Raw genomic sequence first — 337,423 nt, 5'->3', positions numbered from 1 at the left:
AATTTATTTACTTTCATTTTTAATTATTTTTAATATTAAGTTAATACACATGTTTTTATCAAAAAAAAAAATTATAGTTATTTTTGTTATTCTATTATTACTTTTTATTTTTTACTCATACAGAATAATTAGTGGCTTTGTAAAAGATGGATATGATAGACAAAGTAAAACTGTTGAAATTATAAAAACAATTATACCTCCCCATTATGTAAAAAAAATTAAAGATAATTTTTTTGTGGTATCAAAATTAAAATCAAGAAATGAGTTTTTGGAATTGCAAATTAAAAAATATGAGCAAGGTTTGGATGGGCAAATTTTCAAAAGTGAAAAAATTAAGATTAATAATGAAGAATACAAATTAGATTATTTTTTTACTCCATTCAAAAGATTAGATGTAAATTTAGGATGGAATGCGATGAAAAATTCTTTAAGAGCACATTATTTGGAAATTTACCATAATAAAGTTTTGTTAATCTCAGGTGAAGGACAAACAATCTATTTTGATAAAAAAAATTTTTTATCAAAAAAATTAAATTATACAAATTTAGAGAATAATATTAATGAAATTATAAAAGATAAAAATTCAGAATTAATTGGAATAAGAGATTTATACTTTCATAAAGATGAAGTTTTAATTTCAATGTTAGAAAAAAATGATAAAGGCGTTACAATTAATATCTATGCAGCTGATATGAATTTTAAAAAATTAAATTTTAAACTTTATTTTCAAACAAATGATTTTTGGGAATATTACAATGTTTTTTCAGGTGGAAGAATTGAAAAATTTTCAAATAGTGAAATTTTGTTTTCTGTTGGATATGCTGGTGTGAAAGGGGCAGCACAAAATTTGAATACAGCTTTGGGAAAAATTATTAAGATCAATACTATTAATAAGAGTTTTGAAATTGTCTCTATAGGTCACCGAAATCCCCAGGGTTTAAGATATATAAAAGATAAAAATATAGTTATTAATTCTGAACATGGACCTAAAGGTGGAGATGAGATTAATTTTAATTTATTAAATAAAAATAATGGTGAATTGATTAATTATGGTTGGGATATAGCTTCTTACGGAACAAAATATGATGGAACAGATCCATTTAAGAAATCTCATTCAAAATATGGTTTTAAAGAACCGGCTAAATTTTACACACCCTCGATTGGAATAAGTGAAATTTTATATTTTCAAGACAGCTCACATTGTCCCAAAAAAAATTGTATATGGGTATCTTCCTTAAGAGCTAATTCAGTTTATATTTTGAGTTTAGAAAATAATTTTGAAAATTTGAAATCCTCTGATCGATTACATTTAAAGAAGAATAGACTAAGAGATATAGATTACGATGATGAACTTGATTTGATATTGTTATTAAGTGAAAATATTCCAGCTATATTAGTTTTAACAAAAATTTAAAAATATTTTAATTTAAAAAAATTGTGAAATTTTTGAGAAGTTTTTAAATAATAATAATTTATATGGATTAAGTTTATTTTTCTTTAAAATTTGAAAATCTTCTTTCATCTTAATTATTAAGTTTTTAATGTTTTTATTACTCTCACCTCCAAATCTCATCTTAATTGTAAATTTATTTAAATAAAAAATTCTTGCATTAGCATTACTAAATAATCTGATTATAAAATCATAATCAGAAGAAATTTTAAAATTTTCATCATAGAAAAATTCATTTTTTTCTATGAAACTTTTTCTTATAAACAAAGTTGGATGAGGTGGCATCCAACCATTGTGTATTTTTTGTAAAATTAAATCATTAGACTGGTAACCTTCATTTAGTTTTGTGGTCCATTTTCTAATTATTTTATTAGTATCATGTTTACTTGTGTATAAAAGATTAGAAAAAAGAATATCAATTTTTTCTTTGACAAATATTTTCGAAATAGTTTTGATTATATCTTTATCTAACAGCTCATCATCAGAGTGCAAAATGCCAATAATGTCTCCTGTGGCAGCCCTCATCCCTTCATTTAGAGCACCATATAATCCAGAACTTTTTTGTTGGATAATTTTCTGATTCCCAAGTTTTGATTGATTTACAATATCTATAGTCCTATCTTGTGAATTTTTATCTAAGATTATATGTTCTACATTCTCATATGTTTGATTTAAAATTGATAAACAACAATCTTTTATTGTTTTTTCACTATTGTTTGTACACGTTATAAGACTTGCTTGCATTGTATGAATAAAATGAATACAGAATATATAATTTAAAAAAAAATCCAAATGAAAAAAAAAATAGCATTAATTTTTGGTGTAACTGGACAAGATGGAGCATACTTATCAAAATTTCTTTTAAAAAAAAAATACAAAGTTTATGGAGTTAAAAGAAGATCATCAATAATTAATACACAGAGAGTAGATGATATTTATAAAGATATTAATACTAAGTCAGATTTCGTTTTATGCTATGGAGATTTAACTGACTCATCTTCTATTTTACAATTAGTTAAAAAAACTAACCCTGATGAAATTTATAATCTTGCTGCCCAATCTCATGTTCAAGTATCATTTGAAGTACCTGAATACTCTGCTGATGTTAATGGTCTTGGTACTTTAAGAATATTAGAAGCAATCAAAAATCTTAATTTGAAAAAAAAAATAAAATTTTATCAAGCTGGAACTTCAGAGATGTTTGGTAGGACTAAAGAAAAGTTTCAAAATGAAAAAACATCTTTTTATCCTGCTAGCCCATATGGTGTTTCTAAAAATTTTGCTCATTGGATAACAGTTAATTATAGAGAGGCATATAATATTTATGCGTGTAATGGAATTTTGTTTAATCATGAGAGTCCAATTAGGGGAGAAACTTTTGTTACAAAAAAAATTATTCAAGGACTAATTAAAATTAAAAATGGCACTCAAAAAAAACTTTTTTTAGGAAATTTATATTCTAAAAGAGATTGGGGACATGCCAGGGATTATGTTGAGGCTATGTGGAAAATGTTGCAACAAAAAAAACCAGATGATTACGTTATTGCTACAGGAAAAAATATGACAATAAAAGAATTTGTTAATAAAGTTTTAAAAAAATTAAATTTAAAAATAAGATGGATTGGTAGAGGTATAAATGAAAAAGCAATTAATATAGAAAATAAAAATGTAATTATAGAATGTAAAAAAAGATATTTTAGACCAGTAGAGGTTGATTATTTGAGAGGAAATGCCAATAAAGCGAAAAGAAAACTAAAATGGTTTCCTAAAACTTCTATAGATAAGATGATAGAAGAAATGATTGATTATGAATTAGATAATTCATTATGATAAATCTCAATAGTAAAATATTTATTGCCGGACATAAGGGAATGTTAGGCTCTTCTATATTGAGAGTATTTAAAAAAAAGGGATATAAAAAAATCATTACTGTTGATAAGAAGTCTTTAGACTTAAGAAACCAGCTATCAGTTGAAAAATTTTTTAAAACTAAAAAACCCGATGCAGTTATTATTGCAGCTGCAAAAGTCGGTGGGATTAAAGCCAACATGGAGTCTCCAGCAAATTTTATAAAAGATAATCTTGAAATTCAAACTAACTTAATTTCTTCAAGTTATAATAATAAAGTTAAAAAATTAGTTATCTTTGGATCAAGTTGTATATATCCTGAAAATTTAAATAAACCTATTAAAGAAAATCAATTTATGACTGGTTCATTGGAAAAGACAAATGAAAGTTATTCAATTGCAAAAATAGCAGGTATTCAAATGATTAAATCATTCAATAAACAATATAAAACAAAATACATTTGTTTAATGCCCTGCAATTTATTTGGGCCAAATGATAATTACGATTTAAATAACTCTCATTTTTTACCAGCGTTAATTAGAAAAATTTATACTGCTAGTAAAAAAAAAAATAAAATTGTAAATTTATGGGGAACGGGCAAACCTTTAAGAGAAGTTTTGTATGTTGATGAAGTAGCTTATGCAAGTGAGTATTTTTTAAAAAAGAATACAAGTCATGAAGTTATTAATATTGGTTCATCTATAGAAATGTCCATAAAAGAATATGCAAAAAAAATTAAAAACTTAATAGACCCAAACGTTATTATAAAATTTAATAATAATAAAAATTTGGATGGAGTTAAAAGAAAAAAGTTAGATACCTTATTAGCTAGAAAGTATGGTTGGTCAGAAAAAATGAGTTTTTATACAGCTGTAAACCAAACTATTGACGATTTTAAAAAGAGATTTGAATTTTAAAAAATTTTGTGGAAAGGTTTATTTTATTCTAAAATTTAATAAATCTAATACAATTATAAAGAAAAAAAATGATCATAGTAAATTTTATATTTTTTTTAACTGCATTTTTTTTCATCTCAGCTTCAATTGCCGGTCAGGGTAAAATTATAGGTTTTAAGGAAAATTTTAATTTATTTGAAAATATTTTTTTAGGTTTCATTTTCTTAGCAATATTTAATACTTTTTTACATTTTTTTTCAAAAATTTCTATCTATTCAAGTTTGATCATTTTTTTATTTGGATTAATTTTTTTTTTTAAAAAGATATTTGTAAAAAAAAGTTTTTTTTCAAAAAGAAATATAATTTTTTTTCTTATTTTACTAGTCTTGGTTCCAATATTTATTTCACAAAAATATCATGAAGATTTTGGTTATTATCATTTGCCTTATGCTCTCTTATTAATAAAAGAAAAAATAATATTTGGAATTGCAAATACAAATGCAGCTTATGTTTATAATTCTTTATGGTTAAATATATATCCCTCATTTTTTTTGTGGGATAATAATTTTGATTATTTAACGTTACCATCTTTTATTCTTTATGTAATTTTTATATTTTTTTTAATTAATGAAATTTTAATTGAAAATGATTGGAAATTATCAAAATTGTTTGCAATCATTTCTGTTTTTTATTTTATTCTAAAATTTACAAGAATTTCAGAGTATGGTGTAGATATTCCATCTGCAATATATTCAAATATCGTAATTTTATATTTTATAAAATTTTTTGAGTCTCAAAATAAAAATGAAAAAGAAAAATTATTTTTCCTAATTTTAAATTTTTCAATTTTTTCTTTACTAATAAAGCTAAGCTCTATTCCAATCATAATTCTCTGTATAATTTTATACTTTAAAAATTTTAAATTTTTAAAAAGAAATGTTTTAGAAATTAAGTTTTTATGGATTTATCTCCTTGTAACGCTATTTTTAATACAACAATTTATATATACAGGGTGTATTGGATTCCCTAATAGTTTTTCATGTTTTAATGTGAGCTGGTTTAATGATTATTTTTTGACTTTAAAAAATATCTTAGAAACAATAAATAAAAGTTATTCTGAGGCTAAAGGTGTTATGTCAAGACAAGAATATTTACAAAATTTTAGATGGTTTCCATTTTGGCTAAATAGAAACTATTTTGAAATATTGAATCATATTTTAACCATGTCATCACCAATTGCTATTATTTTCTTTATATTAAAGAGTCAAAATAAAAATTATTATAGATCTTATAACTTAAGATTGTATTTAACAATTTTTTTTATCACTAGTCTAATTTTTTGGCTATCTTTTTCTCCAGTTTATCGTTTTGCGATACCTTATTTCATTACATTTGTTTTTTTAATTTTTTCATTTTTTTTTGTGAAAAAAAGGATTACTCATAAAACATTTATTTCAATTTTAATTATTTGTTTGCTATTTAATTTTTCAAAAAATATCAATAGAATTTCTAACAAAAATAAAATTTATTTTGGAATTGATAAAATAGATAATAAATATGTTAAGGATTTTGAAAATAGTAAACCTTATATGAGTATTTTTTTTGTTGATATAGAAAATAATAAAGCCAATGGTTGGCAGGGTAGACTTTGTTGGGATGTACCTATAATATGTACAAATTTAAAAGTTCAAATTAATAAAAATAGTAACTATTTATTTATAAGTAAATTTTAAAATAATAAATTTTTTAAGTTATGATGGATAGAAATTTATCAAAGTTATCAATTTTAATACCTTGTTTTAATGAAAAAAAAACAATAAATAAAATTTTTGAAGAAGTAGAAAAAAGTTTAATTAAAAATAAATTTTTGAATTATGAAATAATTATTATCGATGATTGTTCTACAGATGGAACAGTTGAGTTATTACAAAATATTGAAAAAAAGGTTAATGTAAGTGTTTTTTATCATAAGATAAATTTAGGCAAAGGTTCAGCAATTCAAACAGGGTTAAAAAATATCACTGGAGATATAGTTATTATACAAGATGCAGATCTAGAATATGATCCAAATGATTATCCAAATTTATTATTACCTTTTTTTGAAACAGATGCGGATGTTGTTTATGGTTCCAGATTTCTAGGAGGTGGAAAATACGTGCGTATCCATTTTTTTTGGCACTATTTAGCAAATAAAATTTTAACTTTTTTATGCAATCTAGTTACTAATTTAAATTTAACAGATATGGAGACTGGTTATAAATTATTCAAAAGTTCTATGATTAAAAATATCACTCTAGTTGAAAATTCTTTTTCTTTTGAGCCGGAGGTAACTATTAAGTTAGCAAAAAAAAAAAATAAATTTTACGAAGTTCCTATCACTTATAAGGGGAGATCTTATGAAGAAGGAAAAAAAATTGGATTAAAAGATGCATTTATTGCAGTAAAAACAATATTTTTATATTCATTTAAATCTTAATAAAATTTTAATTTCTCTTTGACTATAATTTTTCTTTAGGTATAAATACTCCGCCTGGTGATTATAGCGAAGAGGTAATACCCGATCCCATTCCGAACTCGGAAGTCAAGCTCTTCTGCGCCGATGGTACTTTGTCTTAAGACATGGAAGAGTAGGACTTTGCCAGGCTAAACTCAAATTTTATGAAAATAAAAAGCTCATTAAAATCAATTAAAAAAAGAGATTTGAACTCAAAACTTGTAAGAAGAAGAGGAAGAGTTTACATAATAAATAAAACTAACCCAAAATTTAAAGCAAGACAAAAGTAATTTTTATGGACAATGAAAACCATAAAAAAACTTGGGATAATTTCACAAAATTTGTGTTGTGGGGAACTGTCGCGGTAATATTAGTTTTAGTTTTAATGGCTATATTCTTACTGTAAAAATTTACAATGAAAATTGGATCAGTATCAGAGAACATAAAAATTGAAAAAAGGATTGCCATTACTCCTGAAATAGCAAAAAAATATAAAACAATTGGTTTTGAGGTTCTTTTACCTAAAAATTATGGAGCTCATTTAAACATCGCTGATGAAGAATATCAAAATATAGGTGTTAAAATTCTTGATGATGAAAAAGAAATTTTGAGCGATGTAAATGTTATTGTCCAGCTAGGGTTATTATCAGAAGAAAAAAATTCTATTTTAAAAGAAGATCAAACTTTAATTGGAGTTTTAAACCCTTATCAAAATAAAAATGAACTAGATAATTTAATTAAAAAGAAAATTAATATTTTTTCTTTAGAGTTACTTCCAAGAATAACCAGAGCTCAATCAATGGACATTCTGTCCTCCCAAGCAAACCTAGCAGGATATAAAGCTGTAATTGAGTCATTTGCAAATTTTGAAAAAGCAATTCCAATGATGATGACAGCAGCAGGCACGATTCCAGCCGCTAAGGTTTTAGTTGTTGGAGCAGGTGTTGCTGGACTTCAAGCAATAGCTACAGCTAAAAGAATGGGCGCTATTGTCTTCGCCACAGATGTAAGAATGGCATCTAAAGAGCAAGTAGAAAGTTTGGGTGGAAAATTTTTGAGTGTTGAGGGGACTGAGAATTTAGAAACTGAAGGAGGATATGCAAAAGAAGCTTCTGAAGATTTTAAAAAGAAACAAGAAGATTTGCTTTCGGAAACTTTAAAAAAAATTGATATAGTAATTTGCACAGCATTAATTCCTGGAAAGAAAGCACCATTAATAATAAAAGAAAATATGATCAATAATTTACAACCTGGTTCTGTAATATATGATCTGGCAGCAGTTCAAGGTGGTAATTCAGCATTTACCGAAGTAGATAAAATTATAGAAAAAAATGGAATAAAAATTATGGGTGAAAGTAATATTTTAAATAAATTACCAATATCTGCTTCAAATTTGTTTGCGAAAAATATGTTTAATTTTATTGAAAATTTATTCGATAAAGAGACTAAAAAAATTAACATTAACTTAGAGGATGAAATAATAAAAAAAACATTAATTAATTAAAATGGAAATAGACCCTTTAATATTTAGATTAAGTATATTTATTCTCTCAATTTTTGTTGGGTATTATGTCGTTTGGAGTGTTACACCTTCTTTACATACTCCACTAATGTCTGTTACAAATGCAATTTCATCTGTAATTATTGTTGGAGCAATAATTGCAGGATTATCTGGAAATTCAGATAATATTTTTAATTCATCAAGTGTTTTTGGTTTTTTAGCCATAGCATTAGCAGCAATCAATATTTTTGGAGGCTTTCTTGTGACGCAAAGAATGTTAGCAATGTATAAAAAAAAGAAAAAGGATAAGCGATGATATCTGCAAATTTATCAGCAACATTTTATTTAGTTTCTGGTGTATTATTTATTCTAGCTTTAAGAGGCTTGTCATCTCCAGAAACATCTAGACAAGGTAATTTGTTTGGAATTTTAGGAATGATTATTGCTGTAACAGTAACATTTTTATCTGTAGGTAATTTTTCGAGTGGATTTTTATATGTTTTAATATTTATTTTAGTAGGGGGGTCTGTAGGTGCTTTTATAGCTTATCGAATACCAATGACTGCTATGCCAGAGTTAGTAGCTGGCTTTCATAGTTTGGTAGGTCTTGCTGCAGTTTTTGTTGCTATTTCTGCTTTTTTAAATCCGGAGGCATTTAACTTAGGCACAAAAGGAAATATAAAACTTGGTAGTTTAATTGAGATGTCTATCGGGGCTGCAGTTGGAGCTATAACTTTTTCAGGTTCTATAATTGCTTTTTTAAAACTCCAGGGAATTATGTCTGGTTCACCAATCATTTTTAAAGGACAACATCCATTAAATGCGCTGATTTTATTTATGATAATCATTTTAATTTATTTATTATGCTCAACACAATCGTCGCATTTATTTTGGATATTACTTGCCATTTCATTTTTGATTGGTTTTCTTCTAATAATTCCTATCGGTGGGGCGGATATGCCAGTTGTAATTTCTATGCTTAACTCTTATTCGGGTTGGGCAGCAGCGGGTATAGGTTTTACTTTAGAAAATACAGCCTTAATAATTACAGGTGCCTTAGTTGGTTCTTCTGGTGCTATACTTTCATACATTATGTGCAAAGGTATGAATCGTTCTTTCTTTAATGTTATTTTAGGAGGATTTGGTGCAACAGATGAAACTTTACAAAATTCTTCTATAGAGCAAAGACCGGTCAAAAGTGGAAATGCTGATGACGCTGCTTTTTTAATGAAAAATGCTTCTTCGGTTATAATTGTTCCTGGATATGGAATGGCAGTAGCGCAAGCTCAACATGCTCTAAGAGAAATGGTTGATACTTTAAAGAAAAATGACATAAAAGTATCTTATGCTATTCACCCAGTAGCAGGTAGAATGCCAGGACATATGAACGTATTATTGGCAGAAGCTAATGTGCCCTATGATGAAGTGTTTGAATTAGAGGAAATCAATAATGATTTTGCTAATGCAGATGTAGCTTTTGTAATTGGCGCTAACGACGTAACCAATCCAGTGGCCAAAACTGATCCACAAAGTCCAATATATGGAATGCCAGTATTAGATGTAGAAAAATGTAAATCTGTGTTATTTGTAAAAAGAAGTCTTTCCCCAGGATATGCAGGTATAGATAACGATCTATTTTATAAAGAAAATACACTTATGTTATTTGCTGATGCAAAAAAAATGACAGAGGACATCACAAAAAATTTATAATATATGAGTATTAAAATTTTTTGTGATATTGCTGATCTTAATCTTATAAAAAAATTTAACAAAAAAAAAATAGTTAAAGGTTTTACTACAAACCCCAGTTTAATGAGAAAAGCAGGTGCAAAAGATTATAAATCTTACTCAAAAAAAATACTAAATGTATGTAAAAACAAACCTATTTCACTAGAGGTATTTGCAGACAACCATGCTTCTATGGTAGAGCAAGGAGTGAAAATAAATGATTGGGGAAAAAATATTTATGTAAAAGTACCAGTTGTTAATTCAAAGAATAAATTTACTGGTAAAGTCATAAGAGACTTAAACAATAGAAATATAAAATTAAATATCACAGCAGTTTATACTGCTAAACAAACAGCAAAAATCTTAAAAGTCATCAATAAAAAAACAAAAGTTATAATTTCTATTTTTGCAGGAAGAGCAGGCGATACTGGTAAAGATCCAATACCAGAAATTATGAAAAGTATCAGAATGGCTAAAAATTTTAAAAACGTTGAAATTTTATGGGCCAGTGTAAGAGAGCCGTATAATTATACTCAAGCAAAAAAATTGGGTTGTCATATAATTACTATACCTCCATCAATAATTGAAAAAATACAACAGTTCGGAAAATCTTTTGATCAATTGACAAAAGAAACTGTTAAAGCTTTTTTGGTCGATAGCAATAAATCGAAATTTAAAATATAGATAAGTTGGTTGCGGGGGACGGATTTGAACCGCCGACCTTCAGGTTATGAGCCTGACGAGCTACCAGACTGCTCCACCCCGCGGTATTTTTAAATTCTATTTTTTAGTTTATTTAGTTTTTTAACTCTTTTAATATTTTCTTGAAGAATTCTTTTTTTCTTTTCAGAAGGTTTTTCATAAGTATTTTTTAATTTTATAACCTTAAAAAAACCATCTCTTTGAAGTTTTCTCTTTAAAACTCTCAAAGCTTGTTCAACATTATTATCTTTTACTTCTATTTTAATAACTACCTCCAAAAAAATGAGTAGTTATCATCTTTATATTTTTATGTCTATTAATTTTATTCATTATTCCTAAATAATTATTGTGTTTGTTTATGTTTTTCTTTCTCTTTTTTTTCTCTTTTTATTCTTCTTTCTGCTTTTTCAGTAGCATTAATTAAATCTTTTTGAGTAATTAGATTTAAAGCTACAGGATCTTTTGGATTCAAATTATTGTAGTTCCAGTAACTTTTGTTTCTTATTGATGTGACCGAATTTTTTGTTATGCCAATAAGCTTGGCTATTTGAGAATCTTTTAAAATATTATGATGTTTAATAAGCCACAATGCAGAATCAGGCTTATCTTGTCTTTTTGATAATGGTACATATTTTTTAATTTTTTTTTCTGAATAAGATATTTCGATATCAGTATTATTGATCTCAAGAGGCCTTGTTTCGTCTTTTGAGGATAGTTCGATCTCCTCCCTAGAAAGTTGTCCAGCAATAATTGGGTTATATGCTTTTATACCCTTTGCAACTTCACCATCTGCAATTCCCTGTACTTCTACTTCATGAAGTTTGCAAAAATCTGCAATTTGCTTAAAAGTTAGTGTTGTATTTTCGACAAGCCATACAGCAGTTGCCATTGGCATTAAAGGAGCGTTTGACATTAATTTTTATTATCTGATCTGAAGTTTTTAAATTTTTTGTTGAATTTACTTATTCGACCTTTGTCCATTAATTTTTGTTTTCCACCTGTCCAAGCTGAGTGTGATTTTGGATCAATTTCTAATTTTAAAACGTCACCTTCTGCCCCCCATGTAGATTTTGTTTCAAACTGTGAACCATCTGTCATTTCAACTTTAATTGTGTGGTAATTAGGGTGTATTTTTTCTTTCATGACGAGACTTATAGCAAAAGAATTTTTTAAAACAATTAAAAGTTATCTATTTTTTCAATAAATTTTGCATTAATTTCAGCACTTGAGGCTAAAACTTTTATATTTTTAAAGGTAGATAGATCAATTTCATTAACTATTCCTCCTGCTTCTTTTATTAATATAATTCCAGCAGCTATATCCCATAAATTTAAATTTTTTTGATAATACCCATCATACCTCCCAGAAGCCACATACGCCATATCAAGCGCAGCACATCCAGATCTTCTACAAATTAAATCTAATTCATTTTTTATTTTTCCTACCGCAAATAAGCATTCTTGTATGTTATTTTTTTTAGAGACTCTAATTCTTTGATTGTTAAAGAAAGCACCATTATTTTTTTCTGCATAAAACATTTCATCTTTAATAGGATCAAAAATTAGTCCGCTAACTATTTCATTTTTTGTTTTAAGCGCAATAGAAATAGCAAAGTGTGGTACACCATGTAAAAAATTAATCGTTCCATCAATTGGATCAATGATCCAAAAATTGGTTTCATCTTTATTTTTTTCTATTCCACTTTCTTCACTTATTATTGAGTAGTTTGGTCTAGCTTTTTTAAGTTCTTCAATTAAGATTTTTTCTGCTTTTATATCTGAATTTGTCACAAAATCTTTTGGACCTTTTTTGGATACTTGTAGTTTTTCTAATTCACCAAAATCTCTTATTAAAATTTTGGAAGCTTTTTCACAAGCTTTTATCATAATATTAAGATTTGCGGATATAGAATTCATGATTTAAATTTTTTTAACGTATTCTAAATTTCTAGTATCTACGATAATGTTATCACCTGCTTCTATAAAAGGTGGTACTTGAACACTTAAACCATTTTCTAAAACAGCTGGTTTGTAAGAAGAAGAAACAGTTTGACCTTTTAATGCTGCATCAGTATTTTTAATTTTGCATGTAACTTGATTTGGCAACTCTACAGAAATAGGTTTTTCGTTATAAAAACTCACGGTTACTTCAAGATTTTCAGTTAGTAATTTACCTTTTTCACCTATAATTTCTTTTTTTATCTCAGTTTGTTCAAAAGTTTTAGGATCCATGAAAAAGTAATTTTGTTCATCATCGTATAAATAATTGAAATTAGTTTCATCTAGGGAAGCTTTTTCTACATTTTCACTAGATCTAAATCTCTCATTTAGTTTTGTATTCTTGTTAACACTTTTCATTTCAACTTGTGCGAATGCACCACCCTTACCAGGTTTTACATGTTGTGTTTTTAATACTTGCCATAAATCATTTTTATATTCTATCAGCATACCTACTCTGATTTCTCCTGCATTAATCTTCATATTAGTTTTTTTATAGCATCTTTAGGTTTTAGTTTTTTATTTTTCCAAATGTAGCTTGAGATAGCTAAAAAGTTTGCTTTATTCAACAAAAGATTTTTATAGTTATTTTCATTAATCCCACCAATAGCAACTATAGGAGCTTTTGTTATCTTTCTAGCTTTTTTAATTAAATTTAGTGATGCTCTATATTTAACTTTTTTAGTTTTTGAGTAATTGAAAGCTCCAAAAGCTAAGTAATTAGCTTTATTTTTATAAGCAACTTTTGCCAATTTTATAGAGTTATGACATGTAATTCCAATTATTTTATTTCCAATTATTTTTCTAGCCTCAGAGATATTCATATCTTTTTGACCCAAATGGCATCCATCTGCATTAAGTTTTTTTGCAAGATAAACATCATCGTTGATTAAAAATTTTACATTAAATTTTTTACAAATTTTTTTGATTTTTTTTCCAATAATTAACTTTTTTTTCAAATTTTCTTTTTTGAGTCTTAATTGAAAAAAACTAACTTTTTTTTGTTTTAGGATATCAATTAGATCAAAATAGAATGATTTGTAAATCTTTACAGGTGAAATTAAGTAGATAAATTTTTTTTTATTTATTCTCAAGCTCTTTTGACCATTTTCCTTGAGCAGCCAACGTATTCATTTTCGCTCGGTGGTTAAAAACTTTTTGGGTGCCTTCAATATTATTTATATCTTTTGACCAAAATTTTAAGGCGCTTTGTTGAAGAGCTCGACCATAAGAATAGCTCATTATAAAGCTTGTATCATTATATTTATTAATCAAGTTTAAATTTTCGGTTGCCTCTATTTCTGATTGTCCTCCAGATAAAAAAGCTATTCCAGGCACTTCTGATGGAACTGAATTCTTCAAACATTGTAAAGTTAATTTTGCAACTTCCTCGTTTGAAATTTTATCTTTAGATTTATTTCCAGCCAAGATCATATTAGGTTTTAATATAATTCCTCTTAAATCTACTTTATGTAAAATCAATTCTTCAAAGCATTTTTTAATTACTTCTGAAGTTTTTTCATAGCAATCTTTTGCCGAATGCTCTCCATCCATAAGGACTTCAGGTTCTACAATTGGAACCATATTACATTCTTGAACCAAAGCAGAATATCTAGCTAATGCATGAGCATTAGATTGTATTGAGAGTTTGCTTGGGAAATTTTTAGATATACTGTAGACGCCTCGCCATTTTGTAAATTTTGCACCAAGCTTATAATACTCTTTTAATCTTTCTCTTAAACCATCTAAACCCTCTGTGATTTTTTCGTTTGGTGAGCCAGCTAAAATTTTAGCACCAGTATCAACTTTTATACCTGGATTTGAACCAATTTTTGAAATTAATTCTGGGATTTTATTTTTTTTTGAGGATGTTTGTTTTATTGTTTCATCATATAAAATTACACCTCCAATACATTCTTTCATACTTGAGGCAGTAAAAAGTGTTTCTCTAAATAACAGTCTATTTTCTGGAGTTGATGGAATTTTTACACTTTCCAATCTTTTAGTCATTGTTGCAGTGCTTTCATCAGCTGCCAAAACTCCTTTTCCATTTTCAAGAATTTTAAGTGCTATGTTATTTAATTCTGACATGTCAATTTAGAGCTTTTATACCAGGAAGTTCTTTTCCTTCAAGGTATTCTAAGAATGCACCACCAGCAGTTGAAACAAAGTTAAAATCTCTTATTGCATTGATTTGGTTTATTACAGATATTGTATCTCCACCACCCACAACAGAGTAAATTGATTTATCTTTATTTTTTTTAATAATTGATTTTGCAATTTCATAACTACCTTTTGCAAAGTTTGAATTTTCAAAATAACCCGCAGGTCCATTCCACAGAACTGTTTTGCTTTTTTCAATGATATCTTTGATTTTATTAACAGTTTTCGGACCAATATCTAATATGAAATCATCATCTGTTATTTCATCAAGTTTTTTAATTCTTGATTTATCATTCATATTTTTTCCTACTAATACATCCTCTGGATAATAGATTTTACAGGAGTAATTATTTGAAGTTTCAAAAATTTCTTCAATTATTGTCTCACAATTATCTTCACTTATTGATTTACCTATTGGATTACCTTTGTATTTGATTATATTGTTTGCCATTCCACCTACGATTAAAATATTATCAAATTTAGGTATTAAGTTTTTTATTATTCCAATTTTAGTTGAAATTTTTGACCCTCCAATAATACAAGTCACAGGTCTTTTAATTTCTGTGGTAACTTTTTTTAAAGCATTTATTTCTGTTTCCAATTGCAATCCAGCAAAAGATGGCAAAAATTCTGTTATTTTACACACTGAAGCATGAGCTCTATGAGAACAAGAAAAAGCATCGTTTACGTACAAGTCTGCCAACTCGGCCAAATGTTTTGAAAAATTTTGGTCATTTTTTTCTTCTTCTTCATAAAATCTTATATTTTCTAAAAAAACAATTTGTTCTTTAGAATTTTTAAATAAATCATCTTTCTTTAATTCAAAAATATTTTCATTTAAAATTTTAATTTTTTTATTTATTTTTTTTTCTAAACTTTCACAAATTGGCTTTAATGAAAGTTCTTTATTTACTTTTCCTTTTGGTCGTCCAACATGAGAAATTATTATAATTTTTGAATTTTTGTTTAATAAAAATTCAATTATTGGAAGAATTTTATCTATTCTAGTGTGGTCTGTAATAATTCCATTTTTTAATGGAACATTTAAATCTAATCTTAATAAAACTTTTTTGTGATTAAGATTTTCATGATCTTTAATACGGTTCATTAAGAAATCTTATGAAGGTATTCAGCGATATCACACATTCTATTTGAAAAACCCCATTCATTATCATACCACGCTGAAATTTTACCCATATTTTTGCCTACTACATTTGTTAAACTAGAGTCTACAATTGAAGAAGAGGGATTGTGATTAAAGTCTATAGATACAAGTTTTTCTTTTGTGATTTCAAGAACTTTATTTTTTTTACTAAAATTTTGAAATGCTGAATTAATTTTTTCAATACTTAAATCTTTTTTTGTGCAAAATACCAGCTCAACTAATGAAACATTTGGTGTAGGCACTCTCATCGCAACTCCCTCTAATTTACCTTTAAGAGAGGGTATAATTTCACCAATAGCTTTAGAGGCACCAGTTGAGGTTGGCACAATAGATTGGCTTGCAGATCTAGCTCTTCTAGGATCTTTATGTGAGTTATCTAAAATTCTTTGATCACTTGTGAAAGCATGGATTGTTGTCATAAAACCTTTTTCAATTTCAAAGTTTTCATTAAGAACGTGAGCAACAGGCGCTAGGCAATTTGTTGTACAGGATGCAGCAGAAATAATCTTATCATCTTTTTTTAACTCTGTCTCATTTACTCCAAATACTATAGTTTTATCTGCATCTTTACATGGAGCTGATACTAAAACTTTTTTTGCTCCATTATTAAGATGTGGTAATAATTTATCCTTAGAATTAAATTTACCAGTGCACTCAAAAACATAATCGACGCCATACATACTCCAATTAATGTTTTCTAAATTTGTTTCTTGACTAAAAGTAATTTTTTTCTTGTTGATAATTAAGTGTCTTTCATCAAAATCAATTTCAGCATTAAATTTTCCATGAATTGAATCATATTTTAATAGAGATGCGCAAGCTTCAGAGCTGGTTCTGTTGTTAATATGCTTTATTTCAATATTCTTATTATCGTTTTCAATAATAGATCGGATGATCATTCTACCGATTCTACCCATCCCATTAATACCAACTTTTATACTCATAATTGCTGTTTGATTTTTTTTATAATACTCTCTGGATTTAATTCAAAGTGATCATAAATATCTTTATAAGGAGCACTTTTTCCAAAATCATTTATTCCGAAATTTAATCCACTTCTACCAGTATACTTTTTCCAATAACTTGTTTCAGAAGCTTCAATTGAAACAACAAGTTCAGTCTCATTTAAAATCTTATTTTTATAGCCTTCACTTTGTTGGTCAAATAATCTTTGGCAAGGCATTGATATAACTTTGGAATAAATACCTTCTGTGGCTAATTTATGACTAACTTCACTTGCCAAACTAGTTTCAGATCCAGTTCCTATAATTGTAACATTTATACTATCTCCAGTTCTTGAAATTTCGTATGCTCCGGCTGATGACTCATTTTTAGATGATCTATTTACTCTCACTGGTTTAATCCCTTGTCTGGTTAAAGCTATAACGCTTGGTGTGTTTTTACTTTCAATTGCTAATTGCCAACATTCAAAAGTTTCAATTAGGTCAGATGGTCTAAATACGTTTAAGTTTGGAATTGATCTAAGACTTGTTAATTGCTCTATTGGTTGATGAGTAGGACCATCTTCACCTAACCCGATAGAGTCATGTGTAAATATATAGATAACTCTTTGTTTCATCATTGCAGCTAATCTAATTGATGGCTTACAATAATCACTGAATATTAAAAAAGTTCCACCATAAGGAATTAGATCACTATGTAAGGCTATTCCATTCATTATCCCACACATGGCATGTTCTCTTACTCCAAAATGAATATAATTTCCTGAGAAATTACCTGGTTTAATTATTTTATGATTTTTTGTTTTGGTATTATTTGAACCAGCTAAGTCAGCTGAGCCACCAATTAAATTTGGCAATTTAGTTGCAATATCTAAAAACATCTCAGAAGTTTTTCTTGTAGCAATTGATTTTAAATTTTTTAAATATTCATTTTTTGAATTTTCAATTAAATTTTTTAATGAAGTTATTTTGTAACTATTTAAATTTTTTTTAAATTTTATATCTTGTTTTTTTGCTTTTTGTTCTGCTTTTTTTCCTATATTTCTCCATTCATCTAATAAATAATCTGGTATTATAAAAGGCTCATAATTCCACTTCAGTTTTTTTCTGACTAATTTAATTTCTTCCTCACCCAAAGGACTTCCATGAGAAGATGCTTTTCCACCTTTATTAGGTGATCCGTAACCAATTGTTGTTTTACAAGAAATTGCGATAGGTTTTTTAGATTTTTGAGCTTTATTTAGAGCTTTTGAAATCTCTTTATAGTTATGACCATTTATTTTTATATAGTTCCAGCCATAACTTTTAAATCTTTTTTCATGATCGTCTGAAACAGCTAGATTAGTTGGACCATCAATTGAAATAGAATTATTATCAAATAATAATATGAGATTTTTTAGTTTTAAATGTCCAGCGAGACTTAAAGCTTCGTGACTTATCCCCTCCATTAAACAACCATCACCTGCAAGCACATAGGTTTTGTGATTGATTTTCTTTTTACCAAATCTATTTTTTTGGATTTCTTCAGAAATTGCAAATCCAACAGCATTAGAAATTCCCTGTCCTAATGGTCCTGTTGTAGTTTCAATACCTGTATTAGGGTGATATTCAGGATGACCTGCACATATTGAGTCTAGTTGTCTAAATTTTTTTATATCTTGTAAAGAAATTCTTTTATAACCGGTTAGGTAAAGTAATGAGTAAAGTAGCATTGATCCATGACCTGCTGAAAGCACAAATCTATCTCTATTAATCCAACTTGGATTTTTAGGGTTAAAATTTAAAAAATCTCTAAAAAGAACTGTTGCTACATCCGCCATTCCCATTGGCATCCCAGGATGTCCAGAATTTGCTTTTTGAACAGCATCAATAGATAAAAATCTAATACAATTTGCTAATTCTTTATAAAGTTTGTTCAAGCAATTATCCTGTCTAGACTAAGAAGATTCTATTTAATAATATAATTATATATATATGAATTCTGTGATCGAAAAAGAAAAAAAACTTAATTTAGCGTTAACAAAATTAAAAAACTTAAATCTAAAAAATCGGGATATAAAAAAAGATATTACAGATTTAAGTACTCAAAAAAATCAATTAGAAATTGAAAAGCAAGAATTAGAGGAAAAATATAAAAGTTTGGTAACTGATTACAATGATTTAAGTAAAAAATTAGAGGAATTTCAAAATCAAGAAAAAGTAGAGCTAAAAAAACACATAGAGTTCTCAGAGAAAATTGATGAATTAAATCAAGAAACAGATACTTTAATAGATGAAATAGATAAATGGCAAACGTAAGTATTAAATTTAATGGTAAAGAATTTTTGCTATCCTGTGAAGATGGGCAAGAAGAACATTTAGAGGAACTATTAATTCAAATTAATCAAAAATTTAATAATCTTAAAAATGATTTAGGGAATCTTGGTGAAAATAAACTTTTACTTATTACTGCTGTAAAAGTGATGGATGAATATTATGAGACTAAAAAAAAAGTAGAACAAAAAAAAGATGAATTAAAAAACCTTTCCGACAAATTCAAAGAACTTAAATCTTTAATTTATGAATATAGAGATAGAAAAGAACAAGAAATAAAAGAATTAAATGAAAATCATATTAAATTAAAAAATGAAATTGAAATAAATCAAAAAAACTACGAAAAACTAATTGATGAAGCTGCTGATGAAATATCAAGCTTTGTTGAAAAAGCAAATTTAGAGAACTTATCTTAATTAATTTTTGTGAATAAATCTGAAATTAGAAAAAAAATACTTAAAACTAGAAAACAAAATATTTCTAATAACTTAGTTATTAATTTTAAAAATATAATAGAAATTTTGATAAAGAATAAGGGATACAAGAAAATTGTAGGTGGCTATTATCCCTATAATTATGAAGTTAATCCAATTGAAATTTTAAAGAAATTTGAAAAACAAAATTACCAAATTTCTTTACCAAAGATAAAAAAGAATTTTCAAATGGATTTTTTTCGTTGGTCAATTGACGACCCTCTTTCAATAAATAGATATGGAATACCAGAGCCTATTTCAAGTAAAATAGTTTTTCCAAATATTTTATTGGTACCATTAGTTGCTTTTGATAAGGACTTAAATAGGATTGGTTATGGTGGTGGATTTTATGATAGATACATTAATAAAATTAAAAAAAATAAAAAAGTTATAACAATTGGATTAGCTTACTCTTTTCAAGAATTAAAAAAAATTCCAACAAATAAATATGATTTTAAATTGGATCACATAGTAACAAATAAAGGAATTGTATGAGAATTTTATTTTTAGGAGATGTTATTGGAGTTTCAGGTTGTTCTAAAATTATGAACAATCTTCTTAACCAAATTAAAAAAAATAATATCGATTTCGTAATAGTAAATGGAGAAAATGCAGCTGAGGCAGGTGTGGGACTGACAAAAGAAATATGTCAAGATTTTTTTAATTGTGGAGTAAATGTAATTACAACTGGGAATCATGTATGGGATCAAAAAGATATAATGGATTTCATTGACAAAGAAAATCGATTACTTCGCCCAAAAAATTTATTTGAACCTTCTCCAGGAAAAGGATTTGAAATTTATACAACTGAACAAAATGTAAAAATTGGTGTTTTAAATTTAATGGGGAATGTTTTCATGAAAAAATGTGATGATGTTTTTGAAATTTCAGAAAAATTTTTAAAAAAATATAAATTGAAAGAAGATTATGACATTTTAATTGTAGATTTCCATGGAGAAATCACAAGTGAAAAAAATGCTATAGGACATTTTTTTGATGGAAAGGCAACTCTTGTAATTGGTACTCATACTCATATTCCAACTAATGATGCAAGAGTTTTAAAAAATGGAACAGCCTATCAAACGGATGCAGGAATGTGTGGAGATTATGATTCAGTTATAGGAATGAACAAAGATAATTCTTTAAATAGGTTTATGAAAAAAGATTCAGTTAAGCATTATCCTGCAAAAGGTGATGCCACTTTATGTGGTGTTATTGTAGATTGTAATATAGAAACTGGTTTAGCGAAAAAAATAGAAAGTTATATTTTTGGAGGTCAGCTTAATAGGAATTAAATAATTATGGCAGGGCATTCACATTGGGCGGGTATAAAGCATAAAAAAGGTAAGGCTGATAAACAGAGATCCAAAATTTTTTCTAAGTTATCTAAAGAGATTACTGTAGCAGCAAAACTTGGTGATAAAGACCCCACCATGAATCCAAGATTAAGATCTGCAATTCAAGCTGCGAGAACAGCAAATATGCCTAAAGATAATATTGAAAGAGCTATTGATAAATCATCTGTCAATACAGAGTTAAGCTTCGAGAATCTTAGGTATGAGGGATTTGGACCTGATAAAGTGGCTGTAATAGTAGAAACTTTAACAGAAAATAGAAATAGAACTGCATCAAATATAAGAACAATTTTTCAAAAAGCTGGGGGAAGTCTCGGAACTCAAGGTTCAGCATCACATAATTTTAATCAACTAGGAATAATCAAAATTGATAAAAATGAGATTTCTGATGAACGTATTTTTGAATTAGCTATCGAAGCAGGTGCAGATGAATGTAAAACTAATGATGATTTTCATGAAATTCAATGCTCTGTTAATGAAATTTATAATGTTAAAAAAGAATTAGAGAAAGAGATAACTAATTTTATATCAACAGAAATTGAGTGGGTTCCGCTCAATGGTGTTGAGATTTCAAAAGAAAAAAAAGAGAGTTTGATTAATTTTTTTAACTCACTAGAAGACGATGATGATGTACAAAATTTTTATTCAAATGCTAAATTTGTATAATAAATTATGTTAATAATTGGAATAGACCCTGGAATATCTGGATCAATTTGTTTTTTTGAGGATGGTAAAATCCTTGATGTAATTGAAATGCCAACAATGGCTGAGGGGAAAAAAAATAAGAGACAAGTAAATGGCTCTCAAATATTTAATGAAATTTCAAAAAGAGTCCATAAAAATTCAAATCAAGATATAAGGGTTGTAATTGAACAAGTATCAGCTATGCCAGGACAAGGAGTGACTAGTATGTTTAATTTTGGACAGTCGTTTGGTACTTTGAAAGGCATCTGTTCTGCAATGCAATTACCTATGTATTTTGTTAGACCAGCTAAATGGAAAAAATATTTTGGTCTAATTAACTCAGAAAAAGACGCTAGTAGGACAAAAGCCATAGAAACGTTTCCATATTTTTCATCTAAACTATCAAAAAAAAAAGATTCTAACAAAGCAGATGCAATATTAATTGCTAGTTTTTATCATGAAACGCATAAAATTGAGGAATAATATAATAATTTGAAGACAAATTCATGACACAATTAAGTGTGAGAAGGCATTATGGAAGCAGATATTTCATCTCAAGCTGTAGGATTAGCATCTAACACTGATTTTTCTCTATTAAGTTTATTTATACGTGCAGATATTATTGTTAAATCTGTAATTATAATATTGATAGTTTGTTCTATTTACTCATGGGCTGTTATTATAGAAAAAATCAGATTGTTTAAAAAGATAAATCAATCTACAGAAGAATTCGAGACAAAGTTTTGGAACTCTAAATCTGCGGAGTCATTTTACAATAATCTTCCCTCAAATATAGAAGATCCTATGGCATTAGTCTTTAAAGATGCAATGCAAAATTTGTTAAAAAGGAGATCGAAAACTGATTTACACGAAAGAATGACAACAATGTTAGAAACTGGCATTGAAAAACAAATGTCTAAAATAAGTAAAGGGTATACTTTTTTAGCTACCGTAGGTTCTACAGCGCCATTTATTGGTTTGTTTGGTACTGTTTGGGGAATTATGAATTCATTTCAATCTATTGCAATTTCACGAAACACAAGTTTAGCTATTGTTGCACCTGGTATTGCAGAAGCACTTTTTGCTACTGCATTAGGATTGTTAGCAGCTATACCAGCTGTAATCGCTTATAATAAATTCAACAACGATTCAGGTTTATACTCTAAAAGATTAGAAAATTTTTCAAAAAGATTTCTAACAATTATTTAAAATGGCATTTAAATTAAATCGTTCATCAAAAGAACCAATGAGCGAAATAAATGTTACACCATTTGTAGACGTCATGTTAGTGTTATTAATAATTTTTATGGTTACAGCACCATTATTAACAGTAGGAGTGCAAGTAGATTTACCAGAAAGCTCAGCAGACTCTCTACCTGAAGAGGCTGAACCTTTAACACTTTCTATAAATTCAAAAGGTGAAATTTTTATTCAGGAGTCAAAAGTAGAGTATGAAAAAATTATTGCAAAAGTACTTGCTGTTTCAAAAAACAGAACAGACACGAGAATTTACGTTAGAGGTGATAAAACAATAAATTATGGAAGGGTGCTTGAAATTATGGGTTTACTATCTGGCTCTGGTTTTACAAAAGTAGCACTTATATCTGAGCCTTACAAAGAGAGGTAACAAAAGTGAATAGAAGTATTGTAATTTCTTCTGTTTTGCATCTCATTATAATTATGATTACAGCATTTAGTTTGCCATTTTTAGCAAAAAAACCCATCGATCTCCCACCAATAGTTTCTGTGGAGCTAATTCAAATTACAGACAAAACAAATATTCCTTTTGCACCAAAAGCAAAAAAAACAATTGAAAAAATTAAAGAAAAGGAAAAAAAGTTGGTATCCGAGCAAGCACCACCAAAAAAAGTAAAAAAGATAAAACCTGATTCTGTACCAATGCCAGACGACAAAGTGGAAAAAATTGAAAAAATAAAAGAAGATAAGCAAAATCCTGAAAAAATTGACAATGAGGTGAAACAGGTATCTGAATTTGAAAAAAAGGAATTATTTGATCCTAATAATATAGCAGCATTAATTGATAAATCTAAAGTTGAAAGTGCTGATACAACAAAAAAAACAAACAAAGTGACTCAAGATCAACAGAAAAATGTAGATAACGTAGGATTATCTTTAAGTGAGGAGGATGCACTAAAGGCACAAATATTTGGATGTTGGAGTATTCCGTTAGGTTTACCTTACAATGAGAATTTATTAGTAAGAATAAAACTTTTATTGAATCCAGATGGAACAATTTTACAATCTGAAATTTTGGATCATGCGAGAATGAATAAGCCAGGACAGGGATTCTACAAAGTTTTAGCTGAAAGTGCTTTAAGGGCGATTAAATTGTGTCAACCACTGAGAGTTCCAACCACAGGATACGAAAGATGGAAAGAATTACAGTTAAATTTTGATGCAAGAGAGATGCTGGAGGGTTAATATACTACTATGAAAAAAATTTTTTTTATATTTTTTATCTTTATCTTTCATACAAATTCTTTAGCTCTGATTGAGGTTGATATTACAAGAGGAAACTTAAATCCACTACCTATTGCAGTTTCTCCTTTATCAATTGACGAAAACTCAAAGAAAAACTTCGAAAAAATTTTAAATAAAAAAGATATAGGTTCAGAAATTTCTAAAGTTATTGAAAATAATTTAAAAATTTCTGGATTGTTTAACCCTCTTAACAAAGATGCATTTCTTCAAGCGCCTGATATAGCAAATTTAAAACCAAGATTTGAAGATTGGAATTTAATTAAAGCACAAGCTTTAATAACTGGAAAAGTAAAAAATATTGATGATAAGTTGAGAGTTGAATTTAGATTATGGGATGTATTAGCGGGAAAAGAAATGATGGCTCTTGCTTTCACAACAGTCCCAAGTAATTGGAGACGAGTTGGACATATAATTACTGATAAAGTTTATGAAAGGTTAACTGGTGAAAAAGGATATTTTGACACAAGAATAATTTATGTAGCTGAGGAAGGACCAAAAACAAAAAGAATAAAAAAATTAGCTATAATGGATCAAGATGGTGCGAATAATAAATTTCTAACTTTAGGTAATGAACTTGTATTGACCCCTAGATTCAATCCAACAAATCAAATGGTAACTTACTTGTCCTATTTTAGAAATTTACCAAGAGTTTATCTCCTTGATATTGAAACAGGAATTCAAGAGGTTGTTGGTGACTTTCCAGGAATGACATTTGCTCCTAGATTTTCTCCAGATGGAAAAAAAATAATTATGAGCTTTGCAAAAGATGGTAATTCAGATATTTATACAATGGATTTAGAAAATAGAATTGTTGAAAAAATTACTAATCATCCTTCAATTGATACATCGCCTTCTTATTCACCAGATGGAAAATATATTTGTTTTAATTCTGACAGAAGTGGATACCAACAAATTTATGTAATGAAGAGTGACGGCAGCAATGTTAAAAGAATTTCATTTGGAAAAGGTTTATATGGAACTCCAGTTTGGTCCCCAAGAGGAGATCTAATTGCATTTACAAAATTACATAAAGGAAAATTTTACATAGGCGTGATGAGAACTGATGGTAGTGGTGAAAGATTACTTACTGAAAATTACTATCAAGAGGCTCCATCATGGTCACCTAATGGAAGAGTTTTAATTTTTTATAGAGAAACCAAAACAGACGACAAAGGAGAGGGTTTTTCTGCTAAATTATGGTCGATAGATTTGACAGGTTACAATGAGAGGCTTGTTGACACCCCGACAGATGCCTCAGACCCATCATGGTCATCTTTATTAAGCAATTAACCTAAAATATCTTGATTTTTTAACTTGAAACATCTAAGTAGTTGTGAAAAAGTTAAGAATAAGAAATATTGACCAAGGAGCAATAATGAAATTAAACAAAATTCTAAAAAACGCTTTTTTAATAACAGTTGCGTGTTTAGTGTTATCTGCATGTGCCACATCAAAGAAATCAACTGGCCAAATGCAAGGTGATGTTTACACTGGAACTGACACAGTTGAATATTTAGCATCAGGAGTTCCTGACAGAGTTTTCTTCGCAACAAATGAGTCAGTTTTAACAACTGCTTCAAGAGAAACTTTGAGAAAACAAGCAGCATGGTTAAGAAAAAATTCTGATGTTACCATTGTTCTTGAAGGACATGCAGATGAAAGAGGAACAAGAGAGTATAACTTAGCACTTGGAGAAAGAAGAGCTAATGCTGCAAAAGATTATCTTATGACTTACGGAATTTCTTCTGATAGAATTTCAGTTTTGAGTTATGGAAAAGAAAGACCAGTTGATTCAGGTTCTAATCCACTAGCTTGGTCAAAAAATAGAAGATCTGTAACAGTAAAAGCAAATTAATTTTTTAAATTTAAAGACCCTTAATCACAACTTTGATTAAGGGTCTTTTTTTTGCCATTATTTTAATCATAACCTTATAATGTATGAAATTCGTTTTAAAAGTATTCACAATAAATTTATTTTTTTTAATTTATTTTTCTCCATTTTCAAAATCATTAGCTGACAATCACAATATTTATGAAATAATTGATCAATTACAAAATGATATAAAAACTTTAGAAAAAGCAGTTTATTCAGGATCATTAGAGACAAACAACAACAGCAGTGAAATTAATTTAAATAATAACTTAGATGTTAATTCAGAGGACGTTTTAACAAGACATTTATTAAAGCTCTCAGAAATTGAAAATCAATTCCAACAACTTACAAATAAATTTGAAGAAATAAATTTTAAATTAGATAAATTATCAAACAGATTGTCTAAAGTTCAGGCTGACAATCAATTAAGATTTCAAGATTTAGAAAATGCCTTATCATCTGATGAAACAATAAAAAAAATAACAAAAAATACTAAAAAAAATCAAAACGAAGATTTACCTGGAAGCTCACAACCACAAGATTTAGGATCTATTTCCTATAAAGATACAAATACGAATGAAACCTCACAACAAACTCAATCAATTGATACAACAGCTTCAATAGTTACAGAAAGTTTTCAAGCTGAAGAAAAAATTCTTCCTAACGAGACTCCGGAAAAACAATATCAGTTTGCTACAAGTTTTTTAAAAGTTGGAGATTATTCAACTGCTGAAAGAGCTTTTAGAGAGTTTGTAAATACTAACCCAGAACATGATTTAGCTGGAAATGCTCAGTATTGGTATGCTGAAACTTTTAGAATAAGACAACTTTATACTGATGCTGCATCAGCATATTTAGAAGGATATCAAAAATATCCTAAAGGTGAAAAAGCTCCTATAAATTTATTAAAGCTTGGTGTATCCATGGTTCAGATTGGAGAAAAGGATCAAGGTTGTAAAATGATCAACGGTGTTGAAAAACAGTATCCAGATGCTAATCAATCAGTGATCCAAAAAGCTAAATATGAGTCGCAAAAATTTGAATGTAATAATCAAAATTCCTAAACTTTTAAAAGATAAGTTAAAAATTAAAAAAATAAATAACATTTATAAAAGATTTGAAAAATCATTAAATATTGAAGATAATTTTGCTGTTGCAGTTTCGGGAGGGCCTGACAGTTTAGCTTTGGCCTTTTTAGCTAAAATTTATTCAATAAAAAAAAGACTATCTGTTAAGTTTTTTATCGTAGATCATAAACTTAGACCCGAATCTACGAAAGAAGCTAAGTTTGTGCTAAACTTATTGAAGAAAAAATTTATAAAATCAGAAATTTTAACTTGGAAGGGAAAAAAACCTCTCAAAAATATTCAGTCTCAAGCAAGAATTAAAAGATATGAATTAATATTTAGAAGATGTGAAAAATTAGATATTAAAAATATTTTATTAGGACATCATAAAGACGATTTAATTGAAAATTTTTTTATAAGATTTTTAAGAGGAAGTGGATTAAAAGGCTTAGTTTCATTGGGTCCAAAAAGCACTATTGATAGTATGAATATATTTAGACCTTTAATATATGAAAAAAAAGAGGATTTAGTTTATTTGTCAAATAAAGTTTTTAATTTTTATGTCAAAGACCCAACAAATTCAGATGAAAAATTCCAAAGGATTAGAGTAAGAAAATTAATTTATGAACTTCAAAAAGATGGCTTGGATAAAAAAAAATTTTTAAAAACAATTCAAAATTTAAAATACTCAAATGATGTAGTTGATTTTTATGTTAGGGAAAATTTGAAAAAAAATAGTTTTTTTTCATATAAAAAAAATAATTTAATTATAAATTTAAATTTTTTTAAACAACCTTACGAGGTAGTTTTTAGAACTTTCTCAGAAGTTTTAAAATTAGTTGGAAAAAAATATTATTCAGTTAGAGGAAGTAAATTAGATAAAATCATCAAAGATGTTGAAAATAATCGACTTAAAAAGTCGACCTTAGGTGGATGTATAGTTGAAAAGGTGAATCAATCAATAATTGTGACAAAAGAACATTAAAATATTGATACTTTTTACAATTTGTCACTTGTTTAATTAGTAATAATTCTTATTTTATACTTTATGAATATAAAAAATATAGCAATGTGGGCAATTATAGTTTTTTTAACTATTGGCCTATATAATATGTTTAAAAATCCCCAATCAAATAATAGGGGAAGTGATCAAATTATTTTTTCAGAATTTTTGACTTCTGTGGATAACGGCGAAGTTTTAAAAGTAGAAATACAAGGTAATAACATTAAGGGCGTTTATTCTAATGGAAAAAGTTTTACAACATATTCTCCAAATGATCCAAATTTAATTGAAAAACTTTCAGAAAAAGGAGTAAGTATTTCTGCAGCTCCTATTGATGAAAAAATGCCATCATTATTTGGCGTATTGTTATCATGGTTCCCGATGTTGTTATTAATCGCAGTTTGGATTTTTTTTATGAGACAAATGCAAGGTGGAAAAGGTGGAGCAATGGGTTTTGGAAGATCCAAAGCAAAAATGATGAATGAACTTAAAGGCAAAATTACGTTTAATGATGTTGCTGGTGTTGAGGAAGCAAAAGAAGAAGTTGAAGAAATTGTAGAATTTTTAAAAGATCCAAAAAAATTTAGTCGACTTGGAGGTAAAATACCAAGAGGAGCTCTTTTAGTTGGACCTCCTGGCACAGGAAAAACTTTATTAGCGAGAGCAATTGCTGGTGAAGCAGGAGTACCTTTTTTTACAATTTCAGGATCAGATTTCGTTGAGATGTTTGTTGGTGTTGGAGCATCTAGAGTTAGAGACATGTTTGAACAAGGTAAAAAAAACTCTCCATGTATAATTTTTATAGATGAAATTGATGCTGTTGGTAGAAGCAGAGGTGCTGGGTTAGGTGGTGGAAATGATGAAAGAGAACAAACACTTAACCAACTTTTAGTTGAGATGGATGGTTTTGATACAAACGAAGGTGTAATAATAATTGCAGCAACTAATAGACCGGATGTTTTAGATCCTGCTTTATTAAGACCAGGAAGATTTGATAGACAGGTTGTAGTCTCAAATCCGGATATAATTGGTAGAGAAAAAATATTAAAAGTTCATGTAAAAAAAATTAAGATGGCTCCTGATGTAAACTTAAGAACTATCGCTAGAGGAACTCCAGGTTTTTCAGGTGCGGATTTAGCTAATCTAGTTAATGAGGCAGCTTTATTAGCAGCTAGAAAGAATAAAAGAATTGTAACCTTGACTGAGTTTGAGGAAGCTAAAGATAAAGTAATGATGGGTGCTGAAAGAAGATCAATGGTTATGACTGAAGATGAAAAAAAATTAACAGCCTATCACGAGGGTGGTCATGCACTAGTTTCTTTTAACATGCCCAGTTATGATCCAATCCATAAAGCAACAATTATTCCAAGAGGTAGAGCTTTAGGTATGGTTATGAATCTTCCAGAGAGAGACAAACACGGTTATTCAATTAAGTATCTTAAAGCAAGGTTAGCAGTATGTTTCGGAGGCAGAGTTGCAGAGGAACTAATATTTGGAAAAGATGACATCACTACTGGTGCAGGTGGGGGAACTGGATCAGACATTAATCAAGCAACACAACTTGCTAGAGCAATGGTAACAAAATATGGGATGAGTGAAGAAATGGGACCAGTAGAATATGGCGAAAATCAAGAGGAAGTTTTTTTAGGAAGATCAGTAACACAAACGCAATCTGTATCTGAAGCAGTTGCTCAAAAAATTGATAAAGAAATTAGAAAATTAGTTGATGAAGGCTACAATCAAGCAAAAAAAATATTAACTGAAAAAATAGACGATTTACACAAAATTGCGAAGGCTTTAATGACCTATGAGACTTTAACAGGAGAAGAAATTGAAAATATAATCAATAAAAACGTATATCCTAAAGATAAAGTTTTAGAGAAACCAGAGGATAAGGATGATCAAAGTTCTGCTTTGGGTGCAATGGGCTTAAAACCAAAAATAGTTCACTAAAATTCATGAACAGATATTACACTAGAGCGTGTAATTTCTATTATGGATCAAATTCAAAAACTTTAGTTAAGAAAAAAAAAGCTTTACCACTTAATGGTAACAGTGATATTTCATTTGATAAGCTTGAAATAATTTCAAGAAAATCAAAAAAGATAATAAATTTAAATGACATTTATAAATTATCAACTAATTTAAAAAAAAAAGTTAAAAAAGATATAAAACTAATTACCAATAGTAAAAAAAATATTAAAAATTTAAATTTCAAATCAATACCAAAAATCATGGGTGTTTTGAACATTACACCTGATAGTTTTTCTGATGGAGGAAAGTATATTAAAATTGATTATGCAAAAAAACATTTAGACTTCCTATTTAAATGTGGTGCAGATCTTGTTGATATTGGTGGTGAGTCTACAAGACCAGGCTCACAACCAGTAAGCCTTAAAGTTGAATGGGATAGAATTAAAGATATCTTAAAAAAAATTGATAAAAAAAAATTGATATCTCTCGATACAAGAAAGTCGGATATTATGGAGAAAGGAATAAAATTAGGAGTATATTTAATAAATGATATTTCTGGTCTTGAGTATGACAAAAAATCTGTAGATATTTTAAAAAAATATAAAATCCCTTTTGTGCTACAACATTCTCTTGGAAACCCTGACGTAATGCAAAAAAGCCCAAAATATCACAATGTATTATTGGACATTTATGATTTTTTTGAAAAAAAAATTAAATTTTTGAGAAAAATTGGAATTAAACATAATAATATTATTCTAGATCCTGGCATAGGTTTTGGAAAAAATTTGAAACATAATATGAAAATAATTAAGAATATTTCAATTTACCATTCTTTAGGATTACCTATATTGCTTGGGATTTCCAGAAAAAAATATATTAAAGAGTTGTCTGGAAAAAATGATAGTTTGTCAAGAATTGGAGGAACAGTTAGCACAAGTGTTTTTGCAATGATGCAGGGTGTACAAATGATTAGAGTACATGATGTCAATGAAATAAATCAAAGCATAAAAGTATTTAAAGAACTTATTAAGTAAATATGAAATATTTTGGTACAGATGGTATTAGAGGCCAGGTTAACAGTAAAAATATTAATGGAGACATGTTTTTTAAATTTGGATTAGCGACAGGGAAATATTTTACAAATTTAAAAAAAAAAAAACAAACAGCTATAATCGCAAAAGACACTAGACTTTCTGGTTATGCACTTGAACCAGCATTAGTGTCAGGTTTGGCCTCTGCTGGTATGCACGTTTATACTTTGGGCCCTTTACCAACAAATGGCTTGGCAATGCTAACTAAATCTATGAATGCAAATCTTGGTATAATGATAACAGCTTCCCATAATTTATTTTATGATAATGGTTTAAAATTATTTGGACCTGATGGATTAAAATTATCTGATAAAATACAAAAAAAAATTGAACATCTAATAGATAGCAATGTTCAACATCATTTATCAAAACCAAAACTTTTAGGAAGGGTAAAAAGGTTAGAAACAGGTACTGATGAGTATATTAAAATTTTGAAGAAAAAAATTCCTAAAAATTTAAGGTTAAAGAATATTAAGATAGTTTTAGATTGTGCAAATGGTGCTGGATATAAATCTGCACCCAATTTATTAAGACAATTAGGAGCAAAATTAACAATTATTGGAAATAAACCTAATGGGTTTAATATAAATAAAAATTGTGGCTCAACTTATCCAAATAAATTACAAAAATTTGTTAGGAAATATAAAGCCGATTTGGGTATTTCATTAGATGGAGATGCCGACAGAATTATAATGTGTGATGAGAATGGATCCATAATTGATGGAGATCAAATTATTGCAGCATTAGCTCTTCTTTGGAAAAAGAAAAGAATTCTTAAAGGGGGTGTTGTTGGAACATTAATGTCTAACTATGGATTAGAAAAATTTTTTAAATCAAAAAAAATAAAATTTATACGAGCAAATGTTGGTGATAGATATGTTAAAGAAATAATGCAAAAAAAAAAGTTTAATTTAGGTGGTGAGCAATCAGGACATATAATTCTTGGAAAATTTGCTACAACTGGTGATGGATTACTTGTAGCTTTAGAGGTTATTCAGGCTTTAAGTAAGAAATTAAAGGCCAGTAAATTTTTCAACGTATTTGAGAAAATTCCTCAAATTTTGGAAAATATTAGGATCAAAGATAATAGAATATTGATGAAATCGTCAGTAAAAAAATCTATTAAAATTGCCAATAGATTAATAAAAGGGGAAGGCCGTATTCTTGTGAGAAAATCTGGAACTGAACCAAAAATAAGAATAATGGGAGAAAGCAAAAATAAAGTTTTACTAAAAAAATGCATTAATATAATTTCAAAAACTATCAAATAAATTGAAACCAAAATCAAAAATTTTAATTATTGCAGGATCAGACTCATCAGGTGGTGCAGGCATTCAAGCTGATATTAAAACAGTAACTAGTCTTGGATCATATGCAATGACAGCAATCACAGCTGTGACTGTTCAAAATACAAAAGGGGTGAAGTCAGTTATACCCATTAATGCTGATGAGATAAAAAATCAAATAATCTTTACATCAAGTGATATAAAGCCTGATGCTATCAAAATTGGTATGCTTCATTCATCTGCTGTTATTGAAAGTGTTATTAAGTCTTTAAATAAGATTAAAGTAAAAAAAATTATTTTAGATCCTGTTATGGTTGCAAAAGGAGGGACTAAATTAATTGATAATAATGCAATACAGGTTTTAAAAAAAAAACTTATAAAAAAAGTTTATTTAATTACTCCTAATATTCCTGAGGCAGAAATTTTAACTGGAGTTAAAATAAGAAATAAAGAAGATATGATACTTGCAGCAAATAAGTTAATTAATTTAGGGGCTAAAAATGTATTAATTAAAGGTGGTCATCTAAAATCAACAAAAGTAGAGGATGTATTTTTTAACAAAAAAGATCTTAAAGTTTTTTATAGTTTAAGGCATAAAACAAAAAATACCCATGGAACAGGATGTACTTTATCAAGTGCAATTACAACTTTATTTTCATGTGGAAAAAGTCTTAAGAAAGCTTGTGAGCTTGGTATTAAATATGTAAATTCTGCAATATTAACTAATCCAAAATATGGAAAGGGTCATGGTCCAATAAATCATCTTAGTTCAATAAATTTAAAAAGAAAATTTAAATAATGAAAAATATAGTTGTTGTAGGTTCACAATGGGGGGATGAAGGAAAAGGCAAAATAGTAGATTGGCTTTCAGAACAAGCTGATGTAGTGGTTAGATTTCAGGGTGGTCATAATGCAGGACATACTTTAGTAATTGATGGTATTACTTATAAACTTAGATTGCTCCCATCTGGAATAGTAAGAAAAAATAAAATTTCTGTCATTGGAAATGGAGTTGTTGTTGATCCATGGGCTTTATTAGATGAAATAAAAGAGATCAGATCAAAAGGTGTAGAAGTTGATGTGGGAAACTTTATAATTTCAGAATCTGCAAATTTGATATTGCCATTTCATAAAGAAATGGATGAAATTAGAGAAGATACTGCTGGTAAAAAAAAAATTGGAACAACGAGAAGAGGGATTGGACCTGCTTACGAAGATAAAGTTGGCAGAAGATCAATTAGAGTTATGGACTTAAGATCTGAAATAAATTTGGATCAAAGATTAGACTCAGTTTTGCAACACCATAATGCAATTAGAAAAGGTTTGGGAAAAAAAATATTTGAAAAAAATCAATTGAAAAAAGATCTATTAAAAATTGCTCCTGAAATTTTAAAATTTTCTCAGCCAGTTTGGTTAAAAATTGATGAGTTTAAAAGACAAAAAAAAAAGATATTATTTGAAGGTGCACAAGGGATCCTTTTAGATGTTGATCATGGGACTTATCCATTTGTTACTTCTTCAAACACTGTTGCATCAACTGCAGCTACTGGTTCAGGGTGTGGACCTAATTCTATTAATTATGTTTTAGGTATAACCAAAGCATATACAACAAGAGTAGGTGAAGGACCATTTCCAACAGAATTAGATGATAATATTGGTGAACTATTGGGAACAAGAGGAAAAGAATTTGGAACAGTAACAAGCCGTAAAAGAAGATGTGGTTGGTTTGATGGAGTATTAGTAAGACAAACGATTAAAATTTCGGGTATTGATGGAATTGCTCTAACAAAATTAGATGTGTTAGATGAGCTAGATGAAATAAAAATGTGCATACAGTATGATTTGGATGGAGAAAAAATTGATTATTTACCAGCTGCCGTTGAAGATCAATTAAAAATTAAGCCAATTTACAAAACTTTTCCTGGCTGGAAAACTTCTACTAATGGAATTAAAAACATTGATGAACTTCCCGAAAATGCAAAAAATTATATCTATGCTGTAGAAGATTTTATTGGGACTAAAATCTCAAGTATATCTACAAGTCCAGAAAGGGATGATACTATTTTAATAGAAAACCCGTTCGAAATTTAATTTACAGGAAGAAGATTTTTAGATTTTGCCAGAAGTAACATATGTTTTTGTAATTTTTCAAAAGCTTTATTTTCAATTTGTCTAACTCGTTCTCTACTAATTTTATATTTTTTACTTAGATCTTCTAAAGTCATAGGATCATCATTTAATCTTCTTGAATACAAAATTTCTCTTTCTCTATCGTTTAAAACCTTAATTGAGTTTTTTAATAAGTCTTTTCTTTGTTCCATTTCCTCCTGATGAGCAAATTTTAGATCATGGTCTAATTCTTTATCAACCAACCAATCTTGCCATTCATCTCCATCTTCTCCAACTTGTGCATTAAGTGAAAATTCTTTTCCTGATAATCTTCGATTCATTGAAACAACTTCCTCTTTACTTACGTCAAGTTTATTTGCAATTTCATCAACATGTTCATTTCTCAAATCACCTTCCGTCTGAGGCGCTATCTGGTTTTTTAATTTTTTAAGATTAAAAAATAATTTTTTTTGAGCAGTAGTAGTGCCAATTTTTACTAAACTCCAAGATCTTAATATATATTCTTGAATTGAAGCTTTAATCCACCACATTGCATATGTTGCAAGTCTAAAACCTTTCTCAGGTTCAAATTTTTTTACAGCCTGCATTAAACCTATGTTACCTTCAGATATCATTTCATTAACCGGTAATCCGTAACCTTTATATCCCATAGCAATCTTAGCAACCAATCTTAAATGACTAGTTACTAATTTTTCTGCAGCTTTAATATTTCCAGTAGTTTTCCAATTTTTTGCAAGCATATATTCTTCCTCAGCATCCAACATTGGAAATTTTTTTATTTGCTCTAAGTAAGCAGATAAGCCACCCTCACTACTTAGGATAGGTAAGTTATTGTTTATAACATTATTCATAGGTATTTTATCTAATTAATAATTTTTTTTTTTCAATAATTTATTTATAAGTGTTTCTTAGCATTTTTAAAATTTTTGCAAGTTCTTGTGGCAAAATTGAGTTAAATGTCATTTCTTTATTATTTTTGGGATGAATAAATCCGATAGTTTTAGCATGGAGAAATTGTCTATTAAGATTGATAAGATTTTTTTCTAATAATGGATTAATATTTTTAATTTTTTTAAATTTCTTTTTATATTTATCGTCACCAACTATGCTATTACCTAAATAGTTCATATGAACTCTTATTTGATGTGTTCGTCCAGTCTCTAACTTACATTCTAACAAACTAAGAGTTGGAGTATTTTTGTTATCAAAAATTTCTATAGTTTCATAATTAGTGATAGCTTTTTTCCCTTTAGACCTACTTACTTCCATCATTTGTCTATTCTTAGAACTTCTAGTTATGAATGTTTCAATCCTTCCATTTGGAGGTCTAATTTTACCCCAAATTAATAATTGGTATACTCTTGTTATTGAATGATTATTAAATTGAATAGAAAGATTTTCATGGGTTTGATTATTTTTTGCAATCACAACTAAGCCTGATGTATTTTTATCAATTCTATGAACTATTCCTGGTCTGAGTTCATCACCAATATTTGATAAAGATTTTTTATCATAATTAATCAATGCATTTACAATTGTATTATCAAAATTTCCTGCCCCAGGGTGCATAACAATACCGGCAGGTTTATTTAAAACAATCAAATCATCATCTTCAAAAATAATATCCAATTTAAATTTGTAGGGTTTTAGAGAAGCTTTCTTTGGTTCAGGTATTGTTAAGACTATATGATCGCCCTCTGAAATTTTTTTAGCTGGATCAATGATAGTTTTATTATTTATTTTTAATTTTTTACTCAAAATTAAATTTTTAATCCTATTTCTGCTAATATCATTTTCAGTTTTACTAATAAAAATATCAACACGGACATTTTTAACACTATCTTTAACAATCAAATTTATTTTTTTTTCCATAAAATAATATATTAATATTATATGCGCTTGTAGCTCAACTGGATAGAGCGCCTGACTTCGGATCAGGAGGTTCTGGGTTCGACTCCTAGCAGGCGCACCATTATTCACCCATGTTAATTAATGTTCCTTTAACTCTTGCTCTTAAAAAAGAAAAATAAAATAGCGCTATTCCACTAAGAAGATAAATTAGATTTAATATATAAGCTTGTTTAATATTTTCATAATTTACAAAACCATTCAAAAGAATATTTCTTGTTTCATCAAAAATGTAAACTAATGGTAGACCTTTTGCAATAATTTGAAAAAAATTTGGAAGAATTTCTATTGGATAATATATGCATCCCAATGGAGCTAACAAAAATAAAGATGACCAAGCTATATTTTCAAAAGAAGGTCCAAATCTCATAAGTCCAGAGCTAACAAATAAACCTAACGTTATTCCAAATATATATAAGCTTAAAAACAATATAAGTAAGGGAAAACCTAATTTTAAAATTGAAACTCCAAATAAAGGAGAAGTTAAAATAATAGCAGGCACCAATCCAATTAAAGTTCTTATTAAAGCTGTAAAAATTAATGATACAATAATTTCTTTCAATTTTAGAGGAGCTATAAATAAGTTTGTAAAATTTCGACTCCAAATTTCTTCTAAAAAAAGCATATTAAAACTAATACTGGACCTAAAAAGAATATCATAAAGGATTGCACATGTAAGAATTATTCCCAGTGTATTGCTGTAGTAATTACTGTAAATTGAAAAAAATTTAGAAATAAATCCCCAAAGAATTATTTGTATTGTTGGCCAATAAATTAGATCTAAAATTCTGGGCAAAGAACTTTTGATAAGGTAAAAATGCCTGAGGAAAAGACCATACATTTTATTTAAATTCATATTTTTTCTCTTGTGAGTTTTAAAAAAACTTCCTCCATATTTTTTCTTCCATGTTTACTAATTAGATCATTAGGAGTTCCTTTATCAATAATAGACCCTTTATTCATCATAAGCACTGAAGAACACAATCTTTCAACTTCAGCCATATTATGTGAAGCTAATAAAATAGATGTTTCCTTTTCTCTCTGATACTCTTCTAAAAAACTTCTAACAAAATCTCCTGTCTCAGGATCAAGAGATGCAGTTGGCTCATCAAGAAGTAAAACTGTGGGATCATTAATTATTGATTTAGCAAGACTAACTCTATTTTTTTGACCAGAAGAAAGCTCTCCAGTTATTTTATTGATAAATTCATCAAGTCTTAATTTTTCACATAGATATTCAATTTTTGTTTTTAGTTTTTTAACATCATAAAGTCTCCCATAAACTTCCAAATTTTGTTTCACAGTTAATTTTTTTGGTAATTCTATATAGGGAGAAATAAAATTTAATTCATTTAATAAATTGACTCTATGATTTTCAATTTCTTTACCATTTATTAATACTTTACCTTTTGTAGGTTTAAGTAAACCTAAAACCATTCCTATAGTTGTGGTTTTGCCACATCCATTGGGGCCAAGAATTCCAACAATTTCATTTCGTTTTAGTTTAAAAGAAATATTCTTAACAGCTTCTTTTGTATTATAAGTTTTTGATAAATTAATTATTTCAAGAGGATTAGCCATTAAATTTTGATGCCCTTAACAACCTGTCATTAATAGTTTTACCCAGCCCTTCATTAGGAATTTTACTTACTGCTATAGACTTGTATTTGCTTTTTTTAATTTTTCTTAAAGTACTGTATAAATTTTTAGCAGCTTCAGTTAAATTACCTTTTTTAGATAAAAAATAATAGTTTGCTTTACTTATTTTTTTTTTTCTAATAAGCAAACAGGCCTCATCTTTTCTAAATTTCTTTACATTAAGTCTTATTGGAATCCCAGGTGAGTAATGAATTTTTAGTTGACCAGGTGAAGAAATTTTAGAGGGATTGATATTGAATGATATTTTTTTTCCCAATATTTTTTTAATTTTTTTTACATCCAAAGCTCCTAATCTTAAAATTTTTGGTTTTTTTCTCAAATCAATAATTGTGGACTCAACACCGATTGAAGATTTTCCTCCTTCAAGAATATATTTTATTTTTTTTCCAAAATCATCTTTAACATCATTAGAAGTTACAGCGCTTATTCTTGAGGAGATATTTGCACTTGGTGCTGCTATAGGAAATTTTAACTCTTTCAATAAATTTCTTGTAATCGGATGTTTTGGAAATCTTATAGCAAGTGAGTTTTTTTTATTAGTTGCAATTTTTGAAATTTTTGAATTTTTTTTCAAGTTGAGAATAAACGTTATAGGTCCAGGACAAAATTTTTTATATAATTTAAAAAAACTATGATTTAAATAACAATCCTCTTTGACTTTTTTAAAATCATGGTAATGGACTATTAGAGGATTATTTTTTGGTCTTTTTTTTAATTTAAATATGTTTCTACACGCGCGGTCTGAATAAGCATTTCCTGCTAATCCATAAACAGTTTCGGTAGGTATAGCCACACACTCACTTTTATTTAAGAGATTCTTTGCTTTTTTAATATTTGCAAGTTTAATTTTCATGTATTATTTGAGAGTATTATATGAAAGATAAAAATTTACCAAATAATTATAGCTTACTCTCTCTTGAAGAATTAACTTATGAAGCAAATAAAATGATTGAGGAGTTGGAAAATCAAAAGGATTTAGAAAACTCTTTAGAAAAATATCAAGATTTAGTCAAACTTAATAATATAATTGAAAAAAAATTTCAAAAAAATATTAAAAACATTAATGAAAAGACAAAAGAAAAAATATCCAAAATAACTTTAAAAAAAGATGCAGAAAAATCTTAACAAAATTGCTAAAGATACAAATTATTTTTTAAGGAGATTTATCTCTAAACAAAAAAAATCAGAATTAATTGTTGCCATGAAATACGGCTTATTTTCTGGTGGTAAAAAAATAAGATCAAAAATTTTATTAGATATTGGATCTCTTTTTAAATTAAATTACAAACAACTGATTATTATTGGTGCTGCAGTTGAGTGCATTCACGCATATTCTTTAATTCATGATGATTTACCTTGCATGGATGACGATTCTTTAAGAAGAGGCAAAGCATCAACTCATATAAAATTTGGAGAATCTACAGCTGTTTTAGCAGGTAATTCACTTTTAACTATGGCTTTTGAAATATTAAGTCATAAAGATTTAGATTTTAACGAAAAAATTAAAATTAATTTAATTAATAAGATTTCTGAGAGTTCGGGACATTTAGGGATCGCTGGTGGTCAATATTTAGATTTAAGTTATGAAAAAAAAAGAGTTTCAAAAAAAAAGATTATAGAAATGGAAATAAAAAAAACTGGAAGACTTTTTAGTTTTTGTTGTGTAGCACCTTTAATCATCAGAAAAAAAGATAATAAAGAAATTAAGAAATTTGAAAATATAGGTGCTGATATTGGATTATTATTTCAAGTTGCTGATGATTTAATTGATTATAAGGGAAATTCATTAGTTGCTGGAAAAAAAACAGGTAAAGATAAAAAAAAGGGAAAAGCAACTCTAATTAGTTTACTAGGATATAAAAATACTATTAAATATGCTAATGGTTTAATTTTAAAAATAAACAATAAATTAAAAAAATATGGCCCTAAAAGAAACAATCTATCAGAGACACTAAATTATATTTTAAATAGAAAAAAATGAAAAAAAAATTTGAATTTTTAAATAATATAAATTTTCCATCAGACTTAAAAAAAATACCTGAGTCTAAACTACAAAAAGTTGCAGATGAATTAAGAGAGGAATTGATAGATGCAGTATCTGTTACTGGTGGTCATTTAGGAGCAAGTCTAGGAGTTGTTGAGTTGAGTGTTGCTTTACATTATATATTTAATACACCTAATGATAAGTTAATATGGGATGTTGGTCATCAATGTTATCCACACAAAATTTTAACTGGCAGAAAGGATAAAATTAGAACATTAAGACAAGGTGGTGGTCTTTCCGGTTTTACAAAAAGATCAGAGAGCGAATATGATCCTTTTGGCGCTGCGCATAGCTCAACTTCAATTTCTTCAGCATTAGGGATTGCTGAAGCCAATAAACTTTCCAATAAATCAGATAACGTTGTTGCAGTCATAGGTGATGGAGCCATTAGCGCTGGTATGGCTTATGAAGCTATGAACAATGCTGGTGCCTCAAAAACTAAAATGATTGTTATTTTAAATGATAACGATATGTCAATTGCTCGACCCGTAGGAGCTATGAGCACTTATTTAGCAAAAATTTTTTCTGGTAAGATTTATTTTAGTTTAAGGGAGACTATTAAGTTAATTACTTCAGCTTTTTCAAAAAGATTTAGTGCTAAAGCTGGTAAAGCTGAGGATTTACTTAGATCTGCTGTAACTGGTGGAACTTTGTTTAGCTCACTTGGTTTTTATTATATTGGTCCTATAGATGGGCACGATTTAAGTTCTTTAATTCCTATTTTAAAGAATGCGAGAGACTCAAAACACGAAGGACCAATTTTGATTCATATCAAAACAAAAAAAGGTAAAGGCTATTCTTTCGCTGAGGAAGCGAAGGATAATTATCACGGAGTATCTAAGTTCAATATTAAGACTGGTGAGCAATTTAATAGTACTACTAAATTACCATCATATACTAAGGTTTTTGCAAGCACATTGGTTCAACATGCAAAAAAAGATAGCAAAATAGTTGCTATTACAGCTGCTATGCCCGATGGGACTGGCCTAGATATTTTTCGAAAAGAATTTCCCGATAGGACTTTTGATGTTGGAATCGCAGAACAACATGCAGTTACATTTGCAGCTGGATTAGCAACTGAAAATTTTAAACCATATGCAGCTATTTATTCTACATTTCTTCAAAGAGCTTATGATCAAGTAGTTCATGATGTGGCAATTCAAAGCTTGCCCGTTAGGTTTGCGATTGATAGAGCCGGATTAGTTGGTGCAGATGGGCCTACTCACGCTGGAAGCTTTGATACGACATATCTTTCTACTTTACCAAATTTTGTTGTAATGGCTGCGAGTGATGAAGCTGAACTTGTGAGAATGATAAATACTTCAACAGATATCAATGATAGACCTAGTGCGTTTAGATATCCAAGGGGCACAGGATTAGGTTCAATTTTGCCCTCTATAAGTGAAAAAATTGAGATAGGAAAATCTAAAATTATAAAAGAAGGAAAAAAGTTAGCTATTTTAAATTTTGGAGCACGATTAAACGAAACTTTAAAGGCTTCAGAAAATTTAGTTAAAAAAGGTGTTAACATTACTGTTGTAGATGCTAGATTCGCAAAACCTTTAGATGAAAATTTAATTTGGCAATTAGCTACAACTCATGAAGCAATCATGACGATTGAAGAGGGCTCTATTGGAGGCTTTGGTTCTCACGTAGTAGATTTCTTAACAAAAAAGGGTTTAATGGACTCTAATTTAAAGTTTAGATCTTTGACATTACCTGACTTATTCATTGATCAAGATACTCCTGACAACATGTATAAAGTTGCAAATCTAGATCATAGTTCAATTGAAGAAAAAATTTTAGATTTACTTAATTCAAATATAGTTTTACAAAAACAAAATTAATTAAGCTAACTACATTGAGCTTTATTCATAAGAAAATGATCTAATAAAACACATGAAAGCATTGCCTCTCCCACTGGTACAGCTCTGATACCTACACAAGGGTCATGTCTGCCTTTTACTGAAATACTTGTATTTTTTCCAAATTTATTAATTGTTTTTCTACTTTTTAAAATTGATGACGTAGGTTTTACAGCAAATGAAACAATTATTTCTTGACCTGAAGATATACCTCCAAGAATTCCACCTGCATTATTAGATCTAAATTTTGTAATTTTTTTATTTTGTAAAATTTCATCTGAATTTTCTTCTCCTGATAATTGTGCAGAATTCATACCTGATCCAATATTCACTCCTTTAACAGCGTTAATACTCATCATTGCAGAAGCGATGTCAGAATCTAATTTTGAGTATATGGGTGCACCTAAGCCTGCCGGAACACCATTTGCTCTTAATTCAATTATTGCCCCACATGATGAACCTGCTTTTCTTACACTTAATAAATATTTTTCCCAAATTTTTAACATTAATTTATCTGGACAAAAAAATGGATTTTTATTAATTATTTTTTCATCCCACTTAGTTGTGTCACATCCAAGTATACCTAGTTGAGTTACAGCTCCAGAGATTTTAAATTTTTTTCCTAATTTATTTTCTAAAACTTTTTTAGCTACAGCTCCTGCTGCAACCCTTGCAGCAGTTTCTCTTGCAGACGATCTGCCACCACCTCTATAATCTCTAATTCCATACTTTTTAAAATATGTGAAATCGGCATGACCTGGTCTAAATTTATTTTTAATATCATTGTAATCTTTTGAACGCATATCCTCGTTGTAAATAATTAGTGATATTGGGGTTCCAGTTGTCATACCTTCAAAAACACCTGAAAGAATTTGAACTTTATCACTTTCTTTTCTTTGAGTAGTGAATTTAGATTGCCCAGGTTTTCTTTTATTCAATTCTTTTTGAATATCTGCCTCTTTTAATTGAATTAAAGGAGGGCATCCATCAATTATACAACCAATAGCAGGACCATGGGACTCTCCCCAAGTTGTAAAGCGAAAAAACTTTCCAAAAGTATTAAATGACATTATTTTATATTGTATAGATTATTTTGTTTAAATTATGAATCAAAAAAACTCACTAGGGCTCAATAAATGCTTTTTGGAACTGGATAATCCTTTTCAATTATTTGAGAAATGGTTTGAAGAGGCTAAAAAGAATGAAATAAATGATCCAAATGCTTTAGCATTAGGCACAGTTAGCAAAGAAGGTATTCCTTCAGTAAGAATGGTGCTTCTAAAGGGTTACAATGAAAAGGGATTTATTTTTTATACAAATCTAAACAGTCAAAAAGGAAATGAAATTAAAGAAAATCCAAATGCTAGCATGTGTTTTCATTGGAAGAGTTTATTACGACAAATAAGAATAGTTGGAGTTTTAAAACAAGTAGATGATAAAACTGCAGATGAATATTATAAGTCGAGAGCTTATGAAAGTAGAATAGGTGCTTGGGCATCTAAACAAAGTAGTGTTTTAAATAATAGGGAAGAGCTTTTAAATGCTATCGAGAATTTTAAAAAAAAATATCAAGACAAAGATAATGTTCCTAGACCAAAAAATTGGTCTGGGTGGAATCTTAAACCTCAAAGTATTGAATTTTGGCTTGATGGAGATAATAGAATTCATGAAAGATTAAAATATACTTTGGATAAAAAAGGTAATTGGATCAAAAGTCTTTTAAGTCCTTAAAAATCTCTTGATAGGCTAAATGAAGTTAAATTTTCAAGAATATTTTTTTCTTTACTATCTTTAAAAACAGATAATGAGCTAGATGCTAAATTAATATAATGATGAGCTTTTTGATAACATCCCTTAATAATTTCATATTTTTTTATTAAAGAAATTATGTATTTAAATTCATTTTCATCTCTAATATTTTTTGAAAAAATTTTTTTGAGATTTTCTTTTTCCTCAGAGTTTCCTTTTTGAAATAATAGAATTATTGGGAGTGTAATTTTTCCTTCATAGAAATCTTTTCCAATTTTTTTTCCAAATAATTTTAATTCAGAATTGTAATCTAATGTGTCATCTGCTATTTGAAATGTTAATCCTAGATTTCTCCCATAAAACTCTAGAGCTTCTTTTTCTTTTGTTTTCATTTCAGACAAGATAGCTCCAACTTTAGTTGCCGCTGCAAATAATTCAGCTGTTTTTGCAGAAATTATCTTTAAATAAGTTTCCTCTAACATATCCACTTCACCTTTATGTTGAAGTTGTAGAACTTCACCTTGAGCAATTTTTGAAGAAGTTGAAGATAATAATTTTAGAACCTCAATATTTCCATCCTCTACCATCATTTCAAAACATCTGCTCAACAAGTAATCTCCAACTAAAACAGAAGAATGATTATCCCATATTTGGTTTAATGTTTCTTTACCTCTTCTTACAGATCCATTATCTATAACATCATCATGCATTAAAGTTGCTGAATGTATTAATTCTACGCATGCTGCCAAATTTATATCTCTAGTGCCTTTTGTATAGCCACATAATTTTGCTGAACCTAATGTAAGCAGAGCTCTTAATCTTTTGCCACCTGTTTCTAGGTGATAGTCAGTCATTTTTTTAACCAAATCAACATCACTCTCTAATTTTGATTTTATCTTTTCTTCAACTAACATTAATTTATCCTCAACAGAATTTTTTAGTTGGAAATAAGAATTATTAATCTGCTTTTTTAACTGTATTACACTTCCCATTTATTGAGCAAATTATTATAATAAGTGCCCATTGATACTTATCAATTGACGCACCTAAATCTTCAATTATAAGGTGTTTTTATTATCATAAAAAAATTCTATAAAGGTTAAAAATGCTCTCTTTTTTTAAAAAGAAAAAAATAATTCCACATATAAAATTAAGTGGTGTGATTGGTAATGTTGGTAAATTTAAACAAGGTATAGATTTTTCTGGTCAAGAGGACATTATTTTGAAAGCTTTTTCTGTTAAAAAAGCACCATGTGTAGCAATTACAATTAACTCTCCAGGAGGATCTCCGGTTCAGTCACATTTAATTTATAATTTTATAAGAGAGCAGGCTAAAAAAAATAAAAAAAAAGTAATAGTTTTTGCAGAGGATGTGGCTGCTTCAGGTGGATACTTGATTGCATGTGCAGGTGATGAAATTTATGCAAATTCAAGTTCGATAATAGGCTCTATAGGTGTGATTTACTCTTCTTTTGGATTTACAGAACTAATAAAAAAAATTGGTGTAGAAAGAAGAGTCCACACTGCTGGAAAAAATAAGAGTACCTTAGATCCATTTTTGGAGGAAAAAAAAGAAGACATTGAAAGATTAAAGAATATCCAATTAGATTTGCACAAAGATTTTATTAATGTAGTTGAAAAAAGTAGAGGGTTTAAATTAAAAAAATCAGAAGTAGAATTATTTTCTGGTGAATTTTGGTCTGGTAGCAAAGCTAAAGATCTTGGTTTGGTTGATGAAATTGGTGATGCAAATCAAATATTAAGAGAAAAGTTTGGTGAAGATGTGGTTATTAAGAAATTTGAAAAAACAAAAAGTTGGTTAAGTAAAAAGTTATCATCATCAAATGATCAACTAGAAAAGATGACAAATATATTAGAAGAAAAATCAGTTTGGCAAAAATATGGCCTCTAAAAAAATCAAAAAAAAAATAAAGTTTCAAACTTTTCAGGATACAATTTTAAATTTACAAAAGTTTTGGAGTAAACATGGTTGTGTTATTTTACAACCATATGACATGGAGGTTGGAGCAGGAACATTTCATCCAGCAACAACATTAAGATCATTAGGGCCTAAACCATGGAAAGCAGCATATGTTCAGCCCTCGAGAAGACCAACAGACGGCAGGTATGGAGAAAATCCAAATAGACTTCAGCATTATTATCAATTTCAAGTAATAATAAAACCTTCTCCATCTAATATAAAAAAACTTTATTTAAATAGTTTGTCAGTGATTGGTATTAATCATAAAGAACATGATATTAGATTTGTTGAAGATGACTGGGAGAGCCCAACGCTTGGTGCAGCAGGATTGGGATGGGAAGTTTGGTGTGATGGCATGGAGATTACCCAGTTTACTTACTTTCAACAAATGGCAGGGTTTGAATGTAAACCTGTATCAGTTGAGATAACGTACGGTCTAGAAAGAATTTGTATGTTCACACAACAACAAAAAAATGTGTATGATTTAATTTGGAATGATGATGGTGTTAAATATCGAGAAGTTTTTCACCAAGCTGAAAAAGAATTTTCATCTTACAATTTTGAACATGCAAATATTGAAAATCTTTTTAAAATTTTTGATATGTTTGAGAGTGAAGCAAAATTATTAGTTGAAAAAAAAATATCTTTACCAGCATATGATCAATGTTTAAAAGCAAGTCATATATTTAATATTCTAGATGCTCGAGGAGCAATTAGTGTTGCGCAAAGAGCTGAATATATAGGAAGAATAAGAGAAATTACAAAATCTGCAGCAGCGATTTGGGTTGAGACACAAATATAGAATGTCAGAATTTTTTTTAGAGCTTTTTAGTGAAGAAATTCCTGCTAGTCTTCAAAAGAATTTGAGAGAAAAAATCTTTGATGATTTTAATAATTTATTTGAAAGAAAATTTATTAAATCAAAAAAAAGTTTCTCAATATCTTCACCAAATAGATTAGTTATTGTATTTGAGGGTTTAGATAAAGAAATCAAAATTAAATCTGAAGAAATTAAAGGTCCTAAGATTAATGCACCAGATCAAGCATTAGAGGGCTTTTTAAGATCTAACAATGTAGAAAAAAAAGATTTATCTAAAAAAAAAACTGAAAAAGGCGAATTTTATTTTTATAAAACAAAAACAAAAACGATAAGGACTCATGATTTATTAGTTGAGTTTATTCCAAGAATCTTAGGAAATTACCAGTGGAAAAAATCAATGAAATGGGGAGAATTTGATTTAAATTGGGGAAGACCGTTAAAATCAATCTTGTCAGTCTTTGATAAAAAAATATTGAATTTTGAATTTCATCATCTTGTCTCATCGAATTCAACTTTTATAGATAAAGACCTTGAAGAAAAGAAAAAATCTTTTGAAAACTTTAAAAAATATGAGAAATTTTTTGAAAAACAAAAGATTTATATAAATCAGAATAAAAGACTAAAGATAATAGAACAATCTTTTTCAAAACTATTAAAAAAAAAGAAATTAAAAATTAATGAAAATCCCAAACTTATTGATGAAGTAGTAAATTTAGTTGATAACCCTAATATTTTATTATGCGAATTTGATAAGAAATTTCTATCAGTCCCCAAAGAGATTTTGATATTAACCATGGAGACTCATCAAAAATATTTTCCTACTTTTAATGATAAAAATGAAATTACAAATGAATTTTTGATTGTTACAAATAAAAAAGATCTTAATGGACTTATTAAAATTGGTAATGAAAGAGTAGTAGAGGCAAGACTCAGTGACGCGGAATTTTTTTGGAATAAAGATAAAACTCAAAATTTAGTTAAGAAAGTTTCAGAGTTAAAATCAATGAATTTTTTTAAAGGTCTTGGCACTTATTTTGATAAAGTCCAACGTATGAGAAAACTTGGTGGTATGATTTCTGACGAGTTAATGATTAGTAAAGAAAAAGTAGAATTATCAGCATCAATTTGTAAAACAGATTTAACCTCTGATCTAGTTAATGAATTCCCTGAACTCCAGGGTCTAATGGGTGGATATTTTTCTACATATCAAGGATTTGATAAAGATATCTCATTAGCGATAACTGAACAGTATCTTCCAATTGGACTTTATTCAAAGGTCCCAAAAAAAGCATTTAGTGTTGCATTATCTATTACAGATAAAATTGATACCATGGTTGGCTTTTTCGGTATTAATGAAAAACCTACAAGTTCAAAAGATCCATTCGCATTGAGAAGAACTGCACTTGGAGTAATTAGAACTGTGATCGAAAATAAGAAAGATTTAAAATTGAATGATATAATAAAATATTCATCTAGTTTATATAATGATCAAGGTAATAAACTTACTAATATAAATTTACAATTAGAATTACATAATTTTTTAAAAGATAGATTTAGATATTATTTGAAAGAAAAAGAAATACGTTATGATATTATAGAGGCCTCAATCTCATCATTATCATTGAACAAAATATTTTCATCTTATGAAAAAGCAAGACAACTTAATAAAATAATAAATAGTCAGCAAGGTGTGGATATAATCTCAAGTTATAAAAGAGCATCAAATATACTGGAAAGTGAGATGAGAAATAATGAAATTGAAATAAACAATACAACTGATCCTGGTATTTTTAAAAGTGATTTTGAGAAAAATTTATATAAAAAGATAAGAGATATAAAGAAGTACTATTCAACAATAAATAATGATGAAAATTTTGAAAAATCATTGTTAATTTTAGCTGATACCAGAAAAGTAGTTTTTGAATTTTTTGATAATGTAAAAGTGAATGAAGAAAATGAAACTTTAAGAAAAAACAGATTGGAACTTATCAATATGTTATGTAAAACATTTCAAAATTTTATTAATTTTCAATTATTAAAAGCAAGTAATGAATAAGCTGGTTTTAAATTTTAAGTCAAAAGAAAGTAAAAAAATAAAAAATTCCAAAAATTATTTAGGTGGAAAAGGTGCAAATTTGTCAGAGATGGGCAGAATGGGCTTACCAGTACCCCCTGGGTTTACTATTTCTACAAAGGTTTGTGAAATATTTTATCAAAATAAAAAAAAGTTAAATTCGAAATTATTAGGAGAGATTAAAAAAGAACTAAAAATAATTGAGAAAGATGTTTCTAAAAAATTTGGTGATTTAAAAAATCCGTTGTTATTATCTGTTAGATCTGGTGCTAGAGTTTCAATGCCAGGAATGATGGATACAATCTTAAATCTTGGACTTAATGATAAGACAGTAGTTTCTTTGGCAAAAAAAACTTCAAATGGAAGATTTGCTAAAGATAGTTATAGAAGATTTATTCAAATGTATGGGAATGTAGTTATGGGAGTTGAAAACTATCATTTTGAGGAATTAATTGAAAATTATAAATTAACAAAAGGAGTTTTGTTAGATACAGATCTAGATGAAGATGATTGGGATGGATTAATTAAAGACTTTAAAAAAGTTGTAAAAGAGAAAACAAAAAAAGATTTTCCACAAAATGTTTATCAACAATTATTTGGAGCAATCAATGCCGTATTTTTATCTTGGGAAAGTAACAGAGCAAAAGTTTACAGAAAGTTAAATCAAATTCCTTCAGAATGGGGAACAGCTGTAAACGTTCAATCTATGGTTTTTGGTAATATGGGAAGTGATTGTGCTACAGGTGTTGTTTTTACAAGAAACCCCTCAGATGGTTCCAATGATATTTATGGTGAATATTTGATTAATGCTCAGGGTGAAGATGTAGTGGCTGGCACGAGAACACCACAATATATTACAAAAAAAGCAAGACTAGATGCAAAAGTAAATGAATTATCAATGCAAGAGACTATGCCTGAGGTTTATAAGGAGTTGTTTAAAATTTTAAAAAAATTAGAAAAACATTACAAAGACATGCAAGATGTAGAATTCACAGTTGAAAATAATAAACTTTGGATTTTACAAACGCGATCAGGCAAACGAACTGCAAAATCAGCTGTGAAGATAGCAGTTGATATGGTTAAAGAAAAACTAATTTCAAAAAAAGAGGCTGTCCTTAGAATTGATCCAAATTCATTGGACACCTTATTACACCCAACTTTAGATGAAAAAAGTTCAATTGAAGTAATTGCTAATGGTTTGCCAGCCTCACCTGGTGCTGCAAGTGGCAAAGTAGTTTTCACTTCTGAGGAAGCAGAAAGATTAAATGATATGATGCAAGATGTTATATTGGTTAGATTAGAAACATCACCGGAGGATATTCAGGGTATGCATGCAGCTAAAGGAATATTGACTGCTAGAGGAGGAATGACAAGTCATGCTGCAGTAGTTGCTAGAGGTATGGGAAGGCCTTGTGTTTCCGGATCAAGTGAAATTGATATTAATTATGAGCAAAAAATTTTTAAAACTTCTTCTAAAGAAATAAAAGAAGGTGATATAATTACAATTGATGGTTCTACTGGAAGAATTATTTTAGGAAATGTACCAACAGTAAAACCTGAAATTTCTGGTGATTTTTCAAAATTAATGAGCTGGGCTGATAATATTCGCAAGTTAAAAGTAAGAACAAATTCAGAGACACCTTTAGACACAAAAACTGCAAGAGATTTTGGTGCTGAGGGAATAGGTCTTTGTAGAACAGAACATATGTTTTTTGATGAAGAAAGAATTTTATCTGTTCGAGAAATGATACTTTCAAAAACTCAAGAAGATAGAGAAAAAGCACTAAAAAAACTGTTACCTCATCAAAAAAAAGATTTTAAGGAAATTTTTAAAATTATGCATGGCTTACCAGTAACTGTTCGTTTGCTTGATCCACCTTTGCACGAGTTCCTTCCAAAATCTCAAAAAGAAATTTCTGAGGTCGCAAGCGTTGTAGGGGCAAATATTAAAGAGGTAGAGTCAAGAATTGAAGAATTGCATGAACAGAACCCAATGTTAGGGCACAGAGGATGTAGACTAGGTATTTCTTTTCCTGAAATTTACGAGATGCAATGTAGAGCAATTTTTGAAGCTCTATGTGATTTGAAAAATGATAAACAAAAGTTTGCATATCCTGAGATCATGATACCACTTGTCTCTACAGAGGCTGAAATAAAAATAATGAAAAATCTTGTCATAAATACAGCAAGAAAAGTTCAGGATGAAAATAAAATTAAGATTGAGTTTTTAGTCGGAACAATGATTGAATTACCAAGAGCTGCAATTAAAGCAAAAGATATAGCAAAACACGCTGAATTTTTTAGTTTTGGAACTAACGATCTTACACAAACTACTTTTGGAATTAGTAGAGATGATAGTGGAAAATTTTTAAATGATTATATTGAAAATAAAATTTTTAAAGTGGATCCTTTTGTTTCCATTGATGAGGGTGTTAAAGATTTAGTCAAAATTGCAGTAGAAAAAGGGAAAAAACAAAATAAAAATATTAAGCTAGGGATATGTGGAGAACATGGTGGTGATCCAAAAAGTATTAATTTCTGTTCAAAAGTAGGTTTAAACTATGTTTCTTGTTCACCTTATAGAGTACCTATAGCAAGATTAGCAGCAGCTCAAGCTGAGATAAAAAAATAAATTTTAGAGCAATTAATATGATACCAAGTTATTTAAAACCATATCATACAGATCTATCAAATTTAGTTCGACTTGGAAGAAAATATGATGGTGGTTATGTTATTGATAAGCGTGTAATTGCTAAAACCAAAGTAATAATTTCTTGTGGTCTTGAAGCTGAATGGAGTTTCGAAAGAGAATTTCAAAAATATAACAGAAATTGTAAAATAATAGCTTTTGATCATACTGTAGATAAAAATTTTTGGATTAATAGATTTGTAAAAGATTTTATATCTCTATTATTATTAAAAAAAATTAAATTTTATCAAATTTTTGATGTTTTTAAATATTTAGAATACTCAAGTTTTTTTGGTGGAAAAAATAAACATTATCTTAAAAAAATTGTTTCAAAAAAAAAAGATAAAAATAAACAAATCACCATTACTGAAGCCATAGGAGAGAATAAAGATATAGTTTTAAAAATTGATATAGAAGGTGATGAATACAAAGTTTTAAAAGAAGTTAATAGAAATTTTGATAAATTAAATTTAGTAATTATAGAATTTCATGATCTTCAAAAAAATTTAAAAAAGATAAAAAGCTTTATTAAGAAAACAAAATTAAAGAATATCCATATTAATGTAAATAATTATGGAATGTTTAAAATGAATGATGCTCCCCAAACAATTGAAATGACTTTAATAAATCCAAATAAATTTAAAATAAAAAATACTAAAACAAAGAGGAGTTATCCTATTAATGGTCTAGATTTTAAAAATTGGAAAAGAGGACCAAAAATTCAGGTCGTTTTCAATAAATAAAATACTATTTATTAGTAATTATTTTAAAATTTAATTTTATTAATAATTGCTATTGAACTTGTAGTTTCTAAAAATAAAATAATTACGTCTTTATTTTTTGATATAACAATATCTCTTACTCTCTCATTTAATGGAATATATTTATGTTTAATGACTTTTTTTCTTTGATCATCAAGTTTTATAAAATGTAATCCTAAATCTTGCTCTACAATTTCATTTCCCATAGCGCCAAACAAGAATTCATTATCATCATTATTTAAAGCTATAATTTCACTAATTCCTATTGAGGGAACAAAATATTTTAATGGTTCTTCAAATTTATATTTTTTGTGAGATTTATTTAAAGGAGCTTTATTTAAAATTTCTGTTGAATAATTTTTATAATAATGCTCTCCGTAGGATGAAATGGGCCATCCAAAATTTTTTACTTTTACACTGGGTTCATGATTTATATTTACTTCATCCCCACCTTTTGGTCCGTGCTCTGTAGAAATTATAAAGTTATTTTTTTTACTATAATATAAACCTTGAGGGTTTCTATGGCCTATAGAAATAATCTTGGACTCTTTTGATTTTAAATTTATATTTAAAATTTTTCCGTAATCATTGTCTTTTTTTTGAGCCAAAGGTCTGTTTCTAAATTCACCAGTTGTAAAATAGATTGAGTCATCACCAACAAACATTCTTCCACCACCCCCCTGATGAGCTAGATAACCATGTTTATTTTTTTTATCTACACATTCTGAAGTTTCAAAAAATTCTTTAAAATTCAATTTTTCTTTATTAATTTTTGAAACTAATATTTTTAAGTTATAACAATCTTTCCTCTTTTCATTTATGTATGATACATAAAGTTTTTCTTCATTTACCAAAATATCCTTAATACCATATTGTGTGTTTACATAAAAATCCTCATATGTAATTAAATCAAAAATGTTGGATTTAATTTTTTTAAAATTTTGAATGTTATCTAAATCTGATATAGCAAATATACCATCTACAGTTGCTAATATTAGTTCTTTATCGTCATTATAAAAATCAATATATGCAGATGCTAATGCTCTATAGTTGCCACTAGATAGAATTTCATTTGTTTTATATTTACTAATTTTAAAGTCCTCAAAATTTTCAATTTCTTTGTTTGAAATAATCTTTTTAAAATTTATTGTGTTAGGATTTATTAAATCATTAATATTTTCTTTATTTTTAAGAAAATGTTTTTGAATGTTAAATAGCTGCTGATTTTTTGTTAAAATTTGTTGATTAAGATTTTTGATTTCATTTTTTTTTGAGGATGAATTTTTTTTGTTTATAAGATAACCAGTTATCAAAAGAATAGTTAACATAACAATTACTATGTAATAAAAAAAATTTCTTTTTGTCATAAAGCAAATAAATAACTTATTTTTTATGATAATTAATTAAATTATTAATTATAAGGGGCGTTCTGTTGCCAGGTGCCCCAAAACCCCGTTTACTTAATTAATAAAATTAATTAAGCAGCAATTGCGTAACTTTCGTTAGCATTTATAAATTAGCCCTTTACGGAGGAACAATTCCGAACGAAAGAATAGCTTTTAGTCACTCGTCGAATCTAGTTCACCCCCATAAGTTGTAAATGGTGGAGGTGGTGGGTACTGCCCCCACGTCCGCAATGGTTATTACGAAATTCGTTTATCGTCATAGTTGGAAAACCAACTTTATTAATATAAAAGGAATTACAAGAGATTCAATAACAATCATGAAATTAACTAAAGAACAATCACAAGAGATTAAGAGTCAACAATCACAAAATAACTCAACTAAAAGAGTTGTATCACCTGAATTGGAAAAAATTCTCTATGAAGCTATGCCCGCTTTAGATCATGGTTTTGTAAGAGTTGTAGATTATATGGGTGATGATACCTCAATAGTTCAATCTGCCAGAGTTTCTTATGGAAAAGGCACAAAACAAGTCTCTACAGATTCAGGATTAATAAAATATTTAATGCGTCACTGGCACAGTACACCATTTGAAATGTGTGAAATTAAATATCATATAAAATTACCAATATTTATTGCTCGACAATGGATTAGACATAGAACAGCAAACGTAAATGAATATTCTGCAAGATATTCAATTTTGGATAAAGAGTTTTATTTACCAACTAAAGAAAACTTAGCAGCACAATCAAAGAGTAATCGACAAGGTAGAGGAGATGTATTGGAGGGTGATCAAGCCGAAGAAGTTTTGAATCTTTTAAAGAATGATGCAGAAAGAACTTACTCAAATTATGAGACCATGTTAAATGAAAGATATGATGGTTCAACAATCGATGAAAATAAAAAAGGTTTAGCTAGAGAACTAGCAAGAATGAATTTGACCTTAAATACTTATACCCAGTGGTATTGGAAAACTGATTTATTGAACCTTATGAATTTTTTAAGATTAAGAGCAGATCATCATGCACAATATGAAATAAGAGTTTATGCAGATATTATGCTAGATACTTTAAAAAAATGGGTGCCTATAACCTATGAAGCATTTATGGATTATAGAGTAGGAGGAACGGAAGTTTCTGCTAAGGGTAAGGTGGTTATTCAAAAATTAATTAAAGGAGAAGAAGTTTCTATGGAAAGTTCAGGTCTGTCGAAAAGAGAGTGGAATGAATTAATGGAAGCTTTTAATTTGAAAGATAAGTTGATTTAATTTTAGTAGCTAATTTTAAATATATTTTTGAAATCTCATTTTCTGGATTAGACTCTACTATAGGTTTTCCTTCATCACCACATTTTCCAATTTCAGGATTAATTGGAATTTCTCCCAAAAATTCTTTTTGAAATTCTTCTGCAGTTTTTTTTACTCCTCCTTCACCAAAAATTTTATACTTTTTACCATCATCTCCAGTAAAAAAACTCATATTATCAATTAAACCCAAAATCTTTACACCTAATTTATCAAACATTTTAATTCCTCTTTTTACATCAAGCAAAGCTACCTCTTGTGGTGTTGAAACAATTATTGCACCATCCATCTTTATTTCTTGTGAGAAAGTTAATTGTGTATCTCCAGTTCCTGGAGGCATATCAACTATTATAAAATCTAAATCTTTCCAATTAACTTTTTGAGTAAAAGTTTTAATAGCACTTGTAACCATTGGTCCACGCCAAATCATGGGTGTTTGTTGATCAGTTAAGAAACCAATGGACATGCATTGAATATCATATTTAATAATTGGTTCTAATTTTTGACCATCACTTTTTGGCTTTTCATTTATATCAAACATTTTTGGGATTGATGGACCATAAATGTCTGCATCTAATAAACCCACTTTACATCCTATTTGCTTTAATGCTAAAGCAAGGTTGGTAGCAAATGTTGATTTTCCAACTCCACCCTTAGCACTTGAAATTGCTATTGTGAATTTAGTGCCAATAATTGGATTTTTTTTAAAAACCTTTGGTTCTACCTTGCTTTTTATTGCGGCACTTAGTTCAGGCTTTTTATCTGACATAACTTGATCTTAACTTGTTTTTGTTAAATTAAACACTATATAGATAGTGTATGTCTGATGATTTTCAACAAAGAGGTGGTAGCCCATGGGGATCTCCCCCAGGAGGTGGTGGAAACGATAATGGATCAGGAAGAGGTCCAACTCCACCTGATGTTGATAAAATTATAAGAGAATTTCAAGAGAAGATTAAAAAATTTTTACCAGGTGGAGGTTCATCTGGAGGCAAACAAGCAATATTAGTTTTAATTATTTTAGGTTTTGTATGGTTGGCAAGTGGTCTCTACCGGGTATTACCTGACGAACAAGGTGTCGTACTACGGTTTGGAAAATTTGTAAAAACAACTCAACCAGGTTTAAATTATCATATTCCGTTTCCAGTGGAGTCTGTTTTAACTCCAAAAGTAACAAAAGTTAATCGAATTGATATCGGTTTTAGATCTGAAAGAGATAGCGGTTTCTCATCTTCAGGTGGTGTTGCTGATGTACCTCAAGAAAGTTTGATGTTAACTGGTGATGAAAATATTGTGAATATAGATTTTTCTGTATTCTGGGTCATAAAAGATGCAGGAAATTTTTTATTCAAAATTCAAGATCCTGAGGGAACTGTAAAAGCTGCAGCGGAAACTGCAATGAGAGAAGTAATAGCAAGATCTGATATTCAACCTATATTGACTGAAGGAAGATCGGTTATTGAAACTGATACACAAACGATTATTCAAAAAATTTTAGATGAGTACACTAGCGGTATTCAAATTACTCAAGTTCAAACTCAAAAAGCAGATCCACCGGATCAAGTAATTGATGCATTCAGAGATGTACAAGCAGCAAGAGCAGATATGGAAAGATCTAAAAATGAAGCAGAAGCTTATGCTAACGATGTAATTCCAAGAGCTCGTGGGGAAGCTGCAAAAATACTACAAGCTGCAGAAGCTTACAAAAAAGAAGTAGTTGCTAAAGCAGAAGGTGAAGCTAGTAGATTTTTAGCAATCTATAATGAGTACAAAAAAGCTAAATCTGTTACTCAAGAAAGAATGTATTTAGAAACAATGGAAAAAGTTTTAGCTGATATTGATAAAGTGATTATTGAAAAAAATGCAGGTTCAGGTGTAGTTCCATATTTACCACTACCTGAATTGCAAAAAAAGAAAGCAACAAATTAATATGAATTTAGGAAAAATTATAGCTGGTATAATAATTGCATTAGCTGCGACAGCTTTCTTTTCAATATTTATTGTAAAAGAAGTTAATCAAGCGATCGTGTTACAATTTGGTGACCCAAAAAGAATAATTTTAAAACCAGGATTAAACTTTAAAATTCCATTTATTCAAAACGTTGTTTATTTAGATAAAAGAATTTTAAATCTTGATACTCCACCAGAAGAAGTAATCGCCTCAGATCAAAAAAGATTAATTGTTGATGCGTTTGCAAGATTTCAAATTATTGATCCACTTAAATTTTATATTTCTGTTGGTAACGAGAGAGTTGCAAGGTCAAGATTGGCAACAATTATAAATTCAAGAATTAGAAATGTATTAGGTCAACAAGAACTACAAACTCTTTTATCAGAAGATAGAACCAAACAAATGGCTCTGATACAAGAAGGTGTAAATAATGAAGCTGAAAATTTTGGTATTAAAATAGTAGATGTTAGAATTAAAAGAGCTGATCTACCCCAAGCAAACAGTGATGCAATTTTCAGAAGAATGCAGACTGAGAGGGAAAGAGAAGCAAAAGAATTTAGAGCTAAAGGTGCTGAAATGGCTGTGACGATTACTTCAACTGCAGATAAAGAAGTTACAGTAATATTGGCTGATGCTCAGAAAAAATCTGAAATCATGAAAGGTGAGGGCGATGGTGAAAGAAACAAAATTTTTGCTAATGCCTTTGGACAAGACCCAGAGTTTTTTGCCTTTTACAGAGCTATGCAAGCTTATGAAAAAGCTTTAATTGGTGGAGAAACATCTTTAATTTTATCTCCTGATAGTGAGTTCTTTAAATTTTTTGGAAATATAAAACCCAAATCAGAGTAAACATTTTATGAAAGAATTGATCATAGCATTTGGTCTGTTCATGTTCATCGAGGGTATTTTGTATGCCATATTTCCATCAAAAATGAAAAGTATGCTTAAAAAGTTAGAGTTAATTAAAGATAACCAGTTAAGAACAGGTGGATTAATGTTCGCTGTTATTGGTTTTATACTTGTTTATTATATGAAGAGTTAAAATGAATAAAATTAAAACAATTTTTTTAATACTAGTATTTGCTTTAAGTTTTCAATCAAAATCATTATCACAGAATATTCCGAATTCTTTTGCTGACTTGGCAGAAAAACTAATGCCATCAGTAGTTAATATTTCAACTACAACAGTTGTTACAACTCAATCAAACCCTTTTCCTTTTCAATTCCCACCAGGTTCTCCATTTGAAGATATGTTTAAAGAATTTGGAACACCTCAAGAAAGACAATCATCTGCATTAGGATCTGGGTTTATTATAGATGAAAAAGGTATTGTAGTAACAAATAATCATGTAATCCAAGATGCTAAAGATATTGTTGTTCAAGTTAATGGAGAAAAAAAATTTGAAGCAAAAGTTATTGGTGCTGACCCCTTGTCAGATATTGCGGTTTTACAAATTGAAACAAAAGAAAAGTTTATTCCTGTAAAATTTGGAGATTCAGACAAAGCAAGAATTGGTGATTGGGTAATTGCTATTGGAAATCCATTTGGTTTGGGAGGAACTGTTACTTCTGGAATAATTTCAGCTAGAAATCGATCAATTGGATTGTCAAGATATGAAGATTATATTCAAACTGATGCGTCTATAAACCAAGGTAATTCAGGCGGACCATTGTTTGATATGAATGGAGACGTTATTGGAATTAATACTGCTATTCTTGGAAGAAGTGGAAATGTAGGAATAGGTTTTTCGATACCATCTAATAGTGCAAAAATAGTTATTAATCAATTAATTGAATTTGGAGAAACCAAACGAGGATGGTTAGGAGTTAGAATTCAAGATGTAACAAAAGAAATTGCTGAAGTAGAAAAACTAGACGAACCTAGGGGAGCATTAGTTGCTAGTGTTGCGGAAAACAGCCCATCAGAAAAAGCAGGGGTAAAAGCAGGAGACATTATTCTAGAATTTGATGGAGAAAAAATTAATGAAATGAAAGAACTTCCAATGATTGTTGCAAGAACAGAAGTTGGAAAAAAAGTAAAAGTAAAAATTTGGAGAGATAAAAAAGAAATTATTAAAACAGTTACTCTTGGAAGACTTGAAACCTCAGAAGATTTTAAAGTTTCTGAAAAAAAAGAAGATCCAAAAGAATTAGAAATTAAAGATTTAAAAATAACAGTAAGAGAGATTTCAAAAGAAGATATCAAGCAAAGAAACTTACCAAACCAAACTTCTGGTTTAGTTGTAACAAAAATTGAAACCAATAGTCCACTAGCAGGTTCTGTTGAAGTAAATAGTATAATTTTAGAAGCTCAGAAGAAAAAAATAAAAAATGCTAATGATTTAAACCAAATTGTAAATCAAGTTTTAAGAAGTAATCAAAAAACTATTTTATTAGTAATTTATAATAGTCAAAATCAAAGAAGATATATTGGCATTAAATTAGATTAATCCATGGATTTAAGATCCAAAATTGTTCTTATATATGGACCGACTGCATCTGGAAAATCTAATTTTGCAATCAAACTTGCAAAAAAAATTAATGGTGAAATCGTAAATGCTGACAGCATGCAGGTATATAAAGAATTAAAAATCTTATCAGCTAGACCTTTAAAAAAAGAATATAGTAACATTAAACATCATTTATATGGATTTCAAAGTGTAAAAAAAAATTTTTCTACAGGAGATTGGTTAAAATTAGTTAATGAAAAAATTTTAGATATAAAAAAAAGAAAAAAAACACCAATTTTAGTTGGAGGAACTGGATTATATTTTAAAGCATTGACAGAAGGTCTGGTAAATATTCCAAATATTCCAATTAAATTTAGAACTTCAGTAAGATCATTGCACAAAAAACTTGGATCAAAAAAGTTTTTTTTAAAGTTAATAAAATTAGATCCATTATCAAAAAAATATTTGAATTTTACAGATACACAAAGAGTTATTCGTTCTTATGAGGTTAAATCATTTACAAAAAAATCTATCTTTGATTGGTTTAAAAGTACAAAATCAGAATATGAAAATAATGACTTTTATAAAATTTATATAGATTACCCAAGAGCTGATCTGATAAAGCAAATAAATTATCGAACTCAAAATATGATTAAAAATGGTGCCATTTTAGAAGTTAAAAAATTTATTAAATTGAAAGTTCCAAAGCTTAGAACACCCTCGAAGGCTATAGGGATCAAAGAAATTCGAGAGTATCTTGATAAAAAGTCTGAGATGTTGGAGCTTATTGAAAAAATATCAATAAAGACAAGGCAATACGCTAAAAGACAATCTACATGGGGTAGAGGCAATATGCTGGATTGGAAGAAAATAAAGTCAGACAGTCTAAATAAATTTTTAAAAAAAATTTAGATATCTTGTAGTAATTCTTGACCAATAAGCACAACTTCAGCTAGATTGCATGAATGTCAAAATTATTAACAGGTGCTGAAATAGTATTCAAATGTCTTGAGGATCAGGATGTTGAGTTTATTTTTGGATATCCTGGCGGAGCAGTTTTACCAATTTATGATGAATTAAAAAATCATAATTCAATTAAACATATTTTAGTAAGACATGAACAAGGTGCGGGACATGCAGCCGAAGGTTATGCTCGTTCATCTGGTAAACCAGGTGTAGTTTTAGTAACATCAGGACCTGGTGCTACTAATGTAGTAACAGCATTAACAGATGCTTACATGGATTCCGTTCCATTAGTTTGTATTTCAGGTCAGGTGCCAACACATTTAATTGGTACGGACGCTTTTCAGGAATGTGATACGACAGGTATTACAAGACCATGTACAAAACATAATTGGCTTGTAAAAGATATTAAAGATTTGTCAAAAACCATTCATGAAGCTTTTAGAGTTGCAACTACAGGAAGACCTGGACCTGTTTTAGTTGATATACCTAAAGATATTCAATTTGCAAAAATAAGTTATTCAAAACCTAAAGCAGAAAAAAAATTAAACGGAAAGTCATTAAATCATTTTTCACAAAAAGATATTGATGAGTTAATTAATTTGATGAATAAATCTAAAAAACCAATAATTTATTCTGGCGGTGGAGTGATTAATTCAGGCCCAGAGGCAAGTGAGGTCTTAAGAGAGTTGGTTGAGATGACTGGTTTTCCAATAACTTCAACTTTACAAGGACTTGGAGCTTACCCAGGTGATGATAGTCAATTTTTAGGAATGCTAGGTATGCACGGAACTTATGAAGCAAATAATGCGATGCATGATTGTGATTTATTAATAAATATTGGTGCTAGATTTGATGATAGAATAACAGGAAAAATTGATGAGTTTTCTCCAAACTCAAAAAAAATTCATATTGATATTGACCCTTCATCTATAAACAAAATTATTAAAGTAGATTTAGCATTAGTTGGAGATGTTAAGGAAGTACTTAAGGTGATAAATAAAACTTTGAAAAAGAAAAATATTGATTTGAAAAGATCAAACAAACAAAAAATTTCTAAGTGGTGGGAACAAATCCAAAAATGGAGAACAAAAAATTCATTACACTTTAAAAACAGTGATGAAACGATAAAACCACAACATGCAGTTCAAAGACTTTACGAAATTACAAAAGATAAAGACACATTTATTACGACAGAAGTAGGTCAGCATCAAATGTGGGCGGCGCAACACTATAAATTTAATAAACCCAATCGATGGATGACTTCAGGAGGATTGGGAACAATGGGTTATGGTTTGCCAGCAGCAGTGGGAGTACAAATAGCTCATCCAAAAAAATTAGTTATAGATATTGCTGGAGAAGCTTCAGTTTTGATGACTATGCAAGAGATGTCAACTGCAGTTCAATATAACTTACCAATTAAAATTTTTATTTTGAACAATCAATACATGGGAATGGTTAGACAATGGCAAGAATTATTACATGAAAAGAACTACTCAGAAAGTTATTCAGAAGCCTTACCTGATTTTATTAAAATGGCTGAGGCCTATGGATGTAAAGGAATTAAAGCTGATAAACCAAATGAATTAGATGCAAAAATAAAAGAAATGATTGATTTTGATGGACCAGTAATTTTTGATTGTAGAGTGGATCCAAATGAGAATTGTTTTCCAATGATTCCATCAGGCAAACCTCATAACCAAATGATACTTGGACCCAATGAAAAAGAAGAAAATAAAATTACGGGCAAAGGTAAAGCGCTAGTTTAGTTATGGCAAATCCGAAATCAGCATACAGTGTTTCGTCAAAAAAAGAAAAATCAGATACACATATAATTGTTGTTTGGGTAGATAACGAAGCTGGTGTTTTAGCAAGAGTTGTGGGGTTATTTTCAGGAAGAGGTTATAATATCGAGTCTTTAGCAGTTGCTGAAGTTGATGCAAAAAGAAATATATCAAGGATAACAATTGTTACTACTGGAACACCTCAGGTAATAGATCAGATAAAGTTACAATTAAAGAAACTTGTTCCTGTACATAAAGTAGCTGATTTTAAAAGAAATGATAAAAGTGTAATTTTTAAAGAAATGGCTTTATTTAAAGTTGTAGGAAACTCAAGTAAAATTAAAAAAGCTATTAATGCTTGTAAAAAGTACAATGCTGTAATATTGGATAAAACAAAAAAATCAAATGTTATTCAAATTACTGCATTAAGAAGAGAAATAGATAAAATGGCAAAAAATTTAAAAAAATTTGGTTTAGTAAGCATATCTAGGACTGGAGCAGTCGCAATGACGAGGGGAGATAAAATTTTTAATTAATAGTAAGGAGAAAATTATGAAAATGTTTTACGAAAAAGATACAGATGTTAATCTTATTAAAGATAAAAAAATCGCTATTTTTGGTTATGGAAGTCAAGGACATGCTCACGCATTAAATCTAAGGGATAGCGGTGTAAAAGAAGTTGTAGTTGCATTAAGAGAAGGATCCTCAAGTATACCAAAAGCAGAGTCTAAAGGTTTAAAAGTTATGAATTTATCTGATGCAGCTGAATGGGCAGATGTTGTTATGATTCTAACACCTGATGAACTACAGGCATCTATTTATAAGAATCATATTGAACAAAGAGTAAGAGAAGGTACATCGATTGCTTTTGCTCATGGGTTAAATGTTCATTATGATTTAATCAAAGCTAGAAAAGATCTTGACGTTTTTATGGTCGCTCCGAAAGGACCAGGACATTTAGTAAGAAGTGAGTATGAAAAAGGTGGTGGAGTACCATGTTTATTTGCAGTTCATCAAAATGGTTCTGGTAAAGCAAGAGATCTTGCAATGTCTTATGCTTCTGCAGTCGGAGGTGGAAGATCTGGAATTATAGAAACTACTTTTAAAGATGAGGTTGAAACAGATTTATTTGGCGAACAAACTGTTCTTTGTGGTGGGCTTGTTGAACTAATTAAAAATGGTTATGAAACTTTAGTAGAAGCAGGATATGAGCCGGAGATGGCTTACTTTGAAACTGTCCACGAAGTTAAATTGATTGTTGATCTAATATATGAAGGTGGAATAGCAAATATGAATTATTCTATTTCAAACACAGCTGAATATGGAGAATACGAGTCTGGACCAAGGGTAGTAAATAAAGAGGAAACTAAGAAAAGGATGAAAGAAGTTTTAGAAGATATTCAATCAGGAAAATTCACAAAGCAATGGATGGAAGAATGTAAAAATGGACAAAAAAACTTTCTTGCAACTCGAGCAAAATTAGCTGAGCATCCAGTTGAAAAAGTTGGTGCAAATTTGAGAGCTATGATGCCTTGGATTGGTAAAAAAAAGTTAGTTGATAGTGATAAGGGCTAATTTAATCTATAAATTCTCACAAACATTTTGCAATTTCTAATAGAGATTGTAATATAGATTTTCCAAAAATTTATAATTATGGCAAAAAAAGATAAGGTTTTTATATTTGATACAACAATGCGTGATGGTGAGCAATCTCCAGGTGCATCGATGAGTCTTGAAGAAAAAATTCAAATTTCAAGAGTATTTGATGAATTGGGTATTGATATCATCGAAGCAGGTTTTCCAATTGCATCCCCAGGAGATTTTGAAGCGGTATCAGCAATTAGTAAAGTTTTAAAAAAATCGATTCCATGTGGATTAGCTAGACACTCAAAAAAAGATATAGACAGATGTTATGAAGCATTAAAACATGCTCCAAGATTTAGAATACATACATTTATATCTACCAGCCCACTTCATATGAAGCACAAGCTAAATAAAACTCCAGAACAAGTTTATGATTCCATTAAAGAACATGTGACATACGCTAGAAATTTAACTGATGATGTTGAATGGTCATGTGAAGATGGAACAAGAACTGATATGGATTATATGTGTAAAACTGTTGAACTTGCCATTAAATCTGGAGCTAAAACAATTAATATACCAGACACAGTTGGATACACAGTTCCATCTGAATTTACAAAAATTATTGAAACATTATTAAACAAAGTCCCTAATATAGATAAAGCTATTTTATCTACACATTGTCATAATGATTTAGGTTTAGCTGTAGCAAATTCATTAGCAGGAGTACAAGCAGGAGCTAGACAAATTGAGTGTACAATAAACGGTATTGGTGAAAGAGCTGGTAATGCAGCTTTAGAGGAAGTTGTAATGGCAATTAGAACAAGAAATGATTTAATGCCTTATGAAACAGGAATTAATACAACATTATTAAGTAAAGCTTCTAAACTGGTATCCAATGTAACAGGGTTCCCAGTGCAATATAATAAAGCAATTGTTGGTAAAAATGCTTTTGCTCATGAGTCAGGAATTCATCAAGATGGAATGCTTAAAAATAGAAATACATACGAGATTATGACACCTGAAAGTGTTGGAGTAAAACAAACATCTTTAGTAATGGGAAAACATTCTGGCAGACATGCTTTTAAAGATAAATTAGTTAGTCTAGGTTATGCTGACTTGACAGATGATGTAATAGAAAATGCATTTGGAAAATTTAAAATTTTGGCAGATAAAAAAAAACATATATATGATGAAGATATTATTGCATTAGTTGATGATAGTTTAGTAATTGATAATAAAGCTAATAAAATTGTACTAAAATCTTTAAAAGTCTTTGCTGGAACTGGAGAGCCTCAAAAAGCTGAGATGAAATTAGATATAGATGGTCAAATTAAATCAGCATCTGAAACAGGAGATGGACCTGTTGATGCTATTTTCAAATGTATTAAAAATTTATATCCGCACGATGTTAACTTGCAGCTATACCAAGTGCATGCAGTAACGGAAGGAACCGACGCCCAAGCGACAGTAAGTGTTCGTATTGAGGAAAATGGCAAAACAACAGTTGGCCAAGCAGCAGATACGGATACATTAGTCGCCTCAGCAAATGCATACATTGCTGCTTTGAATAAGATGATTATTAAAAGAGACAAAACAGCTCCAATGATGGAGCAAGAAAAAGAGAGAGTTAGAGGAATTTAAATGGGATTATTTGATAAAATTAAAAAAGTTTGGAGCCAAGACATGGCTATTGATTTGGGAACTGCTAACACATTAGTTGTTGTAAAAGGACAAGGGGTAGTTTTAAATGAACCGTCTGTTGTTGCAATTGTAGATCAAGGTGGAAAAAAACAAGTATTAGCAGTAGGTGATGAAGCAAAAACGATGTTAGGAAGAACTCCCGGTAATATTCAAGCTATAAGACCCTTAAGAGATGGTGTGATTGCTGACTTTATTGTTACTGAAGAAATGATTAAACATTTTATTAAAAAAGTTCATAAAGGAAGCACTTTTGCAAATCCTAGAATTTTAATTTGTGTTCCAACTGGCTCAACACCAGTTGAAAGAAAAGCTATTCAAGATAGTGCTTTAGCTGCGGGAGCAAGAAGAGTTCAATTGATTGAAGAACCGATTGCGGCTGCTATTGGTGCTAATCTTCCAATCTCTGAAGCAACTGGTTCAATGGTAGTTGATATTGGTGGTGGTACAAGTGAGATTGCAGTAATGTCTTTAGGAGGCTTAGTTTATTCAAAATCATTAAGAGTAGCAGGCGATGCTATGGACGCTGCAATGGTAAATTATATGAGGAAAGAATATAATTTAATGATAGGTGATAGTACTGCTGAAAAGATTAAAAAAGAAATTGGAACAGCAATTCCAACTAACAATAATACTTATGCAGTAAAAGGAAGAGATTTAAGATCAGGAACTCCTAAGGAAGTTAACATTACAGAGGAAGATACAGCAGAAGCTTTAAATGATATTTTAAAAGAAATGGTAAATGGAATTAAAGATGCATTAGAAAGCACACCTCCAGAGTTATCAGCAGATTTAGTTGATATGGGTTTAACATTAACTGGTGGTGGAGCATTATTGAAAAATATAGACAGAAGGTTTTCTAAAGAAACAGGTTTACCAGTTCATATAGCAGATGATCCTTTATCTTGTGTTGCTGTTGGAACAGGAAAAGCTTTAGATCAAGAACAAACATTCTCGACTATGTTGACTGAATATTAAGAGTAATGGCCTCAAGCAGAGATGACTTTATAATAGCTATTCGATCTGCTTTTTTAAAAAAAAGTACTCAACAAAAGTTTTCATTACTAACTTTAGTTTTTATATCAATATTTATTATTTTATTATCTAGTTTAGATTTCAGGATAGTAAGATATTTAAAAATTGCAATTAGTGAAGTTGTTTATAGATCTTCCTTTGTTGTATCCATCCCTGAAAATTTAATCAAAAACACTTTTTTAGATGTAACAGAATATACAACTTTTTATAACAAATATAAAAAAATTGAAGATGAATTTGAAAATCTTAAATCAAATTATGTATCTAGTGAAATAACACAATACGAAAATAAAGAATTAAAAGAACTAATAAATGATTATGTGTCAAGTTCAGACAAGGTGCTGGCAAAAATTATTGTTGATCACAATAGTCCCTTTTTAAAAAGTATAATAATTAACAAAGGGAGCAAAGATAATATTAAAATAGGAACAAATATATATGATCAAGCTTATTTGGTAGGAAGAGTAATTGAAGTTAATTTTAAAACTTCAAGAGTTCTTTTGTTATCTGATTTAAATTCAAATGTTCCAGTAACCATAGCACCACAAAATATTCAGGCAATTGTTACAGGTGCAGGGGATGATTATGGACAAATTCAATACATTAAGGCAGGTCTCAAAGAAGAATTAATTGGAGATAGTATAGTTTATACATCTGGCACTGGTGCAATATTTAAGAGTGGCATTCCAATTGGTAAATTAAGATCTTTAGAAGACGGTTCGTCCACTAAATACACTGTAGAGTTTTACAGTGATTTTTCCCAACTTAAATATGTCTTTGCTGAAGTCGTCACCAAAACAGATATAATTCAAAATGGGAATAATGTAGATGAAAATGATAATAACACTAACAATACATTAGAAGCTAAATTAAAGATTTTAGAAGATGAATTAAAAATTATTGAGGAATCTAATCTTAAATTTAAAGAAGAAAACGAAGGTCTAAGAAATGAAATTAATAACCTTAGTAATAGGATTTTGAATTTAAATGATGAGATTTCCACTCAAGAAAAAACTATAAGCCAATTTGATATAGATAAAAATGAATTGGAATTTTTAAGATTGAATTTAGACTACGGACACAAATGTAGAAAATCATTTTTTAATAACAAAGGTTATATTGTTGGAAGTGAAGAATACAAAAGTTGTGTTTTAAATAAAGGGAGATTAAATTGATGGCTAGTTTAACTTCTAAAGGAACATTTTCAAAAATTTACTCTTGGCTTCCTATATTAATTTTATTTGTATCTGTACTTAACGAATTTGATTTTAATTATCTAAATCTTGAATATTTTTCTTTTAATTTTCCTTTCATTTTGATTTTTTTCTTTAGCTTAAAAGATTTTAAACATTTTGATTATTTCTTAGTATTTATGGCTGGATTAATAAATGACACAGTGGTTGGTTTACCGTTAGGAATTAGTAGTTTGTCTTATATGATTATTTGTATTTCAACATCTTATTTAAGGAATATAACAATTAGACCACATCCAATTAAAGATTGGTTTTTTTTCTTATTTATAATTAGTCTTATAAACTCAATTAATTATTCAATATTAACTTTATTTTTTTCTTACACTTTAATTTTAGAAAATTACTTAATTAATAATTTTTTTACTTTTTTATTTTATATAGTTTTTTTCAATATCTTTAAATATTACTTAAAAGGTGTAAATGATTAATTCTTCGAGTGATAATGTAAAAAAAATTGGCTCAATCAATAGAAGAATGTTTATTACTGGTTCTTTAAAATTTTTGATAATGATTGGTCTAGTCAGTAGATTATTTTTTCTACAAGTTAAAGAAAATAAAAAATATTTAACTCTTTCAGACAAAAACAGAATTAGGGAGTGGAAGTTAGCACCTGTAAGAGGAGAGTTTCATGATTATTTTGGAAATGTAATTGCAGGTAATTTTGAGGCTTATCAGCTTCATGTCATTCCTGAACAGGTAGAGGATTTTAGGTATGTAATTTATAGGTTGAAAGATTTGTTAGAATTATCAGAAAAAGAATTTCAGAAAGTATTAAAGAAGAAAAATGAAATAAAACCATGGGAAACATTAATTGTTGCAGACAACTTAAGTTGGAATAAGTTTTCAAAAATTAACAATCATCTTTATGATTTAAATGGTGTTAAGCCAGTTATATCTATTTCTCGAAATTATCCTTATGGAGATAATTTTACTCATGTACTTGGATATGTAAGTCAGGCAAATGAAAAAGATATTGAAACTAATGAATCAATAAAGAAAAATTTTGTTCCAGGATTAAAAATTGGAAAAGTAGGATTAGAAAAATCTTATGAAAAAGACTTAATAGGAACAAATGATATTGAGAGATACGAAGTAAACGCTTATGGAAGAAGGATTAGTCAACTAGAGTTTCAAAAGGGTGAAAAAGGAAAAACGCTTAAATTAACTTTAGATGTAGAGGTTCAAAAATTAGCAAATGAATTACTTAAAGATCAAGCTGGCTCAATTTGTGTAATGGATATTTTTACTGGAGAAGTAATTGCTATGCATTCCTCACCTTCTTTTGATCCAAATTTATTTGTTTTTGGAATTAGTAAAGATGATTGGCAGATTATACGAAATGATTCAATGAAACCTTTAGTAAACAAAACTTTGCAAGGAAATTATTCTCCAGGCTCAACAATCAAACCAATTGTAGCTTTATCAGCATTAGAAAATGGAATTATAAATACAAATTTTACCGTCAAGTGCACTGGTAAGACTGAGATGTACGGACAAACTTATCATTGTTGGAAAAAAGAGGGACATGGATTCGTAAGTCTTAGAAACGCAATGAAACAATCTTGTGATACTTATTTTTATGAAATAGCAAGAAAACTTGGTGTAGACAAACTAAGTCAAACAGCAAAAAAATTTGGTTTAGGAGAGAAGGTATTTGGGGATTTATTTGACATTGAAAAAAAAGGTTTAATTCCAAACACAGAATGGAAAAAAAATGCTTTAGGAAAAGGCTGGTTGTTAGGAGAAACAATGATTACAGGTATAGGTCAAGGTTACATCCAAACTACTCCAATACAATTATGTTTAATGACCGCACAAATTGCTAATGGAGGATATAAGATTTATCCAAAAATAATTGCTAATGAAGAAAATAAAAATCAACCAGATGATAAATTCACTCCCTTGTATGAAAATTCTAAAAACATAAAGATTGTTCAGGATGCAATGTTTGGATCCACAAATGAAGTGATGGGAACGTCATACAGATCAAGAATTGATGATTTGAAATATCAATTTGCAGGCAAAACTGGAACAGCGCAGGTAAAAAAAATTACAGAAAGAGATAGGGAACTTGATTTAAAAACTTTTGAAATACCATATGAGGAAAGGGATCATGCGCTTTATATAGCATATGGTCCATATATTAATCCAAGATACGCACTAAGCGTTTTGGTTGAGCATGGAGGAAATGGAAGTACGACAGCTGCTCCGATGGCAAAGAAATTATTCAAATTAATAATCGATCGACATACATTAAGACAAACGATTAATAAAAAGAAATATTTGGAGATTTAAATGTATCAACACACAAGATTAAGTAATAATAATTTTGGTTTTTTTCAAAAATTCAAAAATTTTGATTACATATTGTTATCTTGTATTTTGTTATTAGGTTTTATTAGTTTAGCAACGATGTATTCTACAGACGGTGGAAAAATACTTTTTCATACCAAAAGTCATTTTACTAAATTAATTACATTTACCATTATGATGATAATAATTTCATTTATTAATATTAAGTTTTGGTTTTCGATTGGTTATCTTTCTTATCTTGCAGTTGTGGGTTTATTGATTTGGACATTTTTATTTGGGATTACATCATCTGGCTCTCAAAGATGGATTGATTTATATTTTATTAATTTACAACCTTCTGAGTTGATGAAGATTTTTATAATTTTGTGTCTTGCTAAATATTTTCATCGAATGAAATTAGAAAATGTAAATTCAATTTATACAATTTTAACATCGTTGATAATTATCTTATTGCCAATGGGTTTAGTAATTGTTCAACCTGACTTAGGAACTTCATTACTTATTGCTATCAGTGGTATTGCAGTATTATGGTTTGCTGGAATAAACAATAGATATTTTATTTACACAATGTTGGGATTTGTTATTTCTCTTCCTTTTATAATTGCTTTTTTAAAACCATATCAAAAATTAAGAGTCCTAACTTTTTTAAATCCAGACCGCGATCCATTGGGTGCGGGTTATCAAATTATTCAGTCTAAAATAGCTGTAGGTTCGGGAGGAATTTTTGGCAAAGGTTTTTTAAAAGGAACACAAAGTTATTTAGAATTTTTACCAGAAAAACACACAGATTTTATTTTCACCCTTTTTTCTGAAGAGTTTGGTTTTGTCGGTTCAGTAATACTTCTATTGATTTATGCAATCATTATTTATCGAATTATTGCAATAGGAGCATCGTCAAGAAGTTTTTTTGGAAAAATTTTCTGCTACAGTTTCGGAGCTGCAATTTTTGTCTATATAACAATTAATATGAGTATGGTTCTCGGTTTGCTGCCTATAGTTGGCTCACCATTACCAATTATGTCTTATGGCGGTTCTTCCATGTTAGCAACAATGATCGGATTTGGTATAGTAATGAGTGCAAGAGTTCACAATCAACAAGCAATTGCTTAAGTATAATTTGTCACCTAAATTATTTTAAAAAAAAATTATATACAAAGTTATGAAGAATAATTTAAAAATAGGTATAGTTGGGGCTGGTATTCAAGGAATTTCAAATGCTTTGTTTCTTCAAAAAAAAGGTTTTGATGTAACAGTTTTTGATAGGGAAGAGCCAGGAAGTCCAGCGGCATCCTATGGAAATGCTGGTCATTTTTCTCCTTATGCATCTTTATCATTAAATAGAACTGATGTGCTTGCAGATGTTCCTGCAATGTTAATGAGTTCAACAGGTCCTCTGGCTCTCAAGTGGAACTATGTGCCAAAAATGATACCTTGGTTTATTAAGTTTATTTTGAATACTTCAAAAAATAAAATGATGCATACCGCTAAAAATATGCATCAAATTTTAGATTTAGCATTACCAGCATACGATGAGTTATTTGATGAAATTAATCTTGATGGACTAGTTGAAAATAAAGGCATACTTTATATTTGGAATGATAAAGATTTAAAAAGTCGTGAATTAGAAATTAGAGTACGTGATGAACTGGGTGTTAAACAACAATTAGTAAATAAAGATGAAATTCATGATTTAGAACCACACATAAAACAATTTTACCATGGTGGTGTTTATTATCCATATGCAAGACATGCACGAAATCCAAGAAAGATTCTTTTAAAGTTTTTCGAATTATTTTTAAAAAAAGGCGGAACATTCTATAAATTAGATATTCAAAATATAAAATTTGATGGAGATAAGCCTATTTTGATCTCTGAAAATGAAAGTTATAATTTTGATAAAATTGTAATTGCATGTGGTGCTTTTTCAAAAAAACTTACCGATAAACTAGATGAAAAGATACCTCTTGATACTGAGAGAGGATATCATGTGCACTTCAAAAATTGTGATCACCTATTAAGTAGGCCAGTAATATTTTCCAACAGAGGTTTTGGGATTACTCCAATGGAGCAAGGTTTAAGAGTCGTTGGCACTGTTGAATTTGGAGGTTTAAAAAATCCTTTATCAAAATCGAGAATAAATAATTTAATTAATAATGCAAAATATATGTTGGGAGATTTACCAGATCACGAAGATGAATGGTTAGGTTTTAGACCAACACTCCCAGACTTTTTGCCAGTCATGGGACCATCAAAAAATCATAAAAATGTATTTTATTGCTTTGGTCATCATCATTTAGGATGGACTTTGGGACCAATATCTGGAAAGATTGTTTCTGGAATGATAGCTAAAGAAAACACTAATTTAAATTTAGATCCTTATAGCTCAATAAGATTTAATTAATTCATGCAAAATATCAAAGCATATGTGATGCTGGTATGTGCATCCTTATTTTGGGCTGGTAATTTTATGGTAGGTAAGTACGCATTTCTTACAGAAATTCCTCCTTTATCTTTAGTATTTTATCGTTGGTCACTTGTTTGGATTATATTGTTACCTTTTACTATTAAGGAAATCATTAAATACAAAGACACGATATTAAAAAATTTACCTTTATTATTTTTTTTGGGATTAACAAGTGTTGGTTTATTTAATTCTTTTACATATCTATCTTTAATCCATACTCAGGTCATTAATGCTTCTCTTTTTAATGCAGCTATCCCAGCTATAATAATTTTACTTTGTTTTTTATTTAAAATTGAAAAAACAAACAAATTTCAGATTTTAGGTCTTATTATTTCAGTAGGTGGTATTCTTGCAATAGTCACTAAACTCAAACTAGACATTTTACTCTCACTAAGTTTTAACAAAGGGGATTTAATAATGATAGGAGGTGTCATAACTTGGGGTGTCTATTCAACTCTTTTAAAGAAAAAGAAATTTACTTTACCGCTATTAACTTTAGTCCATATTATTTGTACTTTTGGTTTAATTAGTGTTTTTCCACAATATTTGTATGAGCTATCAAATGGACAAGTGATAAGGTTTGATACTAATTTAGTTTATACTTTATTTTTTTTAGCTCTTTTTCCAAGTATAGGGTCATATTATTGTTGGGCAGGAGCAGTTTCTGTTATTGGTGCTAATAGGGCTGGAATTTCATTATCTTTAATACCTTTGTTTAGCTCTATTATGGCTATATTAATTTATAATGAAACATTTCAATTTTTTCATTTGATTGGAGCGATTTTAATTATATTAGGTTTATTTTTATCAAATAAAGAAATTAAAAATGCTTAAAGTTGCAATTTTAGACGATTATCAAAATGTTTCTCAGCAGTTTGTTGATTTAGAAAAATTATCTGGAAAGTATGAATTTAAAATTTTTAGTGAACCATTTATTGATGAAGCAGACGCAATTGAACAACTGTCAGATTTTGAAGCTTTATTGATAATGAGAGAAAGAACAGCAATGACCGAAAATTTAATTAATAATTTGAATAAATTAAAATTTATAATTACTAGTGGTTCAAGAAATAAAGCAATTAATTTAGAAGCTGCAAAAAAAAGAAAAATTATTGTATGTGGTACTGAAATTAATATTCATCCTACACCAGAATTGACCTGGGCTTTAATCTTAGGTTTAGCAAGAAATTTAAAAGAAGAGATTGATAACATGTATCAAGGATACTGGCAAACAACCGTTGGTGTTGAACTTAAAGGAAAAATTTTAGGATTAATTGGTCTTGGTCGGGTGGGTTCACAAGTGGCTAAAATTGGAAAAGCATTTGGCATGCAGGTAATGGCTTGGAGTGAAAATCTAGATTTAAATAAATGTAAAGAATTAGATGTCTTGCCTTGCAGTAAAGATGATCTTTTAACAAATTCAGATTTTTTATCTATTCATGTTCAAGGAGGAGAAAGATACAAAGATTGTATTACATTAAAAGAATTGGATAAAATGAAAAAGTCAGCTTTTTTAATAAATACTTCCAGAGGTCCAATTGTAAATGAGGATGACTTGATCATAGCTTTATCCACAAATGAAATAGCAGGGGCAGGATTAGATGTTTTTGAAAAAGAGCCTTTACCAGAAAATAATAAATTAAGATTTTTACCTAATGCTCTTCTTACTCCTCATATTGGTTATGTGACGACAGAAAATTATAGTATTTTTTATAATCAGATGGTTGAAGCTTTAGAGGCTTGTGTAAAAGGTAAACCTATTCGTGTTATTGAATAAAAATGGATCTACCTGTAGTAAACCATAAAGATTATTTTGCAAAAATAGGTGATGATCATAAATTTCCAATTAATAAATTTGGAGAACTTGCAAATTATTTAATAGAAAAAAAGATAGTTAAAAAGTTTCACAATCCATATCCCTGTTCTGATGAGACGTTAAAAAGAGCTCATTCTGAAAAGTATATAAAAAATATTAAAGATAAAACTTTAGATCAAAATACTATTAAAAAAATTGGTTTTCCTTTAGTTGATAGTGTTGTTCAAAGATCTTTAGTGGCAACAGGTGGAACAGTTTTAGCATCTAAACTTGCAATAAAATATGGAGTTGCATGTAATACAGCAGGAGGAAGCCATCATGCAAATTTTGATGGAGGAGCAGGATATTGTGTTTTCAACGATGTAGCAGTCGCAGCTCAATATTTACTTGATAGAGGTTTGGCAGGAAGAATTTTAATTGTCGATCTTGATGTTCATCAGGGAAATGGTAATGCGGATATATTCAAAGATAATAGAAATGTTTTTACTTTTAGTATGCATTCAAAATCGAATTATCCGGCAAAAAAATCTATAAGCGATCTTGATGTTGAACTAGAGGATAATTTGGAAGACGTACAATATATAAAGATACTAAAGTTTTATTTAAATCAATTAAATCAAGAAAACTTTGATTATGTTTTTTATATTGCTGGTGTTGATATTCATTTTAATGATCGTTTAGGTAAATTAAAAATTTCTGATGAAGGAATTAGAAAAAGAGATGAAATTGTTACAGAAAATTTTTTTTCTAAAGGTATTCCTATTTGTGGTGTTTTAGGTGGTGGTTACAATAAAGATTTTGAAAAACTTGTCGAATTACACTCTTTTTTGCATCAATCATGTGCTAAATTACTTTAATTAATGAGTAAAAAAAATCCAAACCTTTCAGCTGAACAAAAGTTAGTAATGTTTGAAGATGGAACTGAGCCACCAGGAACAAGTGAACTTAATAATGAAAAACGTGAGGGAAGTTATCACTGTGCTAACTGTGGAACAAAATTATTTGATTCTAAAACAAAATATGAAAGTGGATCAGGTTGGCCATCTTTTTTTCAATCATTACCAGATGTTTTTGAAACTAAAACTGATCATTTATTAGGTTATGCACGAACAGAATATCATTGTAAGAATTGTGATGCACATCATGGTCATATTTTTGATGATGGACCACAACCAACAGGCAAAAGATATTGTAATAATGGTGTTTGTTTAGTTTTTAAACCAAAAAACTAATGTTAATTAAGTTTATAAGTTTTTTAATTGGAGTTATATGGTCATATTCAATTATAAAAACACAATCAGTTTTTAGTAAAAAAGCTGGCATTATTTTTAAAATTTTTATTACAAAAGTTTCTTGGCTAACTTTAATTGCGGCTTGTTACTTTGGTTACAAAAATTTTTCTATTAAACTTACTGTAATTAGTATTATTATAGCTATTCTAATAGTAAATATTGGATTTTATTTTTTAAAAAAATTTATTAATCAAAAATTTAATGAAAAACAAATCTTAATATTTAAAAAATTTTTTGAATATACTTTAATTTTTTGGGTTATTTATTACGTTCTATTTTAAAAGGTCTTGTAATTTATTTTCTTTTTCTAAAGCTCTAACTTCATCGTAACCACCAATATGTTGATCATCAAAAAATATTTGTGGAATTGTTCTTTTTCCGTTGGCTTTCTTAATCATTTCATCCATTGCACCATCAACAGTTGCAATATTAATTTCATTATAAGGAGCATTGTTTCTAGCTAATAATCTTTTAGCTGCATCACAATAATTACAAAGTGGACCAGTATAAATTGTAATTTTTTTCATAAATTATAGATAATCACTTTTTTTAATTTTACTAGACATTTGTTTTCTAGAGTATTCAAATTTTTTCCTATGTTTAATACTTTTTTCATGAACTCTTTTTCTCCATAATCTAAATGAGGATGGTTTAAGATTTTTTCTCATAATTTTGATGACGTCAGTTTCTGACTTGCCAGTTCTTTTTTTGATTTCTTCAAAAGTGATCCTATCAGCCCAGGCTGCCCAGATGACCCAATCTGGATCTTCAATTTTTGGCTCAGGATTTTTGACCCGGGTGACTGGTCTGTGACCTTTTTTTTTCATAAATCCTTTATATTTGAAAAAAATCTATAATGCATTTTTTTTTAGAAGTGCTATATTGTATTGGATAGTCCTTCTTAGCCATCTTTAGCTCCCGGTTTTTAAGGACTATCTTTTTTTTTATGCTCCCATTAGATTTTATACTTTATTTACAGATCATAATTTTTCTATTTATCACACCTGGAACTCCTAGAGTTGTAATTATTTCATATTCAATGAATTATGGAGTGGGAAAATGTGTTTGGTCAGCTCTTGGCGATATAACTGCAAATTTTATTCAAGCAACCTTAGTTATTTTTGTAATCGGATCTTTTTTTGCTGAGAACTCAACGATATTAAATATATTTAAATGGATAGGAGTAGTTTATATTTTATATCTTGCCTACGATATTTATAAATCGCGTCCAAAAACTATTTTAAATGAAGGAGAAATTAAAAAAAGTAATTTATCTTTTTTTAGAGATGGTTTCTTAGTTGCTGGAACAAGTCCTAAAGCTTGGATGTTTTTTCCTTTTATTTTTCCACAATTTATAGATTTTAATTCAAATTTAGTGTTTCAATTTGCAATTTTAATTTCAACCTACATTGTTTTAGATTTTTTATCTTTGATAGGTTATGCAATGCTTGCACAGAAATTAATAAAATGGATTACAGCAAATCCAAAAACGATTAATACAATCTCAGCGAGTGTTTTAGTTTTTATTGCTCTTATAATTACTGTTTCGCAACAATATTAATTATAGTTTATTTTATTTTAATTAAGCTTGTGTGTATTATTTGTCACTTGAAAAGTGTTGAATTTCTTTATTTAATGTCTTCATTAATTAATTAATTAACCAAAGGAATAAAATGAAAATAAATAGAATAATTTTAAGTTTTATTTCTGCAGTAGCAATTTTACTTTCAACTTCTGTTGTTTCTTTTGCAAAAGTAGTTGGTGATAAAATTGTTCTTGGTGCTGCAATTTCATTAACTGGAAAATATTCATCTAACGGTGTTCATACTCAAAACGGTTACAATATGGCCGTTGATAGAATTAACAGCATGGGTGGAATAAAAGTTGGTGGAAAAACTTATAAGTTTGAAATCATTTATTATGATGATGAATCAAACCCAAAAAGAGCAGCTCAACTAGCAGAAAGATTAATATCTCAAGATGGTGTTGAGTTTATGCTTGGACCATACAGTTCAGGTTTAACAAAAGCAATTGCACCTGTAACTGAAAAATATGGTGTACCAATGGTTGAGGCTAATGGTGCTTCTAGATCTTTGTTTACTAAAGGTTACAAATATCTATTTGCAGTTCTAGCTCCAGCAAACTTATATCTTGATGTAGCTATTGAAACAGCTGTGGAATTGAATGGTGGAAAGCCAGTAAAAATCGCACAAGCATTTGAACAAGATGCATTTTCACAAGATGTTAGATTGGGCATTCTAGATGCAGCAGAGAGAACTGGATCTAAAATTATAATCGACGATAAGCTTCCAAAAGAGCTTAATGATATGGCTGCTACATTAGTTAAAGTAAAACAAATGAAGCCAGATGTTCTTGTTGTATCAGGTCATACAAAAGGTGCATTAACAGCAATCAGACAAATAGCTGAAATGAAAGTAGATGTTCCTATGCTAGCAATGACACACTGTGATGCTGCGAAATTATCAAAACAACATGGTAAAAATTCTCAGTATGCTTTATGTGCTTCTCAATGGCATAAAACACTAACTTATAAAGATAACTTCTTTAAAGATGGTATGACATATGCAGCAGACTTTGAAAAGGAGTTCGGATATGATCCGCCTTATCAATCAGCAGAGTCTTCAGCAGCATTATTAGTTTTCAAAGATGCTTTTGAAAGAGCAAATTCTTTCGATAAAAAGAAAGTAAGAGATGCTCTTGCAGCAACTAATATGCAAACATTCTATGGAAATATTAAGTTCGCAGAAGGTGGTCAAAATGTTGACAAGCCTATGGTTCTTTTCCAAGTAATGTGTGATGACGCTGGGAAATGTGAAAACAAAGTTGTAGCTCCACTTAAATGGGCTTCGGCTAAGTTAATTCACCCAATTCCTAAGTGGTCTGAAAGATAATAACTAATCTACAAATACCCCCTAGACTCTAGGGGGTATTTTTTTTAAAAGGCAAATTATGGATTTCATGGTTTTTCAATATCCAATGATAACAGTTCAAGCTTGTTTGGACGGAATACTACTTGGTATTTTGTTTGCATTGATTGCCTACGGTATGGCTCTTCAATGGGGAGTAATGAATATCATAAATATTGCTCAAGGTGATTTAGTTATACTTGGTGGATACATTGCTTACTTTATGTATCTATACGGAATTCATCCTGCCTGGGGTGTGATCGTATCACCTATCATAATGTATTTTGTAGGGGTTGGAATTTATAAACTAGTCATTAACAAAGTTGTTGATAGAGATTTATTTATCTCAATTCTTGCTACTTTTGGAATAAGTATTTTATTTATGCAGCTAATGAATTTTGCATTTGGTGCAGATGTTGTCTTAGCTAACTCAGGTTATGGAACCACTTTTTTATTTGATAGTGCAGTAGTTTTACCTAATTCGAAAATATTTTCTGCATTCATAAGTATTATATTTGCTATTTGTTTAGTGATTTATATGAAAAAATCTAAACTTGGTCGTGCGATTAGAGCAACTGCACAAAACGCAAGAGCTGCAAAGATTTTGGGCGTAGATACAGAAAAAGTTTACGCAGCGACGTTTGGAATAAATGCTGCTTTATGTGGTGTAGCTGGAGCATTAATTTCAATAACTTTTACAATTCATCCATATATGGGATTACCTTATACAATTAGATCTTTTATGATTGTAATTGTTGCAGGTTTAGGAAATTTACCTGGTGTTGCAATGTCAGGAATGGGTCTTGGTGTATTTGAGGAGTTTGCTGATTATTTATTAGGAACTGAATTTAGAATTGGTTCAGTATTCTTATTATTAGTTTTAATTCTTGTATATAGAAGATTTAAACTTTCTAGGAAAAGAGAGTATTTAAAATAATGAATAAAAATATAGCATTATACGCGGCAATTTTAATTTTTGGATTGGCTGCTCCTTTTGTTTTTCCAGCATTTAAAGTTCAACTATCAATTCTTTGTATATTAATAGTTTTAGCAACTACTTGGAATATCCAAGGTGGAGAGATGGGATACAATACATTTGGAAACATTCTTTTTTATGGTTTAGGAATGTATTTATGTGCATCTGTTCAAGTCGGAATGTTTTTTCCATTAGCAGAGTGGACAGAAAGTGGTGGAGAAAAAACTTTTGTACATACACCTGCACAATTTTTTCAAGGAATGGCAGTAGGATTAGTTGTTGCTGCAGTAGTTCCTACTATTGTTGCTGGATTAATTGGTTACGCAATTTTAGGATTAAGAGGACATTATTTTGCAATTTGCACTTTGGGATTAGGAGTTGCTGCAGGTGAAATTTCTGGAGGTATAGAAATTATTGGAGCAGGTCAAGGTTTTACAACACCACCTTTTCCAAATATAGGTAGTTTGGAAGCTAGAGGTGAATTCTTTTACTTTTTAAGTTTTGGTGTACTTATATTAACTTTCTTAGCTGTTAGAGCAATTTATTCAACTCGATTTAAATTAATTCTTAATGCGATTAGAGATAATGAGGACAAAGCTGAAGCCATGGGAATTGAGACAATGAAATATAAAATTATTGGTTGGATGGTATCAGCTTTCTTTTGTGGTTTAGCTGGAGGAATAATGGGTGGACTTGTTGGATATATTGACTCCACTGATGTTGCATTTGATGGAAGAGAGATGGGAGTATTTATGGTTCTAATGGCAATCTTAGGAGGTAAAGGAACTTTATGGGGCCCAGTTATCGGAGCAACTCTATTTCATATTTTTAAAGAAGGATTTTGGACATTCTTTTTAGGATGGCAATATGTTGCTTTAGGAGTTTTAATTGTTGTTATCGTAATTTATTTCCCTGAAGGATTAATGGGATGGTTAAGAGAAAAATATCCAGAAAGATTTGGTGAAGTAGTTGATGAAGCCGATCGAAAAGCACAGGTAGAATTAAAATGAGTATTTTAGAAGTCAATAATGTAAGTAAATCTTTTGGCGGGGTTAAAGCCAATGTAGATATTTCAATGACTGTAGAAAAAGGTAAAATTTTTGGATTAATTGGTCCAAATGGATCTGGCAAAACAACATTATTTAATTCTATAGTGGGTACTTATCCGATAGATAGTGGTTCAATTAAATTTAATGATAAAGAAGTATCTGAACTACCTGTTCCAGTTATTGCAAAACTTGGTTTACTAAGAACATTTCAGCAAACAAGAATTTATGGGAAATTAAATTGTGTAGATAATATGCTTATTAGCCACAAAGGAAGTGATGAAAGTATATTAAAAATATTTTCAAAGATACCAAAAGATTTAACTGAAAAAGCAGAGAACTTATTAAACTTTGTAGGGCTTTACCAAAAAAGAAAATTGAGAGCTGGCGATCTATCATTTGGCCAACAAAAACTGTTAGAACTAGCAATGGCTTTAATGAACGAGCCTGAAATGCTTTTATTGGATGAGCCAACAGCTGGGATCAACCCAACATTAATTAATGGGATTATTGATAGATTGATTAAAGTTAATCAAGATTTTGGAATAACTCTTTTAGTAATTGAACATAACATGAGAGTAATTATGCAATTAGCAGAAAATATTTATTGTTTAGCACATGGTAAGATGCTTGCAAATGGAACACCAGATGAAATTAAAAATGATAAACGTGTTATCGATGCATACTTGGGGGCACAATAATGTCTAATCAATATGAAGTTTTAGGTAAAGCGCCACAAGCAGATGACTTAAAAAAACTATCACCTAACAATGTTCATCTTACAATTAAGAATATGAATGCTGGTTATGGAAAAATGGAAATTCTTCATAACTTTGATCTTTTTGTCAGCAAGGCACAATCACTTTGTCTAATTGGTCCTAATGGTGCTGGTAAATCTACGATACTTCATTCAATTTATGGTTTTACAAATATATTTTCTGGTCAAATAGAAATTGAAGGAAAAGAAATTACAAATTTAACACCAGCAGAAAAGTTAAAGTCAGTTGGGATAGCATATATTCTTCAAGATAATTCTGTTTTTCCGGATATGACAGTAGAAGAAAATCTATTAATGGGTGGTTTTATCAAAGAAAAAACAGAAGAGTCTTACCAGGAAGCTGAAAGAATTTTTGAAAAATATGAAAGGTTAAGAAATAGAAGAAATCAACCTGCAAAAGTATTATCAGGTGGTGAAAGAAGATTATTAGAAATTTCTAGAGCATTAGTTATGAAACCTTCAGTCTTATTAGTAGATGAGCCATCAATTGGATTGGAACCAAGATATATTGATATGGTATTTGAAATTTTAAGAGATCTTCAACAAAATGAAAAAAAAACAATCATCTTAGTTGAACAAAATGCAAAAAAAGGTTTAGAGTTTGCAGACATAGGTTACGTTCTTGTTTCAGGTCAAACAGCTATTGCTGGCAAAGGAGATGAGTTGTTAAATAATCCAGATGTTGGTCGCCTATTCTTAGGTGGTTAATGATAAATTCAAAATATTTTCTTAAAGGCTTTAAATCTATAAAAGGGGTTGGAAGCCCCGCGATTGCATTAGGTGCAAGCTTTGTTGCAATTGGTGCATTGCTTAAAAATTTAGGTTTTTCAATTCAAGAAAGTATGTTTTCGACTTTTTTAACTTATGCACTACCAGGTTCTTTAGTGATGGCAGAGTCGATGTTAATTGGAGCATCTCTAATTAATATTTTTATCGCTGTATGGTTAGTTAATGCAAGATTGTATCCAATGACTGTAGCATTGATGCCGTTATTGATGCATGAAAATCAACCAAGATGGAAATATTATTTATCCTGTCATTTTATAGCAGTCTCATCTTGGCTAATAATGAAAGATAATTACGAGAATATAGAAAAAGAAAACAGGATAGATTTTTGGATAGGAATAGGTACAGCCACTTGGTCTGTTGCAATTTTAGCAACAGTCATAGGTTTCGTAGCTTCTGATTTTCTAAATAAAGATATGCTCATTGGATTAGCAATAGTTAATCCAATTTATTTTATATGCATGATGATAAGTGCAATGAAAACAATTCAAATAAGTGTTTCTGTTATTTTAGGGGCAATTCTTGGACCAGCTTTTTATTTTGTTTCTCCTGAATGGTGCATTTTATTTGGTGGATTTACTGCAGGGACCATCGCTTATTTAGTGGGAGAAAAAAATGGCAGCTAATATAATTATTGTAATCATTGTTACTTCTCTTGCCACATACCTGTCTAGATTTTTAGGTGTTGTAAGTGCTGAGAAGATTAAAGAAACTTCAAAAATGTTTAGATGGTTTAATTGTCTAGCTTATTCCACTCTTGCAGCGCTAATTGCAAGAATAGTTATTTTTCCTTCAGGAAGTTTGTCCGAAGTAGATTATTTAATTAGATTTATTGTAGTTATTTTATCTATTGCTATTTTTTATTTAACTAAAAAAAATTTAGTTTACCCAACACTTTTCTCTGCTATCATACTATCGCTTCTTAGTAGTTATTTATGATTGAAAAAATTGATGGATTTGAAATTTACTCAAATGAAAAATCTAAAAGAATTATTAATATCGATATTAACGATGAAGTACTGAATAAACTTATTTTTCCATTTAATAAATTTGATATTACTGCACTTGAATATAAACCATTTACAAGATTTACTATTGCTAAAAGTTTAGATGATCTAAGTGATAATAATTTGTCAAAATTTCTTAATAAAATAATTAGAGATAGAAATACTGGCTGCTTCATAATAAAACCAAAAAGATTAACTCCTAAAATTGATGAAATTTTTTTAGTAAAATTATCAACTGCAATTGCACATTTACTAGGTATCCCAAATCATGATGCTATGGCAGGAAAATATTATGCAAGATTTCATGTTAAGCATGAAGATAAAAGTGACTCTTATTTAAGAAAAGCTTACACAAATATGGATCTTCATACAGATGGAACATACGTTAAAGAAAAAACAGATTGGTTGTTGATGTCAAAGTTAGAAGAAAAAAATGTTGAGGGTGGTGAAACAGCAATGCTTCATTTAGATGATTGGGAACATTGTGATGAATTATATAACGATCCTGTTGCCAAAGAAGATTTTGTTTGGGGTTCACCAAAAAGCAAAAATATTGATTATAAAGTTGAGCATCCAGTTTTTTCTTCTGATAAAAATGGTAAAGTACAGATCTCATATATAGATCAATTCCCTGAACCAAAAAATATGAAGCAGGGTGTATTTTTACAAAAATTATCTGATAGTTTAGAAGAAAGTCAGAATAAAGTTATCACCAAACTTCCAGTTGGATCATCAGTCGTTGCTAATAATTATTTTTGGCTCCATGGAAGAAAACCATTTAAGGAAAATAAAGATTTAAGTAGAGAGTTATTAAGAATTAGAGGTTCTTTTTTTATTAATTAATATAAATTATCCTTTATAAAGTATTAGTTATGAAATTAGGTTTTATAGGAACAGGAAAAATATCATCTTCAGTTATAACTGGAATATGTGGCTCATCTATTAAGTATAGCAAAATATATATTTCCTCTCGAAATAGTAAAATAGCAAAAGGTTTAAAAAAAAAATTTAAAAGAATTTTAATTGAAAAAGATAATCAAAAAATAGTCGATAATTGTAATTGGGTCTTTCTTGCAGTGACACCAACAGTAGGTGAAAGAATAATTAAAAATTTAAAATTTAGATCAAGTCAAATAATAGTGAGTTTTATTTCAACAATTACAATTCCTGAATTAAAAAAGATGATTAAAGTAAAAGCTAATATTGTAAGAGCAATACCATTGCCACCAATATCTTTAAAAAAAGGACCAGTTCCAATTTGTCCTCCAAACAAAAAAGTAAAAAATTTTTTTAATAAAATTGGCTCAACTGTAGAGATCAAAAACGAAAAACTATCAATTAATTTTTGGTCAACATCAGGAATGATGGCTTCCTATTATGAAATATTAAAAATTATGAGTGATTGGTTAGTTAACAAAGGCATCAAAAGAATAGATGCTCAAAAATATATCACCAATTTATTTTTGGCTTTGTCTGAAGATGCAGTTGTAAATTCAAAAAAAGAATTAAAATATTTAGTAAAAGAATCTCAAACACCTAAAGGATTGAATGAACAAGGTTTAAAAGAAATGAATAAAAGAGGAGTTTATAAATCTGTTATTAATACTTTAAATATTATCCACAAAAGATTAAACAAGTAATTAATGTCTGAACATATTCTAGAAATTAATAATCTTTCAAAATATTTTGGTGGACTTGCAGCAGTTTCTGATTGTTCTTTAAAAGTAAAAAAGGGAACAATCACAGGCATCATAGGTCCTAATGGATCAGGAAAGACAACTTTATTTAATTTAATTGCTGGAAATTTAAAATCATCAGCTGGAAGTGTTATGTTTAATAACGAAAATATTACTGATGTGCCATCCTATGAATTATTTTCAAAAGGATTGCTTAGAACTTTTCAAATAGCACATGAGTTTACAAATTTATCCGTTTTAGAGAATTTAATGATGGTTCCAGGCAACCAGTCTGGAGAAAAATTAATGAATGCTTTATTAAAGCCCTCACTAGTTGCAAAAGAAGAAAGTCAAATTAAAGAAAAGGCTATGGGAGTAGTAGATTTTCTTAATTTAAGTCATTTAAAAAATGAACTTGCAGGAAATTTATCTGGAGGCCAAAAAAAATTATTGGAATTAGGTAGAACAATGATGGTTGATGCAAAGTTAGTTTTATTAGATGAGGTAGGTGCAGGTGTTAATAGAACTTTATTAAAAGATCTTGGAACTGCTATTGAAAAACTTAATAAAGAAAAAGGATATACTTTTTGTATGATTGAACACGATATGGATTTTATAGGAAGATTATGTGATCCAGTAATCGTAATGGCTGAGGGATCAGTTCTTTTTGAAGGATCAGTTGAGGATGCAAAGAAAGATGAAAAAGTAATTGAAAGTTATTTAGGCAGAGGTTCAAAACTAAAGGATAATTAACAATGGCATTTTTCGAAGGAAACAACATGACAGGCGGATATGGAAGTGGCCCAGATATTATCAATTCATGCTCTGTTAATGTTGAAAAAGGAGAAATAGTTTCAATTCTTGGACCTAACGGTGCTGGGAAATCTACAGCAATGAAAGCAATGTTAGGTTTATTAAATTTAAAATCAGGATCTGTAATTATCAATGGAAAAGATATTTCAAATCTTTCCCCACAAGATCGAGTAAAAGAAGGAATTTCTTTTGTACCTCAAACAAAAAATGTTTTTGCAGGCATGACTGTTGAAGAAAATTTAGAAATGGGAGCTTTTTTAATAAACAGTGATTATAAATTAGTTATTAATGAAATTTATGATTTATTTCCAATCCTTAAAGAAAAAAGAAATCAATTAGTTGGAGAATTATCTGGAGGACAAAGACAGCAAGTTGCACTTGGTAGAGCTTTAATGATTAAACCTTCAGTTTTAATGCTGGATGAACCAACAGCAGGTGTTTCTCCAATAGTAATGGATGAATTATTTGACCATATAGTTAAAGTTAAAAGAACTAATGTTGCAATCTTGATGGTTGAACAAAATGCAAAACAGGCATTGAATATTTCTGACAGGGGTTACGTTTTAGTTACAGGTGAAAATCGTTACTCTGGAACTGGACAAGAATTATTAAATGATCCAAGAGTAAGAAGCTCTTTTTTAGGTGGTTAATATGGATTTCTTAAATGCAATTATTTTATTATTAAATTATATCTTTGTACCAGCTCTTACTTATGGATCTCAATTAGCTCTAGGTGCTATTTTTGTAACTTTGATTTATGGAATTCTAAGATTTGCAAACTTTGCTACTGGAGACATGATGTCTTTTGGTACAATGTTTACAATTTTATTCACTTGGTATTTTCAATCAGTTGGTATTAGCCTTGGAGTATTACCTACTGCACTGTTGGCAATTCCGTTTGCAATAATTTTTATGATTGGATATATGCTTCTAATAGATAAATTTGTATTTCAATATTATAGAATAAAAAAAAGTCCCCCAGTCCAATTAGCTATGGTTAGCATTGGTGTGATGTTTGTAACTCAAGCAGTAGTAAGAATAATAATAGGTCCGTCTGATAGAAGATTTTTTGATGGTGAAAAGTTCTTGATTAGAGCAGGTGAGTTTAAAGATATGACTGGCTTAAATGAAGGGTTAGCTATCAAATCTACTCAAGTTATCACAATTTTGGTTACTGTTATTCTTGTTTCAACTCTTTTTTGGTTTTTAAATAAAACTAAAACCGGGAAAAGTATGAGAGCTTATTCTGACAATGAGGATTTAGCATTACTCTCAGGTATTGATCCAAAAAAAATAGTAATGATAACTTGGATCATAGCTGGAATTTTAGCAACAATTGGAGGAGCACTTTATGGTTTAGATAAGAGTTTTAAGCCTTTTACCTATTTTAATAATATGCTTCCAATATTTGCTGCTGCAATCGTTGGAGGAATAGGAAATCCTTTTGGAGCTTTTTTGGGAGGCTATGTAATTGCTTTTTCAGAAATTCTTTTGACATATGCCTATAAGAAATTTTTTATGTATGTTTTACCAGAGAGTATGGAACCAGACGGTTTAGTTCAATTACTCTCAACTGATTACAAATTTGCAGTATCGTTCTCTATATTAGTAATTGTATTATTATATCGACCATCTGGAATATTTAAAGGGAAGGTGCTGTGAGAAAAAATTTAAACGTAATCGCTGCATATAGTATTATGATGGGATTAATTATACTTGTAGGAATATTTCAATCTTGGAATATTGCTCTATCAATATTTAATCTTTGTTTAATTTCAGCAGTAATGACAATGGGTGCCAATATTCAATGGGGTTACGCAGGTCTTATTAACTTTGGAATAATGGGTTTTACCGCTTTAGGGGGTTTAGCAGCAGTTTTAATTTCAGTAGATCCGGTTCAAGAAGCTTGGAGGGCAGGTGGTTTTGATATTCTAATGTGTTTATGGCTAATTATTGTAATGGTATTAGTTATAAGATTTATACTTAAGAATTTTGAGAAATCTAAAATAAGAACTTATTCAATAGCAGCAATAATCATAGCTGGAATTATTATTATTAGAGTAACATCTGAGCCAGGTATTGAAGCTATTGAAGCTGTTGATCCTGCTAAAACTGGTTTCTTGGGAGGTTTTGGTTTACCAATTATTTTTTCTTGGATAGTAGGAGCTTTTTTTGCAGGCGGATTAGCATTTGTAATTGGAAAAGTTGCTCTAGGTTTAAGAGCTGACTATTTGGCGATAGCTACACTGCTTATTTCAGAAATTGTCATTGCAATTATTAAACATGAAGATTGGTTAACTAGAGGTGTTAAAAATGTGATTGGGTTGAAGCGTCCTGCACCATATGAAGTAAATTTACAACAAACAGATTGGTTTATAAATTTAGTTGAGAAATTTAATTCAAGTAAACTAAATTTAATTTCTGATTTAGCTGAAAGACAAGCTGCTCTAAACCAATTTGTAATTGAAGGATCATCAATTTTTGTAAAACTTTGTTATTCAGGATTATTTTTGGTTGTTGTAATCATTCTTTTAATTTTGACTCAAAAAGCTTTGTACTCACCTTGGGGAAGAATGATGAGAGCTATAAGAGATAATGAAGAAGCAGCAAATGCTATGGGTAAAAATGTAGTTAAACAACATTTATTAATCTTTGTTTTAGGTTCAGCAATCGTTGGAATTGCTGGTGCAATGTTAGTTACACAAGATGGATTATTTACACCAGGGAGTTATAGACCTTTAAGATATACTTTTTTGATTTGGGTGATGGTTATTATAGGTGGAAGTGGAAATAATTTTGGAGCGATCCTTGGTGGTTTTGTAGTTTGGTTTTTATGGATTGAGGCAGCTCCAATTGGATTATATTTAGTTAATTTAACAACAGCAGGATTAGATGACACACATTTCTTAAAGGTTCATTTGATTGAAAGTGTTCCATATTTTAGATTTTTAATGATGGGAATAGGCTTGTTACTCATTATGAGATACAGACCAAAAGGTATACTTCCTGAAAAAATAGAAATAAAATAAAATTATGAAATATATTATTACAGGTGCTGCAATAGCTTGGGCACTATATATGGCTGATAAATATTTATTTTTTTAAAAAAAAACCCCCAACATAAAATGCTGGGGGTTTAAATTTTAAGCTAAAAAATTATCTTTGTTTTTTAGTTTTGAATTTTCCGCCTTTAACTTCTTGTTCTAAGAAAGAACCTTCAGCTTCGCCGACACTAGTAAAAGTAACTCCAGTTGCACCTTCATAGTCAACTTTCTTACCTTTAGCTAATAAATCTAAACCTTTTTTAAGCTCACCTGGATAAATTTTTGTTCCAGGACCGTTAGCAACATCCATTACATTTTTTGCAATTGATGCTCTATCAGCAGAGTTACCTGCTTGCATTGCTAAAACAATTAAAGCAGCCGCATCATAAGACTCACCTGTGTAAGGACCAGAACTATCAATACCAGCAGCTTTTGCTACATCAGCAAATACACCAGCACCTTTTCCAGTTGAACCAGGCATAGAACCAAAAGATTTTCTTAAATCTTTTCCAAATGCATCAACTAATGATTGACCTATCATACCATCAGATAGAATAAATCTATCAAATGCACCAGAGTCTAAAGAAGCTTGGATAATTCCTTTACCACCTTGGTCTAGGTAACCGATAACAGCTACAGCGTCACCACCTGCAGAAGCTAAAGTAGCAACTTCAGATGAATAGTCTGCCTTACCATCTTCGTGAGCATTTACAGTAGTTACTTTAATACCATGAGCTTCAACTGCTGCTTTGTAAACATCAGCTAAACCTTTACCATAGTCATTATTTGTATATGTAATTGCTACACTTTTAACTTTTCTATCTTTTGTAATATCTGCAAGAATTTGTCCTCCTCTAGCATCTGATGGAGCAGTTCTAAAGAAATATCCATTATCGTCTAGAGTTGTTAATCCTGGAGATGTTGCAGAAGGTGAGATCATTACCACACCATTTGGCACAGCAACGTTTGATGCAATTGCACCCGTTACACCCGAACAATCAGCTCCCATGATTGCAGCTACACCTTGTGCAATAACACCTTCAGCTGCTGCTGTTGCTGCTGCTGAGTCAACACAAGTTGAGTCTGCTCTAATTACAGAAATAGTTTCTCCACCTAGTAGTGAACCTGAGTCTGAAGCTTCTTTAAATGCAAGCTCAGCTGAGGCTGCCATAGCAGGAGTAAGAGATTCAATAGGACCTGTAAATCCTAAGATAATTCCCATTTTAACTTCTGCAAAAACATTTGTTGTAAAAGTCGAAACAAATATAAATGCAGCAATAATTAATCTTTTCATTATTTTCCTCTATTTGTTAACAATTTATAAAGTCCAAATTTAATCGAATTTTACAAAATTTTTCAACAAGCAAATTATATTATTTTACAATGTCTTTATTTAATCTAGAGTTAATAAATGAAGATATTTGAGGTTTTTACTAATGAAGTCCAATAAAATTCAGCCAAAATTTAATAACCAATATAATCCACGTATAGGATTGATTGCTTTGGCAACTGATTTTATGATCGAAAAAGATTTTATAGAGATAATAAAAGATAAAGACATAGATTTTTTTGTAAACAGAATTGAATGTTATAATCCTTTAACTAAAGAAAATTTAATTAAAATGTCAGATAATGTTACAGAGGTAACGAAAAACATTCTACCAGACGAGAGCATTGATTGCGTTGTTTATGGTTGCACATCGGGCACAATCGCAGCTGGATATGAAACAATAGAAAAAAAAGTTAAAGCCGCAAAACCAGACGCGAAATTAACAACACCAAGCTCTGCAGCTATAAAAGCTTTAAATAAGTTGAATGTTAAAAATTTAGCAATTTTTACTCCCTACAGCAAAAAATTGAATGATGAAGTAATTGATTATTTTTCTAAGGAAGGTTTTAATATTACTTCTAATGCCTATTTTGATATTGCAGCAGATTATGATATTGGCAAGGTTGATAAAGATTTTTTATATGAAACTTTATCAAACATGAAAGTTGACAATGCTGATGCTTTATTTGTTTCTTGCACAGCGCTTCCAGTTTTAAATATTATCGATAAATTAGAAAAAAAATTAAACATACCTGTTCTCTCTAGTAACCAAGCATTAATTTGGGACTCTTTAGAGACTATAGGTAAAAATAATGATGTATTGGGATTTGGAAAATTATTTAACGTTAACTAGATATGCTTTTTTCTAAAGAGGAATATAAACAAAGACTAAACAAAGTTCAAAAAATGATGCAGGAAAAGGGCATCGAACTTCTAATTTCACACGATACAAATAATATGAATTATCTAACAGGATATGATGCGTGGTCTTTCTATTATGCTCAGTGTGTAATAGTTCATGTAAATGCAGATGAGCCAATATGTTTTGTTAGAGATCAAGATGCAGGTGGAGCCTTTATTAAAACATACCTTAAAAAAGAAAATATAATTGTTTATGATGAGCATTATATCCATACATGGCCCAAGCATCCTTACGATTATCTAGTAAAAATAATTAAAGATAAAAAGTGGGATAAACTTTCAGTAGGATTAGAGATGGATGCCCACTATTTCACAGCTTTTTGTTATGAAAAAATTAAACAAGGTTTGCCAAATGCAAAAATTAAAGACTCCGAAAGATTGGTAAATTGGGCAAGATTAGTAAAGTCAAATACAGAAATTGGTTATATGAAGTCTGCTGCAAAAATTTCAGAAATAGGAATGAAAACAGCTTTCGATGTAATTAAACCAGGGGTTAGACAATGTGATGCTGTTGGAGAAATACAAAAAGCACTATTTTATGGAACACCTGAGTTTGGTGGAGAGTATTCAAGTATTGCTACTTTATTACCAACTGGAAAAGGAACTTCAGCCTCACATTTAACCGCAACTCAAGATAAATTTATTGAAGGTGAGGCTACAATTATAGAACTTTCAGGAGTTTATAAAAGATATCATGCTCCAATGGCTCGAACAGTTTTGTTAGGAAAACCTGATCAATTAAAAATTGATACGATGAAAAAAACCATCGAGGCACTTCAAGCAGGAATTGATGCTACAAAACCTGGTAATAAAGTTGACGATGTTGCCCAAGCTTTCTGGAAAGTATTAGATAAATATGGGATAGAAAAAAAATCTAGAACTGGCTATTCGATTGGTATTGGTTATCCACCAGATTGGGGAGAACATACACTTAATATTTATAAAGGAGACATGACACCCTTGGAACCTAATGTTTGTTTTCATATGATCGCTGTAATGCAGTTTGGAGATTGGGGTGTAGAAGCTTCTGAGGCAATAAGAGTAACAGAAAATGGAGCCGAATTATTCTGCAATATGTCTAAAGAACTTCACGTTAAAAGCTAATTATTAAAGGTTGAAATTTATACTCACAAATGTTTTAAAGTTATTTATTTTATGTCAAAACAAAAAGATTTCGTAAAGTTTGAAAATGTAGACAAAAGCTACGATGGTAAAGTCTTAGTTGTAAAAAATCTACAATTAGATATTGCAGAAGGTGAATTCATTACAATGCTAGGACCCTCTGGCTCTGGTAAGACAACTTGTTTAATGATGCTAGCAGGATTTGAAACTCCAACTAATGGAGAAATTTATTTAGGTGGAAAAGCTATTTCAAGTATACCACCACACAAACGAGGAATTGGAATGGTATTCCAAAACTATGCACTGTTTCCACATATGACAGTTTATGAAAATTTAGCATTCCCATTAAGAGTAAGAAAAATTCCAAAAGATGAAGCAGATAAAAAAATAGATAAAGCTTTATCAATGGTATCACTTCAAGGCTTTGCCTCAAGGATGCCAGGTCAACTGTCAGGTGGACAACAACAAAGGGTAGCGGTTGCAAGATCACTTGTGTTCGATCCTCAATTGGTTTTAATGGATGAACCTTTAGGAGCTTTAGATAAAAATTTAAGAGAAAGTATGCAATATGAGATCAAACATATTCATGAAAGTATTGGAGTAACTGTTGTTTATGTTACTCACGATCAAAGTGAGGCTTTAACAATGTCAAATCGAATTGCAGTATTTAATGATGGTAAAGTTCAACAGCTTTCAAGTCCTGATGAACTATATGAAAAGCCAGTTAATTCTTTTGTTGCAGAGTTTATTGGAGAGAACAACACATTTACAGGTGAAGTTTCAGACATATCAAGTGGAAAATGTAAAGTTAAACTTGCAAATGCAGAAATAATGGCCAACCCAATCTCTGTAAAATCTAAAGGTGAGAGAACTAAAGTTTCATTAAGACCCGAGAGAGCTTTGATTAATCCAAAAGACAAGATGGATAACATTCATAATGGAAAAATTGAAGAAGTCATCTACCATGGAGATCATACTAGAGTAAGGATAAATCTTTTAGGTAATCCAGAATTCATACTTAAAGTGCCAAATAGTTCTGCAAATCTTGATATCAAATTAGGAAATGAAATTAAGATTGGTTGGAATAGTGAAGATGCTCGTGCACTTGACCCAAAATAAACATCATAGAATTATTATATAATAAGTGAAAAAGGGCTGTTGACTCTCTTCTCTGAAGTTGTTTTAATTAGTTTTTTAAACGTTTAAACGGAGGAAAAATGAAAAAACTAAGTAAAATATTACTAGCTATTTCTTTTGTACTTTCACTAACTACTTCAGCATTTGCTAACACAGTAACAGCAGTGTCATGGGGTGGGGCTTATACTGAGTCTCAAAAGTTAGGTTATGGTGATCCGACTGCTAAGGCACTAGGCATTAATATTGCTTGGGTTGACTATTCAGGCGGTTTATCAGAAATCAAAGCACAAAAAGAGGCTGGAAAGATCACGTGGGATATAATCGACGTGTTTGCAATGGATACTATCACTGGATGTGATGAAGGATTATTTGTTGAATTTGATTTTGACAAAGACTTCCCACCAGCTCCAGATGGAACTCCAGCTAGTGAAGATTTCTTTACTGCAATGCCAAGTAAATGTGCTGTAGGAAATATTTTATATTCTTGGAACTACGCTTATAACAAAAACAATGTTAAAGGTACTCCAAAGACTATCAAAGATTTCTTTAACACAAAGAAATTCCCTGGAAAAAGAGCTATCTACAAAAGCGCTTTAACTAATTTAGAGATCGCTTTAGCTGCAGATGGTATCAAGCCAGGAAAAGGTGGAGCAAAAATCTATGAAGCTTTAAACACAGAAAAAGGTGTTGAAAGAGCAATGAACAAGATCAAAGAACTTTGCACAGATCCAAAAGGTGGATGTGTATTTTGGTCTGCAGGTGCTCAACCACCAGAATTGTTAGTATCAGGTGAAGTAGTAATGGCTACTGGTTGGAATGGTAGATTCTTCAATGCTGAAATTGGAGAAGGTGCACCAATCGTACAAGTTTGGGATGGCCAAGGTCTTGACTACGAATATTTCGTACAAGTTAAAGGTGGACCAAACGATGCTAATGGTTTAGCTAAAAAAGCTTTAGCTATGATGACTAGCTCAGAGATGTTAGCAGGAAGTGCGAAATATATCGCATATGCTCCTTGGAGAAAATCTTCAATTGGCATCATGGAAAAAGGTGAGCCATGGTACAAAGATGGTAAAACTAACATGGTACCACAAATGCCAACTGCACCACAAAACACTAAAAACTATTTCTTAGTTGACCCAATTTTCTGGGCTGACAACGGAACAGAGCTTGGTGAAAAGTGGGAAGCTATGAAAGCTGGTCTATAATTTAAGTTTTATTAAACTTAATTATATATTATAATTTAAGGGCGGTTATTTATAACCGCCCTTTTTATTTATGAGCTCAGAAACGAAACAAATTTTAACAACAGACGGTATACCTTTAGAGGTAAGTCTTAAGAAAGCTGAGAAAAAAAATAAAATCAAAGCCTTCTTACTTGTTGCTCCTTTATTATTCTTCTTAATAATTACTTACGTTTTTCCAATTGGAGACATGCTGTTCAGAAGTATAGATGACAAAATGGTTACACAAATGCTTCCAAAAACTTTTAAAGCAATGGAAAGTTGGGATGGTCAAGAATTACCTGGGGAAGAAGTATTCGCAGCTTTTCATGAAGACTTTATAAAATTAGTAGAGGAAAAACGTGAGGGTAAGCTATCTACTCAACTTAACTATACCAAAAATGGATTTAAAAGTATTATTAAAAAATTAAGAAGAGCATCAAAAAAATTTGAAGAGGGAAATTATAAAGAACAAATAATGTCAGTTCACAAAAGATGGGCTGATGTAGAATATTGGAGAGCAATTAAAAGAAGAGCCCCTGAGTTTACAGCTCAAAAATATCTAAAAGGAATGGATATGTATGTAAATGAAGAGGGAAAAATAGCAAGCGTTGAAGAAGATAGAAGAATTCATAGAGTGTTATGGTTGAGAACTCTTGAGATTGCATTCTTTGTAACAGTTTTTTGTTTTTTAATGGCTTATCCAATAGCTCATTTGTTGGCTACTTTACCTATGAAGTATAGTAACTTACTAATGATCTGCGTACTACTTCCATTTTGGACTTCATTACTTGTAAGAACTGCTAGCTGGATGATCTTGTTACAGCAACAAGGGATTGTGAATGATTTTTTTGTTGGAATAGGATTGGTAGCCGATGATAATAGACCTGAAATGATGTACAATAAAACCGGAAGTTATGTGGCAATGACACAAATCTTGCTGCCATTTATGGTTTTACCACTTTATAGTGTCATGAAAACTATCTCACCAAGTCTAATGAGAGCAGGAAAATCACTGGGTGGAACGCCATTTATAGCATTTTGGAAAGTTTATTTTCCTTTAACAATACCCGGAATAGGTGCAGGCTGCTTGTTAGTGTTTATCTTAGCGATTGGCTATTATATAACTCCGGCATTGGTTGGTGGAGCGTCTGGAACTTTAATAAGTAATCAAATTGCCTTTCATATGAAGAGTACTCTCGACTGGAGTTTTGCATCAGCAATGGGATTAATGTTATTGAGTGGAGTACTGGTGATTTATTGGCTTTATAACAAAATAGTAGGAATTGATAATATTAAATTAGGATAATTAAAATGGCTTTACCAAAATATACCGAACCACATTATAGAATTTGGCATTATGTATATTTAACAATTTGTGGTGCTGTTTTCTTTTTTCTAATTGCACCTTTATTTGTAATCTTTCCATTATCATTTAACGCTGAAGAATTTTTAAGCTTCTCTGAGGGTATGAAGCGTTTAGATCCAGATGCCTTTTCATTAAGATGGTATAAAGATATGATTTATGGAACAAAAAATCCTTGGGGATTAGCAGCAAAAAATAGTTTTATCATTGCAATTTTTGCAACAATAGGTTCAGTGATACTTGGAACTGTTGCAGCTTTAGGATTAAGCAGCAGACATATGCCTTATAAGGGGTTGATCATGGCTGTATTAATTTCTCCGATGATTGTTCCTTTAATTATTTCTGGTGTTGCAATATTTTTCTTTATGGCAAAAGCTGGTTTGGCAGCAACACATACAGGAATTGTTCTAGCTCATATTATCTTAGGAACACCATTTGTTGTGATTACAGTAACAGCAACACTCTCAGGTTTTGATCACAGCGTTACTAGAGCAGCTGCAAGCTTAGGAAGTGATCCGGTGAATACATTTATGAAAATAACATTACCTTTAATTCTTCCTGGAGTTATATCAGGAGGATTATTTGCATTTGTTACATCTTTTGATGAAGTAGTTGTTGTTTTATTTTTAGCAGGACTAGAAAATACAACTATACCAATTCAAATGTGGACGGGTTTAAGAGAACAATTAAGTCCAACTATTTTAGCTGTTGCAACTTGTTTGATTATATTATCAACATTGATATTAGTTACTGCTGAGCTTTTAAGAAGAAGATCTGAAAGACTCAGAGGTATAAATCGATAGTAAAATTATTTCATGAAGATTAAGAATGTAGTTGTGATCGGCTCAGGAACAATGGGCAGTGGAATAGCTGCACACCTTTGTAATGCAAATGTTCCTGTTACTTTATTGGATTTAAAAACTGAAATAAGCGAAAATGCAAGAGAACGAATTCATAAATCAAGACCACCATTATTAATTGATAAATCTAAGATAAATAATATTAAAGTTGGAAATATTTCAGATGATTTTTCTGTAGTAGAGAAAGCTGATTGGATTGTTGAAGCAGTAGTAGAAAGAATAGATATAAAACATCAAATTTATGAAAAGATTTTTAAAAGCAGGAAAGAAGGTGCAATAGTTTCATCAAACACTTCTTCAATACCAATTAAAGTTTTGTCACAAAATTTAAATAAAGATCAAAAAAAAGATTTTTGTATTACACATTTTTTTAATCCCGTCAGATATATGGGACTTCTAGAAATTGTTAAGAATGAAGACAATGATCTAAATAAAATTAATCAATTAAAAGAATTTTGTGAAGTTGAATTAGGAAAAGGAGCTATCGTTTGCAATGATACACCTGGTTTTTTAGGAAACAGAGTAGGTGTTTATGCTATGCAAATTGCAATGACTGAGGCTTTTAAGATGAAACTTTCTGTTGAAGAGGCGGATGCAATATTTGGAAGACCAATGGGTATTCCAAAAACAGGAGTTTTTGGTTTGTATGATTTAATCGGAATTGATTTAATGGCTGACGTTTTAAAAAGTTTTATCAAAGAACTTCCAAAGTCTGATGAATTCCATGAAGTTGCAAAAGAAATACCTTTAGTAAAAAAATTAATTGAAACTGGATATACAGGAAGAAAAGGCAAAGGTGGCTTTTATAGAATGAAAAAGACTGAGAGTGGAAAAGTCATGGAAGCTATAAATCTTCAAACAGGAGATTATTCTCCGAGTAAAAAAATTGATATTAAATCAGATAAGGTTGATCTAAAAAATCTTATTAATAGAAATGATAAATATGGTGAGTATGCGTGGTCTGTTTTAGAAAAAATTATTAAGTATGCTTCATCATTAGTTCCATCAATTACAAAAGAATTTAATGATATAGATGAAGCTATGAGGCTTGGTTTCAACTGGGCTAAGGGACCTTTTGAAATGCTTGAGGAAATTGGAGTAAAAAACTTTTTTGAAAAAGTTGATAATTTTGAGGGAAATAAATTTTTAGAAAATTTGTCTAAAACAAAAAATGAAAATTTTTATGGTGAAAGACAAAAATACACATCAATAGAAACTTTAGGTAAAGCTAAAAAAACTGCCTTAACTGTTGACGGTAACAGTTCAGCAACAATTTATAGATTTAATGATTACAATATAGTTGAGTTTACAACTAAAGCTAATGCACTGGATTATGACTCCATGGATGCCCTTAAGAAAGCAACTGATAAGCCTTTAATTATTATTAATGAGAGTATGCAATTCTCAGCTGGTGTAAATTTAACCTATACAATGGAATTTGCTGATAAGAATGATTTTAAATCAATTGAAAAATTCATCAGGTACTTTCAAGAAACTTGTAAACATTTAAAGTATTCTAAATATCCAGTTATATCTGCACCCTCTGGACTTACTTTGGGAGGTGGATTTGAAGTTTTAGTTCAAAGTAATTTTGTAGCTTCTCACACAAATATTGTGATTGGGTTAGTAGAAACTATTGTTGGTTTAATCCCTGCAGGTGGAGGATGCAAAGAAATGTTAGGCAGGTGGTTAAATACAGATGAAGCAAAAAAAGATCCTAATTTTGCGCCATTAAAAGTCTTTGATATTATTGGTTATGGCAGAACAGCTACTTCTCCAATTGAAGCAGAACCATTAAAATATCTGTTACCTGAAAATGAAAAGATAATGAATAGAAATAGTTTATTAGAAGTTTCAAAGAAAATTTTAAATGAAAACAAAAATTTTAAAACTCCAAATGAGCTTAAGTTTAATTTACCTGGAAAAGCAGTTATAGGAGAAATGAATAAGATTTTAGAAAAACTTTATAACGATAAAGTTATTTTAGATCATGGCTTAACTGTTGCGAATGAATTAGCTCACGTATTAAGTGGTGGAGATACAACAATGGATAAAACTTTATCAGAGGATGATTTATTTAAATTAGAGCTAGATGCTTTTATGAAACTAATTGAAATGAAACAAACACAAGATAGAATTAAACATACTCTTGCAACAGGTAAACCATTAGTTAATTAAATAATCTTAAAGAATTAATGAAGTCAGGTCTTAAAACATATTCAGACTTATCTAAATATTTAATTTTTTTTAAAACTTCTATTCCATAAATTACTTTACCAATAGGAGTATATTCTCCTTCATATAATGGTTCATCCTGTAGAATTATAAAAAATTGACTATCTTCAGTATCAAATTTTAAAGATCTAGCTAATCCAACACTTCCTTTGGTGTAATCAAATTCATTATCTACTTCAGATTTAATTGTTCCTAAACCAGATTTACCAGTACCAATTTTTCCATAATCAATGTTTCCTTTTTTTCCAAATTCTAAATCGCCAGCCTGAACTAGTTTATCTTTTATTACTCTATGAAAAGCAACATCATCATATGATTTTGATTTTATTAGAGTCTTAAATCTTTCAACTCCATTTGGAGAAACATCAGGATATAATTCTATAATTACATTACCACAACCAACATTTAGAATTGCAATATTAGTTGGATCTTTAAAATTAATTTTTTCAGGGTCATAATTTTTAACAAATAGACATTTGTCTTTTAGTAAAAGAAAAGAACCAAGTGAAAATAAACCCAAAATTAAAATAAAAATGAATATTATTTTTTCAGACGTTGAGGCCTTTATTTTTTCAATCATAGAATAAAATTTTTATCAATTTTTGAAATTCCTTTTTTGATAAATTCTATCTTATTTTCAAGAATAGGATCGATCTTATCTGGTAAAATTCCATACATTATATGAGAGAATACTTCAGCCATGTCTTCAGACGCTGTCGCCTGAGAATATTCTGTAATAAAACCATTAGGATTTGGGTTAGTGTCTAAACCTACTTTTTTTGTACATGTTGAACATTCTGCATAATTAAATTCTTTGGGATTGAGACTTGACCAAATTTTTTCATCAAAAATATCTTTATAACTATCATTAATTATATGAAAGACCTCATGATGTAATACCCTTTCAAAATATTTTTCATTGAATTTAATGTCTACAATTAAAGTTTTCATAATATTATCTGGTATGCCTGCAGTTTTGATGCCTGAGATAGATAAATCTTCGCAAAGAACTATATATTTTAAATTTATTTTTTTTAAGAAATCCTTTGTGTATCTATTTAAATTTTTTTCAATTAGTTTAAATTTTTGATCTAAATCTTCTTTTGATGATTCATAACAATTTATGTTGTTATCAATTCCAATTGTAAAAGGTTGTTTAGCATAAAGATATCTTAATTTATTTTTAGTTTCGATATTATAAATTTCAAGGTTTGGTATTTTTATTAGCTGGTAAATCGTATCCGCTTGTGCAGGAGAAATTAAAAATAAATACAATAAAATGAACTTAAATAATTTCATAATTACTATTATTGAAGATATTCCAAATTGTAAGAATGTGATAGAGTTTTTATAATGAAAAAAAAAACTAGCAAGGAACCAATCCAGCCAGTAAGTGGGACTAAAGTACCTAGGTTTGCTGGCCCTTCTACTTTTGCAAGATTGCCTGAATTGAGAGATGTTGAATATTGTGATGTTGCAATTGTCGGTATTCCATTTGATGCAGGTACGAGTTATAGACCAGGTGCTAGATTTGGACCTCAAAGTATTAGGCAAGCATCAAGACATTTAAGAACAAACTATCATCCAAGTTATGATGTTGAGCCATTTAAAGTACAACAAGTTGCTGATGCTGGAGACATTACTTGTAATCCTTTCAATATTGATGAGGCAATCAAACAGATAGAAGAGGGTGCAACTGACTTATTAAATAAGACAGGAGGCATAATAAGTTTAGGTGGTGATCATACAATTGCATTTCCGTTATTAAAAGCTGTAAACAAAATTAACAATGGTCCAGTTGCTCTAGTTCATTTTGATGCACATTTAGATACTTGGGATACTTATTTTGGTGCACCTTATACACATGGGACTCCATTTAGAAGAGCAAGAGAAGAAAATTTATTTTTAGACGATGCTTCGATGCATGTTGGAATTAGGGGGCCTTTGTATAGTAGAAATGATATTAAAAATGATGAAAGTTTTGGTTTTAAAATAATTCATTGTGATGAATTTCAAACAGAAGGTACTGATAAAATTGCTGAAAGAATAAGAAAAAGAGTTGGAGATAATCCATTGTATCTTTCTATTGATATAGATGTTTTAGATCCAGCTTTTGCACCAGGTACAGGTACCCCAGAAATTGCTGGGATGACAACTAGAGAAATGGTTAATGTTATAAGAGGTTTATCTGGAATGAATTTAATTTCAGCAGATGTTGTGGAAGTTTCACCAGCATATGATCATGCAGAGGTAACATCTTTGGCTGCAGCAACGATTGTTTATGAATTAACTAATTTGTTTGCAAAAAAATAAGGAAAGGTTAGGAGTCTCTTATGGAAAACAAAAAAAATTTTTATATAGATGGAAAATGGGTAACACCAAAAAGTAAAGAAGAGATTAAAGTAATTGATCCTGCAACCGAGGAAAACTGTGCGGTAATATCTTTAGGAAACAAAGATGATGTTAATGATGCAGTGAGTGCTGCCAAAAAAGCATATAGCTCATGGGCATTTTCTAGTAAAGAAGAAAGAATTAATTTATTAGAAAAACTTTACGAAAATTATAAAAAAAGATGGGCTGACATTGCTGAAGCAATTACTTTGGAAATGGGTGCCCCAAAAGATTTTGCTACAAAACTTCAGGCTGGTACGGGTGCTGCTCATTTAAAGTCATTTATAAGATATTTAAAAAACTTTGAATTTGAAAAACCTTTGGGTGATCATGCGCCAAATCAAAGACTTATTTATGAACCAAAGGGAGTTTGTGCATTAATAACACCTTGGAACTGGCCCATGAACCAGGTTTGCTTAAAAGTAATGCCAGCTATTGCGTCTGGATGTACAATGGTTTTAAAACCATCAGAACTTGCCCCATTATCATCGGTGATACTTGCCGAATTAATTGATGAAACAAAATTTCCTCCAGGGGTATTCAATTTAGTAAATGGAGATGGTGCTACTACTGGTGATGCATTAACTAGTCATCCTGATATAAATATGATTTCGTTTACAGGATCAACAAGAGCAGGTGCTCTGATTTCCCAAAATGCTGCGAAAGATTTTAAAAGAGTAAGTCTTGAATTGGGTGGAAAAGGTGCAAATATTATTTTTAAAGATGCAGATCCTGAAGCTATAGAAAGAGGTGCTTTAAGATGTTTTCGAAACTCTGGTCAATCATGCAATGCTCCAACTAGAATGCTTGTTGAAAAATCAATGTATAAAGAAGCTGTAGAAAGGTTGAAGAAATATACAGAAAGTTTTGAGGTTGGTGATCCTAAGAAAGAAGGTGAGCATATAGGCCCTGTAATTTCTGAGACACAGTACAATAAGATTCAAACATTGATCAAAAAAGGTATAGATGAAGGTGCTAAATTAATTGCAGGAGGTCCTGGTAAACCTGAGGGTTTAGAAAAAGGATATTTTGTTAAACCTACTGTATTTGCTGACGTAAACAACAATATGGAAATAGCTAGAACTGAAATTTTTGGCCCAGTTTTGTCAGTAATGCCTTTTGAAACTGAAGAAGAGGCAATTCAAATTGCAAATGATACTCCTTATGGTTTAACAAATTACATTCAAACCCAAGATAAAGAAAAGGTTAAAAGGGTTGCAAGAAAACTTAGATCTGGAATGGTAGACGTTAATGGAGCTGGAATAGCAGTGGATGCACCATTTGGAGGATTCAAACACTCTGGTATAGGTAGAGAAGCTGGAGAACATGGCCTTGAAGAGTTTTTAGAGGTCAAAGCAGTTGGTGGCTGGAACAATTAAATTAATTTCGAAAGATATGTTCATTTTAGGTCAATGTTAAATTGATATTGTTAATCTTTACTTTTAGATCAGTGTAAAAAAAACATTTGTTTGTAATTTTCCTTTAAAAAGATACGGTTTGATTGGAGATACACAGTTGCGAATTTTTTTAGTTATAACTCGCAACAATTAAAGGAGGAAAAATGAGTAGATCAAAATCGCTCTACAATTCAGATTTAGCACCAACTCCATCAAATAAGAAAAATTGGGGATGGTTTGAAATCTTTAACGTATGGGCAAATGATGTTCAAAGTTTATTTGGATATACTTTGGCAGCATCACTATTTCTAGCCTCAGGATTAAATGGTTGGGCAGTATTTTTAGCATTAATACTCGCTGGCTTTTTTATTATGTGGTTAGTTAACTTATCAGGAAAACCTAGTGTTAAACATGGAATTCCTTATCCAGTATTCGCTCGAGTAAGTATGGGTGTTTTTGGTGCAAACTTTCCAGCAATGGCAAGAGGGCTTGTTGCTATGTTCTGGTATGGAGCGCAAACTTACGCTGCATCTACTGCAGTAGCACTTTTAATTACAGGTATTACTGGCAATCCAGGAACTGAAATGTTCTTAGGAATGACTGGAGTAATGTGGGTGTCATTTATATTTGTATCAGCTTTCCAAGTTTATTTATTCTGGCAAGGTGTTGATCTTGTTAAAAGATTCTTAAACTTTGCAGGACCAGCAGTTTATGTTGTTATGGTTCTATTGATGATAGTAATTTGGTTTAAAGCTGGTGGAAGTCTTTTATCGGAAGTTGGAGAAATCTTTTCTGGTGGAGCACGTTCTGGTGGATTTGAAGGCTTAGGTTCTTTTGGAGCTTTCTTGGCCGTGTTTTCAATAATGGTAGGATATTTTGCTGCTGTTGTTATTAACTTTGGTGATTTCGCTAGATTTGTAAAAAATGAAGATGAAATGAAAAAAGGTAACCTATGGGGACTAGTAGGAAATGTTGTTTTCTTCTCATTTATTACATTGATGATCACTGGTGGAACAATTGCAATTTTTGGAGAATATGTAGCAAATCCAACTGACATGGTAGCAAAAGTGGATAATATTGTATTAACAATTGTTGCAGCATTTGCATTCTTTGCAGCAACAGTTGGTATCAATATGGTTGCTAACTTTATACCTCCTGCATATGACCTGGCAAACTTAATGCCTAGCAAAATTAATTTCAGAATTGGTGGTTTAATAACTGCTGCTTTTGGTTTTGTTATTGGTGGTATGTGGGTTGCAGTAATTACTCAAATGGGTCTATTTCCATTTGTAAACACTTTGGGTGCAATTTTAGCTCCAGTGTTTGGTATAATGATTGTTGACTATTATGTTATCAAGAAACAAAGATTAGATGTTGATGATTTGTTTACAGACTCACCAAGTGGTAAATATCATTACAATGGTGGTTTCAATGGCAAGGGAATGTTAGCATGGGTGCTATCAGGTTATATTGCCGTTGGTACTGTATGGCCAAACATCTTATTTTTAGGATTAGATGATTTCTTCGCTAATCTTGGCGGCGGCGGCGGATATGCTTGGATAATTGGGGCATCTTTAGGTGCTGTAATTCACTTAGCAATATCTTCTAAAAGATAATTAAAAAATTAAATTAAAGCCCATCAATTTATTGGTGGGCTTTTTTTTATACCTAAAATTCTAGTGTTATATTTTCTTTATTTAAATCGTGTATTACTAAATTATCTCCTTCACCCATTCTATCAACTACTAAAAAATTCATATCCTCTGTTGAAATTAAAGGGAAGTGCCAAATTCCAGGATTGTAGTTAATTCCAATTCCTTTTGGAATAATGAAAGATTCTATTTTATTCAGATCAGGTTTTTCACCTTCAGGTGCAACAAAAGCTAAAAAAGTTGTTTCTTTCATTGGTATAAATGCTTGACTTCCTAATGGATGTTTTTCCATCATATCAACTTTCATGGGGAAAGTTCTTTTTAATGCTGAAAATATACTTATTGTCGACTCACCGTTATCTTTTTTAGTATTTAAATTTGCAATTCCATCATATCTTTTTGCATAACCATTATTTATTTCTAAAGGTTTAATATTTTCGGTTGTAATTACATCTCCAAATTTTTTAAAATTTTCTTTTGAAATTGGTTTTGGTTTGATAGTTAAATTTGTCATATCTTTTTTCCAAAAATTCTAAATCTAGATATTCCTCCATCAGGGAATATATTAATCTTAATGTAATTGATTTTTTCTTTTTTCATTAAGGAATTTTTAAATATATGTGTTTTATTTGCTGATAGTTTTGAATTTTGCAATAAAGTTTTCCATTTTTTTGATGAACTAACAATTTTTTTTGAATTTTTTGAAGAGGATAAATAGGCAGCTTGCAAAGAGCAATGACTTGGAAAATTTCCTTTAAAATGGTGTGTAGATATTTCAATTTTATTAATTTCTTTTCCAGATAAAGAATTTAAAATTAACCAGTCATTTCCTTTGTCTCTTCGTCTACGAGTTTCCCAACCATCACCCATATTTTTTGCCTTACCTGGTGCTAATATGTTTTCTGCTTTCCCAAAGTGTTGATTGTTACATGCAATAATTGAAGCTCCATCCAATAGAGATGCTAAATTAATAATTTTATTTTTATTCTTGTTAGACTTTGCAATTGTTCCATATAACCTCAATCTAGCAACACCCCCATCAGGAAATATATTTAGCTTAATATGAGTAAAGACTCTTTTATTCTTTATTGAAAAATAATGATGACTATCTGCTTTAGTTCTTTTTTTTGATAGTAGTGTTTGCCATTTAAAATTACTGATTTTGTTAAAATTTGAGTAGGTTCCTTCAATTGAAATTGCAGCTGGCTGGTTTCCATTAAAGTGAGAGGTATCAACATCAACTTTTGAAATGCTTCCAGGTTTTCCAAGTTTTAAAATTATAAAATCATGACCCGAGCTTCTTTTTCTTCTAGACTCCCATCCATCCATCCATTTACCATGTTTATCAAAAACTCCTTCTTTAAAGACAGGATTAGTAGGGCTAATGATTCTATTTGCAGATGCAAAAAAATCATCTGTTTTAAAAATTATTTTAGATCCTAATCTTGGCTGTGCCAAATCAATCAATCCATTAGTGAATATAATTTTTTCTTTCATTTTATGAGTAATTTTTAATCCAATGTTTAGCTATATCAATTCTTTTGCAAATCCAAACATCTTCAAATTTTAAAACATAGTCTAAAAATTTTTTTAGTGATTGAATTCTTCCAGGTCTTCCAATTAATCTGCAATGTAATCCCACAGACATCATTTTTGGATTGGTTTTTCCTTCCTCATACAAAGCATCAAAACTATCTTTAAGATATGTATAAAAATGATCTCCAGTATTAAACCCTTGATTGGTAGCAAATCTCATATCATTGTTGTCTAAAGTGTATGGAATAATAAGTTGTTTTTTTTTTCCTTTACGCTCCCAGTAAGGAAGGTCATCACTATAACTATCACTATCATACAAAAAACCCCCATCCTCAAAGACTAAATCCCTGGTGTTTGGACTGCATCTTCCAGTATACCAACCTAAAGGTCTTGAACCAAAGATTTTCTCGATTGTTTTAATTGCTTTTTGCATATGTTTTTTTTCTAAAGGTTTTTTTATATCTTGATAATCAATCCATCTATAACCATGTGCAGCGACTTCATAATTTCCTTCTTTGATAGCCTTACAAACCTCAGGGTTTTGCTCTAATGCTAATCCAACACCAAATATTGTTACAGGAATTTTTTTTTCATTAAATAATTTATGTAAACGCCAAAATCCTGATCTTGAACCATATTCATAAATACTTTCCATACTTATATGCCTTCCTTTGATAGCTTTAGCACCAATAATTTCTGACAAAAAAGTTTCAGAGTATTTATCACCATTTAAAACACAATTCTCACCACCTTCTTCATAATTAAGAACTATTTGAAGAGCCAGTTTTGCATTATTTGGCCAAGAAATTTTTTTTCCTTTATTACCGTAACCTATAAAATCTCTAGAATTTTTTTTTACCATAAATAATTATAAATTAATTTAGATTTCTTAACAATTTATTAATTTGAAAGAGACTTAGACTTTATACCATTTAAAAAATTAATACATTTTTTTAATTCATTAAGTTCTATAAATTCATCCACTTTATGTGCTTGTTCAATAGATCCAGGACCACAAACAACTGTGCTAATCCCAATTTCTTGAAATAATCCTGCTTCTGTTCCAAAAGAAACAACTTCTCTTGTATTATCACCAGTTAAACTTGAAACCAATTCACATGCCTCAGAGTCTTTTACACGATCAAAACCCACAACTTCACCAATAATTTTTTTTGTTATTTTAGAATTTGGAAACACTTTTTTCATTTCAGGTAAAAGAATTTCGTTAGCATATTTATCTATTTCTTGATTTAAAAATATACCATCCTCTTTAATTACTGGTCTTGTCTCCCACTCAATATAACATTTATCTGCAATAACATTATGAGCAATACCTCCAAATATTCCACCAACCTGTAACGTGGAAAAAGGAGGATCGAATATAGAGTCTTTCGGAGATCTTTTTTTCAACTCTTCTCGCAACTCAATTAATCTATTTGCATATCTTGTTGCAAATTCGACTGCACTAACACCTTTATGTGGCATTGAACTATGACCAGCTAATCCTTCAAAATAAGTTGTATATTCATAACAACCTTTATGTGCATCTATTATTTTCATCTTAGTTGGTTCACCAATAATACAAATACCATCTTGAATTTTTCTTTTTTTTAATTCTTCAATCAATATGGGTGCACCTAAACAAGCGGTTTCCTCATCGAAAGTGAATGAAAAGTGGATGTCTCTATTTAATTCTAATTTAGAATAAATTGGAGCAAAGGCCAAAGTGCAAGCGATGAAACCTTTCATATCACAAGCTCCTCGTCCATAAAGTTTATCTCCTTTAATTGTTGCCTTAAATGGATCTGTACTCCAACTTTTTGAAACTGGAACAGTATCGGTATGCCCTGATAAAATTATAGGTTTAATACCATTGGATTTTTTTGCTTTAAATGTAGCAAAAAGATTTACTCTTTTTTTTTCATCATCGTAAGTTTTAAAAGAAGTTGCACCTAATTTATGAAGGTAATCCTCACAATAATTAATTAAATTGCTATTATCTTCCCCTGAAATTGTTTTGAAACCTATTAAATCAGAAAGAATTTTAATCGAATTTTCGTACAATTTTTCTAGATTAATTTCTGTACTCATGACTAATAACTAATATAAATACTGGTTTTATGAAAGAACAAATAACATACGATATATTTAATAAAGTTGATATTAGAGTAGGAACTGTAATTTCTGTGAAAAAAAATGAAAAGGCTAGAAAACCATCATTAGTTGTGGAAGTTGATTTTGGAAGTGAGATTGGTATCAAACAATCATCAGCTCAAATCACTCATTATTACAATGAAGAAAATTTAAAAGGAAAACAAGTTATTGGTGTTTGTAATTTTCCTGAAAAAAATATTGCAGGGGTGGTTTCACAAGTTTTAATTTTAGGATCAATTGACAAAGAAGGTAAGGTAATTTTAGTTCACCCTTCTCAAAAATCGGAAAACGGACTTCCAATAGCCTAAATATGCATCCTGAAATATTATCAATTTCATTATTTTGGTTTGTAACGGCATATACACCTGGTCCAAATAATGTTGTTGCATCATACTCTGGTTTTAATTTTGGAATAAAAAAAACAATTCCTCATATCCTTGGTGTCACATTAGGTTTTACTTCATTAGTTATATTTCTATCTATTGGTTTAATTAATGTATTTAAGTTGTTTCCAATTATTCAAACGGTGATTAGATATTTGGGAACTTTATTCTTAATTTATTTAGCTTATAAAATTGCCTTCTCCACAATATCTAATGAAACACAAAAAGAAAATCCTGTGAAGTTTATTGAAACTTTTTTATTTCAATATTTAAACCCCAAAGGTGTAACAGTTGCAATAATTGTTGTATCTACATATGTCGAATTGGGAGTGAATTATTTTAGTTATGCGACTCAAATAGTTGTTCTCGCTTTTCTATTTTCTATAACAAGTATCACTTTGTGGACATTTGTTGGTAAATTTTTGAGGAAATTTGCGACAAATGATAAATTTATAAAATTCTTTAATTATGTTATGTCAGTGCTTCTTTTGTTAAGCATTATTACTTTTTATATTTAATTATGAAACCAGGATTAAAAAACTCATACAAATCTTTATCTGAAATAGAAATTAAGAATAATAAATTTAAATATTATTCATTAAAAAAAGCAGAAGAAAATGGATTAGAGGGTATTTCAAAATTACCAAAATCTCTTAAAGTGCTATTGGAAAATTTACTTAGATATGAAGATGAGTTATCGGTCACAAAAAATCAAATTGAAGCAATAAAAAATTGGCTTAAAAATAAAAAATCGAAAACAGAAATTGCTTATAGGCCAGCTAGAGTACTATTGCAAGATTACACTGGAATTCCTGCTGTTGCTGATTTAGCAGCAATGCGTGAGGCTGTAAAAGAAAAAAACAAAGACCCCAAAACAATCAACCCATTATCTGCGGTAGATCTTGTGATTGATCACTCAGTTCAAGTAGATCAATCAGCCAAAAAAGATTCATTCGAAAAAAATGTTGAAATTGAATTTAATAGAAATGGCGAAAGATATTCTTTTTTAAAGTGGGGTCAGCAAGCATTTAATAATTTCAGAATTGTTCCTCCTGGAACTGGGATTTGTCATCAAGTAAATTTAGAATATTTATCTAAAGTGGTTTGGCGTGAAAAATTTCAAGGAGATGATTATCTTTTTCCTGATACATTAGTTGGAACTGATAGTCACACAACAATGGTAAATGGACTTTCTGTTTTGGGATGGGGTGTTGGAGGAATAGAGGCTGAAGCAGGAATGTTAGGTCAGCCAATTTCAATGTTGATACCAGAAGTAATTGGCTTCGAGGTAAAAAATAAAATGCCTGAGGGTACTACCGCAACTGATTTAGTTTTAACTGTAGTTAAAATGTTAAGAGACAAAGGTGTTGTTGGTAAATTTGTAGAATTTTATGGAGATGGTCTTAAAAATTTAACTTTGGCTGATCGTGCAACAATAGCAAATATGGCACCTGAGTATGGAGCAACTTGTGGATTTTTTCCCATAGACGAAGAAACTTTAAAGTATTTAAAATTTTCAGGAAGAGATGAACTTACAGTTAAAATAGTTGAAGAATATGCAAAGAAACAAGGTTTGTGGGCAAGTAAAGATATTGAATTCACCGATACTTTATCTTTAGATATGTCAACAATTGTTCCAACAATATCTGGTCCTAAAAGACCACAAGATAAAGTTTTGTTAACTGATGCTTCTAATAACTTTAAAAAGAGCTTTACTGAAATAACAAATAAAAAAGATTTTTCAGCATCTAAAGTTAAGAGCACTGACTATGAAATTCAAGATGGTTCAATTTTAATTGCTGCAATCACATCATGTACAAATACCTCTAATCCTAATGTTTTGATTGGTGCAGGTCTATTGGCGAAAAAAGCTGTAGAATTGGGACTTGAAGTAAAACCATGGGTCAAAACTTCATTGGCACCTGGCTCTCAGGTTGTTACAGATTATTTAGAAAAAGCAGGCTTAGATGTTTATCTTGATAAGCTTGGATTTAATCTTGTTGGTTATGGTTGTACTACATGTATTGGAAATTCTGGTCCTTTAGCAGACAATATTGTTGAGGCTATCCAAAATGAAAATATTTATGCAGTTTCAGTGTTATCAGGAAACAGAAATTTTGAGGGAAGAATATCACCACATATTAAAGCTAATTACTTAGCATCACCACCTTTGGTAGTTGCGTATGCTCTAGCTGGTCATATGGGTTTTGACTTATATAAAGATAGTTTTGGTAAAGATAAAAATGGACAAGATATTTTTATGAAAGATATTTGGCCATCTAATAAAGAAATTGAGGAAACATTAAAGTCTTCTCTTAATCCTGAGATGTTTATTAAAAGATACTCAAATGTTTCAGAAGGTCCAAAACAATGGCAAAAAATTAAAACAGAAAATAGCAGCATTTATAATTGGGAAGAAAACTCTACGTATGTAAAAAAACCACCTTTTTTTGAAAACTTATCTGATACACCTGAGGGCTTTAAAAAAATTCAAGATGCTCGTCCACTTTTAATTTTAGGCGATATGGTGACTACAGACCATATATCCCCTGCAGGCAATATTCAAAAAGAAAGTCCAACAGGTGAATACTTTATGAAACATCAAATTTTACCAAAAGATTACAATTCTTATGGAGCTAGAAGAGGAAATCATGAAGTTATGATGAGAGGAACCTTTGCTAACATTAGAATTAGAAATGAGATGGCACCTGGTACAGAAGGCGGTTTCACGACATTACATCCTGAGAAAAAAGTAATGCCAATTTATGACGCGGTTGTTGAATATAAAAAAAGAGGCACAGACTTAGTGGTTATTGGAGGCAAGGAATATGGAACAGGTTCATCTAGAGATTGGGCAGCAAAAGGTACTAAATTATTAGGCATTAAAACTGTTATAGCTGAAAGTTTTGAGAGAATTCATAGATCAAATTTAATCGGAATGGGAATTTTACCTCTACAATTTATTGATAATGTTAATAGAAAAAATTTAAACTTGATTGGTTCTGAATTAATTAGCGTGATTGATATTGAAAAGGGTATTAATCCATCTGAAAAAGTAAAAGTAGAAATTAAATATTCTTCTGGTGAAATTAAAAAGATTGAAACATTATGTAGGATAGATACTAAAAATGAATTAGAGTACTATAAAAATGGTGGAATATTGCAGTATGTTCTTAGAAACATGATTTAATTATGGATGAAGATATAACAATAATTAACAACAGTACTAGAAATCAAAAAATAAAAGATTTTTTAAATAAAAATAAAAGATTATTAATTTTTATTTTTAGTGGCTTGTTATTGATAGTAATAAGTTTTTATTCTTACCAAATTTATAAAGATGGGCATAGAGAATGGCTTTCAGAAAAATATAATGATGCAATTATTAAACATAAAAATGGAGAAAACGATAATATCATTTTAGAAATGACAGAAGTAGTTGAGGATAAGGATAGCACCTATTCACCCTTAGCACTATATTATCTAATTGATAATAATTTGATTGAAAATAGGGAAAAAGTTAATGATTTGTTTGATATTTTAATTGAGAAAACATCTTTAGAAACTGAGATAAAAAATTTGATTATTTATAAAAAAGGTCTCTTTAATGCTGATACTATCAACGAAAATGAATTATTGGAAATTTTGAACCCTTTAATTAATTCTAAAAGTGTTTGGAAGTCTCATGCATTATATTTATTAGCAGAATATTTTTACTCTAAAAATGAAAAACAAAAATCAAAAGAATTTTTTGATCAAATTTTAAATGTAGAGAATGCTAATTCTGATATTGTAAAAGAAGCACAAAAAAGACTTAATAGAGATCTTAGTGAATAAAATTATATTAACTTTTATTTTTATTTTTCTGGCCAGCTGTTCTTTAAATAAGAATTCAAAATTATGGAATGAAAAAGATAAAGAAGTTATAAAAGAAAAAAAACAAACAAAAATTTTAGTTGAAGAAAAAAAAGAATTAAATGAATTAAATGCTTTTATTTCATTAAATTTATCTGTCATTAACTATAATAATAAGATTACTGATAATCTAAATAATTTTGGATCATTGAAGTATAATGGGTCGCTAAACAAAATTGGTAAATACAATTTTTCCAAACTAGTTAATTTTAATCAGTTTAATTCAGAGCCATTAATATTAAATGATGGCCTGATAATCTTTGATAAAAAAGGAACTATTTTAAGATATAATGATAATCAAAAAATTACTTGGAAAAATAATTTTTATTCAAAGTCTGAAAAAAAATTGAACCCATTACTTACATTTGCAACTAATGGAAATAATTTATTAGTTGCTGATAATATTTCAAATATTTTTTCCATTGATATTTTTACTGGAAGTTTAATTTGGTCTCAAAAGAGCAATTATCCATTTAATTCACAAATTAAAATTTATAAAGATAAATTTTTTCTTATAGATTATAAAAATACATTAAAATGTTTTTATCTTAAAGATGGCAAAGATTGTTGGGAAGTTCAAACAGATGAGTCTTTTACTGTCTCAAGTTCGAAATATTCTCTAATCATAAAAGATAATATGCTAGTTTTTAATAATTCAATAGGTGATATAACTGCTGTAGACATACTTACGGGTTTAATTGAATGGCAGCTTCCAACTCAAAAAAGTAGTATTATAAATGATGCTTATAATTTTAATTTTTCAAAATTAGTAAGTGATGGTGAATCAATCTATTTTTCAAATAATAAAAATGAATTCTATTCTATTGATATAAAATCAGGAGCAATTAATTGGATTAATCAAGTTAGTTCAAATTTAACGCCTATAATTATAAAAGATTATATCTTTACAATTTCGGATACTGGATATTTAGTTAATATTCAAAAAAAAGAAGGTAATATTATTAGGATAAAAGATATCTATAAAAATTATGATATTAAAAAAAGAAAAAAAATAAAACCATCAGGTTTTTCTATAGGACAAAATAAACTTTATTTAAGTAACTCTGATGGAAATTTAATGGTAATAGATTTAAATTCTGGAAATTTATTAAAAGTGGAAAAAGTTTCTCGAAATTTGATTTCCAAGCCTTATATTTACAATGGGAATTTATTTATTGTTAAAAATGGATCTGTAATCCAGTATGATTAATAATGATTTTAAGATTTCTAGAAAAAATTGGAAGAAAGAAAATAGTTTTAGATAGAGGACCCTCGCACCCTAAATATAGTGAGGCAAAACCTTGGATGAACAGATATTATGTGCTTTTTAGACATCGTCCCAAATGGTTTCCATTCAACATATTAATTCATGAAATGTTAGCAGACGATCATGGTGAAGGAGTTCATAACCATTTATGTCCCTATATAACTATCATTGTAAGAGGAGGATATTGGGAAACTACAGTTAAGGGAAAGTTTTGGAGAAAGCCAGGATATATTGGTTTTAGATCAGCAAATTCATATCACAGAGTTGATTTAAAAGAGGGAACAAAACCAATGACTATTTTTATACCAGGACCTTTTGGATTAAGAAAAGGACCAAGATCAGAATATGGTGTTGATTTTAAAACTAAAAAAAATTGATGCTTAAAAATTTTCAAGAGAACTTTATTAAATATTGCAACTCTGAAAATTTTGAAATTAATCAAAGTCAAATTGCAGTAATAAAAAAACTTGAGAACTTTTATAAAAATAATTTTAAATCAATCATTTCTAATTTTTTTTCAAAAGAATATACCCAAAAAAGTTTTTATTTATATGGAGATGTTGGTGTTGGAAAAACTATGATTTTGAATTTTTTTTATAATCAAATTAAAGAAAAAAAGTTAAGACTTCACTTTAATGAATTTATGTTAAATTTTCATGATTTTGTTCATGAACAAAAAAGTAAACAAGAAGAAAATATAATTAATTTATTTGTAAAAAATTTAAAATCAAAAGCTTCTTTAATATATTTTGATGAATTTCAAGTAACAAATATTGTTGATGCAATGATATTAGGAAGGTTATTTGAAAATATTTTTAAAGAAAATATTAAATTAGTTCTGACTTCAAATATCAAAATATCAGATTTATACAAAGATGGTCTTCAAAGAGACCAGTTTAAACCGTTCATTAAAATTATGGAAAATAGATCTATTGAACATAAATTAATGATTGATGATGATTATAGAAAAGCACAAGAAAGTGACAAACAAAGATATTTCTTTCCATTAAATCAGGAGAGCAATTTTAAGATAAATAAATTTTTTAGAACAATTACGAAAAACAAAAAAGGGGATTCAAAGATCTTGAATATTAAAGGTAGAGTTTTAGAAATAAAAGATTTTTATGAAGGTATTTCTAGATTTGATTTTCAAGAATTATGTGATCAAAATTTAGGATCTGAGGATTATTTAGAAATTGCCAAAAATTCTAACTTTATTGTAATTGAGAATATACCTATATTTAATGATATAAATTCAAACCAACAATCAAGGTTTATCACTTTACTCGATGTTATATATGATAAAGATATTCCGATAGCAGTAACTGCTAATCAAAGTTTGAAACAACTTTCTTCTTCGAGATCTTTGGAAAGTCAATTTAAACGAACTATTAGTAGACTACATGAATTAACTTCAAAGGATTACCAGTAATGAAACAAGAATTTTACAATCTTCAAATTAATACAGATGGTCAAAAATTATATGAATTTACAAATCAAACAATTGAATGGATACAAAAAAATAGATTTAAAAATGGTATGGTTAATTTGAGTATTCAACATACAAGTGCATCTTTAATCATCCAAGAAAATGCCGATCCAGATGTTCAAACTGATTTATTAAAGTATTTCGATAATTTAGCTCCAATGAATAATAAATTGTATACTCATACTACAGAAGGAAAAGATGATATGCCTGCTCATATAAAATCAGCATTAACAAACAATCAAATTTCTTTAAGTATTAAGAGTGGTAAATTATTACTAGGAACATGGCAGGGGATATATTTGTTTGAACATAGATTAAATCCACAATCGAGAACTATTATTCATCATTTTATGGGAGAGGTTTAATTTTTTTTCAAACTTTGAAAAGCACTTAATGCTGAGGCTCTTGCCTCTTCATGTATTACAATTGGTTTTGGATAATCTTTTCCAATAAAAGTATTAATTGCTTGTTGGTATTTTAATTCCATTTCCCAAGGTTTGTGAATAAATTTTGAAGGTACTTTATTTAATTCTGGCACCCACTTTTTAACATACAAACCTTCCTTATCAAATTTTTCACCCTGAAGAATTGGATTGAATATTCTAAAATAAGGAGCAGCATCTGCACCACAACCAGCGACCCATTGCCATTGAGCTATATTATTTGCTTTGTTAAAATCTAATAAACAATTTCTGAAGTGTTTTTCACCTTCAGTCCAATTAATTCTTAAATGTTTGACCAAAAATGACCCTACAACCATTCTTATTCTGTTGTGCATCCAACCAGTTTCATAAAGTTCTCTCATACCAGCATCAACAATTGGATATCCAGTCATTCCATTTTTCCAAGCCTTGAGAAATTTTTCATTTTTAACCCATGGGAATTTATTAAATTCTTTTCGAAAATTACCTTTTAAAAATTCTGGGAAATAGTTAATTAAACTATGAGAAAATTCTCTCCATCCTAATTCATTAATATATTTTCTGTAGCCAATACCTTTTGATTTAACTTCATTACATTTTTTCCATATAGTTCCAACATGTATTTGACCAAATTTTATATAAGGAGACAATTTTGAAGTACCTTCTATAGATGGTATATCTCTAGCAGTACCATAATCCTTAATTTTATTTTCTATCAGTTCTTTTAATATTTTTTTTGAATTATTTTCTGAAACATTCCAATATTTTTCAAATTTTTTATGCCAATTTTTTTTTGGCAATATTTCATTTGAGGTAATTGAATTTTTGAAAAATGATTTTATTTTAGATTTTTTCTTAATCATATAATTTTTACTAGGGGGTAGACTTAAATAAATTTTTTCAGCAGTTCTCCAAAAAGGTGTAAATACTTTAAATGGAGTTTTGTCATTCTTAGTTACTTCTTGAAATTCATTTAAAATATTACCTTTAAAATATTTAAAATTGATGTCATTTTTAATCAAAATATCTCTTATCTTTTTACCTTTTGCAATAACATCAGGTTCATAAATCTTATTCCAATAAATTGAAACATTGTCTTTTTTTTTTATTTTTGAAAAAATATCTAATTCATCCCCTTTTATAATTTGAAGATTGATTTGATAATTTAATAAGTCTTCTTTAAAACTTTTAAGAGATTTTGATAACCACCATTTTTGAGCTTCTCTTTGATTGTCATAATCGTTGTTATTATAAATAAAAAAAGCTATTACATTTTGATGATTTTGTGTTGCGTATGAGAGGGCAGCGTTGTTCTCTAATCTAAAATCCTCTCTTATCCAAACTAAACCAGTGTCTGACATAATCTAATTTTCATTAACTAATTTTTTATACATTTCTTGATCAGTGTCTCCCTCACATCCAATAATCAAAACATTTGAATTTGAGTTAAGATCAAGATCTTTTTTGATTTTTTGATCTTCACAACTAGCAATTAAACTAATTACTCCAGGAGCTGAGTTTTCTCCTGCAATAATTTTTTCCTCACTAAAGCTTGCGTTTCCTAGTAGTTTCATAGTTTTTGCAATATCATCATCAGGCAAAGAAATACAATACCTAACTGAGTTTTTGAGAATTTCCCATGGGACTAATGATACTTCTCCACAAGACATACCACCCATCAAACTTTCCCTTTTTATGTCTATTTTTTCAATCTTTTCTGATTTGATACTTTCTAAAACACAAGCAGCACTATCTGGTTCCACAATAATGGTTATTGGTATATTTGTTAAGTATCTTGCAATACCTGCAATCATTGCTCCAGCCATTCCTCCAACTCCTGCTTGTAAAATTATATGAGTGATTTCATTATTATCTAGCTGATCAACTATTTCTTTCATCATTACCGAATATCCAGCCATAGTATATTTTGGTACTAATAAATAATTATCCCAAGCAACATCTTGAACTATTTGCCAGCCATTTTCTGTTGATTGTTTGATACATTCAATCAATGAGTTTTCATAATTTCCTTTGACTTTAATTACCTCAGCACCTAGGTTTGCCATTGCTTGTCCTCTAGCATCACTTACAAATTCACTAATAAAAATTTTACATTTAAGACCAAGTCTCTTTGCACCCCAAGCAACTGATCTTCCATGATTACCAGCTGTTGCTGTTGAAACAACTATATTCTTATTGCCTTTTGAGATCTTTTCTACAGCATATGCACCACCTAGAGCTTTAAAAGATTTTAAATCAAATCTTTTACTCTCATCTTTGTAAAAAATTTTGTTAAGATTTAATTCTTGAGATAATTTGTTCAAATTAATTAATGGAGTAGGTGAGTAATCATCCCATTCTTTTATACTTAAATATGCATCATCAATTTCTTTTTTTGAGAGTGATTTAAAAATTTGATCTTTTTCAAATGAATAGTTTTTATTAGCAATAAATTCAGAATATTTCCAAAGATGACCATTAGATAGAATTGTCATATTCTAACAGTCTAAAGTATTATCTCTTTCCCACTTAGTAATAGCTTTTGTTTTATCGAAGTTTTCTTTTTGATTAAATTCTTTTATTTCAGAATTTCTTAATTTTAAATAGCTATTAACAACATTTTGTCCAAAAGCTTCATTCATATCATTATTATTTTTTAATTTTTCAAGAGATTGTGAAAGTTCATCAGGTAATTTTGGAAGATCAGGATATTTTTCATAATCTTCATACATATTACAATTTAATGGTTTTCCAGGATTAATTTTATTATTTAAACCGTCTAAGCCCGCAGCCAAAACACTTGCTTGTAATAAATATGGATTTGCAGATCCATCCATTAATCTTAACTCAAATCTTCCTGGATCAGGAATTCTAATCATATGAGTTCTATTATTACCAGTGTATGAAATACTACTTGGTGACCAAGAAGCCCCAGATTTAGTTGGAGGTGCATTAATTCTTCTATAACTATTTATTGTTGGATTAAAAAAAGCTGATAGTGAAGATGCGTTTTTAATTACACCTCCTAAAAAATTATATGCCATTTTACTTAAACCTAAATTATCAGATTTATCTAAAAATTTATTTTTTTTTCCATCCCACACAGAGATGTGTGCATGACATCCATTTCCTGTTAAATTCTCAAAAGGCTTTGGCATAAATGTAGCCCTTAATCCATGCTTCTCTGCAATAGTCTTAACCATAAATTTAAAAAAAGCATGTCTATCTGCAGTCACTAAACAGTCTGCGTAATCCCAATTCATTTCAAATTGACCATTTGCATCTTCATGATCATTTTGATAGGGACCCCATCCCATTTCAATCATACAATCACAAATTTCTTTTATTAAGTCATATCTTCTCATTAAAGCTGATTGATCATAACAAGGTTTTGATTGAGTATCTCTAGGGTCAGCTATTGAATTTCCATCTGGTGAAATTAGAAAATACTCACACTCAACACCTGATTTCATCGTTAAACCTTTTTTTCCTAATTTTTTAATTTGTTTTTTAAGCATAATTCTTGGCGAAGCTTCGACTGGTTTTCCATTCATCCAAAGATCAGAGGCTAACCAACCAACCTCTTTATTCCACGGCAATTGAATTAAACTATCTGGATCTGGAACTCCAAACATATCTGCATCTGCAGGTGTCATATCTAACCATGCTGCAAATCCAGCAAATCCTGCTCCTGTTTCTTGCATTTCTTTAATTGCATGAGCTGGAACTAATTTTGATCTAAGCACTCCAAATAAATCAACAAAACTTATTAAAAAGTATTTTATTTTTTTTTCTTTAGCAATTTTGAATAAATTTTTAGGCATAAATTAAATTAACATAGTTATTTAAAAAAAGAAAAAATTGTTTCTTTATAATAAATTAAGTTAACCACTATAATTACTATTATAGCAAGTATTACTCCGTATTTTGCTTTTGGAAAAGCTACACCTCGCATTTTGCTTGGTCTTAATTCTTCATTATTATTTTCTTCAGACATTTTATGATCTAATTAAAAAAGGGCACCACAATTAAGTGGCGCCCAAATTTTTATTTTTTAATTACCACTCAGCAATATTGCTTCTATGGTCATTAGCTCCATGTCTCTTTCTCGATAATCTTTCAAGCTCTTCACTTTCAGATCTCGCAGTTAAAACATGCCAGCCTATCCATAAAACAAAACCAAGGATAACTAGTAGTGTTTCACTTGAACCAGCACCAGGATAAATAGCACCTGCAACTTCTTCTGCAGGTTTATTTAGGTGATCGATCCAGTTTGTAACTGTAGCCATATTTTATCTCCTTTACCTGGTTGCGGATGAAACTGCTCTTTCATCTTTTTTAGCAGATTCCATCATTTCATAGTCAAGTCCAGCTATCTCAACTTCACGTGGGATTCTTAGTTTACCCATTCCATGAAGTATTTTAGCTATGACATAACCTGGTATTAGTCCAAGAACTACGAACATTATTAATGCTCCTAAGAACTGTCCTAATGGGTTAATTGTAGCATAAGTTGTTCCGTCCCACATAGCGCCAACACTGTAACCAGATGATGGATAGCCATTTAGAACAAAACCACAAATTACTAGACCAATAAATCCAGCATAACCATGTACTGCAACTGCACCAACTGCATCATCAATTTTGAACTTACGCTCAACCCAGTAATGTAGTTTGTATGAAATCACAACACCGATCATACCTATGATCATTGCTTGAATTGGATGATATAAATCATTTCCAGCTGAAGCACATATGATACCTGCTAGTCCACTAGAGTATGTCCAGAAAGGATCACCTTTAGCAATCCAATATCCAGCTAATAATCCTCCTGATAATGACATCAAGAAGTTAAAAGTAATACCACTAAGCGTAGTAGGGGTTACGTATATGTTCGTAGCTGTCCAATAACTTATGCCTTCCATACCGTATTCGGGTCCAAGATCAAAGATTGGTATATTACACGCTGCGTAGAAGCCCCAGAAACCAGTATAAATTAAAAATAATCCAACTGTAACTAACCAAGGATTTCTTGGTCCAATGTTTCTTGGTTCACCGCTAGATGAAAATTTTCCAATTCTTGGTCCTAAAACCATAAGAACACCTAAAGCAAATCCACCCGCAATCGCGTGAATTACTCCTGATGCATAAGCATCATGATATCCTAATAGTTTAAGCATCCAGCCGTCAAAGTGCCATCCCCAAGCAGCATCGATTGTCCAGAACACTGAACCGATTGCAATTGCTAAAATTCCAAATGCAAAAGTTGTAATTCTTTCAATGATTGCTCCTGAAACGATGGAAGCAGCTGTCCAAGAGAATAAAAGGAATGCAGCCCAGAAAACCCCTGAAATGTGGTCTCCTAAGTTTACAGCCATTAAATCACTTGTTGCTTTATACCAAGTAGCACTAAATGCAGAATCATCTGTAATTAGAGCCGTACTTTCATTCATTATTGATGGTGCTAATCCCGGTCCTGTTGGGAAAGCCCAATAAATCCACCAACCAAATAAAAACCACGTTACTGTTACCAATGGTATCAACATTGTATTTTTCATAAGAGTATGTTGGTGATGTTTGTATCGAGAAGCTCCAACTTCATACATACAGAAACCGACGTGAATTAAAAACATCAATACTACCGTTACCCAGTAGTAAAATTCTGTAAATATGGTTGTAAGAGCACCTAACTGATCAGTCATATTCTCTCTCCATATTAGTTTAAGAAACCCTATAAAATTTCAGAGGGTGTGACAAATGAAACAATCTAATAAAACCTAGTAACTACAATATTTTTGAAAAAAAAATCAACTTTTGATTGAGTAATTAAAATTTTAGGTATGCTTTTTTTAAATCAACAAGAGGATGCTTTGGAGACATCTGAAATTTTACCAGAAGTTCTCTTGCTATCATGTCTCTATCTTGTTGGTTATTTGGTAGCTTAATTGATTTAGGAATTGTAACCCAGCCATTTGCATTTCTACAAAATACAGCTGGTCTACCTTCTTCATATCCCATATGAACATCTTCTAACCAATTTAAATCATCCCATCCCATTGCTTCAATATATTTTTTTAGAAAAGGAGTTAACTTACTGTAGTCTGGAAGAAGATTAACATCATATCTATAACCAATAGACTGACCAATCATTTTTTCTCTAGCTGTTTCTTTTTTCTTTCCTAGCTGCTGGTCTTTTACAACAACTGATTTTGAAATTTTCTTTTTATTTTTTTTCTTAGCCATATTTACCTCTAAATTTTATGAAAGTTGTCTACTCCCACGGTATAATTAGTTCCCGCTAAAGGCACTTTAGCCAATGCTGAAGCTTCAGAAGTTAATGCTGCTAAATCTTCAGGCTCTAGAGAATGAATATTTGTTTTACCACATGCTCTAGCTAATAATTGAGCTTCAAGCGTCATTGAATGAAGATAGTTATAAACTCTTAAGGCAGCATCATCAGGATTTAATCTAGCTCTTAGTTTAGGATCTTGTGTTGCAACACCAACTGGACATCTACCAGTATGACAATGGTAACATTCACCTGCTTTTACACCCATTTCTTTTTCAAAATTTGCTTCTGGAATGTCTTTATTACAGTTAAGTGCAATCATAGAACCTGTTCCGATTGCAATCGCATCAGCACCTAAAGCTAAAGCTTTTGCCATATCAGCACCATCTCTAACACCACCAGCATAAATTAAAGTAACTTTTCCAGTTTTACCTACATCATCTAAAGCTCTTCGAGCTTCTCTAATTGCTGCTATTCCAGGAATACCTGTGTTTGCAGCAGCTATGTGTGGGCCAGCTCCTGTTGATCCTTCCATACCATCAAGGTAAATTGAATCTGGATCACATTTTGCAGCCATACGAACATCATCATAAACTTTTGATGCACCTAATTTTAATTGAATTGGAACTTTATTTTTTGTTAATTGTCTTAGCTCTTCAACTTTTAAAGCTAAATCATCAGGACCTAGCCAGTCAGGATGTCGAGCTGGAGATCTTTGGTCAATTCCAGAAGGTAACGATCTCATTTCAGCAACTTGGTCAGTAACTTTCTGACCCATTAAGTGACCACCCATTCCTACTTTTTGCCCTTGTCCAATAAAAACTTCTATTCCATCAGCAAGTTGTGCATGATGTGGGTTAAAACCATATCTTGATTGAATACATTGATAGAACCATTTTTCTGAATATCTTCTTTCATCAGGTATCATTCCACCTTCACCTGAGCATGTTGCACTTCCTGCCATTGTTGCACCTCTTGCAAGAGCAGTTTTAGCTTCATATGATAAAGCTCCAAAACTCATACCGGTAATATAAACAGGAATATCTAATTCAATTGGATTTTCACATCTCGGACCGATTACAGTTTTAGTTTCACATTTTTCTCTGTAACCTTCAATTACAAATCTAGTAAGTGTTCCAGGTAAGAAAACTAAATCATCAAATGTTGGAATTTTTTTCATTAATGCCATTCCACGCATTCTGTATCTGCCTAATTGAGATTTTATGTGAATGTCATCAATTACTTCTGGTGTAAAAATTGCATTATACCCTAAAAGACTCTTATTTCTTCCACCCTTATTACTTAAGTGGACATCAGCTTTACCACCAACATTACCGTTGCTTTTTAGTTTACCATTTTTTTTATTTTTTTTCTTTGGCATTAAATTGCTCCTTTTTTCTCAGTAGGTTCTAAGTTATCGTAGTTCCATAATTTTTTACCAGCTACAATTTTTTTCATTTTACTGACGTCAAAATTTTCACCAATTTCAGCAACTTTTAATTTTCTTTTTAACCAATCTTGGTCACTTTTTGTTAATTCAGCGTCTACAGCATCACTACCATAAGAGCCAATTTCTCCACCTACGAAAATTGTCCCATCATACATTGAGTCACCTAGGTTTATTCCAACATCACCTAAAATAATTATTCTTCCTCTTTGCATCATAAAACCAGTAAATGCTCCAGCGTCCCCACCAATAATAATGGTTCCACCTTTCATATCAATCCCAGTTCTAGCACCGACACTTCCTTTACAAATTAAATCTCCACCTCTAATGGCCGCTCCAAAACATGATCCTGCATTTTTTTCAATAACTACTTTACCAGCCATTAAATTTTCAGCACAAGACCAGCCAACTCGACCATTTATTCTTACTATCGGTCCATCACATGATCCCATTCCAAAGTATCCTAAACTTCCCTCAAAAATTAAATTTAGTTTATTTAAAATACCAACTCCCAAACTATGTTTACCTTGAGGATTTTTGATTACTATAGTCCCAAAACCTTGACTCATTAAATTGTCTATTTCTTTATTTGCTTCCGCTGCAGTCATATCTTTAACATCAAGATCAGTTCTCTTATTAAAGTCTACATCATAAGTTCCAAAGTAATAAAAATTTTCAGCTTCATCAGGGTTAAAAAACTTTTGTTGAGTTCTTCCTGTTAAAACCTCTGTATGCATACCCATCGCTTGGGCTTTAGTTTTTTTTGTAACGTTTTTTATATTTGCCATACTTTTACCTCTCCATCGAATGGATCATAAGTATCAATTTCTTGTGGTAAAATTGATCTTATAGCTATTTCTTCTGAGCCCATTGCAACTAAATCATCTGACTCATAAAGAACTAAAGGCTTTGCAGCCATTGTATCTTTTGCCATACCTAATGAGTCTTTAGTAGCAACAAAATAAGTAAAAACACCATCTAAACCTGTAAGAGACTCTTTCATACCTTCTTCTAAAGAAGCTCCATCTCTCATTTTTTCAGCTAAATAAACTGCAATTAGCTCTGAATCGCATTCAGACATAAAACGCATTCCTTTATTTTCTAATGCCCTTCTATTATTCCAATAATTTGTTAACTGACCATTGTGAACAACTGAAACATCGCTAAAAGGGTAACCCCAAAAAGGGTGAGCTGATTTAATATCTACACCAGATTCTGTCGCCATTCTAGCATGACCAATTGCATGTGTGCCAACAACTTTATCTAAATTGTATCTATCACAAACCATCTTAGCATTTCCAAGATCTTTTATTACCTCTAATGATTTACCCATAGAAAGAATTTCAACGCCAGGAATACTTTCAATTTTTTGTGAAAATTCCAATAAATCTTTTTTATTGTATTCAATTTCATATCTTAGAGAATATGGAAGAATTCTCTCTTCTTTGATAATTTTTGCTCCCATTTCACTAAGGTAACTATCTACTGTTTTTTTTCTTTCATCATAAACAGAAATATCCTCAGCAACCGAAGTGCTTCCCTCACCAACGTTTTCACCAACTTTGAATCTCATAATGAAATTTTTTCCATCGGTATCTCCATATAAAGCGTAACCTGTAGAATCCTCACCTCTATGCTTTAAAGCTTGTAACATTCCTTGAAGCTCATGACCAACTTTTGAAGATTTTCCTCTATGAATTAATCCTGCTATTCCGCACATATACTTTCCTCTCTATGTAATTATTATGGTAAGCAATCTAAATATGTATCTAGATCCCATTGAGTTGTTGCTCCTAAAAATCTTTCCCACTCATCATTTTTATACCAGTGAAAAACTTTATACATCTCGTCAGGCATTGCAGATTTGATCACTTCATCCTCTGATAGTCTTTCTAAAGCTTCACCTAAACTTAAAGGAAGTTTTTTAACATCTTTACCTGCTTTTTGAGCTTCATAAATATTTCTAGATTCTGGATCTGCTGGTTTCATTTTATTACTTATTCCATGGTCACAAGCTTTTAATAAAGCTGCACCTAATAAATAAGGATTATGCATAGAGTCTACTGATCTGTATTCAAATCTTCCTGGAGCGGAAACCCTTAATCCACAAGTTCTATTTTGATAACCCCAGTCAGCGTAAACAGGCGCCCAAAACCCTTGATCCCATAATCTTCTATAAGAGTTAACAGTCGAAGAACCTAAAGCTGTAAGTGCTGGTAAGTGTTCCATTATACCAGCAATTGATTGTAATCCTATTTTACCTGGTAATTGCATATCTTTTGTGTCAGGCATAAAAGTATTTGTTCCACCTTCAACATAACCAAATACCTCTTCAACAGCAGGTAATGTTTTATGTCCAAGTTTGTTAGTTTTGACTTTTCCACCTTTCCATAAAGACATATTAGTATGACAGCCACTCGCTGACACACCCATAAAAGGTTTAGTCATAAAACATGCAATTAAGTTATGTTCTCTTGCAACTTGTGCACAAATTTGTCTATAAGTTGATAATCTATCAGCGTTTCTTAAAACATTATCGTAAGTCCAGTTTAACTCTAATTGACCTGGAGCATCTTCATGGTCACCTTGAATCATATCTAAACCCATAGCTTTTGAATACTCAATAACTTTCATAAAAACGGGTCTTAAAGATTCAAATTGATCAATGTGATAACAGAAAGGTTTAGAAAAACCTTTTCCAGTAGGAGTTCCATCTTCATTTTTTGTAAGCCACATCATTTCAGGCTCTGTTCCAACTCTTAATTCAAGTCCATGTTTTTTTTCAAATTCTTCCATGAAAATTCTTAAATTACCTCTACAGTCAGAAGTTAAATGTCCACCTGGATTTTGTCTTTCTTCTCTATTTCTAAAACATGTTACAAATACTCTTCCAACTCTTTTATCCCAAGGTAATTGGCAAAAAGTTTCTGGATCAGGGATACCAACTAGTTCCATGGCTTCTGGCCCGTATCCAATGTAATTATTATGACGATCTAAAAATAAGTTTGCTGTTGCTCCATAAACTAATTGAAAACCCTTTTCTGCAGTTCTTTCCCAGTGATCTGCTGGAATTCCTTTTCCAACAACTCTACCTGTTACAGAAATAAATTGGTAATAAATATAAGTTATTCCTAACTCATTAATTTTTTCTCTAACTTTTTTTACTAATTTGTCTCTTCCCGGACGGTTAACGTGTTTTTCTAGATCAGTCATTTTCCCCTCAATGAATTATATTTATTCAAACGTAGCTGAAAATTTTATTTGTGTCTAGGCTTGAAGTTTAACTCCAAGGGAACGGACTGTTCGAAGTAGGGTGAAGTTCTCCCTTCTCGTAACGGTTGAATCTAAACGGTTTCAATAAATCACTTTCAGTACCAAGAATTTCTTTTGCCACAAGTTCTCCAACTCCAATCATTTTATATCCGTGATTTGCATCTGCAATCATATAAACGTTTTCAAAAAATCTATCGAAAATTGGAAATGAGTCTGGAGTCATACATCCAAGACCACCTGAAGGACCTTTTCTATATAAATCTGATTTTCCCTCAAATCTTTTTTGGCAGTGTGCTAAAGCTGAACACCACATTTCGCTAAAAGCATCTGTTGTTTGATACTCAGGTGACTCAATTCCATAAGGGTCAACATTTACTTCATCAAAATGTTTTTTAACAATGTAAGGAGATGTTCCACCCTGAACACCTAAACCTTCAATATCTGGCTTGTAATAAATTCCCCAAATTTTATCTGTAATTAATTTTTTTGTTTTATCTGAATATAATGGAGCTGTAGAGTCAACGTGAACTACAGGTGGTTGTTTACCATCATTTGTTTTTAAAAAATCTGGCTCTACTCCTATAACTCCTTCTTGTAACATCCAGTAAGTCCACATATCAGTAACATGCATCTTCCCATCTTTACCTTTAATGTTTGCAGTTTTAGGTAATTCCAACATGTTCCAGAAATCTCTTGCCCATGGTCCTGCTCCAATAACTACTTGTTCGCAGTCAATTGTACCTTTATCAGTTTCTACACCTGTTACTGCTTTACTATTACTTCCTCTTTTAAAACCTGTAACTTTTACGCCCTTCATAACCTGAACACCATTCGAAGTAGATTTATTTTCAAGAGCTTTTATTGAGTCTTTGTTAAATGCATATCCACCTTTTTTCTCGTGAAGAATAGATGTAATACCCTGTGCTTGCCAATCATCGAAAATACCTTTCATATAATTAGCACAATCTTTTTCACCTTCTATAAATGTAGACTCGTATCCAATTGCTTTTTGTTGTTTATAAATGCTAGCAACATCTTCATGCATTACTTCAGGTGAAATTTGTAAATAACCAACTGGGTTGTATTTAAATGCTTTTGGATCACTTTCCCAAACAGAAACTGAATGAGCCATTAATTCTCTCATTGCTGGTTGGAAGTAATTATTTCTAACTACACCACAAGCTATTCCGCTTGCTCCAGCAGCAGTGTCTTTTTTTTCTAAAACTACTATGTCACCAGGATTTTTATAAGTTTCTGATAATTTCCAAGCAGTGCTTAATCCGTGGATCCCTCCACCAATTATAACTACTTTTGCTTTTGTCGGTAATGACATATTTACATCTTTATTTTTCGTGCGACGTAAATATATAATTTTTTATATATATAAAATTTATAAGTAATTAATTGCTTTTTCTTTAGAAGCTAAGATTTTTTAATGTTTCTAGATATCTATTAAACTCTTCAATAAAAGACTCACTTGGTTTGATATGTTTTTTTCTTTGATCACCTGAAGTTTTTTCTAAGAAAAAAAAACCCTTTTCACAGGCCTCATTAATCATCAAAGCAGACTTCGGTCGAGATGTTTTAAACAATTTTGTCTTTAGTTCCTCAACTGTTAAATTCTCTTTATATTTATATGCATGCATAACTAGAAGCATCATGTGATAATGTGAAGGAGACTTTCTAAAAAAATAATTTGAAGATGTATGAGAAAGTTTCATTTGATCTTCCCAGAATTCTAATAAATCTTTAGCTGTTTTAGTCATTACGATCTAACTCTTGTCTTCTTCGGATCAAAATGTGGAAATGGCACGACTTTAGCGGTAATTCTTTTTTGATGACCATCAATTTTTCCAACTTCAACTTCTGTTCCAGGTTCAGAATATTGAGTATCTATTCTGCACAGAGCTATATTTTTATTAAGAGTTGTTGATAAACAACCACTAGTCACTATTCCAACTTGTGATCTTCCAACATGCACACAATCACCATGACCAGCATGTTCTTTTCCAATAAGCTCTAAACCAACAAGTTTTTTTTGTGGATTTGCTTTTCTTTCTTTAAGAATTTCTTTTCCTATAAAATCTTCCTCCTTAGTTTTAAGTGGAACTGCAAAACCAATCCCCGCTTCAAATGGATCTTGTTGACCATCAAATTCATTACCAAATAAAATTAAACCTGCCTCGATCCTTAATTTATCTAAAGCGGCAAATCCTGCAGGAATTAAACCGTGATCTTTTCCAGCTTCCATAAGTTTATCCCATACCTCGGGGGCATGTTTAGGATGACACCAGACTTCGTAACCAAGTTCACCAGTATAACCTGTTCTTGAAACAATTAGTGGAATACCTTGAAGTTCCTCAACTCTGCAAATTGTAAACCTAAACCATTCTAATTCATCTATCGATGGTTGAGTGGGAGGAGTAAAAATTAATTTTTTTAAAATTTCTCTACTTTTGGGTCCTTGAATAGAAACGTTACTAATTTGATCTGTTGAGTTTTTTACATTTACCTTAAAGTTTTTTTTCTTAGCTACTTCTTTTAACCATTCTCCAGCATATTCGTCTCCACAAATCCATCTAAAACCAGTTTCACTTAATCTTAATAATGTACCATCATCAAACATCATTCCATTTTCATAACACATTGCAGAATATACAACTTGACCAACAGAAAGTTTTTTAATGTTTCTTGTTAATGTATAATTCATTAACTCTTCAGCATCTGGTCCAATAATTTCAAATTTTCTTAAAGAAGATAAATCAATTAAGACAGCATTTTCTCTACACGCATTATATTCTTCAACTACACCATGTTTAGTGTAATCATTTGGTAACCAAAAACCTCGAGCGTCAATAAAATTTCTAGTTAATTTTGAGGTTCTTTCATAAAAACCAGAATTTCTAGTAAGTTTTTTTTCTGAGTCTGTTTTCATTCTAAAAGCAAATGATTTTGAAAATTCTTTTTTTTTGTCATAAGTTCTAACAAAAATATCAGTTGGATTCCATGAATTACATGCATCAATATCACTTGGACATGCGGTAGTCCCAATGGTTAAATCTTTTAAAGCTCTAAACATTACATAATCTCCAGGTCTTGCAAATGATTCATCTGAGATAACAGAGTTTAAGCCTGTAGACGAAGTATTAAAAAATAAGTTAATTGCTTGCCATCCTTTTTGTTTTTGGACGCCATATTTTTCCATTGAGTTGTTAAGATTGTCAGAACAATTTGGATGACCAAAATAACCTGCATCTTCGTAATATTTTGAAGTACAAGCTAAGTTAAAAGTATCATGTTTGCCAACTGTATCTCTAATAACTTCTACTAATGGCTCATGATCAGTGTCATAAAATTTTGAAAACAATCCTGGTCCTGGGAATGTATTACCCATGAAAGTTCTTGTTGTTTGCCAATCAAGACCTTTTTCAATTTTTTTATCGAGCTTTTTTGTGTCAAATGCCACAAAATCCGAACATTGTCTTCCTGCTGGACTTATAACTTGAATATAATCACCTTCTTTTACTTGAAAAGAGATTGCAGTTTCTCTGTCAATATTCTTTTCGTAATTGGGTTCATAAACAGGATCAGGTATAATCGATAACTCTTTATCATTAACAATTTTTGCTCTTTTTATAAATATTGTTAAATCGCTTGAAGGATTTTGTTCACTCACTAACATATCATTTTGTGGAGCTGAAAAAATTACGTAGCATTTATCTTTTGATTTAATTTTTATTTTTTCTCCACTTGGCGTTTTGTCATCAAAAAGAATAGATGATTTAGATTTATCTATATCCAAATTTCTTTTTTTTAATTGAAGATTTGTGACTAAAGAACTTTCGTCTTTTCTATTAAGTATTTCCTTTATAAAACTTTTTTTACTATTTTCTTTTTGATTTAAAATTCCAAGTTCAGATTTTCCATCTTTATCAAAACAAACTATCTCACAAATTTGATTTCCTTCATCATTAATAATTTCTATTTCATCATCTGGAAAAATTTGCAAACCAGTTAGTCCACCCGCATTTACAACGTGTCTTTCAACTCCAGGTGGTAGCGCATTTAATCCTGGCTCTTTAATATCTAATGTAGTTTGCGACATTTTTTATAATCTATTGTTATATTATATAAATATCTAGTAGTTGACTATCATTTTACTTAAGCACATACTATTCACACTTAATATTAAGAAAGGGGAATAAATGCGAAAAATAATATCATTAGTATCTGCAATGATAATTTCAGTAGTAAGTTTTGCTGGAATATCAAACGCAGCAGATAGTAAAAAGCCCATCGTTATCCCAACTCATAACTGGTCAAGCCAAATTGTGATGGCTTACGTTATTGGTGGAATAATGGAAGATATGGGAAATAATGTTAAATATGTTAACGCTGACTCTCAAGCAGTTTACGAGTCAATTAGAATTGGTGACGTAACTATATCTCATGAAGTGTGGGAATCTGCTTTTGGTAAATCATTCACAACTGCTTTGGATAAAGGTGGATTGTTAGACTGGGGTGACCATGAAGCAAGAACACTTGAAGATATGGGATATCCAAACTGGGTTGCTGAAAAAGGATTATGCCCAGGACTACCAGACTGGACTGCTTTAAAAAATCCTGACTGTGCTAAAAACTTTACAACACCAGACTCTCCAGATGGAAAAGGAAGAATGTTGGAAGGTCCACAAACTTGGCACGGTGACTTAATTCCACAAAGGGTTGACGCTTTAGGTTTAGGAGATCTTTGGTGGGTTAAATTTGCTGGAAGTGCTGATGCACTTTGGGCAGAGTTAGCGGCAGCTGAAAAAGAAGGAAGAGGAACAATCATCTTTAACTGGACACCTAACTTTACTGATGGTGCTGGTTTTACATTTATAGACTTTCCTCCATACACTGCAGGTTGCAGACCGGAAGATGGTGGAGATGGAAAATGTGGTTCGCCAGATGGTTATTTGAAAAAAGCAGTTAATGCTGATTTTCCAAAAACTCATCCAAAAGCAGCGGCAATGTTCAAAAAACTTTCTTTCACAACAAGTCAAATTGGTGCAATGGCAGCTTTAGTTGACGTTGACAAAATGACTCATGAAGATGCAGCTAAAAAATGGCTGAAAGATAATAAGAAAGTTTGGAAAGCTTTTACTAAATAAGGTTAAGAGCTATTAAATCTTTAAATCTCTCCCAACAATGTTGGGGGAGATTTTTTTTTAAAAAAATATGAGCAAATACTTTTTAAGCATATTCATTAGTTTATTTTTTTTTGGTCAAACTTTTGCAAAAGATGTAAACATTAGTCAGAATATTGATCTTAAATTTGTTTGTGATTTAGATAAGAAAATAATTAAAAATTCAGAATATAATTATCAAACTTTTTTAGCTAAAGATTTGAATGAAAAAGGTTTAGATAAATTTGAAATTCAATCAAAACAACCAGAGACACTTCTAATTAAAGGATTATCACCGTTTCTTTCAGAGTCAGCAAAACTAAATGTAAAAGTTGTGAATAAAGATGTAGTTTTATTTAAATCAATTGATAAAGAAAACAATTATTCAGAGTCAGGTATCATCACTAGAAAAACAGGAGAATTAATTCATGAAATTACAAGAAATATTAAAAGTGAAAACGCAGAAAAATATATCTTTATATATTCATGCATCAAACATGATCAAAAAGTCTGATTTTTTTTTGTTAAATTTTGTGTAAAGTGTTGTTATGAAAAAATATCTCCTCAGCATAATTTTAAGTTTATTAATTACTTCAGTTGCATTAGCACGAAGTACTGGCTGTAAAGAAGGAAATTGTGAAAATGGTTTCGGTAAATGGGTTTATACAGATAAAACTACATACGAAGGAGAGTGGGTAGGAACAAAAAAAAATGGTCAAGGAGTAGAAACTTGGCCTAACGGATACATTTATAAAGGTGAATTTAAAAATAGTGAATGGAGTGGAGTAGGTGTTTTAACTTTTCCTGATGGATCAACTTATGAAGGTGAGTGGGCCAAGGGCTTTATGAATGGAAAAGGAACTTTCACTTCTTCGGATGGAACACAAAAATCAGGTACATGGAAAAATGGAAAGTTGCAGGATTAGATGTCAAAAGAAGATTATTTAAATAGAATTAAAGATTTACCTGAAGCTATAAAACAATTTGGAGGTTTAGTACTTATAGTTATTATTATTTTCTTTTCATTTTCAGTTCTAAATATCATGTTCGGTGGGGGTGATGAACTGGTGAGAAAAATGAAATTAGAGGAGGAAAGAATTGCACAAGAAAAAAAATTAAGTGAATTAATTTCTAAGCTACCATCAGGAATTTTAGTTACTTTTGATGGCACTGAACACTTTAAATTAACAGATGAAGTATATAAACAGGTTTGTAAAGCAACGAAATTAATACCTCAAAGAGCAATTATGGGTGCAAATTTTTTAAATTTTAGAGCACATGAAATTTACACAATTAACGGAAACAAAATTGATGAAACATTTGTTAAGTGGGATGATGAAAAAAACAAATGCTACGCTGGTTTTACAGTAAGTGGAGATAATGTTGGAGTTAATGAGTCAATAACTGTTAGTGGTGAAGCATTAAGTTTTTTAAGCACAGGAATTGATACTAGGGTTTATTATATCAAAAATTTTTAAGGAGGAAAAACATTAATATTATGGATTTAATTTTACCTTAATTTCATATAACTTAAATAAATATTTATGTCTGAACCAGTTATCAAGTGTGAAAATGTTTATAAAATTTTTGGAGCTAACGCTCAAAAAATGCTTCAAGAATCTAATGGCAATGTTGATGCTAAAACTTTTCAAGATAATGGATGTATAGTTGGTGTAAATAATGCATCATTTGAAGTTTCAAAAGGAGAAATGTTGGTTGTTATGGGTTTATCTGGTTCAGGTAAATCAACATTATTAAGATGTATTTCTCGATTAACTGATGCAACTGGTGGAAAAATTTTTATAGAAGGCCAAGATTTATTACAACTTAATAATAAAGAACTCATTGAACTTAGAAGAAATAAAATGGGAATGGTTTTTCAAAGTTTTGCTTTGCTTCCACATAAAACTGTTGTTGAAAATATAGCTTTTCCACTTCAAATTAAAGGTGTCAAAACTGAAGATAGTATTAGTAAAGCAATGGACATGGTTAAGTTGGTTGGACTTGATGGGAGAGAAAATTATTTTCCAAGAGAATTATCAGGAGGACAACAGCAAAGAGTAGGTATCGCAAGATCTCTAGCGGTAGAGCCTGATATATGGTTTTTAGATGAACCCTTTTCTGCCTTAGATCCATTAATTAGAAAAGAAATGCAAGATGAGTTTTTGAGGCTTCAGGAAAAATTACAAAAAACAATCATGTTTATTACTCATGATTTTGATGAGGCGTTAAAACTTGCTGACCGTATCGCAATTATGAAAGATGGTATTATTGAGCAGTTAGATACACCAGCCAATATTGTTTTAAATCCAGCTACCGAATACGTAAGAAAGTTTACAGAAGAAGTGCCAAGAGAAAAAGTTTTATTAATAGAAGATGTAATGGAAGCATCTAAGGATAATCTTGGAGATTTAAAGGTTATGAATGATGAGATTATTGAAAATGTTGCTGAAAAAATTCTTACACAAGAAAAAGCAGTAGCAGTGGTAGATAAAAATAATAAGATTATTGGTTCTATTAATCCTGCTAAAATAATCAATACAGTTTTTGGGGGAAGAAAAAAAAATAATTAAATAATGGAACTTTTAAAAAAATATCCTAAGACATTTCAATGGTTATTTCTGTTAATTGTTTTTTTTGCTTTATGTTTTGCAATAGAAGTTCCAGAAACATATAAATTTATCCGGGGTCAAGCAGAATTCGTTAAGGATCCAAATCAAAGTAGTTATGTATTTTTAGGCAAAGAAGTAAGATACTATGCTTTTGATGTTTTCTGGAGATTGCCTCCGCTTCTTGGATGGTTACCTATTTGGATAAATGACTCATTATTTTTCTTAATGAACGAATGGATGCCAATTGAAATTTGGAATGAAGATACTCAAGAATTTAAAAGTAGACCGATAGTTTTAGAAATAAGTAGAAATTTAACAGCATTCATGACTTTTTTAATAAATTTAATTAGAGAGATTTTATTAGGAGGCCTTGAAACTATAGTAGCATTTACTAGTTGGGACTGGATAGATAAAAATCCTTGGGCTGAAATACCTGGATTGCCATGGACTATTGTTGCAGTAGGCGCAGCATTACTTTCATACAAACTTAGTGGAAAAGGTTTAGCTTTGTTTGCAGGTTTAACTATGGTTTATATTTCTATATTTGGTCAATGGAAACCATCCATGCAAACTCTTTCATTTATATTAGTTGCAGCTCCATTATCATTTGTTTTTGGTTTGGGTTTAGGAATAGCAGCATTTAAAAGTAAACGAGTTGAGAAAGCTTTATATCCAATATTATTAGTGATGCAGACGATGCCACAATACGCTGTATTAGTGCCAGCGCTTGTGCTTTTTGGAGTAGGCGATCATGCTGCAGTTATTATAACTATGGTTGTGGCTGTACCACCAATGATATTATTAACTATATTAGGATTAAGAGCTGTACCCCCAGAAGTAATTGAAGCTGGTAGAATGAGTGGATGTAATAATTGGCAATTAATGTTTAAGGTATTAATTCCAACTGCAAGGAGAGATATTCTAATTGGAGTGAACCAAGTTATCATGGTTTGTTTTTCAATGGCAGTTATTTCAGCTTTTATTGGTGCCAAAGGTTTGGGATTTAATTTATTACTAGCATTAAACCAATTGAATATTGGATTAGCACTAGAGGCAGGTTTATGTATTAGTTTGATTGCAATTTTATTAGATAAGATGTCATTAGCATGGGCAAATAAACAAGAAGATTATTTTGGCAATCTTACATTTTATCAGAGAAATAAAAATTTGATATTTTTTGCAGGGACAGTAGTGATTGGAATAATTCTTGCTTATGTTGGTACCTTTTTATTCAAAGGTACATTTAATTACTTATTTGAAATTCCGCACAATAAAGGAATATCAACCGCTGATTTTTGGAATAGAGGTGTTGACTGGATTTTTGAAACCTTTTTTGTATATATCAAAGCATTTAACACGTGGTTGATTCAAGAAGTGCTTCAACCAATGAGAGCGCTATATTTAAGAATGCCTGTAATTGCTACAATAGTTTTAGTGGTTGGTGCAGGGTACTTGATTGGTGGAATTCGTTCAGCTTTAGTAGTTTGTGCTTTAACTCTATTCATTGCATTTAGCCCATGGTGGGATAGAGCGCTAGTCACGGCTTATATGGCAACTTTTGGAGTAATAGTATCTTGTATTATTGGATTTACTGTTGGAACTTTATGCTTTCAAAATAAACATTCGGCAAATTTTATGTTGGGCGTATGTGATATTTTTCAAACATTTCCGTCTTTTGTATATTTAATACCTGTAATGATGTTATTTGGTATCACTGATACATCAGTATTAATTGCAGTTATAGTTTACGCAACGATACCAGCGACTAGATATACAATCGAAGGACTTAGAAGTGTTCCAGCTGGTTTACACGATGCAGCAACCATGTCTGGCGTGAATAAATTTCAGAGATTAACAAAAATAGAGTTTCCTTTAGCATTCCCTCATATGATGCTTGGTATAAATCAAACAATTGTGTTTGCTTTATTTATGGTAATTATCGGAGCATTCATTGGTACAGAAGATTTGGGCCAATATATTCTCAAAGCGCTATCTGATAAAAATGGTGCAGGCATAGGATTAACACTTGGTATTTGTGTGGCCTTTATAGCTTTGATATTTGATAACCTAATTAGATCTTGGGTTGAGAAAAGAAAAAAACACCTAGGTATTGATTAATATAAAATTATTTATTCAAAAAAGTTTTTAATGAATCATCCATTGCTTCTGCCCATGGTGTGTGATGAATCGGAGCAACAGATCCTGTTACAGGAGAAGAAAAAGATTTGTTTCTATAAGTTAATATGTCCTCAACTTTATGATGTTCCCATTCCTTAAAGTGCTTTCTAATTAATTCAAAATCAATTTTAGGATAATCTGACATCTCATGAAGTTCTTTTGTGTACTCTGTTTGAAAATCTATCATTTGATCTGGGTTTTCTAATTTTTCCTCAAGTGCAACCCATTTGTTAATATCACTTTCAATTTCCTTATCATTTGGGATTTTAATTTTATTCATTATCACGTCTCTTGCATACCAAGCCTGACAGTCAAACATATTAAATGTATGAAACTGATCTTGCATACCAAGATATAAAAGTTTGTGATTGTTTTGCCAAACCACACCCTTATATAACTTTGGTGGATAAAGTCTGTTTTTAGTTTTTAACTGTAAATTTTCCTCTAAAAAAGGAAAATGATGAAGATACCCAGTACATAAAATTACCACATCAGCTTCTTGCTCAGTGCCATCTTTAAAAATCGCTTTTTTCCCTTCTAGTCTATCTAAGTAATGAACTTCTTTCATTCCTTTCGGCCACTTAAATCCCATAGGATTATGTCTGTATCCAATGGTTACGCTTTTAGCACCGTACTTGTTGCATTGAAGCGCCACATCTTCAGCAGAATAACTACTGCCTAGAACAATTACATTCTTATTTCTAAATTCCTCTGCATCTCTAAAATCATGGGAATGCATAATTCTTCCAGGAAAAGAATTCATTCCTTCATATTCTGGAATGTAAGGAACAGAAAAATGTCCAGTGGAAACTACTACAAAATCGAAATTATCTTTTAATACTTTATCGTTAACTTTATCTTGATAACTAACTTCAAATTTATCATTTTTATAAATTGTATTTACTACTCTAGTGTTGAATTTGATTTTACTTTTTAATTTTCCTTTGCTTACTCTTCCAATAATGTAGTCATACAAAACTGCTCTAGGAGGAAAAGAAGGAATAGCTTTTCCAAAATGTTCATCAAATGAATAATCTGCAAATTCTAAACACTCTTTTGGTCCATTTGACCATAAATATCTGTACATGCTGTTATGCACAGGATCTCCATACTGATCAGAACCAGTTCTCCAATTATAGTTCCACAATCCTCCCCAGTCCTCTTGTTTTTCAAAACAAACTATTTCAGGGATTTTTTCACCATTTTTTTCTGCTAATTCAAATGCTCTGAGCATAGACAATCCACATGGTCCAGCTCCTATTATTGCTACTTTTGTCATTAAGTTACCAAATTTTAATTTGTAAAATTATTTTACTAACAAAATTGGGAATTTAAAATAAAATATTACAATAAAACTAGGATTATTTGAGATTACTTTCTCTCGTATGTGTTGTATTAAACACATAATTTTTGAGCTAATAACATATGAAAAAAATTTTGGTAATTGGTGGTGGTGCAATGGGTTCTGCTTTTACGATCCCATGTCTTGAAAATAAAAATGTTGTCACAATTACCGAACCTTACTCAAAAAGATTTATAAAAGATTTATCCTCAAAAAAAAAGTTTCATTCTGCATTAAAAATTAAACTTCCAAGTAAGTTAAAATTTAGGAAATTTTCAAGTGATCTTTTAGAGGAAAAATTTGATCTTTTAGTAATTGCTTTAAGTTTACCTGGAATTGATTTTATTGCTAAAAAATTAAGACATAAAAAGATAAAAACTCCAGTTTTAGTGCTTACTAAAGGATTAAAATATATATCTAAAGATAAGAAAATTTTAACAATTTCAGAAAATTTAATAAGAAACTCTGGAATAAAAAATGTGTCAGTTTTAAAGGGTCCTTGTCTAGCAAAAGAATTAGCTAGAAAAAATCAAACAAGTGTTGTCATAGCAAATAAAAGTATCAATTTTGCGAAAAAAATTGGAAAAAGAATTTCAACAAAATATTATCTTGCTGAATTTTCTAAAGATGTCATTGGGGTTGAGGTATGTTCTGCAATTAAAAACATATATTCAATGATAATTGGAGCCGGTCAAAGCTTAAATGCTTCATCTAATTTATTTCAGAAATCAATTTTAGAAATGATTTTTTTAACTAAATTTTTTAAAGGCAAAGAAGAAACTACCCTAGGACTTGCTGGAGCTGGAGACTTATATGTTAGTGCAGCGGGTGGTCGAAATAGTAAAATGGGAAGTTACTTAGGTAAAGGTTATACATTTAAAATTGCAAAGAAAAAATTTATGCCAAATGATACTGTCGAGGGAGAGCAACTTGTCAGAGAAATTGCACCATTTATATTAAAAAAAATTGACAAAAAGAAAATTCCTTTAATGGTCAATTTGTTTAGAGCAATATTGAATAATAAAAAACTCAAATTCAGTTAAGATTATATATGAAATTTAATTGGAATTATCCGACAACAGTTTGGGTTGGTGAAGATAGAGTAAATGATTTGGGGGAAGCATGTATAAATTTAAAAATTACCAAACCTTTATTTGTTACTGATAAAGATTTAATTAATTTACCTTTCATACAAAAAATTATAAATGAAATTAAAAGTAAATTTCAAGAATTAAAAATTTTTTCAAATTTTTCTGGAAATCCAATTGGAGAAAATGTTGATGAGGGTGTAAATGAATTTAAAAAAAATAATTGTGATGGAGTTATTGCGATTGGAGGGGGAAGTGCAATTGATGTTGGAAAAGCTATTGCGTTTATGTCGGGGCAAAATAGGCCTATTTGGGATTTTGAAGATATAGGAGATTATTGGAAAAGAGCTGATGAAAAAAATATCTCACCAATAATTGCAATTCCAACAACAGCTGGAACAGGATCTGAGACAGGTCGAGCATCAGCTATCATAAATAAAAAAACAGGTATTAAAAAAATTATTTTTCATCCAAAAATATTACCTTCAATTGTTATTTTAGATCCAAAATTAACCTTAGAACTTTCTCCAAGATTAACAGCAGCTACAGGTATGGATGCATTAGCTCATAACCTTGAGGCTTTTTGTGCACCAAACTATCATCCAATGGCAGAAGGTATTGCATTAGAAGGAATGAAGTTGATTAAGAAATCACTGGTAGTTGCATTCAAAGATGGAGGAAATGTTGAGGCAAGACAAAATTTATTAACAGCTTCATCAATGGGTTCAACAGCTTTTCAAAAAGGATTAGGTGCTATTCATTCATTGAGCCATCCTGTAAATGCCCAATATAATATTCATCACGGATTATCAAATGCAATTTTTATGCCGTATGTTTTAACATTTAACAAAAATTCTATAGAAAAAAAAATAATTTCAATATGTGATTACTTAGGTTTAGATAAAAAATTTGATAGCTTTTTAGAATGGATATTAGATTTAAGAAAAGAACTGTTAATTCCTCATAAGCTCTCTGATGTTATGGATTGTTCAAAAATCAATTTAGATGAATTATCTTTAATGGCATACGAAGATCCATCAACAACTGGAAATCCAAGAGAAATTGATAAAGATGATCTGAAGATGATGTATGAGTACAGTATTACAGGAAATTTATTCAAATGAAGAATATCTTAATTGTTGAAGGAAATTTAAGAGAGGAAAATCAAAGTTTTTCAAAAGTTGGGATACAAACTCATACAGAAAGTTTAAAAGATAGTCTTGCTTATTTCACTAATGAATTAAAATTTGATGTTGTTAATCCATCATCAGATCAAAATATTCAATTAATATCTGACAAACTTGAAAATTATGATGGGCTAATATGGGGAGGTAGTAGCTTAAATATTTATGATGATACCCCAGAAATCAAAAAGCAAATTGAATTTATGAAAGATTGTCAAAAAAAAGTAAAAAAAATTTTAGCTATTTGCTGGGGTATGCAAGTAGCAGTTACTGCTGCTGGAGGTCAGGTTAAAAAAGCAAATAACTCGCATATTGGAATAGCAAATGAAATTGAAGTAAATGAAAATGGAATAAACCATCCTCTTTATGTTAATAAAGATATAAAATTTAATTCCCCTGCTTTTAATTTTGATGAAGTTGTAAAATTGCCAAGAAATGGGATTTGTCTAGCTTCTAATAAGATAAACAAAATACAAAGTTTATATTTTGAAATAAATGATACTAAAGTTTGGGGTTTGCAATATCACCCAGAAATAACATATGAAAAAATGATAAGCTTAATTGAATTTAGAAAAGATAAATTAATTGAAAATAGAAAAGTTTTTAAAGACACTGGGGAAGTTGAAAAACATATTTCATTTATAAAAAAAGAAATTTTAGTAACTAACAAAGAAAAAAGAATGTTAGAATTAAAAAATTGGCTTAATCAATTAAGTTAAAATAAACCTTCTATCTCACCTTTATCATTTAATTTGATTGAGTCTGCTGCCGGTACTCTTGGCAGACCTGGCATTGTCATTATTTCTCCACAAACAACAACAATAAACTCTGCACCTGATGATAATCTTACTTCTCTAACTGGTAATACATGTCCAGTAGGAGCTCCTTTAAGATTAGGATCTGTTGAAAAACTGTACTGAGTTTTAGCAATACATACTGGAAGATTTCCATAACCTTTTTCTTCAAAATCTTTTAATTGTTGTCTCGTTTTTGTATCTGCAACAACCTCACTAGCATGATAAATTTCTTGTGCAATTTTTTCAATTTTTTTAAATAATGGCAATCTATCTTCGTATAAGTATTTGAAAGTATTTTTATTTTCCTCACAAATTTCAACTACATTTTTTGCTAATTCTTTGGTGCCTTCTCCGCCGTTTGACCAATGTGTACATTTAGAGGCTTTTACACCTTGAGTTTTGCAAAAATCAAGTAAGGCATTCATTTCTTTATCGGAGTCGGTTATAAAATGATTTACAGCAATTGTGACTGGTAAACCAAATTTTCTTGTATTATTTATGTGCCTTTCTAAGTTGATTAAACCTTTCTTTAATGCATCAACATTTTCTTTTTTTAAATCATCTTTTGCTACTCCCCCATGCATCTTAAGAGCTCTTATCGTTGCAACAATTACAACACAATCTGGTTTAATTCCTGATTTTCTACATTTGATATCTAAAAATTTTTCAGCTCCAAGATCAGCACCAAATCCTGCTTCGGTAACGACATACTCTGATAGTTTAAGACCTGCTTTAGTTGCTATAACAGAATTACATCCGTGAGCTATATTTGCAAATGGCCCACCATGAATTATTGCTGGATTATTCTCTAAAGTTTGAGTGACGTTTGGTCTTATAGCTTCTTTTAAAAGAACAGTCATTGGTCCTTGTGCATTTAAGTCTTTTGCATAAATTGCTTTTTTATTCCTTGTGTATGCGATTGTAATATTTCCAATTCTTTTTTCTAAATCATTTAAATCTGTAGCAAGACAAAATATAGCCATGATTTCTGAAGCTACAGTGATATCAAAGCCATCTTGTCTAGGATAACCGTTAGCAACACCTCCTAAGTCAACTACAATAGATCTTAATGATCTATCATTCATATCCATTACTCTTTTCCAAACTACTCTTCTAACATCTATGTTTAGTTTGTTTCCCCAATAAATATGATTATCAATTAGTGCTGAAAGTAAATTATGTGCAGATGTAATAGCGTGAAAGTCACCAGTGAAATGTAAATTAATTTGTTCCATAGGAACAACTTGAGCATATCCTCCACCTGCAGCACCACCTTTCATTCCAAAAGAAGGGCCTAAGCTTGGTTCTCTCAAACACACTATAGATTTTTTTCCAATTTTGTTTAGCCCATCATTTAATCCAACTGAGGTAGTTGTTTTTCCTTCCCCTGCTGGAGTTGGTGTTATTGCCGTAACCAAAATTAATTTTCCATTTTTTTTACTTTTCAAACTATCTAAATATTCTAAATTTATTTTTGCTATGTGACGTCCCATTGGACTGAATGCTGAACTTTCATCGGGAACATTGATTTTAGCTAAAATCTCTTTGATAGGTTGCATTTTAGCTTCTCTTGCTATTTGTATGTCTGATTTTACTTCACTCATTAAAGTCCTCTAAATTATTTAAAAAGATGATTGATTAGTATCTCTTTTTAGCACCTTTGGAAATATCTAAAAATTATATATAAAAAAAATATGAACTATTTATATTCATTATTATAAAATTTAAACATGCAAAAATATTCAATATTTAATCTAGTTAAAAACGCTTTTTCTAATCATGATAATTGGGATTTAGCCTGGAAAGATCCTACTCCAAAGGAAGAATATGATGTAGTAATAATAGGAGGTGGAGGCCATGGTCTAGCAACCGCTTATTACTTGGCAAAAGAGCATCAAATTACAAATGTTGCAATAATAGAAAAAGGTTGGATTGGCGGAGGAAATGTCGGGCGTAATACAACTATAATAAGATCAAATTATATGCATGACGACAATGCTTTGTTTAGTGAATTTGGAATGAATTTATGGAGAAAGATGAGTCAGGATTTAAATTACAATGTAATGTTTTCTCCAAGGGGAATTATAAATCTTGCACACTCTGATGCACAAATGAATGTTTATGCAAGAAGAGGAAACTCAATGAGGTTAAATGGTATTGATGCAGTTCTTTTAAATAGAGAAGAAGTAAGAGAAATTATTCCAATGGCAGACTTTTCAGATAATGTAAGATTTCCAATTTTTGGTGGACTTATGCAGCCTAGTGCAGGTACCGCAAGACATGATGCAGTAGCTTGGGGTTATGCTCGTCAAGCAGACTCAATGGGTGTTGATATAATTCAAAATTGTGAAGTGACTGGATTTGATGTTTCAGCAGGAAAAATTAATGGAGTAAGAACATCTCGTGGAAATATTAAAGCAAAAAAAATTGGATTATGTGTTGCGGGTAGTACTAATATTTTAGCTGAAAAATTAAACATGACCTTACCAATTGAAACACACTTGTTACAGGCTTGCGTTTCTGAACCAGTTAAACCAGTTTTGGATAAAGTAGTCACTTTTGGTGCGGGACATTTTTATATAAGTCAATCAGATAAAGGTGAGATGGTAATGGGTGGTGATTTAGATGGCTATAATAGTTATGCTCAAAGAGGAAACTTACCAACTCTTCAACATGTATTAACTGAGGGAATAGCGATGATGCCATTTTTAAGCAAATTAAAAATGCTAAGAACATGGGGAGGAATAATGGATATGTCGATGGATGGTTCACCTATTATAGATAAAACTCACATTGAAGGTTTATATTTAAATTGTGGTTGGTGTTATGGTGGTTTTAAAGCAACCCCAGCATCTGGTTGGACATTCGCACACACAATTGCACAAGATAGGGTTCACGAACTAAATTCTGGATACAGTTTAAATAGATTTAGCACTGGTCACTTGCTTGATGAAAAGGGACTTGGTACAAAAACTTGGATTTCATAAATGCTTCATATTAAATGTCCACATTGTGGTATGAGATCACAAAATGAATTTTCTTATGGAGGAGATGCTAGCGTTAAAAGACCAGAGCTTAATAAGGAAGTTTCAGATCAAGATTGGGATAATTTTGTTTATAATAGAAAAAGTTTAAGAGGAAAACACTGGGAATTGTGGCAACATATATCAGGTTGCAGACAATGGATAAAAGTTGAGAGAGATACAGCAACTCATGAGATTTTTAATACCCTCAAAGCTAACGAGGAAATTTCTTAATGACTCAAAGCTTTAGATTGGAAAATATTGGATTAATAAATAGAAATAAAAAAATTTCATTTAAATTTAATGGAAAAAGTTATTATGGTTATGAAGGAGATACTTTAGCATCTGCATTAATAGCTAATGGAGTTCATTTAGTAGGAAGAAGTTTTAAATATCATAGACCAAGAGGATTTTTTGGAGCGGGAGTGGATGAGCCCTACGCAATAGTTCAACTTTACAGAAATGGAGAAACTGAACCAAATATTAAAGCCACAGAACAAGAACTTTTTGAAGGTCTAGAGGCAAAAAGTGTAAATTGTTGGCCAAGTGTTAACTTTGATATAGGAGCAATAAATAATTTTTTAAAGATTTTTCTACCAGCTGGATTTTATTACAAAACTTTTATGTGGCCGAAAAGTTTTTGGTACAAAGTTTATGAACCATTCATTAGAAAAGCAGCTGGACTCGGTGTTGCTTCTATTAAACACGATAAAGAGAGATATGAGCATAAATATGAATATTGCGATTTATTAATTGCTGGCTCAGGTCCATCTGGTTTAGCAAGCGCATATGCTGCAGCAAAAAATGGAGCAAAAGTTATATTAGCAGAAGATAAAGCAAGATTTGGTGGAACTTTACTTACAAACGAAGTTAATATTGGAAACAAAACAGGCAAAGAGTGGGCTGACGGAATTATTGCTGAACTTAAAGAAATGCCTAATGTAACTATTAAAAATAGATCTCAAGTTTTTGGTTATTATGATCACAATATGTTAGTGATGTCTGAAAGAATTAGTGATCATTTACCAGAGACAAAAAAATTTCATCCTAAACAAAGACTATGGTACATAAGAGCTAAAGAAGTTTTAATTTCATCTGGATCTATTGAGAGGCCAATTGTTTTTGGAAATAATGATACTCCTGGAGTAATGTTGTCATCAGCAGCAAAAGAATATTTAAAAGTGTATGGTGTATTAGTTGGTAAAAATCCTCTAATATTTACTAACAATGATAGTGGTTATGAAACAGGAATTGAATTTAAAAAGAATGGCATTGATCCTGTAATTTTAGATACAAGAAAAGATCCTCAGTCAGAAATAGTTGATGAAGCAAAAAATTTAGGAATAGATATTAAATTTTCTTATGTAGTAGTGGCTGCACAAGGTTACAAAAAAGTAAAATCAGCTGATATTGCAAAAATCTCAGATAATAAAGAAGAACTTGGTGTAATTGAAAACATCAAGTGCGATTGTATATGTGTTTCTGGTTTCTGGACACCAACTATTCATTTGGCTTCGCAGTCTGGAAATAAAACAAAGTTTAATGAAGAAATTGATGCATTTGTTCCAGGCAAATCAAAACAAAACGAGAGAACATTAGGTGCTGCAAATGGAATTTATACTTTAGAAGAAACTTTAAAAAGTTCATTCGAAACTGGTTATGAATTATCAAAAAAAATTACTAATACTGATAATAAGATTTCTTTCCCAAACGTTGTTGAAAAAAAATCAACTGTTCATGATAAATTTTGGTGTGTACCACTTCCTAAAGGTAAAAATTATAAAAGGTTTTTAGATTTTCAAAATGATGTAGCAGTTTCAGATGTAGAAATAGCTTTAAAAGAGGGCTATCGATCAATAGAACATGTCAAAAGATATACCACATTAGGAATGGCAACTGACCAAGGGAAGACCAGTAATCTAAACGGCTTACAATTAGTATCTAAAATAGAAAATAAAGTTGTGCCAGCAGTTGGACATACTACTTTTAGACCACCTTACACACCAGTTTCAATTGGAGCCATTGTGGGTAGAGAAGTAGGCAAACATTCTAAACCAACTAGAAAATCTCCAATGCATTATTGGCATGAAAAAAACAACGCAGTTTTTGTGGATGCTGGAGTATGGTTAAGACCAAGATATTATAAACAAGGAAATGAAAACTTATTCGAAGCATCGAAAAGAGAAGCCAAGAATGTAAGAACAAATGTTGGAGTTTGTGATGTAACTACATTAGGAAAAATAGATATTAAAGGTCCAGATGCCGCAGAACTATTAAATAGAGTTTATACCAATGCTTGGCTAAAGTTACCAGTTGGTAAAGCTAGGTATGGTGTGATGTTGAGAGAAGATGGAATAGTAATGGACGATGGAACAACCACAAGAATTTCAGAAAATCATTATCATATGACAACAACGACAGCTCAAGCTGCTAATGTTCTCTCACATTTAGAGTATTATTTACAATTAGTTTGGCCAGAATTAAATGTTAATGTAGTTTCAACCACAGAACAATGGGCAGGAGCAGCAATTGCGGGACCTAAGTCTAGAGATTTATTAAAAAAGTTATTTCCTAATTCTGATGTTTCAAATGAAGGACTGCCTTTCATGGGCTATATGGAGGCAGAATTGTTTGGTGTAAAAGCTAGAATTTTTAGAATTTCATTTTCAGGCGAGCTTGCCTATGAGTTAAATGTTGAGTCTGACAATGGAAACTTTATGTGGGAAAAAATTATTGAAATTGGAAAAGAATTTAACATCCAGCCCTATGGCACAGAAGCATTGTCAACTCTAAGAATAGAGATGGGTCACGTTGCAGGATCAGAGCTTGATGGAAGAACTATACCATATGATAATTCATTGGAAGGACTGCTAAGTAAGAAAAAAGATTTTATAGGAAAAAGATCTTTAACAAGAGAAGCATTTACAGCAGCAGATAGACAAAAAGTTGTTGGAGTAGTTCCATTAGATAAAAAGACAAGTATTCCAGAAGGATCTCACTTGGTTAAAGATGCAAAAGCACCTTTGCCAAATCCTAAATTGGGTTACATTTCAGCTTCATGTTGGAGTGTTGAATATGACAATCCATTTTCTTTAGCAATCCTTAAAGATGGAAAAAATATGATTGGTGAAAAATTATTTGTAATGTCTCCACTTAAAAACAAAGTTATACCAGTTGAAATAGTTTCATCACATTATGTTGATCCAAAAGGTGAAAGGGTAAGATCATGAGTTCAATTTCAGCTTTAGCAAATGTACATTCAAAAGGCCAGTTTGGGGATTATGAAAATAAAAAAGAAAATAATCTTTTAAAGATCACTGAAAACAAGAATCTATTGATAGCTCAAATAGTTCAGTATAAAAATTCTTCTATTTCAATTGAAAATATTGATTTAGACGGTCTTAAATTGAATGAAAAGCCATTAAGCGTAACAAATAACAAAGATACAAGAATTTTATGGAATGGTCCAAAAAATTGGATTTTAGTTTCAACAAAGAAAGATTTACTTAAAGATATTTTGCAAAATTTAAAAGAAACAGACTTTGCAGTTACTGACTTATCTCATTCAAGAGCTATAATTGAAATAGAGGGACAAAATGTAAAAGAAGTTTTGAAAAAAGGATGTCCCTTTAATTTTAATATATTAGAAAAAAACAATTCTGTAAATTCTACATACAATGGAATCACATTCACCGTTGATATGTTAGATAATAATCCTGACAAAATAAGAATCTTAGCTCTTCGAAGTTTTGGAGAGTCTTTATATCATTCTATTACTGATGCATCATTAGAATTTGGCTATATATCAATTTAAAAAGTATTTTTAATCACGTGTAGCAATATAAACACCAATTGTGGTTAGTAAGAAACCAATAATATCTAATGTAGTTAATTTTTCATTTAGAAAAAGCCAAGCCATAAAAGCAGAAGTAGTTGGTATTAAAAAAAAAATCGATACAGTTTTACTTGCTGAATTATTCTTAATAAGAAACATCAATATTGTAAAAGCACCAAATGAGACTAAGAATATTTGATGACTCATGGCTATTAAAAATGTATCTGTAAAATTAATGTAAGGTTTGCTTATTAATATTATTGCAAAAATATGAAACAAGCACCCTCCAATAGCCTGATAGAAATTGCTTACTGATAAAGGTAGGTTATTACTTAATTTTTTTTGCCAAATTGTAGAGGCAGTTATTGAAATAAGTGCTACTATTGTTGCTAGTAGTCCTAGAATTGGAATGTTTGAACCGATATCTAAACCTAAAACTAATACTGCACCTGTAAATCCCAGCAAAACTCCAGTCCATTGTTTGTTTGTAACTTTTTCTCCCAATATAGGTCCACTTAGTGCATTGGTTAAAATTGGTTGCAGAGTTACTATCAATGCGGCTATACCTGTCGGCATACCAATCGAAATAGAATAAAAAACTCCACCTAAATAAAATCCATGAAAAAGAACTCCACTTAGAACAGATTCAATCAAATTTTTTTGATTAACAATTATTGTTTGTTTAGAGTAAAAAGAAAATGCATAAAAACCTAATGCTACAAAGAAAAATCTAAAAGCTAGTGCTGAAAAAGGATCACTATTATCAACAATAGGCTTGGTGGTTATAAATGCTGACGACCATAACAAAATAAAAATGAATGGATATATTCTGATCATTTTAGGTTTTATAAAAAAAAATTACTTACAATTGATTCTCAAATTTAGTTAAATTTGTCTATGAAAAATGAGCTTTTAGGCCAAAAGTACAGTTCTACCTTGAGTTGTATTCAAAAATGTATAAGATTCTTCTCAATTGTGATTAACAAAAAAATGATTTCGAAATGAAATTTAGATTTATTAAAATATTAATGATTATAGTTTCGTTTTTCTTTTTGACTGGTTTTTTTCCTGTTTTTTCTATACTTGGCCCTGGTTTAACAGCTTTTACATCTGGCAATATTTACAAAGCTGGAGCTCAATATATGATTAATAAAACTATTGAAGATGCAACTGGAAAAGATTCTCTAACTTTTGTCAAAGATAAAATTGAAGAAAACAATGATAATAAAGATTTAAATAAACAACTTATGCTACTAGTTGAAAAAAGAATAAAACTCACAAGACAAAAACTAAACCTTAAAAATATCAATCAGTAATTTTTAAATAAATTAAATGTTTTTGTTTGGTTTCTTTACACCATAATTCATAACTTTCACACATTCTCCATAAATGATCAAAGGCTCTTTGAGAAATTTCTAGTGGATAGTGACTTTTGGCATAATATAAATTTGGAAATTGAATTAATTGTTTGGTTGTCAAATCTTTTTGGATTTGAAGTAATCTTATAGTCTCTTCAGGTATCTTTTTTTTTGTTTTATTTTCTACAAAATTATTTTTTTCTAATTTCTTAATTAAGTTATCATGAAATACACCGCTACTAATTTCTTTATAAACATCAGAACCAATAAAGGCTTCAATAGCATTAACATTAGAAAAATCTGGATTTAAATTTTTAATTTTGCATATCTCTAAATAGATTAATTCTGCAACTAATAATACATAAGGTTTTTCCTTAGATACCATTATTTACTTTTATATTTTTTCATTGCTGCATTTGCCAAAATCAAATTTGGGTCTAAGAAAACTTTTGATGATTTAATTGTTTTAAATGATTTAAAAGCAAAAATAGCTATTGGAAGTTCAGTGCATCCAAGAATTATCTTTTTACACTTTTTTTTAATTAAATAATTTATTGCAGGTTGTATAGATTTATTAGCTAATTTTACTTTTCCCATTTTTACAAATTTAATTGCTTTATTTACGGAACTTTTTTGAATATTATTACTTGGAAAAATTAAATTATAATCTTTATCAAAAAATTTATTGTAAACACCAGTCATTAAAGTTCCTTCAGTCGCAAGCAAACCTACGGATGAGTTTTTTTTACATTTTTTTTTGGTTTCTTTAAAAACTTCTTTAGGCATATTTATAATTGGCAATTTAGTTTTACTTTGTAAATCATCAAACCAGTAATGAGCTGTATTACAGGGAATAACTATAAATTTACAATTACTTTTTTTTAGAAGTTGACAACCTTTAACAAGACTTTTTAAAACTAATAAATATTTCTTCTTACTTTTTTTATTATTTGCTTTATTAGAAAGTTTGCCAGTATGAATTCCTATTGACTCTGGTCTGCCTGGGATATTTGATTTATTGTATAATAAAAACAAAGGATAATCTTGGTCAATCTTACCTCTATTAAGAATTGCAAGTTTGTTGCAGAAATCAAGACCAGCTTGAGTACCCATTCCACCTAAAATACCAATCATAATTTAAATATTATGTTTTATTTGTAGAATAATGTATTGGCTATAAAAATAAATTAATTTTTTTTATCTAAATTAAAATTGATTATAGCCAATAAGTGATTGTGAAAATTATGCAGTTTTTAAGTTAACTGCTGAAGGACCTTTAGGACCATCTTCAACATCGAAAGTCAAAGCTTGACCCTCATCTAAACCGTTCATACCAGCATCTCTTACAGCTGAAACATGTACAAACACATCTTTTTCTTTATCGTCACGTTCAATAAAACCAAAACCTTTAGTTGGATTGAACCATTTTACTTTACCTTGTAGACTCATATTTTTTTCTTACTTTAGTTATGTTAATTTATTACTTATAATTAAGTAATTTAGGCTTTCTTTAGAATTAAATGGGTTTTGTCAACAAAATTGATACTTTATAGTTCTTTTTAAATTAATTGTTGTTAATAATCTTGGTTAAATATAAAGAGTTTATATCCTCTTTATAATGAGCAAATGGTTCACAAGGCTTAAAATCACATTTTTTGAACAACTTTCTAGCAGGATCAAAAAATTTACCAGCACCTGTCTCTAAGCTTATTCTTTTTATATTTAATTTCATTGCCTCATTAATTAAGTACTCAATAACTTTTATACCATAACCTTTGTTTCTAAAATCATCATGTATTCTAATTGATTTAAATTCACCATGATTTTCATCTAGAAACTTTAAAGCTCCACAACCAAATAAATTCTCATTTTCCCAAAGACTCCAAAACTTGATTGATGAAACTTTTAATCCTGGTATATCTAAAACATGAGCACTTCCTTCTGGTGAAGCAGCTCTTAATTCAATAAAATGTTTTGTAAGAAGTTTATTAACTTCTGGGTGATCAAAATTTCCCTCAATTGATTTTAGCATTTATATTAAAGTTGTTATATGACCCATTTTTCTTTTGTCTTTTATCTCTTTTTTTAAATAATCATAGAAAAATTCGTTATCATTTAATTTGAGATTTTGTCTGTAAGGCTCTATTTGTTTTCCTATTAAATTTATCATCTTTGCATTAGATATTTTTTTTAATGGAATTTTTTCCATAGAACACACAGCTCTAACATGGTTTTCAAATTGACTAACGTTGTATGCATTTATAGTTAAATGACCAGAGTTATGAACTCTAGGAGCTATTTCATTGACATACAGGTTTTCATTTCTATCAATAAAAAATTCAACACAAAGTGTTCCTATATACTTTAGTTCTTCAGCTATTCTAGTTGCCCAGTCTTTTGATTGATCCAATATTTTTTTACTTATTAATGCAGGTATTACCGAGTGTTTAAGTATTTGATCTTGATGCATATTTTCTATTGGTTCATATATAGAATAATTATTATTAGAAAATCTAGTAACAATTACTGAAATTTCTTTTTTAAGTTTTACCATTTTCTCTAATATATAACCTTTAGAAAAATCAATATTTAGAGTTTCAATATCTTCAATTTTATTAATTGGATATTGTCCTTTACCATCATAACCCATGGTTGTTGTTTTTAAAATTCCAGGGAGTAAATCTTGTAATGTCTCTATATCGGATTTTTTCTCGACCGATATATATCTTGTAGTTCGTATGTTAAGTTTATTTACAAAATCTTTTTCTGCTAGTCTATGTTGAATTAATCTATTGACAGAAGGTTTTGGTAGAACAGGTTTTAACTTATTCATTTCGTTAAGGGTATCGTAAGGAATATTTTCAAACTCATAACTTATTATGTCAACTTTTTTTATAAATTCTAAAATTTTTTGTTTGTCATCGTATTTTCCAAAAATAAAATCATCGCAAAAGTGTTGTGCTGGTCCATCAATATCATCACAATAGACAGTAGTTTTGATATTTAATTTTTTGGCAGCAGCAGACAGTAAACTTCCCAACTGACCACCACCAATTATACCCAGTTTTTTTTCTGACATTTTATTTAGGTTTTTTTCTGACAGATTTTGTTTGAGATAGTCGCCAAGAATCTAGTTTTTTTTTAACCAAAGAATTGTTATTTGCAATGATGGATGCTGCGAGTAGGGCAGCATTAATTGCGCCATCTTCACCTATAGCTAAAGTTCCGACTGGAATACCTTTGGGCATTTGAACTATAGATAGCAAGCTGTCTAATCCTTTAAGCTTTTTACTTTCTATTGGAACCCCTAAAACTGGAATTGAAGTTATAGCTGAAATCATTCCAGGTAGATGAGCGGAACCTCCTGCACCTGCAATAATTACTCCAATATTATTTTTTTTAGCCGTAATAGCAAATTCATACATTCTTTTTGGAGTTCGATGAGCTGATATTATTTTAGTTTCATACTTTATTTTCAGTTTTTTAAGTATATTTACAGCTAATTTCATAGTTTTGTAGTCAGATTGACTACCCATAACAATTGCCACTTTAAGAAATTTATTCTTTTTCATGATTTTTGTAAGCACAGTTCTTATTTCAAAATTAAATTAAAATTTCAATAAAATAAATAGTAATTAAGAACCATCTTGGTATGATTTAGAATTATTTACCAAAATGAAATTTAAAATTGACAACCTACAGTATTGCAATTGGTCTAGGAAAGTTTTTGAAATTAATAGAGAAGCTGGTTTAGACGCAGTTCATGTAACAATTGTATATCACGAAGATTTTGATGAATTACTAGGTCAAATTCAAAGATGGGAAAAATTATTTAAAGAAAATTCAGATTTAATTTTTCTTGGCAAAAATTTTAAAGACATTGAAAAAGCCAACAAAGAAAAGAAGACAGCAATTTTTTTTGGATTTCAAAATTGCTCACCAATAGAAGATGATATCAATCTAGTTGAAAAAATTCATGAGCTTGGCTGTAGATTTATGCAACTGACATACAACAATCAATCTTTATTAGCTACAGGTTGTTATGAAAAAATTGATAGTGGAGTAACCAATTTTGGTCGTGAGGTTATAAAAGAAATGAATAGAGTTGGAGTGGTAGTTGACATGTCTCATTCTGCAGAAAAAAGCACCTTTGATGCGATAGAAATAAGTGAAAAGCCTATTGCAATAACTCATGCAAACCCATCATTTTGGCATGCAGCAAAAAGAAACAAATCATCTGAATTACTTAAAACTTTAGGTGACAGTGGAGGTATTTTGGGGTTATCACTTTATCCACATCATCTTAAGGACAATACAAATTGCACAATTGATAGTTTTTGTGAAATGGTAGCTAGAACAGCAGAAATAATGAACGTTAATAACATAGGCATAGGTTCTGATTTATGTTTGAATCAACCGGATGAAGTAGTTGAATGGATGAGAAACGGCACCTGGTCAAAAAGTAAAAATTATGGAGAAGGTTCTAAAAATAAACCTGGTTTTCCCAAACAACCAATTTGGTTTGAGGATGCTAGAGGTTTTAAAAACTTGGAAGTAGGTTTAAAAAAAATTGGTTTTACCGAAACAGAAACTAATGGGATACTCGGTAATAATTGGTATAATTTCTATAAAACAATTTAGATATGAAAGTAGAATTGAGAGATCCAAATACCATAATGACACTTTCAAGGCTAGGTTCATTTCACCAATCTAGATTATCTTTTTTAAGAAGTTTTCTATTTGAATTTAAAAATTGGGAGTACAAAAGAGACTTATTTGATTTAGATGAATATGGATTTGGTACTGCAGTGTATTCATTTAAAAAAAAAGATAGAGTTTATTCTTTAGTATGTTTTGCAAACAAAATTAATGATGATGAGAGATCAGATAGAGTAATAGCAACAAAATGGGATGCTGCATTTACTTTACATGATGGAGTGCCTTTGAAAAAAGATATTGAAAGATTGAGAAATGAAGTTCCAAAACAAGAGGTTGGAAGACTTTCTTATAAGGAGCTAACTTTGTCGAGAGCAAATAAGTCGGTAAGAATATTTGATCATGTTGTTGAAAGTTTGAGTAATGGTGTTCAGCCAAATATAGATTTATTAGAGAAAGTGGGTTACCTATATAGAACAACAGCAGTTTATGGATCAGGTAAATTTGGTTTAGCTGATCGTTTTAGAATCAAAAATAGAGAGGAAATTAATGGACCATTTAGATTAGAGATGATGCTGGTCTATCTGGTGAGACAATTTACTTTTGATCAAGTTAATCATGTTGCAAAAAATAAAAATCCAAAGTCTGCAGTTAAGTTAGATCCAAAAATTTGTAAAAAACTTGGAATAGGAAATTCAACAGGATTAGGTATGGCACCATTTATTGTTAACCATCCCACACTATTAAATAATTGGATATTATGTAGAGAGATAGCATTAAAGAAAATTAGAGAAATAAAAAAAGTTGAGACTAAAGATAGCAATCTATTTAAAGATTGCGTCAGAAAATCAATTAAGAATATTACTAGCTGGAATACTGAAAGCGAATATCAATTAAAAAAGATAAAAGATTTATTAAAAGACGTAAAAAGGTTTTTAAATTTTGTTGAAAATGAATTTGATTTTGAAAAAGACTATCCATTTAATCAAATTTATTTTTGGCTAGAAAAGGAAACTTGTGAGGAATGTATTGAATACATTGTATCAATCATGATGGAACCTTATGGTGAAATTGTTAGTCCACTTGTAAAAGAAATGAGTTCGGATGAGGAAAAATATTTTAACATTCCAACTGAGCGAACAGTAGAGGAGTTAAGATTAATTTTAGAGAAAAAATATTCTAATATTTTATCTATTAATTTTGAAAAGATAGAAAACCGTAGAAAATTTTGGTTTATTTCAAAGAATAAAGAAGAACCTAGACTAGCTGATAGATTTGAGGAAGAAGGATCTGACTTAGAACAGCCTCTTGCGATCGCAAGAGATATTAAAGAATTGTACAAAAAATTACTTGTATCAAAAAATAGTTTAAAAATGGACAGGTTTTTAGTTGAAAATTCTCATCTAAGACATGTTGTGAGAAGAGCATTTATTATAGAAAAATTTCCATACTCAGAAATACAAGATAATACTATTGGTGAAAAAATTGTTCCAATAGATATGTTGAGATTGAAATTATCTTTTTTTGGTGCTTTAAAATTTGATCCAAGATCTGATAAATGGCTTCGAATATGTATGTTTCAAGGAGCTCCATTGCCAAATGAATTAAAAAATTTTGATGAACAGTGGGTTTACAATAATAACTAGTAAACTATGAAATCTTTAAGTGAAATTGAAACAACATCTAAAAGAGCAAGTCGTGCTATAGGTTTTTCATGGGGAATATCAGAAGAAGTTGGAAAGTCAGTAAGATTATTGGAGTTATTTGGTTATCCAGGAATTAAAAACTTAAATCATTATTTTCAAAGCAAAAAAAAAGAAAGTTATCAAAATATCAAATTGATTAATCAAATAAATAAATCAGACCAAAAATTATATTGCCCTATTACGCTTGGAGTAAGTTTTCTTGATCAAATTAAAAAAATTGAAAGTTTCGAAAAATGTTCATTTGAAGGAATAGCTTATCCAATATTATTTTTACCTTTTCTTAGTAGATGTTCAGAAATAATTGGAAAAAAAATACTTTTTGAGTTTGAGGAAAATAAATTTTTATTAAATTTCAATATAAGCATTTCCTCTAATAACTTTCAAAAAGAATTTCCAGTTAAAGCAAATAATACTGAAATCAGATTTTTAGAAAATAAAGATAATTTTTCCGAAATAGATTGGAAAAATCTTTATAAACTTTCAGAGGAGACATTTGTAGAGGAAACAGATAGTTTAAAACAAGGTGCCGCTGGTGCAGGTTTAACAGATAATGATTGAAGATAAAGATATAACAAAAAAGGAAGATCAAGATTTAGATGATATCTGTGACGAGTGTAAGAATAAAGATGAAAGTGTATCTCAAAATTTAATCTTAACTGGTTTTAAAATTTGTAAATCCTGTAGAGTTTCTAAAACTATTTTTCCAATTTAACTGATAAAACCACTACTACTCTGAAATAGTGAAAGAATATATATGAAGAATATAATCTGGGGCGCTAAAGATATTAGAGTAGTTTTTATATAATTATTATAACTTAAAATAATATTCAAACCTATTATTAACGAAACGTTATACCAGATATAACTTATTATTATGAAAAATAAAAATGATTGATTAAAAACTAAAAAGTTTAGAAGAAGAGGTGATTGAGCAAAAGCTACTAAGATGATTATTTTTCTAAAATTACAGTTTGTATTTTTATTTCTAAACAAAACCACTCCAATAAAATACAGGTAAGTGGCTTTTATTACCCACATAATGAACGAAGAAAAAATAACAGCTTTAAGTGAAGGTCCTTTTATTGAACCTAAATTAAAGTTTAAATTCATATAGTTTAAGAAAGAACTATTAGGAATTATACTTATTATAGAGCCAAGTAAAATAATCAAGACGGCATAATAAATAGAAGCCTCACCAAAGTTTTTGTTATTACCATAAAGTGTTCTGTCTAGTCTAATGGATCTAATTATTATACTTAAAAATTCGTTAAACATTATTTTTTATTTTTTTTTTCCTCTTTGTAGGAAATGATTAATGGAAATATTATTAAAGCAATAGTAATTATAATGCAAATTGCGATTAAAAAACCTTTTGTCATCTTGGATTTTAAAAAGGGGGAGGATTAAAAACTCCCCCTTTGTAAATTATTTTAACCTTTTACAACTTCTCTCGTATTTGCGTTGAAAGATTCTTTGAATGGAATATCCACAACTACAGCATCTACAGGTGTTCCTGGTTTGTCCGAGTATTTTTCTGGAAGATGAACTTTAAATTTAGTTCCCACCTTTCCTTTTGGAAATCCATTTTGGTTTAATGTTCCATCATATGGCACATATCCCATAGCAATATTAGTTTTCTTTTCAGGATGCCACCATGGTGAGGTTACAAATCCAACAGGATCCCCGCCACCTTCATTTGATATTAACCAAAAATCTGGTGCATAATCATCAATAGGTTTTCCACCTAACTCCAATCCAACTAATTGAAGCTTGTAAGGTTTCTTGCCATCCTTAATTTCTTTGCCCATTTTTTCCAATGCAGCTTTACCCACATAGTCAGCTTTTTTATTCCATTCACCTTTACCAGATAATGAAACCTGATAACCCAAGTTACATTGATAAGGATTATGTTGCATATCCATGTCTTGTCCCCATGAAAGAATACCAGCTTGAATTCTTCTATGGTGTGCAGGAGCAATAACCATTAAATTATGTTTTTTACCTGCTTCAAGGACAGCATTCCACATGTCATCGGCATACAAAGTTGCATTTCTTAAATATATTTCATAACCAGCTTCACCTGAGAAACCAGATTGAGAAATTACACAACTTCTTCCACCAACTTTAACTTCAGCTAAACCATAGAAAGGCATGTTATCCAAATCGACTTGATCTCCAAGTAAATCTTTCATTAATGCTTTAGATTTAGGTCCTTGAATTTGAACTGGACAAGCATCGATTTCTTCAATTGTACAATTGAATCTTCCATCAGCGTTAACACCTTGAAGATACATACCTATATCAGAGTCTGATAAAGAGAACCAAAATTCATCTTTTGAAATTCTTAAAAGAATTGGATCATTTAATACTCCACCATACGCATTACATAAAATTACATATCTTGCTCTCATTGGAGAAATTTTAGTTGCATCTCTAGTGATTACATAATCTGTAAATTTTTCTGCATCTGGACCTTTAACTCTTATTTGTCTTTCAACAGCAACATTCCACATTGTAACATGATTTACAATTGCATCGTATTCAACCATTGCTCCACCATCCTCTGGCTTTACATATCCTCTTGGATGATAAATACGGTTATAAACAGTTGCTCTCCAACAACCTGCCTGCATTGATAAATGCCAATAAGGTGATTTTCTTACCCTTGTTGAAATTAACATTTCAACTTTTGTTGGCCCACTTTGTCTTAAATTGTATGGTACTTCTCTGTCTGATTGATCAACAGAAGTAACATGTTTTAGTTTAGTATAGTCAAATTCTTTAGACATAACCATTCTCCTTCAACCACTTGTTAGTTTCCTTCAAGCCGCCGAATGTATAAATGTGGAAGAAATCTGTATGCGATTTAACTTTCCCAATTAGATCATTAGGGTCTTTAGGTTTTAATAAATCTAACGCCTTACTAAAATTAGATTTAAGAAAATTTAAGGAATTTTTTGCACCCACAATATTTGCAAACTTAATCAAGCTTGATATTTTTAGAGGCCCAGTAATTCCCACATGCACTGGTACGCTTTGTTTAGAAATAAAATCTATTATAGGCTGAGGATCTAATAACCATTGGGTTACGATGTAATCAGCATAAGGCTTTTTGTCTATCATAGCTTTTTCTAAATCTGAATCGGATATATCAGGACTCCCCTCGGGGTGTCCAGCAATTCCTATTGTCATCTTCTCAAAATAGCCAGTCTCTAAAAGTTGGTAAGAGCTATCAAATTTTCCCATTGGTTCTCTTCCTCCACCAATCACTAAAACTTGTTTTACTCCTCCATCTTTACATCTTGAAACATAGTCTTTTAGCTGTTTCTCATCTTGCATTGATCTTGCTGGAAAATGGGGCACTGGATTAAAACCTTTTTTGACTAACTCAACTGCCTGTTGAGCTGTCTCTTTGTAGTCTCCTCCTGGAAGCATGGTAATGTAAATATCACTAACTTGAGGTATTGTATCAAGATCTGTTTGTGGACCTATTTCCAAAGAAAATTTCATTCTCTGATCATTATCTTTTTTGAAAAAGCTGTCAAAGAAATTCACCTAAGGGTGTGGCGAAATATGTTGCCAAAAACTATACCCATGATAATTTTTTTTGTGGACCAAAATCAAAAAAATTTAGCTCTTTCACAAATTCTGGATATAGAAAAACTAAAAAATGTAGAGAAGCCAATAGATAAAGCAAATGGCTTACCAAATGAGTGTTATACAAATAGAGATTATTTAGCCTTCGAGAGAGAAAGAGTATTTTGCAGTAAATGGACAGTAATTGGTGTTGGCAGTTCAATTCCAAATGTTGGTGATGCTAAACCATACAATTTACTTGGAATCCCTTTAATAATCATAAGAGATAAGGATATGAAGGTTAGAGTTTTTCACAATGTCTGCAGTCATAGAGGTTTCAAGCTTTTGGAAAAACCTTGTAAACTTAAAAATGTTATTACATGTCCATATCATTCTTGGTCTTACAATTTTAATGGTAAACTTATAGCCACACCTCATATTGGAGGTTTAAATAAACACCAATCAACAAAATTTGACAAAAATAAAAGCAACCTTAAAGAAGTTAGAACAAAAATATGGATGGATATTATTTTTGTTAATATCAATTCAAATGAAATTGATTTTGACCAATATATAAAGCCACTTGAAGATAGATGGTCTAAATTTATCAATAAAAATGATCAAAAATCAATTGTATATTCCAATGATTACGGACACTTTAGTTTAGAAGTAAAGTCTAATTGGAAGTTTGCAATAGAGAATTATTGTGAAAGCTATCATTTACCCACAATTCATCCTGAATTAAATAAAGTATCAAACATAAACGATCATTATCACATTCAAGGTTTACCTAATAGGTTTGCAGGACAGGGAAGTAAAAAATACGAACAACCAATGAAAGGAAATATGAAATTTAATAATTTTCCAAATTGGGAAAAAAATATTTCAAAAAATTCTGAATATGTAGCTTTATTTCCCAATGTAATGATTGGTCTTCACATAGATCATTTTTATGTCTTTTGGCTAGAGCCAATTTCAATGAATAAAACTAAAGAACATATGGAAATGTATTATGTTGGAAACGACAGTGCTAATGGAGAACAGCTAAAAGAATTAAGAAAAGAAAATTCAAGATTTTGGAATGATGTAATGTTGGAAGATGTAAAAGCAATCGAAGGAATGCAAGAAGGTAGACAATCTCCAGTTTACAATGGTGGAAATTTTTCTCCAGTTATGGATCAACCAACTCATCAATTTCATAAATGGATAGCTAACTGTTTAATTTAACTTTCATGTCACTAAACAAGGTGTTAAAACAAAATAATATTAATACAAAAGGAGAAAAATAATGGCTTACGAATGGGATAACAAGAAACCAACAGCACAAATGTTAGGAAGATGGCAACCGTTTCATGATGGTCATTATACTTTGTTTAAAGAAATAATTAAAAAGACAGGTCAAGTTTGTATACAAATTAGAGATGTTCAAGGAGTAGATGATAATCCTTTTGATTTTGAAACTGTAAAAAAAAATATTGAGGAACGATTAAATCCTGAATTTGAGGGACGATTTAAAATCATGTTAGTTCCTAATATTACTAATATTTGTTATGGCAGAGGTGTTGGATATAAAATTGAAGAAATTGTGCTACCTGAGGAAATACAAAAAATTTCTGCAACTAAAATACGAGCTAAGATGCGTGAAGAGGGTAAATTAAAATAGATTATTAAATGGCAATTTATCAACTTTCTTGTCATTGTAATTCTGTAGAGATTGAGCTTAATTTAAAAAAAGATCTAGAAGAGCTAACAAGATGTAATTGCTCTTTATGCAAAAGACGAGGTTCAATTATGGCTGCTGTAAAACTAAAAGATCTAAAAATTATAAAAGGTAAGGAAAAGTTAAGCTTGTATAAATTTGGAAGAAAACAACATGCAGAACATTTTTTTTGTTCTATTTGTGGAATTTATACCCATCACCAATCTTATACAAAGCCAGAAAATTATGAGTTTAATGTAGCTTGCATTGACTCTATAGACTCATTCAAATTGAAAGACATTCCTATTTATGATGGAATAAAACTATAAATGAATATTAAAATTAAAAAATTATCAGGTGGGATATCAACTGTTATAATAAACGAACCTAAAACATATAATGCTTTATCTTTTAAAAATTTGACTGATTTAATTCAAGTTTTTAAAAAACTTGATAAAGATAAAAATACAAAAGTAATTATTTTAGAGGGATCAGGCAAAGGTTTTAGCGCTGGTCATAATCTTAAAGAAGTAAAAAATCTTAAAGTTAGAAATAAATATCAAAAATTATTTAATCTATGCTCAAAATTAATGATCCAAATAGTTGAAGGAAAAAAACCTGTTATAGCAAAAGTTCATGGTGCTGCATATGCTGCTGGATGTCAATTAGTTGCAAGTTGCGATTTAGCCTACAGTACAAAAGAAGCTTTGTTTGCCACTCCAGGTGTAAATATTGGATTATTTTGCAGTACACCAATGGTAGCAGTTAGTCGTAAAGTGAATAGAAAACCTATGATGAAAATGTTGTTAACAGGTGAACCAATTAAAGCAAATTATGCAAAAGAAATTGGTTTGATAAATGATTATTACTCTAAATCAAAATTAAATAGTGAAGTTTTAAAAATTGCTAAAAAGATTTCATCAAAATCTAATCTTACAATAAAAATTGGTAAACAAGCTTTTTACAAGCAGTTAGAAATGCCATTAAAAAAAGCTTATGCTTATACAAGTAAAATGATGACAATTAATATGATGGCTATGGATGCTAAAGAAGGAATTTCAGCTTTCTTGGAAAAAAGAAAACCAAAATGGAAAAATAAATAATGATTAAAAACATTATAATTATAGTTTTTATAATTATTGGTTTATTTGTAATTTATAATTTTAGAGATCATAATCAAAAAAGAGCTATCGATGCATGTATTGCAGGTAGCCAAAAGCTAGATCAACCTATGACAATAGAAGAAGCAAAAAAGTTTTGTGAAGATCAAATTAAAAATAAATAATGAATGATATTAAAGAAATTCTTTCTAAATATAAAAAAATTGCAATGGTTGGTGTAAGTAATGATCCTAAAAAAGCATCAACTATCGTAATGAAATATATGCAGAAATATGGATTTAAGGTTTATCCTGTAAACCCAAAAGCCAAAGGAAAAAAAATTTTGGGTGAGGAAGTTTTTGAAAAAATTACTGATATCAAAGATCAAGTTGATATTGTTGATGTGTTTAGACCATCAAAAGAGGTACCCTCGATAGCTGAAGATGCTGTTAAAATTGGTGCTAAAGTTTTATGGCTACAATTAGGTATTAGAAATGAAGAAGCAAGAAAGTTGGTAGAGTTAAACAAAATAGAATATATTGAAAATAAATGTACTAAAATGGAATATCAAACTCACTTTTTAAAGATGAGACAAGCTTTTCCAGTTTTGAGTGATTAAATGAATATTGTTAATTTTACTCCAATCTCAGCATTAACAGGTGGATTAATTATTGGTTTTGCTGTTCTGATATTTTTTTTGTTTAATGGAAGATTGATAGGAATAAGTGGTATAGCTAGTAATTTCATTAATAGAGAGGAAAAAAAATTAGATAATTTTTTATTTTTAGTTGGACTAATAATTGGACCTATTTTTTACAAATTTTTTTTCAATAAAGAAATTGATATAAACATTTCTAACTCATTTATTTTATTGATAGTTGCAGGTTTGTTGGTTGGATTTGGTACACGAATTAGCGGCGGATGCACTAGTGGCCATGGCATAAGTGGTATTAGTAGATTTTCTTTGAGATCAATAATAGCAACAATAACATTTATGATTGTTGGAGTTATAACAGTTTTAATCAAAAATTATTTATGAATAAATTGATATCATTACTATCAGGTATAATTTTTGGAATTGGATTAGTTATTTCAGAAATGATCAATCCTCAAAAAGTTTTAGGTTTTTTAGATATATTTGGAAATTGGGATCCATCTTTGGCCTTTGTAATGGCAGGAGCTTTAATAGTTTCTTTACCTACGTTTCATATTATAAAAAAAAAAGAAAAACCATTGTTAGAAGAAAAATTTGATTATTCTTATAATAAAAATATTGATCAAAGATTAATTTTAGGATCAATTTTGTTTGGTGCAGGTTGGGGGCTTGCTGGATTGTGTCCAGGGCCAGCTATTTCGTCATTAGCTTTATTGAACTTTTACTCAATGTCTTTTGTAATTTCAATGTTTATTGGTTTTTATTTAGTAAAACTATTTGACTCTATTACCCAAGCTCGATGATAAAAATCATCAATATTTTTTTGTATAAGAGATTTAGCTAAAGACTCCGCTTCTTTTTTGTCTGCAAAAGGTCCGTATTCTTTTTTTGTTTTTTCATCAAGGGTATTTATTTCATTTGGATTTTTGTGAGTACCTTCAATGACAGAGTAATTAATCATATTGGGTATTTATAAATAATTTTAATGTTTTAAATGTGACATTTTAGTATTATTCAATTTTAATGAAAAAAATATTTCTCATATATGGTCACTATGATGATAAATCTTTTAATGCAGCAATAAAGGAAACTTTCATTAAATCAGCTAAAGAAAAAGGACATTCAGTAGATGCTGTTGATTTATATAAAGAAAAATTTAATCCAGTTTTTGCAGGTGAAGAACCAGATAATATTGTTTTAGATCATAGAAAAAGAATAGATGCTTGTGATACTATTGTTTTAATCGCACCAATTTGGAATTTTAGAATGCCAGCAATTGTTGAAGGTTGGATAGACAAAGTCCTAGCGCCACCTTGGGCATTTAGATTTAAACAGTTGTGGGGCAATTATGGATATCCAATTGGAAACCTTAGAGACAAAAAAGCAATTATTTTTTGCACTTATGGTTCTCCAAGATTAGCCATTACAACTTTTTTTTTAAATTTACCGATAAGACGATTAAAAAGAGGTGTTTTTCATATGTGCGGCATTTATAATATTAATTACAGAAGATATTTTGCTGTACCATTTGTAAGTGAGGAAAAGAGAAAACAATTTCTTGATGACGTTAAAAAAACTGCTCTTAACGTTTAATATTATTTTATTTTATTTCCTAAGCACTGTTGTTTTAAAAGCTGATTTAATAACTCCAAAGAGTTCAATAAAACCTAAGGAAGTAATTGAGATACAACTTACAGGATTGATGAAAAATGATAACTTTTTTAAAGATAGTGGTATCGAACAAACTTGGAATTTTGCACACCCTGAGAATAAAAAAAACACAGGTCCTCTCCCTAACTTTAAACAAATGATAAAAGGTAGGTCTTACCAAATGTTAATCAATCATGTTAGTCATACAATTACTGAGGTTGGAAGTAGTGACAAATGGGCTCAATTTGAGGTAATAATTTTAGATCAAAATAAAATTTATCATAAGTTCAATTGGCAAGTTGAAAAATATACTATGGACGGGCCTTTAAAGGACTGTTGGTTAACTACAATGGTCTCTAGTCCGATACCTTTAGGTAGTTCAATTTGATTATCCACATGACAATTTTGTTTCGTTATGAATAAAAATTTAGTAGGAATCTGCTAATGAAATCTAAAGCAAAAGTAGTAGTTGTTGGTGGTGGGGTAGTAGGTGTAAGCGCACTTTATCATTTAGCAAAAAAAGGCTGGTCAGAAGTTGTTTTAGTTGAGAGAAAAGAATTAACCTCAGGTTCTACTTGGCATGCTGCGGGATTGTTACCACTTTTTAATATGAGTTATTCTGTTGGACAACTTCATAAATATGCAGTCAACCTATATAAAAAATTAGAGGAAGAAACTGGAAAAAATGTTGGCTTCAGTGTTGTATCAAATATTCGTTTAGCCAGTACAAAAGATAGAATGGATGAGTATCATCAATATGCAGGTGTGGCTAAAACTATTGGGGTTGATGTAAAATTTTTAACTCCACAACAAGTGAAAGAAATTTGGCCGCTATGTCATACAGATGATTTAGTTGGAGCAATTCAACATCCTGAAGATGGATATATTCAGCCAGCTGATTTAACTCAAGCACTTGCAACAGGTGCAAGAAATATGGGAGCTGAGATTTACAGAAATACAACTGTGCTTGCAATGAAACAAACAAAAGATGGATGGATTGTTGAAACCGATAAAGGCTCTATAGAATGTGAACATGTAATTTCTTGTTCAGGTAACTTTGCAAGACAAACTGGAGAAATGGTTGGCTTAGATATTCCAGTTATACCTGTTGAACATCAATATATTGTGACAGAACCACATCCTGAAATTCAAAAAAGAAAAAAAGAAGGTCTTCCTGAGATGGGAGTGTTGAGAGATAGTGATAGCAGATGGTACATGAGAGAAGAAGCTGGTGGATTGATTTTAGGTCCTTATGAAGATGGAGCTCCAGCTTGTTATGTTGAGGGTCCATCAAAAGACTCCGAGTATGAATTATTTCAAGAAGATTTAGATAGACTCGCTCCACACATTGAAGGCGCAATACATCGAGTTCCTGCTTTTGGTGAAGTAGGTGTTAAGAAAGTTTATAATGGAGCAATTTGTTACACACCAGATGGGAATCCAATCGTTGGTCCTGCTTGGGGATTAAAAAATTTTTGGATTAATGAAGGTCATAGCTTTGGGATTACTGCTGCAGGTGGAGCAGGTTGGCAATTAGCAGAATGGATTGTAGATGGAGAACCAACAATAGATATGTTAGGTGTTGAACCTAGACGTTATGGAAATTATGCAACTAAATCATATTTGAAAGCAAAAAATGAAGAAGCTTATAGTCATGTTTTTATAGTTCATTATCCCGATGAAGAAAGACCAGCAGCTAGACCTCTTAGAACTGCACCTTGTTATGAAAGAATGAAAGCACTTGGTGCTGTATTTGGTCAGAAATTTGGATGGGAAAGACCGAACTTTTTTGCAACTGATGGCATGGAGCAAAAGGATGATTGGTCATTTAGAAGGTCAAAGTGGTTTGATGCAATTAAAAAAGAATGTGAAAATGTTAAAAAAAATGTTGGCCTTTTAGATATGACAGCATTTGCAAAATGTAGAATTAAAGGACCAAAAGCCGAGGAATTTTTAGATTATTTAGTTGCAAACAAGCTTCCTAAAAAAATTGGTAGAATTAATTTATGTCATGCTCTTAATACAAAAGGTGGAGTTCATTCTGAATTTACCATCATGAAAGAAGCAGAAAATAGCTATTATCTTGTATCTGCTGGAGCCAACTTAAGATTAGACCATGATTGGATACAAAAATGGATGCCAACAGATGGATCAGTTATATTTGAAGATCTTACAAATAGTACTGGGGTACTTGTTGTTGCAGGACCAAAAGCAAGAGAATTGATGCAAAAAGTATCAACAGATGATTTTTCAAATGAAAATTTTAAATGGTTAACTGCTAAAAATGTTAATGTTGGATATGCACCAGTAAATGCAATGAGAGTAAATTTCGTTGGTGAACTTGGGTGGGAATTACATCATCCAATTGAATATCAAAATCATATTTTTGATAAATTAATGGAAGCTGGAAAAGATTTAGGCCTAAAGCCGTTTGGAATTAGAGCTATGAATAGTTTAAGAGTTGAAAAATCTTACAAACTTGTTGGAACAGAATTATCTATTGAGTATTCTCCTTACGAGTCTGGTCTTGATAGGTTTATTCATCCGAATAAGGGTAACTTTATAGGATTAGAAGCTTTAAACAAATGGAGAGAAAAAGGTTTTGATAATAAGTTAGTTACATTAGAAGTTCATAATACAACTGATGCTGACGTTTTAGGCAATAATCCAATTTATAAAGATAATAAAGTAGTGGGAAGGGCAACTGGAGGCGAATATGGTTTTAGATTGGATAAATCAATTGCACTTGCCATGGTAAAACCTGATTTAGCAAATGTTGGAGAAAAACTTCAGGTTGATATTTTAGGTAAAATACATGATGCAACTATTTTGGATGAAAGTCCTTATGATGCAGAAAATAAATTATTGAGAGCTTAATGAAGATTTTAGTCGCTGTAAAAAGAGTAATTGATTATAACGTGCAAGTTAGAGTTAAAGAGGATAACACAGGTGTGGTCACGGATAATGTTAAAATGTCAACCAATCCACCAGATGATAATGCAATTGAGGAAGCAGTTAAGATTAAAGAGGCAGGTAAAGCCACAGAGGTAGTTGCTGTAAGTGTTGGTGAAGAAAAAGCTCAGGAAACAGTTCGTAAAGCTCTAGCCGTTGGAGCTGACAGAGGAATTCTTGTTAAAGCTGATGGTATATTAGAACCTTTAGCTGTTTCAAAACTTTTACAAAAAATTGTAGAAAAAGAAAAACCAGATTTAGTTTTTATGGGCAAACAAGCAATCGATGATGACTGCAATCAAACGGGTCAAATGTTAAGTGCTTTACTTAATTGGCCTCAAGCAACTTTTGCATCAAAGATTGAAGTTAAAGATAAGAAATTAGAAGTCACTAGAGAAATAGATGAAGGTTTAGAGACAATTGAGATAAATGTTCCAGCAATTGTTACTTGTGATTTAAGATTGAATGAACCAAGATATGCTTCATTACCAAATATTATGAAAGCCAAAAAGAAACCTATTGAACAAATAAATGCGTCAGATTTAGGAGTAGATACATCTCCAAGAATAGAACAAATTAAAGTTGAGGAACCACCAAAAAGAAAAGCAGGAATAAAGGTTTCTAGTGTAGCTGAATTAGTTCAAAAATTAAAAAATGAAGCAAAGGTAATATAAAAAATGTCGGTATTATTAATAGCAGAGCATAATAATAAAGAACTACGACCTTTTACACTTAATGCTGTAACGGCAGCTTCACTAATTGATGCGGACGTTCATGCTCTTATTATTGGCCAAAGTTGTGGAGATGCAGCAAAAGCCTTGTCAGAACTACCATTAGTTAAAAAAGTTATTCAAGTTGAGGCTGCTCATTATGAAAACTTTATTGCTGAAAATTTTGCTCCAGTTGTAGTTAAATTAGCTAATGATTATTCACATATTATTTGTTCAGCAAATACATTTGGAAAAAACTTAATGCCAAGAATTGCAGCAGCTTTGGATACTTCACAAATAAGTGACATTACAAAAGTCGTTTCTCCTGACACTTTTTTAAGACCAATTTATGCGGGTAATGCTTTTGCAACAGTTAAAAGTAAGGATCCGAAAAAATGCGTAACTATTAGACCTACTTCTTTTGACCCATGTGAAAGTTCTGGTGGTTCTGCACCAATTGAAAAAGCAGATGCAGGAGAAGAGTTTAATCAAACAAAATTTATTAAAAGAGAGGAAATTAAATCAGATAGACCTGAACTGGGTACCGCAAGAGTTGTAATTTCTGGAGGTAGAGGAATGCAAAGTGGAGATAATTTTAAATTGATTACTTCGATTGCTGATAAATTAAATGCTGCAATAGGCGCATCTAGAGCTGCAGTTGACGCAGGATACATAAGTAACGATCATCAGGTTGGTCAAACAGGTAAGGTCGTGGTTCCCGATTTATATATTGCAGTTGGAATATCTGGAGCCATTCAACATCTTGCTGGAATGAAAGAAAGTAAAATAATTGTTGCAATTAACAAAGATGGAGAGGCCCCTATATTTAGTGTTGCAGATTATGGTCTTGAAGCTGATCTTTTTGAGGCTCTTCCACAATTCTTAGAAGAATTGAACAAATTAAACACTATACAAAAATAACAGAATCTGTAAAAAATTAGAATATGTCTAGAGAGACAATGGAATATGATGTTGTAATTGTTGGTGGAGGTCCATCAGGTTTATCTACGGCAATAAAATTGAAGCAACTAGACTCTAATTTAAATGTTTGCTTGTTAGAAAAAGCTTCTGAGATAGGTGCACATATCTTAAGTGGTAACGTTTTTGAAACAAGAGCTTTAGATGAACTTATACCTAATTGGAAAGAATTAAACTCACCAATTAAAACAAAAGTAACGAAAGAAAAATTTTTATTCTTAGGAAAAAACAAATCTATAAGTTGGCCAACTTGGTTGCTTCCATCTGTACAACAAAATCATAAAAATTATATTATTAGCTTAGCTAACTTGTGTAGGTGGCTTGCTGAACAAGCTGAATCTTTAGGTGTGGAAATATTCCCAGGATTTCCCGCAAGTGAAATTTTATATAATGAAGATGGATCCGTTAAAGGTGTTGCTACGCAAGATATGGGAATTGATAAAGATGGAAACAAAAAAGATAGTTTTGAACCTGGAATGGAACTTTTAGGAAAAGTTACAGTTTTTGCAGAAGGATGCAGAGGCCATTTAGGAAAACAACTAATTAAGAAATTTGAATTAGACAAAGATAAAGATCCTCAACAATATGGAATAGGTTTTAAAGAAATTTGGGAGGTCGATGAAAAAAATCATGAGAAAGGTTTGGTAATGCATACAGCTGGTTGGCCATTAGATAAAAATACTTATGGTGGTAGTTTTATGTATCATGCTGAAAACAAACAAGTCTTTCTAGGATATGTTATAGGTTTGGATTATAAGAATCCTCATCTGTCACCGTTTGATGAATTTCAAAGATTTAAAACCCATCCATCAATTAAAAAAATAATCGAAGGTGGAAAAAGAATATCCTACGGTGCTAGAGCTTTAATAGAAGGTGGTTTTCAAAGTTTACCCAAGATGTATATGCCTGGTGCTTTATTAATTGGTTGTGATGCAGGAACTTTAAATATGCCAAAGATTAAAGGATCACATACGGCTATGAAGAGTGGAATTTTAGCTGCTGAGACAATTGTCGAGAATATAAATAATGAAAAGAACTTATCTATATATGAGGAAAAATTTAAAAAAAGCTGGCTTTATGAGGAATTATTCAAAGCAAGAAATGTAAAACCTAGCTTTAGTTGGGGCTTAATTTTAGGGATAATATTTACTGGAATTGATCAAATATTATTTAGAGGCAAACTGCCATTTACTTTAAAGCACAAACATGCGGATCATGAAACGTTAAAATTAGCTAGTGAAATGCCTAAAATAGAATATCCAAAACCTGATAACGTAATTACTTTTGACAAAACAAGCTCTGTTTATTTAACAGGTACTAATCATGCAGATAATCAACCTGTTCATTTAAAATTAAAAGATCCATCTTTACCAATCAATTATACTTTAGAAAAATTTGATGAACCTGCCCAAAGATATTGTCCAGCTGGTGTTTATGAAGTTCAACAAGAAAATGGTTTGAATAAGTTTGTCATTAATTCTCAAAATTGTATCCATTGTAAAACTTGTGATATTAAAGAACCTTCTCAAAATATTACTTGGGTTACACCAGAAGGTGGTGGCGGTCCAAAATATGGAAATATGTAATTAAGATAAATCTATTGCAAATTTCTTAAGTGTTTCTATTGGTAATATCTTAAGTGTATTTTCGTGAGTACTTTTTAAATATATGGGGCAGCCTTTACCTGCCTCGACTGCTCTAGCATACCAACTTGCACAAACACACCAACCATCACCATCTTTTAACCCTGGAAAACCATATTCTGGGTGAGGTGTGATTAAATCATTTCCTGCTTCTTTGCACCATTCTAAAAATTCTGTAGTCACTTTTGCACAAACTGTATGTACACCATGATCATTTTCATCAGTGTTACAACAACCATCTCTATACCACCCAGTAAGTGGATCATTAGAACAATTTTCTAGGTTTTCTCCTAAAACGTTTTTTTGAATTTTATCCATTTATTTTTTCTAATGTTTTTTTATCTATGTCTATGTTAAATGAAAAAGACCTTCTTTCACCGTCTACATTAAATGGATAAGCAGTATGCATTAAATAATTTGGAAAAATTATCATGTCACCTACTTTTGGTTTATGATTAAAGATACTTTTATTTAAAAATGATCTAGAACCGTGAATAAAATCTATTGTTCCATTAGTTTTTGATTTTTTTTTACTTTTTATAAAATTTTTTGGCATCTTTAAATAACCTACACCAGATATACTTCCAGAATGATAATGAATTGGGTTATATTCATTTTTAAATTGTCTAACTACCCAAAAATTTTTTAGTTTAATGTCATTAATATTTTTTTGTGAAGTTTTCTTAATAAAACTTTTTACATTTTTTTTTAAAAATTTTATTAGATGTTTGTTTATAAAATTTTTTGATAATTGTAATTCTTGTTTTACTTCACCCACTAATTTTTTTGAATAGTCACTTTTTTTTGTTTTAAATTTGTCTTTTAAAATATTATCTACTTCATTATTTATTTCAGATATTATTTTTTTTGGTATCTTAATAACTGCTAACTTTGGACCGAAAGGACTTTGGATTTTCATAAAAATCTAAATTTTTGTAGGATTTGGTTGTCCTTTATAAACTTCTTCTGGATCAAATTTTTTTTCTTTTTCTAAGAATTTCATCTCAATTTTTCTCCCATCATCAATTGGACCTAATGGCACTGATCTATAAAAACAAGATCTATAGCCCACATGACAACTCGCACCATCGCCTATATCTACGGTTAACCAAATAGAATCTTGATCATCATCAATTCTAACTTCAGTTACTTTTTGTACAAAACCACTTGTTTTACCTTTGTGCCAAATAGCATTTCTTGATCTGCTAAAATAATGAGCTTCTTTCGTTTCAATGGTTTTTTTCAATGCTTCAACATTCATATATCCATGCATTAAAATGTCTTTTGTTTTAGAACACATTGTAACAACAGGTATCAACCCATCATTATCAAATTTTGGTGAAAGAAGATTTCCCTCTTCAATTTCGACTACATTTTCTCTTTTTTTGAACATATACGGTGATTATGTAGCACATATCTGGATATATTAAATATTTTAAAATTGCGCAATTATATGTATAAAACCCACAATGAAATTAGTTAAAGATACAGACAATAATCAAGATTTAAAAAAAGTTTCTGATAAAGAAGCTGAAGAGGCTTTCAAGACAATTTTAACTTGGATGGGTGAGGATCCAAATAGAGAAGGGTTGTTGGAAACTCCAAAAAGAGTAGTCAAAGCATTTAAGGAATATTTTAAAGGATATAAAGAAGATCCAACACAAGTTTTAGATAAAACTTTTGGTGATGTTGAAGGTTACGATGATATGGTTGTTCAAAAAAATATATCTATCCATAGTCACTGCGAACACCATATGGCTCCAATTATTGGTAAAGCTCATGTGGCTTATATACCTAAAGAAAGAGTTGTCGGATTAAGTAAATTGGCAAGAGTTGTTGAAGTTTTTTCAAAAAGACTACAAACACAGGAAAGATTAACTATGCAAATTGCGAATACACTAATGGAGTCTTTAGATGCAAAAGGTGTTGCGGTCACAATAGACTCTACCCATCAGTGTATGACTATGAGAGGAATTAAAAAAGAACAAGCTACAACAGTCACAAATTATTATTTAGGTCAATTTAAAGAGGATCTTTCATATCAAAATAGATATTTAAGATTTATCAGCATAGCAAAAGAATAAAAAGTGTCTGATCAATTTAAAGCATTAGTTTTAAATCAACAAGGTGAAGATTTTACAAGAGAAGTTAAATCAATAGATAAAAGTTTTTTAAAGCACGGTGATGTAACCGTTAAAGTTGATTATTCTGATTTAAATTTTAAAGATGGAATGATTTTAAAAAATGGTGGAAGGTTAGTAAAAGAATTTCCACATATACCAGGAATAGATTTTTCAGGGACTGTAATAGAAAGTGAAAATTCAAAATTTAAAGAAGGTGACAATGTCATTCTAACTGGTTTTAGAGTAGGTGAAATTTTTTATGGAGGATATTCACAAATTGCAAAAGTAAATGGAGATTTTTTAGTAAAGAGACCAAAAAACTTAACAAGTAAGCAAGCTATGATTTTAGGAACAGCTGGCTTCACTTCTTTGATGAGTGCATTTGCAATTAAAGCTAGAGAAGAAATATTATTAGGTGAAAAAGTAAAAGATGTTTTGGTAACTGGTGCAACAGGAGGTGTTGGAAGTGTTGCTGTGATTATATTGAATAAAATGGGTTATAATGTGACAGCAGTTACTGGAAAAGATTCTAAAGCTGATTATTTAAAATCATTAGGTGCAAAAAATGTTATCAATCGTAGTGAATTTGACAAAGATCCAAGATTGATTGATAAAGGTTTGTGGGATGGAGTTGTAGATACTGTTGGTGGAAAAATATTAGCTAATGCAATTGTACAAACAAATCCTAATGGAATTATTGCGGTATGTGGAAATGCAAATACCAATGAATTAAATACAAACGTAATACCTTTTATGCTTAGAGGGATTAAACTTTGGGGAATGGACTCTGCTAATTGTAGCATTAAAAGAAGAGAATTTATTTGGGGTGAAGCAGCAAATTTAGTTGATTTTAGTTTATTAGAAAAATCAATACAAACAGTAAGTTTAGAGGAGTTAGTTGAAACTTATCCTAAAATATTAAAAGGAGAAATTGCAGGAAGAGTTTTAGTTGATTTAAATAAATAATGGATTGGGATAAATTAAAGATATTTCATGCAGTTGCTGAAGCAGGAAGTTTTACCAATGCAACGGTTAATTTAAATCTTAGTCAATCTGCAATTAGTAGGCAAATACAGTCCCTTGAACAAGATTTAAAAGTTCAATTATTTGAAAGACATGCAAGAGGATTAACTCTTACTGAAAATGGAGAGTATGTATTTAAAACTGCTCATGAAGTAATTAGTAAATTAAAAGAAGTTGAAACGTCTTTAGGTGATCAAAAAAATAAACCAACTGGAAAACTAACGATTACAACAGTTAGAAGCTTCGGAACACACTGGCTGACACCAAGAATTGAAGAATTTATGCGGCTAAATCCTGAGGTAGAAATTGAGCTAATTTTTGAGGATAAAGAGTTGGATTTAAGTACAAGGCAAGCTGATATCGGCATTTTTATGAGAAGGCCAAAACAACTTAATTATATTCAAAAAAAACTTATAGATTTGAAATATTATATATATGGATCAAATAAATACTTAGAAAAATTTGGTATGCCTAAAACTATAGGTGATTTAAATAAGCATAGATTTATTTCTTTTGGAAAAGGTGCTCCCTCACCAGTTTACAATCCAGATTGGGCATTAAAATTAGGAATGCACGATGGTAAAAAGCGAAAGCCAATAATGAAAGTAAATAGTGTTATGGGCCTATTGTTAGCTGTAGAATCTGGAGTAGGCTTAGCAGCATTACCTGAGTATTTAGTGAGCAATTCTTCAAATGTAATAAAAGTTTTACCAAAATCTGAAGGACCTATTACAGAAGCTCACTTTGTTTATCCTCAATCACTTAAAAATACAGCTAGAGTTCAAGCTTTTAGAAATTTCCTATTCAGCAAAATAGGCGACTGGAAGTCTTAAAATGCGTCAAAATTAACGTTTTTTTTTTGATATTGATAATCATTCTCATTGACAATGTATATTAAAATCATTATAAGCTCCGCATGGAAACAACTCTAACACCATTTTTAAGCTCACTATTTATCCTTTTAAGAGAAGGATTTGAGGCAATGCTAATAGCAATATTAGTATTTATGTACTTAGATAAAGTTCAAGCAAGAGACAAAAGACCAGCAGTAGTTTGGGGAATAATCGCTGGAATAGTTGCGTCATTGTTTATTGCACTAGGTTTCAAAAAAATAGTTGGATTAACTTCAGCTCATGAAGAGTTATTCGAAGGTGGGGTTATGATAATTGCATCAGGTATGTTAGCTTATGTTGCATTCTTTTGTCATAATGCAAAACAACATGTTGAAGGAAAAGTCGACAAAGCTATTGCAACAGGTAATTCATTTGTTTTAGGTTTTACAGTATTTTTAGCAATTTTAAGAGAAGGTTTCGAAGTAGTTTTATTCTATGGTGCATTAATCGGTTCTGGAATTTACAATACTGTTCCAGTTTTTACAGGAGCTTTTGTAGGTGCAATAGCATTAGTTGCTGTTTATTTTGGATTAAATAAAATTACAAAAGTTATTCCGATTGGTATATTCTTTAGAGCATCAAGTGTTCTTTTAGCATTACTTGCAGTCTACTTTGCTTATGAAGGTGTTCATGAGTTTAGTGAAGGTATTGAAGCCTTAAAAGTCTAAATTTTTCTATCTCGAAATATTAAATAAGTATATACATCTTTTGATGTCAAAATTTAAAATTTTCTCTCAAGGCATAATTGATGTAAGTCCTTTAATGATTCCAGTGGTGCCATTTGGTCTAATCTTTGGTGTTTTGGCGATTGATATTGGCTTCACTCCATTAGAAACAATGGGCATGTCTTTAATAGTTTTTGGAGGAGCCTCTCAAATTGTTCTTTTACAATTATTTTCTGGTGGTGCTTCATCCTTAGTCATTATAAGTTCAGTTGGGGCAGTTAACTCAAGACATCTTCTTTATGGAGCTGTTGTCTCTGAACATTTATCAGATTTAAAATTAATTTGGAAAATCATAATTTCTTATTTCTTAATTGATCAAGCATTTGCAATATCAAATGAATATTTGAAGAGAAATGAAAATAAAAATAGATATTTTCATTTATTTGGTGCTGGTGCAACTTGTTGGATAATTTGGCAATCAACTACATTTTTAGGAATTGTATTGGGTGCAGCAATACCAGAAAAATTAGGTCTGAGTTTTGCAGTTCCATTAACTTTTTTAGCATTATTAGTTAATGATTTTAGAAAGTTTATTAATGTAATTGTAATAATTATTTCAGGTTTTGTATCCACGTTAGGATATAATTATATACCATTCAAAGCTTATATAATAATTGCAGCTCTAACAGGTTTAATTTCAGCGATAATATTAACAAAGATTATAAAAAAATAATGAGTAATTGGGCATTAATAATTTATTGTGGATTGATTACTTATCTTACAAGATTTTCAATGATAGCATTAATTAAAAAAGAAATGTTCAATGATAGAATTAGAGAAGTTTTATCTTATGTTCCTTCAGCTATATTTCCAGCAATAATATTTCCAGCTATTTTTTTTGATAACTCTGGTTCATTCATATTAGAGGATAATCCAAAGATTATTGCAGCAATAATTGCAACAATAATTGGAATTTTTTCAAGAAGTATAATTGCGACAATATTTTCTGGATTAGCTTCTTATTGGTTTATAATATTTGTTATATAAGAGTTATATGAAAAAAATTTTTATATTTATTTTTTGTTTATTTGTTTTCAATAGTGGTGCAATAGCAAAAGAAACAACTTTCAAAAAAGAATTATTTGATAAAGCGCAAGCAGAGGGTAAAGTTGTAATAGTTAGTTCTTGGATTAAGTATTGTACATCTTGTGCTAGTCAAATGAAAGTTTTAGATAAAGCTAAAAATGATTTTGATAATATAGAATATTTTGCCTTCGATGTTACAAATAAAGAAATAGCAGAATTATTTGATGTGCAGTATCAAACCACACTTTTAATTTTTAAGGACAAAAAGTTAGTTTATAGAAGTATTGGTGAGACAACTAAAGATCTGATTTATAAAGCTATTCAGTCTTCAATTTAAAATTAAGCTCCCAAATTAATATTTCTTGAAACATTAAAATCAAGTTCAGCAGGTTTTTTTATATCTAAATTATTCATTATATCGATATACTCATCGACACTACTTATTTGTAATCGTGGATTTTGTTTTTTCTCTTTTCCAATAGTACTTACTTTTTCACCTTTGTAATCATGAGCGGGATATAAAAGTGTTTCATCGGGTAATTTCAAAAGTTTATTAAATATTGAATTATAAGCATCTTTAGCATTACCATTTTGAAAATCTGTTCTACCAGTCCCATTAATTAACAATGTATCACCAGAAAAAAGATAATTATCCATTAGAAAACTATAGCTATCAGAAGTATGTCCTGGCGTGTACATTGCTCTAATCTTAATATTATCTAAATTAATATATTCGTCATCTTTAACTTTAATTTCCACTGACTCTGCTGGAGTATGATCACCCATTATTGTTGAGCATTTTGTAATATCTTTAAGTTTAGAGGCTCCAGTTACATGGTCGGCATGAATGTGGGTATCAATTACTTTTACTAATTTTAAATTTAATTCTTTAAGAATGTTTATGTATTCGTTAACATTTTCCAGAACTGGATCAATAATTAAGGCCTCTCTTCCATTGCCAGATGAGATCAAATAAGTGTATGTAGAGGACTTTGTATCGAATAATTGTTTAAAAATCATATTTTTATATTAACACATAAGTACAATTTGACCCATTTATAAAATTTAAATAAATATTAATTATTTTTCCAATATGAAATTCATTAAAATTGTATTTTTTCTACTAATTCTAAATTCATTTGCTTTTGCAGATAAGAACATGAAAATTGGTTCTAAAGGAAATGCCAATGACGTATCTCGTGTAATAAAAGTTGTCATGTATGATAATTATTATGAACCTAGCTCATTTCAAATAAATGCGGGTGAGACTATAAAATTTGAAGTTGAAAATGCAGGTGAGCTTGTTCATGAGTTTAATATAGCGAACAAAATGATGCATATGAAACATCAGCCTGAAATGGAAAAAATGGTTGAAAATGAAATTCTTTTTGCTGACTCAATTGATAAAGATAAAATGAAGAAAATGGCAAAGATGGATAAGTCTATGGGTCATTCACACAGCAATAGTGTTTTGTTAGAACCAAAACAAAAAGGAGATATCATTTGGAAATTTGATAATGCAGTTAACATAGAAGTTGCTTGCAATGTTCCTGGTCATTATCAAGCTGGAATGATAGCCAAAGTTAATATAAAATAATCAAATGGAAAATACCGCTGCTACCAATTTTAATTGGTCGTGCAAACATACTTGGAAAAGAAGTGCTAAAAATACTGCCTGGTGTTTACTTGGCTGTGCTATCGGTGATTTTGGAACAATTTTATTTTTTCAATTAACTAAAGTTCCATTCCCAGTTTTAGGAATTATGACACTAGCTATTATTAATGGTTTAATTACTAGTATTATTTTAGAAACAGTTATTTTGATGAGGCAAGATTTAGATTTCTTAAAAGCTTTTAAAACAGCCATGGGTATGAGTTTTATCTCTATGATAAGTATGGAAGTTACAATGAATTTGACAGATTATCTTTTAACTGGTGGTGCTATATTAACCTGGTGGGTAATTCCAATCATGCTTTTAGTTGGTTTTTTAACTCCTTGGCCTTACAATTATTGGAGACTTAAAAAATTTGGCGTTACGTGCCATTAGTCAAAAAAAATTTTCATTAAATTGATTACATGCAACAATCTTCAATATCTTATATCCTAAAACTATCTATTCCTATTTTCTTTGCAAATTTAGCAATTCCATTAGTTGGTATTATTGATACAGCTCTAATGGGAAATCTTGGAAATCTTTCTTATTTAACAGCAACATCAATTGCGGCAAATTTATTCTCTATGCTATTTTGGAGTTTTGGTTTTTTAAGAATGGGAACTGTGGGTATGGTTTCTCAAGCTTTGGGGCGGAATAGTTATCCAGAAATTTTGAATATAGTTTTAAGAAATTTATTGTTTGTACTGATAGTTTCAATCCTAATTTTTATATCTCAAATATTTATTCTTAATTTAAGCTTAAAAATTTTTAATTTATCCGAGTTAACTAAAGAATTTTATATTCAGTATTTTAAAATAAGAATTTACTCAGCACCTGGTGAGTTAACTTTGTATATTATCACAGGTTTATTTGTTGGTTTACAAAAAACTAAAATTTCTAGCTTAGTAGTGGGTTGTTTTTCTATTTTAAATATATTTTTAAGTATTCTTTTAGTTACAAAATTTGATTTAAATATTAAAGGAGTTGCATATGGCACTTTGTTTTCTGCATTAATTACATCTCTAATATTTTTGATTTATACTTTTAATTATCTAAACAAATTTACTGCTATTAAGATCAATTTAATAAACCTTTTTAATTTAAAAAAAATGAAAGATATTTTTAATATAAATTTTGATATCTTTATTAGAACCATTTTATTAACATTTTCTTTTTTATGGTTTACTTATTTAGGAACTCAAATAGGAGAAGATTATGTTGCAGCTAATGCTATTTTAATAAATTTAGTTTTCTTATCAGCATTTATATTAGATGCTTATGCATTTTCCACTGAAGGAATGGTTGGGTATTCCCTTGGAAAAAAAGATTTAAAGCTTTTTAAAACAATTATTAAAAATTCTTTTTTGTTAAGTTCGTTAACAGGTCTTTTAATTTCAATTATCTATTTTTTTATTAATGAAAATGTAATTAATCTTATGTCAGATATTGAAAATATCAGAAAGTTAAGTTCATCTTATGTAATTTGGTTAATCTTATTGCCCTTTATTGCATCTTTCTGTTATCAATTTGATGGTATTTTTATTGGATGTTCTCAAACAAAAGAGTTGAGAAATGCTATGATTTTTTCAGTATTTTGTTATTTATTAATTTCAATAACTTTAACAAAATATTTATTTAATACAGGCGTTTGGATTTCACTTTGTTTGTTTATGATATTAAGAGGATTATCATTATTCTACTATTTAGATAAAATTTATCAAAGATTTGACTCTAAAATTAACACTTAAATAATTGTGGTAAAAAAAAATATTAAAAATTGGGATAATAAAACTTGGCTTTCTTCAAAAAGATATATTCAATCTTTTAACAGATTTTTATTAAGACAAATCAAGTTAAATAGAAATTCTCAAATTTTAGATATTGGTTGTGGAAGAGGTAAAATATTAGGTTCTTTATCCACAAGATTAAAATTAAAAGATAGACCAACTGGAATTGATATAGAAAAACACATCGATAGAGATAAAAGAATTAAATTTAAAAAAACTGACGCTATTAATCATTTAAAACAAAGTAAAAAAAAGTTTGATCTAATATTAATTAAACAGACCATTCATTTTTTAAATTTTAAAGAAATTAAAAGACTAATTTCTCTTTGTTATTCCAAATTAAATCATGATGGAAAAATATTAATATTAACTTTAGAAACTTCAAGAAATGAAATACCAACTTTTTCGTTAATGAAAAAAAAACTAAGAGAATCAATCAAAAGAGATAAAAAAATAATTAGATTTATACGTCAGCAATATCCTCAAATTAAAAAAAGAGGTTTTTCATTTAGGGTAAAGATATTAAAAAATAAGTATAAAGAGATGATAAAAAATAGATATATATCAACGTTATTAAATTTTAGTGATAAAGAAATTTTAAATGGTATTGATGAAATTCACTCTAATTTTAAGAAAATGATAAGTTTTAATGACAAACTGATTTGTCTAATTCTAGAAAAGTAATTCTTTTAATTAAGGGGTCGCTCTTTTGTTCTCCATCCAAAAGAGCTCCCTTAATGTAGCCTTTTTGGCATTAAGTCCAATTGGACTTTAAGTTTTTTGTTTTTGTCTTTATGAAATTTTAAATTTGCCAGCTAAGTATCAGGTGGCGTTTTGTTCATTTAAAATACCTCCTTAATTACAAAGTTAATTATTTATAAAGTTGTATTCAATATGTTTATTTTATTTTATGTAAAATATATTTCTTGAATACAACTTAGTAGAGTTGTAGTATCTCGAAATCAAAAATAAACTTCACCAAACAATAAAAATTAATAATTTACATTAAGATTTAATATCTATATTGTTTAATTATGAAATACATAACTGGACTAATAAATTTAATTATAAGTTTAGTAGTATCCACAATAATTATTTATGGAATTAATATTATAGCTGGATTTGCTGGTGCTGATTATTCTTTTACACATGGAGAAACTTTTGTAATTTGGATATTAATGGCGATATTAGTCAATAATTGTTTTAATAAATAATTTTAAATATTAAATTTTCTTTTAAGGTGTTTAAGTTTTCCCTCAGTACTATCATAATCTATGTAACAACCCTGTAAAAAACGATTTCCTTCGTTAGCATTATATTCAGTTCTACCATGTAATAATCTATGATTATCCATCATTAATAAATCTCCAGGTTTTAACTTAAATTCAATTCTAAAATCATCAGAATTGTACATTTCAGATATTTTATTTCTTGCAGCATAATATAGTTCTAATTTTTCTTTTTCCATTAGTGGAACAAAATCTAATCTTGGACTAAATCTTACTTGTTTAAATCTATTATTTTCATCTAGTTGGATCATTTCTGCCCAATCTTCTAGAACAATGTTTTGATCAATGAATTGAAATCTAACTTTAATTTCAGTTAGAATTTTATAAAAATCAGGATGTTTCTTTTTTAATTCTTCAGTTACCTTTAAACCATCAACTAAAGTTGATAAGCCACCATTAACTTCATTTTCAATACAATGTAATATTTGAATACATGGAACTGGTTTTCTATATGGATTATCGGTATGTGGAGCTAGAGGCAATGATGTATAAGCAAGATCATTTGGATTAGGTATCGATTTTACATTAAAAAATTCTCCAAAATTTGTAGGTCTAATACTTCCGATTGAATTTGCAAAGTTAACTATAAAATTATCTTGAGTTGGAACACCTTCAAAAATTACAAATCCATATTTATAAAAATCTAATAAAGATTCATACATTTGCTTTTCTTCAAAAAAATTAGGAGAAAATTTAAATTTATTATTTATTTTAAAATTTGAGTCCCAGCTACTCTTGTTAATAAAATATAATTCGTTATCTTTTTCGAATTCTTTAAGAATATTTTCTATGATTAATTTGGCATGAGCACCATCTTTAAAAGTTACTTCAAGAAATTTTTCTGACATGTTTACCTTCGTGATTTCAGAATTACTTGAAAGCATTGTGGGATCAAATAATCTTTGTTGTGTTTTTTGATCTAAAAATTCTTCACTATTAACTCTTTCTCTTAGCCAGAAAGGGTGTATTTCTTTTCTTGAACCTTGTTTTTCAAAAAATACCTTATTTTCTGTTAGTTCAATTTTCATACAATACTGAGAGGATTATTCAAAATTTTACTTTAATCAATAGAAATTAAATAGTATTAGTCCCATGTGTCAAAATTAAATTCATCAGATTTTAAAAGATATTCTAGCTTTGTCGATAGCTTGGCTAAAAAACTCACTAGTTTTTATTACTCTAAATTGAATGGCACTTTTAAAATTTCGAATAAATTAAAAGGTAGGGGATATGATCCAGTTACCACCTCTGATAAAGCTTTTGAAAAGTTTATAAGAAAAGAAATCAAAAAAAAATTTCCTAATCATCAAGTAATAGGAGAAGAGTTTGGTCATAAAAAAACAAAAAGTGAATTTACTTGGGTAATTGATCCGATAGATGGAACAAGGTCTTATGTTATCGGAAATCCAACTTGGAGTAATTTAATATCATTAAATTATAAAGGTGTTCCAGTTGTTGGACTTGCAAATTACCCAGTTCTTAAAAAATATTATTATAATGCTTCAGATAAAATTGCTTATGCTGTAGATCAAGGAAAAAAAAGAAAAATAAAAGTTAATAAAAAAGTTACATTTAAAGATATCAAAATGTCAGCTGCCTTTCACGGAATGCTGTCTCTAAATAAGCAAAAGAAGATACCTAAAATTTTAAAATTGATGCAATTTCCTTGTGCTGATGCTTTAAGCTATTCTCACCTTGCAGAAGGTAAAGTTGATGTTGTTTTACAATGTGGGAACAAGATTTGGGATATTCATCCGTTAATACCAATTATTAAGGCAGCTGGAGGAATAGTTAGTACATGGAAAAATGTTGATGCTGTAAAAGCAGGAAATATTATTGCTTCTGCAAACAAAGGTATTCATAATAAAATCTTAAAAATTTTAAAACCAGCTAGTAAGTAGTCTTACCTAAAGTATTTAAAAGAATTACACCAATAATAATTAAAGCTATACCAATTATGCCATAAATATTTGGGATTTGATTGTATTTAAAAACTCCAAATAATGTTACAGCAGTTATTGTAAGCCCACCGTATGTTGCGTAAGTAAAACCAACAGGAATAATGTTCATTGCTTTGGATAAACAAAAAATACAAGCGACTATTGAAATTGCACAAAAAATAGTTGGCCCAAGGTTTGTAAATCCATTTGTTGATTTTAAAAAACCATTTGAAGTTATTCCAAGAATAATTGCTAAAAAAAGAAAAATATATCCTGATAGATTTGTCATATCTTAATTTGTTTTGCCTAGTAGATTGACTATTAATACTCCTGAAATAATCAGAGTTAACCCAATTATAGTATAAAGATCTGGCATTTGGTTAAATTTATATACACCTACAATTGTAGTAGCAATTATACAAAGACCTGCAAATGATGCGTAGGTAATACCAACAGGAATAGTTTTCATAACTATTGATAATGTAAACATACATCCAACTATTGTTATTGCTGTTAATAAGCTTGGCATTAATAAAGTAAAACCATTTGCACCTTTAGCAAAGCCATTTGCAGCAGTACCTAAAATAACCGCAAGTATAAGAACTATGTATGCAATTATATTACTCACGATTTAAAGATTATTCTTATTTAGTAATTTTATCTACAAATTTTTGCACTATTGGAGCTACAATTGTTGTTGCAACCATTGCAACTGGTAAGCTTACTGACCAAGCTTTAAGAAATCTTTTGTAATAAAGTTCATCATAACCCGTATTTATGTAAGTAATTATAAGTGTCATCAGCAAGCTCATGCCAAGACCCATAAAAAATATAAATAATAAGTTTGAATATTTTTTAGGAAACATTTATAGCCAGCTTGGTATTGGTAGACCTTTTTCTTGCAAAAAGGGTTTATTAAACATCTTTGAATTATATTTATCTGATTTATCACAAAGAATTGTAACGATCGTTTTACCTGGGCCAAGTTCTTTTCCAAGTCTAATTGCTCCTGCAATATTTACTCCACAACTAGTTCCTAGACTTAAACCTTCATTTTGAATTAAATCATAAAGTACTGGTAAAGACTCTTGATCGCTTATTGAAAAAGCTCCATCGATTTTAGCCTCTGCAAAATTTTTAGTAATTCTACTTGATCCAATACCTTCTGTGATTGATCCACCTTCAGCTTTTAGTTCTCCATTCACAATATGACTATATAAAGCTGATCCAGTTGGATCGGATAGATAAATCTTAATATCTTTATTTTTTTCTTTTAAGAATTTACTAACACCACCTATAGTTCCGCCTGTTCCAGATGCACAAACAAACCCATCAATTTTACCATCTGTTTGTTCCCAAATCTCAGGACCAGTAGTTTCGTAATGTCCTTTAGCGTTAGCTGTATTGTCAAATTGATTAGCCCAAACTACACCATTGTTGTTTGTATTTTTTAATTCTTCAGCAAGCCTTCCAGCAACTTTTACGTAGTTTCCATCATCTTTATATGGCTTTGGTGGAACTAATCTAAGATCTGCTCCAATATTTCTCAAAGTATCTTTCTTTTCTTGTGTTTGATTATCATTCATCACGATAATTGTTTTGTAACCAAGAGAATTTCCTAAAAGACATAATCCAATGCCAGTATTTCCTGCAGTGCCCTCAACAACAATACCACCTTCAGATATTAGTTTCTTTTCCTGTGCGTCTTTAATTAAAGCAAGTGCTGCTCTATCTTTTACTGATCCACCAGGGTTCAAATATTCAGCCTTACCATAAATGTTACATCCAGTAATTTCTGATGCTGCTTTTAATTTTATTAAGGGAGTGTTTCCAATTGAATCTATAAAATTATTTTTAATATTTTTCATTATTCTTTATCTTCATCTGTAACAGCATAAGGTTTAAATCCTTTAGTAGCATCTCCAACTCGTCTTGCGGGGATACCTGCCATAACAGATTTTTCAGGCACATCTTTTGTAACTACTGAGTTAGAGCCAATTAAAGAGTTTTTACCAATTGTGATTGGACCTAGTATTTGGGCACCTGATCCAACAACAACGTTATCTTCTAAAGTGGGATGCCTTTTCATATCTCTTTGATCGTTTGAATTTATACTAGGAGCAATTCCACCTAACGTAACATTATGATAAATTGTAACATTATTGCCTATTTCAGAAGTTTCACCAATGACAACACCCATACCATGGTCAATAAATAAATTTTTTCCAATCTTTGCTTTGGGATGGATTTCAATACCCGTTAAGAATCTAGAAGTTTGAGAAATAATTCTTGCAACTAGATCAAATTTTGCAATAGCAAAAAAATTTGCTATCTTATAAAAAAAAATAGCCTTCACACCTGGATAAGTTAAGATTAAACTTAATTTAGATTTTGCCGCAGGGTCTCGATCTATTATAGATTGTAAAAAATCATTCATATTATTAATTAACGTCTTTCTCGTGGTTGAAAAAAAAAGCTATATCTATTATATAATTACTAAATACGCAATTTAAAGAGGGTTGAAATGTACAAGAATACGAATTGTTTTCACTTGGCTATTCCTTGTGGAGATTTAGAAACTGCGAAAAAGTTTTATAGTGAGACTTTGGGTTGTAGACTGGATAACTCTGCTCAAGAATGGGCTGACGTTGATTTTTGGGGTAATGAATTAACTCTTCATGCAAGTGAGCATAAATTAGACAATGAAAGACACGATGTTGACATGGGTAACGTTTCTGTTCCTCATTTTGGAGTTCATCTTTCTAGAAAAGATTTTGATGCTCTTAAACAAAGATTAAAAGATAATGGAACAAAATATTACGATGAGCCTTATCTAAGATTTAAAGGCACAAAATATGAGCAGGAAACTTTCTTTGTTAAAGATCCTAACGAAAATATTTTAGAGATTAAGACATTAACAGCTAACCCAGAGTAATCTAAACCCAGAGTAATCTAAGTATAGGATGGAATACCTATTAATAGGATTTTTAACTAGTCTTAGCTTAATATTAGCCATAGGTGCACAAAATATCTTTGTAATAGAGCAGGGCTTAAAAAAACAACATATTTTTCTAGTTTGTTTTGTTTGTTCAATATCAGATTTAATCTTAATATTTTTAGGCATATTTCTTTTTCACTATTTCATTCAATACTTTAATCCAACTATAGAACTAATATTTAATATTCTTTTATTAATTTTCTTACTTCACTTTATTTATTCAAAAATTAAATCTTTTAATCTTAAAGTTAATTTCAATAATGAAATTCCAGATATTTCAAAATTTAATATCTTTATTAAAACTCTTGGTTTTACATATTTAAACCCACATGTTTATTCAGACACAGTATTTTTCTTAGGCAATTTTTCAAAAAATTTAATTTTTAATCAAAAGATATTATTTGGAGTAGGGGCTTCAATTGCATCTTTTGTTTTCTTTTTTTTAATAGGATATTTGTCCTCTTATTTTTCTAAATATGCTCAAAGTGACAAAGTATGGAAAGTAATAAATATATTTATTATCAGTTTTATGAGCTTAATAACAATTTATGTGCTAATGGATATTATTAATTAGAATATCCGTATTTTTTTAACCTTACATCACCAGTTCTTGCATGAGCTTCCATACCCTCGTATCTAGATATTCTAGCTGCCGCAGCTCCAACAAGCTCTGTAGACTCTTTAGTCATTCTTTGGAAACTTAAGGTTTTGATAAATTTTCCAACAAATAAACCACCTGTATATCTTCCTGCACCTTTAGTTGGTAAAATATGATTTGTTCCTGAACATTTATCTCCATATGCTACTGTTGTTTCTTCCCCTACAAACAAAGATCCATAATTAGTTAGTCTTTCATGGAACCATTTTAAATTTTCTGTTTGAACCTCTAAGTGTTCAGGAGCATATTCATCACTGATTTTAACCATCTCTTCATCAGTATCACAAAGAATTACTTCTCCATAATCTCTCCACGCAGCATCAGCATTTGTTCTTGGAACCTCAGGAAGTTCTGCAATTAACTCTGGAACTCTTTTCATTACTTTTTCAGCAAGTTCCTTGCTTGTTGTGTATAACCAGCAAGGAGAGTTATAACCATGTTCAGCTTGACCAACTAAATCAACAGCTACTATCTCAGGATCTGCTTTTGCATCAGCAATAATTCCAATTTCAGTTGGACCCGCAAATAAATCGATACCAACTTTTCCAAATAAAATTCTTTTTGCTTCAGCTACAAATTGATTTCCTGGACCAACAATAATGTCTGCTGGTGGATTTTTAAATAATCCATTAGTCATTGCAGCAATAGCAGGAACTCCACCTAAATTTAATATCACATCTGCACCACATAGATCAGCCGTATAAACAATTGTAGGATGAGCACCTACACCCTCTTTTGGAGGGCTGCATGCAATTATATTTTTTACACCTGCAACTTTTGCCGTTGTTACACTCATTACTGCAGAAGCTATGTGAGCATATCTTCCACCGGGGATATAACAACCAGCAGTGTTTACCGGTACTAATTTTTGACCAGCATATAAACCATCCGATAATTCTACTTCAAAATTTTGACCATAGTTTTTTAATTGTGCTTCAGCAAATTTTCTTACTCGATCATAAGAAAATTGAATATCATCTTTAGTTTTTTGATCTAAATTTTTTTTAATTTCATCAATTCTTTCTTTTGATACAACAATCTCACCATCATATTTATCAAATTTCTTTGTAAGCTCTATGCATCCTTGCTCTTTAGTTTTTTCTATGTCTTTTAATAAATCTTGAACAATACCAGTTGTTTTTGTGTCATCTGTTGATGATGTTTTAGGTGATTTCTTTAGGTATGTGATTGCCATTATATTTTATTTAAATTGTTGTGTTATTTAAGACAATTTTAATTTTATTTCAATCAAACAATTAATCTAATGCAACAACTGCAGCAGCAATTGAAGCTAATCTTGCTTGAGCTTCATCAGAACGACTTGTAATTACAACTGGTACTTTTCCTCCAACAACAACACCAGCGGCACAAGCACCACAAAAATAAATCAACATTTTTACTAATCCATTCCCTGTTTCTACACTTGGGACCAATAAAACATCAGCCATTCCAGCAACTTCATTTTTTATTCCTTTTATAGCTGCAGACTTTTTAGAAATACTATTATCAAATGCTAAAGGGCCAAAAACATCTGCATTTAAATTTTCTTGTTTTGCTAATTTTGTAATTTCCTCAGCTTCTTTAGAACTTGGCACACTATCTAAAACTTCTTCGGTGGCTGAGAGTACTGCTATTTTTGGTCTTTCTATTCCAATTCTATTAGAAAAGTTAATTACATTTTTTAAAATATGCATTTTTGTTTTCACATTTGGTAAAACATTTAATGCTCCATCAGTAATGATAAGAGGTTTATCTTCTTTATCTAAAGTCATATGCCAAATATGACTTAATCTAGTTTTTCCAAGTAAGTTATATTCTCTTTTTAAAACTTCTTTCATTAGAACATCTGTATGAATATGTCCTTTAACAATAATTCTAATTTTTTCTTCACTAGCAAGTTTAGCAGCAATTGCTGCAGTATTATTTTCTACAGGCTCATGAATAATTTCATATTTTGAAATATCCCATTTTAAATCATCAGCACATTTTAAAATCTCTTTTTCATCACCAATAAAAATTGGCTCTATCAAGCTTTCATTTACTGCATCTTGAACTGATAACATCGGTAGAGGTTTCCCAGCATTGACAATACCTGCTTTAACACCTTTTTTCTTATGAGCTACATTAAGTAAATTATTAGGAACAACAATTTCTTTATTTGAAAGCATATTTAACTTTTAAGTATCTCCAAATCTTTTTTAATTATATCTGATATTTTAATCTCTTTTTTTAAATTAACTTTAAATCTTTTATATTTATTTTGGCCAGGATACATTATTTCTTTTATTCCTTTAATTTTTGGTAATCTTTTAATTCTACTAATATTATCTTTAATTCGTTTGCCATAATCATTTACAAATAAATTTGTTTTAAATGTGATAAATAAATGTCCAATATTTTGTGGACCTGAGAAATCATCAAAAGGATCTTTTACTCTTCCAGCGTGATTTCCACCAGTCAATACTCCACTTAAAATATCAACCATCCACGCTAGACCTGATCCTCTAAAACCTGCTATAGGTAATTGGACACCTTGAAGTGCTTTTTTTGCATCTGTAGTAGGTTTGCCAAATTTATCTAGGGCAACTCCAAGAGGTATTTTTTGATTATTTCTAGCCGCAACTCTAATCTTTCCTCTATTGATCATTGAAATAGATGTATCTAAAATAAAAGGTATTTTTGATCCAGTTGGTGTTCCAAAACAAATTGGATTTGTTCCAAACAAGCTTTTTAAAGCTCCATGAGGAGCAACTGCAGGAGGGGCATTAGTGTAAATCATAGTTACTAAATTTTTTTTTACGGCTTGCTCTGCGTAATATCCTGACAGACCATAATGACCACTATTTTTAACAGCTACTAATCCAATACCAGTTTTTTTTGCATTCAAAATTGCTTTTTTAATAGCAATATCTGCAGCTACAAATCCAATGCTATCATCAGCATCAATGTGTGAAATTGATTGAGATATTCTTTTTATTTTTATTTTAGGTTTTGGATTAATTACTTTTTTTGAAATTCGATCACAATACATTTTTAGACGTGATAAACCATGCCCGTATGCGCCCACTAATTCAGCATTAATTAGAGCATTAGCTGAGATTGTAGCATGGTCGTTATTTAGACCATATTTTTTAAAAATTTTAATAACTTCTTTTTTAAGATTTTGAGTTTCCAAATTATCCTTTTCCACGCCAAGGAATTGTCTTATCAATTATTTTTCTTAAAGTTACATCAAACAATAGACCAAGCATTCCCATTATAAATATTGTTATCCAGATAACTTCATATTGGAAATATTTTTTAGCAACATTTTCAACAAAGCCTATACCAGTTGTTCCTGCTAAAAATTCAGCTGCAACTAGTGTTCCCCAACACATACCTACAGCGACTCTAATTCCTGTTAAAATTTCAGGAAGGGAGTTGGGAAAAATTACATATCTTAATATTTGTTTTTTCGATGCTCCCAAAGAGTGAGCTGCATGAATTTTAGATAATTGAGTTCCTGAAGCGCCAGCTCTGGCTGAAATAATCATAATAGATAAAGAGACCATAAATAATAAGAAAACTTTTCCTGTATTATCAATTCCAAGAACAGAAATAATAAGTGGTGCCCAAGCTAAAGGAGGAACTGGTCTATATAGTTCTATTAAAGGATCAAAAAAGCCTTTGGCAAATCTATTTAAACCCATGAATAAACCTAAAGGCACACCTATAAGTATTCCAAAAACTAATCCTAAAAATACTCTCATGAAAGAATCCCAAATATGACCATATGGAACTGGGACTTTAAATAAATCGAAGTCACCAGTGACAACTTTTAAAACATAACCTTTAAAGTTTTGTTTCACTATTCCATCTTTAGTATGAACAGGATATTCACCTGGAAGAATATCTGCTATCCAATCAGGTAAAATAAAACCAATCATTTTACTGACATCAACCATGTCTATCCATAAAAGAGGGATATCTTTATAACCAACACTTGGCTTTAACATTAGAGCAAATTTATTAAAAGTATCAGATGGTTTTGGAAGCCATCTACCTGAACCTTGTTCAGAACAACTTGGGCCACTTGCAACAATTGTACCTGCTGGAAATAAAAATATATCAATAAACCTTAATCCACCTTGAGCTTCATTTTGTGCAACATCAAATTTAATTATTGCATTTTGCATTTTATCCAATGCATTAGGAGGATAGATGCTTGCAAATTCAATTCTTCTTGCAATTTTTACAATATTTTTTGCATAGTTTGATGACAAGTCTTCGCTATCTAAATCTTTTCTGTAAGCTTTAATTTCTTCTTTTAGTGATTTGATTTGATCTTTAAATTCAGGATTATGATTTCTTAATTTGAAAAATTCATCACTTATTAAATTCAATTCTTGTGCAGCAGCATGAAATTTTAAACCTCTGTCTGTTGCAGGGATTAGTGGTACTTCTATTGTATTTTCTATAGATCCAGTTCCTGCACTTACTTTAACTATACCCCAACCACCTTCTTCACTAACAGCTTTTTGTCTTTCGTTGTACTCTTGCTCTGTTTCAAATGGATAGTCAGGTTTTTGGAAATTTTCAGTTAAGAGATTTATCTTACCAGTAATTTCATCTATCTTTTGTTTAGTTTCTATTTCAAGTAAATCTTCATTAGTTAGCAATGGTATTAATTGATTAGTTTTATTTATAAAACTGGCAAGAATTGTTTTTTGTTGATCATTTAATTCATTAGAACTTTGGATTTCTTCTAAAATGAGTTGAAGGTTTTTATTCTCCTTTTTTATTTGAGCAGTACTTTTAAATTCTCTTTCTTCAATAGGAAATTGGTATTTTAATCCTAATAAAGAGTCGTTTACTTTTCCTACTTGGCAAAGCTCATTAGCAGATTTTGGATAAAAGCTTTTTGCAATATCCCATGAATAATAAAGCCATACTAAAAGAAGAAAGCTACTTCCAACTATAACCCAATGTGTGCCACCTCTTGCTCTTTCAGGGTTTCCAAATACTGCATCAACCTTTTCAGTTCTTATTAATCTTCTCCCATAAAGGATACATCCAATGACAGCAAAAAAAATTAGAAAAGTTACTATTTGAGTTAACATTAATTTTCTTTCCCCATAATTTCCTCTTCCATATTCCAAATCATCTCAAGGATTTCCTCTCGTTTTGCAGAAAATTCTTTATTCTTTTTTATTTCTCTTAAATCTTCCTTAAGTCCCATTGAAGCAAATGGTAGATTGTATTCTTTATGTATTCTTCCAGGTCTTGGTGCCATTACGTATAATCTTTCACCAAGTAATAAAGCTTCTTCAACTGAGTGAGTAATCAAAATTATTGTTTTACCAGTTTCTTTCCAAATTTTTAAAACTAGAGACTGCATTTTTTCTCTTGTTAAAGCATCAAGTGCTCCTAATGGTTCATCCATTAAAATTAAATCTGGATCATTAATCAAACATCTTGCAAGAGCTACCCTTTGCTGCATCCCGCCAGATAATTGATAAGTTGGTGTATTACCAAATCCTTTTAGACCAACAATCTCTAACCATTCATCAACTTTTTTTTGTGTTTCAATTGGATCCTCTTTTTTCATTCTTAATCCAAAATTGACATTTTCAGCAACTGTTAACCATTCAAACAAAGCTCCTTGTTGAAAAACCATTCCTCTTTCAACACCAGGTCCATCTATTTCTTTATCATTTAAAGTTATAGTTCCAGATGTTGGTCTGATAAAACCTGCAGTAATATTTAGTAGAGTAGTTTTTCCACAACCTGAAGGACCAAGAACGGTTAGAAGTTCACCTTTTTTAAGTGTAAAATTTAAATCTTTTAAAGCATGAACAGTTTCTCCTTTTGGAGTTTTAAAAACCATATTTAGATTTTGAGAAACTAAATCGCTCATAAAAAAACTTTATATTAGAATTTTTAATAAAAAAATAGGCACCAATTTAATTAAAATTGGCGCCTACTTAAATTTTTATCTACCTTTAGATTACAAAGGTAAGAAACTAGTGTCTACGTTTCCTCTTGGTGTTCCCATTCCTTTTAAGAATGCATCAAGATTTCCACTCTCCATAGATTGTTTTGTTTCTTCTGGAGTTAGGAATTTAAATCCACCTAAAGTTTCTTTCATGTCTCCAACTTTCATTTCAGAAGCTTTTGCCATTACATTCATATCGCTTTTTCCAGCTCTATATCTTGCATTAGCTTCATGAGTTACTTCAATAAAAGTTCTTAACATGCCAGGATTTTCCTTCATGAACTTAGTAGTCACTGAAGTGATATCTATTCCTAAGATACCAGCATCTCTAGCTTCTTGAACTGTAAGTAATCTAGATCCAACTGCAGTTGCAGCTTTAATAGAGTTACCACCAAATAAACATGCCATTACAACATCACCACTTACTAAAGCAGCAGCTCCTTCTTCAGGATCCATTTGAATGATGTCCATTTTTTTTCTATCAGCTCCAACAACTTTCATACTTTCGTCGAAAACATACTCAGCCATTGTTCCTAGTGGAACAGCAACTTTTTTACCTTCTAATTCAGTTGCGTTTGCTTTTGTAATACCAGAAGCGTTAGATGTTACACAAGTTGTACCACCCATTCCATATTCCATTGCAATATCAACAAGTTTGATAGGTGCTTTAGATTTTACAGCGTTAATAAAAGGAACTAAACCTTGAGAGTAAGATATATCAATATCTCCTGCTAACATAGCATCAGTCATTGCTCCACCGTTAGTGAAGTTTGTCCATTTAACTGGAACTCCTAATGCTTTAGCGAAGTTTTTTTTCATCATGTCTTCAAGATTTGGACTTGGCCATTCTAAAAAGTAAGCAACTCTAACTTCATTAGCAGCTGAATTAGCAACTGAAACTGAAAGATTAAGAGCTACAAAACATCCAAGAATAAAACTAATTATTTTTTTCATTTATTCCTCTTCGTTGATTATTTATATGTTCTAAGTTTAAGATTAATTTGGTGTAGTTGTAAAACAAAAAAATGTTCAATTTAGATACAACTACTAGTTGTGATATTATTTTGGTGGTTTAATGGTCTTAATTAGTCTAAAGATTCTTAAATCTTAAATTATTTAAAAATTAAAAAACATGAGCTCAGAAAAAAGAACTTCAGTACCAAATTCATTAAATGAACATTGGATGCCATTTACATCCAATAAAGACTTTAAAGAAAATCCAAGATTAATAGTAGAGGCAAAAGGCGTCTATTTAAAAAATCACCAAGGTCAAACACAAATTGATGCAAGCTCAGGATTATTCTGTAATCCGTTAGGACATGGTCGACAGGAAATAATAGAAGCTATTAGTAATCAATTGAAAACTTTAGATTATTGTCAACCTTTCCAACAAGGATATGGTGGGTCGTTCGAATTAGCTACAAGAATATCAAAACATACACCGGGAAACTTAAATAGAATTTTTTATACTATTTGTGGGTCAACTGCTGTTGAAACAGCAATTAAAATTTCGATTGCATATCATAGAGCAAGAGGAGACAGCCAAAGATTTAGATTTGTAGGAAGAGAACGTGGTTATCATGGAATGAATATTGGAGCTACTTCAGTAGGCGGTATGGTTAATAATGTTAAAACGTTTGCAAGTGTTTTAATGCCGGGTGTAGTTCACATGAGACATACTCATTTACCTGAGCATAAGTTTGTTAGTGGTCAACCTGAAACAGGTGTGGAACTTGCAGATGATTTAGAGAGAATTTGTACAAATTTTGGTGCAGAAAATATTGCTGCATGTATTGTTGAGCCTATAGCTGGATCAACTGGAACTTTAGTTCCACCAAAAGGATATTTACAAAAATTAAGAGAAATTTGTGACAAACATGGAATACTTTTAATCTTTGATGAAGTTATTACTGGATGGGGAAGAACAGGTTCACCTTTTGCTTCACAAGAATATGGAGTAACTCCAGATTTAATGACGATGGCAAAAGCTACAACAAATGGAATTAGTCCTTTAGGTGTTGTTGCGTGTAAGGAAGAAATTTATGATGCTGTAATGGATGGAGCACCAAAAGGAACAATAGAACTATTCCATGGTTACACTTATTCAGGAATTCCTATTTCAGTTGCTGCAGGTTTAGCTGTTCAAGATATTTTCGAAAAAGATGATATTTTCAACAGAGCAAAAGATTTAGCGCCATATTTCCAAAAGGGATTGATGTCTTTAAAAGATATTGATGTGGTTGATAATATCCGAGGTTATGGAATGATGGGTGGAATTGATATTAAGATGGATAAAAAACCAGGTGTGGCTGGATTTACTTGTTTTAAACATTGCTATGAAGCTGGCGTTAATTTTAAAGCTACAGGTGATTGTTTAATAATTGCACCAATGTTTATTTGTGAGAAAAAACATATAGATGAAATTATTGAAAAACTTCGAACAGGAATAACTAACTACGCAAAAAGTAAAAAGAACTAAGTTTCAATAATGATTATTGGCGTACCAAAGGAAATAAAACCTCAAGAGAATCGAATTGGTTTAACACCAGAAAGTGTAAAGACACTTATTTCTGAAGGTCATGAAGTTTTAGTTGAAAACAACGGTGGTTTTGAAGCTGGTTTTGAAAATGATCAATATACAAATGCTGGAGCAAAAATTGTCAATAAAGCTTCTGACATTTTCAATGATGCGGAAATAATTGTTAAAGTTAAAGAGCCTCAAAAAGTTGAAGTAGACATGATTAGAGAAAATCAAATTGTTTATACTTATCTTCATTTAGCTGCTGCAAAAGAACTTACAGAGGGATTAATCAAATCAAAAAGTATTAACATTGCCTATGAAACAGTCACCGATGATAATGGTAGACTTCCTTTGCTTGCACCAATGAGTGCTGTTGCAGGCCGTATGTCTGTTCAAGCAGGAGCACACTGTTTAGAAAAAAATCAAAAGGGCAGAGGTCTTTTATTAGGTGGTGCACCAGGTGTTACTGGTGGAACAGTGGTAATTTTAGGTGGTGGAGTTGTAGGAGAAAATGCTGCAGTTATTGCAACGGGAATGCAAGCTAAAGTTCATATTGTAGATAAATCTGAAGCAAGATTAAAACAATTAGTTGAGATGTTTGGTGATAAAATTATCCCAGAACAGAGTGATAAAATAGATTTAAATAAATTAGCTGCTGAGGCAGATTTATTAGTTGGTGGAGTTTTAATACCGGGTGCAGAAGCGCCAAAACTAATAACTAAAGATATGTTAAAATTAATGAAAAGAGGATCGGTAATTGTTGATGTTGCAATTGATCAAGGAGGATGCGTTGAAACAAGCAAACCAACTACTCATGGTGATCCAACATATATAGTAGATGACGTTGTACATTACTGTGTAGCAAATATGCCTGGTGGAGTTCCAAGAACTTCTACATTAGCTTTAAATAAAGCGACGTTGCCTTTTTTAGTAAAACTTGCAAATAAAGGTTATCAAAAAGCTTTAGGGGAAGATAAAAACTTTTTAGCAGGACTCAATGTTCATAAAGGCCATGTGACTTATAAAGCTGTTGCAGATGTTTTTGGACATGAATATGTTAACCCAGGAGATGCAATCAAAAATTAATTAAATGGAAAAGAAACTTCCAAATAGCACAAAAGTTGTTGTTATAGGAGGTGGGGTAGTAGGTTGTTCTGTTGCTTATCATTTAGCAAAATTTGGTTGGAAAGATACAATTCTTTTAGAAAGAGATCAGTTAACTTCAGGAACAACGTGGCATGCAGCAGGACTTGTGAGTCAATTAGGTCCAACAGCAGCAATAACAAAAATTAGAAAATATACTTTAGATTTATATAAAAAACTTGAAAAGGAAGTTGATCACTCTGCAGGTTTAAGATTAAACGGTGCTCTTTCAATCGCACAAAATAAAGGAAGATGGCAAGAACTTCAAAGACAAGCAACCACTGCACAACTTTATGATGTTGATGTAAGAATTTTAGATAAAAATCAAATCAAAAAAGATTATCCAATAATTAATACAGATGAAGTCATTGGTGGAATTTTAATGCCAGGCGATGGAGCAGCTGATCCTTCAGGTGTTACTCATATGCTTGCTAAAGGTGCAAGAATGGAAGGTGCACAAATTTTTGAAAAATCACCAGTAGAAGAAATTTTAACTAAAGACGGAAAAATTTCAGGAGTAAAAGTTAATGGGCAAAAAATTGATTGTGAATATATTGTTTTAGCTTCAGGAATGTGGTCTAGACAAATTGGAGATAAAGTTGGCGTAAGTATTCCACTTTATCCAGCAGAACATTTTTATATTATTACTGAGCCTATAGAAAATTTATCTAAAACATTACCGGTTATAAGAGATTTTGATAACAGCACTTATATTAAAGAAGATGCTGGTAAAATTTTAGTAGGTATTTTTGAGGGAAAATCTATTCCAGCATTTGATAAAACAAGTTTAGTACCAGAAGATTTTTCTTTTGGAGAATTTCCTGAAAATTTTGAACATTTTGAACCTTATCTTGCATCTGCAATTAAAAGGTTTCCAGTCTTAGAAAAAGCAGGAATAAGAAAATTTTTTGCAGGACCAGAATCTTTTACACCTGACACTAATACTTTATTAGGTGAGGTGCCAGAGATTAAAAATTTCTTTGTATGCTGTGGTTTAAACAGTATTGGAATTGGAAGTGGAGGAGGTGTTGGAAAAGTTACAGCTGAATGGTTAATGACAGGTCATATTAATCAAGACATATTCAGTTATGATATTAAAAGATTTCAAAAATTTCATTCAGATTTAGGCTTTATTAAAAAAAGAATTACAGAAACCCTAGGAGATTTGTATGGAATGCATTGGCCGTTTAAACAACACAAAACTTCAAGAAATATAAAGACACTTCCTTATCATGATAATTTAAAAAGCTTTGGCGCATGTTTTGGTGTTTCAGCTGGTTATGAAAGACCCATGTGGTTTGCACTAGATGGTGAAAAATCTGAATATGAATACAGTTATAATTATCAAAACTGGTATCCATCAGCTGAATATGAGACTAATAATACCATTAAAAATGTTGGTTTATTTGACTTAACGCCATTTTCAAAGTTTGAGATTAAATCTGAAAAAGCCCATCAAGAATTACAAAGAATTTGTACTGCTAATATCAAAAATGAGATTGGCAAATGTACATATACTCATATGTTAAATAGCGATGGTGGGATAGAGACTGATTTAACAGTTGTTTGCATTGATAAAGATCACTTTAGAATAATTAGTTCTGCAGCAACAAGAGAAAGGGATAAATTTCATATAAATAAACACCTTTCAAAAGGCATAGAATTAAATGATGTAACAGATGATTATTGTGTATTTGGGTTATTTGGTCCAAAAAGTAGAGATCTAATCAAATCTATTTCTAGAGATAATTTTGACAATGATAATTTTAAGTTTGGCACAGCAAAAAATATAACTATTGAAGGAATTAAAATATGGGCTCAGAGATTGTCATATGTGGGTGAATTAGGTTTTGAATTATATGTAAAATTTGATGATGCTAAAAAAATATATGAATTACTGATTGAAAAAGGCAAAGATTTTAATCTTTCAAATTGTGGTATGCATGCGATGGATATTATGCGTATGGAAAGTGGTTTTTTACATTGGGGACATGATATTTCACCTGAAGAAAACCAATATCAAGCAGGTTTATCATTTACAATTAGCAATAAGAAAGAGGTAGATTTCATTGGCAAACAAGCATTAGAGAAGATTAAAAAAGAGAAAATTAAAAGTAGATTTGCCATGTTTATTTTAAAAGATAGTAAGCCAGGCGAACCTTTATTGCTTCATGATGAGCCAATTTATTTAGATGATAAAATTATAGGAAGATCTACCTCTGGAAATTATTCGTTTAATTTTAAGAAAAACTTAACTTTTGGATACATCAATAATGATTTTTCTAATGAAGAACTTCAAAATAAAGATCTATTTATTGAGGTAGAAAAAAAGAAGTATAAAATTCAGATAATCAACAAACCTTTAAAACAAACAAATTTTAAAAATAATTAAGTTCTTTTTCTTAAGAAAATTACAAAAAGAACTGATGTTGTCATCATGATTAAAGCATATGCTGCAGTAGGCACCATATAAGTCATATCTTGACCAAATAATTGAATTCCCACAAAAACAGCTAAAGTTCCGTTTTGCAAACCACACTCAAGAGATATGCATCTTTGTTGCGCAACACCTGTTGCAAAAATTTTAGCAACATAAAAACCTATAATCATCATTACTACATTTAATGTTAGTGCAATAGTACCAGCAGTTTTTAGGAACATGATAATGCTATCCCACTCTTCAATATAGATAGCTACAAAAACAATTATAAATAATACAATAGATGATTTTTCAATTATATTCATATTTCTCATTATAAAATCATCAGCAAATCTTCTTATTAACATTCCAATTATTACAGGAACAGTTACTACACCAAACATTTTTAGTGAAATCCCAATCATTGAAATTTCTTTTCTCACGTAATCAATATCAAATAAATCAATTGATAAAAAAACTACAAAGGGAACAGAAATAATACTTATCAAACTTGTAACAGCAGTTAGTGATATTGAAAGTGCAACATCACCATCAGCAAACTTAGTTAAAACATTTGAGGTTACTCCGCCAGGAGCTGCAGCAATTAACATAACTCCCAAAGCAAGTTCAATGGGTGTTTTTAAAATTATAATTAGTAAGTATCCAACAATTGGAAGAACAATTAATTGACAAACTAATCCAACTAAAAATTCTTTTGGTTTTTTTACAACTCTTGCAAAGTCATTAACTGTTAAAGATGCACCCAAACCCAACATTATTAATGCTAGTGCAAATGGTGCAATTGTTGTCACTATTCCCATAGACCTCTCTCTGAAAATATTATTTGAAACTTAATTTAATATAGATTTATGAAAATACAAGGAGATTCAAAACTTTACGAATAAACTTGGCTTTTTGTTTAAATGATTCTTTCTGGTATGGAACAATTTTTTCATGATTTAATTTTGTTAAAACATATTGTTTTTTTTCATTTGTCTTAATTAGATCATGTTTAATTAAATATTTACATTTTCTAATTACCGTTGCTCTTGGAATATTAGTCATATCTGAAATTGACATTGCACTGATACCTGTAGATGAACCAATTTTACCTAAAGTAATTTCATTAAAAGTCATATAACTTGGTTGAAGAGTATGAATATTTTCACTATCAAAATTTTTTTTAAAATTGAAAGCTTGGTTCATAGTAAGTGTTCCCCAAATATGGAATGTAGTTAAATCATCAAAAATATAATTATAACCAATAATTAATGGAATTTGCATTCGGTAAAACCAATCCCAACATAATGTAAAATTTTTTTTAATTACATTTTCAATTTGTTTTGGATCAAGTTTTTTTGAATAAATCTTATTTTTATTCAACTCTTGTGAAACTAAATGAATATATTTTGAGGTAAACTTAATTTGATTTTGAGGTTTTATAAAACCAAAAGCTTTTCTATCTATAATAATTTTTTTTTTACTTCGACTAATAACTCCATCTTTCTCAAGTTCTAAAACTTTTCTTCTTACCGTTTCTTTTGGTAATTTTAATTTTTCACAAAGTTCAGTAATGCTAAATTTTTCAATTTGAAGATATGATTTTGAATAATATTCATCATAAGAATATTGAATATTCATTTGATTGTAAAATTGCATAGTTTTTTCAACTAAAGATATAACGATCATATATTTGTAATGATCATTGAAAGCCCAATAAACACTATTGATCCAATTCCATTGATGAGAAATCCAATCTTTTCCTAATCCAGCGTAATTTTCCATTAAACAATTATAGACTTGTTCGTCCGAAAGGGTTTTTGATAAGTCTATTTGTTGTAAGCTCATAATTTAAAAAAGGGTAGTAAAAACCCAATCTGGACAGTTGTCAATTTAATACTGACCCACTTTGAACTGGTCTTAAATTGAGCCAACTGGTTAATCATGGTTAACTTTTGATATGAATAATAAGGGCTTTACAGATACTGATGCTATCATCGAGACCCCAAATGATGAAAGCAACACTGAAAAGCCTTTAAAATCTAAAAAAATTACATCAGGTAGAGTGGACATTAACGTTTTAAAATCCAAACTTCAGGAGTCCGAAAGTAAAGAATTCAAAAAAAATGTTTTCATACTCTCATCTCTGATTTTGGGTTTGGGTGTTCTTGGAGTTTACCTATCTCTGTAAGAAATTTGCAAAAGATATAAATTCGTGCTTTAATTGAATTATGAGAAATGCGGAAACTAACATCAAAAACAAAATAATTTCCAGATACTTAGAAAAAGATCAAGTAAAGACTCAAACTAAAAGCAGTGATATTAACGTTTTACTAAATAGAATTGAACTAAATAAAAAAAGTGAAAGCAGAAAAAAATTATATTTTTCAGCAGCAGCATCTACAGGTTTAATTTTATTTGGATTGATGATCTTTTAAGAAAATTTACAAAATTTACCTAAAATTAACACTTATTGCTTAATTAATAAATATTGAATCAAAATATTAAACTATTATAAATCTTCTCAAATAAGGCGGGGTAGCTCAGTTGGTTAGAGCGCGGGACTCATAAGCCCGAGGTCAGTGGTTCGATCCCACTTCCCGCTACCACATATTCTTATTTGATATGAAAAGTCAAGATATTACAGCAATAATAACATCCTTTCATAGTAAAGAAAAAATATTTAATTGTTTAAACTCCATAGGTGAAAGTATTAAAGTTGTCGTTATTGAAAATTCAAACGATCAATTGTTAAAAAAAGAAATTTCATCAAAATATAACAATGTTGATTGTATTTTATCTAAAGAAAACTTGGGTTATGGAGCGGGAAATAATTTGGGTTTATCTAAAGTAGATACAAATTATGCTTTGATAATTAACCCTGATGTAATCTTGAAAAAAGATACTTTAGATAAATTTTTTTTAGCAATAAAAAAGGTAGAAAATTTTGGAATAATTGCTCCTTTATCTAAAAGTGAAAAATATAAAAATTTTAATATAGACAACGACAGCAGTATTAAAGAAGTTGAAAATGTAAAAGGTTTTGCAATGTTTTTAAATATGAAAAATTTGAAAAAAGTAAATTTTTTTGATGAGAATTTTTTTCTCTATTTTGAAGAAATTGATCTATGTAAAAGATTGAGAAATCAAAATATTAAAATATATATCGATCCATCAATAGAAGTAAGTCATTTAGGAGGTGCCTCACATGATATCCAAATCAATAAACCGATGGAACTTTCTAGAAATTGGCATTGGATGTGGTCAACATTTTATTATCATAAGAAACATTTTGGGTACATTCAAGCTTTTATTAGAATTTTACCAAAGTTAATTTCATCAACTCTAAAATTTGTTATTTATATGGTGATTTTTAATAAGTTTAAAAGTGATATTTATAAACACAGAATTTTAGGAATTATTAACTCTGTTTTATTAAAAAAATCATGGTATAGACCTAAAGTTTAAATTGATAATATTGAATTTATAATGTCAAAAAAATATCGAATTTTAATAACAGGTGTTGCAGGTTTTTTAGGCTCACATTTATCAGAAAAATTAATTGAACAAGGACATTCTATTGTTGGAATAGATAATATGATTGGTGGATATAAGGACAATGTACTAGATAAAGTAGAATTTTATAATGTTGATTGTTGTGATTTCGCCAAAATAAAAAAGATTATGAAAAATATTGATGTAGTTTATCATTGTGCAGCAACTGCTCATGAAGGATTATCAGTTTTTTCTCCTTACGAAATTACAAGAAATAATTATTTAGCTTCAGTATCAATTTTTTCTGCTGCAATTAACGAAAAAGTAAAAAGAATAATATTTTGTTCTTCAATGGCACGATATGGTGATCAGCAAACTCCCTTCACTGAAGAAATGAAACCTAAACCTGTTGATCCATATGGTATTTCAAAAGTTGCGGCTGAAGATGTTTTAATTAATCTCTGCGAACTAAATAATGTAGAATGGGTAATAGCTGTCCCACATAACATTATAGGTCCTAGGCAAATTTATAGTGACCCATATAGAAATGTAGTTTCAATTTTTATTAATAGAATGATGCAAGGAAAAGCACCAATTGTTTATGGAGATGGGGAACAAAAAAGATGTTTTTCTTATATAGATGACTGTTTGTCATGCATGATACCAATGCTAGATCAAAAAAATCTTAATAAACAAATTATAAACATTGGGCCTGATGAAGAGTTTGTTACCGTTAATAAAGTTGTCGAAATTTGTTCAAATATTACTGGCTCAAATCTTGAGGCTATTCACAAAGAAGATAGACCAAGAGAGGTAAAACATGCAACTTGTTCAGCAGATAAAGCCAGAAAATTGCTAAATTATAAGACAAAAATTAGCTTAGAAGAGGGGATAAAGAAAACTTATGATTATATTAAAAAAAGGGGAACACAAGATTTTAATTATAGATTATCTATCGAGATAGATAACGAATTAACACCAACAACATGGAAAAACAAAGAAATCTAAATTTTTTTTTTTAGATTATCTACAGATATTACTCTTAAATATTCCTTGTAATTATTAAAATAATCTTCGAACTTTAATTGATTGATAGGTTTATCAATTTCTAAAACTGATGAGTTTTTTTTCTTTTGAATAACACCGATACCTTGATCCATTTCACAAGTAAAAATTTCTAAATTTTCATCTTGTCTTAAATCTACAATTGCTTTCCAAACATCTCCATTCCAAAGCATTCTATATCTTGGAACAGCTTGTTTACTTAAGTTATCTGGCATACAGTCGTGCACCAAGATAATTCCATTATTATTTAAACAGTTAACTGAATTTAATATATCTTTTTTAACCTGTTCATAAGTATGTAAGCCATCAATAAAAACAATGTCAAATTTTCTATTATTATCCTTAAAAAAATCATCGCTAGTTTTTCTAACATTGCCTCCACTTACAGGATCAACACCTGTCTTATTCTGAATTTGAACTTTTGAAAATAATTGATCTTGGTCACATCCTATTTCTAAGTAGTCAGAATACTTATACTTATCAATCAAATATTTGACCAAATCCCATCGATAATAGTTGGAAGGAAAATTTAATTGCAATTTACCTTTAAAATTTTCAATAAAAGTTTCATAATAAATTTTTTTAAATATTTTGGTAAATTTATTTAATTTTTCCATTTTAAAATTTAATGTCCAGGAAAATCAATTAAGTTTTCAACTTTATAGCCTTTTTTAATTAAATTTTCTGTACCATTTAAATCAAATAAATTAATAACAAAAATGAAAGCAGCAACTTTACCATTTGAAATTTCAACAAGTTTTGCAGCTGCTTCAGCTGTACCTCCAGTTGCGATTAAATCATCAATAATCAGTACCGAGTCATTTTCATTTATCGAGTCTTTATGAACCTCAATTGTTGCAGTTCCATACTCCAATTCAAAATCAACTGAATGAACTTCAGCTGGTAATTTGTTTTTCTTTCTAAGCATAACAAAAGGTTTTTTTAGTATATAGGAAACTGCCGCAGCAAATACAAAACCTCTAGATTCAACTGCTGCAATTTTATTAAATTCTATTTTTTTTGATCTCTCTACTATTTGATCAATAGTTTCATTAAATGCGCTTGAGTCTTTAATTAGAGTTGTAATATCTCTAAACAAAATCCCCTTTTTTGGATAATCAGGTATTGATCTAATAAATTCTTTAAGATTCATTATTGTTGAGTTATATAATAAATTTTTAAATACTTATATATGTCAAAAAATAAATTAGCAATCATAGGTGGAAGTGGTTTATATGATGTTGAAGAACTTAAAGAGAGAGAACTATTAGAAATTACTACTCCTTGGGGAAAACCATCAGATCATATTTTAAAGACTAATTACAAAAATAAAGAAGTTTATTTTTTACCAAGACATGGAAGGGGTCACTTTATTTCTCCAACGAATATAAATTTTAGAGCAAATATAGATGCACTAAAACAATTAGGCGTTACAGATATTGTATCTGTTTCTGCCGTAGGATCTTTGAAGGAAAATTTACCACCAGGTAAATTTGTTATTGTTGATCAATTTATAGACAGAACTTTTGCAAGAAATAAAACGTTTTTTGATGATGAAATAGTTGCCCATGTTTCAATGGCACATCCTACTTCAACTGGACTTATGAATGCATGTGAGGAGGCAATTAAAAAGGAAAAGATAGATTATCAAAAAGGTGGAACCTATGTAGTTATGGAAGGACCACAATTTTCAACTTTAGCAGAGTCAAATTTATATAGATCTTGGAAAGCTGATGTCATCGGAATGACAAATATGCCTGAAGCAAAATTAGCAAGAGAAGCAGAAATTAGATACGCATCGGTTTCTATGGTAACAGATTATGATTGTTGGCATCCAGATCATGAAAATGTTGATGTGCAACAAGTAATAAGAGTTCTTTTAGGAAATGCAGCCAAAGCAAAAAATATGATTAAAAATTTAATAGAAAACTTTGAAAACTACATTGATCCTGACGATCCAACAAATAATTGTTTAGATGTTGCAATAATTACTGCTCCAGAAAAAAGAACACAAAAAACTATAGATAAACTCAAAACAATTGCTGGCAGAGTTTTAAATAAATGAGAATTGAAGGTAAAGAATACCGTACTATATGGTTTGAAAATAATGTTGTTAAAATTATTGATCAAACAAAACTTCCACATAAATTTATTATTAAAGATCTAAAAACGGTTAAAGATGCAATAAATGCAATAAAAGTTATGGAAGTAAGAGGCGCACCTTTAATTGGAGCTACGGCAGCTTATGGATTAGTTTTAGCAATTATTGAAAAAAATGATCAGTCATTTTTAAAAAAGTGTGCAGATGAATTAATTAGTTCAAGACCAACAGCTATAAATCTTAAGTGGGCTGTTGAGAGAATGATGAGTAAACTTTCAGGCGTTAATAGTGATAAAATTTTTAATATAGCTTTGATCGAAGCAAAAGAAATTTGTGAAGAGGATATTAAATTTTGTGAAAATATTGGCTTAAATGGTCTTAAAATTATTGAAGAAATATATAATAAAAAAAAAGATACAGTAAATATTTTAACTCATTGTAATGCTGGTTGGCTCGCAACAATAAATTGGGGCACTGCAACATCACCAATTTATCACGCACATAAAAAAGGAATTCCAGTTCATGTCTGGGCCGATGAAACAAGACCAAGAAATCAAGGAGCAAACTTAACTTCATATGAGTTAAATGAGGAAGGAATTAAGAACACAATCATCGCTGATAACACTGGTGGAATTTTAATGCAAAGAGGTGAGGTTGATATGTGTATTGTTGGAACAGACAGAACTTTAGCAAATGGAGATGTGTGTAATAAAGTCGGAACTTATTTAAAAGCATTGGCTGCTTTCGACAACAATGTTCCTTTTTACGTAGCATTACCTAGTTCTACAATTGATTGGAATATAAAAGATCAAAAAGATATTCCAATTGAAGAGAGAAATTCAGAAGAATTATCACATATTGAAGGTTTGGATGAAAAAGGTGAGATAAAAAAAATACAAATATATCCAAGAAAAAGTAAAGCTATGAATTTAGCATTTGATGTAACACCTGCAAAATATGTTACAGCTTTAATTACAGAAAAAGGTATTTGTGAGGCATCAACAGAAGGATTAAAAAAATTATTCAAATGAAAAATTTAAAAGAAAGAGAAGATGTAATCGAGTATTCGATTAAACTTAATACAACAAATTTATCTCCTTTAAGATCTGGAAATATTTCAGTAAGAGGAACGGAGGACGGTATTGAAGGTTTTTTTATCACTCCATCAGGAAAAAAATACGAATCATTAAAACCAGAAGATATAGTTTTTTTATCTCTAACTGAGGAAAAAGACTTTTTATCATGGTTTAATTCTGGAAAAAATCCTTCATCAGAGTGGAGATTTCATCAAGATATTTACAAAAATAAATGGGAAGCGAAAGCTATAGTTCACGCCCATTCTCCGCACGCTTCTGCAGTTTCAACTCATGGTAAATCAATTCCACCATTTCATTACATGATAGCCCTAGCAGGTGGTGAAGATATTAGATGTTCTGAATATGCAACCTTTGGTACGCACGAACTTTCAATGAATATAATCAAAGCTCTTAAAGATAGAAAAGCATGTTTGATGTCAAACCACGGTCAGGTTGCATTTGGAGAAAATTTATCTAAAGCTTTTGAACTTGCACAAGAGGTAGAAAATATTTGCCAACAATATATTATTGCTTTAAAGATGGGAGAGCCCAAGATTCTTTCTCATGCAGAAATGAAAAAAATCTTGGAAAAAGTTAAAAATTATAAAAGTGGATAATTTTTATGATAAAAGTTGGGGAGCACATCACTTTAGATATTATCGGTACAGATAAAGAGTACGATTCCTCTGTTTATGAAAGAGTCATAAATGAAATTGCAAAAGCTGCAAAAGTAACAATACTTAATATATCCAAATATAAATTTGAACCACAAGGCTTTACGATATTGGCTTTGTTAGCAGAAAGTCATATTAGCTTTCATACATTTCCTGAAAAAGAAATTATTAGTTTTGATTTTTTCACGTGTGGAAAAATAAGTCCATCAATCGCGATAGATATAATTAAAAAAGAATTTAAACATAAGAGAATAGTAAAAAAAGAATTTAATAGAGACACTAGATCGCTTTATCATGATATTTACAGCTCACCAGGCTTACAAAAATCATATGTTGTAAATGATGTTTTGGAAGATTTTAAATCTAAAGTAGGTCAACATATTGAAATATTGGAACTGGAACAATTTGGAAAATCGTTATTTATTGATGGTGAAATTCAAGTTGCTGCATCTGACGAGCATTTATATAGCTCAACTTTTGTTGGGGCAGGTTTAAAATTAAACCAAAATAATGAAAGAGCTGCAATCATTGGAGGTGGGGATGGTGGTGTAGCTAGAGAATGTATTTCTAAAAAATTTAATTTTATTGATTGGTATGAACTTGATCCTGAGGTAGTTGAAGTTTGCAATAAACATTTAGGAGATATAGGAAAAAAAGCTACAGAAAAAAACTCGGTGAAATGTGTATGGGGAGATGCTTTTGAAAGTATTAAATCAGTTAATGATGATACTTATGACCATATATTTGTTGATTTAAATGACGATCAATTTTGCATAGATCTTGCCGCTAAAAATATGGATTCACTTGTAAGAATTTTAAAACCTAAAGGGGTGATTACAGCTCAAGTCGGAAGTCAAGACAAAAAACCTCTTCAAGTTGAAAATTGGATGAATGTTTTTCATCATCACTTTGGAAATACCAATTTATCTAGAGTTTATATACCTAGTTTTGATTGTTCTTGGAATTTTTCTTCTTCAATTAATCACTAATTTTTTCTTTTTAAATTCTTTAATTTGTGAAATACTTGTTCATAAAATTAAAGGAGAGAATAATGAATATATTTAAAAAAACTATTTTTTCAGTTTTGCTTTCTTTATTAATTATAGGAAATGTTAATGCTGATAAAATAAGAATCGGAACAGAAGGCGCTTATCCTCCATGGAACTCAAAAGATGAGTCTGGTAAGTTAATTGGATTTGAAGTTGAATTAGCTTATACGCTTTGCAGATACATTGGACAACAGTGTGTAATAGTTGAGCAAGATTGGGATGGAATGATTCCCGCGTTAATTATGAGAAAATTCGATGCAATAATGGCAGGAATGTCGATTACTGCTGAAAGACAAAAAGCAATTAGCTTTTCTCAGGGTTATGCAGATGAAGTTGCTTCATTAGCTGTTATGAAAGGTTCAAGTCTAGAGGGTCTAGATACTCCGGCTGGAATTAATCTTACAAAACCTAATGCTGATGCAAAAAAAGCTCTTAAAACACTTACTGCAGCATTAGCTGGTAAAACTGTTTGTGTTCAAACTGCAACTATTCACCAAAACTTTTTAGATTCTGGTGATGTAGGGAAAGTAAATGTAAGAACTTATAAAACACAAGACGAAGTAAACTTAGATTTGGCATCTGGAAGATGTGATGCTGCATTAGCAGCTGCGGTAGCTTTTAGTGACTACGCAGAAAAATCTGGTAAGCCAGTTGTTTTAACTGGACCAACTTTTTCAGGTGGTGCATTTGGAAATGGTGTAGGAGTTGGTATTAGAAAAGACGACACTGAACTTTTAAAAGCATTTAACAAAGCAATTGATAAAGCGAGAAAGAACGGAGACATTAGTAGAATTGCTACTAAATGGTTCGGTTTCGACGCTTCTATGTAATTCAATTTTAGATTTGGCGACTATCATGTATAGTCGCCAGTCTGTATGGAACTTCTAACATTTGGAGATACTGGTTGGGGTGATGAGTTATTTCGTGCAACCCTAATGACAATAGCTGTATCAATTACAGCAATGATAATTGGTTTTAGTTTTGCTGCAATTTTTACTCCATTAAAATTATCTAAATATAAATCTTTAAACTTAGTCGCTAATATTTACACAACTGTTATAAGAGGTGTGCCAGAACTTTTAGTAATTTACCTTTTCTTTTTTGGAGGAAGTGGAGCGATTATGTTTGTTGCTTCAATGTTTGGTTATAATGAATATATAGAGATTAATGCATTTCTTACTGGTTCATTTGCAATTGGTATTATTTCTGGGGCTTATTCTACAGAAGTTTTTAGAGGAGCAATTCAGTCAATTGATAAGGGACAATTTGAGGCTGCAAAAGTTTTAGGTTTTAGTAAATTTAAACAATTTTACAAAATTATTCTTCCCCAAATGTTGAGACTTGCAATTCCTAATTTGAGCAATGTTTGGCAAATTACACTTAAAGATACATCTCTAATTTCAGTTACAGGTTTAGTTGAGATAATGAGACAATCTTATATCGCAGCTGGCTCTACGAGAGATCCATTATTCTTTTATTCTTTTGCAGCAGTTTTATATCTGTTGCTGACTTTCTTAAGTATGAAATTAATAAACAAATTAGAAGTTAAGTATAGCAGGGGGTATTAATGGATTTTGAATTGATGATGAATAGTTTTCCAAAGTTATTAAATGCTGCTCTTATAACTTTAAAACTTTTATCTATGTCTTTAATTGTAGGATTATTCATTGGTCTTTTATTTGCAATTTTAAGATTAAATAAAAATGTTTTTATTAATAAATTTGCTTATGGATATTCATATGTGTTTAGAGGCACTCCACTTCTAGTACAGATATTCATTATCTATTTTGGTCTAGGTCAAATTGAATATTTAAGATCAACGTTTCTTTGGGTGATTTTAAAAGAACCTTACTGGTGTGCAATTATTGCTTTTGCTTTAAATACTGGTGCCTATACTTCGGAAATATTAAGATCAGCTTTTCAGACAATCAAACCTGGAATAATTGAAGCTGGGCAAAGCTTAGGTATATCAAGCAAAATTATTTTTTATAAAATTCAAATTCCAATTGCTATCAGACAATCACTTCCAGCTTACGGTAATGAAATTATTTTAATGATGAAAGGCACTTCTCTCGCAAGTACGGTCACTATTATGGACTTAACTGGTGTTGCAAAATATATAATTTCTACAACTTTCAAACCAATCGAGGTATTTATTGTTGCAGGTGGAATATATTTATTTATGACTTTTATTATTCATAATGTGATTAAGTTTTTAGAAAAAAAATACAGTTTCAACTAATTAAGCCTTAATGAAAAAATTCATTTTATTTGTACTGTTTTTGTTTCCTAATATTAGTCTCTCATTTGAAAATACAAAAATTCAAATAGATAATTTTTCAATAAACAAATATGAAATTACAATCAAAGAATTTGAGGAATTTGCTAACAATATTAATCTTATAACTGAAGCTGAAAGGACCGGAGGAGGTTATGAATGGGGAGCAGGATGGGAGAAAAGAAAAAATTGGAACTACAAAACTCCTTATGGTAAAAAACCAAAAAGTATATTTGAACCTGCTACACATGTAAGTTTTTTTGAAGCTGAAAAATTCTGTAAATACCATAATGGAAGATTACCAATATTTGAAGAATGGAAAAAAGCAGCCTATTTTGTAAATGGTAAAAAATATGAATATCCAAGTGGTGATAATCCAAAAGATATGAACACTCAAGATTTGCTTGCTATAAACAAACATGAAGATGTTACAAAATTAAAACCCGGTATTAATGGTTTAGTTGCGATGGGTGGCAATGTTTGGGAATGGATAGATGATATTAAGGGTGACAATTCATTAACTGCAGGAGGATCATGGTGGTATGGATCTTCTAAGACAAAAGTTTCAGGAGCACAATACAAACCCTCAAATTTTTATGCTATCTATGTAGGCTTTAGGTGCGTGTACGATAATTAAAGTACAACTAAATCTAACTTTTTTTTACCAAGTCTTTCGTTGCTATTATCAGTCACTAAATAAGTTTCACCTAAATTCATTGCTAAACCATTATCAGAGTCCATTAATATCATGTGCATAAAGAATACATTACCAGGTTCTATAATGTATGGATTTCCTGTATATAACATTGGCCAATCCATCCAATTTGGAGAAAAGGTAGTTCCTAAAGAATAACCACACGCATTCATTCTTGCTTTATTAAAACCAAGATCATCAAAAGTTTTTGCATGAGTATCAAAAACTTCTCCAATTTTATTTCCTGGTATTAATTTTTTTTCACAATTCTTTAATGCTTCAACGCAAGCCTCATGCATTTTATGATGTTTAGAATCTGCTTTACCAATAGGAATAGTTCTAAACATTGCCGAATGATAATGTCTGTAAGTTCCAGCCCATTCTACAGTTAATTGATCTTGCTTGTTCAAAATCTGTTTTTCTGCTTGATAACGGCAAAGAAGAGCATTTTTTCCTGAACCAATAATAAATTCATTCGCAGGATAATCACCGCCACCTTCAAATATAACTCTATTCATTTCTGCTAATATTTTAGATTCACTTACACCAGCTTTCGCATGTTTCCACACTTCATCTAAAGCTTTATCAGCAAGCTCAGCAGCTTTTTTTACATAAACAATTTCTTCTTTGGATTTAACTACTCTTAATTTTGTTATTAAGTCTGATTTATCTTCTACACTAGAATAATTTTCTAAAGATTTGTTAAGTCTTAAAGCATTACGTCCAGTTAAACCGTAAGCTTCATATTCAACACCTAATTTTTTTCCTTTTAGATCAAGCTCATCCAAAATAATTTTAAGATCATCAGTTGGGTTTGAACCATCTTTATCAACCCAAATTCTAATATCTCCTATATTAGATGTATTTTGAGCCTGCCTTAGATCAGGAGCTCTAGTAAGGAGTATTATGTTTCCATTTTTATCTAAGATTAATGTTTGGAAAAAAACATATCCAAAGGTGTCATATCCTGTTAGCCAATACATAGATTCTTGCCTAAACATTAAAAGAGCATCTATATTTTGTTCTTTCATTGAACTCAAAACTTTAGATTTTCTTGATTTAAATTCTTCCTCTGAAAAATGAAGTCCCATTTAATAATTAGTATACTCTTTTATTTCTTTGATTGCTGATCCAGTATGGTTATTTATATCTAATTTAATTTTTGCACGATCATCATTCAAAAAATGGACATCTCTTGAAAGTTTAATAAATTTTTCCCCAAAATCTTTATCTTTCTCACATTGTCTTTTGTCATCTTCAATAACCCAAAGTTTAGCATTTATTTCTTTTAGAGATTGATAAAGATTATTCAGTTTGTCATCAGACTTAACATTCTTTTCTAACTGATCTTTTAAAATAGAGTGTTCATTGTTGATAAACTTTAACTTTTCAGAATCTTTTATTTTTTCTTGTTTAATCTCTAAAATTGAAATTTTGTCTAAAAGTTCTCCAATTGAAACTTCTACTATAATTTTATTCATAAAATTTAATACTGTGCTATCTTGTTATAAATATGTCTAATATTTTAATTATTAAACACGGATCATTAGGAGATATAGCGCAAGCAAGTGGTGCAATTCAAGATATATCTGAAAACCATAAAAATGATCAAATATTTCTACTTACAACTAAACCTTACTTTGATTTATTTAAGAAAAACCCTTTTATTCATGAGGTGATTTTAGATAAGAGATTACCTCGATATAATTTAATTTATTTATATTTATTAATGCGAAAGTTGAAGAAGTACAAATTCTCAAAAGTTTTTGATCTTCAAAATTCTTCAAGAACTACTTTTTATAAAAATATTCTTTTTCCAAAGGCTGATAAAATAGTTTGGTCGAGTTCAATCACAACCTTACCATCAGATAAAAATAAAGAAGAATTTGATAAAATTTCTGTGCTAGAAAGATTTGATCATCAATTAAAAGAATCTGGTTTAAATACTTCAAACACTTTAAAGCCAGATTTTGGCTGGGCTTCTACAGACATAAGTGAAATTAAAAATTTCTATAAATTTGATAAATATATTTTATTATTTCCTTTTTGTTCACCACATTTGGCAATAAAAAAATGGCCTCATTACAATAAACTTATTGAATTAATTTCAAATAGATTTGGTGATGAGTATAAAATTTTAACTGTACCAGGCCCTTCCGAAATTAATGATGCAAAAGATATAAATGCATTAGCTTTATTAGATAATGGTAGAGCGCTAGATATATCTCAGTTAACATCTTTAATTAAAGATAGTTCATTTGTTGTAGCTAACGACACTGGTCCAGCACATATCGCAGCTCATGTAGGATCTAAAGGTCTTACATTATTTGGCAAACATACAACGGCTTACAAGGTAAGTATTGAAAGAGAAAACTTTAAAGCTATTGAAGTAAGTGATCTTAATAATTTAAGTGCTGAAAAAGTTTTTGAAAGATTATCTAACTCTTTATCTTAGTTTTTTTTACTAATCTTAAAATTACTGGCACAATGAATAATATGAATAATAATCTTATAATATGATGAAAAGCTACAAAGTCGGGTTCTAAGTCAAAAGCAATAGCAATAACAGCTACTTCATAAATTCCACCAGGACAGAAAGATAAAATCAAACTTAAAAAATTATTATCAACAAAAAAAGTTGCAATGTAAGCTGCTATCAAACCTAGTAAAACTAAAAGTATAGTTGCAACTAATCCATGAAAAGAATTACTTGCAACTTCTTTAAATGTTTTGTTAGCAAATCTACACCCAACTGATGCTCCTAAAATTAATAAACAAAAATTGATAGAAGCATCTGGCAGTTTATAAGAGGCAATATCAAATATTTGTAAAGCACCACTCGCAACTAATGTTCCAGAAAGAAGTGCTGCTGGAACTTTAAATTTATCAAAAAAGAATATGAATATTAATGAAACAATTATTAATAAAACTAAATTCCAATGGTTTTGAGACATATAATCAAATTTTTCTAATTCCAAAGCTTCAGACGGATAAAGACTAACAATTATAAAAGGGAATAGAGTTATTATAATAATTAATCTTATTAAGTGAGCAGTTGCAACTTGAGATAAATCAGATTTTTCATATTCAGCTAAAATCATTAGAGGGCCCAAGGCACCTGGAGCAGCAGAAAATATAGATGTTTTTTCTTTATACCCTGAAAATTTTTGCAAATATTTTGAAACAATCAAGATACTTACAACAATATAAAAAAACATGATAACGGTTGTCCAAATCCAATTAACCATTTGGCTGAAAAGATTTTGGTCAATGTAATTTCCTATATGAAGTCCTAAGATAATTAATATTGAGCTTAATGCTATTTTGGGCATTAGAACTTGAAAACCCTTTAAAGCAACCAAAGATGTTGCAATCATTGGACCAATCATCCAAGCAAGAGGAATATTAAAAAAATCTGCAACAATTGCACTTGGAATAGAAATTAGAATTACAATTAAGAAATTTTTTGAAAATAAATTTTTTATATTTTCTTTATCTAAATTTATAAAATTTGACATTATCGAATTTTAATTAAATTTTTTTCAATTTTAATTTTTGATGATCTAAGGGTATTTAAAAAGAAAATACAGTTTTTCCTATTAAAATTTGAGATATGACCAGTAATTGTTAAAGCACCTAAAAATTGTTTTTTTGACCTAAATATAGGTACTGATACTGATGCAATTTCCCTATCTCTTTCTCCAAAAGACATTGAGTATCCTTGTTTCAAAATTTTTTCTTTATTTTCTATTGGCAAATTATGATAAGCAGATAAAATATGGCCACTTGAACCTTTATTAAGTGGTTTTTTTATTCCAATTTCTATTGAATGTTTAATTATTTTTTTTGGTTCACTAGTCTGAATACATATTCTCTCTTCTTTCTGTTTAACAAAAAAGCTAGCTGTTTCATTTGTTTTAAAAGAAATAAAATCTAGTTCTTTTTTAATTGAATTTTTCAAATTAAAGCTATTTTCATAAATTTCATACAGTCTTGAAATTGAATGACCTATTTTAAATTCTCCACTTTTTATTTTTCTAATATATCCGTAATTTTCTAGTGATTTAGATATTCTTGAAATTCTACTTTTATGATCACCAGTAATATTTGCTATTTTGGTAACTGTAAGAGTTTCATTATTATCAGTGAAACAGTTTAATATTTCTAAAGCTTTATTAACCGATTCAACTCCTTGTATATTTTTTTTCATATATCCTACTCTATAGAACAATATGTTCTATTCTATAGAACATCAAGGTATTAATTGGTGGCCAATAACAAAAGAAATAAATTAAATTTACATAACTAACAAATAGAGGAATAAATAATGAAAAACTTAAAAAAAATACTTTCAGTATTTTTCTCAGCTATCCTTCTATTTTCAGCTACAACAGTAAACTCAATTGCAATTGAAAAATTACACTTTGTAATTGGTGGTGGTGCTGGTGGTGGTTGGGATGGAACTGCTAGAGGTACTGGAGAAGCTTTAACAAAAGCTGGCTTTTTAAAAAGCGCATCATTTGAAAATATGTCAGGTGGTGGTGGTGGTAAAGCACTTGCTTATATGATTAACAATAAGCCTGCTAACACTGTTTTAGTTCAATCAACACCGTTGGTTTTAAGATCTATTACTAGACACGAAGGTTATGTAACTGGTGGTGGAAGCGGAGTACTATCTTATAAAGATGTAGTGCCGATTGCCGGTGTGATTGGAGACTATGGTGCAATAGCAGTTGCTAAAGATTCACCATTTAAAAACTTTAAAGATGTTGTTGATGCATACAAAAAGGATCCTAAGTCTGTAAAAATGGCTGGTGGATCTGTAAGAGGAAGTATGGACCATTTAATTGGAGCTTTAGCATTCCAAGAAGCTGGAGCAAATCCAAACGATGTTATTTACGTTCCTTATGATGCAGGTGGAAAAGCATTAGCTGGACTTTTATCTGGAGAAACACAAATTATTTCTACAGGTTTAGGTGAACTTATGGGAGCAAGAGACCAAGTAAGAATTATTGGTATAACTGCACCTGATAGAGTTTCTGATGCACCTGATGCACCAACACTTAAAGAACAAGGATATGACGTACAATTCGTTAACTGGAGAGGATTTTTTGGCCCTCCAGGCATGAGCAATAAAGATAAAAAAGCTATTGCTAAAATGTTAGGCGATGTACAAAAAACTTCTGAGTGGGAAACTGTCAGAGCAAGAAATGCTTGGGTTAATATTTATAACCCTGACAAAAAGTTTGTTAAGTTTTTAGAAAAACAAACTAAAGAGATGACAGACCTAATGAAGAAATTAGGGGTTATTTAATCCTTGCGGGTTAATTAATTAGGAAGAGCAGTGAGAATTAGTGCAACTAAATTTATCTCACTGCTCTTTTTTATTTTTTCAGCATTTTATTTATACACTGCCCATCAAATAGTTGTTTTTACGTTTGATGAAAATGCTCCCTTTAATGCGAGAACTTTTCCAATTTATTTGGGTTGGGCTGGAATTTTTCTTTCTGGTTTAAAAATAATTTTACCAGAAAAATTAAAATCAGATGTTAATCATAAACATTTAGATTATAAAAGTATTAGTTACTTAATCTTAATATCAATTATCTATGGAGCAGTAATTTTGAAGATTGGATATTTTGTATCTACTTCATTATTTTTAATTGCTTCTTATTATTTTTTAGGTGAAAGAAGATGGATTTGGATGTTTTTACTTTCATTTCCTTTTGTAGCTATTTTTATGTTTTTGCTTCATGGGGTTCTTAATATTTACTTAAGAGATCCACTTTTAAAATATTTAGGAATTATTGGATGATAGATGGAATTTTAATTGGTTTAAATACCGCTTTGTCATTACAAAATATAATAATTGTAATGATAGGTTGTTTTGCAGGAACAATTATTGGAATGCTTCCCGGTTTAGGCCCAATGACGGCAATTGCTTTAATGATTCCAATTACATATGGTTTTGATCCTGCATCAGGTTTAATTTTAATGGCTGGTGTTTATTATGGAGCAGTTTTTGGTGGTTCAACTTCATCAATATTATTAAATGCACCTGGAGTTCCTGGAACGGTAGCAACTTCTTTTGATGGTTATCCCATGGCTCAACAGGGTAAAGCAGGTAAAGCTTTAGCTATAGCAGCTTACAGTTCATTTGCTGGAGGAACAATATCAGCAATATTTTTATTAATTGCTGCACCTAGCTTATCAAAAATAAGCTTATCTTTTAGATCACCTGATTATTTTGCATTAATGATATTGGGTTTAACTGCTGTTTCAGCTTTTTCTTCCAAAGGACAGTTTTTAAAAGCAATGATGATGGTAGTTTTGGGTTTAATGTTAGCATCGATTGGCCAAGATTCCTTATCAGATATTTCTAGATTTACATTTGGAAACATGAATCTTTCAGATGGTATTAGTTTTGTACTAATCGTAATGGCAACTTTTGCAATGAGCGAAGCGTTAACAATTATATTTAGAGGCAAGGATCCAAATCGTGCTGCAAAACAAATTTCTTTAACTGAGCTTGGATCAATAAAAGTGAATAAAGAAGAAACTATTAAAATGGCTAAAACAATACCAAGGTCATCAATCTTAGGCTTTTTAATAGGAGTATTACCAGGAGCAGGTGCAACAATTGCTTCTTTCTTAGCTTATGGAATGGAGAGAAATTATGTTAGTGATGAAGAGAAAGAAAAATTTGGTAAAGGAAGTGTTCATGGTTTATCAGCCCCAGAGACGGCTAATAACGCTGCATGCTCAGGTTCATTTGTACCATTATTAACTTTAGGAATTCCAGGAAGTGGTACCACAGCTGTAATGTTAGGAGCTTTATTAGGTTTTGGTATTCAACCAGGACCAAGATTGTATCAAACTAATCCTGAAATTTTTTGGTCAGTAATTATGTCAATGTATATTGGGATGGTAGTTTTATTGATTTTAAATTTACCATTAATACCTTACATTGCTCGAATACTTGCTGTACCTAGAAATTTTTTAATCCCCTTAATTCTTTTTTTTTCAATTACAGGAATTTATTTAATTTCATTTAATAATTTTGATATTTATTTAATGATTGGTATTGCTGTTGCTGCAACATTTTTGCGCTTGTATGATTTTCCAATGCCACCTTTAATTCTTGCCTTTGTACTAGGAAAATTGATGGAAGAAAATTTAAGAAGATCTTTACTAATAAGTGATGGTTCTTTTAGTTTTTTATGGGACAGACCTTTAACTTTAATAATTTTATTGATTACAATTAGTATTGTGAGTTGGCAGATTTTTAAATCTTTTAAAAGAAATACTTAAATAATTTTTTTATATTGATCTAATATTTTTTCCCATTGAAATTTAGAAACATATTCTTTGGCATTTTTTCCAAGTTCTATATATCTTTTATTTTCAATCATAGTGTCTAATGATGAATAAATATCATCTAAGTTATTTCCATCACAAATAAAACCAGTTTTATCTTGTTGTATTGCATCTGCAGCGCCACCATCTTTTCCACCAAGAGAAGGAATCCCATATTGTGCTGCCTCAACATAAGCTATTCCAAATCCTTCGACAGAAGTTTTGTGTATAATTGATGGCATGACAAAAATATCTGATTTAGCCACTAAAGAGTTTTTTAATTCATCACTAATATCATTAAAAAACATAACTTGTGTACTTAGATCGAGTTCTTTAACTAGTTCTTTGATATTTTCTAACTCATCACCATCTCCAATGCACATATAAACAATATCCGGGTATTTTTGTTTTAAATTTCGTAAAGCCATTATAACCTTTTCGTGATTTTTTCTTTTATCAAATCTCGATACCGTGATTAAACGAGGAGTTTTAACTTTTAATAAGCTTTCAACTTTTTCAAGTGATTTTTTATTTAACTCTTTTGCAGGATCTACACCAGGATTAATCACAACTACTTTATTTGCTTCAACTCCATTATTGATTGCTAAATTTTTTGTATATTCTGAATTAGCAATTACTTTTTCAACATTATTTAAAACTTTATTAGCTCTTTTATTTAGTGAACTTCCTTTGGGATGATTAATTTCTTTACCATGTATTAGGCAATATTTCTTTTTATCAGTATTTATTAATTCTAAACTTTTCCAGTGATCAGCTATAACACCTTGAACTTTATTTTCTTTCAAATATTCATTGATTAATTGTGCTTTTCGGATTTTTCTTAAGAATTTAATTCCGCCAACTCTTTCAATTGAAAAGTTTTCTTTATTATCAAATTCTTTATGATTTTCTTGATAATCTGCAAAAACCTTTATCATAAAGTTCTTAGACATTTCTTTACTAAGCCCCCACATCAAACTTTGCATACCACCTAATTCAGGTGGGTAGGCTCTAGTAACAATCAAATACATTAATTATTTTTCCACTTTATACTGCAGCCAGCACTTGGAGTTTGATTTTCAGGTCCTTTTCCAGTCTGTGCAATTTGCTTCATTGCATTAAATAAATCGCTTTCACCTTCTCTTACTGGAATTAAATTTTTAAGTTCTCTTAATCTACCTCTATATTGAAGCTCTAAATTTTTGTTATATCCAAAGAAATCTGGTGTGCATACTGCATCATAAGTTCTAGCTACTTCTTGTGTTTCATCTACTAAGTAAGGAAAATTAAATTGATTTTTGTTTGCAAATTCAATCATATTCTCAAATGAGTCTTCTGGATAGTTTTCCGCATCATTTGCACAGATTGCCACTGAATTTACTCCTAAGTCTTTTAATTTTTTACAGTCCTCTACAATATCTTTCGTAACTGCTTTTACATAAGGACAATGGTTACAAATAAACATTATCAAAGTCCCATTTTCACCTTTAACATCATCTAAAGAAATTATTTTATTGTCAGTTGATTTAAGCTTAAAGTCATGTGCCTTTTGGCCGAAATCACATATTGGAGTTTGTATTGGCATAATGTAATAATATATAAATTATGTTTTACGATTTAAAAGATAAAAAACCAAAAAACTCTGGCGAAAATTGGGTAGCACCAAATGCAACTATAATTGGTGATGTTACTTTAGAAAAAAATTCTAGTATTTGGTTTAATGCAACCCTAAGAGGAGATATTGAAAATATCCACGTAGGTGAGGGATCAAATGTTCAAGATGGAAGTGTTTTGCACACCGATCCAGGCTATCCATTAAAAATTGGAAAGAATGTAACTGTTGGACATATGGTAATGCTTCATGGATGTACGATAGGTGACAATAGTTTAATTGGAATCGGTGCAGTCATTCTTAATAATGCTAAAATTGGAAAGAATTGTATCATTGGAGCTAAAGCTTTAATCACCGAAAATAAAGAAATACCAGATAACTCACTGGTGATTGGTTCTCCAGGAAAAGTTGTAAGAGAAGTTACAGAAGAGGAAAAAAAAGCTGTAGCAGAAAATACTAAACATTATCAAGATAATTGGAAAAAGTATTCTAAGTCAATTTTTTAAATAATATTTATTAATTTAAAACATCAATAATTTTTTTTTTGATTGTTTCACTTACTTTAATAGTTCCTAGCTTATTAGGGTGAATACCATCTTGTTGATTTAAACTTGGATCAAGTGCTACACCATCAAGAAGAAATGGTATTAAAGGTAAACTATATTTATTAGATAAGTTTGGATAAATTGCATCAAACCTTTTTTTATATTCAGCACCATGAGTAGTTGGAGCAACCATTCCAGCAATTATGATTTTAATATTTTTGTTGTTTGCTATCTTTATTATTTGTTCTAAATTTTTCTCAGTTTCTTCAGGCTTAATTCCTCTGAGCATATCATTAGCACCCAGACCAATAATAATTAAATCAATTCCTGGTTCAGATAAACTCCATTCAGCTCTATTTAGTCCCCCTGAGGAAGTACTTCCCGAAACACTTCCATTAATCACAACAATATTAAACCCATCATTTTTAAGACTATTTTCTAAAACCTTAGATAAATGATGTTCTTTCGATAATCCATATCCAGCCATTAAACTGTCACCAAATAAGACAACCTTTTCTATTGCATTTGTTTTTAAGTGTACTAGAAAAATTATCAAAATTTTTATAAATAAACTTTTATTCATGAGCACTCTTCTTAAATTAAAAAAAATAAATCTCCAATACAAAACTGGTAAAGATAATATAAGTGTTTTAAAGAATATAGATTTAAATATACAAAAAAAAGAAACAGTTTCTGTAGTTGGAGAAAGTGGCTCAGGAAAAACAAGTTTAATCATGCTAATTGGTGGATTAGAAAGACCTAGCTCAGGAAAAATATTTTTTCAGGATCAAGAAATTACAAGTCTTAAAGAGGATGAAATATCAGAGGTAAGAAAAAAAAATATTGGAATTATATTCCAATCATTTTATTTAATTCCTAATTATACAGCAGTTGAAAATGTTGCTTTAACCCTTGAGCTTAATAATTTTAAAAATCCAGATAAGGAAGCAAAACATTTGTTAGATCGTTTTGGTTTAAAACATCGTTTTAATAACTTACCAAGTCAATTATCAGGTGGAGAGCAGCAGCGTGTAGCAATTGCTAGAGCTATAGCAATGAAACCTGAACTAATTTTAGCTGATGAACCAACAGGCAATTTGGATACCGAAAATTCTATAATGATTGCGAATATATTATTTAAGTATGTAAAAGAAGAAGGTTCCTCTTTAATAATGGTGACACACGATCCAAAACTTGCGGACAAAGCAAGAAGAAAAATAAAAATTAAAGATGGAAAAATTAAATAATCCCTCAGAATTTAGTTTAATCTTTAAATATGCTTTTAAAGACTTGAGCAGGAATTATCATAAAATTTCGAGTATTATCGTTACATTATTTATCAGTCTTTTTATTTTGAGTGCTATTTTTACAATTGAAGATAGCCTTAAAAAAGAACTTAATGATAATGCTAAAGCTCTCTTAGGTGGAGATTTAGAAATTGATTATAATCGCAATCAGGGAAATTTAGATCTAGTTAATAAAGTTAAAGAATTTGCAACAGTTTCTCAAATGATTGAGTTTAGCACTATGCTTTCAACAACTGGTAGAGAGAAAAATAAATCTTTGTTTACAAGAATAAAGACTGTTGATGAAAAATACCCTCTATATGGAAATGTTGTTTATGAGCCAATTGGTGCTTATGAAAGAATGCAAAAAGAAGCTAACACTATCTTGATCAATGAAAGTTTATCAAAAACCCTAAATATTAAAATTAATGAAACAGTAAAAGTTCAGGACCAAAATTTTACAGTAATTGGAATTATTAAATCAGTACCAGATGTAAGTGGATTTGTTGCATTTGGCGATTGGGCTTTAGCAGGAAAACAAACTTTGGAAATTTTAAAGCTAAATGGAATTGGAAGCTTTTTAAACTATGAATACAAAGTAAAGTTTAATGAAAATGATAAGCCAGAAGAAATTGAAAATCGAATTGAGGAAATTTTTAAAGATGATCAGAAGGTAAAACTTAGATACCCAGAAAATTCTGCAAGTGGAATAAAGAGAATTATTAATAACTTTTCTCAATTTTTATCTCTTGTTTCGATCAGCGCAATGCTAATTGCGGGGATTGGAATTGCAAATACTTTACTTTCTTTTATCAATCAAAATAATATGTCAATTGCTGTGAGAAAAGCAGTTGGTTTTTATTCAGGTAACATCAAAATATTATATTATCTTCAGTTATTTATACTTTTATTTGTCATTTCAGTTGTTGCTTATGGATCAAGCTTTCTAATGGTTCCAATAGCAGATAAATATCTATCTGATGGATTGGGATTGAATGTTTATCCAGTATTTTCACTTTTTAATTTTTTTAAGATATTTTTAGTTGGGTTATTGGTGCTTGTAATTTTTTCTATTCCAACAATAAGCTCTATAGATCAGGTAAAAGCCTCCAATTTATTCAGAAATGTATTTCAAAATCTTCAATTTTATTATTCCAAAAGATCAGTTGTTATAAGCTTTGTTTTGTTATCTATTTTGATATCATTATTCACGATTGGATCAGAACAACCTTCTTATAGCTTGGGTTACTTTGCTGCTTTTTTTGTTTGTTTAATTATATTTTTTTCATTGTCGAAATTGATCATTTTTTTTCTTAAAAAATTTAAATCAAGTTCAATAATTTCTCTAAAAGTTTCAATTAAAAATATTACACAAACAAAAAGTATAACTCCTATTACAGTTATGTCTCTTGGCTTAGGGGTTACATTATTATTGACACTAGCTTTAGTTGGTACAAATTTTCAAAGAGAAATTGCTAAATCAATTCCAGATATTGCTCCTGATTATTTCTTTGTCGGTATTCAAAATGGAGAAAGAGAAAAATTTGAACAAGGTATTTTAAACATATATCCAAAAGCAAATATTGAAATTGTTCCTATGGTTTCATCTGGAATTGTAAAAATTAATGGAATTGATCCTAATACTTATATTAAACCAGATAATGATAGTTATTGGGTTATTGGGAGTGAACGAAGATCATCATGGACAGAAAATCCACCTGAGGATAATCTAATTTTAGAAGGAGAATGGTGGGATTTATCAAAACCAGATCAACTTCAAATATCTTTAGATGCAAAAGTTGCTAAAGATTTTAACATTCAGCTAGGTGATATCTTTACTTTGAATATCTATGGTCGTGAAATCGAAGGGAAAGTAATAAATTTTAGAGAAGTTGATTATCGAGATTTGAGTATAAATTTTGCAATGTTATTTAACCCTCAATTTGCAAAAAAAATTCCTCATGAATACTTGGCTACTGCAAAATTTAATTCAAACAAATTTAATGAAACTGAAATGCTCGAAATTATGCCAAGTTTATCAATTATAAAAATTGCTGACTATCTCTCAAAAGTTACAGCTGTTTTAAATAAAGTATTCATTGCTGTTACTTTAATTTCAGCTGTTACAATAGTTATAGGTTTAATTGTAATCTCAAGTGCAATTATGGTTCAGGGAAAAGTAAAAGAATACCAAAATTTAGTTTTTAAAATTTTAGGTTTTTCAAAAAAGCAAATTGTTTACTCTTCAATGATTGAGTTTATCATTATTTTTAAATCTGTAATTTTAATTGCAATATTTTTTGCAATAATTGGCTCAAAATTTATTATGGAAAATATTTTTGAATTAGTATGGATGTTTGATTTAAAGGTTTTAATTTATTTAGGATTTTCAATAGGTTTAGTCACTTTATGTCTAATAATGCTAACAAACTTAAAATATTTAAATCCTAAAGTATATCCTCTTATTAGAAATCAATAATCAGAATTTATTAATTTTTCCATTTAAAGAAATAAAATTAAATTCAGTTTTTAATTTTGGAAATTTTCTTTTTATATTTTTTTTAAGATTAGAAAATGAGTTTTGGTGTATTTTCTTTTCATTACTTAAAGTAAATTCTTTCTTGCCATTAGCAATTTTAGCAGCACCACAGTCTTCATGATTCATAACAATCAATTTTTGTATTCCATGTAATTTAATTGATGTTGATAAATTGTCATAAAAAGTTTTATGCCATTTTTTGAATTTTACGTGTGTAACTCCAACTGCAGCACCTGCAATTGTAAACGCACTATACTTCTTAGCTAATTTCTTTTTTTTTAATTTTTCGTATACTAAGTGTTGAAATCTTGGATCCATACAAGATAAAACCAAAGCCTTATATTTCTTCATTAGGGCACCAGCCAACTTTCTTTTTTATTTTCCAAATCAAACTTCGCTCTACGATGTCCTTTTGCAGCAAGATAAAGCCATTCAATAGATTTAATTTTACATTTGATAACAGTAAAATTTTTGTAACCATTTTCACTTTGCTCCATGGTATAATCAAAATCTTCTAGTTTGGATATCATCCCAGATGTTGGATTTTCTGATGTGGTCCCAGGAGGACTATCAGTTAAATAACATCTTCTACTTATATGTTGAGTTTTTTTCCAAGACTCTTCAGTTGTGGAGTTTTGATTATTTATTTCACATTCAACTTTAACTCTGAGTTGGATTTTTTCTTCTTTATCATAAAAAAGTAATGATGCTTTGTTGTTTTTTTTAAGAATATCTACCTTTGGAGATCTTAGATCAGTATGAAATTGTAATAGATTATTTTCTCTGTCTGATTTACGTAAAACAACTATTCTTCCATCAATTTCATCTTGGTTTGCACACATAAAAACTGGAATTCTAAATTGTGAAGCCCTGTTGGTTACAGCATCATTTAACATGGACCAGTACTTCTTTTGAATTTCTTCTAGATTTTCATAGTATGCTGGTTGCATACATTACTTTCTAAATCTTTTAATAAGACTTGAGGTATCCCAACGATTACCACCCATTCCTTGAACTTCTCCATAAAATTTATCTACAAGTTCAGTTACAGGTAACAATGAACCATTATTTTTTGCTTCATCCATTGCAATTTTTAAATCTTTTCTCATCCAGTCAACAGCAAAACCAAAATCAAATTTATCATCAATCATTGTTTTATATCTGTTCTCCATTTGCCAAGATTGTGCAGCACCTTTTGAAATAACTTCAATAACATCCTCCATATTTAATCCAGCTTTCATACCAAAGTTAATTCCTTCAGATAATCCTTGAACTAATCCTGCAATACAAATTTGATTTACCATCTTTGCAAGTTGTCCACTTCCTGCATTGCCAAGCAATTTCATTTTTTTACTGTAACAATCAATTTTATCTTTTGCTTTATCAAAGTCAGCTTGATCACCACCAATCATTACTGTTAATGCACCATTCTCTGCACCCGCTTGTCCACCTGACACAGGAGCATCTAATGCACCAAATCCATTTTTTTTTGCATACTCATAAATTTCTCTTGCAATTGTTGCTGAGGCAGTGGTGTTATCAATATAAATTGCACCTTTTTTAATAGTTTTAAAAGCACCATTGTCACCAAAGGTTACTTCTCTTAAGTCATTATCATTTCCAACACAGGTAAAAATATATTCAGCATCTTTTGCAGCTTCAGCAGGAGTTTCTGCCATTTTACCTTTGTATTCTTTGATCCATTTTTCTGCTTTTGATTTTGTTCTGTTAAAAACAGTTACATTATGACCACCTTTTGATATATAACCAGCCATTGGATAACCCATGACACCAAGACCTATGAAAGCAACATTACAACTCATAATTTTTTATGTTTAATAGTTTAAGTTTAAAAGTAATTATATTTGGATTTATTTTTACATTTTTTTCCAGTTTTGGACAGAGTTTTTTTTTAGGTTTATTTAATTCAAGCATAAGAGAAACACTTTCTATTACTCATGGACAATTTGGCTCAATTTATGCTTCAGCCACATTATTAAGTAGTTTTCTTTTAATTTGGGTTGGAAAAAAGATTGATGATATCAATATTTTTAAATTTGCTTTTTATGTTACCTTACTTTTATCATTTTCTTGTTTTTTCTTTTCAAAAATATCATCTATAGCTTTTTTATTTATTGCAGTTTTTCTAATGAGGTTTTCTGGACAAGGATTAATGTCTCATACTGCAACAACAACTATTGCAAGATATTTTACTAAATCTAGAGGAAAAGCTCTTAGCGCTGGATGGTTTGGTCTTTCTTCAGCAGAATTTATTTTACCTGTATTAACTGTTTATTTATTAACAATCACCGCTTGGCAAAATATTTGGATATCAATATCTATTCTAACTTTAATCTTTTTACCATTAGCTTCATTTTTCTTAATAAAAAAACTAGATTTTGATACTAGAGAAGAAACAAACATTAATGATTTTGAAAAAAGAGAGATTAAACAATGGAAAAGAATTGAAGTTATAAAAGATTACAGGTTTTATATAGTTTGCTTAAATATGCTTGCAATGCCATGGATAGCTACTGGTGTTTTTGTTTATCAATCTTTTATTACTGAAGCTAAAGATTGGGGTTCTTTTGTTATTGCTCAATCATTTATGGTTTATTCAATATTGTCAGTTGTTACTTTGCTAGGATCTGGATTTCTAATAGATAAATTTACTAGTAGAAAACTTTTAATCTTTATGAATATTCCCTTATTGTTTTCTACATTAGTTTTATTTTACTTTGATAATCCTATTACATCTTTTATTTTTCTTGGTTTAATAGGAATTTCCAATGGCCTAGCCAATGTTTTGGGATCATCAACTTGGGCTGAAATTTATGGTGTAAAATATATTGGATCTATTAAAGCATTAACCACAGCCCTCATGGTCTTTTCGACAGCTTTTGGTACAGCTTTATTTGGGATATTGATTGATAATGGGTTTTCAATTGAGCAAATAGCTTTGATTTCTTTGATTTATATTTTAGGGTCATTAATTGCTCTTTTTTTAGTAAGAAATAGACTAAATCCAGAATTTATTTAAATAATTCTTGATTTTTTTTACCTCTGCTTATAGATAGCTCGCATGGCAAGAGTTACAGTAGAAGATTGTATAGATAAAGTAGATAGCCCATACGAATTAGTTCTTGTTGCTAAAGAGAGAGCAACTCAATTAAACACAGGTATTGAACCAACTCTAGACAGAGATAATGACAAAAATACTGTCATTGCATTAAGAGAAATTGCAGAGGAAAACATTAAAGTTCAAGATTTAACTGAAAGCGCAGTTTACAAATTAAGAAAACACGTTGAACAAGTTGATGATGGAGCTGAAGCTGACGAAGAAGTTGGGGATGATTTTGAGAGTTTATATAAAGGTGAAATTTCAAAAAGTGGTACACCAATTTTACCATCTAAAAGAGCCAGAAAAGCTCCTGAGAAAATTCAAGTTTCAAAAGAAGATTTAGCAGAATTATCTGAAACTGCTCAACCAGAAGTAACAGAAACTCCTGTATCTGAAGAAACAGACGTTGATCAAGGAGATGTATCTCTAGAAGAAGTTTCTGAGAGCGAAAACCAAGAATCAGAAGATTCTGAGACTTCAAACTCTTAATAAAATAATATAAAGTTATTCAATGAATAGGTTAGTGTCAGTTGCTCCTATGATGGATTGCACAGATCGTCATGAGAGATATTTTTTAAGGTTAATTTCAAAAAATACACTTTTATATACCGAAATGATTGTTGATGAAGCAATCAATAGAGGTGATAAAAAAAAATTACTTGAATTTAATATTAACGAAAAACCTGTAGCACTTCAATTAGGTGGCTCTTCGCCAAAACTTTTAGCTGAAGCAGCAAAAGTAGGAGAAGACTTTGGTTATGATGAAATTAACTTAAATTTAGGTTGTCCTAGTAAAAAAGTTGAGAAAAATAAATTTGGTGCTTGCTTAATGAAAGAACCAAATCTAGTTGCAGACTGTTTAAGTAAAATGCAATCAGTCACAAAACTTCCGGTTACAATAAAGACACGTATTGGGTATGATAATGTGGAAGACTATGAAAATTTTTACAAATTTATAGAAACTTTAAAATCAACTGGAGTTAAGACTTTTATAATACATGCAAGGAAAGCTATGCTTGGTAAATTTACACCTAAACAAAATTTGAATATCCCACCTCTAAAGTATGACTATGTTTATAAGTTAAAAAAAGATTTTCCAAATGATGAAATTATTATTAATGGAGGCATAACTAATGTTGAGGAAGTTAAAGATCAGTTGAAAAAAACTGATGGAGTTATGATCGGAAGAGCTGCATACCACACTCCTTATTTATTAGCTGAAATTGAAAAAGAGATATTTAAGAATGAAAATATTCCAAGTAGACAAGATGTAATTGAAAATTTAATTCCATATATAAAAGATGAATTAAAAAAAGGTACTAGACTTAATCAAATCATGAGACATACTCTTGGTTTGTTTCATGGACAATCAGGAGCTAGCTATTGGAAAAGATACTTAAGCAAAAACATGTGTGTTCGTGATGCTGATGTTCAAAAAATTGATCATATTATGGATAAGATAAAATATAACAATGTTGAAAGAAGAGTAGGCTAGTCTGTTAAATTCAATCTTATCTAATCAATATTCGCTTTATATACTATTAATGATTGCTACGGCTTTTCCTGTAGGTTTTTTTGCTGGTTTATTTGGTATAGGTGGTGGATTGATAACAGTGCCGTTTCTTTTTTTTATTTTTGAGACCCTAGGCATTGATCAGAATTATTTGATGCATTTGGCTGTTGGAACTTCTTTTTCTATTATTATTCCTACATCAATGGTTTCTGTATATACACATAATAAACATAAATCAGTAGATCCAAATATAGTAAAAACATATGGTTTATTTGTTATAATTGGTGTTTTGTTAGGTACAACATTTGCAGCAGTGATGAAAACAAAAGCACTTGTTATTTTCTTTACCATAGTTGTGTTTTTTTTAGGAACTTATTTATTGATAAACTCTAATCAACAAAAAATTAGTAAGAAAAAATTTAAGGTTCATTTTAGGATAATATTTGGATTAATTTCAGGTTTTATTTCAGCTCCAATGGGCATTGGAGGTGCTGTAATGAATGTGCCAATATTAAAATATTTTGGTTATCCTATTAAAAAAGCTATAGGGAGCGCAGCCACAATCGGTTTTATTATAGCATTGTGTGGCGCAGTAGGTTTTTGGTACTCAGGTTTTATTTTAAAAGTTAATCTGCCTCTAAGTGTTGGATTTATAAATATACCAGCTTTTTTAATCTTTATTCCAATTACTATGTTCATGGCTAGAGTTGGAGCAAATTCAGCACACAAAATTGAAAAATCAAAATTACAAATGTTTTTTGGGATTTTTTTATATGTAGTTGGGACAATTTTTGTATTTAGATATTCCAGTTTATAATTATCTTATTAAAAAATCTTTAACTAGATTATGATTAAGATATTAAAAAAAAAATATAAACCTCGTATAAGAGCACGCTTAAGAAAAATGGGTTTAAAAAAAAAGCTTAACCCCAGACTTAAAGCACGAATTAGAAAAAACAAACAAATAATCAACAAGAAAGTTGATAATTTTTTTGACTGGATAAAAGGTGCTGAATTAGTTGAGCTTAAAGAATGTAATACAGCAGAAGATCCTGTGAGACCAGAACTAGATAATGTTTTTAGAAGAAGTTATGGGAGAAAAATTTATGGTGTCAAATACATGGGAGAAATTCATGCCGTTATGTGTTTTGCTTATACAAATAAAATTCCTAAAAATGTTGAGGAATTAGATAAATTTAGTCATGATGCTTTTTTACAAAGTGCTCAGAGAGATCAAAACGTGGGTCAAATAGCTATAGCTTATACTGTTTGGTCAAAAAAAAAAGGAGGAGGTAAATTGATTGTTAAAGAAGTATTTAAAAAAATTAAAAAATCAAATCATCTTAATAGACTAGTTACTTTATCACCCTTAACAGAGATGGCATATAAATTTCATATAAGAAATAAAGCAAAATTAATTAGTGTGAATGAAAACACACAAAATTTTGAGTATCAAGTAATAAAATAATTAACAGAAAAAAAAAGAGGTGGTTTCAGTCTCCCTCTACCACCCCTTGCATAAATCATACATGATTCTTAAAAAATTAAAAAACTCGTAATGATTGAAATAATAAATTATTGATTTTAAGTATTATGGCAAAGGCTCTTCATCAAATATTTCTGAAAACTCTACATCATTAACTTGATAAGAGGCTATAACAAGTGGTGTTCTAGCAAAAGTTGATATATCAGAATTGTCTATAATTTTTTTATTTGTAGATTTTTTTTTTTCAAATTCTCTTATTTCACTAATTAATATATTACCGCTATAAGAGATAGATGCTTGATATACACTACCAGTTTTTGCACCCGTAAAAATAGGACCCAATAGTGCTGTAGATGGTGTCGAGCAGTTAGATAGTAAAATTAAGATAAGAAATAAAAAACTTTTTTTAAACATAATTATTAATTGCTATTACACGATTCTTAAAAAAAAAAATTGATTATTAAATTATTTAATTACACGTTTAAATTGAATTTTGGGTTTATTTTCAATTATTTTTGATTTTTTCTAAAATTCAGAAAAAATTAAACTCAATTTAAACACATCATTTATATTTAATTAAGACATAAATTGTTAATTTTTTTTATGATTTTCAAAAAAGGATTTAAAAAATTTAAAAGTATTGAGTCTTCTATATCCAAAAAACTGACAATAAAAAAAAACCCATTAAATTTTATTGATGAGACAAAAGATAAATTAAAGAAATATTATTCAAATTTAGAAAAACAGAGAGAGAAAGATAAAAAAAAGGCTGAAAAGAAAAAAATTTTAGAAGAAAAAAAAGAAACACAAAGGCAAAAAAGGGAAGAGCAAAAAGCAAAATTAGATCAAATACGAGAAGAAAAGAAACAAATCCTCATTCAAAAAAAATTAATCATTGATAATGAAAAACAAGTTAGAAAAAATGAGGAAAAAAGAAGAAAAATTGAGGCAAAAAGATTAAAAATAGAACAACAAAAAATAAAAGATGAAGAATCCAGAAAGATACGTGAAGATTCAAGAAGAATAAAAGAAGAAGAACTTAGATTAAAAATACTCGAAAGACAAAGACTGCGAGAAGAAAAAATCAAAGCAAAAGAAGAAACTATTAAAGCTAAAGAATTAAAAAAAGAACAACTTCGAGAAGAAAAAGAAAAACAAAGACAAGAACAAATTAAATTAAAAGAGTTAGAAAGACAAAAAAGATTAGATGAAGAACAACGAATAAGAGAAGCAGCTAGAAAATTAAAATACGAAGAAGAAAAATTGAGAGAAACCGAAGAAAGAGTAAGGCAGTTAGAAATTGAGAGAAAACAAGATATTGAACGACAACTTTTAAAAGAACAAGCAGAACAAAGGGCTAAAGAAGAAGAACTAAGATTAAAAGAGGAGAAAATAAAAGCCGCAGAACAAGAGAGGATTTTAAGAGAAAAAGAACAACGTGAGAAAGCCGAAGAGTTAAGAAGAGAAGAAGAAAAACAAAAAAGAATTGAGGAAGAAAAACAGTTGGCATTAAAACAAAAAGCTGAAGAAGAGGAAAGAATTAGACAGGAAAATCAAAGAATTAAAGAATGGGAAGAAAAATTTGATTTAGAACAAAAAAAGAAAGAAGAAGAATTAATCAAAAAATTTTATAGTGATGAATATAGTAACCAAATTAAAGATGAACAAAACTTAGAAAAATCTGAAAAAATAAAAAATGATAATGATGATAAAAATATTTAATTATATTTTTTGATCATACTCACCGATTTTTCCAGTTTTTTGCAACAGTTCATCTATAAATTTAAAAATCTTAATTTTTCTTTCATTCGAAGTAGGACTCTCAGTTACAACTACTAGTGATGGTTTATTCGAGGAAGCTCTTATCAATCCCCAAGAACCATCATTGAATGTAAATCTTATACCGTTAACAGTCAAAATTTCATTGATCTCTTGATCATCAATCTTAATTTTTTTATTTTTAATTTGTTCTATTTCATTAATTAAATTTTGAACAACTAAATATTTTTCCTCATCTTTACAATAAGGTGACATAGTAGGAGATTGATAAGTTTTTGGTATCTCTTCAATTATTTCACTTATTTTTTTGTTTTGATTATCTAATAAATGACAAACTTGGATAGCAGAATTTATACCATCATCATATCCATACCCAAGTGGTTGATTGAAAAAAAAATGTCCACTTTTTTCAAATCCAGCTAAAGCTTTTTCATTATTAACTTTCCTTTTAATATGTGAATGTCCAGTTTTCCAATAAATTGTTTTACATTTATTCTTATTTAAAATTTTGTCATTTGAATATAATCCAGTTGATTTTACATCAACGATAAATTTAGAATTTTCGTGTTTTTCTGATAAACTTCTAGCAATTAATAATCCAATTTTATCAGAGAAAATTTCATTTCCTTTGTCATCTATAACTCCAACTCTGTCCCCATCACCATCAAATCCAAAACCAATATCTGCTTTATTTTCTTCTACAGCTTTAGCTATTGCATGTAACATTTTCAAATCCTCTGGATTAGGATTGTATTTTGGAAAAGTCCAATCTAGATTACAATCTAATTCTATAACATCACAACCAATTCCACGTAAAATATCAGGTGCAAAAATTCCTGCAGTTCCATTACCACAAGCAACTACAGCTTTTATCTTTTTTTTGATTTTATTTTTTTTAATTAAATCATTTTTATAGATTTCTTGAAAATTTTTAATTTCTTTTTCACTTCCATTACCAGTTACAAAATTTTGATCTAAAGTTATTTTTTTTAACTCTGCCATTTCTTCTGGAGCGTGAGTTAAGCCTTTTTTAATACCCATTTTTACACCCGTCCATCCATTTTCATTGTGACTAGCCGTAACCATTGCTACTGCATCCGAATTTAAATTAAATTGTGCAAAATAAACCATTGGAGATAATGACAAGCCTATATCCTCAACAAAACACCCTGTTGAAATTAATCCTCTTTTAAGTGCTATCTTTATTTCTTCACTATACGATCTGTAATCATGTCCTACTATCACTCTGGGATTTTTTATTTTAGTATGTTTAACAATTTGTGTGCCCAAACCTTTCCCTAAATTTATGATTCCCTCTGCGTTAATATCTTTTTCATAAACCCATCGTGCGTCATATTCTCTAAAGCCGTAGGGATCTATTTTTAATGATTGATTCATGCTGTTAATTACTTACCTTTTTTTTAATTTTATAGTTGAATTATTTTAATAGTGTTCTATAAATGTTCTGTTGATTTACTGTTTATATAGTATATTAATACCAAGCGCATACAACATATAGTTGTTTTCGCAAAAATAACAAAATATAATACATAAAATATGAATAAGATTCTATCGCAGGCCCTAAAGAAAGCTGTCTCCGAATATAGCCCAGAAGTTAAAGAAGTTCCAAAAGGAAATAGACCAGACCTATTTTCGTTAAATAATGAAACTGAACTTTTTCAGAATGACAAAGGGATTATAATTAAAATTGATAGATCTCGAGATGCAAAATTAACAGACTTTGGTAAAGCAACTTTAAAAGATAGATACTTAGGTCACAATGAATCTTTTCAAGATTTATTTGCAAGAGTTGCGAGCTCATATGCAGATGATAATTTGCATGGTCAAAGAATTTATAATTACATAAGCAACCTTTGGTTTATGCCAGCTACACCAGTTTTATCAAATGGTGGAACTAAAAGAGGATTGCCAATTTCGTGTTTTTTAAATGAAGCATCAGATAGCTTGGGTGGCATTTTAGATCTTTGGAGTGAAAATGTTTGGTTAGCAGCAAAAGGTGGTGGTATAGGAAGTTATTGGGGCAATCTTAGATCTATTGGTGAAAAAATTGGTAAAGTTGGAAAAACATCAGGAATAATTCCATTCATAAAAGTTATGGACTCTTTAACTATGGCAATTAGTCAAGGATCTTTAAGAAGAGGATCTGCTGCCTGCTATCTTCCAATCGATCATCCCGAGATTGAAGAGTTTATTGAAATGAGAAGACCTACAGGTGGTGATCCTAATAGAAAAGCACTGAACCTACATCATGGTGTTTTAGTTTCAGATGCTTTTATGCGTGCTGTTGAAAATGATGAACAATGGGCATTAAAAAGTCCTGCAGACGGCACTGTTCAACAAACGATCTCAGCAAGAAATTTATGGATAAGGTTATTGACTGCTAGAATTGAAACAGGTGAACCGTATATAATCTACATTGATACAGTTAACAGATTAATTCCACAACATCATAAACTTGCTAATTTAACTGTTAAAACATCAAATTTGTGTAGTGAAATTACACTACCAACAGGAATCGATAAAGATGGAAAAGACAGAACAGCTGTTTGTTGTTTATCATCTCTTAATTTAGAAAAGTATGATGAATGGAAAGATGATCCAGACATGATTGGTGATGTTATGAGATTTTTGGATAATGTTTTGTCAGATTTTATAGATAAAGCTCCAGATCAATTTAAAGATGCAAAATATTCTGCTGAAAGAGAAAGAAGTGTTGGACTGGGAGTAATGGGTTTTCATTCTTTCCTACAAAAGAATAGAATTCCACTTGAGTCTGTAATGGCTAAATCTTGGAACAAAAAAATATTTAAACAAATTAATGAAAAAGTTAATCAAGCATCAAAAGATTTAGCAGAAGAAAGAGGAGCATGTCCAGATGCTGCTGAATATGGATATAAAGAAAGATTTTCAAACAAAACTGCAATTGCTCCAACAGCATCAATTTCAATTATATGTGGAGGTGCTTCTCCTGGTGTAGAGCCAATAGCTGCAAATAGTTATACTCATAAAACTTTGTCAGGTTCTTTCAATGTAAGAAATAGATATTTAGAAGAAATTTTAGAAGGTCACGGTAAAAATGATGATGAAACATGGTCTACTATAACTACTAACCAGGGCTCTGTTTCACACTTAAATTTCTTAACAGATTTAGAAAAAGATGTTTTTAAAACTGCTTTTGAATTAAATCAGAAATGGATTATTGAACTAAGTGGAGATAGAACGCCATTTATTTCGCAAGCTCAGTCAGTTAATCTATTTTTACCAGCAGATGTTCATAAAAAAGAATTACATAGAATTCATTTTGATGCATGGAAAAAAGGTTTAAAAAGTCTTTATTACTGCAGATCAAAATCAATCCAAAGAGCTGAAAATATTAATGACGCGAAATCAACAGATATTACAGCCAATGTATATAAATCTAAAAATCAACAAACAAACGAAGAACCAGAATACGAGGAGTGTTTATCATGTCAGTAGCAGAGAAAATTAAAGTAGAAAAAAAAGAAATAATTCAACCAAAAAAAATGGGATTGTTAGTTGAAAATCCTGTTTACAAACCTTTTAGATATCCATGGTGTTATGATGCGTGGTTAACTCAACAAAGAATTCATTGGTTACCAGAAGAAGTGCCATTAGGTGATGATGTTAGAGATTGGCAAAAAAATTTATCACAATCAGAAAAAAATTTATTAACACAAATATTTAGATTTTTTACACAAGCAGATGTTGAAGTTAGTAACTGCTATTTAAGACATTACACAACTGTATTTAAACCTACAGAAGTACTTATGATGATGACTGCATTTGCATCAATGGAAACTGTTCATATAGCAGCTTACTCTCACTTACTTGATACAATAGGAATGCCAGAGTCAGAGTATTCTGCTTTCATGAAATATAAAGAAATGAAAGATAAATATGATTATATGCAAGACTTTAATGTGAATTCAAAAGAAGATATTGCAAAAACAGTTGCTGTATTTAGTGCTTTTACTGAAGGCCTACAGTTATTTGCTAGTTTTGCAATTCTTTTAAATTTTCCAAGACACAATAAAATGAAAGGAATGGGCCAAATTGTTACTTGGTCAGTTAGAGATGAAACTCTTCACTGCAATTCAATGATAAGAGTTTTTAAAGAATTTATTAAAGAAAATCCTGAAATATGGACACCAAAATTAAAAAAAGAACTTTATGAGGCTTGCAGAACTATCATTGAACATGAAGATGCTTTTATTGATCTTGCCTTTGAAATGGGTCCAATGGAAGGCTTAACAGCTAAAGATGTTAAAAACTATATCAGATTTATTGCAAACAGAAGATTAGACCAACTTGGTTTAGAAGCAATTTATGATGTAAAAAAAAATCCTTTAGGATGGCTTGATACAATGTTGAATGCAGTTGAGCATATGAACTTTTTTGAAGGTCGTGCAACAGAATATTCTAAAGCATCAACTCAAGGTACTTGGGTAGAAGCGTTTAGTTAAATCTTTTGAAATATAAAAAATATTTTAGAAAAACTAGCCTAAAACAAAGAGGTGTAGGCAACTTTTTTCTTGAGGAAGTCAAAAAAAAAAATCCAAAAACATTCCTAGAGATTGGTGTTTTTCACGGTGTAACTGCGAGAAATGTTTGTGAATTATTATATCAAATTCACAAAGATGATTTTAAATATATAGGCCTAGATTTGTTTGAAGAAAATGATGAAAATAAATCTGAAGTAATACCTAGTACAATTTTTTCTAATCCTTTTAAAAAAATTTATTTTAAGTATATAAAAAAACAAAATCCATATAGCCAAGAGGCAGTCGCAGAACTATTAAGAAAATTTAAAGATAATGTCAGTTTAATTAAGGGAAATTCAAATATAATTTTAAAAAAAATTGATATGTCTAAAATAGACTATGTATTTTTAGATGGAGGTCATACCTATGAGACGGTTAAAAATGATCTTAATTGTTGTTTGGAAGTTATTAATTCGAATGGTACAGTATTATGTGATGATTATAACTTTGGTCATTTACCAGATGTTAAAAATGCAATTGATGAATTTGTAAAAAAAAATAATTTTAATTGCCAGATAATATGTAATGGCCGATTTGCAAAAATTGAGAAATAATTATCTTTGGTTAAGTTGTAAAACTTTTCTATGCTTGTTGCCTTTATAGCTTGCTAAAGGCCTAATTAATTTGTTCGCAGCATGTTGTTCCATTATATGAGCGGACCATCCAGTAATTCTCGAAATAACAAAAATAGGAGTAAAAAAATCAGTATCAAATCCCATTAAATGGTAAGTTGGTCCAGTTGGATAATCAACGTTTGGATGAATATTTTTTCTTTCAATCATTACTTTTTCAACAATGTTATAAATTTTTTCAAATTTTTTATCCTTTTTAATTTTTGCAACCTTTCCAAAGTATTCTCTCATTGTTGGCACTCTTGAATCACCAGATTTATAAACCCTGTGTCCAAAACCCATTACAACTTCTTTTTTATTTAATGCATTATTGATCCATTTAAGAGCATTTTCTGGTTTTTTAATTTTATTCATCATATGCATTACTTCTTCATTAGCTCCACCATGTAACGGGCCTTTTAAACTAGCTATAGCTCCAGTAATTGCACCGTGTATATCTGAAAGACTGCTTGTTATTGTTCTTGCTGTGAATGTTGAAACATTAAAACTGTGCTCTGCGTACAAAATTAGTGATACGTCAAAGGCTTTTACAATTTCTTTTTGTGGCACTTTACCAAAACACATGTAAAAAAAGTTTTCTGCAAAAGTTAAGTCTTTTTTGGGTTTAATTAATTTTTTCCCTTTTCTTATTCTGTAAAAAGCAGCTAAAGCTGTTGGTGTTTTTGCAAAAATTCTTAAAGCTTTTCTCATATTAGCTTCTGGAGATGAGTCTTGGGTTTCTTTGTCTTCTAATCCCATCACACTCACGGCGGTTCTTGCAACATCCATAGGGTGTGATTTTTTTGGCATATGTTTAATAATTTCGTACAAATTTTTTGATAATTCTCTATTGTTTCTTTCTTCTTTTTCAAATTTTTTTAATTCTATTGAGTTAGGTAAATCTTTATTTAAAATTAAATAAGCTACTTCTTCAAATCTACAGTATTCACATAAATCTTGTGCTGCATAACCTCTATAAGTCAGAGAATTTATTTCTGGCATTACTTTTGAAACCTCTGTTTCATCAACCACTATGCCAAGTAAACCTTTTTTTATTTCGTCACTCATTATTCGTGTCCATCTGTACTAAAATTATAAATTTTTTCATCTAAACTGTTATATTTTTCGTAATCAACTAATTCATACAATCTTTTTCTAGTCTGCATTTTATCAATAATATTATTTTGATGTCCATTTGCATAAATGTCTCTCAATCCATCTTCTACATTTTTCATTGCTAATCTTTGAGTTGTAACGGGATAAATAACAATATTGTAACCAAATTGTTCTAATTCTTTATAATTGAATAACTTTGTTTTTCCAAATTCTGTCATGTTGGCAAGTAAATAGCATGAAAGTTCTTTTCTTACTTTTTCAAAATCTTTTTCATCATGTAATGCTTCCGGAAAAATAATTTCAGCACCTGCATCGATATATGCTTTGCATCTTTCTATCATCTTGTCTATTCCTTCTACACTTTTTGCGTCAGATCTTGCGATAATTTTAAAATTTTCATCTTTCTTTGCTGAAACGCATTCTTTTATTTTTTTTACCATTGTGTCTGTAGAAATTAGTTCTTTATTATCTAGGTGACCACATCGTTTTCTTTCAATTTGATCTTCTAAATGAACTGCAGAAATTCCAAACTCTTCAAAAGTTTCAATTGTTTCTTTACAAGATTTAAATCCTGTATCAATATCAACAATAGTTGGAAGATTAGTTACTCTTGAAATTAAATATGATCGAGTGCTTACATCTTGTAATGTTGTTAAACCAATATCAGGAAATCCAAGATCATTCGCCATTACTCCACCTGAAACATAAACAGCATCGTAGCCAATTTCTTCAATTAATTTTGCAGTGAGAGGGTTATAAGCACCAGGAACTCTTAAAATTTTGTTTGATTTTAATTTTTTTACAAAATCTTCTCTTTTTTGACTTGGTTCTTTTTCAATAAAGTGCATTAAAAAATTCCTTTTTTTAAATTTCTTTTAAGTTTATTTCTTTTAACTTCTATATTTAATTTATCTAATTGACCCGACTTTAATTTTTTTAAATTTTGTACAGTTTTTAAAAACCTATCACTTTCCTTTTTACTTAATATGTTTTCAGTTAAAGTTAAAAATTTATTAATATAATTTTTTCTTTTAAAAGGACGTGTTCCATAAGGATGAGCATCAGCTACTCCTTGTTCTTCACTTATTTTTTCGCCATTTTTCAGAGTTATTATTACTTTTGCTCCAAATGCTTTTTTTCTAGGGTTTGGATCGTGATATCTTTTTGTCCACTTTTTATCTTCATGAGTTTTAATTGATTTCCAGATTTTAATTGTACTTTTTCTTTTAGCTCTAGCTTTTGTATAAGATTTTATATGATGCCAAGTACCATCTTCTAAAGCAACTGCAAATATATACATTATTGAGTGATCTAAAGTCTCTCTACTTGCATTAGGATCCATTTTTTGAGGATCATTTGCACCTGTACCTATTACATAATGAGTATGATGACTGGTATAAATATCTATTTTTTTTATTTGATTTAAATTTTGAACTTTCTTTTTTAGTTTTTTTGCTAGATCAATTAAAGCCTGTGACTGATATTCAGCTGAATATTCTTTAGTATAAGTTTCTAGTATTGCTTTTTTAGACTCATTTTTTTTTGGTAAAGGAACTTTGTATGATGCATTTTTGCCATCAAGAATTCTTGCTATAACACTATCTTCACCTTCATAAATTGGACTTGGGGCGCCTTCACCACGCATAACTCTATCAACTGCTTCTATTGCGAGCTTACCAGCATGTGCAGGTGCATAAGCTTTCCAACTTGATATTTCACCTTTTCTAGATTGTCTTGTTGAAATTGTTGTATGTAGTGCTTGTTGTACAGCTTGATAAATTGTTTCAGTATTTAATCTTAACATTGATCCTATTCCTGCAGCAACACTTGGACCCAAGTGAGCTATATGATCAACTTTATGTTTGTGTAAACAAATTCCTTTAACTAAATTTACCTGAACTTCATAGGCAGTTATGATTCCTCTTAATAGATCTAGACCACTTTTTTTATTTTGTTGAGCTACACTAATTAAAGGAGGTATGTTATCCCCTGGATGACTATAATCCTCAGCTAAAAAAGTATCATGGAAATCTAGCTCTCTAACAGCAGTACCATTAGACCAAGCTGCCCATTCACAATCAAATTTTAACTTACTATTTACCCCAAATAATGTAGCGCCATTTTTTCTTGAATGCTTTAATGCCATTTCTCTTGATGAGATAACTGGTCTTCTATTAAGAGATGCAATCGCAACAGAAGCATTGTCAATAATTCTATTAATAACCATTTCAACAGCATCTTTATTTAGTTTTGCATTGTCACTTGCAATCTCAGCAATTTTCCATGCAAGTTGATTCTTTTTTGGTAAATGTTTTTTAGATGGATAAACTTTTATATTATGAAATATCAAAATAACTCCTAATTAACGAAATTGTTTTTAATAGTTAAAAAAAAATAATCAATATTAAAGATATTTTGATACTATTTTTTCAATACCTATGAAGTCTTTTATTAAGTGATTATGATAAATTTCGGTTGTATTTTTTTCAGTATATCCATCTTCAAGCAAAATAACTGGTATCCCAGCATCTTTAGCTGCATTAGCGTCAGTTTCACTATCACCAATCATTAGTGTTTTTTTTAAATCCCCATCTAATATTTCGACAACAGATGTTAGGTGTCTTGGATCAGGTTTACAATAATCAAAGGTATTGTGACCAGCTACATATTCAAAAAATTGATATATACCAATTTTTTTTAAAAGATCGATTGCCAAATGTTCTTGTTTATTTGTACAAACTGCCATCGAAATATTATTTTTTTTTGACCAAATTAAAAAATCTTTCACTCCTTTAATAAGTGTACTTTCATTAACAATATTTTTTCCATAGAAATCTACAAAATCTTTTACCATCTCTTTTTTAATCTTATCATCTTGGATTTTTCCAAATTCTTTTTTAGCCTGACCCCATATCGAACGTCCAAGCATAGCCCCTGCACCTTGACCAACTAGATTTCTAATTTCATCAGTAGATTTAGTTGGGTAACCATATTTTTTCATTACATGATTATGAGCGTGCATCAAATCTGGTGCTGTATCTACTAAAGTTCCATCTAAATCAAAAAGAATTGTAAATTTTTGTTTCATAATCAAAAGTATTTTTAAGAAATATTTTGTGAATTAAGAATTATATATACTTAATATAAAGAATTTCATAGATGAAAGAGTTAAAATTACAAAAGCTTCAAAACGATCTTAGAAATAAATTTTCTAAACTAGGTGTGAAAATGTTGGGACCTGAGACGATTTATTTTTCAAAAGATACCAAGATTGGAAAAAATGTTACAATAGAACCATATGTAGTTTTTGGAGCAAAAGTCAAAATAGGCAATAATGTTCGTATAAAATCTTTTTCTCATTTAGAAAATTGTAAAGTTGAGAATAAAGTTGATATTGGTCCTTATGCCCGAATTAGACCTGGTGCAGTTTTAAAAGAAGGATCTAAAGTTGGCAACTTTGTTGAAATAAAAAAAAGTATTTTAGGTAAAAAATCAAAAGTAAATCACCTGACATACATAGGAGATACTTTGATTGGAAAATCTGTTAATGTTGGAGCAGGTACTATTACTTGTAATTATGATGGACTTAAAAAGAGTAAAACTAAAATAAAAGACAATGTTTTCATAGGTTCAAACTCATCTTTAGTTGCTCCTCTGACTATTCAACAAGATAGCGTAATTGGTGCTGGTTCTGTTATTACAAAAAATGTAAGTAAAAAATCTTTAGCACTTACAAGAAGTTTACAAACTGAAATAAAAAATTATAAAAGAAAATCAAAATAATTATGTGTGGAATAATTGGAATAAATAGTAACAAACCTGTATCAGGTACAATAATTAATTCTTTAAAAAAATTAGAGTACAGAGGATATGACTCTGCAGGTATAGCAACTCTTTCAAGTGGATTGATTAATGAAGTAAAATCTGAGGGGAGAGTAGACAATCTTGAGAAAAATTCTTTAGTTCAAAATATGGAAGGTACTATTGGAATTGGTCATGTAAGATGGGCAACTCATGGTTTGCCAAATAGCATAAACGCTCATCCTCATTCATCTCAAAATGTTTCTGTAGTTCATAATGGAATAATTGAAAATTCAACTTTATTAAAAAAATTTTTAGTTGGCAAAGGCCATAAATTTAAATCACAAACTGACACTGAAGTAATAGTTCATTTGATTACAGAAAATTTAAAAACTGAAAATATTGTTAATTCAATTAAAAAAACTTTAAAATCTTTACATGGAAGTTTTGCGCTTGGAATTATATTCAAAGATCAACCAGATTTGATTATTGGAGCTAGAAGAGGCTCTCCTCTTGCAGTTGGTTATGGTCCAAATGAAAATTATTTGGGATCAGACTCATATGCTCTTAAATCAATGACTAATAAAATTACTTACTTAAATGATGGTGAATTCTGTGTAATTAAAAAAGATCATGTAGAGTTTTTTAATGAAGATGGAGTTAAGATAAATAAAAAAGTCTTAGAATTATCTACTTCAGAAGAAAAGTATGACAAAGGTGATTACAAACATTTCATGGCAAAAGAAATAGAAGAACAACCAGATACTCTTAAAAATGGAATTAATGAATATTTAGATACAGCTAATAACGATATAAATATTTATAATTTCCCATGGAAGAGTGAAGAAATTTCATCTGTAACTTTAATTGGTTGTGGAACAGCTTACCACTCATGCTTGATGGCTAAATATTGGTTTGAAGAATTAACATCTTTAGATGTAAATATAGATATAGCATCTGAATTTAGATACAGAAAAAATAGATTTAAAAAAGATACTTTATATGTGTTTGTATCCCAATCTGGAGAAACTGCGGATACTTACGCAGCTTTGGATTTGTGCAAGAAAAATAATATGAAAACTTGTGCTGTTGTTAATGTAATTGAAAGCTCAATAGCAAGAGACTCTGAGTTTGTATTACCAATTCACTGTGGCGCTGAAATTGGTGTAGCTTCAACAAAAGCTTTTCTGGGTCAAATCTTAATTTTATATATTTTATCTTTAAAGATTGGATTATGGAGAAAAGACATAAATAAAGATACTTTTGGTAAGAAACTTAAAGATTTAAAAGAATTACCAAAGTTAGTTGAGAAAACTTTACTAACTGACAACAAAATACAAACAATATCTGCTACCTTTAATGAAGCTAAAGGATCTATGTTTTTAGGAAGAGGTTTTTCTTATCCAATTGCACTTGAGGGTGCATTAAAATTAAAAGAATTGTCATATGTTCATGCCGAAGGTTATCCTGCTGGTGAAATGAAACATGGACCATTAGCATTAATAGAAGAGGGAATGCCTGTAGTAGTTCTTGCTCCAAGAGATGATTATTATAAAAAAACTATTTCTAATATGCAGGAAGTAATTGCAAGAGGAGCAAAAGTTTTACTAATTACAAACAAAAGTAAAGATGAAGTTGTTTCAGAGAATATTTGGGAAAAAATAGAAGTTGAATCTACCAATGAAGATCTTCTGCCATTTCTTTTAACTATTCCTTTGCAAAAATTAGCATATTATTCCGCACTAAAAAAAGGCTATGATATAGATAAACCAAGAAATTTAGCTAAATCTGTGACTGTAGAATAACATTGACTACTGTAGATTTTAAAAAACTTAGTAAAAATAAACCAGTAAATTTTTATAGAATAGCTTCATTTGCTAAAAACACTAAACTAGATAATAAAGAATTATTACAACAAGCTTTAAATCAAAATGTTTTTATTGAAGAAAATAAAGAATTACTATCAGGATTTATAAAAAGTTTTGATGGAAAAGAAAATATTCAATCTCAACTTTTTCAAGACGTTTGTGCTTCATTCATTGTAGGTGATAAATTTGAAAAAACATTTCTAGAATTTGGAGCAACAGATGGTTTTGAATTATCTAATACTTACATGCTTGAAAATAAACTTTATTGGAAAGGTGTTTTATCTGAACCAAGTCCTCAATGGCACCAATCTTTAAAAGAAAATAGGAAAAATTCTGAATTAATAAAAAAGTGTATTTGGAAAAAATCTGGAGAAAAATTAAATTTTTTTATGTCGGATAATGGTACTTACTCTACTTTAAATGATTTCATAGATAATGATAAAAAATCAATGCCAATTAATAATGAATTAAGAAAAAAAGGTGGTAAATTTATTACTGTTGAAACAATTTCTTTAAATGATGTGATGAAAAAATATTTTAATAATGTCTGTCCCTCTTATATTTCCATAGATACAGAGGGCTCAGAGTATGAAATTCTAAAATCATTTAATATAGAGGTCTATAGGCCTAAATTATTTACTATTGAGCACAACTATACAGAAAATGAGTCAAAAATTGATGATTTTTTAATTTCAAACAATTACGTTAGAATATTTAGAAAATTAACAGCTTTTGATGCATGGTATATTCCATCTGAAATTCTTTAGTTCATTAAGTTGAATAATAATAAAACTCTGATACAACAATCTTAAGTTGAATATGAAAAATTGGAAAGTAAATAGCTGGAGAAAATACCCAGTAAAACATATTCCGGAATACCCGGATAAAAAGGAATTGGATCAAGTTTTGGGTAAGATAAAAACTTTTCCTCCTTTAGTTTTTGCTGGTGAAACAAGACACTTAAAACAACAACTTGCTGATGTTGTTGATGGTAAAGCATTTTTATTACAAGGAGGAGATTGTGCAGAAAGTTTTGCAGAATTTCATCCTGATAATATTAGAGATACATTTAAAGTTATTCTTCAGATGTCATTGGTTTTGACTTACTCGGCATCACTACCTGTCGTAAAACTTGGTAGAATAGCTGGACAATTTTCAAAACCAAGAAGTGCTCCAACTGAAATACAAGGTGACACGGAATTACCAAGTTATTTAGGTGATAACATTAATGCAATTGATTTTACTGAAAAAGCAAGAAAGCCAGACCCTAAAAGATTATTTAAAGCTTATTCACAGTCAGCTTCAACTTTAAATATCTTGCGAGCTTTCTCTAAAGGTGGTTTTGCAGATTTAAATAAAGTTCATTTATGGAATTTAGATTATATTAAGAAAAGTCCTCAAGCCAAAAAGTTTAAGGAGTTAGAGGATAAAATAGCAGACGCTTTAGCATTCATGGAAGCTTGTGGAATAACTTCAGATTTTAATAATAGATTATACACAGTAAATTTCTGGACATCACACGAAGCATTACTGTTACCTTTTGAAGAAGCAATGACTAGAACAGATTCTACTACTGGTGAAAATCATGATACTTCTGCGCATTTTGTTTGGATTGGAGATAGAACAAGACAATTAGATGGTGGACATGTTGAGTTTTGCAGAGGAATTGAAAATCCAATAGGAATTAAATGTGGACCAACATCAAAGCCTGATGAAATTGCAAAAATTTGTGAGGTAATAAATCCTAAAAATGAAAAAGGTAAAATAACTTTAATTTCTAGATTTGGTCATAAGAATGTAGAAAAATTTTTACCTAAACTAATTAGAGGAATTAAAAAGGAAGGTTTAAATGTAGTTTGGTCATGTGATCCAATGCATGGTAATACAATTAAATCGACAACTGGTTTTAAAACACGACCTTTTAATGATGTTGTGAATGAAGTTAAAAATGTTTTTGCCGTTCATCAAGCTGAAGGCTCATATGCTGGAGGGTTGCACGTTGAGATGACTGGACAAGATGTAACTGAATGTACAGGAGGAGCTAGAAAAATATCTGATGCAGACTTATCAAGTAGATATCACACACATTGTGATCCTCGATTAAATTCAGATCAAGCTCTTGAGTTAGCGTTTTTAATTTCAGATGAGATAAAAAAGAATAGCAGCTATTCTAAAAATGCTATTCAAGCGGCATCTTAAGCCATTGCGTTCTAGTATTAGGTGATTAAATATAAAGTATGAATCCTTCAGAAAAAGTAAAATATATATCAAACTGGATTAAATCTTATGTTGATCAAATGCCCACTAAGGCAGAGTCTTTGGTTATTGGCATATCTGGAGGAATTGATTCCTCAGTGTCGAGTACATTGAGTGCTATGACAGGTATAAAAACAATTGTTTTATCTATGCCAATTAAACAAAAAGAAAATCAGCATGATTTAAGTTTAAAACATCAAAAATGGTTAGTTGAAAAATTTAGAAATGTAGAAGCTCATACAATAAGCTTAGATAAATTGTTTGAATCTTTTTCTTCTACATTAAATAAATTTGATGATGAACATGGATTTGCAAATTCTAGAGCAAGGCTAAGAATGGCCACTTTGTATCAAGTTGCTGCAGCAAACAAAGGAATAGTAGTTGGAACAGGTAATAAAGTTGAAGATTTCGGAGTTGGTTTTTACACAAAATATGGTGATGGTGGAGTAGATATTTCACCAATAGCAGATTGTAATAAAACCCAAGTTTGGGAGCTTGGAAAAGAATTAGGTATATTAAAAGAAATAATTGATGCTCCTCCAACAGATGGTCTTTGGGATGATGGTAGAACCGATGAGGGACAATTAGGTTTTAAATATGAAGATTTAGAAGATGCAATGACTAATCCAAACTCACCTCATAAAGCGGAGTACGAAAAAATTAGAAAACAAAATTTGCATAAAATGGAGCCAATTCCAGTATGCAAAATTCCTAGTTAATCAATTAGATTAACAAATCACCAAATAAGGTATATTTCTTAATCAATTTATATGGATATTTTTTTAACAAATAATTTAACTAATAAAAAAGAACAGTTTGTTCCAAATGATAAAAAAAATATTGGAATGTATGTTTGTGGACCTACTGTTTATGATGACCCACATATAGGAAATGCTAGACCATTAGTTATTTTTGATGTTCTTTTTAAATTACTTAAGAATAATTTTTCAAAAGTTACTTATGTAAGAAATATTACTGATATTGATGATAAAATTATTAAGTCTTCTCAAGATCAAAATATATCTACAAAAGAATTAACTGAAAAAGTTACCTCAAGTTTTTTTGAAGATTGTAATTTTTTGAATTGTGAAAGCCCAACTCATCAACCCAAAGCCACAGAACATATTGACTTAATGATTGAAATGATAAGCCAATTAATTAAAAAAGGTTTCGCTTATGAAAATCATAAGCATGTTTACTTTGAAGTAAAAAAATTTTCTGAATATGGGAAATTATCAAATAAAAAGTTAGAGGATTTAATAGCTGGATCAAGAGTAGAAGTTAGTGAAAATAAAAAAAATTCTGAGGATTTTGTATTGTGGAAACCATCTAATAAAAATGAACCCTCATGGGACTCTCCTTGGGGAAAAGGAAGACCTGGGTGGCATTTAGAGTGTTCCGCCATGTCAAAAAAATTTTTAGGAAATGAATTTGATATTCATGGTGGAGGAATAGATTTAATATTCCCTCATCATGAAAATGAAATAGCCCAATCCAGATGTGCAAATGACACAAAAATTTTTGCAAAGTACTGGGTTCATAATGCTTTTATTACAATGTCCAATGAAAAAATGGCTAAGTCTCAAGGAAATATTTTAAAGATTAAAGATTTTAGAAATAAAATAAGTGGGCAAGTAATTAGATTAGCACTAATGAGTGCACATTATAGACAACCTTTAGACTGGAATGATAAATTATTAAATGATTGTCAGAGTACATTGGACAAATGGTATCGTATTTATTCAACAGATATTAAACCTGTTCAAGTTACTGAAGAAGTTTTAAAACCCTTATATGAAGATTTAAATACTCCTGGATATATAGCAAACTTACATAAACTTTATGAAAAAGCTTCAAAAGGTGAAAATAAAGAATTATTTGTATCAGCTTGTAAGTTTATAGGTCTTTTTAATGAAGATAAAAGACAATGGGAAAAATATAAAAAGGAGAATGCTTCGTTAAGTGAAACAGAGATAAAAAATAAAATTGATTTAAGAAATAAAGCAAGAGCAAATAAAAATTATAAGGAAGCGGATAAAATTAGAGATGAACTTTTAGACAAAGGTGTTTTAATAGAAGATAAAGATGGTAAAACACTTTGGAAATTTAAATGAGTAAAGAACGATTATATATTTTTGATACTACGCTAAGAGATGGCGCTCAAACTCAAGGAGTAGATTTCTCTATTGAGGATAAGGAAAAAATTGCATCGGCCTTGGACAATCTTGGTGTTGATTACATAGAAGGTGGTTGGCCTGGAGCCAATCCTACTGATACAGAGTTTTTTCAAAAAAAACATAATTTTAAAAACTCTAAACTTACCTGCTTTGGGATGACAAAAAGATCAGGTCGAAGTGCAGAAAATGATACCGGATTATCAGCATTGATAAACTCAAATACACCAGCAGTTTGTTTGGTTGGTAAGTCATGGGATTTTCATGTTGATATTGCTTTAGGAATTACCAACGAAGAAAATTTAGAAAATATTAGTGAAAGTGCAAAACATTTTGTTAAAGCTAAAAAAGAATTTATGTTTGATGCTGAACATTTTTTTGATGGTTATAAAGCAAATCCAAAATATGCACTTTCATGTATTAAAGCTGCTTACGATGAAGGAGCAAGATGGATTGTTTTGTGTGATACAAATGGAGGAACTCTCCCACACGAAGTATCAAAAATAGTTGCTGAGGTATCTAAGGTTGTTCCAGGAGAAAATTTAGGTATTCATGCACATAATGATACTGGTAACGCAGTTGCTAATTCTTTAGCTGCAGTATTATCAGGTGTTCGTCAAATTCAGGGTACTATTAATGGTTTAGGTGAAAGATGTGGCAATGCAAATTTAATGTCACTGATACCAACTTTTTTTTTAAAAAAAGATTTTTCTTCAAAATTTGAAATTGGCATAAAATCTAAAAATATAAAAAATTTAACTGATTGTTCAAGATTATTAGATGAAATTCTAAACAGAAAACCTAATCAACATTTACCTTATGTTGGTGCTGCTGCTTTTTCTCATAAAGGAGGATTGCATGTGTCAGCTGTGCAAAAAGATCCAAAAACATATGAACATATAAATCCAGAAGATGTTGGTAATACAAGAAATATTGTTGTTTCTGATCAGTCAGGTAAATCGAATATTATTTCAAGGTTAAAAAGCATTAAGATTGATATAGAAGAAAATGATCCTAAGATTAAAAAATTGTTAGATGAAGTTAAAGATAGAGAATTTATTGGTTATAGTTATGATGGAGCTGATGCATCGTTTGAATTATTAGCTAGAAGAATTATTGGAGAAATTCCAAGATATATATCGATCAACGAATATGATGTTTCAGTAAAAAAAAATAAATCTGGAGAAATAGTTTCTTCTGCTAAAGCCCAATTAGAAGTAGATGGAGAAAAAATTATTTGTGAAGGAGAGGGGAATGGACCTGTAAATGCATTAGATAATGCTATTAGACAAAACGTAGATAGACTAGCAAAATATTCAAAATATCTGAAAGATTTAAAACTTGTTGATTATAAAGTAAGAATTTTAAATACAGGAACAGAGGCGGTTACTAGAGTGTCTATTGAAAGCACAGACTCTAAAGGAAAGAATTGGTTTACTATTGGTGTGTCCACAAACATAATAGATGCCTCATTTAAAGCATTAATTGATAGTTTAGATTATAAATTATTTAAAGATAATGCCCCTGCAAGCAAGTAGATGAGTAAAAATAATATCTCATTTATTTTAAATAAACCTCAATTATCAGAAAATATTGGTGCATGCGCTAGAGCAATCAAGAATTTTAATTTTAAAAAATTGGTTGTAATTAATCCAAAACCTATTTTTCCTAATGATAAAATTTTAGCCACATCAGTTGGAGCTAAAGATATCATTCAACAAAGTAAAAAATATGAAAATTTAGATAAGGCCATTAGCAAAATTGATATTGTTATTGCAACTTCAGCAAGATTTAGAAATAAAAATATAAAACATATTAATTTAGAAGATTTAAAAAAGATAAATTTTAAAAAAAAAATAGGCTTTTTATTTGGCTCAGAAGCTTCAGGTTTATCTAATGATGAGATCAGTTACGCTAATTATACTTTACAGATACCAACTAACCCTAATTTTAAATCTTTAAATTTATCTCATAGTCTAATAATTATTGCTCAATATGTTGCTAGTATAATAAAATTAAAGAGCACCCCATTTAAAAAATCAAAAAAAGTTAAATCAGCAAGTAAAAAAGAGATTCAATCAATGCTAGGTGTTTGTATTAAAAATCTAGATGAAATAAATTTTTTTAGACCTAAAGAAAAGAGAGCAAAAATGCTTGAGAACCTGAGAAATATTTTTTATAAAATGGAGTTATCTGACAAAGAAACACGTATATTATCTGGAGTATTTGGCAGTTTAGGTAAAAAACGTTGATTGACAAAATAAGGAGTAAGTTTATAAAGCCCTCTATCAAATGACAAAAAGATTAAACTCTAAACATAAAGTAGACAGAAGATTAAAAGTAAACCTTTGGGGTAGACCAAAAAGTCCATTCAATACTAGAGCTTATGGACCAGGTCAACATGGACAAACCAAAACTTCAAAACCATCAGATTATGGAATTCAATTACAAGCTAAACAAAAATTAAAAGCTTATTATGGTAATATTAATGAGAGGCAATTCAGAAATATTTATAAAAAAGCAAGCATGCTAAAAGGTGATACAAGTGAAAATTTGATAGGTTTACTTGAGAGAAGACTTGATGCAGTGATTTATAGAGCAAAATTTGCAACAACAATTTTTTCAGCAAGACAATTAATAAATCATGGTCATGTAAAAGTTAACGGAAAAAAAGTCAACATAGCTAGTTATTCTGTAAGAGAAGAGGATACTATTGAAATCAGAGATAAATCAAAACAGTTAGCAATTATTGATATAGCTTTAGCTAGTAAAGAAAGAGAAGCACCAGAATATATTCAAATGGATGAAAAAAATAAAAAATTCAAGTTCGTAAGAACTCCAAAATTTGAAGAAGTTCCATACCCAGTAGTAATGGAACCAAATTTAGTAATTGAATATTATTCTAGATAATATTTATTTTTTATAGTTAATTCCTTTATCGTCAAAAACTTTTTTAAGTTCTCCACTTTCATACATTTCTTTAACGATATCACAGCCCCCAATAAATTCATTTTTGACATATAGCTGCGGAATTGTGGGCCAGTCACTATAAACTTTTATACCTTCTCTTAATGATTGGTCCTCTAGAACATTTACACCTTTGAAGTTTACTTCTAAAATTTTGAGCATATTAGAAACAGCCATTGAAAATCCACATTGTGGCGCATCTGGTGTTCCTTTCATAAATAAACATACTTCATTATTATCAATATGATTTTGAATTAAATTTTTTGTTTGATCATCCATTATTGTTCCTTTGTTTTAATTGCTAGAGCATGCAGTTCATTTCCCATTTTTCCTTTCAAAGAATTATAAACCATTTTGTGTTGTTCAATTTTGCTTTTGCCAACAAATTGAGAAGATGTAACAGTTGCAGAATAATGATTTCCGTCTCCAGCTAAATCTTGAATATCAATAGTGGCATCAGGCATTGCCTCCTTGATGTATTTTTCAATTTCTTTTAAATCCATTGCCATTATGAACTCATATAATTAGTTAACCAACTTGTATTATAAGATTTTAATTCGTCAATTGTAACTTTTGTCTTTTCATTGATAATCATATCTTTTTCTACAATAACACCTAATTCTTCATGATGAACTGAATTTTTATCTAAAATTTTATTAACTTCTTGTAAATCTTTTGGATTAATTTCAATAATATATCTTCCTTGATCTTCTGCAAAAAAATATTCTATCTCGTTAATTAAACTTTTATATTTATTTATCTTAATTCCTTTATTTCCTTTTATGCACATTTTGCTTATAGCCGTCAGTAACCCTCCTAAAGAAACATCATGTGCGCTTTTAATATAATTCTTATCAATTAGTTGAAGCAATGACTCTCCGTTATTTTTTTCATTAAAAAGATTTACCTCAGGTGGAGGACCATTTTTCTCATCTAAAATTGTACGAGCAAATAAACTTTGTGCTAAGTGTCCTTCAGTTTTTCCAATTATCATTACTAGATTATTTATATTTTTAAAATCCATTGTGATCATTTTTTTATAATTTTTGATTAAACCAACGCCACCAATAGATGGAGTTGGTTTAATACCAATTTCTTTTGTTTGATTATAAAAAGATACATTTCCAGAGACTACAGGAAAATTTAGATATTTACTTGCTTCTCCAATTCCTTGAACACATTCTACAAACTCTCCCATATTTTCTTCTTTCTCTGGGCTTCCAAAATTTAAACAATTTGTAATTGCGATCGGAGTAGCACCAACAGAAATTAAATTTCTCCAACTTTCTGCAACTACTTGTTTTCCTCCAGTAAGTGGATGCGCCCAACAATATACAGCTGAAGAATCAACTGTAGCCGCTACCGCCTTATCTGTACCATGTACTCTAACTACGCCAGAATCCCCACCTGGTTTTTGAATAGTGTCACCCATAACAGTATGGTCATACTGTTGCCAAATCCATTCTTTGCTGCAAATATTTTGGTTAGATAAAATCTTTTTTAAAACATCTTTAATCTTTAATTTTTTTAAATTTTCTTTCTTAATTTTGATCTTTTTAGGCAGTTTAGATTTTTTCCATTTTCGATCATACATGGGAGAATTTTCGACTAGAGTATTAACAGGTATTTTTGCTACTTGTTCATTATCAAAAAATAGTTCTATATTTTTTGAGTTAGTTGTTTTTCCGATTACAGCAAAGTCTAAATTCCATTTATCAAAAATTTTTTTTGCTAAGTTTTCTTTTCCATTTTCTAAAACAATTAACATTCTCTCTTGGCTTTCTGAAAGCATAATTTCATAGGGAGTCATTTTTGCTTCTCTACAAGGAACTTTGTTTAAGTTTATTTCAATTCCTAAATTTCCTTTTGAAGCCATCTCTATACTAGAGGATGTAAGTCCAGCAGCACCCATATCTTGAATGGCTATAATTGAGTCACCAGCCATTAATTCTAAACAAGCTTCAAGGAGAAGTTTTTCTGTAAAGGGATCACCTACTTGAACTGTAGGTTTTTTCTCCTCAATTTTTTCATCAAAGCTAGCTGAAGCCATGCTTGCTCCATGAATACCATCTCTTCCTGTTTTTGAACCAACATAAATCACAGGCTTATTTAAACCAGCGGCTTTAGAGTAAAATATTTTATTTTTTTTTACTAAACCTAAAGTCATAGCATTGACCAAAATATTTCCATTGTAAGAACTATCAAATGATGTTTGTCCTGCAATTGTTGGAACACCCATACAATTTCCGTATCCCCCGATGCCATGCACAACTCCTCTTAATAAATTTTTTGTTTTTTTATGTTGTGGTGATCCAAAATGTATTGAATTCAAATTAGCGATTGGTCTTGCCCCCATCGTGAAAACATCACGCATAATTCCTCCAACGCCAGTTGCTGCTCCTTGATAAGGTTCAATAAACGATGGATGATTATGACTTTCGATTTTAAAAACTATTGCATCACCATCTTCAATGTCGATTACACCAGCATTTTCACCAGGTCCTTGAATTACCTTTTTTCCTTTAGTGGGTAATTTTTTTAAATGTAATCTAGAGGATTTATAAGAACAATGTTCATTCCACATCGCAGAAAAAATTCCAAGTTCGGTAATATTTGGAGTTCTATCTAGTAATTCACAGATTTTTTTGTATTCATCTGACTTAAGGCCATGTTCTATTGCTACTTTTTCGTTAACTAACATTATTTAATATTATTAATTAAATTTTTAAAAAATAATGATCCATCTTCTCCAGATAAACTTTCGTCTATCATTCTCTCTGGATGAGGCATCATCCCTAGAACATTTTTGTTTTTATTAAAAATACCAGCGATATTTTTAATTGAACCATTTGGATTAAATTGATCTTCCACTTGTCCCTCTTTATTGCAATAATAAATAGCTATTTGATTATTATCTTCAATTTCTTTTAACTGGTCTTTAGTGCAAAAATAATTTCCTTCATTGTGAGCTATGTGAAGCTCTAAAACATCTTTTTCAAGGTTTTGAAAGTATGAATTTTTTTTATTATCTAATTTTACAAAAACATTTTTACAAATAAATTCTAGGTATTTGTTTCTCAGCAAAACCCCAGGAACTAGTCCTGTTTCAACAAGAATTTGAAAACCATTACAAATTCCCATAACAAGACCACCAGATTTTGCAAAATTAATAACAGATTGCATAATTTTAGATTTAGAAGCCATACTTCCACAACGAAGATAATCTCCATAAGAAAAACCACCCGGCAAAACAACTAAGTCACTTTTTGGAAGCTCATTATCATTATGCCAAACCATTTTATTATTGAATCCAAATTTTTTAAGAGCAACATCCATATCTCTATCACAATTTGAACCAGGAAAGGTTATAACAGATGATTTCATTAATTATTGTGTCTTAATAATTTTATAATTTTCTATAACAAGATTAGCTAAAAGTTTTGAACACATATTTTCAACAATTTCCTTTGCTTTTTTTGGATCATTTTCTTTCACATCTATTTCAAAATATTTGCCTTGTCTTACTTCGTTTATACTATCAAAACCCATCCCATCTAAAGTTTGGTGAATTACTTTGCCTTGAGGATCTAATACATCTTTTTTTAATGTTATAATTGCAGAAATTTTCATTTATTTTTTTTTTTAATTGAAGATAATTTTGTTACGTTTACTGCCGAAACATTTGATTGCTCATGAAGAATACCTAATCTTTTTGCTACTTCAGTGTAAGCTGGTATTAAATCTCCAAGATCTTTTCTAAATCTATCTTTATCCAGTTTTTTATCTGTAATGGAGTCCCACAGTCTGCAAGTATCAGGACTTATCTCATCAGCAAGAATAATTTCATTTATACCGTTAATTTTTAATCTCCCAAATTCTAATTTAAAATCTATTAACTTAATACCAATACCTCTAAACATACCAATCATAAAGTCGTTAATTCTTAAGATCATTTTTTTTACTTTTTCTATTTCTTTTTTTGTTGCCCATTCAAATGCATAGATGTGATCTTCTGCAATTAATGGGTCACCAAGAGCATCATCTTTCAAGCAATATTCAATTAAAGGTTCTTTTAAGACTGTACCATCCTCTATACCAAGTCTTTTAGTAATTGATCCTGTGGCTACATTTCGAACAATAAATTCAATTGGAATAATTTCAACTAACTTTATGACTTGTTCTCTCATATTAAGTCGTTTGACCAAATGATTTTGAATCCCAATTTGGGATAAGTTTGAAAGTATATGTTCGGAAATACGATTGTTTAAAACACCTTTTCCCTCAATAACACTTTTCTTTTGATTGTTAAAAGCTGTAGCATCATCTTTAAAATACTGAATTACTAAACCTTTTTCAGATGTAGCATAAATAATCTTAGCTTTTCCTTCGTAAAGTTTTTTCCCTTTTTTCATTATTTGAACACTCTTTTAAATATTAAATTTATATTTTTGAAATGTTTTGAATAACTAAAAATATTTTTTAATTTTTTTGGTGGAATGTTAGTAGCAATATATCTATCAGTTTGGATAATATCAAATAAATCTAAGTTTTCAGAAAAACATCTTTTTGCATAATTTTGTACCATCTTGTAAGATTTTTCTCTACTAAGACCAGTTTTTGTCAGTTCTAGCATAAGTTCTTGTGAGAAAATTAGTCCTTTAGTTAAGTTTAAATTTTGTAACATTCTTTTAGGATAAACAATCATATTATCTAAAATATTTGTTAATCTAACTAATGCAAAATCAAGTGTAATATTAGCATCAGGACCTATATTTCTCTCTACACTTGAATGTGATATATCTCGTTCATGCCATAACGCAATATTTTCTAGAGCAGGGGCCACGGTACTTCTAACCATTCTTGCAAGACCCGTGAGGTTTTCACTTAGTATTGGATTTTTTTTGTGAGGCATTGCCGAGGAACCTTTTTGATTTTTTGAAAAATATTCTTGTAATTCATAAACCTCTGTTCTTTGTAAATGCCTGATTTCTGTAGCAACTCTTTCAATAGATCCTGCAATAATTCCCAAAACGGAGAAATAAAAAGCATGTCGGTCTCTTGGTATTACTTGCGTCGAAATTGGTTCGATTTTTAAACCTAGTTTTTTTGCAACATGTTTTTCAACATTTGGATTTATATTTGCAAATGTTCCTACTGCTCCAGAAATAGCGCAAGTAGATACTTCATTTATTGCATCCTCTAATCTTTTTTTATTTCTTTTAAATTCTTCATAGAAAGATGCTAATTTTAACCCAAAAGTTATTGGTTCAGCGTGTATCCCATGACTTCTTCCCATACACGGGGTAAATTTATATCTCATTGCTTGTTTTTTTAAAACTTTCAGTATCTGGTCTAAATCTTTAAGAATTATTTTTCCAGATTGAACTAATTGAATATTGAAACTTGTATCTAATACATCAGAAGAAGTCATTCCTTGATGAAGATATCTTGCTTTAATTCCTGCTCTTTCAGTAACAGAAGTTAAAAAAGCAATTACATCATGTTTCACTTGACTTTCGATTTGATGAATTCTCTTTACATTAATCTTAGCTTTTTTTCTTACTACAGACGAAACACCTTTAGGAATTTGACCTAATTTTTCCATTGCTTGTGCCGCAGCTATTTCCACTTCTAGCCAAATTTTGTATTTATTTTCTTCTGACCAAATATCAGTAAGTTCTTTTCGCGAATATCTTTTAATCATTAATTATAAATATGGAGGCTTTGAATAACCTTTAGCAGATTCTGTAAAGATTTCATAACCATTTTCTGTAATTCCTAATGTATGTTCAAATTGTGCTGATAAAGATTTATCTTTTGTAACTGCAGTCCATCCATCACTAAGCATTTTTACGTTAAACTCTCCTGCATTGATCATTGGCTCTATTGTAAAAGTCATCCCAGGTTTTAATTCCATTCCAGTATTTTTAGTTCCATAGTGTAAAATATTTGGAGGCTCATGAAAAGTTGTACTAATCCCATGACCACAAAAATCTCTAACTACTGAAAAACCTTTTTCTTCAATAAAAGATTGAATTTCATTACCTATATCTCCAAGTTTAATTCCTGGTTTTAAAATTCTAATTGCTCTCATCATAGACTCGTGAGTAGCATTTATAAGATTATTTAGTTTTACAGAAGGTTTTCCAATACAAAACATTCTACTTGTATCACCATAATGATCATTAACGATTGCAGTAACATCCACATTTACAGCATCTCCATCTTCAAGAATTCTTTCTTCAGATGGTATTCCATGACAAATAACATGGTTGAGAGAAGTACATAAAGATTTTTTAAAACCTCTATAAAATAGTGGAGCTGAATATCCACCGTTATCTCTAATAAATTCATAACCCAGCTTATCTATGTAAGCAGTTGAAACACCTTCTTTAATATTTTCTGTGAGCATATCTAATGTTTGAGCGGCAAGTTTTCCTGCAATTCTCATTTTTTCGAATTTTTCTTTATAATTATTCATTTATAATTTTGAGTTTTTTATCAATATAAATTTCTTCCGGAGTTATTTTACATCTATAAGCCAAAAAATTAACCCCAGCTTTTTTTGCTTTTGTATAATTTCTATAATACTCATTATCAATATCACTGGCTATTTTAAAATTTTCCATATTTTGGACTTGAACTAGATAGATTAAATAAGATTTATATCCTTTTTTTATGGCATCAATAAGTGTAAGCAAATGTTTGGATCCTCTAGAAGTGACAGCATCAGGAAATTCTGCAGTTGATTTATCTCTAAAAAGTGTAACATTTTTTACTTCAATAAAGATTTTTTGTTTATTCTTTTCAACTAAAAAATCAAATCTAGTTTCTTTATTAAAAAAAACTTCTGATTTAATATTTTTGAGGTTTTTTAATTCTTTTATTAGATTATTACATAATCCATGATTTACTATTTTGTTAGCCATATGTGTATTGATACCAACAAAATTATTTTGAGCTTTTATAATTTCCAATCCATATTTTAATTTTCTTTTTGGATCATCATTTTTTAAAAGGTAAACTTGGTTACCTTCCTTAAGAAGACCCTTCATTGATCCAGTATTTGGACAATGAGCTGTGACAATTTCTTTGTTAATCTTAACATCCACAAAAAAACGCTTATATCTTTTGATTAGTTTGCCTTTTATTAAAGACTTGGTAAATTGCATATTTAAATTATACATTTAAATAATGAAAAAAGACACAAAAGTAAATGCAGGTATATTAATAATTGGTAATGAAATTTTATCAGGTAGAACTCAAGATACAAATACCAGCACATTAGCTAAATGGTTAAACTCTATTGGAGTTAAAATTACCGAAGTAAGAATAATTCCTGACGTAGAAAAAGATATTATCAACACTTTAAACTTTTTAAGAAAAAATAACGATTATGTGTTTACAACTGGTGGTATTGGACCAACTCATGATGATATTACCGCTCAGTCTGTTGCAAAAGCTTTTGATGTTGATTATGAGATACACAAAGAAGCATTTAAAATTTTAGAGTCATATTATAAACCAGGTGAATTTAATAAAGGAAGACAAAAGATGACATGGATGCCAAAGAATGCAGAATTAATATTAAATCCTACAAGTGGAGCTCCAGGATTTAATATAGACAATGTTTTTTGTTTACCGGGTGTACCATCAATTTTAAAATCAATGTTAGGTGGATTAAAAAATAAGATAGTAGGAGGAGAACCAATATTAAGTCATACAATTAGTTTACGAACTGTTGAGAGCGAAATTGCAAACTCTTTAACAAAAGTTCAAAATCAAAATAAAGATGTGGAAATAGGAAGTTATCCTTTTTTTCATTCTGGAAAATTAGGTGTCTCAATTGTAATTCGATCAGAAAATCAATCTAAAATTGATATTTGTAAATCTCAAATCTTAGAATTTGTAAAAGAAAAAAAAATTGAGATAGTGGAAAGATAGATGCTATATTTTGCTTATGGAAGTAATCTTAACCATTTTCAAATGAAACGAAGATGTAAGGATAGTATTTTCATTAAAAAAATAAATTTAAGAGATTTTAGATTAACATTTCGTAGCAAATATCGAGCTGCAGATATTGAACCAAAAAAAAATTCTTTTGTTCCAGGCGGCTTGTTTGAAATTTCAAAAAGTGATGAAAAAAAATTAGATGTATATGAAGATTATCCAACCTTATATAAAAAATATTATTTTTATTATTATGGTAAAAAGGTAATGACTTACACTATGACTAAAAAATCTCCATTTGCTTATCCAACAGACAGATATTTAAATATTGTTAAAAAGGGCTACAGAGATTGTAAGCTTGATAAAAGAACACTCTTAAAAGCTTTAAAAAATTAATATCGATTATTTATAAAGAAAAAAACAAGCAAAATAGGGTTTTTTTTGTTGTAATAATGCAACACTAAAAAATTATTTAAAAAAATTATCATAATTAACCATTTTTTCATTTGTAGAATCAGCTGATATGAATATGGTGCCATTAATACGTAAATAATTAATTATTTAATACAGGGTAAAATATGAAGAAAATAATAACATTAATAAGTGCTTCATTTCTTATTGCTTCATCTGCTTTAGCTGGTGGAATGATAGGAGTTAAGTACGGTGTTGGTGAATTAGAAGGTACTCAGAATGCTTATACAGCTGGTAGTACAACTTATGCAGCACAAACTAAATCTGAGGATAGTGAGTATGGTGCAATTTTTGCAGAAGTAGAATTGCCACAAGTTGATGGTCTTTCTCTTGGAATTGAATACGTACCTTACACAGCAACTATAACAGTTGATGGTAATTCATCTGACTCGCATTTAGAGTTAAGTGACTACACGACTATATATGGTTTGTATTCTCAAGATGTAGGTGGAGTAAATGCATACTTTAAAGGTGGCTACTCAATTGCTGATATAGGAAACGTAAAAGCTAACTATACTTCAACAACAGTTAACTCACATGATGACAATCTAGAGGGTATTATGTTGGGAGTTGGGGTTCAAGCAGATATTGCTGCTTTAATCGGAAGAGCAGAAGTTACTTATACTGATTTCGATACAGTGAAAGTAAACACGACTTCAAATGGTAGTGCAGCTGTAGATAAAACAGGGGATGCAGAGTTATTGACATTTTCTGTATCAATAGCGAAATCATTCTAATTTACACTTAATTTAAAAAAAAGGGCCTCTGGGCCCTTTTTTTTTGTTTAATTAAATTTTTTAATTTTACTATCTAAATTTAAATAAATTTCATCTAATACAGAGTCCCATTCATTGAACTGTCTTTGTTTATATATCTTCAAGGACTCATATGGGTTTATATTATTAAATTCTCCCCATCGCCAATCAGGATATAAACTTAAAATTCCCCAAGTTTCTTTATTTAAACTAGCTGACAAGTGTAACAACGATGTATCAATAGTAATTACTAAATCTAAATTTCTAATTATTGAGGCAATTTCATTTAAGTCATATTTACTAAAATCATTAATTTGAAATGATCTAAAATACTCTAAATCTCTTTCCCAAATTTCATTTTGTAAACAATAAAAATTTGCATTTAATGAAAAGAATTTTTCAAATTTTCTTATTTCAATCGATCTAAAAGGTTCATTTGGTCCATTAAACGAACCGGACCAAGTCAAACCAACATTCAATTTTGAATTTGAAATTTGATTTTTCCATTTTAGATCTAATTCTTTATCTGATTGTATTAATTGGTTACCATATCTTATTTTATCTTTATAAAAAAACTTAATTAATGATCCTAAGGCGATTTTAAAATCGTATTTTTTATCTTTACTAGTTTCAATAGTTTCAACAAATAAATTTCTGATATCTTCTTTGAATAAATTTTTTATATTTTTTTGAACAACAAATGTAACTTTATTTGCAATTTTAGTTAAAGGTACTAAATATTTTGAAAATTGTATTGCGTCTCCTAAACCTTGTTCATTAAAAACAACAATATTCTTTTTATCAATTTTTTCTCCTGTCCATTCTTTTATTTCTGGAAAAAAATCTATTTTTTTAGAATATCTATATTCATAATATTTCCATCCATCATCAAAATTACCCTCATATAATGATCTTAGTCCTAAATAATTATATAATTCTGGGTTATCTTTAAATTGATTTTTTGAATTGTTTAAAAGCTCAATTCCTTTGTCATTTTGAGCTGTGTTAAAATACAATCTTAGAAGTGATACTAAAAATTTTGATTTATTGGTATTTTCTTTAAGAATTTTTATTGCCTCATTGATTTTATTTTTTAAGATTAAATATTCAGCATTGTTAAAAATAAATTCGATATAATTTTGATCTATTTTCTTAGCTTTCTCAAAAAAGATTTCTATATTAGTTATATCTCTTAATTTTATATAAGAATTTAATATATTGTTTAATATTATCTTATCCTCGCCAAATTTAATTGCCTCTAAAAAATAATCTAAAGCAATTTTTGGTTTATTTTTCCTCAAATATATACTTCCAATATTATTAAGTGCTTTTTTTCTATCTTTGACATCATAATCTAAATAAATTTTGTAAAATTTAATAGCTGAGTCAAAATCATCATTGAGCTCAAAAGCATATGCTAATTGATAATAATATTGGTGATTTAATTTATCAATTTCAATTAATTTTTTTGCGTAAATTAGAAGTTCTTTATACTTTTTCTTTTTTAAATATAATATGTATAAATTTTTAACAGGATCTTCAAATTTGTTATTTTCATTAATTGAATTTAAAAAATTAGTTTCAGCAAGATCATGGTTATTTTTTAATAAATAAATAACACCTTTAAAATTTAAAATTATATGTTTATTATTATTATTTTCAGTTAATTCACAAATTTCAAGAGCTTTATCTAAATCTCTTTTTTGAATTTGATCAACTATATCTTTTAATTCAGCCATAATTTAATTCTTAATTATAATTATAGAGACAAAATAAAAAAATTTTACTTATTCCTCTTGTTCAATTATAAATATTAGCATAAATACTCATGGAATTCATTAATGCCCTCGTGGTGAAATTGGTAGACACAAAGGACTTAAAATCCTTGCCGCTTGCGGAGTGCCAGTTCGAGTCTGGCCGAGGGCACCATTGATGAATAAAGTTCAAATTATTTCAGATAAAAACCCTAAATCTTTAAGAATTAAAACTTTAATACAAAGAATAATTAAAAAAAATGGAGTAAAGAAATTTAATTTCAATATTGTAATCGGTGGTGATGGCTTTATGCTTCAGACACTAAAAAAGAATAAAGACTCAAAGAAATCCTTCTATGGAGTAAATTCTGGCAATTATGGTTTCTTGATGAATAAATTTTCATCAAAAAATATTATTAAGAATTTAGATAAAGCTAAAATGACAAGTATATCTCCATTAGAAATGGTAGTAAGAAATAATAAAAATCAAATTAAAAGACATATTGCAATTAACGAAGTTTCGATTTTAAGACAAAGTAGACAAGCAGCATCTTTATCTATAAGCCATGGCTCAAAGCCAGTTATTAAAAAACTGGTTTCTGATGGAGTGCTTGTGTCAACACCTGCAGGGAGTACAGCTTACAATTTATCTGTTCATGGACCTATTCTAAGTTTAAATTCTAGAAAATTATCCATATCACCAATTAGCCCATTTAGACCAAGAAGATGGAAAGGAAAGATTGTAAGCGATAAATCAAAAATAGTTATCAGAAATTTAAATCCAAAAAAAAGACCAATAAGTGCAGTGGCTGACAATATTGAGGTTAGAAATGCTAAGAATATAATTATTGCAACTAATCAAAGAATAAAATTTAATCTTTTATATGATCAAAATAAAAGCTTACAAAAAAAGATTAAGATAGAACAATTAAGAAGAGAAACTTCATAATGGTGCCCCCGCACGGATTCGAACCGCGGACCTATTGATTACAAATCAATTGCTAAAGTCTAAATAAACATTCGTTATCAACAATAATCTTTAAATATTTTTAGTATGGTCACAATCTGGGTACAGTGGTAAAATTTTTTATGAAAGATTTTAAAATACCTATAGCAATAATAATTGCAGCAATAATCATATCTTACACATTGTATTATAATTCTAAAAACGACCCGTTAACAAAATGCATAGATAGATTAATCAAAGAAAATCCAGGTATATACAACAGTGCAGCAGCAGCACTGATATGTACAGGAACAAAATGAAAAAACTTTTAGGGATCGTGGTTCTGGGTTTGTTGTTAAGCAGCAATGCTAATGCAGCTAGTGATGAAAAATGTTCAAAGAGATCATCAATAGCCTCAACTGAATTTAGTGCTAAACAAATTTATTGGGGATGTAAGCAGATGAATAAACAAAGAGTAAAATGTGGAATAAGGTCCGCAAATGCTCAAACAGAATTTAGTGCTAAACAAATTTATTGGGGTTGTAAGCAGATGGATAAACTTAGAGTAAAATGTGGAATTAAATCTCAAAGAGCAAAAAGTGATTTTAGTGCCAAAAAAACTTACTGGTCCTGTAGACGTAGTTAAAAACATATAGTTAAAATCTGTCCACACTCTGACCACACTTATTATCGTAAGAATTGATTTTGCAAAAATTATTTGGATAAAAAAGTAAGTGAAGTGGTGCCCCCGCACGGATTCGAACCGCGGACCTATTGATTACAAATCAATTGCTCTACCAGCTGAGCTACAAGGGCATGCGCAATAATTATTAAGTATTTATCAATTAATCAACTCTTTTTTTTATATAACTTAAGTGATGAAACACAATTGCTGCACTATTAGATATATTTAAACTTTCAATTTTTTCATTAATTTCTATTTTAACTAAAAAATCAGCATATTTAGAAGTGTGTTGATGCATACCAAAACCTTCCGATCCAAATAAAAGAATATTATTACCTTTCCATTCTATATCGGTAAAATCTTTTTTTCCATTACCATCAAAGCCATATACCCAAAAATTTTTATCCTTTAGATTTTTTAAAGTAGAGTTGATATTTGATACTTCAAATATATTTATATACTCAATTGCTCCACTAGCAGCTTTGTACATAAGTTTACTTTCACTTGGAAAATTTCTTTCTTTAATTATAATTCCATCAATTTTAAAAGATGCAGCACTTCTTATTAAAGATCCTATATTTCTAGGATCTGTCACGCCATCTAAACAAACTAGAGTTAAATTATCTTTTTCTTTAATAAATTCTTTTAATATAGGTTTATCAATATGTTCAATTTCAGCAACATAACCTTGGTGCAATAAATTTTCCTTAGTGCTATATTTGTCTAATTCTTTTTTTGTTTTAAAATAAACTTTAACATCTTCTAGTAAATTTTTATTAGGGTTTTTTCTGTGAATATTTTTCTTACTTTCTTCAGTAAGAAATAGCCTTAAAACTTTTCTTTTAGGGTTTCTTAGTGCCTCAATAACTGCATGCTGCCCAATAATAAAAAAAGATGATTTATTCATAAAAATACCCTCTATTTTACACGTTTTTTTTGATATTTTCCCATTAAATCACGTGTTGCATTTGGACAAATAAAATATATAAAACGCATGTTGTTTGAAGCTTTATTGAACAAGGGGACACTTCCCCTAAGGGAGGGGTTCCAGAGCGGTCAAATGGGGCGGGCTGTAAACCCGTTGACTTCGGTCTTCGAAAGTTCGAATCTTTCCCCCTCCACCATTCAATAAACTTAAATAATACTGGAGTGTTACTCTTGGGGTTGTGCGGGTGTAGTTCAATGGTAGAACGCTAGCCTTCCAAGCTGGATGTAAGGGTTCGATTCCCTTTACCCGCTCCAAGAAAGTAAAATTATAAAAAAAAGAAATGTGAGGATTATAAGTAATGTCAAAAGAAAAATTTGTTAGAAATAAACCGCATTGTAACATTGGTACAATCGGTCATGTCGACCACGGTAAAACAACTTTAACTGCAGCTATCACTAAAGTTTTATCTGAGACTGGTGGTGCTCAAGCAGTTGCGTATGATCAAATTGATAAAGCTCCAGAAGAAAAAGAAAGAGGAATTACAATTTCAACTGCGCACGTTGAATATGAAACAGAAAAAAGACACTACGCACACGTAGATTGTCCTGGTCACGCTGACTATGTAAAAAATATGATTACAGGTGCAGCGCAAATGGATGGAGCTATCTTAGTAGTAAATGCTGCAGATGGTCCAATGCCTCAAACAAGAGAACATATTCTTTTAGCAAGACAAGTTGGTGTTCCAGCGATTTGTGTTTACTTAAATAAAGTAGATCAAGTAGATGATAAAGAAATGATTGATCTAGTTGAAGAAGAAATTAAAGAACTATTAACTTCTTATAAATTTCCGGGGGACAAAACTCCAATTGCAAAAGGTTCAGCACTAGCAGCTGTTGAGGGTAGAGATGATGAAATTGGAAAAAATTCAATTTTAGAACTAATGAAGAATGTTGATGAGTTTATTCCACAACCAGACAGACCAAAAGATAAAGATTTTTTGATGCCTGTTGAGGATGTTTTTTCAATTTCTGGAAGAGGTACAGTAGCAACAGGTAGAGTAGAGTCTGGTGTACTAAAAACTGGAGATGAACTTGAGATAGTTGGAATTAGAGAAACTAAAAAATCAGTTTGTACTGGTGTAGAAATGTTTAGAAAACTTTTAGATTCAGGTGAAGCTGGTGATAACGTAGGAGTTCTTTTAAGAGGTGTTGAAAGAACTGATATTGAAAGAGGACAAGTTCTTTGTAAACCAGGATCTGTTACACCACATACTAAATTTGAAGCTCAAGCTTATGTGCTTAAAAAAGAAGAGGGTGGAAGACATACACCATTTTTTACTAAGTATAGACCACAGTTTTATTTTAGAACAACAGACGTAACTGGAGAAGTTGAATTGCCTGCAGGAACAGAAATGGTTATGCCAGGTGATGATGCTAAATTTACAGTTAAATTAATCACACCAATTGCAATGTCAGAGAAATTAAACTTTGCTATTCGTGAAGGTGGAAGAACTGTTGGAGCTGGAGTAGTAACTAAAATTATAGAGTAAGCTCTATATAGGAGTGTAGCTCAATTGGTAGAGCGCCGGTCTCCAAAACCGGAGGCTGAGGGTTCGAGTCCCTCCGCTCCTGCCAATTAAAAGTTGTAACAAGATTATGAAAAACCCGATTAAATTTATACAAGAAGTAAAACAAGAAGCTTTTAAAGTCTCGTGGCCAACTAGTAAAGAGACCCTTCAAGGTGCTTTGATGGTTTTTGCTATGGCAGTAATAATGTCTTTATTTTTTCTTTTACTAGATCAGGTTTTAAAATTTTTATTAGAGGTTTTACTTAAGGTGAGTATTTAATGAAAAATTGGTACATAGTTCAGTCTCATTCAAGCTTTGAAAATAAAGTTGCTGGTCTTATAAAAGAGGAGGCTGATAAAGCTAAGATTTCTGATAAAATTGAGGAAATCATTGTTCCAACGCATGATGTTACAGAGGTTAAAAGAGGTAAAAGAATACAGAGAAAAAAAAAATATTTTCCTGGATATGTGTTAATTAAAAGTGAGATGGATAATAGCATTTATCATATGATTAAAAATATAAAACGTGTTAGTGGGTTTTTAGGAACGAAAGGCATGCCAGTTCCAGTATCGGATAAAGAAATAGATAAAATTTTAGGTCAAATAAAAGATGGTGTAGCTCAGCCAAAATCTGCTATAGAGTATTCTGTTGGTGAAAAAGTTCAAGTTATAGACGGACCCTTTGCTTCTTTTAGTGGAATGGTTGAAGAAATAGACGAAGAAAAGTCTAGACTAAAGGTTTCAGTTTCTATATTTGGAAGACCAACACCAGTTGATTTAGAATATAATCAAGTGGAGAAAGTAAGTTAAAAAATGGCTGCAAAAAAAGAAATAAGTGGATTTATAAAATTGCAAATCAAAGGTGGTCAAGCTAATCCAGCTCCTCCTGTTGGGCCTGCTCTTGGACAAAGAGGAGTTAATATTATGGAATTTTGTAAAGCTTTTAACGATAAAACAAAATCTTTAGCTGGAAAACCTGTTCCAGTAGAAATTACAGTTTACAAAGATAAAAAATTTGATTTTAAAATAAAATCACCACCGGCTTCTTTTTTTATTAGAGAAGCAGCTAAACTTAAAAGTGGTTCTCAAGAACCAGGTAGAAACATAGTTGCATCAATTACAAAAAAACAAGCTGAGGAAATTGCAAAACAAAAAATGAATGATTTAAATGCTTTAGATCTAGAACAAGCTGTGAAGATTATTGCTGGTTCCGCAAGATCAATGGGAATTGAGGTGAAAGAGTAGTCATGACTTCAAAAAGATATAAAAAACTTCCAGAAAAAACTAAAGATTTAACTCCGGAAGTTATAGAAAAAATTTTACCTGTCATAAAGAAAAATTGTACAACAAAATTTGATGAGTCTGTGGATTTAAGTTTTCAAATTAACAATAAACAAAAAAAAAATGAAATTAATATTAGAACAGTTGTAAATCTTCCAGGTGGTTCAGGAAAAAAAGTTAAAGTGGCTGTAGTTTGTGAAGATGCAAAATCAAACGAAGCTAAGTCAGCTGGTGCAGATATAGTGGGTGGAGATGACTTCATAGAAAAAATTAAAGCAGGTGAACTAAATTTTGAGAAATTAATTTGTACTCCGGCAATGATGATTAAATTGTCAAAACTTGGAAAAGTATTAGGTCCAAAAGGTTTAATGCCTAATCCAAAGCTAGGTTCTGTTACTGAAAATTTAAAAATTGCTATCACAGACGCTAAATCTGGCCAGGTAGAAATAAGAAATGATAAGGATGGAAATATTGGTTTAAGTATAGGAAAAAAATCTTTTAGTGATGATAAGTTAATTAAAAATTTTAGTGCTATTTTAGAAACACTAGAGAAAGAAAAATCTAATAATACAGTAAAAGGTGATCTTATTAAATCTGCTTTTATCACATCATCAATGGGTGTTTCATATAAACTTAAATTAGGAAAGAGTATCTAAATTTATGATGAATAAAGAACAAAAGAAAAATTATATTTCTGAAATGACTACTCAGTTTGAAAATAGTAAAGCTATTATGGTAACTCATTATCAAGGATTAACCATGACACAACTAGATGATTTAAGATCTAAAATGAGAGAACATGGAATAATTTTTAAGATAACAAAAAACAGAATAACCAAACTAGCACTAGAAAAAACTAAGTGTAAAGATTTAACAAATTTATTTACTGGACCTACTGCTGTGGCTTTTGGAGAGGACGCAATTATGTCAGCTAGAATATTATCAAAATTCGCCAAAGATAACGAAAATCTTAAATTGATTGGCGGAATGATGGAAAATGAGATTTTAGATCAAGCTGGAGTAATGAATGTAGCGAATTTGCCTACTTTAGATGAGGCAAGAGCAAATATTGTGGGTATTTTGAATGCTTCTGCATCAAAATTAGTAAGTATTTTGCTTGCACGATCGGAAAAAATGAGTAGTTTACCCCCAGAAAATTCTGAAACACAACCTAAAGAGTAAATTATGCCAGACCTAAATAAAATTATTGAAGACCTATCTAGTTTGACTGTTGCAGAGGCAGCAGATCTTTCTAAACAATTAGAAGAAAAATGGGGAGTAACTCCAATGGCAGCAGCAGCTCCAGCAGCAGCAGGTGCAGCAGCAGCAGCAGAAGATAAGGATGATTTCACAATCATGTTAGTTTCTGCAGGTGATAAAAAAATTAACGTTATTAAAGAAGTAAGAGCAGCCACTTCACTTGGTTTAAAAGAAGCAAAAGATTTAGTTGAAGGTGCACCAAAAGAAGTCAAAGCAGGTGTACCAAAAAAAGAAGCTGAAGAAATTAAAGCTAAGTTAGAAGCTGCAGGCGCAAAAGTAGAACTTAAATAAATTAATAGGAAATTTTTAAGTACTGATTAATTTAATTTTTAATCAGTATTAAGACATAGATGCAAATATCTTTTACTGAAAAAAAGAATATTAGAAAAAGTTTTGGTAAACTTAAAGAAAGTTTATCAATCCCAAATTTAATTGAAGTTCAAAAAAATTCATATGATGAATTAACTTCATTTAATCCAATTGCAGGCGACTTAGTAAAAGGTTTTGATAGAGTTTTTAAAAGCATTTTTCCAATAGAAGATTTAAATGATAAAGCTACCTTAGAATATGTTTCTTATAGATTAGAAAAACCAAAATTTGATGTCGAAGAATGTATAGCGAGAGGTTTAACATACTCTTCTGCTTTGAAGTGCACTTTAAGATTAGTTGTTTATGAAATAGACCAAGAGAATAATACAAAAGATATTTTATCTGCTAAAGAGCAAGAAGTTTACATGGGAGAGGTTCCAATGATGACTAATAGTGGAACTTTCATAACTAATGGTGTTCAAAGAGTTGTTGTTAATCAAATGCATAGAAGTCCAGGTGTTTTCTTCGATCATGATAAAGGAAAAACACATGCAAGTGGAAAACTTTTGTTTAATTGTAGAGTAATTCCAAATAGAGGATCATGGCTAGATTTTGAATATGATGTGAAAGATTTTTTATATTTTAAAATTGACCGAAAGAAAAAAATTTTTGCCTCTACTTTATTATTAGCTTTAGGTTTCTCAAAATCTGAAATTGCTAATGAATTTTATGAGAGTGAAAAATATATATTTGATAAAACAACAGGAAAATGGAAAACAAAATTCAATCCTGAGAATTATAAAGCTAAAAATTTTTCAGAGGAAGTTATTGATGCAAAATCTGGAAAGGTTGTAATTAAACTAGGTGATAAGATAAATTATTTAAATGCAAAAAAATTATCTAACGATGGTTTAAAAGACATATTTGTCTCAAAAGAGTCTCTAATTGGTAAATTTCTACATGAGGATGTAAAAATAAGTGATGAAGAAAATGGTGTATTTAAAATTGGTACTGAATTAAATGATACTATAATTCAACAAATATTAGATGCTAATATAAATACACTCAATATATCAGTTACCAATTCAATAAATAAAGGACCTTACCTACTTACAACAATTCTTAATGATAAAAATAATAATAAAGATGAAGCTATTACTGAGATTTATAAAATGTTAAGACCTGGAGAGCCACCAACTATTGAAATTGCAACACAAATTTTCAATAATTTATTTTTTAGCTCAGACAGATATGATTTATCAGATGTAGGAAGAGTTAAGATGAACTCAAGATTGAATCTTGAATGTTCTGATAAAGTTACCATTCTAAGAAATGACGATATTATCGCAATAATTCATAAGATGTTAGATTTGAGAGATGGAAAAGATGATGTTGATGACATTGATCATCTTGGAAACAGAAGGGTTAGATCTGTTGGTGAATTAGTTGAAAATCAAGCACGTATTGGTGTTTATAGAATGGAAAGAGCTATTAAAGAAAAAATGACTACTTTAGATATAGAGTCTGCAATGCCCCAGGATTTGATAAATGCAAAACCACTTACAGTTTCCTTAAAAGATTTTTTTGCAAGTTCTCAACTTTCTCAGTTTATGGATCAAACAAATCCTCTTTCTGAGATTACTCACAAGAGAAGGGTTTCAGCTCTTGGTCCGGGCGGCTTAACGAGAGAGAGAGCAGGTTTTGAAGTTAGAGACGTACACCCAACTCATTATGGTAGAATCTGTCCAATCGAAACTCCTGAGGGTCCAAATATTGGATTAATAAACAGTCTTTCAACTTACGCAAAAATTAACAAATATGGTTTTATAGAGAGTCCTTATAAGAGAGTAAAAGACGGAGTTGTGCAAGACAAAGTTGAATATTTGTCTGCTATGGAAGAAACAAAATTTACCATAGCACAAGCTAATACCAAAGTAGATAAAAACAACAAAATTATAGAAGAACTAGTTTCTTGCAGGCAAAATTTAAATTTCCTTTTGGCTAAACCTGAGACAATAGATTATATCGATGTTTCACCAAAACAATTAGTTTCTGTAGCAGCATCTCTAATCCCTTTTTTAGAAAACGATGATGCAAACAGAGCTTTGATGGGTTCTAATATGATGAGGCAAGCAGTTCCATTATTAAAACCAGAAGCACCATTAGTTGGTACAGGTATAGAAAGTGATGTAGCTTTAGACTCAGGTGTTACTATAGTTGCTAAAAGGGATGGTGTGGTTGATAAAATTGATGGAAAAAGAATAGTAATTAAAGTAACCGAAGAAACTGATTTTTCAAAATCAGGTGTTGATATTTATAATCTACAAAAATTTAAAAGATCTAACCAAAATACTTGTATCAATCAAAGACCTTTAGTTAGAGTTGGAGACAAGGTTAAAAGTGGGGATATAATTGCAGACGGACCTTCAACAAAGCTTGGTGAGTTAGCTCTAGGCAAAAATGTTACTGTAGCGTTTATGCCTTGGCAGGGATATAATTTTGAGGACTCAATATTAATCTCAGAAAGATGTGTTACAGATGATGTGTTTACTTCAGTACATATTGTCGAATATGAGATTATGGCTAGAGATACAAAACTGGGCGAAGAAGAAATAACTAGAGATATTCCAAATGTTAATGAGGAAGCTTTAAAAAATTTAGATGAGTCTGGAATTGTATATATCGGCGCTGAAGTTAATGCTGGTGACATTTTAGTAGGAAAAGTTACACCCAAAGGTGATTCTGCGTCGGGTCCAGAGGAAAAATTATTAAGATCTATTTTTGGTGAAAAAGCGATTGATGTAACAGATACCTCATTGAGGATGTCAAGAGGTAGTAGCGGTACGGTTGTTGATGTAAGAGTTTTTAATAGACATGGAATAGAAAAAGATGAGAGATCAATTACAATAGAAAGAGCAGAAATTGAACAAGTTCAACAAGACAAAATAGTTGAAGAAGAAATTTTGGAGAGAAGTATTAAACAAAGAGCTGCACAAATTTTATCAGGAGAGTCTTTAACTAAGAAAATTAAAGAAGTAGAAGTCGGATCAAAATTGGATTTTGAAACAATTAGTAAGATATCAATAAATGATTTATTTAAAATCACTGTATCCAATTCTAAAAATGAAAATGCGTTATTACAGCTTAAAGATCAATATAATAAAGCTAAACAAGATATTACTGAAAGATTTGAAGATAAAGTTTTAAAGATACGAAGTGGTGATGATTTATTACCAAGTGTCATGAAAATGGTCAAAGTTTTTGTTGCTATTAAAAGAAGATTACGACCTGGAGATAAAATGTCAGGAAGACACGGAAATAAAGGTGTGGTAAGTAAAATTGTTCCTGTTGAAGATATGCCTTATAGAGAAGATGGTAGACCTGTTGATATTGTTTTAAATCCATTAGGTGTACCAAGTCGTATGAATGTAGGACAGATATTAGAAACTCATCTAGGCTGGGCTTGCAAAGAATTTGGAGAACAAATTAAAAATTTAGTTAATGAAAATAACAAAAAAATTGAAAGAAATGAAAAAATAGAAAAATTTTTGAAATCTGTTTATGGAGAGGAAATATTTAGTCAAAAAGTAGATAAGTTAAGCAAAACAGAATTCATAGATTTATGTGAAAACCTTCAAAATGGTATTGCTATTTCAACTCCTGTTTTTGATGGTGCTAAAGAGGCAAACGTAACTGAAATGCTTGAGCTTGCAAATTTACCTAAGTCAGGTCAAACTTATTTGTGGGATGGAAGAACTGGTGAAAAATTTGATAGACCAGTAACAGTAGGGATTATTTATATGTTAAAACTTCATCATTTGGTTGAAGATAAAATTCATGCAAGATCGACAGGTCCATATAGTTTGGTTACTCAACAACCACTAGGTGGAAAAGCACAATTGGGTGGTCAAAGATTTGGTGAAATGGAGGTTTGGGCATTAGAAGCTTATGGAGCATCATACACGCTTCAAGAAATATTAACCGTTAAATCAGACGATGTAGCTGGAAGAGTCAAAGTTTATGAAACTATTGTAAAAGGAGAAGAAAACTTTGAATCAGGAATTCCTGAATCATTTAACGTATTAGTAAAAGAAATAAAATCACTAGCATTAAATGTGGAGCTAAATTAATTATGAAAAAAGAATTAACAGACTTATTTAAAAATTCTGAGATTTCAGAAGCTCAAAACTTTAATAGTATTAAAATATCTTTAGCAAGTCCTGAAAAAATAAAATCATGGACTTATGGTGAAATTAAAAAACCAGAAACAATTAATTATAGAACCTTTAGACCAGAAAAAGATGGTTTATTTTGTGCAAGAATTTTTGGACCAATTAAAGATTACGAATGTCTCTGTGGAAAATACAAAAGAATGAAATTTAGAGGGATTATTTGTGAAAAATGTGGTGTTGAAGTAACAAAATCTAATGTTCGAAGAGAAAGAATGGGTCATATTAATCTTGCAACACCAGTAGCGCATATTTGGTTTTTAAAATCACTACCAAGTAGAATTGCATTAGCTGTAGATATGAAACTTAAAGAAGTAGAGAGAGTTTTATATTTTGAAAATTTTATAGTTATTGAACCTGGCTTAACTGGTTTACAAAAAAATCAGCTTTTGAATGAAGAGGAATTGACAAAATATCAAGATGAGTATGGTGAGGAAGCATTTACGGCTGGTATCGGAGCAGAAGCTGTTCTCGAAATGCTCAAGAATCTTGATCTAGAATCTGAGAGAAAAAATTTAGTTGATTACATAAAGGAAACTAAATCAAAAGTTAATGAGGAAAGAGCAATAAAAAGATTAAAACTGATCGAGTCATTTATTGAAACTGGTCAAAAGCCAGAGTGGATGATTATGACAGTAGTACCTGTTATACCCCCTGAATTGAGACCTTTAGTTCCTTTAGATGGTGGTAGGTTTGCAACTTCTGATCTTAACGATCTTTATAGAAGGGTGATAAACAGAAACAACCGTCTAAAAAGATTAATGGATCTTAAAGCACCAGATATCATTGTCAGGAATGAAAAGCGTATGCTTCAAGAGTCAGTTGATGCACTTTTTGATAATGGAAGAAGAGGAAGAGTAATTACCGGAACAGGAAAAAGACCATTAAAATCTTTAGCTGAAATGTTAAAGGGAAAACAAGGAAGATTTAGACAAAATTTACTGGGTAAAAGAGTAGATTATTCTGGTCGTTCAGTGATTGTAGTTGGACCAGATTTAAAATTACATGAATGTGGTTTGCCAAAAAAAATGGCATTAGAATTATTTAAACCATTTTTATATGCAAGATTAAATAAATTGGGATTAGCATCAACAATCAAGCAAGCAAAAAAACTAGTTGAGAAAGAGACGAATGCTGTTTGGGATGCCCTAGAACTTATTGTTAGAGAACATCCGGTTTTGCTGAATAGAGCTCCAACTTTACATAGACTTGGTGTTCAAGCTTTTGAACCAAAATTGATTGAAGGTGACGCTATTGAGCTACATCCGCTTACTTGTGCAGCTTTCAATGCTGATTTTGATGGAGATCAAATGGCTGTTCATGTTCCTTTAAGTTTAGAAGCACAATTAGAAGCAAGAATTTTGATGTTGTCAACGAACAACATTTTATCACCTTCAAATGGAAAACCTATAATAGTTCCAAGTCAAGATATGATTTTGGGTATTTATTATTTATCACAAGAACCTGTTACTGATAAACCAGTTGGTTATTTTTTAAATGCTGATCAAATAGAATTTGCACTATCTTCAGGTCAAATAAAAGTCCATAGCACAATTATTTCAAGATTTGAAACAATCGACGAACATGGCAATAAAAAATTTGAAAAATATACTTCAACTGCTGGAAGATTTCTTTTAGCAAATTTACTCCCAAAAAATTATAATATTAAATTTTCTTTAATTGACAGAATTTTACCAAAAAAAGTTGTTTCTGAAATAATAGATATTGTTTTTAGATTTTGTGGTCAAAAAACAACAGTTATATTCTGTGATAAATTAAAAGATTTAGGTTTTAAACATGCTTTTAAAGCAGGAATTTCTTTTGGTAAAGATGATTTGGTTATTCCTGAAAATAAAACACAATTAATAAACGACACCAAAAAATTAATTGCTGATTATGAGACACAATATGCAGAAGGTTTAATAACAAGAGGAGAAAAATATAACAAAGTTGTTGATGCATGGTCAAAATGTACAGATAAAGTTGCAGGTGAAATGATGAAAGGTATATCTGCAACAGAAAAAACCTCCGAAGGATTGAAGATTAATTCAGTATTTATGATGGCAGATAGTGGAGCAAGAGGGTCTGCAGCTCAGATGAAACAATTAGCAGGTATGAGAGGATTGATAGCCAAACCCTCTGGTGAAATTATTGAAAGTCCTATAACATCTAATTTTAAAGAAGGTTTAACTGCACTAGAATATTTTAATTCTACTCACGGTGCTCGAAAAGGACTAGCAGACACCGCTTTAAAAACTGCTAGCTCTGGTTATTTAACAAGAAGATTATGTGATGTTGCTCAAGATTTAACTATAACTAAAAAAAATTGTGATAATCCTGGTTTTATTGAACTTTCTGAAATTTTAGAAGGTGGAAATGTTGTTGTAAGTTTATCTGAAAGAGCTTTAGGAAGAGTTGTTGCTGTTGATGTAAAACACCCTATTACAGGAGAGGTAATAATTGATAAATTATCTATGATCGACGAAGCTGGATGTGATAAAATTGATTCAGCTGGAATTAAATCACTTAAAGTATTTTCTGTGATGACTTGTAGTTCAAAAGAAGGTGTTTGTGCTACTTGTTATGGAAGAGATTTATCTAGAGGTAAAATGGTTCATGTAGGTGAGGCAATTGGAATGATTTCAGCTCAATCAATTGGTGAACCAGGAACTCAATTAACAATGAGAACCTTCCATGTTGGTGGTACCGCTTCAGTTAAGCAGGATTCTCAAATTATAACTAAAAATGATGGAAATCTTAAAATAATAAATTCAAATATACTTGAAGACTCAAAAAAGAATTTAATTGTAATGGGAAGAAATACCCAACTATCTATTGAAGATGATAATGGAGTTCAAGTTGCAATTTATAAAGTTGCATATGGATCGAAATTATTTTTTAAAAATGGTGACAAAATAAAAGCTAACACAAAAATTTGTGAGTGGGACCCATACACAACTCCAGTTATAGCAGAGAAGAGTGGTATAGCTAGTTATGTTGATTTAATTGATGGAGTTTCCATTCAAGAGACAACGGACGATGCTACAGGAATATCTTCAAAATCAGTAGTTGATTGGAGATCTCAATCAAAAAGTTCAGATCTAAAACCAAGAATAACTTTACGTGATGAAAAAGGTAATGTTATTAAAAAAGCTGATGATAATGAAGCTCGATATTATTTAGTTCCAGACTCTATTTTATCAGTTAAAGATGGACAAAAAGTTTCTGCAGGAGATGTTATAGCTAGGTTGCCTAAAGAAACCACAAAAACAAAAGATATTACAGGAGGTTTACCAAGAGTTGCTGAGTTATTTGAAGCAAGAAAAGCCAAAGATAGTGCTATAATTGCAGAAAATGACGGTCAAGTCATTTTTGGAAAAGAAGTTCGAGGAAAACAAAGAATATCCATTGTTCCGGATGATGGCTCTGAACCATCTAACTACTTAATTCCTAAAGGTAAGCATATTAATTTTAATCAGGGAGAAAAAATTCAAAAAGGGGAGCATCTTCTAGACGGGGTGCCACTACCACATGACATATTAAGAATAAAAGGAATTAAAGATTTAACAGAATATTTTGTTAATCAAGTACAAGAAGTTTATAGGCTTCAAGGTGTTGTGATCAATGATAAACATATTGAAACTATTTTGAGACAAATGTTGAAAAAAGTAGAAGTGAAAGCCTCTGGAGACTCCACCTATCTTCCTGGAGAGATTATAGATAGAATAAAATTTGATGACGTAAATGAAAAATTAAAATCAGAGGGCAAAATACCTGCAACTGGAGAAAGGGTTTTAATGGGTATAACTAAAGCCTCACTTCAGACTGAGTCATTTATATCTGCTGCTTCTTTCCAAGAAACAACTAGAGTTTTAACAGATGCAGCAATAAAGGGTAAAGTTGATCCATTAAATGGCCTAAAGGAAAATGTGATAGTTGGTAGATTAGTACCAGCTGGAACAGGCAATATTAAGAATAAATGGAATAAAAAAGCTCTTGAAGATGATAATAAATTTTTGTCTGAACAAGAGAAAATAGAGCAGTCAGAAACTCAAGTAAATCAATAAAAAAAACTCAATTGTTTTCTAGTTTTAGTTTGACAAAGTCAAATTAATAAGTAATTTGGCGATGTTTTTGGTTGGAATGTAGTGTTTGTTAATGACACTAAACGCTGCCATGAATAACCTGTCAGTTATTTCATTCAAAAATATATAATTATTAAAACTAAAAATTATGCCAACTATTAATCAGTTGTTAAGAAAAAAAAGATCTAAACCTCTTGCGCGGAACAAAGTTCCAGCATTACAAAAACAACCTTTAAAAAGAGGGGTCTGTGTAAAAGTTTATACAACAACGCCAAAAAAACCAAACTCTGCGCTTAGAAAAGTTGCTAGAGTAAGATTGTCAAATGGTTTTGAAGTTACAGCATATATACCGGGTGAAGGACACAATCTTCAAGAGCACTCTGTAGTTTTAATTAGAGGTGGCAGAGTAAAAGATTTGCCCGGTGTTCGTTATCACATTTTAAGAGGAAATTTGGATACTCAAGGTGTTGCTAATAGAAAAAAAAGAAGATCTTTGTATGGAACAAAAAAAGGTAAATAAAAATGTCTAGAAAAAAAACTCAACCAAAGAAAAAAGTTGTTCCTGATCCTAAGTTTAACTCAACTATAATTCCAAAATTAATTAACAACATCATGTATGACGGTAAAAGAGGAGTAGCCTCAAAAATAGTTTATGATGCAATTGAAAAGATTAAAACAAAAACTAAAGAAGAGCCGATTAATATTTTTAATGAGGCTATCAACAATATAAAACCAACAGTTGAAGTAAGATCAAGAAGAGTTGGTGGAGCTACTTACCAAGTTCCTGTTGAAGTAAAAAGCAAAAGAGCTCAAGCTTTAGCAATAAGATGGTTGATAGACTCAGCTAGAAAAAGAAAAGATAAACATATGTCTGATAAAATTTTTAATGAACTTTATGATGCATATGAAAAAAAAGGTGCTGCAGTTAAAAAAAGAGAGGATGTACATAAAATGGCAGAGTCAAATAAAGCTTTTGCCCATTTTAGATGGTAAAAAATTATGGCTAGAACTCATACGTTAGACAAATATAGAAACATTGGGATTATGGCTCACATAGATGCTGGCAAAACAACTACCACAGAAAGAATTTTATACTACACAGGTAAAAGTCATAAAATTGGTGAAGTTCATGACGGTGCTGCAACAATGGACTGGATGGAACAAGAACAAGAGAGAGGAATTACAATCACTTCAGCAGCAACTACTTGTTTTTGGCAAGATCATAGAATTAATATAATAGACACTCCTGGACACGTAGATTTTACAATAGAAGTTGAAAGATCATTAAAAGTTTTAGATGGAGCAGTTGCTGTATTTGATGGAGTTGCAGGTGTAGAACCTCAATCAGAAACTGTTTGGAGACAAGCAGACAAATATAAAGTTCCAAGAATTTGCTTTGTTAATAAACTTGATAGAACAGGTGCTGATTTTTTTAGATGTGTAGATATGATCAAAGATAGGTTAGGAGCTAAGCCTTTAGTCATACAGGTGCCAATTGGAATTGAGGCTTCTTTAAGTGGAGTTGTTGATCTAGTTAAAATGAAAGCCCAAGTTTGGAAAAATGAAGCACTTGGTGCTGAATGGGAATATAAAGATATTCCAGAAGATTTAAAAGAAATTTCTCAAAAATATCGAACAGAATTAGTTGAAATGGCTGTTGAGCAAGATGAAAAACTGATGGAGTCATATCTTAATGGTGATGAAATTAAAGAAGAGGATTTAATTAAATGCATAAGAAAAGGAACTTTAAACTTTAGTTTTGTTCCCGTTCTTACCGGATCAGCTTTTAAAAATAAAGGTGTTCAACCTTTATTGGACGCTGTTGTAAACTATCTTCCAAGTCCTGTAGATATTGGTTCAATAAAAGGAACTAAATTAGGCTCTGAGGATGAAATAGAAATGAAGTTTGAGGATAGTGCTCCCTTTTCAGCTTTAGCTTTTAAGGTAGCAAATGACCCGTTTGTTGGTTCTCTCACGTTTATAAGAATATATTCTGGAACAATAAAAACAGGAACTGCAGTTTATAATTCATCAAAAGAAAAGGAAGAAAGAGTCGGTAGGATGTTGTTAATGCATGCAAATTCAAGAGAAGATATTAAAGAAGCTAATGCGGGAGATATAGTTTCCTTAGCTGGCTTGAAAAATACTATTACCGGACATACACTTTGCAATAAAGACAACTCAGTATTATTAGAACCTATGGAATTTCCTGATCCAGTAATTGAGATTGCAGTAGAACCTAAAACAAAAGCGGACCAAGAAAAAATGGGCGAAGCTTTAGGTAGATTGGCTAAAGAAGATCCTTCATTTAGGGTATCTTCAGATGAGGAGTCTGGACAGACAATAATTAAAGGTATGGGTGAACTACATTTAGATATTATTGTAGATAGAATGAAAAGAGAATTTAAAGTAGAGGCAAATGTTGGTGCACCTCAGGTTGCTTATAGAGAAACAATCGAAAAATCATCAGAAGTTGAATATACACATAAAAAACAAAGTGGTGGTGCAGGACAATTTGCAAAAGTTAAATTACTAGTAGAACCACAAGAACCAGGAAAAGGAAGAGCTGTAGAAAGTAAAATTAAAGGTGGAGCTATACCTAAAGAATTTATTCCTGGAGTTGAAAAAGGTATCGAAACAGTTTCTGATGGAGGAATATTAGCTGGTTTCCCAATGATTGATTACAAAGTTACAATTTTGGATGGTTTACACCATGATGTTGACTCAAGTGTTTTAGCATTTGAGCTTGCTAGTAGAGCTTGTTTTAAAGATGCATGTACTAAAGGTGGGTTAAAATTATTAGAGCCAGTGATGAGAGTCGAGGTTGTAACACCAGAAGACTATATGGGTGATGTTATTGGAGATTTAAATAGTAGAAGAGGTCAAATCAGCACTCAAGAACAGAGAGGTAATGCTACAGTTATAACTGCTATGGTTCCATTAGCGAACATGTTTGGTTATATTAATAGTTTGAGATCAATGTCTCAAGGTAGAGCGCAATATTCAATGTTCTTTGACCACTATGCAAAAGTGCCTCAAAATGTTCAAGATGAAGTAACAAAAAAGATTGCAGGCTAAAATGGAAAAACAAAATATTAGAATAAAACTTAGAGCTTACGACAATAAAATCTTAGATGCCTCAACTGAGGAAATAGTAAATACGGTAAAAAGAACTGGTGCTACAATTAAAGGTCCAATTCCTCTTCCAACAAGAATAGAAAGATATACAGTTTTAAGATCACCACATATTGATAAAAAAAGTAGAGAACAGTTTGAGTCAAGAACTCATAAAAGATTAATTGACATTATTGAACCAACTCCACAAACTGTTGAAGCTTTAATGAAGCTAGACTTAGCTTCAGGAGTTGACGTGGAGATTAAAATATAATCATGAGCGAAATAGCTTTACTAGGAAAAAAAATTGGGATGACCAGAGAATTTTATAAGTCTGGTCAGCTAGTTCCTGTAACTGTATTAAAAATGGAAAAGGCAAGAGTCATTCATGTTATTGACGAAGAAAAAAGAGGTTATAAAGCTGTGCAACTTGGATACGGTAAAATTAAGAATTCGAAGCTGACAAAAGCAATGAAAGGTTATTTTGCGAAAAAAAACACTGAAGCTAAGAAAAAACTCAAGGAATATAGAGTTGAAAATATTGAAGATTACAAAGAAGGAAATGAGTTTGGTCTAGAAATTTTTAAAGATATTAAATTTGTAGATACAAGATCAAAAACTATTGGAAAAGGTTTTGCCGGAGCAATGAAAAGGCATAATTTTGGTGGCTTAAGAGCAACACATGGTGTTTCAATTTCTCACAGATCTCATGGTTCAACTGGTCAAAGACAAGATCCTGGAAAGGTATTTAAAGGAAAAAAAATGGCTGGTCATATGGGTGATAAATTAAGAACAATGCAGAATATAGAAATAATTAAAACTGATCTTGAAAATGAATTGCTTTATTTAAAAGGTTCAATACCAGGCGCAAAAAATTCTGAGGTCCTTGTAAAAGGTTCAGTAAAAAATATAAAAAAGATGACAATTAGTGAAAAACATAAAGCTGCTGAAATAGCTAAAAAAACACCGGATAAAAAGAAGAAATAATGAAGATAGATAAATTGAATTTAGATGGAAAAAAAAGCTCTATAGAAGTTTTAGATAAGATTTTTTCGGCTAAAATTAATAAAAAATTAGTAAACACTGTACTGTATAAAACAAATGCAAACTACAAGGGAAGACATGCAAAAACAAAACAACAAAATGAAGTTTCAGGTCCTACATCTAAAATTTATGCACAAAAAGGTACAGGTAATGCTAGACATGCAAGTAGAAAAGCTCCTATTTTTGTAGGCGGTGGTGTAGCTCATGGTCCTAAAGGGGAATTATCTTATAAAAAAAGAAAACTAAACAAGAGTGAGAAAAAACAAAGTATTGCTTCTTTAATAAGTGATAAAGCTAAAAATAAAAATTTAATTATTTTCAATGATTTTACTTCTGAAATAAAAAAAACAAAAGAAATGAATTTAATTTTAAAAAAGTTTGAAATATTAAACTCAATAATCATTTTAGATAAAACTTCTAAAGTTAATGTAGAAAAATCAATAAGAAATATTCCTAATATTAAAGTTACAGATATTAATCATTTTAGTGCTTTTGATATTGTAAAATTTAAAAAAGTTGTATTTACTGAAACTTCAGTCAAAGAATTAGAAAAGAGGTATGCTTAAATGGAAAAGATACATTTATATGATAAGATTTTATCACCTTTAGTAACCGAAAAATCTACAAATTTATCTGAACAAAATAAAATTGTTTTTAAAGTACCTACTAATGCAAATAAAAAAAGTCTTAAAAGCAATATTGAAAAAATTTTTAAAGTTAATGTTACAAAGATTAATATAATTAACAAACAGAACAGAACTAAGTTTACTAGAGGAAGAAAAGTAAAAGTTTCTGGTTTTAAAAAAGCAATTATAACACTTAAAAAAGGTCAAAGTATTGATCTAACAACTGGAATATAAAATGGCATTAAAAACTTTTAAACCATATACAAAATCTACTCGAGGCACAATTCTCATTGATAGAACTGGATTATGGAAAGGGAAGCCTTTTAAATCATTAGTTTCACCGAAAAATGCAATGAAAGGCAGAAACAATAATGGTCATATCACTTCTATAAATAGAGCTGGCGGACATAAAAAAATGTACAGACATGTTGATTTTTATAGAAAAAAATTTGATATGCCGGCAACAGTTGAAAGAATTGAATATGATCCAAATAGATCTTGTTACATAATGTTAGTAAAATTTGATGATGGTTCTTATGCTTATTACCTTGCACCACAAAAAATAAAAGTTGGAGATAAAGTTGAAAATGGATCAAAAAAAGAAATAAAAATTGGTAATTGTATGCCGTTACAAGATATTCCAGTAGGTATTAATATTCATAATGTTGAAATTCAACCTGGTGGTGGTGGAAAAATTGCAAGATCTGCTGGTACTTCTGTTACCATAAGTGGTTTAGATGGAAATTATAGTTTAATCAAATTAGCTTCAGGTGAAGTAAGAAAAATTGATTCAAGATCTTTGGCTACAATTGGTGTTTTAAGCAATCCTGATCAAAAAAATATTAAAATTGGAAAAGCAGGAAGATCAAGATGGTTAGGAAGAAGACCTCATACACGTGGTGTTGTTAAAAATCCTGTTGATCACCCACATGGAGGTGGTGAAGGTAAATCAGCAGGTGGAAGACACCCAGTTTCACCTAAAGGCCAATCAGCAAAAGGATTAAAAACAAGAGATAATAAAAGAACAGATAAATATATAGTTAAAAGAAGAAACAAAAGGAAGGATACAAAATAATGGCTAGAGCAGTTTGGAAAGGACCTTTTGTAGAACAAAGTTTAATCAAAAAAGTTGATAAATATAAAACAGATCCAAAAAAAATACCTATTAAAACTTGGTCTAGAAAATCAACTATAATCCCAGATTTTGTTGGAGTTAGTTTTTTAATTTATAATGGAAAAAAATTTATACCAATAACAATTTCAGAAGATATGGTGGGTCATAAATTAGGAGAATTTGCACCAACAAGAACATTTTTTGGTCATACACCTGCAGATAAAAAAGCAAAGCCAGCTGAAGCAGAGGTTAAAAAATAATTATGAGTAAAAAAAAGAAATTAGAAAAAAATAAGGAAAAAGTGGTTAGATCAATTAATAATAATATTAGATCAAGTGTAAGAAAACTTAATCCTATTTTAAAAGGTATAGTTGGCAAAAAGGTTGATATAGCGATTAGAGATCTTCAATTTTCAGAAAAAAGAATTACTCGAGACATAAGAAAAACTATCAGTTCAGCAGTTGCAAATGCAGAAAATAATTTTCAGTATGATATTGATAAGTTGATCGTAAAAGAAGCTTATTGTGGAAAAAAAATAACAATGAAAAGGTTTAGACCTAGAGCAAAAGGGAGAGCTGCGCCTATTTTGAAACCTTATTCAAGTGTTACAATAATTTTATCAGAAGCAAAGAAAATGGAGAGTCATGGGTCAAAAAGTTAATCCTGTAGGTTTTAGATTAGGAGTCAATAGAGGCTGGGACTCTGTTTGGTATGCTAAAAAGAAAGATTTTGGAAATTTCTTAATAGAAGATTTTAAAATTAGAGAATATATAAAAAAAAATGTTATTAACTCTGGTGTATCAAAGGTAATGATAGAAAGAACATCTAATAAATGTTATGTGACTATTTATACTTCTAGACCAGGTTTTGTTATAGGAAAAAAAGGAAGTGATATTGATAAAATTAAAAATAACTTGTCAAGATTTACTACTAACGAAGTAAATTTAAATATTAAAGAAGTTAAGAAACCTGAAACAAATGCATATTTAGTTGCTGAAAATATTGCGCAACAATTAGTAAAAAGAATTTCATATAGAAGAGCAATGAAGAGAGCGATGCAATCATGTTTAAGATTAGGTGCAAAAGGTATTAAAGTTTCAATAAGTGGTAGATTGGGTGGAAATGAAATTGCAAGAACTGAATGGCTAAGAGATGGAAGTATACCTTCACACACTTTAAGAGCAGATATAGATTATGCTGAAGCAGAGGCATTAACAACTTACGGAATAATAGGAATTAAAGTTTGGATATATAAAGGTGAGGTTTTTGCAAAAGAATTTAGTCAAGAAACAAATAAAGTTAAATTAAAAGAGGGTAAATAATAGATGTTACAACCAGTTCGTACTAAATGGAGAAAAGCGCATAAAGGCAGAATTCATGGAACTGCCTCAAGAGCAAATTTAATTAATTATGGGGCTTATGCATTAAAAGCTTTGTCTCCAGACAGAGTTACTGGTAAGCAAATAGAAGCTGCTAGAGTAGCACTTACTAGACATATGAAAAGACAAGGTAGAGTTTGGACAAGAGTTTTTCCAAATATTCCTGTATCAAAAAAACCTATAGAAGTTCGGATGGGGAAAGGTAAAGGTTCTCCAGAATTTTATGCTTGTAGAGTAAAACCTGGTAGGATTTTATTTGAAGTTGATGGTGTCTCTGAACAAATAGCAAAAGAAGCTCTATATAAAGCTTCAGCAAAATTACCAATAAAAACAAAAACTATTAAGAGATTTGCTTAAAATGAAAAAACAAGAAATTAAAAAACTATCTAAAGATGAAATTTTGAAAAATATTGATAAATTTAAAAAAGACTTATTTAATTTTAGATTTCAAAAAATTAATTCACAAATAACTAATCCTGCTAAAATAACCGAGACTAAAAAAACAATAGCAAGATTAAAAACAATTTTAAAAGGAAAATTAAATGCCTAAGAAAATATTAACAGGTGTGGTTGTGAGTGACAAACCTAACAAAACTGTAACTGTATTAGTTGAAAGAAAATACTCTCATCCACTTTTAAAAAAAGTGATTAAAGTAAGAAAAAAATATAATGCTCATGATGAAAATAACAAATTTAAGACAGGTGACAAAGTATCTATTATTGAAAGTAAGCCTTATTCAAAGAATAAAAAATTTCAAGTTATGGAGAGTACGAAATAATGATTCAAGTTCAAACAGAATTAAATGTTGCTGATAATACTGGTGCAAAAAAAATAGAGTGCATTAAAGTTTTAGGTGGTTCCAAGAGACGATATGCTAGCATTGGTGATACTATCGTCATAGCTGTTAAAGAAGCAATTCCTAAGGGAAAAGTAAAAAAAGGATCAGTTCATAAAGCTGTAGTAGTTAGAGTAAAAAAAGGAATTCATAGAGATGATGGATCCAAGGTAAAATTTGATAATAATGCAGCTGTTTTAGTTGATGATAAAGGCGAACCAGTTGGAACAAGGATCTTTGGTCCAGTAACGAGAGAATTAAGAAATAAAGGGCAAATGAAAATTATTTCATTGGCACCGGAGGTTTTATAATGATTAAAAAAGGATTAAAGGTAAAAGTTTTATCAGGTAGAGATAAAAAAAAAGAAGGTGAAGTAATTGAGATTGATAGATTAAATAATAGAGCGAAAGTCAAAGAAATTAATATGGTTAAAAAACATGTAAAAACAACAAAAGAGAAAAAAGGTGGCATTTTTTCTAAAGAGAGTTTTATTCATTTATCTAATCTAAAATTAGTTGATGAAAAAGTTAAAAATAAAAAATCTGAGGCTAAAAAATAATGACACCAAGACTAAAAGAACTTTATTACAAAGAAATTCAACCTGCTTTAAAATCTCAGTTTGGATTTAAAAATTTATACATGGGTCCAAAAATTGAAAAGATTATTTTAAATATGGGTCTTGGTTTAGACGGCAACGACTCAAAAATTTTGAAATCATGTGAAGAAGATTTAGCAAAAATAACTGGTCAAAAACCAGTAACTACCAAATTTAAAAAATCAGTTGCAAATTTTAAAACTAGAAAAGGTTCAAATGCAGGTTTGAAAGTCACACTTAGAAAAGATAAGATGTATGAATTCCTCGATAGATTAGTCAATATTGCTTTACCAAGAATTAAAGATTTTAGAGGATTATCAGCGAATGGATTTGATAAATTTGGTAATTATAGCTTTGGTGTTAAAGAGCATATTATCTTTCCAGAAGTTAGCTTTGATAGAGCAGATAAAGTCAGAGGTTTAGATATTATAATTGTGATTTCAGCAAAAAATAAAGAACATAGTTTTGCTTTATTAGAAAAATTAAATTTTCCATTTATTAAAAAAGGAGACAATTAATATGGCTAAGTTAAGTTCAATAAATAAAAACAACAAACGAATAAATCTATCGAATAAGCTTTATAAAAAAAGAGCGAAGTTAAAAAAAATTATTATGAACAAAAAACTCCCTTTAGAGGAAAGATTTAATGCACAGCAAAAATTGTCAAAACTACCTAGGAATTCTGCAAAAATAAGAGTGATGAATAGATGTCAAATTACAGGAAGACCTCATGGAGTTTACAGAAAATTAAAAATATCTAGAATTGCATTGAGACAATTAGGATTGCAAGGAAAGATACCAGGTTTAGTTAAATCAAGTTGGTAGAAAGGAATATATGAGTTTAAGTGACCCAATTGGAGATATGATAGCAAGAATTAAAAATGCTCAAGAGAGAAGCCATAAAAAGGTAGAGTTACCCTCATCAAACTTTAAAACAAAAATTGCTGATATCTTAAAAAATGAAGGTTTTATAAAAGATTTTAAAGTAAATAAAGAAAACAATAAATCATTATTGTCTTTAGAACTTAAGTACCACTCAGGCAACCCAGTAATTAGTACATTTGAAAGAGTTTCTAAACCAGGGAGAAGAATATTTTCAAGTGCAGATGGTTTGCCAAAAATCAACAATGGTTTAGGTATTGCAATAGTTTCAACACCTAAAGGTGTCATGACAGATATTGATGCTAGAAAACAAAGAGTGGGTGGAGAAATAATTTGTAAGGTATTTTAATGTCAAAAATAGGTAAAATAAATATTTCGATTCCTGAAAAAGTTAAAGTAGCTTTAGCTGGTAGTATCCTAAATATTGAAGGACCATTAGGTAAAAAAAAAATTAATATTGATTTAGATATCTTTAATCTTGATATAAAAGATGGAAAAGAAATTTCAATTAAACCAAAAAAGATAGATCAAGAAACAAAAAGATTATGGGGAATGAATCGAAGTTTAATTAATAATGCTGTTATTGGATCGAGTGCAGGATACGAAAAAACTCTAGAATTAGTTGGAGTAGGCTATAGAGCGGCTTTGAAAGGAAATCAATTAAATTTACAACTCGGTTACAGCCATGATATTAATTTTGATATTCCAGAAGGTATTAAAATTACTGTAGAAAAACAAACTACTTTAAAGATTAGCGGTTCTGACAAACAACAAGTTGGAGCAGTAGCTTCAAAATTAAAAACTTTAAGAAAAATTGAACCATATAAAGGTAAGGGAGTGCGAGAAAAAGGTCAATATGTTCTCAAAAAAGAAGGAAAGAAAAAATAATGAAATTAAACACAAGCAAAAGAAAAAGATTTAGAGTAAGCAATAAAGTAAAAAAAGTTGCTAGTAATGATAGATACAGATTAAGTATTTCTAGATCTTCAAAAAATATTTCTGCTCAAATAATTGATGATATGAAAAATATAACTCTTCTTGCAGCATCATCTGTAGAAAAAGATATTAGAACTGGTGAAAAAATAAATAAAACAGAGCTATCAAAAATTGTTGCAGAAAAATTGGCAAAAAAGGCACAAGAAAAAAAAATAACTAAAATTTACTTTGATAGAGGAATTTATAAATATCATGGTAGAATTAAAGTTTTTGCTGAAACTCTTCGTAAAAATGGAATGGAATTTTAAATATGGAAATAAATAAAGATAAAAAAACTGACGATATATTAGAAAAATTAGTTCATATAAATCGTATAACAAAAGTTGTTAAAGGTGGTAGAAGATTTGGTTTTTCAGCTTTAGTTGTTGTTGGTAATCAATCAGGTAAAATTGGTATAGCTCATGCCAAGGCTAAACAAGTTCCAGATGCCATAAAAAAAGCAAATGAAATGGCAAGAAGAAAGTTAATTCATATTCCTTTAAGAGAAGGAAGAACTATACATCATGATGTAAAAGCTAAAGATGGATCTGGAAGAATAGTATTGAGAGCGGCATCAAAAGGAACAGGAATTATTGCAGGTGGTCCTGTAAGGGCTGTTTGTGAAGTTTTAGGTGTGAAAGATATTGTTGCAAAATCAATGGGTACATCAAATGCACATAATGTAATTAGAGCTACAATGAAAGCATTATTAAAACAAAATTCACCAAAGCAAATATCAACAATTAGAAACAAGAAAATTTCTGAAATAATAGAAAAAAGAGGTTAATGATTAAATTAAATAACAGGAATAAATTAAATAAAACCAAAATTAGAGTTGGAAGAGGGATTGGCTCTGGCAAAGGTAAAACATCTGGAAGAGGTGTTAAAGGGCAAAAATCTCGATCAGGTGTTGCCATAAAAAGTTTTGAAGGGGGACAAATGCCTCTATACAGAAGATTGCCAAAAAGAGGCTTCAATCCATTAAATAAAAAAAATATTGCAATTATAAATTTAGATAAAATACAGTCATATATAGATAAAAAAAATATTAAAACTTCTGATGTTATTAATTCTGATTTGTTAAAAAAAAATAATCTTATAGATAAAAATTCTATAAAATTAAAGATTTTGGGCTCAGGTGTTATTAAAGACAAAATTAATATTGAGGCAGATCTGGCCTCTAAATCTGCTTTAGAAAAACTTGAAAAAATTGGTGGATCTATACAATTAAAAAAATAATTTTTATTAAATGAGCGCTTCTTCATCAAGTAATGATTTAAGAAATAGGATAATCTTTACACTTGCTATTTTAACAGTTTATAGATTTGGAACTTTTGTACCATTACCAGGAATAGATCCTGAACAATTAAAGATAATGATGGAAGGTAATCAAAAAGGATTACTTGGCATGTTCAATGTTTTCGCTGGTGGAGCTGTTAGCAGAATGGCTATTTTTGCGTTAGGTATAATGCCTTATATTTCATCTTCGATTATTGTTCAGCTTTTAACAGGTGTTTCAGATTATTTTAAAAATTTAAAATCTCAAGGTGAAATTGGGAGAGCGAAAATTACACAGATTACTCGATATGGAACTGTTTTACTTGCTACTGTACAAGGTTATGGTCTTGCAGTAGGTTTGGAGTCATCTGCTGGACTAGTAATAAATCCTGGATTGTTTTTCAAAATTTCTACTGTAACAACTATTGTTTCTGGAACTATTTTTTTGATGTGGCTTGGAGAACAAATTACTCAAAGAGGGATAGGTAATGGAATATCACTAATAATTTTTGCAGGAATTGTTGCAGAAATACCTCGAGCTTTAGTAACTACTTTTGAGCTTGGTAGAACTGGTGCTGTTTCAACTTTTTTAATCATTGGACTTTTTATTTTGTTAATATTAACAATTTTATTTATTGTTTTTATGGAAAGAGCATTAAGAAAAATATTGATAAATTATCCTAAAAGACAAATGGGAAATAAAATGTATGGTGGCGAGTCTTCACATTTACCTCTAAAAATAAATCAAGCTGGTGTAATCCCAGCTATTTTTGCGTCAGCGTTACTTTTATTACCAGTTACTTTTTCAAATTTTAATTTTTCTGATAATGAAACTTTTTTGAACATAAGTTCTTTTTTTACTCAGGGCCAACCATTATATATGTTGCTATATGCATCAGGGATAATATTTTTTACCTTTTTTTATACATCAATAACTTTCAATCCAACTGAAACAGCAGATAATCTTAGAAAATATGGAGGTTTTGTTCCTGGGATAAGACCAGGAGAAAGTACTGCTCTATACATTGAAAATATTTTAACAAAATTAACTACTATCGGAGCTTTATATTTGACTTTAGTCTGTTTAATGCCAGAATTTTTAATTGCAAACTACCCAATACCTTTTTATCTTGGAGGAACTTCAATTTTAATTGTTGTTGTTGTTGCAATTGATACAGTTACTCAAATACAAACTCGACTTATGAGTTCTCAATATGAGCAACTAATTAAAAAAACAAAATTTGGTAGATAGTTTTTGTGAATATTATTCTATTTGGTCCCCCAGGTGCTGGCAAAGGAACTCAGGCTAAATATTTAGTTAATAAACTTAACGGTTTTCAAATATCAACTGGAGATTTATTAAGACAAGAAGTTCAAAAAAATTCTGAAATTGGTAAAGTAATAGCTAGTGATATGGAAAATGGAAAATTCGTTAGTGATGAAATAGTTAACAAAATTATTAAAGATGTTATTTTTGATCCTTCTTTAAAAGGGAGATTAATTTTTGATGGGTACCCTAGATCAATAAGCCAAGCAAAAAATTTAGATTTATTGTTAGATAATTCCAATCAACAAATAGATTTAATTTTTTTTCTAAATGTAGACAAAGAAACAATAATAAAAAGAATAGAAAAAAGAAAAATTATCGAAAAAAGATCAGATGATGAATTGAATACTATACTTAAGAGATATGACACTTATATGGAAACAACTAAACCTGTATTAAATTTTTATTCTAAAAATCCCAAGTTTAATGAAATTGACGGAACACTTAAAATTGATGAAATAACCGCTAAAATAGAAGATTTTCTTAATGTTTAAGACATTGACTTTAAAAGATCTTCTTATATAAAAGGCTAAATTTATCACAAAATTTATGGCTCGTATTGCAGGAATAAACATCCCACAAAATAAGTTAGTTCATATTGGTTTAACTTATATTTATGGAATTGGTGATAAATTTTCAAAACAAATTTGTTCTTCATTAGCTATACCGAAAGAAAAAAGAGTAAATCAACTTACAGATGATGAAATTTTAAAAATTAGAGAGTATATCGATCAAAATTTTAAAGTAGAGGGTGATTTAAGAAGAGACTACTCATTGAGTATTAAAAGATTAATTGATTTAGCTTGTTACAGAGGCTCAAGACATAGAAAAAAATTACCTGTGAGAGGACAAAGAACAAGATGTAATGCTAGAACAAGAAAAGGCAAGGCAATAGCGATTGCTGGTAAAAAACTAACACCTCTTAAGAAATAATTATGGCAAAAAAAGAAAAAACAGAAAACAAAGAACAAAGTTTAGAAAAATCATCAAAAAAATCTGTTAAAAGCAGTTATTCAAAAAAAAAGAAAGTTAAAAAAAATATTCTCAACGGAATAGCCTACGTTCAATCAACATTTAATAACACAATTATATCTATTGCAGACACTAATGGAAATGTAATTTCATGGGCATCAGCAGGACAAAAAGGTTTTAAGGGTTCACGTAAATCAACACCTTATGCTGCTCAAATAGCAGCTGACGCAGCAGCTTCAAAAGCTTTAGAGTTTGGAATGAAAACTCTTTCTGTAGAAGTTAAAGGACCAGGATCTGGAAGAGAAACTGCATTAAGAGCTCTTCAAGCAAGAGGTTTTAGAATTTTATCAATTAAAGACACAACACCAATGCCACATAATGGTACTAGACCACCAAAAAAAAGGAGAGTTTAATGGAATTAGAAAATGTAAATGTAAAAAATTGGAAATCATTAATTAAACCAACAAAGCTTGACGTCAAAATTAGTGATGATTTAACTCACGCAACTATAGTGGCTGAACCTCTTGAAAAAGGTTACGGGTTAACATTAGGAAATTCATTAAGAAGAATATTGTTATCATCTATTAGAGGTGCTGCAGTAACTTCAATTCAAATTGATGGTGTTTTACATGAATTTACATCTATCAAAGGTGTAAGAGAGGATGTTACTGACATAGTTTTAAATGTTAAATCTTTAGCTTTAAAATGTGCTTCAGAAGGAACAAAAAAATTAGTTCTTGATGCAAAAGGTCCAGGTGAAATTAAAGCTTCAGACATAACATCAGTGCCTGATGTTGAAATTTTAAATCCAGATTTAGTTATATGTAATTTAGATGAAAATACTAATTTTCATATGGAAATGAATGTAAATACTGGCAAAGGATATGTTCCTGCTGAACTTAATAAACCAGAGGAACCGCCGCTAGGCTTAATTGCAATAGACTCTCTTTACAGTCCTGTAAAAAAAGTTTCATACTCAGTAAGTACTGCAAGAGAAGGTAAAGCATTAGACTATGATAAATTAACAATGGAAGTTGAAACAAATGGATCTATTTCTGCAGAAGATGCAGTGGCTTATTCAGCTAGAATTTTCCAAGACCAACTCAAAATGTTTATTAATTTTGATGAACCTGTAGAAGCTCCTGTAAAAGAAGTTTCGACTGAACCTGAATTTAATAAAAATTTATTGAGAAAAGTTGATGAGCTTGAATTGTCAGTGAGATCTATGAATTGTTTAAAAAATGATAACATTATTTATATTGGTGATCTTGTACAAAAATCTGAAGGGGAAATGCTGAGAACACCTAATTTTGGAAGAAAATCATTAAATGAAATAAAAGAAGTTTTGACTGGAATGTCATTGTATTTAGGTATGGAAATACCAAATTGGCCACCAGACAATATAGCAGAAATGTCTAAAAAATTAGAGGAAAGTATCTAATGAGACATGGAATGGCTAACAAGAAGTTAAATAGAACTTCTGAACATCGAAAAGCTCTATTAAAAAATATGCTTAATTCATTGATTAAGTATGAACAAATAAAGACAACTTTACCAAAAGCAAAATTCTTAAAACCTCAAGCAGATAAAATAATTACATTAGGAAAAAAAAACACTTTACATAACACCAAAATGTTAATTTCACAATTACAGGATACAGAGTCTGCAAATAAAGTTAGAAAAACTTTGTCTAAAAGATATGAAAAAAGAATTGGTGGATATACTAGAATAATCAAAGCAGGTTTTAGATATGGTGATAATGCACCTATGGCTATAATTGAATTTGTTGATAGGGATATACAAGCAAAAAAAGTAGATAAAAAGAAAAAAGATCCAGTTAAAGAAGCTGATAAAAAAGAAGATAAAAAAGTAGCTTCAGCTTAAAATAAATTCTAAAAATAGAAACATGATTAAGAGTTTTATCGTTGATTCAACGTGTAATAATATGCGTCTTGATAGATGGTTGAGAAATAAAATAGGAAAAATTCCTCAGGGATTAATAGAAAAAAATTTACGATTAGGCAAAATCAAAATTAATAAAAAAAAAACTAAAAGTTCTTTTAAAGTTCAAACAAATGACAAAATAGATCTATATAATTTTGATTTTAAAGAAGATATATATCAAAAAAAAAAACCATTTACGCCATCTAATGAAATAATTAAATCTAATGAAAATTTAATTATTGATAATAATGAAGACTTTATCGTTTTAAATAAAAGTGCGGGTATTTCAGTTCAAGGAGGTACAAAATCCAAAAAAAATTTAGTTGACATATTTGCTAAAAGTAAAATTTTTGAAGGATCAAAACCATACTCTGTTCATAGATTAGACAAAGATACTTCTGGTGTTTTTATAATGGCAAAAAATAGAAAATCTGCTCAATTATTAACATCATTATTCAGATTAAGAAAAGTTCATAAAACATATTTGGCTATATGTAATGGGGAAATTGAAAAAAATTCTGGGGAATGGAATGATGATTTAATCCGCTACGATAATGGGAAAAAGATTGTAGAAAAAGCAAAAACGATTTTTAAAGTAATTGATAAAAATTCAAATTCGAGTTTAGTAGAAATGAAGCCAATAACTGGAAGAAAACATCAATTAAGAAAACAATTATTTAATATTGGACATTCAATTTATGGTGATAAAAAATATAACTCATCATTATCAACTAAACGTATAAATAAAGACTTAATGCTTCACTCATATCAAATAAAATTTATGATAAATAATAAAAAATTTACTTATAAAGCTTTATTACCTGATTATTTCAAAAAATTATTAAAAACTAAAAGACTCAACTTATCAAATTAGAAATAAAGTTTTTAATTAATTTATCATCTATTCCTTTATAATCTTGATTTTTAATTTTTTTAAGGTTTGTTACACCTTTATCTTTTATACCACAGGGTATTATAGCATTATACTTTTCTAAATCATTGTTAATATTTATTGAGAAACCATGATATGCAATCCACTTACTTACTCTTACACCTATAGCAGCAACTTTTTCTATATTATTATTGTTCTCATACCAGATGCCTATATTTTCCTTGTCAGCAAAAGTTTCAATATTATAGAATTTGAGTGTATCAATTATTGTTTTTTCAAGAATAGAAATAAATTTCCTGATATCTTTTTTATCTTTTTTTAAATCAATTACAAAATAACAAATTAATTGACCTGGACCATGATAAGTAATTTTTCCACCTCTATTAGTTTTGATAACATTGATAGATTTATCTAAAATTTCTTTTTCATTATAGCTAGTGCCTGCAGTATAAAGTTCCTCATGTTCTAAAATCCATATCAAATCATTAGAATTTTTTTGGCTTATTTCATGAAGGCGTTTCTCCATAAATGCTATCGCATGTTCATATTTTACTGGTTTTTGTGATTTTTTAATTTCTATACTCATTTATAAATTGTATTCTTTTTATTATGTATTAAAAGATCCGTCAGAATAATATGTAATTTTATGACTTTAATAAAAAAAATAAAAGATAAAAAAGTCAATTTTGAATTCAATAAAGAATATATAAAAGTTGTTACTGACAAAATATCTAACAATGATGCTTTATTTATAACAAATTCTTTCAAAGAAATGCATCCTGCTGATGCTGCTGATATAATTGAACATTTAAGTCAAAATGATAGAGAAAATCTTATTAAACTTAATAATTTTAAGATTAATCCTGAGGTATTCATTGAACTTAATGAATCTGTACAAACTGAAATTATTAAATATTTGTCTTCTGACGCAATTGTAAGAATATTAAAAAATCTTGAATCTGATGATGCAATAGCAATTTTAGAAAATGTTGAAGAAAAAGATAAAAATTCAATTTTAAGTTTATTACCACCAAAAGATCGTTTCGCTCTTTTAGAAGGTCTTAGTTATCCTGAGGAAAGTGCAGCTAGGATTATGCAGAGAGAATTTACTGCTATACCAAGTAATTGGTCCGTGGGGCAAACAATTGATTATCTGAGAGAAAATAAAGATTTGCCAGAACAATTTTTAGAAATTTATATAGTAGATGAAAATTTTAAACCAATTGGAGCTGTACCTTCCTCTAAAGTTCTCAGAACATCCAGAGAGACTAAAATGTCTTCTATAATGGACGATTCAATTTTTTTAATTCCTGTAGATATGGACAGAGAAGAAGTTGGACATTCATTTGAAAACTATAACTTAAATTCAGCTTGTGTTGTTGATAAAAATAATAAATTAGTAGGTATGATTACATCAGATGATGTTCTTACAGTTTTAAAAGAAGAAGCTGAGGAAGATGCTTTAAGATTAGCAGGTGTGGGTGATGAAGAAATTACAGATGGTGTAATTACAAAAACAAAAAGAAGATTTAATTGGTTATTATTAAATTTATTTACAGCTTTTTTAGCTACTTATTGCATAAGTTTATTTGGTGCAACAATCGAACAAATGGTTGTGTTAGCTTTTTTAATGCCAATTGTTGCCTCAATGGGTGGGAATGCTGGAATGCAAACTTTAGCCGTCACTGTTAGAACACTTGCAACAAATGATCTTACTAAAAATAATTTTAATCAAAATATTTTAAAAGAATTCAATATAGGTATTTTAAATGGGATTATTTTTGCAATAATAAGTTCTTTTATTGTTCAAATTTGGTTTCAAGATTATCAACTTTCTTTAATAATATCCATTTCAATGATCTTAACCATGGTTGTAGCTGGTTTGTTTGGTATCTTAGTTCCTGTTACACTTAAAAAGATGAACATCGATCCTGCTATTGCTTCTAGTGTTTTCGTTACAACCATAACTGATGTAATTGGATTTGTATCATTTTTAGGAGTTGGAGCTTACTTTCTATAAATCTTAGAAGTTATCAATAAGTCTAATTTTTCTTATATAGTAAGCAATAAATATTCTAGAATTAGTTATGTTTGTATCTTTTTTAAGATTAAATTTATTTCTCATTTCTAGATATTCGACTTTAACATTTTTTAAATTATTGATTTCTTTTTTTTTAAGATTAATAAGTTTTTCTATATTTTTTTTCTTATTCAATATTCTTTTAAAATTGTTTAATTTTTTTGAGATACTTCTAGCAGTTTTTAATTCATTATCTTTAAGATGTAAGTTTCTTGAAGAAAGAGCTAAACCATGATTGTCTCTAATAGTTTTACAAGAAATTATTTTACTTGTACTTTTTTTTTTTAAATAATTTCTAACTAAATACAATTGTTGAAAGTCTTTTTCTCCCATAAAAATTTTTTTTGGTTGAATCATTTTTGTAAAACGATCCATAACATCTATTACACCTTCAAAATGACCTTTTCTATATTTAGCACATAAAATCTTATCTTTTTTAGGAATTTTGATTTTTCGTTTGAAATTATAAATATCATTTATATTTGGAAGAAAAACAAAATCTACCTTTAACTTTTTTAGAATTGATAGATCTTTTTTTCTATTTTTAGGGTATTTCGTATAGTCTTTTTTGTTATTAAATTGAGTAGGATTTACAAAAATACTTACAATTGTTTTTTTACATTGTTTTTTTGAATTTTTGATTAAAGAAATGTGACCTTGGTGAAGACTTCCCATTGTTGGCACAAAACCTAAGTTTGACATACCAAATAATGCCTCATTTAAATCAATTTTATTTAATAAAATTTTCATTTGTATAAAACAATTTAATAAGTAAAACATTTAAATGATTAAACAAGCAATTATTCCATTAGCTGGTTTAGGTACAAGATTATTACCTTTAACCAGTGTTTTTGCTAAAGAACTTTTGCCTATAAATGGTAAGCCGGGCATTGAATATATTTTAGATGAATGTATTGAAGCAGGGATTAAAGAAGTAATATTTATAATTTCAAAAAAAAAGAAAATGATTAAAGATTATTTCCATAATGATAAATTTTATAAAAAGATAATTGCAAAAAAAAAAGATACTAGAATTATCAATGAATATAAAAAAATTTTGAAGTATAAAAAAATGATAAAATTTGTTTATCAGAACAAACCATTAGGAACAGGTGATGCTGTATTAAAAACCAAAAAGTACATTAAAGATAGATTTTTTTTAATGTTATTGCCAGATGACCTAATAGTTAAAAATAATTGTTCAAAATCAATGATTAAAATTCACAATCAATATAAATCATCAGTAATGGCTAGCATGAATGTTGATAGAAAAACAGTTTCTAGATGGGGAATTTATAAACTTAATAAAAAAATAAATAAAAATAATTATTCAATAAAAGATGTTATTGAAAAACCTTCAATAAAAAAAGCACCATCTAACAAAGCTGTAATTGGAAGATATATTCTACCAAAAAATATTTTTTCTAAACTAATGAAACAAAAACCTGGAAACAATGGGGAAATACATATAACAGATGCTATACAATCTTTAATTAATGAAAATTACAAATTCATAGCACACAATTTTTCTGGAAAATACTTAGATTGCGGAACTATGAAAGGTTATATTAAATCATCTTTGGAGATTTCAAAATTATGAAATTATGTATGATAGGAACTGGTTATGTAGGTTTAGTAAGTGGTGTATGTTTTTCTGATCTAGGTAATGATGTAATTTGTGTGGACAAAGATAAAAATAAAATTGATTTACTTCAAAAAGGGAAAATTCCTATTTATGAACCTGGCCTATCTGAATTGGTAATCAAAAATTTTAGAAATAAAAAATTATCATTTTCAACAAATTTACAAAAATCAGTAAAAGAGTCTGATATAATTTTTATTTGTGTTGGTACTCCAACTAAAAAAGGTGGGAGTTCTGCTGATTTAAGTCAAATCTACAATGTCGCTAAAGAAATAAGTTCTTCAATAAATAAATTTAAGATAATTATTACCAAATCAACAGTTCCAGTAACTACTGGCGATGAAATAGAAAAAATTATAGCAAAAAAAAATAGCAAAAAAAAGTTTTCAGTAGTCTCAAATCCAGAATTTTTACGAGAGGGTGAAGCAATAAGAGATTTTTCATATCCTGATAGAATAGTAATTGGATCAAATGATAAAAAATCAAATCGTATTTTGAAAAATTTGTATAATCCCTTAATTTCCAAAGGAGCTAAATATCTAAACACATCAAGAAGATCTGCAGAATTAATAAAATATGCTTCTAATGCTTTTTTAGCTACAAAGATTACTTTCATAAACGAAATTGCTAATTTATGTGAAAAAACGGGAGTAAATGTAGAGGATATATCAATAGGTATGGGTTTAGATAAGAGGATTGGTGGTCGTTTTTTAAGAGCTGGGCCTGCATACGGTGGATCTTGCTTTCCAAAAGACACCAAAGCAATTATTACGACAGCCGACAGGTTTAAATCAAACCTTTCAGTAATTAAATCGGTTATTAAGTCAAATGAGAATAGGTCAAATATTTTATTAAAACGAGTACATCAAATATTAAATAATAAAATAAAAAATAAAAAAATATCTTTTTTAGGTGTAACCTTTAAAGCTAATACAGATGATATGAGAGATTCTTCGAGTTTAATTATGATACCTTCTTTATCTAAAAAAGGTGCAATTATAAGATATTATGATCCAACTGGATTTAAAAAAGAATTTGCAAAAAATGAAAATGTTACTTTTGAAAATTCAATTAAAAAAGCAATAGAGGGTTCAGATCTTGTCATAATTCACACTGAATGGAATGACTTTAAATCAATAAATTTTAAAAATTTAGTGAAGAAAAAAAAGTTTATTATATATGATATGAGAAATATATATTCACCTGAAAAAATAAAAGAACAAGGTTTAAAATATTTTAGTATTGGAAGATAAAATATTAATTTAACTCAAATATTGCATCGACTTCTACAGAAACTCCCAAAGGTAAGCTGTTTGTACTCACTGCTGCTCTTGCATGCATGCCAGCATCTCCAAATATTGAGGCTATTAGATCTGAAGCACCATTAATTACTTTAGGTTGATCTGTAAAGTCATCAGTTGAGTTAACAAATCCTGTTAATTTAATACATGATTTAATTTTTGATAAATCATTATCACAAGCTTTTTTAACTTGCGAGATAATGCTTAATGCACATCTTTTAGCTGCATTATAACCAGCTTCAGCATCTAAATCTTTTCCAATTTTTCCTTTGATTAGTTGACCATTTTCGTCAATAGAAATTTGTCCTGATACAAATAACATTTTACCTGAAATTTTTGTAGCAACATAGTTTCCAACTGGTGGTTTTGCCTCTGGAAGTACTATCTTAAGTTCTTTAATCTTATTATCGTAACTCATTTTGCTTTCCTTTTTTTTGATTTCTTAGTTTTATCGTATTCTTTTCTTTTCTCAATCAATATTAAAGCTTCTTCCATTGTCAATTCTGTGGGGTCTTTTTCCTCTGGTATCGTTGCATTAAGTGATTTGTATTTAATATAAGGCCCATATTGTCCTTTCATAACTTTTACAGGTTTTTTATCTTCAGGATGTTCTCCTAAGTCTTTTATTATTGATGAAGACATTCGGCCAGGTTTAGCTTCAGCTATTAATGTAATAGCTCTATTTAAACCTATCGAAAATATCTCTTCAATGTTTTCTATTCTTGCAGATTTATTCTCACATTTTAAATATGGACCGAATCTTCCTGTATTTAATGTAATTTCTTTTTGATTATCAGGATTTATTCCTAAAGATTTAGGTAAAGAACATAAAAATTTAGCTTTTTCTAAATCAATACTTTCTAGATCTAAACCTTTAGGAATTGAAACATTCTTTAAAAGTTCATTAACATTTGATTTAGATTTTTTAGTCTTTTTCTTTTTTTTTGTATTTTTTTCAATTTCTTCTGCTGTTTGAATTTTTTCGTACTGAAGATATGGTCCGAATCTTCCATTTTTTAAAAATATATCATTACCATTTTCATGTTTTCCAATAAATTTTGGCTCGGCTAATTGTGCTTGTGCCGCAGCTTTTGCCTTAGATAATGGTCTTGTAAATTTACATTCAGGATAATTTGAACATCCTATAAAAGCACCACCTCTAAAGCTATTTTTTAAACTAAGTGTTCCTGAATTACATAATTGGCACTTTCTAACTATATTTCCTTCCTTATCTTTATCAAAAATTAATTCACCTAAGCTATCATTGAGTAGATCTAAAACCTCTCTAGTTCTTTTTTCTTTTACCTCTGAAACATTATTATTAAAGTCTTTCCAAAAAAGCTCTAGAACTTTAATCCAACTTTCCTTTCCAGTGGTTATTTCGTCAAGTTGGTCTTCTAATCCTGCTGTAAAATTATAATCTACATATTTTGAAAATAATTTTTCTAAAAAGGCAGAAATTAATTTTCCTCTGTCAGTGGGAAAAAACCTTTTATTTAATATCTCTGCATAACCTCTATTAGCAATAGTAGAAATGATACTTGCATAAGTAGATGGTCTTCCAATACCCAGTTCCTCGAGTTTTTTTACTAAACTAGCCTCAGAATATCTAGGTGGTGGCTGAGTATAGTGTTGTTCGTCTAATAAGGCTTCAATATTAATTGGTCCTTTGGAAACATCTGGTAAAACATTTTCATTTTCATCTTTATTTTGATTATTATAAATTTTCAAAAATCCATCAAATTTGAGAACTGATCCGCTAGCTTTACAAATAGTATCATTATTGTCTGAAGTTATTGTAATGGTGTTTCTATCAAACTTAGCAGACTCCATTTGAGAAGATAAAGCTCTACTCCAAATAAGATCATATAGTTTATTTTGATCAGTACTTAAATATTTCTTAACACTTTGGGGAGTTCTGATTATATCTGTGGGTCTAATTGCTTCATGAGCTTCCTGAGCATTCTTAGCTTTTTTACCAGAATAATTCAAAGCATCTTTAGGCAAGTATTCGTTACCAATTTCTTTTTGGATATAATCTCTAAAAGCTGACACTGCATCTTTGGATAAATTAGTTCCATCTGTTCTCATATAAGTAATCAAGCCAATTGTTTCACCTTCTATCTCAATACCTTGATAAAGCTTTTGTGCTATTTGCATTGTTCTAGATGCACCAAAACCCAATCTACTTGATGCCGTTTGCTGAAGAGTAGATGTAGTAAACGGTCCAGATGGATTTCGATTAACAACTTTGCTTGAAATATCTGTAATACTAAATTTTTTTTTGTTTACACTTGCTATAGCTTTAATTATTTCTTCTTTATTTTTGAATGAAAATTTTTCAATTTTATTATTATCTAATTGACTAATACTTGCGGTAATTTTTTGATTATTTTGATCTATAAAGTTTATACTTAAAGTCCAAAACTCCTCTGGCTTAAAAGACTCAATTTCATGTTCTCGTTCAGTAATTAATTTTAAAGCAACAGACTGAACTCTTCCTGCAGATTTTGAGCCGGGTAGTTTTGTCCAAAGTATTGGTGAAATATTAAAACCAACTAAATAATCTAAAGCTCTTCTAGCCATATAAGCATCAACTAGATGAGGTTCAATTTGTCTTGGATTTTCAATTCCTTGTATGACAGCTTTTTTAGTTATCTCATTAAATACAACTCTTTCAATTTCTTTATCTTTTAAAAGTTTTTTTTCATTTAAATATTCTTTTACATGCCAGGCAATAGCTTCACCTTCACGGTCAGGGTCAGTAGCTAATATAATTTTAGATGAATCTTTTGCTGCATCAGTAATTTCTTTAAGATATTTTTTTGAAAAACTGTCAACTTCCCATTCCATTTTAAAATCTTGGTCTGGATCAACTGAACCATTTTTAGAAGGTAAGTCTCTTATATGTCCATAACTTGCTAGAACTTTGTAATCATCACCCAAATACTTATTTATCGTTTTAGCTTTAGCAGGACTTTCTACAATGACCAAATTCATAGACTACAAACTACTCAAATCACTTAGATAGTCAATTTAATAAATTTTTGTCTTTGTTTCTTCTTTATTTTTCAATCTTTTAATATTTTCTCTATGAGTAAAAAATATCAAGACAAACATAATCGTAAAAAAAATTCCTTGATCAAATTGAGTTAAAAGCAATAAATATATTGGTATAGACGCTGCACCTACTAAAGATGATAACGAGGAATATTTAGAAATGAAAAAAGTTATAAACCAAGAAATAGTAAAGATAATTCCAAAATAGATATTTATGGCAAATAAAATTCCAACATAAGTTGCAACACCTTTTCCACCTTTAAACTTTAACCAAATCGGAAAAACATGACCTAAAAAAGCACACAGAGAAGCAATATATAAAAAATCTTGATAAAAAACTTTTACATAAATAACAGGAGCTACAGCTTTAAAAATATCAAGCACCAATGTTGAGTAACCTATTGCTTTATTCCCAGTTCTGAGAGCATTAGTGGCTCCAATATTACCTGAACCAATTTCTCTAATATCTTTTTTTAAAAAAATTTTTGTAAGTATAAAACCGAATGGTACAGAACCCATAAGGTAAGAAATTATACCTATTAAAAAAATATCCATCCTATAGCTTAAATAATTCTTTTCCTTTTACAAAGGTATTTGTGACTTTACCTTGAAGTTTTTTATCTTCTATTGACGTATTTTTTGATTTTGAGATTAATTTATCTTTTTTTACAATCCATGGTTTGTCAATATCTACTATACATAGGTCTGCGTCATTTCCTATAGAAAGATTACCTTTGTTTATTTTGAGTATTTTTGCTGGATTAGATGTTAGAGCTTTGATTATTGTTTCAAGTTTGAGAGATCCGTTATGATATAACTCTAAACTTAGAGATAAAAGTGTTTCAATACCAGAAGCACCAGTAGCAGCTTGAGCAAAAGTTAATCTTTTTGATTCTTCATCTTCAGGTTTATGATCTGAAACAATTACATCAATCAAGCCATCTTTTAATCCTTGCACTAGAGCCAATCTATCTTCCTCTCTTCTTAATGGTGGAGATAACTTTAAAAAAGTTTTAAAATCTCCAATGTCATTTTCATTTAAGGATAAGTTATTAATCGAAACCCCTGAGGTAAATTTAACAATTTCCTTTCTATATTTGATAACTTCAACTGATTTTTGTGATGATAATTGAGATATGTGATATCTACATTTGACTTTCTCTAGCAATGTTAAATCTCTCTCAATTAAAATTCTTTCTGCGATTTCTGGTATACCTGATAATCCCAATTTAGACGCAATTATTCCAGAATTTATCATACCATTTTTTGCAAGTTCGTAGTCCTCAGCGTGTTGTATTATCAGACAACCTAAATCTTTAGCTGAGTTCATTATTCTTGACATTAATCTAGGATTTTGAATTGTTTTTATTCCATCAGTGAAAGCAATTATTCCTTTGGCTTGTAAAAGACCAAACTCTGTCATGTTGGTACCTTCAATATTTTTTGTAAGAGAGGCAGATGGAAAAATATTTATTTTTGACTTATCTCTTCCTCTTCTTTTTAAAAAGTCGACTATAGATACATTATCTATAACTGGATCAGTATTTGGCATTGTAACTACCGATGTAACTCCACCAGATAATGCCGCATTACTTAAGGTTCTAAAGTTTTCTTTATATTCATATCCAGGTTCACCAACAAAAACTCTCATGTCTACCAAGCCTGGAAAAATATATTTTCCTTTTAAATCAATTGGCTTTTCTCTGGCAGGTAGATTATTAGTATTTACTTTTTTTCCTATGGCTTCGATTTTACCTTCTTCACTTATAATCAAACCCCCAACTTCATTGATTGAATTATGAGGATCAATTATGTTAGCGTTTATGAAATATTGCTTTTTCATCATGTACAAAATATCTTTAAACAAGCCATTCTTACAGCAACACCTAGTTCAACTTGTTCTTTAATTACGCTTTTATTTATGTCATCTGCTAATATTGTATCTATTTCTATACCTCTATTCATTGGTCCAGGGTGCATAATTAATGCATCAGATTTAGCATGCTCAAGTTTATCGGGAGTTAAACCGTAATATTCATAATACTCTCTATTTGATGAAAGATATGAACTTGTCATTCTTTCATTTTGTAATCTTAGCATCATGACGATATCACAATCTTTCAATCCTTTTTTCATATCAGTAAAAGTATTAACACCAAATTTTTCGATTTCTTTCGGCATAAGATTTGTTGGAGCAATTATATTTACTTCAGCTCCAAGCATATTGAGAAGATAAATATTTGATCTTGCTACTCTTGAATGTAGAATGTCACCACATATTGCAATTTTCAATCCTTCAATTTTATTCTTTCGAGTTATAATTGTTAAAGCATCTAAAAGAGCTTGAGTAGGGTGTTCTCTTCTTCCATCACCAGCATTTAGCACTGCACAATTAACTTTTTGTGAAAGTAAGTTACAGGCTCCAGAGTCTTGATGTCTTATTACAATAATATCTGGATGCATCGCATTTAAAGTCATGGCTGTATCGATTAATGTTTCACCTTTTTTAATCGCAGAGTTACTTATATTCATAGACATAACGTCTGCTCCAAGTCTTTTACCAGCCAACTCAAATGAACTCTGAGTTCTAGTAGAGGGTTCAAAGAATAAATTGATTTGAGTCTTTCCTCTCAACACATCTATCTTTTTATTTTTGCTTTGATTAACTTTTATAAATGTGTGTGCTTCATCAAGTATCAAATTAACATCATTGATTGATAAATCTTGAATACCTAACAAATGTTTTTGGGAAATTTTAATAGCTTTATCTGTTTTAATTGCCATTAAAACCAACTCTATAGCTATAATTGTCTATAATAGCAAGTATTAATTATTTAAAAAATCTATTGCTCCTTGTAATATAAAAGCAGCAGCATTTTCATCGATTTTCTTTTCTCTTTTACTCACATTGATGTCTAATTGACTAGATAGATTAAAAGCACCAACTGTTGATAATCTTTCATCCCATAGACAAATAGGAATATTAATATTTTCTTCAATTTTTTGAGAAGTGTCCTTTACAGATTGAGCTGATCTTCCTGATGAACCATCCATATTTAAAGGATTTCCAATTATTATTCCTTTAATATTATTTTCATCAATAATTGCTTTAAGCTCAGAAATTAATTCATTAAGAGTATTCCTATTTATTGTTTTGAGAGGAGTGGCAATTAATTGTTTTTCATCGCAAATAGATACACCGATTCTTTTAGAACCAAGGTCTAAACCTATCAATCTACACTTATCTGAGTGTTTTTTTTTAAATTCCTCTAAAGTGATCATATTGTATATTTTAAACTTAAGTGATAGTTTGCGTCATATTAAATAGCATATGAGTATAGATCTTAAAACAATAAAGCATATCTCTAAATTATCAAGAATTTCAGTCGATGAAAAAAGAGCTGAAAAATTAGCTGGTGATTTAAATTCAATTTTTGACTTTATTGAAAAACTAAATGAATTAAAAACAGACAATGTAGAGCCATTAACCTCAGTTGCTGAAACAACATTAAAACTAAGACCTGACGAGGTTAAAAGTAAGAATATCAGAGAACAAATTGTAAAAAATTCTCCTCAAGATAATGAAGATTATTTTGTTGTACCAAAGGTAATTGAGTAATGTCAGATATAACAAAACAATCTTTAACAGAATTAGTTGAAAATATTAAAAATAAAAAGCTATCTTCAACTGATGTAACCAAAGCATTTATTGAAAGATCTGAAAAGTCCAAAGAATTGAATGCATATATTACTGAGGATTTCACTTCAGCTTTAGACAAAGCAAAAAAATTTGATCAAAAACCAAATTTAGATCTAAAATTACCAGGTATCCCAATGGCAGTAAAAGATTTATTTTGTACAAAAGATGTTAAAACAACTGCTGGTAGTAAAATTTTAAATAATTTTGTACCAACATATGAATCAACAGTAACTGACAATATTTGGAATGAAGGTGCAATACTTTTAGGTAAATTAAATTGTGATGAATTTGCAATGGGCTCATCAAATGAAACTAGTTTTTTTGGTAACGTGCAAAATCCAATTGATAAAGACTTAGTTCCAGGTGGTTCATCAGGTGGTTCTGCTTCAGCAGTGGCTGGACAATTAACACCGATTACAATTGGAACAGATACTGGTGGATCAATAAGACAACCTGCTTCTTTTACAGGAACAGTAGGATTAAAACCTACATATGGAAGTTGCTCACGTTATGGAATTGTTGCTTTTGCATCATCATTAGATCAAGCAGGACCAATGGCTCAGAATGTTAAAGATTGCGCTTTATTACAAGAGGTAATTAGCACTTACGATCCAAAAGATTCCACTTCAATAGATTTTAAAAGAAATCAATACAGTAAAGAACTTACTAATAATATTAAAGGAAAAAAAATTGGGATACCAAAAGAATATAGAGTTGATGGAATGCCAAAAGAAATTGAAGATCTTTGGCAAAAAGGAATTCAGTATGTCAAAGATTGTGGAGCTGAAACAATTGATATTTCTTTACCTCATACTAGTTATGCTTTACCAACTTATTATATCGTTGCTCCTGCAGAAGCATCTTCAAACCTAGCAAGATATGATGGTGTTAAGTATGGATTTAGAGCTAAAGGTGAAAATCTAATTGATATGTATGAAAAGACAAGATCAGAGGGTTTTGGTGCTGAAGTACAAAGAAGAATTATGATAGGAACTTATGTTTTATCGTCTGGTTATTACGATGCTTACTATCTAAAAGCTCAAAAAGTAAGAAAGTTAATAAAAAATGATTTCGATGAAGCATATAAAAAGATTGATGCAATATTAACTCCGTCAACACCAAGTTCAGCATTTAAAATAGGTGAAAAAACAAATGATCCAGTTTCGATGTATCTCAATGATATATTCACAGTCCCAGTTAATCTTGCAGGATTACCAGGAATTTCAATTCCAGCAGGACATGACTCAAAAGGATACCCATTAGGCTTACAAATAATTGGTAAAGCTTTTGATGAACAAAATATATTAAATATTGCCTTTGCAATGGAAGAAAAGATTAATTTTAAAAATAAAATTACCGATTGGTGGATCAAGTGAATAAAAAAAATTCAGAATATCTAATCAATCGAAAAGATAATCAATACGAGGTTGTTATTGGTTTAGAGGTTCATGCTCAAGTATTATCAGAGTCAAAATTATTTTCTACCTCTGCTACTAAATTTGGAGCTGAACCAAATACCCAGGTAAGTTTAGTTGATGCAGCGTTCCCAGGAATGCTACCTGTAATAAATGAATTTTGTGTAAAACAAGCTATTAAAACCGGTATTGGCCTTAATGCAAAAATTAATAAACGTTCTGTATTTGATAGAAAAAATTATTTTTATGCAGATTTACCTCAAGGATATCAGATTTCTCAATTTAAAGATCCTATAGTAGGTGAGGGTAAAGTCATTTTAGATATGCCTGATGGTCAAAAAGAAGTTGGTATTGAAAGATTACATTTAGAACAAGATGCAGGAAAAAGTATTCACGATCTTGATCCTCAAAATACCTTTGTAGATCTTAACAGATCAGGTGTGGCTTTAATGGAAATTGTAAGCAAACCAGATCTTAGATCTCCTGATGAAGTAAGTGCATATATTAAAAAATTAAGATCAATAATGAGATATTTAGGTACATGTGATGGCAATATGCAAGAAGGATCACTTAGAGCTGATGTTAATGTTTCTGTAAGAACAAAAGGCTCAAAAGAATTTGGAACAAGATGCGAAATCAAAAATGTAAATTCAATCAAATTTATGCAAATGGCTATCGAATATGAGGCAAATAGGCAGGTAGATTTAATTGAAGAAGGCAAATCAATTGATCAAGAGACAAGATTATTTGATACAAAAAAAAATGAAACAAGATCAATGAGATCTAAAGAGGATGCACACGACTATAGATATTTTCCAGATCCTGATCTATTGCCTTTAGAAGTTTCTGATGAATTTATTAATGACCTTAAGACTAACATCCCAGAATTACCGGACGATAAAAAGAAAAGATTTATAGATCAATTTAAGCTTTCACCATATGAGGCAACAATCTTAGTCTCAGATATTGATACAGCAAAATATTTTGAAGAAGTTGTAGCTAAGATGGGTAAGAATAAAGATATAAAATTAGCAGTTAACTGGATTACAGGTGAATTATTTGCAGTTTTAAATAATAAAAATTTAGAAATCTCTCAAAGCCCAGTAAGTGCAAAGAATTTAGCCATACTAGTTAACTTAATAAAGAATGGAACAATTTCAGGAAAAATAGCAAAGACTGTATTTGAACTAATGTTGGACGGGGATAAAGATCCTCAAAAAATAGTTGAAGAAAAGGGACTCAAACAACAAAGTGATCCTAAAGCAATAGAGGCTTTAATTGATAAAATAATTAATGATAATAGAGAAAAAGCAATTGAATATAAACAAGGTAAGGAAAAATTATTTGGTTTTTTTGTTGGTCAAGCAATGAAAGCTTCTGGTGGTAAAGCTAATCCTCAACTTATAAATGAGATTTTAAAGAAAAAACTTCAGTAGAATGGGTGCAAACCTTGATATTACAGAAAAGTTACAAAATTATATAAATGATTTTGGATTAAGTTTACATCCAGTCCAACAAGAGATAATTGATTATAATAAAACTTTAGGTGACATCAAAAGAATGCAGATTGATCCCACACAATGTCATTTTCTTCATCTAATTATAAAAGTTTCAAATATTAAAAATGTTCTTGAAATCGGAACTTTTACTGGTCTGAGTGCGCTCACAATTTCACTCGCTTTACCTGATGACGGAAAGTTAATTGCTCTTGATAAAGATGAAGAGACAAACAAAATATCATTAAATTTTTTTAAAAAAGCTAATCAAGATCATAAAATTCAAACAATAATTAAACCGGCTCTTGAAAGCTTGAAAGAATTAGAAAATAATAAATTTGATATGATTTTTATTGATGCTGATAAAATGAATTATAAGGAATATTATGAAAAATCCCTAAAATTATTAAATAAAGGTGGGTTGATCATTATTGATAACGTTTTATGGCACGGTGAAGTAGCTGATGAAAAAAATAATGATAAATTTACTATAAATATTAGAGAATTTAATAAATTTGTATCTGAAGATAAAAGAGTAGAGCAAATAATTATTCCATTAGGTGATGGAATGACTGTTTGTAGGGTTTTATAATGTTTAAAGTTTTTGGTTTTTATAAATTCATAAAGGTTAAATCTTTAAAAAAAAACAAAGTTTTTTTACAGAAGTTTCTTATTTCAAACCATATTAGAGGAACGATAATCATTGCTAAAGAAGGATTAAATGGCACTATTTCTGGTAGCGTCAAAGATATTGATAAAACTACTAAAAAACTAAAATCTTTATTCTTATTTAAACTATTTGATAGTAGCAATGAGTCTAAATCTAAATTTCAACCGTTTCATAAGCCTAAAGTTAAGATTAAAAAAGAAATTGTACCTATGAATTTAATCATTAATCCTAAAGAGAGAAATATAAAATCTCATTTAGACCCAAAAGATTGGAATGAACTAATTAAGAATAAAGAAACTTACATAATTGATACTAGAAAACCTTTTGAATATAAGGTTGGAACTTTTAAAAGATCAGTAAATCCAAATATAACTAATTTTAGAGATTTTCCTAAGTATTTGAATAAATTGAAGAAAAATAAACCAGTAGCAATGTTTTGTACTGGTGGAATACGTTGTGAAAAAACTTCTGTTTATTTAAAGAAGAAAGGATTTAAAAATATCTATCAACTAAATGGTGGAATTTTAAATTATCTAAATAAGATAAAGAAAAATGAAAGTTTGTGGAAAGGTGAGTGTTTTGTATTTGATAATAGAATTAGTCTAAAACATGGATTAAAGTTAGGCTCTTATTCTATGTGTAGTGGATGTAGAATGCCTATTTCTTCAAAAGACAAAAGATCAAATAAGTATGAAGAGGGAGTTTCTTGTCCAAATTGTTATGATAAATTAACAGAAACTCAAAAATCACGTTTTAGAATGAGACAAAGTCAGATATACAAAGCAAAACAATCTGGAAAAAAACATATTTTTCAAAAAGAATTTAAATAAGGATAACTTTGTCTAAATCAATAAAATTAACTAAAGATCCAATTTGGTCTCTTTTAAGAAAAGTTACTATACCTGCAAGTGTAGGTTCTTTATTTCAAACTTTTTATAATTTAGTTGATACTTGGTTTGCTGGTAGAATTTCAGCAGAAGCGATAGGTGCTATTGCTAAATCTTTTCCAATTTATTTTACAATAATAGCTGTTGGTGTTGGATTGGGAGCAGCTACCAATGCTTTAATTGGTAATTCAATAGGTGAAAAAAAAGTAAGAGTTGCTTCCATGTATATTGCTCAATCTCTGATTTTTGCTTTAACAGTATCAATATTTGTAACTTTATTTGGATTAAATGCTTCAAATTATCTGCTTGGTGTAATGGGATCTGATGCAGCAGGTATTGCTTTAACAAGAGAATATCTAGATATAATTTTTTATGGAACTTTTATTGTATTGATACAAATTTCATTAAACGGAACTTTAAATGCACAAGGTGACACAAGAAGTTATAGAAATGTTTTAATATTTAGTTTTTTCCTAAATATTTTTTTAAATCCTCTTTTTATATGGGGATATGGTTTTATACCTGGATTTGGTATTGCTGGACTAGCAATAGCTACAGTGATTTCACAGTTAATTGGAACAATCTATCTAGCTTATAAAGTCAATAATTGTAAGATAAAAGAATATCTAAAATTGCAATGCTTCATTCCTAAGTTTGAGTATTTAAAACCATTAACAACACAAGCTGTCCCCGTTATGTTCAGTATGTTATTTATTGGGGTAGGTATATTTAATATATTATATTTTATTGGACAGTTTGGTGATCTAGCTACTGCTGGTTATGGAGCTGCTTTAAGGGTTGAACAAGTATTTTTATTACCGGTTATTGGATTAAATACAGCAGTTCTTTCTATTGGAGGCCAAAATTTTGGAGCTAAAGCTTATGATAGAATTAGAGAACTCTACACTAAAGCTTTATTATTTGGTTCTTCATTCATGGCAATTGCCGGAATAATAATATTTTTCGGGGCAGAATTTTTTGTCTCTTTATTTACTGACAACCAAGAAGCAGTCATGAGTGGAGCTATTTACTTAAAAGTTGCAGCTTTGATTGGACCAATTTATCCAGTGTTCTTTATTACTACAGCGGTATTTCAAGCTGTCAAAAAACCTCTTTATAGTCTTTATTTAAGTATTTTAAGATTAACTGCGTTTCCTTTTTTAAGCTTATGGTACGTAATTAATATTAGAGGAGGAGACTATGAAGATATTTTTTACACAATCATGGCTACAAATTGGGCTATGGGGATTGTCGTTTTAATATTTATTGGTTATTTTCTAAATAATGTATTTAAACAAAAAAAACCTCTTTTTAGTTATTAGTATTTTACTAATATTTTTTTTCTTAACCTATAACGATGTTAAATCGAGTGAATTAAAAATTATTGATGGTGATACCATACATTTAAATGGTGAAAAAATTCGTTTCAGCGGTATCGATACTCCAGAAATACAACAAACGTGCATTAAGAATAACGAAGTAATTAAATGTGGCATTAGAGCTAAAGAGTTATTGATTAAGGCGATTGGAAATAAAAAAATTAATTGTGTCAGAGAGGGAAAAGATCAATACAAAAGAACATTAGCTGAATGCTTTATAAATGATTTAAGTTTATCAAGTTATTTGGTTAAAAGTGGATATGCATTTGCATATAGAAAATATTCTAAGAAATTCATTACAGATGAAGATTTTGCAAGATCAAATAATTTGGGTATGTGGTCTATGAAATTTGAATATCCTTGGGATTGGAGAAAAAAAAATTAATCTTTTTGTAATTTTTTTTCCAATTTTCTCACCAAATAGGAAACAATTAATATTAAAACTAAATATTCTAAAATTAAAAATGTATAAATTTCTAATGGTCGATAGGTTGTAACAACAAGTTCATTAGCTTTTCTAGTCAAATCACCGATACCAATAATTGAAACCAATGAAGACATCTTTAAAACATAAACAAATTGGTTTCCTATAGCTGGTAAAATATTTTTAATTGCCTGAGGAAGAATGACTAATTTTAATTTTCGAAAAAAATTAAGCCCTAAAGAGCTACCGGCTTCCCATTGTGATTTTTTTATTGAATTAATTCCTGCTCTAAAAATTTCAGCTTGAAAAGCACTTTCACTTATAGATAGAGCAATGATACCAGATACAAATGGACTGAAACTAATACCTGTCATTATTGGTAAACCATAATAGATCCACAAAATAAGAACTAACAACGGTATTGCTCTTACTATTTCCACATAACCTATGTTTAGATAAGTTAATAATTTATTCTTTGCTAAAGATGGTATAGCAACAACTAGTCCTAAAAATATAGAAATAATTATTGAAACCACAGAAATGAAAATAGTTGTAGTTAAACCACTTAACAAAAATTTTAGATTAGTTAATCCCTCTATATTGTTAGGGGACAAAATTAACCAATTAAGCTCGCTCTTAACGCACGAAGTTAAAGGTAAAATTAAAAGTAAAAAAAATAAATTTCTCACTCTTAAAGTTATAAAGAATTAAAAATTAATTACTAATTGATTATAAACTTTTTAGATTATATTTAGCCAGTAACTTTGTAAAAAACCCTGATGATTTTTTCTTTTTTATCCAGTCATTAACGTAACTGTTCCATTTATCGTCACCTTTTGGAACCATCATAGCTAAGAATGCTGGATTTTTTTCTCCATCAGGAACAATTGCTAATTGCGGGTATTTGATTACTAATTTATTGGCTTCTGTTGAACTAGTTATATTTCCATCAGCTCTCCCAGCTAAAACTTCCTGAAAATCTCTAGCGGGAGCTTCAACAGAATTTAATTTTGATTTTGGAAAAAATTCTTTTGCTTTTTCTTCTTGTGATGTACCAAGAGTTGTAGCAATAGTTACATTTGAATTATTTAATGAGTCCCATGTCGGGAATTTTTTTAAATTTTTCTTAAGTACTAGTGGAACAGTTCCATATTTGTAATAAGTATCTGTAAAACCTGCTACTTCAGCTCTTTTAGGAGTTTTTGTTACACTTGTTGAAATATCATATCTTTCTGACGTAATTCCTGAAACTATTGTCTTCCACTCAGCCGGAACAAATTCAACTTTTACACCCATGTCTTTAGCTAATTCATTCATTACATCAATATCAAATCCTTTATATTTATTTGTTGCTGGATCTTTCATTGTCATAGGATCCCAATCACCAGTTGTTCCAACTTTTAAAACTCCTGATGAAAGAATTTTGTCTAAATTAGACTCTGCGTTTAAAGAAAAGGGTAAAAAAGCAAATACTGCTATTAAAAATAATTTTTTCATTCCTTTTAATAACTTATTTAAAATCTAAATGAGACTATAATCTTGACGCACTGTCATTCATCCATGAGAATAAATGTTGTGAAAATGAACGTCTTACAAAAAGATTAACTTCATTTTGGTTTTGATTATGAATAATTACATCAACTTTAGCGAGAATCGTTTGAGCGACTGAACCTATTTTATTTTTAAAATCATTGAAATTAAAAGGGGATCCGGTCTCAAATAAGTCAAAAATTTTGTCACCTTTAATATTTATTAAAACAAATTGATCAGTAACATTTGTCACAGCGCCTAGATTGATTTTAGAAATATTCTTATTTAATAAATTCTCTGTTTCATAATCATTAGTATTTGGATCAGAAACTTCATTCGAATAAATCATCCATTCATCTGGGCTTAACCAAAGAGCTGACAACCTTTCACTTCTAGAGGACGTATTAGGTTCAGTAGGCAGCAATAGATTTAATGATTTACCAATAGCAGATAAAAATTCTCTTTTTTTACCTCTAATAACTAATTTCATAACAGGTTTTATTTCTTTCATTTGCAAACCTGAGTAAGATTTTTCTTCGGTTATTACATTAGTGTAATTAAGCATTTAATCTTTTGTTCTCCTTATCTAAAAAAACTGGGTCTGCAACAGTTACATTAATTTGTTTATTTTCCATTGGTATAATTAATTTTTGACCCATCATGTTTTTTCCACCTCTAACAACTCCAAGAGCAATAGATTTTTTTAAGTTTGGGCTATAATAACTTGATGTTACATGGCCCAACATTTCAATAGGTGACTTATTAATATCAGCAACAATTTGTGCACCTTCTTCTAGAACTTCATCAGGATTTTCTGTGAGTAGACCAACTAACTGTTTTCTATCTTCCCTTATGGTGTCAGATCTATACAAAGATCTTTTTCCTATAAAATCATATTTCTTTTTGCTAACTATCCAATTCATTTGTAAATCGATAGGAGTCATAGTTGCATCAGTATCTTGACCTACAATGATAAATCCTTTTTCAGCTCTTAATAAATGCATAGTTTCAGTTCCGTAAGGAGTGATATTGAATTCCTTTCCAGCTTCCATACACTTTTCCCATACTGACTTACCATAATTAGCTTGAACATTTATTTCGTAACTATGTTCACCTGTAAAACTTATCCTCATTACTCTGCATTTAATCTTACCAATTTTTGCATTCTTAAAAGACATATGTGGAAAATTTTCATCTGAAAAATCAAGATCAGGAATTACTTGAGATATAATTTTCTTACTATTGGGTCCACAAACACTTACTGTTGCATAATGATCAGTTACAGACGTTAAATAAACATCTAATTCAGGCCATTCAGTTTGTAAATAATCTTCAAGTTTTCCTAAAACTGTTGCAGCTCCACCGGTAGTAGTGGTCATAATATAATGGTTTTCATCTAATCTTGTTGTAACTCCATCATCATAAACCATTCCATCTTCGTTTAACATTAAACCATATCGACATTTTCCAATAGCTAGCTTAGACCAAGCATTTGTATAAATTCTGTTTAAAAATTCAGACGCATCAGTACCTTGAATATCAATTTTACCTAATGTAGATGCATCTAATATACCGGCGCTATCTCTTGCTGCTTTACTCTCTCTTTGAACTGCATCATGCATATTTTCACCGTTTTTTGGATAGTACCAAGCCCTCTTCCATTGACCTACATTCTCAAATTCAGCTTTATTTTGCACATGCCACTCATGTATTGGGGTCTTTCTAAATATATCAAAATATTCACCAACATTTCTTCCAACTATAGTTCCAAATGTAAGAGGAGTGTAGGGTGGCCTAAAAGTTGTAGTGCCAAGTTCTCCCATTTTAGAGCCTGCTGTTTCAGAAATAATTCCTAACGCATGCATATTACCAAGTTTTCCTTGATCAGTTCCCATTCCAGTTGTTGTGTATCTTTTTACGTGTTCAATCGATCTAAAACCTTCTCTTAATGCTAACTTAATATCTTTTGCTGTAGCATCGTTTTGATAATCAACAAAAGGTTTTGTTCTTCCAATGACTTTATCAGAGGGAAGCAACCATATATTTCTTTTTGATTTATTAAATGAAGATTGAACTTCTAAATTTTCATAATCAGTTTTTTTTATATCTAAAAACTCTTTTAAGGTTTTAGGTATATTTGTTAATATTTCATCTAAAGTAAAATCACCATTACAAGAACCTAGACTAATTTGGTCTGACGGATATATATTTGGAATAAAAACTTGATCTTCATCTCTAAATTTTAATTTGCCACCAGATTGTGTAAAGAGGTGCACAGCTGGTGTCCATCCACCTGAAATTCCAAGACAGTCACATTCAATACCTGTTTTGGAACCCACGACTTTTTGACCATCTTTTGAAAGTTGCATTATTGAAATTTTATTAATTCTTTTGTAGCCAGATGTATTAACAACTGTATATCCTTTGTAGACTTTAATGTTATTTTTTTCAGTTTCTTTGATTAGTTTAGAATCAACATCTTCTCTATTATCTATGATTGCTTCTATGTTTATCCCTTTTTGGTACAAACTAATCGCTGTTTCGTAAACACTATCATTATTTGTAAATAGAACATTTTTTTCACCACATGCTACACCAAAAAGATTTGCATATTTCTCAATAGCTGAAGATAACAAAATACCTGGACGATCATTATTATCAAAAATTAATGGTCTTTCTAAAGATCCAGTAGCATTTATAACCTTTTTGGCTCTAATCTTTAGAAGTCTATGACGTGTTTTGTTATTTCTATTTTCTAAAGGTAAGTGATCAGTCAAGTTTTCTCGAGCTAATAAAAAATTATAACCATGAAAAGCAGCAACACTGGTTCTAGTTTTTATTTCTAAATTATTAATCTTTTTGATTTCATTAATTTCTTTTTCTAACCATGAACTTGAAATTTGATTGTTAATTTTAAAATGTTCAGAATTTTGATAAATTGTTGAACCACCAAGATAGGGCTTTTCATCAACTAAAAGTGTTTTTAAATCATTTTTTGCAGCAGTCTTTGCCGCCATAATGCCTGAAATTCCTGCCCCAATAACTAAAACATCACAATGTATGTATTTATGTTCATAAATATCAGGATCTGGTTCAGTTGGTGACTTTCCTAAACCTGCAGACTTTCTAATAAAATATTCGTATTTCTCCCAAAAATTTGCAGGCCACATAAATGTTTTGTAATAAAAACCAGCTGGCAAAATTGGACTTAGAAAGTTATTTATTCCACCTATATCAAATTTTACACTGGGCCAACAATTTTGACTTGATGCCTCAAGTCCTTCATATATTTCGATCTCAGTAGCTCTTACATTGGGTTCTGTCCTTGCGGTATTATTATGTAGTTGAACTATTGCATTAGGCTCCTCTGAGCCTGCTGTCATGATCCCACGAGGTCTATGATATTTAAAACTTCTTCCAACTAAATGAATATCATTAGCTAAAAGAGCAGATGCTAGAGTATCTCCTTTATATCCATAATAAGTTGTCCCATTGAATTTAAATGAAATTTTATATGTTTCATCAATAAACTTACTTGTTTTGACTCTTAAATTTTTTATCATGATCTATTTAGCTGGAGGTTTTTCACCCATTTTATAAACTGCTTTTATTTCATCGTTTGATGTATCTCTAACCATATTAAACCATTTTCTACATCCGTGAGCATGAACCCATCTTTCAAATTGGATACCTTTAATATTTTTTCTCATAAACAGATATTCAGCCCATTCATCATCGCTTAATTCAGTTGGTTGTTTTGGTCTAACTATATGAGCTTCCCCACCAGCTTTAAATTCGCTTTGTTCTCTTTCACCACAGTATGGACAATTAATTATAAACATTAATGTGCTACAGCAGCTGCACCGTGTTCATCAACAAGATCACCACTAACAAATCTATTTATGTTAAAAGCAGCATTTAATTTATGCGGTTCATCATTTGCTATTGTGTGTGCAAATAAATCACCTGATCCAGGAGTTGCTTTAAATCCACCAGTTCCCCAACCACAATTAAAATATAATCCTTTTACAGATGTTTTACTTATTATTGGACTAGCGTCTGGACAAATATCAACAATACCTCCCCATTGTCTAAGCATTCTCATTCTACTAAATATTGGATATAATTCTAAGATAGCATTTAAAGTTCCCTCAACGATATCATGACTTCCTTTTTGCGAATAAGAGACATAGTCATCTGTACCTGCGCCAATAACTAATTCACCTTTATCAGATTGACTTACATAAGCATGAACAGCATTTGACATTACAACAGTGTCAATAATAGGTTTTACTGGTTCTGAAACTAGTGCTTGAAGCGGTTTGCTTTCTAAGGGTAATTTTAGTCCAGCCATATTTGCAATAACACTAGAGTGTCCAGCTGCAACTACGCCAATTTTTTTTGTTCTAATAAAACCTTTTGTTGTTTCAATACCATCAACAATATCACCATTTCTTTTTATACCTTTAACTTCACAATTTTGAATAATATCAACTCCCATTTCATCAGCACCTCTTGCATAACCCCATGCAACAGCATCGTGTCTAGCTGTACCAGCTCTTTTCTGTAAAGTTCCACCTAAAACAGGATAACGAATATCTGGAGAAGTATTAATAATAGGACAAAATTTTTTAACTTCTTCAGTATTTAAATAAACAGCATCTATCCCATTTAACCTATTTGCATGAGTTCTTCTTTTTAAATCTCTTACATCTTGCAAATTATGTGCTAGGTTCATTACTCCTCTTTGACTAAACATTACATTATAATTAAGTTCTTGTGATAAACCCTCCCAAATTTTTAATGCGTGATCATAAAGTCCGGCACTTGCATCCCATAAGTAGTTTGATCTTATTATAGTGGTATTTCTTCCTGTATTTCCCCCGCCAATCCAACCTTTTTCTACAACAGCAATATTTTTCATGTCATGCTTTTTTGCCAGATAATAAGCAGTTGCAAGTCCATGACCACCACCACCTATAATTACTGCATCATATTCTTTTTTAGGCTCAGGATCTTTCCATGCTTTTTCCCAATTTTCATGATATGAAAAAGCGTTTTTAACCAGTGAAAATAAAGAGTACTTATTTTTCATTATAAGTGAATAATTACTTTATAAATATTGATTATTCAATACAATCAGAAGTGACAAATTTCCTGGAAGAGTGGGTGAGAGGCTTAAACCAGTCGTTTGCTAAATGACCGTGCGAGGAAACTTGTACCGAGGGTTCGAATCCCTCCTCTTCCGCCATATCTTAATACAAAGGCTCATCTTTGAAAAAGTTTTTCATAGAAATTGGTTTTTGAGCTAAAATATAACGATAGACATTATAATTCTCCAGTACTCTTTGAACATAATTTCTTGTTTCTTTGAATTTAATTAATTCAATCCAATTAACATAATCAATTTGATTTTTTTGAGGATTCTTATTTATTTTTTTCCAATATCTAACTCTCTTTGGTCCAGCGTTATAAGCGGCTATAGCAAATGGATAAGCACCATCATATTCAAGAATAAGACCAGCTATATAGTGAGAACCTAAATTAATATTATATTCAGCATCTCGTGTTAATCTGGATTTTGAATAAGGAAGATTTGCTTGTTTAGCAACTAATTTAGCAGTGTAGGGCATAAGTTGCATTAAGCCTTTTGCGCCTGCATGACTGTTGGCACTTAAATCAAACTCACTTTCTTGTCGTATAATTGATAGTATGAATGCAGTGTCAGGAATTTTTCTTCCATTAATATAATTAGGAGTACTTATAATTGGATAATTATACTTATTATGAAATCTTTTTTCATAAGAAGCAATTTTTGCAATCTGGATAGCAAAATCAAATCTATCAATATTTGTTGCTAGTTCAGCAGCTAAAACTTCACTACCACTATCAATGTTGTCATTTGCTAAATGTCTTAAAATATGTTTTGCATATTTATCTTCATTTAGTTCATCAAGAAGGTAAGTTGTTTTTACTAACTCTTTTTTAAAAAAATAATCTCTATATTCTTTTGATACTTCAATATCTTTAGAAAGTTCAAAAGGTTTATTAGGATTTAATTCCATAAAAGCTAATTGTCCATAATATGTGGTAAGAAAATCGGAAGCTTTACCAAACCATTCTTCAGCTAATTCTTTTTTCCCAAGTTTTTGATAAGTTTTACCTAACCAATAAGCTCCTCTAGATGTACTAATTGGATAACCAACATTATTGTAAAAATTTTCAAAATGATCCTTTGCTAATAATGGGTCGTTCAAAAAGCTCAATGCTATCCACCCACTCATCCATTCTGCACCTGCGTATTCAGGTCCATCTGTTAAAGCATGGTTACTGGCAATTTTATATGCCAACTCATATTTCTTTTTATAAATTAGAGATCTTGAAATAATTTCTCTTTCAATCCACCATTTATCTGGTCTAACTAAATAATCTTTAGTGTTCTTTATTTTTGTTAAAATTTCTACTGAACTCTCAACTCTACCTCTTTTTCTTCTCCATTTAAGTCTATCATAATTTAAACCAGCATCATTTTTAAATTTTGATGGAACTTTTGAGATTGCAGTGTCAACGCCATAGGATTTACTCATTAATAATTGTCTTGCGTTATAAAGTAATTCATAGTCTTTTGGTAAATATCTAAGTAATCTTTTTAAATCCCAGTATTTATTGTTCCATGCTAAATAATCTGCTCTTTTAATATAGTCATCTGCGTTAAGATATTTCTTAAATTTTTTTCTATAAAATTTTAATTCTGACTTACTTAATTCTGCTGTAATCCAACCGCCTTTAATAAGAGAGGTTCCTTTTTGAGTATTACCATTTAGAATTAAACTTTCTCCTAAAATCATCTTTCCAAACCCACTTAATGGTTCGTTTGTACCAAACCAATCAATGATTTTTTTTGGTGCAATAGAGTCTGTTGAAAGCTTATGTTCAGCTAAATATTTTATTCGTCCTATTCTAGGATAATCTTCATTAGCATCAATAAAAGTTTTATATTCATAATACGAAGCCTTATTACCTTTAGTTAACAAATGTCTCCATTGAATGAAATTATATATAGATTTATCCTTTGCTTTTTTTGCAGTTTTAAGTGCAGTTGACCATTTAGCTTGTTTCATTTCTGAAATTGCTTTTTTGGCTATTTCAAAATCTTTCTTGTTATAATATTTTGATTTTTTTATAGTATCTGTTGTTTTAGATCCTGCAATTAAAGGTTTTTTTTTGGGTAAAATAAGACCTTGTTTGCTCTCCTTCTTTGTGACTATTTTTTTTTCAACTTTATCTTCTTTTATTTTTATTTCTTTTTTTTCAATAGGTTTTGGGAGTGGTTTTAAGATATCAGCTAATAACTTTTTTTCCTCTTGCTTTTGAGTTTGACTAGGTTTTTTTAAAGGTATTATCTCTGCATATGATAAATAAGTTAAATTTAATAAGACAGTCAAAATTATAAAATATATTAATTTTTTAAGCATAATCTTTTAGTACATGAATCTATAAACTATGTTATAAGTATTTATGTTTAAAGGTTCAAATGTTGCTTTGGTTACCCCATTTAAAAATAATAAACTAGATGAGGAAACTTATATCAAGTTAATCCATTTTCATATCGAAAATGGCACTAATGGCTTAGTTCCTGCGGGTACAACAGGAGAATCTCCAACATTGAACCATCAAGAACATGAAAAAGTAATAGAACTATGTGTGAAGGAAAGCAAAGGTAAGCTGCCTGTATTTGCTGGGACAGGATCGAATTCAACAGAAGAGGCTATTTCTTTAACTAAACATGCTGAAAAAATAGGTGCTAATGGAGCACTTATAGTAACACCATATTATAACAAACCGACACAAGAGGGTTTATATCAACATTATAAAGCTATTAATGACAGCTGTGGAATTCCAATAATAATTTATAACATCCCAGGACGATCGGTAATAGATATGTCAGTAGAAACAATGTCAAGACTTTATGAACTAGAAAATATAGTTGGGGTTAAAGATGCTACTGGAGATTTAAATAGGGTAGATCAAACTTTAAAAAAACTTGGAAAAGATTTTCTTCAGTTAACCGGTAATGATGATAATGCTCTTGAATTTAATAAAAGGGGTGGCACAGGAGCAATAAGTGTTACTGCAAATATTGCTCCCAAACTTTGTTCAGATTTTCAAAGAATGTCAATATCTAAAACAGATAAAGATATTAAAGAAGCTGAAATGCTTGATAAAATTTTACAACCTGTTCATCATGCAATGTTTGTCGAAAGTAATCCAAGCCCAGTAAAATACGCGGCGAAATTATTAAACTTATGTGATGATAATGTCAGATTACCTTTAGTTAAAGTTACAGATTCTACTAAGGAAATTGTAAAAAAAGCTCTGAAGTCCGCAAGATTAATTTAATGAATAAAAAAACCAATCCTGGTTTAAAGATAATTTGTTTTAATAGAAAAGCTAGTTTTAATTATTTTTTTGAGGATTTTTTAGAGGCAGGTATTGTTCTTAAAGGTTCTGAAATTAAATCTATTAGAGATGGAAAAGTGAATATTGCAGATTCTTATGCTATTGAAAAGAATGGTGAAATTGTTTTGATTAATTCTCATATTGCTTCATATAAACAGGCAAGTTACTCAAATCATAATCCTATAGATGAGAGAAAATTGTTATTAAAAAAAAGAGAAATAAATAAATTAATAGGAAAAATGCAAAGAGATGGCTTTACTATAGTGCCTACCAAAATGTATTTTAAAAAGGGAAAAGCAAAAATTGAACTAGCCGTTGCAAAAGGAAAAAAACAATTTGACAAAAGAGCAGTAAAAAAAAATAGAGATTGGAATCGTGATAAAGCAAGATATGTCAGAAAATCTAGTTAAAACAATTTATCTTGGAATAGGTTCAAATTTAGGAAATAGAAGAAAAAATATTGAACTTGCAAAATTTAAATTAATTCAAAATGATATTATAATACGAAAATCATCCAACATATACGAAAGTTTATCTTGGCCAAATCCAAATAAACCAAAATTTTTGAATATAATTTTAGAAATTTCATCAAATTTATCACCTTCAAAATTAATTGATATTTGTAAAAAAATTGAAATTAATCTAGGAAGGCAAAAAAGACCAAAAAATGCACCTCGGGAATGTGATATTGATATAATTGATTATTATAATCAAAAAATGAAAGACAAGATTATTTTGCCACACCCGAAAATGCATCAAAGAAACTTTGTTCTTTTACCTTTGTATGAGCTTAATAAAGCCTGGAGACACCCAATTTTAAAACAACCTATTACAAAACTTATATTATCATTATCAAATAAAGATATTAGATCTATTAAACAAATTTAAATAAGTGATATAATAAAATCATGTTAAACTCTGAAGATTTAATAAATAAAGTAAAAGTATATAATAAGTTTTTAAATCCTGAAAAGTTGAATAAAGCTTATAATTTTGCTGTCAAAGCTCACAGTAATCAAAAAAGAGCTTCAGGAGACCCTTATTCTGTTCATCCTATCGAAGTAGCAAATATTCTCACAGATTTAAAATTAGACAGTGCAACAATAACAACTGGGTTACTACATGACACTATAGAAGATACTTTTGCTACCTACGAGACTATCAAAGGTGAGTTTGGTGATGAAGTTGCAGATTTAGTTGATGGTGTAACGAAAATATCTGTTTTAGAAAATACTGCGTCTTCTAATTCTAAGGCCGAAAATTTTAGAAAATTGATCTTAGCTACTTCAAAAGATATAAGAGTTTTATTAGTAAAAATTGCTGATCGTTTGCACAATATGAGAACAATTAAAGCGATTACAAAAGATGAGAAAAAAAAAAGAATAGCCCAAGAAACAATGGAAATCTATGCACCACTTGCTGACAGAATGGGAATGCACAGAATTAGAGATGAGTTAGAAGATTTATCATTTGAAGTTTTGAATAATGATGCACGATCTTTAATTCAAAATAGACTTGATGAAATAAAATTAGATAAAAAAGATATTTTTGAAACACTTTCTTATGAAATAAAAAATATGTTAAATAAAAATAATATTAAATCAGAAATTTATGGACGAGAAAAAACTCCTTTTTCAATCTGGAGAAAATTACAAAAAAAACGTGTTTCATTAGAACAAATAACAGATATTATTGGCTTTAGAATAATTTTAGATGATATTGACAATTGCTACAAAACTTTAGGTGTTCTTCATAAGGAATATAATTGTATACCAGGTAAATTTAAAGATTATATATCCTCACCCAAAATCAATGGCTATAAATCAATCCATACAGCAGTAATTGGTTCATACAAGAAACCGATTGAAATTCAAATAAGAACCAAAACTATGCATGACTTTGCAGAAAGAGGTATAGCATCTCATTGGCAATATAAATCATCAGAAAAATTTAGTTCTTTGACCTGGAAAGAATATGACTGGTTAAAAGATTTAGTGGAAATCATTGAAAAAAATGAAAATCCTGAACATTCATATGAGTATACAAAATTACAAATGTTTCAAGAAAATGTATTTTGTTTCACACCAAAAGGCTCGGTAATTAAATTACCCAAAGATGCAACCCCAATAGATTTTGCTTATGCGGTCCATACAAAGATAGGTGACACTGCTATTGGGTGTGAAATAAATGGAAATAAAAGTGAACTTCAAGCAATTTTAAGAAATGGAGATAGAGTAAATATTATTACTTCAAAAAAACAATCTCCTTCTTTGCACTGGATACCAACAACTAAAACTGGTAAAGCAAGAGCTGCAATAAGAAGATATTGGCACGATAGAGGAGAAAAAAAAGAAGAAAAAGTTAGGAAATATAATACTACTTTATGGATTTCTTTACCTGACAAACCAGGACAATTAGGAAACGTAAGCTCATTAATTGGGGACCATAAACTAAATATTTCTAATCTTGTTATGGCAGGAAAAAACCCTGATTATATTAATTTTAAGTTTCAATTGATAATAACCGATCTTAAAAATTTTACTAATTTTATTGCAGAGCTTAAACAAAAAGGTATAAAATTTAAGATAATCAGACACGAAGATAAAAGAAATGCTTTCACACAAAAAATCCTTAGATATTTTAAGAAAGACTAATGCGTTACTAGAAGGACATTTCGTTTTATCCTCAGGTTTACATTCATCAAAATATATTCAATGTGCTAAACTTTTAAGTTTTCCAACTGAAGCTGAAAAAATATGTAAATCATTTGCTCAAAAGATAAAAAAAAGTTTTAAAAAAATTGATTTAATTTTAGCACCTGCTATGGGAGGTGTTATTATTGGATATGAAATAGGTAAAATTTTAAAAAAAGAAACAATATTTTGTGAAAGAGTCAAAGGAAAATTTACTTTAAGACGAGGTTTTAATATAAAAAAAGGATCAAAAGTTTTGATAATTGAAGATGTGATAACAACAGGTAAATCAAGTTTAGAATGTGTTAAATTGATAAAAAGATCAAAGGCGACATTAGTTGGTTTTGCATCAATAATAGACAGATCATCAAAAAAATCATTAAAAATTGATAAAAAGATAATTTCACACTTAAAGATAAATGTTCCAACTTATAAAAAAAATAAGCTACCAAAAGAATTAAAATTAATTCCGATAACAACGCCTGGAAGTAGATTTATTAAGTGAAAAGGCTAGGTGTAAATATAGATCATATTGCAACATTACGTAATGCACGTGGTGAATTTCATCCTGATCCTATTTTTGCTGCGAAATTTGCAAAAAATTCTGGAGCAAATTCTATTACAATCCATTTAAGAGAAGACAGAAGACATATAAAAGATATTGATGCAAAAAAAATATGTTCAATAAAAAATTTATTAGTAAATTTAGAAATTTCTTTAAGTTCAGAAATCGTTAAAAAAGCTATTAAATTTAAACCTAATTTTATTTGTATTGTACCTGAAAACAGAAAGGAAATAACTACAGAAGGTGGATTGAATCTTAAAAAAAATGAAATTAAATTAAAAAAAATAATTAAGCAATTTAAGAAAAAAAAAATTAGAACAAGTTTATTCATTAACCCATCTCTTGCTGATATAAAGAAATCAATAGAGTTAAAAACGGATTGTATCGAAATCCATACAGGAAAATTAGCCAATTTAGTTAAATCAAAAAAAGATTATTCAAATGAATATGAAAGAATTAAAAGATGCTCTTTATTAGCAAAAAAAAATGATTTAGAAGTTCATGCAGGTCATGGACTTGATTATAATACAACTAAACTACTATCTAAGATTGATGAAATTACAGAATTCAATATTGGTCATTTTATAATAGGTGAATCTATATTTTATAGTTTGCCAAAAGTTATAAGAAAATTTAAAGATATTTTAAAAAAAAAATAAGATGAAAATTCTAGGTATCGGCACAGATATTATCCACAACAAAAGAATAAATGATTTGATCAAAAAAAAAACTTTTTTAACAAGAACTTTTGGTAAAAATGAGATTAAACATTCATTAAATACATCAAATAAAACAAACTTTTTTGCAAAAAGATTTGCTGCTAAAGAAGCTTTTGCTAAATCTCTTGGAACAGGTTTTAGAAATAATCTTAATTTTAAAGATATTGAGATTTTAAATGATAATAAAGGTAAACCTTTTTACATAAAATCAAAAAAAATAGATCTAATTATCAAAAAGATTTTTAAAATAAATAATTATAATTTGCTTCTTTCAATTTCAGATGAAAAGGATTACTCAATAGCATTTACAATATTACAAAAGAAATAATGTTTAATAAAAATTTTATTATAGATAATGTAAAAACTTTATTTTATGCTTTAATAATTGCAATCATCATTAGATCCTTATTATTACAGCCGTTTTATATACCCTCATCATCAATGGAACCAAATTTGTTAGTCGGTGATAGAATTTTTGTTACAAAATATTCATATGGTTATAGCAAACATTCATTCCCATTTAGTCCTCCACTATTTAAAGGTAGATTAATGTTTAATGAACCAAAAAGAGGGGATGTAATTGTTTTTAAAACACCTGCAGACAATAGAACAGATTATATTAAAAGATTAATAGGTCTTCCAGGTGACACAATCAGATTTATAGACTCAAACCTATACCTAAATAATAATGAAATAATTAAATCAAAAAAATCTAGTAAAGATATAATATTTTGTGGAGGAAGAAAAATTGATGTATTTACTTTTGAAGAAAAATTACCTAATGATGAAAACTACATATCAGTTTATTTAAAAAATTTTCCTTTTCAAAATTCTGATACTTTTAAAGTGCCTGAAAATAATTATTTTTTTCTTGGTGATAACAGAGACTGTTCTAAAGATAGCAGATTTCTATCAAGTGTAGGATATGTTCACAAAGATAATCTTGTCGGAAAAGCTCAATTTATTTTTTTTTCATCAGACAGAACAAAAGGAAGTATTTTTTCATTTTGGAATTGGAATAAATCTCTAAGATTTAATAGATTTTTTAAAAGAATTAATTGATGAATATAAATTTAACCGACTTGGAAAAAAAAATTAAGATTAATTTTAAAGATAAGAATTTATTATTAAGATCATTGACTCATAAAAGTTTTGATAGAGTAAATAATTATGAGAAGTTAGAATTTTTAGGAGATAGGGTATTAGGTTTGATAATTTCTAAAAAGCTAATAGAGACTTATCCAGATGAAAAAGAAGGTATTTTAGATAAAAAATTTGCATCATTAGTAAATAAAAAAACATGTTTAGAAATTGCAAAAAAGTTAGAACTTCATAAATATATTTTTACATTCAATATGAATGATAAAAAAAAGATAATTGAAGATAAAGTTTTAGCAGATAGTCTAGAGGCATTGATAGGATCAATATTTTTGGAAAAAGGATTAAATACTTCAGAAAAGATTATTTTGAATTTATGGTCAAATCATATTAAGAATAGTATTATTACACCGATTGATGCTAAAACTAAATTACAAGAATATTCATTAAAAAAATTTAAAAAATTACCATTATATAAATTAATCTCCAATACTGGACCTAGACACAAACCACTTTTTAAAGTTGGAGTAAAGTTAATTGATACCAAATTATATATTGCAGAGGGCAAATCTAAAAAGGATGCTGAACAAAATGCTGCTATATCATGTTTAAAAAATATTAAAAATATATGATTTGGGACGACACTGGTTTTTTACTTTCAAAAAATAAATATAATGAAAATTCAATCATTTCAGAGATTTATACAAAAAACCATGGTAAAGTTTCAGGAATAATATTTGGTGGAACTTCAAAAAAAATAAAAAATTATCTTCAAATTGGCAATGAAATTCATGTGAATTTTAATTCAAAATCAGATAATAAAATTGGATATTTTAAGGTTGAGATTTTAAAAGCTTTATCACCAATATATTTCGAAAATCCACAAAAATTATTATCTATTCTTTCTGCAATGCAGCTAGTTAAGTTATTAACTGCAGATTATCAAACTAATAAAGATATTTATATTTTGATCAATAAATTTTATTTATTACTCAACAATAAAGATTGGATCAAAGAGTATATTTTTTGGGAATTAGAATTATTTAAATTACTTGGATATGACTTAGATTTAAAAGATTTAGTTGATAAAAAATTGATTGGAAATGAGTTTAAGTATGTTTCTAAATCTTCAATAGAAAAAAAAATAATACCAAATTTTTTAGTAGATCAAAATGTAACAAGTGTTGATATAATAAATTTACAAAAAGGATTAAAATTTGTTGGAGATTATTTAGAAAAAACTATTTTAAAACCTAATAATCTAAACCAACCCTCGAGTAGATTAGAATTTATAAGTACTGTTAAGTGATTATTTTAAAATTTTATCTAATCTGTCAGCATAATAACTGACAATTGCATTTGCTCCAGCTCTCTTAAATGCAATAAGACTCTCTAAAATTACATTTTGGTCAATAAGATTTTTATTAACACCGTTAGTTAATAAACTATATTCTCCAGAAACTTGATATGCCATAACAGGAATTTTAAAATTTTCTTTAACAGAACTAATTATATCAAGATATGGAAGTCCTGGCTTAACCATTACCATATCTGCACCTTCTTTAATATCTAGCGCAACTTCTCTTAATGCCTCATTACTATTCCTAAAATCCATTTGATAATTTTTTTTGTCTCCTTTAAGAAAACCCTTAGAACCTACCGCATCACGAAAGGGTCCATAAAAACTCGAGGCATATTTAACAGCGTACGATAAAATTTGTGTCATTTTATAACCATTTTTATCCAAATATTTTCTGATTTTTCCAATTCTTCCATCCATCATATCTGATGGTGCAAGGACATCACAACCCATCTGAGCTTGTAACAAAGATTGTTTTACCAAAATGTTTACTGTTTCATCATTCAAAACATAATTATTTGTAAAAAGGCCGTCATGACCATGAGAAGTATATGGATCTAAAGCTACATCGCACATAATTCCAATTTCATTTTTATATTTTCTTTTAATTGATTGAAGAGCTTTACAAACTAAATTATCTTCATTAAGTGCTTCAGTACCAAATTTATTTTTCTTTTTCTTATTAGTATACGGAAATAAAGCGATCATAGGTATGCCATTCTTTATAGCCCTATCAACAACAAAATTAATTTTATCTAGTGTATAACGATAAACTCCGGGCATAGAATTTACTTCTTGTTTTTTATTTTTGCCCTCAATTATGAATATTGGTAATATAAAATCACTGGCTGACAGACTGTTTTCTTCAATCAACCTTCTAGACCAATCATTTTTTCGACTGCGTCTAAGTCTCAAATTTGGAAATTTTCCTGTTATCATTTCAAAATTTATTTATAATATGCGACAAATGTTATATACAAATATAACTTAAAAAAGATATTAAACAATCATATGAATTTAAATTTTAATGATTTTCAAAAACAAGATGTCAAATTTGACATTACTGAACTTCAAAAAGCTTATAAAGAGATACTAAAAATTAAAAATTTTAGTGGGCCAGAGGGAGTAACAAATTTTGGTGCTATTTCTTTAACCCAGATACCTGGAGATCCAGATTCAATCAAAGGTCACAAAGCTAGAGGTGTTTTTTGGACAATGCCAGATTCATCTGGGAAAGAAGCTATTAGAGATGAAAAAATTGATGAGGCTGCATACTCAGAGTTCATTGATGATTTTAAAAACACATATTTTAAAGAGGTGTTTGATGTTCTTTCATCAAAATATAAATTAGGAAGAGTAAGAATATTATTAAAACAACCAAGATCAACTTTAAGTTGGCATAGAGATCCTGAGCCAAGATTACATATACCAATAATAACGAACCCTGGTTGTCATATGGTTATCGACAATGTTTGTAAACATTTACCAGCTGATGGATCAGTTTGGATTACTAATAATACTAAATATCATAATGCATTCAATGGTGGAGAAGAGAACAGAATTCACTTAGTGGCTTGTGTATTAGATTATAAATTTAATTAATTTGAAAAAAATATTTATATCTTCAGATCACGCAGGGTATAAACTTAAAGAAGATATCAAAGTTTATCTAAAAAAAAGAAATTACAATTTTACTGATTTAGGTCCCATTAATGATAATCGAGTAGATTATCCAGACTTTGCTCATAAAGTAGCAAAAAAAGTAAAAATCAACAGAAATCATCTAGGCATACTTGTTTGTGGTTCAGGAATGGGTATGAATATTGCTGCAAATAGACACAAAAATATACGTGCAGCACAATGTTTTAATTTAAAATCAACAAAATTATCAAGATTGCATAACGATGCAAATATCATTACATTAGGCTCAAGACTACTTAAGAAAAAAAATGTAATGAATATGATAAATATTTTTTTAAAAACAAAGTTTGAAGGTGGAAGACACTTAAAAAGAATTAAGAAAATTTAATTATGTCAAGCGAAGCTAAATATATCAATTCTGATTATAAAGACTTTTTTGAAAAGAGTCTCTCAAAGTCTGATCCAGACTTATTTAAAGCTATAAATGACGAATTGATAAGACAACAAAATCATATAGAGCTTATTGCATCAGAAAATATTGTTTCTCAAGCTGTACTAGAAGCTCAGGGATCAGTTTTAACTAATAAATATGCAGAGGGTTATCCTGGTAAAAGATATTATAATGGTTGTGAACATGTTGATGTAGCTGAAGAATTGGCGTTAGAAAGAATCAAAAAACTTTTTAACTGCAAATATGCAAATGTACAACCTCATTCAGGAGCGCAAGCGAATGGTGCTGTCTTTCTAGCTCTATTAAAACCTAATGATACTTTTATGGGTATGAGTTTAAATTCAGGAGGACACATTACTCATGGCTTAAAAATATCAATGTCAGGTAAATGGTTTAATGCAATTAGTTACGATGTTGATAAAAAATCTGAGCTTATTGATTATGATAATGTTGAAAAACTTGCTTTAGAACATAAACCAAAACTTATTATTGCTGGTGGAAGTGCATACTCTAGAGTAATTGATTTTAAAAGATTTAGAGAAATAGCTGACAAAGTTGGAGCTTATCTTATGGTTGATATGGCTCATTTCTCAGGATTGGTTGCTGGTAAAGGTTATCCAAATCCATGTGATTATGCACACGTAGTAACATCGACAACACATAAAGTTTTTAGAAGTGCAAGAGGTGGTATAATTTTATCTAATGACATTGATCTTGGTAAAAAATTTGATACTGCAGTTTTTCCTGGCTATCAAGGTGGACCTTTAATGCATATCATTGCAGCAAAAGCTGCAGGGTTTTTTGAAGCTTTAAAACCTGAATTTCAAACTTATATAAAAAATGTTTTAGCTAATGCAAAAATACTAGCTGAGACTTTAAAAAATAATGGTTTTAAAATTTATTCAGGGGGAACTGATACTCATTTAATGCTAGTAGATTTAAGACCTTTTGGTGTAAAAGGAAATATAGCGGCTGAAAGTTTATGCAGAGCTAATATTACATGTAATAAAAATGGAATACCATTTGATACAGAAAAACCTATGATCACATCAGGAATTAGATTAGGTTCACAAGCCGCAACAACAAGAGGTTTTGGTTTAAAAGAATTTGAAAAAGTTGGAGAATTAATTACTAAAGTTATTGAAGGTTTGTCAGAAAATCCTAACGACAATAGTAAGGTTGAAAATGAAGTAAGACAAGAAGTTATTAATTTGTGCTCCAATTTTCCGATTTATAAAAATTTAAATAAATGATCTGTCCTTGTGAGAAAAAAGGTGAAACATCTGTAGTAGATTCACGTCCTACAGAAGATGGTACAGCAATAAGAAGAAGAAGACTTTGTAGTTGTGGTGCAAGATTTACTACTTTTGAAAGAATACAACATCGAGAAGTAATGGTTGTGAAAAAAAATGGAAGAAAATCTTCTTTTGATCGAGATAAATTAGCTAAATCAATTTATATTGCCCTTAAAAAAAGACCACTAGACACAGAGACTGTAGAAAAATTTATCAGTCGTATTACAAGATCTTTAGAAGAACTTGGACAGAATGAGATTTCAAGCAATACAATTGGAACAATGGTAATGGAAGGTTTAAAAGAACTTGATCCAGTAGCGTATGTGAGATTTGCTTCTGTTTACAGAAATTTCAGAGAAGAAAAAGATTTTGTACAATTTGTGGACAAACTAGATGTCTACAAAAAAAGATAAATTTTCAATAGAAGATAAGAATTATATGAAACTTGCTATTAATTTAGCAAGAGCCAGGAAAGGATTAACTGGTGAAAATCCTTCAGTAGGGTGTGTGATAACTAAAGGTAACAAAATTATTTCTATAGGTCAAACAGGCTTTAATGGACGACCACATGCCGAGTCTAACGCTATTAATAATTCATTCCAGAATTTATCAGGTGCTAAAATGTATGTAACTCTTGAACCATGTAATCATTATGGAAAAACACCTCCTTGTACAAATAAGATAATTAGTAGTGGTATTGGTGAAGTTTACTATTCTATTGATGATATTGACAATAAAGTTAAAAAAAAGAGCTTTAAAATTTTAAGCAATAATAAGATTAAAGTTAAAAAAGGACTTTTAAAAAAACAGGCAACAGATCTTTATGACTCATACATAATAAATAGAAAATACGAACTACCTTATGTTACAGCAAAAATTGCTATATCCAAAAATAATCTTATTTATAGTAAAAACGTTAAAAGAATAACAAGTCATACTTCTGATAAATTATCTCATTATTTAAGATTTAAAAATGATGGCTTAATGATTTCTAGTAATACTCTTAACATTGATAACCCAAAATTAAATTGTCGTTTGAATGGATATGAAAAATATTCTCCTAAAAGAATTATTTTAGATAAAAATTTGAATATAGGTATGAATACTTATATTATAAAATCTGTAAAAAATAATAATACTATAATTTTTCATCACTCGTCAAATCACTCAAAAATTCAAAATTTAAAAAAAAGAGGAATAACTTTGATTAAATCAAAATTAAATACTGAAAAAAAATTTGATATAAAGATTATTCTTAGAAAATTATTTTCTCAAGGTATTAGAAATTTATTAGTTGAAGGAGGAGATAAAATTACGAAAAATATGCTTAAAAACAGATTAATAGATCAATTTTATATGTTTAGGAGCTCAAAAAATTTATCAAAAACTAAAAAACATGTAATTTTTACATCAAACAATATCTTAAATAAAAAATATAAAGTTAAATTAACAATAAGTTCAAAACTAGCCAAAGACAAAATTACCATCTATAAAAGATAATATGTTTAATGGAATTATTTTTAACAAAGGTATTGTAAAAAAAATTTTAAAAAGACCAAAAGGTATCAATATTTTTATTCAATCAAATATAAGATTGTCTAAAAAAGATATTGGTGTATCAATAGCCTGTGATGGTGTCTGTTTAACTCTTATTACAATAAATAATAAGATAATGGAATTTTATTTATCAAACGAAACAATTGATAGATCAAAATTTAGATTTCTTAAAATTAATGAGCAAATAAATTTAGAAATGCCACTTAAATATGGTCAAAAAATATCTGGTCATATTTGTCAAGGACATGTAGATACAGTTGGAAAAATAAAGAATATAAAAAAAATTGATAAATCCTATCTTTTTGATTTTGAAATCCCTTTAAAAGAGAGGAAAAATATAATTGAAAAAGCCTCAATATGTATAAATGGTATTTCATTAACTATATCTAAAGTTACTAAAAAAGGTTTTCAAATTTGGGTTATTCCACATACATTTAAATTAACAAATTTATCTAAAATTAAACAAGGAAGTTTAGTTAATGTTGAAATTGACATACTTTCTAAATATGTAAAAAATTTTTTTAATGAAAAAAAGTAATTATTCATCAATTGAGTCAATAATTAATACTGCCAAAAAAGGTGGAATGTTTATTTTAGTTGATGACGAAAAAAGAGAAAATGAGGGTGATTTAGTAATATCCACATCTGACTCTAATGCCAAAAATATTAATTTTATGGCAAAGTATGGAAGAGGTTTAATTTGTTTAGCTTTAGATGCTTTACAGGCCAAAAGATTAAACTTATCTCTAATGTCTCCTGTGAATCAATCAAGAAATAAAACAGCATTTACCGTTTCAATCGAAGCAAAAAAAGGAATAACAACCGGAATATCCGCAAAAGATAGAGCTAGGACTATAAAGGTTGCTTCAAGGAAAAATGTAAATAAAAAAGATATTGTTTCTCCAGGTCATGTATTTCCTATTATTGCAAAAGATGGGGGCGTGCTTGTTAGAGCAGGTCATACAGAAGCTTCAGTTGATATTTCAAAACTTGCCAGAAAAAATAACTCAGCTGTTATTTGTGAAATAATGAATGAAGATGGTACTATGGCGAAAGGTCAAGATCTTTTTAATTTTGCTAATAAACATAAACTTAAAATAGGAAAAATTGAAGATCTCATTGCATACAGATTGAAAAAAGAAAAACTGATAAGATTAAAGAAACAAAGTGTGATTGAGGTAAAAAATCAAAAGTATAAAATCAGAATTTATGAAAACCTTTTAGATGGATCTGAACATTTTGCGCTTATTAAAGGGACAATAAAAAAAAGTATTACTCCAAGAGTAAGAGTAATTTCGTCTAATGTAGTTAAAAATTATCTAATAAATCAACAATTGCCTAATTCATTCAACAAAACAATTAATCATTTTAAAAAGTTTAATAATTGTGTTTTAGTTTTTATCAAGGATAGTAATCTTAAATCTGTTTCACAAACTTTAAAAGATTTTAAAGACAAAAATTCTTATAAAAAGGTAAAAGACAAATCAATTAAAAATTACGGTATAGGCGCTCAAATAATTAAAGATTTAAAGATTAAAAACATGATTTTAATTACAAAATCACCTAAAAAGGTTATTGGTTTAGATGGTTTTGGTATAAAAATCACAAAACAGGAAATTATTTAATGAAAAAAAAAATTCTAATTGTTATAGCTGATTACTATAAAGATATCTCTTATGGTTTATTAAAGAGTGCTCAAGATTATTTACCAAAAAACTTTATTGTTAAAATAATTAAAGTTCCAGGAGTTTTTGAAATACCAGTTTCAATATCTAAAAATTTAAAAAAATATCATGCCTTTATAGCACTTGGGTGTGTTATAAAAGGACAAACTCCTCATTTTGATTTTATTTCTCATTCTTCAACAGAAGCTATAATGAATTTGTCAATAAATTCTAAAAAACCTATAGGTAATGGAATTTTAACATGCTTAAATATGAGACAAGCAAAAGCACGAAAAAAAAAAGGTGCTGAAGCTGCGAAAGCTATTGTTTCAGTTTTATTACAAAAATGAAAGTTTCTTTTAGCGCAAAGAATAATCCTAGAGTTATAATCATTCAAAAATTATATGGAAAATTTTTCAATGATGACGAAAAAATAGATTTTCCAAAACATAGATTTAAGAAGTTTATTAAAGATGTTGTTTTTGGAACAATCGAGAGGAATGAAATTTTGATTGATGAATTAGATAAAAATTTAGGTAATGAATTTAGATTTAATAATTTAGATAAATTATTTCAAGTCATATTGAAATCTGCAACATATGAGCTCTTATATAAGCCAAATGTCTCAATAAAGATTATAATTAAAGAGTATCTAGATGCTTCAAATTTTTTTTTAGACAACTCTCAAACAAAATATCTAAATGCTTTATTGGATAATATAGCTAAAAAGATAAGAATAAAAAATGCATGAGTTTGAACTTATAAATAAATATTTTTCAAAATTATCATCTAATAATAAAGGTTCTTTAAAATTAAATGACGATGTTTTTTTTGATAAATCAAAAAAATTAGTAATTTCTGTTGATACATATGTTGAAGGTGTTCATTTTATAAACTTTCAAAATCCTGACCTTGTTATTAAAAAAATCATTAGATCATCTATATCAGATTTGATCTGTAAAGGTGTGAGTCCTAAATATTATTTTATTTCAGGTTCTGGTAATAAAAACACTTTTTCTAAAAAAAAACTTGAAAAAATATCAAAATCTTTACATCAAGAACAAAAAAAATTTACAATTAATTTATGTGGTGGAGACACTACTTTTTCAAAAAAATTAAGTTTCACAATAATTTCTGTAGGTTTTTCAGATAAAATAATCTTTAGAAATAAAGCAAAACTAAATGATGATATATATGTTACAGGTAATTTAGGAGATAGTTTTGTTGGCTTAAAAGTCTTACAAAAAAAAATTCATTTAAATCGAAATTTAACAAGATATTTTAAAAATAAATATTTTCATCCCAATTTGCATATAGATATAACAAAAAAATTATTATCAATTGCAAATACTTCTATTGATATATCAGATGGTTTAGTAGCTGATTTAGAAAAATTAATTAATCATCAAAAACTTTCTTATGTGTTATATTTGAACAATATACCAACTTCTAAAAATCTTAATAAATTAATTAAATCAAAGATTGTAAAAAAGATTACTTCAGTAACTTTTGGAGATGATTATCAAATATTATTTACTGCTTCACCTTCAAAATCTAGAATCATCTCTAAAACTAGTAAAACTTTAGGTATAAAGATTTCAAAAATAGGAAAAATTTGTAGCCCTAA

The 337,423-nt window shown here is 29.6% G+C and carries 371 protein-coding genes, 9 tRNA genes, 1 rRNA gene and 1 other RNA gene (1 of these 382 only partly in view); 261 read left to right on the top strand and 121 right to left on the bottom strand.

The annotated features are described in order from the left end of the window. The coding region (locus ACTTAV_RS06540; protein ID WP_440671014.1) for a PQQ-dependent sugar dehydrogenase at positions 1–1,414 on the top strand (1,414 nt) is incomplete at its 5' end. A 12-nt stretch (positions 1,415–1,426) separates the two neighbouring features. On the opposite strand, the gene ACTTAV_RS06535 is transcribed toward ACTTAV_RS06540, so the two are convergent. Then, a complete protein-coding gene (locus tag ACTTAV_RS06535) occupies positions 1,427–2,194 on the bottom strand; it encodes a glycosyltransferase family 2 protein (protein ID WP_440671013.1) in 768 nt (255 codons plus the stop codon). Positions 2,195–2,242: 48 nt separating this feature from the next. On the opposite strand from ACTTAV_RS06535, the gene gmd reads away from it, so the two are divergent. From gmd to ACTTAV_RS06480, 11 genes are all read left to right on the top strand, one after another. Further along, positions 2,243–3,280 carry a GDP-mannose 4,6-dehydratase gene (gene gmd / locus ACTTAV_RS06530; RefSeq protein ID WP_440671011.1) on the top strand — a complete coding sequence of 346 codons (1,038 nt, stop codon included), beginning with the start codon at positions 2,243–2,245 and terminating at the stop codon, positions 3,278–3,280. Further along, positions 3,277–4,215 carry a GDP-L-fucose synthase family protein gene (locus tag ACTTAV_RS06525; protein ID WP_440671010.1) on the top strand — a complete coding sequence of 313 codons (939 nt, stop codon included), beginning with the start codon at positions 3,277–3,279 and terminating at the stop codon, positions 4,213–4,215. Before gmd ends, ACTTAV_RS06525 begins: the two co-directional genes overlap by 4 nt. 68 nt (positions 4,216–4,283) lie before the next feature. After that, positions 4,284–5,927 (top strand): LIC_10190 family membrane protein, encoded by a 1,644-nt coding sequence (locus tag ACTTAV_RS06520; protein ID WP_440671009.1) that lies wholly within the window; start codon positions 4,284–4,286, stop codon positions 5,925–5,927. Positions 5,928–5,950: 23 nt separating this feature from the next. Next, positions 5,951–6,670 carry a glycosyltransferase family 2 protein gene (locus ACTTAV_RS06515; protein ID WP_440671008.1) on the top strand — a complete coding sequence of 240 codons (720 nt, stop codon included), beginning with the start codon at positions 5,951–5,953 and terminating at the stop codon, positions 6,668–6,670. Between the two features lie 53 nt (positions 6,671–6,723). Continuing rightward, positions 6,724–6,838 (top strand): 5S ribosomal RNA (gene rrf / locus ACTTAV_RS06510). A 14-nt stretch (positions 6,839–6,852) separates the two neighbouring features. Then, the gene (gene ykgO, locus ACTTAV_RS06505) at positions 6,853–6,978 is read left to right on the top strand and encodes a type B 50S ribosomal protein L36 (RefSeq protein ID WP_075501769.1); all 126 of its coding nucleotides are present in this window, start codon (positions 6,853–6,855) and stop codon (positions 6,976–6,978) included. Between the two features lie 5 nt (positions 6,979–6,983). After that, positions 6,984–7,094: an aa3-type cytochrome c oxidase subunit IV gene (locus tag ACTTAV_RS06500; RefSeq protein ID WP_440671007.1), complete on the top strand. Its 111-nt coding sequence runs from the start codon at positions 6,984–6,986 to the stop codon at positions 7,092–7,094. 9 nt (positions 7,095–7,103) lie between these two features. Further along, complete coding sequence (locus tag ACTTAV_RS06495; protein ID WP_440671006.1) at positions 7,104–8,192, top strand: NAD(P) transhydrogenase subunit alpha; 1,089 nt, start codon at positions 7,104–7,106, stop codon at positions 8,190–8,192. A gap of 1 nt (position 8,193) precedes the next feature. After that, positions 8,194–8,505 (top strand): proton-translocating transhydrogenase family protein, encoded by a 312-nt coding sequence (locus ACTTAV_RS06490; protein ID WP_440671005.1) that lies wholly within the window; start codon positions 8,194–8,196, stop codon positions 8,503–8,505. Next, positions 8,505–9,899 carry an NAD(P)(+) transhydrogenase (Re/Si-specific) subunit beta gene (locus ACTTAV_RS06485; RefSeq protein WP_440671037.1) on the top strand — a complete coding sequence of 465 codons (1,395 nt, stop codon included), beginning with the start codon at positions 8,505–8,507 and terminating at the stop codon, positions 9,897–9,899. The genes ACTTAV_RS06490 and ACTTAV_RS06485 overlap by 1 nt, the downstream gene beginning before the upstream one ends. Positions 9,900–9,902: 3 nt before the next feature. Continuing rightward, positions 9,903–10,601 (top strand): transaldolase family protein, encoded by a 699-nt coding sequence (locus tag ACTTAV_RS06480; RefSeq protein ID WP_440671003.1) that lies wholly within the window; start codon positions 9,903–9,905, stop codon positions 10,599–10,601. A 6-nt stretch (positions 10,602–10,607) separates the two neighbouring features. Here the strand turns inward: ACTTAV_RS06480 and ACTTAV_RS06475 are convergent. The 11 genes from ACTTAV_RS06475 to tkt all read right to left on the bottom strand — a co-directional run bounded on the left by ACTTAV_RS06475 (position 10,608) and on the right by tkt (position 18,825). Continuing rightward, positions 10,608–10,684, bottom strand: a tRNA-Met gene (locus ACTTAV_RS06475). 6 nt (positions 10,685–10,690) lie between these two features. Then, a complete protein-coding gene (rpsU, locus tag ACTTAV_RS06470) occupies positions 10,691–10,885 on the bottom strand; it encodes a 30S ribosomal protein S21 (RefSeq protein ID WP_075484443.1) in 195 nt (64 codons plus the stop codon). Between the two features lie 77 nt (positions 10,886–10,962). Beyond that, positions 10,963–11,532: a cell cycle transcriptional regulator TrcR gene (locus ACTTAV_RS06465; protein WP_440671002.1), complete on the bottom strand. Its 570-nt coding sequence runs from the start codon at positions 11,530–11,532 to the stop codon at positions 10,963–10,965. After that, positions 11,532–11,762, bottom strand: coding sequence for a 50S ribosomal protein L31 (gene rpmE, locus ACTTAV_RS06460; RefSeq protein ID WP_440671001.1), 231 nt, complete (start codon positions 11,760–11,762; stop codon positions 11,532–11,534). The genes ACTTAV_RS06465 and rpmE overlap by 1 nt, the downstream gene beginning before the upstream one ends. 35 nt (positions 11,763–11,797) lie before the next feature. Continuing rightward, positions 11,798–12,535, bottom strand: coding sequence for an inositol monophosphatase family protein (locus tag ACTTAV_RS06455; RefSeq protein ID WP_440671000.1), 738 nt, complete (start codon positions 12,533–12,535; stop codon positions 11,798–11,800). Positions 12,536–12,538: 3 nt separating this feature from the next. Continuing rightward, positions 12,539–13,099 carry an elongation factor P gene (gene efp, locus ACTTAV_RS06450; RefSeq protein ID WP_440670998.1) on the bottom strand — a complete coding sequence of 187 codons (561 nt, stop codon included), beginning with the start codon at positions 13,097–13,099 and terminating at the stop codon, positions 12,539–12,541. Next, positions 13,096–13,710, bottom strand: coding sequence for a thiamine phosphate synthase (gene thiE / locus ACTTAV_RS06445; protein ID WP_440670997.1), 615 nt, complete (start codon positions 13,708–13,710; stop codon positions 13,096–13,098). The genes efp and thiE overlap by 4 nt, the downstream gene beginning before the upstream one ends. Then, entirely contained in the window at positions 13,697–14,707 is a 1,011-nt protein-coding gene (locus tag ACTTAV_RS06440) for a class I fructose-bisphosphate aldolase (protein ID WP_440670996.1), read from the bottom strand. The genes thiE and ACTTAV_RS06440 overlap by 14 nt, the downstream gene beginning before the upstream one ends. A 1-nt stretch (position 14,708) precedes the next feature. Then, the gene (locus tag ACTTAV_RS06435; RefSeq protein ID WP_440670994.1) at positions 14,709–15,887 is read right to left on the bottom strand and encodes a phosphoglycerate kinase; all 1,179 of its coding nucleotides are present in this window, start codon (positions 15,885–15,887) and stop codon (positions 14,709–14,711) included. Further along, positions 15,887–16,888 (bottom strand): type I glyceraldehyde-3-phosphate dehydrogenase, encoded by a 1,002-nt coding sequence (gene gap / locus ACTTAV_RS06430; RefSeq protein ID WP_440670993.1) that lies wholly within the window; start codon positions 16,886–16,888, stop codon positions 15,887–15,889. The genes ACTTAV_RS06435 and gap overlap by 1 nt, the downstream gene beginning before the upstream one ends. After that, positions 16,885–18,825, bottom strand: coding sequence for a transketolase (gene tkt, locus ACTTAV_RS06425; protein ID WP_440670992.1), 1,941 nt, complete (start codon positions 18,823–18,825; stop codon positions 16,885–16,887). Before tkt ends, gap begins: the two co-directional genes overlap by 4 nt. 55 nt (positions 18,826–18,880) lie before the next feature. Here tkt and ACTTAV_RS06420 point away from each other — a divergent pair, with 55 nt between their 5' ends. The 18 genes from ACTTAV_RS06420 to ACTTAV_RS06335 all read left to right on the top strand — a co-directional run bounded on the left by ACTTAV_RS06420 (position 18,881) and on the right by ACTTAV_RS06335 (position 34,618). Further along, positions 18,881–19,204, top strand: a complete 324-nt coding sequence (locus ACTTAV_RS06420; protein ID WP_440670991.1) for a 5-formyltetrahydrofolate cyclo-ligase — start codon at positions 18,881–18,883, stop codon at positions 19,202–19,204. Further along, complete coding sequence (gene zapA, locus ACTTAV_RS06415) at positions 19,192–19,635, top strand: cell division protein ZapA (protein WP_440670990.1); 444 nt, start codon at positions 19,192–19,194, stop codon at positions 19,633–19,635. Before ACTTAV_RS06420 ends, zapA begins: the two co-directional genes overlap by 13 nt. Before the next feature lie 9 nt (positions 19,636–19,644). Continuing rightward, on the top strand, positions 19,645–20,187 hold the full coding sequence (locus tag ACTTAV_RS06410; RefSeq protein WP_440670988.1) for a 5-formyltetrahydrofolate cyclo-ligase: 543 nt from the start codon (positions 19,645–19,647) through the stop codon (positions 20,185–20,187). Beyond that, on the top strand, positions 20,184–20,987 hold the full coding sequence (locus ACTTAV_RS06405) for a TIGR00282 family metallophosphoesterase (RefSeq protein ID WP_440670986.1): 804 nt from the start codon (positions 20,184–20,186) through the stop codon (positions 20,985–20,987). Before ACTTAV_RS06410 ends, ACTTAV_RS06405 begins: the two co-directional genes overlap by 4 nt. A gap of 6 nt (positions 20,988–20,993) precedes the next feature. After that, positions 20,994–21,713, top strand: coding sequence for a YebC/PmpR family DNA-binding transcriptional regulator (locus tag ACTTAV_RS06400; RefSeq protein ID WP_440670985.1), 720 nt, complete (start codon positions 20,994–20,996; stop codon positions 21,711–21,713). A 6-nt stretch (positions 21,714–21,719) separates the two neighbouring features. Next, positions 21,720–22,214: a crossover junction endodeoxyribonuclease gene (locus tag ACTTAV_RS06395; protein ID WP_440670984.1), complete on the top strand. Its 495-nt coding sequence runs from the start codon at positions 21,720–21,722 to the stop codon at positions 22,212–22,214. 51 nt (positions 22,215–22,265) lie between these two features. Further along, the gene (gene tolQ / locus ACTTAV_RS06390) at positions 22,266–22,940 is read left to right on the top strand and encodes a protein TolQ (protein WP_440670983.1); all 675 of its coding nucleotides are present in this window, start codon (positions 22,266–22,268) and stop codon (positions 22,938–22,940) included. 1 nt (position 22,941) lies between these two features. Beyond that, positions 22,942–23,358 (top strand): protein TolR, encoded by a 417-nt coding sequence (tolR, locus tag ACTTAV_RS06385; RefSeq protein ID WP_440670982.1) that lies wholly within the window; start codon positions 22,942–22,944, stop codon positions 23,356–23,358. Positions 23,359–23,363: 5 nt separating this feature from the next. Further along, complete coding sequence (locus tag ACTTAV_RS06380) at positions 23,364–24,173, top strand: cell envelope biogenesis protein TolA (protein ID WP_440670981.1); 810 nt, start codon at positions 23,364–23,366, stop codon at positions 24,171–24,173. A 9-nt stretch (positions 24,174–24,182) separates the two neighbouring features. Continuing rightward, entirely contained in the window at positions 24,183–25,523 is a 1,341-nt protein-coding gene (gene tolB, locus ACTTAV_RS06375) for a Tol-Pal system beta propeller repeat protein TolB (RefSeq protein ID WP_440670980.1), read from the top strand. Between the two features lie 85 nt (positions 25,524–25,608). Continuing rightward, positions 25,609–26,088 carry a peptidoglycan-associated lipoprotein Pal gene (gene pal, locus ACTTAV_RS06370; protein ID WP_440670979.1) on the top strand — a complete coding sequence of 160 codons (480 nt, stop codon included), beginning with the start codon at positions 25,609–25,611 and terminating at the stop codon, positions 26,086–26,088. Positions 26,089–26,171: 83 nt separating this feature from the next. Further along, the gene (gene ybgF, locus ACTTAV_RS06365; protein ID WP_440670978.1) at positions 26,172–27,170 is read left to right on the top strand and encodes a tol-pal system protein YbgF; all 999 of its coding nucleotides are present in this window, start codon (positions 26,172–26,174) and stop codon (positions 27,168–27,170) included. Further along, complete coding sequence (gene tilS, locus ACTTAV_RS06360) at positions 27,130–28,158, top strand: tRNA lysidine(34) synthetase TilS (protein WP_440670977.1); 1,029 nt, start codon at positions 27,130–27,132, stop codon at positions 28,156–28,158. Before ybgF ends, tilS begins: the two co-directional genes overlap by 41 nt. Positions 28,159–28,221: 63 nt before the next feature. Next, positions 28,222–30,129 (top strand): ATP-dependent zinc metalloprotease FtsH, encoded by a 1,908-nt coding sequence (gene ftsH / locus ACTTAV_RS06355; RefSeq protein WP_440670975.1) that lies wholly within the window; start codon positions 28,222–28,224, stop codon positions 30,127–30,129. A gap of 5 nt (positions 30,130–30,134) precedes the next feature. Continuing rightward, complete coding sequence (folP, locus tag ACTTAV_RS06350) at positions 30,135–31,184, top strand: dihydropteroate synthase (RefSeq protein ID WP_440670973.1); 1,050 nt, start codon at positions 30,135–30,137, stop codon at positions 31,182–31,184. Between the two features lie 2 nt (positions 31,185–31,186). Continuing rightward, the gene (gene glmM, locus ACTTAV_RS06345; protein ID WP_440670972.1) at positions 31,187–32,512 is read left to right on the top strand and encodes a phosphoglucosamine mutase; all 1,326 of its coding nucleotides are present in this window, start codon (positions 31,187–31,189) and stop codon (positions 32,510–32,512) included. A 1-nt stretch (position 32,513) separates the two neighbouring features. Next, entirely contained in the window at positions 32,514–33,326 is an 813-nt protein-coding gene (thiD, locus tag ACTTAV_RS06340) for a bifunctional hydroxymethylpyrimidine kinase/phosphomethylpyrimidine kinase (protein WP_440670971.1), read from the top strand. Continuing rightward, positions 33,326–34,618, top strand: coding sequence for an adenylosuccinate synthase (locus ACTTAV_RS06335; RefSeq protein WP_440670970.1), 1,293 nt, complete (start codon positions 33,326–33,328; stop codon positions 34,616–34,618). Before thiD ends, ACTTAV_RS06335 begins: the two co-directional genes overlap by 1 nt. Here the strand turns inward: ACTTAV_RS06335 and rpoH are convergent. Both rpoH and ACTTAV_RS06325 read right to left on the bottom strand, forming a co-directional pair. Next, complete coding sequence (rpoH, locus tag ACTTAV_RS06330; protein WP_440670969.1) at positions 34,615–35,508, bottom strand: RNA polymerase sigma factor RpoH; 894 nt, start codon at positions 35,506–35,508, stop codon at positions 34,615–34,617. The genes ACTTAV_RS06335 and rpoH overlap by 4 nt on opposite strands. Before the next feature lie 40 nt (positions 35,509–35,548). Next, positions 35,549–36,529, bottom strand: a complete 981-nt coding sequence (locus ACTTAV_RS06325; RefSeq protein ID WP_440670968.1) for an RluA family pseudouridine synthase — start codon at positions 36,527–36,529, stop codon at positions 35,549–35,551. Positions 36,530–36,552: 23 nt separating this feature from the next. On the opposite strand from ACTTAV_RS06325, the gene ACTTAV_RS06320 reads away from it, so the two are divergent. Further along, positions 36,553–36,629: transfer RNA gene (locus tag ACTTAV_RS06320), tRNA-Arg, on the top strand. On the opposite strand, the gene ACTTAV_RS06315 is transcribed toward ACTTAV_RS06320, so the two are convergent. The 3 genes from ACTTAV_RS06315 to ACTTAV_RS06305 all read right to left on the bottom strand — a co-directional run bounded on the left by ACTTAV_RS06315 (position 36,630) and on the right by ACTTAV_RS06305 (position 39,077). Next, complete coding sequence (locus ACTTAV_RS06315; protein ID WP_440670967.1) at positions 36,630–37,190, bottom strand: ABC transporter permease; 561 nt, start codon at positions 37,188–37,190, stop codon at positions 36,630–36,632. It lies immediately after the preceding tRNA gene. Between the two features lie 227 nt (positions 37,191–37,417). Beyond that, a complete protein-coding gene (locus tag ACTTAV_RS06310) occupies positions 37,418–38,146 on the bottom strand; it encodes an ABC transporter ATP-binding protein (protein WP_440670966.1) in 729 nt (242 codons plus the stop codon). Next, positions 38,139–39,077, bottom strand: a complete 939-nt coding sequence (locus ACTTAV_RS06305; RefSeq protein ID WP_440670964.1) for an L-threonylcarbamoyladenylate synthase — start codon at positions 39,075–39,077, stop codon at positions 38,139–38,141. The genes ACTTAV_RS06310 and ACTTAV_RS06305 overlap by 8 nt, the downstream gene beginning before the upstream one ends. 20 nt (positions 39,078–39,097) lie before the next feature. Between ACTTAV_RS06305 and ACTTAV_RS06300 the strand changes: the two genes are divergently transcribed. Genes ACTTAV_RS06300 through dxs form a run of 3 tightly spaced genes read left to right on the top strand, consistent with a single transcriptional unit; the run spans position 39,098 to position 42,115 of the window. Continuing rightward, on the top strand, positions 39,098–39,349 hold the full coding sequence (locus ACTTAV_RS06300) for an exonuclease VII small subunit (protein WP_440670963.1): 252 nt from the start codon (positions 39,098–39,100) through the stop codon (positions 39,347–39,349). Continuing rightward, entirely contained in the window at positions 39,333–40,205 is an 873-nt protein-coding gene (locus tag ACTTAV_RS06295) for a polyprenyl synthetase family protein (RefSeq protein ID WP_440670962.1), read from the top strand. The genes ACTTAV_RS06300 and ACTTAV_RS06295 overlap by 17 nt, the downstream gene beginning before the upstream one ends. Further along, positions 40,202–42,115, top strand: coding sequence for a 1-deoxy-D-xylulose-5-phosphate synthase (dxs, locus tag ACTTAV_RS06290; RefSeq protein ID WP_440670961.1), 1,914 nt, complete (start codon positions 40,202–40,204; stop codon positions 42,113–42,115). The genes ACTTAV_RS06295 and dxs overlap by 4 nt, the downstream gene beginning before the upstream one ends. Before the next feature lie 5 nt (positions 42,116–42,120). On the opposite strand, the gene aroC is transcribed toward dxs, so the two are convergent. Continuing rightward, positions 42,121–43,203, bottom strand: a complete 1,083-nt coding sequence (aroC, locus tag ACTTAV_RS06285; protein WP_440670959.1) for a chorismate synthase — start codon at positions 43,201–43,203, stop codon at positions 42,121–42,123. A gap of 34 nt (positions 43,204–43,237) precedes the next feature. Between aroC and pdxH the strand changes: the two genes are divergently transcribed. Beyond that, on the top strand, positions 43,238–43,864 hold the full coding sequence (pdxH, locus tag ACTTAV_RS06280) for a pyridoxamine 5'-phosphate oxidase (protein WP_440670958.1): 627 nt from the start codon (positions 43,238–43,240) through the stop codon (positions 43,862–43,864). Here the strand turns inward: pdxH and ACTTAV_RS06275 are convergent. Beyond that, positions 43,861–44,874, bottom strand: a complete 1,014-nt coding sequence (locus tag ACTTAV_RS06275) for a polyprenyl synthetase family protein (RefSeq protein ID WP_440670956.1) — start codon at positions 44,872–44,874, stop codon at positions 43,861–43,863. The genes pdxH and ACTTAV_RS06275 overlap by 4 nt on opposite strands. A gap of 113 nt (positions 44,875–44,987) precedes the next feature. Here ACTTAV_RS06275 and ACTTAV_RS06270 point away from each other — a divergent pair, with 113 nt between their 5' ends. The 5 genes from ACTTAV_RS06270 to ACTTAV_RS06250 are packed head-to-tail and all read left to right on the top strand — an operon-like array spanning position 44,988 to position 52,189. Then, positions 44,988–45,794: a S49 family peptidase gene (locus ACTTAV_RS06270; RefSeq protein ID WP_440670955.1), complete on the top strand. Its 807-nt coding sequence runs from the start codon at positions 44,988–44,990 to the stop codon at positions 45,792–45,794. Further along, complete coding sequence (locus ACTTAV_RS06265) at positions 45,784–46,665, top strand: glycine--tRNA ligase subunit alpha (protein ID WP_440670954.1); 882 nt, start codon at positions 45,784–45,786, stop codon at positions 46,663–46,665. Before ACTTAV_RS06270 ends, ACTTAV_RS06265 begins: the two co-directional genes overlap by 11 nt. A gap of 1 nt (position 46,666) precedes the next feature. Further along, complete coding sequence (gene glyS / locus ACTTAV_RS06260; protein WP_440670952.1) at positions 46,667–48,739, top strand: glycine--tRNA ligase subunit beta; 2,073 nt, start codon at positions 46,667–46,669, stop codon at positions 48,737–48,739. Then, positions 48,732–51,389 (top strand): pyruvate, phosphate dikinase, encoded by a 2,658-nt coding sequence (ppdK, locus tag ACTTAV_RS06255; protein ID WP_440670951.1) that lies wholly within the window; start codon positions 48,732–48,734, stop codon positions 51,387–51,389. Before glyS ends, ppdK begins: the two co-directional genes overlap by 8 nt. Positions 51,390–51,406: 17 nt before the next feature. Beyond that, positions 51,407–52,189: an FkbM family methyltransferase gene (locus ACTTAV_RS06250; protein ID WP_440670950.1), complete on the top strand. Its 783-nt coding sequence runs from the start codon at positions 51,407–51,409 to the stop codon at positions 52,187–52,189. Positions 52,190–52,212: 23 nt separating this feature from the next. Here ACTTAV_RS06250 and ACTTAV_RS06245 read toward each other — a convergent pair whose 3' ends face one another. Further along, a complete protein-coding gene (locus ACTTAV_RS06245; RefSeq protein ID WP_440670949.1) occupies positions 52,213–53,574 on the bottom strand; it encodes a PQQ-dependent sugar dehydrogenase in 1,362 nt (453 codons plus the stop codon). A gap of 50 nt (positions 53,575–53,624) precedes the next feature. Then, positions 53,625–53,926, bottom strand: a transfer-messenger RNA (tmRNA) gene (gene ssrA / locus ACTTAV_RS06240). Between the two features lie 4 nt (positions 53,927–53,930). Here ssrA and thyX point away from each other — a divergent pair. Continuing rightward, positions 53,931–54,878: an FAD-dependent thymidylate synthase gene (gene thyX, locus ACTTAV_RS06235; protein WP_440670947.1), complete on the top strand. Its 948-nt coding sequence runs from the start codon at positions 53,931–53,933 to the stop codon at positions 54,876–54,878. Here the strand turns inward: thyX and ACTTAV_RS06230 are convergent. Next, positions 54,853–55,683, bottom strand: coding sequence for an Mrp/NBP35 family ATP-binding protein (locus tag ACTTAV_RS06230; protein ID WP_440670946.1), 831 nt, complete (start codon positions 55,681–55,683; stop codon positions 54,853–54,855). The genes thyX and ACTTAV_RS06230 overlap by 26 nt on opposite strands. A 50-nt stretch (positions 55,684–55,733) precedes the next feature. On the opposite strand from ACTTAV_RS06230, the gene hflK reads away from it, so the two are divergent. The 20 genes from hflK (at position 55,734) to ACTTAV_RS06130 (ending at position 75,801) form a co-directional block, all read left to right on the top strand. After that, positions 55,734–56,843: an FtsH protease activity modulator HflK gene (hflK, locus tag ACTTAV_RS06225; RefSeq protein ID WP_440670944.1), complete on the top strand. Its 1,110-nt coding sequence runs from the start codon at positions 55,734–55,736 to the stop codon at positions 56,841–56,843. Position 56,844: 1 nt separating this feature from the next. Next, the gene (hflC, locus tag ACTTAV_RS06220; protein ID WP_440670942.1) at positions 56,845–57,714 is read left to right on the top strand and encodes a protease modulator HflC; all 870 of its coding nucleotides are present in this window, start codon (positions 56,845–56,847) and stop codon (positions 57,712–57,714) included. Positions 57,715–57,721: 7 nt separating this feature from the next. Next, positions 57,722–57,907 carry a DUF2065 domain-containing protein gene (locus ACTTAV_RS06215; protein WP_440670941.1) on the top strand — a complete coding sequence of 62 codons (186 nt, stop codon included), beginning with the start codon at positions 57,722–57,724 and terminating at the stop codon, positions 57,905–57,907. A gap of 1 nt (position 57,908) precedes the next feature. After that, positions 57,909–59,315, top strand: coding sequence for a Do family serine endopeptidase (locus ACTTAV_RS06210; protein WP_440670940.1), 1,407 nt, complete (start codon positions 57,909–57,911; stop codon positions 59,313–59,315). A gap of 3 nt (positions 59,316–59,318) precedes the next feature. Further along, complete coding sequence (miaA, locus tag ACTTAV_RS06205) at positions 59,319–60,227, top strand: tRNA (adenosine(37)-N6)-dimethylallyltransferase MiaA (protein WP_440670939.1); 909 nt, start codon at positions 59,319–59,321, stop codon at positions 60,225–60,227. Between the two features lie 53 nt (positions 60,228–60,280). After that, positions 60,281–62,047 carry an acetolactate synthase 3 large subunit gene (locus ACTTAV_RS06200; protein ID WP_440670938.1) on the top strand — a complete coding sequence of 589 codons (1,767 nt, stop codon included), beginning with the start codon at positions 60,281–60,283 and terminating at the stop codon, positions 62,045–62,047. Between the two features lie 2 nt (positions 62,048–62,049). Beyond that, the gene (gene ilvN, locus ACTTAV_RS06195) at positions 62,050–62,598 is read left to right on the top strand and encodes an acetolactate synthase small subunit (protein WP_440670936.1); all 549 of its coding nucleotides are present in this window, start codon (positions 62,050–62,052) and stop codon (positions 62,596–62,598) included. Positions 62,599–62,614: 16 nt separating this feature from the next. After that, the gene (gene ilvC, locus ACTTAV_RS06190) at positions 62,615–63,637 is read left to right on the top strand and encodes a ketol-acid reductoisomerase (RefSeq protein ID WP_440670934.1); all 1,023 of its coding nucleotides are present in this window, start codon (positions 62,615–62,617) and stop codon (positions 63,635–63,637) included. Between the two features lie 78 nt (positions 63,638–63,715). Next, positions 63,716–65,290 (top strand): 2-isopropylmalate synthase, encoded by a 1,575-nt coding sequence (locus ACTTAV_RS06185; RefSeq protein ID WP_440670932.1) that lies wholly within the window; start codon positions 63,716–63,718, stop codon positions 65,288–65,290. Beyond that, entirely contained in the window at positions 65,291–66,325 is a 1,035-nt protein-coding gene (locus ACTTAV_RS06180) for a rod shape-determining protein (protein WP_440670931.1), read from the top strand. A gap of 5 nt (positions 66,326–66,330) precedes the next feature. After that, positions 66,331–67,557 (top strand): rod shape-determining protein MreC, encoded by a 1,227-nt coding sequence (mreC, locus tag ACTTAV_RS06175; protein ID WP_440670930.1) that lies wholly within the window; start codon positions 66,331–66,333, stop codon positions 67,555–67,557. Further along, a complete protein-coding gene (locus ACTTAV_RS06170) occupies positions 67,557–68,063 on the top strand; it encodes a rod shape-determining protein MreD (protein WP_440670929.1) in 507 nt (168 codons plus the stop codon). Before mreC ends, ACTTAV_RS06170 begins: the two co-directional genes overlap by 1 nt. Continuing rightward, positions 68,056–69,930: a penicillin-binding protein 2 gene (gene mrdA / locus ACTTAV_RS06165; RefSeq protein WP_440670928.1), complete on the top strand. Its 1,875-nt coding sequence runs from the start codon at positions 68,056–68,058 to the stop codon at positions 69,928–69,930. The genes ACTTAV_RS06170 and mrdA overlap by 8 nt, the downstream gene beginning before the upstream one ends. Next, the gene (gene rodA / locus ACTTAV_RS06160; protein WP_440670926.1) at positions 69,931–71,058 is read left to right on the top strand and encodes a rod shape-determining protein RodA; all 1,128 of its coding nucleotides are present in this window, start codon (positions 69,931–69,933) and stop codon (positions 71,056–71,058) included. A 49-nt stretch (positions 71,059–71,107) separates the two neighbouring features. Beyond that, positions 71,108–72,349, top strand: a complete 1,242-nt coding sequence (locus ACTTAV_RS06155) for an NAD(P)/FAD-dependent oxidoreductase (protein WP_440670925.1) — start codon at positions 71,108–71,110, stop codon at positions 72,347–72,349. A 3-nt stretch (positions 72,350–72,352) separates the two neighbouring features. Beyond that, positions 72,353–73,246 carry a DMT family transporter gene (locus tag ACTTAV_RS06150; RefSeq protein WP_440670924.1) on the top strand — a complete coding sequence of 298 codons (894 nt, stop codon included), beginning with the start codon at positions 72,353–72,355 and terminating at the stop codon, positions 73,244–73,246. Then, positions 73,239–74,189, top strand: coding sequence for a D-2-hydroxyacid dehydrogenase family protein (locus ACTTAV_RS06145; RefSeq protein ID WP_440670923.1), 951 nt, complete (start codon positions 73,239–73,241; stop codon positions 74,187–74,189). The genes ACTTAV_RS06150 and ACTTAV_RS06145 overlap by 8 nt, the downstream gene beginning before the upstream one ends. A gap of 2 nt (positions 74,190–74,191) precedes the next feature. Beyond that, positions 74,192–75,085 carry a histone deacetylase family protein gene (locus ACTTAV_RS06140; protein ID WP_440670922.1) on the top strand — a complete coding sequence of 298 codons (894 nt, stop codon included), beginning with the start codon at positions 74,192–74,194 and terminating at the stop codon, positions 75,083–75,085. 3 nt (positions 75,086–75,088) lie between these two features. Further along, a complete protein-coding gene (msrB, locus tag ACTTAV_RS06135) occupies positions 75,089–75,460 on the top strand; it encodes a peptide-methionine (R)-S-oxide reductase MsrB (protein WP_440670920.1) in 372 nt (123 codons plus the stop codon). Beyond that, positions 75,460–75,801 (top strand): hypothetical protein, encoded by a 342-nt coding sequence (locus ACTTAV_RS06130; RefSeq protein WP_440670919.1) that lies wholly within the window; start codon positions 75,460–75,462, stop codon positions 75,799–75,801. Before msrB ends, ACTTAV_RS06130 begins: the two co-directional genes overlap by 1 nt. On the opposite strand, the gene grxC is transcribed toward ACTTAV_RS06130, so the two are convergent. Both grxC and ACTTAV_RS06120 read right to left on the bottom strand, forming a co-directional pair. Beyond that, positions 75,793–76,047 (bottom strand): glutaredoxin 3, encoded by a 255-nt coding sequence (grxC, locus tag ACTTAV_RS06125; protein WP_440670917.1) that lies wholly within the window; start codon positions 76,045–76,047, stop codon positions 75,793–75,795. The two genes, ACTTAV_RS06130 and grxC, sit on opposite strands and share 9 nt — an antisense overlap. 3 nt (positions 76,048–76,050) lie before the next feature. Then, positions 76,051–76,347 (bottom strand): TIGR03643 family protein, encoded by a 297-nt coding sequence (locus ACTTAV_RS06120; RefSeq protein ID WP_440670915.1) that lies wholly within the window; start codon positions 76,345–76,347, stop codon positions 76,051–76,053. Positions 76,348–76,466: 119 nt separating this feature from the next. Here ACTTAV_RS06120 and ACTTAV_RS06115 point away from each other — a divergent pair, with 119 nt between their 5' ends. The 14 genes from ACTTAV_RS06115 (at position 76,467) to ACTTAV_RS06050 (ending at position 88,558) form a co-directional block, all read left to right on the top strand. After that, positions 76,467–77,081 (top strand): LysE family translocator, encoded by a 615-nt coding sequence (locus ACTTAV_RS06115; RefSeq protein WP_440670914.1) that lies wholly within the window; start codon positions 76,467–76,469, stop codon positions 77,079–77,081. 112 nt (positions 77,082–77,193) lie between these two features. Next, positions 77,194–78,432 carry an amino acid ABC transporter substrate-binding protein gene (locus tag ACTTAV_RS06110; protein ID WP_440670913.1) on the top strand — a complete coding sequence of 413 codons (1,239 nt, stop codon included), beginning with the start codon at positions 77,194–77,196 and terminating at the stop codon, positions 78,430–78,432. A 58-nt stretch (positions 78,433–78,490) separates the two neighbouring features. Further along, entirely contained in the window at positions 78,491–79,384 is an 894-nt protein-coding gene (locus tag ACTTAV_RS06105; RefSeq protein WP_440670912.1) for a branched-chain amino acid ABC transporter permease, read from the top strand. After that, positions 79,384–80,433: a branched-chain amino acid ABC transporter permease gene (locus tag ACTTAV_RS06100; RefSeq protein ID WP_440670911.1), complete on the top strand. Its 1,050-nt coding sequence runs from the start codon at positions 79,384–79,386 to the stop codon at positions 80,431–80,433. The genes ACTTAV_RS06105 and ACTTAV_RS06100 overlap by 1 nt, the downstream gene beginning before the upstream one ends. Continuing rightward, entirely contained in the window at positions 80,430–81,170 is a 741-nt protein-coding gene (locus ACTTAV_RS06095; RefSeq protein WP_440670910.1) for an ABC transporter ATP-binding protein, read from the top strand. Before ACTTAV_RS06100 ends, ACTTAV_RS06095 begins: the two co-directional genes overlap by 4 nt. Next, positions 81,170–81,955 (top strand): ABC transporter ATP-binding protein, encoded by a 786-nt coding sequence (locus tag ACTTAV_RS06090; protein ID WP_440670909.1) that lies wholly within the window; start codon positions 81,170–81,172, stop codon positions 81,953–81,955. Before ACTTAV_RS06095 ends, ACTTAV_RS06090 begins: the two co-directional genes overlap by 1 nt. Next, a complete protein-coding gene (locus ACTTAV_RS06085) occupies positions 81,955–82,659 on the top strand; it encodes an AzlC family ABC transporter permease (RefSeq protein WP_440670908.1) in 705 nt (234 codons plus the stop codon). The genes ACTTAV_RS06090 and ACTTAV_RS06085 overlap by 1 nt, the downstream gene beginning before the upstream one ends. Continuing rightward, complete coding sequence (locus ACTTAV_RS06080; RefSeq protein WP_075519876.1) at positions 82,649–82,972, top strand: AzlD domain-containing protein; 324 nt, start codon at positions 82,649–82,651, stop codon at positions 82,970–82,972. Before ACTTAV_RS06085 ends, ACTTAV_RS06080 begins: the two co-directional genes overlap by 11 nt. Then, entirely contained in the window at positions 82,972–83,883 is a 912-nt protein-coding gene (gene glaH / locus ACTTAV_RS06075; protein WP_440671036.1) for a glutarate dioxygenase GlaH, read from the top strand. Before ACTTAV_RS06080 ends, glaH begins: the two co-directional genes overlap by 1 nt. A gap of 29 nt (positions 83,884–83,912) precedes the next feature. Then, on the top strand, positions 83,913–84,680 hold the full coding sequence (locus tag ACTTAV_RS06070) for a pyrroline-5-carboxylate reductase (protein ID WP_440670906.1): 768 nt from the start codon (positions 83,913–83,915) through the stop codon (positions 84,678–84,680). Positions 84,681–84,683: 3 nt separating this feature from the next. Beyond that, the gene (locus tag ACTTAV_RS06065) at positions 84,684–85,469 is read left to right on the top strand and encodes an ABC transporter ATP-binding protein (RefSeq protein WP_440670905.1); all 786 of its coding nucleotides are present in this window, start codon (positions 84,684–84,686) and stop codon (positions 85,467–85,469) included. 2 nt (positions 85,470–85,471) lie between these two features. Further along, the gene (locus ACTTAV_RS06060) at positions 85,472–86,179 is read left to right on the top strand and encodes an ABC transporter ATP-binding protein (RefSeq protein ID WP_440670904.1); all 708 of its coding nucleotides are present in this window, start codon (positions 85,472–85,474) and stop codon (positions 86,177–86,179) included. Between the two features lies 1 nt (position 86,180). Beyond that, positions 86,181–87,191 (top strand): branched-chain amino acid ABC transporter permease, encoded by a 1,011-nt coding sequence (locus ACTTAV_RS06055; RefSeq protein ID WP_440670902.1) that lies wholly within the window; start codon positions 86,181–86,183, stop codon positions 87,189–87,191. 35 nt (positions 87,192–87,226) lie between these two features. Continuing rightward, on the top strand, positions 87,227–88,558 hold the full coding sequence (locus ACTTAV_RS06050) for a branched-chain amino acid ABC transporter permease (RefSeq protein WP_440671035.1): 1,332 nt from the start codon (positions 87,227–87,229) through the stop codon (positions 88,556–88,558). A 127-nt stretch (positions 88,559–88,685) separates the two neighbouring features. Here ACTTAV_RS06050 and ACTTAV_RS06045 read toward each other — a convergent pair whose 3' ends face one another. Then, the gene (locus ACTTAV_RS06045; RefSeq protein WP_440670900.1) at positions 88,686–89,867 is read right to left on the bottom strand and encodes an ABC transporter substrate-binding protein; all 1,182 of its coding nucleotides are present in this window, start codon (positions 89,865–89,867) and stop codon (positions 88,686–88,688) included. Between the two features lie 142 nt (positions 89,868–90,009). On the opposite strand from ACTTAV_RS06045, the gene ACTTAV_RS06040 reads away from it, so the two are divergent. From ACTTAV_RS06040 to ACTTAV_RS06010, 7 genes are all read left to right on the top strand, one after another. Further along, a complete protein-coding gene (locus ACTTAV_RS06040; RefSeq protein ID WP_440670899.1) occupies positions 90,010–90,756 on the top strand; it encodes a maleate cis-trans isomerase family protein in 747 nt (248 codons plus the stop codon). Between the two features lie 2 nt (positions 90,757–90,758). Continuing rightward, complete coding sequence (locus ACTTAV_RS06035) at positions 90,759–91,928, top strand: M24 family metallopeptidase (protein ID WP_440670897.1); 1,170 nt, start codon at positions 90,759–90,761, stop codon at positions 91,926–91,928. A gap of 51 nt (positions 91,929–91,979) precedes the next feature. Continuing rightward, positions 91,980–93,065 carry an ABC transporter ATP-binding protein gene (locus ACTTAV_RS06030; RefSeq protein WP_440670896.1) on the top strand — a complete coding sequence of 362 codons (1,086 nt, stop codon included), beginning with the start codon at positions 91,980–91,982 and terminating at the stop codon, positions 93,063–93,065. A gap of 98 nt (positions 93,066–93,163) precedes the next feature. Then, positions 93,164–94,291: an extracellular solute-binding protein gene (locus tag ACTTAV_RS06025; RefSeq protein WP_440670895.1), complete on the top strand. Its 1,128-nt coding sequence runs from the start codon at positions 93,164–93,166 to the stop codon at positions 94,289–94,291. 70 nt (positions 94,292–94,361) lie between these two features. Next, complete coding sequence (locus tag ACTTAV_RS06020) at positions 94,362–95,615, top strand: ABC transporter permease (RefSeq protein WP_440670894.1); 1,254 nt, start codon at positions 94,362–94,364, stop codon at positions 95,613–95,615. A 5-nt stretch (positions 95,616–95,620) separates the two neighbouring features. Beyond that, positions 95,621–96,475 (top strand): ABC transporter permease, encoded by an 855-nt coding sequence (locus ACTTAV_RS06015; protein WP_440670893.1) that lies wholly within the window; start codon positions 95,621–95,623, stop codon positions 96,473–96,475. A gap of 12 nt (positions 96,476–96,487) precedes the next feature. Continuing rightward, positions 96,488–98,710, top strand: coding sequence for a 3-hydroxyacyl-CoA dehydrogenase NAD-binding domain-containing protein (locus tag ACTTAV_RS06010; protein WP_440670892.1), 2,223 nt, complete (start codon positions 96,488–96,490; stop codon positions 98,708–98,710). Here the strand turns inward: ACTTAV_RS06010 and ACTTAV_RS06005 are convergent. Continuing rightward, positions 98,703–99,347 (bottom strand): peptidylprolyl isomerase, encoded by a 645-nt coding sequence (locus tag ACTTAV_RS06005; RefSeq protein ID WP_440670891.1) that lies wholly within the window; start codon positions 99,345–99,347, stop codon positions 98,703–98,705. The genes ACTTAV_RS06010 and ACTTAV_RS06005 overlap by 8 nt on opposite strands. Beyond that, positions 99,344–100,066, bottom strand: a complete 723-nt coding sequence (locus ACTTAV_RS06000; protein WP_440670890.1) for a putative zinc-binding metallopeptidase — start codon at positions 100,064–100,066, stop codon at positions 99,344–99,346. Before ACTTAV_RS06000 ends, ACTTAV_RS06005 begins: the two co-directional genes overlap by 4 nt. A 54-nt stretch (positions 100,067–100,120) precedes the next feature. Between ACTTAV_RS06000 and speB the strand changes: the two genes are divergently transcribed. From speB to ACTTAV_RS05985, 3 genes are all read left to right on the top strand, one after another. After that, positions 100,121–101,080, top strand: a complete 960-nt coding sequence (gene speB / locus ACTTAV_RS05995; protein ID WP_440670889.1) for an agmatinase — start codon at positions 100,121–100,123, stop codon at positions 101,078–101,080. Between the two features lie 20 nt (positions 101,081–101,100). Further along, positions 101,101–102,537: an aldehyde dehydrogenase family protein gene (locus tag ACTTAV_RS05990; RefSeq protein ID WP_440670888.1), complete on the top strand. Its 1,437-nt coding sequence runs from the start codon at positions 101,101–101,103 to the stop codon at positions 102,535–102,537. Positions 102,538–102,719: 182 nt separating this feature from the next. Further along, a complete protein-coding gene (locus ACTTAV_RS05985) occupies positions 102,720–104,171 on the top strand; it encodes an NCS1 family nucleobase:cation symporter-1 (protein WP_440670887.1) in 1,452 nt (483 codons plus the stop codon). Between the two features lie 52 nt (positions 104,172–104,223). Here ACTTAV_RS05985 and ACTTAV_RS05980 read toward each other — a convergent pair whose 3' ends face one another. The 4 genes from ACTTAV_RS05980 to argE are packed head-to-tail and all read right to left on the bottom strand — an operon-like array spanning position 104,224 to position 107,834. Further along, complete coding sequence (locus tag ACTTAV_RS05980) at positions 104,224–104,721, bottom strand: ureidoglycolate lyase (RefSeq protein ID WP_440670886.1); 498 nt, start codon at positions 104,719–104,721, stop codon at positions 104,224–104,226. Further along, positions 104,718–105,704, bottom strand: coding sequence for an allantoicase (gene alc, locus ACTTAV_RS05975; protein WP_440670885.1), 987 nt, complete (start codon positions 105,702–105,704; stop codon positions 104,718–104,720). The genes ACTTAV_RS05980 and alc overlap by 4 nt, the downstream gene beginning before the upstream one ends. Position 105,705: 1 nt before the next feature. After that, positions 105,706–106,605 carry an allantoinase PuuE gene (puuE, locus tag ACTTAV_RS05970; RefSeq protein ID WP_440670884.1) on the bottom strand — a complete coding sequence of 300 codons (900 nt, stop codon included), beginning with the start codon at positions 106,603–106,605 and terminating at the stop codon, positions 105,706–105,708. Positions 106,606–106,643: 38 nt separating this feature from the next. Then, positions 106,644–107,834 (bottom strand): acetylornithine deacetylase, encoded by a 1,191-nt coding sequence (argE, locus tag ACTTAV_RS05965; protein WP_440670882.1) that lies wholly within the window; start codon positions 107,832–107,834, stop codon positions 106,644–106,646. A gap of 29 nt (positions 107,835–107,863) precedes the next feature. Between argE and ACTTAV_RS05960 the strand changes: the two genes are divergently transcribed. The 8 genes from ACTTAV_RS05960 to ACTTAV_RS05925 are packed head-to-tail and all read left to right on the top strand — an operon-like array spanning position 107,864 to position 115,316. Then, entirely contained in the window at positions 107,864–108,205 is a 342-nt protein-coding gene (locus tag ACTTAV_RS05960) for a tRNA-binding protein (RefSeq protein WP_440670880.1), read from the top strand. Positions 108,206–108,207: 2 nt separating this feature from the next. Then, positions 108,208–108,798: a LysE family translocator gene (locus ACTTAV_RS05955; protein ID WP_440670879.1), complete on the top strand. Its 591-nt coding sequence runs from the start codon at positions 108,208–108,210 to the stop codon at positions 108,796–108,798. A gap of 2 nt (positions 108,799–108,800) precedes the next feature. Then, positions 108,801–111,470: an aconitate hydratase AcnA gene (gene acnA / locus ACTTAV_RS05950; RefSeq protein ID WP_440670877.1), complete on the top strand. Its 2,670-nt coding sequence runs from the start codon at positions 108,801–108,803 to the stop codon at positions 111,468–111,470. A 2-nt stretch (positions 111,471–111,472) separates the two neighbouring features. Next, a complete protein-coding gene (locus ACTTAV_RS05945) occupies positions 111,473–112,117 on the top strand; it encodes a hypothetical protein (RefSeq protein ID WP_440670876.1) in 645 nt (214 codons plus the stop codon). Continuing rightward, a complete protein-coding gene (locus ACTTAV_RS05940; protein ID WP_440670875.1) occupies positions 112,110–113,405 on the top strand; it encodes an outer membrane protein assembly factor BamB family protein in 1,296 nt (431 codons plus the stop codon). The genes ACTTAV_RS05945 and ACTTAV_RS05940 overlap by 8 nt, the downstream gene beginning before the upstream one ends. A 2-nt stretch (positions 113,406–113,407) precedes the next feature. After that, on the top strand, positions 113,408–113,839 hold the full coding sequence (locus ACTTAV_RS05935; RefSeq protein ID WP_440670874.1) for a hypothetical protein: 432 nt from the start codon (positions 113,408–113,410) through the stop codon (positions 113,837–113,839). Then, positions 113,839–114,894: a cell division protein ZapE gene (gene zapE, locus ACTTAV_RS05930; protein WP_440670873.1), complete on the top strand. Its 1,056-nt coding sequence runs from the start codon at positions 113,839–113,841 to the stop codon at positions 114,892–114,894. Before ACTTAV_RS05935 ends, zapE begins: the two co-directional genes overlap by 1 nt. Continuing rightward, positions 114,894–115,316, top strand: coding sequence for a secondary thiamine-phosphate synthase enzyme YjbQ (locus tag ACTTAV_RS05925; protein ID WP_440670871.1), 423 nt, complete (start codon positions 114,894–114,896; stop codon positions 115,314–115,316). The genes zapE and ACTTAV_RS05925 overlap by 1 nt, the downstream gene beginning before the upstream one ends. Here ACTTAV_RS05925 and ACTTAV_RS05920 read toward each other — a convergent pair. The 14 genes from ACTTAV_RS05920 to ACTTAV_RS05855 form a co-directional block, all read right to left on the bottom strand. Further along, entirely contained in the window at positions 115,313–116,734 is a 1,422-nt protein-coding gene (locus ACTTAV_RS05920) for a cryptochrome/photolyase family protein (protein ID WP_440670870.1), read from the bottom strand. The two genes, ACTTAV_RS05925 and ACTTAV_RS05920, sit on opposite strands and share 4 nt — an antisense overlap. Before the next feature lie 3 nt (positions 116,735–116,737). After that, positions 116,738–117,868: a diaminopropionate ammonia-lyase gene (locus ACTTAV_RS05915; RefSeq protein WP_440670868.1), complete on the bottom strand. Its 1,131-nt coding sequence runs from the start codon at positions 117,866–117,868 to the stop codon at positions 116,738–116,740. A 3-nt stretch (positions 117,869–117,871) separates the two neighbouring features. Then, entirely contained in the window at positions 117,872–119,197 is a 1,326-nt protein-coding gene (gene glnT / locus ACTTAV_RS05910; RefSeq protein ID WP_440670867.1) for a type III glutamate--ammonia ligase, read from the bottom strand. Between the two features lie 17 nt (positions 119,198–119,214). Next, a complete protein-coding gene (locus ACTTAV_RS05905) occupies positions 119,215–119,370 on the bottom strand; it encodes a hypothetical protein (RefSeq protein ID WP_440670866.1) in 156 nt (51 codons plus the stop codon). Between the two features lie 61 nt (positions 119,371–119,431). After that, the gene (locus tag ACTTAV_RS05900) at positions 119,432–119,662 is read right to left on the bottom strand and encodes a hypothetical protein (protein WP_440670865.1); all 231 of its coding nucleotides are present in this window, start codon (positions 119,660–119,662) and stop codon (positions 119,432–119,434) included. A gap of 12 nt (positions 119,663–119,674) precedes the next feature. Continuing rightward, positions 119,675–121,075 (bottom strand): ammonium transporter, encoded by a 1,401-nt coding sequence (locus ACTTAV_RS05895; RefSeq protein ID WP_440670864.1) that lies wholly within the window; start codon positions 121,073–121,075, stop codon positions 119,675–119,677. A gap of 124 nt (positions 121,076–121,199) precedes the next feature. Further along, positions 121,200–121,616 (bottom strand): hypothetical protein, encoded by a 417-nt coding sequence (locus ACTTAV_RS05890; protein ID WP_440670862.1) that lies wholly within the window; start codon positions 121,614–121,616, stop codon positions 121,200–121,202. 8 nt (positions 121,617–121,624) lie between these two features. Then, the gene (locus ACTTAV_RS05885; protein WP_440670860.1) at positions 121,625–123,043 is read right to left on the bottom strand and encodes an FMN-binding glutamate synthase family protein; all 1,419 of its coding nucleotides are present in this window, start codon (positions 123,041–123,043) and stop codon (positions 121,625–121,627) included. Continuing rightward, positions 123,043–123,897, bottom strand: a complete 855-nt coding sequence (locus ACTTAV_RS05880; protein WP_440670859.1) for a GXGXG motif-containing protein — start codon at positions 123,895–123,897, stop codon at positions 123,043–123,045. The genes ACTTAV_RS05885 and ACTTAV_RS05880 overlap by 1 nt, the downstream gene beginning before the upstream one ends. After that, entirely contained in the window at positions 123,885–124,829 is a 945-nt protein-coding gene (locus ACTTAV_RS05875; RefSeq protein ID WP_440670858.1) for a glutamine amidotransferase, read from the bottom strand. The genes ACTTAV_RS05880 and ACTTAV_RS05875 overlap by 13 nt, the downstream gene beginning before the upstream one ends. 23 nt (positions 124,830–124,852) lie before the next feature. Then, complete coding sequence (locus ACTTAV_RS05870) at positions 124,853–126,322, bottom strand: glutamine synthetase family protein (protein ID WP_440670857.1); 1,470 nt, start codon at positions 126,320–126,322, stop codon at positions 124,853–124,855. Positions 126,323–126,389: 67 nt separating this feature from the next. Then, positions 126,390–127,715, bottom strand: a complete 1,326-nt coding sequence (locus ACTTAV_RS05865) for an NAD(P)/FAD-dependent oxidoreductase (protein ID WP_440670856.1) — start codon at positions 127,713–127,715, stop codon at positions 126,390–126,392. An 82-nt stretch (positions 127,716–127,797) separates the two neighbouring features. Then, a complete protein-coding gene (locus tag ACTTAV_RS05860) occupies positions 127,798–128,148 on the bottom strand; it encodes a hypothetical protein (RefSeq protein ID WP_440670855.1) in 351 nt (116 codons plus the stop codon). Further along, the gene (locus tag ACTTAV_RS05855) at positions 128,148–130,487 is read right to left on the bottom strand and encodes a DUF1989 domain-containing protein (RefSeq protein WP_440670854.1); all 2,340 of its coding nucleotides are present in this window, start codon (positions 130,485–130,487) and stop codon (positions 128,148–128,150) included. Before ACTTAV_RS05855 ends, ACTTAV_RS05860 begins: the two co-directional genes overlap by 1 nt. Before the next feature lie 100 nt (positions 130,488–130,587). Here ACTTAV_RS05855 and ACTTAV_RS05850 point away from each other — a divergent pair, with 100 nt between their 5' ends. From ACTTAV_RS05850 to ACTTAV_RS05825, 6 genes are all read left to right on the top strand, one after another. After that, a complete protein-coding gene (locus ACTTAV_RS05850) occupies positions 130,588–131,535 on the top strand; it encodes an ABC transporter substrate-binding protein (protein WP_440670853.1) in 948 nt (315 codons plus the stop codon). A gap of 67 nt (positions 131,536–131,602) precedes the next feature. Further along, positions 131,603–132,064, top strand: coding sequence for a hypothetical protein (locus ACTTAV_RS05845; protein WP_440670852.1), 462 nt, complete (start codon positions 131,603–131,605; stop codon positions 132,062–132,064). Between the two features lie 34 nt (positions 132,065–132,098). Then, on the top strand, positions 132,099–132,476 hold the full coding sequence (locus ACTTAV_RS05840; RefSeq protein ID WP_440670851.1) for a hypothetical protein: 378 nt from the start codon (positions 132,099–132,101) through the stop codon (positions 132,474–132,476). Further along, on the top strand, positions 132,477–133,028 hold the full coding sequence (locus ACTTAV_RS05835; protein ID WP_440670850.1) for a hypothetical protein: 552 nt from the start codon (positions 132,477–132,479) through the stop codon (positions 133,026–133,028). It abuts the gene before it with no gap. Between the two features lie 66 nt (positions 133,029–133,094). Further along, positions 133,095–134,123: a quaternary amine ABC transporter ATP-binding protein gene (locus ACTTAV_RS05830; protein ID WP_440670848.1), complete on the top strand. Its 1,029-nt coding sequence runs from the start codon at positions 133,095–133,097 to the stop codon at positions 134,121–134,123. A gap of 3 nt (positions 134,124–134,126) precedes the next feature. After that, on the top strand, positions 134,127–136,280 hold the full coding sequence (locus tag ACTTAV_RS05825; RefSeq protein WP_440670847.1) for an ABC transporter permease: 2,154 nt from the start codon (positions 134,127–134,129) through the stop codon (positions 136,278–136,280). Positions 136,281–136,287: 7 nt separating this feature from the next. Here the strand turns inward: ACTTAV_RS05825 and ACTTAV_RS05820 are convergent, their stop codons facing one another. Continuing rightward, the gene (locus tag ACTTAV_RS05820; RefSeq protein WP_440670846.1) at positions 136,288–137,619 is read right to left on the bottom strand and encodes an NAD(P)-binding domain-containing protein; all 1,332 of its coding nucleotides are present in this window, start codon (positions 137,617–137,619) and stop codon (positions 136,288–136,290) included. Between the two features lie 146 nt (positions 137,620–137,765). Between ACTTAV_RS05820 and ACTTAV_RS05815 the strand changes: the two genes are divergently transcribed. From ACTTAV_RS05815 to ACTTAV_RS05805, 3 genes are read left to right on the top strand one after another with little or no spacing between them, the layout of a single operon-like run. After that, entirely contained in the window at positions 137,766–138,725 is a 960-nt protein-coding gene (locus ACTTAV_RS05815; protein WP_440670845.1) for a glycerol-3-phosphate dehydrogenase, read from the top strand. Positions 138,726–138,733: 8 nt separating this feature from the next. After that, positions 138,734–139,894 carry an iron-containing alcohol dehydrogenase gene (locus ACTTAV_RS05810; protein ID WP_440670844.1) on the top strand — a complete coding sequence of 387 codons (1,161 nt, stop codon included), beginning with the start codon at positions 138,734–138,736 and terminating at the stop codon, positions 139,892–139,894. Beyond that, positions 139,891–140,673, top strand: coding sequence for a glutamine amidotransferase-related protein (locus tag ACTTAV_RS05805; RefSeq protein ID WP_440670843.1), 783 nt, complete (start codon positions 139,891–139,893; stop codon positions 140,671–140,673). The genes ACTTAV_RS05810 and ACTTAV_RS05805 overlap by 4 nt, the downstream gene beginning before the upstream one ends. Here the strand turns inward: ACTTAV_RS05805 and ACTTAV_RS05800 are convergent. After that, positions 140,670–142,355, bottom strand: coding sequence for a formate--tetrahydrofolate ligase (locus tag ACTTAV_RS05800; RefSeq protein ID WP_440670842.1), 1,686 nt, complete (start codon positions 142,353–142,355; stop codon positions 140,670–140,672). The genes ACTTAV_RS05805 and ACTTAV_RS05800 overlap by 4 nt on opposite strands. A gap of 126 nt (positions 142,356–142,481) precedes the next feature. Here ACTTAV_RS05800 and ACTTAV_RS05795 point away from each other — a divergent pair, with 126 nt between their 5' ends. From ACTTAV_RS05795 to ACTTAV_RS05780, 4 genes are read left to right on the top strand one after another with little or no spacing between them, the layout of a single operon-like run. Beyond that, positions 142,482–143,738, top strand: a complete 1,257-nt coding sequence (locus tag ACTTAV_RS05795; protein ID WP_440670840.1) for a sarcosine oxidase subunit beta family protein — start codon at positions 142,482–142,484, stop codon at positions 143,736–143,738. Further along, on the top strand, positions 143,739–144,008 hold the full coding sequence (locus ACTTAV_RS05790) for a sarcosine oxidase subunit delta (RefSeq protein WP_440670839.1): 270 nt from the start codon (positions 143,739–143,741) through the stop codon (positions 144,006–144,008). It begins immediately after the preceding gene. Beyond that, positions 144,008–147,004, top strand: a complete 2,997-nt coding sequence (locus ACTTAV_RS05785) for a sarcosine oxidase subunit alpha family protein (RefSeq protein ID WP_440670837.1) — start codon at positions 144,008–144,010, stop codon at positions 147,002–147,004. Before ACTTAV_RS05790 ends, ACTTAV_RS05785 begins: the two co-directional genes overlap by 1 nt. Next, entirely contained in the window at positions 147,001–147,588 is a 588-nt protein-coding gene (locus ACTTAV_RS05780; protein ID WP_440670835.1) for a sarcosine oxidase subunit gamma family protein, read from the top strand. Before ACTTAV_RS05785 ends, ACTTAV_RS05780 begins: the two co-directional genes overlap by 4 nt. 9 nt (positions 147,589–147,597) lie before the next feature. Here ACTTAV_RS05780 and ACTTAV_RS05775 read toward each other — a convergent pair whose 3' ends face one another. Continuing rightward, a complete protein-coding gene (locus ACTTAV_RS05775) occupies positions 147,598–148,446 on the bottom strand; it encodes a DMT family transporter (RefSeq protein ID WP_440670834.1) in 849 nt (282 codons plus the stop codon). 164 nt (positions 148,447–148,610) lie between these two features. Here ACTTAV_RS05775 and ACTTAV_RS05770 point away from each other — a divergent pair, with 164 nt between their 5' ends. After that, entirely contained in the window at positions 148,611–148,925 is a 315-nt protein-coding gene (locus ACTTAV_RS05770) for a hypothetical protein (protein WP_440670833.1), read from the top strand. On the opposite strand, the gene ACTTAV_RS05765 is transcribed toward ACTTAV_RS05770, so the two are convergent. From ACTTAV_RS05765 to purE, 6 genes are all read right to left on the bottom strand, one after another. Then, positions 148,915–149,352, bottom strand: coding sequence for a hypothetical protein (locus ACTTAV_RS05765; RefSeq protein ID WP_440670832.1), 438 nt, complete (start codon positions 149,350–149,352; stop codon positions 148,915–148,917). The genes ACTTAV_RS05770 and ACTTAV_RS05765 overlap by 11 nt on opposite strands. Further along, positions 149,352–150,101, bottom strand: coding sequence for an aspartate/glutamate racemase family protein (locus ACTTAV_RS05760; RefSeq protein WP_440670831.1), 750 nt, complete (start codon positions 150,099–150,101; stop codon positions 149,352–149,354). The genes ACTTAV_RS05765 and ACTTAV_RS05760 overlap by 1 nt, the downstream gene beginning before the upstream one ends. 108 nt (positions 150,102–150,209) lie before the next feature. Next, complete coding sequence (locus ACTTAV_RS05755; protein WP_075519460.1) at positions 150,210–150,416, bottom strand: cold-shock protein; 207 nt, start codon at positions 150,414–150,416, stop codon at positions 150,210–150,212. Positions 150,417–150,531: 115 nt separating this feature from the next. After that, complete coding sequence (locus ACTTAV_RS05750) at positions 150,532–150,999, bottom strand: GNAT family N-acetyltransferase (RefSeq protein ID WP_440670830.1); 468 nt, start codon at positions 150,997–150,999, stop codon at positions 150,532–150,534. Further along, positions 151,000–152,046: a 5-(carboxyamino)imidazole ribonucleotide synthase gene (locus ACTTAV_RS05745; protein ID WP_440670829.1), complete on the bottom strand. Its 1,047-nt coding sequence runs from the start codon at positions 152,044–152,046 to the stop codon at positions 151,000–151,002. It lies immediately after the preceding gene. A 1-nt stretch (position 152,047) separates the two neighbouring features. Next, positions 152,048–152,539, bottom strand: a complete 492-nt coding sequence (purE, locus tag ACTTAV_RS05740; protein WP_440670828.1) for a 5-(carboxyamino)imidazole ribonucleotide mutase — start codon at positions 152,537–152,539, stop codon at positions 152,048–152,050. A gap of 103 nt (positions 152,540–152,642) precedes the next feature. Between purE and ACTTAV_RS05735 the strand changes: the two genes are divergently transcribed. The 4 genes from ACTTAV_RS05735 to ACTTAV_RS05720 are packed head-to-tail and all read left to right on the top strand — an operon-like array spanning position 152,643 to position 156,041. Next, on the top strand, positions 152,643–153,608 hold the full coding sequence (locus ACTTAV_RS05735; protein WP_440670827.1) for a membrane dipeptidase: 966 nt from the start codon (positions 152,643–152,645) through the stop codon (positions 153,606–153,608). A 2-nt stretch (positions 153,609–153,610) separates the two neighbouring features. Further along, positions 153,611–155,269 carry a hypothetical protein gene (locus ACTTAV_RS05730; RefSeq protein ID WP_440670825.1) on the top strand — a complete coding sequence of 553 codons (1,659 nt, stop codon included), beginning with the start codon at positions 153,611–153,613 and terminating at the stop codon, positions 155,267–155,269. Between the two features lie 6 nt (positions 155,270–155,275). Then, positions 155,276–155,887 (top strand): DUF3726 domain-containing protein, encoded by a 612-nt coding sequence (locus tag ACTTAV_RS05725; RefSeq protein WP_440670824.1) that lies wholly within the window; start codon positions 155,276–155,278, stop codon positions 155,885–155,887. Next, the gene (locus ACTTAV_RS05720; RefSeq protein WP_440670822.1) at positions 155,880–156,041 is read left to right on the top strand and encodes a hypothetical protein; all 162 of its coding nucleotides are present in this window, start codon (positions 155,880–155,882) and stop codon (positions 156,039–156,041) included. Before ACTTAV_RS05725 ends, ACTTAV_RS05720 begins: the two co-directional genes overlap by 8 nt. 718 nt (positions 156,042–156,759) lie before the next feature. Here the strand turns inward: ACTTAV_RS05720 and ACTTAV_RS05715 are convergent. Both ACTTAV_RS05715 and ACTTAV_RS05710 read right to left on the bottom strand, forming a co-directional pair. Beyond that, the gene (locus ACTTAV_RS05715; RefSeq protein WP_440670821.1) at positions 156,760–158,118 is read right to left on the bottom strand and encodes an aminomethyl transferase family protein; all 1,359 of its coding nucleotides are present in this window, start codon (positions 158,116–158,118) and stop codon (positions 156,760–156,762) included. Continuing rightward, positions 158,111–158,839, bottom strand: a complete 729-nt coding sequence (locus ACTTAV_RS05710) for a methylenetetrahydrofolate reductase (protein WP_440670820.1) — start codon at positions 158,837–158,839, stop codon at positions 158,111–158,113. Before ACTTAV_RS05710 ends, ACTTAV_RS05715 begins: the two co-directional genes overlap by 8 nt. A gap of 99 nt (positions 158,840–158,938) precedes the next feature. Here ACTTAV_RS05710 and ACTTAV_RS05705 point away from each other — a divergent pair, with 99 nt between their 5' ends. The 8 genes from ACTTAV_RS05705 (at position 158,939) to ACTTAV_RS05670 (ending at position 163,162) form a co-directional block, all read left to right on the top strand. Next, on the top strand, positions 158,939–160,132 hold the full coding sequence (locus ACTTAV_RS05705; RefSeq protein ID WP_440671033.1) for an aromatic ring-hydroxylating oxygenase subunit alpha: 1,194 nt from the start codon (positions 158,939–158,941) through the stop codon (positions 160,130–160,132). 61 nt (positions 160,133–160,193) lie between these two features. Continuing rightward, on the top strand, positions 160,194–160,568 hold the full coding sequence (locus ACTTAV_RS05700; protein WP_440670818.1) for a cytidyltransferase: 375 nt from the start codon (positions 160,194–160,196) through the stop codon (positions 160,566–160,568). Between the two features lie 8 nt (positions 160,569–160,576). Further along, the gene (locus tag ACTTAV_RS05695; protein WP_440670817.1) at positions 160,577–160,933 is read left to right on the top strand and encodes a GFA family protein; all 357 of its coding nucleotides are present in this window, start codon (positions 160,577–160,579) and stop codon (positions 160,931–160,933) included. Next, on the top strand, positions 160,934–161,707 hold the full coding sequence (locus tag ACTTAV_RS05690; RefSeq protein ID WP_440670816.1) for an enoyl-CoA hydratase: 774 nt from the start codon (positions 160,934–160,936) through the stop codon (positions 161,705–161,707). Next, positions 161,707–161,889 (top strand): hypothetical protein, encoded by a 183-nt coding sequence (locus ACTTAV_RS05685; protein ID WP_440670815.1) that lies wholly within the window; start codon positions 161,707–161,709, stop codon positions 161,887–161,889. Before ACTTAV_RS05690 ends, ACTTAV_RS05685 begins: the two co-directional genes overlap by 1 nt. Next, positions 161,889–162,323, top strand: a complete 435-nt coding sequence (locus ACTTAV_RS05680; protein WP_440670814.1) for a CoA-binding protein — start codon at positions 161,889–161,891, stop codon at positions 162,321–162,323. Before ACTTAV_RS05685 ends, ACTTAV_RS05680 begins: the two co-directional genes overlap by 1 nt. Further along, positions 162,324–162,743, top strand: coding sequence for a YeeE/YedE family protein (locus ACTTAV_RS05675; protein ID WP_440670813.1), 420 nt, complete (start codon positions 162,324–162,326; stop codon positions 162,741–162,743). Continuing rightward, positions 162,740–163,162: a DUF6691 family protein gene (locus ACTTAV_RS05670; protein ID WP_440670812.1), complete on the top strand. Its 423-nt coding sequence runs from the start codon at positions 162,740–162,742 to the stop codon at positions 163,160–163,162. The genes ACTTAV_RS05675 and ACTTAV_RS05670 overlap by 4 nt, the downstream gene beginning before the upstream one ends. Here ACTTAV_RS05670 and ACTTAV_RS05665 read toward each other — a convergent pair. Then, positions 163,120–163,320: a hypothetical protein gene (locus tag ACTTAV_RS05665; protein ID WP_440670810.1), complete on the bottom strand. Its 201-nt coding sequence runs from the start codon at positions 163,318–163,320 to the stop codon at positions 163,120–163,122. The genes ACTTAV_RS05670 and ACTTAV_RS05665 overlap by 43 nt on opposite strands. Before the next feature lie 62 nt (positions 163,321–163,382). Between ACTTAV_RS05665 and ACTTAV_RS05660 the strand changes: the two genes are divergently transcribed. From ACTTAV_RS05660 to ACTTAV_RS05635, 6 genes are read left to right on the top strand one after another with little or no spacing between them, the layout of a single operon-like run. After that, on the top strand, positions 163,383–163,952 hold the full coding sequence (locus ACTTAV_RS05660; RefSeq protein WP_440670809.1) for an NAD(P)H-dependent oxidoreductase: 570 nt from the start codon (positions 163,383–163,385) through the stop codon (positions 163,950–163,952). Further along, complete coding sequence (locus tag ACTTAV_RS05655; RefSeq protein ID WP_440670808.1) at positions 163,921–164,397, top strand: hypothetical protein; 477 nt, start codon at positions 163,921–163,923, stop codon at positions 164,395–164,397. Before ACTTAV_RS05660 ends, ACTTAV_RS05655 begins: the two co-directional genes overlap by 32 nt. A gap of 56 nt (positions 164,398–164,453) precedes the next feature. Next, complete coding sequence (locus tag ACTTAV_RS05650; protein WP_440670807.1) at positions 164,454–166,886, top strand: GcvT family protein; 2,433 nt, start codon at positions 164,454–164,456, stop codon at positions 166,884–166,886. After that, positions 166,886–167,635: an electron transfer flavoprotein subunit beta/FixA family protein gene (locus ACTTAV_RS05645; RefSeq protein WP_440670806.1), complete on the top strand. Its 750-nt coding sequence runs from the start codon at positions 166,886–166,888 to the stop codon at positions 167,633–167,635. Before ACTTAV_RS05650 ends, ACTTAV_RS05645 begins: the two co-directional genes overlap by 1 nt. A gap of 3 nt (positions 167,636–167,638) precedes the next feature. Next, positions 167,639–168,592, top strand: a complete 954-nt coding sequence (locus ACTTAV_RS05640; protein ID WP_440670805.1) for an electron transfer flavoprotein subunit alpha/FixB family protein — start codon at positions 167,639–167,641, stop codon at positions 168,590–168,592. Positions 168,593–168,615: 23 nt separating this feature from the next. Then, positions 168,616–170,235 (top strand): electron transfer flavoprotein-ubiquinone oxidoreductase, encoded by a 1,620-nt coding sequence (locus ACTTAV_RS05635; RefSeq protein WP_440670804.1) that lies wholly within the window; start codon positions 168,616–168,618, stop codon positions 170,233–170,235. Here ACTTAV_RS05635 and ACTTAV_RS05630 read toward each other — a convergent pair whose 3' ends face one another. Genes ACTTAV_RS05630 through hisI form a run of 3 tightly spaced genes read right to left on the bottom strand, consistent with a single transcriptional unit; the run spans position 170,236 to position 171,685 of the window. Next, positions 170,236–170,610: a DUF2237 family protein gene (locus tag ACTTAV_RS05630; protein ID WP_440670802.1), complete on the bottom strand. Its 375-nt coding sequence runs from the start codon at positions 170,608–170,610 to the stop codon at positions 170,236–170,238. Beyond that, entirely contained in the window at positions 170,603–171,211 is a 609-nt protein-coding gene (locus ACTTAV_RS05625) for a putative 2OG-Fe(II) oxygenase (RefSeq protein ID WP_440670800.1), read from the bottom strand. Before ACTTAV_RS05625 ends, ACTTAV_RS05630 begins: the two co-directional genes overlap by 8 nt. Before the next feature lie 6 nt (positions 171,212–171,217). Beyond that, a complete protein-coding gene (gene hisI, locus ACTTAV_RS05620) occupies positions 171,218–171,685 on the bottom strand; it encodes a phosphoribosyl-AMP cyclohydrolase (protein ID WP_440670798.1) in 468 nt (155 codons plus the stop codon). A gap of 76 nt (positions 171,686–171,761) precedes the next feature. On the opposite strand from hisI, the gene folE reads away from it, so the two are divergent. From folE to ACTTAV_RS05585, 7 genes are all read left to right on the top strand, one after another. Further along, positions 171,762–172,376, top strand: a complete 615-nt coding sequence (gene folE / locus ACTTAV_RS05615) for a GTP cyclohydrolase I FolE (protein ID WP_440670796.1) — start codon at positions 171,762–171,764, stop codon at positions 172,374–172,376. Positions 172,377–172,379: 3 nt separating this feature from the next. Further along, positions 172,380–173,381, top strand: coding sequence for an MDR family oxidoreductase (locus tag ACTTAV_RS05610; RefSeq protein ID WP_440670794.1), 1,002 nt, complete (start codon positions 172,380–172,382; stop codon positions 173,379–173,381). Next, positions 173,381–174,271, top strand: coding sequence for a LysR family transcriptional regulator (locus ACTTAV_RS05605; RefSeq protein WP_440670792.1), 891 nt, complete (start codon positions 173,381–173,383; stop codon positions 174,269–174,271). The genes ACTTAV_RS05610 and ACTTAV_RS05605 overlap by 1 nt, the downstream gene beginning before the upstream one ends. Positions 174,272–174,354: 83 nt before the next feature. Further along, positions 174,355–174,999, top strand: a complete 645-nt coding sequence (locus ACTTAV_RS05600) for an FTR1 family iron permease (RefSeq protein ID WP_440670791.1) — start codon at positions 174,355–174,357, stop codon at positions 174,997–174,999. A 43-nt stretch (positions 175,000–175,042) separates the two neighbouring features. Further along, entirely contained in the window at positions 175,043–175,729 is a 687-nt protein-coding gene (locus ACTTAV_RS05595; protein ID WP_440670789.1) for an AzlC family ABC transporter permease, read from the top strand. After that, entirely contained in the window at positions 175,729–176,043 is a 315-nt protein-coding gene (locus ACTTAV_RS05590) for an AzlD domain-containing protein (protein WP_440670787.1), read from the top strand. Before ACTTAV_RS05595 ends, ACTTAV_RS05590 begins: the two co-directional genes overlap by 1 nt. A 7-nt stretch (positions 176,044–176,050) precedes the next feature. After that, complete coding sequence (locus ACTTAV_RS05585; protein WP_440670785.1) at positions 176,051–176,419, top strand: TlpA family protein disulfide reductase; 369 nt, start codon at positions 176,051–176,053, stop codon at positions 176,417–176,419. Between the two features lie 2 nt (positions 176,420–176,421). Here ACTTAV_RS05585 and ACTTAV_RS05580 read toward each other — a convergent pair whose 3' ends face one another. After that, a complete protein-coding gene (locus ACTTAV_RS05580) occupies positions 176,422–177,102 on the bottom strand; it encodes an MBL fold metallo-hydrolase (protein ID WP_440670783.1) in 681 nt (226 codons plus the stop codon). A gap of 73 nt (positions 177,103–177,175) precedes the next feature. Between ACTTAV_RS05580 and ACTTAV_RS05575 the strand changes: the two genes are divergently transcribed. The 5 genes from ACTTAV_RS05575 (at position 177,176) to ACTTAV_RS05555 (ending at position 180,738) form a co-directional block, all read left to right on the top strand. Further along, on the top strand, positions 177,176–177,679 hold the full coding sequence (locus ACTTAV_RS05575; RefSeq protein ID WP_440670781.1) for a cupredoxin domain-containing protein: 504 nt from the start codon (positions 177,176–177,178) through the stop codon (positions 177,677–177,679). A 4-nt stretch (positions 177,680–177,683) separates the two neighbouring features. Further along, entirely contained in the window at positions 177,684–178,130 is a 447-nt protein-coding gene (locus tag ACTTAV_RS05570) for a DUF4396 domain-containing protein (protein WP_440670780.1), read from the top strand. Between the two features lie 29 nt (positions 178,131–178,159). Next, positions 178,160–179,485, top strand: a complete 1,326-nt coding sequence (locus ACTTAV_RS05565) for an MATE family efflux transporter (protein WP_440670779.1) — start codon at positions 178,160–178,162, stop codon at positions 179,483–179,485. Positions 179,486–179,491: 6 nt separating this feature from the next. Further along, on the top strand, positions 179,492–180,208 hold the full coding sequence (locus tag ACTTAV_RS05560; RefSeq protein ID WP_440670778.1) for a class I SAM-dependent methyltransferase: 717 nt from the start codon (positions 179,492–179,494) through the stop codon (positions 180,206–180,208). Between the two features lie 350 nt (positions 180,209–180,558). After that, positions 180,559–180,738, top strand: a complete 180-nt coding sequence (locus ACTTAV_RS05555) for a hypothetical protein (protein ID WP_440670776.1) — start codon at positions 180,559–180,561, stop codon at positions 180,736–180,738. Positions 180,739–180,740: 2 nt separating this feature from the next. On the opposite strand, the gene ACTTAV_RS05550 is transcribed toward ACTTAV_RS05555, so the two are convergent. Further along, entirely contained in the window at positions 180,741–181,841 is a 1,101-nt protein-coding gene (locus tag ACTTAV_RS05550) for a TauD/TfdA family dioxygenase (RefSeq protein WP_440670774.1), read from the bottom strand. 66 nt (positions 181,842–181,907) lie between these two features. Here ACTTAV_RS05550 and ACTTAV_RS05545 point away from each other — a divergent pair, with 66 nt between their 5' ends. Next, entirely contained in the window at positions 181,908–182,714 is an 807-nt protein-coding gene (locus ACTTAV_RS05545) for an inositol monophosphatase family protein (protein WP_440670772.1), read from the top strand. Here the strand turns inward: ACTTAV_RS05545 and ACTTAV_RS05540 are convergent. Genes ACTTAV_RS05540 through epsC form a run of 5 tightly spaced genes read right to left on the bottom strand, consistent with a single transcriptional unit; the run spans position 182,704 to position 185,190 of the window. Continuing rightward, positions 182,704–183,042: a DMT family transporter gene (locus ACTTAV_RS05540; protein WP_440670771.1), complete on the bottom strand. Its 339-nt coding sequence runs from the start codon at positions 183,040–183,042 to the stop codon at positions 182,704–182,706. The genes ACTTAV_RS05545 and ACTTAV_RS05540 overlap by 11 nt on opposite strands. A gap of 3 nt (positions 183,043–183,045) precedes the next feature. Next, positions 183,046–183,381 carry a DMT family transporter gene (locus ACTTAV_RS05535; protein ID WP_440670769.1) on the bottom strand — a complete coding sequence of 112 codons (336 nt, stop codon included), beginning with the start codon at positions 183,379–183,381 and terminating at the stop codon, positions 183,046–183,048. Between the two features lie 16 nt (positions 183,382–183,397). Next, positions 183,398–183,619, bottom strand: a complete 222-nt coding sequence (locus tag ACTTAV_RS05530) for a DUF2798 domain-containing protein (protein ID WP_440670768.1) — start codon at positions 183,617–183,619, stop codon at positions 183,398–183,400. Further along, complete coding sequence (locus ACTTAV_RS05525) at positions 183,620–184,621, bottom strand: cysteine synthase A (protein WP_440670767.1); 1,002 nt, start codon at positions 184,619–184,621, stop codon at positions 183,620–183,622. It lies immediately after the preceding gene. Next, complete coding sequence (gene epsC / locus ACTTAV_RS05520) at positions 184,621–185,190, bottom strand: serine O-acetyltransferase EpsC (protein ID WP_440670766.1); 570 nt, start codon at positions 185,188–185,190, stop codon at positions 184,621–184,623. Before epsC ends, ACTTAV_RS05525 begins: the two co-directional genes overlap by 1 nt. A gap of 87 nt (positions 185,191–185,277) precedes the next feature. Here epsC and ACTTAV_RS05515 point away from each other — a divergent pair, with 87 nt between their 5' ends. Together ACTTAV_RS05515 and ACTTAV_RS05510 are read left to right on the top strand one after the other, a co-directional pair. After that, positions 185,278–185,688 (top strand): VOC family protein, encoded by a 411-nt coding sequence (locus tag ACTTAV_RS05515; RefSeq protein WP_440670764.1) that lies wholly within the window; start codon positions 185,278–185,280, stop codon positions 185,686–185,688. Between the two features lie 28 nt (positions 185,689–185,716). Further along, the gene (locus ACTTAV_RS05510) at positions 185,717–186,325 is read left to right on the top strand and encodes a LysE/ArgO family amino acid transporter (protein WP_440670762.1); all 609 of its coding nucleotides are present in this window, start codon (positions 185,717–185,719) and stop codon (positions 186,323–186,325) included. Here the strand turns inward: ACTTAV_RS05510 and hisD are convergent. The 6 genes from hisD to ACTTAV_RS05480 form a co-directional block, all read right to left on the bottom strand. Continuing rightward, a complete protein-coding gene (gene hisD / locus ACTTAV_RS05505) occupies positions 186,318–187,604 on the bottom strand; it encodes a histidinol dehydrogenase (protein WP_440670760.1) in 1,287 nt (428 codons plus the stop codon). The two genes, ACTTAV_RS05510 and hisD, sit on opposite strands and share 8 nt — an antisense overlap. A 61-nt stretch (positions 187,605–187,665) precedes the next feature. Then, on the bottom strand, positions 187,666–188,577 hold the full coding sequence (locus tag ACTTAV_RS05500; protein ID WP_440670759.1) for a bifunctional enoyl-CoA hydratase/phosphate acetyltransferase: 912 nt from the start codon (positions 188,575–188,577) through the stop codon (positions 187,666–187,668). Between the two features lie 2 nt (positions 188,578–188,579). Next, complete coding sequence (locus tag ACTTAV_RS05495) at positions 188,580–189,599, bottom strand: Ldh family oxidoreductase (protein WP_440670757.1); 1,020 nt, start codon at positions 189,597–189,599, stop codon at positions 188,580–188,582. Next, complete coding sequence (locus tag ACTTAV_RS05490; protein WP_440670756.1) at positions 189,586–191,508, bottom strand: ABC transporter permease subunit; 1,923 nt, start codon at positions 191,506–191,508, stop codon at positions 189,586–189,588. Before ACTTAV_RS05490 ends, ACTTAV_RS05495 begins: the two co-directional genes overlap by 14 nt. Next, the gene (locus ACTTAV_RS05485; protein ID WP_440670754.1) at positions 191,508–192,305 is read right to left on the bottom strand and encodes a taurine ABC transporter ATP-binding protein; all 798 of its coding nucleotides are present in this window, start codon (positions 192,303–192,305) and stop codon (positions 191,508–191,510) included. The genes ACTTAV_RS05490 and ACTTAV_RS05485 overlap by 1 nt, the downstream gene beginning before the upstream one ends. 90 nt (positions 192,306–192,395) lie before the next feature. Then, positions 192,396–193,337: an ABC transporter substrate-binding protein gene (locus tag ACTTAV_RS05480; protein WP_440670752.1), complete on the bottom strand. Its 942-nt coding sequence runs from the start codon at positions 193,335–193,337 to the stop codon at positions 192,396–192,398. 178 nt (positions 193,338–193,515) lie between these two features. Between ACTTAV_RS05480 and ACTTAV_RS05475 the strand changes: the two genes are divergently transcribed. From ACTTAV_RS05475 to ACTTAV_RS05465, 3 genes are read left to right on the top strand one after another with little or no spacing between them, the layout of a single operon-like run. Next, complete coding sequence (locus ACTTAV_RS05475) at positions 193,516–194,862, top strand: aspartate aminotransferase family protein (protein ID WP_440670750.1); 1,347 nt, start codon at positions 193,516–193,518, stop codon at positions 194,860–194,862. Positions 194,863–194,871: 9 nt separating this feature from the next. Next, on the top strand, positions 194,872–195,990 hold the full coding sequence (gene ald, locus ACTTAV_RS05470) for an alanine dehydrogenase (RefSeq protein WP_440670748.1): 1,119 nt from the start codon (positions 194,872–194,874) through the stop codon (positions 195,988–195,990). Positions 195,991–195,994: 4 nt separating this feature from the next. Beyond that, positions 195,995–198,439, top strand: coding sequence for a GcvT family protein (locus ACTTAV_RS05465; protein WP_440670746.1), 2,445 nt, complete (start codon positions 195,995–195,997; stop codon positions 198,437–198,439). Here ACTTAV_RS05465 and ACTTAV_RS05460 read toward each other — a convergent pair. Then, entirely contained in the window at positions 198,436–199,287 is an 852-nt protein-coding gene (locus tag ACTTAV_RS05460) for a bile acid:sodium symporter family protein (RefSeq protein WP_440670744.1), read from the bottom strand. The genes ACTTAV_RS05465 and ACTTAV_RS05460 overlap by 4 nt on opposite strands. A gap of 46 nt (positions 199,288–199,333) precedes the next feature. Continuing rightward, positions 199,334–200,314: a hypothetical protein gene (locus ACTTAV_RS05455; RefSeq protein WP_440670741.1), complete on the bottom strand. Its 981-nt coding sequence runs from the start codon at positions 200,312–200,314 to the stop codon at positions 199,334–199,336. 112 nt (positions 200,315–200,426) lie between these two features. Here ACTTAV_RS05455 and ACTTAV_RS05450 point away from each other — a divergent pair, with 112 nt between their 5' ends. The 5 genes from ACTTAV_RS05450 to ACTTAV_RS05430 all read left to right on the top strand — a co-directional run bounded on the left by ACTTAV_RS05450 (position 200,427) and on the right by ACTTAV_RS05430 (position 202,969). Next, positions 200,427–200,657 carry a hypothetical protein gene (locus ACTTAV_RS05450; protein WP_440670739.1) on the top strand — a complete coding sequence of 77 codons (231 nt, stop codon included), beginning with the start codon at positions 200,427–200,429 and terminating at the stop codon, positions 200,655–200,657. Positions 200,658–200,697: 40 nt separating this feature from the next. Then, the gene (locus tag ACTTAV_RS05445) at positions 200,698–200,904 is read left to right on the top strand and encodes a hypothetical protein (protein WP_440670738.1); all 207 of its coding nucleotides are present in this window, start codon (positions 200,698–200,700) and stop codon (positions 200,902–200,904) included. A gap of 94 nt (positions 200,905–200,998) precedes the next feature. After that, positions 200,999–201,075 (top strand) — tRNA-Met (locus ACTTAV_RS05440). A 16-nt stretch (positions 201,076–201,091) separates the two neighbouring features. Beyond that, positions 201,092–201,934 carry a glycosyltransferase family 2 protein gene (locus ACTTAV_RS05435; protein WP_440670736.1) on the top strand — a complete coding sequence of 281 codons (843 nt, stop codon included), beginning with the start codon at positions 201,092–201,094 and terminating at the stop codon, positions 201,932–201,934. Positions 201,935–201,955: 21 nt separating this feature from the next. Then, on the top strand, positions 201,956–202,969 hold the full coding sequence (locus ACTTAV_RS05430; protein WP_440670734.1) for an NAD-dependent epimerase/dehydratase family protein: 1,014 nt from the start codon (positions 201,956–201,958) through the stop codon (positions 202,967–202,969). Here the strand turns inward: ACTTAV_RS05430 and ACTTAV_RS05425 are convergent. Beyond that, complete coding sequence (locus ACTTAV_RS05425) at positions 202,966–203,643, bottom strand: class I SAM-dependent methyltransferase (protein ID WP_440670732.1); 678 nt, start codon at positions 203,641–203,643, stop codon at positions 202,966–202,968. The two genes, ACTTAV_RS05430 and ACTTAV_RS05425, sit on opposite strands and share 4 nt — an antisense overlap. 8 nt (positions 203,644–203,651) lie before the next feature. Continuing rightward, a complete protein-coding gene (locus tag ACTTAV_RS05420; protein WP_440670730.1) occupies positions 203,652–204,179 on the bottom strand; it encodes an adenine phosphoribosyltransferase in 528 nt (175 codons plus the stop codon). 39 nt (positions 204,180–204,218) lie between these two features. Here ACTTAV_RS05420 and ACTTAV_RS05415 point away from each other — a divergent pair, with 39 nt between their 5' ends. The 8 genes from ACTTAV_RS05415 to ACTTAV_RS05380 all read left to right on the top strand — a co-directional run bounded on the left by ACTTAV_RS05415 (position 204,219) and on the right by ACTTAV_RS05380 (position 210,841). Then, complete coding sequence (locus tag ACTTAV_RS05415) at positions 204,219–205,091, top strand: S-methyl-5'-thioadenosine phosphorylase (RefSeq protein ID WP_440670728.1); 873 nt, start codon at positions 204,219–204,221, stop codon at positions 205,089–205,091. Next, the gene (gene mtnA / locus ACTTAV_RS05410; RefSeq protein WP_440670727.1) at positions 205,088–206,158 is read left to right on the top strand and encodes an S-methyl-5-thioribose-1-phosphate isomerase; all 1,071 of its coding nucleotides are present in this window, start codon (positions 205,088–205,090) and stop codon (positions 206,156–206,158) included. The genes ACTTAV_RS05415 and mtnA overlap by 4 nt, the downstream gene beginning before the upstream one ends. After that, entirely contained in the window at positions 206,155–206,820 is a 666-nt protein-coding gene (locus ACTTAV_RS05405) for a class II aldolase/adducin family protein (protein ID WP_440670725.1), read from the top strand. Before mtnA ends, ACTTAV_RS05405 begins: the two co-directional genes overlap by 4 nt. Positions 206,821–206,825: 5 nt before the next feature. Next, positions 206,826–207,866 (top strand): adenosylmethionine decarboxylase, encoded by a 1,041-nt coding sequence (gene speD, locus ACTTAV_RS05400; RefSeq protein ID WP_440670724.1) that lies wholly within the window; start codon positions 206,826–206,828, stop codon positions 207,864–207,866. A gap of 62 nt (positions 207,867–207,928) precedes the next feature. Further along, entirely contained in the window at positions 207,929–208,756 is an 828-nt protein-coding gene (locus ACTTAV_RS05395; RefSeq protein ID WP_440670722.1) for a transporter substrate-binding domain-containing protein, read from the top strand. Positions 208,757–208,801: 45 nt separating this feature from the next. Further along, complete coding sequence (locus tag ACTTAV_RS05390; RefSeq protein ID WP_440670720.1) at positions 208,802–209,494, top strand: ABC transporter permease; 693 nt, start codon at positions 208,802–208,804, stop codon at positions 209,492–209,494. Continuing rightward, positions 209,494–210,168 carry an ABC transporter permease gene (locus ACTTAV_RS05385; protein WP_440670719.1) on the top strand — a complete coding sequence of 225 codons (675 nt, stop codon included), beginning with the start codon at positions 209,494–209,496 and terminating at the stop codon, positions 210,166–210,168. The genes ACTTAV_RS05390 and ACTTAV_RS05385 overlap by 1 nt, the downstream gene beginning before the upstream one ends. Positions 210,169–210,178: 10 nt before the next feature. Next, positions 210,179–210,841, top strand: a complete 663-nt coding sequence (locus tag ACTTAV_RS05380; protein WP_440670718.1) for a formylglycine-generating enzyme family protein — start codon at positions 210,179–210,181, stop codon at positions 210,839–210,841. Here ACTTAV_RS05380 and ACTTAV_RS05375 read toward each other — a convergent pair. Together ACTTAV_RS05375 and ACTTAV_RS05370 are read right to left on the bottom strand one after the other, a co-directional pair. Next, positions 210,838–211,989, bottom strand: coding sequence for a M24 family metallopeptidase (locus tag ACTTAV_RS05375; RefSeq protein ID WP_440670716.1), 1,152 nt, complete (start codon positions 211,987–211,989; stop codon positions 210,838–210,840). The genes ACTTAV_RS05380 and ACTTAV_RS05375 overlap by 4 nt on opposite strands. Next, positions 211,990–212,379, bottom strand: a complete 390-nt coding sequence (locus ACTTAV_RS05370) for a DUF6165 family protein (RefSeq protein ID WP_440670715.1) — start codon at positions 212,377–212,379, stop codon at positions 211,990–211,992. 32 nt (positions 212,380–212,411) lie between these two features. Here ACTTAV_RS05370 and ACTTAV_RS05365 point away from each other — a divergent pair, with 32 nt between their 5' ends. Continuing rightward, entirely contained in the window at positions 212,412–213,353 is a 942-nt protein-coding gene (locus ACTTAV_RS05365) for a glycosyltransferase family 9 protein (protein WP_440670713.1), read from the top strand. Here the strand turns inward: ACTTAV_RS05365 and ACTTAV_RS05360 are convergent. Together ACTTAV_RS05360 and ACTTAV_RS05355 are read right to left on the bottom strand one after the other, a co-directional pair. Then, complete coding sequence (locus ACTTAV_RS05360) at positions 213,337–214,416, bottom strand: AbrB family transcriptional regulator (RefSeq protein WP_440670711.1); 1,080 nt, start codon at positions 214,414–214,416, stop codon at positions 213,337–213,339. The two genes, ACTTAV_RS05365 and ACTTAV_RS05360, sit on opposite strands and share 17 nt — an antisense overlap. Then, positions 214,416–215,108: an IclR family transcriptional regulator gene (locus tag ACTTAV_RS05355; protein WP_440670709.1), complete on the bottom strand. Its 693-nt coding sequence runs from the start codon at positions 215,106–215,108 to the stop codon at positions 214,416–214,418. Before ACTTAV_RS05355 ends, ACTTAV_RS05360 begins: the two co-directional genes overlap by 1 nt. A gap of 117 nt (positions 215,109–215,225) precedes the next feature. On the opposite strand from ACTTAV_RS05355, the gene ACTTAV_RS05350 reads away from it, so the two are divergent. Genes ACTTAV_RS05350 through ACTTAV_RS05340 form a run of 3 tightly spaced genes read left to right on the top strand, consistent with a single transcriptional unit; the run spans position 215,226 to position 218,209 of the window. Beyond that, positions 215,226–216,212, top strand: coding sequence for a tripartite tricarboxylate transporter substrate binding protein (locus ACTTAV_RS05350; RefSeq protein ID WP_440670707.1), 987 nt, complete (start codon positions 215,226–215,228; stop codon positions 216,210–216,212). A gap of 30 nt (positions 216,213–216,242) precedes the next feature. After that, on the top strand, positions 216,243–216,713 hold the full coding sequence (locus tag ACTTAV_RS05345; protein WP_440670706.1) for a tripartite tricarboxylate transporter TctB family protein: 471 nt from the start codon (positions 216,243–216,245) through the stop codon (positions 216,711–216,713). Then, positions 216,710–218,209, top strand: a complete 1,500-nt coding sequence (locus ACTTAV_RS05340; protein ID WP_440670705.1) for a tripartite tricarboxylate transporter permease — start codon at positions 216,710–216,712, stop codon at positions 218,207–218,209. Before ACTTAV_RS05345 ends, ACTTAV_RS05340 begins: the two co-directional genes overlap by 4 nt. Here the strand turns inward: ACTTAV_RS05340 and ACTTAV_RS05335 are convergent. Next, positions 218,206–219,285: a glycosyltransferase family 4 protein gene (locus ACTTAV_RS05335; RefSeq protein ID WP_440670704.1), complete on the bottom strand. Its 1,080-nt coding sequence runs from the start codon at positions 219,283–219,285 to the stop codon at positions 218,206–218,208. The genes ACTTAV_RS05340 and ACTTAV_RS05335 overlap by 4 nt on opposite strands. After that, a complete protein-coding gene (locus ACTTAV_RS05330) occupies positions 219,285–219,839 on the bottom strand; it encodes a thioredoxin family protein (RefSeq protein ID WP_440670702.1) in 555 nt (184 codons plus the stop codon). The genes ACTTAV_RS05335 and ACTTAV_RS05330 overlap by 1 nt, the downstream gene beginning before the upstream one ends. A gap of 20 nt (positions 219,840–219,859) precedes the next feature. On the opposite strand from ACTTAV_RS05330, the gene ACTTAV_RS05325 reads away from it, so the two are divergent. Beyond that, positions 219,860–220,372, top strand: a complete 513-nt coding sequence (locus ACTTAV_RS05325; RefSeq protein ID WP_440670700.1) for a gamma carbonic anhydrase family protein — start codon at positions 219,860–219,862, stop codon at positions 220,370–220,372. Positions 220,373–220,382: 10 nt separating this feature from the next. Here ACTTAV_RS05325 and ACTTAV_RS05320 read toward each other — a convergent pair whose 3' ends face one another. Then, positions 220,383–220,994, bottom strand: coding sequence for an arylesterase (locus ACTTAV_RS05320; protein WP_440670698.1), 612 nt, complete (start codon positions 220,992–220,994; stop codon positions 220,383–220,385). On the opposite strand from ACTTAV_RS05320, the gene ACTTAV_RS05315 reads away from it, so the two are divergent. Further along, positions 220,993–221,658: an ABC transporter ATP-binding protein gene (locus ACTTAV_RS05315; RefSeq protein WP_440670697.1), complete on the top strand. Its 666-nt coding sequence runs from the start codon at positions 220,993–220,995 to the stop codon at positions 221,656–221,658. The two genes, ACTTAV_RS05320 and ACTTAV_RS05315, sit on opposite strands and share 2 nt — an antisense overlap. Then, the gene (locus ACTTAV_RS05310; RefSeq protein ID WP_440670696.1) at positions 221,642–224,176 is read left to right on the top strand and encodes an ABC transporter permease; all 2,535 of its coding nucleotides are present in this window, start codon (positions 221,642–221,644) and stop codon (positions 224,174–224,176) included. Before ACTTAV_RS05315 ends, ACTTAV_RS05310 begins: the two co-directional genes overlap by 17 nt. On the opposite strand, the gene ACTTAV_RS05305 is transcribed toward ACTTAV_RS05310, so the two are convergent. From ACTTAV_RS05305 to ACTTAV_RS05295, 3 genes are read right to left on the bottom strand one after another with little or no spacing between them, the layout of a single operon-like run. Further along, entirely contained in the window at positions 224,177–224,587 is a 411-nt protein-coding gene (locus ACTTAV_RS05305; RefSeq protein ID WP_440670695.1) for a carbonic anhydrase, read from the bottom strand. It abuts the gene before it with no gap. Beyond that, positions 224,587–225,186, bottom strand: coding sequence for a flavin-binding protein (locus ACTTAV_RS05300; RefSeq protein ID WP_440670694.1), 600 nt, complete (start codon positions 225,184–225,186; stop codon positions 224,587–224,589). Before ACTTAV_RS05300 ends, ACTTAV_RS05305 begins: the two co-directional genes overlap by 1 nt. A 3-nt stretch (positions 225,187–225,189) precedes the next feature. Beyond that, positions 225,190–226,059, bottom strand: coding sequence for an NAD(P)-dependent oxidoreductase (locus tag ACTTAV_RS05295; RefSeq protein WP_440670693.1), 870 nt, complete (start codon positions 226,057–226,059; stop codon positions 225,190–225,192). Between the two features lie 8 nt (positions 226,060–226,067). Here ACTTAV_RS05295 and ACTTAV_RS05290 point away from each other — a divergent pair, with 8 nt between their 5' ends. Genes ACTTAV_RS05290 through ACTTAV_RS05270 form a run of 5 tightly spaced genes read left to right on the top strand, consistent with a single transcriptional unit; the run spans position 226,068 to position 230,338 of the window. Further along, entirely contained in the window at positions 226,068–227,276 is a 1,209-nt protein-coding gene (locus ACTTAV_RS05290) for an MFS transporter (protein ID WP_440670692.1), read from the top strand. Positions 227,277–227,318: 42 nt separating this feature from the next. Further along, positions 227,319–227,846 (top strand): DNA-directed RNA polymerase subunit omega, encoded by a 528-nt coding sequence (rpoZ, locus tag ACTTAV_RS05285; protein WP_440670691.1) that lies wholly within the window; start codon positions 227,319–227,321, stop codon positions 227,844–227,846. 22 nt (positions 227,847–227,868) lie between these two features. Next, positions 227,869–228,852: a tRNA dihydrouridine(20/20a) synthase DusA gene (gene dusA / locus ACTTAV_RS05280; protein ID WP_440670690.1), complete on the top strand. Its 984-nt coding sequence runs from the start codon at positions 227,869–227,871 to the stop codon at positions 228,850–228,852. A 49-nt stretch (positions 228,853–228,901) separates the two neighbouring features. Next, entirely contained in the window at positions 228,902–229,687 is a 786-nt protein-coding gene (locus ACTTAV_RS05275; protein WP_440670689.1) for a sulfite exporter TauE/SafE family protein, read from the top strand. 30 nt (positions 229,688–229,717) lie between these two features. Further along, positions 229,718–230,338, top strand: coding sequence for a hypothetical protein (locus ACTTAV_RS05270; protein ID WP_440670687.1), 621 nt, complete (start codon positions 229,718–229,720; stop codon positions 230,336–230,338). 123 nt (positions 230,339–230,461) lie between these two features. Here the strand turns inward: ACTTAV_RS05270 and ACTTAV_RS05265 are convergent, their stop codons facing one another. After that, positions 230,462–230,770 (bottom strand): hypothetical protein, encoded by a 309-nt coding sequence (locus ACTTAV_RS05265; protein ID WP_440670686.1) that lies wholly within the window; start codon positions 230,768–230,770, stop codon positions 230,462–230,464. 189 nt (positions 230,771–230,959) lie between these two features. On the opposite strand from ACTTAV_RS05265, the gene ACTTAV_RS05260 reads away from it, so the two are divergent. After that, complete coding sequence (locus tag ACTTAV_RS05260; protein WP_440670684.1) at positions 230,960–232,078, top strand: hypothetical protein; 1,119 nt, start codon at positions 230,960–230,962, stop codon at positions 232,076–232,078. On the opposite strand, the gene ACTTAV_RS05255 is transcribed toward ACTTAV_RS05260, so the two are convergent. Continuing rightward, entirely contained in the window at positions 232,079–233,533 is a 1,455-nt protein-coding gene (locus ACTTAV_RS05255; protein WP_440670683.1) for a phosphomannomutase/phosphoglucomutase, read from the bottom strand. A gap of 159 nt (positions 233,534–233,692) precedes the next feature. On the opposite strand from ACTTAV_RS05255, the gene ACTTAV_RS05250 reads away from it, so the two are divergent. Genes ACTTAV_RS05250 through ACTTAV_RS05240 form a run of 3 tightly spaced genes read left to right on the top strand, consistent with a single transcriptional unit; the run spans position 233,693 to position 237,272 of the window. Next, positions 233,693–235,633 (top strand): ribonucleoside-diphosphate reductase subunit alpha, encoded by a 1,941-nt coding sequence (locus ACTTAV_RS05250; protein WP_440670681.1) that lies wholly within the window; start codon positions 233,693–233,695, stop codon positions 235,631–235,633. Beyond that, the gene (locus ACTTAV_RS05245) at positions 235,624–236,640 is read left to right on the top strand and encodes a ribonucleotide-diphosphate reductase subunit beta (RefSeq protein ID WP_440670680.1); all 1,017 of its coding nucleotides are present in this window, start codon (positions 235,624–235,626) and stop codon (positions 236,638–236,640) included. The genes ACTTAV_RS05250 and ACTTAV_RS05245 overlap by 10 nt, the downstream gene beginning before the upstream one ends. Before the next feature lie 5 nt (positions 236,641–236,645). After that, positions 236,646–237,272, top strand: a complete 627-nt coding sequence (locus ACTTAV_RS05240; RefSeq protein ID WP_440670678.1) for a class I SAM-dependent methyltransferase — start codon at positions 236,646–236,648, stop codon at positions 237,270–237,272. On the opposite strand, the gene ACTTAV_RS05235 is transcribed toward ACTTAV_RS05240, so the two are convergent. Genes ACTTAV_RS05235 through ACTTAV_RS05220 form a run of 4 tightly spaced genes read right to left on the bottom strand, consistent with a single transcriptional unit; the run spans position 237,273 to position 241,533 of the window. Next, entirely contained in the window at positions 237,273–238,397 is a 1,125-nt protein-coding gene (locus ACTTAV_RS05235) for a bifunctional 2-methylcitrate synthase/citrate synthase (protein ID WP_440670677.1), read from the bottom strand. Beyond that, positions 238,397–239,293: a methylisocitrate lyase gene (prpB, locus tag ACTTAV_RS05230; protein WP_440670675.1), complete on the bottom strand. Its 897-nt coding sequence runs from the start codon at positions 239,291–239,293 to the stop codon at positions 238,397–238,399. Before prpB ends, ACTTAV_RS05235 begins: the two co-directional genes overlap by 1 nt. After that, on the bottom strand, positions 239,293–240,795 hold the full coding sequence (locus ACTTAV_RS05225; protein ID WP_440670673.1) for an MmgE/PrpD family protein: 1,503 nt from the start codon (positions 240,793–240,795) through the stop codon (positions 239,293–239,295). The genes prpB and ACTTAV_RS05225 overlap by 1 nt, the downstream gene beginning before the upstream one ends. A gap of 54 nt (positions 240,796–240,849) precedes the next feature. Continuing rightward, positions 240,850–241,533, bottom strand: a complete 684-nt coding sequence (locus ACTTAV_RS05220; RefSeq protein WP_440670672.1) for an HAD-IA family hydrolase — start codon at positions 241,531–241,533, stop codon at positions 240,850–240,852. Positions 241,534–241,604: 71 nt separating this feature from the next. Here ACTTAV_RS05220 and ACTTAV_RS05215 point away from each other — a divergent pair, with 71 nt between their 5' ends. Genes ACTTAV_RS05215 through rpsD form a run of 9 tightly spaced genes read left to right on the top strand, consistent with a single transcriptional unit; the run spans position 241,605 to position 251,454 of the window. Continuing rightward, positions 241,605–242,228: a DapH/DapD/GlmU-related protein gene (locus ACTTAV_RS05215; RefSeq protein WP_440670670.1), complete on the top strand. Its 624-nt coding sequence runs from the start codon at positions 241,605–241,607 to the stop codon at positions 242,226–242,228. A gap of 2 nt (positions 242,229–242,230) precedes the next feature. Then, complete coding sequence (gene glmS, locus ACTTAV_RS05210) at positions 242,231–244,051, top strand: glutamine--fructose-6-phosphate transaminase (isomerizing) (RefSeq protein ID WP_440670669.1); 1,821 nt, start codon at positions 242,231–242,233, stop codon at positions 244,049–244,051. 2 nt (positions 244,052–244,053) lie between these two features. After that, positions 244,054–244,881, top strand: coding sequence for an FkbM family methyltransferase (locus ACTTAV_RS05205; RefSeq protein ID WP_440670667.1), 828 nt, complete (start codon positions 244,054–244,056; stop codon positions 244,879–244,881). 52 nt (positions 244,882–244,933) lie between these two features. Further along, a complete protein-coding gene (locus ACTTAV_RS05200; RefSeq protein WP_440670666.1) occupies positions 244,934–246,313 on the top strand; it encodes a class II 3-deoxy-7-phosphoheptulonate synthase in 1,380 nt (459 codons plus the stop codon). A 38-nt stretch (positions 246,314–246,351) separates the two neighbouring features. Then, a complete protein-coding gene (nadE, locus tag ACTTAV_RS05195) occupies positions 246,352–247,089 on the top strand; it encodes an NAD(+) synthase (RefSeq protein WP_440670665.1) in 738 nt (245 codons plus the stop codon). Between the two features lie 51 nt (positions 247,090–247,140). Next, positions 247,141–248,484, top strand: coding sequence for a cysteine--tRNA ligase (cysS, locus tag ACTTAV_RS05190; RefSeq protein ID WP_440670664.1), 1,344 nt, complete (start codon positions 247,141–247,143; stop codon positions 248,482–248,484). Further along, positions 248,481–250,082: a citramalate synthase gene (gene cimA / locus ACTTAV_RS05185; RefSeq protein ID WP_440670663.1), complete on the top strand. Its 1,602-nt coding sequence runs from the start codon at positions 248,481–248,483 to the stop codon at positions 250,080–250,082. Before cysS ends, cimA begins: the two co-directional genes overlap by 4 nt. Then, the gene (locus ACTTAV_RS05180) at positions 250,083–250,796 is read left to right on the top strand and encodes an RNA methyltransferase (protein ID WP_440670662.1); all 714 of its coding nucleotides are present in this window, start codon (positions 250,083–250,085) and stop codon (positions 250,794–250,796) included. Between the two features lie 40 nt (positions 250,797–250,836). Beyond that, positions 250,837–251,454 carry a 30S ribosomal protein S4 gene (rpsD, locus tag ACTTAV_RS05175; RefSeq protein WP_440670661.1) on the top strand — a complete coding sequence of 206 codons (618 nt, stop codon included), beginning with the start codon at positions 250,837–250,839 and terminating at the stop codon, positions 251,452–251,454. A 3-nt stretch (positions 251,455–251,457) separates the two neighbouring features. Here the strand turns inward: rpsD and grxD are convergent, their stop codons facing one another. Genes grxD through sfsA form a run of 9 tightly spaced genes read right to left on the bottom strand, consistent with a single transcriptional unit; the run spans position 251,458 to position 258,683 of the window. Next, the gene (gene grxD, locus ACTTAV_RS05170) at positions 251,458–251,790 is read right to left on the bottom strand and encodes a Grx4 family monothiol glutaredoxin (protein WP_440670660.1); all 333 of its coding nucleotides are present in this window, start codon (positions 251,788–251,790) and stop codon (positions 251,458–251,460) included. Beyond that, positions 251,790–252,020, bottom strand: a complete 231-nt coding sequence (locus tag ACTTAV_RS05165) for a BolA/IbaG family iron-sulfur metabolism protein (RefSeq protein ID WP_440670659.1) — start codon at positions 252,018–252,020, stop codon at positions 251,790–251,792. Before ACTTAV_RS05165 ends, grxD begins: the two co-directional genes overlap by 1 nt. Beyond that, positions 252,020–254,212, bottom strand: a complete 2,193-nt coding sequence (gene purL, locus ACTTAV_RS05160) for a phosphoribosylformylglycinamidine synthase subunit PurL (RefSeq protein WP_440670658.1) — start codon at positions 254,210–254,212, stop codon at positions 252,020–252,022. The genes ACTTAV_RS05165 and purL overlap by 1 nt, the downstream gene beginning before the upstream one ends. After that, entirely contained in the window at positions 254,212–254,895 is a 684-nt protein-coding gene (purQ, locus tag ACTTAV_RS05155) for a phosphoribosylformylglycinamidine synthase I (protein WP_440670656.1), read from the bottom strand. The genes purL and purQ overlap by 1 nt, the downstream gene beginning before the upstream one ends. Before the next feature lie 3 nt (positions 254,896–254,898). Continuing rightward, positions 254,899–255,141, bottom strand: coding sequence for a phosphoribosylformylglycinamidine synthase subunit PurS (gene purS, locus ACTTAV_RS05150; RefSeq protein ID WP_440670654.1), 243 nt, complete (start codon positions 255,139–255,141; stop codon positions 254,899–254,901). Continuing rightward, entirely contained in the window at positions 255,138–255,923 is a 786-nt protein-coding gene (gene purC, locus ACTTAV_RS05145) for a phosphoribosylaminoimidazolesuccinocarboxamide synthase (RefSeq protein ID WP_440670652.1), read from the bottom strand. Before purC ends, purS begins: the two co-directional genes overlap by 4 nt. After that, positions 255,923–257,215, bottom strand: coding sequence for an adenylosuccinate lyase (purB, locus tag ACTTAV_RS05140; protein WP_440670650.1), 1,293 nt, complete (start codon positions 257,213–257,215; stop codon positions 255,923–255,925). Before purB ends, purC begins: the two co-directional genes overlap by 1 nt. A gap of 3 nt (positions 257,216–257,218) precedes the next feature. Then, on the bottom strand, positions 257,219–257,992 hold the full coding sequence (gene map / locus ACTTAV_RS05135) for a type I methionyl aminopeptidase (protein WP_440670648.1): 774 nt from the start codon (positions 257,990–257,992) through the stop codon (positions 257,219–257,221). Then, positions 257,985–258,683: a DNA/RNA nuclease SfsA gene (gene sfsA / locus ACTTAV_RS05130; protein WP_440670647.1), complete on the bottom strand. Its 699-nt coding sequence runs from the start codon at positions 258,681–258,683 to the stop codon at positions 257,985–257,987. Before sfsA ends, map begins: the two co-directional genes overlap by 8 nt. A gap of 22 nt (positions 258,684–258,705) precedes the next feature. On the opposite strand from sfsA, the gene ACTTAV_RS05125 reads away from it, so the two are divergent. From ACTTAV_RS05125 to ACTTAV_RS05115, 3 genes are all read left to right on the top strand, one after another. Further along, positions 258,706–259,455, top strand: coding sequence for a competence/damage-inducible protein A (locus tag ACTTAV_RS05125; RefSeq protein WP_440670645.1), 750 nt, complete (start codon positions 258,706–258,708; stop codon positions 259,453–259,455). After that, a complete protein-coding gene (locus tag ACTTAV_RS05120; RefSeq protein WP_440670644.1) occupies positions 259,456–259,857 on the top strand; it encodes a gamma-glutamylcyclotransferase family protein in 402 nt (133 codons plus the stop codon). A gap of 182 nt (positions 259,858–260,039) precedes the next feature. After that, positions 260,040–260,669, top strand: coding sequence for a hypothetical protein (locus tag ACTTAV_RS05115; RefSeq protein ID WP_440670643.1), 630 nt, complete (start codon positions 260,040–260,042; stop codon positions 260,667–260,669). A 47-nt stretch (positions 260,670–260,716) separates the two neighbouring features. Here the strand turns inward: ACTTAV_RS05115 and ACTTAV_RS05110 are convergent, their stop codons facing one another. After that, positions 260,717–262,426, bottom strand: a complete 1,710-nt coding sequence (locus ACTTAV_RS05110; RefSeq protein ID WP_440670642.1) for a glycosyltransferase family 9 protein — start codon at positions 262,424–262,426, stop codon at positions 260,717–260,719. 104 nt (positions 262,427–262,530) lie between these two features. On the opposite strand from ACTTAV_RS05110, the gene ACTTAV_RS05105 reads away from it, so the two are divergent. From ACTTAV_RS05105 to ACTTAV_RS05090, 4 genes are all read left to right on the top strand, one after another. Next, a tRNA-Leu gene (locus ACTTAV_RS05105) sits at positions 262,531–262,616 on the top strand. 3 nt (positions 262,617–262,619) lie between these two features. Further along, the gene (locus ACTTAV_RS05100) at positions 262,620–263,390 is read left to right on the top strand and encodes an NAD kinase (RefSeq protein ID WP_440670641.1); all 771 of its coding nucleotides are present in this window, start codon (positions 262,620–262,622) and stop codon (positions 263,388–263,390) included. A 125-nt stretch (positions 263,391–263,515) separates the two neighbouring features. After that, entirely contained in the window at positions 263,516–263,707 is a 192-nt protein-coding gene (locus ACTTAV_RS05095) for a hypothetical protein (protein ID WP_440670640.1), read from the top strand. Next, complete coding sequence (locus tag ACTTAV_RS05090) at positions 263,704–264,033, top strand: hypothetical protein (protein WP_440670639.1); 330 nt, start codon at positions 263,704–263,706, stop codon at positions 264,031–264,033. The genes ACTTAV_RS05095 and ACTTAV_RS05090 overlap by 4 nt, the downstream gene beginning before the upstream one ends. A gap of 94 nt (positions 264,034–264,127) precedes the next feature. Here ACTTAV_RS05090 and ACTTAV_RS05085 read toward each other — a convergent pair. Then, positions 264,128–264,203 (bottom strand) — tRNA-Thr (locus ACTTAV_RS05085). A gap of 29 nt (positions 264,204–264,232) precedes the next feature. Then, positions 264,233–264,979 (bottom strand): 23S rRNA (guanosine(2251)-2'-O)-methyltransferase RlmB, encoded by a 747-nt coding sequence (rlmB, locus tag ACTTAV_RS05080; RefSeq protein WP_440670638.1) that lies wholly within the window; start codon positions 264,977–264,979, stop codon positions 264,233–264,235. Between the two features lie 131 nt (positions 264,980–265,110). Here rlmB and ACTTAV_RS05075 point away from each other — a divergent pair. From ACTTAV_RS05075 to ACTTAV_RS04870, 42 genes are all read left to right on the top strand, one after another. After that, a tRNA-Tyr gene (locus ACTTAV_RS05075) sits at positions 265,111–265,196 on the top strand. 44 nt (positions 265,197–265,240) lie between these two features. Further along, a tRNA-Gly gene (locus tag ACTTAV_RS05070) sits at positions 265,241–265,314 on the top strand. Between the two features lie 44 nt (positions 265,315–265,358). Then, positions 265,359–266,549 carry an elongation factor Tu gene (gene tuf / locus ACTTAV_RS05065; RefSeq protein ID WP_440670637.1) on the top strand — a complete coding sequence of 397 codons (1,191 nt, stop codon included), beginning with the start codon at positions 265,359–265,361 and terminating at the stop codon, positions 266,547–266,549. A gap of 9 nt (positions 266,550–266,558) precedes the next feature. Beyond that, positions 266,559–266,634 (top strand) — tRNA-Trp (locus ACTTAV_RS05060). A gap of 21 nt (positions 266,635–266,655) precedes the next feature. Then, positions 266,656–266,847 (top strand): preprotein translocase subunit SecE, encoded by a 192-nt coding sequence (secE, locus tag ACTTAV_RS05055; protein WP_440670636.1) that lies wholly within the window; start codon positions 266,656–266,658, stop codon positions 266,845–266,847. Continuing rightward, a complete protein-coding gene (gene nusG / locus ACTTAV_RS05050) occupies positions 266,847–267,377 on the top strand; it encodes a transcription termination/antitermination protein NusG (protein WP_440670634.1) in 531 nt (176 codons plus the stop codon). The genes secE and nusG overlap by 1 nt, the downstream gene beginning before the upstream one ends. 3 nt (positions 267,378–267,380) lie before the next feature. Then, the gene (gene rplK, locus ACTTAV_RS05045; protein WP_440670633.1) at positions 267,381–267,812 is read left to right on the top strand and encodes a 50S ribosomal protein L11; all 432 of its coding nucleotides are present in this window, start codon (positions 267,381–267,383) and stop codon (positions 267,810–267,812) included. A 2-nt stretch (positions 267,813–267,814) separates the two neighbouring features. Continuing rightward, a complete protein-coding gene (rplA, locus tag ACTTAV_RS05040) occupies positions 267,815–268,504 on the top strand; it encodes a 50S ribosomal protein L1 (protein ID WP_440670632.1) in 690 nt (229 codons plus the stop codon). Positions 268,505–268,511: 7 nt separating this feature from the next. Continuing rightward, positions 268,512–269,030: a 50S ribosomal protein L10 gene (rplJ, locus tag ACTTAV_RS05035; protein ID WP_440671032.1), complete on the top strand. Its 519-nt coding sequence runs from the start codon at positions 268,512–268,514 to the stop codon at positions 269,028–269,030. A 3-nt stretch (positions 269,031–269,033) separates the two neighbouring features. Next, complete coding sequence (gene rplL, locus ACTTAV_RS05030) at positions 269,034–269,399, top strand: 50S ribosomal protein L7/L12 (RefSeq protein WP_440670630.1); 366 nt, start codon at positions 269,034–269,036, stop codon at positions 269,397–269,399. A gap of 59 nt (positions 269,400–269,458) precedes the next feature. Further along, complete coding sequence (rpoB, locus tag ACTTAV_RS05025) at positions 269,459–273,547, top strand: DNA-directed RNA polymerase subunit beta (protein ID WP_440670629.1); 4,089 nt, start codon at positions 269,459–269,461, stop codon at positions 273,545–273,547. Positions 273,548–273,549: 2 nt separating this feature from the next. Further along, positions 273,550–277,713, top strand: coding sequence for a DNA-directed RNA polymerase subunit beta' (rpoC, locus tag ACTTAV_RS05020; RefSeq protein ID WP_440670628.1), 4,164 nt, complete (start codon positions 273,550–273,552; stop codon positions 277,711–277,713). Between the two features lie 166 nt (positions 277,714–277,879). Next, positions 277,880–278,251, top strand: a complete 372-nt coding sequence (gene rpsL / locus ACTTAV_RS05015) for a 30S ribosomal protein S12 (RefSeq protein ID WP_440670627.1) — start codon at positions 277,880–277,882, stop codon at positions 278,249–278,251. A 2-nt stretch (positions 278,252–278,253) separates the two neighbouring features. Then, on the top strand, positions 278,254–278,724 hold the full coding sequence (rpsG, locus tag ACTTAV_RS05010; RefSeq protein WP_440670625.1) for a 30S ribosomal protein S7: 471 nt from the start codon (positions 278,254–278,256) through the stop codon (positions 278,722–278,724). Between the two features lie 6 nt (positions 278,725–278,730). Continuing rightward, positions 278,731–280,809 (top strand): elongation factor G, encoded by a 2,079-nt coding sequence (gene fusA, locus ACTTAV_RS05005; RefSeq protein ID WP_440670624.1) that lies wholly within the window; start codon positions 278,731–278,733, stop codon positions 280,807–280,809. A gap of 1 nt (position 280,810) precedes the next feature. Next, on the top strand, positions 280,811–281,119 hold the full coding sequence (rpsJ, locus tag ACTTAV_RS05000) for a 30S ribosomal protein S10 (protein WP_008546080.1): 309 nt from the start codon (positions 280,811–280,813) through the stop codon (positions 281,117–281,119). A gap of 2 nt (positions 281,120–281,121) precedes the next feature. Further along, positions 281,122–281,832: a 50S ribosomal protein L3 gene (rplC, locus tag ACTTAV_RS04995; RefSeq protein WP_440670623.1), complete on the top strand. Its 711-nt coding sequence runs from the start codon at positions 281,122–281,124 to the stop codon at positions 281,830–281,832. Further along, positions 281,832–282,455, top strand: a complete 624-nt coding sequence (gene rplD / locus ACTTAV_RS04990; protein ID WP_440670622.1) for a 50S ribosomal protein L4 — start codon at positions 281,832–281,834, stop codon at positions 282,453–282,455. The genes rplC and rplD overlap by 1 nt, the downstream gene beginning before the upstream one ends. Then, a complete protein-coding gene (gene rplW / locus ACTTAV_RS04985; protein ID WP_440670621.1) occupies positions 282,456–282,749 on the top strand; it encodes a 50S ribosomal protein L23 in 294 nt (97 codons plus the stop codon). 1 nt (position 282,750) lies between these two features. Further along, complete coding sequence (gene rplB / locus ACTTAV_RS04980; protein WP_440670620.1) at positions 282,751–283,590, top strand: 50S ribosomal protein L2; 840 nt, start codon at positions 282,751–282,753, stop codon at positions 283,588–283,590. Beyond that, entirely contained in the window at positions 283,590–283,889 is a 300-nt protein-coding gene (gene rpsS / locus ACTTAV_RS04975; protein ID WP_440670619.1) for a 30S ribosomal protein S19, read from the top strand. The genes rplB and rpsS overlap by 1 nt, the downstream gene beginning before the upstream one ends. A 2-nt stretch (positions 283,890–283,891) precedes the next feature. Then, positions 283,892–284,290, top strand: a complete 399-nt coding sequence (gene rplV, locus ACTTAV_RS04970) for a 50S ribosomal protein L22 (protein WP_440670618.1) — start codon at positions 283,892–283,894, stop codon at positions 284,288–284,290. Then, positions 284,274–284,951, top strand: coding sequence for a 30S ribosomal protein S3 (rpsC, locus tag ACTTAV_RS04965; RefSeq protein ID WP_440670617.1), 678 nt, complete (start codon positions 284,274–284,276; stop codon positions 284,949–284,951). Before rplV ends, rpsC begins: the two co-directional genes overlap by 17 nt. Before the next feature lie 3 nt (positions 284,952–284,954). Then, the gene (rplP, locus tag ACTTAV_RS04960; RefSeq protein ID WP_440670616.1) at positions 284,955–285,365 is read left to right on the top strand and encodes a 50S ribosomal protein L16; all 411 of its coding nucleotides are present in this window, start codon (positions 284,955–284,957) and stop codon (positions 285,363–285,365) included. Position 285,366: 1 nt separating this feature from the next. After that, positions 285,367–285,558 (top strand): 50S ribosomal protein L29, encoded by a 192-nt coding sequence (gene rpmC / locus ACTTAV_RS04955; RefSeq protein ID WP_440670614.1) that lies wholly within the window; start codon positions 285,367–285,369, stop codon positions 285,556–285,558. Beyond that, on the top strand, positions 285,551–285,787 hold the full coding sequence (gene rpsQ, locus ACTTAV_RS04950; protein ID WP_440670613.1) for a 30S ribosomal protein S17: 237 nt from the start codon (positions 285,551–285,553) through the stop codon (positions 285,785–285,787). Before rpmC ends, rpsQ begins: the two co-directional genes overlap by 8 nt. After that, positions 285,787–286,155: a 50S ribosomal protein L14 gene (rplN, locus tag ACTTAV_RS04945; RefSeq protein ID WP_075519964.1), complete on the top strand. Its 369-nt coding sequence runs from the start codon at positions 285,787–285,789 to the stop codon at positions 286,153–286,155. The genes rpsQ and rplN overlap by 1 nt, the downstream gene beginning before the upstream one ends. Further along, the gene (rplX, locus tag ACTTAV_RS04940; RefSeq protein ID WP_440670612.1) at positions 286,155–286,403 is read left to right on the top strand and encodes a 50S ribosomal protein L24; all 249 of its coding nucleotides are present in this window, start codon (positions 286,155–286,157) and stop codon (positions 286,401–286,403) included. The genes rplN and rplX overlap by 1 nt, the downstream gene beginning before the upstream one ends. After that, on the top strand, positions 286,403–286,957 hold the full coding sequence (rplE, locus tag ACTTAV_RS04935) for a 50S ribosomal protein L5 (RefSeq protein ID WP_440670611.1): 555 nt from the start codon (positions 286,403–286,405) through the stop codon (positions 286,955–286,957). The genes rplX and rplE overlap by 1 nt, the downstream gene beginning before the upstream one ends. Position 286,958: 1 nt before the next feature. Further along, complete coding sequence (gene rpsN, locus ACTTAV_RS04930) at positions 286,959–287,264, top strand: 30S ribosomal protein S14 (RefSeq protein ID WP_440670609.1); 306 nt, start codon at positions 286,959–286,961, stop codon at positions 287,262–287,264. Positions 287,265–287,274: 10 nt separating this feature from the next. Next, entirely contained in the window at positions 287,275–287,670 is a 396-nt protein-coding gene (rpsH, locus tag ACTTAV_RS04925; RefSeq protein ID WP_440670608.1) for a 30S ribosomal protein S8, read from the top strand. Continuing rightward, on the top strand, positions 287,670–288,209 hold the full coding sequence (rplF, locus tag ACTTAV_RS04920) for a 50S ribosomal protein L6 (RefSeq protein ID WP_440670606.1): 540 nt from the start codon (positions 287,670–287,672) through the stop codon (positions 288,207–288,209). The genes rpsH and rplF overlap by 1 nt, the downstream gene beginning before the upstream one ends. After that, positions 288,209–288,565: a 50S ribosomal protein L18 gene (gene rplR, locus ACTTAV_RS04915; RefSeq protein ID WP_440670604.1), complete on the top strand. Its 357-nt coding sequence runs from the start codon at positions 288,209–288,211 to the stop codon at positions 288,563–288,565. Before rplF ends, rplR begins: the two co-directional genes overlap by 1 nt. Positions 288,566–288,567: 2 nt before the next feature. Then, positions 288,568–289,083, top strand: a complete 516-nt coding sequence (gene rpsE / locus ACTTAV_RS04910) for a 30S ribosomal protein S5 (RefSeq protein WP_440670602.1) — start codon at positions 288,568–288,570, stop codon at positions 289,081–289,083. Then, positions 289,083–289,535 (top strand): 50S ribosomal protein L15, encoded by a 453-nt coding sequence (gene rplO, locus ACTTAV_RS04905; protein WP_440670600.1) that lies wholly within the window; start codon positions 289,083–289,085, stop codon positions 289,533–289,535. Before rpsE ends, rplO begins: the two co-directional genes overlap by 1 nt. Positions 289,536–289,545: 10 nt before the next feature. Continuing rightward, positions 289,546–290,826, top strand: coding sequence for a preprotein translocase subunit SecY (gene secY, locus ACTTAV_RS04900; RefSeq protein WP_440670599.1), 1,281 nt, complete (start codon positions 289,546–289,548; stop codon positions 290,824–290,826). A 5-nt stretch (positions 290,827–290,831) separates the two neighbouring features. Continuing rightward, complete coding sequence (locus ACTTAV_RS04895) at positions 290,832–291,395, top strand: adenylate kinase (RefSeq protein ID WP_440670597.1); 564 nt, start codon at positions 290,832–290,834, stop codon at positions 291,393–291,395. A 55-nt stretch (positions 291,396–291,450) separates the two neighbouring features. After that, entirely contained in the window at positions 291,451–291,834 is a 384-nt protein-coding gene (gene rpsM / locus ACTTAV_RS04890) for a 30S ribosomal protein S13 (RefSeq protein WP_440670596.1), read from the top strand. Between the two features lie 2 nt (positions 291,835–291,836). After that, entirely contained in the window at positions 291,837–292,286 is a 450-nt protein-coding gene (rpsK, locus tag ACTTAV_RS04885; protein ID WP_440670595.1) for a 30S ribosomal protein S11, read from the top strand. Beyond that, positions 292,286–293,314: a DNA-directed RNA polymerase subunit alpha gene (locus ACTTAV_RS04880; protein WP_440670594.1), complete on the top strand. Its 1,029-nt coding sequence runs from the start codon at positions 292,286–292,288 to the stop codon at positions 293,312–293,314. The genes rpsK and ACTTAV_RS04880 overlap by 1 nt, the downstream gene beginning before the upstream one ends. Next, positions 293,314–293,757 (top strand): 50S ribosomal protein L17, encoded by a 444-nt coding sequence (rplQ, locus tag ACTTAV_RS04875; RefSeq protein WP_440670593.1) that lies wholly within the window; start codon positions 293,314–293,316, stop codon positions 293,755–293,757. Before ACTTAV_RS04880 ends, rplQ begins: the two co-directional genes overlap by 1 nt. Positions 293,758–293,779: 22 nt before the next feature. Further along, entirely contained in the window at positions 293,780–294,691 is a 912-nt protein-coding gene (locus ACTTAV_RS04870) for an RluA family pseudouridine synthase (protein ID WP_440670592.1), read from the top strand. Here the strand turns inward: ACTTAV_RS04870 and lipB are convergent. Continuing rightward, positions 294,675–295,295, bottom strand: coding sequence for a lipoyl(octanoyl) transferase LipB (gene lipB, locus ACTTAV_RS04865; protein WP_440670590.1), 621 nt, complete (start codon positions 295,293–295,295; stop codon positions 294,675–294,677). The genes ACTTAV_RS04870 and lipB overlap by 17 nt on opposite strands. Before the next feature lie 60 nt (positions 295,296–295,355). On the opposite strand from lipB, the gene mgtE reads away from it, so the two are divergent. Beyond that, complete coding sequence (gene mgtE, locus ACTTAV_RS04860; RefSeq protein ID WP_440670588.1) at positions 295,356–296,729, top strand: magnesium transporter; 1,374 nt, start codon at positions 295,356–295,358, stop codon at positions 296,727–296,729. A gap of 3 nt (positions 296,730–296,732) precedes the next feature. Here mgtE and panC read toward each other — a convergent pair whose 3' ends face one another. After that, the gene (panC, locus tag ACTTAV_RS04855; RefSeq protein WP_440670587.1) at positions 296,733–297,569 is read right to left on the bottom strand and encodes a pantoate--beta-alanine ligase; all 837 of its coding nucleotides are present in this window, start codon (positions 297,567–297,569) and stop codon (positions 296,733–296,735) included. A 4-nt stretch (positions 297,570–297,573) separates the two neighbouring features. Between panC and ACTTAV_RS04850 the strand changes: the two genes are divergently transcribed. Then, complete coding sequence (locus ACTTAV_RS04850; protein ID WP_440670585.1) at positions 297,574–298,389, top strand: sugar phosphate nucleotidyltransferase; 816 nt, start codon at positions 297,574–297,576, stop codon at positions 298,387–298,389. Further along, the gene (locus ACTTAV_RS04845) at positions 298,386–299,684 is read left to right on the top strand and encodes a UDP-glucose dehydrogenase family protein (protein WP_440670584.1); all 1,299 of its coding nucleotides are present in this window, start codon (positions 298,386–298,388) and stop codon (positions 299,682–299,684) included. Before ACTTAV_RS04850 ends, ACTTAV_RS04845 begins: the two co-directional genes overlap by 4 nt. A gap of 4 nt (positions 299,685–299,688) precedes the next feature. Here the strand turns inward: ACTTAV_RS04845 and ACTTAV_RS04840 are convergent, their stop codons facing one another. From ACTTAV_RS04840 to ruvX, 6 genes are read right to left on the bottom strand one after another with little or no spacing between them, the layout of a single operon-like run. Continuing rightward, complete coding sequence (locus ACTTAV_RS04840; RefSeq protein ID WP_440670583.1) at positions 299,689–300,150, bottom strand: RidA family protein; 462 nt, start codon at positions 300,148–300,150, stop codon at positions 299,689–299,691. Continuing rightward, positions 300,147–302,732, bottom strand: a complete 2,586-nt coding sequence (topA, locus tag ACTTAV_RS04835; RefSeq protein ID WP_440670582.1) for a type I DNA topoisomerase — start codon at positions 302,730–302,732, stop codon at positions 300,147–300,149. Before topA ends, ACTTAV_RS04840 begins: the two co-directional genes overlap by 4 nt. Before the next feature lie 36 nt (positions 302,733–302,768). Then, complete coding sequence (gene plsY, locus ACTTAV_RS04830) at positions 302,769–303,347, bottom strand: glycerol-3-phosphate 1-O-acyltransferase PlsY (protein ID WP_440670581.1); 579 nt, start codon at positions 303,345–303,347, stop codon at positions 302,769–302,771. Between the two features lies 1 nt (position 303,348). Beyond that, on the bottom strand, positions 303,349–304,635 hold the full coding sequence (gene pyrC / locus ACTTAV_RS04825; protein WP_440671031.1) for a dihydroorotase: 1,287 nt from the start codon (positions 304,633–304,635) through the stop codon (positions 303,349–303,351). Further along, positions 304,635–305,576, bottom strand: a complete 942-nt coding sequence (locus ACTTAV_RS04820; RefSeq protein WP_440670580.1) for an aspartate carbamoyltransferase catalytic subunit — start codon at positions 305,574–305,576, stop codon at positions 304,635–304,637. The genes pyrC and ACTTAV_RS04820 overlap by 1 nt, the downstream gene beginning before the upstream one ends. A 42-nt stretch (positions 305,577–305,618) precedes the next feature. Then, positions 305,619–306,074 (bottom strand): Holliday junction resolvase RuvX, encoded by a 456-nt coding sequence (ruvX, locus tag ACTTAV_RS04815; RefSeq protein WP_440670579.1) that lies wholly within the window; start codon positions 306,072–306,074, stop codon positions 305,619–305,621. Positions 306,075–306,123: 49 nt separating this feature from the next. On the opposite strand from ruvX, the gene gatC reads away from it, so the two are divergent. From gatC to ACTTAV_RS04780, 7 genes are read left to right on the top strand one after another with little or no spacing between them, the layout of a single operon-like run. Then, complete coding sequence (gene gatC / locus ACTTAV_RS04810) at positions 306,124–306,411, top strand: Asp-tRNA(Asn)/Glu-tRNA(Gln) amidotransferase subunit GatC (RefSeq protein WP_440670578.1); 288 nt, start codon at positions 306,124–306,126, stop codon at positions 306,409–306,411. Beyond that, on the top strand, positions 306,411–307,868 hold the full coding sequence (gene gatA / locus ACTTAV_RS04805) for an Asp-tRNA(Asn)/Glu-tRNA(Gln) amidotransferase subunit GatA (protein ID WP_440670576.1): 1,458 nt from the start codon (positions 306,411–306,413) through the stop codon (positions 307,866–307,868). The genes gatC and gatA overlap by 1 nt, the downstream gene beginning before the upstream one ends. Beyond that, on the top strand, positions 307,865–309,343 hold the full coding sequence (gene gatB, locus ACTTAV_RS04800) for an Asp-tRNA(Asn)/Glu-tRNA(Gln) amidotransferase subunit GatB (protein ID WP_440670575.1): 1,479 nt from the start codon (positions 307,865–307,867) through the stop codon (positions 309,341–309,343). The genes gatA and gatB overlap by 4 nt, the downstream gene beginning before the upstream one ends. A 1-nt stretch (position 309,344) precedes the next feature. After that, complete coding sequence (locus ACTTAV_RS04795; RefSeq protein ID WP_440670574.1) at positions 309,345–309,995, top strand: O-methyltransferase; 651 nt, start codon at positions 309,345–309,347, stop codon at positions 309,993–309,995. Continuing rightward, positions 309,995–310,903, top strand: coding sequence for an oxygen-dependent tRNA uridine(34) hydroxylase TrhO (gene trhO, locus ACTTAV_RS04790; RefSeq protein WP_440670573.1), 909 nt, complete (start codon positions 309,995–309,997; stop codon positions 310,901–310,903). Before ACTTAV_RS04795 ends, trhO begins: the two co-directional genes overlap by 1 nt. An 8-nt stretch (positions 310,904–310,911) precedes the next feature. Then, positions 310,912–312,282: an MATE family efflux transporter gene (locus ACTTAV_RS04785; protein WP_440670571.1), complete on the top strand. Its 1,371-nt coding sequence runs from the start codon at positions 310,912–310,914 to the stop codon at positions 312,280–312,282. Continuing rightward, the gene (locus tag ACTTAV_RS04780; protein ID WP_440670570.1) at positions 312,245–312,724 is read left to right on the top strand and encodes a thermonuclease family protein; all 480 of its coding nucleotides are present in this window, start codon (positions 312,245–312,247) and stop codon (positions 312,722–312,724) included. The genes ACTTAV_RS04785 and ACTTAV_RS04780 overlap by 38 nt, the downstream gene beginning before the upstream one ends. On the opposite strand, the gene ACTTAV_RS04775 is transcribed toward ACTTAV_RS04780, so the two are convergent. From ACTTAV_RS04775 to ACTTAV_RS04750, 6 genes are read right to left on the bottom strand one after another with little or no spacing between them, the layout of a single operon-like run. Further along, the gene (locus ACTTAV_RS04775) at positions 312,721–313,452 is read right to left on the bottom strand and encodes an amino acid ABC transporter permease (RefSeq protein ID WP_440670569.1); all 732 of its coding nucleotides are present in this window, start codon (positions 313,450–313,452) and stop codon (positions 312,721–312,723) included. The two genes, ACTTAV_RS04780 and ACTTAV_RS04775, sit on opposite strands and share 4 nt — an antisense overlap. A 40-nt stretch (positions 313,453–313,492) precedes the next feature. Next, complete coding sequence (locus ACTTAV_RS04770; protein WP_440670568.1) at positions 313,493–314,260, bottom strand: transporter substrate-binding domain-containing protein; 768 nt, start codon at positions 314,258–314,260, stop codon at positions 313,493–313,495. A 34-nt stretch (positions 314,261–314,294) separates the two neighbouring features. After that, a complete protein-coding gene (locus ACTTAV_RS04765) occupies positions 314,295–314,858 on the bottom strand; it encodes a sarcosine oxidase subunit gamma (protein WP_440670567.1) in 564 nt (187 codons plus the stop codon). Continuing rightward, positions 314,851–317,856, bottom strand: a complete 3,006-nt coding sequence (locus ACTTAV_RS04760; protein ID WP_440670565.1) for a sarcosine oxidase subunit alpha family protein — start codon at positions 317,854–317,856, stop codon at positions 314,851–314,853. Before ACTTAV_RS04760 ends, ACTTAV_RS04765 begins: the two co-directional genes overlap by 8 nt. A gap of 3 nt (positions 317,857–317,859) precedes the next feature. Then, the gene (locus ACTTAV_RS04755) at positions 317,860–318,135 is read right to left on the bottom strand and encodes a sarcosine oxidase subunit delta (protein WP_440670564.1); all 276 of its coding nucleotides are present in this window, start codon (positions 318,133–318,135) and stop codon (positions 317,860–317,862) included. Further along, positions 318,135–319,388: a sarcosine oxidase subunit beta family protein gene (locus ACTTAV_RS04750; protein ID WP_440670563.1), complete on the bottom strand. Its 1,254-nt coding sequence runs from the start codon at positions 319,386–319,388 to the stop codon at positions 318,135–318,137. Before ACTTAV_RS04750 ends, ACTTAV_RS04755 begins: the two co-directional genes overlap by 1 nt. A 64-nt stretch (positions 319,389–319,452) precedes the next feature. Here ACTTAV_RS04750 and ACTTAV_RS04745 point away from each other — a divergent pair. Continuing rightward, positions 319,453–319,544: transfer RNA gene (locus ACTTAV_RS04745), tRNA-Ser, on the top strand. Between the two features lie 4 nt (positions 319,545–319,548). On the opposite strand, the gene ACTTAV_RS04740 is transcribed toward ACTTAV_RS04745, so the two are convergent. Continuing rightward, positions 319,549–321,768: a lytic transglycosylase domain-containing protein gene (locus ACTTAV_RS04740; RefSeq protein ID WP_440670562.1), complete on the bottom strand. Its 2,220-nt coding sequence runs from the start codon at positions 321,766–321,768 to the stop codon at positions 319,549–319,551. A gap of 43 nt (positions 321,769–321,811) precedes the next feature. Between ACTTAV_RS04740 and dapA the strand changes: the two genes are divergently transcribed. From dapA to recO, 10 genes are read left to right on the top strand one after another with little or no spacing between them, the layout of a single operon-like run. Next, positions 321,812–322,693 (top strand): 4-hydroxy-tetrahydrodipicolinate synthase, encoded by an 882-nt coding sequence (gene dapA / locus ACTTAV_RS04735; protein ID WP_440670561.1) that lies wholly within the window; start codon positions 321,812–321,814, stop codon positions 322,691–322,693. Beyond that, positions 322,693–323,163: an SsrA-binding protein SmpB gene (gene smpB / locus ACTTAV_RS04730; RefSeq protein ID WP_440670560.1), complete on the top strand. Its 471-nt coding sequence runs from the start codon at positions 322,693–322,695 to the stop codon at positions 323,161–323,163. The genes dapA and smpB overlap by 1 nt, the downstream gene beginning before the upstream one ends. After that, positions 323,144–323,641, top strand: a complete 498-nt coding sequence (folK, locus tag ACTTAV_RS04725) for a 2-amino-4-hydroxy-6-hydroxymethyldihydropteridine diphosphokinase (protein ID WP_440670558.1) — start codon at positions 323,144–323,146, stop codon at positions 323,639–323,641. Before smpB ends, folK begins: the two co-directional genes overlap by 20 nt. A 20-nt stretch (positions 323,642–323,661) precedes the next feature. Beyond that, the gene (locus ACTTAV_RS04720; RefSeq protein WP_440670556.1) at positions 323,662–325,407 is read left to right on the top strand and encodes a bifunctional (p)ppGpp synthetase/guanosine-3',5'-bis(diphosphate) 3'-pyrophosphohydrolase; all 1,746 of its coding nucleotides are present in this window, start codon (positions 323,662–323,664) and stop codon (positions 325,405–325,407) included. Further along, positions 325,364–325,951 (top strand): orotate phosphoribosyltransferase, encoded by a 588-nt coding sequence (pyrE, locus tag ACTTAV_RS04715; protein WP_440670555.1) that lies wholly within the window; start codon positions 325,364–325,366, stop codon positions 325,949–325,951. The genes ACTTAV_RS04720 and pyrE overlap by 44 nt, the downstream gene beginning before the upstream one ends. Next, a complete protein-coding gene (locus ACTTAV_RS04710; protein ID WP_440670553.1) occupies positions 325,948–326,670 on the top strand; it encodes a pyridoxine 5'-phosphate synthase in 723 nt (240 codons plus the stop codon). The genes pyrE and ACTTAV_RS04710 overlap by 4 nt, the downstream gene beginning before the upstream one ends. Position 326,671: 1 nt before the next feature. Beyond that, complete coding sequence (acpS, locus tag ACTTAV_RS04705) at positions 326,672–327,058, top strand: holo-ACP synthase (protein WP_440670551.1); 387 nt, start codon at positions 326,672–326,674, stop codon at positions 327,056–327,058. Beyond that, positions 327,058–327,792: a signal peptidase I gene (lepB, locus tag ACTTAV_RS04700; RefSeq protein ID WP_440670549.1), complete on the top strand. Its 735-nt coding sequence runs from the start codon at positions 327,058–327,060 to the stop codon at positions 327,790–327,792. The genes acpS and lepB overlap by 1 nt, the downstream gene beginning before the upstream one ends. Then, positions 327,792–328,460: a ribonuclease III gene (gene rnc, locus ACTTAV_RS04695; RefSeq protein WP_440670548.1), complete on the top strand. Its 669-nt coding sequence runs from the start codon at positions 327,792–327,794 to the stop codon at positions 328,458–328,460. The genes lepB and rnc overlap by 1 nt, the downstream gene beginning before the upstream one ends. Beyond that, positions 328,457–329,137, top strand: coding sequence for a DNA repair protein RecO (gene recO / locus ACTTAV_RS04690; RefSeq protein WP_440670547.1), 681 nt, complete (start codon positions 328,457–328,459; stop codon positions 329,135–329,137). Before rnc ends, recO begins: the two co-directional genes overlap by 4 nt. On the opposite strand, the gene hemB is transcribed toward recO, so the two are convergent. Next, positions 329,138–330,127, bottom strand: coding sequence for a porphobilinogen synthase (gene hemB, locus ACTTAV_RS04685; protein ID WP_440670546.1), 990 nt, complete (start codon positions 330,125–330,127; stop codon positions 329,138–329,140). Between the two features lie 72 nt (positions 330,128–330,199). On the opposite strand from hemB, the gene ACTTAV_RS04680 reads away from it, so the two are divergent. The 10 genes in view from ACTTAV_RS04680 to thiL are tightly spaced (at most 2 nt apart) and all read left to right on the top strand, a layout consistent with a single transcriptional unit that may run on beyond the window. Beyond that, the gene (locus ACTTAV_RS04680; RefSeq protein WP_440670545.1) at positions 330,200–330,790 is read left to right on the top strand and encodes an aspartyl/asparaginyl beta-hydroxylase domain-containing protein; all 591 of its coding nucleotides are present in this window, start codon (positions 330,200–330,202) and stop codon (positions 330,788–330,790) included. A 1-nt stretch (position 330,791) separates the two neighbouring features. Continuing rightward, positions 330,792–331,217 carry a ribose 5-phosphate isomerase B gene (rpiB, locus tag ACTTAV_RS04675; protein ID WP_440670544.1) on the top strand — a complete coding sequence of 142 codons (426 nt, stop codon included), beginning with the start codon at positions 330,792–330,794 and terminating at the stop codon, positions 331,215–331,217. A 2-nt stretch (positions 331,218–331,219) separates the two neighbouring features. After that, on the top strand, positions 331,220–332,533 hold the full coding sequence (gene glyA, locus ACTTAV_RS04670; protein WP_440670543.1) for a serine hydroxymethyltransferase: 1,314 nt from the start codon (positions 331,220–331,222) through the stop codon (positions 332,531–332,533). Further along, positions 332,530–332,988, top strand: a complete 459-nt coding sequence (nrdR, locus tag ACTTAV_RS04665; protein ID WP_440670541.1) for a transcriptional regulator NrdR — start codon at positions 332,530–332,532, stop codon at positions 332,986–332,988. The genes glyA and nrdR overlap by 4 nt, the downstream gene beginning before the upstream one ends. Next, positions 332,969–334,075, top strand: coding sequence for a bifunctional diaminohydroxyphosphoribosylaminopyrimidine deaminase/5-amino-6-(5-phosphoribosylamino)uracil reductase RibD (ribD, locus tag ACTTAV_RS04660; protein WP_440670540.1), 1,107 nt, complete (start codon positions 332,969–332,971; stop codon positions 334,073–334,075). The genes nrdR and ribD overlap by 20 nt, the downstream gene beginning before the upstream one ends. Before the next feature lies 1 nt (position 334,076). After that, complete coding sequence (locus ACTTAV_RS04655) at positions 334,077–334,670, top strand: riboflavin synthase (RefSeq protein WP_440670539.1); 594 nt, start codon at positions 334,077–334,079, stop codon at positions 334,668–334,670. After that, positions 334,657–335,757, top strand: coding sequence for a 3,4-dihydroxy-2-butanone-4-phosphate synthase (gene ribB, locus ACTTAV_RS04650; RefSeq protein ID WP_440670538.1), 1,101 nt, complete (start codon positions 334,657–334,659; stop codon positions 335,755–335,757). Before ACTTAV_RS04655 ends, ribB begins: the two co-directional genes overlap by 14 nt. Continuing rightward, on the top strand, positions 335,757–336,146 hold the full coding sequence (gene ribH, locus ACTTAV_RS04645; protein WP_440670537.1) for a 6,7-dimethyl-8-ribityllumazine synthase: 390 nt from the start codon (positions 335,757–335,759) through the stop codon (positions 336,144–336,146). The genes ribB and ribH overlap by 1 nt, the downstream gene beginning before the upstream one ends. Then, positions 336,143–336,547 (top strand): transcription antitermination factor NusB, encoded by a 405-nt coding sequence (locus ACTTAV_RS04640; RefSeq protein WP_440670536.1) that lies wholly within the window; start codon positions 336,143–336,145, stop codon positions 336,545–336,547. The genes ribH and ACTTAV_RS04640 overlap by 4 nt, the downstream gene beginning before the upstream one ends. Then, positions 336,540–337,423 carry the 5' portion of a thiamine-phosphate kinase gene (gene thiL, locus ACTTAV_RS04635; RefSeq protein WP_440670534.1) on the top strand. The gene runs 76 nt beyond the window's last position, so only the first 884 of its 960 coding nucleotides appear in the window; the start codon lies at positions 336,540–336,542; its stop codon lies off the right edge, out of view. The genes ACTTAV_RS04640 and thiL overlap by 8 nt, the downstream gene beginning before the upstream one ends.

Source organism: Candidatus Pelagibacter sp. HIMB1483, assembly GCF_052048135.1.
GTDB lineage: Bacteria > Pseudomonadota > Alphaproteobacteria > Pelagibacterales > Pelagibacteraceae > Pelagibacter.
This window is presented reverse-complemented; position numbering and strand designations above follow the sequence as displayed.

What these genes read in the sequence shown, in the direction of transcription:
- ACTTAV_RS06535 (WP_440671013.1), bottom strand. Translation starts at nt 2,194, where the DNA reads ATGCAAGCAAGTCTTATAACGTGTACAAACAATAGTGAAAAAACAATA.
- gmd (WP_440671011.1), top strand. Translation starts at nt 2,243, where the DNA reads ATGAAAAAAAAAATAGCATTAATTTTTGGTGTAACTGGACAAGATGGA.
- ACTTAV_RS06525 (WP_440671010.1), top strand. Translation starts at nt 3,277, where the DNA reads ATGATAAATCTCAATAGTAAAATATTTATTGCCGGACATAAGGGAATG.
- ACTTAV_RS06520 (WP_440671009.1), top strand. Translation starts at nt 4,284, where the DNA reads ATGATCATAGTAAATTTTATATTTTTTTTAACTGCATTTTTTTTCATC.
- ACTTAV_RS06515 (WP_440671008.1), top strand. Translation starts at nt 5,951, where the DNA reads ATGGATAGAAATTTATCAAAGTTATCAATTTTAATACCTTGTTTTAAT.
- ykgO (WP_075501769.1), top strand. Translation starts at nt 6,853, where the DNA reads ATGAAAATAAAAAGCTCATTAAAATCAATTAAAAAAAGAGATTTGAAC.
- ACTTAV_RS06500 (WP_440671007.1), top strand. Translation starts at nt 6,984, where the DNA reads ATGGACAATGAAAACCATAAAAAAACTTGGGATAATTTCACAAAATTT.
- ACTTAV_RS06495 (WP_440671006.1), top strand. Translation starts at nt 7,104, where the DNA reads ATGAAAATTGGATCAGTATCAGAGAACATAAAAATTGAAAAAAGGATT.
- ACTTAV_RS06490 (WP_440671005.1), top strand. Translation starts at nt 8,194, where the DNA reads ATGGAAATAGACCCTTTAATATTTAGATTAAGTATATTTATTCTCTCA.
- ACTTAV_RS06480 (WP_440671003.1), top strand. Translation starts at nt 9,903, where the DNA reads ATGAGTATTAAAATTTTTTGTGATATTGCTGATCTTAATCTTATAAAA.
- ACTTAV_RS06465 (WP_440671002.1), bottom strand. Translation starts at nt 11,532, where the DNA reads ATGTCAAACGCTCCTTTAATGCCAATGGCAACTGCTGTATGGCTTGTC.
- rpmE (WP_440671001.1), bottom strand. Translation starts at nt 11,762, where the DNA reads ATGAAAGAAAAAATACACCCTAATTACCACACAATTAAAGTTGAAATG.
- ACTTAV_RS06455 (WP_440671000.1), bottom strand. Translation starts at nt 12,535, where the DNA reads ATGAATTCTATATCCGCAAATCTTAATATTATGATAAAAGCTTGTGAA.
- efp (WP_440670998.1), bottom strand. Translation starts at nt 13,099, where the DNA reads ATGAAGATTAATGCAGGAGAAATCAGAGTAGGTATGCTGATAGAATAT.
- ACTTAV_RS06440 (WP_440670996.1), bottom strand. Translation starts at nt 14,707, where the DNA reads ATGTCAGAATTAAATAACATAGCACTTAAAATTCTTGAAAATGGAAAA.
- ACTTAV_RS06435 (WP_440670994.1), bottom strand. Translation starts at nt 15,887, where the DNA reads ATGAACCGTATTAAAGATCATGAAAATCTTAATCACAAAAAAGTTTTA.
- gap (WP_440670993.1), bottom strand. Translation starts at nt 16,888, where the DNA reads ATGAGTATAAAAGTTGGTATTAATGGGATGGGTAGAATCGGTAGAATG.
- ACTTAV_RS06420 (WP_440670991.1), top strand. Translation starts at nt 18,881, where the DNA reads ATGAATTCTGTGATCGAAAAAGAAAAAAAACTTAATTTAGCGTTAACA.
- zapA (WP_440670990.1), top strand. Translation starts at nt 19,192, where the DNA reads ATGGCAAACGTAAGTATTAAATTTAATGGTAAAGAATTTTTGCTATCC.
- ACTTAV_RS06405 (WP_440670986.1), top strand. Translation starts at nt 20,184, where the DNA reads ATGAGAATTTTATTTTTAGGAGATGTTATTGGAGTTTCAGGTTGTTCT.
- ACTTAV_RS06400 (WP_440670985.1), top strand. Translation starts at nt 20,994, where the DNA reads ATGGCAGGGCATTCACATTGGGCGGGTATAAAGCATAAAAAAGGTAAG.
- ACTTAV_RS06395 (WP_440670984.1), top strand. Translation starts at nt 21,720, where the DNA reads ATGTTAATAATTGGAATAGACCCTGGAATATCTGGATCAATTTGTTTT.
- tolQ (WP_440670983.1), top strand. Translation starts at nt 22,266, where the DNA reads ATGGAAGCAGATATTTCATCTCAAGCTGTAGGATTAGCATCTAACACT.
- tolR (WP_440670982.1), top strand. Translation starts at nt 22,942, where the DNA reads ATGGCATTTAAATTAAATCGTTCATCAAAAGAACCAATGAGCGAAATA.
- tolB (WP_440670980.1), top strand. Translation starts at nt 24,183, where the DNA reads ATGAAAAAAATTTTTTTTATATTTTTTATCTTTATCTTTCATACAAAT.
- pal (WP_440670979.1), top strand. Translation starts at nt 25,609, where the DNA reads ATGAAATTAAACAAAATTCTAAAAAACGCTTTTTTAATAACAGTTGCG.
- ybgF (WP_440670978.1), top strand. Translation starts at nt 26,172, where the DNA reads ATGAAATTCGTTTTAAAAGTATTCACAATAAATTTATTTTTTTTAATT.
- tilS (WP_440670977.1), top strand. Translation starts at nt 27,130, where the DNA reads ATGAGTCGCAAAAATTTGAATGTAATAATCAAAATTCCTAAACTTTTA.
- ftsH (WP_440670975.1), top strand. Translation starts at nt 28,222, where the DNA reads ATGAATATAAAAAATATAGCAATGTGGGCAATTATAGTTTTTTTAACT.
- folP (WP_440670973.1), top strand. Translation starts at nt 30,135, where the DNA reads ATGAACAGATATTACACTAGAGCGTGTAATTTCTATTATGGATCAAAT.
- glmM (WP_440670972.1), top strand. Translation starts at nt 31,187, where the DNA reads ATGAAATATTTTGGTACAGATGGTATTAGAGGCCAGGTTAACAGTAAA.
- ACTTAV_RS06335 (WP_440670970.1), top strand. Translation starts at nt 33,326, where the DNA reads ATGAAAAATATAGTTGTTGTAGGTTCACAATGGGGGGATGAAGGAAAA.
- rpoH (WP_440670969.1), bottom strand. Translation starts at nt 35,508, where the DNA reads ATGAATAATGTTATAAACAATAACTTACCTATCCTAAGTAGTGAGGGT.
- ACTTAV_RS06325 (WP_440670968.1), bottom strand. Translation starts at nt 36,529, where the DNA reads ATGGAAAAAAAAATAAATTTGATTGTTAAAGATAGTGTTAAAAATGTC.
- ACTTAV_RS06315 (WP_440670967.1), bottom strand. Translation starts at nt 37,190, where the DNA reads ATGCTTTTTTTAGAAGAAATTTGGAGTCGAAATTTTACAAACTTATTT.
- ACTTAV_RS06310 (WP_440670966.1), bottom strand. Translation starts at nt 38,146, where the DNA reads ATGGCTAATCCTCTTGAAATAATTAATTTATCAAAAACTTATAATACA.
- ACTTAV_RS06305 (WP_440670964.1), bottom strand. Translation starts at nt 39,077, where the DNA reads ATGAAAATTAAACTTGCAAATATTAAAAAAGCAAAGAATCTCTTAAAT.
- ACTTAV_RS06300 (WP_440670963.1), top strand. Translation starts at nt 39,098, where the DNA reads ATGAAAGATAAAAATTTACCAAATAATTATAGCTTACTCTCTCTTGAA.
- ACTTAV_RS06295 (WP_440670962.1), top strand. Translation starts at nt 39,333, where the DNA reads ATGCAGAAAAATCTTAACAAAATTGCTAAAGATACAAATTATTTTTTA.
- dxs (WP_440670961.1), top strand. Translation starts at nt 40,202, where the DNA reads ATGAAAAAAAAATTTGAATTTTTAAATAATATAAATTTTCCATCAGAC.
- aroC (WP_440670959.1), bottom strand. Translation starts at nt 43,203, where the DNA reads ATGTCATTTAATACTTTTGGAAAGTTTTTTCGCTTTACAACTTGGGGA.
- pdxH (WP_440670958.1), top strand. Translation starts at nt 43,238, where the DNA reads ATGAATCAAAAAAACTCACTAGGGCTCAATAAATGCTTTTTGGAACTG.
- ACTTAV_RS06275 (WP_440670956.1), bottom strand. Translation starts at nt 44,874, where the DNA reads ATGGGAAGTGTAATACAGTTAAAAAAGCAGATTAATAATTCTTATTTC.
- ACTTAV_RS06270 (WP_440670955.1), top strand. Translation starts at nt 44,988, where the DNA reads ATGCTCTCTTTTTTTAAAAAGAAAAAAATAATTCCACATATAAAATTA.
- ACTTAV_RS06265 (WP_440670954.1), top strand. Translation starts at nt 45,784, where the DNA reads ATGGCCTCTAAAAAAATCAAAAAAAAAATAAAGTTTCAAACTTTTCAG.
- glyS (WP_440670952.1), top strand. Translation starts at nt 46,667, where the DNA reads ATGTCAGAATTTTTTTTAGAGCTTTTTAGTGAAGAAATTCCTGCTAGT.
- ppdK (WP_440670951.1), top strand. Translation starts at nt 48,732, where the DNA reads ATGAATAAGCTGGTTTTAAATTTTAAGTCAAAAGAAAGTAAAAAAATA.
- ACTTAV_RS06250 (WP_440670950.1), top strand. Translation starts at nt 51,407, where the DNA reads ATGATACCAAGTTATTTAAAACCATATCATACAGATCTATCAAATTTA.
- ACTTAV_RS06245 (WP_440670949.1), bottom strand. Translation starts at nt 53,574, where the DNA reads ATGACAAAAAGAAATTTTTTTTATTACATAGTAATTGTTATGTTAACT.
- thyX (WP_440670947.1), top strand. Translation starts at nt 53,931, where the DNA reads ATGAAATTAACTAAAGAACAATCACAAGAGATTAAGAGTCAACAATCA.
- ACTTAV_RS06230 (WP_440670946.1), bottom strand. Translation starts at nt 55,683, where the DNA reads ATGTCAGATAAAAAGCCTGAACTAAGTGCCGCAATAAAAAGCAAGGTA.
- hflK (WP_440670944.1), top strand. Translation starts at nt 55,734, where the DNA reads ATGTCTGATGATTTTCAACAAAGAGGTGGTAGCCCATGGGGATCTCCC.
- hflC (WP_440670942.1), top strand. Translation starts at nt 56,845, where the DNA reads ATGAATTTAGGAAAAATTATAGCTGGTATAATAATTGCATTAGCTGCG.
- ACTTAV_RS06215 (WP_440670941.1), top strand. Translation starts at nt 57,722, where the DNA reads ATGAAAGAATTGATCATAGCATTTGGTCTGTTCATGTTCATCGAGGGT.
- ACTTAV_RS06210 (WP_440670940.1), top strand. Translation starts at nt 57,909, where the DNA reads ATGAATAAAATTAAAACAATTTTTTTAATACTAGTATTTGCTTTAAGT.
- miaA (WP_440670939.1), top strand. Translation starts at nt 59,319, where the DNA reads ATGGATTTAAGATCCAAAATTGTTCTTATATATGGACCGACTGCATCT.
- ACTTAV_RS06200 (WP_440670938.1), top strand. Translation starts at nt 60,281, where the DNA reads ATGTCAAAATTATTAACAGGTGCTGAAATAGTATTCAAATGTCTTGAG.
- ilvN (WP_440670936.1), top strand. Translation starts at nt 62,050, where the DNA reads ATGGCAAATCCGAAATCAGCATACAGTGTTTCGTCAAAAAAAGAAAAA.
- ilvC (WP_440670934.1), top strand. Translation starts at nt 62,615, where the DNA reads ATGAAAATGTTTTACGAAAAAGATACAGATGTTAATCTTATTAAAGAT.
- ACTTAV_RS06185 (WP_440670932.1), top strand. Translation starts at nt 63,716, where the DNA reads ATGGCAAAAAAAGATAAGGTTTTTATATTTGATACAACAATGCGTGAT.
- ACTTAV_RS06180 (WP_440670931.1), top strand. Translation starts at nt 65,291, where the DNA reads ATGGGATTATTTGATAAAATTAAAAAAGTTTGGAGCCAAGACATGGCT.
- mreC (WP_440670930.1), top strand. Translation starts at nt 66,331, where the DNA reads ATGGCCTCAAGCAGAGATGACTTTATAATAGCTATTCGATCTGCTTTT.
- ACTTAV_RS06170 (WP_440670929.1), top strand. Translation starts at nt 67,557, where the DNA reads ATGGCTAGTTTAACTTCTAAAGGAACATTTTCAAAAATTTACTCTTGG.
- mrdA (WP_440670928.1), top strand. Translation starts at nt 68,056, where the DNA reads ATGATTAATTCTTCGAGTGATAATGTAAAAAAAATTGGCTCAATCAAT.
- rodA (WP_440670926.1), top strand. Translation starts at nt 69,931, where the DNA reads ATGTATCAACACACAAGATTAAGTAATAATAATTTTGGTTTTTTTCAA.
- ACTTAV_RS06155 (WP_440670925.1), top strand. Translation starts at nt 71,108, where the DNA reads ATGAAGAATAATTTAAAAATAGGTATAGTTGGGGCTGGTATTCAAGGA.
- ACTTAV_RS06150 (WP_440670924.1), top strand. Translation starts at nt 72,353, where the DNA reads ATGCAAAATATCAAAGCATATGTGATGCTGGTATGTGCATCCTTATTT.
- ACTTAV_RS06145 (WP_440670923.1), top strand. Translation starts at nt 73,239, where the DNA reads ATGCTTAAAGTTGCAATTTTAGACGATTATCAAAATGTTTCTCAGCAG.
- ACTTAV_RS06140 (WP_440670922.1), top strand. Translation starts at nt 74,192, where the DNA reads ATGGATCTACCTGTAGTAAACCATAAAGATTATTTTGCAAAAATAGGT.
- msrB (WP_440670920.1), top strand. Translation starts at nt 75,089, where the DNA reads ATGAGTAAAAAAAATCCAAACCTTTCAGCTGAACAAAAGTTAGTAATG.
- ACTTAV_RS06130 (WP_440670919.1), top strand. Translation starts at nt 75,460, where the DNA reads ATGTTAATTAAGTTTATAAGTTTTTTAATTGGAGTTATATGGTCATAT.
- grxC (WP_440670917.1), bottom strand. Translation starts at nt 76,047, where the DNA reads ATGAAAAAAATTACAATTTATACTGGTCCACTTTGTAATTATTGTGAT.
- ACTTAV_RS06120 (WP_440670915.1), bottom strand. Translation starts at nt 76,347, where the DNA reads ATGAAAAAAAAAGGTCACAGACCAGTCACCCGGGTCAAAAATCCTGAG.
- ACTTAV_RS06115 (WP_440670914.1), top strand. Translation starts at nt 76,467, where the DNA reads ATGCTCCCATTAGATTTTATACTTTATTTACAGATCATAATTTTTCTA.
- ACTTAV_RS06110 (WP_440670913.1), top strand. Translation starts at nt 77,194, where the DNA reads ATGAAAATAAATAGAATAATTTTAAGTTTTATTTCTGCAGTAGCAATT.
- ACTTAV_RS06105 (WP_440670912.1), top strand. Translation starts at nt 78,491, where the DNA reads ATGGATTTCATGGTTTTTCAATATCCAATGATAACAGTTCAAGCTTGT.
- ACTTAV_RS06100 (WP_440670911.1), top strand. Translation starts at nt 79,384, where the DNA reads ATGAATAAAAATATAGCATTATACGCGGCAATTTTAATTTTTGGATTG.
- ACTTAV_RS06095 (WP_440670910.1), top strand. Translation starts at nt 80,430, where the DNA reads ATGAGTATTTTAGAAGTCAATAATGTAAGTAAATCTTTTGGCGGGGTT.
- ACTTAV_RS06090 (WP_440670909.1), top strand. Translation starts at nt 81,170, where the DNA reads ATGTCTAATCAATATGAAGTTTTAGGTAAAGCGCCACAAGCAGATGAC.
- ACTTAV_RS06085 (WP_440670908.1), top strand. Translation starts at nt 81,955, where the DNA reads ATGATAAATTCAAAATATTTTCTTAAAGGCTTTAAATCTATAAAAGGG.
- ACTTAV_RS06080 (WP_075519876.1), top strand. Translation starts at nt 82,649, where the DNA reads ATGGCAGCTAATATAATTATTGTAATCATTGTTACTTCTCTTGCCACA.
- ACTTAV_RS06070 (WP_440670906.1), top strand. Translation starts at nt 83,913, where the DNA reads ATGAAATTAGGTTTTATAGGAACAGGAAAAATATCATCTTCAGTTATA.
- ACTTAV_RS06065 (WP_440670905.1), top strand. Translation starts at nt 84,684, where the DNA reads ATGTCTGAACATATTCTAGAAATTAATAATCTTTCAAAATATTTTGGT.
- ACTTAV_RS06060 (WP_440670904.1), top strand. Translation starts at nt 85,472, where the DNA reads ATGGCATTTTTCGAAGGAAACAACATGACAGGCGGATATGGAAGTGGC.
- ACTTAV_RS06055 (WP_440670902.1), top strand. Translation starts at nt 86,181, where the DNA reads ATGGATTTCTTAAATGCAATTATTTTATTATTAAATTATATCTTTGTA.
- ACTTAV_RS06050 (WP_440671035.1), top strand. Translation starts at nt 87,227, where the DNA reads ATGATGGGATTAATTATACTTGTAGGAATATTTCAATCTTGGAATATT.
- ACTTAV_RS06045 (WP_440670900.1), bottom strand. Translation starts at nt 89,867, where the DNA reads ATGAAAAGATTAATTATTGCTGCATTTATATTTGTTTCGACTTTTACA.
- ACTTAV_RS06040 (WP_440670899.1), top strand. Translation starts at nt 90,010, where the DNA reads ATGAAGTCCAATAAAATTCAGCCAAAATTTAATAACCAATATAATCCA.
- ACTTAV_RS06035 (WP_440670897.1), top strand. Translation starts at nt 90,759, where the DNA reads ATGCTTTTTTCTAAAGAGGAATATAAACAAAGACTAAACAAAGTTCAA.
- ACTTAV_RS06030 (WP_440670896.1), top strand. Translation starts at nt 91,980, where the DNA reads ATGTCAAAACAAAAAGATTTCGTAAAGTTTGAAAATGTAGACAAAAGC.
- ACTTAV_RS06025 (WP_440670895.1), top strand. Translation starts at nt 93,164, where the DNA reads ATGAAAAAACTAAGTAAAATATTACTAGCTATTTCTTTTGTACTTTCA.
- ACTTAV_RS06020 (WP_440670894.1), top strand. Translation starts at nt 94,362, where the DNA reads ATGAGCTCAGAAACGAAACAAATTTTAACAACAGACGGTATACCTTTA.
- ACTTAV_RS06015 (WP_440670893.1), top strand. Translation starts at nt 95,621, where the DNA reads ATGGCTTTACCAAAATATACCGAACCACATTATAGAATTTGGCATTAT.
- ACTTAV_RS06010 (WP_440670892.1), top strand. Translation starts at nt 96,488, where the DNA reads ATGAAGATTAAGAATGTAGTTGTGATCGGCTCAGGAACAATGGGCAGT.
- ACTTAV_RS06005 (WP_440670891.1), bottom strand. Translation starts at nt 99,347, where the DNA reads ATGATTGAAAAAATAAAGGCCTCAACGTCTGAAAAAATAATATTCATT.
- ACTTAV_RS06000 (WP_440670890.1), bottom strand. Translation starts at nt 100,066, where the DNA reads ATGAAATTATTTAAGTTCATTTTATTGTATTTATTTTTAATTTCTCCT.
- speB (WP_440670889.1), top strand. Translation starts at nt 100,121, where the DNA reads ATGAAAAAAAAAACTAGCAAGGAACCAATCCAGCCAGTAAGTGGGACT.
- ACTTAV_RS05990 (WP_440670888.1), top strand. Translation starts at nt 101,101, where the DNA reads ATGGAAAACAAAAAAAATTTTTATATAGATGGAAAATGGGTAACACCA.
- ACTTAV_RS05985 (WP_440670887.1), top strand. Translation starts at nt 102,720, where the DNA reads ATGAGTAGATCAAAATCGCTCTACAATTCAGATTTAGCACCAACTCCA.
- ACTTAV_RS05980 (WP_440670886.1), bottom strand. Translation starts at nt 104,721, where the DNA reads ATGACAAATTTAACTATCAAACCAAAACCAATTTCAAAAGAAAATTTT.
- alc (WP_440670885.1), bottom strand. Translation starts at nt 105,704, where the DNA reads ATGAAAGAAAAAATTATATTCACTAATGGATTGATTGATTTGGCACAG.
- puuE (WP_440670884.1), bottom strand. Translation starts at nt 106,605, where the DNA reads ATGGTAAAAAAAAATTCTAGAGATTTTATAGGTTACGGTAATAAAGGA.
- argE (WP_440670882.1), bottom strand. Translation starts at nt 107,834, where the DNA reads ATGAGTACAGAAATTAATCTAGAAAAATTGTACGAAAATTCGATTAAA.
- ACTTAV_RS05960 (WP_440670880.1), top strand. Translation starts at nt 107,864, where the DNA reads ATGAAAGAACAAATAACATACGATATATTTAATAAAGTTGATATTAGA.
- ACTTAV_RS05955 (WP_440670879.1), top strand. Translation starts at nt 108,208, where the DNA reads ATGCATCCTGAAATATTATCAATTTCATTATTTTGGTTTGTAACGGCA.
- acnA (WP_440670877.1), top strand. Translation starts at nt 108,801, where the DNA reads ATGAAACCAGGATTAAAAAACTCATACAAATCTTTATCTGAAATAGAA.
- ACTTAV_RS05945 (WP_440670876.1), top strand. Translation starts at nt 111,473, where the DNA reads ATGGATGAAGATATAACAATAATTAACAACAGTACTAGAAATCAAAAA.
- ACTTAV_RS05935 (WP_440670874.1), top strand. Translation starts at nt 113,408, where the DNA reads ATGATTTTAAGATTTCTAGAAAAAATTGGAAGAAAGAAAATAGTTTTA.
- zapE (WP_440670873.1), top strand. Translation starts at nt 113,839, where the DNA reads ATGCTTAAAAATTTTCAAGAGAACTTTATTAAATATTGCAACTCTGAA.
- ACTTAV_RS05925 (WP_440670871.1), top strand. Translation starts at nt 114,894, where the DNA reads ATGAAACAAGAATTTTACAATCTTCAAATTAATACAGATGGTCAAAAA.
- ACTTAV_RS05920 (WP_440670870.1), bottom strand. Translation starts at nt 116,734, where the DNA reads ATGTCAGACACTGGTTTAGTTTGGATAAGAGAGGATTTTAGATTAGAG.
- ACTTAV_RS05915 (WP_440670868.1), bottom strand. Translation starts at nt 117,868, where the DNA reads ATGACAATTCTATCTAATGGTCATCTTTGGAAATATTCTGAATTTATT.
- glnT (WP_440670867.1), bottom strand. Translation starts at nt 119,197, where the DNA reads ATGCCTAAAAATTTATTCAAAATTGCTAAAGAAAAAAAAATAAAATAC.
- ACTTAV_RS05905 (WP_440670866.1), bottom strand. Translation starts at nt 119,370, where the DNA reads ATGTCTGAAGAAAATAATAATGAAGAATTAAGACCAAGCAAAATGCGA.
- ACTTAV_RS05900 (WP_440670865.1), bottom strand. Translation starts at nt 119,662, where the DNA reads ATGGCTACAGTTACAAACTGGATCGATCACCTAAATAAACCTGCAGAA.
- ACTTAV_RS05895 (WP_440670864.1), bottom strand. Translation starts at nt 121,075, where the DNA reads ATGACTGATCAGTTAGGTGCTCTTACAACCATATTTACAGAATTTTAC.
- ACTTAV_RS05890 (WP_440670862.1), bottom strand. Translation starts at nt 121,616, where the DNA reads ATGGCTAAGAAAAAAAATAAAAAGAAAATTTCAAAATCAGTTGTTGTA.
- ACTTAV_RS05885 (WP_440670860.1), bottom strand. Translation starts at nt 123,043, where the DNA reads ATGCCAAAGAAAAAAAATAAAAAAAATGGTAAACTAAAAAGCAACGGT.
- ACTTAV_RS05880 (WP_440670859.1), bottom strand. Translation starts at nt 123,897, where the DNA reads ATGGCAAATATAAAAAACGTTACAAAAAAAACTAAAGCCCAAGCGATG.
- ACTTAV_RS05875 (WP_440670858.1), bottom strand. Translation starts at nt 124,829, where the DNA reads ATGTGCGGAATAGCAGGATTAATTCATAGAGGAAAATCTTCAAAAGTT.
- ACTTAV_RS05870 (WP_440670857.1), bottom strand. Translation starts at nt 126,322, where the DNA reads ATGACTGATCTAGAAAAACACGTTAACCGTCCGGGAAGAGACAAATTA.
- ACTTAV_RS05865 (WP_440670856.1), bottom strand. Translation starts at nt 127,715, where the DNA reads ATGTCATTACCGACAAAAGCAAAAGTAGTTATAATTGGTGGAGGGATC.
- ACTTAV_RS05860 (WP_440670855.1), bottom strand. Translation starts at nt 128,148, where the DNA reads ATGACTAAAACAGCTAAAGATTTATTAGAATTCTGGGAAGATCAAATG.
- ACTTAV_RS05855 (WP_440670854.1), bottom strand. Translation starts at nt 130,487, where the DNA reads ATGTCGCAAACTACATTAGATATTAAAGAGCCAGGATTAAATGCGCTA.
- ACTTAV_RS05850 (WP_440670853.1), top strand. Translation starts at nt 130,588, where the DNA reads ATGCGAAAAATAATATCATTAGTATCTGCAATGATAATTTCAGTAGTA.
- ACTTAV_RS05845 (WP_440670852.1), top strand. Translation starts at nt 131,603, where the DNA reads ATGAGCAAATACTTTTTAAGCATATTCATTAGTTTATTTTTTTTTGGT.
- ACTTAV_RS05840 (WP_440670851.1), top strand. Translation starts at nt 132,099, where the DNA reads ATGAAAAAATATCTCCTCAGCATAATTTTAAGTTTATTAATTACTTCA.
- ACTTAV_RS05835 (WP_440670850.1), top strand. Translation starts at nt 132,477, where the DNA reads ATGTCAAAAGAAGATTATTTAAATAGAATTAAAGATTTACCTGAAGCT.
- ACTTAV_RS05830 (WP_440670848.1), top strand. Translation starts at nt 133,095, where the DNA reads ATGTCTGAACCAGTTATCAAGTGTGAAAATGTTTATAAAATTTTTGGA.
- ACTTAV_RS05825 (WP_440670847.1), top strand. Translation starts at nt 134,127, where the DNA reads ATGGAACTTTTAAAAAAATATCCTAAGACATTTCAATGGTTATTTCTG.
- ACTTAV_RS05820 (WP_440670846.1), bottom strand. Translation starts at nt 137,619, where the DNA reads ATGACAAAAGTAGCAATAATAGGAGCTGGACCATGTGGATTGTCTATG.
- ACTTAV_RS05815 (WP_440670845.1), top strand. Translation starts at nt 137,766, where the DNA reads ATGAAAAAAATTTTGGTAATTGGTGGTGGTGCAATGGGTTCTGCTTTT.
- ACTTAV_RS05810 (WP_440670844.1), top strand. Translation starts at nt 138,734, where the DNA reads ATGAAATTTAATTGGAATTATCCGACAACAGTTTGGGTTGGTGAAGAT.
- ACTTAV_RS05805 (WP_440670843.1), top strand. Translation starts at nt 139,891, where the DNA reads ATGAAGAATATCTTAATTGTTGAAGGAAATTTAAGAGAGGAAAATCAA.
- ACTTAV_RS05800 (WP_440670842.1), bottom strand. Translation starts at nt 142,355, where the DNA reads ATGAGTGAAGTAAAATCAGACATACAAATAGCAAGAGAAGCTAAAATG.
- ACTTAV_RS05795 (WP_440670840.1), top strand. Translation starts at nt 142,482, where the DNA reads ATGCAAAAATATTCAATATTTAATCTAGTTAAAAACGCTTTTTCTAAT.
- ACTTAV_RS05790 (WP_440670839.1), top strand. Translation starts at nt 143,739, where the DNA reads ATGCTTCATATTAAATGTCCACATTGTGGTATGAGATCACAAAATGAA.
- ACTTAV_RS05785 (WP_440670837.1), top strand. Translation starts at nt 144,008, where the DNA reads ATGACTCAAAGCTTTAGATTGGAAAATATTGGATTAATAAATAGAAAT.
- ACTTAV_RS05780 (WP_440670835.1), top strand. Translation starts at nt 147,001, where the DNA reads ATGAGTTCAATTTCAGCTTTAGCAAATGTACATTCAAAAGGCCAGTTT.
- ACTTAV_RS05775 (WP_440670834.1), bottom strand. Translation starts at nt 148,446, where the DNA reads ATGATCAGAATATATCCATTCATTTTTATTTTGTTATGGTCGTCAGCA.
- ACTTAV_RS05770 (WP_440670833.1), top strand. Translation starts at nt 148,611, where the DNA reads ATGAAATTTAGATTTATTAAAATATTAATGATTATAGTTTCGTTTTTC.
- ACTTAV_RS05765 (WP_440670832.1), bottom strand. Translation starts at nt 149,352, where the DNA reads ATGGTATCTAAGGAAAAACCTTATGTATTATTAGTTGCAGAATTAATC.
- ACTTAV_RS05760 (WP_440670831.1), bottom strand. Translation starts at nt 150,101, where the DNA reads ATGATTGGTATTTTAGGTGGAATGGGTACTCAAGCTGGTCTTGATTTC.
- ACTTAV_RS05755 (WP_075519460.1), bottom strand. Translation starts at nt 150,416, where the DNA reads ATGAGTCTACAAGGTAAAGTAAAATGGTTCAATCCAACTAAAGGTTTT.
- ACTTAV_RS05750 (WP_440670830.1), bottom strand. Translation starts at nt 150,999, where the DNA reads ATGCTAAAATCAATTGAGGGAAATTTTGATCACCCAGAAGTTAATAAA.
- ACTTAV_RS05745 (WP_440670829.1), bottom strand. Translation starts at nt 152,046, where the DNA reads ATGTCAGAAAAAAAACTGGGTATAATTGGTGGTGGTCAGTTGGGAAGT.
- purE (WP_440670828.1), bottom strand. Translation starts at nt 152,539, where the DNA reads ATGAAAAAGAATAAATTTCTTAAAGTGGCAATTGTTATGGGTAGTCAA.
- ACTTAV_RS05735 (WP_440670827.1), top strand. Translation starts at nt 152,643, where the DNA reads ATGAAATTTAAAATTGACAACCTACAGTATTGCAATTGGTCTAGGAAA.
- ACTTAV_RS05730 (WP_440670825.1), top strand. Translation starts at nt 153,611, where the DNA reads ATGAAAGTAGAATTGAGAGATCCAAATACCATAATGACACTTTCAAGG.
- ACTTAV_RS05725 (WP_440670824.1), top strand. Translation starts at nt 155,276, where the DNA reads ATGAAATCTTTAAGTGAAATTGAAACAACATCTAAAAGAGCAAGTCGT.
- ACTTAV_RS05720 (WP_440670822.1), top strand. Translation starts at nt 155,880, where the DNA reads ATGATTGAAGATAAAGATATAACAAAAAAGGAAGATCAAGATTTAGAT.
- ACTTAV_RS05715 (WP_440670821.1), bottom strand. Translation starts at nt 158,118, where the DNA reads ATGTCTAAAGAATTTGACTATACTAAACTAAAACATGTTACTTCTGTT.
- ACTTAV_RS05710 (WP_440670820.1), bottom strand. Translation starts at nt 158,839, where the DNA reads ATGAAATTTTCTTTGGAAATAGGTCCACAAACAGATCTTGATACAATA.
- ACTTAV_RS05700 (WP_440670818.1), top strand. Translation starts at nt 160,194, where the DNA reads ATGGCTTACGAATGGGATAACAAGAAACCAACAGCACAAATGTTAGGA.
- ACTTAV_RS05695 (WP_440670817.1), top strand. Translation starts at nt 160,577, where the DNA reads ATGGCAATTTATCAACTTTCTTGTCATTGTAATTCTGTAGAGATTGAG.
- ACTTAV_RS05690 (WP_440670816.1), top strand. Translation starts at nt 160,934, where the DNA reads ATGAATATTAAAATTAAAAAATTATCAGGTGGGATATCAACTGTTATA.
- ACTTAV_RS05685 (WP_440670815.1), top strand. Translation starts at nt 161,707, where the DNA reads ATGATTAAAAACATTATAATTATAGTTTTTATAATTATTGGTTTATTT.
- ACTTAV_RS05680 (WP_440670814.1), top strand. Translation starts at nt 161,889, where the DNA reads ATGAATGATATTAAAGAAATTCTTTCTAAATATAAAAAAATTGCAATG.
- ACTTAV_RS05675 (WP_440670813.1), top strand. Translation starts at nt 162,324, where the DNA reads ATGAATATTGTTAATTTTACTCCAATCTCAGCATTAACAGGTGGATTA.
- ACTTAV_RS05670 (WP_440670812.1), top strand. Translation starts at nt 162,740, where the DNA reads ATGAATAAATTGATATCATTACTATCAGGTATAATTTTTGGAATTGGA.
- ACTTAV_RS05665 (WP_440670810.1), bottom strand. Translation starts at nt 163,320, where the DNA reads ATGATTAATTACTCTGTCATTGAAGGTACTCACAAAAATCCAAATGAA.
- ACTTAV_RS05660 (WP_440670809.1), top strand. Translation starts at nt 163,383, where the DNA reads ATGAAAAAAATATTTCTCATATATGGTCACTATGATGATAAATCTTTT.
- ACTTAV_RS05655 (WP_440670808.1), top strand. Translation starts at nt 163,921, where the DNA reads ATGACGTTAAAAAAACTGCTCTTAACGTTTAATATTATTTTATTTTAT.
- ACTTAV_RS05650 (WP_440670807.1), top strand. Translation starts at nt 164,454, where the DNA reads ATGAAATCTAAAGCAAAAGTAGTAGTTGTTGGTGGTGGGGTAGTAGGT.
- ACTTAV_RS05645 (WP_440670806.1), top strand. Translation starts at nt 166,886, where the DNA reads ATGAAGATTTTAGTCGCTGTAAAAAGAGTAATTGATTATAACGTGCAA.
- ACTTAV_RS05640 (WP_440670805.1), top strand. Translation starts at nt 167,639, where the DNA reads ATGTCGGTATTATTAATAGCAGAGCATAATAATAAAGAACTACGACCT.
- ACTTAV_RS05635 (WP_440670804.1), top strand. Translation starts at nt 168,616, where the DNA reads ATGTCTAGAGAGACAATGGAATATGATGTTGTAATTGTTGGTGGAGGT.
- ACTTAV_RS05630 (WP_440670802.1), bottom strand. Translation starts at nt 170,610, where the DNA reads ATGGATAAAATTCAAAAAAACGTTTTAGGAGAAAACCTAGAAAATTGT.
- ACTTAV_RS05625 (WP_440670800.1), bottom strand. Translation starts at nt 171,211, where the DNA reads ATGAAAATCCAAAGTCCTTTCGGTCCAAAGTTAGCAGTTATTAAGATA.
- hisI (WP_440670798.1), bottom strand. Translation starts at nt 171,685, where the DNA reads ATGTTCAAAAAAAGAGAAAATGTAGTCGAAATTGAAGAGGGAAATCTT.
- folE (WP_440670796.1), top strand. Translation starts at nt 171,762, where the DNA reads ATGAAATTAGTTAAAGATACAGACAATAATCAAGATTTAAAAAAAGTT.
- ACTTAV_RS05605 (WP_440670792.1), top strand. Translation starts at nt 173,381, where the DNA reads ATGGATTGGGATAAATTAAAGATATTTCATGCAGTTGCTGAAGCAGGA.
- ACTTAV_RS05600 (WP_440670791.1), top strand. Translation starts at nt 174,355, where the DNA reads ATGGAAACAACTCTAACACCATTTTTAAGCTCACTATTTATCCTTTTA.
- ACTTAV_RS05595 (WP_440670789.1), top strand. Translation starts at nt 175,043, where the DNA reads ATGTCAAAATTTAAAATTTTCTCTCAAGGCATAATTGATGTAAGTCCT.
- ACTTAV_RS05590 (WP_440670787.1), top strand. Translation starts at nt 175,729, where the DNA reads ATGAGTAATTGGGCATTAATAATTTATTGTGGATTGATTACTTATCTT.
- ACTTAV_RS05585 (WP_440670785.1), top strand. Translation starts at nt 176,051, where the DNA reads ATGAAAAAAATTTTTATATTTATTTTTTGTTTATTTGTTTTCAATAGT.
- ACTTAV_RS05580 (WP_440670783.1), bottom strand. Translation starts at nt 177,102, where the DNA reads ATGATTTTTAAACAATTATTCGATACAAAGTCCTCTACATACACTTAT.
- ACTTAV_RS05575 (WP_440670781.1), top strand. Translation starts at nt 177,176, where the DNA reads ATGAAATTCATTAAAATTGTATTTTTTCTACTAATTCTAAATTCATTT.
- ACTTAV_RS05570 (WP_440670780.1), top strand. Translation starts at nt 177,684, where the DNA reads ATGGAAAATACCGCTGCTACCAATTTTAATTGGTCGTGCAAACATACT.
- ACTTAV_RS05565 (WP_440670779.1), top strand. Translation starts at nt 178,160, where the DNA reads ATGCAACAATCTTCAATATCTTATATCCTAAAACTATCTATTCCTATT.
- ACTTAV_RS05555 (WP_440670776.1), top strand. Translation starts at nt 180,559, where the DNA reads ATGAAATACATAACTGGACTAATAAATTTAATTATAAGTTTAGTAGTA.
- ACTTAV_RS05550 (WP_440670774.1), bottom strand. Translation starts at nt 181,841, where the DNA reads ATGAAAATTGAACTAACAGAAAATAAGGTATTTTTTGAAAAACAAGGT.
- ACTTAV_RS05540 (WP_440670771.1), bottom strand. Translation starts at nt 183,042, where the DNA reads ATGACAAATCTATCAGGATATATTTTTCTTTTTTTAGCAATTATTCTT.
- ACTTAV_RS05530 (WP_440670768.1), bottom strand. Translation starts at nt 183,619, where the DNA reads ATGTTTCCTAAAAAATATTCAAACTTATTATTTATATTTTTTATGGGT.
- ACTTAV_RS05525 (WP_440670767.1), bottom strand. Translation starts at nt 184,621, where the DNA reads ATGAAAAATATTAAAAATAATTTTATAGATTCAATTGGAAACACTCCC.
- epsC (WP_440670766.1), bottom strand. Translation starts at nt 185,190, where the DNA reads ATGAATGATTTTTTACAATCTATAATAGATCGAGACCCTGCGGCAAAA.
- ACTTAV_RS05515 (WP_440670764.1), top strand. Translation starts at nt 185,278, where the DNA reads ATGTACAAGAATACGAATTGTTTTCACTTGGCTATTCCTTGTGGAGAT.
- ACTTAV_RS05510 (WP_440670762.1), top strand. Translation starts at nt 185,717, where the DNA reads ATGGAATACCTATTAATAGGATTTTTAACTAGTCTTAGCTTAATATTA.
- hisD (WP_440670760.1), bottom strand. Translation starts at nt 187,604, where the DNA reads ATGGCAATCACATACCTAAAGAAATCACCTAAAACATCATCAACAGAT.
- ACTTAV_RS05500 (WP_440670759.1), bottom strand. Translation starts at nt 188,577, where the DNA reads ATGCTTTCAAATAAAGAAATTGTTGTTCCTAATAATTTACTTAATGTA.
- ACTTAV_RS05490 (WP_440670756.1), bottom strand. Translation starts at nt 191,508, where the DNA reads ATGTTAACTCAAATAGTAACTTTTCTAATTTTTTTTGCTGTCATTGGA.
- ACTTAV_RS05485 (WP_440670754.1), bottom strand. Translation starts at nt 192,305, where the DNA reads ATGAGCGATTTAGTTTCTCAAAATCTAAATATGGTTTTTAAAACTCCA.
- ACTTAV_RS05480 (WP_440670752.1), bottom strand. Translation starts at nt 193,337, where the DNA reads ATGAAAAAAATAATTAGTTTTATTCTTGGATGTTTTGTAGCTCTTAAT.
- ACTTAV_RS05475 (WP_440670750.1), top strand. Translation starts at nt 193,516, where the DNA reads ATGAGCTCAGAAAAAAGAACTTCAGTACCAAATTCATTAAATGAACAT.
- ald (WP_440670748.1), top strand. Translation starts at nt 194,872, where the DNA reads ATGATTATTGGCGTACCAAAGGAAATAAAACCTCAAGAGAATCGAATT.
- ACTTAV_RS05465 (WP_440670746.1), top strand. Translation starts at nt 195,995, where the DNA reads ATGGAAAAGAAACTTCCAAATAGCACAAAAGTTGTTGTTATAGGAGGT.
- ACTTAV_RS05460 (WP_440670744.1), bottom strand. Translation starts at nt 199,287, where the DNA reads ATGGGAATAGTGACAACAATTGCACCATTTGCACTAGCATTAATAATG.
- ACTTAV_RS05455 (WP_440670741.1), bottom strand. Translation starts at nt 200,314, where the DNA reads ATGAGCTTACAACAAATAGACTTATCAAAAACCCTTTCGGACGAACAA.
- ACTTAV_RS05450 (WP_440670739.1), top strand. Translation starts at nt 200,427, where the DNA reads ATGAATAATAAGGGCTTTACAGATACTGATGCTATCATCGAGACCCCA.
- ACTTAV_RS05445 (WP_440670738.1), top strand. Translation starts at nt 200,698, where the DNA reads ATGAGAAATGCGGAAACTAACATCAAAAACAAAATAATTTCCAGATAC.
- ACTTAV_RS05435 (WP_440670736.1), top strand. Translation starts at nt 201,092, where the DNA reads ATGAAAAGTCAAGATATTACAGCAATAATAACATCCTTTCATAGTAAA.
- ACTTAV_RS05430 (WP_440670734.1), top strand. Translation starts at nt 201,956, where the DNA reads ATGTCAAAAAAATATCGAATTTTAATAACAGGTGTTGCAGGTTTTTTA.
- ACTTAV_RS05425 (WP_440670732.1), bottom strand. Translation starts at nt 203,643, where the DNA reads ATGGAAAAATTAAATAAATTTACCAAAATATTTAAAAAAATTTATTAT.
- ACTTAV_RS05420 (WP_440670730.1), bottom strand. Translation starts at nt 204,179, where the DNA reads ATGAATCTTAAAGAATTTATTAGATCAATACCTGATTATCCAAAAAAG.
- ACTTAV_RS05415 (WP_440670728.1), top strand. Translation starts at nt 204,219, where the DNA reads ATGTCAAAAAATAAATTAGCAATCATAGGTGGAAGTGGTTTATATGAT.
- mtnA (WP_440670727.1), top strand. Translation starts at nt 205,088, where the DNA reads ATGAGAATTGAAGGTAAAGAATACCGTACTATATGGTTTGAAAATAAT.
- ACTTAV_RS05405 (WP_440670725.1), top strand. Translation starts at nt 206,155, where the DNA reads ATGAAAAATTTAAAAGAAAGAGAAGATGTAATCGAGTATTCGATTAAA.
- speD (WP_440670724.1), top strand. Translation starts at nt 206,826, where the DNA reads ATGATAAAAGTTGGGGAGCACATCACTTTAGATATTATCGGTACAGAT.
- ACTTAV_RS05395 (WP_440670722.1), top strand. Translation starts at nt 207,929, where the DNA reads ATGAATATATTTAAAAAAACTATTTTTTCAGTTTTGCTTTCTTTATTA.
- ACTTAV_RS05390 (WP_440670720.1), top strand. Translation starts at nt 208,802, where the DNA reads ATGGAACTTCTAACATTTGGAGATACTGGTTGGGGTGATGAGTTATTT.
- ACTTAV_RS05385 (WP_440670719.1), top strand. Translation starts at nt 209,494, where the DNA reads ATGGATTTTGAATTGATGATGAATAGTTTTCCAAAGTTATTAAATGCT.
- ACTTAV_RS05380 (WP_440670718.1), top strand. Translation starts at nt 210,179, where the DNA reads ATGAAAAAATTCATTTTATTTGTACTGTTTTTGTTTCCTAATATTAGT.
- ACTTAV_RS05375 (WP_440670716.1), bottom strand. Translation starts at nt 211,989, where the DNA reads ATGGGACTTCATTTTTCAGAGGAAGAATTTAAATCAAGAAAATCTAAA.
- ACTTAV_RS05370 (WP_440670715.1), bottom strand. Translation starts at nt 212,379, where the DNA reads ATGAATAAAATTATAGTAGAAGTTTCAATTGGAGAACTTTTAGACAAA.
- ACTTAV_RS05365 (WP_440670713.1), top strand. Translation starts at nt 212,412, where the DNA reads ATGTCTAATATTTTAATTATTAAACACGGATCATTAGGAGATATAGCG.
- ACTTAV_RS05360 (WP_440670711.1), bottom strand. Translation starts at nt 214,416, where the DNA reads ATGTCAAATTTTATAAATTTAGATAAAGAAAATATAAAAAATTTATTT.
- ACTTAV_RS05355 (WP_440670709.1), bottom strand. Translation starts at nt 215,108, where the DNA reads ATGAAAAAAAATATACAAGGAGTTGAATCGGTTAATAAAGCTTTAGAA.
- ACTTAV_RS05350 (WP_440670707.1), top strand. Translation starts at nt 215,226, where the DNA reads ATGAAAAACTTAAAAAAAATACTTTCAGTATTTTTCTCAGCTATCCTT.
- ACTTAV_RS05340 (WP_440670705.1), top strand. Translation starts at nt 216,710, where the DNA reads ATGATAGATGGAATTTTAATTGGTTTAAATACCGCTTTGTCATTACAA.
- ACTTAV_RS05335 (WP_440670704.1), bottom strand. Translation starts at nt 219,285, where the DNA reads ATGTATTTGATTGTTACTAGAGCCTACCCACCTGAATTAGGTGGTATG.
- ACTTAV_RS05330 (WP_440670702.1), bottom strand. Translation starts at nt 219,839, where the DNA reads ATGCCAATACAAACTCCAATATGTGATTTCGGCCAAAAGGCACATGAC.
- ACTTAV_RS05325 (WP_440670700.1), top strand. Translation starts at nt 219,860, where the DNA reads ATGTTTTACGATTTAAAAGATAAAAAACCAAAAAACTCTGGCGAAAAT.
- ACTTAV_RS05315 (WP_440670697.1), top strand. Translation starts at nt 220,993, where the DNA reads ATGAGCACTCTTCTTAAATTAAAAAAAATAAATCTCCAATACAAAACT.
- ACTTAV_RS05320 (WP_440670698.1), bottom strand. Translation starts at nt 220,994, where the DNA reads ATGAATAAAAGTTTATTTATAAAAATTTTGATAATTTTTCTAGTACAC.
- ACTTAV_RS05310 (WP_440670696.1), top strand. Translation starts at nt 221,642, where the DNA reads ATGGAAAAATTAAATAATCCCTCAGAATTTAGTTTAATCTTTAAATAT.
- ACTTAV_RS05305 (WP_440670695.1), bottom strand. Translation starts at nt 224,587, where the DNA reads ATGAAGAAATATAAGGCTTTGGTTTTATCTTGTATGGATCCAAGATTT.
- ACTTAV_RS05300 (WP_440670694.1), bottom strand. Translation starts at nt 225,186, where the DNA reads ATGCAACCAGCATACTATGAAAATCTAGAAGAAATTCAAAAGAAGTAC.
- ACTTAV_RS05295 (WP_440670693.1), bottom strand. Translation starts at nt 226,059, where the DNA reads ATGAGTTGTAATGTTGCTTTCATAGGTCTTGGTGTCATGGGTTATCCA.
- ACTTAV_RS05290 (WP_440670692.1), top strand. Translation starts at nt 226,068, where the DNA reads ATGTTTAATAGTTTAAGTTTAAAAGTAATTATATTTGGATTTATTTTT.
- rpoZ (WP_440670691.1), top strand. Translation starts at nt 227,319, where the DNA reads ATGGCAAGAGTTACAGTAGAAGATTGTATAGATAAAGTAGATAGCCCA.
- dusA (WP_440670690.1), top strand. Translation starts at nt 227,869, where the DNA reads ATGAATAGGTTAGTGTCAGTTGCTCCTATGATGGATTGCACAGATCGT.
- ACTTAV_RS05275 (WP_440670689.1), top strand. Translation starts at nt 228,902, where the DNA reads ATGATTGCTACGGCTTTTCCTGTAGGTTTTTTTGCTGGTTTATTTGGT.
- ACTTAV_RS05270 (WP_440670687.1), top strand. Translation starts at nt 229,718, where the DNA reads ATGATTAAGATATTAAAAAAAAAATATAAACCTCGTATAAGAGCACGC.
- ACTTAV_RS05265 (WP_440670686.1), bottom strand. Translation starts at nt 230,770, where the DNA reads ATGTTTAAAAAAAGTTTTTTATTTCTTATCTTAATTTTACTATCTAAC.
- ACTTAV_RS05260 (WP_440670684.1), top strand. Translation starts at nt 230,960, where the DNA reads ATGATTTTCAAAAAAGGATTTAAAAAATTTAAAAGTATTGAGTCTTCT.
- ACTTAV_RS05255 (WP_440670683.1), bottom strand. Translation starts at nt 233,533, where the DNA reads ATGAATCAATCATTAAAAATAGATCCCTACGGCTTTAGAGAATATGAC.
- ACTTAV_RS05250 (WP_440670681.1), top strand. Translation starts at nt 233,693, where the DNA reads ATGAATAAGATTCTATCGCAGGCCCTAAAGAAAGCTGTCTCCGAATAT.
- ACTTAV_RS05245 (WP_440670680.1), top strand. Translation starts at nt 235,624, where the DNA reads ATGTCAGTAGCAGAGAAAATTAAAGTAGAAAAAAAAGAAATAATTCAA.
- ACTTAV_RS05235 (WP_440670677.1), bottom strand. Translation starts at nt 238,397, where the DNA reads ATGAGTGACGAAATAAAAAAAGGTTTACTTGGCATAGTGGTTGATGAA.
- prpB (WP_440670675.1), bottom strand. Translation starts at nt 239,293, where the DNA reads ATGCACTTTATTGAAAAAGAACCAAGTCAAAAAAGAGAAGATTTTGTA.
- ACTTAV_RS05220 (WP_440670672.1), bottom strand. Translation starts at nt 241,533, where the DNA reads ATGAAACAAAAATTTACAATTCTTTTTGATTTAGATGGAACTTTAGTA.
- ACTTAV_RS05215 (WP_440670670.1), top strand. Translation starts at nt 241,605, where the DNA reads ATGAAAGAGTTAAAATTACAAAAGCTTCAAAACGATCTTAGAAATAAA.
- glmS (WP_440670669.1), top strand. Translation starts at nt 242,231, where the DNA reads ATGTGTGGAATAATTGGAATAAATAGTAACAAACCTGTATCAGGTACA.
- ACTTAV_RS05200 (WP_440670666.1), top strand. Translation starts at nt 244,934, where the DNA reads ATGAAAAATTGGAAAGTAAATAGCTGGAGAAAATACCCAGTAAAACAT.
- nadE (WP_440670665.1), top strand. Translation starts at nt 246,352, where the DNA reads ATGAATCCTTCAGAAAAAGTAAAATATATATCAAACTGGATTAAATCT.
- cysS (WP_440670664.1), top strand. Translation starts at nt 247,141, where the DNA reads ATGGATATTTTTTTAACAAATAATTTAACTAATAAAAAAGAACAGTTT.
- cimA (WP_440670663.1), top strand. Translation starts at nt 248,481, where the DNA reads ATGAGTAAAGAACGATTATATATTTTTGATACTACGCTAAGAGATGGC.
- ACTTAV_RS05180 (WP_440670662.1), top strand. Translation starts at nt 250,083, where the DNA reads ATGAGTAAAAATAATATCTCATTTATTTTAAATAAACCTCAATTATCA.
- rpsD (WP_440670661.1), top strand. Translation starts at nt 250,837, where the DNA reads ATGACAAAAAGATTAAACTCTAAACATAAAGTAGACAGAAGATTAAAA.
- grxD (WP_440670660.1), bottom strand. Translation starts at nt 251,790, where the DNA reads ATGGATGATCAAACAAAAAATTTAATTCAAAATCATATTGATAATAAT.
- ACTTAV_RS05165 (WP_440670659.1), bottom strand. Translation starts at nt 252,020, where the DNA reads ATGGCAATGGATTTAAAAGAAATTGAAAAATACATCAAGGAGGCAATG.
- purL (WP_440670658.1), bottom strand. Translation starts at nt 254,212, where the DNA reads ATGTTAGTTAACGAAAAAGTAGCAATAGAACATGGCCTTAAGTCAGAT.
- purQ (WP_440670656.1), bottom strand. Translation starts at nt 254,895, where the DNA reads ATGAAATCATCTGTTATAACCTTTCCTGGTTCAAATTGTGATAGAGAT.
- purS (WP_440670654.1), bottom strand. Translation starts at nt 255,141, where the DNA reads ATGAAAATTTCTGCAATTATAACATTAAAAAAAGATGTATTAGATCCT.
- purC (WP_440670652.1), bottom strand. Translation starts at nt 255,923, where the DNA reads ATGAAAAAAGGGAAAAAACTTTACGAAGGAAAAGCTAAGATTATTTAT.
- purB (WP_440670650.1), bottom strand. Translation starts at nt 257,215, where the DNA reads ATGATTAAAAGATATTCGCGAAAAGAACTTACTGATATTTGGTCAGAA.
- map (WP_440670648.1), bottom strand. Translation starts at nt 257,992, where the DNA reads ATGAATAATTATAAAGAAAAATTCGAAAAAATGAGAATTGCAGGAAAA.
- sfsA (WP_440670647.1), bottom strand. Translation starts at nt 258,683, where the DNA reads ATGCAATTTACCAAGTCTTTAATAAAAGGCAAACTAATCAAAAGATAT.
- ACTTAV_RS05125 (WP_440670645.1), top strand. Translation starts at nt 258,706, where the DNA reads ATGAAAAAAGACACAAAAGTAAATGCAGGTATATTAATAATTGGTAAT.
- ACTTAV_RS05120 (WP_440670644.1), top strand. Translation starts at nt 259,456, where the DNA reads ATGCTATATTTTGCTTATGGAAGTAATCTTAACCATTTTCAAATGAAA.
- ACTTAV_RS05115 (WP_440670643.1), top strand. Translation starts at nt 260,040, where the DNA reads ATGAAGAAAATAATAACATTAATAAGTGCTTCATTTCTTATTGCTTCA.
- ACTTAV_RS05110 (WP_440670642.1), bottom strand. Translation starts at nt 262,426, where the DNA reads ATGGCTGAATTAAAAGATATAGTTGATCAAATTCAAAAAAGAGATTTA.
- ACTTAV_RS05100 (WP_440670641.1), top strand. Translation starts at nt 262,620, where the DNA reads ATGAATAAAGTTCAAATTATTTCAGATAAAAACCCTAAATCTTTAAGA.
- ACTTAV_RS05090 (WP_440670639.1), top strand. Translation starts at nt 263,704, where the DNA reads ATGAAAAAACTTTTAGGGATCGTGGTTCTGGGTTTGTTGTTAAGCAGC.
- rlmB (WP_440670638.1), bottom strand. Translation starts at nt 264,979, where the DNA reads ATGAATAAATCATCTTTTTTTATTATTGGGCAGCATGCAGTTATTGAG.
- tuf (WP_440670637.1), top strand. Translation starts at nt 265,359, where the DNA reads ATGTCAAAAGAAAAATTTGTTAGAAATAAACCGCATTGTAACATTGGT.
- secE (WP_440670636.1), top strand. Translation starts at nt 266,656, where the DNA reads ATGAAAAACCCGATTAAATTTATACAAGAAGTAAAACAAGAAGCTTTT.
- nusG (WP_440670634.1), top strand. Translation starts at nt 266,847, where the DNA reads ATGAAAAATTGGTACATAGTTCAGTCTCATTCAAGCTTTGAAAATAAA.
- rplK (WP_440670633.1), top strand. Translation starts at nt 267,381, where the DNA reads ATGGCTGCAAAAAAAGAAATAAGTGGATTTATAAAATTGCAAATCAAA.
- rplA (WP_440670632.1), top strand. Translation starts at nt 267,815, where the DNA reads ATGACTTCAAAAAGATATAAAAAACTTCCAGAAAAAACTAAAGATTTA.
- rplJ (WP_440671032.1), top strand. Translation starts at nt 268,512, where the DNA reads ATGAATAAAGAACAAAAGAAAAATTATATTTCTGAAATGACTACTCAG.
- rplL (WP_440670630.1), top strand. Translation starts at nt 269,034, where the DNA reads ATGCCAGACCTAAATAAAATTATTGAAGACCTATCTAGTTTGACTGTT.
- rpoB (WP_440670629.1), top strand. Translation starts at nt 269,459, where the DNA reads ATGCAAATATCTTTTACTGAAAAAAAGAATATTAGAAAAAGTTTTGGT.
- rpoC (WP_440670628.1), top strand. Translation starts at nt 273,550, where the DNA reads ATGAAAAAAGAATTAACAGACTTATTTAAAAATTCTGAGATTTCAGAA.
- rpsL (WP_440670627.1), top strand. Translation starts at nt 277,880, where the DNA reads ATGCCAACTATTAATCAGTTGTTAAGAAAAAAAAGATCTAAACCTCTT.
- rpsG (WP_440670625.1), top strand. Translation starts at nt 278,254, where the DNA reads ATGTCTAGAAAAAAAACTCAACCAAAGAAAAAAGTTGTTCCTGATCCT.
- fusA (WP_440670624.1), top strand. Translation starts at nt 278,731, where the DNA reads ATGGCTAGAACTCATACGTTAGACAAATATAGAAACATTGGGATTATG.
- rpsJ (WP_008546080.1), top strand. Translation starts at nt 280,811, where the DNA reads ATGGAAAAACAAAATATTAGAATAAAACTTAGAGCTTACGACAATAAA.
- rplC (WP_440670623.1), top strand. Translation starts at nt 281,122, where the DNA reads ATGAGCGAAATAGCTTTACTAGGAAAAAAAATTGGGATGACCAGAGAA.
- rplD (WP_440670622.1), top strand. Translation starts at nt 281,832, where the DNA reads ATGAAGATAGATAAATTGAATTTAGATGGAAAAAAAAGCTCTATAGAA.
- rplW (WP_440670621.1), top strand. Translation starts at nt 282,456, where the DNA reads ATGGAAAAGATACATTTATATGATAAGATTTTATCACCTTTAGTAACC.
- rplB (WP_440670620.1), top strand. Translation starts at nt 282,751, where the DNA reads ATGGCATTAAAAACTTTTAAACCATATACAAAATCTACTCGAGGCACA.
- rpsS (WP_440670619.1), top strand. Translation starts at nt 283,590, where the DNA reads ATGGCTAGAGCAGTTTGGAAAGGACCTTTTGTAGAACAAAGTTTAATC.
- rplV (WP_440670618.1), top strand. Translation starts at nt 283,892, where the DNA reads ATGAGTAAAAAAAAGAAATTAGAAAAAAATAAGGAAAAAGTGGTTAGA.
- rpsC (WP_440670617.1), top strand. Translation starts at nt 284,274, where the DNA reads ATGGGTCAAAAAGTTAATCCTGTAGGTTTTAGATTAGGAGTCAATAGA.
- rplP (WP_440670616.1), top strand. Translation starts at nt 284,955, where the DNA reads ATGTTACAACCAGTTCGTACTAAATGGAGAAAAGCGCATAAAGGCAGA.
- rpmC (WP_440670614.1), top strand. Translation starts at nt 285,367, where the DNA reads ATGAAAAAACAAGAAATTAAAAAACTATCTAAAGATGAAATTTTGAAA.
- rpsQ (WP_440670613.1), top strand. Translation starts at nt 285,551, where the DNA reads ATGCCTAAGAAAATATTAACAGGTGTGGTTGTGAGTGACAAACCTAAC.
- rplN (WP_075519964.1), top strand. Translation starts at nt 285,787, where the DNA reads ATGATTCAAGTTCAAACAGAATTAAATGTTGCTGATAATACTGGTGCA.
- rplX (WP_440670612.1), top strand. Translation starts at nt 286,155, where the DNA reads ATGATTAAAAAAGGATTAAAGGTAAAAGTTTTATCAGGTAGAGATAAA.
- rplE (WP_440670611.1), top strand. Translation starts at nt 286,403, where the DNA reads ATGACACCAAGACTAAAAGAACTTTATTACAAAGAAATTCAACCTGCT.
- rpsN (WP_440670609.1), top strand. Translation starts at nt 286,959, where the DNA reads ATGGCTAAGTTAAGTTCAATAAATAAAAACAACAAACGAATAAATCTA.
- rpsH (WP_440670608.1), top strand. Translation starts at nt 287,275, where the DNA reads ATGAGTTTAAGTGACCCAATTGGAGATATGATAGCAAGAATTAAAAAT.
- rplF (WP_440670606.1), top strand. Translation starts at nt 287,670, where the DNA reads ATGTCAAAAATAGGTAAAATAAATATTTCGATTCCTGAAAAAGTTAAA.
- rplR (WP_440670604.1), top strand. Translation starts at nt 288,209, where the DNA reads ATGAAATTAAACACAAGCAAAAGAAAAAGATTTAGAGTAAGCAATAAA.
- rpsE (WP_440670602.1), top strand. Translation starts at nt 288,568, where the DNA reads ATGGAAATAAATAAAGATAAAAAAACTGACGATATATTAGAAAAATTA.
- rplO (WP_440670600.1), top strand. Translation starts at nt 289,083, where the DNA reads ATGATTAAATTAAATAACAGGAATAAATTAAATAAAACCAAAATTAGA.
- secY (WP_440670599.1), top strand. Translation starts at nt 289,546, where the DNA reads ATGAGCGCTTCTTCATCAAGTAATGATTTAAGAAATAGGATAATCTTT.
- rpsM (WP_440670596.1), top strand. Translation starts at nt 291,451, where the DNA reads ATGGCTCGTATTGCAGGAATAAACATCCCACAAAATAAGTTAGTTCAT.
- rpsK (WP_440670595.1), top strand. Translation starts at nt 291,837, where the DNA reads ATGGCAAAAAAAGAAAAAACAGAAAACAAAGAACAAAGTTTAGAAAAA.
- ACTTAV_RS04880 (WP_440670594.1), top strand. Translation starts at nt 292,286, where the DNA reads ATGGAATTAGAAAATGTAAATGTAAAAAATTGGAAATCATTAATTAAA.
- rplQ (WP_440670593.1), top strand. Translation starts at nt 293,314, where the DNA reads ATGAGACATGGAATGGCTAACAAGAAGTTAAATAGAACTTCTGAACAT.
- ACTTAV_RS04870 (WP_440670592.1), top strand. Translation starts at nt 293,780, where the DNA reads ATGATTAAGAGTTTTATCGTTGATTCAACGTGTAATAATATGCGTCTT.
- lipB (WP_440670590.1), bottom strand. Translation starts at nt 295,295, where the DNA reads ATGAGTATAGAAATTAAAAAATCACAAAAACCAGTAAAATATGAACAT.
- mgtE (WP_440670588.1), top strand. Translation starts at nt 295,356, where the DNA reads ATGACTTTAATAAAAAAAATAAAAGATAAAAAAGTCAATTTTGAATTC.
- panC (WP_440670587.1), bottom strand. Translation starts at nt 297,569, where the DNA reads ATGTTTTACTTATTAAATTGTTTTATACAAATGAAAATTTTATTAAAT.
- ACTTAV_RS04850 (WP_440670585.1), top strand. Translation starts at nt 297,574, where the DNA reads ATGATTAAACAAGCAATTATTCCATTAGCTGGTTTAGGTACAAGATTA.
- ACTTAV_RS04845 (WP_440670584.1), top strand. Translation starts at nt 298,386, where the DNA reads ATGAAATTATGTATGATAGGAACTGGTTATGTAGGTTTAGTAAGTGGT.
- ACTTAV_RS04840 (WP_440670583.1), bottom strand. Translation starts at nt 300,150, where the DNA reads ATGAGTTACGATAATAAGATTAAAGAACTTAAGATAGTACTTCCAGAG.
- topA (WP_440670582.1), bottom strand. Translation starts at nt 302,732, where the DNA reads ATGAATTTGGTCATTGTAGAAAGTCCTGCTAAAGCTAAAACGATAAAT.
- plsY (WP_440670581.1), bottom strand. Translation starts at nt 303,347, where the DNA reads ATGGATATTTTTTTAATAGGTATAATTTCTTACCTTATGGGTTCTGTA.
- pyrC (WP_440671031.1), bottom strand. Translation starts at nt 304,635, where the DNA reads ATGAAAAAGCAATATTTCATAAACGCTAACATAATTGATCCTCATAAT.
- ACTTAV_RS04820 (WP_440670580.1), bottom strand. Translation starts at nt 305,576, where the DNA reads ATGGCAATTAAAACAGATAAAGCTATTAAAATTTCCCAAAAACATTTG.
- ruvX (WP_440670579.1), bottom strand. Translation starts at nt 306,074, where the DNA reads ATGATCACTTTAGAGGAATTTAAAAAAAAACACTCAGATAAGTGTAGA.
- gatC (WP_440670578.1), top strand. Translation starts at nt 306,124, where the DNA reads ATGAGTATAGATCTTAAAACAATAAAGCATATCTCTAAATTATCAAGA.
- gatA (WP_440670576.1), top strand. Translation starts at nt 306,411, where the DNA reads ATGTCAGATATAACAAAACAATCTTTAACAGAATTAGTTGAAAATATT.
- ACTTAV_RS04795 (WP_440670574.1), top strand. Translation starts at nt 309,345, where the DNA reads ATGGGTGCAAACCTTGATATTACAGAAAAGTTACAAAATTATATAAAT.
- trhO (WP_440670573.1), top strand. Translation starts at nt 309,995, where the DNA reads ATGTTTAAAGTTTTTGGTTTTTATAAATTCATAAAGGTTAAATCTTTA.
- ACTTAV_RS04780 (WP_440670570.1), top strand. Translation starts at nt 312,245, where the DNA reads ATGTATTTAAACAAAAAAAACCTCTTTTTAGTTATTAGTATTTTACTA.
- ACTTAV_RS04770 (WP_440670568.1), bottom strand. Translation starts at nt 314,260, where the DNA reads ATGAAAAAATTATTTTTAATAGCAGTATTTGCTTTTTTACCCTTTTCT.
- ACTTAV_RS04765 (WP_440670567.1), bottom strand. Translation starts at nt 314,858, where the DNA reads ATGCTTAATTACACTAATGTAATAACCGAAGAAAAATCTTACTCAGGT.
- ACTTAV_RS04760 (WP_440670565.1), bottom strand. Translation starts at nt 317,856, where the DNA reads ATGATAAAAAATTTAAGAGTCAAAACAAGTAAGTTTATTGATGAAACA.
- ACTTAV_RS04755 (WP_440670564.1), bottom strand. Translation starts at nt 318,135, where the DNA reads ATGTTTATAATTAATTGTCCATACTGTGGTGAAAGAGAACAAAGCGAA.
- ACTTAV_RS04750 (WP_440670563.1), bottom strand. Translation starts at nt 319,388, where the DNA reads ATGAAAAATAAGTACTCTTTATTTTCACTGGTTAAAAACGCTTTTTCA.
- ACTTAV_RS04740 (WP_440670562.1), bottom strand. Translation starts at nt 321,768, where the DNA reads ATGCTTAAAAAATTAATATATTTTATAATTTTGACTGTCTTATTAAAT.
- dapA (WP_440670561.1), top strand. Translation starts at nt 321,812, where the DNA reads ATGTTTAAAGGTTCAAATGTTGCTTTGGTTACCCCATTTAAAAATAAT.
- smpB (WP_440670560.1), top strand. Translation starts at nt 322,693, where the DNA reads ATGAATAAAAAAACCAATCCTGGTTTAAAGATAATTTGTTTTAATAGA.
- folK (WP_440670558.1), top strand. Translation starts at nt 323,144, where the DNA reads ATGTCAGAAAATCTAGTTAAAACAATTTATCTTGGAATAGGTTCAAAT.
- ACTTAV_RS04720 (WP_440670556.1), top strand. Translation starts at nt 323,662, where the DNA reads ATGTTAAACTCTGAAGATTTAATAAATAAAGTAAAAGTATATAATAAG.
- pyrE (WP_440670555.1), top strand. Translation starts at nt 325,364, where the DNA reads ATGCTTTCACACAAAAAATCCTTAGATATTTTAAGAAAGACTAATGCG.
- acpS (WP_440670551.1), top strand. Translation starts at nt 326,672, where the DNA reads ATGAAAATTCTAGGTATCGGCACAGATATTATCCACAACAAAAGAATA.
- lepB (WP_440670549.1), top strand. Translation starts at nt 327,058, where the DNA reads ATGTTTAATAAAAATTTTATTATAGATAATGTAAAAACTTTATTTTAT.
- rnc (WP_440670548.1), top strand. Translation starts at nt 327,792, where the DNA reads ATGAATATAAATTTAACCGACTTGGAAAAAAAAATTAAGATTAATTTT.
- recO (WP_440670547.1), top strand. Translation starts at nt 328,457, where the DNA reads ATGATTTGGGACGACACTGGTTTTTTACTTTCAAAAAATAAATATAAT.
- hemB (WP_440670546.1), bottom strand. Translation starts at nt 330,127, where the DNA reads ATGATAACAGGAAAATTTCCAAATTTGAGACTTAGACGCAGTCGAAAA.
- ACTTAV_RS04680 (WP_440670545.1), top strand. Translation starts at nt 330,200, where the DNA reads ATGAATTTAAATTTTAATGATTTTCAAAAACAAGATGTCAAATTTGAC.
- glyA (WP_440670543.1), top strand. Translation starts at nt 331,220, where the DNA reads ATGTCAAGCGAAGCTAAATATATCAATTCTGATTATAAAGACTTTTTT.
- nrdR (WP_440670541.1), top strand. Translation starts at nt 332,530, where the DNA reads ATGATCTGTCCTTGTGAGAAAAAAGGTGAAACATCTGTAGTAGATTCA.
- ribD (WP_440670540.1), top strand. Translation starts at nt 332,969, where the DNA reads ATGTCTACAAAAAAAGATAAATTTTCAATAGAAGATAAGAATTATATG.
- ACTTAV_RS04655 (WP_440670539.1), top strand. Translation starts at nt 334,077, where the DNA reads ATGTTTAATGGAATTATTTTTAACAAAGGTATTGTAAAAAAAATTTTA.
- ribB (WP_440670538.1), top strand. Translation starts at nt 334,657, where the DNA reads ATGAAAAAAAGTAATTATTCATCAATTGAGTCAATAATTAATACTGCC.
- ribH (WP_440670537.1), top strand. Translation starts at nt 335,757, where the DNA reads ATGAAAAAAAAAATTCTAATTGTTATAGCTGATTACTATAAAGATATC.
- ACTTAV_RS04640 (WP_440670536.1), top strand. Translation starts at nt 336,143, where the DNA reads ATGAAAGTTTCTTTTAGCGCAAAGAATAATCCTAGAGTTATAATCATT.